General features: G+C 69.7%; 409 protein-coding genes, 3 rRNA genes and 12 pseudogenes (1 of these 424 only partly in view). 175 read left to right on the forward strand and 249 right to left on the reverse strand.

From position 1 onward, the window contains the following. The 7 genes and pseudogenes from OIE13_RS14275 to OIE13_RS14305 form a co-directional block, all read left to right on the forward strand. Window positions 1-438 carry the final stretch of a serine/threonine-protein kinase gene (locus tag OIE13_RS14275; RefSeq protein ID WP_326639475.1) on the forward strand. Its footprint begins 744 nt before the window's first position, so 438 of the gene's 1,182 nt are visible here — the last part of the coding sequence; its start codon lies beyond the left edge, outside the window; the stop codon is at window positions 436-438. Window positions 439-491: 53 nt separating this feature from the next. After that, the gene (gene gndA / locus OIE13_RS14280; RefSeq protein ID WP_326639473.1) at window positions 492-1,922 is read left to right on the forward strand and encodes an NADP-dependent phosphogluconate dehydrogenase; all 1,431 of its coding nucleotides are present in this window, start codon (window positions 492-494) and stop codon (window positions 1,920-1,922) included. A gap of 190 nt (window positions 1,923-2,112) precedes the next feature. Beyond that, window positions 2,113-2,316 (forward strand): annotated as a pseudogene (locus tag OIE13_RS14285) (ATP-binding domain-containing protein); the annotation flags it as partial. 263 nt (window positions 2,317-2,579) lie between these two features. Next, on the forward strand, window positions 2,580-3,356 hold the full coding sequence (locus tag OIE13_RS14290; protein WP_326639470.1) for a hypothetical protein: 777 nt from the start codon (window positions 2,580-2,582) through the stop codon (window positions 3,354-3,356). A 28-nt stretch (window positions 3,357-3,384) separates the two neighbouring features. Beyond that, the gene (locus OIE13_RS14295) at window positions 3,385-4,512 is read left to right on the forward strand and encodes a hypothetical protein (RefSeq protein ID WP_326639469.1); all 1,128 of its coding nucleotides are present in this window, start codon (window positions 3,385-3,387) and stop codon (window positions 4,510-4,512) included. 61 nt (window positions 4,513-4,573) lie between these two features. Further along, the gene (locus OIE13_RS14300) at window positions 4,574-6,043 is read left to right on the forward strand and encodes a hypothetical protein (protein ID WP_326639468.1); all 1,470 of its coding nucleotides are present in this window, start codon (window positions 4,574-4,576) and stop codon (window positions 6,041-6,043) included. 166 nt (window positions 6,044-6,209) lie between these two features. Then, window positions 6,210-7,505 carry an AAA family ATPase gene (locus tag OIE13_RS14305; protein ID WP_326639467.1) on the forward strand — a complete coding sequence of 432 codons (1,296 nt, stop codon included), beginning with the start codon at window positions 6,210-6,212 and terminating at the stop codon, window positions 7,503-7,505. A gap of 108 nt (window positions 7,506-7,613) precedes the next feature. On the opposite strand, the gene OIE13_RS14310 is transcribed toward OIE13_RS14305, so the two are convergent. Then, window positions 7,614-8,567 (reverse strand): GNAT family N-acetyltransferase, encoded by a 954-nt coding sequence (locus OIE13_RS14310; protein WP_326639466.1) that lies wholly within the window; start codon window positions 8,565-8,567, stop codon window positions 7,614-7,616. A gap of 110 nt (window positions 8,568-8,677) precedes the next feature. Then, window positions 8,678-10,252: an MDR family MFS transporter gene (locus tag OIE13_RS14315; protein ID WP_326639465.1), complete on the reverse strand. Its 1,575-nt coding sequence runs from the start codon at window positions 10,250-10,252 to the stop codon at window positions 8,678-8,680. A 113-nt stretch (window positions 10,253-10,365) separates the two neighbouring features. Between OIE13_RS14315 and OIE13_RS14320 the strand changes: the two genes are divergently transcribed. From OIE13_RS14320 to OIE13_RS14330, 3 genes are all read left to right on the forward strand, one after another. Beyond that, complete coding sequence (locus OIE13_RS14320; protein WP_326639464.1) at window positions 10,366-10,917, forward strand: TetR/AcrR family transcriptional regulator; 552 nt, start codon at window positions 10,366-10,368, stop codon at window positions 10,915-10,917. Further along, on the forward strand, window positions 10,914-11,231 hold the full coding sequence (locus tag OIE13_RS14325; RefSeq protein WP_326639463.1) for a DUF4031 domain-containing protein: 318 nt from the start codon (window positions 10,914-10,916) through the stop codon (window positions 11,229-11,231). Before OIE13_RS14320 ends, OIE13_RS14325 begins: the two co-directional genes overlap by 4 nt. A 231-nt stretch (window positions 11,232-11,462) precedes the next feature. Beyond that, a complete protein-coding gene (locus OIE13_RS14330) occupies window positions 11,463-11,990 on the forward strand; it encodes an ATP-binding protein (RefSeq protein WP_326639462.1) in 528 nt (175 codons plus the stop codon). Here OIE13_RS14330 and OIE13_RS14335 read toward each other — a convergent pair. The 3 genes from OIE13_RS14335 to OIE13_RS14345 are packed head-to-tail and all read right to left on the reverse strand — an operon-like array spanning window position 11,877 to window position 14,584. Continuing rightward, window positions 11,877-13,313, reverse strand: coding sequence for a WS/DGAT/MGAT family O-acyltransferase (locus OIE13_RS14335; RefSeq protein ID WP_326639461.1), 1,437 nt, complete (start codon window positions 13,311-13,313; stop codon window positions 11,877-11,879). The two genes, OIE13_RS14330 and OIE13_RS14335, sit on opposite strands and share 114 nt — an antisense overlap. A gap of 3 nt (window positions 13,314-13,316) precedes the next feature. Next, window positions 13,317-13,475, reverse strand: a complete 159-nt coding sequence (locus OIE13_RS14340; protein WP_326639460.1) for a hypothetical protein — start codon at window positions 13,473-13,475, stop codon at window positions 13,317-13,319. A gap of 29 nt (window positions 13,476-13,504) precedes the next feature. Beyond that, window positions 13,505-14,584 (reverse strand): PucR family transcriptional regulator, encoded by a 1,080-nt coding sequence (locus OIE13_RS14345; protein WP_326639459.1) that lies wholly within the window; start codon window positions 14,582-14,584, stop codon window positions 13,505-13,507. 139 nt (window positions 14,585-14,723) lie between these two features. Between OIE13_RS14345 and glyA the strand changes: the two genes are divergently transcribed. Beyond that, window positions 14,724-16,031 (forward strand): serine hydroxymethyltransferase, encoded by a 1,308-nt coding sequence (gene glyA, locus OIE13_RS14350; RefSeq protein ID WP_326639458.1) that lies wholly within the window; start codon window positions 14,724-14,726, stop codon window positions 16,029-16,031. Between the two features lie 120 nt (window positions 16,032-16,151). Beyond that, window positions 16,152-16,370 (forward strand): DUF2277 domain-containing protein, encoded by a 219-nt coding sequence (locus tag OIE13_RS14355; RefSeq protein WP_326639457.1) that lies wholly within the window; start codon window positions 16,152-16,154, stop codon window positions 16,368-16,370. Window positions 16,371-16,470: 100 nt separating this feature from the next. On the opposite strand, the gene OIE13_RS14360 is transcribed toward OIE13_RS14355, so the two are convergent. Beyond that, window positions 16,471-16,641, reverse strand: coding sequence for a hypothetical protein (locus OIE13_RS14360; protein WP_169750237.1), 171 nt, complete (start codon window positions 16,639-16,641; stop codon window positions 16,471-16,473). Between the two features lie 203 nt (window positions 16,642-16,844). Between OIE13_RS14360 and OIE13_RS14365 the strand changes: the two genes are divergently transcribed. Beyond that, window positions 16,845-16,967, forward strand: coding sequence for a hypothetical protein (locus tag OIE13_RS14365; RefSeq protein ID WP_326639454.1), 123 nt, complete (start codon window positions 16,845-16,847; stop codon window positions 16,965-16,967). An 83-nt stretch (window positions 16,968-17,050) separates the two neighbouring features. On the opposite strand, the gene OIE13_RS14370 is transcribed toward OIE13_RS14365, so the two are convergent. Continuing rightward, window positions 17,051-19,057 (reverse strand): Xaa-Pro dipeptidyl-peptidase, encoded by a 2,007-nt coding sequence (locus OIE13_RS14370; RefSeq protein ID WP_326639452.1) that lies wholly within the window; start codon window positions 19,055-19,057, stop codon window positions 17,051-17,053. 335 nt (window positions 19,058-19,392) lie between these two features. Here OIE13_RS14370 and OIE13_RS14375 point away from each other — a divergent pair, with 335 nt between their 5' ends. Then, window positions 19,393-19,677, forward strand: coding sequence for a DNA polymerase beta superfamily protein (locus OIE13_RS14375; protein ID WP_326639450.1), 285 nt, complete (start codon window positions 19,393-19,395; stop codon window positions 19,675-19,677). Window positions 19,678-19,686: 9 nt separating this feature from the next. Here the strand turns inward: OIE13_RS14375 and OIE13_RS14380 are convergent, their stop codons facing one another. Further along, window positions 19,687-20,856 carry an MBL fold metallo-hydrolase gene (locus OIE13_RS14380; RefSeq protein WP_326639449.1) on the reverse strand — a complete coding sequence of 390 codons (1,170 nt, stop codon included), beginning with the start codon at window positions 20,854-20,856 and terminating at the stop codon, window positions 19,687-19,689. Between the two features lie 234 nt (window positions 20,857-21,090). Here OIE13_RS14380 and OIE13_RS14385 point away from each other — a divergent pair, with 234 nt between their 5' ends. Continuing rightward, window positions 21,091-21,510, forward strand: coding sequence for an endonuclease V (locus tag OIE13_RS14385; RefSeq protein ID WP_326639448.1), 420 nt, complete (start codon window positions 21,091-21,093; stop codon window positions 21,508-21,510). After that, complete coding sequence (locus OIE13_RS14390; protein ID WP_326639446.1) at window positions 21,507-22,487, forward strand: ankyrin repeat domain-containing protein; 981 nt, start codon at window positions 21,507-21,509, stop codon at window positions 22,485-22,487. The genes OIE13_RS14385 and OIE13_RS14390 overlap by 4 nt, the downstream gene beginning before the upstream one ends. 46 nt (window positions 22,488-22,533) lie before the next feature. On the opposite strand, the gene OIE13_RS14395 is transcribed toward OIE13_RS14390, so the two are convergent. Continuing rightward, window positions 22,534-23,799 (reverse strand): RNA-guided endonuclease InsQ/TnpB family protein, encoded by a 1,266-nt coding sequence (locus tag OIE13_RS14395; protein WP_326830112.1) that lies wholly within the window; start codon window positions 23,797-23,799, stop codon window positions 22,534-22,536. A gap of 95 nt (window positions 23,800-23,894) precedes the next feature. Here OIE13_RS14395 and tnpA (OIE13_RS14400) point away from each other — a divergent pair. Together tnpA (OIE13_RS14400) and OIE13_RS14405 are read left to right on the forward strand one after the other, a co-directional pair. After that, window positions 23,895-24,253: pseudogene (tnpA, locus tag OIE13_RS14400) on the forward strand (IS200/IS605 family transposase). A 126-nt stretch (window positions 24,254-24,379) separates the two neighbouring features. After that, on the forward strand, window positions 24,380-24,928 hold the full coding sequence (locus OIE13_RS14405) for a hypothetical protein (protein WP_326639444.1): 549 nt from the start codon (window positions 24,380-24,382) through the stop codon (window positions 24,926-24,928). A 13-nt stretch (window positions 24,929-24,941) separates the two neighbouring features. On the opposite strand, the gene OIE13_RS14410 is transcribed toward OIE13_RS14405, so the two are convergent. Genes OIE13_RS14410 through OIE13_RS14420 form a run of 3 tightly spaced genes read right to left on the reverse strand, consistent with a single transcriptional unit; the run spans window position 24,942 to window position 28,616 of the window. Further along, window positions 24,942-26,159 (reverse strand): M20 metallopeptidase family protein, encoded by a 1,218-nt coding sequence (locus OIE13_RS14410; protein ID WP_326830113.1) that lies wholly within the window; start codon window positions 26,157-26,159, stop codon window positions 24,942-24,944. After that, window positions 26,156-27,337, reverse strand: a complete 1,182-nt coding sequence (locus OIE13_RS14415; protein ID WP_326639440.1) for an amidohydrolase family protein — start codon at window positions 27,335-27,337, stop codon at window positions 26,156-26,158. Before OIE13_RS14415 ends, OIE13_RS14410 begins: the two co-directional genes overlap by 4 nt. After that, the gene (locus tag OIE13_RS14420; RefSeq protein ID WP_326639438.1) at window positions 27,327-28,616 is read right to left on the reverse strand and encodes a glutamine synthetase family protein; all 1,290 of its coding nucleotides are present in this window, start codon (window positions 28,614-28,616) and stop codon (window positions 27,327-27,329) included. The genes OIE13_RS14415 and OIE13_RS14420 overlap by 11 nt, the downstream gene beginning before the upstream one ends. Before the next feature lie 174 nt (window positions 28,617-28,790). Here OIE13_RS14420 and OIE13_RS14425 point away from each other — a divergent pair, with 174 nt between their 5' ends. From OIE13_RS14425 to OIE13_RS14495, 17 genes and pseudogenes are all read left to right on the forward strand, one after another. After that, window positions 28,791-28,955, forward strand: a complete 165-nt coding sequence (locus OIE13_RS14425) for an SDR family oxidoreductase (RefSeq protein WP_326830114.1) — start codon at window positions 28,791-28,793, stop codon at window positions 28,953-28,955. A 209-nt stretch (window positions 28,956-29,164) separates the two neighbouring features. Then, window positions 29,165-30,478 (forward strand): ABC transporter substrate-binding protein, encoded by a 1,314-nt coding sequence (locus tag OIE13_RS14430; RefSeq protein ID WP_326830115.1) that lies wholly within the window; start codon window positions 29,165-29,167, stop codon window positions 30,476-30,478. Window positions 30,479-30,497: 19 nt separating this feature from the next. Next, the gene (locus tag OIE13_RS14435) at window positions 30,498-31,244 is read left to right on the forward strand and encodes an ABC transporter ATP-binding protein (protein ID WP_326639433.1); all 747 of its coding nucleotides are present in this window, start codon (window positions 30,498-30,500) and stop codon (window positions 31,242-31,244) included. After that, complete coding sequence (locus OIE13_RS14440; protein ID WP_326639431.1) at window positions 31,241-31,972, forward strand: ABC transporter ATP-binding protein; 732 nt, start codon at window positions 31,241-31,243, stop codon at window positions 31,970-31,972. Before OIE13_RS14435 ends, OIE13_RS14440 begins: the two co-directional genes overlap by 4 nt. Further along, on the forward strand, window positions 31,959-32,834 hold the full coding sequence (locus OIE13_RS14445; protein ID WP_326639429.1) for a branched-chain amino acid ABC transporter permease: 876 nt from the start codon (window positions 31,959-31,961) through the stop codon (window positions 32,832-32,834). The genes OIE13_RS14440 and OIE13_RS14445 overlap by 14 nt, the downstream gene beginning before the upstream one ends. A 5-nt stretch (window positions 32,835-32,839) precedes the next feature. Beyond that, window positions 32,840-33,838, forward strand: a complete 999-nt coding sequence (locus OIE13_RS14450) for a branched-chain amino acid ABC transporter permease (RefSeq protein ID WP_326639427.1) — start codon at window positions 32,840-32,842, stop codon at window positions 33,836-33,838. Further along, window positions 33,835-35,160: an ArgE/DapE family deacylase gene (locus OIE13_RS14455; RefSeq protein ID WP_326830116.1), complete on the forward strand. Its 1,326-nt coding sequence runs from the start codon at window positions 33,835-33,837 to the stop codon at window positions 35,158-35,160. The genes OIE13_RS14450 and OIE13_RS14455 overlap by 4 nt, the downstream gene beginning before the upstream one ends. A 275-nt stretch (window positions 35,161-35,435) precedes the next feature. Beyond that, a complete protein-coding gene (locus OIE13_RS14460; protein ID WP_326639424.1) occupies window positions 35,436-36,389 on the forward strand; it encodes a MurR/RpiR family transcriptional regulator in 954 nt (317 codons plus the stop codon). 126 nt (window positions 36,390-36,515) lie between these two features. After that, window positions 36,516-36,659, forward strand: a complete 144-nt coding sequence (locus OIE13_RS14465) for a hypothetical protein (RefSeq protein ID WP_326639422.1) — start codon at window positions 36,516-36,518, stop codon at window positions 36,657-36,659. A gap of 149 nt (window positions 36,660-36,808) precedes the next feature. Further along, the gene (locus OIE13_RS14470) at window positions 36,809-37,231 is read left to right on the forward strand and encodes an Hsp20/alpha crystallin family protein (RefSeq protein WP_326639419.1); all 423 of its coding nucleotides are present in this window, start codon (window positions 36,809-36,811) and stop codon (window positions 37,229-37,231) included. 223 nt (window positions 37,232-37,454) lie between these two features. Next, window positions 37,455-37,574, forward strand: a pseudogene (locus OIE13_RS36700) (fructose 1,6-bisphosphatase); the annotation flags it as partial. A gap of 15 nt (window positions 37,575-37,589) precedes the next feature. After that, window positions 37,590-37,679 (forward strand): annotated as a pseudogene (locus tag OIE13_RS36705) (fructose 1,6-bisphosphatase); the annotation flags it as partial. Window positions 37,680-37,856: 177 nt separating this feature from the next. Then, window positions 37,857-38,093 (forward strand): annotated as a pseudogene (locus tag OIE13_RS36710) (dsRBD fold-containing protein); the annotation flags it as partial. Between the two features lie 682 nt (window positions 38,094-38,775). After that, on the forward strand, window positions 38,776-40,167 hold the full coding sequence (gene iscB / locus OIE13_RS14480; protein ID WP_326830117.1) for an RNA-guided endonuclease IscB: 1,392 nt from the start codon (window positions 38,776-38,778) through the stop codon (window positions 40,165-40,167). Continuing rightward, a complete protein-coding gene (locus OIE13_RS14485) occupies window positions 40,167-40,706 on the forward strand; it encodes an OsmC family protein (RefSeq protein WP_326639415.1) in 540 nt (179 codons plus the stop codon). Before iscB ends, OIE13_RS14485 begins: the two co-directional genes overlap by 1 nt. A 269-nt stretch (window positions 40,707-40,975) precedes the next feature. Continuing rightward, the gene (locus tag OIE13_RS14490; protein WP_326830118.1) at window positions 40,976-41,818 is read left to right on the forward strand and encodes a fumarylacetoacetate hydrolase family protein; all 843 of its coding nucleotides are present in this window, start codon (window positions 40,976-40,978) and stop codon (window positions 41,816-41,818) included. After that, window positions 41,811-42,713 (forward strand): dioxygenase family protein, encoded by a 903-nt coding sequence (locus OIE13_RS14495; protein WP_326639412.1) that lies wholly within the window; start codon window positions 41,811-41,813, stop codon window positions 42,711-42,713. Before OIE13_RS14490 ends, OIE13_RS14495 begins: the two co-directional genes overlap by 8 nt. Window positions 42,714-42,912: 199 nt before the next feature. Here OIE13_RS14495 and OIE13_RS14500 read toward each other — a convergent pair whose 3' ends face one another. From OIE13_RS14500 to OIE13_RS14580, 17 genes are all read right to left on the reverse strand, one after another. Continuing rightward, window positions 42,913-43,623 carry a nitroreductase gene (locus OIE13_RS14500; RefSeq protein ID WP_326639410.1) on the reverse strand — a complete coding sequence of 237 codons (711 nt, stop codon included), beginning with the start codon at window positions 43,621-43,623 and terminating at the stop codon, window positions 42,913-42,915. A 34-nt stretch (window positions 43,624-43,657) separates the two neighbouring features. Continuing rightward, window positions 43,658-44,878, reverse strand: a complete 1,221-nt coding sequence (locus OIE13_RS14505) for an NAD(P)/FAD-dependent oxidoreductase (protein ID WP_326830119.1) — start codon at window positions 44,876-44,878, stop codon at window positions 43,658-43,660. Then, window positions 44,875-45,066: a ferredoxin gene (locus OIE13_RS14510; RefSeq protein WP_326639407.1), complete on the reverse strand. Its 192-nt coding sequence runs from the start codon at window positions 45,064-45,066 to the stop codon at window positions 44,875-44,877. Before OIE13_RS14510 ends, OIE13_RS14505 begins: the two co-directional genes overlap by 4 nt. A 26-nt stretch (window positions 45,067-45,092) precedes the next feature. Next, window positions 45,093-46,409 carry a phytoene desaturase family protein gene (locus OIE13_RS14515; RefSeq protein ID WP_326639406.1) on the reverse strand — a complete coding sequence of 439 codons (1,317 nt, stop codon included), beginning with the start codon at window positions 46,407-46,409 and terminating at the stop codon, window positions 45,093-45,095. A gap of 4 nt (window positions 46,410-46,413) precedes the next feature. After that, a complete protein-coding gene (locus OIE13_RS14520; protein ID WP_326639405.1) occupies window positions 46,414-47,277 on the reverse strand; it encodes an SDR family NAD(P)-dependent oxidoreductase in 864 nt (287 codons plus the stop codon). A gap of 42 nt (window positions 47,278-47,319) precedes the next feature. Then, on the reverse strand, window positions 47,320-48,471 hold the full coding sequence (locus OIE13_RS14525; RefSeq protein ID WP_326639403.1) for an acyl-CoA dehydrogenase family protein: 1,152 nt from the start codon (window positions 48,469-48,471) through the stop codon (window positions 47,320-47,322). Between the two features lie 3 nt (window positions 48,472-48,474). Beyond that, window positions 48,475-49,689 carry an enoyl-CoA hydratase-related protein gene (locus OIE13_RS14530; protein WP_326639401.1) on the reverse strand — a complete coding sequence of 405 codons (1,215 nt, stop codon included), beginning with the start codon at window positions 49,687-49,689 and terminating at the stop codon, window positions 48,475-48,477. A gap of 53 nt (window positions 49,690-49,742) precedes the next feature. Beyond that, on the reverse strand, window positions 49,743-50,936 hold the full coding sequence (locus OIE13_RS14535) for an acetyl-CoA acetyltransferase (protein WP_326639399.1): 1,194 nt from the start codon (window positions 50,934-50,936) through the stop codon (window positions 49,743-49,745). Beyond that, window positions 50,933-52,315 (reverse strand): OB-fold domain-containing protein, encoded by a 1,383-nt coding sequence (locus OIE13_RS14540; protein WP_326830120.1) that lies wholly within the window; start codon window positions 52,313-52,315, stop codon window positions 50,933-50,935. Before OIE13_RS14540 ends, OIE13_RS14535 begins: the two co-directional genes overlap by 4 nt. Then, window positions 52,312-53,523, reverse strand: a complete 1,212-nt coding sequence (locus tag OIE13_RS14545) for an acetyl-CoA C-acetyltransferase (protein WP_326830121.1) — start codon at window positions 53,521-53,523, stop codon at window positions 52,312-52,314. Before OIE13_RS14545 ends, OIE13_RS14540 begins: the two co-directional genes overlap by 4 nt. Further along, entirely contained in the window at window positions 53,520-54,773 is a 1,254-nt protein-coding gene (locus OIE13_RS14550; protein WP_326830122.1) for an acetyl-CoA hydrolase/transferase family protein, read from the reverse strand. The genes OIE13_RS14545 and OIE13_RS14550 overlap by 4 nt, the downstream gene beginning before the upstream one ends. Next, window positions 54,766-54,987, reverse strand: coding sequence for a hypothetical protein (locus OIE13_RS14555; protein WP_326639391.1), 222 nt, complete (start codon window positions 54,985-54,987; stop codon window positions 54,766-54,768). The genes OIE13_RS14550 and OIE13_RS14555 overlap by 8 nt, the downstream gene beginning before the upstream one ends. Before the next feature lie 12 nt (window positions 54,988-54,999). Next, complete coding sequence (locus OIE13_RS14560; RefSeq protein WP_326830123.1) at window positions 55,000-55,476, reverse strand: aromatic-ring-hydroxylating dioxygenase subunit beta; 477 nt, start codon at window positions 55,474-55,476, stop codon at window positions 55,000-55,002. After that, a complete protein-coding gene (locus OIE13_RS14565) occupies window positions 55,473-56,723 on the reverse strand; it encodes an aromatic ring-hydroxylating oxygenase subunit alpha (RefSeq protein ID WP_326830124.1) in 1,251 nt (416 codons plus the stop codon). The genes OIE13_RS14560 and OIE13_RS14565 overlap by 4 nt, the downstream gene beginning before the upstream one ends. Continuing rightward, the gene (locus tag OIE13_RS14570; RefSeq protein ID WP_326639385.1) at window positions 56,720-58,417 is read right to left on the reverse strand and encodes a class I adenylate-forming enzyme family protein; all 1,698 of its coding nucleotides are present in this window, start codon (window positions 58,415-58,417) and stop codon (window positions 56,720-56,722) included. The genes OIE13_RS14565 and OIE13_RS14570 overlap by 4 nt, the downstream gene beginning before the upstream one ends. A gap of 71 nt (window positions 58,418-58,488) precedes the next feature. Beyond that, window positions 58,489-60,135 carry a class I adenylate-forming enzyme family protein gene (locus tag OIE13_RS14575; RefSeq protein WP_326830125.1) on the reverse strand — a complete coding sequence of 549 codons (1,647 nt, stop codon included), beginning with the start codon at window positions 60,133-60,135 and terminating at the stop codon, window positions 58,489-58,491. A 189-nt stretch (window positions 60,136-60,324) separates the two neighbouring features. Further along, window positions 60,325-61,125 carry an enoyl-CoA hydratase/isomerase family protein gene (locus tag OIE13_RS14580; protein ID WP_326830126.1) on the reverse strand — a complete coding sequence of 267 codons (801 nt, stop codon included), beginning with the start codon at window positions 61,123-61,125 and terminating at the stop codon, window positions 60,325-60,327. A gap of 94 nt (window positions 61,126-61,219) precedes the next feature. Between OIE13_RS14580 and OIE13_RS14585 the strand changes: the two genes are divergently transcribed. Next, on the forward strand, window positions 61,220-62,251 hold the full coding sequence (locus OIE13_RS14585; RefSeq protein ID WP_326830127.1) for an MBL fold metallo-hydrolase: 1,032 nt from the start codon (window positions 61,220-61,222) through the stop codon (window positions 62,249-62,251). A 46-nt stretch (window positions 62,252-62,297) separates the two neighbouring features. On the opposite strand, the gene OIE13_RS14590 is transcribed toward OIE13_RS14585, so the two are convergent. The 4 genes from OIE13_RS14590 to OIE13_RS14605 form a co-directional block, all read right to left on the reverse strand. Further along, a complete protein-coding gene (locus OIE13_RS14590; protein WP_326639378.1) occupies window positions 62,298-63,107 on the reverse strand; it encodes an enoyl-CoA hydratase/isomerase family protein in 810 nt (269 codons plus the stop codon). A gap of 1 nt (window position 63,108) precedes the next feature. Continuing rightward, window positions 63,109-63,864 carry an enoyl-CoA hydratase/isomerase family protein gene (locus OIE13_RS14595; RefSeq protein ID WP_326830128.1) on the reverse strand — a complete coding sequence of 252 codons (756 nt, stop codon included), beginning with the start codon at window positions 63,862-63,864 and terminating at the stop codon, window positions 63,109-63,111. A 64-nt stretch (window positions 63,865-63,928) separates the two neighbouring features. Beyond that, a complete protein-coding gene (gene fabG, locus OIE13_RS14600; RefSeq protein ID WP_326830129.1) occupies window positions 63,929-64,690 on the reverse strand; it encodes a 3-oxoacyl-ACP reductase FabG in 762 nt (253 codons plus the stop codon). Then, window positions 64,687-65,139, reverse strand: a complete 453-nt coding sequence (locus tag OIE13_RS14605; protein ID WP_326830130.1) for a MaoC family dehydratase — start codon at window positions 65,137-65,139, stop codon at window positions 64,687-64,689. The genes fabG and OIE13_RS14605 overlap by 4 nt, the downstream gene beginning before the upstream one ends. Window positions 65,140-65,299: 160 nt before the next feature. Here OIE13_RS14605 and OIE13_RS14610 point away from each other — a divergent pair, with 160 nt between their 5' ends. From OIE13_RS14610 to OIE13_RS14635, 6 genes are all read left to right on the forward strand, one after another. Continuing rightward, window positions 65,300-66,097, forward strand: coding sequence for an SDR family NAD(P)-dependent oxidoreductase (locus OIE13_RS14610; protein ID WP_326830131.1), 798 nt, complete (start codon window positions 65,300-65,302; stop codon window positions 66,095-66,097). Between the two features lie 67 nt (window positions 66,098-66,164). Continuing rightward, window positions 66,165-67,319 carry an acetyl-CoA C-acetyltransferase gene (locus OIE13_RS14615; protein ID WP_326639367.1) on the forward strand — a complete coding sequence of 385 codons (1,155 nt, stop codon included), beginning with the start codon at window positions 66,165-66,167 and terminating at the stop codon, window positions 67,317-67,319. 2 nt (window positions 67,320-67,321) lie between these two features. After that, a complete protein-coding gene (locus OIE13_RS14620; RefSeq protein WP_326830132.1) occupies window positions 67,322-68,476 on the forward strand; it encodes an acyl-CoA dehydrogenase family protein in 1,155 nt (384 codons plus the stop codon). 167 nt (window positions 68,477-68,643) lie between these two features. Next, entirely contained in the window at window positions 68,644-69,801 is a 1,158-nt protein-coding gene (locus OIE13_RS14625; RefSeq protein ID WP_326639364.1) for an acyl-CoA dehydrogenase family protein, read from the forward strand. 80 nt (window positions 69,802-69,881) lie between these two features. Further along, complete coding sequence (locus tag OIE13_RS14630; protein ID WP_326639363.1) at window positions 69,882-70,580, forward strand: TetR/AcrR family transcriptional regulator; 699 nt, start codon at window positions 69,882-69,884, stop codon at window positions 70,578-70,580. An 81-nt stretch (window positions 70,581-70,661) separates the two neighbouring features. Next, window positions 70,662-71,828, forward strand: coding sequence for a CaiB/BaiF CoA transferase family protein (locus OIE13_RS14635; RefSeq protein WP_326639361.1), 1,167 nt, complete (start codon window positions 70,662-70,664; stop codon window positions 71,826-71,828). 118 nt (window positions 71,829-71,946) lie between these two features. Here OIE13_RS14635 and OIE13_RS14640 read toward each other — a convergent pair whose 3' ends face one another. Together OIE13_RS14640 and OIE13_RS14645 are read right to left on the reverse strand one after the other, a co-directional pair. Beyond that, a complete protein-coding gene (locus OIE13_RS14640; protein ID WP_326639360.1) occupies window positions 71,947-72,954 on the reverse strand; it encodes a MaoC family dehydratase in 1,008 nt (335 codons plus the stop codon). Next, window positions 72,951-73,109 carry a hypothetical protein gene (locus OIE13_RS14645; protein ID WP_326639358.1) on the reverse strand — a complete coding sequence of 53 codons (159 nt, stop codon included), beginning with the start codon at window positions 73,107-73,109 and terminating at the stop codon, window positions 72,951-72,953. The genes OIE13_RS14640 and OIE13_RS14645 overlap by 4 nt, the downstream gene beginning before the upstream one ends. 250 nt (window positions 73,110-73,359) lie before the next feature. On the opposite strand from OIE13_RS14645, the gene OIE13_RS14650 reads away from it, so the two are divergent. The 3 genes from OIE13_RS14650 to OIE13_RS14660 all read left to right on the forward strand — a co-directional run bounded on the left by OIE13_RS14650 (window position 73,360) and on the right by OIE13_RS14660 (window position 75,819). Next, window positions 73,360-73,902 carry a hypothetical protein gene (locus tag OIE13_RS14650; RefSeq protein WP_326830133.1) on the forward strand — a complete coding sequence of 181 codons (543 nt, stop codon included), beginning with the start codon at window positions 73,360-73,362 and terminating at the stop codon, window positions 73,900-73,902. Window positions 73,903-73,946: 44 nt separating this feature from the next. Next, window positions 73,947-74,111 (forward strand): M4 family metallopeptidase, encoded by a 165-nt coding sequence (locus tag OIE13_RS14655; protein WP_326830290.1) that lies wholly within the window; start codon window positions 73,947-73,949, stop codon window positions 74,109-74,111. A gap of 265 nt (window positions 74,112-74,376) precedes the next feature. Beyond that, window positions 74,377-75,819: an MFS transporter gene (locus OIE13_RS14660; RefSeq protein WP_326639354.1), complete on the forward strand. Its 1,443-nt coding sequence runs from the start codon at window positions 74,377-74,379 to the stop codon at window positions 75,817-75,819. A gap of 12 nt (window positions 75,820-75,831) precedes the next feature. Here the strand turns inward: OIE13_RS14660 and OIE13_RS14665 are convergent, their stop codons facing one another. Further along, window positions 75,832-76,116, reverse strand: a complete 285-nt coding sequence (locus tag OIE13_RS14665; protein ID WP_326639352.1) for a DUF1540 domain-containing protein — start codon at window positions 76,114-76,116, stop codon at window positions 75,832-75,834. A gap of 966 nt (window positions 76,117-77,082) precedes the next feature. On the opposite strand from OIE13_RS14665, the gene OIE13_RS14670 reads away from it, so the two are divergent. The 13 genes from OIE13_RS14670 to OIE13_RS14730 all read left to right on the forward strand — a co-directional run bounded on the left by OIE13_RS14670 (window position 77,083) and on the right by OIE13_RS14730 (window position 91,283). After that, window positions 77,083-77,859 (forward strand): ABC transporter permease, encoded by a 777-nt coding sequence (locus OIE13_RS14670; protein ID WP_326639350.1) that lies wholly within the window; start codon window positions 77,083-77,085, stop codon window positions 77,857-77,859. Between the two features lie 107 nt (window positions 77,860-77,966). Next, entirely contained in the window at window positions 77,967-78,764 is a 798-nt protein-coding gene (locus OIE13_RS14675; RefSeq protein ID WP_326639349.1) for an ABC transporter permease, read from the forward strand. Window positions 78,765-78,792: 28 nt separating this feature from the next. Beyond that, a complete protein-coding gene (locus OIE13_RS14680; protein ID WP_326639347.1) occupies window positions 78,793-79,575 on the forward strand; it encodes an ABC transporter ATP-binding protein in 783 nt (260 codons plus the stop codon). Window positions 79,576-79,671: 96 nt separating this feature from the next. Further along, entirely contained in the window at window positions 79,672-80,730 is a 1,059-nt protein-coding gene (locus OIE13_RS14685; RefSeq protein WP_326639345.1) for an ABC transporter substrate-binding protein, read from the forward strand. Between the two features lie 84 nt (window positions 80,731-80,814). Beyond that, complete coding sequence (locus OIE13_RS14690; RefSeq protein ID WP_326639343.1) at window positions 80,815-82,215, forward strand: dihydroorotase; 1,401 nt, start codon at window positions 80,815-80,817, stop codon at window positions 82,213-82,215. Continuing rightward, entirely contained in the window at window positions 82,205-82,840 is a 636-nt protein-coding gene (locus OIE13_RS14695; RefSeq protein WP_326639341.1) for a cysteine hydrolase family protein, read from the forward strand. Before OIE13_RS14690 ends, OIE13_RS14695 begins: the two co-directional genes overlap by 11 nt. 7 nt (window positions 82,841-82,847) lie before the next feature. Further along, window positions 82,848-83,381 carry a (2Fe-2S)-binding protein gene (locus tag OIE13_RS14700; protein WP_326830134.1) on the forward strand — a complete coding sequence of 178 codons (534 nt, stop codon included), beginning with the start codon at window positions 82,848-82,850 and terminating at the stop codon, window positions 83,379-83,381. Then, window positions 83,366-86,776, forward strand: a complete 3,411-nt coding sequence (locus tag OIE13_RS14705; protein ID WP_326830135.1) for a molybdopterin cofactor-binding domain-containing protein — start codon at window positions 83,366-83,368, stop codon at window positions 86,774-86,776. Before OIE13_RS14700 ends, OIE13_RS14705 begins: the two co-directional genes overlap by 16 nt. Window positions 86,777-86,796: 20 nt before the next feature. Continuing rightward, on the forward strand, window positions 86,797-87,327 hold the full coding sequence (locus OIE13_RS14710) for a thiamine pyrophosphate-binding protein (protein WP_326639336.1): 531 nt from the start codon (window positions 86,797-86,799) through the stop codon (window positions 87,325-87,327). Further along, complete coding sequence (locus OIE13_RS14715; RefSeq protein ID WP_326830136.1) at window positions 87,324-87,926, forward strand: thiamine pyrophosphate-dependent enzyme; 603 nt, start codon at window positions 87,324-87,326, stop codon at window positions 87,924-87,926. Before OIE13_RS14710 ends, OIE13_RS14715 begins: the two co-directional genes overlap by 4 nt. Further along, window positions 87,923-89,398: an amidohydrolase family protein gene (locus tag OIE13_RS14720; RefSeq protein ID WP_326639332.1), complete on the forward strand. Its 1,476-nt coding sequence runs from the start codon at window positions 87,923-87,925 to the stop codon at window positions 89,396-89,398. The genes OIE13_RS14715 and OIE13_RS14720 overlap by 4 nt, the downstream gene beginning before the upstream one ends. 236 nt (window positions 89,399-89,634) lie before the next feature. Beyond that, window positions 89,635-90,117 carry a cation:proton antiporter regulatory subunit gene (locus OIE13_RS14725; RefSeq protein WP_326639330.1) on the forward strand — a complete coding sequence of 161 codons (483 nt, stop codon included), beginning with the start codon at window positions 89,635-89,637 and terminating at the stop codon, window positions 90,115-90,117. Window positions 90,118-90,125: 8 nt separating this feature from the next. After that, window positions 90,126-91,283, forward strand: a complete 1,158-nt coding sequence (locus tag OIE13_RS14730; RefSeq protein WP_326639328.1) for a cation:proton antiporter — start codon at window positions 90,126-90,128, stop codon at window positions 91,281-91,283. Here the strand turns inward: OIE13_RS14730 and OIE13_RS14735 are convergent. Then, entirely contained in the window at window positions 91,258-91,410 is a 153-nt protein-coding gene (locus OIE13_RS14735) for a hypothetical protein (protein ID WP_326639326.1), read from the reverse strand. The two genes, OIE13_RS14730 and OIE13_RS14735, sit on opposite strands and share 26 nt — an antisense overlap. A gap of 417 nt (window positions 91,411-91,827) precedes the next feature. On the opposite strand from OIE13_RS14735, the gene OIE13_RS14740 reads away from it, so the two are divergent. Continuing rightward, a complete protein-coding gene (locus OIE13_RS14740; protein WP_326647076.1) occupies window positions 91,828-92,793 on the forward strand; it encodes a hypothetical protein in 966 nt (321 codons plus the stop codon). A gap of 43 nt (window positions 92,794-92,836) precedes the next feature. On the opposite strand, the gene OIE13_RS14745 is transcribed toward OIE13_RS14740, so the two are convergent. Next, a complete protein-coding gene (locus tag OIE13_RS14745; RefSeq protein WP_326639324.1) occupies window positions 92,837-94,192 on the reverse strand; it encodes a cation:dicarboxylate symporter family transporter in 1,356 nt (451 codons plus the stop codon). Between the two features lie 43 nt (window positions 94,193-94,235). Between OIE13_RS14745 and OIE13_RS14750 the strand changes: the two genes are divergently transcribed. Further along, window positions 94,236-94,622 carry an ATP-binding protein gene (locus OIE13_RS14750; protein ID WP_326647074.1) on the forward strand — a complete coding sequence of 129 codons (387 nt, stop codon included), beginning with the start codon at window positions 94,236-94,238 and terminating at the stop codon, window positions 94,620-94,622. Between the two features lie 92 nt (window positions 94,623-94,714). After that, a complete protein-coding gene (locus OIE13_RS14755; protein ID WP_326639322.1) occupies window positions 94,715-95,059 on the forward strand; it encodes an anti-sigma factor antagonist in 345 nt (114 codons plus the stop codon). Here the strand turns inward: OIE13_RS14755 and OIE13_RS14760 are convergent, their stop codons facing one another. Both OIE13_RS14760 and OIE13_RS14765 read right to left on the reverse strand, forming a co-directional pair. After that, window positions 95,060-95,287 carry an HGxxPAAW family protein gene (locus OIE13_RS14760; protein WP_326639320.1) on the reverse strand — a complete coding sequence of 76 codons (228 nt, stop codon included), beginning with the start codon at window positions 95,285-95,287 and terminating at the stop codon, window positions 95,060-95,062. A gap of 22 nt (window positions 95,288-95,309) precedes the next feature. Next, window positions 95,310-95,756, reverse strand: a complete 447-nt coding sequence (locus tag OIE13_RS14765; RefSeq protein WP_442811580.1) for a MarR family winged helix-turn-helix transcriptional regulator — start codon at window positions 95,754-95,756, stop codon at window positions 95,310-95,312. Between the two features lie 79 nt (window positions 95,757-95,835). Between OIE13_RS14765 and OIE13_RS14770 the strand changes: the two genes are divergently transcribed. The 12 genes from OIE13_RS14770 (at window position 95,836) to OIE13_RS14825 (ending at window position 105,360) form a co-directional block, all read left to right on the forward strand. Continuing rightward, complete coding sequence (locus tag OIE13_RS14770) at window positions 95,836-96,018, forward strand: hypothetical protein (RefSeq protein ID WP_326639318.1); 183 nt, start codon at window positions 95,836-95,838, stop codon at window positions 96,016-96,018. A 156-nt stretch (window positions 96,019-96,174) separates the two neighbouring features. Then, window positions 96,175-96,372, forward strand: coding sequence for a DUF5302 domain-containing protein (locus tag OIE13_RS14775; protein WP_326639316.1), 198 nt, complete (start codon window positions 96,175-96,177; stop codon window positions 96,370-96,372). A gap of 140 nt (window positions 96,373-96,512) precedes the next feature. Continuing rightward, window positions 96,513-96,956, forward strand: a complete 444-nt coding sequence (locus OIE13_RS14780; RefSeq protein ID WP_326639314.1) for a type II toxin-antitoxin system PemK/MazF family toxin — start codon at window positions 96,513-96,515, stop codon at window positions 96,954-96,956. Between the two features lie 426 nt (window positions 96,957-97,382). Then, window positions 97,383-98,144, forward strand: coding sequence for a DeoR/GlpR family DNA-binding transcription regulator (locus tag OIE13_RS14785; RefSeq protein WP_326639311.1), 762 nt, complete (start codon window positions 97,383-97,385; stop codon window positions 98,142-98,144). Then, the gene (pfkB, locus tag OIE13_RS14790) at window positions 98,141-99,082 is read left to right on the forward strand and encodes a 1-phosphofructokinase (protein WP_326639309.1); all 942 of its coding nucleotides are present in this window, start codon (window positions 98,141-98,143) and stop codon (window positions 99,080-99,082) included. Before OIE13_RS14785 ends, pfkB begins: the two co-directional genes overlap by 4 nt. Window positions 99,083-99,147: 65 nt before the next feature. Beyond that, on the forward strand, window positions 99,148-100,257 hold the full coding sequence (locus tag OIE13_RS14795) for a PTS mannitol transporter subunit IICB (RefSeq protein WP_326639308.1): 1,110 nt from the start codon (window positions 99,148-99,150) through the stop codon (window positions 100,255-100,257). 3 nt (window positions 100,258-100,260) lie between these two features. Beyond that, window positions 100,261-100,569, forward strand: coding sequence for a PTS lactose transporter subunit IIB (locus OIE13_RS14800; RefSeq protein ID WP_326639306.1), 309 nt, complete (start codon window positions 100,261-100,263; stop codon window positions 100,567-100,569). Beyond that, window positions 100,562-101,020, forward strand: coding sequence for a PTS sugar transporter subunit IIA (locus OIE13_RS14805; protein ID WP_326639305.1), 459 nt, complete (start codon window positions 100,562-100,564; stop codon window positions 101,018-101,020). The genes OIE13_RS14800 and OIE13_RS14805 overlap by 8 nt, the downstream gene beginning before the upstream one ends. Continuing rightward, window positions 101,017-102,048 carry a zinc-dependent dehydrogenase gene (locus OIE13_RS14810; RefSeq protein WP_326639302.1) on the forward strand — a complete coding sequence of 344 codons (1,032 nt, stop codon included), beginning with the start codon at window positions 101,017-101,019 and terminating at the stop codon, window positions 102,046-102,048. The genes OIE13_RS14805 and OIE13_RS14810 overlap by 4 nt, the downstream gene beginning before the upstream one ends. Before the next feature lie 175 nt (window positions 102,049-102,223). Further along, window positions 102,224-102,508, forward strand: coding sequence for an HPr family phosphocarrier protein (locus tag OIE13_RS14815; RefSeq protein WP_326639300.1), 285 nt, complete (start codon window positions 102,224-102,226; stop codon window positions 102,506-102,508). Further along, window positions 102,501-104,150: a phosphoenolpyruvate--protein phosphotransferase gene (gene ptsP, locus OIE13_RS14820; RefSeq protein ID WP_326639298.1), complete on the forward strand. Its 1,650-nt coding sequence runs from the start codon at window positions 102,501-102,503 to the stop codon at window positions 104,148-104,150. Before OIE13_RS14815 ends, ptsP begins: the two co-directional genes overlap by 8 nt. 445 nt (window positions 104,151-104,595) lie before the next feature. Further along, entirely contained in the window at window positions 104,596-105,360 is a 765-nt protein-coding gene (locus OIE13_RS14825; RefSeq protein ID WP_326830137.1) for a DUF3152 domain-containing protein, read from the forward strand. Window positions 105,361-105,591: 231 nt separating this feature from the next. Here OIE13_RS14825 and OIE13_RS14830 read toward each other — a convergent pair whose 3' ends face one another. From OIE13_RS14830 to OIE13_RS14840, 3 genes are all read right to left on the reverse strand, one after another. Continuing rightward, complete coding sequence (locus OIE13_RS14830) at window positions 105,592-105,864, reverse strand: WhiB family transcriptional regulator (RefSeq protein ID WP_442811578.1); 273 nt, start codon at window positions 105,862-105,864, stop codon at window positions 105,592-105,594. Between the two features lie 240 nt (window positions 105,865-106,104). After that, window positions 106,105-107,763: a catalase gene (locus OIE13_RS14835; protein ID WP_326830138.1), complete on the reverse strand. Its 1,659-nt coding sequence runs from the start codon at window positions 107,761-107,763 to the stop codon at window positions 106,105-106,107. A 283-nt stretch (window positions 107,764-108,046) separates the two neighbouring features. Next, window positions 108,047-108,811 carry a hypothetical protein gene (locus OIE13_RS14840; protein ID WP_326639291.1) on the reverse strand — a complete coding sequence of 255 codons (765 nt, stop codon included), beginning with the start codon at window positions 108,809-108,811 and terminating at the stop codon, window positions 108,047-108,049. A gap of 243 nt (window positions 108,812-109,054) precedes the next feature. Between OIE13_RS14840 and OIE13_RS14845 the strand changes: the two genes are divergently transcribed. The 5 genes from OIE13_RS14845 to OIE13_RS14865 all read left to right on the forward strand — a co-directional run bounded on the left by OIE13_RS14845 (window position 109,055) and on the right by OIE13_RS14865 (window position 113,428). Further along, the gene (locus tag OIE13_RS14845) at window positions 109,055-110,059 is read left to right on the forward strand and encodes an AAA family ATPase (RefSeq protein ID WP_326639289.1); all 1,005 of its coding nucleotides are present in this window, start codon (window positions 109,055-109,057) and stop codon (window positions 110,057-110,059) included. A gap of 251 nt (window positions 110,060-110,310) precedes the next feature. Continuing rightward, window positions 110,311-111,213: a DUF58 domain-containing protein gene (locus tag OIE13_RS14850; RefSeq protein ID WP_442811577.1), complete on the forward strand. Its 903-nt coding sequence runs from the start codon at window positions 110,311-110,313 to the stop codon at window positions 111,211-111,213. Continuing rightward, window positions 111,210-112,157 (forward strand): VWA domain-containing protein, encoded by a 948-nt coding sequence (locus OIE13_RS14855; protein WP_326639287.1) that lies wholly within the window; start codon window positions 111,210-111,212, stop codon window positions 112,155-112,157. The genes OIE13_RS14850 and OIE13_RS14855 overlap by 4 nt, the downstream gene beginning before the upstream one ends. 32 nt (window positions 112,158-112,189) lie before the next feature. Then, window positions 112,190-112,804: a class I SAM-dependent methyltransferase gene (locus OIE13_RS14860; RefSeq protein ID WP_326639285.1), complete on the forward strand. Its 615-nt coding sequence runs from the start codon at window positions 112,190-112,192 to the stop codon at window positions 112,802-112,804. Between the two features lie 66 nt (window positions 112,805-112,870). Beyond that, window positions 112,871-113,428, forward strand: a complete 558-nt coding sequence (locus tag OIE13_RS14865; RefSeq protein WP_326639283.1) for a TrmH family RNA methyltransferase — start codon at window positions 112,871-112,873, stop codon at window positions 113,426-113,428. A gap of 5 nt (window positions 113,429-113,433) precedes the next feature. Here the strand turns inward: OIE13_RS14865 and qcrB are convergent, their stop codons facing one another. Then, entirely contained in the window at window positions 113,434-115,128 is a 1,695-nt protein-coding gene (gene qcrB, locus OIE13_RS14870; RefSeq protein ID WP_326830139.1) for a cytochrome bc1 complex cytochrome b subunit, read from the reverse strand. Between the two features lie 241 nt (window positions 115,129-115,369). Here qcrB and OIE13_RS14875 point away from each other — a divergent pair, with 241 nt between their 5' ends. The 4 genes and pseudogenes from OIE13_RS14875 to OIE13_RS14890 all read left to right on the forward strand — a co-directional run bounded on the left by OIE13_RS14875 (window position 115,370) and on the right by OIE13_RS14890 (window position 119,285). Then, entirely contained in the window at window positions 115,370-116,167 is a 798-nt protein-coding gene (locus OIE13_RS14875; protein ID WP_326830140.1) for a glycerophosphodiester phosphodiesterase, read from the forward strand. A 217-nt stretch (window positions 116,168-116,384) separates the two neighbouring features. After that, window positions 116,385-117,761, forward strand: a pseudogene (locus OIE13_RS14880) (MFS transporter); the annotation flags it as partial. A 148-nt stretch (window positions 117,762-117,909) separates the two neighbouring features. Then, a complete protein-coding gene (locus OIE13_RS14885; RefSeq protein ID WP_030904469.1) occupies window positions 117,910-118,254 on the forward strand; it encodes an RNA polymerase-binding protein RbpA in 345 nt (114 codons plus the stop codon). Between the two features lie 206 nt (window positions 118,255-118,460). Then, window positions 118,461-119,285 carry an isocitrate lyase/PEP mutase family protein gene (locus tag OIE13_RS14890; RefSeq protein ID WP_326830141.1) on the forward strand — a complete coding sequence of 275 codons (825 nt, stop codon included), beginning with the start codon at window positions 118,461-118,463 and terminating at the stop codon, window positions 119,283-119,285. A 72-nt stretch (window positions 119,286-119,357) separates the two neighbouring features. Here OIE13_RS14890 and OIE13_RS14895 read toward each other — a convergent pair whose 3' ends face one another. The 6 genes from OIE13_RS14895 to OIE13_RS14920 all read right to left on the reverse strand — a co-directional run bounded on the left by OIE13_RS14895 (window position 119,358) and on the right by OIE13_RS14920 (window position 126,075). Beyond that, window positions 119,358-119,699: a zinc ribbon domain-containing protein gene (locus OIE13_RS14895; RefSeq protein ID WP_442811576.1), complete on the reverse strand. Its 342-nt coding sequence runs from the start codon at window positions 119,697-119,699 to the stop codon at window positions 119,358-119,360. Next, on the reverse strand, window positions 119,696-120,196 hold the full coding sequence (locus OIE13_RS14900) for a GNAT family N-acetyltransferase (RefSeq protein WP_326639274.1): 501 nt from the start codon (window positions 120,194-120,196) through the stop codon (window positions 119,696-119,698). The genes OIE13_RS14895 and OIE13_RS14900 overlap by 4 nt, the downstream gene beginning before the upstream one ends. Window positions 120,197-120,241: 45 nt before the next feature. Then, on the reverse strand, window positions 120,242-120,814 hold the full coding sequence (locus OIE13_RS14905; RefSeq protein WP_326830142.1) for an FxsA family protein: 573 nt from the start codon (window positions 120,812-120,814) through the stop codon (window positions 120,242-120,244). A 130-nt stretch (window positions 120,815-120,944) separates the two neighbouring features. Next, window positions 120,945-121,697 carry a polyprenol monophosphomannose synthase gene (locus tag OIE13_RS14910; protein WP_326830143.1) on the reverse strand — a complete coding sequence of 251 codons (753 nt, stop codon included), beginning with the start codon at window positions 121,695-121,697 and terminating at the stop codon, window positions 120,945-120,947. After that, entirely contained in the window at window positions 121,697-123,382 is a 1,686-nt protein-coding gene (lnt, locus tag OIE13_RS14915) for an apolipoprotein N-acyltransferase (RefSeq protein WP_326639269.1), read from the reverse strand. The genes OIE13_RS14910 and lnt overlap by 1 nt, the downstream gene beginning before the upstream one ends. Before the next feature lie 581 nt (window positions 123,383-123,963). Then, the gene (locus OIE13_RS14920) at window positions 123,964-126,075 is read right to left on the reverse strand and encodes a HelD family protein (protein WP_326830144.1); all 2,112 of its coding nucleotides are present in this window, start codon (window positions 126,073-126,075) and stop codon (window positions 123,964-123,966) included. Window positions 126,076-126,485: 410 nt separating this feature from the next. Here OIE13_RS14920 and OIE13_RS14925 point away from each other — a divergent pair, with 410 nt between their 5' ends. The 5 genes from OIE13_RS14925 to OIE13_RS14945 all read left to right on the forward strand — a co-directional run bounded on the left by OIE13_RS14925 (window position 126,486) and on the right by OIE13_RS14945 (window position 130,753). Continuing rightward, complete coding sequence (locus tag OIE13_RS14925) at window positions 126,486-127,682, forward strand: ROK family transcriptional regulator (protein ID WP_326830145.1); 1,197 nt, start codon at window positions 126,486-126,488, stop codon at window positions 127,680-127,682. A 70-nt stretch (window positions 127,683-127,752) separates the two neighbouring features. Beyond that, on the forward strand, window positions 127,753-128,064 hold the full coding sequence (locus OIE13_RS14930) for an extracellular solute-binding protein (RefSeq protein WP_326830291.1): 312 nt from the start codon (window positions 127,753-127,755) through the stop codon (window positions 128,062-128,064). A gap of 150 nt (window positions 128,065-128,214) precedes the next feature. After that, a complete protein-coding gene (locus tag OIE13_RS14935; protein ID WP_442816055.1) occupies window positions 128,215-128,529 on the forward strand; it encodes a carbohydrate ABC transporter permease in 315 nt (104 codons plus the stop codon). After that, on the forward strand, window positions 128,526-129,785 hold the full coding sequence (locus tag OIE13_RS14940) for a 6-phospho-beta-glucosidase (RefSeq protein WP_326639260.1): 1,260 nt from the start codon (window positions 128,526-128,528) through the stop codon (window positions 129,783-129,785). The genes OIE13_RS14935 and OIE13_RS14940 overlap by 4 nt, the downstream gene beginning before the upstream one ends. Next, on the forward strand, window positions 129,782-130,753 hold the full coding sequence (locus tag OIE13_RS14945; RefSeq protein ID WP_326639258.1) for an N-acetylglucosamine kinase: 972 nt from the start codon (window positions 129,782-129,784) through the stop codon (window positions 130,751-130,753). Before OIE13_RS14940 ends, OIE13_RS14945 begins: the two co-directional genes overlap by 4 nt. A gap of 14 nt (window positions 130,754-130,767) precedes the next feature. Here the strand turns inward: OIE13_RS14945 and OIE13_RS14950 are convergent, their stop codons facing one another. After that, window positions 130,768-131,028, reverse strand: a complete 261-nt coding sequence (locus OIE13_RS14950; protein WP_326639257.1) for a hypothetical protein — start codon at window positions 131,026-131,028, stop codon at window positions 130,768-130,770. A gap of 468 nt (window positions 131,029-131,496) precedes the next feature. On the opposite strand from OIE13_RS14950, the gene OIE13_RS36715 reads away from it, so the two are divergent. Beyond that, window positions 131,497-132,237: a dioxygenase family protein gene (locus OIE13_RS36715; RefSeq protein WP_442811574.1), complete on the forward strand. Its 741-nt coding sequence runs from the start codon at window positions 131,497-131,499 to the stop codon at window positions 132,235-132,237. Window positions 132,238-132,466: 229 nt separating this feature from the next. On the opposite strand, the gene OIE13_RS14965 is transcribed toward OIE13_RS36715, so the two are convergent. Continuing rightward, a complete protein-coding gene (locus OIE13_RS14965; RefSeq protein ID WP_326639255.1) occupies window positions 132,467-132,943 on the reverse strand; it encodes an Lrp/AsnC family transcriptional regulator in 477 nt (158 codons plus the stop codon). 123 nt (window positions 132,944-133,066) lie between these two features. Here OIE13_RS14965 and OIE13_RS14970 point away from each other — a divergent pair, with 123 nt between their 5' ends. Beyond that, complete coding sequence (locus tag OIE13_RS14970; RefSeq protein WP_326639253.1) at window positions 133,067-134,017, forward strand: pirin family protein; 951 nt, start codon at window positions 133,067-133,069, stop codon at window positions 134,015-134,017. 159 nt (window positions 134,018-134,176) lie between these two features. Further along, complete coding sequence (locus tag OIE13_RS14975; protein WP_326639251.1) at window positions 134,177-135,586, forward strand: dihydrolipoyl dehydrogenase family protein; 1,410 nt, start codon at window positions 134,177-134,179, stop codon at window positions 135,584-135,586. Window positions 135,587-135,730: 144 nt separating this feature from the next. Here the strand turns inward: OIE13_RS14975 and OIE13_RS14980 are convergent, their stop codons facing one another. Beyond that, window positions 135,731-136,873: an acyl-CoA dehydrogenase family protein gene (locus OIE13_RS14980; RefSeq protein WP_326639250.1), complete on the reverse strand. Its 1,143-nt coding sequence runs from the start codon at window positions 136,871-136,873 to the stop codon at window positions 135,731-135,733. A 252-nt stretch (window positions 136,874-137,125) separates the two neighbouring features. Continuing rightward, window positions 137,126-138,241, reverse strand: a complete 1,116-nt coding sequence (locus OIE13_RS14985) for a M24 family metallopeptidase (RefSeq protein ID WP_326639249.1) — start codon at window positions 138,239-138,241, stop codon at window positions 137,126-137,128. A 225-nt stretch (window positions 138,242-138,466) separates the two neighbouring features. Between OIE13_RS14985 and OIE13_RS14990 the strand changes: the two genes are divergently transcribed. The 3 genes from OIE13_RS14990 (at window position 138,467) to OIE13_RS15000 (ending at window position 142,104) form a co-directional block, all read left to right on the forward strand. Beyond that, on the forward strand, window positions 138,467-139,684 hold the full coding sequence (locus OIE13_RS14990) for a PP2C family protein-serine/threonine phosphatase (RefSeq protein ID WP_326639248.1): 1,218 nt from the start codon (window positions 138,467-138,469) through the stop codon (window positions 139,682-139,684). 17 nt (window positions 139,685-139,701) lie between these two features. Further along, complete coding sequence (locus tag OIE13_RS14995; RefSeq protein WP_326639245.1) at window positions 139,702-140,595, forward strand: 5'-3' exonuclease; 894 nt, start codon at window positions 139,702-139,704, stop codon at window positions 140,593-140,595. An 81-nt stretch (window positions 140,596-140,676) separates the two neighbouring features. Continuing rightward, a complete protein-coding gene (locus tag OIE13_RS15000; RefSeq protein ID WP_326639244.1) occupies window positions 140,677-142,104 on the forward strand; it encodes an RNB domain-containing ribonuclease in 1,428 nt (475 codons plus the stop codon). A 68-nt stretch (window positions 142,105-142,172) separates the two neighbouring features. On the opposite strand, the gene OIE13_RS15005 is transcribed toward OIE13_RS15000, so the two are convergent. The 7 genes from OIE13_RS15005 to OIE13_RS15035 form a co-directional block, all read right to left on the reverse strand. Continuing rightward, on the reverse strand, window positions 142,173-144,902 hold the full coding sequence (locus OIE13_RS15005; RefSeq protein WP_326639242.1) for a DEAD/DEAH box helicase: 2,730 nt from the start codon (window positions 144,900-144,902) through the stop codon (window positions 142,173-142,175). A gap of 118 nt (window positions 144,903-145,020) precedes the next feature. After that, window positions 145,021-145,896, reverse strand: a complete 876-nt coding sequence (locus tag OIE13_RS15010; protein WP_326830147.1) for a diacylglycerol kinase — start codon at window positions 145,894-145,896, stop codon at window positions 145,021-145,023. Window positions 145,897-145,913: 17 nt separating this feature from the next. Beyond that, window positions 145,914-146,768, reverse strand: a complete 855-nt coding sequence (gene tatC, locus OIE13_RS15015; RefSeq protein ID WP_326639236.1) for a twin-arginine translocase subunit TatC — start codon at window positions 146,766-146,768, stop codon at window positions 145,914-145,916. A 157-nt stretch (window positions 146,769-146,925) separates the two neighbouring features. Continuing rightward, window positions 146,926-147,261, reverse strand: coding sequence for a Sec-independent protein translocase subunit TatA (gene tatA / locus OIE13_RS15020; RefSeq protein ID WP_326639233.1), 336 nt, complete (start codon window positions 147,259-147,261; stop codon window positions 146,926-146,928). Window positions 147,262-147,326: 65 nt separating this feature from the next. Next, on the reverse strand, window positions 147,327-147,515 hold the full coding sequence (locus tag OIE13_RS15025) for a hypothetical protein (RefSeq protein ID WP_326639231.1): 189 nt from the start codon (window positions 147,513-147,515) through the stop codon (window positions 147,327-147,329). Between the two features lie 24 nt (window positions 147,516-147,539). Further along, complete coding sequence (locus tag OIE13_RS15030) at window positions 147,540-148,496, reverse strand: helix-turn-helix transcriptional regulator (protein WP_326639230.1); 957 nt, start codon at window positions 148,494-148,496, stop codon at window positions 147,540-147,542. After that, window positions 148,493-149,449: a helix-turn-helix transcriptional regulator gene (locus OIE13_RS15035; RefSeq protein ID WP_326830148.1), complete on the reverse strand. Its 957-nt coding sequence runs from the start codon at window positions 149,447-149,449 to the stop codon at window positions 148,493-148,495. Before OIE13_RS15035 ends, OIE13_RS15030 begins: the two co-directional genes overlap by 4 nt. A 39-nt stretch (window positions 149,450-149,488) precedes the next feature. Between OIE13_RS15035 and OIE13_RS15040 the strand changes: the two genes are divergently transcribed. Next, window positions 149,489-150,607: a DUF3866 family protein gene (locus OIE13_RS15040; RefSeq protein WP_326639226.1), complete on the forward strand. Its 1,119-nt coding sequence runs from the start codon at window positions 149,489-149,491 to the stop codon at window positions 150,605-150,607. A 229-nt stretch (window positions 150,608-150,836) separates the two neighbouring features. Here OIE13_RS15040 and OIE13_RS15045 read toward each other — a convergent pair whose 3' ends face one another. The 6 genes from OIE13_RS15045 to OIE13_RS15070 all read right to left on the reverse strand — a co-directional run bounded on the left by OIE13_RS15045 (window position 150,837) and on the right by OIE13_RS15070 (window position 156,692). Beyond that, window positions 150,837-151,787 carry an FKBP-type peptidyl-prolyl cis-trans isomerase gene (locus OIE13_RS15045; protein WP_326830149.1) on the reverse strand — a complete coding sequence of 317 codons (951 nt, stop codon included), beginning with the start codon at window positions 151,785-151,787 and terminating at the stop codon, window positions 150,837-150,839. A gap of 95 nt (window positions 151,788-151,882) precedes the next feature. Then, a complete protein-coding gene (gene pafA, locus OIE13_RS15050) occupies window positions 151,883-153,241 on the reverse strand; it encodes a Pup--protein ligase (protein WP_326639222.1) in 1,359 nt (452 codons plus the stop codon). A 162-nt stretch (window positions 153,242-153,403) separates the two neighbouring features. Beyond that, window positions 153,404-154,069 carry a hypothetical protein gene (locus OIE13_RS15055; RefSeq protein WP_326639220.1) on the reverse strand — a complete coding sequence of 222 codons (666 nt, stop codon included), beginning with the start codon at window positions 154,067-154,069 and terminating at the stop codon, window positions 153,404-153,406. A 147-nt stretch (window positions 154,070-154,216) separates the two neighbouring features. Beyond that, a complete protein-coding gene (gene prcA / locus OIE13_RS15060) occupies window positions 154,217-155,041 on the reverse strand; it encodes a proteasome subunit alpha (protein WP_326647066.1) in 825 nt (274 codons plus the stop codon). Window positions 155,042-155,066: 25 nt separating this feature from the next. Continuing rightward, complete coding sequence (prcB, locus tag OIE13_RS15065) at window positions 155,067-155,885, reverse strand: proteasome subunit beta (protein WP_326647064.1); 819 nt, start codon at window positions 155,883-155,885, stop codon at window positions 155,067-155,069. 597 nt (window positions 155,886-156,482) lie between these two features. Continuing rightward, complete coding sequence (locus OIE13_RS15070; protein ID WP_030904562.1) at window positions 156,483-156,692, reverse strand: ubiquitin-like protein Pup; 210 nt, start codon at window positions 156,690-156,692, stop codon at window positions 156,483-156,485. A gap of 330 nt (window positions 156,693-157,022) precedes the next feature. Here OIE13_RS15070 and OIE13_RS15075 point away from each other — a divergent pair, with 330 nt between their 5' ends. After that, window positions 157,023-157,817, forward strand: coding sequence for a serine/threonine-protein kinase (locus OIE13_RS15075; protein WP_326639216.1), 795 nt, complete (start codon window positions 157,023-157,025; stop codon window positions 157,815-157,817). A gap of 262 nt (window positions 157,818-158,079) precedes the next feature. Continuing rightward, a complete protein-coding gene (locus tag OIE13_RS15080) occupies window positions 158,080-158,919 on the forward strand; it encodes a serine/threonine-protein kinase (protein ID WP_326639214.1) in 840 nt (279 codons plus the stop codon). 165 nt (window positions 158,920-159,084) lie between these two features. Here the strand turns inward: OIE13_RS15080 and dop are convergent, their stop codons facing one another. The 4 genes from dop to OIE13_RS15100 form a co-directional block, all read right to left on the reverse strand. Continuing rightward, entirely contained in the window at window positions 159,085-160,599 is a 1,515-nt protein-coding gene (dop, locus tag OIE13_RS15085) for a depupylase/deamidase Dop (RefSeq protein ID WP_326639212.1), read from the reverse strand. An 87-nt stretch (window positions 160,600-160,686) separates the two neighbouring features. Continuing rightward, complete coding sequence (locus OIE13_RS15090) at window positions 160,687-161,844, reverse strand: acyltransferase family protein (protein ID WP_326639210.1); 1,158 nt, start codon at window positions 161,842-161,844, stop codon at window positions 160,687-160,689. Window positions 161,845-162,035: 191 nt separating this feature from the next. Then, window positions 162,036-163,799 carry a proteasome ATPase gene (gene arc, locus OIE13_RS15095; RefSeq protein WP_326639208.1) on the reverse strand — a complete coding sequence of 588 codons (1,764 nt, stop codon included), beginning with the start codon at window positions 163,797-163,799 and terminating at the stop codon, window positions 162,036-162,038. Window positions 163,800-164,005: 206 nt separating this feature from the next. Next, window positions 164,006-164,875 carry a tRNA (adenine-N1)-methyltransferase gene (locus OIE13_RS15100; protein ID WP_326639206.1) on the reverse strand — a complete coding sequence of 290 codons (870 nt, stop codon included), beginning with the start codon at window positions 164,873-164,875 and terminating at the stop codon, window positions 164,006-164,008. A 174-nt stretch (window positions 164,876-165,049) separates the two neighbouring features. Between OIE13_RS15100 and OIE13_RS15105 the strand changes: the two genes are divergently transcribed. After that, on the forward strand, window positions 165,050-166,177 hold the full coding sequence (locus OIE13_RS15105) for a GNAT family N-acetyltransferase (RefSeq protein WP_326830150.1): 1,128 nt from the start codon (window positions 165,050-165,052) through the stop codon (window positions 166,175-166,177). Here the strand turns inward: OIE13_RS15105 and OIE13_RS15110 are convergent. Continuing rightward, window positions 166,152-166,502 (reverse strand): hypothetical protein, encoded by a 351-nt coding sequence (locus tag OIE13_RS15110; protein ID WP_326639202.1) that lies wholly within the window; start codon window positions 166,500-166,502, stop codon window positions 166,152-166,154. The two genes, OIE13_RS15105 and OIE13_RS15110, sit on opposite strands and share 26 nt — an antisense overlap. Next, window positions 166,451-166,900, reverse strand: coding sequence for an aminotransferase class III-fold pyridoxal phosphate-dependent enzyme (locus OIE13_RS15115; protein ID WP_326639201.1), 450 nt, complete (start codon window positions 166,898-166,900; stop codon window positions 166,451-166,453). The genes OIE13_RS15110 and OIE13_RS15115 overlap by 52 nt, the downstream gene beginning before the upstream one ends. Between OIE13_RS15115 and OIE13_RS15120 the strand changes: the two genes are divergently transcribed. Then, window positions 166,856-166,990 carry a TetR family transcriptional regulator C-terminal domain-containing protein gene (locus OIE13_RS15120; RefSeq protein WP_326639199.1) on the forward strand — a complete coding sequence of 45 codons (135 nt, stop codon included), beginning with the start codon at window positions 166,856-166,858 and terminating at the stop codon, window positions 166,988-166,990. The two genes, OIE13_RS15115 and OIE13_RS15120, sit on opposite strands and share 45 nt — an antisense overlap. Before the next feature lie 97 nt (window positions 166,991-167,087). Here OIE13_RS15120 and OIE13_RS15125 read toward each other — a convergent pair whose 3' ends face one another. After that, window positions 167,088-167,924 (reverse strand): serine/threonine-protein kinase, encoded by an 837-nt coding sequence (locus tag OIE13_RS15125; RefSeq protein ID WP_326830151.1) that lies wholly within the window; start codon window positions 167,922-167,924, stop codon window positions 167,088-167,090. 71 nt (window positions 167,925-167,995) lie between these two features. On the opposite strand from OIE13_RS15125, the gene OIE13_RS15130 reads away from it, so the two are divergent. Next, a complete protein-coding gene (locus OIE13_RS15130) occupies window positions 167,996-169,987 on the forward strand; it encodes a cation:proton antiporter (protein WP_326830152.1) in 1,992 nt (663 codons plus the stop codon). A gap of 109 nt (window positions 169,988-170,096) precedes the next feature. Here the strand turns inward: OIE13_RS15130 and OIE13_RS15135 are convergent, their stop codons facing one another. The 4 genes from OIE13_RS15135 to OIE13_RS15150 form a co-directional block, all read right to left on the reverse strand. Then, window positions 170,097-171,539: an FHA domain-containing protein gene (locus OIE13_RS15135; RefSeq protein ID WP_326639192.1), complete on the reverse strand. Its 1,443-nt coding sequence runs from the start codon at window positions 171,537-171,539 to the stop codon at window positions 170,097-170,099. Next, window positions 171,536-171,973, reverse strand: a complete 438-nt coding sequence (locus OIE13_RS15140) for a hypothetical protein (protein ID WP_326639191.1) — start codon at window positions 171,971-171,973, stop codon at window positions 171,536-171,538. The genes OIE13_RS15135 and OIE13_RS15140 overlap by 4 nt, the downstream gene beginning before the upstream one ends. A 13-nt stretch (window positions 171,974-171,986) precedes the next feature. Continuing rightward, window positions 171,987-173,522, reverse strand: a complete 1,536-nt coding sequence (locus OIE13_RS15145; RefSeq protein ID WP_326639189.1) for a hypothetical protein — start codon at window positions 173,520-173,522, stop codon at window positions 171,987-171,989. A gap of 158 nt (window positions 173,523-173,680) precedes the next feature. Then, window positions 173,681-174,769, reverse strand: a complete 1,089-nt coding sequence (locus OIE13_RS15150; protein WP_326647062.1) for a site-2 protease family protein — start codon at window positions 174,767-174,769, stop codon at window positions 173,681-173,683. A 179-nt stretch (window positions 174,770-174,948) separates the two neighbouring features. On the opposite strand from OIE13_RS15150, the gene OIE13_RS15155 reads away from it, so the two are divergent. Genes OIE13_RS15155 through OIE13_RS15165 form a run of 3 tightly spaced genes read left to right on the forward strand, consistent with a single transcriptional unit; the run spans window position 174,949 to window position 177,804 of the window. After that, entirely contained in the window at window positions 174,949-175,857 is a 909-nt protein-coding gene (locus OIE13_RS15155; RefSeq protein WP_326639187.1) for a RecB family exonuclease, read from the forward strand. Between the two features lie 58 nt (window positions 175,858-175,915). Continuing rightward, entirely contained in the window at window positions 175,916-177,124 is a 1,209-nt protein-coding gene (locus tag OIE13_RS15160; RefSeq protein ID WP_326830153.1) for a sensor histidine kinase, read from the forward strand. After that, on the forward strand, window positions 177,124-177,804 hold the full coding sequence (locus OIE13_RS15165; protein WP_326647060.1) for a response regulator transcription factor: 681 nt from the start codon (window positions 177,124-177,126) through the stop codon (window positions 177,802-177,804). Before OIE13_RS15160 ends, OIE13_RS15165 begins: the two co-directional genes overlap by 1 nt. Window positions 177,805-177,920: 116 nt before the next feature. Here OIE13_RS15165 and OIE13_RS15170 read toward each other — a convergent pair whose 3' ends face one another. From OIE13_RS15170 to metH, 8 genes are all read right to left on the reverse strand, one after another. Then, the gene (locus tag OIE13_RS15170; RefSeq protein WP_326830154.1) at window positions 177,921-178,937 is read right to left on the reverse strand and encodes an ABC transporter ATP-binding protein; all 1,017 of its coding nucleotides are present in this window, start codon (window positions 178,935-178,937) and stop codon (window positions 177,921-177,923) included. A 35-nt stretch (window positions 178,938-178,972) separates the two neighbouring features. Further along, window positions 178,973-180,010 carry an ABC transporter ATP-binding protein gene (locus OIE13_RS15175; RefSeq protein WP_326639182.1) on the reverse strand — a complete coding sequence of 346 codons (1,038 nt, stop codon included), beginning with the start codon at window positions 180,008-180,010 and terminating at the stop codon, window positions 178,973-178,975. After that, window positions 180,007-181,020, reverse strand: a complete 1,014-nt coding sequence (locus tag OIE13_RS15180; RefSeq protein WP_326639180.1) for an ABC transporter permease — start codon at window positions 181,018-181,020, stop codon at window positions 180,007-180,009. The genes OIE13_RS15175 and OIE13_RS15180 overlap by 4 nt, the downstream gene beginning before the upstream one ends. A 77-nt stretch (window positions 181,021-181,097) precedes the next feature. Further along, a complete protein-coding gene (locus OIE13_RS15185) occupies window positions 181,098-182,861 on the reverse strand; it encodes an ABC transporter substrate-binding protein (RefSeq protein ID WP_326639178.1) in 1,764 nt (587 codons plus the stop codon). Window positions 182,862-182,906: 45 nt separating this feature from the next. Beyond that, window positions 182,907-183,908: an ABC transporter permease gene (locus OIE13_RS15190; RefSeq protein WP_326639177.1), complete on the reverse strand. Its 1,002-nt coding sequence runs from the start codon at window positions 183,906-183,908 to the stop codon at window positions 182,907-182,909. A 266-nt stretch (window positions 183,909-184,174) separates the two neighbouring features. Next, window positions 184,175-184,714 carry a cellulose synthase gene (locus OIE13_RS15195; RefSeq protein ID WP_326639175.1) on the reverse strand — a complete coding sequence of 180 codons (540 nt, stop codon included), beginning with the start codon at window positions 184,712-184,714 and terminating at the stop codon, window positions 184,175-184,177. Between the two features lie 208 nt (window positions 184,715-184,922). Beyond that, window positions 184,923-185,573, reverse strand: coding sequence for an HAD family hydrolase (locus OIE13_RS15200; RefSeq protein WP_326830155.1), 651 nt, complete (start codon window positions 185,571-185,573; stop codon window positions 184,923-184,925). Window positions 185,574-185,599: 26 nt separating this feature from the next. Beyond that, on the reverse strand, window positions 185,600-189,064 hold the full coding sequence (gene metH, locus OIE13_RS15205; protein WP_326639171.1) for a methionine synthase: 3,465 nt from the start codon (window positions 189,062-189,064) through the stop codon (window positions 185,600-185,602). Between the two features lie 394 nt (window positions 189,065-189,458). Here metH and OIE13_RS15210 point away from each other — a divergent pair, with 394 nt between their 5' ends. Continuing rightward, entirely contained in the window at window positions 189,459-190,313 is an 855-nt protein-coding gene (locus OIE13_RS15210) for a PAC2 family protein (protein WP_326639169.1), read from the forward strand. Between the two features lie 15 nt (window positions 190,314-190,328). On the opposite strand, the gene OIE13_RS15215 is transcribed toward OIE13_RS15210, so the two are convergent. The 7 genes from OIE13_RS15215 to OIE13_RS15245 form a co-directional block, all read right to left on the reverse strand. Continuing rightward, window positions 190,329-191,078, reverse strand: coding sequence for a sirohydrochlorin chelatase (locus tag OIE13_RS15215; protein ID WP_326830156.1), 750 nt, complete (start codon window positions 191,076-191,078; stop codon window positions 190,329-190,331). Beyond that, on the reverse strand, window positions 191,075-192,244 hold the full coding sequence (locus OIE13_RS15220) for a uroporphyrinogen-III synthase (protein ID WP_326639166.1): 1,170 nt from the start codon (window positions 192,242-192,244) through the stop codon (window positions 191,075-191,077). Before OIE13_RS15220 ends, OIE13_RS15215 begins: the two co-directional genes overlap by 4 nt. Window positions 192,245-192,299: 55 nt before the next feature. Continuing rightward, window positions 192,300-192,653 (reverse strand): nitrite reductase small subunit NirD, encoded by a 354-nt coding sequence (nirD, locus tag OIE13_RS15225; protein WP_326639165.1) that lies wholly within the window; start codon window positions 192,651-192,653, stop codon window positions 192,300-192,302. 60 nt (window positions 192,654-192,713) lie between these two features. Beyond that, entirely contained in the window at window positions 192,714-195,161 is a 2,448-nt protein-coding gene (gene nirB, locus OIE13_RS15230; protein WP_326639164.1) for a nitrite reductase large subunit NirB, read from the reverse strand. 137 nt (window positions 195,162-195,298) lie between these two features. Further along, complete coding sequence (locus OIE13_RS15235; RefSeq protein ID WP_326639162.1) at window positions 195,299-196,702, reverse strand: FAD-dependent oxidoreductase; 1,404 nt, start codon at window positions 196,700-196,702, stop codon at window positions 195,299-195,301. Beyond that, window positions 196,699-198,780: a molybdopterin oxidoreductase family protein gene (locus OIE13_RS15240; RefSeq protein WP_326639160.1), complete on the reverse strand. Its 2,082-nt coding sequence runs from the start codon at window positions 198,778-198,780 to the stop codon at window positions 196,699-196,701. The genes OIE13_RS15235 and OIE13_RS15240 overlap by 4 nt, the downstream gene beginning before the upstream one ends. 200 nt (window positions 198,781-198,980) lie before the next feature. Continuing rightward, entirely contained in the window at window positions 198,981-200,300 is a 1,320-nt protein-coding gene (locus OIE13_RS15245) for an MFS transporter (protein ID WP_326639158.1), read from the reverse strand. 238 nt (window positions 200,301-200,538) lie between these two features. On the opposite strand from OIE13_RS15245, the gene def reads away from it, so the two are divergent. Together def and OIE13_RS15255 are read left to right on the forward strand one after the other, a co-directional pair. After that, a complete protein-coding gene (gene def / locus OIE13_RS15250; RefSeq protein ID WP_326639156.1) occupies window positions 200,539-201,015 on the forward strand; it encodes a peptide deformylase in 477 nt (158 codons plus the stop codon). A 213-nt stretch (window positions 201,016-201,228) separates the two neighbouring features. After that, window positions 201,229-201,432, forward strand: coding sequence for a cold-shock protein (locus OIE13_RS15255; RefSeq protein ID WP_030904638.1), 204 nt, complete (start codon window positions 201,229-201,231; stop codon window positions 201,430-201,432). 246 nt (window positions 201,433-201,678) lie between these two features. Here the strand turns inward: OIE13_RS15255 and mshC are convergent, their stop codons facing one another. The 5 genes from mshC to OIE13_RS15280 form a co-directional block, all read right to left on the reverse strand. Then, the gene (mshC, locus tag OIE13_RS15260) at window positions 201,679-202,902 is read right to left on the reverse strand and encodes a cysteine--1-D-myo-inosityl 2-amino-2-deoxy-alpha-D-glucopyranoside ligase (protein WP_326639154.1); all 1,224 of its coding nucleotides are present in this window, start codon (window positions 202,900-202,902) and stop codon (window positions 201,679-201,681) included. A gap of 90 nt (window positions 202,903-202,992) precedes the next feature. Further along, entirely contained in the window at window positions 202,993-203,721 is a 729-nt protein-coding gene (locus OIE13_RS15265; protein WP_326639152.1) for an NRDE family protein, read from the reverse strand. A gap of 92 nt (window positions 203,722-203,813) precedes the next feature. Then, complete coding sequence (locus OIE13_RS15270) at window positions 203,814-204,575, reverse strand: SCO1664 family protein (RefSeq protein WP_326639150.1); 762 nt, start codon at window positions 204,573-204,575, stop codon at window positions 203,814-203,816. Beyond that, a complete protein-coding gene (locus tag OIE13_RS15275) occupies window positions 204,572-205,144 on the reverse strand; it encodes a DUF3090 domain-containing protein (RefSeq protein ID WP_326639148.1) in 573 nt (190 codons plus the stop codon). The genes OIE13_RS15270 and OIE13_RS15275 overlap by 4 nt, the downstream gene beginning before the upstream one ends. Before the next feature lie 9 nt (window positions 205,145-205,153). Further along, the gene (locus tag OIE13_RS15280; RefSeq protein WP_326639146.1) at window positions 205,154-205,855 is read right to left on the reverse strand and encodes a histidine phosphatase family protein; all 702 of its coding nucleotides are present in this window, start codon (window positions 205,853-205,855) and stop codon (window positions 205,154-205,156) included. A 65-nt stretch (window positions 205,856-205,920) separates the two neighbouring features. On the opposite strand from OIE13_RS15280, the gene OIE13_RS15285 reads away from it, so the two are divergent. Beyond that, complete coding sequence (locus OIE13_RS15285; RefSeq protein WP_326639144.1) at window positions 205,921-206,865, forward strand: aldo/keto reductase; 945 nt, start codon at window positions 205,921-205,923, stop codon at window positions 206,863-206,865. A gap of 174 nt (window positions 206,866-207,039) precedes the next feature. Continuing rightward, window positions 207,040-207,912, forward strand: a complete 873-nt coding sequence (locus OIE13_RS15290) for a hypothetical protein (RefSeq protein WP_326830157.1) — start codon at window positions 207,040-207,042, stop codon at window positions 207,910-207,912. Here OIE13_RS15290 and OIE13_RS36720 read toward each other — a convergent pair. The 3 genes and pseudogenes from OIE13_RS36720 to OIE13_RS15300 all read right to left on the reverse strand — a co-directional run. After that, window positions 207,909-208,012, reverse strand: a pseudogene (locus tag OIE13_RS36720) (IS481 family transposase); the annotation flags it as partial. The gene OIE13_RS15290 and the pseudogene OIE13_RS36720 overlap by 4 nt on opposite strands. Window positions 208,013-208,104: 92 nt before the next feature. Next, window positions 208,105-208,869, reverse strand: coding sequence for an enoyl-ACP reductase FabI (gene fabI, locus OIE13_RS15295; RefSeq protein ID WP_326639142.1), 765 nt, complete (start codon window positions 208,867-208,869; stop codon window positions 208,105-208,107). Between the two features lies 1 nt (window position 208,870). Continuing rightward, the gene (locus tag OIE13_RS15300; protein ID WP_326639141.1) at window positions 208,871-209,575 is read right to left on the reverse strand and encodes a beta-ketoacyl-ACP reductase; all 705 of its coding nucleotides are present in this window, start codon (window positions 209,573-209,575) and stop codon (window positions 208,871-208,873) included. Between the two features lie 76 nt (window positions 209,576-209,651). On the opposite strand from OIE13_RS15300, the gene OIE13_RS15305 reads away from it, so the two are divergent. Next, the gene (locus OIE13_RS15305; protein WP_326639140.1) at window positions 209,652-211,151 is read left to right on the forward strand and encodes a TldD/PmbA family protein; all 1,500 of its coding nucleotides are present in this window, start codon (window positions 209,652-209,654) and stop codon (window positions 211,149-211,151) included. A gap of 62 nt (window positions 211,152-211,213) precedes the next feature. Further along, window positions 211,214-212,581, forward strand: a complete 1,368-nt coding sequence (locus OIE13_RS15310) for a metallopeptidase TldD-related protein (RefSeq protein WP_326639139.1) — start codon at window positions 211,214-211,216, stop codon at window positions 212,579-212,581. Between the two features lie 99 nt (window positions 212,582-212,680). On the opposite strand, the gene OIE13_RS15315 is transcribed toward OIE13_RS15310, so the two are convergent. Further along, entirely contained in the window at window positions 212,681-212,893 is a 213-nt protein-coding gene (locus tag OIE13_RS15315; RefSeq protein ID WP_326639138.1) for a dodecin, read from the reverse strand. 75 nt (window positions 212,894-212,968) lie between these two features. Between OIE13_RS15315 and OIE13_RS15320 the strand changes: the two genes are divergently transcribed. After that, window positions 212,969-213,280, forward strand: coding sequence for a DUF3099 domain-containing protein (locus tag OIE13_RS15320; RefSeq protein ID WP_326639137.1), 312 nt, complete (start codon window positions 212,969-212,971; stop codon window positions 213,278-213,280). 195 nt (window positions 213,281-213,475) lie between these two features. On the opposite strand, the gene OIE13_RS15325 is transcribed toward OIE13_RS15320, so the two are convergent. From OIE13_RS15325 to moaA, 3 genes are read right to left on the reverse strand one after another with little or no spacing between them, the layout of a single operon-like run. Continuing rightward, window positions 213,476-213,724 carry a DUF6457 domain-containing protein gene (locus OIE13_RS15325; protein WP_326647059.1) on the reverse strand — a complete coding sequence of 83 codons (249 nt, stop codon included), beginning with the start codon at window positions 213,722-213,724 and terminating at the stop codon, window positions 213,476-213,478. Next, window positions 213,657-214,358 carry a molybdenum cofactor guanylyltransferase gene (mobA, locus tag OIE13_RS15330; RefSeq protein WP_326639136.1) on the reverse strand — a complete coding sequence of 234 codons (702 nt, stop codon included), beginning with the start codon at window positions 214,356-214,358 and terminating at the stop codon, window positions 213,657-213,659. The genes OIE13_RS15325 and mobA overlap by 68 nt, the downstream gene beginning before the upstream one ends. Then, on the reverse strand, window positions 214,355-215,344 hold the full coding sequence (gene moaA / locus OIE13_RS15335) for a GTP 3',8-cyclase MoaA (protein WP_326639135.1): 990 nt from the start codon (window positions 215,342-215,344) through the stop codon (window positions 214,355-214,357). The genes mobA and moaA overlap by 4 nt, the downstream gene beginning before the upstream one ends. Before the next feature lie 453 nt (window positions 215,345-215,797). Here moaA and OIE13_RS15340 point away from each other — a divergent pair, with 453 nt between their 5' ends. Next, window positions 215,798-216,955, forward strand: a complete 1,158-nt coding sequence (locus OIE13_RS15340; protein ID WP_326639134.1) for an RtcB family protein — start codon at window positions 215,798-215,800, stop codon at window positions 216,953-216,955. Between the two features lie 169 nt (window positions 216,956-217,124). On the opposite strand, the gene OIE13_RS15345 is transcribed toward OIE13_RS15340, so the two are convergent. Further along, window positions 217,125-217,700 carry a DUF5919 domain-containing protein gene (locus OIE13_RS15345; protein WP_326639133.1) on the reverse strand — a complete coding sequence of 192 codons (576 nt, stop codon included), beginning with the start codon at window positions 217,698-217,700 and terminating at the stop codon, window positions 217,125-217,127. A 527-nt stretch (window positions 217,701-218,227) separates the two neighbouring features. Between OIE13_RS15345 and OIE13_RS15350 the strand changes: the two genes are divergently transcribed. Then, the gene (locus OIE13_RS15350) at window positions 218,228-218,566 is read left to right on the forward strand and encodes a hypothetical protein (protein WP_326639132.1); all 339 of its coding nucleotides are present in this window, start codon (window positions 218,228-218,230) and stop codon (window positions 218,564-218,566) included. A 690-nt stretch (window positions 218,567-219,256) separates the two neighbouring features. Here the strand turns inward: OIE13_RS15350 and OIE13_RS15355 are convergent. From OIE13_RS15355 to OIE13_RS15405, 11 genes are all read right to left on the reverse strand, one after another. Continuing rightward, window positions 219,257-219,607, reverse strand: coding sequence for a hypothetical protein (locus tag OIE13_RS15355; protein ID WP_326639131.1), 351 nt, complete (start codon window positions 219,605-219,607; stop codon window positions 219,257-219,259). A 228-nt stretch (window positions 219,608-219,835) separates the two neighbouring features. Beyond that, a complete protein-coding gene (locus tag OIE13_RS15360) occupies window positions 219,836-220,567 on the reverse strand; it encodes an aspartate/glutamate racemase family protein (RefSeq protein ID WP_326639130.1) in 732 nt (243 codons plus the stop codon). A gap of 150 nt (window positions 220,568-220,717) precedes the next feature. Next, entirely contained in the window at window positions 220,718-222,046 is a 1,329-nt protein-coding gene (locus tag OIE13_RS15365; RefSeq protein ID WP_326830158.1) for an NAD(P)/FAD-dependent oxidoreductase, read from the reverse strand. A 35-nt stretch (window positions 222,047-222,081) separates the two neighbouring features. Further along, complete coding sequence (locus tag OIE13_RS15370; RefSeq protein WP_326639128.1) at window positions 222,082-222,957, reverse strand: family 3 encapsulin nanocompartment shell protein; 876 nt, start codon at window positions 222,955-222,957, stop codon at window positions 222,082-222,084. A 27-nt stretch (window positions 222,958-222,984) separates the two neighbouring features. Then, on the reverse strand, window positions 222,985-223,836 hold the full coding sequence (locus OIE13_RS15375) for a class I SAM-dependent methyltransferase (RefSeq protein WP_326639126.1): 852 nt from the start codon (window positions 223,834-223,836) through the stop codon (window positions 222,985-222,987). Window positions 223,837-223,873: 37 nt separating this feature from the next. Continuing rightward, complete coding sequence (locus OIE13_RS15380) at window positions 223,874-224,701, reverse strand: SDR family oxidoreductase (RefSeq protein WP_326639124.1); 828 nt, start codon at window positions 224,699-224,701, stop codon at window positions 223,874-223,876. 42 nt (window positions 224,702-224,743) lie between these two features. Then, window positions 224,744-225,754, reverse strand: coding sequence for a sulfotransferase (locus tag OIE13_RS15385; protein WP_326639121.1), 1,011 nt, complete (start codon window positions 225,752-225,754; stop codon window positions 224,744-224,746). Next, on the reverse strand, window positions 225,751-226,920 hold the full coding sequence (locus OIE13_RS15390; protein WP_326639119.1) for an MFS transporter: 1,170 nt from the start codon (window positions 226,918-226,920) through the stop codon (window positions 225,751-225,753). Before OIE13_RS15390 ends, OIE13_RS15385 begins: the two co-directional genes overlap by 4 nt. 2 nt (window positions 226,921-226,922) lie before the next feature. Continuing rightward, window positions 226,923-228,332 carry a DegT/DnrJ/EryC1/StrS family aminotransferase gene (locus tag OIE13_RS15395; RefSeq protein WP_326639117.1) on the reverse strand — a complete coding sequence of 470 codons (1,410 nt, stop codon included), beginning with the start codon at window positions 228,330-228,332 and terminating at the stop codon, window positions 226,923-226,925. 380 nt (window positions 228,333-228,712) lie between these two features. Next, window positions 228,713-228,877, reverse strand: a complete 165-nt coding sequence (locus tag OIE13_RS15400) for a hypothetical protein (protein WP_326830159.1) — start codon at window positions 228,875-228,877, stop codon at window positions 228,713-228,715. 3 nt (window positions 228,878-228,880) lie between these two features. Further along, a complete protein-coding gene (locus OIE13_RS15405) occupies window positions 228,881-229,261 on the reverse strand; it encodes a PadR family transcriptional regulator (protein WP_326639115.1) in 381 nt (126 codons plus the stop codon). On the opposite strand from OIE13_RS15405, the pseudogene OIE13_RS15410 reads away from it, so the two are divergent. Further along, window positions 229,235-229,348 (forward strand): annotated as a pseudogene (locus OIE13_RS15410) (FAD-dependent monooxygenase); the annotation flags it as partial. The gene OIE13_RS15405 and the pseudogene OIE13_RS15410 overlap by 27 nt on opposite strands. 102 nt (window positions 229,349-229,450) lie before the next feature. Here the strand turns inward: OIE13_RS15410 and OIE13_RS15415 are convergent. Next, on the reverse strand, window positions 229,451-230,320 hold the full coding sequence (locus tag OIE13_RS15415) for a UbiA family prenyltransferase (protein ID WP_326830160.1): 870 nt from the start codon (window positions 230,318-230,320) through the stop codon (window positions 229,451-229,453). Between the two features lie 196 nt (window positions 230,321-230,516). Here OIE13_RS15415 and OIE13_RS15420 point away from each other — a divergent pair, with 196 nt between their 5' ends. From OIE13_RS15420 to OIE13_RS15430, 3 genes are read left to right on the forward strand one after another with little or no spacing between them, the layout of a single operon-like run. Next, window positions 230,517-231,758: a type III polyketide synthase gene (locus tag OIE13_RS15420; RefSeq protein ID WP_326639111.1), complete on the forward strand. Its 1,242-nt coding sequence runs from the start codon at window positions 230,517-230,519 to the stop codon at window positions 231,756-231,758. A gap of 7 nt (window positions 231,759-231,765) precedes the next feature. Then, window positions 231,766-232,419, forward strand: a complete 654-nt coding sequence (locus OIE13_RS15425; RefSeq protein ID WP_326830161.1) for an isoprenylcysteine carboxyl methyltransferase family protein — start codon at window positions 231,766-231,768, stop codon at window positions 232,417-232,419. Further along, a complete protein-coding gene (locus OIE13_RS15430) occupies window positions 232,416-233,429 on the forward strand; it encodes an NAD(P)/FAD-dependent oxidoreductase (protein ID WP_326639107.1) in 1,014 nt (337 codons plus the stop codon). Before OIE13_RS15425 ends, OIE13_RS15430 begins: the two co-directional genes overlap by 4 nt. Before the next feature lie 128 nt (window positions 233,430-233,557). Here OIE13_RS15430 and OIE13_RS15435 read toward each other — a convergent pair whose 3' ends face one another. Beyond that, on the reverse strand, window positions 233,558-234,436 hold the full coding sequence (locus tag OIE13_RS15435) for a hypothetical protein (protein ID WP_326639105.1): 879 nt from the start codon (window positions 234,434-234,436) through the stop codon (window positions 233,558-233,560). 130 nt (window positions 234,437-234,566) lie between these two features. Then, the gene (locus OIE13_RS15440) at window positions 234,567-236,402 is read right to left on the reverse strand and encodes an AMP-dependent synthetase/ligase (RefSeq protein WP_326639103.1); all 1,836 of its coding nucleotides are present in this window, start codon (window positions 236,400-236,402) and stop codon (window positions 234,567-234,569) included. A 180-nt stretch (window positions 236,403-236,582) separates the two neighbouring features. Between OIE13_RS15440 and OIE13_RS15445 the strand changes: the two genes are divergently transcribed. After that, a complete protein-coding gene (locus tag OIE13_RS15445) occupies window positions 236,583-238,082 on the forward strand; it encodes a peptide MFS transporter (protein ID WP_326830162.1) in 1,500 nt (499 codons plus the stop codon). Window positions 238,083-238,120: 38 nt separating this feature from the next. Next, entirely contained in the window at window positions 238,121-238,732 is a 612-nt protein-coding gene (locus tag OIE13_RS15450; protein WP_326639099.1) for a trimeric intracellular cation channel family protein, read from the forward strand. A 15-nt stretch (window positions 238,733-238,747) separates the two neighbouring features. Here the strand turns inward: OIE13_RS15450 and yczR are convergent, their stop codons facing one another. After that, complete coding sequence (gene yczR, locus OIE13_RS15455; RefSeq protein WP_326639097.1) at window positions 238,748-240,184, reverse strand: MocR-like transcription factor YczR; 1,437 nt, start codon at window positions 240,182-240,184, stop codon at window positions 238,748-238,750. A gap of 75 nt (window positions 240,185-240,259) precedes the next feature. On the opposite strand from yczR, the gene yczE reads away from it, so the two are divergent. The 6 genes from yczE to OIE13_RS15485 all read left to right on the forward strand — a co-directional run bounded on the left by yczE (window position 240,260) and on the right by OIE13_RS15485 (window position 248,067). Further along, window positions 240,260-240,904 carry a membrane protein YczE gene (gene yczE, locus OIE13_RS15460; protein ID WP_326639095.1) on the forward strand — a complete coding sequence of 215 codons (645 nt, stop codon included), beginning with the start codon at window positions 240,260-240,262 and terminating at the stop codon, window positions 240,902-240,904. A 9-nt stretch (window positions 240,905-240,913) separates the two neighbouring features. After that, complete coding sequence (locus OIE13_RS15465) at window positions 240,914-242,674, forward strand: glycoside hydrolase family 15 protein (protein ID WP_326639093.1); 1,761 nt, start codon at window positions 240,914-240,916, stop codon at window positions 242,672-242,674. A gap of 169 nt (window positions 242,675-242,843) precedes the next feature. Beyond that, entirely contained in the window at window positions 242,844-243,098 is a 255-nt protein-coding gene (locus OIE13_RS15470) for a hypothetical protein (RefSeq protein ID WP_326639091.1), read from the forward strand. Window positions 243,099-243,186: 88 nt separating this feature from the next. Next, window positions 243,187-244,062, forward strand: coding sequence for a nucleotide exchange factor GrpE (locus OIE13_RS15475; RefSeq protein ID WP_326639090.1), 876 nt, complete (start codon window positions 243,187-243,189; stop codon window positions 244,060-244,062). Between the two features lie 142 nt (window positions 244,063-244,204). After that, window positions 244,205-246,037 (forward strand): dynamin family protein, encoded by a 1,833-nt coding sequence (locus OIE13_RS15480; protein WP_326639088.1) that lies wholly within the window; start codon window positions 244,205-244,207, stop codon window positions 246,035-246,037. Window positions 246,038-246,141: 104 nt separating this feature from the next. Continuing rightward, window positions 246,142-248,067, forward strand: a complete 1,926-nt coding sequence (locus OIE13_RS15485; protein ID WP_326639086.1) for a dynamin family protein — start codon at window positions 246,142-246,144, stop codon at window positions 248,065-248,067. A gap of 118 nt (window positions 248,068-248,185) precedes the next feature. On the opposite strand, the gene OIE13_RS15490 is transcribed toward OIE13_RS15485, so the two are convergent. The 3 genes from OIE13_RS15490 to OIE13_RS15500 form a co-directional block, all read right to left on the reverse strand. Beyond that, complete coding sequence (locus OIE13_RS15490) at window positions 248,186-250,879, reverse strand: Hsp70 family protein (protein ID WP_326639084.1); 2,694 nt, start codon at window positions 250,877-250,879, stop codon at window positions 248,186-248,188. Between the two features lie 62 nt (window positions 250,880-250,941). Then, complete coding sequence (locus OIE13_RS15495) at window positions 250,942-251,145, reverse strand: zinc ribbon domain-containing protein (protein WP_326830292.1); 204 nt, start codon at window positions 251,143-251,145, stop codon at window positions 250,942-250,944. After that, window positions 251,097-252,209, reverse strand: a complete 1,113-nt coding sequence (locus OIE13_RS15500) for an RNA-guided endonuclease InsQ/TnpB family protein (protein WP_326830163.1) — start codon at window positions 252,207-252,209, stop codon at window positions 251,097-251,099. Before OIE13_RS15500 ends, OIE13_RS15495 begins: the two co-directional genes overlap by 49 nt. 11 nt (window positions 252,210-252,220) lie before the next feature. Here OIE13_RS15500 and tnpA (OIE13_RS15505) point away from each other — a divergent pair. After that, window positions 252,221-252,662, forward strand: a pseudogene (gene tnpA / locus OIE13_RS15505) (IS200/IS605 family transposase). A 245-nt stretch (window positions 252,663-252,907) separates the two neighbouring features. Here tnpA (OIE13_RS15505) and OIE13_RS15510 read toward each other — a convergent pair. Both OIE13_RS15510 and OIE13_RS15515 read right to left on the reverse strand, forming a co-directional pair. Next, a complete protein-coding gene (locus tag OIE13_RS15510) occupies window positions 252,908-253,852 on the reverse strand; it encodes a hypothetical protein (protein ID WP_326639080.1) in 945 nt (314 codons plus the stop codon). A gap of 39 nt (window positions 253,853-253,891) precedes the next feature. Next, window positions 253,892-254,818 (reverse strand): S66 peptidase family protein, encoded by a 927-nt coding sequence (locus tag OIE13_RS15515; RefSeq protein WP_326830164.1) that lies wholly within the window; start codon window positions 254,816-254,818, stop codon window positions 253,892-253,894. A gap of 30 nt (window positions 254,819-254,848) precedes the next feature. Here OIE13_RS15515 and OIE13_RS15520 point away from each other — a divergent pair, with 30 nt between their 5' ends. Beyond that, the gene (locus OIE13_RS15520) at window positions 254,849-255,739 is read left to right on the forward strand and encodes a sulfotransferase family protein (protein ID WP_326830165.1); all 891 of its coding nucleotides are present in this window, start codon (window positions 254,849-254,851) and stop codon (window positions 255,737-255,739) included. A 15-nt stretch (window positions 255,740-255,754) separates the two neighbouring features. On the opposite strand, the gene OIE13_RS15525 is transcribed toward OIE13_RS15520, so the two are convergent. The 6 genes from OIE13_RS15525 to OIE13_RS15550 form a co-directional block, all read right to left on the reverse strand. Further along, entirely contained in the window at window positions 255,755-256,123 is a 369-nt protein-coding gene (locus tag OIE13_RS15525) for a transposase (protein ID WP_326639075.1), read from the reverse strand. A gap of 70 nt (window positions 256,124-256,193) precedes the next feature. Beyond that, complete coding sequence (locus OIE13_RS15530; RefSeq protein WP_326639073.1) at window positions 256,194-258,068, reverse strand: ABC transporter ATP-binding protein; 1,875 nt, start codon at window positions 258,066-258,068, stop codon at window positions 256,194-256,196. A 169-nt stretch (window positions 258,069-258,237) separates the two neighbouring features. Beyond that, window positions 258,238-259,041 (reverse strand): enoyl-CoA hydratase/isomerase family protein, encoded by an 804-nt coding sequence (locus OIE13_RS15535; protein WP_326639071.1) that lies wholly within the window; start codon window positions 259,039-259,041, stop codon window positions 258,238-258,240. Between the two features lie 135 nt (window positions 259,042-259,176). Then, window positions 259,177-259,392 (reverse strand): helix-turn-helix domain-containing protein, encoded by a 216-nt coding sequence (locus OIE13_RS15540; RefSeq protein WP_030904785.1) that lies wholly within the window; start codon window positions 259,390-259,392, stop codon window positions 259,177-259,179. A 114-nt stretch (window positions 259,393-259,506) separates the two neighbouring features. Beyond that, entirely contained in the window at window positions 259,507-261,105 is a 1,599-nt protein-coding gene (locus tag OIE13_RS15545; RefSeq protein WP_326639063.1) for an ABC-F family ATP-binding cassette domain-containing protein, read from the reverse strand. 176 nt (window positions 261,106-261,281) lie between these two features. Further along, window positions 261,282-261,938, reverse strand: coding sequence for an acVLRF1 family peptidyl-tRNA hydrolase (locus OIE13_RS15550; RefSeq protein ID WP_326830166.1), 657 nt, complete (start codon window positions 261,936-261,938; stop codon window positions 261,282-261,284). Between the two features lie 132 nt (window positions 261,939-262,070). Between OIE13_RS15550 and OIE13_RS15555 the strand changes: the two genes are divergently transcribed. After that, window positions 262,071-263,171, forward strand: coding sequence for an EAL domain-containing protein (locus tag OIE13_RS15555; RefSeq protein WP_326639059.1), 1,101 nt, complete (start codon window positions 262,071-262,073; stop codon window positions 263,169-263,171). Window positions 263,172-263,362: 191 nt separating this feature from the next. Then, window positions 263,363-264,205 (forward strand): siderophore-interacting protein, encoded by an 843-nt coding sequence (locus OIE13_RS15560; protein WP_326639057.1) that lies wholly within the window; start codon window positions 263,363-263,365, stop codon window positions 264,203-264,205. A gap of 360 nt (window positions 264,206-264,565) precedes the next feature. Here OIE13_RS15560 and hisG read toward each other — a convergent pair whose 3' ends face one another. The 12 genes from hisG to OIE13_RS15620 form a co-directional block, all read right to left on the reverse strand. Beyond that, on the reverse strand, window positions 264,566-265,411 hold the full coding sequence (hisG, locus tag OIE13_RS15565; protein ID WP_326639055.1) for an ATP phosphoribosyltransferase: 846 nt from the start codon (window positions 265,409-265,411) through the stop codon (window positions 264,566-264,568). A 60-nt stretch (window positions 265,412-265,471) separates the two neighbouring features. After that, window positions 265,472-265,735, reverse strand: coding sequence for a phosphoribosyl-ATP diphosphatase (locus OIE13_RS15570; protein WP_012892448.1), 264 nt, complete (start codon window positions 265,733-265,735; stop codon window positions 265,472-265,474). 250 nt (window positions 265,736-265,985) lie between these two features. Beyond that, window positions 265,986-267,704, reverse strand: coding sequence for a DEAD/DEAH box helicase (locus OIE13_RS15575; protein WP_326639046.1), 1,719 nt, complete (start codon window positions 267,702-267,704; stop codon window positions 265,986-265,988). Between the two features lie 367 nt (window positions 267,705-268,071). Next, complete coding sequence (locus OIE13_RS15580) at window positions 268,072-268,446, reverse strand: metal-sulfur cluster assembly factor (RefSeq protein ID WP_326639044.1); 375 nt, start codon at window positions 268,444-268,446, stop codon at window positions 268,072-268,074. Further along, window positions 268,443-268,880 (reverse strand): Fe-S cluster assembly sulfur transfer protein SufU, encoded by a 438-nt coding sequence (gene sufU / locus OIE13_RS15585; protein WP_326639042.1) that lies wholly within the window; start codon window positions 268,878-268,880, stop codon window positions 268,443-268,445. The genes OIE13_RS15580 and sufU overlap by 4 nt, the downstream gene beginning before the upstream one ends. Window positions 268,881-268,998: 118 nt before the next feature. Continuing rightward, window positions 268,999-270,261 (reverse strand): cysteine desulfurase, encoded by a 1,263-nt coding sequence (locus OIE13_RS15590; protein ID WP_326639040.1) that lies wholly within the window; start codon window positions 270,259-270,261, stop codon window positions 268,999-269,001. Then, complete coding sequence (gene sufC, locus OIE13_RS15595; protein ID WP_442811571.1) at window positions 270,261-271,034, reverse strand: Fe-S cluster assembly ATPase SufC; 774 nt, start codon at window positions 271,032-271,034, stop codon at window positions 270,261-270,263. The genes OIE13_RS15590 and sufC overlap by 1 nt, the downstream gene beginning before the upstream one ends. A 2-nt stretch (window positions 271,035-271,036) precedes the next feature. After that, window positions 271,037-271,354, reverse strand: coding sequence for a Rieske (2Fe-2S) protein (locus OIE13_RS15600; RefSeq protein WP_326639038.1), 318 nt, complete (start codon window positions 271,352-271,354; stop codon window positions 271,037-271,039). Beyond that, a complete protein-coding gene (sufD, locus tag OIE13_RS15605) occupies window positions 271,351-272,472 on the reverse strand; it encodes a Fe-S cluster assembly protein SufD (protein WP_326639036.1) in 1,122 nt (373 codons plus the stop codon). The genes OIE13_RS15600 and sufD overlap by 4 nt, the downstream gene beginning before the upstream one ends. After that, window positions 272,472-273,884 carry a Fe-S cluster assembly protein SufB gene (gene sufB / locus OIE13_RS15610; protein WP_326639035.1) on the reverse strand — a complete coding sequence of 471 codons (1,413 nt, stop codon included), beginning with the start codon at window positions 273,882-273,884 and terminating at the stop codon, window positions 272,472-272,474. Before sufB ends, sufD begins: the two co-directional genes overlap by 1 nt. Next, window positions 273,881-274,672, reverse strand: coding sequence for a helix-turn-helix transcriptional regulator (locus tag OIE13_RS15615; protein WP_326647056.1), 792 nt, complete (start codon window positions 274,670-274,672; stop codon window positions 273,881-273,883). The genes sufB and OIE13_RS15615 overlap by 4 nt, the downstream gene beginning before the upstream one ends. A 104-nt stretch (window positions 274,673-274,776) precedes the next feature. Beyond that, the gene (locus OIE13_RS15620; protein WP_326639033.1) at window positions 274,777-276,015 is read right to left on the reverse strand and encodes a multidrug effflux MFS transporter; all 1,239 of its coding nucleotides are present in this window, start codon (window positions 276,013-276,015) and stop codon (window positions 274,777-274,779) included. Window positions 276,016-276,262: 247 nt separating this feature from the next. On the opposite strand from OIE13_RS15620, the gene OIE13_RS15625 reads away from it, so the two are divergent. The 3 genes from OIE13_RS15625 (at window position 276,263) to OIE13_RS15635 (ending at window position 279,100) form a co-directional block, all read left to right on the forward strand. Next, window positions 276,263-277,171, forward strand: a complete 909-nt coding sequence (locus OIE13_RS15625) for an ABC transporter ATP-binding protein (protein WP_326639030.1) — start codon at window positions 276,263-276,265, stop codon at window positions 277,169-277,171. A gap of 122 nt (window positions 277,172-277,293) precedes the next feature. Next, entirely contained in the window at window positions 277,294-278,010 is a 717-nt protein-coding gene (locus tag OIE13_RS15630; protein WP_326647054.1) for an ABC transporter permease, read from the forward strand. Window positions 278,011-278,197: 187 nt separating this feature from the next. Beyond that, window positions 278,198-279,100, forward strand: a complete 903-nt coding sequence (locus OIE13_RS15635; protein WP_326639028.1) for an EamA family transporter — start codon at window positions 278,198-278,200, stop codon at window positions 279,098-279,100. 44 nt (window positions 279,101-279,144) lie between these two features. Here the strand turns inward: OIE13_RS15635 and OIE13_RS15640 are convergent, their stop codons facing one another. The 6 genes and pseudogenes from OIE13_RS15640 to OIE13_RS15665 form a co-directional block, all read right to left on the reverse strand. After that, window positions 279,145-279,852, reverse strand: coding sequence for an ABC transporter ATP-binding protein (locus tag OIE13_RS15640; RefSeq protein WP_442811570.1), 708 nt, complete (start codon window positions 279,850-279,852; stop codon window positions 279,145-279,147). After that, on the reverse strand, window positions 279,845-280,768 hold the full coding sequence (locus OIE13_RS15645) for an ABC transporter ATP-binding protein (RefSeq protein WP_326639024.1): 924 nt from the start codon (window positions 280,766-280,768) through the stop codon (window positions 279,845-279,847). The genes OIE13_RS15640 and OIE13_RS15645 overlap by 8 nt, the downstream gene beginning before the upstream one ends. Beyond that, window positions 280,765-281,727, reverse strand: a complete 963-nt coding sequence (locus OIE13_RS15650) for a branched-chain amino acid ABC transporter permease (RefSeq protein ID WP_326639022.1) — start codon at window positions 281,725-281,727, stop codon at window positions 280,765-280,767. Before OIE13_RS15650 ends, OIE13_RS15645 begins: the two co-directional genes overlap by 4 nt. After that, entirely contained in the window at window positions 281,724-282,617 is an 894-nt protein-coding gene (locus OIE13_RS15655; protein WP_326639021.1) for a branched-chain amino acid ABC transporter permease, read from the reverse strand. Before OIE13_RS15655 ends, OIE13_RS15650 begins: the two co-directional genes overlap by 4 nt. After that, complete coding sequence (locus tag OIE13_RS15660; protein ID WP_326639019.1) at window positions 282,614-283,789, reverse strand: branched-chain amino acid ABC transporter substrate-binding protein; 1,176 nt, start codon at window positions 283,787-283,789, stop codon at window positions 282,614-282,616. Before OIE13_RS15660 ends, OIE13_RS15655 begins: the two co-directional genes overlap by 4 nt. Before the next feature lie 330 nt (window positions 283,790-284,119). Then, a pseudogene (locus OIE13_RS15665) lies at window positions 284,120-284,428 on the reverse strand (proline racemase family protein); the annotation flags it as partial. A 73-nt stretch (window positions 284,429-284,501) separates the two neighbouring features. Here OIE13_RS15665 and OIE13_RS15670 point away from each other — a divergent pair. Beyond that, on the forward strand, window positions 284,502-285,494 hold the full coding sequence (locus OIE13_RS15670) for a COX15/CtaA family protein (protein WP_326639016.1): 993 nt from the start codon (window positions 284,502-284,504) through the stop codon (window positions 285,492-285,494). Between the two features lie 115 nt (window positions 285,495-285,609). On the opposite strand, the gene OIE13_RS15675 is transcribed toward OIE13_RS15670, so the two are convergent. Further along, the gene (locus tag OIE13_RS15675) at window positions 285,610-286,875 is read right to left on the reverse strand and encodes a PrsW family intramembrane metalloprotease (protein ID WP_326639014.1); all 1,266 of its coding nucleotides are present in this window, start codon (window positions 286,873-286,875) and stop codon (window positions 285,610-285,612) included. Window positions 286,876-287,187: 312 nt separating this feature from the next. After that, window positions 287,188-288,141 (reverse strand): heme o synthase, encoded by a 954-nt coding sequence (locus OIE13_RS15680; protein WP_326639012.1) that lies wholly within the window; start codon window positions 288,139-288,141, stop codon window positions 287,188-287,190. A gap of 383 nt (window positions 288,142-288,524) precedes the next feature. Here OIE13_RS15680 and tkt point away from each other — a divergent pair, with 383 nt between their 5' ends. From tkt to pgl, 6 genes are all read left to right on the forward strand, one after another. Further along, window positions 288,525-290,627, forward strand: coding sequence for a transketolase (gene tkt / locus OIE13_RS15685; RefSeq protein ID WP_326639010.1), 2,103 nt, complete (start codon window positions 288,525-288,527; stop codon window positions 290,625-290,627). Next, window positions 290,624-291,727: a transaldolase gene (tal, locus tag OIE13_RS15690; RefSeq protein WP_326639008.1), complete on the forward strand. Its 1,104-nt coding sequence runs from the start codon at window positions 290,624-290,626 to the stop codon at window positions 291,725-291,727. Before tkt ends, tal begins: the two co-directional genes overlap by 4 nt. A gap of 8 nt (window positions 291,728-291,735) precedes the next feature. Continuing rightward, window positions 291,736-293,367 carry a glucose-6-phosphate isomerase gene (locus OIE13_RS15695; RefSeq protein WP_326639006.1) on the forward strand — a complete coding sequence of 544 codons (1,632 nt, stop codon included), beginning with the start codon at window positions 291,736-291,738 and terminating at the stop codon, window positions 293,365-293,367. Window positions 293,368-293,476: 109 nt separating this feature from the next. Next, window positions 293,477-295,048 carry a glucose-6-phosphate dehydrogenase gene (gene zwf, locus OIE13_RS15700; RefSeq protein WP_326647053.1) on the forward strand — a complete coding sequence of 524 codons (1,572 nt, stop codon included), beginning with the start codon at window positions 293,477-293,479 and terminating at the stop codon, window positions 295,046-295,048. Beyond that, window positions 295,049-295,960, forward strand: coding sequence for a glucose-6-phosphate dehydrogenase assembly protein OpcA (locus OIE13_RS15705; protein ID WP_326830167.1), 912 nt, complete (start codon window positions 295,049-295,051; stop codon window positions 295,958-295,960). A 55-nt stretch (window positions 295,961-296,015) separates the two neighbouring features. Next, window positions 296,016-296,789, forward strand: a complete 774-nt coding sequence (gene pgl / locus OIE13_RS15710; protein WP_326639002.1) for a 6-phosphogluconolactonase — start codon at window positions 296,016-296,018, stop codon at window positions 296,787-296,789. Window positions 296,790-296,822: 33 nt separating this feature from the next. Here the strand turns inward: pgl and OIE13_RS15715 are convergent, their stop codons facing one another. Continuing rightward, the gene (locus tag OIE13_RS15715) at window positions 296,823-297,254 is read right to left on the reverse strand and encodes a hypothetical protein (protein WP_326830168.1); all 432 of its coding nucleotides are present in this window, start codon (window positions 297,252-297,254) and stop codon (window positions 296,823-296,825) included. Between OIE13_RS15715 and OIE13_RS15720 the strand changes: the two are divergent. Next, a pseudogene (locus OIE13_RS15720) lies at window positions 297,253-297,483 on the forward strand (Clp protease N-terminal domain-containing protein); the annotation flags it as partial. The gene OIE13_RS15715 and the pseudogene OIE13_RS15720 sit on opposite strands and share 2 nt — an antisense overlap. A gap of 80 nt (window positions 297,484-297,563) precedes the next feature. Here the strand turns inward: OIE13_RS15720 and OIE13_RS15725 are convergent. After that, window positions 297,564-298,595, reverse strand: coding sequence for a GNAT family N-acetyltransferase (locus tag OIE13_RS15725; protein ID WP_326638998.1), 1,032 nt, complete (start codon window positions 298,593-298,595; stop codon window positions 297,564-297,566). A gap of 178 nt (window positions 298,596-298,773) precedes the next feature. Between OIE13_RS15725 and OIE13_RS15730 the strand changes: the two genes are divergently transcribed. After that, window positions 298,774-300,174, forward strand: coding sequence for an NAD(P)/FAD-dependent oxidoreductase (locus OIE13_RS15730; RefSeq protein WP_326638996.1), 1,401 nt, complete (start codon window positions 298,774-298,776; stop codon window positions 300,172-300,174). A gap of 209 nt (window positions 300,175-300,383) precedes the next feature. After that, the gene (locus OIE13_RS15735; protein ID WP_326638995.1) at window positions 300,384-301,997 is read left to right on the forward strand and encodes an amidohydrolase; all 1,614 of its coding nucleotides are present in this window, start codon (window positions 300,384-300,386) and stop codon (window positions 301,995-301,997) included. Window positions 301,998-302,079: 82 nt separating this feature from the next. Here OIE13_RS15735 and OIE13_RS15740 read toward each other — a convergent pair whose 3' ends face one another. The 3 genes from OIE13_RS15740 to OIE13_RS15750 form a co-directional block, all read right to left on the reverse strand. Next, window positions 302,080-302,682 (reverse strand): DUF4276 family protein, encoded by a 603-nt coding sequence (locus tag OIE13_RS15740; RefSeq protein ID WP_326638994.1) that lies wholly within the window; start codon window positions 302,680-302,682, stop codon window positions 302,080-302,082. Next, window positions 302,679-303,899: an AAA family ATPase gene (locus tag OIE13_RS15745; protein WP_326638993.1), complete on the reverse strand. Its 1,221-nt coding sequence runs from the start codon at window positions 303,897-303,899 to the stop codon at window positions 302,679-302,681. The genes OIE13_RS15740 and OIE13_RS15745 overlap by 4 nt, the downstream gene beginning before the upstream one ends. Before the next feature lie 481 nt (window positions 303,900-304,380). Then, window positions 304,381-305,742, reverse strand: a complete 1,362-nt coding sequence (locus OIE13_RS15750; protein ID WP_326638991.1) for a helix-turn-helix domain-containing protein — start codon at window positions 305,740-305,742, stop codon at window positions 304,381-304,383. 249 nt (window positions 305,743-305,991) lie between these two features. On the opposite strand from OIE13_RS15750, the gene OIE13_RS15755 reads away from it, so the two are divergent. Together OIE13_RS15755 and OIE13_RS15760 are read left to right on the forward strand one after the other, a co-directional pair. After that, window positions 305,992-306,597, forward strand: a complete 606-nt coding sequence (locus OIE13_RS15755; RefSeq protein WP_326830169.1) for an ATP-binding protein — start codon at window positions 305,992-305,994, stop codon at window positions 306,595-306,597. Continuing rightward, window positions 306,560-306,727 carry a hypothetical protein gene (locus OIE13_RS15760; protein ID WP_326830170.1) on the forward strand — a complete coding sequence of 56 codons (168 nt, stop codon included), beginning with the start codon at window positions 306,560-306,562 and terminating at the stop codon, window positions 306,725-306,727. The genes OIE13_RS15755 and OIE13_RS15760 overlap by 38 nt, the downstream gene beginning before the upstream one ends. A gap of 148 nt (window positions 306,728-306,875) precedes the next feature. Here the strand turns inward: OIE13_RS15760 and OIE13_RS15765 are convergent, their stop codons facing one another. The 3 genes from OIE13_RS15765 to OIE13_RS15775 form a co-directional block, all read right to left on the reverse strand. Further along, window positions 306,876-307,319, reverse strand: coding sequence for a hypothetical protein (locus OIE13_RS15765; protein WP_326638987.1), 444 nt, complete (start codon window positions 307,317-307,319; stop codon window positions 306,876-306,878). Window positions 307,320-307,846: 527 nt separating this feature from the next. Continuing rightward, complete coding sequence (locus OIE13_RS15770) at window positions 307,847-309,145, reverse strand: amidohydrolase family protein (RefSeq protein ID WP_326638986.1); 1,299 nt, start codon at window positions 309,143-309,145, stop codon at window positions 307,847-307,849. 75 nt (window positions 309,146-309,220) lie between these two features. Next, a complete protein-coding gene (locus OIE13_RS15775) occupies window positions 309,221-310,408 on the reverse strand; it encodes a trans-sulfuration enzyme family protein (protein ID WP_326830171.1) in 1,188 nt (395 codons plus the stop codon). 157 nt (window positions 310,409-310,565) lie between these two features. Between OIE13_RS15775 and OIE13_RS15780 the strand changes: the two genes are divergently transcribed. Further along, on the forward strand, window positions 310,566-311,009 hold the full coding sequence (locus OIE13_RS15780; protein WP_326638982.1) for an Lrp/AsnC family transcriptional regulator: 444 nt from the start codon (window positions 310,566-310,568) through the stop codon (window positions 311,007-311,009). A 154-nt stretch (window positions 311,010-311,163) separates the two neighbouring features. Here the strand turns inward: OIE13_RS15780 and OIE13_RS15785 are convergent. Then, window positions 311,164-311,539, reverse strand: a pseudogene (locus OIE13_RS15785) (pyridoxal-phosphate dependent enzyme); the annotation flags it as partial. A gap of 144 nt (window positions 311,540-311,683) precedes the next feature. On the opposite strand from OIE13_RS15785, the gene OIE13_RS15790 reads away from it, so the two are divergent. Then, window positions 311,684-314,539, forward strand: coding sequence for an ATP-binding protein (locus OIE13_RS15790; RefSeq protein ID WP_326830172.1), 2,856 nt, complete (start codon window positions 311,684-311,686; stop codon window positions 314,537-314,539). Window positions 314,540-314,723: 184 nt separating this feature from the next. Here OIE13_RS15790 and OIE13_RS15795 read toward each other — a convergent pair whose 3' ends face one another. Next, window positions 314,724-316,265, reverse strand: a complete 1,542-nt coding sequence (locus OIE13_RS15795) for a class I adenylate-forming enzyme family protein (protein ID WP_326638979.1) — start codon at window positions 316,263-316,265, stop codon at window positions 314,724-314,726. 67 nt (window positions 316,266-316,332) lie between these two features. Here OIE13_RS15795 and OIE13_RS15800 point away from each other — a divergent pair, with 67 nt between their 5' ends. The 3 genes from OIE13_RS15800 to paaN all read left to right on the forward strand — a co-directional run bounded on the left by OIE13_RS15800 (window position 316,333) and on the right by paaN (window position 318,830). Next, window positions 316,333-316,473: a hypothetical protein gene (locus OIE13_RS15800; RefSeq protein ID WP_326830173.1), complete on the forward strand. Its 141-nt coding sequence runs from the start codon at window positions 316,333-316,335 to the stop codon at window positions 316,471-316,473. Next, complete coding sequence (locus OIE13_RS15805; RefSeq protein ID WP_326830174.1) at window positions 316,474-316,992, forward strand: PaaI family thioesterase; 519 nt, start codon at window positions 316,474-316,476, stop codon at window positions 316,990-316,992. Between the two features lie 149 nt (window positions 316,993-317,141). Then, the gene (gene paaN, locus OIE13_RS15810) at window positions 317,142-318,830 is read left to right on the forward strand and encodes a phenylacetic acid degradation protein PaaN (RefSeq protein ID WP_326638973.1); all 1,689 of its coding nucleotides are present in this window, start codon (window positions 317,142-317,144) and stop codon (window positions 318,828-318,830) included. 65 nt (window positions 318,831-318,895) lie between these two features. Here the strand turns inward: paaN and OIE13_RS15815 are convergent, their stop codons facing one another. Beyond that, window positions 318,896-319,918 (reverse strand): winged helix-turn-helix transcriptional regulator, encoded by a 1,023-nt coding sequence (locus OIE13_RS15815; RefSeq protein WP_326638971.1) that lies wholly within the window; start codon window positions 319,916-319,918, stop codon window positions 318,896-318,898. Between the two features lie 103 nt (window positions 319,919-320,021). On the opposite strand from OIE13_RS15815, the gene OIE13_RS15820 reads away from it, so the two are divergent. From OIE13_RS15820 to OIE13_RS15830, 3 genes are read left to right on the forward strand one after another with little or no spacing between them, the layout of a single operon-like run. After that, the gene (locus OIE13_RS15820) at window positions 320,022-321,503 is read left to right on the forward strand and encodes a carotenoid oxygenase family protein (protein ID WP_326830175.1); all 1,482 of its coding nucleotides are present in this window, start codon (window positions 320,022-320,024) and stop codon (window positions 321,501-321,503) included. After that, window positions 321,500-322,705, forward strand: coding sequence for an acetyl-CoA C-acyltransferase (locus OIE13_RS15825; RefSeq protein ID WP_326638968.1), 1,206 nt, complete (start codon window positions 321,500-321,502; stop codon window positions 322,703-322,705). Before OIE13_RS15820 ends, OIE13_RS15825 begins: the two co-directional genes overlap by 4 nt. Beyond that, complete coding sequence (locus tag OIE13_RS15830; protein WP_326830176.1) at window positions 322,702-323,745, forward strand: LLM class F420-dependent oxidoreductase; 1,044 nt, start codon at window positions 322,702-322,704, stop codon at window positions 323,743-323,745. The genes OIE13_RS15825 and OIE13_RS15830 overlap by 4 nt, the downstream gene beginning before the upstream one ends. A 50-nt stretch (window positions 323,746-323,795) precedes the next feature. Here OIE13_RS15830 and OIE13_RS15835 read toward each other — a convergent pair whose 3' ends face one another. Genes OIE13_RS15835 through OIE13_RS15845 form a run of 3 tightly spaced genes read right to left on the reverse strand, consistent with a single transcriptional unit; the run spans window position 323,796 to window position 326,972 of the window. Continuing rightward, entirely contained in the window at window positions 323,796-325,031 is a 1,236-nt protein-coding gene (locus OIE13_RS15835) for an acetyl-CoA acetyltransferase (RefSeq protein ID WP_326638964.1), read from the reverse strand. Beyond that, window positions 325,028-326,728 (reverse strand): class I adenylate-forming enzyme family protein, encoded by a 1,701-nt coding sequence (locus tag OIE13_RS15840; RefSeq protein ID WP_326830177.1) that lies wholly within the window; start codon window positions 326,726-326,728, stop codon window positions 325,028-325,030. The genes OIE13_RS15835 and OIE13_RS15840 overlap by 4 nt, the downstream gene beginning before the upstream one ends. A 58-nt stretch (window positions 326,729-326,786) precedes the next feature. Beyond that, the gene (locus tag OIE13_RS15845) at window positions 326,787-326,972 is read right to left on the reverse strand and encodes a hypothetical protein (protein ID WP_326830178.1); all 186 of its coding nucleotides are present in this window, start codon (window positions 326,970-326,972) and stop codon (window positions 326,787-326,789) included. Between the two features lie 1,045 nt (window positions 326,973-328,017). On the opposite strand from OIE13_RS15845, the gene OIE13_RS15850 reads away from it, so the two are divergent. After that, window positions 328,018-328,914 (forward strand): SAM-dependent methyltransferase, encoded by an 897-nt coding sequence (locus OIE13_RS15850; protein WP_326638958.1) that lies wholly within the window; start codon window positions 328,018-328,020, stop codon window positions 328,912-328,914. Between the two features lie 19 nt (window positions 328,915-328,933). Here OIE13_RS15850 and OIE13_RS15855 read toward each other — a convergent pair whose 3' ends face one another. Beyond that, window positions 328,934-329,122: a hypothetical protein gene (locus tag OIE13_RS15855; protein ID WP_326638956.1), complete on the reverse strand. Its 189-nt coding sequence runs from the start codon at window positions 329,120-329,122 to the stop codon at window positions 328,934-328,936. A 163-nt stretch (window positions 329,123-329,285) separates the two neighbouring features. On the opposite strand from OIE13_RS15855, the gene OIE13_RS15860 reads away from it, so the two are divergent. Both OIE13_RS15860 and OIE13_RS15865 read left to right on the forward strand, forming a co-directional pair. After that, window positions 329,286-329,795, forward strand: a complete 510-nt coding sequence (locus OIE13_RS15860) for a CRISPR-associated endoribonuclease Cas6 (RefSeq protein ID WP_326638955.1) — start codon at window positions 329,286-329,288, stop codon at window positions 329,793-329,795. A 438-nt stretch (window positions 329,796-330,233) separates the two neighbouring features. Continuing rightward, the gene (locus OIE13_RS15865) at window positions 330,234-330,758 is read left to right on the forward strand and encodes an SPW repeat protein (protein ID WP_326638953.1); all 525 of its coding nucleotides are present in this window, start codon (window positions 330,234-330,236) and stop codon (window positions 330,756-330,758) included. 256 nt (window positions 330,759-331,014) lie between these two features. Here OIE13_RS15865 and OIE13_RS15870 read toward each other — a convergent pair whose 3' ends face one another. Then, on the reverse strand, window positions 331,015-331,476 hold the full coding sequence (locus tag OIE13_RS15870; protein ID WP_326638952.1) for a helix-turn-helix domain-containing protein: 462 nt from the start codon (window positions 331,474-331,476) through the stop codon (window positions 331,015-331,017). Between the two features lie 286 nt (window positions 331,477-331,762). Next, window positions 331,763-332,005, reverse strand: a complete 243-nt coding sequence (locus OIE13_RS15875) for a DUF6343 family protein (protein ID WP_326638950.1) — start codon at window positions 332,003-332,005, stop codon at window positions 331,763-331,765. A 181-nt stretch (window positions 332,006-332,186) separates the two neighbouring features. On the opposite strand from OIE13_RS15875, the gene OIE13_RS15880 reads away from it, so the two are divergent. The 4 genes from OIE13_RS15880 (at window position 332,187) to OIE13_RS15895 (ending at window position 350,580) form a co-directional block, all read left to right on the forward strand. Beyond that, window positions 332,187-333,185 (forward strand): dihydroxyacetone kinase subunit DhaK, encoded by a 999-nt coding sequence (locus tag OIE13_RS15880; RefSeq protein ID WP_326638948.1) that lies wholly within the window; start codon window positions 332,187-332,189, stop codon window positions 333,183-333,185. A gap of 18 nt (window positions 333,186-333,203) precedes the next feature. Continuing rightward, on the forward strand, window positions 333,204-333,821 hold the full coding sequence (gene dhaL, locus OIE13_RS15885; protein WP_326638946.1) for a dihydroxyacetone kinase subunit DhaL: 618 nt from the start codon (window positions 333,204-333,206) through the stop codon (window positions 333,819-333,821). A gap of 403 nt (window positions 333,822-334,224) precedes the next feature. Continuing rightward, entirely contained in the window at window positions 334,225-341,274 is a 7,050-nt protein-coding gene (locus OIE13_RS15890; RefSeq protein ID WP_326638943.1) for a SpvB/TcaC N-terminal domain-containing protein, read from the forward strand. 18 nt (window positions 341,275-341,292) lie between these two features. Beyond that, entirely contained in the window at window positions 341,293-350,580 is a 9,288-nt protein-coding gene (locus tag OIE13_RS15895; protein WP_326638941.1) for a neuraminidase-like domain-containing protein, read from the forward strand. Window positions 350,581-350,747: 167 nt separating this feature from the next. On the opposite strand, the gene OIE13_RS15900 is transcribed toward OIE13_RS15895, so the two are convergent. From OIE13_RS15900 to gap, 5 genes are all read right to left on the reverse strand, one after another. Then, complete coding sequence (locus tag OIE13_RS15900) at window positions 350,748-351,095, reverse strand: RNA polymerase-binding protein RbpA (protein ID WP_012892502.1); 348 nt, start codon at window positions 351,093-351,095, stop codon at window positions 350,748-350,750. Between the two features lie 77 nt (window positions 351,096-351,172). Next, window positions 351,173-351,403, reverse strand: a complete 231-nt coding sequence (secG, locus tag OIE13_RS15905; protein ID WP_326638932.1) for a preprotein translocase subunit SecG — start codon at window positions 351,401-351,403, stop codon at window positions 351,173-351,175. Window positions 351,404-351,535: 132 nt separating this feature from the next. Beyond that, complete coding sequence (tpiA, locus tag OIE13_RS15910; protein ID WP_326830179.1) at window positions 351,536-352,321, reverse strand: triose-phosphate isomerase; 786 nt, start codon at window positions 352,319-352,321, stop codon at window positions 351,536-351,538. Window positions 352,322-352,328: 7 nt separating this feature from the next. Next, a complete protein-coding gene (locus tag OIE13_RS15915; protein ID WP_326638929.1) occupies window positions 352,329-353,516 on the reverse strand; it encodes a phosphoglycerate kinase in 1,188 nt (395 codons plus the stop codon). Further along, the gene (gene gap / locus OIE13_RS15920) at window positions 353,516-354,520 is read right to left on the reverse strand and encodes a type I glyceraldehyde-3-phosphate dehydrogenase (protein WP_326638927.1); all 1,005 of its coding nucleotides are present in this window, start codon (window positions 354,518-354,520) and stop codon (window positions 353,516-353,518) included. The genes OIE13_RS15915 and gap overlap by 1 nt, the downstream gene beginning before the upstream one ends. A gap of 421 nt (window positions 354,521-354,941) precedes the next feature. Between gap and OIE13_RS15925 the strand changes: the two genes are divergently transcribed. Then, on the forward strand, window positions 354,942-355,088 hold the full coding sequence (locus OIE13_RS15925; protein ID WP_326638925.1) for a hypothetical protein: 147 nt from the start codon (window positions 354,942-354,944) through the stop codon (window positions 355,086-355,088). A 236-nt stretch (window positions 355,089-355,324) separates the two neighbouring features. Here the strand turns inward: OIE13_RS15925 and whiA are convergent, their stop codons facing one another. The 6 genes from whiA to uvrA all read right to left on the reverse strand — a co-directional run bounded on the left by whiA (window position 355,325) and on the right by uvrA (window position 363,954). Continuing rightward, a complete protein-coding gene (gene whiA / locus OIE13_RS15930) occupies window positions 355,325-356,305 on the reverse strand; it encodes a DNA-binding protein WhiA (protein ID WP_030905033.1) in 981 nt (326 codons plus the stop codon). Window positions 356,306-356,398: 93 nt separating this feature from the next. Beyond that, entirely contained in the window at window positions 356,399-357,334 is a 936-nt protein-coding gene (locus OIE13_RS15935; protein ID WP_326638922.1) for a gluconeogenesis factor YvcK family protein, read from the reverse strand. After that, window positions 357,331-358,203, reverse strand: coding sequence for an RNase adapter RapZ (gene rapZ, locus OIE13_RS15940; RefSeq protein WP_326638920.1), 873 nt, complete (start codon window positions 358,201-358,203; stop codon window positions 357,331-357,333). The genes OIE13_RS15935 and rapZ overlap by 4 nt, the downstream gene beginning before the upstream one ends. Beyond that, window positions 358,200-360,158: an excinuclease ABC subunit UvrC gene (uvrC, locus tag OIE13_RS15945; RefSeq protein WP_326647052.1), complete on the reverse strand. Its 1,959-nt coding sequence runs from the start codon at window positions 360,156-360,158 to the stop codon at window positions 358,200-358,202. The genes rapZ and uvrC overlap by 4 nt, the downstream gene beginning before the upstream one ends. Before the next feature lie 299 nt (window positions 360,159-360,457). Further along, complete coding sequence (locus tag OIE13_RS15950) at window positions 360,458-360,910, reverse strand: Rieske (2Fe-2S) protein (protein ID WP_326638918.1); 453 nt, start codon at window positions 360,908-360,910, stop codon at window positions 360,458-360,460. Window positions 360,911-361,113: 203 nt separating this feature from the next. After that, on the reverse strand, window positions 361,114-363,954 hold the full coding sequence (gene uvrA, locus OIE13_RS15955; protein WP_326638916.1) for an excinuclease ABC subunit UvrA: 2,841 nt from the start codon (window positions 363,952-363,954) through the stop codon (window positions 361,114-361,116). Window positions 363,955-364,216: 262 nt separating this feature from the next. Here uvrA and OIE13_RS15960 point away from each other — a divergent pair, with 262 nt between their 5' ends. Then, window positions 364,217-364,858, forward strand: a complete 642-nt coding sequence (locus OIE13_RS15960; RefSeq protein ID WP_326638915.1) for an MBL fold metallo-hydrolase — start codon at window positions 364,217-364,219, stop codon at window positions 364,856-364,858. A 101-nt stretch (window positions 364,859-364,959) separates the two neighbouring features. Here the strand turns inward: OIE13_RS15960 and pssA are convergent, their stop codons facing one another. The 12 genes from pssA to OIE13_RS16020 form a co-directional block, all read right to left on the reverse strand. Beyond that, the gene (gene pssA, locus OIE13_RS15965; protein ID WP_326638912.1) at window positions 364,960-365,793 is read right to left on the reverse strand and encodes a CDP-diacylglycerol--serine O-phosphatidyltransferase; all 834 of its coding nucleotides are present in this window, start codon (window positions 365,791-365,793) and stop codon (window positions 364,960-364,962) included. Next, entirely contained in the window at window positions 365,780-366,427 is a 648-nt protein-coding gene (locus tag OIE13_RS15970; protein WP_326830180.1) for a phosphatidylserine decarboxylase, read from the reverse strand. Before OIE13_RS15970 ends, pssA begins: the two co-directional genes overlap by 14 nt. A 128-nt stretch (window positions 366,428-366,555) precedes the next feature. Further along, window positions 366,556-367,545 (reverse strand): TerC family protein, encoded by a 990-nt coding sequence (locus OIE13_RS15975; RefSeq protein ID WP_326638909.1) that lies wholly within the window; start codon window positions 367,543-367,545, stop codon window positions 366,556-366,558. 359 nt (window positions 367,546-367,904) lie between these two features. Beyond that, complete coding sequence (locus OIE13_RS15980) at window positions 367,905-369,020, reverse strand: glycosyltransferase family 4 protein (RefSeq protein ID WP_326638907.1); 1,116 nt, start codon at window positions 369,018-369,020, stop codon at window positions 367,905-367,907. Further along, complete coding sequence (gene murJ / locus OIE13_RS15985) at window positions 369,013-370,668, reverse strand: murein biosynthesis integral membrane protein MurJ (RefSeq protein ID WP_326638905.1); 1,656 nt, start codon at window positions 370,666-370,668, stop codon at window positions 369,013-369,015. Before murJ ends, OIE13_RS15980 begins: the two co-directional genes overlap by 8 nt. Then, window positions 370,665-371,531, reverse strand: coding sequence for a hypothetical protein (locus OIE13_RS15990; protein WP_326638903.1), 867 nt, complete (start codon window positions 371,529-371,531; stop codon window positions 370,665-370,667). Before OIE13_RS15990 ends, murJ begins: the two co-directional genes overlap by 4 nt. A gap of 4 nt (window positions 371,532-371,535) precedes the next feature. After that, window positions 371,536-372,510, reverse strand: coding sequence for a copper transporter (locus OIE13_RS15995; RefSeq protein WP_326638901.1), 975 nt, complete (start codon window positions 372,508-372,510; stop codon window positions 371,536-371,538). Then, window positions 372,507-373,718 carry a putative cytokinetic ring protein SteA gene (gene steA, locus OIE13_RS16000; protein WP_326638900.1) on the reverse strand — a complete coding sequence of 404 codons (1,212 nt, stop codon included), beginning with the start codon at window positions 373,716-373,718 and terminating at the stop codon, window positions 372,507-372,509. Before steA ends, OIE13_RS15995 begins: the two co-directional genes overlap by 4 nt. A 158-nt stretch (window positions 373,719-373,876) precedes the next feature. Next, window positions 373,877-375,589 carry a DNA repair protein RecN gene (gene recN, locus OIE13_RS16005; protein ID WP_326638899.1) on the reverse strand — a complete coding sequence of 571 codons (1,713 nt, stop codon included), beginning with the start codon at window positions 375,587-375,589 and terminating at the stop codon, window positions 373,877-373,879. Between the two features lie 90 nt (window positions 375,590-375,679). Beyond that, window positions 375,680-376,585: an NAD kinase gene (locus tag OIE13_RS16010; protein ID WP_326638897.1), complete on the reverse strand. Its 906-nt coding sequence runs from the start codon at window positions 376,583-376,585 to the stop codon at window positions 375,680-375,682. 129 nt (window positions 376,586-376,714) lie between these two features. Next, a complete protein-coding gene (locus tag OIE13_RS16015) occupies window positions 376,715-377,533 on the reverse strand; it encodes a TlyA family RNA methyltransferase (RefSeq protein WP_326830181.1) in 819 nt (272 codons plus the stop codon). After that, a complete protein-coding gene (locus OIE13_RS16020; protein ID WP_326638893.1) occupies window positions 377,530-377,703 on the reverse strand; it encodes a hypothetical protein in 174 nt (57 codons plus the stop codon). Before OIE13_RS16020 ends, OIE13_RS16015 begins: the two co-directional genes overlap by 4 nt. Before the next feature lie 471 nt (window positions 377,704-378,174). On the opposite strand from OIE13_RS16020, the gene OIE13_RS16025 reads away from it, so the two are divergent. Beyond that, on the forward strand, window positions 378,175-378,522 hold the full coding sequence (locus tag OIE13_RS16025; protein WP_326638891.1) for an SCP2 sterol-binding domain-containing protein: 348 nt from the start codon (window positions 378,175-378,177) through the stop codon (window positions 378,520-378,522). 129 nt (window positions 378,523-378,651) lie between these two features. On the opposite strand, the gene OIE13_RS16030 is transcribed toward OIE13_RS16025, so the two are convergent. Together OIE13_RS16030 and OIE13_RS16035 are read right to left on the reverse strand one after the other, a co-directional pair. Continuing rightward, the gene (locus OIE13_RS16030) at window positions 378,652-379,659 is read right to left on the reverse strand and encodes an HAD-IIA family hydrolase (protein ID WP_326638889.1); all 1,008 of its coding nucleotides are present in this window, start codon (window positions 379,657-379,659) and stop codon (window positions 378,652-378,654) included. 73 nt (window positions 379,660-379,732) lie between these two features. Continuing rightward, window positions 379,733-380,164, reverse strand: coding sequence for a tetratricopeptide repeat protein (locus OIE13_RS16035; RefSeq protein WP_326638887.1), 432 nt, complete (start codon window positions 380,162-380,164; stop codon window positions 379,733-379,735). A gap of 121 nt (window positions 380,165-380,285) precedes the next feature. Between OIE13_RS16035 and OIE13_RS16040 the strand changes: the two genes are divergently transcribed. Both OIE13_RS16040 and OIE13_RS16045 read left to right on the forward strand, forming a co-directional pair. Next, on the forward strand, window positions 380,286-381,647 hold the full coding sequence (locus OIE13_RS16040; protein WP_326638886.1) for a DUF1015 domain-containing protein: 1,362 nt from the start codon (window positions 380,286-380,288) through the stop codon (window positions 381,645-381,647). 279 nt (window positions 381,648-381,926) lie between these two features. After that, on the forward strand, window positions 381,927-382,853 hold the full coding sequence (locus tag OIE13_RS16045) for an MBL fold metallo-hydrolase (RefSeq protein ID WP_326638885.1): 927 nt from the start codon (window positions 381,927-381,929) through the stop codon (window positions 382,851-382,853). A gap of 90 nt (window positions 382,854-382,943) precedes the next feature. Here OIE13_RS16045 and OIE13_RS16050 read toward each other — a convergent pair whose 3' ends face one another. The 15 genes from OIE13_RS16050 to argC all read right to left on the reverse strand — a co-directional run bounded on the left by OIE13_RS16050 (window position 382,944) and on the right by argC (window position 403,139). After that, a complete protein-coding gene (locus OIE13_RS16050) occupies window positions 382,944-384,104 on the reverse strand; it encodes a hypothetical protein (RefSeq protein WP_326830182.1) in 1,161 nt (386 codons plus the stop codon). Continuing rightward, window positions 384,011-385,825: a hypothetical protein gene (locus tag OIE13_RS16055; RefSeq protein ID WP_326830183.1), complete on the reverse strand. Its 1,815-nt coding sequence runs from the start codon at window positions 385,823-385,825 to the stop codon at window positions 384,011-384,013. Before OIE13_RS16055 ends, OIE13_RS16050 begins: the two co-directional genes overlap by 94 nt. Before the next feature lie 675 nt (window positions 385,826-386,500). Continuing rightward, a 5S ribosomal RNA gene (rrf, locus tag OIE13_RS16060) occupies window positions 386,501-386,617 on the reverse strand. A gap of 131 nt (window positions 386,618-386,748) precedes the next feature. After that, a 23S ribosomal RNA gene (locus OIE13_RS16065) occupies window positions 386,749-389,874 on the reverse strand. Between the two features lie 408 nt (window positions 389,875-390,282). Then, a 16S ribosomal RNA gene (locus tag OIE13_RS16070) occupies window positions 390,283-391,805 on the reverse strand. Together the 16S, 23S and 5S rRNA genes form the textbook arrangement of a ribosomal RNA operon. A 677-nt stretch (window positions 391,806-392,482) precedes the next feature. Then, entirely contained in the window at window positions 392,483-393,751 is a 1,269-nt protein-coding gene (gene tyrS, locus OIE13_RS16075; RefSeq protein ID WP_326638879.1) for a tyrosine--tRNA ligase, read from the reverse strand. Window positions 393,752-393,979: 228 nt separating this feature from the next. Further along, window positions 393,980-394,630, reverse strand: coding sequence for a DNA-3-methyladenine glycosylase (locus OIE13_RS16080; protein WP_326638877.1), 651 nt, complete (start codon window positions 394,628-394,630; stop codon window positions 393,980-393,982). Next, on the reverse strand, window positions 394,630-396,048 hold the full coding sequence (argH, locus tag OIE13_RS16085) for an argininosuccinate lyase (protein WP_326638875.1): 1,419 nt from the start codon (window positions 396,046-396,048) through the stop codon (window positions 394,630-394,632). The genes OIE13_RS16080 and argH overlap by 1 nt, the downstream gene beginning before the upstream one ends. Before the next feature lie 32 nt (window positions 396,049-396,080). After that, a complete protein-coding gene (locus tag OIE13_RS16090) occupies window positions 396,081-397,289 on the reverse strand; it encodes an argininosuccinate synthase (RefSeq protein WP_326830184.1) in 1,209 nt (402 codons plus the stop codon). A gap of 69 nt (window positions 397,290-397,358) precedes the next feature. Beyond that, window positions 397,359-397,853, reverse strand: a complete 495-nt coding sequence (locus OIE13_RS16095) for an arginine repressor (RefSeq protein WP_326647051.1) — start codon at window positions 397,851-397,853, stop codon at window positions 397,359-397,361. A gap of 8 nt (window positions 397,854-397,861) precedes the next feature. Then, window positions 397,862-398,842, reverse strand: a complete 981-nt coding sequence (argF, locus tag OIE13_RS16100; protein ID WP_326638870.1) for an ornithine carbamoyltransferase — start codon at window positions 398,840-398,842, stop codon at window positions 397,862-397,864. After that, entirely contained in the window at window positions 398,832-399,983 is a 1,152-nt protein-coding gene (locus tag OIE13_RS16105; protein WP_326647050.1) for an acetylornithine transaminase, read from the reverse strand. The genes argF and OIE13_RS16105 overlap by 11 nt, the downstream gene beginning before the upstream one ends. A 56-nt stretch (window positions 399,984-400,039) precedes the next feature. Continuing rightward, window positions 400,040-400,969, reverse strand: a complete 930-nt coding sequence (gene argB, locus OIE13_RS16110) for an acetylglutamate kinase (RefSeq protein WP_326638868.1) — start codon at window positions 400,967-400,969, stop codon at window positions 400,040-400,042. Further along, on the reverse strand, window positions 400,966-402,120 hold the full coding sequence (gene argJ, locus OIE13_RS16115; RefSeq protein ID WP_326638866.1) for a bifunctional glutamate N-acetyltransferase/amino-acid acetyltransferase ArgJ: 1,155 nt from the start codon (window positions 402,118-402,120) through the stop codon (window positions 400,966-400,968). The genes argB and argJ overlap by 4 nt, the downstream gene beginning before the upstream one ends. Continuing rightward, window positions 402,117-403,139, reverse strand: coding sequence for an N-acetyl-gamma-glutamyl-phosphate reductase (gene argC, locus OIE13_RS16120; protein WP_326638863.1), 1,023 nt, complete (start codon window positions 403,137-403,139; stop codon window positions 402,117-402,119). The genes argJ and argC overlap by 4 nt, the downstream gene beginning before the upstream one ends. Window positions 403,140-403,412: 273 nt before the next feature. Here argC and OIE13_RS16125 point away from each other — a divergent pair, with 273 nt between their 5' ends. The 3 genes from OIE13_RS16125 to OIE13_RS16135 all read left to right on the forward strand — a co-directional run bounded on the left by OIE13_RS16125 (window position 403,413) and on the right by OIE13_RS16135 (window position 405,647). Beyond that, a complete protein-coding gene (locus OIE13_RS16125; protein ID WP_326638861.1) occupies window positions 403,413-403,598 on the forward strand; it encodes a hypothetical protein in 186 nt (61 codons plus the stop codon). 81 nt (window positions 403,599-403,679) lie between these two features. After that, window positions 403,680-404,990 carry an MFS transporter gene (locus tag OIE13_RS16130; protein WP_326638859.1) on the forward strand — a complete coding sequence of 437 codons (1,311 nt, stop codon included), beginning with the start codon at window positions 403,680-403,682 and terminating at the stop codon, window positions 404,988-404,990. 78 nt (window positions 404,991-405,068) lie between these two features. After that, window positions 405,069-405,647, forward strand: coding sequence for a Uma2 family endonuclease (locus tag OIE13_RS16135; RefSeq protein WP_326647049.1), 579 nt, complete (start codon window positions 405,069-405,071; stop codon window positions 405,645-405,647). 197 nt (window positions 405,648-405,844) lie between these two features. Here the strand turns inward: OIE13_RS16135 and pheT are convergent, their stop codons facing one another. The 16 genes from pheT to OIE13_RS16215 form a co-directional block, all read right to left on the reverse strand. Further along, a complete protein-coding gene (gene pheT, locus OIE13_RS16140) occupies window positions 405,845-408,373 on the reverse strand; it encodes a phenylalanine--tRNA ligase subunit beta (protein WP_326830185.1) in 2,529 nt (842 codons plus the stop codon). Next, window positions 408,373-409,422, reverse strand: a complete 1,050-nt coding sequence (gene pheS / locus OIE13_RS16145; RefSeq protein ID WP_326647048.1) for a phenylalanine--tRNA ligase subunit alpha — start codon at window positions 409,420-409,422, stop codon at window positions 408,373-408,375. The genes pheT and pheS overlap by 1 nt, the downstream gene beginning before the upstream one ends. A gap of 121 nt (window positions 409,423-409,543) precedes the next feature. Further along, complete coding sequence (locus OIE13_RS16150) at window positions 409,544-410,626, reverse strand: sensor histidine kinase (RefSeq protein ID WP_326638855.1); 1,083 nt, start codon at window positions 410,624-410,626, stop codon at window positions 409,544-409,546. A gap of 77 nt (window positions 410,627-410,703) precedes the next feature. Beyond that, the gene (locus tag OIE13_RS16155; protein ID WP_326638853.1) at window positions 410,704-411,519 is read right to left on the reverse strand and encodes a TrmH family RNA methyltransferase; all 816 of its coding nucleotides are present in this window, start codon (window positions 411,517-411,519) and stop codon (window positions 410,704-410,706) included. A 72-nt stretch (window positions 411,520-411,591) separates the two neighbouring features. Continuing rightward, window positions 411,592-411,975, reverse strand: a complete 384-nt coding sequence (rplT, locus tag OIE13_RS16160; protein ID WP_012892552.1) for a 50S ribosomal protein L20 — start codon at window positions 411,973-411,975, stop codon at window positions 411,592-411,594. A 24-nt stretch (window positions 411,976-411,999) separates the two neighbouring features. Beyond that, complete coding sequence (rpmI, locus tag OIE13_RS16165; RefSeq protein WP_030920046.1) at window positions 412,000-412,194, reverse strand: 50S ribosomal protein L35; 195 nt, start codon at window positions 412,192-412,194, stop codon at window positions 412,000-412,002. Window positions 412,195-412,324: 130 nt separating this feature from the next. Next, complete coding sequence (infC, locus tag OIE13_RS16170; RefSeq protein WP_442811567.1) at window positions 412,325-412,942, reverse strand: translation initiation factor IF-3; 618 nt, start codon at window positions 412,940-412,942, stop codon at window positions 412,325-412,327. 367 nt (window positions 412,943-413,309) lie between these two features. Next, entirely contained in the window at window positions 413,310-414,137 is an 828-nt protein-coding gene (locus OIE13_RS16175; RefSeq protein ID WP_326638843.1) for a shikimate dehydrogenase, read from the reverse strand. After that, complete coding sequence (mltG, locus tag OIE13_RS16180; protein WP_326638841.1) at window positions 414,131-415,306, reverse strand: endolytic transglycosylase MltG; 1,176 nt, start codon at window positions 415,304-415,306, stop codon at window positions 414,131-414,133. Before mltG ends, OIE13_RS16175 begins: the two co-directional genes overlap by 7 nt. Window positions 415,307-415,469: 163 nt before the next feature. Then, entirely contained in the window at window positions 415,470-415,745 is a 276-nt protein-coding gene (locus tag OIE13_RS16185) for an endolytic transglycosylase MltG (protein ID WP_326830186.1), read from the reverse strand. After that, a complete protein-coding gene (gene ruvX / locus OIE13_RS16190; RefSeq protein WP_326647047.1) occupies window positions 415,702-416,211 on the reverse strand; it encodes a Holliday junction resolvase RuvX in 510 nt (169 codons plus the stop codon). Before ruvX ends, OIE13_RS16185 begins: the two co-directional genes overlap by 44 nt. 52 nt (window positions 416,212-416,263) lie before the next feature. Next, window positions 416,264-418,936, reverse strand: coding sequence for an alanine--tRNA ligase (gene alaS / locus OIE13_RS16195; RefSeq protein WP_326638837.1), 2,673 nt, complete (start codon window positions 418,934-418,936; stop codon window positions 416,264-416,266). A gap of 1 nt (window position 418,937) precedes the next feature. Next, entirely contained in the window at window positions 418,938-419,192 is a 255-nt protein-coding gene (locus OIE13_RS16200; RefSeq protein ID WP_326638835.1) for a hypothetical protein, read from the reverse strand. Beyond that, window positions 419,189-419,635, reverse strand: coding sequence for a DUF948 domain-containing protein (locus OIE13_RS16205; RefSeq protein ID WP_326638833.1), 447 nt, complete (start codon window positions 419,633-419,635; stop codon window positions 419,189-419,191). Before OIE13_RS16205 ends, OIE13_RS16200 begins: the two co-directional genes overlap by 4 nt. A gap of 226 nt (window positions 419,636-419,861) precedes the next feature. Then, complete coding sequence (locus tag OIE13_RS16210; RefSeq protein ID WP_326638832.1) at window positions 419,862-421,172, reverse strand: replication-associated recombination protein A; 1,311 nt, start codon at window positions 421,170-421,172, stop codon at window positions 419,862-419,864. 31 nt (window positions 421,173-421,203) lie between these two features. Continuing rightward, the gene (locus OIE13_RS16215) at window positions 421,204-421,716 is read right to left on the reverse strand and encodes a hypothetical protein (protein WP_326638830.1); all 513 of its coding nucleotides are present in this window, start codon (window positions 421,714-421,716) and stop codon (window positions 421,204-421,206) included. A 151-nt stretch (window positions 421,717-421,867) separates the two neighbouring features. On the opposite strand from OIE13_RS16215, the gene OIE13_RS16220 reads away from it, so the two are divergent. After that, the gene (locus OIE13_RS16220; protein WP_326638828.1) at window positions 421,868-422,758 is read left to right on the forward strand and encodes a peptidylprolyl isomerase; all 891 of its coding nucleotides are present in this window, start codon (window positions 421,868-421,870) and stop codon (window positions 422,756-422,758) included. Window positions 422,759-422,886: 128 nt separating this feature from the next. Here OIE13_RS16220 and aspS read toward each other — a convergent pair whose 3' ends face one another. From aspS to OIE13_RS16235, 3 genes are read right to left on the reverse strand one after another with little or no spacing between them, the layout of a single operon-like run. Next, the gene (aspS, locus tag OIE13_RS16225) at window positions 422,887-424,623 is read right to left on the reverse strand and encodes an aspartate--tRNA ligase (RefSeq protein ID WP_326638827.1); all 1,737 of its coding nucleotides are present in this window, start codon (window positions 424,621-424,623) and stop codon (window positions 422,887-422,889) included. After that, on the reverse strand, window positions 424,620-425,885 hold the full coding sequence (hisS, locus tag OIE13_RS16230) for a histidine--tRNA ligase (RefSeq protein WP_326830187.1): 1,266 nt from the start codon (window positions 425,883-425,885) through the stop codon (window positions 424,620-424,622). Before hisS ends, aspS begins: the two co-directional genes overlap by 4 nt. Before the next feature lie 3 nt (window positions 425,886-425,888). Next, window positions 425,889-426,611 carry an MBL fold metallo-hydrolase gene (locus OIE13_RS16235; protein ID WP_326830188.1) on the reverse strand — a complete coding sequence of 241 codons (723 nt, stop codon included), beginning with the start codon at window positions 426,609-426,611 and terminating at the stop codon, window positions 425,889-425,891. Between the two features lie 147 nt (window positions 426,612-426,758). On the opposite strand from OIE13_RS16235, the gene OIE13_RS16240 reads away from it, so the two are divergent. Continuing rightward, a complete protein-coding gene (locus OIE13_RS16240; RefSeq protein ID WP_326638822.1) occupies window positions 426,759-427,622 on the forward strand; it encodes a peptidylprolyl isomerase in 864 nt (287 codons plus the stop codon). A 59-nt stretch (window positions 427,623-427,681) separates the two neighbouring features. Continuing rightward, window positions 427,682-428,911: a DUF349 domain-containing protein gene (locus OIE13_RS16245; RefSeq protein ID WP_326638820.1), complete on the forward strand. Its 1,230-nt coding sequence runs from the start codon at window positions 427,682-427,684 to the stop codon at window positions 428,909-428,911. Between the two features lie 167 nt (window positions 428,912-429,078). Here the strand turns inward: OIE13_RS16245 and OIE13_RS16250 are convergent, their stop codons facing one another. The 16 genes from OIE13_RS16250 to pgsA all read right to left on the reverse strand — a co-directional run bounded on the left by OIE13_RS16250 (window position 429,079) and on the right by pgsA (window position 445,233). Then, window positions 429,079-431,382 (reverse strand): RelA/SpoT family protein, encoded by a 2,304-nt coding sequence (locus OIE13_RS16250; RefSeq protein WP_442816066.1) that lies wholly within the window; start codon window positions 431,380-431,382, stop codon window positions 429,079-429,081. 128 nt (window positions 431,383-431,510) lie between these two features. Continuing rightward, window positions 431,511-432,029: an adenine phosphoribosyltransferase gene (locus OIE13_RS16255; protein ID WP_326638818.1), complete on the reverse strand. Its 519-nt coding sequence runs from the start codon at window positions 432,027-432,029 to the stop codon at window positions 431,511-431,513. A gap of 79 nt (window positions 432,030-432,108) precedes the next feature. After that, complete coding sequence (secF, locus tag OIE13_RS16260) at window positions 432,109-433,194, reverse strand: protein translocase subunit SecF (RefSeq protein ID WP_326638816.1); 1,086 nt, start codon at window positions 433,192-433,194, stop codon at window positions 432,109-432,111. Continuing rightward, window positions 433,194-435,029: a protein translocase subunit SecD gene (gene secD / locus OIE13_RS16265; RefSeq protein WP_326830189.1), complete on the reverse strand. Its 1,836-nt coding sequence runs from the start codon at window positions 435,027-435,029 to the stop codon at window positions 433,194-433,196. Before secD ends, secF begins: the two co-directional genes overlap by 1 nt. A gap of 79 nt (window positions 435,030-435,108) precedes the next feature. Beyond that, complete coding sequence (gene yajC / locus OIE13_RS16270) at window positions 435,109-435,471, reverse strand: preprotein translocase subunit YajC (RefSeq protein WP_326638812.1); 363 nt, start codon at window positions 435,469-435,471, stop codon at window positions 435,109-435,111. Between the two features lie 226 nt (window positions 435,472-435,697). After that, window positions 435,698-436,756 carry a Holliday junction branch migration DNA helicase RuvB gene (gene ruvB / locus OIE13_RS16275; RefSeq protein WP_326638810.1) on the reverse strand — a complete coding sequence of 353 codons (1,059 nt, stop codon included), beginning with the start codon at window positions 436,754-436,756 and terminating at the stop codon, window positions 435,698-435,700. Between the two features lie 76 nt (window positions 436,757-436,832). Then, a complete protein-coding gene (gene ruvA / locus OIE13_RS16280) occupies window positions 436,833-437,453 on the reverse strand; it encodes a Holliday junction branch migration protein RuvA (RefSeq protein ID WP_326638808.1) in 621 nt (206 codons plus the stop codon). Further along, window positions 437,450-438,037 carry a crossover junction endodeoxyribonuclease RuvC gene (gene ruvC / locus OIE13_RS16285; protein ID WP_326647045.1) on the reverse strand — a complete coding sequence of 196 codons (588 nt, stop codon included), beginning with the start codon at window positions 438,035-438,037 and terminating at the stop codon, window positions 437,450-437,452. Before ruvC ends, ruvA begins: the two co-directional genes overlap by 4 nt. Before the next feature lie 189 nt (window positions 438,038-438,226). Then, window positions 438,227-438,979, reverse strand: coding sequence for a YebC/PmpR family DNA-binding transcriptional regulator (locus tag OIE13_RS16290; RefSeq protein WP_326638806.1), 753 nt, complete (start codon window positions 438,977-438,979; stop codon window positions 438,227-438,229). Window positions 438,980-438,982: 3 nt separating this feature from the next. After that, complete coding sequence (gene pdxT / locus OIE13_RS16295) at window positions 438,983-439,573, reverse strand: pyridoxal 5'-phosphate synthase glutaminase subunit PdxT (RefSeq protein ID WP_326638804.1); 591 nt, start codon at window positions 439,571-439,573, stop codon at window positions 438,983-438,985. Between the two features lie 198 nt (window positions 439,574-439,771). After that, a complete protein-coding gene (gene pdxS, locus OIE13_RS16300; protein ID WP_326638803.1) occupies window positions 439,772-440,686 on the reverse strand; it encodes a pyridoxal 5'-phosphate synthase lyase subunit PdxS in 915 nt (304 codons plus the stop codon). 148 nt (window positions 440,687-440,834) lie between these two features. After that, complete coding sequence (locus tag OIE13_RS16305) at window positions 440,835-441,845, reverse strand: DUF3048 domain-containing protein (RefSeq protein ID WP_326638801.1); 1,011 nt, start codon at window positions 441,843-441,845, stop codon at window positions 440,835-440,837. A 96-nt stretch (window positions 441,846-441,941) separates the two neighbouring features. After that, window positions 441,942-442,481, reverse strand: a complete 540-nt coding sequence (locus OIE13_RS16310) for a hypothetical protein (RefSeq protein ID WP_326638799.1) — start codon at window positions 442,479-442,481, stop codon at window positions 441,942-441,944. Beyond that, the gene (locus OIE13_RS16315; protein ID WP_326638797.1) at window positions 442,478-443,692 is read right to left on the reverse strand and encodes a glycosyltransferase family 4 protein; all 1,215 of its coding nucleotides are present in this window, start codon (window positions 443,690-443,692) and stop codon (window positions 442,478-442,480) included. The genes OIE13_RS16310 and OIE13_RS16315 overlap by 4 nt, the downstream gene beginning before the upstream one ends. Continuing rightward, entirely contained in the window at window positions 443,689-444,603 is a 915-nt protein-coding gene (locus tag OIE13_RS16320; RefSeq protein WP_326638795.1) for a phosphatidylinositol mannoside acyltransferase, read from the reverse strand. The genes OIE13_RS16315 and OIE13_RS16320 overlap by 4 nt, the downstream gene beginning before the upstream one ends. A 12-nt stretch (window positions 444,604-444,615) precedes the next feature. After that, on the reverse strand, window positions 444,616-445,233 hold the full coding sequence (pgsA, locus tag OIE13_RS16325) for a phosphatidylinositol phosphate synthase (protein WP_326638792.1): 618 nt from the start codon (window positions 445,231-445,233) through the stop codon (window positions 444,616-444,618). A gap of 275 nt (window positions 445,234-445,508) precedes the next feature. On the opposite strand from pgsA, the gene OIE13_RS16330 reads away from it, so the two are divergent. The 3 genes from OIE13_RS16330 (at window position 445,509) to OIE13_RS16340 (ending at window position 451,714) form a co-directional block, all read left to right on the forward strand. Continuing rightward, window positions 445,509-447,641: an elongation factor G-like protein EF-G2 gene (locus OIE13_RS16330; protein WP_326638791.1), complete on the forward strand. Its 2,133-nt coding sequence runs from the start codon at window positions 445,509-445,511 to the stop codon at window positions 447,639-447,641. A 159-nt stretch (window positions 447,642-447,800) separates the two neighbouring features. Continuing rightward, entirely contained in the window at window positions 447,801-449,387 is a 1,587-nt protein-coding gene (locus OIE13_RS16335; protein ID WP_326638787.1) for a glycoside hydrolase family 10 protein, read from the forward strand. A 209-nt stretch (window positions 449,388-449,596) separates the two neighbouring features. Next, a complete protein-coding gene (locus tag OIE13_RS16340; RefSeq protein ID WP_326638785.1) occupies window positions 449,597-451,714 on the forward strand; it encodes a hypothetical protein in 2,118 nt (705 codons plus the stop codon). On the opposite strand, the gene OIE13_RS16345 is transcribed toward OIE13_RS16340, so the two are convergent. After that, the gene (locus OIE13_RS16345) at window positions 451,657-452,208 is read right to left on the reverse strand and encodes an HIT family protein (protein WP_326638783.1); all 552 of its coding nucleotides are present in this window, start codon (window positions 452,206-452,208) and stop codon (window positions 451,657-451,659) included. The genes OIE13_RS16340 and OIE13_RS16345 overlap by 58 nt on opposite strands. Here OIE13_RS16345 and OIE13_RS16350 point away from each other — a divergent pair. Further along, a complete protein-coding gene (locus OIE13_RS16350; RefSeq protein WP_326638781.1) occupies window positions 452,137-452,760 on the forward strand; it encodes an Asp23/Gls24 family envelope stress response protein in 624 nt (207 codons plus the stop codon). The genes OIE13_RS16345 and OIE13_RS16350 overlap by 72 nt on opposite strands. A gap of 156 nt (window positions 452,761-452,916) precedes the next feature. Here the strand turns inward: OIE13_RS16350 and thrS are convergent, their stop codons facing one another. Together thrS and OIE13_RS16360 are read right to left on the reverse strand one after the other, a co-directional pair. Then, entirely contained in the window at window positions 452,917-454,884 is a 1,968-nt protein-coding gene (gene thrS / locus OIE13_RS16355; protein ID WP_326830190.1) for a threonine--tRNA ligase, read from the reverse strand. Window positions 454,885-454,952: 68 nt separating this feature from the next. Then, a complete protein-coding gene (locus OIE13_RS16360; RefSeq protein ID WP_326638777.1) occupies window positions 454,953-455,558 on the reverse strand; it encodes a glycoside hydrolase family 25 protein in 606 nt (201 codons plus the stop codon). Between the two features lie 93 nt (window positions 455,559-455,651). On the opposite strand from OIE13_RS16360, the gene dapD reads away from it, so the two are divergent. Both dapD and OIE13_RS16370 read left to right on the forward strand, forming a co-directional pair. Further along, window positions 455,652-456,629: a 2,3,4,5-tetrahydropyridine-2,6-dicarboxylate N-succinyltransferase gene (gene dapD, locus OIE13_RS16365; protein ID WP_326638775.1), complete on the forward strand. Its 978-nt coding sequence runs from the start codon at window positions 455,652-455,654 to the stop codon at window positions 456,627-456,629. Window positions 456,630-456,802: 173 nt separating this feature from the next. Then, window positions 456,803-457,417, forward strand: coding sequence for a hypothetical protein (locus OIE13_RS16370; RefSeq protein WP_326830191.1), 615 nt, complete (start codon window positions 456,803-456,805; stop codon window positions 457,415-457,417). A 224-nt stretch (window positions 457,418-457,641) separates the two neighbouring features. Here the strand turns inward: OIE13_RS16370 and OIE13_RS16375 are convergent, their stop codons facing one another. Together OIE13_RS16375 and recQ are read right to left on the reverse strand one after the other, a co-directional pair. Next, on the reverse strand, window positions 457,642-458,304 hold the full coding sequence (locus tag OIE13_RS16375; protein ID WP_326638771.1) for a potassium channel family protein: 663 nt from the start codon (window positions 458,302-458,304) through the stop codon (window positions 457,642-457,644). A gap of 134 nt (window positions 458,305-458,438) precedes the next feature. Beyond that, window positions 458,439-460,952, reverse strand: coding sequence for a DNA helicase RecQ (gene recQ, locus OIE13_RS16380; RefSeq protein ID WP_326830192.1), 2,514 nt, complete (start codon window positions 460,950-460,952; stop codon window positions 458,439-458,441). Window positions 460,953-461,373: the final 421 nt, after the last annotated feature.

Genomic DNA, 461,373 nt, shown 5'->3' on the forward strand with positions numbered 1-461,373 from the left:
GCCATGGCCGCCGACCCCGCGCGGCGCACCCCCTCGGTGGCCGCGCTGCGGGACGCCCTCACGAGCCTGCGTCCGGGGGATGACGTCCCGGCCTCCCCGCCTCGTGCCCCGCGGCCCGTCTCTGCTGCCCCCGCCCCCTCGCCGCCGTACGCCACAGCGCCACCGCCGTACGGCACGCCGCCGGTCCAGGGCGGGCCCGGCAGGGAGCCGGTGCGGTCGCATCTGACCTCTCCTGGGGTGAGAGGACTTTCCGGTACCAGGCCGCCCGAGCATCCCGTCTCGTCGAACACGCGGGTCTTCGTCGCGGTGGCCGTGGCCTTCGTGATCCTGCTGCTGGCCGGGGTCGGGCTCATGTACGTCGAGAACCGCGACCAGAACCCGCCCGCCCAGCAGCGGTCGGGCACGCAGACGCTCCAGGGCGACAATGGCCTCCGGTGATCCGCCGGTAGGCCAGACTGGCACTCTGGGACAGGAAAAAGGGGTGTCACAGAATGACTCAGGCACAGATCGGTGTGACAGGGCTGGCCGTCATGGGGGCGAACCTCGCCCGTAACCTGGCCAGGCACGGGCATTCGGTAGCGGTACACAACAGGTCACCGCACAGGACCAAGGCGCTGGTCGAGGAGCACGGGGACGAGGGGACCTTCGTCCCCTGCGAGACTCCCGAGGAACTCGTCGCGGCACTGGAGCGTCCCCGGCGCATCCTGATCATGGTCAAGGCGGGGGCGGCGACCGACGCGGTGATCGAGGAGTTCGCCCCCCTGCTGGAGCCGGGCGACATGCTGGTGGACGGCGGGAACGCGCACTTCCTCGACACGCGCAGGCGCGAGGCCGCGCTGCGTGAGCGCGGCCTGCACTTCGTCGGCGCGGGGGTCTCCGGCGGGGAGGAGGGCGCGCTGCTCGGGCCGAGCATCATGCCGGGCGGCTCGAAGGAGTCGTACCAGGCGCTGGGCCCGCTGCTGGAGGACATCGCGGCGAAGGTCGACGGAGTGCCCTGCTGCGCGCACATCGGCCCCGACGGTGCCGGGCACTTCGTGAAGATGGTGCACAACGGTATCGAGTACGCCGACATGCAGCTCATCGCCGAGGCCTACGACCTGCTCAGGCAGGGGCTCGGCCTGACCCCGGCGGAGCTCGCCGACATCTTCGCGGGATGGAACGAGGGCGAGCTGTCGTCGTATCTGATCGAGATCACCGCCGAGGTGCTCCGCCAGGTCGACACGGCCACCGGCAGGCCGCTCGTCGATGTGATCGCCGACCGGGCGGAGCAGAAGGGCACCGGCCGGTGGACCGTGCAGATCGCCCTGGACCTGGGTGTTCCGGTGAGCGGCATCGCCGAGGCGGTGTTCGCCCGCTCCCTCTCCGGCCACGCCGATCTGCGCGCGGCCGCGCGCGGCCTGCCGGGCCCGTCGGGTGTTCCGGCCGGGGCCGTCGGTGAGGACTTCGCCGAGGACGTGCGGCGGGCGCTGTACGCCTCGAAGATCGTCGCCTACTCCCAGGGGTTCGACATGATCAGGGCGGGCAGCGCCGAGTACGGCTGGGACGTCGACCCCGGCGTGCTGGCCACGATCTGGCGGGGCGGTTGCATCATCCGCGCCGTCTTCCTGAACCGTATCCGCGAGGCGTACGCGGCGCCGGACAAGCCGGTCACCCTGCTCGCCGCCCCCTACTTCGCCGAGGCGCTGACCCTGGCGCAGGACTCGTGGCGGCGGGTGGTGGCGAAGGCGGCCGAGCTGGGCATCCCGGCACCGGGCTTCTCGACCGCGCTGGCCTACTACGACGGGCTGCGTGCCGAGCGCCTGCCCGCGGCCCTGATCCAGGGGCAGCGTGACTTCTTCGGCGCGCACACCTACCAGCGGGTGGACCGCGAGGGCTCCTTCCACACCCTGTGGTCGGGCGACCGCACGGAGATCGAGAGCTGACATCCCCGGCGGGCGGCGGAAGGTCCCGCCGCCCCTCCCGTGGCCGGGCCGTTCGACTACGGCCGGCCGCTGCGGTGCCGGGGGGCCGTGCCGGTCCGGCCTGATCGGCGTTCAGCCCAGTTCCGGGAGCAGGGCGAAGGCGTGGTCGGCGGCGACGGCCGAGGGGTGGGCTCGCTCGGCCGTCACCGCCGTCACCGCCGTCCCCGCGGCAATGGCCAAGGGTCTCGAATACGACCACGTGGTGGTGGCCGAGTCCGCCGAGATCGCCGAAGCCGAGACCCGAGGACTCAACCGGCTCTACGTCGTGCTGACCCGGGCCGTCTCACGACTGGACGTACTGCACACCCGCCCACTGCCCGCCTGGCTCGTACCGCCGGCCGACGTTCAGGGGTGATCGGGAGCGCCCGGCCACCGGGGCGCCGGAACCGTCGGACGTCAACGGTCGGCTCCTGGCATCCTGGGCCCTCCTGGCTCATCATGGTCCGGACATCTCGGCTGGCGGGGCACGCGGCACCTGTCAGGTTCCCCATATCCAGCAGCGAGTTATGCATCAAATGCCCTTTTTGCCCCGTTATAGCGATGCGATGGCCGCTTTTTAATACTGGAATTCACTGGAATTGAAAGGAGACCAGTGGAACTCCTGTTACGCTCCGGGCCGTGAGTGATTCACTGGACGCGTTGGAACGGCGAATAGCCGACCTCCGCGCCGAGGTGCGACGGGCGGTCAAAGCGAAGGAGAACTCGCTCGCCCGGTCGCTGCGCGGGGAGTTGCGCAGGGCCGAGCAGGCATGGGACGCGGCGATAACCTCCGAGGCGCCGACGCCCGTGCGCGAGTCCGAGACCTCGCTGCTGCCCATCAGGGAGCAGGTGCACCAGGCGCTGGCCATGCTGGGCGTGCCGACCTCTGCCAAGCTCATCGTGGCGGTGAACGACGCGTTCTTCTCCCGCGAGCTTCGTGGCTCCCAGCTGACCAGCCTGCGCCGAGACGAGGAGCGCTCGTTCCGCGGTGACCCCTACGCCAGGCCGTACTACCTGTGCGCCGCGTTGACCGACCGCCTCTCCCCCGCCCGGGGGCTACTCGCCGACAGCACCTGGCCGGCCGAGTCGCGGGTGCTGGGACCGCTGAGCCCGCGCGTCGACTTCCTCACCTCGACCCTGCGCATCGCCGAGCACCTGGCGCGGCTGGCCGAGCCGCCGGCAGGGGCGGTGCGGCTGCTGTCGCGGATGGCGCAGAACATCCCGGGCGCCGTCGAGGGTTTCGCCCCAGCCGACCCCGTGACCGCGATCCGCGCGGCGCGGGCCGAGTTGGAGGTGCACCGGGCCGCCGACAGCACGCAGCGTGCCGAGGTCGCGGCGCGGGCGACGAGGCAACTACCGGACGCCGAGCGTCTGTTCGGCGTCACCGCGATGAACACCTTGAGGGGGGCCTGTTGAAGACCAGGCTGGATGAGGGGACCCGCGCATGAACAGCCTTCGGGAGAGGGCCTTCCTGAACAGGCTTGACGAGTTGCGCGGGCCGATGCCCTCCCGCCCGCACGATGCGCGGGCCATCGCGGCGCTGGCCGCCAACCCCGGCTGTGCGCGCCGGGCGGTGATGGACGCCGCGGGCGTGGACAAGGACCGCACGGCCCGGCGCGTCGGTTTCCCCGCCCCGTTCGGCCAGTCCCAGTTCGCGATCACCCGCGGGAACGTCTTCGAGGCGCTGGTCAAGGAGAACGGCTGCGCCGAGCTGCTGCGGCTGCTGCGCGAGCTGCTCGGCCTGTCCGTCGCCCAGGTCGGCTACCGGGACGTGGAGAGCGTCGGCTCCCACCTGCGCCACTCGCACACCCGGGCGCTGATCGACCGCGCGGCGCGCGAGGACGACGGGACCGCGGTGTTCTACGACCATCCGCTGTTCAGCCTGGAGATCGCCGGGCACACCTCCTACCTCGAACCGGACGTGGTGGCCTTCCAGATCGGCGGGCGCTTCCACATCGTCGAGATCAAGTCGTTCGGCATGATCGACGGCCAGGCCGAGCCTGACAAGGTCGCGGCGGCGGCGCGGCAGGCGGCGGTCTACGTCCTGGCGTTGCGCACGCTCATGGCCGACCTCGGGCACGACCCGGAGCGCGTCTCCCACGACGTGGTGCTCGTCTGCCCGGAGAACTTCGCCAACCACCCGACAGCGGCACTGGTCGACGTGCGCAAGCAACTGTCGGTACTGGGGCGCCAGCTCACCAGGATGACCAGGGTCGAGTACCTGCTGGAGGGTCTGCCGGACGGCCTCACCTTCGACCTGGCCCCCGGCGAGGACGGCGTGCCGACCCGCTCGGTGGACGAGCTGGCCCAGGCTCTGCTCTCCGTACCCGCCCGCTACGCGCCCGACTGCCTGTCCACCTGCGACATGTGCATGTTCTGCCGTCACGAGGCCCGCGCCTGCGGATCCACCGACCTGCTCGGGCGTCAGATCCGTGACCAGCTGGGCGGTGTCTCCGGCATGCACGAGGCGCTCGGCCTGGCCGAGGGCACCCGCGAGGCGGCCGAGGGCCAGGAGGAGATCGCCCGCCTGCTCCGGCTGGCGGACCGGCTGCGCGAGGAGTCGCTGCGGTGAGGATCGTCGAGGCCACCGGGCCGCCCGCGCCGGGGGCCGCCGCAGCGAGGGTGGGCGGCAGGTGAGCGCGCTGACGGCGCTGGCGCGACTGCGGGCCGTCAGGGACGGCGTCGCGCAGCGGATCACCACGGTCAGGCACTGCCACATCTCCGCCCAGCCGCTGGTGTTCATCCCGCTCAAGCTCGCGGGCGAGGCCGCCGCGCCGCTGGCCGCCATGGTGGGCACCGCCCCAAACCACCCCCGGCTGCTGGTCGTCCCCCAGCCCCGCAACCGGGACCTGCGATTCACCTTCGCCGCCGGGCTGGCCGAGGTGCTGCTGCCCTACATCGAGGGGTTCGAGAAAAGCACCGAGACGGTCGAGCGCAAGGGCGGCGAGCCGTACGAGCGGTGCCTGGACGCGCCGCAGATCCTGGTGCCGAACCGGTCCGCCGCCTCGTTCACCGGGCTGCTCGGCCGCTCCACCCGGTTCCGCAGGGCCGAGGGTCCCTACCCGGTGCACCCTTCGGTGCCGCTGCTCGGCCGGTGGCTGACCTACTTCGCCGACCGGTCCCAGCAGCCGGGCTCCTCGGTGCTGCTCACAGTGACCGAGGCGTTGAGCCTGCACTGGGCGACCGGGCAGAGCAGCCTGGAGGACGCCAACCTGGCGGCGCTGCTGGGGTGGATCGACCCGCCGCCGGGGATGTCCGGGCGCCGGGCGGCCGAGGAGGCCGAGGACCCGCTGCTCTGGCCTCCCGCGGGCCCCACCACCGACCCGGGCTTCGACAACGAGGTGCTCGCTCCCGCGATCCGCGCCTACGAGGAGGCACCGACCGACCGCGCCGTCGACCGGGTCAGCCAGGCGCTGCGCACCCAGCTCGACCCCACCTGGCGGCTGATGTGGCGGGCCGTCGAACTGCTGCGGTCGTTGCCGGAGGGCTCGCGGGTGAAGGACCGCTGGGAGATCGACCGCGGGTCCTTCACCCGGTTCGTCGAGCGGATCGCCGAGGGGAGCCCGCCGCAGGCGCGCAGGGACGGCGCGGTGAGCGCCGCCGCGAGGCTGGCGGGACTGGAGCGGGCGCGGGCGAGCTACGACGTGCAGCGGGCCCACGACGACCCGTTGCTCATGGCCGAGTACCGGCTGACCGGTGAGGCCTTCGCCGGGACGGTGACCGCCGCGGACCCCGAGCACAGCGAGGGCGAGGGCCGCTCGCGCAAGCTCCGACCCCTGATCACGGTAAGGACCGGCGACCCGGTACGGCTCACGCCCGGCACCGTCGTCGGCAGCCCCGACCGGCGTGGCCACGCGGCCGAGATCGTCGAGATCGTCGACGGGGAGATCACCCTTAAGGTCACCAAGGGGATGGGGCGGGGCAGGACACCGGCTCCCGGTTCGGTGCCCGAGCCTGGCGAGCGGGTCTCGTACACCTCACTGACGGACGAGTTCCAGTCTTCGGCGGCGCTGCCCGACCCCGAGCAGACGCCGTGGACCCACGGCGGACCGCCGGAGGAGTACGAGCCCGGTGACGACGACGCACAGGAGGAATGGCTTTGAGCGTTCACCGGACCCCGCACGACCGGCCGCCGTCTCTCCCGGCCGTGCGTGCTCCCCGTTCGGCGGCGGCACCGGAGGACCAGGCTGCCGAAGCCGGGGCGGCGGGCCGTGGCGCTTGGATGACGGGCCGCGACACGGACGTGGCAGGCCGTGGCGGAGGCGTGGCATGACGCCGCAGCAGGAGGCGGCGGCCGTGGTGGACGCCGTTCTGGCCGATCTGCCCCGCCATCGCGGCGTGGTCGTGGACTCGCCGCCCGGCGCGGGCAAGTCCACCCTGGTGGTCAAGGCCGCGGGGCACATCGCCGAGACAGGCGAGCCGCTGATGATCGTCGCGCAGACCAACGAGCAGGTGGACGACCTGGTGGAACGGCTCGCGGCCGAGCACCCCGATCTGGGGGTCGGCCGGCTGTCGGCGAGCGGCTACATCACGCCCGGCCGCATCCTCGCCCTGCCCAACGTCTCGGTCGCGGGCAAGCTGCCCGACCTGGGGGACCCGGCCGTGGTGATCGCCACCGCCGACAAGTGGGCCTGGATCGGCGACCGCACCTGGCCCTGGGCCATCGTCGACGAGGCCTACCAGATGCGTTCGGACAAGCTGCTGCGCATCGCCTCGCTGTTCGAGCGGTCGTTGTTCGTGGGCGACCCCGGCCAGCTCGACCCGTTCTCGATCGTGGACGGAGACCGCTGGGCGGGCCTGTCGTGGGACCCGGTGCAGAGCGCGGTCTCGGTGCTGCTGCGGCACAACCCCGACCTGCCGGTGCACCGGCTGCCGGTCTCCTGGCGGCTGCCCGCCTCGGCCGCGCCCGTGGTCTCCGAGGCGTTCTATCCCTTCACCGGATTCCGCGCGGGGACGGGCCCCGCCGACCGGTCGCTGGAGTTCACGGTGAACGGCATGCGCACCCCTTTCGACCTGGCGCTGGAGGAGGCGGCCGCGTCAGGCTGGGCCCTGTACGAGCTGCCCAGCCGCCACACGGTGCGCACCGACGCGGAAGCCGTACTGGCGACCGCGGGCCTGGCGACGCGGTTGCTCCAGCGGAGTCCGGTCGCGCACTCCGAGCGCGGCGGCCACCCCGTCACGGCCGGCCGGATCGCCATCGGCGCCGCACACCGCGACCAGGTGGCCGCGATCAGGGCCGCCGGGGTACCGCCGGAGATCACGGTGGATACCGCCAACCGCCTGCAGGGCCGGGAGTACGACGTGACGATCGTGCTCCATCCCCTCTCCGGGCGCCGCGACGCCACCGCGTTCCACCTGGAGTCGGGGCGGCTGTGCGTGCTCGCCTCCCGGCACCGCCACGCCTGCGTCGTGGTGGCCAGGGCGGGCATTCCCGAACTGCTGGACGCCCACCCGTCGGCCGAACCGGTCCAGCTCGGCGTGCCGGTGAAGTTCCCCGACGGCTGGGAGGCCAACCAGGCGGTCCTGGCCCACCTCTCCAAGCACCGGGTGACTCCTGACGACTGACCTCCCACCGGTGATCGCCTTCCGGCGCTGCTCCGGCGCCGCTGAGAGCGCCTTCCCCGCTCGATGGCACCGTGCGGTGCGGGACCGTGCGGTGCCGTATCGCACGGCTCAGATCGTGCGCCGCCAGACGTCGATGGCCAGCACCTGGCGCATGCCCACCGAGAGGTAGAGGTCGAGGGCGGGCGTGCTGTTGTTGGCGTCGACGTGCAGGTAGGTGCCGACCCGCCCGCGCCGGGCGTCGTCGGCGAACGCCCGGCGCAGCATGAACCGGCCCAGGCCGCGGCCCCTGAAGGCGGGGAGCACCGCCAGCCGGCGCACATAGCCGCAGTTCTCGTCGCCGAGGAAGGCGTTGGTCCCCAGCAGCATCGCCACGGGCTCGCCGTCGAGGCGGGCTACCACCAGTTGCGACCAGTCGGTGTTGACCGAGGAGCTCAGCTCGTCGTACCACTCGTCATAGTCCTTCGGGGCGAACCCGAAGTGGTCGGCGAAGCCGGCCTGCTCCACGGCGTGGCCCTGGCGGCGCACCTCCTCGGCGAGCCCGTCGTGCAGGGTCATCCCGGCCGGCAGGTCAGGACTGCCGACCGGCCCGGTGTGGTCGGCGCGGAGCCGGATGAAGCTGGTGGCGGCGCTGAAACCACGGGCGGCGGCGACGGCGCGCTTGCCGCTGTCCTCGCGGTAGAGGCCGATGTCCACCACGGCCCGGTCGTGGCCCAGCTCGGCGGCGATCTGCCTGGCCCGCTCGGTCACGGTGTCCCAGAGCGGGCCGGTCAGCTCCGGCGCGCCGGGGTGCACGACGACGTCGACGTCGACGTTGTCGCTGGCGCCCTTGCGGCAGGCCCAGGCCCAGGCCACCAGGCGCCCGCTCTCGTCGTGGACGAGCCAGCCGTCGGACTCCACGTCGAAGGCGGAGTCGTTCAGCTGGTCGGCGACATCGTCGAGGGTCATGTCGGCCTTGCCGATCACCTGGGTGTCGCAGAGCGAGATCAGCTCGTGGATCTCGTGGGCGTCGGCGGCGGAAGGCCGCCGGGTGAGGTACCCGGCGGCGGGGATGGTCGTCTTCATGCCCCTCATCGTGACGGGGGCGGGTTGGGAATCGCTGGGTCGGAGCTTGGGACCGGTTGCCGGCATCCTCCCCACGTCTGAAGGCGGGGGTCCGCGCCCAGGATCTCTGATCAGTCGAGCACCGGGACCTGAGCCTCGGCCTCCTCGGTGCTCTCGGGGCCGCCGCGCAGCGGGATCTCCTTGATGAAGGCCGCCAGCAGCGGGACCAGGACGGCGAAAAGGATCGCCCACCAGAAGACACCGGAGATGGAGTCGGCCAGCGACTCCAGGAAGCCGATCCGCACTCCCTCGGGCAGCTCGTGCAGGGCTGCCGGGTTGAACTGGGCGCCGCCGGAGGCGAGCTGCTCGCCCGCGGCGCCCAGCTTGCTCTCCAGGTTGGTGCTGAGGTGGTTGTTGAAGATCGCGCCGAACAGCGAGACGCCGAACGAGCCGCCGATGGAGCGGAAGAAGGTCGAGGCGCTGCTGGCGACGCCGAGGTCCTTCTGCTCGACGCTGTTCTGGGCGATCAGCATGGTGGTCTGCATCAGGAAGCCCATGCCGATGCCGAGCACCGCGATGAACAGGCCGGTCTGCCAGGCGGGCGTGTGGACGTCCATCAGGGAGAGCAGCCACATGGCGATCGCCATGACCGCGCCGCCGAGGACCGGGTAGATCTTGTACTTGCCCGTCCGGGTGATGGCGCGGCCGACGAAGAGTGAGATCGCCATGGAGGTGCCCATCATCGGGAGCAGCAGCAGGCCGGAGTTGGTGGCCGTGGCCCCCTGGACCGTCTGCTGGAACAGCGGCAGGAAGTTGATGGCGCCGAACATGGCGAAGCCGAGCAGGAAGCCCACGCCCGAGATCAGGCTGAAGTTGCGGTCGCGGAAGACGTTGAGCGGCATGATGGGCTCGGCGGCGCGGCGCTCCACCGGGATGAACAGCGCCAGCGTGACGGCGGCGAGGACCGCCAGGCCGAGGATCTGCGGCGAGTTCCACTCGTAGTCGTTGCCGCCCCAGGTGGTGATGAGGACCAGTGCGGTGATGCCGACGGAGAGCAGGGCGGCGCCGAGCCAGTCGATGCGGTGCTCGTTGCGGTATCTGGGCAGCTTCAGCTTGATCGCCAGCAGGGCCAGGGCGACGAACCCGATGGGCAGGTTCACGTAGAAGGCCCAGCGCCAGTCGAGGTGGTCGGTGATGAATCCGCCGACGAGCGGGCCGGCGATCATGGCCAGTGACATCACGGCGGCCATGATGCCCTGGTACTGGCCGCGCTCGCGGGGCGGGACGAGGTCGCCGATGATGGCCATGGCGTTGACCATCAGGCCGCCCGCGCCGAGGCCCTGGAACGCGCGGAACGCGATGAGCTGCGTCATCCCGTCGGACGGGCCGCCGAGCATCTCCGAGCCCGCCATGCCGCAGAGCACGGAGCCGATCATGAAGATGACGATGGAGGCGAGGAAGATGTTCTTCCTGCCGTACAGGTCACCGATCTTGCCCCAGATGGGGGTCGAGACGGTGGCACCGAGCACGTAGGCGGTCACCACCCAGGACAGGTGCGTCAGCCCGCCGAGCTCGCCGACGATGCGGGGCATGGCGGTGCCGACGATCATGTTGTCGAGCATGGCCAGCACCATCGCGAGCATCAGACCCGGTAGCACTACCATGACCTCACGGCGCCGCGCCGGTACGGCCGCGGTCTCCTTCACTTCGCCCCCTATGAAAAGATCTTACTTACCTGCCGACCGGCTAGTGTCGGATATGCTGGAAATGTAGGCCGCTTACTTGTCGGCCGTCAAGCTGATTTCTCGGTAAGGGAACCATGAGGGAACACGCCGATACCCGGACGCGCATTCAGGACGTCGCCCTGACTCTTTTCGTCGAGCAGGGCTACGAGGCCACCTCGCTCCGCGAGATAGCCGAGGCCCTCGGCGTGACCAAGGCGGCCCTCTACTACCACTTCAAGACCAAGGACGACATCGTCGCCAGCCTGGCCGAAGGCCGGGTGCGCGCGGTCGAGGAGCTGATCGCCTGGGCCTCGTCCCAGCCGCGCACCGACGAGACGAGACGCGAGCTGATCCGCCGCTACTCCGACGACCTGCACCGGGACCGGCACCACGAGATCATGCGGTTCTTCGAGCGCAACCAGACCTCGCTCAAGAACCATCCGACGATGGAGAAGACCCGCCACCGGATGCTGGACCTGCTCAACTTCCTCGTCGAGCCGGACGACCCCACCGCCACCCGGCTGAAAAACTCGATGGCCCTGTTCGCGCTGCACGCCGCGTGGTTCCTCCTCAGGGACGAGACGATCTCCGACGAGGAGCGCCGGGCCGCCGCCCTGGAGGTCGCGCTCGACCTCGTCCGGCGGTGAGCGTGCTCATCGACCCGCCCAACTGGCCGGGTCCGCACGGTCTGTTCTGGTCGCACCTGGTCAGCGACAGCTCGACCAGGGAGCTGCACGCCTTCGCGGAGCTGCTGGGCGTGCCGCCCCGGGCGTTCGACCGCGACCACTACGACGTTCCCGAGACCTTCTACGAGCGGGCCGTCGCGCTGGGCGCCGAGGCCGTCTCCTCACGCGAGCTCATCACCCGGCTCATCGGCTCCGGCCTCCGCCGCCGCAAGGTTCGTCCTGGAATCAGTAGCTCTCGCATAGATTCCCGAGCCCCGGGCATGACGCCCCCCTGAAGACATCACCGCATGTCACAAAGGGGATGACATGCTGAACGGCAAGACGATCGCCTTCCTCGTGGCCCCGGAGGACCTCGCGCCCGGCTGTTCTCTGCCGCCATGCCAGGTTTTCCCGTCCACGGAACTTCGCCGTGCCTTTCCGGTATCCAAAGTCACGATCACCCGCCCCCGGTTAGGACAGGACGTGCGGGGCAAGCCTTTAGGGATCGGCTGTGAAAGGAGGGCACCGTGGAGGCCACGATCGCGTTGCGTCTGCCGCGTGACGCTGCCAGCGTTCCCGTGATCAGGCAACTTCTCGACGCCTCGCTCCGCGCCCTTGGCGTGGTGCCCCAGATTCGCGAGGACATCCAGCTCATGCTCTCGGAGGCGTGTTCCAACGTCATCCAGCACGCCACCCCCAGCGACGACTACACGGTCAGCACCGAGCTGTCCGGGGACCGTTGTGTGATCAAGGTGGTGGACACGGGCGACGGCTTCGACTTCTCAGGCCCCGTCTCTCCCGCCCTCACCTCCGAACACGGCCGGGGCCTGCTGATCATGCGCGCCCTGGCAGACGACATCCGTTTCGTCGGCAGGAAGGAGCGGGGCTCGATCGTCTGCCTGGAGAAGGCCCTGCGCTTCGTCAAGGGTGCCCCGGGCCTGTCACTGCTCCTCAACGAGGAGCTTCAGCTCCAGCAGGGCGTCCCGGAGATAGTCGGTGACGGCCCAGACGTCGGGAACCATCTCCCGGCAGGCGATCACGCCGACGTCAAGTGAGCCGTCGTAGGAGAAGACCGTGATGTTGAGGCCGCCACTGGCGTCGGTCACCACCGAGACCGGGTGGTACGACAGCAGCCGGGCACCGCTCACGTAGAGAGGGAGCTGCGGGCCGGGCACGTTGGAGATCATCACGTTGATCGGACCCGCACTGTCGGCGAAGAGGTTGAAGGCAGCACGGGAGGCCAGGCCGGTCAGCGCGGAGGGCATTATGTCGCTGAGCTCCTGGATCCAGCTGACCGGGGCGAGCGACGAGCGATCCTTGATCAGCCGCATCGCGTCCCGTACCGCCAGCAGCCGTTCCAGCGGATCGGCGACCTGCGTCGCCAACGTGGTGATCATGATGGTGACCTGGTTGCCCACCCGCCGGTCACCGGGGACGCGGAGCGAGAACGGCACCCCCGCGACGAGAGGCTGCTCGGGCAGCGCGTCGTGCTTGAGCAGCCACTGGCGCAGCGCCCCGGCGCACAGGGCCATCACCACGTCGTTCACCGTGACGCCGAGGGCGTTCTTGACCAGCTTGACGTCCTCCAGCGGCAGGGCGGCGTAGGCGAACCTGCGGTGCGCGCTGATCCGGCCGCTGAAGGGGGTACGCGGGACGGTCATCCTGGGCATGGCGGGCACCTCCGCGGTACCTGACAGGCGGTTGGCCAGCTGCCGGGTGACCCGCGAGACCAGCCCGGCCCCGGGCACCTGGGAGATCAGGGGGATCTCGTCCAGGTGCGGGACGGCGTTGATCAGGAACCGTACCGTGTTGGCCGGGTTGACCACCGCCTTGGCGATCCCCCTGGCGACCATCTCCCGCGTGTCGATCCGCTCCTCGGGCTCGGCCGCGGGCGCCATCTCGACCTCGGCGGGCTCGGGGGAGGTGTCCAGCAGGCTGGCCAGCACGTCGGCGCCGGTGACGCCGTCGACCGCGGCGTGGTGGACCTTCGTGTAGAGGGCCGTACGGTCTCCGGCCAGACCGTGGATCAGATACATCTCCCAGAGCGGCCGCCGCCGGTCGAGGCAGCGGGCGTGCAGCCTGGCCACCTGCTCACCCAGCTGCTCGTCGCTGCCCGGGGCCGGCAGCGCGATCTCGCGCACGTGGTAGTCGAGGTCGATCCTGGAGTCCTCGGTCCAGTACGGATGGTCCAGGCCGAAGGGGACCGAGACGAGCCTCATCCGGAAGGGTGCGGCCAGGTGGAGCCGCCGGGCCAGCAGCGAGACCAGGTCGCTCCGCGACAGCCTGCCCGACAGGATCGCGAGCCCCCCTATGTTCGCGACGTTCGTCGAGGTCTCGAAATTCAGGAACTGCGTGTCCACCGCACTGAGCTGCCGCATCGTCTACCTCCGGGAAGTCGTTCTTCCATCCTGCTCCCGTGAGGTCACCAGAGCCAGCGCCGCGAGGGCGACGAGGACGGCCACGGACACGATGACCAACGACAGCGGGATGAGCATGAGCACGATGACGAGGGTCATGATCTCGCTGATCAACTGGGACATCGCAGAGCTGTGCCCGGATTGTCCAGCCGTTACACCGTATTCCACCGACCGAGCTTCAGCGCGAGATGGAGTTCTAACCTGTGGGTTCCGTTCTTGAGGTTGCGGCCGGCCAGCTGCTCGATTCTGGTGAGACGGTAATAGAGGCTGGTTCGGTGCAGGTGGAGCAGCCGGGCGGTCTCCTGTGCGTCTCCCCCGCTGTCCAGGTAGGTCTCCAGGGTGACGACGAGCGCCGGATGCTCTCGCAGAGCGTCGAGCGGACCGCCGACCGAGCCGGGAGCGCCTGGTGGACCGGCGACCGGCTCGGCGAGCAGCCGGTAGACACCCAGATCCGGCCAGTGTGCGACCGGCCGCAGCGCCGGTTCCGCCGCCGCCGCCCTGGCCGCGGTGAGCGCCTCCTCGTGTGCCCGTACGGCTGACTCCAGCCCTGGGTGCAGCGCGCTGACCCCGGCGCCGGCGCGGGTCCGCGCGGCCAGCCGCTCCCCCAGCGCCGTCACGTCCTCGCCACGGTTGAGCAGTAGCACGGCGTGCCGGTCCAGGATCGTGAAGGCCGGCGACCGGCGCGTCTTGGCCAGCTCCGCGCCGACCGCCTCACGCAGGGAAGCCGGGTCGCCCCGCAACGCCAGGACACGCAACGGCCCCTCCCCGAGCACGCCGGCCGCACGCCGCACACCGATCTCACCGGTGAGCAGCTGGCTCAGGGTGTGGGAGCTGCCGCCGTCGTCGAGCAGGGCCGCGATCGCGGCGGCGTCGCGCACGGCCCTGTCCTGCTCCTGCGGGTTCAGCGGGCCCGGGCCCTCGATGATCCACAGGTAGCCGACACGGCGGTCCTGGTGGAGCAGTGGCACGCAGAGCCGGGCCGCCATGCCCAGCGCGGGATTCTCCGGAACCCTGACCGGCTCTCGGGTCGAGGCCGCCCCGTGCGCCTCCTGCCAGGCCCCCACCGCCACGGGAACCGACCGTGACAGAATGGCGTGGGCTCTGACCTGGTCGACCTCCCCGTGGTGAGCGCTGTGCGCGACGACCCGACCCTCCAGATCGTCGACGGACATGCCCCTGCCCACGGTCGCGGCCAGCGCCTCCAGCAGATCCTGAACATCATCCGCGATCACGCGCTAATCCTACAGATGTAGGAAGTATCTCCACTGGCGGAACGATGACTCCCTCCGGCACGGGCCGTAGCGTCACAGTATTCGTTTCGGAGGGGTCCACCTCGTGAGAGCCGCCTGACAACCCTGTGAAAGGAATCTTGTGCAGGAGCGCAGCCGCGTCGCCCCGTGGGCGCCGCCCCAGGCACAGCCGCGCCTGGCCGAACTCGAAGCCGAGGTGTCGGGGCTGGACCTGGAGGCGGTGACCAGACTGGTCGACGCGGTGCTGGCCGAGCACCGCGGCCGCCTCGACGAGGACGGCGTGGTCCTGTACGCGGGCACCAACACGATGAGCGAGCGTGCCAGGGCCGCCCACGAGATCTCCCTGGGCTGCCGTCCTTCGATGGGCTGGCCGGGGGACAAACACCAGACCGGCCTGGAGGAGCTGGACGTGCTGGAGGTGCTGGTCCCGCTCCAGATCGCGGCGCTGATGGGCGGTGAGTTCGCCGAGGTGCGGCTACAGAGCGCCACACTGGCCAACCTCGCCTGCTACAGCGCGTTCGCCGGCCCCGGCGACACGATCGCGGTGCTGCCGCGGACCGCCGGAGGCCACACCAGCCACCACGCCCACGGCGCCGCCGGGATCCGCGGCCTGCGGGTCGCCGACCTGCCCTACGACGCCGGACGGCTCGACGTCGACCACGCGGCCCTCCCGGCATTCCTGCGCGAGCATCGGCCCGCGCTGGTGGTCCTCGGAGCGAGCCTGATGCTGTTCCCCCACGACGTGGCGCGAGTGCGGGCGGCGTGCGACGAGGTCGATGCCCTGCTGCTCTACGACGCCTCGCACGTGGCGGGGCTGATCGCGGGCGGCCGGTTCCAGCGTCCGCTGGACGAGGGCGCGCATCTGATGACCATGTCCACCTACAAGTCCTTCGGCGGGCCACCGGGCGCGGCCGTCGTGACCCGCGACGAGGATCTCGCCCGGCAGGTGTCGGCGGCGGCCTATCCGGGCCTGACCGCCAACTACGACGCCTCCCGCCTGGCCCCGCTGGCCGTCGTCGCCGCGGAGCACGCCGCGGGAGGTAGCGCGTACGCCGACCGCTGCGTCGCCAACGCCGGGGCGCTGGCCGCCGCGCTGGACGGCGAGGGCTTCGCCGTGATCGCCGCCCATCGGGGCTGGACCGTCTCGCACCACGTGGCGGTGGACGCAGGCGCGTTCGGCGGCGGGGACGAGGCCGCCCGGCTGCTGGCCGAGGGGGGCGTCTATCTCAGCGGCGTCGGCCTGCCCGGCCGACCCGCCGAGGAGCCCAGGCGGGGCCTGCGGATCGGCACCCAGGAGGTGACCCGCCGCGGCTTCGGCCCGGACACCATGGGCGAGGTCGCGACCCTGATGCGCCGCCTGCTCATCGACGGCCATGCCCCCGCGAAGGTTCGCCAGGACGTGGTGGCCCTGCGCCGCGCCACCTCATGATCCCGGACCGGCCCGCTCGACCCCCGGGGGTACGCCCCCTGGCGGGCCGGTCCGCCAAATCTCCTTGAGCGAGCGGGGCGGACGGACCGGGAGAGCCATCGGACGGAGTACCGTCCTGTCATGTGCCGCAGCATCAAGACCCTCCGTGAGCCCTACGCCAGCGACGTGACCGACGACGACATACGAGCCGCCGCACTCCAGTACGTCCGCAAGGTGTCGGGCTTCCGCTCCCCCTCGACGCGCAACGCCGAAGCGTTCGAAAGGGCCGTGGACGCGGTGGCCGCCGCGACCCGGGCCCTGCTCGACGACCTTCCGCTGAAGCAGGTGTCCCAGGACTGACCGGAGACGCCCGCCCGCTCGCCGACGACACGGGACGCGCCATCGGCGAGACCTCGGCACCGGGGCGTCCGTACCGGTTGCCGATCTTCTCCGGCGCCGGTCAGTCGCGCACGTTCGAGGAGCGGAAGAGCCTGCTCGCGAACATGACCACCACGCCCACCAGGCCGATGATCAGAGCCCACTTGAGGAGCGTGAAGAGGAAGCCCAGAACCGAGCCCAGCAGAATGAAGGCGATCACCACGGCCGCCACGATCAGAAGAATTCGTCCCATGCCCTCAACGCTAGGCCTTGGCCGTGCCCGGTGGCAGGCCCGCGAGCCGATGTCAGGGACAAGCCAGGGTTCTCCGTTCCTCGTTTCTCAGGGTTCCTCGGTAAGGGCCTCGAATTCTGCCGGGGCCGGATGTCAGGATCCTCTCGATCCATCCACCGAAGAGAACCGGGCCTCCCGTCAACGACCCCCTCCTGAAGGGCCTCGTGGGCGACGACTCCGAGGGTGACCTGCCGGAGGCGCCGGCGCTGGCCGAGCGCATCACCGGCGTGCGGCCGGACGGTTCGAGCGGAGTCGCGACCGCCCACTGCGTGTTCGAGCACTACTGATCCGGCGCGACTCCGAGTGCCGCGGGACCCCCGGCCTTGGACGGGGGTCCCGCGGTTTCGGGCCGGACCGGTGCCGGGGAGTCTCAGCCGAGGGCGGAGCGGCCGCCGACGAGGGGGAGGGTGACCGAGCCGGCGCGGGGGTCGACCGAGACGGCGGTGCCCGGAGGCAGGCGCAGGGTGAAGTCACGGTCGGTGGAGATGAGCACGACACCGATCCGGTGACCGGCCTTGACGACGTAGTCGCCGGGCTGGAGGTCGAAGCGGAAGTCGTAGAGGCGATCCTCGCGCAGCAGTTCGGTCCTGGCGGCGGAGACGCGGTTACGGACGTCGAGCCAGCCCCTCGTGATGATCTTGTAGGGGGCGGTCACCGGGACGTGCTCGGCCAGCCGGGCGCAGCCGGTGTCGCCGGGCACGCCCTGGCCGTAGCAGACCTGGGTGGCACCGTAGGCGACGTCGCCGTAGGCGCGAGCGTCGGTGCCGTAGTCGACGAGCAGCGCCGTCAGATACGGCGAGCGCCCGCCCTTGAAGGCGGCCCGCACCGAGACCTCCGGGGTGCCGGACAGGCGCGCGTCACGGGCCAGCGGACTCGACAGGTAGGCCAGGCGGTTGGGGTCGCTGGTCTCGATGTTCTCGACGAGTTGTTCGGCGCCGCGGGCGCTCTGGTCGACGAAGGACTCGACGGCGCGCGTGGCGGCGGAGTCGGCTGCGGATCCGGCGGCGGCGGCGCGGCCTCGGGGGCGGTCGGCGTCCAGGGTGCCGTTGCGGCCGTCCTGCCCGGCGGCCAGCCGGAGCCGCACGTCGCGGGTGCCCGGAAGCGGCCAGGAGGCGTGCCGCGCCCACTGCCCCGGCCCCGACTCCACGTCCGCCTGCGGCTCGTCCATGATGCCGTTACGCAGGCCGTACAGGTGGAAGTCGAACCAGCGGTGGAGCTGACGCAGCCACTCGGCGTTGCGCCCGGCGAAGGAGAACGGGTTGAAGTGCGCGCCCTGGTGGAGCCAGATCTTACGGGGCACGTTCCGCTGCGCGAGGGCGTCCCACCACTGGACGGCCTGCTTGGTCTTGACGTTCCAGTCGTTGAGGCCGTGCACCAGGAAGACCGCCGCGCGGACCTTGCGCACGTCGTTGAGGTAGTTACGCCGGTCCCAGAAGTCGGAGTAGTCACCGGTGACCCGGTCCTGGTCCTTCTCTATCCGGTCCATGAGCACGCCGCAGACCTGCTGGGCGTTCTGACGGGTCAGGACGTAGCGGGCGAGCACGTCGGCGTCCTCCCCCTGATAGCCCCCGGGTGCCAGCACTCCGCCGTTGGCCCGGTAGTAGTCGTACCAGGAGGAGATGGCCGCGATCGGCACGATCGCCTTGAGGCCCTTGACCCCGGTCGCGGCGACGGCATTGGGCAGTGTGCCGTTGTAGGAGACGCCGATCATGCCGACGTTCCCGGTGGACCAGCCGGCCCTGACCTCGTTGCCCGCCGCGTCGAACCCGCGGGCGCGGCCGTTGAGCCAGTCGATCGCCGCCTTGGGACCCGCGGTCTCGTTGTCCAGGCCGGTCGTGGGACAGCCGGTCGCCCGCCCCGAGCCGAGGTTCTCCACCAGTGCGATCGCATAGCCGCGCGGCACGAAGTAGTTGTCGTAGTAACCGCGGAAGGGCGGAGCGACCGCGCGGCTCGCGTCGAAGCCCTCTCCGAACATCTCGTCGCTCAGGTCGTTGAACTTGTTGCGCCGGTACTCCATGCCCGCGGGGTCGGAGCCGTCGAGGTCCACGACGTGGTTGGGCACGTCGTTGCCGCCCGCGTAGTAAGGGCTGGCCTCCATGATGACCGGAACCCTCAGCCCCGAGTCGGTCTCCTTGGGGCGCATGATGTCGACGGCGACCCGGTCGGGGAGCCCGTCGGCGTCACTGTCGACCCCGGCGACCTCGACGAACACGGTCTCGGTCAGCGCGTCGGCGCGCGAGTAGACCGGCTGGGTCTCGCCGTTCTCCATCAGGGTGGCTGCGGATCGGGTGGCCGCCGCGGGTGACGCGGCGACCGGTAGGACACCGGCCGGCAGGATGACCGCCAGCGCGACGATGATCGTCTTCCATCTGTTCATTGGCGGAAAACTCCCAGAGGGTCGCATAAAATCTGACAACTCCGGTCAATCTCCTGCGAAGCAATCTTGACCTGCAAGATCGAAGATATATCGAATAGGCGACTATCTCGTCTTAAGCGCGAGTTCCGGTGTGTATTCGGGGATCGGTCGCCCCCCGGCTCCTCCCACCTGCTCCCCCGGCCGCTCGCGGGATGCCCGTACGCCCGTCGGACACGGCGGACGAGAAGGGCGGACTTCAACCGGAGCCATTCGGGAGGCGTGCGCTCCGCACCTGGTCGACGAGCGTCCGGGAAAACCAGTACCGGCGCCGGGGGCGGGCCTGGCAGGCTGCGCGGATGGAAGTACGGTACATCCCGGATCACTCGGTGCTGTCGGTGGTGGTCGGCTCGCGGGCGTACGGGCTGGAGAGCGAGGATTCCGACGTCGACCTGCGCGGCGTTCACCTGCTGCCGCTGGAGGAGGTGGTCGGCCTGCGGACCGGGGAACTGGAGGAGGCGCGGGACGTCTCCCGCCTTCCCGACACGCGCCGTCGGCGGACGCGGTACACAACCTCGTCGTCCGCGTCCGTCTCTCAACGAGAACCGCGAGGGCCTGACGGCCGCCGGAGCACCGGTATGTGAGCTCCGCGTTCAGAGTCTCGGAGAGGGAGCGAGCGGCACCTGTCGCGGCCGGCGGCCTGTCTCGCCGCCGTGCAGCAGCTCCCACCAGCTCTCCAGCAGGGGGACGTCGGCGGTGTCGACGCGCTCACCCGGGCGGGGGACGGCGAGGCGGACGTCGCGGGCCTTGGCCTCGCGCCAGAGGCGGTCGACCGGCTCGGCCCAGGGGTGCGTGGCCAGGGTGAAGGTCGCCCAGTGGACCGGGAGGAGCAGCCTGCCGCCCAGGTCGAGGTGGGCGTCGACCGCCTCCTCCGGGTTCATGTGGATGTCGGGCCAGGCGGCGTTGTAGGCGCCGATCGGCATGAGCGTGAGGTCGAACGGGCCGTGCGCGGCGCCGATCCCGGCGTAGCCGTCGAAGTATCCGGAGTCGCCGGCGTAGAAGACCTTCCGCTCCCGGCCGGCGATGACCCAGGAGCCCCACAGGGTGACGTCACGCCTGAGGGTGCGACCGGAGAAGTGACGGGCGGCGGTGGCGACGAACCGCAGGCCCGCGACGCTCGCCTCCTCGTCCCAGTCGAGCTCGACGATCCGCGAGGCGGGCACGCCCCACCGCTCCAGATGGGCACCGATCCCCAGCGGCACCAGGAAGGGCGCGGTCTGCAGCGCGAGCAACCCGCGTACCGTCGCGCGGTCGAGGTGGTCGTAGTGATCATGCGAGATCACGATCGCGTCGAGCGGCGGAAGGCCCGCCAGCGGCCCCGGCACCGGGTGCAGGCGCCGCGGACCGACCAGCCGGGTGGGGGAGGCACGCCTGCTCCACACCGGGTCGACGAGCACGCGACGGCCCTCGATCTCCAGCAGCGCGGTGGCGTGACCGTACCAGATGACGCTCAGCCCAGCCGGGGACGGCCCGCCGGCCGGTGAGGTCACCACCGGGACCGGCGTGGCCGGGCGGCGCTCCTCTCGGTTGCGGAGCATGTTCCAGGCGGTCTTCCGCGCGGTCTGCGCCGAGGGCGCGAAGACGCCGGGCGTGGAGTTGCGAAAGAGGCCGTCGTGGAACTGTGGCGAGCGGCGCATCCGCTCCAGCCGCTCCCCCTTGGCCCTGCCCCCGAGTTCCGCGGGGATGTCCTTCAACGCCCATCCGGCGGCGGCCAGTGCCAGCCCGCCCACGAGGAGACGCCCGATCGATCTGCTGCCCGCCATGCGGCCCACGCTCCTGAAGTCGCCAGTGCCTGCAGAACGATCTCGACTCCGCCGCTGTTCCCGTCACCTCCTGAGCGAGACCCACGCCCAGCATCACGAAACCCCCGGGACCAGAGGGCACCGCTGGGATCAAGACATCGCGCGGCGACGCAACCGGTCACTAAAGAAGATGAACAATCCAGAAATATGACGTCATACACTAAAAGTAGCGATCATGTAGTCATGAAGGCACAAATGCCGCGCACTATCATGGAGGCCGAAGCCATCCAGGACGAGCTCAGCGCACTGCTCGACCTGACCGGCCCCGGTCCCCGCAGTCCGGCCAAGGTCGCGGGAGTGGACGTCGTCGGCAAGACCGCCTTCGTCGGCACCTATCCCGAGCCCGCGCCCGAGCGAGGATCGTGGACCGACCTGACGCTGGACGGCGACGTCGTCGGTCGCGTGCTGCGCACCCGGCACGGGGTCAAGCCCGTCTTCGTCTCCACGGGACACCGCGTCGACCTCGCCACGGCCTGCCACAACGTACTCAACCTGACGCCCCGCTACCGCCTTCCCGAGACGACCCGAGCCGCCGACCGCCTCTCACGCGAGGCACTGATCGAAAACTGTCGTCCGGACCTGATTGGATCCGCTCAATACGATGAAATGGGATGAAAGTGAGCGACAACGAGTGGGCCGAGGACATCGACGCGTGGCGCGACACCAACCTGGCGCAAATCCGCCGGCGGCTGGCGAGCGGGTTTGATCCCGGGCAGTGGCTACCGTGGCTGCGCACGACGCCCCTGCACCGGGCCGCTCAGGAGGGTGCCGTCCAGGTGATCGAGCTGCTGCTGGCCTCGGGCGCGAAGGTCGACCCCGTCGACGCCGACGGTGCCACCCCGCTCTGGGAGGCCGTGCGCCACGGCTGGGACGACGCCGTGCGGGTCCTGCTCGCCGCGGGCGCCGACCCCTGGCGGCCGTGCATCGCGGGCCGATCCCCCGGCTCCCAGGCGCTCTTCACCGAACTGGCCGACCTGTTCGCCCATCTGCCCGGGGCCCCCACCGTCAGCCCCAGGCTCCGCGAGCTCCAGGACACCGTCGACGCGATGATGTTCTCGTACGAGGACTACAACGAGGGACTGTGCGTCGCCTTCGTCGGTGAGGTGACCGAGGACGAGGTCATCCGCCGCCTGGGTGCCGTGCCGGAGTCATGCCCGCCGCTTTCGGCCGGTGAGCTGTGGAGTGCCGAGCAGGCCTCCCTCGTGGAGGTCATGCGGGTGGCCAGCCCGCCGGGGGGTGGGGTGGTGCTCTTCCAGTCCAACGGCATCCTGCCGGTGCACGACGGGGTCGGCCGTGCCGTCACCTCGGGCGGCGGGGTGCTGGCCGGTGCCTTCCCGTTCGCCAGCACGTCCGTCGACATCTGGCGGGACGGGTTCCCCGCCGGACGGCCCTCGGTGCACGAGCAGCTCTCCGACAGCAGCATGGTCGAACTGTGGATGTGCCGTTTCGGTGACTGCGGCGCCCACCCCTCCACCGCGACCGAGCGCGCCCTGGGTCTGATGACGCTGCTGACCTCCACCTACATCACCGAGGAGTGGCTGTGGAGCGCTCCGATGAGACTGGTCCCTGTCACGCTACGGCGAAATGGTTGAACTCCTCCCCTGCCTGGGAGCCGGAGACTCTCCCGTCGCGTCGCGGTTAAGCGGCGCGCGGGGGTTGACGCTTCGCAGACCGGGTAACCCCGAGGTCTCCACGTCCTGACACCACAGTTCCTGCGGCGTTCTTGATATTGATCGCGGCGTTGGTGTCGGCATGCCCGACCCAGCCGCACGCGGGGTTGGCGCAGGCGTACCGTATCCCATCCCGGGCCGCCGGGTCACGATGGCCGCACCGGTGACAGGTCTGCGAGGTCCCCCGCGCGGGGACCTTCACCACCTGGCCGCCCCGCTCGGAGGTCTTGTACTCCAGCAGGGTGACCGTCCGGCCCCACGCCTGCCCCGCGATCGAGCGGTTCAGCCCGGCCTTCCGCGCGACGTTCACGCCGGGGTTCTCGACCGTGCCCCTGGCCGAACGCATCATGTTCGTAATCTTCAACTCCTCCACCACGACCACGCTGAAGGTGGCGGCGAGTTCGGTGGTGGTCTGGTGCTGCCAGTCGACGGCTCGGCGCTTGGCTCTCGCGCGCAGGCGGGCCATCTGGTCGTAGGTGCGGGCCAGCCGATGCGAGGCCGGCTCCGCGCGATGCCGGGTGCGCCGCTGACGGGCCGCTTTCTTCTCCAGCCGACGCAGGTGTTCCCTCTCGCCGTTGCGAAGCCAGGGTGCGTGCTCACGCATAGTGCCGTCTGAGAGGGCCAGCGCGACCGTGATCCCCCGGTCGATGCCGACCCGCGGGCCCTGGTGGGCGACAGCGGGTTTGGCCAGGGTCTCGGTGCGGAACACGACCTGCCAGCCGTGGGCGTCCTTGACCAGCCGCGCTCCCGTGATCCGCCCGGCAGCACCGCCCCTGGTGAGGCCGGGCAGGTCCTTGGTCCACCGAAACCGCACCCGCCCGACCTTGGGGAGATTGATCGCGCCCCAGCGCCGGTTGACCCGCTTGATCTGCAGATCGCGGGCCTGCGGGACGTCCACGGCCAACCGGGTCCGTAGGCGGCCCTTGAAGGTGGGCCGCTTGGCCGGATGGTCGGGGTTGAAGAAGTTCGCCCACGCCTGCCGATACGTTCTCAGCACCGCTTGCGCCGCCTGGGCGGGCAGTTGTCCCATCCAGTCGATCTCGCGGCGGGCTGTGCGGATCGCCGCGTCGCAGTCCTTCACCGTCGCGAACCGGCCTTGGCGGAAGGTGAAGTACTCATGCAGCAGGTTCCACAGCGCGCGGGCGGTGTGCGCCTGACCGTCCAGCACGGCCACCTGGTCCGCGCCGAGGTCGAGTCGCGCCACGTGCGCACGAGCCTGCCTCACCAACTCCACACCGTGATCGTGTCCTTCGGTTTGCGTCACCGTGATGGAATCCAAACCCCGAGGCACGCACCGGACGCCATGTTGTCTGCACCCCCCACGCACACTTGATGTTCGTGACGAGGCACCGGCGTGGGGTGTTCACCGACCCGATGCCGACCCGCTGCGAGGAACTCATGCGCGAGGTCCGCGCCGGCTTCGAGGCCGAACTTCGCGAGTTCAACGGCGCAGTTCGGCCACGCCCACCCGCTGGTCCACCACCCGCCGAAGGTCGCCCCCTCCAAGCTCGTCAACTCAACTGAAAGGCATCCCGGCGCGGATGCTCGGCAAGGAATACGGCGCTCAGGTCCGCCGGTACCTGTGGGGCGAGCATTTGTGGTCCGGCTCCTACTTCACCGCAAGCGTGGGCGGCGCACCGCTCACGGTCCTCAAGCAGTACATCGAACAGCGGAAACGACCCGTGTGAGCCGACCTGCTCACGGGCACGGAAGGCCAGGGCACGCTCGCGCCCTGGCGAGCACTCCCGCGTGGGTCTTCACCTCCGGCGTGAACACCGGAGCACCGACCCACAGTTCGGTAGAGTCGCACAACGATGAGAATGCACACGATCACCGCGCTCTGGGAAGACATACCCGACGATGCCGACGACCTCGTCCTGGTACGCGGCGGGTTCCGGGTCTATCTGTGCCTGTGCGGCAGGCCGCTGGCCGACAGGGCGGCGGCCGAGCTGCACGCGTCCGAGACCGACCAGTGCACCACCTGCCTGGGCAGCACCGTCGAGAACATCGTGCCCGACTTCTCCCAGCAGTGCATGGCCTGCGCCGGCACCGGCCGGCGCAGGGCACAGCTGACCTGGCAGCTCGCCCACGCCGAGGCCGAGACCGTGATCACTGTCGAGTTCGTCCGCGAGCTCATCGCCGACCTCACCGAGCCGTTCCGGCTCTCCGAGGTGGCCGACCTGGTCCGCGACACCCTCAACCTCCCGGTGGGCCGCCTGCCGGTCGGCCCGCGCGTCCGCGACATCCTGCGCACCCTGGAGGCGAGGGGCGAGCTCGTGCTGCTCTCCGCCCCCGACGAACTCCTGCGCGGTACCTCGGTCATGCTCTACCGCGACCCCTATTGGGAACACGCCACCGGCTGAGCGTCCTTCGCGGCTACCCCCGCTCCGCCGCCGCGAGGTAACCGGCCAGCATGGCCAGCGCGACGTCGCGCACCGCCTCGTCGCCGGGCAGGAAGCCGGCACTGTGCATGCGTGTGTCCGTTCCGTCACCGACCCCGACGAACATCATCAGGCCGGGCAGCACGGCGGAGAGATAGGAGAAGTCGTCGGCGCCGAAGGACAGCAGCGGCCGCGAGAGTGTGAGGCCCAGGTGGGTCAGGTGGGCACCGGCGCGGCCGGCGAGCCCGGAGTCGTTGTACAGGACCGGCTCCCCCCGGATGATGCTCACCTCGGCCTCGCAGCCGTGGGCCCGCGCGACCAGGTCCGCGACCTCCTCCAGCCGGGCGTGCACCTGGTCGCGGATGCGTTCGCTCAGCGCCCTGACCGTACCGCCGGCCGTGGCCTCGTCGGGGACCACGTTGGGGGCGCTGCCGGCCGCCAGTGTGGAGATGCCGAGGACCGCCGAGCTGGTCGGGTCGACGTCGCGGCTGACCACCCGCTGCAGGGCGACGACGACGTGCGCGAGCGCGAGGACCGGGTCGCTGGTCAGGTGGGGGTAGGCGGCGTGCCCGCCGCGGCCCCTGACCACGACCGTGAACTCGTCGGCGGCGGCGTTCACCGTGCCGGGGGTGGCGGCGACCTCGCCTCGCGGCAGGGTGGGCTGGACGTGCGCGCCGATGATCGCGGTGATCTGGTGCTCCGCCAGCGACGGTGACCCGGCGATGTCGCGGGCGCCGGAGGGATAGGTCTCCTCGCGCGGCTGGAGCATCGCGACCAGCGGGGTCGCACCGGGGGTGTCGCCGACCGCGTGGCAGAGCGCCACCAGGGCGGCGAGGTGCACGTCGTGCCCGCAGGCGTGCATGCGGCCCGGCCTCCTGGACGCCCAGTCGGCGCCGGTCCGCTCGGTCACCGCCAGCGCGTCGAGTTCGGCCCGTACGGCGACCGCGGGCCCGGGGCCGCCCACGCGCACCAGCGCGCCCGTACCGGCCACCGCGTCCACGGGGTGTCCGGGCAGCTCGGCCAGGATCAGGTCGCGGGTCGGCCCCTCCTCGCCCGACAGGTCCGGGAGGGCGTGCAGCCTGCGGCGTAGCGCCGTCGCGGCGGGCAGCCGCCGTTCCAGCGCGGGCAGGAGCCTGGCGGCGACGGAATCCACAGGTGTGGAATCCGCAGGGGTGGAGTCGGCGGGGGCGGGGGCGGAGAGAGGCTCGATCATTCGGCCGATTCCAGACCGTAGACGCGCAGGGCGTTGTCGACACCGATCATGGTGGCCACCCGGACGGCCTCCTCCTCGGCCCACTCGCCGGCGTCGACCCACCCACGTAGTGCCCGGCCGAGCCCGCGGCGGAACAGTTGCGCCCCCAGCATGTGCAGCTCCGCGGGGCCCCAGGCGTCCGAGGAGAACAGGATCTTGGCGAACGGCGCGAGTTCCAGCGACTCGGCGATCAGCGCGTCCGACCGGCTGCCGGTGTAGTTGACGCCGAGGCCGACGTCGAAGTAGACGTGCGGGAAGACCTGCGCGAGATAACCGGCGTTGCGGTGGTAGGGGTAGCAGTGCAGCAGCAGGATGTCCACGCCGTGCGGCTCGATGAGCTTCAGCCAGCGGGTGAGCAGCAGCGGGTCACACATGTGCAGCTCGACGTCGGGGTCGCCGTAGCCCGCGTGCAGTTGCAGCGGCAGCCCGCGCTCCACCCCGGCCCAGAGTCCGAGGCGCAGCAGCACCGGGTCGTCCACCCGCCACCGGCCGCTCGCCTCGCCTGCGGACAGCCAGCGGCCCGCTGCCAGGGCGACCTCCCGGTCGCCGGGTGGTGCCGGGTCGAAGGCGAAGCCGTGCCGGTAGGCGACGATGCTCTTGAGGCCGACGGCGTCGGCGGTGCGGCGCTCCAGTTCCTCGCGGAAGCGGCCCGGAAACTCCGCGGCCGAGACTCCCGAGGCCGCCACCTGCTCCAGCACCCGCTCGATGCGGACCACCTCGTGCGCGGGCCGCCCCGACGCCTCCGCCATCCCAACCGGGTCCAGGACGTCGTCGCCCCGATAACCGGTCTCCAGCAGGAAGCGGCCTATGCCGCTGGCCGCCAGCAGCAGCCGGTTCACCTCGGCCGCGCCGAGTTCGGTGCGGCGCGCCAGGTACTCCTCCGGCGAGGCGTGGGCCGGCAGGCCGAGGACCGGCGCGCACCAGCGGCGGATCGCGAAGCCGAGCTGGGAGTCGAACTGCGTCATGAACGCCGGGATCGGCCGGTCGGACTCGGTCACCAGCGTCTCGAACTCACCGCGGCCGAGGTCTCCCGAGGAGGCACCGTGCACGTGGTGGTCGACCAGCGGCAGGGTGGCGAGCACGCTCTCCAGACCGCCGATCGCGTCCTCTGGGCCGGCGGGGGAGTTCTCAGTAGACATCGGCGACCTTCCGGCAGAGCTCGTGGTCGGGCAGTCCTTTGACGCAGGCCAGCTCGGCCCGTCGCACGGTGAGGAACGTGTGGAGCAGTTCGTGGGGGAACCAGCCGCGGGCGACCTCGTCGGCCTCCAGCGCGGCGAGCGCCTCCGGCAGGGAGCCGGGGAGCGCGGGCTCTTCGGCCAGGTCGGCCTCGGTGGCGGTCTCCGGCCACACCCGGGCGGGTTCGGCCCCGGCCAGTCCCGCGAGGCCCGCGCGGATCAGGACGCCGAGTACCAGCCACGGGTTGGCCGTGGCGTCCGCCGCCCGGTACTCCAGGTGGAGCTGGGCCGCGGGGTCCGCGCCACCGATCTCGACGGTCGGCGCGATGCGCAGCAGCGCCTCGCGGTTGCGCTCGGCGAGGAAGACCCCGCCGGCGCTCCACCGGTGCGGGGTGAGCCGCAGGTAGGAGCCGACGCTGGGAGCGGTGACGGCCACCAGCGCACCGGCGTGCCGCAGGATTCCGGCCGCGAACCTGGCCGCGGTCGAGGAGAGCCTGCCGGGGGCTCCGGCATCGAACATCACCGGGTCGCCGCCGACCTCGCGGAGCGAGAAGTGCACGTGGACGCCGTTGCCGACGCCGTCGGGCTCGGCCAGCGGGACGAAGGTGACCGGGTGCCCCCGGCGGCGGGCGAGGTCGCGGACGAGTTCGCGCAGCAGGACCGCCCGGTCGGCGGCGACCATTCCGGAGGCGGGCCGCAGGGTGATCTCGAACTGGCCGTCCCCGTATTCGGGGAGCCAGCTCTCCGGCTCCAGCCCGGCCGCCTCCAGCAGTGCGACCAGGTCGGTGCCGAACGGCTCGGCGCCGCGCAGGCGCTGGAAGGAGAACGGCGGTGCCTCGGCCTGGCCCGCGAGCATGAACTCGTGCTCGAAGGAGGCGTTGATCTCCAGGCCCGCGATCTCCTTCAGGTCCGCCAACGCGCGGGTCAGGAAGCCGCGCGGGCAACCGGGCCAGGGGCTGCCGTCCAGGCCGGTCTGGTCGGCGAGGTAGAGCCGGGTGCCCGGCACCGGGCCGTCGTCGGGCAGGTCGACGGCCGTCGCGGGGTCGGGGAGCAGCCTCAGGTCACCCACCGAGCCGAAGACGTTGTCGTCGGCCAGGTGGCCGAAGCAGGTGAGCGCGAGGTTGGCGGGGACCCACCCCACCCCGGTGCGCAACGTCTGGTCCAGCCGGGTCACCGGGATCGCCCGGCCCCGCACCTGGGCCGCGAGGTCACAGGTCGCCACGAAGGCGCTCCCTGTCGTCATCGGCTCTCTCCTCCCAGTCCGGTCCGCACCCCGCGTCCCGGCAGCCCTAAGTGAAACATACGATTCACATGTATGGTCAAGACGGCGATATGAAACTTAGCATGCGTGTTACCTGGCAGCCCTGACAGAAATGGCCAGGTCGCATGTGTCGAGCCGGCAGGAGACCACTCCCGTGTGGCGACACCGGTCGCCGGGCAGCCGGTGCACCGCATGGGCACGCCGGCGGAGGTCGCGCGGGCGTGCGTGTTCCTCGCCGATCCGGACTCCTCCTTCATCACGGGGAGTGTTCTCGACGTGGACGGTGACTTCCTGGCCGGAACGGCCCTGCCACCGAGCTGATCCGTGTTTTACGAGATCACAGCGGCGCGGCGGATCGAGTTTAAGTAACAAACCTTTTGCGGGGCTAGTCTTTACCGCAAGATGCAACGTACGTTTCAATTGTCGACAGTGACAGAACGTTACATAACCGACATGTGATGCCCTCCGGCATATCCCGCATGCGTTCGTCCCCTCGTCCCCTCGTCCCACAGACGCAGAGAGGCTTCACCGTGGCCCGTTCCCCCTTCCTCAGTCCCCGGACGCCCGTCAGGGCGGTCACCGCCATCGCGGTCACCGGTGCCCTGGCGGCGCTCACCGCGTGCTCCTCCTCCGCCTCCCCCGCCACCTCCGCCGCGGAGACCGGCGGCGAGGCCGGTACGAAGGAGATCCAGATCGGCCTGCTCGCCCCGCTGACCGGGGGCCTGGCATCCGACGGCCTGGGCATGAAGCAGGGGGCCGAGCTGGCCATCAAGCAGCTCAACGAGGCCGGTGGCGTCAACGGATACACGTTCAAGCTCAAAGTCGTGGACGTGCAGAGCCAGTCCAACGACGCGGTGACCAAGGGGGTGCAGACCCTGACCGACGACGAGTCGGTGAAGGCGGTCGTCACCGGCTACGCGTCCACGTCCAACTTCGAGATCGACGAGTTCGCCGCGGCGGAGCAGCTCTACCTCATCGGCGGCAACACCGCGCAGACCCAGGCGATCATCGAGAAGGACCCGGCGAAGTACCCCACGGTCTGGTCGATCACCCCTGACTACGACGCCTACGGCACCGAGCCGGTCGACCTGGCCGACTCCTGGGCCGAGCAGGGGCTGTGGAAGCCGCGCAACAAGTCGGCGTTCATCGTCCGCTCCGACAACCCCTACAGCGAGAACATCGCCGACGGCCTGGTCAAGCACTTCAAGGCAAAGGGCTGGAGCATCGCCGGCCAGGAGAAGGTGCCGTTCGGCACGGTCAACGACTGGGGCACGGTCCTCGGGAAGATCCGCTCCGCCGACCCCGACTTCATCGTCAACACCGACTACCAGGTCTCCAACGAGGCCAGCTTCCTGCAGCAGTTCCTGCAGAAGCCCACCGAGTCCCTGGTCTTCATGCAGTACGGCCCCAACCAGCCCCAGTTCTTCGAGCTGACCAAGCAGCAGGCCGAGGGCGTACTGTTCAACAACCTCGCGGGCATGGTGCCCTCGCCCAGCTACGCGCCGGCCGCGCAGCTGCAGAAGGACTGGAAGGCCGCGTACGGGACCGACAACGTCGACCCGCAGGGCGTGATGACGTACGTGGAGACCATGATCTACGCCGATGCGCTGCGCGAGGTCGGCGACCCCGACGACGCGCTGGCGATCGGTGCCGCCATCGGCAAGAGCGACAGCGAGCGGGCGTCCGGGCGGATCGCGTTCGACCAGGCCACGCACCTGGCCAAGCAGGGCGACGACTACGTGCCGCTGCAGTCCTTCCAGTTCCAGGCCGAGAAGCGGGTGCTGATCGCCCCGGAGAAGTACAAGTCGGGCTCCTTCCGGCTCCCGCCGTGGATGAGGAAATGACGGCGGGACAGGTCGCGTCGTGAGTGAGAACGCGCCGGTCATCCTTGCCGCGCACGAGGTCGGCAAGTCGTTCGGCAGCCTCAAGGCCGTCGACGGCGTCTCCATGTCGGTGACGCGCGACGAGGTCTTCGGCCTGGCCGGTCCCAACGGCGCGGGCAAGAGCACGCTGTTCAACCTGCTCACCGGTATCCCGATCCGGCCCGACTCCGGAAAGGTGATCTTCAATGGCCAGGAGATCCAGAACCGCTCGCCGCGCTGGATCGCCAAGGCCGGCCTCAAGCGCACCTTCCAGACCGAGGCCGTCTTCGAGTCGCTGAGCGTCAGGGAGAACGTCCGCATCGGCTCGGCGTACGGCGGCGCGGGCAGGGCCGCGCGCTGGAACCCCGCCCGGTGCCGGGAGGCGCTGGACGCGGTGGAGCTCGGCGGCGACCTGAACCGCCCGGCCGACGGGCTGTCGCTGATCGACCGCAAGCGCCTGATGATCGCCTGCGCGCTGGTCAGCGGCCCCTCGGTGCTGCTGCTCGACGAGCCGGCGGCCGGCCTCGACCCGGCCGACCAGGACGCGCTGATCCGCCTGCTGGCCGGGGTGCACGGCACGGGCGTCACCATGGTGATCATCGAGCACGTGCTGTCGGTGCTGGAGGCGCTCGCCGACCGGATGGCGGTCCTCGACAGCGGCCGGATCATCGTGACCGGCCGACCGGCCGAGGTCCTGTCCGACCCGAGGGTCGTCGAAGCCTATCTGGGACCGGGGGCCGCGCGATGAGCGATCTGCTGACCGTGGAGAACCTCACCGCAGGCTACGGCCAGGCGAAGGTGCTGCGCGGCATCTCACTGCGTGTCGGGGAGAACGAGGCGGTCGGGCTGCTGGGGCCGAACGGCCACGGCAAGACCACACTGCTGCGCTGCGTCTCCAACCTGCACCGGACCACCTCCGGCACGGTCACCTTCGCCGGCCGGGACACCCGGGGCGAGTCCCCCGGCAGCCTGGTCAGGCGCGGGCTCATCCACGTGCCGCAGGGCTCGCGGCTGTTCCCGCAGCTGACCGTGGAGGAGGCACTGCGGCTCTCGGCGTCCTCCAGCGGGCACTCCTCGACCTGGCGGGACGGGATCGACCAGGTGTTCTCGGTCTTTCCCAAGCTCAAGGAGCGGCGCCGGCAGCTCACCGGCACGCTCAGCGGCGGGGAACGCCAGATGGCCAGCCTCGGCATGGGCCTGATGGCCCGGCCCACGCTGCTGATCCTCGACGAGCCCACGCTGGGCCTGTCGCCGAAGGTCAAGCACGAGCTGAGCGAGTGCATCGTGCGGGTCCGCGCCGAGGTGTCGTCGGTCATCCTGATCGACGGCGACATGGACCTGGTGCTCGACCTGACCGACCGTTACCACGTCGTCCTGCACGGCGACGTGGTGGACAGCGGCGTGTCGGACGGCAGCCGCAGCCGCGACGAGATGATGTCGCTCTTCCTGGGAGGGACCGCCGATGGACGGCATTAGTGTCATCGTGACGAGCACGCTCGTCCTCGGCGGCCTCTACATGCTCATGGCGGCGGGGCTGACGCTGATCTGGTCCACGCTGAAAGTCTTCAACTTCGGGCACGGCGCGGTGATGATGTTCGGCGCCTACCTGACCTGGACGCTGCTGGACACTAGCGGGCTGCCGGTGGCGGTGGCGCTGATCGGCGCCGTGGCGGCGATGGCGCTGATCGGGGTGGCCTACGAGTTCCTACTGGTCAGCCCGTTCATTCGGCGCCCCAATGGCGACATGCTGGTGATGGTCGCCACGCTGGCGGCCACGATGCTGCTGCAGAGCGGCGCCCAGCTGATCTGGGGGCCGGAGATCAAGCAGCTCCCGCCGTTCGGGGGCGCGCGCGTCGAGGCGGCCGGGGCGGTCGCCCAGGGCACCCAGCTCGTCACGATCCTGCTGGCCCCGCTACTGGTGGGCCTGCTGGCCCTGGTCCTCAAACGCACCGGCATCGGGCTGACCGTACGGGCGCTGGAGCAGAACCGCGAGCACGCCCAGCTGCTCGGCATCGCACCCCGCCGGGTCTACGTCTTCGTGGTCGTGGTCGCGGTCGGCCTGGCCACCGTGGCCGGGGCGCTGCTCGGCAGCATGCAGTTCATCTCCCCGGGCATGGGCGGCGACCCGCTGCTGCGGGCCTTCGTGGTGCTCGCCTTCGGCGGGGCCGGCAGCCTGGCCGGTACCATCGCCGGCGCGTACGCCATCGGTCTGCTCGAGGCCGTCACCACCTACTACTTCGGGCTCTCCTGGAGCCCGGTCCTGGTCTTCCTCGCAATGATCGTGATCATGCTGGTCAAACCCGAGGGACTGCTGCGGACCAAGGTGAGGAGCGCGTGAACGTCATGACCAATCTGCGCTCCTGGGCCGGCTGGCCCGCCTACGCGCTCGTCCTGGTGGCCCTGCCGCTGGTCTTCACCGACCCGCACGCCCGGCTGCTGCTGATCCTCTTCACCATGTACGGCGTGCTCGCCATGAGCTGGAACCTCACCCTCGGTTTCGCCGGCATCTTCAACTTCGCCCAGATCGGCTTCTTCGGCATCGGCGCCTACACCACGGGCATCCTGGCCACCCGCACCGGCATCGACCCGTGGCTGGCCCTGCCGATCTCGGGGCTGTCGGCCCTGCTCGCCTCGCTGGTGGCGTTCCTGCCGGTGCTGCGGCTGCGCGGCATCTACGTGGGCCTGGCCACCTACGTCTTCTCCCAGCTCTGCATCTACCTGGTGCTCGGGCAGGCGGGCCTGACCGGCGGTTCCAACGGCATCGTCGGCATCCCCCGCCTCAGCCTGGGCGGCACCAGCCTGCGGGCCGACGGCCGGATCGGTTACTACTTCCTCGGCGCCGCGCTGCTGTTCGCGGTCACCGTGCTGGTGCGGGTGCTGACCCGCTCGACTCTGGGCATGTCGCTGCTGGCACTGCGCGACAACGAGGCGCTGGCCACCAGCCGGGGCGTCTCCCGGGTACGTCAGCACCTGATCGTCTTCATGATCGGCGCGGCCGTGGCCGGGGTCGCCGGTAGCTTCAACGCCTTCCTCAACGGCGTGGTCAGCACCGACGTCTTCGGCTTCGGCTACCTGACCCTGCTGCTCAGCATGATCTTCCTGGGCGGCAGCGGCAGCGTCTACGGGCCGATCGTCGGCGCCGTGGTCGTCACCCTGGTCTCCGACGTGCTGCAGGACGCCGGGGCCTGGCGCGACATGGTGATCGCCATGCTGATCCTGGTGGTGCTCTGGATCGCCCCCAAGGGCCTGGCCGGCATCGCCAACTCTGTCCTCACCTCGCTCCGGCGCCCCCGCCTGCCTGCTCCGGAGCCCCTCCCCACCACCGCGAAGGAGACCGCATGACCACCGAACACGACGTGACCCGCCAGGTGCTGGAGCAGGTCGACCTGCTCGCCGAACGGATGGTCTCCAGCCTGGCCGACGCGATCGCCATCCCCAGCGTCAACCCGCGCTACCCCGGCCAGGAGTACGAAAAGATCGTCGGCGCGGAGGGCGACGTCAGCGCGCTGCTTGGCAACCTGTACGCCGAGGCCGGGGCCGAGGTCACCAAGGTCACCGTGGAGCGGGGCCGCGACAACGCCTGCGGCGTCGTGCCCGGCACCGGCGGCGGCCGGTCGCTGCTGCTCAACGGGCACGTCGACGTCGTACCGCCGGGCCGCCTCGACCGGTGGCGCGGCGACCCGTTCCGCGCCCAGGTCACCGATGACGCGGTGATCGGGCGCGGCGCGACGGACATGAAGGGCGGCCTGGTCGCCGCGGCCTACGCGGCCCTCGCACTACGCAGGGCCGGTGTGCGCCTGGCCGGCGACCTGGTCCTGCAGGGCGTCGTCGGCGAGGAGGTCGGCGACCACGAGGCCGGCACCACCGCGGTACTGGAGGCCGGGTTCGGCGCGGACGCGGCCATCGTCTGCGAGCCGTCCGGGCAGGCGGGCACCCTGCCGGCGTCGGTGCCGGTGACACCCGGCCTGCTCTGGTTCAGCATCTCCCTGGAGGGCAAGACCGCGCACTCGGGGCTGCGGGGCATGACCGTGCACCCGACCCTGGAGGGCGACGCGCTCGGCGTCAACACCGTCGACAAGTTCTGGGTGATCTACCAGGCGCTGCGTGCCCTGGAGGACGACTGGGCCCGGCACAACCGGCACCCGCTCTTCCCACCCGGCTACTTCAACCTGCTGCCCGGCGTGCTGCGCGCCAACCCTTCGGGGATCCTGGTGCCCTTCTTCCTCGCCGACGAGCTGGTCGTGGAGTACTGCGTCTACCACCACCCCGACCGGTCCAACGAGGAGGTCATGGCCGAGATCGAGTCCCGGGTCATGGACGCCTGCCGCACCGACCCGTGGCTGCGTGAGCACCCGCCGGTGTTCGAGTGGAAGCTGCTCTGGCCGCCGTACTCGCTGCCCGAGGGCGCCCCGCTGAGCGCGGCGCTGGTCGGCGCGCACACCACGGCGACCGGCGGGCAGCCGCCGCTGACGACCGGCTTCATGGGCGTGTGCGACCTGACCTGGATGGACCGCAAGGGCATCGGCGGCCTGGTGTACGGTCCGGGCGTCGGCTACACCGCACACGCGGAGAACGAGTACGTGGAGATCGCCCAGCTGGTGCAGTCGGCGAAGACCTACGCGCTGACCGCGATCGACTGGTGCGGGCTCTCGGACGAGCGGTGAGCACCGGACGGCCGCGAGGCTGGAGACCGCCGGTGGGCGGTGGGCGATGGGCCGCGAACGGCGGATGAGCGACGGACGGCCGGTGAGCGGATCACGGGCGATCGGTGCGCGGGCGGTGCGCGACGGACGGCCGCCGGGCGGATCGCGGACGATCGGTGCGCGACCTGAGGACGGTGCGTGGCCTGAGAGCGGCGTTCTCATTTCGTACGGTTCGTGGCATGATCCCTACCTGGCGACACGCCGCGCGAGCCCGCGGCCGTCCCGGAGGAGGCAACATGCTCGGCACCCCTGAGCCGCGCACCGTCGCGGCCCAGCTCCGCGACGTGCTGCCCAAGCTGCCCCGTGCGGAGCAGCGGGTCGCCCGCACCCTGCTCGCCGGCTACCCGACCGCCGGTCTGGAGCCGCTGGCGACCGTCGCGAGTCAGGCCCAGACCAGCCCGGCCACCGTGCTGCGGCTGGCCTACCGGCTGGGCTTCGAGGGCTACCCGGAGTTGCAGCAGGCGCTCAAGCGCGAGACCCAGCAGCGCTACTCCTCTCCCCTGGCCCAGTACGGCAGTGCCGAGGAGGACACCGGCAGGGTGCTGAGCCGATCCCGCCGGGTGCTGATGGACGCCACCGCCATGACCTTCGACCAGCTTCCCGAGGGGGAGCTGGTCAAGGCCGCGGAACTACTGGCCGACCCCGGCCGCCGCATCTCGGCGGCCGGTGGCCGGTTCAGCACCATCCTGGCCCACTACCTCATCGCCCACCTGCACCAGTTGCGCCCCCACGCGACGTACATCGCCGGGTCCACCGCCGACCACGCCGCCCACCTGCTCGACATGGGCCGCCGTGACGTGCTGGTGCTCTTCGACTACCGGCGCTACCAGCGCGAGACGATCGCCTTCGCCCGAGCCGCCGCGGCGCGCAACGTGAAGATCGTGCTGCTGACCGACCCGTGGCTGTCGCCCGCCGCCACCGTGGCGGACGTCGTGCTGCCCGCCCAGGTCCGCTCGCCCTCACCGTTCGACTCGCTGACCCCGGCGGTCGCACTGCTTGAGACGCTGGTCGCCGCCGTGGTCGAGCAGCTCGGCGAGGCGGGCAGGACCCGGGTGGCCGAGTACGACCAGATGGCCGACGACGTCCTGCGTGAGGACGACGGGCCGCTCAACCCGACCGGTCCCGGCGCCGACGCCGAGCGTGCCGAGCCGCCCCGCAAGACCCGGACGGCCGCGGAGACCCGCTCGTGACAGTTGCGGTCGACCACAGAGTCTGCCGAGGGATCTTCCGGTGAGGTAGGGCCGAAGTACGGCGGGCCCCATACGGTCGCTACCAGGGGACGACCCGGCTGACAACAGCGCGTTACGCTGTTGCGCATGACCATGCCGGAGCTTCTTTGGGTCGAGGTGGAGCCGCTCCCCCACCTCAACGGTGACATCGAGTCGATCCTTGAGTCGGTTATCGGCGGGCGCTTTGTCGATCATGATGTTGGGTCACCGCGTCACTCGAATCGCGCCTGAGCCACGGTTCGAACGATGTCGGCGGCTTTCCGGCGTCGGCACGGCGGCCAAAAGACCTACGCGTTAGGGACCTCTGGCTGCTGTCTCCGAGTCCTGCCCGGTGATGAGATGGAGATGTGGGAAGCCCCCCAGGAGACAAGGAGGACACCATGAGCATGCCGATGCGCCGCGAGCAGCGAGGCCTCGTCCCCGATCTGTTCGACTGGCTGGACGCTCCCCTCGCCGCCCTGCGGTCGCCGGTGGCGCAGCCCATCAAGTTCGAGGACTACGTCAAGGACGGCCGCTATGTGCTGCGGGCCGAGTTGCCGGGAGTCGACCCTGACAAGGACGTCGAGATCACCCTGTCCAACGGCGTCCTGACCGTCCACGCCGAGCGGCATGAGGAGCAGAGGGAGCAGCAGCGGACGGAGTTCCGCTACGGCTCCTTCACCCGGTCGATCACGCTGCCCAGTGGCATAGACGAGAGCGATGTCAGGGCCTCCTACGACAAGGGCGTCCTGGAGATCAATGTCAAACTCGCCGACACCACGCAGGAGGGAAAGCACATCCAGATCGAGTCCACGTCCAAGTAAGAGTCCTGACGGATCGAGCGGACCCACTTGGCATGACGCGGGTCCGCTCACGACTCGCGGTGATCTTCCGCGTGCGGGGATCCGAACTGGTCACCGGCACCCGCCCGTCGCCCGGCAGGAGTGGCAGGTACGGAAGTCCCACCTGGTCGGGGCCTTCTGCCCTATCCGTAAACGGGGTCCCTGACCAGCGTGGAAGGCAGGACAATCCACGGGGGCGATCGTCGTGATCACTTTAAGTGTCATCAAGGCCGACACCGGGGGGTTCGTCGGTCATTCCGCGGTGCACCCGAACATGATGGCCGAGGCCCGCTGTGAGATCGACCGGGCGACCGCCTCGGGTCTGCTCATCGACGGTCACGTCGCCGGCAAGGACGTCGGCAAGGATGACCCGGTGATGATCGTCCGCTGCCAGTTCGGGCTGCCCGCGGTCGGCGAGGCGCTGGACCCCGATGACCACCGAGATCGCGACACCCGTCGGATGATCCGCCCGACCGCCCGACCGCCCGACCACCCGGGCGGTCGGCACATGATCGGGCTCGATCGGGCTCGCCACCTGCACAGGAGCAGGACACCACGAACACCCATTCGATCGGAGGTTCCTTCCATGGAAGCCAAGCAATGGACCGTACAGATCCACATCACCGAAGAGGGCGACGACACCTCCGCCCGGGCAGTCCTGTCCACCAAGGACGACACCCAGCTGACCGGGGTCGGTCACGCGCGTCGCAGCCCGGTCGACCAGCCGGTACCAGAGATCGGCGACGAACTCGCGGCCGCCCGCGCGCTGGCCGACCTGGCGGACAAGTTACGTACCGTCACCACGGAGGACATCGCCCAGGCCACCGGGCCCACCTCATGGTGACGCCCCCTCGCCTCGGGCCACCGGAATCAGCATGACCGCGCCGTCCGCCTCGGCCACGCCCCCGCGGACGGCGCGCCCCTTTCCCCCGGCATTCCTCGACACCGGGGCGGTCGCGGCACACATCCAGACAGTTCGAACTCCGCCCCGTCACGGGAGACGTACCCGGCACCACTGATTCCGATGAGCCACAGCATTCGATCGGACAGCCCGGTCAGCAGAGGAGGAAGGGCCATCATGTCACCGGACGGGCGGCTGAAGGCAGGCGCCTTGCGAGAGCGCGGATACATGGCCTGGGCACAGGCGACGAACGACCGTGCGGCACCTCGTACCCGGCCTACGGAGCCCGAACACACCCGTGGAGTCACCCGTCAACGACCCTGGCCTAAAGGCCAGGGCTTGAGGTGCCACACCGCGCACTGATAGCCCCGCGTTGACCAGCCCAAGTCGATCGTCTTGAAGGAGGTGCATTCGATTGACTACGTTTCACGTAGGTCAGCAGACCCACCAGTCCGTGCTTCCTCAGCGGGCTGCTCTGGAATCCGCGTCAGCAGACACGCCCGAGGGTGGGCACGAAACGGGACGCGGACACCGCTTCAGCGCGGTAACCGGCGTGGAACCTGGGCGAGGGGAGACCACGGCAGACGGCACCCGTCTGCCGCGGCGTCACCCTGAAGACACTGCGGTGTCCGAGGGAGCGAACCGTGAGGTTCACCCGGTCGTGTTCGTCCTGGACGCCCGCGGCCACCCGCTCGACCCCTGCCACCCCGCCCGCGCCCGCCGTCTGCTGGCGGCCGGTAGGGCGGTGGTGGTCCGCCACACCCCGTTCGTCATCCGGCTGCGCGACCGCGTGGCCGCCGACTCCGCCGTCCACGGCGTGCAGGTCGGTATCGACCCCGGTTCCAAGCACACCGGCCTCGCCGTGTTCGCCGACCATGGCGGGAGCCGCACCGGCCTGTACAGCATTCAGCTTGACCATCGGGGCGGGCGGATCCGCGACAGGCTCACCGCCCGTGCCGCGTTGCGCCGGGGCCGCCGTTCCCGGAACCTGCGCTACCGCGCCCCCCGGTTTCTCAACCGCACGAAACCGCAGGGGTGGCTCGCGCCATCCCTGCGACACCGCGTCGACACCACCCTGTCGCAGGTGGCGCGGCTGACCCGGTGGGCGCCCGTCACGGCCGTCCACGTGGAGAAGGTCTCCTTCGACACCCACGCCCTCTCGGCGGGCAAGCCCCTCGAAGGGGTGGAATACCAGCAGGGCACCCTGGCCGGGTACGAGGTCCGCGAATACCTGCTGGCCAAGTGGAGGCGCGCCTGCGCCTACTGCGGCGCGAGCGGTGTACCGCTCAACCTCGACCACATCCACCCCCGCAGCCGGGGCGGCTCCGAGCGCGTCAGCAACCTCGCCCTGGCCTGCATCCGGTGTAACCAGGCCAAGAACGCCACTCCGATCGAGGATTTCCTCAAGGGAAAGCCCGCCCTCCTGACGAAGATCCTCAAGCAGGCGAAGGCTCCGCTGCGCGACGCCGCCGCCGTCAACACCACCCGCTGGGCGCTGTGGCAGGCACTGAAGGCCACCGGCCTACCTGTGGCAGCCGCCTCCGGCGGTCGTACGAAGTGGAACCGGTCCCGTACCGGCGCCGCCAAATCGCACACGTTGGACGCTTTGCACGTCGGCTCGCTCGACACCGTGACCGCCTGGCCGTCCACGGTCCTGGTGGTCAAGGCGACCGGGCGCGGCACCTACTGCCGTACCCGCACCGACCGCTACGGCTTCCCCCGGCTACGACTCCCCCGGATCAAGCACGTCAAGGGGTTCGCCACCGGCGACCTGGTCCGCGCGACCGTCCCGACCGGCAAGAAGGCCGGAGTCCACACCGGACGGGTCGCGGTCCGCACCACCGGAAGCTTCAACATCACCACCCGGCACGGCACCGTGCAGGGCATCGGCCACCGCCACGTCCGCCTGCTCCAACGAGCCGATGGCTACGGCTACACCACCCATCCGGAAGCGCGGCACCGTGCCGCGTTTCCTCCCCCGCCTGAAGGCGGGGGTATCCACGCTGGAGGTATCTGATGAAACAGAACCGGAACGGCACGGTGAAGACCGCCTGGCACGGCGGCGACCGCTTTGACGTTCAGATACGCCGCCATGCCGTCCGCATCGACCAGCCCACGGACTTCGGCGGAGGCGACACCGGTCCCGTCCCGGTCGAGCTGTTCGTCGGGAGTCTCGCGGCCTGCGTCGCCCATCGCGCCGAACGCTACCTTCACCGATGCGAGCTACCCGCCGGCGTCACCGTGACCGCCCACTACGACCTGGGGCTACGCCCGGCACGGGTCAGCCGGATCGATTTGGTCGTCGACGCTCCCGGCCTCCCCGAAGGACTTCGGGAATCGTTCATCACCGTCGTCGAGCACAGCACCGTGCACAACTCGCTGCGGCTGCCGCCGGAGATCACCCTGCAGATCCGCAGCGCGGAAGGCGACCCCGTCCTCAGGCGGATGGGGCGGGCCGCTCGCACATGGCGGCGGGACACAGCCAGGAGGCGGTCCACCTGGAGATCCCCGGCACCGGAGGGGCACGAGGCCACGAGCCTCATCCGGGGGCTGTGAACTGCCGGTCGTTCCGTCGGTGCGCTCAGTTCTTCACCTCCCCGTGTGCCAGGCGGCCCTCTTCCGACTGCGCGAGAAGGTGGTCCGGCTCCTCGTACGTGATCTCCTGCGCCGCCGCCATAGGGCGACCGGCGATGCGAGGGCCTCCACGCCGACGAACAGTCCGGCGAGGGTCGCCGCCGACACCTCGCTGAAGCGTTCGAGCATGAACACTGCTATGACATACGGACATCATGCTCGTGGCCCTCACCGGCCAGGAAGGAAGGCCCATGCGGCTCATCGGCTATCACCAGGGCGATGCCGTCCATGTCGGGCGTCGCCTCGACGACGGCCTCATCGAACCCCTGGGAGACGTCCTCTCCTTCTGGCGGGACCCCTATCCGGCCGTGTCGAAGGCCTCCGGCGGCGTTCCTCTCAAGCAGGACGATCTGCGACTCGCGCCCCCGGTGCCGCCGTCCGCCCGCGTCCTGTGCGTCGGCCTGAACTACCGCGCCCACGTGGACGAGGGACCGTTCACGGTCCCCGATCACCCCACGATCTTCGGTCGATGGACCCAGTCGCTGTCCGTGGACGGCACGCCCGTGAGCGTTCCGGTCGACGAGGACGGCCTCGACTGGGAGGTCGAACTGGCCGCCGTGATCGGACGCCCCCTCAGGATGGCCGACGAGGCCGAGGCGCTCGACGGTGTCTTCGCCTACGCGACCTTCAACGACATCACGGCCCGTCGCGCGCAGAAGCTCACCACCCAGTGGACCCTGGGCAAGAACGCCGACAACAGCGGCCCGCTCGGGGACCTGGTCACCGCCGACGAGGTCGGCGACCCCAACGCCGGTCTCCGGGTGACCACGAAGATCAACGGTAAGATCACCCAGGACGGCTCAACCGACCAGATGATCTTCTCCGTGGGCGCGATCCTCTCGTTCATCAGCCGCACGTTCACGCTCCGGCCCGGCGACGTCATCGCCACCGGAACGCCGTCCGGGGTCGGCTATGCGCGTACCCCCCCGTGGCTGCTGCACGACGGCGACGTCGTCGAGGTGGAGGTCGAGAAGCTGGGCAGCGTCCGTACTCCAGTGATCAACGCAGAGAACGCAGAGGACTCGCATGAGTGAGACCGTGACCACCGGGCACGGCCTGGCCGGCGGCCACCCCGTGACCGAGCAGGTCGTCGACCAGCTCCGGGGTGCGGACACCCGACTGATGACCATCATGGAGAGCCTTATCCGTCACCTGCACGGCTTCGTCGAGGACGTGCGGCCGACGGCGGCCGAGTGGGAGGCGGGACTCGCCTTCCTCGCGCGTACCGGCTCGTTCTGCACGCCCACCCGGCAGGAGTTCGTCCTGCTCTCGGACATGCTGGGACTGACCACGCTCGTCGACGACGTGAACAACCAGGGACCGGCCGACATGACGCCGAGTTCGGTGGAGGGGCCCTTCCACTCCGCGGCCCCGCCGCGCGAACTGGGCGACCTCATCGCCGCAGGCCCCGAGTGGGGCCGGGCGGAGAGCGCCGTGATCCACGGAACCGTGCAGGACTGCCACGGGAACCGTCTGCCGGGTGCGACCCTCGACGTGTGGCAGGCCGACGACAGGGGCCACTACGACACCCAGGACGACGAGCAGCCCGAAGGCAACCTGCGCGGCCTGTTCACCACCGACGAGAACGGCGAGTACTGGTTCCGCACCGTGAAGCCCGCCAGCTACCCCGTGCCGATGGACGGCCCGGGAGGCGACATGCTCCGCGCCATGGGACGTCATCCCATGCGCCCCGGCCACCTCCACATCCGCGTCGAGGCACCCGGCCATCACACGCTGACCACCCACGTGTTCGTCAACGACGATCCCTACCTGGACTCCGACGCCGCCTTCGCGGTCAAACCGGAGATCATCGTCGACTTCGAACCCCGCGAGGACCAGACCTCGATCGAGCGGTACGGGATGGGCGGGCCCTACCTGGACGTCACGTTCGACATCAGGCTCGCCACCGAGTCGGAGATGAAGAGGTGACCACACAGACGAGCGCACGGACGAGCGCACGGGTGACACCTCTCGACCGGGCACCGGCCTACGGCGCGGCACGCCATGCGGGAGTGACGCCGCTGGTGACGATCTCCCCGAAATAAGGCGATCGGCATGCTCCCCTCCGCCTGAGGGGAGCATGCGTCGGAGGGGAGCATTCGTCGGTGGCCGCCGGACCGTTCGGCGGTTACCGGTCGCGCCAGTCGACGACGTTCGCCGGCTCCTCGCGGCCCGCTCGGTAGGAGTTGGCCGGGTGTTCCGTGTCGGAGTGGCCGAAGGAGACGCCGCAGACGATCACCCGGTCGTCGGGGATCTCGAAGTGCGCGCGCACGGTGTCCGACTGCATGGCGATGGCGGCCTGCGGGATCGCCGAGATGCCCAGGCTCTCCGCGGCCTGCAGGAGGGTGGCGACATAACCACCGCAGTCGATGTAGCCGTAGGGGCCGAGCGACCGGTCCGAGGTGATCACCGCGACGTGGGGCGCGCCGAAGAAGCGGAAGTTCTCCAGGAGCTGGCGGTCGCGCCCCTCATGGTCCTCGCGGTCGATGCCCAGGCTGTTGTAGAGGCCGTGGCCCGCCTCCCGCCGCCGCGTCCGGTAGACGCCGCGGTACTCCTCGGGTCCGGGGATGTCCGAGCGCATCGGCCGGGTCGAGGCGGCGGCGTACAGCTCGGCGCGGAACCTCTCGGTCGCCTCACCACTGGTCAGGATCACCTGCCAGGCCTGGGAGTTGCACCAGGAGGCGGTGCGCTGGGCAAGGGCGAACATCCGCTCGATCAGCTCCGCCGGCACCTGCTCGGGGCGGAAGGCGCGGCAACTGTGCCGCGCCGTCAGGATCCGCTCCAGCGCGTCGTCGAGCCTGATGACCGGATCGTCCCGGCCGGCCTCTTCGACGGTCATGTCGGCAACGCTCCTTGACGCTCCTCGTGGTCCGTCACACGCTCTCCTTGGCCGCGGCCCGGCGACGGTCGGCGAACTCCAGGCCCTCGGCCCAGGAGGCACCCCGCATGATCAACCCACGATATTTCATGACCTGAGGCTGGCCGTTCAGCGTGAGCGCACCGACCAGGCGGTCGCCCGCGCGGTAGAGTGCGACGAAGCGCTCCCCCGCGAGATCACCGTCGACGACGCGGACCTCGTCGGTCACGGGGACCCCGACGAACTGGATGCGGGCACCGTACCAGTCCGACCAGAAGTAGGGGACCGTGGAGTAGGGCTTGGCGTCGGCCGGATCCAGCGCGTTGCGCGCCGCCACGGCGCCCTGCTCGGCCGCGCTGGTCCAGTGCTCCAACCTCATGTGACGGCCGAAGAGCGGGTTGTGCCAGCGGGCGACGTCTCCGGCCGCGTACACCCCCGGGGCCCCGGTGAACAGGGTCTCGTCGCAGACGACGCCGTCGTCGAGGGTCAGTCCCGAGCCGGCCAGCCAGCCGGTGGCGGGCACCGCCCCGATGCCGGCCACCACCAGGTCGGCGGCGAGCACGGTCCCGTCGGAGAGCCTGACCCGCTCGACCCTCCCGTCGCCCTCCACCGCACTCACGCCGACCCCGCACCGCAGTTCGGTGCCGCCCCGCGCGTGCAGGGCGGCGCACGCCCCGCCCATGGTCTCGCCGACGGCGCGTACCAGCGGGGTCGGCAGCGCCTCGACGATCGTCACGTCCAGGCCCCGTTTGCGTGCGGCGGAGGCGACCTCGGAGCCGATGAAACCGGCGCCGACCACGACCGTTCTGGCGCCCGCGTCGAGCGCCCGCCGTACGGCCAGCGCGTCGTCACGGGTGCGCAGGGTGTGGACGCCGCGCAGGCCGCCGGTGCGGGGAAGGGCGCGGGCGCCCGCCCCGGTCGCGATCACCAGGGCGTCGTAGCCGAACTCCCGTTCCCCGGCCCGTACGGTCCTGGCCCCGATGTCCAGCGCGGTCGCCGCGGCGCCGAGCGCGAGCTCGACACCCAGCTCCTCGCGGAGCACCTCCTCGCCGCGGAAGGGCGGCAGGTCCTCGCCGTCGAGGAAGGTCTTGGACAGCGGGGGCCGGTCGTAGGGGAGATGGGGTTCGGCGCCGATCAGGGTGATCCGGCCGTCGAAGCCGCTCCTGCGGGCGGCCTCGACCGCCCGCAGACCCGCCAGGGAGGCTCCGACGACGACAAGGTGCCGCCCGCTGCTCATGGCTCCAGCCGCAGTGCCTCGGTCGGGCAGCCCTCGATCGCCTGCCGGACCCCTTCGAGGTCGTCGGCGGAGATCGTCTCGGTCAGCATGATGAGGTCACCGGAATCGTCGACCTCGAAGACGCCGGGTGCCAGTGACTCGCAGATACCGAGGCCGGTGCACCTGGCGTAGTCGACGACGATCTTCATTGTTCCTCCTTGGGTGAGACGCGGGCTCAGCGGCCGGCGCCGACGGGGTGCCGCTCGGTGATCTGCTCGACGATGAGCTTGGCGGTCTCGGCACACGCGGTGGTGCCGCCGTTGGCGTACTCCTTGACCCCGTCCCCGACGTTCCACAGGTTCGGGATCGGCGTGGTGGGGGCCAGGTCGAAGCCGGCCACGGCGCGCTGCGGCGGCCAGCCGTCACGCGTCACCACGGTGGACAGCACGCGCGCCCGCTCGAAGCCGGGCACCTGCTCGCGCAGGTCCTCCATGATCAGCTCGGTCTCGGCCCGCTCGTCGAAGTCACCGACGGCCGGCTTGGGCACGCCGGAGGCGGAGTAAAGGTGCCAGCCCGGCGGCGCCATCTCCGGGCAGAGGTCGGTGAAGTTGGCGATGTAGCACAGCCGCCGGGTCTTGCCGAAGCTCAGCATGCCCTGAGCCTCGATGAGCCGCTCCTGGCTGGCGATGTTCACGGTGATCATCGCGCAGGGGCGGTCCTTGCGCCGCACCTCGTCGCGGTAGTCGGCGGGCAGATTGTCCGCGCCGACCATCTCGACGGTCGCCGCCGGTCCGGCGTTGCTGACCGCGATCCGGCAGCCCACCTCGACGCTCTCGCCGTCACGGGAGATCACCGCGCCGGTGACCAGACCGTCGGTGACGGTCAGCGAGCGCACCTCGCTGTCCAGCCAGACCTCGCCGCCGTTCCCGGTCACCACGTCGGCCAGCGCCCGCCAGGCGCCGATGGTGCCCTCGGGGTGGAAGCCGAACTTCTTGAAGGCGCTCTTGCGGGTGAAGTAGGTGAGGAAGACCCGGGCGGGCAGTTCCTCGGAGCCGACCGCGAAGATGGAGCCGCACATGTTGCGGAACATCCCGTGCACGTTCTCGTTCCCGGTGTACTTCGACACCCACTCGGCGGTGCTGAGCTCGGCCTCGGGCAGCCCGCTGTCCTCCCTGGCCGCACCCAGCCCCTTGACCAGCTTGGCGCCCTGCCTGGTGAGCTTGCCGAGCAGGAACCCCCAGCCGCCACCGGTCACGTCGATGTCCTTGCCGCCGATCCGGTAGAGCAGCGGAGGTGCGGGCATCCGGACGTCGTACGGCGCGCCGACGGTCGCGAAGGTCTCCTCGGTGACGCCGCCGAGTTCCAGCACGATGGCGCCGTTGTTGACCTTGAAGCCGTCGATCTCGTAGGTGGACGCCCGGCCACCGACCCGGTCCAGCCGCTCGACCACGAGGGTGCGGTAGCCGAGGTGGGAGAGCCTGGCGGCGGCGCACAGGCCACCCGCTCCTGCCCCGATCACCAGGGCGTCGAAGTCGTCCACGGTCGTCTCCATCCTCTCAGCCCACCCTGTTGACGGCAGGCACCGCGCCGTCCATGTCGACGATCTCCGCCCAGCGCTCGCCGACCTGCTCGATGGTCGGCACGTCGGCGAAGGTGACGCCCTTGGACTCGAAAAGCTGCACCCGGGTGCAGAGGCCGCCACCGACGACGACCACGGTGCCGCTGTCGGCGAACTCGTCGCTGAGCAGATGGCCGACGACCGGCGCGACGTGCGCGGCCGGAAGTTTGGCCAGCAGCTCGGCCGGCGCGATGTCCTCGGTCATCCGGGTCGCGGCCTGCGGCGCGATCGCGTTGGCCAGAATGTTGTACTTGCGGCCCTCGATGGCGAGGCTGTTGATCAGACCGACCATGCCGAGCTTGGCGGCACCGTAGTTCGCCTGACCGAAGTTGCCGTACAGGCCGGTGTTGGAGGTGGCGACCACGATCCTGCCGTGCCCCTGCTCCCGGAAGTACGGCCAGGCCGCACGGACGACGTGGTAGGTGCCGTGCAGATGGACCTGGAGCACCGCATCCCACTGCTGGGTGGTCATCTTGTGGAAGGCCACGTCGCGCAGGATGCCGGCATTGCTCACCACTCCGTCGATGCGGCCGAAGGCCTCCAGCGCCGTGCGGACGACGGCCGCGCCACCTTCCTCCGAGGCCACGCTGTCGTAGCCGGCCACGGCCTGCCCGCCGGCCTCGGTGATCTCGGCGACCACCGCGTCGGCCATGGTCGTACCCGAGCCGGAACCGTCACGCGCCCCGCCCAGGTCGTTGACGACGACCTTCGCGCCGGAGCGGGCGAGCAACAGCGCGTACTCGCGGCCGAGCCCTCCCCCTGCTCCGGTCACAGCGATCACGCGATCCTGTACACCTGCCATCGGTAAACCTCTCTGTTCTACGGCGAAAAGTCGAAAACGGAACTAATAGGAGAGCGGAAGCCGCAGACTGTGCTGGGCGATGTAGTTGAGCACCATCTCCCGGCTGACCGGGGCGGTGCGCAACAGCCGGGCCGCGAACCACAGGTCTGCCAAGCCGTACTCCCGCGACAACCCGTTGCCACCGTGCGTCTGGATGGACTGGTCAAGTGCCTTCAGCGACGCGTCGGCGGCGGTGAACTTGGCGATGTTGGCCGCCTCGGCGGCGTCCTGGCCGGAGTCGTAGAGTTCGGCTGCGCGGGCGGTGGCCAACCTGGCCAGCTCCACAGCGATGTAGGCCTCCGCGAGCGGGTGCGACACTCCCTGATGGGCGCCGATCGGGGTGGACCACACCTGCCGCTCGCGGGCGTAGCGGGCGGCCTTGTCCAGGGCGTAGCGGCCGATGCCGTTGCTGAGCGAGGCGGCCAGGATGCGCTCGGGGTTGAGGCCGGCGAAGACCTGGCGCAGGCCCCGCCCCGCCTCTCCGATCAGTGCCTCGGGACCGATCCGTACGTCGTCGAAGAAGACGGTGAACTGCTTCTCCGGGACGACGAGCTCGGTGACGATCTCCTGGAAGCCCAGGCCGGGGGCATCGGTGGGCACCACGAACAGCGAGAGCGGGGCGCGCCCGGACAGGCCCGGCTCGCCGTCGCGCGCCACCACCAGCAGCGCGTCGGACTCGTCAACGCCGGAGATGTAGTACTTGGTGCCGGTCAGCCGCCGGCCGTCGCCGTCGCGATGCGCGCCGGTGGTGACCTGGTGGCTGTTGGAGCCGGCGTCGGGCTCGGTGAGCGCGAACGCCATCTTCTTCGTCCCGGCCGCCATACCGGGCAGCCACTCGTCCTTCATCTCAGCCGATCCGTGCCGCCAGACGATCGAGCCGGTGATGGCGGGCGAGATGACCCCCATCAGCAGCGGCATGCCGTGTGCCGCCAGCTCCTCCAGCACCACGCCGTACTCGGCCAGGCCGCCTCCGCCACCGCCGTACTCCTCCGGCAGGTGCACGCCGAGGAAGCCTCCCTCGCCCAGTTCGGCCCAGAGCTCGTCGACCCGGCCACCGGCACGTGCCCGGTCGGCGAAGTAGGTGTGGCCGTACCGCTCCGCGATCTTGCCGACGCTCTGCCGGAGCAGCCGCTGGTCTTCACTGTCAATGATCATTCTTTACCGTCCGTGGAAGTCGGGCTCGCGCTTGCTTTTGAAGGCGGCCACGCCCTCGGCCGCGTCGGCTGTGGCAGCCGTCCGCTCCTGTGCCCCCTGCTCGGCGAGCAGTTGCTCGGTCAGAGTGTTGTCCCAGCCGGCGCGCAGGAGATGCCGCAGTTCCGCGAAGGCACGGGTCGGGCCCGCGGCGAGCCGCCTGGCGGCGGTGAGAGCCTCGCCCTCGAGCGCGTCGTCCGCGACGACACGTGAGACGAGCCCCCACTCCTCAGCCTCGCGGGCGGTCAGCACACGCGGCTGGAAGAACAGCTCCGCCGCCCGCCGCGATCCGATCATCCGGGGCAGGAACCAGGTGCTGCCTCCGTCACCGGACAGACCGAGGGCGCTGAAGCCGAGGGCGAACTTGGTGCCCTCGGCCGCGAGTACGAGGTCCGCGCAGTGCATCAGGCCGAGCCCGCCCCCGGCCGCGGCGCCGTGGACAGCACACACGATGGGCGCGTCCAGCCGGGCCAGCCGGTCGAGTGCCTCGTGGTAGGGCCCGATCATCTGGTGGACCAGCGCGGGTAGCTCCGCGTGTTCGGTCGAGGCGAACAGCTTGACGTCCCCGCCCACGGTGAAGGCCGGCCCCTCACCGGTCAGCAGCACCGCGCGCAGGTCGAAGGACTCGGCACAGCGCAGGGACACCTCATTCAGGTCGAGCGCCATGTCGAGGTCGAGGGCGTTGCGCGCGGCCGGCCGGTTGAGCCGGATCCTGGCCAGGCCGTCGTTCAGCTCGAAGTCGACGACCGACAGTTCCCTGCGGGGAGCCGCTTCCGCCTTGGGGCCCGCGTCCAGCGCCTGTGCCCAGCGGGCGCTGTCGGTGTACTGGATCAGCTCGGAGACCTGATCCCCGGTGAACCGGAGTAGGTGGGCGAACGCCGCGTCGACCCCGGCGTCGGTGGCACGGGCCTTCCCCACGTATCCGCCGGTCACGAGGAGGCCCCCGTCGGTGAGCGGGTGGAAACCCTGCGGCTCGGCGCGAACGCGGAAGTTCTCTCCGATACGGCCCCAGAACTCCCTCCATGTCTCCTCGACGCCGTGGTAAACACCGCCCAGTCCCAGGGGCAGGCCCTCGGTGGTCCTGGCCACGAAGCTCGGATGCAGCAACTCCGACAGCCGATCCCGGTCGCCGGCCTTCAGGGCGACGTAGAGATCGCGAGCCACCTGTACTTCGTTCACCATGGAATCCTCCACTGATTTAATTTAATCTAAACTAAAAAATGTCCTGATGCCAATCAGCCGAGCTCGGAACCGACCACCGAGACGAAGGACACACAGCCGCCCGGGCGACCGCCCAGGTTGTGGGTGAGAGCGAGCCTGGGGTCGCTCAACTGCCGCCGCCCGGCCTCACCGCGGAACTGCAGCCAGCACTCGTAGAGCATCCGCAGCCCGCTCGCGCCGACCGGGTGGCCGAAGGACTTCAGGCCGCCGTCCGGGTTGACCGGCAGCCGTCCGCCGAGTTCGAAGGCGCCGTCGAGGGCGTCGCGCCACGCCTCGCCACACTCGGCGAAGCCCAGGTCCTCCATCAGCACCAGCTCGGTGGGCGTGAAGCAGTCGTGCACCTCGGCCAGCGAGATCTCGGTGCGCGGGTCGGTGACCCCGGCCTGCCGGTAGGCGTCCTGGGCGCTCCGCACCACTTCGGGAAAGGTCGTGTAGTCGTAGCCGGGATCCATCGCCGCGCGTCCCGGCGCCGCCGTCAGCGCCAATGCCTTCACATACACCGGGTGGTCGGTGTAGAGGTGGGCGTCCTCGGCACGGACGATCAGTGCGCAGGCGGCGCCGTCGGAGACCCCCGAGCAGTCGAACACCCCGAGTCGCCCGGCCACCAGCGGCGCCGCGGCGATCTTCTCCTTGGACACCTGGGCACGGTACTGCGCCTTGGGGTTGAGCGCCCCGTTGGCGTGGTTCTTCCAGGCCACATGGGTCATGGCCGCCCGCATCCCCGCGGGGTCGACGCCGTACCTCGCGCAGTAGGCCGGGTCGAGCAGCGAGAAGGCGGCCGGTGCGGTGAGGGTGTTCTCCGCGGCCGTGCCGTCTCCCGGCGGGTCCATCCGGGTCAGCCCGGAGAAACCCGAGTCCTTGAGCTTCTCCACCCCGACCGCCATGACCCGGTCGTAGGCTCCGGACGCCACCGCGTAGCAGGCGTTGCGGAATGCCTCCGAACCGGTCGCGCAGTAGTTCTCCACCCGGGTGACCGGCCGGTAGTCCAGGGCGAGCGCGCGGCTGAGGGTGAGGCCGGACTGCCCCGAGCCGAGCGTGCCGAGCCAGAACGCCTCCACATCCGCCAGGTCCGTGCCCGGTACCGCGGTCATGCACTCCCGCACGGCGTCGATCAGCAGATCGTCGGTGGAGGAGGTCCAGTGCTCGCCGAACCTGGTGCACCCCATGGCCACGATCGCGACCCGGTCCTTGATTCCCCTTGCGCTCATCGCTCGTCCTCCACGGGCCGTGCCTTCCAGAAGTAGTTGTGCACTCCCTGGGTCGTGTGGAGCCTGCGGAACGTCGTCTCCACCCGCATCCCAATCTCCACCTCGTCCGGGGCGGCGTCGGCCAGCTCCATCGTGTACCGCCCGCCGCCGTCGAAGTCGACCACGACGTCGATCAGCGGCGGCGAGGGAGAGTACGCCAGCCGGTCGGCGGTGAAGGTGACGACCGTGCCCCGCACGCCCGACAGCGGGTGCGGCTCCATCTCGTCCACGGCTCCGCAGCCCTTGCAGACCCGCGCCGGGGGCAGGTGGACGAAACCGCAGCCGCGGCACCGCGACCCGGTGAACGCGAACTTCCAGGCCTGCGACCGGGCCGAGGGCGGCCCCGCGGCCACCTCGGGTTCCGGTCGCCGGGGCGCCTCCCGGTCCAGCAGGCCGCGCCAGGTGAGATAGGCGGTGTACGAGACATCTCGCCCGGCGGCGAGCTGCGCCGAGATCGGGTGGGCCTGGCGCCCGCCCTCGATGCGGTCGGTGGCCCGCAGCACCAGCGCGTCGCAGCCGTCCACGGCGGCGAGCAGCAGGACGGTCTCGCCCGGCGCCGCCCGGTCCAGGACCTCCGCCAGGCTCAGCCCGACGTCCGCCGCGCCCGCGTGACCCGGCGTCCTTCCCGCCGGAACCCGCGCGGGGAACAGCGCGGCCCCCCGCCTGGCCACCAGCGGGTTCGGCGAGGAGAGCACCACGTGGTCGGGGACGGCGACGTCCGCCTCCGCGAGGGCCCGCCGTCCTGCCTCCGTCACCAGCGGCAGGTAGCTCTCCAGCCCGAAACGCTCCTCCCAGCGGCGGGCGGCCGGCTCGTCCGGCGTGCGCCAGCGGTCAAGGAACTCCGCGGTCACCGACACCCGGGCCACGATCTCGGCGATCGCCTCATCGGGGTCGCCGAACAGGAACGCCGCGGCCCCGTCGGCCCCGTCGCGCTCGTCGGCCGAGCCCGGCAGGCCGGTCCGCACGTCGGCGAGTACGGCCAGGCCCCCGCTCGCGGCGGCGGCGAGCAGCGCGCCGGTGCCGGACCGCGCCGACCCGGCCAGGTCCACCGCGAAGCCGTCGGCGCCCAGGCCGAGGGCCGCGTGCACGGCCGCGGCGTTGGTCTTGTCGAGGTAGGCGGGCGAGGTGGTGGCGAAGAAGATCGCCCCGGGCCGTTCTCCCCCGCGCGGCAGCCGTCGCGCGGCCTCGATCCCCAGGGTGGTGCTGTCCTCGTCGAACGAGGCGGCCACCCGTGATCCGGTGCCGCCCCCGGTGCCCAGCGCGGCGCCCAGGTCCGCGTGCCGCAGCCGGTGCCTGGGCAGGTAGGTGGCGTACGCCACGATCCCCTTCGGCGTGTTCACGAGACTCCCTCGAAGAGGGCGGCCATGCCCTGGCCGCCGCCGACGCACATGGTCTCCAGGCCGTACCCGCCACCCCTCCGGCGCAGCTCGTGCAGCATCGTGGTGAGCATGCGCACCCCGGTCGCGGCGATCGGGTGCCCGAGCGAGATGCCGGAGCCGTTGACGTTCAGCCGGTCGCTCAGCTCGGCCGGGCCGGAGAACCCCCAGCCCTTGACGACGCCGAGCACCTGGCAGGCGAACGCCTCGTTCAGCTCCACCAGGTCGATGTCGTCGAACGTCACGCCGGTCGCGGCGAACAGCCTGGCCACGGCCGGCACCGGGCCGAGTCCCATGGTGGCCGGTTCGCAGCCGGCCGCCGCCCAGCCGACCAGGAATCCCAGCGGCTCCAGCCCGAGCTCGTCCAGCCTGTCCTCGGCCACCACCAGGCAGGCCGCGGCGGCGTCGTTCTGCTGGCTGGAGTTGCCCGCGGTCACGGTCCCGCCCGGCATCAGGGTCCGCAGCCCGGCCAGCGTCTCGGGGGTGCTGTCCGGGCGGATGCCCTCGTCGCGCTCGAACATGACCGGATCGCCGCGCCGCACCGGCACCTGGACCCCGACGATCTCGTCGTCGAAGACTCCGGCCTCCCAGGCCGCGGCGGCCCGGCGGTGGCTGCCCGCGGCGTAGTCGTCGGCCTCCTCGCGGGTGATCCCGTACCGGCGGGCGATGTTCTCGGCCGTCTCGATCATCCCGGAGATCCGGCCGAAGCGCCCTTCGGGCTGGGACCGCTCACGGCCCCGATCCAGCCGGTCGTGCAACCGCACACCGCCGGAGCGGCTGCCCCAGCGGACCTGGGTGGAGTAGTGCTCGACGTTGCTCATGCTCTCCACGCCACCGGCCACCACCACGTCGGCGGCTCCGGTCTGCACCATCATCGCGGCGGTGACCACGGCCTGCAGCCCGCCGCCGCAGCGCCGGTCGATCTGGAAGCCGGGGATGGCGACCGGCAGGCCCGCGTGCAGGGCGGCCCAGCGGCCCACGCACGGCGTCTCGGAGTTGGCGTAGGACTGGGCCATCGCCACGTCCTCGATCCGCTCGGGGTCGATGCCCGAGCGCTCGACGACGGCCCTGATGACCGTGGCGGCCAGATCCTCCACCGGCACCGGGCGCAGGGTCCCGCCGAAGGCACCGACCGGCGTGCGGACCGGGGCGACGATCGCGGCTCTTCTCATGGACAGCTCTCCTTCTCAAGCGCGGTGCGATGGTCGGGGTGGGCGATGGCGAGCATCCGGGCGCGCCGCTCCTCCAGGGACAGCCCGCGCAGGTCGGCCACTCCGTACTCGGTGACGATGATCCCGGCGTCGGCGCGGGACGTGCTGACCGGCCCCCTCAGGTTCGCCACGATCCGGCTGGCGCTCTTCGCGGTGGAGGTCAGCGCCACGATGGGCAGGCCGCCCCGGGAGCGGGCCGCCCCGCGCAGGAAGTCGATCGCACCTCCGACGGCGCCGACATACGAGCCGCGCGCGACCTCGGCGTTGATCTGACCGGACAGGTCGACCTCGATCGCCGAGTTGATCGCGACGAGGCGCTCCTGAGCCGCGAGCACCTCGGGGTCGTGGGTGTGGCGGGTGTCGCGCAGCTCGATCGCCGGATTGCCGTCGGCATAACGGAACAACCGCGACGTTCCCATCAGCGTTCCGGTGACCGTACGGCCCCGGCCGACGGTCTTGCGGGCGCCCGTGATCACTCCGGCCTCCATCAGGTCGGCGACGGCGTCCCCGATCTGGCCGGAGTGGACACCGAGGTCACGGCGGTCGGCCAGCCGGGCGACGATCGCCTCGGGCAGGGCGCCAAGCCCGAGCTGCAGGGTCGCACCGTCCTCGATCAGGCCGGCGACGTGCCCGGCGACACGCTCCTCCGCGTCACCGGGCACACTCTTGACGATCTCGGCCGGCGGCCGGGAGGTGAACACGATCACGTCCAGGTCGGCGGCGGTCAGCGTGCGCGTCCCGTGCGTCCAGGGCACCTGGTCGTTCACCTCCGCGATGACCACGCGGGCCCTGTCGATCGCGGCGGACAGGTAGTCGTCGGCCATGCCGAGGCTGTGGCGCCCGGCGCCGTCCGCGGGCGAGAGCTGGACCAGGGCGACGTCGACGGGAAGGGCCCCGCTCTCGATGAGATCCGGCAGTGTCGAGTAGTGACACGGCAGGATGTCCAGGACGCCGGCCCGGTGCAGCGCACGGTTACCGCCGCCACCGCAGTAGGAAAGGAACGACAGGTGGTCGGCGTGCTCCGGGCGGATCGTGTCCGAGGCGGGCAGTCCGAGGAAGCACCGGAGGCCGCCGATCTCGGCACGCTGCTCGATGAGCCGCTCGGTCAGGGTGAGCGGCTCGGCGCAGGCCTGTCCCCAGATGACCGCGTCACCGGGCCGGATGTGGGCCACCAGGTCCAGCCGCCCGGCCCCTTCGAGGATCTCAGCCATCGGCGGGCCTGTCGCTCCAGCGACCGGCCGAGGGGTCCAGCAACTCGCGCACCCGCTCGTCGGAGAGCCAGACGACGGACTCCAGTTCCAGCGCGTCCAGGTAGCGCACCCGGCCGCCGCGCAGGTCCTCGACGCGCAGCCGCGGCCCGTTGGCGTCGGTGTCGAGGCTCACGGCCACCTCGGCGAACTCGCTGGCGATGATCCACTGATCCACTGCCGGACTCCTTCAGATGAGGAAGGCCAGGGTGGAAAGCGCCTCCGCGCTGTTCACCAGGACCACCTTCTTGTAGGCCAGCCGGATGTCGTCCTCGACGCGGCGCAGCCGGTAGGTGACGCGGCCCGACCACAGGGTGGTCCCCCGCTCGCGGGACTCGACGAGCACGAAGTTCGCCTCGGCCACGGTGTCGGTCCCCTCGACCGCGACCACCTCGACGTTGGAGATCAGCCGCCGCATGTTCGACGGCGGCGACTGGGAGTAGCGCTTACCCGTCTTGAGCTGGCTGATTCGCGTCCTGATGCGGCTGCGGTTGTCGTAGATGACCGACATCTGCGACTCGGGGTCCACGTCGGGGCCTCCGGCGGGTACCCAGTAGAGCGCGTCGTCGGTCCACAGGGCCTCCCATCCGTCGTAGTCGTGCTCGTCGGCGAGCCGTGCCTCGCGATAAAGGAAGCGCTCGATCTCACCGGGTTCCAGACTGCTCACTGCGCGGCCCCCTCCTCCATCAGGCCCCGGTAGTGCGCCCAGAAGCCGCGCATCCCGGTCTCGTCGTTGGCGGCGCCGATCCGGAAACCGTTCTCGTCGATGCGCTCGCGGCCCACACCGCGGCGGATGTCGAGCCATTCGGGCCGCCGGGCGGCCATGCCGCGCTGGTTGCGCTCGTACATCTCCGAGTCGTCGGCCAGCAGCATGCCTGCGGGGCCGACCGAGCCGACGCACTGCGAGAGCAGCCTGCGGTTCATCTCCGGGGCGCCCTTGAGCTGCACCGCGGTGACGTTCTGCACGGTCTCGTCGACCGCCGTCGGCTGGATCGTGAAAACGCTGATCTCGGCGATGAACAGGTTGGGGAAGACCATGACGTGCGGCGCGCCCTCGATGAGGATCTCCTCGGCCTGCTCACCGTGGAGCGCGCGCATCTTCGCCACGTAGTCGGGAACCCTGGCCTCGGAGGTGCCGAACCAGCCCATGGGGCGGGCGGCCCTGCGGAACTCCGGGCGCAGGTCGTTCTCGCTGTGGCCGCCGCCGAGGTCACGGGTGACGGCTGTCGACTTGTCGCTGTAGAGGGCTCCGATGGGGCTGCCGGTGACGCTGAACACCGAGCCGTGCACGAACTGCGGGTGGTAGCCGTCGGTCTCGTTCTCGACCAGCAGCTTCCAGTTCGCCTTGGCACGGTGCCTGAGCCAGCCGGCGGTGAGCTCGACCTCTCCCTCCGGGGAGAGCCTGGCCAGCCGGTCCAGCTCGCCCGCCGCGGCGCCGAGGTGCTCCTTCAGGGTCGGCCCCTCGGCGGCGAAGCTGGCGAACACGAAGCCCTGGTAGGTGTCCACCCGGGGCACCCGGCCGAGACCGAGTTCGAGCTTGTTCTTACCGCCGTACCCCTGGTTGTAGGGGTAGCCGAGCAGCTCACCGGTGTTGCGGTAGGTCCAGCCGTGGTAGGGGCAGCGAAACGAGCTGGAGTTGCCCCGCCGGTCCTCGCAGACCAGGTTGCCCCGGTGCGCGCACCGGTTGAGCAGCAGGCCGACCTCGCCGTCCGTGCTCCTGGTCATGATGACGTCCTGGGCGGCGACGTTCTTGCGCACGTAGTCGCCGGGCCGCGCCACCTCGCTCACGTGCCCGACGCACACCCAGGTGCGGTACCAGATCCGTTCGAGCTCTTCCGCGAAGATGCTCGGGTCGGTGTACAGCGAACCGTGCACCCTCTCGGGCTGGATCAGCTCCGAGTACTGGACGGTCACGATTTCCCTCCTTCAATACGTGCCTTGGCCTGCTGAACAAGCCGAAATTTCTGGATTTTTCCGGTCGGCGTGGTCGGCAGCTCCGACGGCTCCGCGAAGAGCACGTGCTTGGGCACCTTGAAACGGGCCAGGTTCTCCTTGCAGAACGCGATGATCTCGTCCGCGTCGAGCTTCGCTCCCGGCTCTGGAACGATCCAGACGCAGCCGGTCTCGCCCCACCTGTCGTCGGGCACGCCGATCGCGTACGCCTGGCTGATCCCCGGCCGCGCGGTGAGCAGATCCTCGATCTCCTTGGGCATCACCAGCTCGCCACCGCTCTTGTAGAGCTCCTTGCTGCGGCCGGTGAGCACCAGGTAGCCGTCCTCTCGGACGATGCCGAGGTCACCCGAGTACACCCAGCCGTCCCGCAGGGCGAGCGCGCTCTCCTCGGGCTTGTTCCAGAAGCCCAGCATGTGCGTCGGCCCGGTGGAGACGAGTTCGCCCTCGGTGCCGGCCGGCAGGAACTCCCCCGTCACCGGGTCGACGGTCCGGTAGACGCAGACGTCGCCGGGGAGCCCGGCGACGCCGGCGAGCTTGGGCCGGCCGACGGTGGCGGAGGCGCGCTCCAGCGGGTCCTCGGGCAGGGACATCGTCATCGCCCCACCGCACTCGGTCATGCCGTAGCCGGTGACCAGCTCGGTGACGCCGAGCTCGGCGCGGACCCGCTCCCAGAGCCAGATCGGCGAGGGCGCGGCACCGGACAGCATGGCGAACAGCGAGGACAGGTCACGGGTGAGCCGGTCGGGGTGCTCGAGCAGCGCGACGGTCATGGTCGGCACGCACAGGATCTCGGTGGCCCGGTGGCGCTCGATCCCCTCGAAGTAGCCGGCCGGGCTGAACGCGGTCTGCGGGATGATCGCCCCGCCCACCATCATGGCCGCGAGCAGGCCCTCGACGTAGCCGAACATGTGGTAGCAGGGCAGCGAGAACAGGATGCGCCGGCCGTCCTCGAAGGCCCTGCTCAGCGCGGAGGCGTAGGCGGTGCGCTGCACCGCGTCGTGGGTGACCATCACCCCCTTGGGCGAGCCGGTGGTGCCCGAGGTGTAGAGGATGTCCCCGAGATCGTCGGGGGTCCGCGTTCCGGGTGCGGCCGCGCCGGGTGCGCCCGCGCCCAGCTCGCCGAGGCCGTCCACGGTCAGCACCCCCTCGCGGGTCCGCCCGTCGGTGGGGAGCAGCACGACCTGGCGCAGCTCCGGCAGCGTCTCGCCGCCTTCGCGCTCCCAGCCGGGGGCGACGGCGTCGAGCATGTCCAGATAGTCCAGCCCGGCGAAACCGGTCATGGTGATCAGCACGTTGCACTCGGACTGGGCCAGGACGTAGGCGAGCTCATCCTGCCGGTACAGGTAGTTGAAGGGGATGGCGACCGCGCCGGCCTTGGCGATCGCGAACTTCAGCGGGACGAACTCCAGGTAGTTGGCCATCAGCAGACCGACCCGGTCACCCGGCCGGACCCCGAGCGCCGCCAGCCCGTCCGCCAGCCGCGCCGACCACTCGGCGGCCTCGGCGTAGCCGAGGGTCCGCTCGTCGGTCAGCACGAGGGGACGGTCGCCGAACTCCTGCGCGCAGCGCTCCAGTCGACCGTCAAGGGTGAGCGGCGTCCACTCGGGGAAACGCTCACTCAGCCGCGCACGACGCTCTTCGACGCTCGGGATCACCTGGGAACCTCCTAGGATTATTTAATATTAATTAGATTAATTCGTCAAACGCGCCGGGCCCCGTGGGACCGTCACTCCACCGGCCTCAATTCGCCGTCGGCGATGGACGACCTGATCGTGGGCTTGTGCGCCTTGCCGGTGGCGGTGAGCGGCAGGGCCTCGACGAAGAACCAGTGCTGTGGGACCTTGTACGGCGAGAGCCGCTCCCGACAGTACGTGATCAGCTCCTCCCTGAGCCCGGGCCGCCCCGGCTCGCGCGGCACGACCACCGCGCCGACCGTCTCGCCCCACCGGTCGTCCGCGACCCCCACGACCGTGGCGTCCACCACGAGCTCATGCGCGACCAGGAACGACTCGATCTCGGCCGGCGCGATGTTCTCCCCGCCACGGATGATCAGGTCCTTGATCCGGCCGGTGACGGTGATGACACCCCGTTCGTCCATCGTGCCGAGGTCGCCGGTGTGCACCCAGCCGTCGGCGTCGACCGCGAGCGCGGTCGCCTTGGGGTCGTCGTAGTACTCGATCATCTGCTGGTAGCCACGGGCGCAGATCTCACCCTCGACGCCGAGCGGCCGCACCGCCCTGGTAACCGGGTCTGCGATCTTGCAGTCCACCTGTGGGATCGGGCGCCCCACCGTGTTCACCAGGTCCTCCGGCGTGTCCGTCTTGCGGGTCAGGGTGAGCACCGGAGCAAGCTCGGTCTGCCCGAACAGGTTGTGCACCGAGGCACCGAACTCCCGCGACACCGCATCGATCACCGCACCGGGGACGTTCGCCCCGCCGCCCACCACGGCGGTCAACCTCGGCATCGGCCCGGCTCCGGCCCGCGCCGCCTCGAGCACGGCGATCAGAATCGTCGGCACGTAGAACAGTGCCGTGGCCGCCTCCCGCTCGATCAGCCGCAGCACGACCGCCGGCTCGAACCGCTCGACCAGGAGCACGGTGCCCCCCAGCCACAGCGGGCCGAGCGTCGAGATCACACAGGCGGCGGTGTGGAACATGGGCAGGGGCGCGACGCACACCGCCCCGGAGGGCATTTCCGCGACCTCCACGGTCAGCTTCGCCACATTGACCAGGGCCCGGTGGGACAGCAGCACACCCTTGGGCCTGCCGGTCGTGCCCGAGGTGTACTGCAGCATGGCCGGCGCGTCCGGAGAGACCTCCGGCAGCGCGGCTGACCCCCCGGGGTCGGCGGTCCAGCGCTCGGGAGCGGAAAGGCTGATCGTGTGCCGCAGTGCCGGGCACCGCGGACCGACCTCGGCGGCGACCGCGGCCAGGTCGTAGTCGCGGCTGCGATCGGCGTGCAGCAGCACGGCGGCGCGCGAGTGGTTCAGGGCGTACAGGAGCTCATCCGGGCGCAGCACCGGATTCAGCGCCACCAGCGTCACCCCGGCCAGCGCCGCACCGTACTGAATGATCGGCCACTCCACGACGTTGTGCGCCCACAGCGCGACGTGCTCACCGGGCTCGACCAGCCGCAGCAGCCCTGCGGCCACTCGCCGAGCCTCGGCGTACAGCTCCTCGTAGCCGAGCCTGCGCTCCTCGCCCGTGCCGTGCGCGCCGGCCACGAGGGCAAGCGAACCGGCGTGGGTCCTGGCCCGCTCGGCGAGCAGCGAGCCGGCCGTGTGCTCGATCAGAGGCACGCTGGAGTCACGCGGCCAGAAGGATTCCCGCAGTGGCGGTGTGACCGACGGGCTGGTGATCTGGTCAGTGGTCACGGGTTCCTACCTCCGAAATGTGAAGCCGCTCTCACGGAACGAACGATCTCGCCGCAAGGGTGACCAACGCTACCTAATCTAAATTAAAAAAATAAGACCTTCTGTGAGTTATCTGCGAAGGCAGGTGAGCCGGGACACCCGCGGGGCGGGAGCCCCGGCCTCGGGTGCTCACCGCGGAGGCGGGATCGGCTACCTGCCGCGAAAGACCGGAGGCCGGCGTTCCCGGAACGCCGCCACCCCCTCGGCGAAGTCGTCGGTGTCGAACAGACGGATCTGGTTGTCGACCTCGCGCGCCAGCACCTCGTACGGATCGGACGGCCCCTCGACGAGCATCGCCTTGATCGTGGCGAGGGCCAGCGGCGGCGCCGCGGCGAGCCTCTCGGCATCGGCCAGCGCGGTCTCCAGTGCGGCGCCGGGCTCGGCCAGGACGTCGGCCAGGCCCATCTCCAGCGCCTCCGCCCCCTTGACCCCCCTGGGCAGCATCAGCAACCGCCGCGCCCTGGCCGGCCCCACACGCCGGCTCAGCGACCAGAAGATTCCCAGGTCACCGGCGAGACCGACCTTGGTGAAGGTCGGATTGAAGACGGCGTCAGAGGCGGCGACCACCTGGTCGCAGGCGAGGGCCAGCGACGCCCCCGCCCCGAAGGCGAAACCCTCGACCGCGGCCAGCACGGGCTTGGGGCCGGACCAGATCGCGCGCACGATGCGCTGCGCCGCCTCCGCCCTGGGCCTGGTCTCCTCGGCCGGCCGGCGGCGCATGGTGGAGATGTCACCTCCGGAGCAGAACGTGCCGCCCGCCCCGGTCAGCACGATCACCCGCACCGCGCCGTCGGTCATCGCCTCCTCGATCCGCTCGGCGAGCGTGATCCGCAACTCAAGGTCGATGGCATTGCGAAGGCGCGGCCGGTTCAGGGTCAGCACCCGTACGGCACCGTTCTCCCCCACCAGGACGCAGTCACCCTCGGTGATCTCACCGGCCTGCTGTGACATGTTCCCCACCCTAAGTTTTTGAATTTATTTTCAAATAATAGAGTAGGGGCGATTCGGACTTCGAGACAAGCCACCGATGCTGAGGAGACGACGCATGACGATCGCAGAGCAACCCGAGGACTGGACCGAGCCGGGCGCCCATCCGGTACGGCCGGGGGTCCATCGGGTGCCGCTGCCACTCCCCTCCAACGGCCTGCACGCGGTGAACGCCTACGTGATCGAGAGCCCGGAGGGCCCGGTGGTCGTCGACCCGGGATGGGCGATGCCGGACACCGAGAAGGCACTGGCCCAGGCACTGGGAACGCTGGGACACCGGCTGGCGGACGTCGCCCACATCCTGGTGACCCATGCTCACTGGGACCACTACTCCCAGGCCCTGAGGCTGCGCGAGACCTTCGGCACCCGGGTGCGGATCGGCCGCGGCGAGCAGCCCTCCATCGACGCGTTCGACGAGGAGCAAGGGTTCTATCCTCGCCAGATCGAGCTGCTGCGCCGCTGCGGGGCCCCGGAGATCGCCGGCCGCGTCGCCGCCACCGAGAGCTACGAGTACGAGCGCGACCTGCCGCAGAAGCAGCCCGACGGCTGGCTGGACGACGGCCGGCGGATCTCCCTGGGCCCGGTCGAACTCGACGTGTTCGCCACGCCGGGACACACCAGGGGGCACGTGGTGCTGCGCGACGCCACGGCCGGCCTGCTGTTCGCCGGTGACCACGTGCTCCCGCACATCACCCCGTCCCTCGGTCTGGAGACCGTCCCGGAGCCCAAGCCGCTGCGGAGCTATCTCGACTCCCTGCGGCTGGTCCGGGGGATGCCCGACACCCTGCTGCTGCCCGCGCACGGCCCGGTCACCCTCAGCGTCCACACCCGGGTCGAGGAGTTGCTGGCCCACCACGAGGAGCGGCTGGACGCCTGCGCGCACGAGATCAAGGCCGGGGCTCGGACGGCGTACGAGGTGGCCGTGGCCATGCCGTGGACCCGCCGCCGGCGCAGGCTGGACGACCTCGACCTGTTCAGCCAGATGCTCGCCGTGCTGGAGACCGGCGCCCATCTGGACGTGCTGGCCGACCAGGGCGTGCTCGTCGCCGCCGACCTGGACGACGGCGTCCGCGCCTATGCTCCGTCCTGAGCGCCGTCCGTCCGAAACCCGCGGGGGCGCGGGTTTCGGACGGGGGTCAGCGTCCGGTGAAGAGCGGGCTCCGGCGTTCGATGACGGCGGCCAGCCCTTCGCGCGCGTCGGCGGTACCGGACAGGTCGGCGACCGTACGGGCCTCCTCGGGCAGCCTGGCCTCCACGTTCGCCCCGAGACCGTCCCAGAGCAGCCGCTTGGTGGCGGCCAGCGCCCTGGGGGCACCGGCGGCGAGGGCGCGCGCCAGCGCGAGTCCCTCGTCGAGCAGGGTGTCGTCGGCGACCACCTTCGTGATCAGGCCGATCTCGAGGGCCTCGGCGGCGGTGAGGACCGGGTTGGTCAGGGTGATCTCCATCGCCTTGCGCAGCCCGACCAGCCGGGGAAGGGTGACCGAGACGCCGGCGTCGGGCGCCATGCCCACCCGGGTGGCCCCGGCCATGAACTTCGCGGACTCGGCGGCGACCACCAGGTCGGCCGCGCACACCAGGCCGAACCCGCCGCCGCCGGCCGCGAAGCCGTGCACGGCGGCCACCACCGGGGCCTGCAGCCGCATCAGCGCCGAGACCGAGATCTGCAGCCAGGAGGTGGCCTCGCGCAGGTAGTCGGGCAGCCCCTCCCCCTTGGTCGCGAAGGTCTTGACGTCACCGCCGGCGCAGAAGTTACGCCCCTCTCCGGTGAGCAGTACGGCGCGCACGTCCGGCTCACCGTGACAGCGCATGACCGCCGTGTAGAGCCCCCGCAGGAAGGGCACGTCCATCCCGTTGGCCGCCTCGGGGCGGTTGAGCCGCAGGCGCGCCACCCCGCCGGAGTCGAGGTCCAGCAGCACCGGGCCGGAATCGATCAGTTCACGTGTCATCTCAGGCTCCCTTGAAGGCGGCGATGCCCGCCGCGGCGGCCTCCCCGCCGAGGTGGTCGAGTACGGTCTCCAGTTCGAGCGCCAGCCCTTCCGATGGAGGCAGGTCCAGCCCGGCGTGGACCAGGTGCTTGATCCGGATCAGGGCATCACGACTGTGGCCTGCCACCCGGGTGACGAACGCGTTCACCGCATCGTCGAAACCGTCCGCGGGCAACGACCGGTAGGCCAGCCCCCAGGCGACCGCCTCGGCCGCGGTCAGCCGCTCGCCGCTGAGGATGTGCCCGAGGGCACGCTGCCGGCCGACCAGCCGGGGCAGCCGCTGGGTGCTGCCACCGCCGGGCACCTGCCCGAACCTGGCGTGGTTGTCGGCGATCTTCGCGTTCTCGTGCACCAGCACGACGTCGCACGCCTGCATGAGTTCGAAGCCACCGGCCATCGCGTACCCCTCGACGGCGGCGACCACCGGTACCGGCAGCTCCGCGATGGCGGCACAGGCCCGGCCGAAGTTCGAGAACAGCGGGCGCATCGCCTCCCTCCCGGCGACACGCAGCCGTTCGAGCTCGTTGAAGTCACCGCCGACCGAGAAGTTCCCGCCCGCCCCTCGCAGCAGGACGACGTTCACGTGGTCCGCGAGCCGGACCAGTGCCCGCTCCAGCTCGGCGCCGAGCTCGACAGTGATCGCGTTCATCGCCTCCGCCCGGTTCAGGGTGATGTGCCCCACCCCTCCGTCCACCCGGCTCAGCACGACCCCGCTCACGTAGCCTCCTCGCCGACGCTCGCCGGACGCGCGAGCACGCTGCCGCGTCCACCGGTCCGCTCGCTCACATCAGTCTCCCGCCGCCGACCTCGAGCACCGCGCCGGTCATGTAGCTCGCCAGGTCGGAGGCGAGGAACAGCACCGCCCCCGCAACCTCGCGCGGCTCACCGGCCCGCTTCATCGGGATGTCGGCCTCGCGTGCGGCGAAGACCTCGGGCGGCATGGCCTCGGTCATCGCGGTCCTGATGAGGCCCGGCTGCACGGCGTTGACCCGGACGCCTCGGTGTGCCAGTTCCTTGGCCGCGGCCTTGGTGAGACCGACGATGCCGGCCTTGGCCGCGCTGTAGTTGGTCTGGCCCGGGTTGCCGGACTTCCCCGACAGGGAGGAGATGTTGACGATCGAGCCGGATCCGGCCTCGCGCATCACCGCCGAGGCGGCCCGCACGCCCAGCCAGGTGCCGCGCAGATGGACGGTGATCACCGCGTCGAAGTCCTGCACCGTCATCTTCTTCAGTGAGGCGTCCCTGGTGATGCCGGCGTTGTTGACGAAGATGTCCAGCGATCCGAACCGCTCGACGGTTCCCGTGACGAGCGCATCGACCTGGGCCTCGTCGGTGACGTCGCAGCCGTAGGACCAGACGCTCCGCTCGTCCCCGAGCCCGGCCGCGGCCGCGGCCGCCTCATCGGCGTCCCGGTCGGCCAGGGCGACCCGGGCGCCGTTCTCACTCAGCAGCCGGGCGATCTCCAGCCCGATGCCCCGCGCCGCGCCCGTCACGATCGCGGTGCGGCCCGCCAGCAGCCCCGCCACCGGCCCCGCCCCCGTCACGCGAAGTACCTCACGACCGACTCGGCCACGCATACCGGCTTCCCGACACCCTCGGCCTCGATGGTGGTGGACAGCACGATCTGGGTCGCACCGTCCAGCGGGGTGACCTCCACCAGCCGCGAGGTCGCCCGGAGCTTGGAGCCCACCGGGACCGGCGCCGGGAAGCGCACCTTGTTCAGTCCGTAGTTGACCGCCATCCGGAGGCCGTCGACCCGGTAGATCTGCTGGAAGAACACCGGAAGCAGGGACAGCGTGAGGAATCCGTGCGCGATCGTCCTTCCGAAGGGTCCGTCCTTGGCCCTCTCCACGTCGACGTGAATCCACTGATGGTCATCGGTGGCGTCGGCGAACCCGTCGACACGCTCCTGCTCGACGGTGATCCAGTCACTGGTGCCCAGCACCTCACCACTCGCGCCGACGAGCTCGTCGAGACCGTTGAAGATCCTCATATTCCCTCCTCGGATGGGATGCCTCCGCACCAACCATCTGTTCTAATCTAGATTAGATAATAATTCGACTTCAAGGCCGGGGTCCTGTCACGACCCGGAGCGGCCTCGGCCCATCCGGTCGGAGAACATCCGGCCCCAGCGCAAAGGACCGCGGCAACATATGGATCTTGCTCTCACCGGCGCTCGGGTTCTGGTGACCGGCGGCGCCTCCAACATCGGGCGGGGCATCGTGCACGGGTTCGCCGCCGAGGGCGCGCGGATCGCCGTCTGCGACCTCGACGGGGACCAGGCCGACAGGGTCCGCGGCGAGGCACTGGAACGCGGAGCCGCCGCGGCCGAGGTGGTGCAGGCCGATCTGGCCGAGGCGGGAGCGGCCACCCGCGCCGTCGACCGGGTACTGGACGCCTGGGGCGGCATCGACGTCATGGTGAACAACGCGGGCATCAGCATCCCCGGCTTCGTCGCCGAGCACACCGACCGGGCACAGTGGCAACGCACCTTCGAGGTCAACCTCTTCGCGGCGATCGAATGCACCCAGGCCGTGCTCGTGCCGATGCGCGAGGCAGGCGCAGGGGCCCTGGTGTACATTGCCAGCGACGCCGCGTTCGGCGAGATCAGGCAGGCCGTCTACGGGGCCTCCAAGGCGGGGATCCTCGCCCTGGCCAGGACGACCGCCAAGGAGCACGGCCGGCACGGTATCCGCTCCAACGTGGTCTGCCCCGGCCTGGTCATCCCCGAGGGGCCCGAGGCCGTCGGCGCCACCAGCCTGTGGGCGGGTGGTCAGGATGCGATCTTCAACGACCGGCAGGTCGAATACATGCTCAAGGCCACCCCACTGCGCCGGCTGACCACGGCTCAGGACATCGCCGGCACCGTTCTCTGGCTCGCCTCACCGGCGGCCGCCCGCCAGGTCACCGGGCAAGTGATCTCGGTCAGCGGGGGCTACGCGATGCCCTGAGCCGCGTGCCCCTCCGCCCACTGTCTACCCGGACCCGCACCATCCGCTCGTTCCATGGAGGAAAGAAATGCCCGAGGCCTACATAGTCGACGCCGTCAGGACCGCCACCGGCCGGCGCCGCGGCGGATTCGCCGCCGTCCACCCCGCCGACCTGGGCGCCGCACCGATCCGCGCCCTGGTGGAGCGCAACGACATCGACCCGGAGACGATCGACGACGTCGTGTACGGCTGCCTGGACGCCATCGGCGGGCAGGCCGGCGACATCGCCCGCACCGCGGCGCTCGCCGCCGGGCTGCCCGAGTCGGTTCCCGGCGTGACCATCGACCGGCAGTGCGGATCGTCGCAGCAGGCCGTGCACTTCGCCGCCCAGGCGGTGATGAGCGGCACCTCGGACCTGATCATCGCCGGCGGCGTGCAGCAGATGAGCCAGTACCCCCTCCTGTCGTCGTTCACCGTCGGCGAGCCGTACGGCGCGGTCGACCCGTGGACCGGCTGCAAGGGCTGGGAGGAGCGTTACGGCAACCAGGAGATCTCCCAGTTCCGCAGCGCCGAGATGATCGCGGAGGAATGGGGCTTCTCCCGCCAGGACATGGAGGAGTTCGCCCTCGAGAGCCACCGGCGCGCCCTCACGGCCCGTCAGGAGGGCCGCTTCGACCGCGAGATCCTGGTGTACGAGGGCGTCGAGCACGACGAGGGCCCTCGCGCGGACACCTCGCTGGAGAAGATGGCCGGGCTCAAGCCCCTGACCGACGGCGGCCGCTTGACCGCGGCGGTCTCCAGCCAGATCTCCGACGCCTCCGCAGCACTGCTGATCGCCTCCGAGCGGGCCGTCCGCGCCTACGGTCTCGTGCCCCGAGCCCGGATCCACCACCTGGCAGTGCGCGGCGCCAGCCCGGTGAATCTGCTGGTCGCCCCACTTCCCGCCACCGAGCACGCGCTGAGCAAGGCCGGCCTCACCATCGGCGACATCGACCTGGCCGAGGTCAACGAGGCGTTCGCCAGCGTGGTGCTGGCCTGGCAGAAGCACATCGGCGCCGATCCCGCACGGGTGAACGTCAACGGCGGCGCCATCGCTCTGGGCCACCCGATCGGCGCATCCGGCGCCCGCATCATGACCACGCTGCTGCACGAGCTGGAGCGCACCGGCGGCCGGTACGGTCTGCAGACCATGTGCGAGGGCGGTGGCCAGGCCAACGTCACCGTCATCGAACGGCTGGGCTGAGGATGCGACGCGATCTCTACACCGACGACCACGAGCAGTACCGGCAGACCGTACGGGAGTTCCTGGCCCGCGAGGTGATCCCCCACTACCTCCGGTGGGAGGAGGAGCACAGCATCGATCGGAGGGTTCTCGCCGCCGCCCGTGCGCAGGGCATCGCAGGCCTGGAGGTCCCCGAGGAGTACGGCGGCGCCGGGGTGAGCGACTACCGCTACCGCATGGTGGTGTGCGAGGAGGTGGCCCGAGCCCAGGCGACGACCTTTACCGTCACCCTGGGGCTCCAGGACGACCTGGTCCTGCACTACCTGCTTGACCTCACCACCGAGGAGCAGAAGCGGCGCTGGCTGCCCGGGTTCGCCGGTGGCGACGTGATCGGCGCGCTGGCGATGACCGAGCCGGGCACCGGCAGCGACCTGCAGGGCATTCGGACCTCCGCCCGCCGCGACGGTGACTCCTGGGTGCTCACCGGGCAGAAGACGTTCATCAGCAGCGGCATCACCGCGGACCTGGTGATCGTCGCCGCCCGGACCGACCCGGAGGGGGGCTCGCGTGGGTTCAGCCTGTTCGTGGTCGAGGACGGGATGCCCGGCTTTACCCGAGGCCGCAGGCTCGAAAAGATCGGCTTGCATGGCCAGGACACCGCGGAGCTGTTCTTCGAGGACGTCCGGGTGCCGGATGCCAACCTGCTGGGCGTCGAGGGACAAGGGCTGCGGTACCTGATGAGCCATCTGGCCCGTGAACGGCTGGGGATCATCGCACAGTCCATCACGGGCGCCCGGGCCGTCTACGAGATGACCAGGGAATACTGCTTCCAGCGAGAGGCCTTCGGCAAGCGGATCGGCGACTTCCAGGCCACCCGCTTCGCGCTGGCGGAGATGGCCACCGAGCTGGACATCGCCGAGGCCTACACCGACAAGTGCGTGCTCGCCTACAACGCGGGAGAGCTGACGGCCGTGGACGCGGCCAAGGGAAAGTGGTGGATCAGCGAGCTGCAGAAGCGCGTCGTCGACCAGTGCCTGCAGTTGCACGGCGGTTACGGCTACATGCTGGAGTACCCGGTCGCCCGGGCCTTCGTCGACACCCGGGTCCAGACCATCTACGGTGGCACCACCGAGATCATGAAGGAGATCATCGGCCGGGACCTCGCGGCACGGCCATAGGGCGCGTTTTGTGGATCTTCGCCTACGCTGCGGATCCACCTCTCGGCCGGGGCCTCGCATCCCGGTTTCCCCGGAGGATGCCGCCCTAGTTTTTTAATCTATATTAAGATAAAGGAGAGTAGCCGGCCCGAACCCACGCGGGCCGGCCGTACACGAGAGGAACCGAAGTGACAGCGCTGTCCGAGGAGGAGCAGGCGGTCGTGGCGACCGTACGGGAGTTCGTCGACCGGGAGGTCCGGCCCGTCGTCCGCGAACTGGAGCACGCCAACGAGTATCCGGAGAGACTGATCGAGCAGATGAAGCAGCTCGGCATCTTCGGGCTCGCCGTCCCCGAACCCTACGGCGACGTGCTGGTCTCCACCGCCTGTTACGTCATGGTCACCGAGGAGCTCGCCCGCGGCTGGATGAGCCTGGCCGGGGCCATGGGCGGCCACACGGTGGTCGCGAAGCTCATCGCCACCTTCGGCACCGAGGAGCAGCGGCAACACTACCTGCCCCGGATGGCCACCGGCGAGGTCCGCGCCACGATGGCGCTCACCGAGCCGGTCGGCGGCTCCGACCTGCAGGCCATGACCACCGTCGCCCGGCGAGAGGGCGACGGGTACGTGGTCAACGGCGCCAAGACCTGGATCACCAACTCCCGCCGCTCCCAGCTCATCGCGCTGCTCTGCAAGACCGACCCGGCCGCGAAACCCGCGCACAGCGGCATGAGCATCCTGCTCGTCGAGCACGGGCCCGGCCTCACCGTCTCCCGTGACCTGCCCAAGCTCGGCTACAAGGGCGTGGAGAGCTGCGAGCTCTCCTTCGACGGCTACCGCGCCCCCGCCTCCGCGGTGCTCGGCGGCGTCGAGGGCCGCGGGTTCGCGCAGATGATGAAGGGGCTGGAGACCGGCCGCATCCAGGTCGCCTCCCGCGCCCTCGGTGTGGGCCGGGCCGCGTTCGAGGACGCCCTGCGCTACGCCCAGGAGCGCGAGAGCTTCGGCAAGCCGATCTGGAAGCACCAGTCCATCGGCAACTACCTCGCGGACATGGCCACCAAGCTCACCGCGGCGCGCCAGCTGGTCCTGCACGCCGCCGAGCGCGCCGACACCGGGCAGCGCTGTGACCTGGAAGCCGGCATGGCCAAGCTCTTCGCCTCGGAAACCGCGATGGAGATCGCGCTCAACGCCGTGCGCATCCACGGCGGATACGGCTACTCCACCGAGTTCGACGTCGAACGCTACTTCCGCGACGCCCCGCTCATGATCGTCGGCGAGGGCACCAACGAGATCCAGCGCAACGTCATCGCGGCACAGCTCGTCAGCAGGGGAGGTCTGGATCTTTGACCGAAGAGCACCTCTCGAGCCGCCGGGGCCGCCGACGAGTGGTCCCGGCGGGCGAAGGAACCCACCCGTATGATCGATCGGTGCCCAGTAAAGCCAGAAACAGGTCCGTCTCGAAAGACGGCGCCGGCCCGAAGTCCAGCCGTACCCGCGAGCGGATTCTCGACGCGGCGGCGCACGTCCTCAGCCGTAAGGGCTACTCAGGGACACGACTCGGTGACATCGCCGACCAGGCACAGCTCCAGGCACCGGCGATCTACTACTACTTCGGATCCCGCGAAGAACTGATCGAAGAGGTCATGTGGACCGGCGCCCAACGCGTCCGCCAACACGTCACCCAGGTCCTCGACGCACTCCCCGCCGACACCACCCCGATGGACCGCATCTGCGCCGCCGTCGAAGCCCACCTGCACGTCGAACTCGAACTCTCCGACTTCGCCACCGCCCTGATCCGCAACTCCGGCCAGATCCCCGAAGACCTCCGCACCCGCCAACTCGCCGAAGAGGCCGGATACGGCAAACTCTGGCGCGACCTCTTCCGCGCCCTCGACAACGCCGGCCAGCTCCGCCCCGACCTCGACCTGCGCGTCGCCCACCTCCTCGTCGTCGGCGCCCTCAACTGGGCCGCCGAATGGTGGAACCCCAAACGCGACACCTTCGAAGCCGTCGTCCGCACCGCCCAGTCCCTCATCCGCCACGGCCTCAGCACCACACCGCCGGACCAGCCAACCGAGGAAACCACCCCCCGCCCCCGGCGGAATCCGACTCAGCGCACCTCCTGACCCCCGGGCAGCCGGCAGCACGCCATCCGCTTATTATCTAATATTGATTAGATAATATCTGCATGATCACCTGGAGTCGTGATGAGTGGCGGGCCACTGTCCGGAGTCAAAGTACTGGAACTCGCCGGGATCGGGCCGGCCCCGTTCGCCGGGATGGCGCTGGCCGACCTGGGGGCCGAGGTCGTGCGCGTCGACCGGCCGGGAGGCAGCGGGTTCTTCCCCGGAGCCGAACAACTCGATCTGCTGAACCGGGGCAAGAAGTCCATCCTCCTCGATCTCAAACAGCCACAGGCGGTGGAGGCCGTACTGGCCATGGCCGCCGAGGCCGACGTGCTGATCGAGGGGTACCGGCCGGGGGTCGCCGAGCGACTGGGGCTGGGCCCCGACGTCTGCCACGCGCGCAATCCCCGGCTGGTGTACGGCCGGATGACCGGTTGGGGACAGGACGGCCCGTTGGCACAGACGGCGGGTCACGACATCGGCTACATCGCGCTGACCGGCGCCCTGCACGCCATCGGCGAGGCGGGCGGGCCGCCGCAGATCCCGCTCAACCTGCTCGGTGACTTCGGCGGGGGCGGCAACTACCTCGTGATCGGAGTGCTCGCCGCGTTGCGCGAGGCGGACCGCACCGGGCGCGGTCAGGTCGTCGACGCCGCGATCGTCGACGGCACCGCGCACCTGCTGGCCGGAACGCACATGATCATGGCCACCGGCGCCTGGACGGACGAGCGCGGCGCCAACCTCCTTGACGGCGGCGCGCCGTTCTACTCCGTGTACGAGACCTCCGACGGCCGGCACATGGCCGTCGGTGCCCTTGAGCCCAAGTTCTACGTCGAGTTGCTCGCCGGACTCGGCCTCGACGAGGACCCCCGCAAGCAGCACGATCGGAGCCGCTGGCCCGAGTTGCGTGCCCGGATCGCGGCCGCCTTCGCCGACCGGAGCCAGGCCGAGTGGTCGGCGATCTTCGCCGAGTCCGACGCCTGCGTGGCACCGGTGGTGAGCCTGCGCGAAGCCGCGAACCATCCGCACATCAGAGCGCGCGGCTCCATCGTGGAGCACGACGGGCTGCTGCAACCCGCGCCCGCGCCCCGCTTCTCCCTGACCCCCACCGCCCTCGGCACACCCCCTCCGGTGCCGGGCCGGCACACCGTGGAGGTGCTCGGCGCCTGGGGCGTCGACGCCGCGGCCCTGATCGAGTCCGGAGCGGCGGTGCAGGTCCCCACCGACGACGCGAAGGACAGGACCTAGGTTTCCCGGCCGGCCGCCTCCCGAGCGAGGCGGCCGGCCCCGGACGCGGCGGGACCGGCGACCCCTCGCGGGTTCACCGGTCCCGGGTGTCGCGGTCATGGCGCAGGGGAGCGCGCCCCTACGCCATGACCGCGACGTAACGCCAGTCAAGGACGTCCCGCGGCCCGTCACCGCCCACCACCTGGACGAGCGAGCGGAGACGGACCAGCCCGCCGCCTCCCGGCAGCGCCTGGCGGCGCTCGACCACCACCTCGCTGGAGAGCGTGTCGCCCTCGTGGACCGGGCCGACGTGGTCGCAGCCGTCCCAGGCCACGACCGTGACCAGGTTCGGCAGTGCCCGGCTGGCCTGGGACAGCGCGAGGCCGACGGTGTGCCCGCCGTACACCAGCCGCCGCTCGGCCGCGGCCCGCACGTCGTGATGCACCTGCGCCACGTTGAGGGTGAGCCTGGCCAGTTCCGGAGCACCGGACACCACGTCTCCCCCACCCACCCGAAGCCTCTCGCCCTCGGCGACGCCGGCGAAGTGCCGGCCCGCGACCCGTTCCCTGAAGCGGTCTAGCCGCCAGCCCGCCAGCATCCCGGTCACCGTCTCGGCGAGGTCCTCGTCGGTGACGGCCACGCCCACCGAGTCGAGATCGGCCTGGTGACCGGTCAGCGCCTCGGGGTCGCGCAGCGGCAGCATCGCGCAGCGCCAGAAGTCCAGCACCGGGCGTCCGGCCTGGTCCACGGTGGTGATCCGGAGCACCGCCAGCCCGGTCGGCCGGCGGCCCGGCTTCGCCCGGTTCTGGCGCAGCGCCACCACCTGTGTGGAGGTGCGCAGGGTGTCGCCGAGCAGGGGCATCCGGCGGAAGACCAGGCCCCGGTAGAACAGGTTCGCCTTGACGTGGTGGGTGACCAGGGTGGACTGGCCGATCGCCACGTCCCAGACCAGCGCCGGATGGGCCGGCGGCTCCCCTTTCGTGACGTCCCGGCAGAGATCGGCGTCGAGGGGGAGCCTGAGCCGGTCACCGACGATCGCCTGGTGTGCCGCGGCATGCCCGGCGGTGAGGGTGACTCCGGGCGCGCCGTCGAACACCTGCCCGACCGTCAGCTCGTCAAAGTACGGGCCTTCCACGGTCACCGTCATCGGTTCGCTCCCTCTGCTCGCGTCAGGACCCGCCTGGCCGCCACCGCTTCGTCGATCATCTTTCCGTCCGGTTCCACGGCGCCCGCCCCGGTCTCCCGCAACGCGCCGAGCACCGCGCGAGCCTGGGCGACCTCGTCCTCACCCGGGGTGAACACGGCGCGGCTCTGCCTCCACGTCCTTGCTTAATTTATATTAGGTTAAATGCGAGGCGCACGGAGAGAGGGTTGCCCGCGCCGGTGAGCCGTGTCTCCCGATACGCGCGGCCACCCATACCACGACGGTATGGAACTTTGTGAGGTATTCGTCTGCCTCGCTCGGTGTCAGCTTTGGGGTAGCCCTGACTCTCAGGGCTCCGTGTATCCCTCCCACCCCCAAGGGACACCGAGAGGAGTCACCCCCCCCCCAGTGAATCCGAAGGCCAAGCTGGGCGCCGTGGCCGTACTGGCCGTCACCGCCCTGATCACCCCCACCGCGGTGAGCGCCGCGTCCGCACCGGCGGACATCGCCGCCCGCACCGTCTCCGCCGACCCTCCGCCGTACGCACCGCCGAACGCGGAGGCGCGCCACCGCACCGTGACCACGGCCAACGCCACCGTCGCCATGAGGTCGGAAGCCCTCCTCAAGGGGCAGAACGAGAAGTTCACCCTGACCGCCAACGTCTCCGGCGCCCAGGGCCTGCAGCACCTGACCTACGCGCGCACCTACCGTGGGCTGCCGGTCTACGGCGGTGACGTGATCGTGTCCACCGACCGGGCCGGCGAGCTGGTCGGGTCCGTGAGCTCGGGCCAGCAGTCCAGGATCACGGTCGACGTCACGAGCAAGGTGGACGCCGCCGCGGCGACCGCCACCGCCCGCGCGCACGTGTCCGTCGTGGAGAGCGTGAGCACCCCTCGGTTGCTCGTGTCGGCAAGCCGGCCAGCACCGTCTGCTCCGGCCCGACGCCCCTGACCGGCATCGGCATCCAGAAGGCCGGCCAGATCTTCCAGGCCGGGCTGAACACCAAGACCGCACCGTGGACGCACGCCAAGGCGCGGCAGGCCACCGTGGCCGCCGCCAAGGCGCTCTTCCCGAGCGGCTGCGTCGAGGTCAACGCGGTCAAGGCCGCCTGGACCGCGGTGAACGTCCCGCTCGCGAGCGGTGAGGTGACGTGCCCGTAGCACCGGGCGACTCCCGGCTCCGACGATAAGCCAGGGTCCGGGCCCCGGCGAGTCGCCGGGGCCCGGACTGTGATTTGAATATCCGAAAGGGGTAGATATGCGCTGCTGAAAGATGGAGCAGCCAGGCGGAGAACGGGGGCGGCATGATGGTCCTCGGCCGGCCACCCGTACCGTCCGGAGAACCGGGGCACAGCGGGAGGGGAAGATCTGCTGACCGCGGTCCGGGTGCCACTCGGGCCGTGGCCTCCCTGCACCGCGCGACCGGATGAGCGGCGAGGCGACGGCCCTGAAGGACCAGGAGGGGGCCGACCCGCGCCGCTGGAAGGCACTGACCGTCTGCCTCGTCGCCGGCTTCATGACCCTGCTGGACGTCAGCATCGTCAACGTGGCGCTGCCCGCCATCCGCAGCGGGCTGGACGCCCCGCAGAGCGACCTGCAGTGGGTGGTGTCGGGATACGCGCTCACCTTCGGGCTGGCGTTGGTCCCCGCCGGGCGGTTCGGCGACATGCACGGCCGGCGCAACGCGTTCGTCCTCGGCGTCGTCCTGTTCACCCTGTCCAGCGCGGCGGCCGGGATGGCCGGGGACCCGACGTTGCTGGTCATCGCGAGACTCATCCAGGGGATGGCGGGCGGGGTGTTGAATCCGCAGGTCAGCGGATTGATCCAGCAGCTCTTCCGGGGAGCGGAGCGGGGCCGGGCGTTCGGGATGCTGGGCACCGTCATCGGCGTCTCGACCGCGATCGGCCCGCTGCTCGGCGGGGCGCTCATCCAGCTCGGCGGGGGTCCCGACGCGTGGCGCCTCGTCTTCTACGTCAACGTGCCGATCGGCGTCCTGGCCGTGGTCCTGGCGTACCGCTACATCCGGCCCCCCGCGCGTGGGAGACGGCCCCGGGAGAGCATGGACCCGGTGGGCGTGCTGCTGCTCGCCCTCGGCGTCGTGCTGGTGCTCCTGCCGTTCGTCGAGGGGCAGCAGCGGCAGGGCGCGGGAAAGTGGCCGACGCTGCTCGCCGGGCTCGTCGTGATCGCCGCCTTCGTGGCCTGGGAGCGCCGGTACGGGCGGCGCCGCCAGCCGGTCGTCGACCTGTCCCTGTTCCGCAGGCGTTCGTACGCGCTCGGTGCCCTGCTCGGGACGCTCTACTTCGCCGGCTTTACCGCGATCTTCTTCATTCTCACCCTGTACCTGCAGAACGGCCTGCACTACTCGGCCCTGGAGGCAGGGCTGGCGACCACACCCTTCGCGGCGGGATCGGCCGTGGCCGCCGCGCTGGGCGGCCGGATCGTCACCCGGCTGGGCCGGCCACTGGTGGTGTGGGGGCTGCTGCTGGTCGCGGCCGCGCTGGGCGTCACGGTGCTCGCCGTACGGCTGGTCCCCGGCGAGCACGTGGCCTGGGCCATCGCGCTGCCGCTGCTCCTCGCCGGCGTGGGCAGCGGCCTGGTGATCTCCCCCAACCAGACGCTGGCCCTGTCGGAGGTGCCGGTCGCCATGGCCGGCACCGCCGGCGGGGTGCTCCAGACGGGGCAGCGGATCGGCACGGCCATCGGCATCGCGGCGATCGGCTCGGCCTTCTTCGCCGAGGTCGCCTCCTCCCACGGCGACTACGCGATGGCGTTCCAGCACTCGCTGCTGGTCGCCATCGCCTTCGTACTGGTCTCGCTGGTCGTGGCCGTCGTCGACGTGGTCACCGCCCGGCGTGCCGGGCTCCGCTGAGAGCGAGGGCGGTCAGGCGGGCGCGTAGGTGAGGCAGTCGATGTCCTTCTGCGCGTAGCCGACGACGATGCCGGAGGCCTGGCATTCGTACTGGACGTTGTGCTGGCAGTCGGACATCTTGCAGGCGCCGACGCGGCCGGTGGCGGCGGGGTCGCCGCCCTTCACGTCGACCTTGAAGAAGGTCTCACACTCCGCGTGATGACTGTTGCCGACCGTGATGGCCAGCGCGTGGCAGACGTGTTCCGCGTTGTAGGCGCACGCGTCGACCTGGCACTCGTTGACTGCGGGCATCTTCATGGCCGACCTCTCCTAGGACTCGGGCCGGCCCCGGACGCGACCAGCCACCGTCGGGGCCTGTCGCCCAACGGTCTGTTCGGTGTCACCGCGCGGCGATGCCAACGCGTCCGGCCGGCACTTGGGCCGTCAGGTCCTCATCATGGTTTTCCTGCACTCACGAGTCGGACATGACACGGTCCCCGTTCCAGCACGCGGACTATCCGGTTTAGTACCGCGCCCGGATCACCGTCACGCCCATCCGGGCTCCAAGGCTTCTCCAAGAGCGGCTTCCGGCGGACCTTCGCGATCGGGAGAGCAGCGTGCCGAACGACACCCGCCCCGGCCCGGAAAACGGCCGTCAGGCCCCACCGATTCGATCAGCGACTTACGAGTCCCGAGGTCGCGCCAGGCACCCCCGACGGCTGGCGATCATGATGGGTCACCGGAGTCCTCCCATGTCAAACGCCATGCGGGTTCAGTTTCGAGACCGAGTCCACATAAGGCTCCCCCGGGCAACGCCTCTCCGCGAAGAACGGTCGGCCCCGAATTCACCGGCGCCGCCACATTGATGGCGCACATTCCTTACCAGGGCGAAAAACGCTCATGAATTTTCTGGTCATGCTATTTGACCGGCCATGTCCACCCGAAATGAGAATCGACGGCATTCCGCATCGCCCGCCGCCGGGACCCCCGATGCCGAATTCGTTTTCGTGCGACGATTGACCGCTTTCGGCGAACTCCCGTCATCCGATGGGTCAATGTCCCCCGTCTCCGGCGGCCGGCCGGCACGCCGGACCCGCGACGGCTCGGGGCGTCCCGGGCTCCACGCCACCGGGGCTCCTCCGCACGGGCGTCGGCCCCAAAAAGCGAGAAGAAGTTAATTTTTCGGTATGCGAGACGGCATCCCGCATACTTGACACGCCTTAAGGCGCTCGCCTAGATTTTCGAGCACGCCGCCAACCAAGATCAATTATGGAAGGAGGGCACTTGACCAGCAAAAACAGACTTCACAGCGTAGCTCTCGCGCTTCTTGGCAGCGCCAGCCTGCTTATCGGATGGCAACTGATCATCTCAGTTGGCCTCGTTTCCGAGGCGTCCATTCCGCAGCCACTGGCCGTCCTGCGAGCGCTGCCGACCTTGCTTACCGACGCCGACTTCCTGAGCGGCGCGGCCGACACCGTGACGAGCTGGATGACGACGGTCGTCCTCGGCTCCCTCGCTGCCGTCTCGATCGGGCTCGTGACGAGCAGCATTCCTTTTCTCCGACGCCCGACCAGCGTGGCGGTGAACACGTTCCGGTCGGTGCCCGCCACCGCGCTCATCCCGGTCGGGATCGTGCTCTTCGGGCTGGGCTCGCAAATGAAGATCGCGATCGCCTTCTACGCGATCTTCTGGCCCATTCTGATCAACACCGTCTACGGTGTCGCGGCGACCGAACCGATGCGCATCGACGCGGCCCGATCGATGCGCTGGCCCTGGTGGCGCCGCCAGGTGTTCGTCATCCTGCCCAGCGCCATTCCCTCGATCCTCACCGGCATCCGCATCGCCACCGGCGTCGGCCTGATCGTCATCATCAGCACCGAGCTGCTGGGAGCTCGAACGGGAGTGGGAACCGTGCTCGTCCAGTACACGCAGGCATTCCGGCCCGACGTCGTGTACGCCGGCGTACTACTCCTCGGCGTCTTCGGAGCGGTGTTGTTCGGCCTCATGGTCCGCGGTGAGCGTCGCCTGGTCAAATGGGCCCCCGCCGGCCAGACGACATGAACGCCATGAAGCCTCAGATCGTAGAACAGCCCCCCCGGGCCGTCGACACACCTCAACAAACCACTCAAACCGCCGATGTGCGTAAAAAAGGTATCACACTGCGGCAGGTGGTTCTCGCCGTACCGCGTGCGCTGTCGAGTGGCTGGCTCGTCGCCCTGGTGCTCCTGATCTGGGAGGTCTACGCCCGGCTCCGGCCGTCGGTGTTCTTCCCTCCGCTCAGCGAGGTCCTGGCCAACTTCGGAACCCTCTGGCTCTCCTCGGATCCCGGGAAGCTCTTCATGTCGGACCTGCTCCTCGAACAGGCCGGCATCAGTCTCGGCCGGTTCGCCGCGGGATGGTCGCTCTCGGTTCTCGTCGGCACGGCCGTGGGGGTGCTGCTCGGGCGCAGTCCCATCGCGTCGAGCATGTACAACCCGACGGTTCGCTTCTTCATCGCCGTCCCGAGCACGATGTTGCTGCCGATCGCGGTGCAGCTCTTCGGCGTCACCTCGCAGATGAACATCTCTCTCGTCTTCCTCGGCACCGTCTGGATCATCATGATCAATACCGCCGACGGGGTCGCGGGGGTCGACCCGATGTGGCTGCGCAGTGCGCGCAGCCTCCAACTCGGCCGCTGGACCCACTACCGGCGGGTGATAATCCCGGCCGCGATGCCACGGATCATGACGGGCCTGCGCGTCAGCCTCGGCACCGGCCTGATCCTGATGATCATCTCAGAGCTCTACGCCACGACGGTCGGGCTCGGCTACCAGATCGTGGTCGCCGGAAACAACTTCCTGTACGCCGACATGTGGTCCGCCTTCGTCCTCGTCGGCCTGATCGGGATCCTGCTCAATTCGATTTTCACGCTCATCGAACGGCGCGTACTGCGCTGGGAGCGCCGCTCCGGCATGGCGGATCTGTGATGCCGGCGCCGACCACGAGAGGAACCCGATGGACCTGCGGGTAGATTCCGTCAGCAAGACCTACGGGAACGGTTCCGGCGCTCGCGTCGCGTTGACGGGTGCGGCGATGACCGTCGGCTCGCAGGAACTCGTGTCGATCGTGGGACCGTCCGGATGCGGTAAGTCCACCCTCCTGATGATCATGGCTGGACTGCTGCGGCCGAGTTCGGGCACGGTGACGCTCGGCGAGAAGGTCGTGGACGGGCCGCCGATGGGGCTTTCCGTGGTGTTCCAGGACTACAGCCGGTCGCTGTTCCCGTGGATGACCGTACGGCGCAACCTGACGATGGCGGCGGCGGCCTACAAGCTGCCCAAAGCCGAGCTGGGGCACCGGGTCGAGCACGCCCTGGAGTCGGTGGGCCTGCCGGGATCGGGCAACCTGTATCCGTACCAGATGTCCGGCGGCATGCAGCAGCGGGTCGCCATCGCCCGCGCCCTGGTCGTCGAGCCCACCGTCATGCTGATGGACGAGCCGTTCGCGGCGGTGGACGCGCAGACCCGCGCCGACCTTGAGGACCTCGTGCTGCGGGTACGGGACGAGTACCGGGTCACGATCGCGTTCGTGACCCACGACATCGACGAGGCCGTCTACCTCGCGGACAGGGTCGTCGTGATGGCCGCCAACCCGGGGCGGATCCTCAACGACATCCCGGTCAGCCTTCCCAAACCACGCGACCAGGTCGAGACGAAGCTCGACCCGGATTTCGCGGCCCTGCGCAGCCAGGTGTTCCAGCTCGTGATGCGGCCCGGCGCCACGCAGAAGGTCGGCTGATCCTCTTCCCCACTCCTGGCCGGAGAAGGCACGGCTCAACCGCCGCCGGCCGCCTCCGGTCCGCTATCGCAACACCGGCGAGGGTGTGCTCTGTCCATGGCTATCGGTTCCAAGAAGGAAGACATCGTGGAGATAGATTCGATCACTCGGCGCGTCCGGCACCGGCGGACTCTCGGCGGCATGGCGTTGGCCGGTGCCCTGGTTCTGGTCACCGCGTGCGGGGCGACCTCGGAGGAGACCTCCGGCGCCTCGCCGGAGGCGACCGGACCGCAGACGCTCAAGCTCACCACGCTGGGACTGTGCAACGAGATCTCCGTGTACTGGGCCCAGGAGAAGGAACTGTTCACCAAGCACGGCGTGAAGATCGAGCTGGTGAAGTCGGCCGGTGGAGCCGCCGGTCTGACCGCGTTGCAGAGCGGTGACGTCGACCTCGCCTTCACCAACCCGTTCTCGACCATGCTCGCGATCTCACGGGGCATCGGCCTGCAGTGGATCGCGACCGCGTACGGCACCCCCACCTCCGAGGACGACGGGACCAACTCGATCGCCATCTCCAAGGACTCGGGGATCACGAGTGCGAAGGATCTCGAAGGCAAGACCATCGGGGTCAACGAGGTCGGTGGGATCAACCAGATCATCACCACCGCCTGGCTCAAGGCGAAGGGAGCCGACCCGTCGACCGTCAAGTTCGTGGCGCTGCCATTCGCCGAACTGGCGTCGGCGGTGGCCAGCGGCAAGATCGCGGCCTCCCAGGTCTCGGCGCAGAACCTCAAGCCGGAGCTGGGCCTGAAGTCACTCGGCGACCCGTTCGTCGCCGCCGGCAACGGCAAGTCGCTGGTCTTCGCCGGTTACGTGGCCACGACCGAGAAGTCGAAGACGCTGGAGCCGGCGATGAAGGGGTTCCAGGCGGCGCTCATCGAGGCCAACGAGCAGATCAAGCTGCCGGAGAACCAGGACGAGCGCTTCGCGCTGTCGTCCTCGCACTGCAAGCAGGAGGTGAGCATGCTCAAGACCATCAAGGAGAACCCGTACCTGGCCGAGGTGGACACGAGCGCGCTTGAGCAGATGGCTCAGCTCCTGAAGGACCAGGGCATGCTCCCCGACCCGCCCACGCCCGACACCTTCGTACCGTCCTACGTCGTCAAGAAGAGCTGACGAGAACGTGGTGATCCGGCGACGCCCGTGGATCGTTCCGGCGTCGCCGGTCGTGGCCGAGCAGCACCGGAGAAGTGAGGATCTATGAAAGTGGACACCCTGGTCAAGGGTGGACGGCTGGTCACGCCGCAGGGCGTCGTCGAGGCGGCCATCGCGGTACGAGACGGGCGGATCGTGGCGATCGGCGACGAGGACTCGCTGCCGGCGGCGGCGGAGGTGATCGACTGCGCCGGCAAGCACGTGCTGCCGGGCCTGGTGGACCCCCATGTGCATCTCGGCGGAGGGCGGCCCCTGGCGGAGATCTTCGCCTCCGAGACCGCCTCGGCGGCGATCGGCGGCGTGACGACGGTACTGCAGTACCGTCGCAGCGGCACGTCGTTCTTCGAGACGTTCCCCGCCGAACGTGAACTCGCCCGCTCCCGGATGATCGTGGACACCCAGTTCCACTTCATCATCGGGACGATGGACCAGGTCGAGCAGATCCCCGAGTACGCGGCCGAGTTCGGCGTCACCAGTTTCAAGTTCTACATGGGCGGCTACGAGCCGGGAAATCCCATCGGGCTGGTGACGGTGAACGACGCCCTGCTCTACGCGGCGATGGAACGCATCCGCGAGCTCGGGCCCTACGGCTGGTGCATGGTCCACTGCGAGGACGACTCACTGGTCAGCCACCTGACCCACCAGGTCAAGGCTCGCGGTGGCAACGACCTGGCCGCGTACACCGAGTCCAGGCCGGCCTTCGTCGAGGAGCAGGACCTGCTGCGCGCGATCTGGCTGGCCGACCTGCAGGAGTGCCCGCTCTACGTGCCGCACACCACTGTGGGCATGGCGGTCGACGCGGCGGCGGAGTCCCGCCGCAAGGGACGCACCGTCGTCCTGGAGACCTGCCCGCACTACCTGGCGCTGACCGCCGACGACGCGCGGCTGGCCTGCCAGGGCCCCGGCGTGGGCAAGGTGGCGCCCGCGCTGCGCGACCACGACCACCAGGCCGAGCTGTGGCGCGGCCTCCGGGAGGGCTGGATCTCGACCATCGGATCGGATCACGTGCCCATCGCCAAGAACGGGCGCGGTTTCTGGGAGGAGGCCCCGGGGTTCGCCGGCCTGGCCACGATGCTGCCGGTCGTCCTCACCGAAGGCGTCCTGCGCGGCCGGATCACCCTGGAGAAGGTCGCCGAGACCATGTCCTACAACCCGGCGCGGCTGTTCGGCCTCTACCCGCGCAAGGGCGCGCTGCAGGTCGGCTCGGACGCCGACCTCGTGCTGGTCGACCTGGAGCGGGAGGCCGTGGTCGGGCCCGAGGTCACGCAGAGCGAGTTCCCGAGCGCGTTCGAGGGGACTCCGCTGAAGGGCTGGCCCGTGCTCACCATGCGGCGCGGTGAGGTGATCTTCCGTGACGGCAAGGTGCTCGCCGAACCGGGCAGCGGTCAGATCGTCGAGAAGAACCCGGCGGACGCCGGCGGGGGAAGGAACTGGCATGCGGCTTGAGACCCAACTCGATCCGGCCGACGTCGGGCTTCTCGTCGTGGACATGCAGAACGGCTTCTGCCATCCCGACGGCGCCCGAGGCAAGGCGTTCGGCCCCGGCGCGGTCCGCCGGCCACGCGAGATCATCCCGAACGTCGTCAACATGGTCGGCCTCGCGCACCGGCTCGACATCCCGGTCTGGTTCACCCAGCAGGTGCACTACAACGAGGACGCCGGAAGAACGCGACGCAGGATCCCGTCCCATCTGGAGCGGCGCGGCGTGAAGCTCGAACTCTGCCGGCGCGGGACCTGGGACGCCGAACTGCTCGACGAGATGAAGGCGGTCCGCCGCCCGGAGGACGAGATCGTCGTCAAACACCGGTCGAGTGCCTTCTACTCGACCACGCTGGAGTGCGAGCTGCGCATGCGCGCGGTGCAGGTTCTGGTGGTGACCGGGACGACCACCAGTTTCTGCGTGGACTCCACCATCCGTGACGCCTACGCCAGGGACTTTGACGTCATCGTGCCCGCCGAATGCGTCGCGGACTCCGACGACGCGGCCCAGGCCGCCACCCTGGCCTGCATAGACCGGTTCCATGGCGTGGTGACCACCATGACCGACCTGACCAGGGCACTGGGCGCCTGACATGCGGATGCCACGACCTGACGGCGCACGACCCGACGGCGCACGACCGGACTCCGGCTGGGAAGCGCGGCGGATCCGGATCCGCGTCGACGGCGAGGTGGTCGAGGATTCGCTCACCGATCTGGGTGTGTCGCTGCTCACCGTGCTTCGCCGCAACGGCCGCACGGCGCCCAAGTCGGCCTGCGGCCGAGGTGAGTGCGGCGCCTGCACGGTGCTGCTGGGCGATCGCGTCGTCATGTCGTGCACCGTGCTCGCGGCCGCGGTCACCGCCGACGTGACCACGGCCGCCGGGCTCGCGGCGGACGACCTGCGCGAGTCGTTCGCCGACCATGTCGCGTTCCAGTGCGGATTCTGCACACCCGGCCAGATCGTCCGCGCCGAGGCCCTGTTGCGCGAGGGCTCCTGCCCGACCCGTGCGGAGGTCACCCGCGCGATGGCCGGAAACGTCTGCCGCTGCACCGGATACGTGCAGATCATCGACGCGATCATGGACACGATGGAGAAGCGGCGAGTCGAGGGATCAGATTGCGTACCTCAGTAGTCGGCACGCGGGTCCGCCCGCTCGACTGGACCGGCAAGACCACCGGAACCGCCCCCTACTCGGCCGACGCGTTGCCCGAGGGGACACTCGTGGGACGGATCCTGCGCTCCCCCCTCCCACACGCCCGGATCACCAGGCTCGACACCGGCCGGGCGCTACGGGTCCCGGGAGTGCACGCGGTCGTGACGCACCGGGACCTCGCTCCCGGAACCGTCTACGAGCACAGCGGCGAGCCGTACTCCGACCGCCCGCCCCTCGCCGTCGACCGGGTCACCTACGTCGGCCAGGAGATCGCCGCGGTGGCCGCCGACACCGTCGAGGCCGCGGAACTGGCACTGAGCCTCATCGACATCCGCTACCGGCGGCTGAAGCCGGTGCTCTCCGTCGCCGCCGCGCTCGCCCCCGGAGCGCCGAGGGTGCAACGCCGGGCGAGCGGGGACAACGTGTCACTGACCGTGTCCGGAGTCTGGGGTTCGGCCGAACTCGCGCGCCTCAACTCGGCCATCACGGTCGGCGGGTCGTTCGACTACCCGCGGGTCACCCACGCCTGCATGGAGCCGAACACCACGCTCGCCTGGTGGCACGGGGACCGCCTGGAACTGTGGACGTCGACCCAGGCCCCGCACTTCGTGGTACACGAGCTGGCCCGGGTCCTCGGCCTCCGGGTCGACCAGGTCGTCTGCCGTGACGTCGCGGTCGGCGGTGGCTTCGGGTCGAAGTCGAAGGTGTCGGAGCACGAGGCCGTCGCGGGCCTGCTGTCGATGCGCAGCGGACTACCGGTGCTCGTCGAGTTGAGCCGCGAGGAGGAGATCGCCGCGACGAAGCCCCGGCACGCCTTTCGCACCGCGATGCGCGCGCACGCGGACGACACCGGGCGGATCTGCTGGTTCGAGGCCGACGTCGACGCCGACAACGGCGCGTTCAACCACTACGGCCCGTCCGTGATCCGCGCGGGTATCAAGCAGATCGGCTCCCTCTACCGTCCGGACGCGGTCAGCTGGACGGGCCGTCTGGTCGACACCAACCTGCCTCCGGGCGGTCAGTTCCGCGGGTACGGCGCTCCGCAGACCGCGCTCGCGATCGAGTGCCTGGTCGACGAGCTGGCCGAGCGGACCGGGACCGATCCGATCGAGTTCCGGATCAGGAACGCCAACGAGCCCGGCTCGGTCGCGCTCGCGGGCGCGCGCATCGGTTCGGCCCGGCTGGTGGAGTGCCTGGAGTCGGTACGAGAGCTGATCGGGTGGGACGAGAAGAAGGCCGCCGCACGTCCCCTTCGCGGTCTCGGTGTGGCGGTCGGCATGCACGCGAGCGGTTCCTACGCCTACCCGGGCGGCAACGTCAGCGCGGCGGGGATCGACGTGACCTCGACCGGCGAGGTCGTGGTGCGCTTCGGCGGGTCCGACGCCGGGACGGGCCAGCGCACCGTGCTCGGGCAGATCGCCGCCGAGGTGCTGGGCGTCCCGATCGACCGTGTCGAAGTGATCATGGGTGACTGGGACGAGACGCCGCCGGACATGGGCGCCTGGTCGTCGCGGGGAACGCACATGGGCGGGCACGCCGTCAAGCGCGCCGCGGAGGCGATGGCCGACCGGTTGCGCGAGCTGGGCGCGGCGAAACTCGGGGGCCCCGAGGTCACGCTGCGCGCGGGGCGCGTCGAGTCCGCCGAGGACGCCATCGAGATCGGCGAGCTCGCCGCGACGGCACCGGAGGCCGTCGACGGGCGGCTGCGACTGGATCTGGAGTACCTCGAAGAGCGAATGGAGCCGTACTGGACGGGTATCCCCACCCCCAACATCTCACCGAGCTACACCTTCGCCGCGCACGCCGTCGAGGTCGAGGTCGATCCGGACACCGGCGAGATCCGCGTACTGGACTATGTGGCGGCCCATGACATCGGCCGGGCGATCCACCCGGGGCTGGTGGAGGGACAGATCATCGGGGGCGTCGTGCAGGGACTGGGCGCCGTCCTGGGGGAGAACCTCATCTACGAGGGCGGACGGGTCGTCAACCCGTCGTACCTGAACTATCCGCTGCCGCGCTCGACGACGGCACCGTCGGTGCGCGCGGTGCTCATCGAGGGCCCCGAGGAGGCCGGGCCGTTCGACGCGAAGAGCGTGGGTGAGATGTCCATCGTCCCGCCGGCGCCGGCGGTGCTCAACGCCGTGTACGACGCCATCGGCATCCGGTTCCACCAGGTGCCACTGACACCGGACGTCGTGCTGCGCGCACTGCGCGAGTCCCACGGCACCCGCGAGCGGCGTTATCACCTGCTCCGCCGCCCTTCACGCTGGCAGATCGAGCTGCTTCGCCGGCTCTACCCGGTCGGCGTCCACGCGCTGCTGCACCGCGCCGGAACCCGGTTCGCCCGTCGCCTGACCCCCCGGCCGGTCCGGGAGGTCCTCTCCCCGGCGAGCGTTCCCGAGGTGGTGACCGCGCTCGGGAGCGGGCCGCGCGGCGATGTGGCGGTCATCGGCGCCGGGTCCGACCTCCTGCCGCAACGGGATCAGAACCTGGCGAATCCACACACCCTGGTGTCGACGTCCTCGGTCGCATCGCTACGCCGGCTCGACTCCGACGCGGGGGTGGCCGAGATCGGCGCGGCGGTGACCCTCGCCGAACTCGGCCGGTGGGCTCGCGGGCGCGTACCGATGCTGGCCGACGCCGTCGGGATGATCGCCTCGGCGCAGATCCGTGACATGGCCACGGTGGGGGGCAACCTGGCGCAGGCCAAGCGGTGCTGGTTCTTCCGTAACGGGTTCGACTGCTACAAGCGCGGTGGCTCCACCTGCCCGTGCTACGCCGTCACCGGCGACCACCGGTTCCAGCACGCGGTCATCGGCGGGCATCGCTGCCAGGCGGTGACCCCCTCGGACCTGGCGACCGTCTTCGCCGCACTCGACGCACGGGTACGGATGACCGGGCCCGCCGGCAGCCGGGAGGTGCCGATCGGCGAGCTGTACCGCGGCCCCGGCGAGTTGCGCGTACGCCCCGGCGAGTTCATCGAGTCGGTGTCGTTCACCGAGCCGGGGTCGTTCACCGAGCCGGGGTCGTTCACCGAGCCGGGCAGGGAGCGGCGCGGCGTCTTCGAGAAGCTGCGGCAGTGGGACGGCGACTTCGCCGTCGTCTCCCTCGCGATGACCGCCGACGTCGACGAGGCGGGCGCCTGGCACCGGCCGAGAATCGTCTTCGGCGCGCTGGCCCCGGTCCCGTGGCGTCCGACCACGGTCGAACGGGCGATCGAGGGACGGCACCCGTCCGTCCGGGAACTCCTCTCCCTGACCGAGCACGAGTTCGAGCACCACGCCCATCCCCTGGCCCGCAACGAGTGGAAGCTCGACGCCGCGGCGGGCCTGCTCCGGCGCGCCGCCATGGCCCTGGGCGCGGCAGACCGATGAGACAGGGAGCGATGACGTCGATGAGTTCTTCGAGCGCGACCCCCGGCGACGCCCGGGCCGCGCGGATCGTCGACCGGCTGAGGGCCGGCGGTGCCGGCGTCGCCGCGTCGCTGCCGGACAGCTGGCTGAGCCCGCTGATCGACACGGTCGCGCGCACCCCGGAGATCACCCACGTGCGGGTGACCCGCGAGGACGAGGGGGTGGCGATCTGTGCCGGCGCGTCGCTCATGGGCCGCCGCGCCGTACTGCTCTGCCAGAACGCCGGAGTGCTGCTGGCGGCGAACGTGCTGGCCGGTTACGCCCACCACCACGAGATTCCGCTCGTCGTGGTCGCGGCCGACCGTGGCGGCCCACAGGACGGGTTCTTCTACCAGGCCTACAAGGGCCAGGTCACGCCGGGCGTGCTGACGGCTCTCGGCCTGCCCTGGCATCGCGTCGAGAGCGAACGTGACGACTGGCTTTTCGAGCGGGCCTTCGAGCAGGCGTCCCTGCACCGTCGCCCCGTCGTCCTGCTGTGCTCACGTGCCGGACTGACCGGGGAGGCATCGTGAAACGCGCCGAGGTGGCCCGCGCGGTCGCGGCGGCGGCCACGGAACACGTCGTGATCACGAGTCTGGGCAGCGCCGGGCGCGCGTGGCGCGAGCACGGTGGAACCAACCCCACGTTCTACGGCTCGGACCCCATGGGCGCCGCCCCGGCGTTCGCCCTGGGCGCGGCCCTGGCCCGGCCCGACCGGGAGTTCGTGCTCCTGGAGGGCGACGGCGACCTGACGATGGGCCTGGGATCGTTGCTCACCCTCGCCGGCGCCGCACCGGGCAACCTGCGCGTCGTGGTCTTCGAGAACGGCCGTTACGAGACCGGTGGAGGCCAGCCGCTCAGCGCGGCCGGCCTGGCCGACATCGCGGCGCTCGCGGCCGCCGCCGGCTGGGGCTGGACCCGCACCGTCGAGCGTGACGCGACGGCCGAGGACCTGGCGGCGGCGGTCACGGCGCTGCTGGCCGCCCGCGCCCCGGCGCTGCTCGTCGTCCGCGTCGACGTCGAACCGTCACCGTACGGCGGCCCGGGACCGCATTCCGGCGGCGAGGCCAGGGCCGTCTTCCAGCAGCGGTTCCAGGCATGGGACCACATGATCGAGAACGGAAACCGATGACAACCCTCATCCTCCGCCAGGCCAGACTGCTCGACCTCGACCATGACGGATCGATGGGGGACGTGGTCGTCGCCGACGGGCGCATCGTGGCCGTCGGCCCCGGAGCGGGCGCGGCACACGTGCCCGCGGAAACGGAGTCCGTGGAGATCGTCGACCTCGGCGGCGACATCCTCATCCCGGGACTCGTCAACTCCCACACCCACTCCAACCAGAGCATCGAGAAGGGACTGTGCGACGCGCTGCCCCTCGACGCGTGGATGGTGGTGGCGAGCTACGGCGGAGCGGGTGCCCGGCTGAGCCCTCGCGACCTGTACGTCTCGGCGATGGTCGGCGGCCTGGAGATGATCCGCACCGGCACCACCTCCGTCCTCGACTGCGCCCGCGCGGACCTGGAGTGGATCGACGAGGGCATGGACGCGATCATGCAGGCGTACCTGGACCTGGGTCTGCGCGCGTCGGTCGCGATCCAGTTCTCCGACCTGGACTTCTTCTCCTCCCTCCCCATCGATCTCGTTCCCGGCGGAGCGGCGCTGAGGCGGCCTCCGTCGGCGCGGCCGGACGAGGTGCTCGCCGCGGCCTCGCGCTTCCTGGACCGCTGGGAGGGGACGTCCCCCCGAGTGCGGCCGATCCTGGGCCCCTCCTCCCTGCCGCGCTGTTCCACCGAGTTGTTCGGAGCCACCGTCGACCTCGTCCGGGCGCGGGGCACTCGGATGCAGACCCACCTGCTGTCCGCCCGCTCGCAGATCGATGTGGCGCGTGAGCGGTTCGGGGGATCGACCGTCGAGTTCCTGCGGAAGATGGGTGCCCTGGAGGACTGGGCCTCCTTCGCGCACGCCATCTGGCTGGACGAGCGCGAGGTGGCGATGTTCGCCGAGACCGACGCGGTCGCCGTCCACAACCCCGCGAGCAATCTCAAGCTCGGTGCCGGTGTGGCACCGGTTCCCGCTCTGCTGCGGGCCGGCGCGCGAGTGGCCCTCGGATCGGACGGGGCCAGCAGCAACGACACCCAGAACATGTTCGAGACGTTGAAGCTCTCCACCATCGTCCACCGGGTGCAGGGCCCGCCGGCGACCTGGCCGACCGCGATCGACGGGCTGACCATGTGCTGGACAGGTGGTGCGCGCGCGCTCGGTGCCGATCTGGGCCGGATCGCGGTCGGCGCCCTCGCCGACCTCACGGTGCTCGACGCCGATCACGTGTGGCCGGCCCCGGCGGCGCAGCTCCGGCACCAGATCACCTACGGCGAGCTCGGATCGGCGGTGCGGAAGGTGTACGTGGACGGCGCGCCCGTACTCGTGGACGGAACCGTGACAACGGTCGACGAGGCGGCGATCCGAGCCGAGGCACGAGAACTCACCACGCGGATCTGGAGCTCGCTCCCGGCCAGGCTGGCGAGGTTCGAGGAGGTACGCCCGACGCTGGAACGGATCGAGGCGGCCAGCGGCGTCCGGGCGACCCCGTCATGCGGCTAGTGATGATCTCCGCGTGACGCCACGCGACGGCCGGCTGTCTGCCCTGGTCAGACCATCTGTCGTCAACGACGTCACGCGACGATGCCCGCCCGCACCAGGCGGCCGATCAGCGCGTCGCCCATCGCCACGGCGGCATTAATCGGCAATACCGGTTATTGCCGATATCCCCCCAGAAGGTCCAGGTTGGTAAGTTCTTTGGAAGGACAATTGGAACACGCACCCGAGGAGCTGACACGGTGGAGGTCGAGCAGACGGCACTGCCCGGGATAGGACTGCGGCACGAGTTCACGACGCGGTCGGGCAGGCGCATTGGAATCGTCTCTCACCGCACAGGCCGCCGTGACCTGGTGCTTTACGACCCAGACGATCCCGATCGCGCATGCGAGACCATAAAACTGAACGACGAGGAGGCCGACGCGCTCGCCGAACTGCTCGGCGCCCCCCGCATCGTGCAGCGCCTCAACGCCCTGCACAGCGAGGTCGAGGGGCTCGTCAGCCTGCAACTGCCGATCACGCCCGGCTCGCCGTACGCCGGCCGGCCGATGGGTGACGCGCGCGTCCGCACCCGTACCGGCGCCTCCATCGTGGCCGTGGTTCGCGAGGGCCAGGTGTTCGCCAGCCCCGCCCCCGATTTCGGTCTGCTCGGCAACGACGTGGTGGTCGTGGTGGGCAGCCCGGAGAGCACCTCCGCCGTCTCTGACATCCTGTCCGGCGGGTAGGAAACCTGGTGCATACGGCTATTCTTTTTCTTGAGCTCGGTGCTGTCCTTCTCGGGCTCGGCATCCTCGGCGCACTGGCCCTTAAAGTCGGCATCTCGCCCATCCCCCTGTACCTCATCGCCGGACTGGCCTTCGGCACCGGCGGCATCCTGCCCCTGGCCACCAGCGAGGAGTTCACCTCCGTCGGCGCCGAGCTCGGCGTCATCCTGCTGCTGCTCACCCTCGGCCTGGAGTACAACGCCGACGAGCTGGTGACGAGCCTGAAGGGCAACGCCCGCGCGGGCGTCGTCGACCTGGTGCTCAACGCCGCGCCGGGCGCGATCACCGCGCTGCTGCTGGGCTGGGGTCCGGTGGCCGCCATCGCCATGGCCGGCGTCACCTACGCCACCTCCTCCGGCATCACCGCCAAGGTCCTGTCCGACCTGGGGTGGATCGGTAACCGCGAGACACCGGTGGTGCTGTCGCTGCTGGTCTTCGAGGACCTGACGATGGCCGTCTACCTGCCGATCCTCACTGCGGTGCTGGCCGGGCTGAGCTTCGCCAGCGGCGCTGTCACCGTGGCGATCGCGCTGGCCACGGTGAGCGTCGTGCTGCTGGTCGCACTCCGCTACGGCAGGTTCATCGAGGCGTTCGTCTCCAGCCCCAACTCCGAGGTGCTGCTGCTGAAGGTCATCGGTCTCGCGCTGCTGGTCGCCGGAGTGGCCCAGCAGCTCCAGGTCTCGGCCGCGGTCGGCGCCTTCCTGGTCGGCATCGCCCTCTCCGGCAAGCTGGCCGAGGACGCGCAGGAACTGCTCACCCCGATCCGCGACCTGTTCGCCGCGGTGTTCTTCGTCTTCTTCGGCCTTCAGACCGATCCGACCAAGATCCTCCCGGTTGCCGGGCTGGCCGTACTCCTCGCCGTGATCAGCATGATCACGAAGCTGCTCACCGGTGCCTACGCCGCCCACCGGGCGGGCATCGCCAGGGCCGGACAGGCCCGGGCCGGAATCGCGCTCATCCCCCGGGGCGAGTTCAACATCGTGATCGCCGGGCTGGCGGTGGCCTCAGGGGTCCATCCCGACCTGGGCCCGCTGGCCGCCGCGTACGTCCTCATCCTCGCCGCGTTCGGCCCGCTGGCCGCCCGGGTGCTGCAGCCCTTCATCACCGCCATCGCCAAACGCGCCTGACCCTCCCGTCGACGGCGGCGTCGATGTCGTCGACCGGAAAGTCGAGGATGGTGTACGAGGCCGGGACGTGGCCGGGCTTGGGGCAGACCAGCACGTTCCCGCCTCCGGCGAGGTGCGGGGTCAGCATGCCGGTCTCCTCGGACACCTCCGGTCCGAAGGCGAGGGGTCAGCGGATCACGCGGCAGAGCAGCGCTTCGTACGGGCCGGGCAGGGCGCTCATCACCACGTCGGCGGTCAGATACTTGCACGCCAGGTACGGGTCTCCCAGTCCCCGGGTGGGCAACCGGTCCGGCGCGGCGGCACACCGGGCGGTGTACCGAGGACGCGAGGAGTGAGATTGAGGAGGATTGACCTGTTCATCGCAGTATTCAATAGGAAAGTTTCCTATACAATCCCTGGCGACCAGGTTCCGTACGGCGACCTGCCCGTGCGCGTCGGGGGCACTGTTCCTCGACGCCGGCCGCACTCCGCTCCGACCCGGATCCGCGAGCTGCGCGTGCCCGGTCCGTCACCGATCCGGGATCTGGTAGGTATTTGTCCCGTGATGCGTTTGCTGACGGTCCTCGCGACCGCCCTCCCCCTCCTGGCGGCCACCACCCCGGCCTCGGCCACCGCCCCCGGCAAGCCGCATGTCCCGGCCGGGGTGACCGCCGGTTACCTGGTCTTCGACCGGCAGACCGCGAAGGTGACCGAGCACCGCAACGCGCACCGGAGGTTCCGGTCGGCCTCGGTGGTGAAGATCCTCATCGCGATCGACTATCTGGAGTCGCACAGCGGCGTCTCCAAGAAGGACCTGGCGCTGCTCAAGGTCATGCTGCGGGTCAGCGACGACGCCGCCGCGACCTCCTTCTGGAGCAGGGGCGGTCAGGGACGGATCATCCAGCGGATGGCGCGCAAGCTGCAACTCACCGACACCGCTCCCCCACCGGCCGACAAACCCGGCTTCTGGGGCTACGCCTCGCTCAGCGCGATGGACGTCGTCAAGACCTACCGCTACCTGCTCGACCGGGCCGACCCCAAGGTCAGCGGCCTGATCCTGGGCCACCTGCGCAGGGCCGGGCAGTGCGGCTCCGATGGCTTCGACCAGTACTTCGGCATCCCCCGCGGAGTGCGCGGGCCGTGGGCGGTCAAGCAGGGCTGGTCGGGGTACGGCTCCACACCCCCGGTCCGCTGCCGCCCGGCGACCTCCCCCGCCGCCCGCACCGCCTCCGCCGCCTTCACCTCCGCGTCTCCCGTGTCCGCCTCTCCGGCTCCGGTGGCCCTGGGCGCCACCGCGAGCCGGAGAGGCTCCGCCACCGCCCCAGGCGGAGTCACGACGGCGGCACCCGCCGGGGCCGGCGTCGTACCTGACCTGGGCCGTCCCGTACTGCACACCACCGGTCTCGTCGGCCCCAAGGAACGCTGGATCATGGTCCTGCTGACCGCCCATCCGGCGGGGTCCACCTGGCGGCGTTCCACCGGCCAGACGACGAAGCTGGCCGGGGAGGTCCATCTCGGCGGAACCTCCTGAACGTCCGCCGCCGGCCCGTCCACCTGCCGGAGGGTTTCCGCCGCTAGGCCGGTGACATCACCGGGTCGTCAGAGCGTGTGGCGGGCGGCGGGGTGGCACCGCCGTCATCGTCGTCGTCCAGGAGGGTCGTCTCGTCGAACGGGGCACTCCCCGCCAGGACCTCGGCCGCGCGCTCCCTGTCGAACTCGCCGGTCCAGGTGCCGACCAGGACCGTGGCGACCGCGTTGCCCACGAAGTTGGTCAGCGCCCGCGCCTCGGACATGAAGCGGTCGATGCCGACGACGAGACCGACGCCGTCGACCAGGTCGGGGCGGTGCGACTGCAGGCCTCCGGCGAGGGTGGCCAGGCCGGCGCCGGTGACCCCGGCGGCGCCCTTCGACGCGATCATCATGAAGACCAGCAGGGAGATCTGCTCGCCGAAGGCGAGTGGCGCGCCGGTGGCGCTCGCGACGAACAGCGTGGCCATGGTGAGGTAGATGGCGGTGCCGTCCAGGTTGAAGGAGTAGCCGGTCGGCACGGTGATCCCGACGACGGGCCTGCTCACGCCGAGGTGCTCCATCTTGGCGATCAGGCGCGGCAGTGCCGACTCCGACGACGAGGTCGACAGGATCAGCAGGAACTCCCTGCCCAGGTAGCGCAGGAGCGAGAGCAGGCCGATCCGCGCCACCAGCCAGAGGATCGGACCGAGGACGGCGAAAACGAAGAGCAGGCAGGTCACGTAGAAGGCGAGCATGATGACGCCGAGGCTCTTGAGCGCGTCCACGCCGGTGGCGCCGACGACCGCGGCCATCGCACCGAAGGCGCCGACCGGGGCGGCCCACATGATCATGGCGAGGACCCGGAAGACGAGCCGCTGGATGTGCGCGATGCCGTTCAGCACGGGCCTGCCGCGCTCGCCCATCGCCTGCAGGGCGAACCCGGCGAACAGCGCGACGAGCAGGGTCTGCAGCACCTCGCCCTCGGTGAACGCCGACACCAGCGTGGTGGGGATGATCCCGAGCAGGAACGTCACCGTGTCGCTCTCGCCGCCCTTGGCCGCCTCGGCCTCGGCTGCCTTGCGGAGCTCGTCGGTGAGCGCGAGGCTCTGTCCGGGGTCGATCAGATTGCCCACGAGCAGGCCGATGCCCAGGGCGACCGTCGACATGGCGAGGAAGTAGCCGAGTGCGAGACCGCCGACCTCGCCGACCTTGGCGGCCTTGGTGACGGATCCGACGCCGAGCACGATGGTGCAGAAGATGATCGGGCTGATCATCATCTTGATCAGGGCGACGAAGGCGGTGCCGAGTGGTTTCAGCTCCTTGCCGAGATCGGGGGCGACGAGCCCGATCGTGACTCCTGCGACCACGGCGGCGATCACGGCCAGGTACAGGTAGTGCGTTTTGTCTCGAGCCGCGCTCATACGTGTCTCCACCGCGGTAGAAGAAAAATCCGGTCGAGTGACTATGCGCCGACGCTGTGATCTGAGTCACCGTTGCGTACATTTCGTTCGTGAACTTGCGGGAGCTTTCCAGACAGGTGCGCGGCTGGAGTCTGGCCCGGACACCCGCGATCTGGTGACGATCGTCGGCAACCTGATGGACAACGCGGCCGAAGCGGCCATGGCGGGAACCCGGCCCGCGCGGGTGGAGGTACGGCTGCGCACCGACGAGACGGCCTTCGTGATCAGCGTGGCCGACAGCGGCCTGGGGCTCGACCCCACCACGGCGATCGGCGTCTCCCGGGTGACCGCCCGCCGCTACCTGGAGCACCTGACGGAGAACGGAATCACCCGCCGGGTTCCCCAGTACGGCGGGGTCGGACGGCCCGAGCTGCTCTACCAGGTCGTTTGAGGTCGTTTGAGGCCCGGCGGGAGCACGGTGGCCCCGGAACTGGTAGGAAAAAGGACAGCCCGCCCTGCCACCCGCGGGCAAAGGAGCCAAGCATGACCTTCTTCACGACCTCATCGAGCCTGCTCGGGAAGGTGTTCGTCGTCCGGGTGCTCGGAGAGCTCGACTACCGGCACGCCTCCGCCTTCCGCCTGGAGATGGAGAAGGCGTGGGAGGTCGAAGCACCTTCCATGATCGTGGCCGATGTCACAGGGCTCACCTTCTGTGACTCCACCGGGGTCGCAGAGCTGATCCTGGCGCTCCAGCGAAGCCGCGTCCTGGGTGTCCGCCTGGCACTCGTCGGCGTGCACGGCACCCTGGAGCGCATTCTCGCCATCACCGGCCTGCGACCCTCCTTCGAGGTCTTCACCTCCGTCGAGGAGGCGTTGCAGAAGGCCTGATCAGCTGCTGCCGTTGTTCAGCGGCACCCGAGGGGCGTCGGTGATGACATCCGAGAAGATGTCGACCGCCAGGGCGACCACACCGCCGACCGCGATGATCCCGGCCCCGATCCAGAAGAACATCCAGTTGGGGCCGAGGCACAGGGCCACGCCTCCCACGGTGAACCCCAGCAGAATGATGATCACCGCAAGCCAAGACTTGGGGCTTCCTCCGTGGCTTCCAGCCATGAGCCTTTCCTCTCCACGTGAATCAGTGATGCGCGCCGTCCGCCGCGGCGATCACCCGGTTCAGCGACCGGTGGAGCTCCCGGAGCTCCTCCAGGTTCATTCCCAGACGCCTGACGATCGCCGGCGGAACCTTCTCCGCCTCGTCCCGTAGCCTTCGGCCCTCCGGCGTGAGCGAGACTGCCAGGACACGCTGGTCCTGGCCGTCACGCTGCCTCCGGATGTAGCCAACGGCCTCGAGACGCTTCAGCAGCGGGGACAGCGTACCGGGGTCGAGTCTCAGTAGCTTGCTCAGCTCCTTGACCGACAGCGGCGCCTGCTCCCAGAGGGCGAGCATGACCAGATACTGGGGGTGGGTCAGCCCCATCGGCTCCAGCAGTGGCCGGTAGACCCCGATGACGTTGCGCGAGGCGACCGCCAGGGCGAAGCACACCTGGCTCTCCAGACTTAGGGGATCGGGCATGTCACTCACACGTACCTCCACCCGACATAGTACGATAGTTACTACACAAACTATTATCGCCCCAAGCATTGGTGAGCAAAGGATCCCCATGTTTCACAGCAAGTCGATCGAGGAACGGATCGCCGAGCGCCAGGCGGAGCGCCCCGCACTCAAGGAGGGCCAGCACTTCGAGCACGGCCCGGCGAAGTTCGTCTTCATCTTCGTGATCGTCTTCGTGGTCGTCGGCCACCTCGCCGGACTACTGCTGCTGATGGCCATGGATCTGAACTAGGGTCCCCCCGCCCTGCTCGTCCCGGCCGCTGCCGGCGACCGGCTCCGCGGTCAGGCCCGTGACGCGTTCCAGCAAGCCGGACCCATGTTCGAAACATGAGAGGATGATGGTCCGGTTGGCCGGGGTGGGACCGTCCGCCCAGATCAGGAGGTCTGCATGTCTGACGTCACGCCGGAGGAGCCCGAGAGTTCCGACGACGAACTGAAGCGCAAGTTCCGCGAGGCCCTGGAGCGCAAGAAGCTCGCCCAGGCGGACGCGAGCGCCGGAGGCAAGGGGAAGAACGCCTCCAAGATCCACGGTGCTCACGGCCCGGCTGCGGCCAAGCGCTCCTTCCGCCGCAAGAGCGGCGGCTGAGCCGCACTCCGAACCGAGTCCGGATGCTCCGGACCGACCGCCGCCCGGCTGGCGTCCGGCCAGCGGGCGGCGCCCGCCTGCCCGCCCGCGGGGCCCGCCTCCCTTTGAAGAATGCCGCCTGCCTGCAATAGGCTGCACCTGTGCGTGATCTTGGCGAGGACCCCCGGCCGGCTCGAGGCGCGGTCAGCGAGGTCTACCGTGTCGACCGGGCGGCGACCCTGGACTACTCCCCCGACCTCGACGGGCTCGCCGACCCCGGCGAGATCGTCTGGGCCTGGGTCCCCTACGAGGAGGATCCGAACCGTGGCAAGGACCGGCCACTGCTGGTCGTCGGCCGCCACGGGCGCAAGCTGCTCGCGCTGATGCTCTCCAGCCGGGGCGGCAACGGCGACCCGAGCGACTGGCTGGAGCTCGGCCCCGGCCGCTGGGACCGGGAGAACCGCGTCTCCTACCTGCGCCTGGACCGGATCTTCGCCCTCGATGAGGACGACATCCGGCGCGAGGGCTCCATCCTCGACGCCGAGCGCTTCGCCCGCGTGGCCGTCGTACTCAAGCGCACCCACGGCTGGGCCGCCGACGGCTGAGGACCCTGAGGACCAAGCGCGCCGAGGACCGAACGCACTGAGGACCAAGCACACCGAAGGCCGAGCACACCGAAGGCCGCGGGCCCACCCACGATCCCTTCCCAGTGCCCCGGAAGCGTCCGACAGCATCCCGTTTCCCGCCGAGGGATCTCCGGCCGAGGGGATCTCCAACCGAGGGATCTCCGGCCGAGGGGATCTCCAACCGAGGGATCTCCGGCCGAGGGACACCGTTTCCAACGCGATCCAAATTTTCGGCGGCCTGCGGCCACACTCTCCTCACAATCCACATACAGTCCCAAACCCCAGGTACATACCTGGGGTTTTTCATGTTTTACCTGGCTTAGCTAGAAGTCACCCATTGACGTTCCAACAGATTCGGGTGTAAATAAAGCTGAAACAACATGGAAACGGCGGTGAATCAACAGCATGTACGCCGAGGAGCGGCAACAGGAGATCCTGCGCCGGGCGCGTACGGTCGGACGGGTAGACGTGGTAACGCTCGCGGAGGAGTTCGCCGTCACCACCGAGACCATCCGCCGCGACCTGACCGCGCTGGAGCGCTTGGGGATGCTGCGGCGCGTGCACGGCGGTGCGATCTCGGTCGAGCGGCTGGGGTTCGAACCTGAACTTGCCGCCCGCGACGAGGTAATGATCTCGGAAAAGGAGCGTATCGCCAAGGCGGCGCTCGCCGAGCTCCCCGAGGACGGCGCGATCATCATCGACGCCGGCTCGACGACCGGCAGGCTGGTGCAGGCGATGCCGACCGACCGGGAGCTGACCGTGATCGTGAACTCCCCGCCGCTGGCGACGGTACTGGCCACCCGCGTCAACCTGACGGTGATCATGCTGGGTGGCCGGGTGCGCGGGCGGACCCTGGCCACCGTCGACGACTGGGCGCTGCGGCCCCTCTCCGACCTGCACGTGGACGTGGCGTTCATGGCGGCCAACGGATGCTCGGTGGCCAAGGGGCTGACGACACCGGACCCCGCCGAGGCCGCCATCAAGCGGGCGATGGTCGACGCGGCGCAGCGATGCGTACTGCTGGCCGACCACACCAAGTTCGCCAATACCTACCTGGCCCGCTTCGCCTCGGTCCAGGAGATAGATGTGGTGATCAGTGACATGGGACTTGACACCGAGGTCGCGGCCGAGATGGCCGCGGCCGGGCCCGAGGTGATCCGGGCATGATCGTCACCCTGACCCTCAACCCCAGCCTGGATCGTACGATCGAGGTCGGGTCGCTTACCCGCGGGGCCGTCATCCGCGCCGCCGCCACACACCTCGACCCCGGCGGCAAGGGCGTCAACGTCTCCCGTGCGCTGCTGGCCAACCAGGTCCGCTCCTGCGCCGTCGTCCCCTTCGCGGGCGACGAGGGACGGCGGCTGGTGAGCCTGCTCTCGGCCGAGGGCATCGAGATGATCACCGTACCGGTCGCCGGGGCCACCCGGTCCAACGTCGCGCTGGCCGAGCCCGACGGCACGGTCACCAAGATCAACGAGCCGGGCAGCGCCTTGTCGGCGGCCGACCTCGACACCATCGCCGAGGCCGTGCTCAGTGCGGCAAGCTCCGCGGACTGGGTGGTCGCCTCCGGCAGCCTCCCGCCCGAGGTGCCGATCGATGTCTACGCCCGCCTGTGCGAACGGTTCAAGGGCGCAGGCATCAACGTCGCGGTCGACACCAGCGGCCCCGCGCTCGTCCACGCGCTCGCCGAGGCTCCCTCCCTGATCAAACCCAACCGGGAGGAGCTGAGCGAGGCGACGGGGATGGTTCTCTCATCGCTGGGCGACGCCATCAAGGCCGCAGAGAACCTGCGGGCCCGAGGCGCGGGAACCGTCCTGGCCAGCCTGGGATCCGACGGCGCGATCCTCCTCCAGGGAGACCAGGTCTGGTACGGCCAATGCCCGGTGGCCGAGCCGCGCAGCACCGTCGGCGCCGGCGACGCCATGCTCGCCGGGTTCCTCGCCGGCGGCGCACAGGGCGAGAGCGCACTGGTCGAGGCGCTGGCCTGGGCTACCGCCGCGGTCGGGCTGCCGGGCAGCCGAATGCCCTCCCCGCACGACATCCGGCGCGATGACGTTCGCGTCACCGGAGCCGATCCCACCCTGCCGCTGCAGCCCGGGGGCTGACAGCGACGCGGATCCACCCCCCTGGCCGGCTCCCCCGCCGGCCACCCCGGAAGGAGCAACACCATATGAGCACCGAGTACACCCCCACCGTCACCGGAACCGGGGTAAAAGCGAAAATCCAGCGTTTCGGCGGATATCTCGCCGGAATGATCATGCCGAACATCGGCGCGTTCATCGCCTGGGGTCTGATCACGGCCCTGTTCATCCCCACCGGCTGGTTGCCCAACGAGACCCTCGCCGCCCTGGTCGGGCCGATGATCACGTCGCTGCTGCCCATCCTGATCGGCTACACCGGCGGTCGGATGGTCCACGGCCAGCGCGGCGCCGTGGTCGGCGCCGTCGCCACCATGGGCGTTGTCGTCGGCGCCGAGAACCCGATGTTCCTCGGCGCGATGATCATGGGACCGCTCGCGGCGTTCCTGCTGAAACTCGTTGACAGCTTCACCGCCGACCGCACCAAGTCCGGCTTCGAGATGCTGGTGGACAACTTCACCGCCGGCATCGTCGGCGGCGCCACGGCCCTGGTGGGCGTCTGGGCCATCGGCCCCGTCGTCTCCACGATCACCACCGCCGCCGGTAACGCGGTCGGCTGGCTGGTGGACGCCAACCTGCTGCCGCTGGCCTCGGTCCTGATCGAGCCCGCCAAGGTGCTGTTCCTCAACAACGCCATCAACCACGGCGTGCTGACCCCGCTGGGTGCCAACGAGGTGACCCAGTTCGGCCAGTCGATCCTGTTCATGCTGGAGTCGAACCCCGGCCCCGGTCTCGGCCTGCTGCTGGCCTACATGTTCTTCGGCCCGCGCCTGCTCCGTCCCAGCACCCCCGCCGCGATCATCATCCACTTCCTCGGCGGCATCCACGAGATCTACTTCCCCTACGTGCTCATGAAGCCCCGTCTGATCCTCGCGGTCATCGCCGGTGGCGCCACCGGCATCCTGGTCTTCATCATGACCGGCGCCGGCCTGGTGTCCGCGGCCTCGCCCGGCAGCATCTTCGCCTACCTCGCGGTGACGCCCAAGGGCGGCTGGTTCGGTGTGCTCGCCGGCGTCTTCGCCGCGACCGCCGTCTCCTTCGCCGTGGCCTCGGTGCTCCTCGGCTTCGGCCGGCGCAACGGGGACGGGGCCGAGGAAGCCGCTGCGGGATCCGAAACCGCACCCGCCGCCAAGGAGGCTTAACGCATGGCCAGTATCGAGAGCAAGGACATCCACAAGATCATCGTGGCCTGCGACGCGGGTATGGGCAGCAGCGTCATGCTCGCCAGCCAGCTCCGCAAGCAGTTGAAGAGCCAGAACGTCCAGGTGGAGCACACCCCGGTCAACTCGATCCCCGCCGACGCCGACGTGGTGGTCTGCCACGTCGGCCTGGCGGACCGGGCCAGGGCCGGCGCACCCGGCAAGGTGCTGATCCCCTTCCAGGTCTTCATCGGAGACCCGGCGGTGACCAAGCTGGTCAACACCATCAAGAACGGCGGCACCGTCGATGCCTGAGACAGCGCCGCTGCCGCTGGACCCGCGCGCCATCCTGCTGGCGGCCTCGGCCACCGGCCGCGACGACGCGATCCGCCAGTGCGGGCAGGCCCTGCTCTCCGTCGGCGCGGTGGAGAGCCCCTACATCAACGCCATGCTCGAACGGGAGCGCTCGATCTCCACCTACGTCGGTGAGGGGGTCGCCATCCCGCACGGCACCCTGGCCGCCAAGGACGCCGTCCGGCACGACGCCATCAGCGTCGTTCGCTTCCCGGACGGCGTCGACTGGGACGGCGACCAGGTGACGGTGTGCATCGGTATCGCCGCCAAGGGCGACGGCCACGTACGGCTGCTCGCCGAACTCGCCCAGATCCTGATGGATCCCGAGCAGGCCCAGGCCCTTCGCGAGGCGACGGAGGTCGCCGATGTGGTCCGGCTGCTGCAACCCAACGAAGAGGACGAAGCACAGTGAAGGTCGCCCGTTTCTACGCTCCCGGCGACATCCGCGTCGAGGATGCGCCGGAGCCCGCCGCCGGACCAGGCGAGATCAAGATACGCGTGCGCAACTGCTCGACCTGCGGTACCGACGCGAAGATCTCCAAGTACGGCCACCACCACATCAAGCCCCCCAGGGTCATGGGCCACGAGATCGCCGGCGAGGTGGTCGACGCCGTCGACGCCGGCGAGTGGGCCCCAGGTGACCGAGTGCAGGTGATCGCCGCGATTCCCTGTGGGACGTGCGAGGAGTGCCTCCGGGGCCGGATGACCGTCTGCCCGAACCAGGAGTCGATGGGCTACCACTACGACGGCGGCTTCGCCGAGTACATGGTCATCCCGGCCAAGATCCTGGCGGTCAACGGCGTCAACCGCATTCCCGACGAGGTCGGCTTCGCCGAGGCTTCGGTGGCCGAGCCGCTGGCCTGCGTGCTCAACGGCCAGGAACTGGCCCGGGTGGGCGAGGGCGACGACGTGGTGATCATGGGGTCCGGCCCGATCGGCTGCCTGCACGTGCGGCTGGCGCGGTCGCGGGGCGCGGCGCGGGTCTTCCTCGTCGACATCAACGCCGAGCGGCTGGAGATGGCCGCCGGGCTGGTCCACCCGGACGCGTCGGTGCACGGCGAGGACGTCGTCGAGCAGGTGCTCAAGCTGACCGACGGCAGGGGCGCCGACGTCGTCATCACCGCCGCCGCCTCGGGAGCGGCCCAGGAGCAGGCGCTGCGGATGGCGGCCCGCCAGGGGCGGGTCAGCTTCTTCGGAGGCCTGCCCAAGGACAACCCGATCATCCGGTGCGACTCCAACCTGGTCCACTACCGGGAACTGACCATCGTCGGTGCCAACGGGTCCAGCCCCGCGCACAACGCCCAGGCCCTGCGGCTGATCGCCGATGGCTCGGTGCCGGTCTCCGACCTGATCACGCACCGGCTGCCGCTCGCGGAGGTCCTGGAGGGGATCGACATCGTCAGCAGGGGCGAGGCCATCAAGGTGACCATCGAACCCTGACCGACCCGGCCCCCGGAGCTACCGGCCTTCGGGCCGGACAGCAGCAAAAGGTCATGCCGGGGAGCCGCCGGAAGATCCGCCGATCCACACCAGAGTGCGCCGGCCTCCCGCCGGATCCGGTGGAGGCCGGCGCAAACTCACACCACTCGCAGAACGCGCAGAAGGAGAACCGGAGATGCCGGAGAGGACAGTGGTCGTCGCCTCAAGCACGGGCCTCCACGCCCGTCCCGCAAAGATCTTCGTGCAGGCCGCGGCCAGGCAGGGAGTGCCCGTCCGTATCCGCGTCGGGGAGGGCAAGCCCGTACCCGCCAACAGCATGCTCGCCGTGCTGGCACTGGGCGCGAAACATGGCACGGAGGTCACGCTGGAGGCGGAGGGGCCTGGGGCAGGCGAGGCGCTCGACTCCCTCGCCGAGCTGCTCGCCCGCGACCTCGACGCCGAAGAGGCACCTCATGGCTGAGGCGCTCAAGGGCCTGGGCGTGAGCTCCGGCCGGGCGGCCGGGCGGGTCTGCCGGATGGCGGGTCCGCCGGAGCTGCCGCCCCGCCACCCGGTCGCCGACACCGACGCCGAGCTCGGCCTGGCGCTGGACGCGCTGCGGGCCACCGCCGCCGAACTGGCGGAGCGGGCGGAGAAGGCGCCCGACGCCGAAGCTCAGGCGATCTTGGAGGCACAGTCCTTCATCGCCGACGACCCCGGTCTGCACGAGTCCGTGGAGACGAGTGTCAGGGCGGGTGCGGACGCCGCGCACGCCATCGACGAGGCGTGCGCCCACCACCGGCACGCGCTGCTGGCGGCGGGCGGCTACATCGCCGAGCGAGCCGCCGACCTCGACGACATCCGTAACCGGGCCGTCGCGGCGGTGCTCGGCCTGCCCGTTCCCGGGGTGCCCACTCCCGGTCATCCCTTCGTCCTGGTCGCCGAGGACCTCTCCCCCGCCGACACGGTGAACCTGGACCCCGACACCGTCCTCGCCCTCGTCACCGAGAAGGGCGGCCCGACCAGCCACACCGCCATTCTGGCCCGCGCCCGCGGCCTGCCCGCCGTGGTCGCCTGCCGGGGAATGAGCGAGGTCGACGAGGGGACGTGGGTGTCCGTCGACGGTCTGCGGGGCGAGGTGGAAGTCGGTATCGGTGAGGAGGCCGCCACCGAGATCCAGCGCCTGGCGGAGGCCGAGCGCCGCCGGAAGAGCACGAGCCGGGGTCCCGGCCGGACCTCCGACGGCCACCCGGTCAAGCTGCTGCTCAACGTCGGCTCCGCGGCCGACCTCACGCCGCAGGGGGTGGACGCCGAGGGAGTGGGACTGTTCCGCACGGAGTTCCTCTTCCTGGACCGGCGCGAGGAGCCCGGCTACGAGGAGCAGGTGGCCGCCTACGCCGCGGTCTTCCGTGCCGTCCCCGGCGGGCACGTCGTGGTCCGCACCCTCGACGCGGGCACCGACAAGCCGCTGCCGTTCCTCGGGCTGGCCGACGAGACCAACCCGGCGCTGGGCATCCGGGGGCTGCGGGTCTCCCGGGTCAGGCCCGAGGTGCTCGACACCCAGCTCGACGCCATCGCCGAGGCAGCGCGCCAGAGCGGAGCCGAGCCATGGGTGATGGCCCCGATGGTGACGACGGCGGGCGAGGCGGCCGACTTCGCCGGGCGGGCCCGCGCCCGGGGAATCACCCGGGTCGGGGCGATGGTGGAGGTCCCCGCCGCCGCGCTGCACGCCGGGCGCCTGCTGAAGGAGCTCGACTTCCTGAGCATCGGCACCAACGACCTGAGCCAGTACACCTTCGCCTCCGACCGGCAGCACGGGGATCTCGCCGACCTGCTCGATCCCTGGCAGGCGGCGCTGCTCCAGCTGATCGCCGACTGCGCGGCGGCCGGGCAGTCGGTGGGCAAGCCCGTCGGCGTGTGCGGCGAGGCGGCGGCGGACCCGCTCCTGGCGACGGTCCTGGTCGGGCTGGGCGTCACCAGTCTGTCGATGTCGGCGCCCAGCGTCCCCGCGGTACGGGAGAGCCTCGCCGCCCACTCCCTGGCGCAGTGCCGCGACAACGCTCAGATCGCCCTGGGCTCGGACGACCCCGAACAGGCCAGAAAGCTGATCGTCCCGGGCTGGTGAGTGGCCCCCTCCCAATCACCCTCACCATCCCCGGGCCGGGGATGGGGAGGGGCCCTCTTCCCATCCCCTCCCCATCCCCGGGTTGGGATGGTGAGGGCCCCTCCCCATCCCCGAGCCGGGCCGGAGACACCCTTCTCCGGCCCGGCTCCCACATCCGGCCCGTTTCCCCGGTGCGCATCGGTGAAATCACCGGTCTTCCTGACGGAAAGCGCCGAGACGCCGGCGCGGGTGGACGGAGAACCCCTTCACCCGCCCTTTCCAGGCTCGACATCCGCTGATCCGACGGCGGCCGCCATACGCGGCCGCCGTTGGCGTACCCAACCCGTAGCTCTCCGTGATGTCAGCACATGATGATTTTCCCCCGATTTGATCAGTTACCGCCGTAGGGCAATATGGTTTACGGACTATGTCCAGGAACGAAAGTCGACGTGACTCCAAAACCGTTATGTGGCTTCTCGCGTTCAGCGTCATGGTCACGTTCACGGCCGGAGCGGTCACCCTGCTGAGCGGTCACCTCGAACCGGTTCCCGACATTCCCCCACCCCCGGACGCCGCACTGCCCCAGATACCCGTGACACCGGTGACACCGACCCCGCCACCGCAGCCTCAGGGGACGGCAGATCCCTCCGGCCAGGCCAAGAAGCCACTCCTGCTGGCCAACGGCCGGCAGCAACCGCTGAGGCTGAAGGTGCCCCGGGCCGCCAAGGGCCGCTACGCCGTCGCCCCCGGCGAGGCCAGACCCCCCAGGGGCAAGGGCAGGGTGGTCCGGTACGCGGTGGAGGTCGAGCGGGGCCTGCCGTTCGAGGTGGAGGAGTTCGCCTCCGAGGTGCACCGGATCCTCAACGACCCGCGCGGCTGGGGGCACCGGTTCAAGCGGGTGGCGCGCGGCCCCGTGAAGCTCAGGGTCTCGCTGAGCAGCCCGGAGACGGCCGACCGGCGTTGTCTGCCGATGCGGACCAACGGCACGCTGTCCTGCTGGAACGGCGAGCGCGCGATCATCAACGCGGTCCGCTGGAACAGCGGGGCGCGCGGCTACGGCCGCGACGTGGCCTCCTACCGCGAGTACGTCATCAGCCACGAGGTCGGTCACGGCCTCGGCCACGGCCACGTGTCCTGCCCCGGGCCCGGCAGGCGGGCACCGGTGATGCTCCAGCAGACCAAGTCCCTGTACGGCTGCCGCCCCAACCCCTGGCCGTCACCTCGTCGCTGACCGGGCACCCCACCCGGCCCGCCTCCCTCCACAAGGACCCGCGGGAGAGGCTCGGCGCGCCGCCGGAGCGCGACCTCCACCTCAGGGACGTGCCGCCGGAGATCACCGACGAGGTCCGGCGGCGATTCCTCGGCACGCTGGAGCCGCTGCACGAGGCGGCAAACCGGGAGCGGTGCTCTTCCAGTACCCGGAGGCGGAACTCGGGCTCTGGGCGGCCGGCCGGGAGTGCCGCTACCTGACCTGGCGCCTCGCCCTGGTCATGGTTGCCCTGCGCTCGTCGGGTGTGGTGCCTCCCCACACACCGTCCATCTGCTGGGTGTTCAACGCGTACTCCAGGCAACGCCCGCGCACCGGGCAGCGTCGGCACACAGCCCTGGCGCGCTCGTACTGCTCACGGCCCGGTCCCTCGTAGGACACGGGGAAGAAGAGCTCGGGGTCCTCGTTGAGGCAGGAGGAGCGGCGGGACCAGTTGATGATCGGAATGACGTTGCTCTCAACAGGCATGGCAATCCAAATGGGAGTGAGAACGGCTCAGATATCGGCGGCTCAGTTTGAGGATCGCGTGCCCGCTGTAATGGTATTCATACCTTTTAAGCGGAAAAATCGGACAGCCTTGACCGATGGTTTCTTCCCTGCCGGAAGACTCCGGTCAGCAGATCGAGCCCGGCGACGCGCAACGAGCGGATCACCTCCGCGCGCTCCGGTCTCGACGACCGCCGCTCCCACCGGGCCGGTGACCGTTCCCTACCGCTCCACCCGGGCCCGCTCGTTGGGCACGCAGTGGGTCATCTTCAGGCCGCTCACGTCGCGCGGCCCGTTCTTGCCCAGCTTGGACAACCGCTCGCGATCCTCCTCCGTCAGGTCCTGGCCGATCAACGGTTTCAGGTGGGAGACGTCCCCGGGGCTGATGCCCAGCCCCTCTCCCACCCTGAGCCCGAGGTCGTCCTCGACCATCAGGAAATGCCAGACCATCCGCTCCTGAACGGGGCGCGTGGCCTGGGAGAGCATGTCGACGAAGTTCAGCACCAGATCGTCGCGCTCCCACTGCTCCATGAGCAGGTAGCGCTGACCGGCCTGGGTGTAGTCGTTGGTACGCGGGATGCGCTTGCGGGTCAGCCTCCCGGAGATGACCGGCCCCTGCTCGTCGTAGGTGGGGTACTGCCCCTCCCTGAGCCCCCCGGTGATGGACGGCTCGTAGTTGACGTGCGGGTTGGCGCCCTGCTCGTCGACTCGGTAGGCCATCTGGCCGTCGCGCTGGTTGGTGCGCACCTGGGCGTGCTTGGGCTGGTTGACCGGCAGCTGCAGGTAGTTGGGACCCACCCGGTGGCGCTGGGTGTCGCTGTAGGAGAACGTACGGCCCACCAGCATCTTGTCGTCGGAGAAGTCGAGGCCGTCGACCAGGACGCCGGTCCCGAAGGAGATCTGCTCGTTCTCGGCGAAGTTGTCTTCCACGTTGCGGTTCAGCACCATCCTGCCGACCGGCAGGGGCGGGAAGTCGTTCTCCGGCCACACCTTGGTGTCGTCCAGCGGGTCGAAGTCCAGCTCGGGGTGGTCGTCGTCGCTCATGATCTGCACCCGCAGCTCCCACTCGGGGAAGTCGCCCCGGTCGATCGCCTCGTGCAGGTCCTTGGTGGCGTGCCCGAGGTCCTGGCCCTGTACGGCCGTGGCGTCCTCGGCGGTCATACTGCGCACGCCCTGCTTGGGGATCCAGTGGTACTTCACCAGACGGCTGTCGCCCTGCTGGTTTTCCCACTTGTAGGTGTTGACCCCGAATCCCTGCATGTGCCGGTAGTCGGCCGGGATGCCGCGCGGGCTGAACAGGTTGACGATCATGTGCATGCTCTCCGGCGTCTGCGACATGAAGTCGAAGATCCGGCCGGGCTCCTGCCTGAACGTCACCGGGTCCGGCTTGAGCGAGTGGATCACGTCGGGGAACTTGAGGGCGTCCCTGATGAAGAAGACCGCCAGGTCGTTGCCGACGAGGTCCCAGTTGCCGTCCTCGGTGTAGAACTTCACCGCGAACCCGCGCGGGTCACGGGCGGTCTCCGAGGAGTCCCTGCCACCGATCACCGTGGAGAACCGGACGGCCACATCGGTCCGCTTTCCGGGCTCCTGGAAGAGCTTCGCCCGGGTGTAGCGGCCGATCGGCTCGTCTCCGAGCTTGCCGTAGGCCTCGAAGTAGCCGTAGGAGGTCACCCCTCGGGCGTGCACCACCCGCTCGGGGATGCGCTCGCGGTCGAAGTGACTGATCTTCTCCAGGAACTGGTAGTTCTCCAGCGTGGCCGGCCCCCTCGCGCCGACCGTGCGCTGGTTCTGGTTGTCGTAGACCTGGTGCCCCTGTCGATTGGTCAGGATTGGACGGTCATCGCCCGGCTGGGGCCCCACGCTCGACACATCCGTCATGATGACGATTCCTTCCCTGCCGCGGTCGTTTTCGGCGCACCACTCCATATCGGCGCACAGTCCCCTTATCCGGCACAGAGCGCTTTATAGCGATAAAGGGAATAATCTCCATGAACAGGGACAATGCTTTAAGGGGCAATGCTTTAGCCGCGTCGAGGCCCGGCCGGGGGCGAAAAGGATTCACCGTCGGCCCGCCTCGCGCCGGTCACCGGCGCCGGAGGCGGGATCGGGGCGGCGGCGGGATCGGGGCGGCGATCGCGCGCGTTCTGCGCACCCGCCGCCCTCAGATGGGCTCGCCCTCGTTCTCGTCGCCCTCCTCCTGGCCGGGGGGGCCGGTCCCGCTCTGGCTCGGTGACGGCGAAGGGGTGGGCCGGCCGGGATCCGGCGTCGCCGGGACCGGCGGCGGGGTCGGCACGAACACCGTGGGCGGCAGCGGCCTCGGCGGCGGTTTGAAATCGTCCTCCCTGCGCAGCAGGAGCCAGACCGTCACGGCCAGCAGCACGAGCAGCAGGGTCAGCACCACCCCCGCGACGATCACGGCCCGGCGGGTCTCGGTCGGCGGCGGCGCACCCTTGGGCGGCGCGGGCAGCGCGGGCGAGCGGTCGCCCACCCAGTGCGGCGCGAAGTCGGGGCCGTGCTGCTCGCCGATCAGCGTTCCGCTGACCAGCACCGGTTCCAGGAACCGCTCCGCCCCCGCCCTGTCGGGCTCGTACGGTGTGGCCACCCACGGGGCGCTCCCGCCGTCCATGGCCAGCACCTGTGGGACCATGCCGGCCACCGCGGTGCGCCCGCGTGCCGCCCTGACCATCCAGCCCCGGACGCCGGAGCGGCTGGCCGCCGCGTCGCGGACCCCGGTGACGAAGCGGTCGCGAGCCGCCGGATCGAGCGCGGCCCCCCTGGTCAGCACCGCGACCGAGACGGCCCTGCCGTCGGGCGCGAGCCCGAGATAGACCAGCCCGGCGGGCCCCACCCGCAGACGTGCCTGCACGACGAAGGGTCCCAGCTGGGGCGGGTCACCGTACTGGAGTGGAGTGGCCACGTCTGACATGAAAGCACACCCGGGTGATCACACCGCGCCGCACGGGTTGCGAGATCAAGCACACCGTGCGAGCCGACAGCGCGTTCTGGTGAGTCCCTCCCCTCCGGAGAGGAATGATTTCTCGCCTTCCTCTGCCGAGATGGGCGACGGCCGGACCCCGGCCCTTTCGAACACGGGAGTCATGGCAGGGAAGGCGATTCACCTGCCGGGTCAACCCGGCGGTCCCCTTGCCGAACGTGATGGAATATCGACATGACCGTCGCCGAAGAACTGCCGAGCGAGATCGACACCGGACTGCTGCGCGACGCCCTGACCGAGGTCCGGCGGGTCATCGTCGGGCAGGAGCACATGGTGGAGCGATTGCTCGTGGCACTCCTCGCCCGCGGCCACTGCCTGCTGGAGGGTGTGCCCGGAGTGGCCAAGACCCTGGCCGCCTCGACCCTGGCCACCGTGGTCGGCGGAGTCTTCGCCCGCATCCAGTTCACCCCCGACCTGGTCCCCAGCGACATCGTGGGCACCCGGGTGTACCACCCCTCCCGCGAGGCCTTCGACGTCGAGCTCGGCCCGGTGTTCGTCAACTTCCTGCTCGCCGACGAGATCAACCGGGCTCCGGCCAAGGTGCAGTCGGCGCTGCTGGAGGTCATGGCCGAGCGGCAGGTGACCCTGGCCGGGGAGACCCACCCGCTGCCCAGGCCGTTCATCGTGCTGGCCACCCAGAACCCGATCGAGTCCGAGGGTGTCTACCCCCTCCCCGAGGTCCAGCGCGACCGGTTCCTGTTCAAGGTTCGCGTCACCCATCCCAGTGCCCACGAGGAACTGGAGATCCTGCACCGGATGAGCGTCACGCCGCCGACCCCCAGGGCGGTGCTCGACCCCGCGCGGCTGGCCGCGCTGCAGTCGATGGCCGATCAGGTCTCGGTCCACCAGCTCGTCGCCGACTACGTGGTCAGGCTCGTGATGGCCACCCGCTCCCCCTCCGACTACGGCCTGGCCGACTTGGAGGAGAACATTGAGATCGGCGTCAGCCCCCGGGCCACTCTCGGCCTGGTCTCCGCGGGGCGCGGCCTGGCGCTGCTGCGGGGCCGCGACTACCTGCTCCCCGACGACATCCGCGACGTGGCGGTGGACGTGATGTCCCACCGGCTGATGCTCACCTTCGACGCCCTGGCCGACGGGATCGACCCCGAGGACGTGATCCGCCAGATCCTCGCCGCCGTTCCACCCCCCCTCGTCGTCTGGAACCAGGGCCCCCGGTGACCGGTCCCAAGGAGCCCCATCAGGACACGCCGATGACCCACTCCAAGGATCGCCGTGGGGACGTGCCCCCGCCCACCCCGAGGGACCCCCGTGAGGCCGCGCCGGCGACTGGACTGAGGAGAGAGGGGTCGCGAGGAACGAGCGACCCCTCTCGACGAGGGAAGGAGCCGGATCCCAGCGGCCGAACCGCGACGCGCAGCGTCGCCATAGGCACTGCCGAGCAGGCGCTACGGCGGCTGGAGCTCACCATCGTGCGGCGCCTGGACGGGTTGCTGCAGGGCGCGTACCAGGGGCTCCTTCCCGGTCCTGGAAGCGAGTTCGGCGACAGCCGGGTCTACGTGCCGGGCGAGGACGACATCCGGCGAATGGACTGGGCGGTGACCGCCCGCACGACCGTCCCGCACGTACGCGACCTGGTCGCCGACCGGGAGCTGGAGACCTGGGCGCTGGCGGACCTGTCGCCCAGCATGGACTTCGGCACCGTCGGCATGGAGAAGCGGGACCTGGTCGTGGCCGCCATCGGGGCGATCGGCTTCCTGTCCGGCCGGATCGGAAACCGCTTCGGCACATACGTCCTGCACGACGAGTACGTTCACCGGATGCCCGCCAGAAGCGGCCGCCCGGCACTGTACGGCCTGCTGCACTCGCTGATGGAGGCCCCCAGGGGCCGTGCCGTCGCCGACGCCCCCGACCTGGCCGAGGCGATCGAGGTGCTGGCCTCGGCACGGCGGCGGCGCGGCCTGCGAGTGATCGTCTCCGACTTCCTCGACCCCGAACCCACTCTCGACCCCACCCTGGAGCTGCCCTGGGAGCGGCCGATCCGCCGGCTGGCCGCTCACCACCAGGTACTGGCCGTCGAGGTGATCGACCCTCGCGAGCTGGAGCTACCGGCGGTCGGACTGGTCAACCTGACCGACCCGGAGTCGGGGCGGAGCCGCCAGATCCAGCTCACGCCCAAGGTCCGCCGGGCGTACGCGGAGGCCGCCGCCGTGCAGCGTGCGGCCAACCAGACGGCGTTGCGCCGCTGCGGGGTGGCCCACCTGGTGCTGCGCACCGACCGCGACTGGATCTTCGACATCGCCCAGTTCGTGCTGCGGCAGCGACGCATGGCGTACCTGACCCATCGGCACCCGAGGTCGGGAGCGACACGGTGACCTTCCTCTCTCCGGCCTGGCTGTGGCTGTTCGCCGCGCCGGCACTGCTCGTGGCGGGCTATGTGGCCGCCCAGTTCGCCCGGCGCCGCTACGCGCTGCGCTTCACCAACCTGCCGCTGCTGACGCTGGTGGCCCCCTCGGGGCCCGGCTGGCGGCGACACGTCGCCCCGCTGCTGTTCCTCGTCATGATGAGCCTGCTGATCGTGGGCGCGGCCCGTCCCGCCGATTCGGTACGGATTCCCCGCGACCGCGCGACGATCATCATCGCGCTGGACGTCTCGCTGTCGATGGAGTCCGACGACGTCCGGCCGAACCGGATCACCGCGGCCAAGGAGGCGGCCCAGAAGTTCGTCGCGGACCTGCCGGAACGCTTCAACGTCGGGCTGGTCGCCTTCGCCCGCTCCGCCTCCGTCGTGGTCTCCCCCACCACCGACCACCAGGCGGTGGTGACCTCCCTCGGCAACCTGAGCACCCGTGCGGGCACCGCGATCGGCGAGGCGGTGTTCAGCTCCCTGGACTCGTTGCGCTCCTTCGACCAGCAGGCGGTGACCGATCCCCCGCCGGCGGCGATCGTGCTGCTGTCCGACGGCGACAACACCTCGGGCCGCTCGGTGGCGGAGGCGATCGAGTCGGCGATGAGCTCGCGCGTGCCGGTCTCCACGATCGCCTACGGCACCCAGGAGGGCACCGTCTCGATCGACGGGCGCGACGTGAACGTGCCGGTGAACAAGACCACCCTGCAAACCCTGTCGGACGGCACGGGCGGCCGGGCCTACGAGGCGGAGTCCGGCAGCCAGTTGCGGGAGGTGTACGAGCAGATCGGAACCTCGCTGGGCTACCGGACGGTCAACCAGGAGGTCACCCAGTGGTTCGTGGTGACGGCGATCCTGACCGGGCTGGTGACCGCCGGGGTGGCCCTGCTGCTGGGGTCGCGGCTGCCCTGAACCGGTCCCGGCCGTTGGTAACGTTCTACGACGTGGCACATTACTTCGAGGAGCGTCCCGAGACCGCCGGCCGTCCCGGCTCGGTCACGCTCGTGCTCCCCGACCTTCATCTGAAGCTGGAGACCGACAGCGGGGTCTTCTCCGCCGAGCGCGTCGATGTGGGCACCCGGATCCTGCTGGAGAGCGTGCCCCCTCCACCGCCCGGTGGCGACCTGCTCGACCTGGGCTGCGGTTACGGGCCGATCGCGCTGACGATGGCCTCGCGCGCCCCGGAGGCGACGGTCTGGGCGGTGGACGTCAACCGCAGGTCCGTGGAGCTGTGCGCCAGGAACGCCAGGTCCGCCTCCCTCGGCAACGTGAGGTCGATGCATGTCGACGAGGTTCCTCCCCAGCTGCGGTTCTCCGCCATCTGGTCCAATCCGGCGATCCGCATCGGCAAGACCGCGATGCACGAGATGCTGACCCGCTGGCTGTCACGCCTCACCCCCGACGGCGTCGCCCACCTGGTGGTTCAGAAGCACCTGGGCTCGGACTCCCTGCAGCGCTGGCTGAACGAGCGGGGCTGGCCCACCGAGCGGGTGGCCTCCCGCTCGGCGTACCGGATCCTCCGAGTGGAGGCCGGGCCGCAGGCGGGCCCGCCGCGATGAGCACGGTCATCCCGGCGTGCGGGACACGAACCGCCCGAGAGACGAACGAGGAACGGTGAACGACCGATGACTGCGAACCCGCGCAGGCAGCTGCGCCCGACCGATGTCAAGCGCCTCAACCGCACCTGGCGGAGAAACACCGAAGGGCGGATCGCTCTGATCCTGGAGTCGGTGACCGGCCCGTTCAACATCGGTTCCATCTTCCGCACGGCCGCCGCCTTCGGGGTGGAGCGGATCTGGCTGGCGGGCAACGCCACCCCTCCGACCAACCCCAAGGCGCAGAAGACCGCGCTGGGCACCGACCGCCTGGTGGCCTGGGAGGAGCCGGTGCCCGCCCTGGAGGCCGTACGGGCGGCCAGGGACGACGGGTTCACGGTGGTCGCGGTGGAGTTGACCGGCGACGCGGTACCCCTGTCTGAGGCCAAGCTGGGCGGCGACGTGTGCCTGGTGGTGGGCAGCGAGGACCACGGCTGCTCCCCCGCACTGCTGGAGGCCGCCGACGGCGTCTGCTACATCCCGCAGGTGGGCCGGGTCGGCTCGTTCAACGTCTCGGTCGCGGCGGCGATCGCGGTGGCGGAGGCCCGCCGCCAGGAGTGGTCGGGCAAGGCGCTGCCGGAGGACTGAGCCGGTCACGGGGACGGGCGCCCGCCCTCATCCGCGCCCGAATCCGTGCCCGAGTCCGTGCCCGATCCGATGGCCGCGCGCCCGTCCTGCCCGTCCTGCCCGTCCTGCCTGTGCCCGTCGCGCCCCTGGTCACCGTGGAGCGGGACCTTCTCGCCTCCGTAGATCCTGCTCATCCTGGCGCGAAGCCTGGCGAGCCGGCGGTGCCTCCCGTTCGCGGGGATCCCCTCCTTGTCCTCGACGGCCGCGGGGATCGTCGGGATCGGCCTCTTGCCTCGGATGAGAGCCTCGATGCCCTCGTTGGGCGGGACGTGCACCTCGATGTAGTCGCCCAACGGCCGCCGCTTGATCACGCCGGTCTCCACGCCGTGGCCGATCTGCGCGGCGTCGCGGCGCTGCAGGCCCAGGCAGATCCGGTAGGTGATGTAGTAGGCCAGGGTCGGCCCAAGGAAGATCATGACGCGGCCGATGTAGGTCAGCGTGTTCAGCGAGAGGTGGAAGAACGCGGCGATCACGTCGTTCGAGGCCATCAACCACAGGATCCCGTAGAACGTGATCGCGGCTACGCCGATCGAGGTGCGGTGCGGGTTGTTGCGGGGACGGTCCACGACGTGGTGCTCGCGGCGGTCTCCGGTGACCCACTGCTCGATGAACGGATACAGCGCCAGGCCCGTCATGATGATGCCCATCGGCAGCAGCGCCGGGATCAGCACGCTCAGCGGCAGCGTGAAGCCCAGGACATTGATCTCCCAGGCGGGCATCAGACGGAGCGAGCCCTCGAGGAAGCCCAGGTAGAAGTCGGGCTGAGAGCCCGCCGAGATGTCGGCCGGGGTGTAGGGACCGAACAGCCAGATCGGGTTGATCTGGGCGAAGGCGCCCAGCAGCGCGGTGACGCCGAACGTGAACATGAAGTAGGCGCCCGACTTGATCATGAAGGCCGGGTAGAACGGCGCGCCCACCACGTTCTCGTTGGTGCGGCCCTTGCCCGGCATCTGCGTGTGCTTCAGCACCCACGTCAGGATCATGTGGGCGGTGATGAGCGCCAGCAGGACGCCCGGGATGAGCAGGATGTGCAACGAGTAGAAGCGAGAGATGACGTCCTCACCGGGATACTCGCCGCCGAGGAGAAAGAAGGTGAGCCAGGTGCCGACCACCGGAAACGAGATCGCCACACCCGCGGTGATCCGCAGGGCGGCGCCGGAGAGCAGGTCGTCGGCCAGAGAGTAGCCGGTCAGCCCCTCGGCCAGGGCCAGCGTCAGCAGCAGCACGCCGATCACCCAGTTCAGCTCCCGGGGCTTGCGGTAAGCGCCCATGAAGAAGATCCGGAGCATGTGCACCATCATCCCGGCGACGAACAGCAGGGCGGCCCAGTGGTGCATCTGGCGCATCAGCAGACCACCGCGCACGTCGAAGCTGATGCGCAACGTCGAGGCGTACGCCTCGGACATCATGACGCCCCGCAGCGGGCCGTAGGAGCCGTCGTAGGTGATCTCACCCATGGTGGGCCTGAAGAAGAACGTCAGGAACACCCCGGTCAGCAGCAGGACGATGAACGAGTAGAGCGGGATCTCACCGAGCAGGAACGTCCAGTGGTCAGGGAAGAGCTTCCGCATGTTGCGCTTGAGAAAGGAGGCCGCGCCAAGGCGGTCGTCGGCGAAACCGCCGACGCCCGCCACGGATTTCGGAATGTTCCCGGTGCCCATGCGCGGCCTCCGTTCTCGTGGACCTCGGTCTCGATGTCGTGCTCCCGGGGACCGAGAACCAGGTGAAACGGCGAGGTCTGCCGTGGATGACCAGGTATTTCTCATCATCCATGGCGGTGAACAAGCCGGTGAACAAGCCGAGGCAAAGACTCGCCGATCGGCTCCGTTCCGGGGTCTTGTGACCCAAATGTTCACCTGCTCGCGATGACGAGCCCGGCTCACAGGGGGCATACTCCTGCACGTGCAGCGTCGTTACGCCTTCCTCGACCATCCCGCCCCGCTGGCCTTCGCCCACCGCGGCGGGGCCGCCGAGGGCAGGGAGAACACCTTCGCCGCCTTCGAGCGAGCCGTCGAGCTCGGTTACACGTACCTGGAGACCGACGCGCACACCACCTCCGACGGAGTGCTCCTGGCCTTCCACGACCACACGCTGGACCGGGTGACCGACCGCCGGGGACGAATCGCCGAGCTGCCGTACCGGCTGGTGCGCGAGGCGCGAATCGGTGGCGTCGACGAGATCCCGCTGATGGAGGACCTGCTGGGCTCGTGGCCGGAGGCGCGCTTCAACATCGACGTCAAGGAGGCGGCGGCCATCGCACCGCTCGCCGAGACGGTGAGGCGGACCGCCGCCCATGACCGGATCTGCCTCACCTCCTTCTCCGAGGAGCGACTCGCCCGGGCCCGTGCCGCGATCGGCCGCGAGGTGTGCTCCTCGCTCGGACCGCGCGGTGTGGCGGCCCTGCGCGCCGCCGCCACCACCTCCGGGTACGGCCGGCTGCTCGCCCGTCTGGCCCGCGCCGGGGTGCCGTGCGCGCAGGTTCCGGTGGGCTTCCGTGGCCTGCGTATCACCACGCCCGCCCTGGTCCGCACGGCGCACGCGCTCGGCATGCAGGTCCACGTGTGGACCGTCAACGACACCGTGGTGATGGAGCGCCTGCTCGACGCGGGTGTGGACGGCCTGATGACCGACAACATCTCCGGGCTGCGCGACGTGCTGGAGGCCCGTGGCCAGTGGCACCCCGGCCGTCTCGCCGCATGAGCCGCATGAGCCGCATGAGCTGTATGAGCCGCATGAGCCGCATGAGCTGTATGAGCTGTATGAACGACATGAACCGCATGAACGACATGAACGGCGCGCGGGCGCCTGACCGCCGGAACACGCGCGGCCCCGCGAGAGCACCGGCCCGGCCGCCACGCGCGTTCCGTCTTGTGGCGACGTAAGCGCATGACGACGTAAGCGCCCCGTTCCCCCGCCCCCCAGCGAACCGAGGACCCCCATGACCTCCGAACAGGTCGTCGAGGAAACCCCCCAGGCCCGCCGTCGCGAACAGCGTGGCTGGTACTTCTACGACTGGGCGAACTCCGCCTTTCCCACCACGGTCCTGACGGTCTTCCTCGGCCCCTACCTGACGACGATCGCGGAGACCGCCGCCCAGGGGCGCCCCTACGTGGACGTGCTCGGGTTCGACGTGCGGCCCAGCGCCTACTACTCCTTCGTGGTGGGCAGCGCGGCCATCCTGCAGATCATCCTGATGCCCGTCGCGGGTGCCCTGGCCGACCACACCGGCCGCAAGAAGGAGCTCATGGGGCTGTTCGCCTACCTCGGCGCCGGCGCCACCCTCTGCTTCTGGTTCGTCGCCGACGGACGCTACCTGCTGGGCGGCGCGCTGTTCCTGGTGGCCAACCTCGCCTTCGCCGCCGCGTTCGTGATCTACAACTCATTCCTGCCGGAGATCGCCACGCCGGACGAGCGCGACAAGGTCTCCGCCCAGGGATGGGGGTTCGGCTATCTCGGCGGCGGCCTGCTGCTCGCCTTCCACCTGGCGCTCTTCCTCAACCACAAGTCCTTCGGCGTCACCGAGGGCGAGGCCGTGCGCATCGCCCTGGCCTCGGCGGGCCTGTGGTGGGGCGGGTTCACGATCATCCCGCTGCTGCGGCTGCGCAACCGGCGGGCGCTCGCCTCCGGCGCCGAGACAGCCGGCCAGGCCGTGACGGGCAGCTTCCGCCAACTGGGCCGCACCATCAGGGAGCTACGGCGCTACCCGCTGACCCTGGGCTTCCTGGTCGCCTACCTCATCTACAACGACGGCGTGCAGACCGTCATCTCCTTCTCGGCCACCTACGCCGACAAGGAACTCGGGCTGGACCAGGAGGTGCGGATCGCGGCGATCCTGATGGTGCAGTTCGTGGCCTTCTTCGGGGCACTACTGCTAGGCCGGCTCGCCGCCTCGTACGGGGCCAAGCGGGTCGTGATGGTCGCGCTGATCGCCTGGGTCGCCGTGGTGGCCGTGGCCTACTTCCTGCCCAAGGGGTCGGCGGGACCGTTCTTCGCGCTGGGGTTCGCCATCGCGATCGTGATGGGCGGGACGCAGGCACTGTCGCGGTCGCTGTTCTCACACGTGATCCCGCGAGGCAAGGAGGCAGAGTACTACAGCCTGTACGAGATCAGCGACAAGGGATCGACGTTCCTCGGCTCGTTCACCCTCGGCCTGGCGCTCCAACTGACCGACAGCTACCGGCTGGGCATCATCTCTTTGGTGATCTTCTTCGTGCTCGGTTTCGTGCTGCTCGCCCTCATCGACCTGCCCAAGGCCATCAGAGCGGCCGGAAACCAGGTGCCGGAACGCCTCTGAGAACGCCCCGGAAAAGGGTTCCTTCACAGACCGGGTCAAGAACGTGCGATTGGATCACCCTGTCTGTGGGAATCCACACACGGTATCAAGCGTTGTACGCCGTGGGAGATGAACCCCTCACGACGGGGCCCTCAGGAGGCATTCAGACATGGGCGAGCGTGCGCTACGCGGTACCCGGCTCGGGGCGACCAGCTACGAGAACGACCGTAACACCGATCTGGCCCCGCGCCAGGAGGTGTCCTACACCTGCCCGAAGGGCCATCGATTCGACGTTCCGCTTGCCGCTGAGGCCGAGATCCCGGCGACCTGGGAGTGCCGCATGTGCGGCGCGACCGCCCTCCGGGTGGACGGCGAGGTGCCGGAGGCCAAGAAGGCCAAGCCCCCACGGACGCACTGGGACATGCTGCTGGAGCGCCGCACGATCGAGGACCTGGAGGAGGTGCTCAACGAGCGCCTGGCGATTTTACGCGCCCAGCGCCGCAAGAGCGCCTGACCGATTCGAAGAGACGGAGACCTTCGGCCCCCTTCACAAGGGGGCCGAAGGTCTCCGTCTTCCCTGCTGTCCCGATGACGATCTGCCCGGTGGTGACCTGTCCCGGCGGCGACCGGGACGCGAAGTGGCTCAACTGGAAGTGGCTCAACTGATTGATGCGGAATTGGTCCTTGGGGTCGGTCCATTTTCTGCCTAAGGTCACTCCCATGACCAGTCAGACCAGCAAAGGAACCACCGGCACCACCTTGACGACGGCCGGTGAGAAAGCCGCGGCGCTGCGGGCGCTGCACGTGCCGGGCCGCCCGCTGGTGGTGCCCAACGTCTGGGACGCCGCGTCGGCGCGCGCCGTCGAGGCCGCGGGGTTCCCGGTGATCGCCACCGGCAGCGCCGCCGTCGCCCCGGTGCTCGGGTACGACGACGGTGAGGAGACACCGGTCGAGGAGATGCTGGCCGCGATCGCCAGGATCAGCCGCTCGGTCGGTCTGCCCGTCACCGCCGACATGGAACGCGGCTACGGACTGGAGCCCGCCGAACTGGTCGAACGGCTCGCCGCCGCCGGGGCTTCCGGCTGCAACCTGGAGGACTCCGACCCTCATACGGGCGCGATGATCGACGCCGGCGAGCAGGCCGCCTTCCTCGGTGCCGTCCGATCCGCCGCGGTCGACGCCGGCGTGGACCTGGTGATCAACGCCCGGGTCGACACCTACATGCACGGCACGGGAGACGCCGGGGAGCGACTGGCCGAATCGGTGCGGCGGGGCCGCAGCTACCTGGAGGCGGGTGCCGACTGCGTCTACCCGATCTTCGCGGCCGAGGCCGAGGCCATCCGCGCACTGGCCGAGCGGATCGGGGGGCCGATCAACATCCTGTTCCGTCCAGGTACGCCGTCGCTCGGCGAACTGGCCTCCCTCGGGGTGGCCCGGGTGAGCTTCGGACACGGTCTGCACGGGGCCGTGCAGGCGTACACGGCCCGGATGCTCACCGCTATCCGGGACGGCGAGAGCCCCTACTTCCCCGCCCTGTCAACTTGACCCGGCCCTAAAGGACCAGGCTTGGAGGTAGGGCACCACTGGCTGTGGTGTGGCCTCCTCCGTCCAGACCACCTATGGGGTGGCTGGGACGCGTGACTCACGCCCCGCAATCCACGCAGCCTCGCCGCGTGCGGCGATGTTGCGGGAGGCATTCCGGTCGGCGTGGGCAACGACCCCGCAGTTCCGGCAGACGAAGAGGGCCTGGTTGACCCGGTTGTTCTTCTCGATGTGGTGGCAGTCGGCGCATTCCTGACTGGTGCAGGCCGGATCAACGCGCACCAGCGGGACGCCCGCCCGCCGCGCTTTGTACTCAAGGAAGGCCCCGAGCTGGTGGAAAGCCCAGGAGTGCAGTGCTTGCGAGGAACCTCGGGCCTTCAGGACTCCGTTGGGAAATTCAGGAACAGGGCGGATCAAGCTGACAGAGGCTTCTCGAAGCAGTGGGAGCCCGCGAGCCGCTCGTACGGAGGAAAGATCGGGACAGGGGCGTAGCCCTCCCTCTCGTACAGCCTCACCGCGTCCGGCTGGCGGTCGCCGGTCTGCAGGACGATCCGGGGCGCGCCCAGCGCGCGGGCCGCGTCCTCGGCCGCGGCCAGCAGGGCGCGCGCCACGTGGGTGCCCCGGTGCGAGGGTGCCACGAACATCCGCTTGAGCTCCAGCTCTTCGCCGAGTCTGCGCAGCGCCACGTGCCCGACGGGAAGGCCCTCCGCCGAGTACGCGATCCCGGTGTAGGCGACAGTCTCGGGCTCGACGTCCATGCCCCGGGGCAGCAGGTCGGGAGTGGCGGCGAGCAGATCGGCGTAGCGAGCGTGCATCTCCTCGGTCATGGCCTGGCGCAGCGCCACGGCCGCGTCGTCGTCCCAGGGAACGGACCTGACCGTGGCCAGGCCGGTTCCCTCCGCGAACGCGGTCATAACAGTCCCTCTCCCTCGCTCCGTCTCCGCGCCGTCTGGCCGCGTTCAGCGATCGGTGAGGCCTCGGGGGCCGACGGCACCGTCAGGGGCTCCGGCACCACCGGGGGCGGCCGGCTCGTCACGGATGACCTCCCCGTGCAGCACCGGACCCGAGCCGGGCGACCTCCCGGCGTCGCGCAACACGTCGAAGGGCGAGCCGTCGCCGCCGAACGGCGAACCGAGCCCGGCGCCCGCCGCGTTCCTGGCCATGACGGTGCGGACCCGGCGGGCGAAGAACCAGGCTCCGAGCCTGCGGACCATCGGCCGGGTGAAGGGCAGCAGGCACAGGACACCCAGCACGTCGGAGAGGAATCCGGGGATGAGCAGCAACGTGCCACCCACAATGATCAGGCCGCCGCCGGCGAGCTCGCGGTCGGGCATCCGCCCGGTCTGCAGCGCGCTCTGGAGGTTACGCCAGGCCCGGCGGCCCTCGCGGCGCACGATCCAGGAACCGAGCAGGCCGCCGGCGAGCAGGAGGGCCAGCGTCGGCCAGCCACCGATGACCTGACCGACCTGAATGAGCACCAACATCTCAAGGACCGGCACTACAAGGAAGGTCAGGACCAGCAGAAAGCGCATCTTTGCCTCAACTCATGCGACAGCCGTATGACATGACAACGCCGCGGAGCGGCCGCGCGTTCCACGTTCGCTCAGCGTGGACGCGTCCTCGGCGGAGTCTCGGGAGCACGCTCTCGCCGTACCCCGGAGGTCAGCGACCACGGCGGCGGCGCAGCCGCGCGGGCAGGCCCATGACACCCCAGGCGGCGACCCGCCAGAAGGCTTCGACCACGACGCCGCGGCCCATCTTGCTGGCCCCGATGGTGCGATCCACGAAGGTGATCGGCACCTCGGTGACGCGCAGCCCGTTGCGGACCGTGCGCAGGGTCAGGTCCACCTGGAAGCAGTAGCCCTGCGACTCGACGTCGTCCAGGCCGATCTTCTCCAGGGTGGCGGCACGGTAGGCACGGAACCCCGCGGTGGCGTCGCGGACCGGAAGGCCGAGCATGAACCGGGTGTAGAGGTTGGCGCCGCGCGACAGGAGCTCCCGCGAGGCCGGCCAGTTGACGACCTTGCCACCGAGCACCCACCGGGAGCCGATCGCCAGGTCGGCCCCGTCGACCAGCATGTCCAGCAGCTTGGGCAGTTCCTCCGGCCGGTGGGAGCCGTCGGCGTCCATCTCCACGAGGATGCCGAAGCCCTCCCCCAGACCCCAGCGGAAACCCGCGATGTAGGCCGCACCCAGGCCCTGCTTGCCTCCTGGCCGGTGCAGCACGTGGACGTGGTCGTCGTCGGCCACCAGCTTGTCGGCGACCGCCCCCGTGCCGTCGGGGCTGTCGTCGTCGACGACCAGGAGGTGCGCCTCGGGCACGGTCTCGCGCAACCGCCGGGTGATCACCGGCAGGTTCTCCCGCTCGTTGTACGTCGGGACGATGACGAGCACCCGACCAAGCATCCGCTCCATCACGCGTCTCCCACCTGCTGATCGCCTTTCCGGATCACGGGGTGCCCCACGCCATGCGTCCGGCGCCGCCAGGCGGCGGCCAGCGCGCCCGCACCCACAAGTATCAAGGCCCATTCGGGCAGCGCGCCCACGCGTGTGGCGATGGTTTGCGCGGTCCTGACCGGGACGGTCAGGACGTTCATGGCGGGCACCAGTTCCCCGGTGCGCCAGGCGATCGAGCCGCTGGGGGTCACGTATGCCGATATACCAGTAATTGCGGAAGTGATCACCGCCCGATTGTGCTCCACGGCCCGCAGCTGGGACATGGCGAGCTGCTGCGGCGGCAGGTTGGTCAGCGCGTACGTGGCGTTGTTGGTCTGCACCACCAGCGGCGAGGCGCCCGTCCTGGCGGTGTCGCCCACGATGCCGTCGAAGGCCACCTCGTAGCAGTTGATCGCGCCGATGGTCACCGGTCCCAGCCGGAGGTCGCCGTCGCGGGTGCCCGGCACCGACTGCTTGCCGACCAGTGACGCGCGTTCGAACAGGGTCAGCACGAGGTCCTTGAGCGGGGTGTACTCCCCGAAGGGGACCAGTTGCTGCTTGTCGTAGTGGGCGCCTGGCCCGGTGACCGGGTCCCAGACCAGGCTGCGGGTCGCCCGCTTGTCCTTCCCGATCCCGACCACCGCGCCGACCAGGACGGGTACCCCGACGTCCTTGACCGCCGCGTCGATCTCGTTCCTGGCGAACTCACTGCGCAGCGGGTCGATGTCCGTGGAGTTCTCCGGCAGCACGACCAGGTCGGGCCGGGGAGTCCTGCCCTCCCTGACGTCCCGCGCCATCTGGTGGAGCATCCGGGTGTGGTTGCCGAGCACCACGGCCGGCTCGTCGCCCAGCGGGTGCATGCCCCGGCCGGGGACGTTGCCCTGGATGACGCCGACGATCACGTTCCTGCCCTCGTCGCCGTACCGGGGGACGGCCAGGGCCCCGGCCGGCACGGCCAGCGCTCCGGCGAGCGGCCACGCGACGGCCCGTCCCCAGCGCGGGACCCGGGACCCGGCCGGGGTCGAAGACGTGCGCGGGGCCCGGGACGCGAGCCGAGCCGGAAACGACCGCGACACAGCCGAGGCGAGCAGGCCGCCGCACAGGGCCACCGCGAAGCTCACCAGCGGTGCCCCGCCGAGTGCCGCGTACGGGGTGAAGAACGACTCACCCTGGCTGAAGGCCACCCGCGCCCAGGGGAACCCGCCGAAGGGGAACCGGCCCCTGGCCCACTCGGCCGCCACCCAGAGCGCGGCGCCCCACAGCGGCCACAGGCGCAGCCTGGCCACCAGGGCGGCCCCGGCACCCCAGGCGGCGTAGAAGGCGCTCTCCATGGCGACCAGCCCCAGCCAGGCATCGATGCCGATCGGGCTCACCCAGTGCAGGCCGGGCAGCAGCAGGGCGAGCCCGGCCAGGAGGCCCAGCCACGCGCCACGGCGCGGGCGGGTGCCGTGCACCGCCAGGATCGCCGAGGCCATGCCGAGCGGCGCGAGGAACCAGAGCCCGAGCGGTGGGAAGGCGAGGAACATCAGCAGGCCGCCGATCACCGCACCCGCGACGCGGGCGGGCAGTTCCAGGCGGGAGGGGGGAGGCGGGGCCGTCTCACTGGACGAGCCGTCCGTCACGGACACCTCCGGCACCGGGGCGGCCGTCTTCTCCTGCACCACGGGCGGGGCTCCTTGCCATGTCGTACGGGCCGGCGACGCCCGGTCCTCCTAGCCCGAACGCTACCGCCCAGTGGGCACGCCCCCAAAAAGTTCCCTGACATATTCTCCAGAAGCTCAGCAAAGAGCCCTGAAACCAGCAAAACCACCAGAGCGGCCCCGGTCACGGCAACGGGGCGGTCCGGGGTGTCCTTTCGACACCCCGGACCGCCCCGACGCTTGCGGCGCTCGCACGGGAGCGGGAAGAGAGCCCGGGCAACCCTTCGGACCGGTTCCGTCCCGTCGGCGGCGAGCGCGGATTGCCGTTGTCTACTGGGTGCCCGGACCCCTCCTGGGTCCAACCCCCCGCCCGGAAGGAGTGCCCCGCCTCGACGGACTGCCGGCCCTGCGTCTGGCTGAACGGACGGGGTCACCCCCGTCACGGGCGCAGGAAACGGCGATGTCGAAAGGCGGCCGACCGGCCAGTCCCGTGCTGGACTGGGCAGCAAACTACCGAGCCCAGCGCAGATGTCAACCGTGTCACTAACAGCGGAAACATCAAGTTTTCGCAGCTGGGACATGATCGACGAGAGCCGCCAATGGTCTCATGTGATCCGATGTCTCTCAAGTCGAGCGAGGGCATCGGGAAGCGGACCGTCGTGCACGACGCCAAGCCGCTGGGTCGCGCGGGTCAACGCCACGTAAAGGTCGCTGGCCCCGCGCGGGGACTCGCCCAGGATCGACTCCGGTTCGACCACGATGACCGCGTCGAACTCCAGCCCCTTGGCCTCGGCGACGGTCAGCACCGCCACCTGTGCGTCCAGGGCCGCGGCCCCCGGACCGGCGACCGCGCCGTCGACGGAACGGACCACCGCCTCTCCGAACTCCCGCGCGCGCGACTCGGGGACGATCACGACAAGTCGCCCACCCTCGACGCCCTCGGCCTTGACGACGTCTCCGAGGGAGGCCGTCGGGGAGACCGCCCACGGGTGCGCCCCGGTCTCCCTGACCGAGGCCGGGGCGCTCAGCGCCGGATCGACCAGGGTGAGCACGTCGGCGGCCACGGCCATCAGCTCCGCCGGGGTGCGGTAGTTGACGCTGAGGGTCTCCTCGCGCCAGCGCCCGGCCACGTAGGGGTCGAGGACCCGGCCCCAGGAGCGCGCCCCGGCCGAGGATCCGGTCTGGGCCAGGTCGCCGACGATCGTCATCGACCGCGTCGGGCAGCGTCGCATCAGCATTCGCCAGTCCATCGGCGACAGCTCCTGCGCCTCGTCGACGATGACATGGCCGAATGCCCAGCCGCGGTCGGCCGCGGCGCGCTCGGCGGTGGTCAGGAAGACGTCGTCGCCGAGGTGGCGAGCGGCGAACCTCTCGGCGTCCATGATGTCGGACAGCCCGGTCAGCTCCAGGACCTCCTTGGCGTAGGCGAGCTGGTGCTGCCGCTCGTCGAGCGCGGCGGCGCGCTGCGCGGCCTGCTCCTCCTCGGCCATCCAGGCTCCGGCCCGCAGCACCGCGGGGTCGATGTCGCCGAGCAGTTCGGCGGCCTCGTCCAGGAGCGGCACGTCGGACTCGGCCCACCAGTTCTCCCCCTTGCGGGGCGGCTCGCGCAGCATCAGCTCCCGCTCGGCCTCGCCGAACTCGGCGGCGGCGTGGTCGAGGCGCTCGCGGGAGGTGAACAGCCCGATCAGGAGCTGCTGTGGCGTGACGTAGGGCCACAGGCGGTTCAGGGCCGCCTTGACGGGGCGCTCGGTACGGAGGTCCTCGCGGATGTCGGCCAGCTCGTCGTCGTCGATCATCCCCTTGCCCAGCTGCCTGGCGGCCTGGCGGGCGAGCGCGTTGAGCAGGTGGCGGACGAAGATCGAGCGGGCCTCGTTGTGCGCCCGCTTGGAGCGGGCCGCCCTGCTCCGCGCGGCCTCCAGGACGTTGCCCTCCAGCCTGAGGGTGTAGCGGTCGAGGCGGATCTCGATCGGCTTACGCGGCACCCGCTGCCGCTCGCGCACGGCCCGTGCGATGACCTGGCCCATCCGGGAGTCACCCTTGAGCCCCGCCACCTCGGGACGCTCCCTGCGCCCGGGGACGACCCCCGGGTAAAGCTCGGAGACCGTCGACAACAGCACGTCGGTCTCCCCCAGGGAGGGCAGCACCTGCTCGATGTAGCGCAGGAACGTCAGGTTCGGCCCGAGTATGAGCACACCCCTGCGGGCCAGCTTCTCCCGGTGGGTGTAGAGCAGGTAGGCGGCGCGGTGCAGCGCGACCACGGTCTTTCCCGTGCCGGGACCGCCCTGCACGACCAGCACCCCGCCCAGGTCCGAGCGGATGATGCGGTCCTGCTCCGACTGGATGGTGGCCACGATGTCGCGCATCCGTCCGGTGCGCCGGGCGGCCAGGGAGGCCAGCAGGGCGGCCTCCCCGTTGAGGGTGGCCACGTCCTCGTCCGTGAGGTTGTCGAGGTCCAGGAGGTCGTCGTCGATCCCGATCACCCTGCGGCCCTTGGTCTGCAGGTGGCGGCGGCGGGTGACGCCCATCGAGACCGCGGGGGTGGCACCGTAGAAGGGCTGGGCGACCGGGGCACGCCAGTCGATCAGCAGCCGACGCTGGTCGTCGTCGGCCATGCCGATGCGGCCGATGTAGAGGGAGGTGTCGTCGGCGTTGTCGAGTCTGCCGAAGCACAGGCCGTTCTCGACAGCCCACAGACGGCCCAGACGCTCGGCGTACATCCCGGCGAAGGTGTCGCGCTCGGAGCGGTTCTGGTGCGTGCCGCCGCTCCCTCCCTGCGCGAGGACGCCGTCCAGCTGCCGCTGGGTGCGCTCGCGCAGCAGATCGAGCCGCGCGTAGAGACCTGAGACGTACTCCTGCTCCTTGGCCAGCTCGATTTGACGGGTTGCCGTCGCTCCATTATCGTTGCTAGTAATGGGATACTCCGGACCATTGCGCTAGTTGTTATGACAAACCATCACCCTAGCAGGTCCGTTGAGAAGTTTACCCGCCCTCTGCGCCATCACAGCTTGATTGAGGCACCCCCTGCCTGCTTGACGAGGATCCGCCGGGCTCCTTACATTCACTCGAAGTTAGGAAAGCTTCCTAACTTCGCTTCATCAGTGAACGCGAGGACGCACGCGGAGGGCCAGTGAAACAGCCGACGCCGGGCACCCCCAGCCTGCTACGCGCGATCAACGACCGCGCCGCCCTGCAGGCCCTGCTGGAGCGCGGTCCGCTGACCCGCCCGGAGATCGGCGCCCTCACCGGCCTGTCCAAGCCCACCGCCTCGCAGCTCCTCATCCGCCTGCAGGAGGCGGACCTGGTCGTGCTCGACGGCATCCGCGAGGGACTGCCCGGCCGCACCGCCGAGGTCTACCGGCTCAACCCGGCCGCCGCGTACGCCGCCGCGCTGGACGTCACACGCGCGGGCATCGACGTCAGGGTCGCCGACATCACCGGCACCGTGGTCGGCGAGCACCACCTGCCCACTCCAGGCCGCTCCGGCGGCGACGCGGTGGAGCGGGTCGCCGCCGCGCTGAAGGGTGCGGGCCCCCCGGCGACGCCGCGGTGCGCGGTCATCGGTGTGCAGGGCGCGATCGACCCGGGCACCGGCAGGCTGGCCTACGCCACCAGCAAGGACATGCCCGGCTGGCACATCCCCGATCTGGTCCGCACCCTCGGCGAAGGGCTGGGCATACCGGTCTCGATAGAGAACAACGTCAACCTCGTCGCCCAAGCCGAGCAGGCGCACGGCGTGGGCCGGGGCCACCGGGACTTCGTGCTGCTCTGGGTCGACGAGGGCCTGGGCGCGGCGCTGGTCCTCGGCGGCCGGCTGCACCGGGGCGCCACCGGCGGCGCCGGCGAGATCGGCTACATGCCCACCCCCGGCGCGCCGACCGCCGGGGACACCGGCCGCTACGCCAACCACGGCTACCAGGCGCTGACCGGTGGCCCCGCGGTGCTCAAGATCCTCCGGTCGTACGGCGTGCGTGGCAGCGCCCCCGCGCAGGCGGTGCTGAACGCCGTGCGGGCCGCCGCTTCCACCGGCAGGCGTGCCGACGACGCCCGTGCCGGGCTGCGCGACATCGCCTCCCGGCTGGCCGTCGGGCTGGCCTCGATCACCTCGGTCGTCGACCCCGAGATCATCGTGCTGACCGGCGGGACCCTGCTCGCGGGCGGCGACACCCTGCGCGAGCTCGTCGAGCACGAGCTCCACGCGCTGACCATCCCCCGGCCGCCGCTGCTGCTGTCGACCGTCGAGGGCAATCCCGTCCTCGCCGGCGCGCTCGACCTGGCCCTCGCCACCGTGCGCGACGAGGTCTTCGGCTCCACAGTCCCCTCCTGACCCTCTCGTATACCCCCACCCCCCAGACGGCACCTCGGCGGTCGGCTCCGACCCGGCGTGGAAGGAACTGCTGCGCTGGCAGAAGGAGCTCGTCGACTGGTACGGCTACGACAAGCTGGAGAAGTTCCGCAAGAGCCTGGGCCAGGAATGGTCGGCCGATCACCCGTTCCACAAGGGCAAGATCGCCATGGTCCTGGACGGCGAGTGGCGCAACGCCATGATCGCCAATGAGGCCAAGGGCCTCGACTACGGCACCGCGCCGCTCCCGGTCTCCGACGCCAAGCCCGACCTGTACGGCAGCGGCTTCACCGCGGGCACCGTGATCGGTGTGCCCAAGGGCGCCAAGAACCCGCAGGCCGCCTGGGAGCTGGTCAAGTACTGACCACCGACACCTCGGCGCTGGTCACGCTCTCCAACGCACTGCGCAACGTGCCGACCACCAAGGCCTCGCCGGAGTCACCGGACCTGGACAAGGACCCGAACTTCCAGACCTTCCTCTGGATGTCGCCCTGGCTGCTGTCGTCGATCCCGGGTGGACGGCTGCTCGGACTTCCGGACCCTGATCAAGGTGATCCTGCCGATGGCACGTCCGGCGATAGCGGCGGTGGGGCTGTTCCAGTTCTTCTACTGCTGGAACGATTACTACGGTCCGCTGCTCTACACCCAGACAAACGAGGAAAACTGGACGCTCTCTCTCGGGCTGGCGTCCTTCCGGGCACTGCACAGCGTGCAGTGGAACCTCACCATGGCGGCGACCCTGCTCGTCATGGCCCCGGTGATCGTCGTGTTCTTCTTCGCCCAGAAGGTCTTCATCGAGGGCGTCACGCTGACAGGAGTAAAAGGGTGAAACTCGCCGTTGTCGGGGGCGGCTCGACGTACACGCCGGAGCTGATCGACGGGTTCGCGCGGCTGCGCGACGAGCTGCCACTGACCGAGATCGCACTGGTCGACCCGGACGCCCGCCGGCTGGATCCGGTGTCCGGCATGGCGCGCCGGATGCTGGCACGGGCCGGGCATCCGGCCACGGTCGTCGCGACCACCTCGGTCGAGGAGGGCGTCGCCGGGGCGCACGCGGTCCTGCTGCAGCTGCGCGTCGGCGGCCAGGCGGCGCGCGACGTGGACGAGACGCTGCCGCTGGAGTGCGGCTGCGTCGGCCAGGAGACGACCGGGGCGGGCGGGCTGGCCAAGGCGCTGCGCACGGTGCCGGTGGTGCTGGACATCGCCGAGAAGATCAGAAAGCACGCGCCCGACGCCTGGATCGTCGACTTCACCAACCCGGTCGGCATCGTCACCAGGGCACTCCTGAAGGCCGGGCACCGGGCCATCGGCCTGTGCAACGTGGCCATCGGCTTCCAGCGCCGCTTCGCCGCGAACCTGGGCGTCGCCCCCGAGCGGATCTCCCTGGGCCACGTCGGCCTGAACCACCTCACCTGGGAGCGGGCCGTCCACCTGGACGGGGTGGACGTGCTGCCGAAACTGCTGGAGAGCCATGCCGAGGAGATCGCCGAGGACGTCGGCCTGAGTGCCGCGCTGATCCGCCACCTGGGCGTGGTGCCCTCCTACTACCTGCGCTACTTCTACGAGCACGACCTGGTGGTGGCCGAGCAGCGGACCAGGCCGTCGCGTGCGGCCGAGGTCGCGGCGATGGAGACGGCGCTGCTCGAGATGTACGCCGACCCGACCGTGGACACCAAGCCCGAGCTGCTGGAAAAGCGCGGCGGAGCCTTCTACTCGGAGGCCGCGGTGGCGTTGATCGCCTCGCTGGTCGGCGACCGCGGCGACACCCAGGTGGTCAACCTGCGCAACGACGGCACGCTGCCGTTCCTGCCCGACGAGGCGGTCATCGAGGTCCCGGCCACGATCACCGCGGCGGGCGCGACCGCGCTGCCGGTGGACCCGGTGGAGCCGCTCTTCGCCGGGCTCATCGCCCACGTCACGGCGTACGAGACGCTGGCGCTCGCGGCCGCGCTGCACGGCGGTGAGGGCCGCGTCGCCGACGCGCTGCTGGCCCACCCGCTGATCGGGCAGGCCACACTCTCGAAAGACCTGGCCCGGCGCCTGATCGAGGCCAACCGCGGGCACCTGTCCTGGGCGAACGCGTGAGGACGATCCTGGCCGTCGACGGCGGCAACAGCAAGACCGACGTCACGCTGGTCGGCGAGGACGGCTCGGTCATCGCCACCGGGCGCGGCGGTGCCTTCCAGCCGCAGACCGCGGGGGTGCGGGCCGCGATCGACGTGATCGGCGACGCCGTGCGCTCCGCGCTCGGCGAGGAGGCGGTCACACCCTACGCCGACCACGTGGCCGCCTATGTGGCGGGCGCGGACCTGCCGGTGGAGGAGGACGCGCTCCGCGCGGAGATCCTCCTGCGGGGGTACGGCACGGAGGTGACCGTCGGCAACGACACCTTCGCGCTGCTGCGCGCCGGGGCCTCGGGCCCCACGGGCGTGGCCGTGGTGTGCGGCGCGGGCATCAACGCGGTGGCGGTCTCCCCCTCGGGGGAGGTGGCGAGATACCCGGCCCTGGGGCGGCTCACCGGCGACTGGGGCGGTGGTCTCGGCCTCGGCGAGGAGGCGCTCTGGCACGCCGTACGGGCCGAGGACGGCCGGGGCCCCGCCAGCGCGCTGGCCTCCGCGATCCGCGAGCACTTCGGCACCCGCACCGTCGAGGAGGTGTCCCTGGCCATCCACTTCGGTGAGCTGCCCTACGGCAGGCTGAACGAGCTGGTACCGGTGCTGATGGCCGTCGCCGCCCAGGGTGACGGGGTGGCCCGCTCGCTGGTGGCGCGGATGGCCGAGGAGGTCGTCGTGCTCGCGGTGGTCGCGTTGCGCCGCCTGGACCTGCTCACCGTCCCGATGGAGGTGGTCCTGGGCGGTGGCGTGCTCACCGCCCGTGACCCGCTGATGAGCGAGCTGCTGGAGCGGGGCTTCGCCGAGCGGGCCCCGCAGGCCAAGCCGATCGTCGCCGACGTCGCCCCCATCATGGGTGCCGCCCTCCTGGGGCTGGACGCCCTCGGCGCCCCCGAGGAGGCCAGTGCCCGCCTGCGCGCCCACTTCCACACCGCGACATGATCCGCGAGGCGGTGTCACAGGTACTGGCCGGTTTCGACTCCGTTCGTCTTCGACACCCGGACCGACACCACGTTGGCCAGGTTGACGACCATGCCGATCATCTCGGTCTCAGGGCCGTATCTCACCTGGGTCAGCACCAGGCTGCGCCGCTCGTCCAGAGCACGGGAGATCGCCTCCAACGCCTCGGACTCCCCGTCGAAATCCCCGCTCGTCACGGAGACGTCCTCACCTCCCACCGGATGGAATCGGATGATCAGTGCGTCGTTGTCAGGCACAGCCGGCTCCTTTCGCCAGTGTCCACAAGAAGTACCTGCCCAGCGTCGAACGCTGTAGACAACCGTCGCCGCCCGGGCTCCATGCGGAGGACCTGACCGCCGCGGAGGCGCCCCGTCCCCGTGCGGTAAAACGGAGATATCCGCGAGGTGAATCACCTCGTCGGAATTTCGCCGGTCATGTCATTCCATTCTTGTCATAAATATTTGGTATGACGTGACTAAAGCCTTATTCGGGCGGCCCTCACCTGCATGATTATTACCACGGTAGCCATATGGCGAAGTTATAGAAACATGGAGGGTGCCGCGGCCTCACGTCCGATGTCAGCCTTGTGCACGTCCAGGCTGCCAGGTCCCGCCGATTCCCCGCGGCAGTGTCGCACGGCGCCGTTTTCGACCGGCCGCCCCGGCGCCGCACGCGTTCGACAGATCGCGTCCAGGCACGTCCCCCCGAAGGCCAAGGAGGCCATTGTGGACGCCGAGAACACCCACCACCAGAATACCGGCGACGAGAGCGGCGGTATCAGCCGCAAGACCCTGCTGAAGGCCGCTCTCATCGCCCCGATTCCGCTGCTGGTCGGCCGGGCTCCCGCGCTGGCCCGCGACGCGCAGCGGACGGACGGGCTGCTCGACCCCACCCCCTTCTGCGACGACGGCGACGACCCGACGACCGCCCAGACCGAGGGCCCCTATTTCAGGCCCAACTCGCCACGGCGCACCTCACTGGTCGGGCCCGGCACACCGGGCGTCCCGCTGACCGTCCGCGGCTACGTGTTCGGCCGCTCGTGCCGGCCGATCGCCAACGCGCTTCTGGACTTCTGGCAGGCGGACACCAACGGCGCCTACGACAACAGCGGATTCGGCTTCCGCGGGCACCGGTTCAGCGACGCCCAGGGCGCGTTCAAGCTGACCACGATCGTTCCGGGCCTGTATCCCGGACGCACCCGGCACATCCACGTCAAGGTCCAGGCCCCGAACCGGCCGGTACTCACCACCCAACGGGGGCGGGACGTGGAAGGCCGGAACGAACTACAAGGCCGGCGACCAGGTCACCTACGGTGGCGTGACCTACCGCTGCCTCCAGGGGCACACGGCCTACGCCGGATGGGAGCCGCCGAACGTACCGGCCCTGTGGCAGCGCGTCTGACGCACCGACCGGCCGACGTGACCGGCGACCGCCCACCTCCCCTCGTGGACGTCGTGTCGCCGTAGCCCGGGATGCCCGGTCCGACCTCTCCCCGGACCGGGCATCCCGCCGGAGGTCTCCCGGTCGATGTCCGACGCGCTTCTCCCGGCGTTCGATCGACTCCGCGACCCGCGCGTAGACGGGATGATCTTCCTGGGAGGCGCCCGTCCAGCCTGGATTGACTACCTCACATCCGGCAAGTCGGGATTGGTCGCCCACCGCAGGGGGCGGGGCGTTTCGCAGGCACCGGGAGGATCAGGCGCGCTCGTCGGGCTTGCCGGCCTCGGTGCCGGCCGGCTCCGGGGTGCGGTGCTCATACGGCGTGCTGAGTACGACGGTGGTGCGGGTGGAGACGTTGGCGGCGGTGCGGATCTGGTTCAGCAGTTCCTCAAGCGCGATCGGCGAGGCCACCCGGACCTTGAGGATGTAGCTCTCGTCCCCGGCCACGCTGTGGCAGGCCTCGACGGCACTCAGGTGGGCCAGCCTCTCCGGTGCGTCGTCGGCCGCGGCCGGGTCGATCGGCTTGATGGACACGAACGCGGTGAGCGGAAGCCCGATGGCGTCGTAGTCGACCAGCGCCGCGTAACCCCGCAGCACCCCGCGCTTCTCCAGCCTGCGCACCCGCTGGTGCACCGCCGACACCGACAACCCGGTCTCCCTGGCGAGATCGGTGAAGCTCATCCGACCATCCCTGGCCAGCAACGTGACGATACAGCGGTCGATCTCCTCCATCCGGTAACGGTAACGGCACCGGGGACCACACGCACCGCCCGGATGTCACGGCACGGTCCCAACCACGGGCAGCCCCGCGGTCCGGTGACCCGGGGAGGCCGGATCAGACCGTAAAGTCACGAGATGAGCAACCTGGAAACGAATCCGCAGGAGTCGGCGTGCGGCGGCCTCGCGGACGTGGCGACGGAGCCGGTGACCGAAGTGCTGGCCGGCCGGGACGTGGTGCTGGGCGGCCCGCGGGCGATGAAGGTCACCAGAACCCTGCCGAACCGGGACATCAGAATGGTCGGCGCCTGGTGCTTCGTCGACCACTACGGCCCGGAAAAGACGACGATGAACGTCCCCCCGCATCCGCACACCGGACTCCAGACCGTCAGCTGGCTCGTGGAGGGCGAGATCCTGCACCACGACAGCGTCGGCAGCGAGCAGCTGATCAGGCCGGGCCAGCTCAATCTGATGACCGCCGGGCGTGCCATCTCCCACTCCGAGGTGGCGGCCGCCGAGGCCGTCCTGCACGGGGTCCAGCTCTGGGTGGCGCTCCCCTCCGACGCCCGCGAGACGGCTCCGGCCTTCGAGCACCACCCGGTGCTGCCCGAGTTGACCCTGCCGGGCGCCAGGGTGACCGTCGTCATGGGCGAACTGGGCGGCGTCACGTCACCGGCGACGGCCCACACCCCGCTGGTCGGGGCCGAGGTGAGACTGGAGGCCGGCGCGACGACCTCCGTCCCGCTCCGTCCCGGCTTCGAGTACGCCGTGCTGGCCCTGTCCGGCACCGTGCGGGTCGACGAGACGGACCTGGCCCCCGGGCCGCTGCTCTATCTGGGCAGCGGGCGCTCACAGCTGGCCATACGGGCCCAGGAGGCCGGCCGGCTGCTGCTCATCGGCGGCGAGCCGTTCGAGGAGCGGATCGTCATGTGGTGGAACTTCGTCGGCCGCAGCCACGAGGAGATCGCCCGGCTCCGGCGGGAGTGGATGGAGGGTACGGAGTTCGGCACGGTGCCCGGCGGAGTCGCCCCGCTGCCCGCTCCCGAACTTCCGCTGACCACCCTGAAGGCGCGCGGACGCCGCCGCTGACAAGGGCTTCTCGCGCGAGACGCCCCGCCCATCACGAGGCCCCGCGCCTCGCCGGAGCCCCCACATGACTTCGGCCCCGGCCGAACGGTGCGAAGCTGGTACGACCCGCGCCGCGGGAGCGGTGCGGGTCCATGACCGGTTCTGCCTGGGAGGTAAGTCGTGTCGGACGAGTTCGACGTGGTGGTTGTGGGCGCGGGCCCCGCGGGCGAGAACGTCGCCGACCGTGCGGTCAGGGGAGGGCTGACCGCCGCGATCGTCGAGAGGAACCTGGCCGGCGGCGAGTGCGCGTACTGGGCGTGCATCCCCAGCAAGGCGCTGCTGCGCCCGGTGGAGCTGGCCGCCGAGGTCGCCCGGGTACCGGGCCTGACGCTGGGCCCGATCGACACCGCCGCCGTGCTCGCCCGGCGCGACGAGGCGGTGTCCCACCTGGACGACAGCGGCCAGGTCGAGTGGCTCAGGAGCGTGCCCGCGGAGTTCGTACGCGGCCACGGGCGGCTGGACGGCCCCAGACGGGTCGTGGTGACCTCGAAGGACGGCTCGGTCCGCACGCTGACCGCCAGGCACGCGGTCGTGCTGGCGACCGGTAGCGGTGCGGCCGTCCCGCCGATCCCCGGGCTGGCGGAGGCCTCGCCGTGGACCAGCCATGAGGTGACGGCGGCCAGGAGCGTCCCTGAGCGGCTGGCCGTGCTGGGCGGCGGCGTGGTGGCCTGCGAGATGGCCCAGGCCATGCACGGACTCGGCGCGGTGGAGACGACGTTGCTGGCGCGCGGCGGACTGCTCGGCAGGATGGAGCCGTTCGCCGGGGAGCTGGTGGCCGCCTCGTTCGCCAGGGCCGGCATCACGGTGCGCCAGGGCGTCCAGGTGACGAAGGTCGAGCGGCCCAGGCCGGGGGGCCCGGTCACACTCCACCTGTCCGAGGGCCCGCCCGTCGAGGCGGACGAGCTACTGGTGGCCACCGGCAGGTACCCCGCCACCGGCGACCTGGGCCTGGAGAGTGTCGGCCTGGAGACCGGGCGCTTGGTGGAGGTCGACGACAGCATGCGCGCGACCGGCGTCTCCGGCGGCTGGCTGTACGCGGTGGGCGACGTCAACGGCCGCGCCCTGCTCACCCATATGGGCAAGTACCAGGCGCGGCTGTGCGGCGACGTCATCGCGGCGCGGGCCAAGGACGAGCCCGACGACCTGCCAGGACTGCGCGACGTGGCGGACGGCTACGGCGCACCGCAGGTCATCTTCACCGACCCGCAGGTGTGCGCGGTCGGCCGGACCGAGGCCCAGGCCCGCGCCGAGGGGTTCGACGTCCGCGTGGTCGAGTACGACCTGGGCAGGGTGTCGGGAGCCTATCTACAGGGCGACGGCTACCACGGCATGGCCAAGGCGGTCGTGGACGAGCGGCGCCGCGTCCTGCTGGGGGTGACCTTCGTCGGCCCGGCCGTGGGCGATCTGCTGCACGCCGCGACGATCGCCGTCACCGCCGAGGTGACCCTCGACCGGCTCTGGCACGCCGTGCCGTCCTTCCCCACGGTCAGCGAGATCTGGCTGCGGCTGCTCGAGGCCTACGGCCTGTAGCCAGGTCCTGGGCGTCTTCCCCGCCGCGCCGTCCGGCGCGGCGGGGAAGACCCGGTTTTGGCCCCCGGCCACGTTCACCGGACAGCAGGGCGCCTCGGAGACGACCCCGGCCGGACCCGCCCGGGAAACCGGCGAGGACTCCCGCTAACGGGCGAGGGCCCGGCTGATCACCAGGCGCTGGACCTGGTTGGTGCCCTCGACGATCTGCAGGACCTTGGCCTCCCGCATGTGACGCTCGACCGGGAAGTCCTCCACGTAGCCGTAGCCGCCGAGGATCTGGACCGCGTCGGTGGTGACCTTCATGCACATGTCGGTGGCGAAGAGCTTCGCCATCGCCGCCCGCGTGCCGTAGGGCCGGCCCGCGTCGCGCAGCCGGGCGGCGTCCAGGTAGAGGGCGCGGGCGGCGGCGATCTGGGTGGCCATGTCGGCGAGCATGAAGCCGACGCCCTGGAAGTCGATGATCCGCGAGCCGAACTGGCGACGCTCTGCGGCGTACGCGGTGGCGGCGTCGAAGGCGGCCTGCGCCACGCCGACGGCACAGGCGGCGATACCGAGCCTGCCGCCGTCCAGGGCGGCCATGGCGATCCTGAAGCCCTCCCCCTCGGCGCCCAGCAGTGCCTCCGGCCCCAGTCGCACCCCGTCGAAGCGGACCTGGGCGGTCGGTGACGACCTCATCCCCATCTTCCGCTCGGGCGCGCCGAACGACAGCCCTTCCGTCTCCGCGGGCACGTGGAAGCAGGAGATGCCGCGCGCGCCGTCGGCCGAGGTGCGGGCCATCAGCATGTAGAAGTCGGCGACGCCGCCGTGGGTGGTCCAGGCCTTGACCCCGTCGACCGTGTAACCGTCCTCACCGGGGACCGCCCGGGTCACCAGCGCGGCGGCGTCGGACCCCGACTGCGGCTCCGACAGGCAGTAGGCGCCCAGCCACTCACCACCCAGCATCCGGGGAAGCAGCGCGGCGCGCTGCTCGGCGGTGCCGTAGGCGGCCACCGGGAAACACGACAGGGTGTGCACCGACAGGCCGAGCCCGACCGCCAGCCAGCCGGCCGCGAGCTCCTCGATCACCTGCAGGTAGACCTCGTACGGCTGCGCCGCCCCGCCGTGCTCCTCCGGGTAGGGCAGGCCGAGCAGTCCCGCGTGGCCCAGGGTGGTGAACACCTCCCGGGGAAAGCGCGCGGCGGACTCGTCGGTCGCGGCACGGGGGGCGACCTCCTTGCCGATCAGATCGCGGACCAGGTCCAGCAGGTCATGGGCATCGCCGGTCGGCAGAACGCGCTCAACGGTCATCTGACTCCTTCCAACGTGAAAGACCCCACCCTCGGGCTCATGGGAGGGGACCGCATCCGCGTGCTCCAGGTCCTGGCGCGGACGACGAAGGGGGCGGCCGGGATCGCCGGCCACCCCGATTCTGGCACCCGCCGGACGACCGCGGGTTCGCGCCGGGGGTGATCGCCACGGCACGGCCGTACAGGGGCCGGTCGTGGCAGGGGCCGTACAGGGGCCGTACAGGGGCCGTACAGGGGCCGGTCGTGGCGGGCGTCAGACGACCACGAGCTCGCGAGTGCGGTGGTTGACCCGCTCGCCGCCCTCCTCCGTGCAGATGAGGATGTCCTCGATGCGGGCGCCGTGGGCCCCCGGCAGGTAGATGCCCGGCTCGACGGAGAAGGCGAACCCGGGCGCCAGCGGCTCGGAGTTGCCCGCGACGATGTAGGGCTCCTCGTGGGTCTCCAGACCGATGCCGTGGCCGGTGCGGTGGATGAAGTAGTCGCCGTAACCCTCGGCCGTGATCACGTCTCGCGCGGCGGCGTCGATCTCCTCGCACGGCACCCCGGGGCGCACGGCGTCACAGGCGGCCTGCTGGGCGCGCCTGAGCACCTCGTAGTACTTCAGGAAGCCCGCCGGAGGCTCGCCGATGGCGTAGACGCGGGTGGAGTCCGAGCAGTAGCCGTCGGGCATCTGGCCCCCGATGTCGACCACGATCGGCTCGCGCTCGGAGACGATCCGGTCCGACAACTCGTGGTGCGGGCTGGCGCCGTTGGGGCCGGAGCCGACGATGACGAAGTCGACGGTGGAGTGGCCGGCCGCGATGATCGCCTCGGCGATGTCCCTGCCGACCTCCCGCTCGGTCCTGCCGGCCCGCAGGAAGCCGGGCACCTGGGCGTGGACGGCGTCGATCGCGGCGCCCGCCGCGCGCAGCGCCGCCACCTCGGCCGGGCTCTTGCGCATCCGCAGCCCGCGCAGGACCGTCCCGGCGAGCACCTGCTCGGCTCCGGGGATCGCCTCGCGCAGGCGCAGCGACTGCATCGCCCACATCCGGTCGGCGAGGCCCACCTTCCCGACCTCGCCCAGGCGCCTGCCGACGACCGCGTACGGGTCGTCGGTCTCGTCCCAGGGGACGAACTCGACGCCGAGCCGGGACGCCGGAGAGCGCTCGGCGGCGGGCAGCTCCAGACGGGGCACCATCAGGAACGCCTCCCCCACGACCGGGAGCACCAGGCAGGTGAGCCGCTCCAGCGGCAGCGCCTCGTAACCGGTCACGTAACGCAGGTCGGGACCTGGCGTGAGCAGCAGCGCGTCGAGCCCGGCGGTGGCGGCCACCTCGCGGGCGGCCGCCAGGCGGGTCACGGGATAGAGATCAGATGGCTCCGTCGTCACGCCGCCCAATCTAATCCCGGCCGGAGCAGCGACGCATCCGGGAGCGGCCCCGGGACCGAAAGTCAGGGAAAGGAAGGCACCGCGGCGACCCTGCCACTACAATCTGTTGAAGTACGATCACAATTTGTTGGCAAAATGTCCACACAGCCATACATTTCGAGAGCGAGCTACATGGTCGGCGTAGTGGGCGGCCACCAGCCCCCCCTCCACCCACGAAACGACCAGGTGACCGCTTCGGCCCCGTCGGCCACCGCTGAGATGGCGCAGCGATTGCGAGACGAGCCGGGCGAGCACATGGCCGTGGAGCGACAACTCCTCAACACCCGCCTGGCGCACGCGGAACGCCTGGGCGATATGGGCTGGACCGAGTGGAATCTTCAGACCGGAGAGTCCACCTGGTCCGATCAGGTGTACACCATATTCGGCCGTGATCCCGGCGACGGCCCGATTCACCTGCGCGATCTGGCCGGCCACGTCGAGGCGACCGACCGGCCCGACCTCGACCTGCGCCTGTGGTCCGTCATGCACCGGGCCGAGTCCGGGGAGGTCGAGTTCCGCATCCGCCGCCACGGCGAGCTCCGCCACCTGCGCGCCGTGCTCGACCCCGTCGTGACCGGCGGCCATGCCGCCGTGCACGGCGTCGTCCAGGACATCACCTGTCGACGTCGTGCCGAGCGCATCATGTCCGAGTCGCGGAGCAAGCTGCTGCGGGTCCGCGAGCAGGCCGCGGAGGAACACCACATGAGCCTCGCGCTGCGCGAGGCGATAATGCCCGGCCTGGGAGAGACCATCGACCTGCCTCACGCTCGCATCGCGGTCCGCTATGTGGCGGCGGGTGTCAAGCCCAGCCTCGGCGGCGACTGGTACGACGCCGTTCCCCTGCCCGACGACAGGGTGCTGCTGGCCATCGGCGACGTCTCCGGGCACGGGATGTCCGCGATCTCCCAGATGGCACAGCTGCGGCACGCCCTGATCGGCCTCGCGATGACCGGCCACTCCCCCGACCGGCTGCTGGCCTGGCTCAACGACTTCGTGCTGCACCGGATGCCGGAGACGACGGCGACCATGATCGTCGGCCACCTCGACCCGGCCACCAGGATGTTCACCTGGGGGCAGGCCGGGCACCCGGCGCCGATCCTGGTCCGCGACGGGACCGCCACCCAGCTCGACCCGCCTGCCGGGGTGCTGCTGGGCGCCACCCCCGACGAGCCGTACGAGCTGGCCGGGGTCGAGCTGCGGGAGGGCGACCTGCTGCTGCTGTTCACCGACGGGCTGGTGGAGCGGCGCACCCGCGACATCGACGAGGGCCTGGCGCTGACCATGGAGGCCGCGGCCCTGCTGAGGGGAGATCCGAACGACGGACTCGACCAGCTCATCGAGGTGATCGGCGGCCCCAATCCCGAGGACGACACCTGCGTTCTGGCCATCGGAGTGCTCGGCTGATTGGTTAAATGGTCGCCATGCCCGGCCTGATGCTTCTTGACACTCCGTCGCTGTACTACCGCGCCTTCTACGGGATTCCCGAGTCGATGACCTCGCCCGACGGTATGCCCGTCAACGCGGTGCGCGGCGTCATCGACATGATCGCCATGTTGGTCCGCAGGCACTCTCCCCGCGAGCTCGTGGCCTGTATGGACGCCGACTGGCGCCCTGCCTTCCGGGTGGCGGCCATCCCCACGTACAAGACCCACAGGGTCGCCGAGGGCGGCGCCGAGGAGACCCCGGACACGCTCGCCCCGCAGGTGCCGGTGATCGAGCGGGTGCTCGACGCGGTGGGCATCGCCCGCATCGGCGTGCCCGGCTACGAGGCCGACGACGTGATGGGCACGCTCACCGCACGGGCCGGCGGCCAGGTCGACGTCGTCACCGGCGATCGCGACCTGTTCCAGCTGGTCGACGACTCCCGGCCGGTCCGCGTTCTCTACACCGCCAGAGGGGTCAAGAACCTCCAGCTGGTCGACGAGACCGTCGTCGCCGAGAAGTACCGCATCCCCGGCCGCTGCTACGCCGACTTCGCCACCCTGCGCGGCGACCCGAGTGACGGCCTGCCGGGCGTGCCGGGGGTGGGCGACAAGACCGCGGCGGCTCTGATCACCCGATTCGGTTCCCTGGAGGCGCTGCTGCGGGCCTTCGACGGGGACGGCGACCTGACCTCGGGGCAGCGCGCCAGGCTGTCGGCCGCCCGCGACTACCTGCGGGTGGCCCCCGAGGTGGTCTGGGTCGCCCGCGACGTGCCCCTGCCCGAGACCGACCTCACGCTCCCCGCCAAGCCCCGCGACCCGGAGGCCCTGGCCGCGCTGAGCGAGCGCTACGGCCTGGGCGGGCCGCTGGAACGGCTGACCTCCGCGCTCTGACCCATCCCATGGAATGTCCGGTCTGCCCATTTCGCCCTAGTCGGTGGGGCGGCCCCGCCGCAAGCCGGTAGGTTGCTCCCTGTGCCTCACAAGAGCATCCGGGTGCCCGGAGAGTCCCATCCGCGGCTCGACGACGGTTTCGAACGGATCCGCCGTGAGATGAAGTTGCCCGAGGGGTTTCCCCGAGCGGTGGTCGACGAGGCCGAGTGGGTCGCCGAGGTGCCCACCCTGCCCCGGCTGGACCGGACCGACCTGCCACTGATCACCATCGACCCTCCGGGGGCGATGGACCTCGACCAGGCCGTGCACCTGGAGGAGCAGCCCGGCGGCTACCGCGTCTGGTACGCCATCGCCGACGTCGGGGCGTTCGTCAGGCCCGGCGGGGCGATCGACACCGAGGCCCGCACCCGGGGCGAGACGATCTACATGCCCGACGGGCGCGTGCCGCTGCACCCGCCCCTGCTGTCGGAGGCCGCCGCCAGCCTGCTGCCGGGCGTGACCCGGCCCGCCGCGCTGTGGTGCGTCGACCTCGACGCGGAGGGCCGGATCGTGGGCGCGGACGTGACCAGGGCGCTGGTACGCAGCCGCGAGAGGCTCGACTACGACTACGTGCAGGCCGCGATCGACACCGGCACCGCCGACGGCACGCTGCGGCTGCTGGCCGAGATCGGCCGGCTCAGGCTCGCCCTGGAGCGGGCCAGAGGCGGCGTCACGCTGCCCACCCCCGACCAGGAGGTCGTTCCGGACGGGGACGGCTACCGGCTGGAGTTGCGCGCCCCGCTGGAGGCCGAGGCGTGGAACGCGCAGATCTCGCTGCTGACGGGCATGGCCGCCGCCTCGATGATGCTGGACGCGGAGATCGGCCTGCTGCGGGTGCTGCCGCCCGCCCCCGCCGAGAGAGTCGCCCAGGTCCGCAGGGTGGCCGCGGCACTCGGCGTGCCCTGGCCGGAGGGTGCGGGGTACGGCGACGTCGTGCACGCCCTCGACCCGAAGATTCCCGAGCAGGCCGCGTTCCTGCAGGAGTCGACGGTGCTGCTGCGCGGCGCCGGCTACGTGGCCTTCAACGGCGAGCCCCCCTCGCAGGCGGCGCACGCCGCGGTGGGCGCACCGTACGCGCATGTGACCGCGCCGCTGCGCCGGCTCATCGACCGCTACGCCACGGAGATCTGCCTGGCCATCGCGGCGGGCGAGCCGGTGCCGCAGGACGTCCAGGAGGCCATGGGCGAGCTGCCGGAGATCATGCGCACCACCGGGCGGCGCGTGAACGGCGTCGAGCGGGCGTGCGTGGACCTGGTGGAGGCCTTCGTGCTCCGCGAGCGGGTGGGCCAGACGTTCGACGCGGTGGTGATCGACGTGACCGAGGGTCAGCCGTGGGGCCAGGTGCAGCTCACCGATCCGGCGGTGACGGCCCGCTGCGACGGCGAGGGGCTTGGGCTGGGCAAGGTCGTGCGCGTGCGGCTGACGCGCGCCGACCCGACCACCCGCGAGGTCCGCTTCGGCCTGGCCTGACACCACGCCACCCGCGAGGTCCGCCCCGCCGCGGCACGGCTCAGACCAGAGCCGTGCCGCCGACGGGCTCAGGTCAGGGACGAGTAGGCCACCACACCGCGGCGTAGGGCGTCCATCGCCTTGCCCGCGCTCTGCTTGACCTTGCTCCCCCCGGGGGCGGCATTGGAGATCTGGCCGAGAAGGTCGAGCAGCTGCTTGATCCAGCGTACGAAGTCTCCCGCGGCCAGTTCCGCGCCGCCGGCGCCGTCGCGGAGCACGGAGTCCAGGGTGTGGCCCTTGGCCCAGCGGAAGGCCGCCCAGGCGAAGCCGAAGTCGGGTTCCCTGATGAACGACAGGCCGTGGTCGCTCTCGATCGATTCCAGCTCGCCCCAGAGACGGACCATGTCGGCCAGCGTCTTCTGCGCGCCGCCCGCGGGGATCCTGGGCTGGCGGGCATCGTCGGCCTGCCTGGACTCGAAGACCAGTGAGGAGACGCACGCGGCCAGTTCGGCCGGGTCCAGGTCGTTCCAGAGCCCGGCGCGCAGGCACTCGGCGGTCAGCAGGTCCAGTTCGGTGTAGAGCTGGGCCAGGCGGCGGCCCTCGGCGGTGACGCTCTCACCGTCGAGGTAGCCGAGCTGGTCGAGCACCCCGCAGACCTTGTCGAAGGTGCGGGCGATGACGTGGGAGCGGCCCTCGACCCGGCGGCGCAGGCCCTCGGTCTCGCGGAGCAGCTTGTGGTAGCGCTCGGCCCAGCGGGCGTGGTCCTCGCGCTCGTCGCACCCGTGGCAGGGGTGCCGGCGGATCTCCCGGCGCAGGCGGATGATCTCCTCGTCCTCCGCGGCGTGGTCGCGTGCCCTGACGGGCTTGCCGAAGTCCCGGTCGCCGATCTTGGCGTGCACGGAGGAGACCAGGTTGGCCCGCTCCTTCGGCGAGCGGGCGTTGAAGTTCTTCGGGATGCGCAGGTGCTCGACCGGTTCGACCGGGACGGGAAAGTCGGCCGGCGACAGCTTCTTGACCTGCTTGCCGATGGTCAGCACCAGCGGGGACGGCCCCTCCCCCCGGGAGTTGAGGCCGGGGTCGAGAACGACGGCCAGGCCGGCGCGGCGCCCGCCCGGAACCCGGATGATGTCACCGGGCTTGAGCGCCTCCAGCGAGCGCAGCGCCTGCGTCCTGCGGGCCGCGCCGCGCTGGCGCGACAGCTCGGCCTCCCTGTCGGACAGGGCCCTGCGCATCGCGGCGTACTCCTCGAAGTCGCCCAGGTGGCAGGTCATCGCCTGGCGGTAGCCTTCCAGGGCCTCCTCGGCTCGGCGCACCTGCTTGGCGATGCCCACCACAGCCCGGTCGGCCTGGAACTGCGCGAACGAGGACTCCAGGAGCGTCCTGGCCCGCTCCCTGCCCACCTGGCCGACCAGGTTGACCGCCATGTTGTACGAGGGGCGGAAGCTGGAACGCAGCGGGTAGGTGCGGGTGCTGGCCAGGCCGGCGACCTGGAGGGGGTCGGTGCCCGGCTGCCACTGGACTACCGCGTGCCCCTCCACGTCGATGCCGCGGCGCCCGGCCCGCCCGGTGAGCTGGGTGTACTCGCCGGGTGTGAGGTCGGCGTGGGTCTCGCCGTTCCACTTGTCGAGCTTCTCGATCACCACGGAGCGGGCGGGCATGTTGATGCCCAGCGCGAGGGTCTCGGTGGCGAACACGGCCTTGACCAGACCGCGGGTGAACAGCTCCTCGACGACCTCCTTGAAGGCCGGGAGCATGCCCGCGTGGTGGGAGGCCAGACCCCGCTCCAGGGCGTCACGCCACTCGAGGTAGCCGAGCACGGCCAGGTCCTCGTCGGGCAGGTGCGCGGTGCGCTCGTCGACGATCTGGCGGATCTCGTGGCGCTCGGCGTCGGTGGTGAGCCGGATGCCGTCGTGCAGGCACTGCATGACGGCGGCGTCACAGCCGGCCCTGGAGAAGATGAACGTGATCGCGGGCAGCAGGGCGTCGGTGTCCAGGCGCTCGATGGCCGCGGCCCGGTCCGGCGGACCGCTCCTGCGGGGCCGCGAGTAGCCTCGGCGGCCCCTGCCGTACGCCTGGCGCTCCTCGTCCTTGGCGATGCGCAGCAGGTTGGGGTTGATCTGGGGGCGGCGGTCCCCGTCGCCGGTGACGAACAGGTCGTAGATGCGGTTGCCGACGAGCATGTGCTGCCAGAGCGGGACCGGACGGTGCTCGTCGACGATGACACTGGTGTCGCCGCGGACCTCCCCCATCCACTCGCCGAACTCCTCGGCGTTGCTCACCGTGGCCGACAGGGCGACCAGCCGCACCGACTCCGGCAGGTGGATGATCACCTCTTCCCAGACCGCGCCGCGGAACCGGTCGGCGAGGTAGTGGACCTCGTCCATGACGACGAAGCCGAGCCCCGCCAGGGTGCCGGATCCGGCGTAGAGCATGTTGCGCAGCACCTCGGTCGTCATGACGACGATGGGAGCCTCGCCGTTGACGCTGTTGTCGCCGGTCAGCAGCCCTACCTTGGTCGCACCGTACCGCCTGACCAGATCGTTGTACTTCTGGTTGGACAGCGCCTTGATCGGGGTGGTGTAGAAGCACTTGCGGCCCTCCGCCAGGGCCAGGTGCACGGCGAACTCGCCCACGACCGTCTTTCCCGAGCCGGTGGGGGCCGCCACGAGGACCCCGTCGCCCGCCTCCAGCGCCCGGCAGGCGTCGAGCTGGAAGTCATCCAGTTCGAAGTCGTACAGGCCGCGGAACGAGGTCAGCGCCGGCCCGCTCTCAGCCTGGCTCTGACGGAAAGCAGCGTATCGTTCCGCTGGGGTCGTCATGCCTCCCAGCCTACCGATATCGGGATTCCGGTCTGTCCCCCCTTTTACCCGGCGCTCTGGCCGATCGCGTGGGCGGTCCGAGGGCGGCGGTCCCTCCCCGCGGAGCGCCCGAGCGGGCCTAAACGAGGACCGTCAGCGCCCCGGGAACGATCTCGCAGGTCAGCGGGGTGGGACCGACCCGCTCGCCGTCGGCGTAGACGATCACTCCGGGAGCCTCCACCCGCACACGGCGGGCGCGGCGCATGGTGACGGCGGGGTGGCTCCCGTGGGTGCCCCGGTAGACGCGGGGAAAGGTGCGCAGGAACTCCCCCCTGGGGACGGCACCGAGGATCGTCACGTCCAGCAGGCCGTCGTCGGGCACGGCATCGGGGCACACCCGCATGCCCGCGCCGTACGAACGGGTGTTGCCGACCGCGACCAACATGGCCTCCCGCTCGACGATCTCGCCGTCCAGGTCGATCCGGAAGGGGATGGGGCGGAAGGAGCGCAGTTCCCCGGCGAGGGCGAGCAGGTATTTGGCCATGCCGGGCGGCCAGGTCATCCGGTTGGCCCGCTCGTTGACACGGGAGTCGAAGCCGCAGGCCACCACCCCGGCGAACCACTCGTCCTCGCCCACCTTGGCGGCGTCGACGGTGCGCACCCGCCCGCGCAGCACGATGTCGGCGGCGGCCAGGGGCGCCTTCAGCGGGATGCCGAGCGCGCTCGCGATGTCGTTGCCGGTGCCCACCGGGATGACGCCCAGCGGCACGCCACTGCCCGCGACCGCCTGGAGTGCCAGGTGGACCAGGCCGTCACCGCCGAAGGCCACCAGCGCCTCGGGCTCCTCGGCGACGGCCGTGCAGGCTCGGTCCAGGGCGTCGGCGGCGGAGTCTCCGAGGATCACCGAGACCTCGCGACCGCCCTGCCGCAGCCGGTCGAGCACCGGGGAGAGCAGTCCCCGCGAGCGGCCGCCACGAGCGGCGGGATTGACGAGGACTGCGATCTCTGCGGGCACAGACCGGAACTTATCCCCTATTTGCCGGGATCGGTGTCGGTCGTTTTCGAATCGATAGGAGCCGGATCATCGACGGGAGCCACATCGCCCAGGGCCGAGGCGTCGTCGTCGAGCGAGGATGCCTCGTCGTCGGAGAGGTGGGAGAAGTCATCACCCTTCGGCTGCCGCTTCTCCCGCAGGTACATGAATCCCTCGGCCAGGGCGAACAGCGCCACCATCGGCAGGGCGAGCGCGATCATCGTGAACGGGTCGCCGCCCGGGGTGGCGACCGCGCCGAAGACGAACATGATGAAGATGACCATGCGGCGGTGCTTGGCCACCAGCGCGCGCGGCAACACCCCGATGACGTTCAGGAACACCATGAGCAGCGGCAGCTCGAAGGAGATGCCGAACACGATGAGCATGATCAGCGCGTAGCTGAGGTACTCGTCGATCGTGATGCCGGTCAGCGTCCCCGGCGGGGCGAACCCAAGCAGGATCGACAGCCCCGTGTCCATCACGAAGTAGGCCAGAGCCGCGCCCGCGAGGAACAGCGGGACGGCCAGCACGACGAACAGGATCGAGTAGCGCTTCTCATTGCGATACAGGCCCGGGGTGACGAAACCCCAGATCTGCCAGAGCCAGATCGGCGAGGAGACGACGAGGCCGAACATCGCCGCGACCTTGAGGTTCACGAAGAAGGAGTCGAAGACGCCGAGGATCAGCATCGTGCACTGTCCAGGCCGCAACTCCTGCGCCTGGGGAAGCCCGCAGTAAGGGGCGGACACGAACTGCCAGATCGGGCCAAAGAATATGAAACCGACCACCATGCCCGCGACCAGGCCGAGCATGGCGATGACCAGCCGGTTGCGCAACTCGCGCAGGTGCTCCATGAGCGGCATCCGGCCGTCGCCCGAGTCAACGGAGTCAACGGAGTCAACGGGCGGTGTCGCCCCATTCCGGCCCGGTTTAGGCCACTTCAGCAGCGCCATTCACGAATCCTGGGGTGACGAGTCGGTTGATCAGGGTAGATCTTCAGGCTACCGCCGATCACTGCGTCTTGGGCGCTCCGGCCTGAGCTCGCAGCCTGGCGGCCTGCTCCTCAAGCTGGCGGGCCTGCTCCTCGGCGCTCAGCGCCGAGGCCGGCGCCGAAGTCGCCGGCGGGATCGGCTGCGGAGCCGGGGTGGCGGGCTGGGCATGGGCCTGGACGACCGTGGTGGTCGTGCCGGCTGCCTCGTCGTCATCGCGGAGCTTGGCGGTCTCCGACTTGAAGATGCGCAGCGACCGGCCGAGCCCGCGGGCGGCTTCCGGCAACTTCTTGGCACCGAAAAGCAGCACCAGGATCAAGCCGATGATGATCAGCTCAGTGGGTCCGAGGTTTGGCATTACACATCCTTACGCCGAACGACGTGCGGTCTCTGCTCCGATCGTACGCTGCCCCGAGGACAGACTCATCCCCGCGGAACGCGTATCGTCCCCGCTCTCTCACCGAACAGCACCCGGACGGGCTCCAGCCTCCCGTGCGCGCGGTCGATCTCGCGGCCGAGCTCGGTGGCCGCGCGCAGCACGCGAACGGCCAGGAAACCGAGGACCGCCAGCCCCGCGAGAGCCGGCGAGAGCGCGGCGATGATCCAGCTCATACCGGGAGATCCTAGCTCCGCGCGTCAGGAGATCGACTCGTAACGATTCAGCGCGGCCGTCGCGGCGGCGCGCACGCTCGCGTCCAGCGAGGCGGGCGAGATCACCCTGCCGGTGTCTCCCAGGCGCAGCGCCAGACGTACCACCCAGCCCTGGTCCCTGGCGCGCAACGTCACCCGCACGCGGCCCTCGCCGAGCTCGGTGACCTGCTCGCACGGGTAGTACTCGGAGACCCAGCGGCCCGCGGCGGTCAGCTCCAGCTCCACCAGCTCGTCGGTCGGCGAGGGCCGGAACACCCCGGGCGTCACCTCGTCCGGCACGGCGTCGGCGGGCGGGTCGGCGGGCACGTCGAGCACATCGACGGAGAGCATCCGGTCCAGCCGGAACAGCCGGACCGCCTCGGCCCGGTAGCACCAGCCCGACAGGTAGGGGCGGCCGTCCACGACGACCAGGCGCATCGGGTCGACCTCGCGCGGGGTGACCTCGTCGCGCCCCGGCACGTAGTAGCGCAGCGACAGCCGTCTACGGCGCCGCAGCGCCTCGTTGACGACGGGCAGCGCGTCGGGTGCGGCGTCGACCTCCACCGCGACCTGGCTGCTGACCGCCGCCGCGCCCTCGCCCGAGGCCTGCTCGAACTTGGCGATGACCCGGGTCAGCGCGTCGCGCTCCCCGAACTCCGGCATCTCCGCGAGCAGGCGCAGCGCGACCAGCAGGGCGCTGGCCTCGTCCACCCCCAGCCGCAGCGGGCGGGCGATGGTGTCGGCGTTGTCGATGACGATCTCCCCGCCGTCCCACGACACGTCGATCAGGTCGCCGGGGGTGTGACCGGGCAGCCCGCACATCCACACCAGCTGCAGGTCGTCGATGAGCTGCTTCTCGGTCAGGCCGAAGATCTTCGCGACCTCGGGCACCTGTGCCCCGGGGTGCGACATCAGATAGGGCACCAGCGCCAGCAACCTGGGCAGGCGATCGGCGGTACTCACGCGAGTGCTCCCTTCAGGCGGCAGATCACCGCGTCGCGGGCGTCCGGCGGGCCGACCACCTCGGCGTCGGCGGCGAAGCCCACGATCCACCCGGCCAGCCGGCCGGGGTCGGTGAACTCGACCTCCAGCTCGTCCCATCCGTCGCCGGCGGGCCGCACCGCCTTCGCCACCTGGCGCAGCCCCTGGCAGGTGTCCTGCCTGACCCGGACCAGGGCGGTACGCTCCCGGACCGCGGCGTCGCTGTAGACGACCATGGACTTGATGTCGACGCCCTCGGGCACCGTCACGGAGCCCGGGCGGCCGACGGTGGTGACCGCCCCGCCGATCCGGCTGAGCCGGAAGACTCTCGGCGCGTCCCGGTCGCGGTCGTGACCGACCATGTACCAGCGGCCGCGGCGGCTGACCACGCCCCACGGCTCCACGGTGCGGGTCAGTACGTTCTGGCTGGCCGCCGCCCGGTAGGCGAAGCGGACCGCCCGCCGGTCGCGCACGGCCTCCCAGAGCGCGGGGAAGGACGGATCCTGGGTGTCGACGCGCAACTCCAGTGCCCCGCCGAGCACCCCGTACGCCTCGTCGGTCTCCACGCCCCCGGCGCGCAGCTTCAGCAGCGCGCCGCTGGCCGCCTCGGCCAGGCTGGCCCGCTGCCACACCTGGGCCGCCAGACCCACCACCGCGGCCTCGTCCGGCTCCAGGGTGATCTCCGGCAGCTCGTAGGCCTGGCGGACGATCCGGTAGCCGGGATCCTCCTCCCAGGGGTCCTTGTGGACCTCGATCGGGATGCCGATCTCGCGCAGTTCGTTCTTGTCCCGCTCGAACATCCGCTGGAAGGCCTCGTCGTTGTCGGCGTCGTAGCCCGGCACCGCCTGGCGGATGTGCTCGGCACTGAGCGGCCGCCGCGTGGCCAGCAGGCAGATCACAAGATTGAGCAGCCGCTCGGTCTTCCGGCGCGACATCCGGCCTCCTCCCTGTTCAAGTGACGCTACCCTTCCCCCGTGATCAGATGGCGCAGGGGCGAGGTCGTACGGATCCGGCGCGAATGGCCGGGGGCGGTGGAACTCGACGTGACCACCGAGGACGGTGAGGCGCGCGCGCTCGCCTACCCGGCCCTGGTGGGGCGCCCGGAGCCCGGTGATGGGGTACTGCTTAACACGACCGCGCTCGCGATGGGTCTCGGTACGGGAGGTTACGCCATGGTGGTGGCTGTTCCCGACCGATTGCCACAAGATCCTCAAGGTCCCGGACACCTGGTGAAGGCACGCTACACCCCATTGCAGACCACCGTACTCGGCGCGGACGAGCAGGACTCGCCCTTCCACGACCTGCTGCGCGACGCCGACTCCGTGGACGGCATGCCGGTGATCGTCGCCGACCTGCACTCGGCCCTGCCGGCGATTCTCTGCGGCCTGTACGGCTCGAATCCCCCGCCTACCGGGGAGACCGGCGACGAGCGGGGATCCAACGGCGGGCGCCGGCCCGTCAGGGTCGCCTACGTGATGCTCGACGGGGGCGCGCTGCCCGCCTGGTTCTCCATGTCGTGCGCGCGACTGCGGGAGGCCGGCTGGCTGTGCGGGGTCGTCACGGTGGGCCAGGCCTTCGGCGGCGACGTGGAGGCGGTGACGCCGCACACGGGCCTGCTGGCGGCCCGGCACGTCCTGGGGGCCGACGTCGCGATCGTCACCCAGGGGCCGGGCAACCTGGGCAGCGGCACCCGCTGGGGCTTCTCCGGCGTCTCGGCCGGCGAGGCGGTCAACGCCGCCGCCGTCCTCGGGGGCCGCCCGGTCGCGGCGCTGCGGGTCAGCGAAGGCGACCTGCGCGAGCGCCACATCGGGGTCTCACACCACTCGCTGACCGCCTACGGCCGGGTGGCGCTGGCTCCCGCCCAGATCGCCGTGCCCGTGCTGCCCGGCGACTTCGGCAGGCGGGTGACCGAGCAGTCGCGCCCGCTCGCCGCGCGGCACGAACTGGTCGAGGTGCCGGTGGACGGGCTGTACGCGGCGTTGCGGGAGTCTCCGGTCAGGCTGTCGACGATGGGCCGCGGCCTGGACGAGGACCTGGCCTACTTCCTGGCCTCGGCCGCCGCCGGACGCCACACGGCCTCGCTGCTGTCTTGAACTCCTCCCCGGCCCGAAGGCCGGAGACTCTCCCGTCGCGTCGCGGTTAAGCGGCGCGCGGGGGTTGACGCTTCGCAGACCGGGTAACCCCGAGGTCTCCACGTCCTAATGGGAGCTACCGGTTCTGCTGTTCGGGCAGACTCGGTGCCTGGTAGCTTGGTGGGCCGCCTTCTTCTCCAGCCGGCGCAGGTGTTCTTTCTCGCCGTTGCGTCGCCCCGGCGGCGGAGCGTCAGTAGGCGGCCAGCACGTCGACCAGGAAGACCAGGGTGTCGGTTCCCTTGATCTTGTCGCCGGAACCCGCCTTGCCGTAACCGAGGTCCGGCGGGATGCTCAGCAGCACCCGGCTGCCCACGGGTACGCCGACCAGACCCTGGTCCCAGCCCTTGATGACCTTGCCGGTGCCGATCTGGAACATGATCGGCTGGCCGCCGCGGGACCAGCTGCTGTCGAACTCGACGTCCGAACCCCAGACCTTCCCGGCGTACTGGACCAGGATCGACTGACCGGTCTTGACCTCGGGCCCCGCGCCCTTGATCACGGTCTTGGCGACGAGTTCCTTGGGCGCCTTCTCCTTGGTCTTGGTGGTGAGCTTCGGTGCGGCCTCGCCGCCCGGGTTCTCCACCTTGACGCCGGCGAGGCCGGGGTCGGTCGCGGTGCCCTTGGCCGCGTTCCCCTCGGGGACGCCGATCACGTCGACCACGAAGACCTGCGACTGGCCCGCGGGGGCCTGCGCCTGCTGCTCCTTGGGCAGTGCGTCCTTGGCGACGACGGACATGAACCTGCCGCCGCCCTTGGTCTCGGCGAAGCCCTTTCTGAGGATCTCCGGGACCTGCTCGTTGAGCGTGATGACCTGCGGCCCGCCCTCGTCATAGGTCGAGCCCGCGAGCTTGTTCTCCTTGCCGTCCCAGGCGAAGACCGTGAAGTTGGCCACCACGTTGGTGCCGAGCTTGGCGGCCTCCCCCGTGCTGCCGGGGGTGAGCACCTTGTAGGAGGAGGTCTCGACGACCTTGGCCGGGAAGGCCACCTTCGGCTTGGCGCCGACCGCCCCTGTCACCTGTAGCTCGGTGACTCCGCTGCCGGCGGGACTGGAGGAGCCAGTGGCCACGTCCCCTCCGGAGCCGCATGCTGCGGCGAACATCAGAGGCACTGCGGCCAGTACGGCCATGCTGCGGCGGCGCATAGGTATCCCTCAAGCAGACGTCAGGTTCGCGCCACACTACCCGTACCGGCATACAGAGGAGGTAAGCATGGAAGGAGCTTGCCGAAGCGTGACCATCACATTCCGGCGATGAGCTTGTCCACCCTCTCGTCGACGCTGCGGAACGGATCCTTGCACAGCACCGTGCGCTGTGCCTGGTCGTTGAGCTTCAAGTGCACCCAGTCGACCGTGAAGTCACGGCGCTTCTCCTGCGCCTTGCGGATGAACTCCCCGCGCAGCCGGGCACGGGTGGTCTGCGGCGGCACCGACTTGGCCTCGAAGATCTTCAGGTCGGAGGCCACCCGCTCCACCGCACCGCGCTTCTGTAGCAGGTAGAACAGGCCACGGCGGCGGTGCACGTCGTGGTAGGCCAGGTCGAGCTGGGCGACCCGGGGGCTCGACAGCGGCAGGTCGTACTTCCTGCGGTAGCGCTCGATCAGCTGGTACTTGGTCACCCAGTCGATCTCGCGGGCGACCTTGTCTAGGTTGCCGGTCTCGACCGCGTTGAGCGTGCGCTCCCACAGTTCCAGCACCCGGTGGCTGATCTCGTCGCCGCCACGACGCTCGACGAACTCACGGGCCTTGGAGAGGTATTCCTCCTGGATCTCCAGCGAGGACGCCTCCCTGCCGTTGGCCAGCCGCACCCGCCGCCGCCCGGTCATGTCATGGGAGACCTCTCGGATGGCCCTGATCGGATTCTCCAGGGACAGGTCACGCATCACGGTGCCCGCCTCGATCATGCGCAGCACCAGGTCGGTGGCGCCGACCTTGAGCAGCATGGTCGTCTCGCTCATGTTGGAGTCGCCGACGATGACGTGCAGGCGGCGGAACCGCTCGGCGTCCGCGTGCGGCTCGTCACGGGTGTTGATGATCGGGCGTGACCTGGTGGTGGCGCTGGATACGCCCTCCCAGATGTGCTCGGCCCGCTGGGAGACGCAGTAGACCGCTCCACGCGGGGTCTGCAGCACCTTGCCGGCCCCGCAGATGATCTGCCGGGTGACCAGGAACGGGATCAGCACGTCGGCCAGTCGGCCGAACTCGCCGTGCCGGCCCACCAGGTAGTTCTCGTGGCAGCCGTATGAGTTGCCCGCGGAGTCGGTGTTGTTCTTGAACAGGTAGATGTCGCCGGCGATGCCCTCCTCGCGAAGACGCTTCTCGGCGTCGACGAGAAGGCCCTCCAGGATGCGCTCGCCCGCCTTGTCGTGGGTGACGAGCTCCACGACGTTGTCACACTCGGGGGTGGCGTACTCGGGGTGGCTGCCCACGTCGAGATACAGGCGCGCCCCATTGCGGAGGAAGACGTTGCTCGATCGGCCCCAGGAGACGACACGGCGGAATAGATAACGCGCTACCTCATCGGGTGACAGCCGCCGCTGCCCCCTGAATGTGCAGGTGACGCCGTACTCGTTCTCAAGCCCGAAGATGCGACGATCCATTGCCTCACACTATTCGCCGAACCCCTCTCGTGGGAGGGATCATGGGGTTTTCGGTCGTACGGCTTATGCCCCGGGCTGCGAGCGGCTAAGCGCGGACGCGGCTCGCACCCGGGGCATCGCCGGATGCGAGCGATGCGAGGGCGTCGGGCCCGATGGGCCGGATCAGCCGCCGCCCTGCCAGAAGATCTCGACAACCTTGGTGATTCTGCCGTTCTCCGTGGTGATCAGGGCCGGCCGGTAGAGACCCTCCACCCCGGCCAGGGATGCCGCCTCCTTGACGTTGTCGATCAGCGTCTGGCGGCCGCATTTCTCGGTGCCGAGGTTGGTGGCCTTGTCATAGGTCTGTGACGAGCCGTCGCAGCCGCTGTCCGCGAGGAACAGCACGTCCTCGGCGATGGGCGCCAGGTAGCGGGTCACGTCGCCCTCCTCGGGACCGTCGAAGTGGCCGTCCTCGCCACCGCTCTGGGCGAAACGGATCGGCCGGTACTCGGCCACGCCGTTGTCGTCCACGCCGGTGAGCCAGCCGCGCAGGACACCCTCGAAGGGGGGCGGGCTGCCCTTGCTCCAGTCGTGCTCGGGAGCGGCCTGAAACTCGGTGCCGAAGAGCTCGGGGGTGGCCGCGGGCCGGGAGGCGGGGGCGGACTCGGGGGCGGCGTCAGGCGCGCCGGTCGAGGGGGCGGCGGAGGCGGTCGTTCCCGGGGAGGAGGCCGGAGCCGGCGTCTCGCTACAGCCGGACGTCAGTGCCACGGCTGCGAGCAGTGCCAGCGTGGCGGGACCGGCCGAGCGGAGGGTGAGCCCGGTCCGGGCTAGAGGGGTGGCGTTTTTCACACAGACTGTGACCATCGGTGAGCCGGTTCGGTTGTCAGGAAAGGGTGTGATCCAGAACACACCGAGAGCGCCGCCCCGGGCAGGGCGGCGCTCTCCCGTCGTGCGGTCAGTCGCCGGACGCGGTGCCGGTGTCGTCGTCGGACCCGATCAGCCGCTCGCCCCGGTGTCGATGTCGCCGTCGGGCGCGGTCGGCGGGGCACCGGGCGTCTCGGGCGCGGAAAGGGGACTCTCCGTCTGGGCCGTCTGGGTGGCCTGCGCCGCCGATTCGGCCGCGGATTCGGCCGCGGAGGCCCCGTCGGCCAGCAGGCGCTCCAGTCTCGGGCCGCTGAGCCGCAGGAACTTGCGGTGCGGCCGGTTCCGGTCGAGGACCGCAACCTCCAGCTGGCCCGCGGGGAAGCGCTCGCCGCCCGGCTCGGTCAGCGCGAACAGTGCCGCCTCCAGCGCCTCGGTCAGTGACAGGCCGTCGCGGTAACGCTCCTTGAGCCGGCCGGCCACCGCCTCGGCCTGGCCGCCCATGGCCACCAGGCCCGCCTCGTCGAAGACCGAGCCGTCGAAGGTCAGCCGGTAGATGTGGTCCTCGTCGGAGGAATCGCCGACCTCGGCAACCACGATCTCCACCTCGAACGGCTTCAGTGACTCGGTGAAGATCTGTCCGAGGTTCTGCGCGTAGAGGTTGGCCAGGCCACGGGCGGTGACGTCGTCACGGGCGTAGGTGTAGCCGTTGATGTCGGCATAGCGGATGCCGCCGAGACGCAGCGCCTCGAACTCGTTGTAGCGGCCTACCGCGGCGAAACCGATCTTGTCGTAGATCTCACTGATCTTGTGCAGGGCACGGGACGGGTTGGGCGCGACGAACAGGATGCCGTCCTTGTACTGCAGGACGACGACGCTACGGCCCCGCGCGATCCCCTTGCGCGCGTAGTCCGCCTTGTCCCGCATCTGCTGCTCGGGCGAGACATATCCAAAAGGCATGGACACCTGGGGTGATCCTCTCGTGTTAGCGCAGCGGGGCGGTGGGGCCGTCGGGGAAGTTCGCTCTGGAGTCGATCACGACCCGGGCGAACTCGCCCACCTCCTCGTCGGGGAGTCGGCGGTATCCGTCGGCGGTGATCACCGCGACGACGGGCCAGATCTTGCGGATCACATCGGGGCCACCGGTCGCCGAGTCGTCGTCGGCCGCGTCGTAGAGGGCGTGGATGAGCGTCAGCACGGTGTCCTCGGGCGAGGCGCCCTCCCGGTAGAGCTTCTTCAGCGCACCCCGCGCGAAGATCGAGCCGGACCCGATCGCGTGGTGCTGCCGCTGTTCGTAGGGGCCACCGCCCACGTCGTAGCTGAAGATCCGGCCGCCGTCGATATCGGGGTCGTAGGCGGCGAAGAGCGGCACGACCACGAGCCCCTGCATCGCCATCGGCAGGTTGCCGCGGATCATCGTGGCGAGCCGGTTGGCCTTGCCCGCCACCGAGAGCGTGCGGCCCTCCCGCTTCTCGTAGTGCTCGAGTTCCACCCGGTAGAGGCGGGCCAACTCGATCCCGGTGCTCGCCGTCCCCGCGATGCCCATGCCCGAGTAGTCGTCCGTGCGGAACACCTTCTCCATGTCTCGCTGGGAGATGATGTTTCCCGAGGTCGCCCGGCGGTCTCCCGCGATCACCACGCCACCCGCGCACATCGCCGCGACGATCGTGGTGGCATGCGGAATCTGGTCACCAACCGGGGTCGCCAGAGTCTCGTTACGGACAGGCAACAAGTCCGGCGAATGGGACCTGACGAACTCGGTGAACGAGGAGCTCCCGGTGTCGGTAAAGATATGATTCACCATGCCGGCGGGCAGGTCCCTGTGCGATCCCACGCGACTCCCTCCAAAGGTGCAGTCCTTTAAGGCCCGACCTTACTCATCTTGCCGTCCTGCTTGCACTTCCCTGGATCAGCTCAGCGCGAACCACCTCCGCCGGGCTTTTGAATCTTTACGGGTGACTACATCCGTGTAGTGGCGGAGTCGTCGCGACATGCCGTCCCCTCGGCCCGCCTCCGGGCGCGCGGGCGGGCGGGCCGGAGACCCACCCGGTGCCCGAGCCCCTCCTCCCACCACTCCGCTCTCCCGCCCGGTGGATCGAGCGGAAGCCGTCCTGCTCGGCGAACGTCCGATCGACGTCCACCTCGGTGACGCCTCTCGGTAGTGCCGTGACCCGGTTTCGGCCGGTAGTCGCGCTCGCCTTCGTGGTTCTTGACTTCGCCGACCCTTTGCATCCGGGTTTCATCCAGGTGCGACAGGGTTTGCGATGAGAAGTCAGTCCATCTGGTCGCGCTCGGTCACGGCTGAATTCGGCCTACGGCCTGGTCGCCTCGTATCTCGAACGATATTCACGGCCGACGGAAACCTCCGGCCGCTCCTTGGCGGCTTTTCCCGCGCGGTCCCCTACTCCCCGCCTTTTTGCACGTAGCTTCGAACGAACTCCTCCGCGTTCTCCTCAAGAACCTCGTCGATCTCGTCGAGGATCGCGTCGACGTCGTCGGAGAGCTTCTCGTGACGCTCCTGGACGTCGGAGGTCTCCGCCGCGGCGGTCTCCTCGACTTCCTTGTCGGTCCGGCCGGTCTGCTTCTGGCCGCCGGTGTCCTTACTTGCCATGTGTGGCACCTCCGCTTGGGGGACGCATCTGACTCATATCTTCCCCGAACCGGACGACATTGCGCGCGGATCGTCCCGTGATCTTTGTGGGAGCTTCCCTGGGCCGTTCCGAGGTGCTCCCCGTCAAGGAACCTCCCCAGGGACTCCTCGGCAAACCCCCCTTCGCCCCGTTCTCCCGGGCGGGATGCCGCCGCACTCGGGCATGCCGCCGCCCTGGTCGGCCCTGTGTGACCACCATCACCCTCGAATCCGGCCTTATCCGGAAGCCCATGAGAAGGTAAGGAACGTTCCAGGTAGGCCTACCGGGCTGAAAACTGCGATCATTGAGGGGTGAGCACCATCATCGCGCGCAGGTACAAGCTCGTCTCCCGCGTCGGCCAGGGGGCGACCGGCGTCGTCTGGCGCGCATACGACCTGCTTCTGGAGCGAGAGGTGGCCCTCAAGGAGATACCCCTGCCACCTGGACCCGCCGCGGCCGAGCAGCGGCGGCGGGTGGTCCGGGAGGCGCGGATGGCGGCACGGCTGAGCCATCGCGGCATCGTGACGGTGCACAACCTGACCGAGGAGGCCGAGCGCCTCTGGATCGTCATGGAGTTCCTGGAGGCCCTCACGCTGCACGACACGCTCGTGCAGGCAGGCCCGCTCCCGGTCGACCTGGTGGCGGCGATGGGCTGCCGCCTGCTGGAGGCGCTGCGGCACGCGCACGACGGCGGAGTGATCCACCGCGACATCAAGCCGGCCAACATCATGCTGACCGGTGACCGGGTGGTGCTGGCCGACTTCGGGTTCGCGGCGCCGGAGGGTGCGGCGACGACCTCGACGCGGGGCACACCGGCTTTCATCGCGCCGGAGGCGCTGCAGGGCAGGGGCGGCACCCGCGAGGCGGACATGTGGTCGTTCGGCGCGACGCTTTACATGGCGGTGGAGGGTAGGACCCCGTTCCGCACGGTGAACTCGATGGCGGCGTTGGTGGCTGCGCTGCGAGAGCAGCCACGCGCGCCGAAGCGGGCGGGCGCTCTGGAGCCGGTGCTGCGGGGGTTGCTGCGCAAGGATCCACGGGCGCGACTGAGTGCCGAGCGGACGTCGAAGATGCTGGAGGACGTGCGCTGTTTCAGTGCGGCCTGACGCGTTTCCGGGCGTTTTTTCCAGCGTGTTCGCCGACTTCGGAGCAATTTTTCTGATCCCAGGGTAGGGATTTAAGGACGCGGAACAAAATTCCATCGTGTCTGTGCGACTGAATTGTTATCCACAATCACCATAAGTAACCACACGGTGCACCGTTCCAGGTGAAAATATGAATCAGCTGAGGGGCTCGGCTTCTATGTGCAACAGGTGATTCATGGGAACAGGTGCGGGAAGGGCACGTCCACTGGGTGATCGTTATCACTTGACCTCGCCGATCGGGCAGGACGGTATGGGCATCGTGTGGCGGGCCCATGACTCCCTGCTCAGGCGGAATGTGGCAATCAAGGAGATCCAGCCGCGGTTCGGCGAATACGGGGCGGACATGCGCGACGCGCGGCGGCGGGCCCTGCGCGAGGCTCGCTCGGCCGGGCGGCTGAACCACCCGGCGGTGATCTCCGTGCATGACCTGCTTGAGGAGGACGGGCGGCTCTGGATCGTCATGGAGCTGCTGGAGGCCCTCACGCTCAAGGAGACGGTACGGCACATGGGCCACCTGCCGCCCCACTGGGTGGCATGGATCGGCTTCCAGTTGCTGGGCGGGCTGCGCCACGCGCACGGGGCCGGCATCCTGCACCGGGACATCAACCCGCGCAGCATTCTGCTGACCGGCGACCGGGTGGTGCTGGCCGACTTCGGAATCGCGGCGCTGCACCGCGACGCGAGCACCTCCACGACCCTGCCGCTCACCCACACCCCCGCCTTCATCGCGCCGGAGCGGCTACAGGGCGGTTCACCGACCCCGGCCGGCGACCTGTGGTCGTTCGGGGCGAGTCTGTACTTCGCGCTGGAGGGCCGGCCGCCGCGCTCCGGTCACCGCGCGCCGACGTCCCGGAGCTCGGCCGCCGACCGGCCCACGGAGGGGATGGTACGGGCGGGAGCGCTGCGCCCTGTGCTGGAAGGGCTGCTCCAGCGCGACCCGGCGGCCCGTATCAGCACGGGTCAGGCCGGTCGCATGCTGTCGGCGGTCCTCCATGCGGAGGGTGTGGCCCTGGCCCCGCCGCGACTCCCCGCGGCCCGGCTGCCACCGGACGCCTACACGTAGCGCCTCGCGTGGCCTTTCACCAGGCGGGCGGGCCGTACGGCACCGTACCGGTCACCACCGGGCCGGACCGTCCGCCTGGAGTCGACGGGCCCGCTGCCGCCGTACGGGCGGTCCGGATCGAGGGGGAGGCCGCCACGGCGGACGCCTCCCCCTCGGGGAGCGTCGCTACTCGCCGGTCAGCGCCGTCACCAGCTCCGCGGCGGTACGGCAGCGGTCGAACAGCTCACCCACATGGGCCTTGGTACCGCGCAGCGGCTCAAGGGTGGGAACACGCTGCAACGACTCGCGGCCGGGGATGTCGAAGATGACCGAGTCCCAGGAGGCGGCGGCCACCGACTCGCTGTACTGGCTCAGGCATCGTCCGCGGAAGTAGGCGCGGGTGTCGTTGGGCGGCACCTCGACGGCCCTCTGCACCTCTTCCTCGGTGACCAGGCGCTGCATGCGGCCCCGGGCGACCAGCCGGTTGTAGAGCCCCCGGTCGGGGCGGATGTCGGAGTACTGAAGGTCGACGAGCTGCAGGCGCGGGTGCGACCAGGGAAGGCCGTCGCGGGTGCGATAGCCCTCCAGGAGCTCCAGCTTGGCCACCCAGTCAAGCTCCCCGGACAGCTGCATCGGGTCTTCCGCCAGGCGGGTGAGAACCGACTCCCAGCGCTCCAGAACGTCCTTGGTGGGCTCGTCCAGGCCGTTGACGCTGCGTTCCTCGGCATATTTGCGCGCGAGTTCCAGGTATTCCATCTGGAGCTGCACCGCCGTCAGCTTGCGGCCGTCGCGCATGGAGATCTCGTACTTGAGCGTCGGGTCATGCGACACCGCGCGTAGTGCCTGGACGGGGTTGTCCACGGCGAGGTCACGGGTGAAGTAGCCGTCCTCGATCATGGCCAGGACCAGCGCGGTGGACCCCAGCTTCAGATAGGTCGAGATCTCCGACATGTTGGCGTCGCCGATGATGACGTGCAGGCGGCGGTACTTCTCCGGGTCGGCGTGGGGCTCGTCCCGGGTGTTGATGATCGGCCGCTTGAGCGTCGTCTCCAGGCCCACCTCGACCTCGAAGAAGTCGGCCCGCTGGCTGATCTGGAAACCCTCACCTCGGGAGTCCTGGCCGATGCCGACCTTGCCCGCGCCGGTGACCACCTGCCGGGAGACGAAGAACGGCGTCAGATGCCTGACGATGTCGGCGAACGAGGTCGCCCGGCGCATGAGGTAGTTCTCGTGGCAGCCGTAGGAGGCGCCCTTGTTGTCGGTGTTGTTCTTGTAAAGCTGGATCGGGGCGTTGGCCGGCATCGCCGAGGCGCGAACCGCCGCGTCGTGCATCACCCGCTCGCCCGCCTTGTCCCAGATAACCGCCGCCCGAGGGTTGGTGCACTCGGGAGTGGAGTATTCGGGGTGGGCATGGTCCACGTACAACCGGGCCCCGTTGGTGAGGATCACGTTCGCCAGGCCGAGGTCCTCGTCGGTCAGCTGGCTCTGGTCGGCCACCTCCCGCGCGAGGTCGAACCCTCGCGCGTCGCGCAACGGGTTCTCCTCCTCGAAGTCCCACCGCGCGCGCCGCGCTCTGGCCGCCGAGGCCGCCAGATAGGCGTTCACGACCTGAGAGGAGGTCACCATCGCGTTGGCCCCCGGCTGTCCGGGCACGGAGATGCCGTATTCGGTCTCGATGCCCATCACCCGCCGTACCGTCATGCGCACCCTCTGTTCATCAGGGACTGTTTCTCTTCGAGGTATCTATTCCCGACCCTAGACCCTTCACTATGCCCGGTGGTCGGACAGTTATGGCACCGAAGCCTTTTCGCCCGTTGCGAGGGGGATCGAGGAGAGCGCGGGGGGCTGTGCCGGCGGCGCCGGTACGGCCTTCCCTTGCCTCCTCGACTTGACGAACTCCTGAAGAGGGCGCTCGGCCACCCGGTACACCAGGTAGGAGAACGCCATCGCGGCCAGCACCGTGACCAGGGCGGTCAGCGGCGGCGGCAGCGTGTCCCGCAGGGCCGGGACGATCAGGACGGCGGCCGTGGTGTGGAAGAGATAGAGCGGGTAGGTGAGCGCGCCCAGGACGACCAGGCCACGCCGGCGCAGCCACCGTAGCCATCCGAGCGCCACCATCGCCATGAGCAGGTAGAAGCCGACCACCGTGGCGACGACGGCCCACTCGGGCACGGGCATCGCGGCGTAGCCGACCTTCTCGATACGCCCGGCCACCCGGTCGAGCGCCGAGCTGACGGCCAGGCCGCCACTGATCCCGGCCAGACACCACAGCACGAGTCTGGGGCCGAACCTGGTCATCAGGAAGAACGCCATGCCACCGACGAAGTACGCCGCGTACTTGGGCATGACCACGAGTTCGACCCACGCCTCCTCGCTTCCGGCAAAGAAACCGGCCGCCAGCAACCAGACTCCCATGAAGGCCAGGCAGCGGTTGAGCGTCACCCCGGTGATCACCAGGATCGAGATCAGCACGTAGAAGCGGAGCTCCACCCAGAGCGACCAGTAGACGCCGTTGGCGTCGTAGACGCCGAAGGCCCGCTGGAGCATGGTGAGGTTGACGCCGTACTCACCGAGGCTGAGTTTGGGGTCCAGGGCCGTGGCCGCGGTCAGCCCGTAGACCGCGGCGGTGACGGCCACGCTGACCCAGTAGGCGGGAAAGAGCCGCACCAGCCTGGAGAGGGCGAACGCCCCCAGGCCCCGGCCCCAGATGCTCATCAGGATCACGAAGCCACTGATCATGAAGAACAGCTCGACACCGAGGATGCCGAGCCCGGAGATCGTGGAGATGGCCGGGAACAGCTCGGCCGGACGGTCGCCCCACACCGAGGCGAAGGCGATGAAGTAGTGGAAGGCGAGCACCGCCATGGCGGCGGCGAAGCGCAGGAGGTCGAGTTCGGCGAGGCGGCCGCTTCCCCGAAGCGCCTCGCGAGACCTCGTGCCGGTCACCTGACGGCCGGGCCGGAATGTTCACGCACGCCACTTGGACGGCGTTTCGATCATTCGGGTTCCCTGTGACGGCTGTTGATTTCCGGTCACTTTCGTGACGGGTGTGACCGGGGATACGAGTGGCGACGGGTTTGCGCGGACGGCGCGGCCCCCACGAGGAGGGCCGCGCCGCCGGTCGGCACGTGCCGCCGTTACAGGTACTGACCGGTGTTGGCCACCGTGTCGATGGAACGCCCGGCCTCGGTGCCCTGCTTGCCCGTCACGAGGGTGCGGATGTAGACGATCCGCTCGCCCTTCTTGCCGGAGATGCGGGCCCAGTCGTCGGGGTTGGTGGTGTTGGGCAGGTCCTCGTTCTCGGAGAACTCGTCCACGCAGGCCGCCAGCAGGTGCTGGATCCGCAGGCCCTTCTGCCCGGTCTCCAGGAACTGCTTGATCGCCATCTTCTTACCGCGGTCGACGATGTTCTGGATCATCGCACCGGAGTTGAAGTCCTTGAAGTACAGGACCTCCTTGTCCCCGTTGGCGTAGGTCACCTCAAGGAAGCGGTTCTCCTCGCTCTCGGTGTACATCCGCTCGACGACCCGCTGGATCATCCCGAATATGGTCTCCTGGCGGTTGCCGCCGTGCTCGGAGAGATCCTCGGAGTGGAGTGGGAGCTCCGCTATGAGGTACTTCGAGAAGATGTCCTTGGCCGCCTCCGCGTCCGGCCGCTCGATCTTGATCTTGACGTCCAGGCGGCCGGGCCGCAGGATCGCCGGGTCGATCATGTCCTCACGGTTGGAGGCGCCGATCACGATGACGTTCTCCAGGCCCTCGACACCGTCGATCTCCGACAGGAGCTGGGGAACGATGGTGTTCTCGACGTCGGAGGAGACGCCCGAACCTCGGGTCCGGAAGATCGAGTCCATCTCGTCGAAGAACACGATCACCGGGGTGCCCTCGGAGGCCTTCTCGCGAGCCCGCTGGAAGACCAGGCGGATGTGCCGCTCGGTCTCGCCGACGTACTTGTTGAGCAGCTCGGGACCCTTGATGTTGAGGAAGAAGCTCTTGCCGGACTGGCCGGTCTTCTCCGCGACCTGCTTGGCCAGGGAGTTGGCGACGGCCTTGGCGATGAGCGTCTTGCCGCAGCCGGGCGGCCCGTAGAGCAGGACGCCCTTGGGCGGGCGGAGCTTGTGCTCACGGAAGAGGTCGGCGTGCAGGTACGGGAGCTCGATGGCGTCCCGGATCTGCTCGATCTGCCGCATCAACCCGCCGATCTCCTCGTAGGAGATGTCGGGCACCTCCTCCAGGACGAGCTCCTCGACCTCGGACTTGGGAATGCGCTCGTAGACGTAGCCCGAACGGGGTTCGAGCAGTAGGGAGTCGCCTGCCCGGATCGGCTGGCCCACCAGCGACTCGGCGAGCTTCACCACCCGCTCCTCGTCGGCATGCGAGATCACCAACGCGCGCTGGCCGTCCTCAAGGAGCTCCTTGAGCATCACGATCTCGCCGAGCTCCTCGAAGCCGAGGGCCTCGACCACGTTGAGCGCCTCGTTGAGCATGACCTCCTGGCCACGCTTCAGCGAGTCGACATCCACCGCCGGACTGACGTTCACTCTGAGTTTGCGGCCACCGGTGAAAACCTCCACCGTGCCGTCTTCTCTGGTTTCGAGGAACACGCCGAACCCGGATGGCGGCTGCGCCAACCGGTCTACCTCCTCCTTCAAGGCGACGATCTGGTCTCTGGCCTCCTTGAGGGTGGCCACCAGACGCTCGTTCTGGCCGGTTACGGCCGCGAGGTTCGCCTGCACGTCATGGAGACGCTCTTCAAGGATCCTGGCCTGCCGGGGAGACTCCGTCAGCTTCCGACGCAACACGGTGATCTCCTCCTGCAGGAAGGAGACCTGTGTTGTGAGGTCAGCGACCTCCCGTTCGCGCTGCGCGGCTCGAGCCTCAGCGTCGTCGCGAGCTGCCACGGCGTCACCTCCTTCCCAGTCGAGACCGAACTACTCGAAACCCTACCCATCTAAGGGCTGTCCCTTACCTGGCTGAGCAGTGTTCGTATAACTACATTAAGTGCGTGATGATTAATCCCTTTTGATGCTTTTAGTACTAGAAGCATAAGAACACGAAGGTCAACCCCCGTGTCACTCCCTCACGGACCGTCGTGTCCGAATCGTCATCATGTGGCGGAAGACGTGGACTCCTCACCCTGTGCCCCCTTCGCCGGGCGCCTACGTCGAGGTGGTGGTGTCACCCCGTCGGCCATGCGGCGGGCCGTGACCAGAAAGCCGGTGTGACCGACCATCCTGTGGTCGGGCCGTACCGCGAGCCCCTCGACATGCCAGTCACGAACCAGGGTCTCCCACGCATGGGGCTCGGTGAAACTCCCGTGCTCCCTGAGAGTTTCGACCGTACGCGACAGCTGGGTCGTGGTCGCGACATAACAGCAGATCACACCGCCAGGGGTGAGAGCCTTGGACGCGGCGTCGACACATTCCCACGGGGCGAGCATGTCGAGGATGATCCGGTCGACGTCGCTCTCGTCGAGGTCCGCGACGAAGTCGCCGACCACCAGGCGCCACTGCGGCATCGGGCCGCCGTAGAACCTCTCCACGTTCTTGGTGGCGATCTCGGCGAAGTCCTGGCGCCGTTCGTAGGAGGTGACGGTGCCCTCGGAGCCCACCGCGCGCAGCAGAAAGCAGGTGAGCGCGCCGGAACCGACCCCCGCCTCCACCACCCGGGCACCCGGGAAGATGTCGGCCATGGCCACGATCTGCGCCGAGTCCTTGGGATAGATGACCGCCGCGCCGCGCGGCATGGAGAGCGTGTAGTCCTGGAGCAGGTGCCTGAACGCCAGATACTGGGTGCCGCCGGACGAACGCACCACCGAGCCCTCGGGCCGGCCGATCAGCTCACTGTGCGGGATCCCTCCCTTGTGCGTGTGGAACACGCCGTCTTCCTTCAGCGTCACCGTATGACGCTTGTTCTTGGGGTCGGTGAGCTGAACCTGATCCCCGGCCTGAAACGGCCCATGCCTGCGAAAACCCATGACCGCAAGGTTAACGGCGCGCGACCACGGCCGGTCCCGCCTCGGGCCGGGGCCGATGGTCGGCCGGAAGAGAACGGACGCGGTTCTCTAGATCAAACAGACCGGGACGATCCGCAAAATAGTTCGCCGTACTACGAAGGAACTGGTAGCTGTTGTCATGTGTTTCCCCAAGATGTGATTCCGGCAGGTCCCGTCGTCCTGAGGCCGCTCGCCCCCACGGACGCCGAGGCGATCGTCCGCGCCTGCGCCGACCCGGAGATCGTCCGGTTCCTCCCCCGCGTGCCCGTGCCCTACACCCGAGACGACGCGCTCCGGTACCTGGAGATGGCCGAGGAGGATTGGAGGAGCGGGGGAGCCGCGTTCGCGATCGCGGACGCTGTGACGGGCGAGTGGCTGGGCAACATCGGCCTCAAGCCCTCCCGTCTGCGGAGCACCAACGAGATCGGCTACCTGGTCGCGCCGTGGGCGCGGGGCCGGGGGGTGGCCACGGCCGCCGCCGCCGCGCTGGCCGGGTGGGGCTTCACCCACGGGGTCGAACGCGTCGAACTGCTCGCCGACGTGGAGAACCTGGCCAGCCAGTGTGTCGCCCTGGCCGCCGGTTTCCGGCACGAGGGCGTGCGGCGCGGAGCCGAACAGCATCGTGGCGGCACCCGCCGCGACCTGGTCTCCTTCGCACGCCTGCGCGGCGACTCCGGCGAGCGCGTGACACCGTTCCTGCCGGGCTTCCCCGGCGACTCGCTGACCGACGGGATCGTGCGGCTCAGGACGCTCACCCCCGCCGACGCCGCCGACTACCTGGCGCTGCAGAACCTGCCCGACGTCGTGAGATACAGCGTCCCGCCCGAGCCGCACAGCGCCGAGCAGGTCGAGGAGCGGTGCCGCACGGCGGGCGCGAACCGGCTGGCCGGCAGGGGGGTCGAGGCGGTGATCATGGACGCCGCGACGGGCGCGTTCGCCGGGGAGATCCAGCTCTCCAACCTGATCCCGCCGCTGGGGCAGGCCATGACGGGCTACAGCCTGCTACCGGCGTTCCGCGGCAGGGGCTTCACCACCAGGGCGGTGAACCTGCTGGTCGATTGGGCCTTCGAGCACACCCCCCTGAGCCGGATCATCGCGGGCACCTCCCCCGCCAACGTCGCCTCGCAGCACGTGCTGGAGCGCGCGGGCTTCACCCGCGAGGCGCTGCTGCGCGGACTGCTGCCCGGCCCCGACGGCACCCGCCTGGACGACCTGCAGTGGTACCGGCTGCGGGACGCCCCCCTCGCTAGCCGCGCGTTCAGTCGGCGCCGAAGTGGGCCCTGAGCCTGGCGTAGGCCGCGTCGGTGCCCTGCAGCACCCGGTCGATGTCGGCGTCGGTGTGGGCCGCGGACAGGAACCAGTTGTGCCACGGATGGAGGTAGACCCCCTCCCGCAGGCAGGCCGCCGCCCAGAACATGCTCTTGTCCAGCGTCGCGTCCCCCTCGAAGGAGAGCCACGGGATCTGCACCGGGCCGGTCTGGTTGACCGCGAAGCCATGGGAGGCGGCCTGGGCGGCGAGGCCATCGCGCAGGCGGGTGCCCGCGCGCTCCATCAGGGCTATGCCGTCGATGTCGCGCAGCGTCTCGATGGTGGCCTTGGCCGCGGCCATCGGAGCGGCGTTGAACCAGAAGGAACCTGTGGAGTAGAGCGTCTGGGCGGGCCCCGCAGGGCGTCCACACCGGTGACGGCGGCGATCGGGTGGCCGTTGGCCATGGCCTTGCTGAAGGCGTACAGGTCGGGGCGCACACCCAGGGGCTCCCAGGAGCCGCCCAGGTCGATCCGCCAGCCCCCGCGCACGTCGTCGATCACCAGCGCGGCGCCGATCCGGTCGGCCAGCGCCCGCACCCCCCTGGCGAACTCCGCGGCGACGAGTTCCTGGTCCTCGAACGAGTCATGCTTGAACGGCGTCACGATGATCGCGGCGACGTCGCACTCCGCCTGCGCCGCGGCGGCCTCGACGCCGTGACCGAGCGGCTGCTCGCCCTGGTCGACGGGCTGAGTGCGCACCGCCTGCTCTACCCCGACAGGCTCGGCACCGCACGCCTGGAGCGGGTGCTCAACGCGGAACTGGACCGCCTGCGCCCCACCGGCACATAAGTGCCCGGCCCACCCCGTGCCCGCTCGGGCGCCCCACTCGGCTCCCGTACACCCCGGGAGCCGACGCCACGGTCCCGCGCGGCACGCGGGCGGAGGTTCAGGCCAGCAGGGCGTAGAGCCGGTCGGCCACCCCTCGCGCGGTGGGCCGCTTGGCCACGTCGCCAAGGCATGCCTGGACGAGATCCGACAGCTCGGGCTCCAACCCGGGATCGATCGACGGCGACGTGCTGTACACCTTTCGAAGGGTCAGCAGCGGGTCGTGGGTGGGCAGCCTCCCGTAGAGCCCGACACCGCTCACCGCCCAGTGCAGCGTCGCGCCCAGCGACCACACGTCGCCCGCGGGCGTGGGTGTCTCCCCCTGCAGCAGCGTGGGGTCGGTGAACTCCACCGAACCGATGTCTCCCATCCCGGTCACCGTCGCGCCCGGCGTCAGCACCTGCGAAAGGCCCAGGTCGGAGAGCTTGCCCCCGTCGTCTGCGAGCAGCACGTTGCCGGGGCGGATGTCGCGATGGACGATGCCCTCCTCGTGCAGTGCCTGCGCCGCATGGGAGACGCAGGCGATCGAGCGCAGCACCTGCTCCCGCGACGGCCGCGCCGCAGGACGCGCCAGCGAGCCGTCCGGCAGATATTCCATCGAGTAGTAGAACACCCCGCCCTGCTGGCCGGCGTCGTAGAGCCGCACCAGGTACGGAGAGCGCACCGCGGCGAACGCCTTCAACTCTCTCGTGGCGCGGCGGAAGGCGTCGCTCCCCGTGCCCCCCACCACCTTCACCGCTACCAGATCCGCCTCGACGGGTAACCGCTCGGGCCTTTTCGCCAAATAGAACTCACCGTGATTACCCGCCCCCAGCGACCGGATGAACTCATAGTCGGCGATGCCCTCCACAACGATCTCCCTCCATGCCTGCGCAACGTTCGCGACGACATCCCACACACGGTAACGTCGCCTTCGCCATTCTCGGGGCTTTTCTTGGCATACGGAAAGCGTGCTCGCAATTGCTGCAGATGGATCTGCTCCTACTCGACCTCGTCATCGTCCTCGCGGCCGCGCGGCTTTTCGGAGCGCTGGCCAGATGGCTCGGCCAGCCACCGGTCATCGGCGAGATCGTGGCCGGCATCCTGCTGGGCCCCACCCTGCTGGGCCCCCTGATCGGTGACAAGCTGTTCGGCCCCGAGATGCGGCCCCCGCTGCAGGCCCTGGCCAACGTCGGCCTGGTGCTGTTCATGTTCGTCGTCGGCCTGGAACTGGACCAGAAGCTGGTCAGGGGCAAGGGCCGGATCGCGGTGACCGTGGCACTCGGCTCGACCGTGGTGCCGTTCGTGCTGGGCTGCGTGCTCGCGCTGGCCATCGCGGACGAGCACGTGGGAGGCGACAAGACCCTGCCGTTCGTGCTGTTCATGGGCGCGGCGATGGCCGCCACCGCGTTCCCGGTGCTGGCACGGATCCTCACCGACCGGGGAATGCAGCGGATCACGCTCGGCGGTCTTGCCCTGGCCTCGGCGGCCGTCATCGACGTGCTCGCCTGGACCGTCCTGGCGGTGGTGGTGGGCATCGCGGGGGCGGGAGAGTCCGAAGGGCAGTGGAAGGTCCTGCTCGCCCTGCCGTACGCACTGGTGATGTTCCTGGTCGTCAAGCCCCTGCTGGCCCGGATGGTGCCCGCGTACGAGAAAGCCGGGCGGCTGACGCCCGGTCTGCTCTCCCTGGTGCTCCTCGGTCTGATCGGATCGGCCTGGGCCACCGAGTGGATGCACGTCCACTTCATCTTCGGGGCGTTCGTGTTCGGCACGGTGATGCCCCGCGAGGGGGCGGAACGGCTCAACCACGAGATCCTGGAACGGCTGGAACAGCTCGCCGTACTGCTGCTGTTGCCGATGTTCTTCGTCGTGGCGGGGCTCAACGTCAACCTGCGCGAGCTCGACCTGTCCAGCCTCGGCACGCTCTCCGCGATCCTGGTCGTCGCGATCGGCGGCAAGCTGCTCGGCTCCTACGCCGCCGCACGGACGCAGCGGCTGCCCGCCCGGCAGTCCTGGGCACTGGCCTCCCTGCTCAACACGCGAGGGCTCACCGAGATCGTCATCCTCACCGTCGGCCTGCAGAAGGGCGTGCTCGACGACGAGCTCTACTCGCTGATGGTGGTCATGGCCCTCGTCACGACCGCGATGACCGGCCCGCTGGTACGCAGGATCTACCCCGACAGGCGGGTGGCCCGCGACATCGCCGAAGCCGAACGTGCCGCCCTTGGCGTGACCGCCGCCCACCGGGTGCTGTTGATCGTCCCCGATCCCCCCGCCGAGCAGGTCCCGCTGGTCGGCCTGACCATCACCCTGGCCCTGTCCAGGTCGCCGTCCGAGGTGGTCCTGGGCCACCTGCGGCCCTACCCTGCGGGCCGCCTGGAGGTCGGCAGCGGCCTTTCCTCGGAGCTGGCCGAGCTGGCCGAGACCCTCCACGACCTGGAGGCGCTGGCCGGTACCGCCCGCGAGCGCGGCTCGGCCACCAGGGTGGTGAGCCGGTTCAGCGCGGATGTGGCGGGCGAGCTGCCCGAGCTGGCCTCCGGTGCCCGAGCCGACCTGCTGGTGCTGCCCGCCGACGTCCCCGGCCATGCCGCCGTGCGCGACGGCTCGGCCTGCCGCGTGGTGACCGTGTCGCTGCCCCTGCCTGAGCAGGCCGAGCCCGGCTCCGAGCCGGGAGCGGTCGCGGTGCGTTACGGCTCCGGTGACGACGCGGCCGCCCACGTGGCGCTCACCCTCGCGATGCTGTGGGACCGGCCGCTGGTCGTCACCGGCGGGAACCGGGCCTCCGCTCTGGCCCAGCGGCTGTCCAGACTCGGGGTGGCGGCCGAATCGGGCGCGATCCCCGAGGGCGCGCTGATCGTGGCCGCCGACACCGCGACCGCCCCGGAGGGCGCGCACCTGCTGGTCCGCACCGAGCAGGACCCCGACCCGGTCGACTGGGCCGAGGCCGTCGCCGCCCTGCGTGCCCCGATCCGGCGGCTCTGATCGCACACCGATCCGGCGCGCGAGCGCCACGGCGCCACGGAGAAAATCTCCGCGACCCCGGAGAACACGCGGGCGCTACGGCCGTGGCCGTACCGCCCGGAAGACGGTCTCAGCGGTTGCGATGCGACTCGTAGCGCATGGTGCGCGAGACGCCGATCCGCACGGTGGTGCCGGGCTGGATCGCAACCGGCTCGTTCGGCGGGATGTCGTAGAAGTTGGGGTCGCCGGGCGGCTGGATCTGGGTTCCGTTGACAGACCCCAGGTCGACCAGGTTGACGTCCCAGCCGTCCAGCGCCACCCGCAGATGCCGACGGGAGACCGAGCCGTCGGGGCTGGTGACCTTGGCCGGGCGCACGGAGCCGTCGGCCACCTCGGGTGCCCGCTCGGGGTCGCGGCCCACCAGGTAGTCGGTGTCGAGCCGCAGTGTGAGGCCGTCGTCGAGGAGCAGGACCCCCAGCGGCGGGCGCGGCCCCTTGTAGGGAACCAGGGTGCGCTGGACCAGCGCGATACCGCAGACCGCGCAGTAGGGCACGCGGGGGTCGTTGAAGTGGTCGTTCTTGCAGTCGACCCCGTAGACCAGCGGCCGCGCCTCGGGCTCGGCCCCGGAGTTCGGCGCGGGCGCCAGGGACTCGGCCGCGGACTGTGAACCGCCGGGCGTCAGCAGCTCGTACTCGAACGGCTGGTCGCGGACGTCAACGGGATCCCCGCCCATCCCGCTGGCCCTGGCGGTGTCGATGTCCTCGTGATGGACCTCTTCGTGGTGGATGATCGCGGGGGCGGGTCCGCCGGAGGGCACCGGCCCCTGCGGGGAGACCACGGGCAGCGGCTCGGAGTGCCATGCCTGCGGCTGCGGCTCCATCATCGGCGGAGCGGTGACCGGCTGATACGGATCCGCCGGGCCCAGGGGGTAGGGCGCCGGCGGGGCGGCCTCCTGAGGGGCCGACCACTCGGGGGCGGCCGGCCGCTCGGACGGCGCGGGCATCGGGGTGGGCGCGGGGGCCACGGGCTCCATCCGGGGCGCCGCCTGCTGGACCTGTGACGCGGCGGGCTCCATCCGCGACATCGCCTGCGGGGCGGCCCCATCCTCGGTCAGGTCGCACCAGACGCCGCCTGCGACGATCACCCCGGCGTCCAGCCGGGACAGCGGGTGCGCGGCCCCGGCATCCGGCAGGCTCAACTCCACCCGGGTCACCGGGCCGGGAACCAGCCGGTCGGACCAGGTGAGCGCGTCACGCCCGGCGAGCTGGATCTCACCGGCCACCCCGGTAACCGCCGCGAACGCCGGGCCGCTGACCAGGACGGCCACTCCCCCACTGACCGGGCCGGCGACGGCACACGCCACCGGCTCGCCTATCACGACGGCGAGGATCCGGGCGACCCGGCGGGCCAGCGACCGGCCGTCGCCGCCCGAGGCCGCGGTCTCCCGCAGTGCCCCCAGCAGATCCTCAACGACGGCCTCGGCCGCGTCGCACACCAGCAGCAGGCCGCCCACGTAGGCCACCAGCCCGTTGCCCGGAAGCGGACGCACCACCCCGAAGCCCTGGTCGGTCACAGAACTCTCCCTCCCCGGAAACGCCACCGGATGAACGGCACCCGCATGGGACCGTTCGTCACCAGCCAGATGCATACCCAGACGACCGTGAAGTGCGTCCAGAAGGCAGCCGACGGAACCGGATCGATAACATCGACTGCACCGGACCGTAGCAAAAAGTACAGTACAAGGCCTTCGGGGACGAGCGTCAGCAGACCGAAGAGGGTCGGCCAGTCCTTCTCCCATCTGAACTGCATCAGGAAGTGATATATCAGCTCCCAGACGATCCCCAGCACGCCTACCGCCGCGAGCACCAGGAACCCGTTGACATAGCGCTCGGAGAGCGGCCCGGAGGAGCCGGGAAGCACCGGCACGATCAGCAGGGTGATGATCGCACCAACGGTGGCGAGCATGAGGAGGCGCGTCTGAATACGGCCCCACAGGGTCGGAACCACAGGGGATTACTCCTTATACCGACGAGTTGAAGGCCCATTTGAACCACTGCGAGGTCGAGCGCAGCGGCCCCATCTTCTTGACGAACCCCCGCCTCGCCAGATCGTCGGCTATCTCCTGAGCCGCGATCTGCAGGCCAAGGAAGGTGTCGACACCCGGGAAGTACCCCCCGAGCGTGGCCGATCCAGAGGCGTAGAGGGCACCGTCACCATTGGCCGTCCCCTTCACCTCGAAGTGGCGCTCCACCTCGAGCCTGCCCACCGGATTGCGGAACGCCCCGCCGTGTTGGAGCAGGTCCGCGAAGATCCGATGCTCGGCGATGTCGGCCTCCAGGCCGGTGCAGTCGATGATGTAGTCGGAGACCGGCTCGCGGACGATGCCGTCGCTGCTGCGCACGTAGCTGACCAGCCGCCCGTCCTGGCTGTGCTCCACGCGGTCGACGGTGCCCTGCACGGGGTGGTAGTAACCTCCGCTGCGGCCCGCGCGCATCTGCTCCTGCCAGCGCCGCCGGTAGGGGGTGTTGGTGCCGCCCATCTCCTTGTACTTCTTCGCCCGGTCGGCGCCTTCGAGCTTGCGCATCTGCGCCTTGAGCTGACCACCCCACACCGACTTGGGGTAGTTGAAGCCCTGGTAGGCCCAGCCGTCCCCGCCCTTACGGCGTGACCAGATGTGCGGGCCGTGGGAGCCGCTGATGAACGTGCGGAAGATGTGGATGATCTGGGTCTGCAGGCCGTGCCGCTCCCGATCGTCGAACAGCCGCTGAAGCACCCGGGAGGCGACGATGCCGCCGCCGCGAATGACCACGGTGCCCGGCCTGGTCTTCAGGAACTCGTAGACCTGCTCATGCGGCTCGTAGGCGTTGACGACGTGCTGGTAGTCACCGTGCTTGGTCCGGAACTCCTGCAGGTCGGGCAGGAACTTCAGGCCCGGGTAGCCGATCGCGACGTGCACGAAGCGCGAGCGGAAGATGATGCGCTTGGTCGCCGCCGCGCCGTCCGGTGGGGTGACCACGGTGAAGTAGCCGCCACCGGCCCGGCGGCGGACCATCCGCACCTGCCCCTTGACCAGCATGTCCCAGTAGTTGATGCGTTTGGCCTCGCGCTCGAGGTTCTCGAAGACCGTGCCGGCGCGCGGGGTCCAGTAGTCGTTCAGGAGGGGCTCGGTGAGGATCTGCCACAGGTACGACGGTTTCTTCTCCTTCCACGCCTCTTCCAGGGCGTAGGAGGGGAAGCCCCACAGGTTGTCCGGGCGGGAGGAGGAGTCGGAGCGGATCCGCTCCCCCCGGGGGATCTGCGAGCACCTGGTGAGGAACTCGTAGGTCTGCCACGGGTGATCGATATTGGAGACCACCCGCATCTGTGAGGTGGGGACGCCGTAGATCCTCAGATAGTCGAGCGTCACGAAGGATCCCATACCCCCACCGACGGTGAGGAACGGAATATCGTACATGGGGATGCCCGCGGCAGCGACCATCTGGTCGGTCCATTCGGGCGCGCCGAGGAGATCCGGCGTCAGATCGCCGGCCGGAGCCGGTGTTTGGGGGGGTGCCAATTGACGTCCCTTAAGCTACATGACCAGCCAGTTCGCTAGCCAAAACCCTAGTCCTGGTACGAGCCGAAAACGAGTGGGACAAACAGGCATGATTTTCCCTGGTCGTCCTATCCTCGGCGAGTATTCAGTGAGACGCCTGCAAACGACATGTGGTTCGCTTAAACCCCGCTGAATACTCGATTCACGTCCGACGTCGCGAGCACACCGAAGATCTCGCCACCGCGCTCCACCAGGAGATACTCCCCCGCGGGGGATTCGCGCATGGCGTCGATCAGCGGCTCCCCCTCCAGATCGGCGGCCAGCACCAGCGACGGTTCGAGACTGCGCGAGAGCGAACCCGTCGTCACCCAGGGGCGGCGGCTCTCCGGAGTGGCCTCCACTGCGACCTCGTTGACGATGCCCGTGGGGTGGCCCTCATGGTCGACCACCACCATCGCCCCCGCCTGCGCCTCTGCGGCCCGGCGCAGGGCCTCGGCCAGCGGCACGTCACCGGTCACCGCGATGGCCCGCCTGGCCAGGGCGCGGGCGTTGACCTTGGGGATGCGGGCACGCACCCGGGCGCCGCGCAACGCCTGGGTGGCGCCGAACCAGATGAAGGCGGCCAGCAGCACCGACCAGGCGAGCGTCAGGTCCGGTGCCTGCCCGGCCGCCAGCGCCAGCCCGATGGGGATCGCGACCAGGGCCACGGCCAGCACCCGCCCCGCCCAGGCCGCGGCGATCGTGCCCGTACCGGGCTTGCGGGTGACCTTCCAGACGCCGGCGCGGAGCATCCGCCCCCCGTCGAGCGGCAAGCCCGGCAGCAGGTTGAAGATGCCCACGATCAGGTTGGCGACCCAGAGCTGGAAGACCAGGATCCCGGGGATCGTGCCGGGGTCGATGACCCGGGAGGCGGCAAAACCGAGCCCGGCCAGGCCGAGCGAGAGCAGGGGCCCGGCGAAGGCCACCATGAACTCTCTGCCGGGGGTCTCCGGCTCGCGTTCGATCTCCGAGACGCCGCCGAGCAGGTAGAGCGTGATGCGCCGGACCGGCAGGCCGTACATCCTGGCGACCACGCAGTGCGCCAGCTCGTGCAGGAGCACCGAGACGTACAGCAGCACCGCGAAGACGAACGCGACGACGTACGTGATCGGGATGCTCAGGTCGGGCAGCCAGTAGGCCACCACACTCTGGAACGAGTAGGTGATGAACGCCGCCACGATGAGCCAGGTCGGCGAGACGTAGACCGGGATGCCGAACGGCCGGCCCATCCGCAGCCCTGTACTGTCCCGGCGTGGGCTGTCGCTGCTCACCGCTGGCTCACCACTCCTCGTTCAACCCGTGTTCAATCCACCCTCAAGCCTCGATGGTACGCGCCGCCGGACCACCGGCAGACGCCACGAGGACACCTGCGGCGCAAACTGTCGTCACCGTGACCTACAGTGCGGTCATGTCGCTGACCGAGCCCACGATCATCGGAGCCCTGTCGCCGTCGCGAGCGGGTGACTTCATGACGTGCCCGCTTCTCTACCGCTTCCGGGTGATCGACAGGCTCCCCGAGCCGCCGTCGCCGGCCGCGGTGCGCGGCACGATGGTCCACTCCGTGCTGGAACGGCTGTACGACCTGCCCGCCCCCGATCGCACGGTCGCCGCGGCCCAGGACCTGCTGGAGCCGCAGTGGCGCAGGCTACAGCAGGAGGATCCCTCGTACGCCGACATGTTCACCGGCGACGACGACCGCGCCGAGTGGCTGGGCCAGGCCCGCGTCATGCTGGAACGCTATTTCACCCTTGAGGACCCCACCTGCCTGGAGCCCGCCGAGCGGGAACTCTACGTGGAGGCGGTGCTCGGCAGCGGCCTGATGTTGCGGGGCTACATCGACAGGCTGGACGTGGCGCCCAGCGGCGAGGTCCGCGTCGTCGACTACAAGACCGGCAGCGCCCCGGGGCCCGCCTTCGAGGCCAAGGCGCTGTTCCAGATGAGGTTCTACGCGCTGGTGCTGTGGCGGCTGCGCGGCGTGGTGCCCCGCCTGCTCCAGCTGATGTACCTGGGGGGTGGTGGCGAGGTCCTGCGTTACACCCCCGACGAGGCCGACCTGCTGGCCACCGAGAGGAAGGTCCAGGCCCTGTGGCAGGCCATCGAGCGGGCACTGGAGACGGGCGAGTGGCGTGCCAGGCCCAGCAGGCTGTGCGGCTGGTGCAGCTACAAGGACCTGTGCCCGGAGTTCGGCGGCACTCCCCCACCGGTCCCCGAACGGCAGCCGGGCGACACCATCCGCAGCAGTCGTGTTGTTGGCGACGCTGCGCGCAGCGTCGCCAACAACACGCGTCGCAATCAACACAGTCCTCCCTGGGGATGAGGGTGGATATCCGCCTGTGGCAGGGTGGATTGATGGGGAGGGCGCCTAAGTTGGTTGTGTGCGCAACACCATCGGCGGCCTGCGGGCGTGGTTTCACCGGCATCCGCTGATCCCTGATCTGCTCCTCGGGGCGACGCTGGCGGCCGCCGCGGTTCCCTTCGCTCACGTCGCCCAGGTTTTCGGCGACCCGGCCCGTCTTGGCGAGCCGGACGCGATGAGCCTCGGCCTGATCGTGACCGGCTGCCTGTCGGTGGCGCTGCGCCGCCACTGGCCTTTCCTGCTGCTCTGCCTGGTCTGCCTGACCGAGATCACGCTGGCCGCGGCGGGGCGAAGTTCCTCCCTGCTCTGGCTCGCCGCCCTGGTACTGGTTTACACGATCGCCGTCCGGCGCGGCCTGGCACTCAGCCTGTGCGCGCCGGCGCTGGCCCTGACCGGTCACTTCCTGGCGACCGCGGTCGGCGGCGGGCTCGGCGGGTGGAGCACCCACCTGCCGATGGTCGTCTTCGCCGTCTCCCTGTGGATCGCCGGCCGGAACGTACGGCTGCGCCGGGCCTACCAGGCGGAGCTGCACGACCGGGCACGGCGCATGGAGCGCATCCGGGAGGCCGACACCCGGGCGGCCAGGGCCGAGGAACGCTCCCGCATCGCCCGTGAGCTGCACGACGTGGTGGCCCACCACGTGAGCGTGATGACCGTCCAGGCCGCCGCGGCACGCCGGGTGCTGGCCGGCAACCCCGAGGGAGCGCGGGAGGCCTTGTCGGCGATCGAGGAGCTGGGCCGGACCGCGATGTCGGAGATGCGCAGCCTCGTGGGCGTGCTCAGGACCGACGCGATGCCCGCCGAGCGCAATCCGCAGCCGGGGATGCGTGAGATTCCCGCCCTGGTGGACCAGATGCGAGAGGCGGGGCTGCGGACACAGCTGTGGATCGAGGACGAGCGCGGGACGGCGGGGGCGGCGGCGCTGCCTCCCGGGGTCGATCTGGCCGCGTACCGGCTGGTGCAGGAGGCCCTCACCAACAGCCTGCGGCACGCGGGGCCGCAGGCACGGGCCTGGGTGACGGTGCGGCACGAGTCTGGCGAGCTGGCCGTGAAGGTCACCGACGACGGCCTCGGCCAGGGAGCGTGCGAAGCGGGCGAGGGGGAGACCGGTCACGGACTGGTGGGCATCCGCGAACGCGTTGCCCTCTATGGTGGACTTCTGAGGATCGGCCCACGTCCCGAGGGCGGATTCGAGGTCGATGCCCGGTTCCCCCTCAAGGACACATGATGACGATCAGAGTGCTGCTGGTGGACGACCAGCCACTCCTGCGCACCGGTTTCCGCCTGATCCTCGAGGCCGAACCCGATCTCACCGTGGTCGGTGAGGCGGGGGACGGCAAGGCCGCACAGGACCAGTCGCGGGCTCTGCTGCCCGACGTGGTGCTGATGGACATCCGGATGCCGGGCGTGGACGGCATCGAGGCGACCCGTCGAATCGTACGGGAGGCCGCCGGGGGCGCGCATGTGCCCCGGGTGCTGGTGCTGACCACCTTCGACCTGGACGAGTACATCGTGGAGGCGCTGCGTGCCGGAGCCAGCGGCTTCCTGCTGAAGGACGTCCCGCCGGAGGAACTGGTGCAGGCCATCCGGGTGGTGGCGGCCGGCGACGCCATCGTCGCGCCGAGCATCACCAGGCGGCTGCTGGACAAGTTCGGCGCACATCTGCCGACCCACCGGGAGTCCACCCCCGCTCGCCTGGAGCGGCTGACCGAGCGTGAGCTGGAGGTGCTCAAGCTGATCGCCAAGGGCATGTCCAACGCGGAGATCGCCGCCGAGCTGGTGGTGAGCGAGACGACGGTCAAGACCCACGTCGGCAACGTGCTCACCAAGCTGAGCCTGCGCGACCGCGTCCAGGCCGTCGTCCTCGCGTACGAGACCGGCCTGATCACCCCCGGTGCGCTTCCCTGACCCCGGCGCCCCGGCGCGAACGGGCGCGCCCGCGCACCGGCCGACCGGATCATCGCATCGATGGGCGGGAAGCCGGAGAGGGCGCGGGCCGGGGTCGATCAGCCGGATACGGTCTGTCAGCCGGGGACGGCCTGCAGGGGCGGCTGCTCCTTGGGGGCGTTCTCCGGGAAGTGACAGGCCACCCGGTGGCCCGCTGCCAGCTCTGCCAGCGGCGGTTCCACGGCCTTGCAGATCTCCTGGGCCTTCCAGCACCGGGTGTGGAAACGGCAGGCGGGCGGGGGGTTGAGCGGGCTGGGCACGTCGCCCTGGAGGCGGATGCGCTCGCGCCCCTCGCGCCGCTTGACGTCCGGGACCGGGACCGCGGACATCAGCGCGGTGGTGTAGGGGTGCATGGGCGACTCGTACAGGTTCTTACGGTCCGCCAGCTCGACGATCTTGCCGAGGTACATGACCGCGACCCGGTCGCTGATGTGCCGGACCACCGACAGGTCGTGCGCGATGACCACATAGGTCAGGTCGAGCTCGTTCTGCAGATCCTCCAGCAGGTTGACGACCTGGGCCTGGATCGACACGTCCAGCGCGGACACCGGCTCGTCGGCGACGATGAGCTTGGGCTTGAGCGCGAGCGTGCGGGCGATGCCGATGCGCTGGCGCTGGCCCCCGGAGAACTCGTGCGGGTAACGGTTGTAGTGCTCGGGGTTGAGACCGACCAGGGCGAGGATGTCCTGGACTTCCTTCTTGATCCCCTGTTCGGTCTTGATCCCCTGGATACGGAACGGCGCACCGACGATGGCGCCGACCGTGTGGCGGGGGTTGAGCGAGGAGTAGGGGTCCTGGAAGATGATCTGCATGTCGCGCCGGAGTGGCCGAATCCTGGACTGTGACATGTGAGTGATGTCGTGGCCCTCGAAGACGACCTTCCCGCCGGTCGGCTCGATGAGCCTGGTGATCATGCGACCCGTCGTGGTCTTGCCACAGCCGGACTCGCCCACCAGACCGAGGGTCTCCCCCTTGAGGACGTCGAAGCTGATCCCGTCGACCGCTTTGACCGCACCGACCTGGCGTTTGAACAGGCCCTTGGTGACGGGGAAGTGCTTCTCCAGCCCTTGCACTGACAGAATTGGCTCGGTCACAAACTTTCCGTTCGTCGAACGCGCCTCTCGCTCGCTCACGAGGACTCCAGGTTCACTTTGATCTCGCTCTCCCAGATGTCCCGCCTGACCTCGCGGGACAGGTGGCACCGGACCAGATGGCCGCCGTCGCTCTCGAACAGCTCGGGCACCTCGGTGCTCGACTTCCCTCCGGTGCGGTCGGCATAGGCGCAGCGCGGGTGGAAGGCACATCCGGTGGGCACGTTGATCAGCGAGGGAGGAGTGCCCTTGATCGGCAGCAGCCGTTCGGTCCGCTCCCGGTCCAGGCGTGGCATCGATCCCAGCAGGCCCCACGTGTAGGGATGTTCGGGCCGCTCGAAGATGTCCTCCGCCGTGCCGTACTCGATGCCCTTTCCGCCGTACATCACCAGGATGTCGTCCGACAGCTCCGCGACGACACCCAGGTCGTGGGTGATGACGATCAACGCGGCGTTGAAGTCACGCTGCAGGTCGCGCATCAGGTCCAGGATCTGTGCCTGGACCGTCACGTCGAGAGCCGTGGTCGGCTCGTCCGCGATCAGCAGTTCCGGGTCACAGGAGAGCGCCATGGCGATCATCGCACGCTGGCGCATACCGCCGGAGAACTCATGCGGATAGCTGTCGACGCGCTTTTCCGGCTGCGGGATGCCCACCCGGCCCAGCATGTCGATGGCGTGCTTGCGCGCGACCTTCTTGCTGACCTGGTTGTGGATCCGGTACGCCTCCATGATCTGCGCGCCCACCGTGTAGAAGGGGTGCATCGCCGAGAGCGGATCCTGAAAGATCATCGCCATCTTCTTGCCGCGCAACGTCCGGACATGGTCGGCGGAGGCGGTGACGAGTTCCTCGCCGTCCAGCCAGATCTCACCGGAGATCTTCGCCCGGCCGCCCTTGTGCAGACCGAGGATGCCCAGCGAGGTGACGCTCTTGCCGGATCCGGACTCGCCCACGATGCCGAGCGTCTTACCGCGCTCCAGTTGGAAGGAGAGCCCGTCGACGGACTTGACCAGGCCGTCGTCCGTCGGAAAGTGGATCCGCAGGTCCCTCAGTTCGAGAAAGCTCGACGGAGCGCTCATCCCAGCCTCACCCTCGGGTCGACCACCGCGTACAGCAGGTCGACGATCAGACTGGCCAGCACGACGAAGAGCGCCGCGACCATGGTGACACCCATGATCTTCGGAAGGTCGTTCGTCACGATGGCCTGGACGGCGTAGTCGCCGATGCCCTTCAGCGAGAACGTGCTCTCGGTGAGCACCGCGCCACCGAGCAGCAGGCCGAGGTCCAGGCCGAAGATCGTCAGGATGGGGGTCAGCGCGGCGCGCAGGCCGTGCTTGACGACCACCCTGGACTCCTTCATGCCCTTGGCCCTGGCCGTGCGGATGTAGTCCTCGCTCATGGTCTCCAGCATTCCCGCCCTGGTCAGACGCGCGTAGGACGCGGCATAGAGGAATGCGAGTGTGATCCATGGCAGCAGGAGGTCGTAGGCCCATTCCACCGGATTCTCCAGGAACGGCGTGAAGCTACCGCCCGGCGCGGTGATACCTAACCCGTAGCTGAAGACGACGAGGGAGACGATGCCGGTGAAGAAGACCGGCAGGGAGACCCCGGCGAGCGCGATGCTCATCGCCGCCCGGTCGAAGATCGTGCCTTTTCGCAGCGCGGACAGCACGCCTGTCGCGACGCCGCAGAGCAACCAGATGACCGACGCGCCCAGGGCTAGCGAGAGGGTCACCGGGATGCGATCCACCAGGTCGGGCCAGACCGGTTGCCTCCTGATGAAGGAGTAGCCGAAACAGGGAGCGGGGCACTCCTCGATGGTGGCGCCGGTGTCGAACTCCGAGCCGACGAAGACACCTGAGATCCAGCGGCCGTACTGCACGGGGATCGGGTCGTTGAACCCGAGTTTTTCCGCCGTGACCGCGATCATCTCCGTGTTGGCGGATCTGCCCATGTAACGGCTGGCGAAGTCCTCAGCCGTGGCGCCCGCGATACGGGGAACCACGAAGAAGATCGAGAACGTGACCATGCTCACGATGACGAGCATGAGCACCGCGCCGATCAGGCGCCGGATGATGTAAGTGACCACAGTCCCCCCGGCTCCAGGGACCGGCCTTGTGGGCCGGTCCCTTCAAGCCTCGACTAACTGAACAGGATTTCCGACGGTTACTGGACGCCCAGGTTCAGGTAGTCGTACATGTCGAACGCACCGGTGACGAAGACGTTCGTCGCACCCAGGGGGCGGACCATGACGCCCTTGGACCAGACCGAGGGCAGCACGTAGGCCTGCTCCATGATCCTCTGGTCGATCTCACCCCAGAGCGCGTCACGCTTGGCGACATCGGTCTCTGTGAAGATCTGGTCGATCTTCGCGTCGACCTCCTTGTCCTTGATGCTGAGGTTGTAGTTACCACCCGACTCGCGGATGGTGCGGCTGTCGACGATCTGCGACATGAAGCCGAAGCCGTCGTTCCAGTCGGCGCCCCAGCCGTTGGTGGCCAGGCCGATGCCGTTCTTCTTCACGAAGTCCGGCTTGCCGGCGTAGAGCGCGAAGTAGTCACCGGTGGGGTAACCCTTGAGCTCCAGCTTGATGCCGACCTTGGCCAGCGCCTGCTGGAGCGACTCGGCGGTCGCCTTCTCCTTGGGGCGGTCGGCGCGGTAGGCCATGATGGTCTCGAAGCCGTCAGGCTTGCCACAGGCGGCGAGTGCGGCCTTGGCCTTCTCCGCGTCGCCGGTGCCGGACGGGTAGAGGTCCAGCTTCTTCCAGCCTCCGATCGACGGCGGCATCAGACCGGTCGCGATCTCACCACCGGCGAACTCGCCGCCGTAGGCGTTCTGCAGGCCCACCCGGTCGGCGCCGTAGATGATCGCCTTGCGGCACTCCACGTTGTCCAGCGGGGCCACGTCGGAGATGATCGAGGTGTACCAGGTGCGGGCGCCGGTGGGGTTGTCCGACCGGGCCTTCAGCGCCGGGTCGCCCAGCACGCGACCGAGCGCGGCGGGCTGGACGCCCGAGCCGGCGAGGTCGATGTGCAGGTCACCGGAGATGATCCGGTTGTCCAGGTCGTCGGCGTTCACCCCGAGGGAGATCTCGTAGCTGTCCGGCAGCGCCTTGCGGATCGGGTCGGTCGCCGGGTCCCAGTGCTCGTTGCGGACCAGGGTGTACTGCTTGCCCGCCTCGACCTTGTCGAACTTGTAGGGGCCGGAGGCCATCACGTGCTCGCGGTACTTGACGCCGGTGTCCTTGGCCTTGGGGACCGGGATCGTGCCGGGCAGCGCCGCGAAGTTGTCGAAGCCGCCGTAGGCCTTCTTCAGGTGGAAGACGATCGTCTGGTCGTCCGGCGTCTCGATCGCGGAGTCGGTGTTGACGTCCGGGGTCTTGTAGACGCTCTTGAAGTCCTTCGGCAGGTCCAGCCAGTCGTTGAAGTACGTCGGGCCGTTGACCAGGGTCTCCTTGTCCATGGACCGCAGGACCGCGTACTTGACGTCCTTGGACGTGATCGGCGTGCCGTCCTCGAACTTCAGACCGGCGCGAAGCTTGTAGGTCCAGGTCTTGCCACCGTCGCTCGACTCGCCCAGGTTCTCGGCCAGGTCGGGGGCGAGCTTGCGGCCCTCGGCACCGGGAGCCGGGGTGTAGGTCACCAGCGAACGACCGTAGATCCGGACGAGGTTCCAGGAGAGCGCGTAGTAGGTGTCACCGGGGTCCACCGAGTCCCAGTCCTCGGAGATGGCCATCTTCAGGACGCCACCCTTCTTGTCGGAAGGGTTGAACACCGCCTCGAGTCCGGCGTTGAACGCGTCCGCGGTCGCCGGCGCGGCCGACGAACCATCGGCCGGCTTCGTCTCGCTGCCGCCGCCGCCGCAGGCGGAGAGCCCCAGGGAGAGAGCGGCACCCGCAGCCGCGAAGGCCAGTGCGGATCTCTTGTTCATTTACTTGCACCCCTTGTTAATTCCAGGAGAACGGGAGGTTGAGGGTCAGCGGGACGATTTCGGGTCGAGGGCATCGCGCAGCCCGTCGCCGAAAAGATTGAAGGCCAGCACCGTGATGAAAATCGCCATACCGGGGAAGAACATGAAATGCGGCACATTGTAGAACTTCACCGCCTGCGAGATCATGCCTCCCCAGGTCGCCGTAGGCGCCTGGATACCGACTCCCAGGAACGAGAGCGCCGCCTCGAACATGACATTCGTCGGAATGAGCAACGTCGCGTAGATAAGAATCGGTGCGATCAGATTCGGCAGGATCTCACGGAACAGGATGTACGGCCCGCGGGCGCCCAGGCTACGGGCGGCGTCGACGAATTCACGTTCCCGCAGTGACAGTGTCTGGCCGCGAATGATCCTGCCGATGTACGGCCAGTTGAAGAAACCGATCACGAAGATCAGCAGACCGACGCGCAGCGTGTCGCCCGTCACCCCGAGGTCCTTCTCGAACTGGCCGAGGACACCGACCAGGGCCATCGCGAAGACGAGCAGGGGGAAGGCGAGGAAGACGTCCATCGTGCGGCTGATCAGGGTGTCGGCCCAGCCACCGAAGTAACCGGCCATCACTCCCATGACCGTGCCGATGACCACCGAGAGCAGGGTGGCGAGAACCGCGATCAGCAGCGAGATCCGCGCTCCGTAGACAACCCTGCTGAAAAGGTCACGACCGTTGACCGGCTCCACCCCGAACAGGAACTCCCCTCCGATGCCCGTGCCGCCCTTGGGCGTCATGGTGGAGGTGTCGATCATCTCCTGGTGGAACTCGTTCGGCGGATGACCGAACAGGTCCACGATCAGCGGGGCGAAGATCGCAGTGAGGATCAGCAGAACGACCACGCCGGCACCGACGAGCGCGACCTTGTCGCGTTTCAGATGCATCCACGCGATCTGCCCGAGCGAGCGGCCTTGGACGGCCTTCACGCCCGCTCCCGCGAGCACTGCCTCCGGCGAGCCCTCGGTGGTCTTACCGGGGGCATCGAGCGGTGCGGTCATACAGTTGGCCCCCTGGATCCCAGACGACGTTGTCCGTCAACGCGTTTCCCGGGTCGGGTAGCGCGCCGTAAGTCTACGGGCCAGTAGTTCGCGGCCCCGTGCGCAGAATCTATGGGCTGAACTGCGCTGACTAGTCCTCTGGGGCGCTATGTGGCTTAACTGTGATTCACGCGAAATTCATTCGTTTTGATCTTTGAGCTAATGTCCGGAAGCCGTTCCGCTTCTGTCTTGAATTCGTGACACGGGAATGAGCCGGTCACTCAGCGTCACCCGATCCCGCGACGCTTGAGGATGTCCTCGATATCGGAGAAGTCGTCGTCGGCGGCCGGCTTCGCGGCGGGCTTGGAGGTGTCGGGCCCGGAGGTGGGCGCGGGCGCGGCCTCGCGCTTGGGCAACGGCTGCGTGGCGGCCGTCGCGGCAGGCGCCGCGGTCCTGCCCCGCGTACCAGGGCCCGCCGCGGCTACGGCGGGCACAGAGGCCGCCGGGGACGCCACAGCCCTGAGGCGACGGCCGCGCAGGAACCCGGAGACCAGGAACAGCACCACGGCGAGCCCGGTCACCGCCACCCCGGACCACACCACGGGGTTGAACACCAGACCTGCGAAGAAACCGATGATCGCCGTGCCGATCTGCCACAGGGTGGGAAGCGCGCCGGTCAGGAAGGCGGCGACGGGTAGCAGCGACCAGGCCGCGGCACGCAACCCCGCCGCGACGCCACGGCGCCGCATCAGCAGGAAACTCAGCACCAGCCCCACACCGGTGACCCCGGCGCAGAGCGGCAACCACGCGATCTGATCGAACGACACAGCGGACCGCCCCCTCACGTTGACCTATCCGACATCCATCCTGGCACGTCGAATCGGACCGGGTCCTCCTTCTCAAGGAGGGATCATCCCCTAGGGGATACGGCCCGGATCGCAGGAAAGATCAGGGACGATCCCCGGCCACGCACTCTCACGGGAGGAGCGCACCGGCCCCTCATGCCGTCCGCCCCGCCAACGCGGCGAGCCCGCCTCAGAGAGCACCGGCGGACAGTGAGCGCAGGACCTCCACATCGATCTCACGCAGCGACCCGACGACAAGTCGGCCCGGCGCACCGGGAATCGGTAGCACGCTCGGCACCGCCACCACCCGGCAGCCCGCCGAGGTGGCCGAGGTCACCCCATTCGGGGAATCCTCCAGCGCGACGCAGCGGGCCGGATCCACACCCAGCAAACGGGCCGCCGTCAGGTAGGGCTCGGGATCGGGCTTGCTCCTCGCGACGTCGTCACCGGTGACCACGTGGTCGAAGTGGTGCCTGCCGATGCTCTGCAGGCACGCCTCGGCTATCGATCGTGCCGAGGAGGTGACCAGGGCGGTGGCCAGGCCCTCCCTGTGCACCCCCGCCAGCAGTTCGGCGGCGCCGGACATCATCTCCACACCACCGGCGAGCCTGGAGATCATGCCTTCCAGCATCCATGTCTCCACCTCCTCGGGAGCGGCGCTCCCGCCGGAGACCTGGAGCATGTAGGCCACGGCCGCCGACATCGAGCCGCCCACCATGTTCTCCTGATGGGCGGTCCCCCACTCACCGCCGAGCCGCTCCATCACCTCGGTCTCGACCTGAAACCAGATCTTCTCGCTGTCGACGAGAAGCCCGTCCATGTCGAAGAGAACCGCTTCCATACCCTTGTAGCCCTTCCGGCAGACGGTCACACGTTGAAGTAGCTGGCCTCAGGATGATGGACGATCAGCGCGGACGTCGACTGCTCGGGGTGGAGCTGGAACTCCTCGGACAGCTCGACGCCGATCCTGGCCGGGTCGAGCAACCCCATCAGCTGGACCTGGTCCTCCAGATTGGGGCAGGCCGGGTAGCCGAAGGAGTAGCGGCAGCCCGTGACGTTGACCTTGAGCATGTCCTCCAGGGACTCGTCACCGCCGATGCCCAGTTCGGTGCGCACCCGCGCGTGCCAGTACTCGGCCAGGGCCTCGGTCAGCTGCACCGACAGGCCGTGCAGCTCCAGGTAGTCGCGGTAGGCGTCCTTGGCAAACAGCTCGGCCGCCGCCTCGGAGACCCGGTTGCCCATCGTCGCGACCTGGAAGGCGACGACGTCGACCTCGCCGGAGTCCTTGGAACGGAAGAAATCGGACAGGCACAGGTGCCGGTCGCGCCGCTGGCGCGGGAAGGTGAACCGGGTGCGCTCGTTGCCCCCGTCATCCAGGATGATCAGCGAGTCGCCGTCGCTGACGCACGGGAAGTAGCCGTAGACGACCGCCGCCTCCAGCAGGCCCTCGGTCTGCATCCGCTCCAGCCACATCCGCAGGCGCGGTCGGCCCTCGGTCTCGACCAGTTCCTCGTAGGAGGGCCCGTCGCCGCCGCGGGCGGCCTTGAGGCCCCACTGCCCCATGAACGTCGCCCGCTCGTCGAGGAACGCGGCGTACTCGGCGAGCGGCACGCCCTTGATGACACGCTCGCCGAGGAAGGGCGCCGTCGGCACCGCGTTGTCGGCGGCCGCATCGGAGCGTGCGGGCAGCTCCTCCACCGGGGTCCTGACCAGCGTGGCTCCGCTCTTGACCCGGCGCTCGCGCAACGGCGGCAGGCTCGCCCCCTCCTCGCCGCGCTTGACAGCCATGAAGGCGTCCATCAGACGCAGTCCCTCGAAGGCGTCGCGGGCGTAGCGGACCTCGCCGTGGAAGAGTTCCGCGAGGTCCTGCTCGACATAGGCGCGGGTCAGCGCGGCCCCACCGAGCAGCACGGGGAACTTGTCGGAGATGCTCCGGGAGTTCATCTCCTCCAGGTTCTCCCTCATGATGACCGTGGACTTCACCAGCAGCCCGGACATGCCGATGACGTCGGCCTTCTTCTCCTCCGCGGCCTCCAGGATGACCGACACCGGCTGCTTGATGCCGAGGTTGACGACCTCGTAGCCGTTGTTGGAGAGGATGATGTCGACCAGGTTCTTGCCGATGTCGTGCACGTCGCCCTTGACCGTGGCGAGCACGATGCGCCCCTTGGTCTCACCCTCGACCCGGTCCATGTGCGGTTCCAGGTAGGCGACCGAGATCTTCATCACCTCGGCCGACTGGAGCACGAACGGCAGCTGCATCTGGCCGGAGCCGAACAGCTCGCCGACGGTTTTCATGCCGTCGAGCAGCACGTCGTTGACGATCTCCAGGGCGGGACGCTGGGCGAGGCCCTCGTCGAGGTCGGCTTCCAGACCCTTGCGCTCGCCGTCGACGATACGGCGCTTGAGCCGCTCCCACAGCGGCAGCGCGGCGAGCTCCTCGGCCTTGCTCGCCTTGAGAGCGGCGGCGTCGACACCGTCGAACAGCTCCATGAACCGCTGCAGCGGGTCGTAGCCCTCCCTGCGCCGGTCGTAGACCATGTCCAGGGCGACCTGGCGCTGATCCTCGGGGATGCGCGCCATCGGCAGGATCTTGGAGGCGTGCACGATCGCCGCGTCGAGGCCGGCGTTGACGCACTCGTTGAGGAAGACCGAGTTGAGCACGATGCGGGCGGCCGGGTTGAGGCCGAACGACACGTTCGACAGACCGAGGACCGTCTGCACACCGGGGTGGTGCCGCTTGAGCTCCTTGATCGCCTCGATCGACTCCAGCGCGTCGCGCCGGGTCTCCTCCTGGCCGGTGGCGATGGGGAAGGTGAGCACGTCGACGAGGATGTCCTCGACGTTCATGCCCCACTTCGTGGTCAGGTCCTCGACGAGGCGGAGGGCGATCCGGACCTTCCAGTCGGCGGTGCGGGCCTGGCCCTCCTCGTCGATGGTCAGGGCCACCACTGCCGCGCCGTACTCGCGGACCAGCGTCATGTTCTTGTGGAAGCGCGACTCGACGCCGTCGCCCTCCTCGTAGTTGACCGAGTTGACGACCGCCCGCCCGCCGAGCATCTGCAGCCCGGCCTCCAGGACGGCGGGCTCGGTGGAGTCGAGGACGATCGGCAGCGTGGAGGCGGTGGCGAAGCGGAACGCCAGCTCCTTCATGTCGGCCACGCCGTCACGTCCCACGTAGTCGACACAGAGATCCAACATGTGCGCGCCGTCGCGGGCCTGCGCCCGCGCGATCTCCACGCACTCCTCCCAGTCCTCGGCGAGCATCGCCTCTCGGAAGGCCTTGGAACCGACGGCGTTGGTGCGCTCGCCGATGGCCATGTACGAGATGTCCTGGCGGAAGGGGACGCTCTGGTAGAGAGAGGAGGCACCGGCCTCGGGGCGGGGCCGGCGCGAGGCCGTCTCCTGCCCGCGTACCCTCTCGACGACCTGGCGCAGGTGCTCGGGCGTGGTGCCGCAGCAGCCGCCGACGAGGGAGAGGCCGTAGTCGCGGGTGAAGTTCTCGTGCGCCGAGGCCAGTTCCCCGGGGGTCAGCGGGTAGTAGGCGCCGTCGGAGGTCAGCACGGGCAGCCCGGCGTTGGGCATGCACGAGAGGCGGACGCGGGCGTGGCGGGCCAGGTAGCGCAGGTGCTCGCTCATCTCGGCGGGACCGGTCGCGCAGTTCAGGCCGATCACGTCGACGCCGAGCGGCTCGATCGCGGTCAGTGCCGCGCCGATCTCCGAGCCCAGCAGCATCGCGCCGTTGCTCTCGATGGTCACCTGGGCGATGACCGGCACGTCCCGGCCGGCGTCGGCGATGGCCCGGCGTGCGCCGATCACCGCCGCCTTGACCTGGAGCAGGTCCTGGGAGGTCTCGATGATCAGGGCGTCGGCGCCACCGCCGACCAGCCCCGCGGCGTTGTCGTAGTAGGCGTCGCGCAGTTCGGCGTACGGCTTGTGCCCGAGAGTCGGGAGTTTGGTGCCGGGGCCGATGGAGCCGAGCACGAAGCGCGGCCGCTCGGGGGTGGACCAGGAGTCGGCCGCCTGCCGGGCGACACGGGCACCGGCCTCCGAGTACTCGAAAACCTTCTCGGAGATGTCGTATTCGCCGAGAGCCGAAAGGTTGGCCCCGAAGGTGTTGGTCTCGACGCAGTCGACCCCCACCTCGAAGTAGGCCTCGTGCACGGCGCGGACGATGTCGGGACGGGTGACGTTCAGCACCTCGTTGCAGCCCTCATGGCCTTGGAAGTCGTCCATGGTGACGTCGTGCGCCTGAAGCATCGTCCCCATGGCCCCGTCGGCGACCATCACGCGCTCGGCCAGGACTTCACGGAAAGACGGGGTGCTTGTCATGGGACAAGAGTACTGGGATCCGCTTGGCCGTTATTGTTGTTGACAGCAATTGGACTTTTCATCCAATTACTCCGATCACCCCTGTGCGGCACCGATGGCGACCTACCGCACCATCCTTGTCGGCACCGACGGCGCCTCCTCCTCCTCCTTCGGCGCGGTCTCCTCGGCCGCCTCTCTCGCCGCCACCGGCGCCGGCCTGATCCCGGCCTGCGCTCTACTCCCCCATGCGCGAGCGCGACCGCAACACCGCCGCCGGCGCCCTCGGCGACCTCTCCTGCAAGGCGACCGGGCTACGACGTCCTGATCGTCCACACCACATCTGGAAGGTGACGTGAAGGCCCCCTCACGGCATAGGCTTAGCCGGAGAGGGCGGTGCGGTGAGAAGGAGGGACGCGTGATCGAGATCGAAGGTCTGCCCGAGCTCGTCGACCCGGTGATGATCGCCGCGTTCGAGGGGTGGAACGACGCGGGTGAGGCCTCGAGCGGAGTGATCGCGCACCTCGAGGGCGAGTGGAAGGCGACCCCGCTGGTCTCCCTGGACCCGGAGGAGTACTACGACTTCCAGGTGACCCGCCCCATCGTCGAGATGGGCGAGGGGCTGACGCGCTCCATCAGCTGGCCGACCACCAAGCTGTCGGTGGCCAGGCCACCGGGTGTCGGCCGCGACGTGGTGCTGCTGCGCGGCATCGAGCCCAACATGCGCTGGCGCGCCTTCTGCGAGGAGATCGTTCTGGTCTGCCGGGAGCTGGGGGTCGAGCTGGCGGTCCTGCTCGGCGCGCTGCTCAACGACTCGCCGCACACCCGCCCGGTGCCGATCGTGGGATCGGCGACCGACGAGGGCCTGGCCAGGGCGATCAATCTGGAACTGAGCCGCTACGAGGGGCCGACGGGCATCGTCGGCGTGCTCCAGCAGTCCCTGGGCGCAGCCGGGCTGAACGCCGTGTCGCTGTGGGCCTCGGTGCCGCACTACGTGGCCCAGCCCCCCAACCCGAAGGCCACCATGGCACTGCTCAGCCGGATGGAGGACCTGCTCGACATCCCGATGCCGCTGGGCGAACTGGCCGAGGAGTCCCGGGCCTGGGAGCACGGTGTCGACGAACTGGCCTCGCAGGACAGCGAGGTCGCCGAATACGTCAAGGAGCTGGAGGAGCGCAAGGACGCCGCCGAGCTGCCCGAGGCCAGTGGCGATGCCATCGCCGCCGAGTTCGAGCGCTACCTGCGCCGGCGTGGCCACGACTCCGACGGCTGAGCCCACGACGGGGGGTTACCGCCGGCCGCTCCGCTCCGCCTGGACCGGACGCGCGAAGACCGGGCTTCCGGCGCCCGCACCGGAGGCCACGGACGCCGGGCATGCCTGGTCGAACCGGGCCCACACCAGCGCGGCCAGATCGGCGTCCACCCCCAGGGGAGCGGTGACCAGGTCGGCACCGGACGCCTCCAGGCGGTCCTGGAAGAAGCCCGGGGCCAGGAGATAGGAGGCGAGCGCGATCCGCGGCGCGGGTCCTGAGCGCAGCCGCTCCAGGGCCTCGGCGACCGTGGGGGCGCCCGTCCCGGCGAAGGCCGCGGTGACCGGGCGGGAGAGCCGGACCGAAAGCAGCCGGGCCGCCGCCCGCACGTCGGCCAGCGCCGCGGGGTCGGACGACCCCGCGGCTCCCAGGATCACCGAGTCGGCCGCCCGCAGTCCCACGGCGGCCAGTCGTCTGGCGAGGACGGCCACGAGCAGCGGGTGCGGCCCCAGCGGGGCCGTCACCGTGGCGTCCGGCCTGGTCGTGGCCACCACCTCGGGCAGGTCGATGTGGACGTGGTAGCCGCCCGCCAGCAGCAGCGGGACCACCACGACGGGGCCGGGCACCTCGACGAGCACGTCGGCCAGCGAGGGTGAGCTGATCTCCAGGAACGCCTGCTCGACGCGCGTTCCCCGGCGGCCACCGCGCACCAGGTCACGCAGTCCGGCCAGGGTCTCCTCACCCATCGCGCTGCGCGTCCCGTGCCCGGCGAGGACCAGCGTCGTCACAGGCCTTCGCCCCGGTCGCAGGCCAGGCGGTAACCGCGTTTGACGACCGTCTCGACGATTCCCGAGGGCCCGAGAGCCCGGCGCAGGCGGGTGATGGCCATCTCGACCGCGTGCTCGGCCGAGTCCCGCGACGGGCCTCCGGGTAGCACCGTCCGCAGGTCGGAGCGGGCCACCACGTGCCCCGGTTTGTCGGCCAGCCGCTTGAGCACCGCCATCGGCGCCGGCGGCAGCGGCTTCAGCTCGCCGTCCACCACGACGGCGTGGCCGCGGATCTCCAGCCGGTGGCCGCCCGCGACCAGACGGGTGACGCTGTGCTCGGGCAGGTGCCTGGCGAGGGTACGGGCCAGTGTGCCCAGGCGGGAGCGCTCGGGCTGTACGGTGGGCACCCCGCGTGCCTCCAGGGGCGCGGCGGTGACCGGGCCCACGCAGGCGGCGACGACCGGCCCGGCGAAGGCCGCGACCAGTGCGTCCTCCAGGCCGTCCGCGCGGGCCGAGTTGAGCATGGCCAGCACGGCGGGGGCGCTGGTGAAGGCCACCGCGTCCACCCCGCCGGAGATCGCCTGGCTGACCAGGCGGCGCAGTGGCGACACGTCCCGGTAGGGCAGCCACCGGTAGACCGGCACCTCGAGGACCTCGGCGCCGGCCTCGCGCAGCGCGGCCACGAAGTCGGTCAGCGGCTCCCCGTGCAGCTGCACGGCGATGCGGCGGCCGCGCAGATCCTGGGCGAGCAGGTGCTGCTTGACCTCCTCGCACGACTCCGTGGACGGGGTCCAGTGGTCGTTCAGCCCGGCGGCCCTGACCGCGCCGCGGGCCTTGGGCCCGCGGGTCAGCAGCCGTGCGGAGGCCAGGTGCTCGGCGAGGTCGCCCGCCAGCCCCCAGCCCTCGGCGGCGGCCATCCATCCCCGGAAGCCGACACCGGTGGTGACCACCACGTCGTCGATCGGGGCGGACAGGCCGGCGCGCGTCGCGGCCAGCAGGTCGGCGTCCTCGGCCAGGGGTACCAGACGGATCGCGGGGGCGCGCACCACCCTGGCGCCCCTGCGTTCCAGCAGCGCGCAGAACTCCTCGCGCCGCCGGGTGGCGGTGACCCCGATCGTGAACCCGGCCAGCGCGTCGGACGCGGTCTCGGGAGAGTCGACGGGACCGTCCAGCACGGCGATGCTCATCTGTCGTTCACCACTCCTCGCTTGATCTTCTGTCGGTATCCGGCCGGCTGCGGGCTCACCCCGCGCCCACCTCCACCGTTTCGCCGGTGAGACGGATCGGGTAGGTCGGCACGGCCGTCGCGGGGTCGTCCAGACACACCCCCGTCGCAAGGGAGAACGCCTGCTTGTGCATGGGAGAGGCCACCACGGGCTCGCCGGCCCTGGTGCCCACGATCCCGCGGGACAGGACGTGGGCACCGCTGAACGGGTCGCGGTTGCCGATCGCGAACAGGGCGCCGTCAAAGGTACGGAACAACGCGATCTGGTGACCACCGACGAGCGCGCACACACCGCGCTCGGGCAGCAGGTCGGTGTAGGAGCAGACCGGCGTCCAGCCGGTCCGCTTCAGATCTTCGCTCAGGACGGTCATCGTTGAGAGCCTCTCCTCGGGGGTTGGCGACGGCGGGGACACGGGACACGGGGCGGCGGGTCAGGAACGGACCACCTCCAGCGGGATGAGGACCGGTTTCACCTGGTCACGCTGGGGTTCGAAAGCGATCGAGGGGTCCGGCGTCCCGGGGGCGTTGATGAAGGAGACGAACCGCCGCAGCTTCTCCGGGTCCTCGATCGCGGCGCGCCACTCGTCGGCGTAGCCGGCCACGTGCCGCTCCATCTGCGCCTCCAGTTCGGCGCAGATCCCGAGGGAGTCGTCCAGGACGACCTCCCTGACGTAGGCCGTCCCCTGTGCCTCCAGCCAGGCGGAGGTGCGCTGCAGGCGGTCGGCGGTACGGACGTAGAACATCAGGAACCGGTCGATGACGCGGACCAGTTCCTCGGTGCCCAGGTCGGAGGCGAACAGGTCGGCGTGGCGCGGGGTGAAGCCGCCGTTGCCACCGACGTAGAGGTTCCAGCCCCGCTCGGTGGCGATGACGCCAAAGTCCTTACTCCTGGCCTCGGCGCACTCGCGGGCACAGCCGGAGACCGCCGACTTCAGCTTGTGCGGCGAGCGCAACCCCCGGTAGCGCAGCTCCAGCGCGATGGCCAGGCCGACGGCGTCCTGCACGCCGTATCGACACCAGGTCGAGCCCACGCAGGACTTCACGGTGCGCAGCGCCTTGCCGTACGCTTGCCCGGACTCGAAGCCCGCGTCCACCAGGCGTTTCCAGATCAGCGGGAGCTGCTCCACCCGGGCCCCGAACAGGTCGATCCGCTGCCCGCCAGTGATCTTGGTGTAGAGGCCGAAGTCGCGGGCCACCTCGCCGATCACGATGAGGCCGTCCGGGGTGATCTCCCCACCGGGGATGCGCGGCACCACCGAGTAGGTGCCGTTGCGCTGGATGTTGGCCAGGAAGTGATCGTTGGTGTCCTGCAGGGCGGCCTGCTCTCCGTCGAGGATGTGGCCGTTGCCGAGCGAGGCGAGGATCGAGGCGACGACGGGCTTGCACACATCGCAACCGCGCCCGGTGCCGTGATCGGCGATGAGCTGCGAGAACGTCGTGATGGCGCGCACGCGGACGATGTCGAACAGCTCCGCCCTGCTGTACGCGAAGTGCTCGCACAGAGCCTTGGAGACCTCGACGCCCGATTTGACGAGAATCTCCTTGAGCATCGGGACGCAGCTGCCGCAGGTGGTGCCCGCGCGGGTACAGCCCTTGATCCCGGCCACGTCGGTGAGACCGTGGTCGGCGATGGCTGCGCACACCTGCCCCTTGGTGACGTTGTTGCAGGAGCAGACCTGCGCGTCGTCGGGAAGCTCCATGCTCGCCGGACCACCGCTGAACAGCAGCTCGCTCGGTGATCCCGGCAGGTCGCGGCCGACGAAGGGCTTCAGGGTGTTGTACGGAGTGGCGTCACCGACGCAGATCCCGCCGAGCAGGGTGCGTGCGTCGTCGCTGACGAACAGCTTCTGGTAGACCCCTCCCACCGGATCCATGAAGGTAACGTTCAGCGCGCCGTCCATGGCGCCGAACTGGGCGACCTCCACACCGAGCAGTTTGAGCCTGGTGGAGAGATCCGCACGGGTGAAGACCGCCTCACCGCCGAGAATGCGGTCGGCGGCGACCTCGGCCATCGTGAAACACGGGCCGACCAGCCCGTAGACCACGCCCTCGTGCAAAGCGCACTCACCGATCGCGTAGATCGCCGGGTCGCCGGTGCGCATCCGGTCGTCCACGACGATCCCACCGCGCCCGCCCACCTCCAGGCCTGCCTGCCCGGCCAGCTCGTCACGGGGCCTGACCCCCGCGGAGAAGACCACGATCTGCGCCTCGACGGCCTCCCCGTCCGGCTTGACCAGGCCCGCGACCCGCCCGTCCGGGCCCGCGACGATCTCCTTGACCCCCGCCCGGGTGTGTACCCTCAGGCCGAGTGCCTCCACGTGACCTCGCAGGACGGCACCGCCGCCCTCGTCGACCTGCCGGGGCATGAGCCAGCCCCCCATCTCCACGACGTGCGTCGACAGGCCCAGGCCACGCAGGGCGTCGGCGGCCTCCAGCCCCAGCAGCCCGCCGCCGATCACGACACCGCTCGTGGCGGTCGAGGCGGCCTCCCTGATCGCGTCGAGATCGTCGATCGTGCGGTAGACGAAGCAGCCGTCCAGTTCCCTGCCCGGCACCGGCGGCACGAACGGGCTGGACCCGGTGGCCAGCACCAGCACGTCGTACGGCTCGCGATGGCCGTCCGCGGTGGTGACCTCCTTCGCCCCCCTGTCGATGCCGACGACCCTGGACGACAGGCGCAGCACGACTCCCTCCGGCACCGGGTAGGTGAGATCCTCGACACTTCTGCCCGCCAGGTAGGAGGTCAGCGCCACCCGGTCGTAGGCCGGCCTGGGCTCCTCCCCCAGCACCGTGATCCGGCCCTCGAAGCCCTTGGCCACCAGGGCCTCGACCAGCCGGTGCGACGTCGGTCCGTTCCCCACCACGACAAGCCTTGACATGATCGCGCTCACCCTTCTGTCCGCTCCGCTCGCCCGTCCCCGGTGGATCTCTCCGCTCACCGGGCCGGGCGGCTCCGTTTCCGTCCCGATCTGGCCGTCCGTCCGGCGCCGAGCCGGCCCCTCGCCTCTCGCGCCGGTCACGCCGAGACCCCTTCCTGCTCGCAGAGCCAGCCGACGATGCCCTCGACCGCGTCGCGGCAGCCGCCGCAGCCGGTGGTGGCGCGGGTGGCGGCGGCCACGGCCGCGACGTCCCTGGCGCCCGACTCCCAGCAGGCCCTGATCTGCCCCTTGGTCACGTCGTTGCACTGGCAGACCTTCGCCGCGTCCGGCATCCTGACCGGGCTCTCGGCCACCGTGTTGCCCGGCAGGCCGGGGAAGAGCAGTCCCGTCCGGTCCACCGGCAGTGGCCCGCCCCGGTCGAACAGCTGGGTGAGACTGCCTACCGCCGACGTCTCGCCGAGGAGGATCACGCCGACCAGGCGGCCGTCGCGGATGACGAGCTTGCGGTAGGTGCCCGCCGCCCGGTGGCTGAACCGCACGACCTCGGCGTCGTCCTCGGTCAGATGGGTCTCCCCCATCGCGGCCAGCTCCACGCTCTTGGCCTTCAGGCGGGTCACCAGCCGCGACCCCCGGTAACGGGCGGCCTTGTCGGCCCCCGTGACGATGTCGGCGACCACCGCGGCCTGCTCCCAGGCGGGTGCGACCAGCCCGTAGACGCTGCCCCGGTGCTCGGCGCACTCTCCGATCGCGAAGACCGACGGGTCGTCGGTGCGCATCTCGTCGTCGACGACGATCCCGCGCGCCACCTCCAGCCCTGCCTCGCGAGCCAGCCCGGTCACCGGGCGGACCCCGCAGGCGAGCACCACCAGATCGGCATCGACCACCTCGTCTCCCGCGAGCCGCACGCCGCCTTCCAGGATCTCCTCGATCACGACGCCGGTCCTGGTCCGCACACCCAGCCCGCCCAGGGTCTGGCCGAGCACCAGCCCGGCCTCGGCGTCCAGCTGACGCTCCATCAGGTGCCCGGCCAGGTGCAGCAGTGTCACCGGCAGGCCGCGCCCGGCCAGGCCACGCGCAGCCTCGATTCCGAGCAGACCACCGCCGATCACCACGGCGTGCCGCGCCGCACCCGCGGCCCGCAGAATCCTCCTGCAGTCGTCCATCGTGCGGAACGTGACGGCCCTGTCCGCACCCGCGATCGGCGGCACGACCGCCTCGCTACCCGTCGCCAGCACCAGGACGTCGTACGGTTCGCGCCTGCCGGTGGCGGTGAGCACGGCCCGGTTCTCCCGGTCCACGGCGGTCACCTCGACGCCGGGCAGCGCCGTCACCGAATGGTCGGCGTACCAGCCAGGGTCGAGCAATCGCACCTGGTCAGCCGGTATCGTCCCGGCCACGACGTTCGACAGCAGTACCCGGTTGTAGGGCTGCGACTCCTCGGCCCCGAACACGGTCAGCCCGACGTGCCGATCACGGGCCCGGATCTCGCTCACCAGGCGGGCGCCCGCCATCCCGTTGCCCACGACCACGATCCGGGTCATCCGGCACGCTCCGCTCTGACCGCGCAGACCTTGAACTCCGGCATCCTCGACACCGGGTCCAGCGCGGGGTTGGTGAGCAGGTTGACGCCCGGCCAGTGGAATGGCATGAACACGGTGTCCGGCCGAATCGCCGGATTGACCCTGGCCGGTGCCTCGGTCACGCCGCGCCGGCTGACCACCCGCAACATCTCCCCCGGGGCCACGTCCAGACGCTCGGCGAGGTCGGGGTGGAGTTCCACGAACGCCTCGGGTGCCGCCGCGTTCAGCGCGGCGATCCGCCGGGTCTGCGCGCCGCTCTGATAGTGCGCGAGCACCCGTCCCGTCGTGAGATAGAGCGGATACTCCGGGTCGATGTCCTCCTCGGGCGGGCGGTGCTCGACCGGTACGAAACGGGCGCGCCCGTCGGGCGTGGCGAAGCCGTCCAGGAAAGGCCGGGGAGTACCTGGGTGATCCTCGGCCGGGCAGGGCCAGAACACTCCGGTCTCGGCGGCGATCCGCTCGTAGGTGATGCCGGCGTAGTCGGCGATCCCACCTGCCGAGGCCCGGCGCAGCTCGTCGAAGACCTCGCGCGGATCGGTGGGGAAACCCTCGGCTCCGGTTGTCCCGCGCAGTCGCGCGGTGAGCCCCCGGAGAATCTCAAGGTCGCTCCGCACCCCTGATGGCGGAGCGGCCGCTTGGCGGCGGAGCAGCACCCGGCCTTCCAGATTCGTCATGGTCCCGCTCTCCTCGGCCCACTGGGTGGTGGGCAGCACGACGTCGGCGATCGCGGCCGTCTCCGACAGGACCAGGTCCGAGACCACGAGCAGGTCCAGTGAGCCGAGCCGTTCGGCGACGTGCCCGGCACGCGGCGCGGAGATCAGCGGGTTGGAGCCGAACAGCAGCAGCGCCCGGGGGCCGCCGCCGGCGCCGAGCGCGTCCAGCAGCTCGTAGGCGGAGCGGCCGGGCCCCGGTAGGTCATCGGGGTCGACACCCCACACGGCGGCGACATGGGCGCGGGCCGCCGGATCATCGATCCTGCGGTAGCCGGGGAGCTGGTCGGCCTTCTGGCCGTGCTCGCGGCCTCCCTGCCCGTTGCCCTGTCCGGTGACACAGCCGTAGCCCGACCCCTCGCGCCCCGGCAGCCCGAGGGCGAGCGCGAGGTTGATGAACGCGCTGACGGTGTCGGTGCCCTTGGCGTGCTGCTCGGCGCCGCGCCCGGTGAGGATCGCCGCCCGGCTCGCGCCGGCGAGGATCGCGACCGCGGCGCGCATCCGGGCGACCGGCACACCGGTGATCCGTTCCACTCGCTCGGGCCACCAGGCCGCGACCGAGGTGCGGACCGCGTCGAACCCGCTCGTCCTGGCGGCCACGTAGTCCTCGTCGACATCGCCCCCGGCGACCACCATGTGCAGCAGGCCCAGAGCCAGCGCCAGGTCGGTGCCGGGGGTCGGCTGCAGGTGCAGGTCGGCCTGCCGGGCGGTCGCGGTGGCCCGCGGGTCGATGACGATCAGCCGGCCGCCCGCCGCGCGCATCGCGGTGAGGTGACGGACGAACGGCGGCATGGTCTCGGCCACGTTTCCGCCCGCGATCAGGACCGCGTCGGCGCGGGCGAGGTCGGTGATCGGGAAGGGCAGGCCACGGTCCATACCGAAGGCCCGGTTGGTGGCCGCGGCGGCCGAGGACATGCAGAACCGGCCGTTGTAGTCGATCTGGCTGGTCCGCAACACCACCCGGGCGAACTTGCCGAGCTGGTACGCCTTCTCGTTGGTGAGGCCGCCGCCGCCGAACACCGCCACGCCGTCGGAGCCGTGTTCGGCCTGGATCGCGCGTATCCGGCCGGCGACAAAGCCGAGCGCCTCGTCCCAGCCGACCTCCTCGCCGTGCAGCAGAGGGGTGGTGAGCCGCTCGCCGGTGAGAAGCTCACCGGCGGTCCAGCCCTTCTGACACAGTCCTCCCCCATTGGCCGGGACGTCGTGACGTGGAGTGATCGTGATGGTCTCACCCACCGCGACGTTCATGCCGCACTGCAGAGCGCAGTAGGGGCAGTGCGTCGCTGTCCCAGCCTTCACAGGCTGCTGAGGGGAAAGTGAGACCGGCATGGGTCCGATGGTGCTTTCAGGCGGTTTCACCGCGAGGTCTCCCCTGTTACCGATGTGCTACAAGCCGCTAACCGTGTTCACATTTGCAATGAGGCGGATGTGAGTTATCCGTCGGCCAGGCAGGTGCCGGATGTGAGTTATCCGTCGGCCAGGCAGGTGCCGGATGTGAGCAAAGCGGTCGCCGAGCATGGCGGCGGCACTCACACCCGGGCCGCCGCCATGCTCGGCGCGGTGCCGGCGGTACGCAGGTAGCAGGCCCAGGTGACGGCCGCGCACACCAGGTAGAAGAAGGCGAAGGAGGCCAGCGCGGCTCCCGCTCCACCGGTCGCGGCGATGGAGCTGCCGAATCCGCGGTTGATGAAGAATCCACCGAAGGCGCCGATCGCGGAGATGATCCCGATCGCCGCGGAGGCATCCCGTTTCCCGACTGCCACGGCGTCGTCATGGGCTGCCGTGCCCGGGGTGATGCCCGCGACCGCCTTGGCCCGGAAGATCGCCGGAATCATCCGGTACGTGGAGCCGTTACCGACGCCGGTGGTGGCGACCAGGAGCATGTAGGCGCAGAAGAACAGTGCGAAGCCACGCTGGGACAGGCCCTGCCAGACCAGCACCGCCGAGCCCGCCATCGCGGCGAAGTTGACGAGCGTCACCCGCGCCCCACCGAGCCGGTCCGACAGCCAGCCGCCCACCGGGCGGACCAGGGAGCCGAGCAGCGGGCCGAGGAAGGCCAGCCAGACCAGGGAGGCCTGCTCGGGAAACTGGCTCTTGATGAGCAGCGGGAGCGCGGTGGAGTAGCCGATGAAGGAGCCGAACGTACCGATGTACAGGACCGACATGATCCAGGTCTGGGCCCGGCCGACGACCTTCAACTGGTCCACGGGACTGGCCTTGGCCGAGGTCAGGTTGTCCATGAAGAAGTAGGCACCCGCCGCGGCGGCCAGGATGAAAGGGATCCAGAACAGCCCCGCGGCGGCCAGCCCGAACGCACCGATCACCAGCGGCATGAAGAGCTGGACGGAACTGACCCCGATGTTGCCGCCGGCCGCGTTGAGCCCGAGTGCGGCCCCCTGCCTGTCCCGAGGGTAGAAGTGGGTGATGTTGGCCATGCTGGAGGCGAAGTTGCCGCCGCCCAGCCCCGCCGTGGCCGCGATGGCCAGGAACACCCAGTAGGGGGTGCCGGGATCGCCGACCGCGATGGCCAGCAGCACCGCGGGCACGAGCAGGAGCAGAGCACTGACCACCGTGAAGTTCCGGCCGCCGAACCTGGCCGGGGCGAAGGTGTACGGGATGCGCAGCGCCGAGCCGACCAGGTTGGGCAGGGCGACGATCCAGAAGAGCTGGTCGGTGGAGAACTCGTAGGAGCCGAGTTGCACGGCCACGATGCTCCAGACGGTCCACAGTGTGAACCCGAGGTGCTCGGCGAAGATGGAGAAGACCAGGTTTCTCCGGGCCACCTTCCGGCCGCGCTCCTGCCAGAAATCCGGGTCGTCGGGCCGCCAGTCGTTGATCCAGGGCTTCATCGTCTGTCCTCCTGCTGGTTTCGGGGGGCTTCGAGCCCCAAAACTAGGAGGGCGGCGTTACGCACATTCACTGTCTGTGATGGTGCGCCGGTTACGTGTGACTAACCCCGGAAATGCGCAATGCACACGCCGCACGCTCGCAACACTCCGGAAACATGGGGGGACGGAAGTAATGGTTGAGCCAGGGCGACAGCGGGAACCGTTTCCGGTGCCGATTCGTCCGCCTCGGGGAGTACGCGTGGCCGTCCAGCCGATCCGACTGTTCAACGACCCCGTGCTCCGCACGGTGGCCGAGCCCGTGACCACCTTCGACCGCGCGTTGCGTGTCCTGGTGAAGTCGCTCCAGACCACGATGCGCGCCGGCACGGGCCGCGCAGGGCTCGCCGCCCCGCAGATCGGCGTCCCGCTCAGGGTCGTCGTCTACGAGTTGGACGGCAAGTCCGGCCACCTGGTCAATCCGCGTCTGGAGCTGTCCGAGCGGAGGATCGTGGCCGACGAGGCATGCCTGTCCGCTCCCGGCCACTGGTGGCCGCTGGAACGCTCCTACATGGTCACGGCCCGTGGTCGCGACATGTTCGGCAAACCCGTCACCGTCCGTGCCCTGGGCATGCTGGCCCGCGTCCTCCAGCACGAGGCCGACCACCTTGACGGCACCCTCTTCGTCGACCGCCTCCCCGAGGAGGAGCGGGAGCGCTTCCTCGCCTCGATCTCCTGACTTGCACACCGCGCGATTGTCCGATAGAGTTGAGTGGTTGCAGTCGTAATTCTCAGCTTAGCCTTATCATCTCAAGTGCTTATGAGAAGTCCGCCGACAGCGGACGTTACAGTTTCTCCGGATGGTTTCCGCGGGTGCATGGTAGGGTCCGCAACGCAGCCCCGTGCCGCCGACCTGGTGGTTCGGTGAGGCTCCCAATGAGGAGAAGTAGTTTTGTCTGAGGGCACCGTTAAGTGGTTCAATGCCGAAAAGGGCTTCGGATTCATCGCACCGGATGACGGCACCGCCGATGTCTTCGTGCACTACTCGGCTATCAACTCCAGCGGCTACCGCAGCCTGGAGGAGAACCAGCGTGTCAGCTTCGTCACCACGCAGGGCCAGAAGGGCCCGCAGGCCGACAAGGTCGAGCTCATCTGACCTGGTTTGACCTCAAAGGCTTCGGGCTGAGCCCGCACCGCGCAAGCGGTGCGGGCTCAGTCATTTTCCGGTGCCGGTTCGCCGCCGGGGAGTGCTTTCCGGGCGGTCGCCCGGAAAGCACTCCCGTCCAGAGCAGCCCTCAACGCGGCTGAGAGCCCCCGAGCGGCGCCAGAAGGCACACACGGGCGCCCCCGTCCCCGAAAGGCCGAAAGGCCCAGAGAGCGCGACTGGTCCTCGAAAGGCCCTTCAGAGCGCGACTCCGAGCAGCGCGTCCGCGATCCGCCCGACAAGGACCGGCGCGCCGGGGTCGCTGCCGCCCTCCGACAGGGCACGCTCGGCCCAGTCGTCGATGACCGCGAGCGCGCCGGGAGCATCCAGATCGTCGGCCATCCGGGCGCGGACCCTGTCGAGCACGACACCGGCGTCGGGGCCGGTCTGCAGGCCCACCGCCGAGCGCCAGCGCGCCAGCCGCACCTCCGCCGAGGCAAGCTGGCCGGAGGTCCACTCCCAGTCGGAGCGGTAGTGGTGCGCCAGCAGGGCCAGCCGGATGGCCATCGGGTCGGTCTCCCCGCGCAGGCGGGAGACGAAAACCAGGTTGCCCTTCGACTTGGACATCTTCTCGCCCTCCAGGGCGACCATGCCCGCGTGCACGTAGGCCCTGGCGAAAGGCCACTCACCACACGCCACGTGGCCCTCGTGGGCGCCGCACTCGTGGTGCGGGAAGATCAGGTCGGAGCCTCCGCCGGCGACGTCGAAGCCACTGGACAGGTTCGCCAGAGCGATCGCGGTGCACTCGATGTGCCAGCCGGGCCTTCCCTGACCGAACGGCGAGGGCCAGGACGGCTCCCCCGGGCGCTCCGCACGCCAGAGCAGCCAGTCGAGCGGGTGCTTCTTGCCCGGACGCTCCGGATCCCCTCCGCGCTCGCCGAACAGGTCGAGCATTCGCTCCTCCGGGTAACCGGAGACGGCACCGAACTTGGGGGCCGCGGCCGCGTCGAAGTAGACGTCGCCTTCCAGGTCGTAGGTGGCGCCCTTGTCGCGCAACAACGCGATCAGGTCCGCGACCTGATCGATCACCTCGGTCACGGCGACGTAGTCGCGCGGCGGGAGGATGCGCAGCGCCTCCATGTCCGACCGGAACAGCTCGATCTCGCGCTCGGCCAGGTCACGCCAGTCGATGCCGGTCTGCTCCGCGCGCTCCAGCAGGGGGTCGTCGACATCCGTGGCGTTCTGGGTGAAGTGCACCTCGTGCCCGGCATCCCGCCAGGCCCGATTGACCAGGTCAAAGGCGAGGTAGGTGTTGGCGTGGCCCAGATGGGTGGCGTCGTAGGGCGTGATGCCGCAGACGTACATCCGTGCTGTGGGACCCGGCTTTGTGGGGACGACATCTCGCATGGCGGTGTCGAAAAGCCGCAGCGGGACACCGCCACCGGGAAGCCGAGGAACCTTCGGCGCAGACCACGATCTCATAAAGTGAGCCTATCGAGCAGACAGACCACCCCGATCGGCTCGGAGTGGTGGATACAGAGGCATTCGTCTCAACTCCGCGAGCGGCCCAGATCATTCCATGAGAACTTCGCGGAAGGCACCCGGATCACGGGGAGCGGCGGTGAAGTCGTAGCGGATACCGCCCGGCGCCAGGGCGAGCAGGGTGACGGAAAGGGAGCCGAAGATCCGCCCGTCGGGCAGCTCATGATAGATGATCATGGTCCGGGGGTCCTCCGGGGGAACCCCTGCCCCGGTGGCGAGTTCCCGCCACTCCTCCCAGGGGCCGTCAAGCTCCGAGGGGCGGCCGGCCTTGGCGAACAGGGGGCGGAAGAACGCGACGCGCTCGTTCTCCGCACCGCGTTCCCAGCCGCTGTTTACGATCATGTGGGTTCCCGGAGGAAGGACGTCTCGCTCCAGCGCGGCCCCGTCCCAGTGCCACAGGCAGGCCCCGGCGGGATCGGCCCGCAGCAGGTGGAAGGGGTCGTAGCGGCCGAGGTCGCTCTCCACCGGCCCGCCTCCGGCCGCCGCCAGGAGCGGGAGGTCGCCCCGTGAGCGGCGCGTCTCCTCCGGGGCGAGCACACCGCGCCCGTTGAGAAGGGCCCCAACCCTCCTGGCCCGGGGGTCGACGGCCAGCCAGGTTCCGCCCCCCTGAAGGTCTCGGCCGCCGATCAGGCCGGGCCGGTCCTCGTGCCAGTGTCCCGCCGGAGGAACCCAGGGCCGGCCGGTGAACTCATCGCGCACCCCGACCACGATCAGGGGGATCTCCGCGCTCGGATCGATGCTGACGACAACCGTGCACATGCCCGGAGGCTACGCCCCCGCCGCGAGCGGGCTCGGATCGGGGTCCTTCGCCGGCGAGAAGTCCGAGGTCGCGATCTCCACCGCGCGGGAACTCAGATCGGCGGCCACGGGAGGGCCGGCCACTCCTTGGAGGGGAGGGGGTGCAGGCCGGTGTCAAGGAGCCTGCGGACCCGTGACCAGGTGGCCTCAACCTCGGGGAGAGTGAGGAGTTCCCGGAGGCGGCGGCCGAGCCGCCCCTGCTCCAGGTCGCGTTCGAGGCGGGTCAGGACGTTCATGGCCTCGCGAGACAGGGGCTTGCCGCGCCACTGCCAGAGCACGGTGCGGAGCTTGTCCTCGGCGGAGAAGGAGACCCCGTGGTCAACCCCGTAGACATGGCCGTCGGCGAGCGGCAGCAGGTGGCCCCCTTTACGGTCGGCGTTGTTGACGACGGCGTCGAAGACGGCCATCCGCCGCAGCGAGGGCTGGCGGCTGCGGATCAGCACCATCAGGTCGACCTCGGGGTCGGTGTCGATCCAGAGCTGGCACATTCCCGGGCCGAACGGGCCGTCCCGGTAGACGGTGGGCGGCACGATCCGCCAGCCGATCGCCGCGGAGACCTCGTAGGCGGCGACCTCGCGAGCAGCCAGGGTTCCGTCGGGGAAGTCCCAGAGCGGGCGCTCACCCCGTACCGGCTTGTACACGCAGGCCGCCGCGAGCTCACCGAGCCGGACCGAACAGTAAAGCGTCATGTTGGTCGCCTCGACCAGGCGACCCGCCACATCCAACCGGCCGTCACGGAGCAGACGCATCGCGGTCTCGTCATCCAGCCCCGTGGCCGGCACCGCACTCAGCGTCGGCTCGCTCTCAGCGCTCATTCGCCTCCTCCACCAGATGAAGCGCTACTACCCCGGTAACCGTTGAGCCGCACACAAATATGCCCTTCGGCATCGAGAGGCTGGGCGCAGAGCGGGCAGGGCGGGCGCCCGGCGGCGACCAGTGCCATGGCCCGCTTGGTGAAGGCCCTGGCAGCGTCTGGGCTGATGTGCACACGCAGTGCCGTGGGCTCGGCGAGCGTGGACGGCTCGAACTCCTCCTCGACCCCGGCCTCCTGTGCCTCGATGACCACCTGGGCGGCCTCGGAGTCCCAGGCCAGGGCCATGGTGCCGACGCGGAAGTCCTCACTGATCGGCACGTCGAGAGGGGCGTTGTCGGCCGGCGCGGCCGGAGCGACGGCGGGCACCGGGGCGTCGGCCTCACCACGCCGCAGCACCTCGTCGAGCAGCTGGTCGAGGCGGTCTGCCAGTGCGGCGACCTGGAACTTCTCCAGCGCCACGGTGGTCAGCCTGCCCTGCCCCCGCGCCTGAAGGAAGAAGGTTCGTGATCCCGGTTGCCCCACGGCACCGGCCACGAATCTCTCGGGTGGATCGTAGTCGAAGACCGGCATAGCCCGACCTTACGTGGTCCCGGATCCGCCGCCGACTGCGGCATCACTCCCGGTGGGATTTTCTCCCCCGTCCTCGCCTTCCGAACCCTCCGCGAGGCGCAATCCGGCCACATCTCCGCCCGTGTCGTTGAGCCTGAGCACGAAAGGGCGCAAGGGGGTGTAGCGAATGACGGTGAGCGAGGCCGGATCAGCGACTATCCGTTGGAACTGGTCCAGATGCAGACCCATGGCGTCGGCCACGATGGCCTTGATCACGTCTCCGTGGCTGCAGACGAGGTAGACCGCCTTCGGGCCGAGACGCTCGTTCCATTCCCTGACCGCCGCCACCGCGCGGTACTGGACGGCCGGCAGGAACTCTCCCCCGGGGAACGTCACCGCGCTCGGATGGGCCTGCACCACCGGCCAGAGAGGGTCCTTGACGAGTTCGGCGATCGGGCGGCCCGTCCAGTCACCGTAGCGGCACTCGCCGAAGCGCTCATCGGTCAGCACCTCCGCCTCCCCTCGCCCCTCGGCGACCGCCTGCGCGGTCTCCTGACAGCGTTCCAGCGGGCTGGAGACGATCGCGTCGAGCTCCAGCGAGGTCAGCCGGGCGGCGAGGGCCTTCGCCTGGGCCTGTCCCGCGTCGCTGAGGTGAACATCCGGGGTCCAGCCCGCGAGGACCGGACCGGTGAGGTGGGTAAGGCCGTGTCTGGCCAGCAACAAGGTCGTCACGCGGGCAAGTCTTGCAGCCCTCACTCCACTACTTTTAAGGGGCCGGGCGGTAATCTGGCCGGATCATGGAGCAGCGCTATGTGGGCCGGAGCGGCTTGTCGGTGTCCCGCCTGGGACTGGGGACGATGACGTGGGGGCGTGACACCGGCGCCGAGGAGGCCGCGGCGCAGCTTCGCATGTTCGCCGAGGCCGGCGGCACGCTCATCGACACCGCCGACGTCTACACGGGCGGCGACGCCGAGCGGTTGCTCGGGCGGCTGCTGCGCGACTCGGTGCCGCGTTCGGAGCTGGTGCTGTCCACCAAGGCCGTGCTCACCCCGGCCGGGCGCAGACCCCGTGACGCCTCCAGGAAGCATCTGGTCGCCGCGATCGACGCCTCCCTGACCCGCCTGGGCGTCAACGAGGTCGACCTGTGGCAGCTGCACGCCTTCGATCCCGACGTCCCGCTGGAGGAGACCCTGGCCGCCGTGGACGCGATCGTGTCCTCCGGGCGGGCCGCGTACGCCGGGGTGTGCGACTACGCGGGCTGGCAGCTGGCGACCGCCGCCGCGGGGCAGCGTGCGGTTCCAGGGCGGGTGCCGATCGTCGCGGCCCAGGTCGAGTACTCGCTCCTGGCCAGAGAGGCCGAGCGCGAGCTGATCCCCGCCGCCGAGTATGTCGGCGCCGGGGTGCTCGCCTGGTCGCCGCTCGGGCGCGGGGTCCTCACCGGCAAGTACCGCACGGGCATCCCCGCCGACTCTCGGGCCGCGACCCCGCACTTCGCCGATTTCGTCATGCCCTACCTCGACGAGCGGTGCCGCCGGGTCGTGGAGTCGGTGACGACCGCCGCCGAAGGGCTCGGCGTCTCACCGCTGTCGGTGGCCCTGTCGTGGGTACGCGACCAGCCGGGGGTGGCCTCCGCCATCGTCGGCGCCCGCACCCACTCGCAGCTGTCCGGGGTGCTCCAGGCCGAGGATCTGACATTGCCGGTGGAGATCAGGGAAGCACTCGACGACGTGTCGGCCGACTGAGGCACCCCGGACGGAAACCGAACGAGAATTCGCCTCGCGTATCACTACTCGATACCGAATAGCAACTTTCCGTGAAAAAACCGGGCCTCCCCACAAGACTGTCGAACAGGTGGTGGGGCACCCGGATGTCGGCAGGACACCATGGCCGACATCCGATCCGGGGAAGGGAGACGAGTGCGAACCGCGATGTCGGCAGGCGCCCTGGCGCTGGTGCTGGGCAGCGGGATCCCGGCGGCCGGATCGGTGGACACCGCTCGGGCGAGTGCCGTCACGCAGGTGAACGACTGCGATCACGGAGGGCTCCTGGGCACCGTGACGGGCGGGATCTGCCGGACCGTGGACAACGTGGTGAGCAGCCTCACGGGCGACACCTCCCCGCTCTCATCCTCGCCCGCCGACGACGACACCGTCGCCACCACGGCTCAGACGCCCGCCGACACCAAGAGGGCGACACAGGCACCGGACACCTCGGCCACCGACGCTCCCCCCACGACGGGAGAGGAGACTCCCTCCGGCGACGTGCCGCGTCCCGGAGATCCCGCCGATGCCTGCCGGTCCGCGGCGGCCTCCCCCAAGTGCCCGGACCCGTCGGCGAGTTCCCTCCCGCAGGGGACGGCCCTGTCCACGCCGTCGCCGAGCCCCTCACGCGACCACGACCACGAGCCCGCGCGGAAGGAACCAGTGCCGACCGGCCGGACGCGAAAGCCCTCACAATCGCCGTATCCGGAGGCCGACACACCCGCGACCGACGCGGGCGCACCGGTGGCCTCCGAGCCGTCACCCGTGGTGCCGTCACCCGTGGTCGACGCCGAGGCGCCCCGGGTGGAACTGCTCTGGCCGGCTCCGCTGATACAGGAGCTCCAGCGGCAGATGTCGAACGAACGGCCGGTGACGCCCAGCCGGTCGTCCGACACGGTGGGTACCGTGCTCACCACCGCGCTGCTCATCCTGGCCATCCTCGCGGTCCGCCTGCTGTACAGCAGGCGGAAGGTCAAGGAGTCGATACCCTTCGAGCCGGTGCCGCCGAGCCATCACCGGGTGGCCTAGGTGTACTGCCCAGGCAGGTCGGTGACGCGGCCGGCGGGTGGAAGCCTCCAAGTGCGGTGTGTCCCCGGTGATGGTCGTACCTGTGCGGCCAGGTGGTGAAGGCGGCGCCCCCGCCGCGTCGTCGGTCACCGCGGAACGCCGCGGCTCCTCCCGCCCCGCGAGGCACCGCCCGGCCCGCGGGACAGGGCCTGGTTAGGCGCCGATGGCGTGAACGCCGCCGTCGACATGGACGATCTCACCGGTCGTGGCGGGGAACCAGTCCGACAGCAGGGCGACACACGCCTTGGCCGCCGGGATCGGGTCGTTGACGTCCCAGCCGATCGGGGCCTTGGCGGGCCAGCTGTCCTCGAACTCGCCGAAGCCGGGGATGCTCTTGGCGGCCATGGTCCGGAGCGGACCCGCCGCGACAAGGTTGACCCGGATGCCGTGCTTGCCCAGATCGCGGGCCAGGTAGCGGGAGCAGGACTCCAGGCCGGCCTTGGCCACCCCCATCCAGTCGTACACCGGCCAGGCCTTGGTGGCGTCGAAGTCGAGGCCGACGATCGCGCCGCCCTCCTTCATGAGCGGGAGCGCGGCCACCGCGAGCGACTTGAACGAGTAGGTGGAGACCTGGACGGCGGTCGCCACGTCCTCCCAGGAGGTGTTCAGGAAGTTGCCGCCCAGGGCGGTCTGGGGGGCGAAGCCGATGGCGTGCACCACCCCGTCCAGGCCGCCGAGGTGCTCGCCGACCCGGTCGGCCAGGGAGTCGAGGTGCTCGGTGCTGGTGACGTCGAGCTCCAGCACCGGCGGCGGCTCCGGCAGGCGCTTGGCGATGCGCTCGACCAGGCTGAGCCGGCCGAAACCGGTGAGCACGATCTGGGCGCCCTCCTGCTGGGCCAGCTTGGCCACCGAGAAGGCGATGGAGGAGTCGGTGAGCACCCCGGTGACGAGAAGCCGCTTGCCTTCGAGAATTCCCACGTCAGTGCCCCATTCCAAGGCCGCCGTCAACGGGGATGACAGCCCCGGTGATGTAGGCGGCGTCCTCGCCGGCCAGGAACCTGACCACGCGTGCGATCTCCTCAGGGCTGGCGTAGCGACCCAGGGGGATGTTCTTTCTGATCTGCTCTTGGTATGACTCGTCGAGTTCGGCCGTCATGTCGGTCTCCACGAAGCCGGGGGCGACCACGTTGACCGTGATGTTGCGCGAGCCCAGTTCCCTGGCCGCCGACCGGGCGAAACCGATCATCCCGGCCTTGGAGGCGGCGTAGTTGCTCTGCCCCGCCGAGCCGAGCATGGCCACCACCGAGGAGATCAGCACGATGCGCCCGCGCTTGAGCCGCAGCATGCCGCGGGTGGCGCGCTTGGCGACCCGGTAGGCGCCGGTCAGGTTGGCGTCGATGACATCGGTGAAGGTCTCCTCCTTCATCATCGGCAGCAGCGTGTCCTTGGCGATGCCCGCGTTGGCGATGAGCACCTCGACCGGGCCGTACTCGGCCTCGACCTTCGCGAACGCGGCGTCCACGTCGGCCGTGCTGGTCACATCGCAGCGCACGCCGAACAGCCCCTCGGGGGGCTGTCCGGAACGGTAGGTCACGGCGACGGCGTCGCCTGCCTGGGCGAGTTCGCGGGCGATCGCGAGGCCGATGCCGCGATTGCCGCCGGTTACGAGAACAGATCGAGCCATGGTCAGAAGGTATCGGCTACTTAGGAGTAACCCTCTTGTCCGGGAAGGACAAGATCGCAGGGTTAGGATCGTTGACATGCGCCAGATCGATTCCGACTTTCTCGCCCTGCCGCTGCGGCGGCTGGCGGACGCGGCCCTGCAGCGCGCCCGGGACCTGGGCGCCGAGCACGCCGACTTCCGGCTGGAACGCATCCGCGGAGAGACCATACGCCTGTCCGACGCCGCCCTTGAGGGCTCCATCGACGCCGACACCCTGGGTTATGCCGTGCGGGTCGTCAGGAACGGCACCTGGGGCTTCGCCGGGGGCATCGAGCTCACCCCCGAGGCGGCCGCCCGTGTCGCCGAGCAGGCGGTGGAGGTGGCGCTCGTCTCCGCGGCGATCAACCGCGAGCCCGTCGAACTGGCGCCCGAGCCGGTTCACTCCGACGTCACCTGGGTCTCCTCCTACGAACTCGACCCGTTCGAGGTGCCGATGCGTGACAAGGCGGCGCTGCTCGCCGACTGGTCACGCGGCCTGCTGGCAGATCCCAGGGTGGACCACGTCCAGGCGTCGCTGATGCAGGTCAAGGAGCAGAAGTTCTACGCCGACACGGCCGGGACCTCCACCACGCAGCAGCGGGTGCGCGTCCACCCCCAGTTGCAGGCGATGAGGGTGCTGGACGGCCGTTTCGACTCGATGCGGACGCTCGCCCCACCCGCGGGCCGGGGGCACGAGTACCTCACCGGCACCGGCTGGGACTTCCCCGGCGAGCTCGCGCGCGTTCCCGAACTCCTTGAGGAGAAGCTCAAGGCCCCCTCCGTCGAGGCCGGGCCGTACGACCTGGTGATCGATCCGTCGAACCTGTGGCTGACGATCCACGAGTCGGTCGGGCACGCCACCGAGCTCGACCGCGCCCTCGGCTACGAGGCGGCGTACGCCGGGACGAGCTTCGCCACCTTCGACCAGCTCGGCAAGCTGGTGTACGGCTCGCAGGTGATGAACGTGGTCGGCGACCGCACCGTCGAGCACGGCCTGGCCACGATCGGCTACGACGACGAGGGGGTTGCGACCAGGGAGTTCGACATCGTCTCCGGCGGCGTACTGGTCGGCTACCAGCTCGACCGGCGGATGGCACTGCTGAAGGGCCTGGGCGCCTCCAACGGCTGTGCCTTCGCCGACTCCCCCGGCAACACCCCGATCCAGCGCATGGCGAACGTGTCACTGCGACCGGCACCCGACGGCCCCACCACCGAGGAACTGATCTCCGGCGTCGACCGGGGCATCTACGTGGTGGGCGACAAGAGCTGGTCCATCGACATGCAGCGTTACAATTTCCAGTTCACCGGCCAGCGGTTTTATCTGATCAAGAACGGCAGGCTCGCCGGGCAGTTGCGCGACGTCGCCTACCAGGCCACGACCACCGACTTCTGGCGGTCGATGGCGGCGGTCGGCGGGCCGCAGACGTACGTGCTCGGCGGGGCGTTCAACTGCGGTAAGGGGCAACCTGGCCAGGTCGCCCCGGTCAGCCACGGCTGCCCGTCGGCGCTCTTCCGCGGCGTGCGCGTCCTCAACACCGCCCAGGAGAGTGGCAGTTGAGCGCGTACGGCGAGCGGACAGCAGAAGGCGGCGGCCGGGCGAGCCGGCAGGAGAGGAGTGGGATGAGCCCCCAGGAGATGATCGAGAAGGCTCTTGAGCTCTCCACGGCCGACGAGGTCGTTGTGATCGTGGACGAGGGGACGAGCGCCAACCTGCGCTTCGCGGGCAACACCCTCACCACCAACGGCGTGTCCCGCTCCTCGCAGCTCACCGTGATCTCGATCGTGGGCCGGGGTGTGGGCGTGGTGTCGCGGGCGGCGGTCCACCCCGACCAGCTCGACGACGTCGTGGCGGCCGCCGACCACGCCGCGGAGGACGCCCAGCCGTCCGAGGACGCCCGGCCGCTGCTGGAGGGCGCCCGCTCCAGCGACTGGGACGACCTCGCCGAGCCGACCTCGATAGGGGTGTTCGGCGCCTTCGCCCCCGCCCTGGGCGAGGCCTTCACCGCGGCCGAGGCGAGCGGGCGCAGGCTGTACGGGTTCGCCGAGCACACGGTCACGACGACCTTCGTGGGCACCTCCACGGGCACCAGGCTGCGGCACGCCCAGCCCACCGGCCGTCTGGAGCTCAACGCCAAGTCCTTGGACATGAAGCGCTCGGCGTGGATCGGCGTGTCCACCCGCGACTTCTCCGACATCGACGTGGCGGCTCTGGACGCCACGCTGGCCCGGCGACTCGAGTGGGCGAAGAACCGTGTCGACCTGCCCGCGGGCCGGTACGAGACGCTGCTGCCACCGACGGCCGTGTCCGACCTGATGATCTATCTGTACTGGACGGCCGGAGCCCGCGACGCCCTGGAGGGACGCACCGTCTTCTCCCGGCCCGGCGGCGGCACCCGCGTCGGCGAGACCCTCTCGGAGTCGCCGATCCGCCTGTACGGTGACCCCGCCGCGCCGGGCGTCGAGTGCCCGCCGTTCGTGGTGGCGCACGCCTCCAGCCGGGAGAACTCGGTGTTCGACAACGGGTTACCGCTGGCGGCCACCGACTGGATCTCCGACGGAAAGCTGGCCAACCTGCTGCAGACCCGGTACTCGGCCGAGCTGACCGGCCTGCCGGTGACCCCGGCCATCGACAACCTGATCATGCGGGGACCCGAGGGCGGCCGGTCACTGGAGGAGATGATCGCCTCCACCGAGCGTGGCCTGCTGCTCACCTGCCTGTGGTACATCCGCGAGGTCGACCCGCAGACGCTGCTGCTGACCGGCCTGACCCGCGACGGCGTCTACCTGGTGGAGAACGGCGAGGTCGTGGGCGAGGTGAACAACTTCCGCTTCAACGAGAGCCCGGTGGACCTGCTCCGCCGCCTCACCGAGGTCGGCGCCTCCGAGCAGACCCTGCCGCGCGAGTGGGGCGACTACTTCAACCGCGCGATCATGCCGGCGATCCGGGTGCCCGATTTCAACATGTCGACGGTCAGCCAGGCCAACTAGGCCCTGCCTGGCGGATCTTGCCGTGGCGAGGATCGATCGGACGGCGCCTCGCGGGGCGGAGGAGGGGGCCGCGCCACCGGGGCCACGCCGCAGACGGGCTCAGTCGCCCTCCAGACGGAATCCGACCTTCATCCCGATCTGGAAGTGACCGATCTCCCCCTCCTCGATGTGCCCTCTGATCTCGGTCACCTCGAACCAGTCGAGGTGACGCAGGGTCCGGGAGGCGCGGCGGACCCCGTTACGCACGGCGGCCTCGATGCTCTCACCCGAAGTGCCGACTATCTCGGTCACCCGATACGTTCGATCTGTCATCTCATGCTTCTTCCCGGAAAGCGATGATTACATGACCGTTCGCCACCAGCCGATATGAGGCCTAGATTGGTAATCGTGAGGGGATGGCACAAGCGCCCGGTAGTTCATCAGGTGACGGATGCCCAGCCCTCCCTGAGTGCCGACATCGGCAAGCGGGAGAAGAGCTACTTCATCAAGATGGGGATCCGGCTGATCTGCCTGATCCTCGCCTTCACCGTGCCCGCTCCGCTGCCCGTCCGACTACTGCTCTTCGCCGGTGCGATCTTTTTACCGTACATTGCCGTGATCGGGGCCAACGCGCCACCACGTGGGGCGACAGCAGCCCCTGACGTGGAAGATTCCAGACAGAGCGAGATTCCACGCCACCGACGCGAGATCGGGTCGTGACTAAGTCTTGACGCACTCTAAGGGTTGTAGGTGTACGCTTTAGCCAAGTGCCCTGGTCCCCCGTCGGGGCACTGGTGCCGGCGTTCCGGGCCCCCGTCGGAACGCCGATGAAGCGACGCCGGGTGGTTTGCCCCCGTAACCACCCGGCGTCGCCCTTTTCTCAAACTTTTACTTGTTTCCGCCTTTTCTCCGGCGTTATTTCTCGCCCTGTGTATCGGTTGTCTGCTCCCAGTTACGCGCCATCGCGGTCAGCCTTTCCACGATGTCCGGCGGCGCCGTGCCCGCCCCCAGGGCTATGCCGAGCAGATAGGCCGTCAGCGGCGCGGCCGGCCGGGCCACCCCGTGCGCGACCTCCTTTGTCAGGTCGAGCACCTCGTCACGGTCGACCGTCGCGGGATCGATGCCCAGTTCCCGGCAGACCAGCGCGGTCCACTCCGTCAGCACGTTCAACTCTCGCTCCTTCTCCGCGGTAGCGCCCGTCCCGGGCCTCCTCAGCCCGCGCCCTGGCCCGCTGCAGATCATCCATGGTGTCGCAATCGAACCACGGCTGCCCGGCGAGACGAAGCGTGACCGGGGCGAGCGGGGCCAGCAACCCGTGCAGCGACCGCCCCTCGTAGCGGGCGAGCGCCCGCACCAGACTCGCCGTATGCCAGGCTCCGGCGAGCCACTGCTCGCGACCGGCGTCGTCGACGAGCACCGCTCCCACCCGTGTCCCCTCGGCGTAGGGCGCCGTCCCCGGTCCCGCACCGGCCGCGTCCAGCAGCGCGGACACGTGCTCGGCGGTCAGGAACGGGAGGTCGGCGGCGAGCAGCACCACCCACGGCGCGGTCACCTCGGCCAGCCCCGCCCGCAACGCCGGAACGGGGCCGCCTCCGGGTGGATCCTCACGGCGGAAGATCGCGCGCGGCAGCCCGGGGCGGGGCGGCCCGACGACGACCAGCCTTCCCGCGCCGGGCACGGCGGCGGCCACCGACTCGACCAGCGGGCGGCCGGAAACGTGCAGGGCGGGCTTGTCCCGCCCGCCGAGCCGTCTCGCGAGACCGCCCGCCAGGACGCAGGCGTCGTGGCGGGCGGTCATCCGCCGATGGCGGACATAGGGCGGGAGGGCTGTAGGAAGGCGGGATCGTCGATGCCGTGACCGGCCTTCTTGATCCGGACCGCGGACCGCCAGCGCTCGACGATCTCGTCGTCGCTCGCCCCCGAGCGCATCGCGATCCTCAGGTCGGACTCGTCCGTGGCGAACAGGCAGTTGCGGATCTGGCCGTCGGCGGTGAGCCGCACCCGGTCGCACGCACCGCAGAACGGGCGGGTGACCGAGCCGATGACGCCGACCCTGGCCGGGCCGCCCTCGACGAGGAACAGCTCCGCCGGGGCGCTGCCACGTTCCACCGGGTCGTCGTCGGTCAGGTCGAAGGCGGCCTTGAGCCGGGCGAGGATCTCGTCAGCCGTGATCATGTTCTCCCGGCGCCAGCCGTGCTGGGCGTCCAGCGGCATCTGCTCGATGAACCGGAGCTCGTAACCTCGCTCCAGGCAGTAGCGCAGCAGCGGCACGGCTTCGTGGTCGTTGACCCCGCGCATCAGCACGGTGTTGACCTTGAGGGGGCGCAGTCCGGCGGTGTGAGCCGCCTCCAGGCCCTCAAGGACGTCGGCCAGCCGGTCGCGGTGCGCGAGCTTCTTGAAGGTCTCGCGGTCGAGGGTGTCAAGGGAGACGTTGACCCGGTGCAGGCCCGCGTCGGCCAACGCGGCGGCCGTCCGGCTCAGCCCGATCCCGTTGGTGGTCAGCGAGACCTGCGGGGTGGGGCTGAGCGCGGTGGTGCGGGCCACGATGTCGACCAGCTCTCGGCGGAGCAGTGGCTCGCCGCCGGTGTAGCGGACCTCGGTGATGCCCAGCCGCTCCACCCCGATGGCGACCAGCCGGACGATCTCGTCAGCGGTCAGCAGTTCGGGCTTGGGCAACCATTCCAGGCCCTCGGCCGGCATGCAGTAGGAACAGCGCAGGTTGCAACGGTCCGTGAGGGACACCCGCAGATCGGTCGCCACACGACCGAACGAATCCTGCAACACGGGGCGCCACCTCCCAGTCGGTCATCTATTGAGCAGGGGGCCAGCCTATGGCCGGCCCCCCACCCAGCCCTAAACGGGCCTTGACCACTCCAACATCATCACGGGATGGTTGATTCCTTGGGAGATCGTCAGATCTGTCAGGAATGATCTCAGCCCCTCACGGTCCCTGAGATCCCTGCGTCCTCACGTCCCTCGAAACGGCCCCGCACGCCCTGGTCGCAGACCGATCGCTCAGCCCTTGACGCAGACCAGCTGCCGCAGGTGCGCGACCACCTCGTGCCTCCATCGAAGTCAGGCGATTCAGATGGAATTGACGCCGACCGAGGGACACTAGCGCTACCCGAGCGGGAGCGGGGGAGGTACGGCGAGCAACCATGATCTACGGCGCCCGATAAAATGAGTGGGATCTCCTCTCAGAGGTGGGCAAACTGGATCTCGCAACAGAAGGAGACCATGATGCCGAACCAGCCCGCACCAAACCTGGTGTCGTGGGCCAGCGAGATCGACGAGGGTACGATCATGCAGGCCGCGCGAGCCGCCCGCCTGCCCATCGTCTCCGGACACGTCGCTCTCATGCCCGACGCGCACATCGGCATCGGCGCGACGGTCGGATCGGTGATCCCCACCGAAGGAGCGATCATCCCGGCCGCCGTCGGCGTCGACATCGGCTGCGGCATGGTCGCCACCGAGACAACCCTCACCGCCGCCGACCTCCCCGACACCCTCGACGCCCTGATGCCCCTGGTGGAGAAGCGAATTCCCGCCGGCGTCGGCAAGGGCCACGACGACCCGTCCATGGACCGCGCGCTGAGCGACCTCGGCCGCCCGCACACCGACCTGACCCCTCATCAGGAGAAGAAGGTGTCCCTGCAGTTCGGCACCCTCGGGTCCGGCAACCACTTCGTCGAGGTCTGCCTCGACGAGCGTGACCGGGTCTGGACGGTGTTGCACTCAGGCTCGCGCGGCATCGGCAACCTGCTCGCCACCAAGCACATCGTCGATGCCAAGAAGATGATGAAGAAGCAGGCCATCGGCCTGGAGGACCCGGACCTGGCCTACCTGGTGCAGGACACCCCGGAGTTCACCGCCTACATCGAGGACATGTTGTGGTCGCAGCACTACGCCATGGCCTCGCGCGCCCAGATGGACAAGGTGCTGAGCAACGCCCTGTTCCAGGTCGTCGGCAAGGGTCAGCGGCTCCGGACGATCAACTGCCATCACAACTTCACGCAGCAGGAGACGTACGACGGCAAGGACCTGTGGATCACCCGTAAGGGAGCCATCAAGGCCGACACCGGCGACGAGGGCGTGATCCCCGGCTCGATGGGGACGCGCTCATACATCGTGCGCGGGCTCGGCAACCCGATGTCGTACAACTCCTGCTCCCACGGAGCGGGCCGCAGGATGTCGCGCACCCGGGCGAAGCGGGAGCTGACGGCCGCGTCCCTGACCGAGGCGATGCGCGGCCGCACCTGGAACGCCAACCGCGCCGCCGCCCTGGTGGACGAGCACCCGCAGGCGTACAAGCCGATCGACCAGGTGATGGCGGACCAGAAGGACCTGGTCGCGATCCAGCACACTCTGCGCCAGGTGTTCAACTACAAGGGCTAAAATCGGACACGGGGCGTTCTGGCTAGTGGGCACTGTTGGGTCCAAATCAGTGACATCTCGCTTGTAAGGCGATCCGAGCAGGAGCACGGCCGGGGCCGATACCGGTCCTGACCTGGGCGTACGGTCCACGACCGTCCACCATTGTCCGTGGTCGTTGTCACCCAGTTAGTCACCCAGAACTCGCGTTCTCCGCAGGCTTCCGCGGCTCTCCCGCCCAGACGTCCCGCCCGTTGCTCCATAGCTCGGAGGCGTGGTAGCCGAACCGGTCGAACAGCCCGTCGTCCTGGTAGCGGCGCAGGTGCATCATGGGCGAGTCGTGGCCGACGAGCTTGGCCAGGTGCGGGGTCACGAGCATCTCCGAGTCGAAGCGGAAGACGCTCATCGCGATGTGCTCGTCTCCGAAGCGTGCCTCGATGCCGGGCACGTCCCGAACCTGCTCGATCTCCGAAAGGGTGATCCGGATGCGGGTGGAGACGGTCAGCGGAACGTTCTCCACCTCTTCGCGGCGGCGGGTGACCTCGCTGTCCGGGTCGCCGATCAGGAACCGGATCTTGCACCCCTGCTCGGCCTTGCGCTTGAGGACCTTGGCGAGGTTGGGGTGCTCCAGCCACAGGAAGTAGTTGGTGTACCCGGCGAAGACGATCTCGTTGCGAGCCGAGGTGATCAGGTTGCGCCAGATCGACTTGGGACACGCCGACCGGTACGGATAGACGGTCAGAACCTCTCGATCCGGGCCGGTCTTCACGGTGTTACGGATAGCCTCTGGCCACAACACGGACGTATCAACTCCTACTGCCTCAGCGGCGGCCAACTGGTGCCGGAGGTGCGGGACTCGCGCCTCATCCTGTAACCAACGTTCCACCGTCTTAACATCCACCTCGCAGCGGTCCGCCAGGTTCTGGTTGCTCAGTTTCGCATCGAGCATGGCGCGGCGTAAGGGGACGTTGGCCACGGTGCACCTCGGAGAGTGAGGACGTCAAGGACGTTTTAAACTCTAACTTCGAAACGTCCTGGACGTCTCTGGAACGCGGCGGGTTCGTCACTCAAATGGAATGACGCTTACTCCATGTCAACACCCGTGATTCCGGAAGACCTCCAGGCAGCATTTCCCGGATGGTGTATTTGGCGTAGTTCTGCGGGCCGTTTGTGGGCAACTCGGAATGGCCGGCACCTCACCGACGAAGAGATAAATCGGGGTCTCTACCGGACAATCGACGCCGACGACGTCACCGAACTCGCCCAGCAGCTCCGCGACCAGGAGGGGCTGGAGTCATGAGCGCCCTCGGCCGGAAAGGGCCGACTCAACGATGCCCGGCGGCCCTGGCTGCTGAGCGCCTGCGCATCGGCCTCGAACACTGCGGCGTCTCGGCCGATGTCCACGAGGGCCACGGCGTCGCCCTGGTCTCCGTCTGGACCGACCTCCTGGTCTGGACGGACGGGCTCGCCTACCGCTGGTGGACGGGGAAGACCTCGGTGAAGACGGGCCGCCGTCTGTACCGGGTCCACGGCGTGGACAGCCCGATCACCGTCGCCCACTCCGTCGCCCAACGGTACGAGGAACTCCTCAAAGCGGCCTACCGGTGTGGAGGCGTCGCGGAGCGCACGTCGTGACCCTGCTCGACGAGTGCCTGAGTCCGCATGTGGCAATGCCTCAGCGAGACCACATCCGACTGGACTGGCAGCAGCCCTACCCGACACTTGAGCGGGCGCGCTCGGTGACCTGGACCTGTCGGTGCCGTGCCACGGTCTACGAACTGTACGAGGGCGCCGGTCGGGCGTTCGTCCGGCGAACCATTCAACTCGACAGCGGCCACCAGGTCCAAGAGACCCTTCCCTGGCCAATCAATGAGGCTCGGGTGATCTGGACGGCGCTGCTGTCCGGAAGAGCCCGGTAAGACGGGCGCGGCGGCGTGGGATCTGGAGGGACCTGCGCCGCCACGCCTCCAGCAAACAGGAATACGACCGTCCGCTTTTCAGGCGGAACGATCACCCTGTTCCGCTCAACGAACACGAGGTCAGAGGGTGGTGGACGGCTGTCGCCGTGTGCTCGTGGTGACCGACGTTGTCGTCACCGTTGTCGTCAGCCCTCACGTTCCAGAACCGAGACCGGCCGAACACCCCTCCCAGGCATCAGCACAGGTTGCTCCCGCTGGGGCCAGAACTGACCTGCAAGAAGTAGTCATCGCTGTCCTTCTCTTCCGGCCTGTCGGAGTACCCCACCGACAGATAGACATTCCGGCTGTTGATGACCTTAGTGAGGCAGACCTGCGTTGCACTCTCCTCCTGCTTCGGCACCGGCGCCTACTTCCAGCCGTCCTTGATCGCAGCCTCGCGGTAGAAGGACGGCACATCGGCACGCGATGCTGAAAGCTGGTAGGACTGCTCGGCATACGCGAGCCGGTCATCGTCATTGCACCCCCCGAGACGTTTCCCGTCCGGCTTCGCCTCGACCGGACGGGCATCAAGGATGCTGAGCACTACAAGAGCCGAAGCAAGCCGCTTGTCATCGTCGGTACAACGGGGAAACGGCGAGCGGGGCATCAACAACAAGCCCAGGCGATCCACCACGAAACTGCCGGCCCCCAGGACGCCTACGACGGCGGCAGCAGCAAGGCCACCGACCACCAGCACCACGACAATCAGACGCTTCATGATCTAGAGCCTAGTGTCGGCCCCAATAGGCCCGATAGATTCGATCGCCTCCTACCAGACGTCTGACCCCCTCATCCCGCTCCCGGGAGCCGAGCGGCGGCCCACACCTCGGCCGGTGGGTCGGCCCGCCCGCTCTCATCGGATGGGGGTACGGATTCCCATGGCCCAGGCCGCCCGAGAACCCGGATTCAGAACCGCGCGGTCACCACCGTCGGCGGGGAACAGGCGCTAGACCGCCCCGGAGGTGCCGAAGGGGCGGCGGGTCAGGCTCCGGTGGACCATTTCGGTGAGGGTCACGATGTCGAAGACCGGTATGCCAAGGTGTGCCTGGATCTGGTGGGCGTAGGGCACCACGTCGGTGCATTCGATGACGAGCGCCCCCATGTCGGGGTTCTCCTTCGCCAGCTGTTCGACCCGGCCCAGCACCTCGCGGCCCAGGCGATCGGCGTCGAGGTCTGGGCGCCGGGCTTCGAGCATGACCTCACGGAACTCCGGCTGGTCCTCCAAGCCGGCGACGCAGACCGGGACCTGCTCGGCGCCGACGGCCGCCAGGTGGCGCCGGGTGAGGGAGGGCTTCCTGGCGACCAGCAGCCCGACCTTCTGGTCCGAGCGGATCATGCGGTGCACCATGGGCAGCTGGATCAGGCTTGAGGCGTGCAGCGGGACGTTGACCGCGTCGGCCAGCTGCCTTTGGAAGATGACGAGAAAGCCGCAGGCGCCGGTGATGGCGGCCGCGCCTCGCGCTTCGAGCTCCCGCGCGGCCTGGATGAACGGGTCGAGCAGGCGCGGGTCGGCCTGGGTCACCACGCGTTCGGCGGTCGCACCGTCCACGACCCGGTAGATGACGGGGAAGTCGAAGGTGGCCCGGTTGCGGATGTGCCCCGGGACCTTGGTGAAGTTGGTGTCGCAGCACAGGACGCCGATCGCGACGTCGCGCTCCGTTTCCGCTCCGGTGACCATGGCGCTTCTCTCCCGTCGGATGTTGCGGTCGTGTCGTCTGGTGCCGGGACCCGTGCCGGTCCCGGCGCGAGGTCCGGTGTCCCTTCGCCGGAGGCGGGGGCGGGGGGCGGGGGGCGGGACGCGCCCCGGTGCGAAGGCCGGGGGCACCTCTCATGGCCCGGGACGCGGGCGGAGGCGGCGAGGGGGCCCGCCACCGTAGCGGCCGGGGCGCAGCGGGGTGAGGTCCATCTCGGGTCGTTCTCCGGCGACGAGCTGGGCGATCAGCCTGCCGCTGACCGGTGCGAGGCCCATGCCGATGTGGCCGTGACCGCACGCGACGGAGAGGTTGCGGTAGGGGGCGGCACGCCCCAGGAAGGGGAGGCCGTCCGGGCTGCAGGGACGAAACCCGCTCCAGGTTTCGAGGGTCTCGGTGCTCTCCATCTTCGGGAGGTACACCTGGACGGTTCGCAGGATGCCGTCCACCCGGCGGCGGGAGATCGCGGTGTCCATGCCTGACAGCTCCAGGGTTCCGCCGAAGCGGAGACGGTCGCCGAGCGGTACGAGCGCGACCTTCCCCTCGCCCAGCAGCACCGGCAGCCGGGGCGCGTTGCCCGGTGCCTTGACCGTGACGGAGTAGCCCTTGGCGGGCTGGAGCTTGAGCCCGATGTCCAGCTCGCGGGCGCATTCCGCCGACCAGGTCCCGGCGGCGATGACCGTCTCGCGAGGGCTGAAGTCCCCGTGGACCGTCCTGACCCGCTTGACCTCGGCTCCCGCGACCTCGAAACCGACGACCTCGGCGTGCTCGTGGATCTCCACGCCCATGTCGCCGAGCGTCCGGGCGAGTTCGCTGACGAAGTCGGGGACACGCAGGTAGGCGCCCTCCTCGTTGTACAGGGCACCGTGGATGTCGAACTCGGCGTCCGGTTCGAGCGCGCGCAGTTCCCCCGGGCCGAGGACGCGCAGCGGCACGCCGCTCGCGACCGTTCCCGGCACCGTCCGGCAGGCCTTCTCGAATCCCTGCCGTGTCCGGTACACGAGCAGCATGCCCTGGGCTGTGAAGGTGGAGGCGAGGCCGTCCGACGTGCAGAGCTCGCGGAGGATCCCGAGGCTCCGCTTCTTCATGTCGACCAGTACCTGGAAACCGGCCTTCGCGTCGCGCTCGTTACAGGCACGGCGAAAGTGCCAGAGCCACGACAACAGCTCGGGGTCCGGGCGCGGTCTGATGTAGAAGGGACTTTCCGGGTTCAGCAGCCAGCGCAGTCCCTGGGCCATCACGCCGGGCTCGGCGAGGGGAAGCGCGCCCTGCGTGCCGACGAAGCCGGTGTTCCCATACGAACAGGACTGGAGGCCGCCGACCGGCCCGCGTTCCACGACGGTCACGCTGTTGCCCGCGCGGCGCAGGTAGTAGGCGCAGAACAGGCCGACGACGCCGCCGCCGATGACGAGGACGTCAGGGTCGTACCGGAGGGGGGCCGGGTTCGGGGAGGGCATCGTCGGCATCTGCTGTCCTTTACGGCGCGATCACGGGGGCGCGGCTACAGGGTCACGATGAAGAAGTTGGTCAGCAGGTTGATCACGACCCGCTCGTAGATCTCGGCCATGAGCGCGATGCCGGGCTCGGCGAAGGTCCCCGGCGGCGGCTCGGCGAAGCGGATCACCGAGCGTCCCGCGTCGAACAGCTGGGCGCCGTGCCCGAAGTCGCCGACGATGGCGGTTCCCGGATCGACCAGGCGCGTCCGCACGATGAAGACGCCGTTCTGCTCCAGGTCGTCCATCAGGCGGCCCTGCCCCATGAACCTGTAGTAGTCGGCGGGATTGATGATGAGGCCGTCGGCGGTGCCTCCCATCTGCTCCGCCTCGTTGCACGCCGCGAGGATCGTCGAGCCGAACGGCCCCTTCGAGGTCATCCGGATGACCCCCGGGATGTTCAGCAGCCCGCCCCTGCCTCGGATGATCGTGTGGTTCTCGGCCGTGCCGAGACGGACGATCAGCCGGTAGTTGACGAACGACTCGAAGGTCTCGGGGTCCTCCCACAGGTCCGGCGGGACCTGCACCCACGCGGTGGTGGGGTAGAGCTCGGGGATCGGCGACCGGTGGAAGCGGTTGGCCGCCTCGCGCCTCAGGTCGGCCTCGGTGACCTGGGGGTCGCCGGGAAGGGGCGGGCTCTCGTGCCAGTAGAACCGCCGGGGGTCCCTGGAGAGGTCGACGACCTTGAGCATGTTGCGCGCCGGGTAGCGCGGCTTGCGCCGCGAACTCGTCAGCGAGTCGGTGATCGTCACGTCGTACTCGACGGAGGCTTCGAGTCCCTTGGCGGCACAGGCCTCGACGAACAGCCGGCCCGGCGACATCTGCCTCTTCCGCTCGGCGACGACTTCCGCCATCGTCGACTTCATGCCTTCTGTGCGCTGCATGGCTTCCTCGCTACTGGTGGTCCGGCACTAGGGCGTGGCGTTGCCGGGCTTGCGGGTGACGAACATCCCCCAGCCGAACTCGCCGTCGTCGATGGCGATCTGGATCTCCGCGCAGGACTCGGAGAAGGCCAGCATCCAGTCGCGGGCCGAGGCGTCCGGCGTCGCCTCGGCCCGCTCGCGGGCGGTCCTGCCCAGCACGCGGTAGGTCTGCCGGATGTGGCTCTCCAGGTTGCGGGCGAGGAGGATCTCGAACCCGGCCTCTTCCAGGGCGGCCTGGTAGCCGACGAAGGAGTAGCCGCCGTTCCACCTCACCCGGTCGTAGACGTGCTTGCGGGCGCGCTCGCCGATCTCCTTCTTGGGCTGGAGGAAGTCGGAGAAGGCGAAGATGCCCCCGGGCCGCAGGACGCGATGGATTTCGAGGTGACTGCGCGGCTTGTCCGGCACGAGGCAGAGCGCGTCCTGGCTGACGACATGGCTGAAGGTGCCGGTCTCGTACGGCATCCGGGTGACCGAGCCCTGGCGGAACTCGATGTCGAGCCCGTTCTCGGCGGTCAGGGCCTCCCGTGCGAACCTGACGCGCTCGGCGCTCAGGTCGAGTCCCCCGCAGCGGCAGCCGAACCGCCTGGCGAGGTGGATCGGGAAGTTGCCGCAGCCGCAGCCGACGTCGAGCACGAACGACGAACCGTCGATTCCGGCGTCCGCCGCCAGGATGTCGGACGTCCGCTCGGCGGCGGCCCGGTAGTCGTCGTCGGCGGCGTCCGCGAAGTAGCCGGTGTGCAGGACTCCGTCACCGTCCCAGAAGCTCAGGTAGGTCTGGAGGGTCTGGTCGAAGAAGTCGCCGACGTCCCTCTCGGTGTAGGTGTGGCCGGTCGTTGACATCACGGGGTCCTTCCTTCGGCGGAGCTGGCCTGGGTCGTCATGTGTAGGTGTCCTTGCGCGCGGATGTGAGGTGCGCCGGTTCCGGCCCCACCACGCTGGCGCCGCCGTCGATCAGGTGGAGCGCGCCGGTGACGAACGAGGCCCGCTCTCCGGCGAGGAAGGCCGCGACGGCGGCGAACTCGGCCGGGTCCCCGACGCGACCCAGGGCGTTGTGCCGGCCCATGGCACGCAGCCGGGCTTCGGCGTCGCCGTCCTCGGCCAGCTTCGCCGCCGCCCGCTCCACCGGCGGGGTACGGGTCGTGCCGGGTGCCAGCACATTGACGGTGATGCCGTCGCGGCCGACTTCGGAGGCCAGGGACTGGGCGAAGCGCACGATGGCGGCGCGGGTCACCCCGGAGAGCGCCAGCTGGGCTATGGGGACGCTTGCCGTCTCCGAGGCCACGAAGAGCAACCGGCCCCACCGGGCGGCCTTCAGGTGCGGCAGCGCCGCGAGAGCCAGGGTCAGCGCCGGGGAGAGCACCTTGTCGATGGCCGCCTGGTACTCGGCCTGCTCGAACTGCGAGGCGGTGCCGATCGGCGGGCTGCCGCCGCTGACGAGCACGATGTGCAGGACGCCGAAGTCGGCGGCGACCTCGTCGACCCAGCGGCGCGCCGCCTCCCCGTCCGTGACGTCGACGCTCGTGGCGTGGACCCGGCCGCGCGCCACCTCCTTGAGGCCGCGTTCGGCCTCCGCGAGCCGGTCGCGGTCGCGTGCGCCGATCGCGACATGCGCGCCCTCCCTGGCCAGCTCCATGGCGGCGGCGAGGCCGAGGCCGCTGGATCCGCCGGCGACGAGCGCGACCTTGTTCTCAAGCCCCAGTTCCAAACGCCCTCCTCCTTGCCGTACGGGCTGTTCGACATCCGGCTCCTAGCGCTCCCCGGTCGCCCGCGGCGGCGCGGTGCCGGCCCGCCGTGAACCGGTGGGAGGCGTGCCGCCATAGCGGTAGCCATAACGCCGGAACAGCGGCCATGACAGCGTCGCCGCGGCCAGCCTGGCGGGCAGCGGCAGATCGGTTCGCCAGGAGTCGTCCCGGTCCCGGATGATGGTGGTGCCGGTGTGGAAGCGATCGGGATTGCCGGTGACCGTGTGGTTGGTACGAAGCTCGATCGTCTGGCCCCGCATCGGGTTGGCGGCCGAGTCCTCGCCGCAGAGCCGCAGCAGCGCGTCGATCGTTCTCGCCGGGTCGGCGATGAACTCCTCATAGCGCAGGAACATCGATCGGTCCCGATGACGGCGGACGATCGCCTGCGAGGCCACGTTGAAACCGTGCCAGTAGGCCGTGCTCTTCCTGGACGACATGACGTAGCAGTACTGCTTCTCCCGGCTCCACGACTGGGCGACCGCCCTGGGGTCGCGTACGAGATGGACGTAGTACGGCGTCACCCCGTCGAGGTGCGGCAGCAGGGCCGCCTCACCGGGGATCTTGGTGGTGTCCACCAGGACCCGGGCGCCGGTCAGCTCGGCGACGGCGTGGTAGGTCCGCGTCATCAGGGCGGCGTGCTCGCGGATCTCCTCGGAGTGCAGCCCCCGGTCGAGCACGCGCCAGGTGTGCCTCGTCCGTACGCAGGCCAGCTGGCGGCGGATGACGGCGTCCGCGTGGGCCTGCGCGGAGACCCCGGCCGGCCGGCCGAGCGGGAGGATCCTCGACCAGATGTGGCATTCGGTCAGCGGCCTGCCGCAGCCGCACGAGCTGTTCGCTCCCCTGCCCGCCGCGTTCTTCCACAGGAAGTGCAGTTCCCCGACGTGGAAGACCTCCTGGACCTCGTTGAGGATGTTGCCGATGATGGTGCTGCCGTTGCGGCACCATCCGGTGATACAGAGGATCTTGAGAGGTGTCTTCGAGAGGTTGGATCCGTTGATGACGTACTCCTGACTCAACTCACGGCCGCCGGGCTGCGGACACAGAGCGCCACGGCCACGGCCGACATCGCGCAGACGGCGCCGACGACGAACACCGCGGGGTAGCCGAAACCGGCGGCGACCACTCCGATCAGCGGCCCCCAGACGGCCAGGCCCAGATCCCAGAAGGAGGTGTAGGCACCGATCGCGGCCCCCTGCCTCGACGGGTCGGTGCGGTCCATCACCATCAGGGCGAGCGACGGGTGCAGCAGCGAGAACCCGGCCCCCATGACCAGGCTGCCGAACACGGCGACGGGCAGGTTCGGCGCCAGGGCGATGATCGCGAGGCCGGTGGCCTCGCCGATGCCGGACCAGACGGCGACCCTGCGCGGCCCGAGCCGGTCCGGTAGGTGGCCGATGAACAACCTGGTGCCGGCGTAGACGGCGCTGAAGCCGCTGAGCACCACGACGCCCGACTGGACGCCGCGGGCCTGGAGGTGCAGCACGACGAAGGCGGCGAGGCCCGCGTACCCCGCGGCGGCGAGCCCGAGGGCCAGCCCCGGCAGCAGCACCGGGCGTGGCAGCAGGGTGTGCCCGCCGCTCTGCCGCACCTCGCCCGGCCGCCCCGCGCGTGCGGGGGCGGGAACCGCGCCGATCAGCAGGAGGGCGACCAGCGCGGCGGCGGCACTGAAGCCCCACACCGCGCCGTAACCGAAGTTCAGCAGCAGCGCGCCGAGGAAGGTCCCCACCGAGATCCCGCCCCACATGCTGACGCCGTAGAGCCCGATCAGCTGTCCGCGGCGGTCGTGCGGCGCGAGCGAGACGACCCAGACGGCGCCCGCGGTGAAGAGCGACGCCTCGCCGACGCCGGCCAGCAGGCGGACGGCGACCAGGCCGCTCAGGCCGAGCGGCAGAAAGTAGAGCAGCCCGCCGACGGCGATGATCAGCGCGCCCGCCCACATGACGAGGCGATGGCCGTACCGGTCGGCCAGGTGGCCGGAGACGGGCCGCACCAGCAGGGCCGTGAGCGCCGTCGCCATGACCACCAGCCCGACGGCGAAATCGCCGGCGCCGAAGCTCTCCCTGACGAAGCCCGGCAGCACCGGGATCGCCGCGGTGAGGCCCAGGTAACCGCAGAAGAGTCCGCCGAAGACCCCGGCGAGGGCGAGACGCGGCATCGCGCTCTTCTCCGTGGGGGCTTCCATCGCTACTGCCCGACGGGCGCGGTGCCGGCCAGTCCGGTGACCGGATCCGCCGGCCGGGCGGAACCCTGGTCGACGGAGGCGTACCCGTCGACCAGGGGGGGTCGCGGGTGGCGATCCGGCGCGACGGCCGCCGCCACCTTGCGGACCGCCCTGATCAGGTGGTCGCAGTCCTGCGCCGAGAGGTTGGAGGACAGCGGGATGTCGACCGCCTGTTCCAGGTATCGCGTGGTGTTCGGCAGCAACGCCTTGATCTCCTCGACGCCCCTGGTGCCGAACACGAATCGCCAGTTCCAGAAGACCCGCACGTTGGTGTCCTCGTCGGAGCCGAGGTTGCGCGCGTCGATGCCCTCGCAGCAGAGCGCGCGGGCGAACCATTTCGCGTCCACGCCGGGAACGCGGAAGATGAACGCCTCGCCCAGATAGGCGCCGGGGTCCACGGGCTGGCGGATCGCGATCTGGGGGAGGTCGGAAAGGGCCGAGGCCACGTAGGCGTAGTTGCCGCGGAAGCGTTCCAGGCGCATCGGCAGCCGGGTCATCTCGGCGCGCAGCAGGGCCGCGCGGATCTCGTCCATGCGGAAGCTGAACAGCGGCAGGTCGAGATCGGTGGCGATCGGTGGCTCGCCGTCCGGGAAGTGCCGCCGGAAGCGTCCCTCGTACGCGCCGGAGAGCACGACGGCGCGGGCGAAGAGCACGCTGTCGTCGGTGGCCAGGAAGCCGCCCTCGCCGCAGTTGAGCGACTTGTCGGACTGGGTGCTGAAGGCGCCCGCGAGGCCGAAGGTACCGAGTTTTCTGCCTTTCAGTTCCGCGCCGAGGGCCGGGACCGCGTCCTCGAACACCGGCACGCCCATGTCGGCGGCGAAGCGCGTCACCGCCTCCATGTCGGCGGCGAAACCGCGCATGTGGACCACCAGGATTCCCTTGATCTCGGGTGTCCAGCGGCGACGGAGATCGTCGACGTCCATGTGGAGGTTCTCGTCCACCTCCACCAGGACGGGCGTGCATCCGGCGAGCACGATGGCGCTGGGGGTGGCCACGAAGGTGAAGCCGGGACAGGCGATCAGCGAGCCCGGCGGGATCCCCGCCGCCATGATGGCGAGCGCGAGCGCGGTGGTGCCGCTGGACACGGCCAGCGCGTGTTTGCTGCCGAAGTAGCGGCACAGTTCCTCCTCGAACTTGCCGCACTCGGTGTCCTGCTGGGATCGGTAGTCGTAGCGGAAGTAGAGATGGCTGCGGATGGCGCGTAACGCCGCTTCCTCGTCCTCGGAATGGACGAAGACGGCGCCCTTGTCGTAGGTCGGCCAGGGCGTGCGCCGGACGGGGTCGCCGCCGTTCACGGCGAGCCGCGGGTCCTCGCTCCGTCCGGTCTCCGGCAACGGCCGTACCGGCGCCGGACCCTCCTTATTTCTGTTCACCGTCGAGCTCCTTGTTACTGGCTGGCTGGTTTTCTCGTCGATGTTTTCCGGGCAGGCGTGATAACCACCGCCGGCGCGGTGGTGGTGGCGTCGAAGGTGGCGGCGGTGAACTTGTCCGTCGCTCCCCCGCTGCGGCCGCAGGGCTGGAGCGAACCGGAAACTGCGCTGGTGGTCGTCCGGGAAACTACGGGAGCCGATTCTTCCGAGGGTCCGTCCGGCGAGTCCGAGTGGCTTATTGATCACATTGTCGGCCAAGGAAAATCTTTTGAATGTTCCCTAAATGTCCGGAGGGTGTCAATGGGGGAAATGCCATGAGACCGATAATGACGAATTGACCTTGGGGCAGAAAAACCCACAAAACCTATAATAAAACTCGAAAATCAGGAATGAATGTCACCGCCGACCGGAGGTGTTTCCCATTTCCACTCCCGGCCGACGCTCGACACCCCGATTTCGGCCGACACCTTACCAATGTTTGGGAAAAAACTTTCCGGGCGGCGGAAATGATGCCGCAGCACTTTCCGTGCAACCGAATCAATATCCACCGCTCATCCGAAAGGCTTTCCGGGCGACGCGGTCACCCCTCCCTCATCGGGTGGTAGCACGGGCATGAAGGCGAGCGCGGCGGGAAACTCCGGGAACTCACGGGCCCGCGCGGAGAGCATCGTCCGCATCCACTGCCGCAGCGTGTCACGGCCCGCGTCGGTGGGCTGGTAGACGGTCCGCTCGGGCCGGTTCTCCTCGCGCGAGGTCTCGCGGACCGCGATGAGCCCGTCGCGGAGCAGCCGGTCGATGGTCTGGTAGACGCTGTTGCGCTGCGCGACGTTGACGACGTCGTCCTTGCGCCGCTCCTTTGGAACACCTACGACTTCCCGACCGTGCCGAAGTGGTTCAACGAGCGCATGGTGATCCTGGGCGACGCCGCGCACGCGACCTCACCCTCGTCGGGCCAGGGGGCGTCCATGGCGATCGAGGACGCGGTGGTGCTGGCCGAATGCCTGCGCGACATCCCCGGCACCCGCGACGCGTTCGCCGCCTTCGAGGCAGTGCGGCGAGAGCGGGTGGAACGGATCGTGGAGCAGGGCAGACGCAACGGGAGCGGCAGGCGACCGGCAGGGTCAGGACGCGGTGATGGCGGTGCCGCGGGCGAGGAGCAGGACGACGGCGACCGCGGCGACGGCGACCGCCACGGCGAAGGGAACGCGCGGCGAGTTTCGGCCCAGCGCCACCCCGCAGGCGGTGAAGGCCCCGGCCACCGCCAGTGCCGCCCACCCCTCCGCGCCCGGCGACCCCGTGGGGCCGAAGACGAGCAGGGCGGTCGCGGCCAGCAGCGGCAGCGGGATCAGGACGCGGACGCGGGCGACACCGAGCCGCTGCGGCCAGCCCCGGACCCCACCGGCGAGGTCCGCGGGGACGTCGGGAAGCACGTTGGCCAGGTGCGCCCCGCAGCCGAGCAGCGCCGCGGCCAGGACCGCCCACCAGGCGGGCCACGGATGTCCCGGCAGGCCCAGGGTCACGAACCCGGGAAGCGAGCCGAAGCCCACCACGTACGGCAGCCAGGAGAGCGCGGTCGCCTTGAGTCCGAGGTCGTAGGCCCAGGCCGCGGCGACGCCGACGAGGTGGACCGCACCTGCCGCCGGCCCCGAGGCCAGGGAGAGCGGCACGCAGAGCGCCAGCGCCGTGATCGCGGCGACCCACACCGTGCGGACGTTCACCGCGCCACCGGCGACGGGCTTGCCGGTGCGGCCCGCGGCGGCGTCCCGCGCCGCGTCCACCGCGTCGTTGCACCAGCCGATCGAGAGCTGCCCGGTCAGCACCGCAGCGGCCACCAGGACGCACCCGGCCGCGTCGCGCCCGCTCAGCGCGGCCAGCGCGGTCACCAGGACGGTGACCGCCGCGCTCGGCCCGGGGTGGCAGGCCAGCGGCAACCCCCGCGCGGCCCTGAGCACCGGCCCTGTCCCCGGGCACGTCGGCCGGCTCGTCGTCACTGATCGATCGTAGGCCGAGGCGCCTGGGAAAGCAGGTACCGAACATCTCAAAAAAGCGGACACCACTACAAGAAACAGACAGCGTTACGAGGTGAGTTGCCCCGAGAAGTGAATACCAAGGCTGTTGCAACGCATGCCACAGACCCAGCTGGGCAAAAGGCAGGTGTCCGCTGTTCGCGAGCCGGGGGTCTGTCCTATGACGCGAATCATCGCTGTCCGCGGCGCGCTCCCGCCGAACCGGCACTCCCAGGCAGAGATCACCGAGGCGTTCGCACGGGCGTGCCTGCCCGAGGGCGCCAACCGCCGGCTGCTCGACCGGCTGCACGCCTCCGCGCGGGTGGAGTCACGACACCTGACGCTACCGCTCGAGCAGTACGCCAAGCTGGACGGTTTCGGGGCGGCCAACGACACCTTCGTGGAGATGGCGGTGGAGCTGGGCACCGAGGCACTGGGCGGCGCGCTGGAGGAGGCCGGAGTCCTCCCCGAGGACGTGGACATGATCCTCTTCACCTCGGTGACCGGCGTCGCGACGCCCTCGGTGGACGCCAGGGTGGCCGGACGGCTCGGGCTGCGCCAGGACGTCAAGCGAATACCGATCTTCGGTCTGGGCTGCGTCGCGGGGGCGGCCGGGATCGCCCGCCTCCACGACTACCTGCACGGCTGGCCCGAGCAGCTGGCGGTGCTGCTCTCGGTCGAGCTGTGCTCCCTCACCCTGCAGCGCGGTGACACCTCCATCGCCAACATGGTGGCGAGCGCCCTGTTCGGGGACGGGGCGACGGCCGTGGTGGCCCGCGGTGACGAGTGGCGCCCCCGGCGTACCGGCTCGCCCGCGACCGCCCGGCCCGGTGGGGCGAGTGGCGCGTCCGCGACGACGCGGCCCGCAGGACCCGCGGGGTCCTCTCCGGCGGCAGGCGCTCCCGCGACCCCCTGGCCCGCGGGCCCCGCAGGCTCCTCTCCCTCGACCGGCGCGCCCGCGACGCACCACCGGCTCTGCGAACCGGCGGCTCCGGCGGTGGTGGCCTCGCGCAGCCGTCTGTATCCCGGCTCCGAGCACGTGATGGGCTGGCACGTCGGCGACACCGGCTTCCGTGTGGTGCTCGACGCGAGTGTCCCCGAGGTGGTGCGCACTCATCTGGCCGACGACGTGCACGACTTCCTCGCCGACCACGACCTGAGCAGCGAGGACGTGACGGCGTGGGTCTGCCACCCGGGCGGCCCGAAGGTCCTGGAGGCGGTGGCGGAGACGCTGCGGCTTCCCGAGGACGCGCTGGACCTCACCTGGCGCTCGCTCGCCGCGATCGGAAACCTTTCCTCCTCCTCGGTCCTGCACGTCCTGCGGGACACGCTCGCCCTGCGGCCACCACCGCCGGGCACGCCGGGACTTCTGCTGGCGATGGGGCCGGGCTTCTGTTCCGAACTCGTACTGCTGCGCTGGTAGGAGCCCGATGTCCTGGCATCTGTCGTCCTGGTACCTGCTGCTTCTGCTGCTCGTCGGCCTTGAGCGCGTCGCCGAACTGGTCGTCGCCCGCCGCAACGCGCGCTGGAGCACGGCGCGCGGCGGGGTGACGTACGGGCGGGGCCACTACCCGTGGATGGTCGCCCTGCACACCGGGTTGCTGGCCGGGTGCCTGCTGGAGGCGGGCCTGGCCGACCGGCCCTTCGAGCCCGCGCTCGGCTGGCCGATGCTCGCCCTGGTGGTCGCCGCGCAGGGGCTGCGCTGGTGGTGCGTGGTCTCGCTGGGCCCGCAGTGGAACACCCAGGTGATTGTGGTGCCGGGCCTGCCGCTGGTGGAGCGGGGGCCCTACCGGCTGCGCCTGCTCCGCCACCCCAACTACGTGGCGGTGGCCGTCGAGGGGGCGGCGTTGCCGCTGGTGTACGGCGCGTGGGTCACCGCGCTGGCGTTCACGGTGCTCAACGCCGCGCTGATGACGGTGCGGATCCACTGCGAGGAGGACGCACTGGCCTCGCTCGTCACGGCGCCTTCGGCCGGCGCGCCGGCGGCCACCGTGACCCCGACTCACCCGGCGTCGGACAACGCGTCGCCGACCGTCACGCCGGTGGCCGACGCACCGCCCTCCGCCGGGCGGGCGCCGGCGTGATCGACGTCCTGATCGCGGGCGGGGGACCGGCCGGGCTGGCCACGGCCATCCACGCCGCCCTGGCCGGGATGGAGGCCGTCGTCGTCGAGCCCAGGGCCGTACCGGTGGACAAGGCGTGCGGCGAGGGGCTGATGCCCACCGGGGTCGCGGCCCTGCGGTCGCTGGGGGTACGGGTCGAGGGCAGGCCGCTGCGCGGCATCCGCTATCTGGACGGCCGCCACGAGGCACAGGCGGCGTTCCGCGACGGATCCGGCCTGGGCATACGACGGACCGCGCTGCACACCGCGCTGTCCAGGCGGGCGCGGGAGCTGGGCGTGGAGATCGTCCCCGGCAAGGTGGACGGCGTGCGGCAGGACTGCCGTCTCATCGAGGCGGCGGGGATGCGAGCCCGCTGGCTGGTGGCCGCGGACGGCCTGCACTCCCCGCTGCGCACCCTGCTCGGGTTGGAACTGCCCTGCCGCGGGCCGCGTAGGTACGGGCTTCGACGGCACTACCCGGTCGCACCGTGGACGGACTTCGTCGAGGTCCACTGGGCGGCGGACGGAGAGGCGTACGTGACGCCGGTGGGCGAGAACCTGGTGGGCGTCGCCGTGCTGAGCTCGCGACGGCGCGGCTATCCCGAGCACCTGGCGGACTTCCCCGCACTCCTGGAGCGGCTGGAGGGACCGGCTGCGACCCCGGTGCGCGGGGCGGGGCCACTGCGCCAGCGGGTCCGCGCCCGGGTGGCGGGTCGAGTGCTGCTGGTCGGCGACGCGGCCGGCTACGTCGACGCGCTCACCGGGGAGGGGGTGTCGCTCGCGCTGACGTCCGCGCGGCTGCTGGTCGACTGCCTGAGGGCCGGCGCCCCCGAGGCGTACGAGGCCGCCTGGCTGCGGCTGTCGCGACGGCACCGGCTGCTCACCGGGGCGCTGGTGGGCAGCCGCCGTTACCGGGCAGCCGGGCGGCTGATCGTCCCGGCCGCCCGGCGGATGCCCGCCCTGTTCGGCGCGGCGGTCCATGCCCTGGCCTGACCCGGCGACCTGGCTCCCCGGTGCTGCCTTCCCGGACGGAGACCTTTCCCGGACGGAGGTCGCGAACGCGCGGTCGTCGGGGCGGCTTGCACCACCCTCGGCGCCCTGGGCCGGTGGGCGACCTCGCGTCAGCGTGGCGAGACCTTGTGGACGACCCCCAGCCTGGGGGCGTAGTGCGTCGTGCCCTGGAACCTGAGCCGCCACTCACCGCCCGTACGCCCCGCGACCGCCCTGGTGAAGCGTCCGTGGGCGTCGGTCGTGGCATCTGCCACCTTCGTCCAGCCGGCGTCCTTACCGGCCCTGTGCATGATCTCGACGGGCTGGCCGGGGAAGGGGGCGTAGTCGAGGTGTCCCTGCGGGTCGACCCGGTTCAGCGCGCCCGTCACGCGCACCCCCGAGCCTCCCCTGACCGCCTGGACTCCACCGAACCTGGTCAGGCGCTTCAGGAGGAAGCCCCTGTGCCCGGTGACCTCGGCACCGTCCGCGCCCCTGGCGGTCACGGAGACGGTCCAGGGTCCCGCCGGATACCAGCGGCTCAGGCTCTTCTCCGGCGCGAACCGCCAGGTCTCCCACCCCTCCCCCGGGCGGAACGGGGCCGTTCCCTCCGTCCTGCCCACCGCGCCCGAGGCGAGGCGGGCGGACACGGTCGGGCCGGGTACGGGGCCGGGCGCGAGGGCGGGGCCGGGACCCGGCCGGGTGGCCGGAGCGGGCCCCCTGTCCGGACGGCCGCCCGGGCGGGACGCGGTGACGGGGAAGGAGGTTCCCTTCGAAGCGGGGGTCGCACCCGGTTCGACCTTGATCGTCACCCCCTCGGGGCCGGTGACGCCTCGGGCCACCACCTCTATCACCATGCGTACGGCGTCGGCGGGTCCGACCACGGGATTCGCCGGACGCAGGGTCACCGAGCGGATCGTCAGGTCCTCGGCGGCGGCCGCCGGAGCTCCTGCCGGTACCGGCAGGACCACGGTCCCCGCCGCCAGGGATGCGAGAAGGACTCTCAACGTCATGATCAGGAGGCTAGGAGTCCACCGGTAACAGGCAGGTAGAGGACACACGCCCCGTTGGGCAAAGCGGCGCCCGGCCGCCGGGGGCCGGTGCCGGAGACCGAGGTCGGAATCCGGCGCCGGCGGGCCGCGGTCAGTCCTCGTACATGCCGTCGATGATCTCGGCGTACCTGGCGTGGATGATGCGGCGCTTGAGCTTCAGGCTCGGGGTGAGCTCCGCGGTCTCGGCGGTCCATTCCACCGGTAGCAGGCGCCAGCGCTTGACCTGCTGGACACGGGCCAGTTTCTCGTTGGCGACGGCGATGGCACCCTCGACGGCCTTGAGGACGTCGGGGTGCTCGGCGAGGTCCGCCAGGGTGGTGAAGGTGATGCCGTTGGCCTGCGCCCAGCCGGGTGCCACCTCGCCGTCGAGGGTGAGAATCGCCACCGGGTAGGGCCTGCGGTCGCCGTAGGCGAGGGCCTGACCGATGAGCGGGTGCTCCTTGAGGTGGTTCTCGATGTTGGCCGGGGAGATGTTCTCGCCTCCCGCGGTGATGATGAGCTCCTTCTTACGGTCGAGGATGCTGACGAAGCCGTCGGCGTCGATGGAGCCCACGTCACCGGTGTGCAGCCAGCCGTCGGCGTCGAGCAGTTCGGCGCTGGCCTCCGGCCGTCCCAGGTAGCCGCAGGTGTTGGCCGGGCTGCGGGTGATGATCTCGCCGTCCTCGGCGATGCGGACCTCGACGCCGGGACCCGCCTGGCCGACCGTGCCGAGCTTGAAGCTGTCGGGGGCGTTGGCGGTGAACGCGCCGGTCGTCTCGGTCATCCCGTACACGTCCAGGACCCGCAGGCCGAGACCGGCGAAGAAGCGCTGGACCTCCAGCGGCATGGGCGCGGCCGCGGTGGCGAGCCAGCCCGCGTTGTCGAAGCCGATCATCGACCGGATGATCGACAGCAGTGCCGCGTCGGCCTGCTCGTAGGCGGCCAGGACCTCGGGCGAGGGGGTACGCCCGTGCTGGTTGGCCTCGATGTAGGCGAGACCGGCGGCCATGGCCTTGCGCACGCCCTCCTGCTGTTCCTCGGGCTGGGTGGCCAGCAGTGCCTGCAGGCGGGCCATCATCTTCTCCCACACCCGCGGGACGCCGAAGAACAGCACCGGCTTGACCTGGCCGAGGGTGGCGCCGAGCTGTGCGAGGTCCGTGCAGAAGTGGGTGTGGGAGAGCTTGAAGAGCGGCAGGTAGAGGCTGAGCACCCGCTCGGCGATGTGCGCGTAGGTGAGGTAGGAGATCTGGGTGCCCTTGACGGGCAGGTTGGCCATCCTGTTGGTGGCCACGACCTCGAAGCACACGTTGGAGTGGGTCAGCGGCACGCCCTTGGGGTTGCCGGTGGTGCCTGAGGTGTACAGGACCGTGAGAACGTCGTCGGCGGTCACCGCCTGCCAGCGGGCGTCGACGGCGGCGGGATCGGCGGCGAGCCGATCACGGCCGAGGGCCAGGAGGTCGTCCCAGGAGACGAACCGGTCACCGGCCGGGGCGCCCTCCAACATGATGACCTTGCGCAGCTCGGGAAGGTCGTCGAGGATCGGCTCCCACCTGGCCAGCTCCGCCGGTCCACCGAGCACCGCGATCCTCGCCTTGACGTCGTCGGCGACGAAGGCCACCTGCTCGGGGGTGAAGGTCGAGTAGACCGAGCACGACACCGCGCCGGCGTGCACCGCGCCCAGGTCCGCCAGCACGTGCTCGCTGCGGTTCACCATCATGAGCGCGACCGCCTCGCCGGGCTCCAGTCCAAGGGCGGCGAAACCCGCGGCGATCTCCAGAACTCGTCGCCGGGCCTCGGAGTAGGTCAGGGTGGACCAGCCCCCCTCGACCGGGTCGGAGTACGCCGGGGCGTCGGGGTTGTCCTCGGCCGCCTCCTTCAGCTGACCACAGACCGTACGGCCCGCGATCTCCCTCTCGATGGCCGCCCGCTCCTCAAGAACACCGGTCATACAGAGCCTCCTGAAAGTGCTTACTTGCACGAGTGGCATGCATCGCACCACACGCCGTTCCCCCCGGACAAGCCCCTGAAAGGGAGAAGAAACGTCACAATGCACGGCCACCATTGGCCTCTCAACATGATGCTTACGTAGAGTTACAGGTTGATCACAGTTTGACGTCTTGGGGGTCGCATGCCATCGGGGAGACGAGCCCGCGAGAAGACCTTCTTCGGGCACCCACGCGGCCTGGCGACGCTGTTCGGCACCGAGATATGGGAGCGCTTCAGCTGGTACGGCCTGCGGGCCATCCTGGCCACCTTCATGGCGGCCTCCCCAGCCATCGGCGGCCTGGGCCTGAGCGAGCAGACCGCCCAGGCGGTCGTCGGCATCTACGGCGCGCTCATCTATCTCGTCGCCCTGCCCGGCGGCTGGATCGCCGACCGGGTGCTCGGCGCCCGCAGGTCCGTGCTGTGGGGTGCCACCGTCATCATGTGCGGCCACATCAGCATGGCCATCCCCGCCGAGACCGGCGTCTTCGTCGCGTTCGGGCTGCTGCTCATCATCGCCGGGACCGGGCTGATGAAACCGAACATCTCCACGATGGTCGGCAAGCTCTACCCGCGAGACGACGACGCGCGCAGGGACGCGGGGTTCTCGATCTTCTACATGAGCATCAACATCGGCGCCTTCATCGCCCCCCTCGTCGTCGGCTGGCTCGCCACGGGCAACCGCTGGCACCTGGGCTTCGGCGCGGCGGCGGTCGGCATGGCCCTGGGCCTGGGCCAGTACGTGCTGGGCAGGCGGCACCTGAAGGGCGTGGGCGAGAGGCCGGGACACCGGCTGACCCCGCGCGAGCGCAGGCACTTCGGCCTCGCGGTGGCCGTCGCCGCGCTCGTGACCGTTGGCGGCCTGGCCGTCTGGGTGGCGTCGGGCACCTTCAGCCTCGACACCTTCGCACTCCTGATGACGCTGTTCATCGTGGCCGTGCCGGTGTTCTACTTCGGCTACATCCTGCTGGGCAGCCACAACCTGACCGACGACGAGCACTCCCGGATGAAGGCCTACATCTGGCTGTTCATCGCCGCCGCCATCTTCTGGATGATCTACGACCTGGCGCCGACCGTGCTGTTGTTCTTCGCCCAGAACAAGACGGACCTGTCGCTGTTCGGCATCCGGATCACCCCGGCCACCACGCAGTCGTTCAACCCGCTGTTCATCATGATCTTCGTGCCGGTCTTCGCGATGCTCTGGGTCAGGCTGGGCAACCGGGTGACCGCTCCGCACAAGTTCTCGGTGGGACTGTTCATCAACGGCCTGAGCTTCATGATCATGGCTCTGGCCGCCAGGCTGGCCGAGAGCGGGAGGATCTCGGTCTGGTGGCTGGTGCTGGTCTACCTCGTCCAGGTCTTCGGCGAGCTGTCACTGAGCCCGGTCGGGCTCTCGGTCACCACCAAGCTCGCCCCCGAGGCGTTCAAGAGTCAGATGCTGGGACTGTGGTTCATCTCCATCTCGGTGGGCGACGCCGTGGGCGGGCAGACCGGGCGGCTGAAGAACCACATGTCGGAGCCCGCGTACTTCCTGACCCTCGCGCTGATCGCCGTCGTGGCGTCGCTGGTGCTGCTCGCGTTCGCCGGCAGGCTCCATGCGATGATGCGCGAGCACCGGGCGCCGAGCACCACCCCGCCACGCTAATGGAAATCCCATATATCCGGTCATGGGATGATTTATCCGTGAATAGTGTGCTCGATCTCGTCGGGATCTTCGTCTTCGCCCTCTCCGGCGCCCTGGTCGGCGTACGCAGACGGCTCGACGTGGTGGGCATGGCCGTGCTGGCCGAGATGACCGCACTGGGCGGCGGAGTCGCCCGCGACCTGATCCTGAACGTACGGCCCGCCGCCTTCTCCAGCATCGGCTACGTGGTCGTGCCGCTGCTGGCCACGATGATCGTGTTCTTCTGGCACCCGCAGGTGGAGCGGGTGATGCCCGCGGTGAACGTGCTGGACGCCGCGGGCCTCGGCCTGTTCTGCGCGGTCGGCACCGAGAAGGCGATGTACTTCGGCCTCACCCCCCTGCACGCGGCCCTGCTCGGGGTCATCACCGCGGTCGGCGGCGGAATCCTGCGCGACGTCCTCGCCGGGCAGATCCCCGCCCTGCTGTACGACCGCCAGCTGTACGCGGTGCCCGCCATGCTCGGCTCGGCGATGATGGCGCTGCTCTACACCCTGAACCTGCACGGCTGGCCGGCCACGCTGGCCGCCGCCTTCCTCGCCTTCGGGCTGCGCATCGTGGCCATGCGGCTGAAGCTGCGGGCCCCGCTGGCCAGGGGCGTCACCTCCGAGTGAGCCGCCCCGACCGGGTCAGAGGGCGGGGGTGAGGGGCTCGGCGGGCCGGGTGCCGTACGCCCCCCTGAGCCTGGCCTCGGCGATGCGCCGCACCGCCTCGACGAGGACTCTGGGCGGCTGGGTGAAGGGCAGGCGCAGCCGCCCCTCCAGCGTGCCGTCCACGCCGAACCACTGCCCGGGGGCCAGCCGGACCCCCTGGCAGACCGCCGCGTCGGCCAGCGAGGTGGCCGAAGGTTCCGGCAGCCGCACCCAGAGCGATCCGCCACCTCTGGGCGGGATGAAGCTCCAGTCGGGCATCCGAGCCGCCAGCTCGGCCGCCAGGACGTCCCTGGAGGCGCCGAGCAGGCGGGCGCGCTCGGCCCTGGCCCGCTCGATGTCCTCGAACAACCTGGCCACCACCAGCTGCTCGAAGAGCGGGCTGGCGATGTCGATGGAGGCGCGGAGCACGGCCAGGCGCCGGACCGTGGCGGCGGTGGTGCGGATCCAGCCGATGCGCAGCCCGCCCCACCACAGCTTGGACGCCGAGCCGATGGTGATCACCCTCCCGTCGGTGTCGAAGGCGGCCAGCGGCGTGGCGCGGGCCTCCTCGTCGAGCGCCAGCTCACACCAGCTCTCGTCGACCACCAGGACCGTGCCGTAGCGCCGCGCCGCGCCGGCCAGGGCCGCCCGCGCCGCGTCGTCCATCAGATGCCCCGTCGGGTTCTGGAAGTCGGGGATCACATATGCGAGGCGGGCGGCCGACTGGCGCATCGCGCAGGTCAGCAGGTCCAGGTGGCGCCAGCCGTCGTCCGGGATGCCGACTCCGACGATCCTGGCGCCGCGCATCCTGGCCAGGTCGATGGCGTGCGGGTAGGTGGGCGACTCCAGCAGCACCGGGTCCCCGCGCGAGAGCAGCATCGTGGTCACCAGGTGGATGGCCTGCTGGGCTCCGGTGGTCACCAGGATCTGCTCGGGCCGGGTGGCCACCCCTCGCGCGCTGTAGCGGGCGGCGATCGCCTGGCGCAGTGGGGCGATCCCGAGCGGGTCGTAGCCCATCCCGAGCGTGTAGCGGGGATACTGGCCGGTGGCGGCGGCGATCGCCTCGGGCAGCGTCGAGATCGCGCTCGGGGCCGCGGCGTGCAGCGGCAGCAGCCCGTCGTCCTCGGCGGCGATCCACGGGTTGTCCGCGCCCAGCGAGCCCGCGTCGGGCAGCGCCGTCCAGCTTCCCGCCCCCTGCCTGCTCTCCAGGTACCCCTGCTCGCGAAGGAGGTCGTAGGCCGCGGTCACGGTGGTGCGGCTGACACCCAGCGCCTCGGCGAGGTGGCGCTCGGCGGGCACCCGCACCCGCATCGGCAGCCGCCCGTCGAGGACCAGCGATCGCACGCTCCGGGCCAGAACCCGGTAGTACGGCCTGGCACCGGGGTCGATCGCCAGGAGACGGGCGAGCTGGGGGCCACTGAGATACCGGTCCATACCAACCACCATAAGGCCACTTTTGATGATTGGCTCTTTTATCCGGAATCGGTGGCCTGGATGATTGGGGCCATCATGAGCGAACTCCCCCTGCCCACCCTCGGTTCCCTGCCCAACCGGCTCACCCGTCTGTACGCGGGCCTGGTGCTCTACGGCGTCGGCATCGGCCTGCAGATCGAGTCCCAGCTGGGCAACAGCCCCTGGGACGTGTTCCACCAGGGGCTCTCCATCCATCTGGGCCTGTCGGTCGGCACCTGGATCATCATCGTGGGCGCCCTGGTCATGCTGCTGTGGATCCCGCTGCGGCAGAAGCCGGGGCTGGGCACCCTCAGCAACGTCGTCCTGCTCGGACTGTTCGCCGACGCGGCCATCTGGCTGGCCCCGACCCCGGACGCGCTCGCCGCGCGCTGGGCGTACCTGCTGCTCGGCGTCGTCGCCACCGCCGCGGCCACCGGCCTCTACATCGGCGCCGGCCTCGGCCCCGGACCGCGCGACGGCCTGATGACCGGCCTGAACCGCCTGGGCCTGTCCATCCGCTCGGCCCGCACCGTCATCGAGGTCACCGTGCTGGCCGCGGGCTGGCTGCTCGGCGGGACCGTGGGATTGGGCACGCTGGTGTTCGCCCTCGCCATCGGGCCGCTGACTCAGTTCTTCATGCCGCGGACCCGGCCTGGAGCGCGGTTGCGCTCCAGGCCCCCGGGGAGCGCGCCGAGGCGTTAGCTTCGAGGCATGTGGATCGAGGACTACGCTCTCATCGGCGACATGCAGTCAGCGGCCCTGATCGGCAGGGACGGCTCCGTCGACTGGCTCTGCCTGCCACGCTTCGACTCGCCCTCGTGCTTCGCCGCACTGCTCGGCGACGCCCGGAACGGCCGGTGGTGGATCGGCCCCGCGGACGCCGGGCGGCCCCATGCCACCCGGCGCCGCTACCGGGGCGAGACCCTCATCCTGGAGAGCGAGTGGGACACCCCCGGCGGCACGGTCCGGGTGACCGACTACATGCCCACCCGGCACACCAACCCCGACCTGGTGAGGATCGTGGAGGGCGTGTCGGGGACGGTGGAGATGGCCACCGAGATCCGCATCCGCTTCGACTACGGCCGGATCGTGCCCTGGGTGCGCCGCAGCGACGGCCTCCTGCAGGCCGTCGGCGGACCCGACTCCGTGTGGCTGCACTCCCCCGTCCCGCTCCGGGGCGGCGACTACGCCCACACGGCGAGGTTCGAGGTCTCCGAGGGCGACAGCATGGCGTTCGTCTTCACCTGGCACCCCTCGCACGAGCCCAGGCCCGAGGAGATCGACCCGTACGAGCAGCTGACCGCGACCGAGGAGCTGTGGGCCGAGTGGGTCGAGCGGTGCAGTTACCAGGGCCCGTGGCGCGAGGCCGTGGTCCGCTCGCTCATCACGCTCAAGGCGCTCACCTACGCCCCCACCGGCGGCATCGTCGCCGCCCCCACCACCTCGCTGCCCGAGGACCTCGGCGGCGTGCGCAACTGGGACTACCGCTACTGCTGGCTGCGCGACGCCACCATGACCCTGGACGCCCTCATCGGCTCCGGCTACCTGGACGAGGCCCGCGCGTGGCGGTCCTGGCTGCTGCGGGCCATCGCGGGCCGCGGTCAGGACCTGCAGATCATGTACGGCGTCGCCGGGGAGCGCCGGCTCACCGAGCTTGAGCTCGACTGGCTGCCCGGCTACGAGGACTCCCGGCCGGTCAGGATCGGCAACGGCGCGGTCGACCAGCTCCAGCTGGACGTCTACGGCGAGGTCCTGAACTCCCTGTACCTGTCTCGTGTCTCGGGTCTGGAGTCCGACCATCGGGCCTGGACCATCCAGTTCGAGCTGATCTCCTACGTCGAGGAGCACTGGGACGAGCCGGACGAGGGATTGTGGGAGGTCCGCGGCCCGCGCCGGCACTTCGTGCACTCCAAGGTCATGTGCTGGGTCGCCCTCGACCGGGCCGTCAAGCACATGGAGACCTTCGCCAAGCCCGGCCCGCTGGCGCGCTGGAGGGAACTGCGCGACCGCGTCCACGCCGAGGTCTGTGACAAGGGCTTCGATCCGGTGCGCGGCACCTTCACCCAGTCCTACGGCTCGCACGAGCTGGACGCGGCCCTGCTGCTGATCCCGATCGTCGGCTTCCTGCCGCCGGAGGACCCGCGCGTGATCGGGACGGTGGAGGCGATCCAGCGCGAGCTGATGGTCGACGGCTTCGTGCTGCGCTACCCGGTCTCGACCGACAACGAGGTGGACGGCCTGCCCGGCGGTGAGGGGGCGTTCCTGGCGTGCAGCTTCTGGCTGGCCGAGGTCCTGGCGATGATCGGCCGCAAGGACGAGGCGGTCGAGCTGTTCGAGCACCTGCTGTCGCTCCGCAACGACGTCGGCCTGCTCGCCGAGGAGTACGACCCCCGCTACGGCCGGATGGTCGGCAACTTCCCACAGGCCTTCAGCCACGTGCCGCTGATCCACACCGCCCGCGCACTCAGCTGAGACGGCACCCAGCTGGCCTTTTTGTACCTTTTTATGACCTTTAGTCCCGATGAGACGACCAAGCTCAGAGATTTCTTAAAAATCATCAAGAAATCTGGGATTCGGCTGCAACAATCCGGTGCGAACGTGACTCTCATCCCCTGTAACACCATCGGAAAGGAACCAGCCAATGAGCGATTTCGACGTGACCACCACCGACCTGGTCGACTACGACGGCGACGGAGGGACCGACGCCCAGCTGATCGACACCGACGGTGACGGCCTCGCCGACGAGGAGCGCTACGACGTCGACGGCGACGGCGTCACCGACGTCGTCTACCTCGACAACGACGGCGACGGCTACATCGACGAGACCCTGGTCGACCTGAACGGCGACGGGGTCGCCGACTACACCGAGGTCGCGGGTCCCTTCCCGACCGTCTGACGGAAAGAACCGGCGTGAGCCCGCGTGACCTCACCGAGAGGGGGACTCGGATCCGGGTCACAAGGGCCGCCGACGAGAAAGGCGACCGATGAGGGACCGACGCGTGTTCCTTCCCCTGCTGTTGCTGGCCTGGCCGGCACTGACCGGCTGCGGCGCGGTGGCGGGACTTCGCGGGGAGACCGCCACCGCGTCCTCGGCCCCCCTGCGAGGTGACGGTGTCGGCTCCCTGCGCCCCGGGGAGGCCGGATCCGTCACGGTGGGAACACCGATCGGACTCCTCCCGCTGCCCCTGGTGCTCGCGGTGGCGGCGGGCACCCTGGCCGCGGCGGCCGCGGGCCTGTACCTGTGGCACCGCAACCGCCGCCCCGCCCCCGCCCAGGCACCCGTGCCGGGCACCTGGCAGGCGGCCCCGTACGGGACACCTCGACCGGGGACGGCACCGCAGGGGACGGTGCCGTTCCCGGTGGGCGAGGCGGGCTCGACGCCGGTCCGGCCCGTCGCCGGCCGCACCGGCCCACCGGCCGAACCACCCACCGGACCACCCGCCGGACCACCCGCCGATCCGCTGTCCGAGGCACTGGCTCAGGTCTCCGGAAGCGGGATCAGTCCGGCGCTCACCCAGCAGGTGGAAAGGCTCTTCTCCGAGGGTCACCCCGGGCGGGAGGCCCTGGTGGGGGCCTGCGTCGGTTACCGGGACCAGCTCGCCGAGCGCCACCCCCGGCTGGCGGGAACGCTGCTGGAGGCACTGAACCGGGCCGGCGTCCAGGAGATCGTCGCGGACGGGCAGCGCTTCGACCCGCGCCTGCACGAGGCGTTCGGCACCGCGCCGGCCGGGAGCCCCGAGCTGCACGACATCGTCGCCGAGACGGTCAGGCGGGGGTACGCCGACGGTGGACACGTGATCCGCGTACCGCAGGTCGTCGTCTACCGCCACGTCTCACCGGGCCCCGGGGCGGAACGGTGAGCGGCTCGGCTCCCCGCGAGAACAGCGCGCCGGACCTCACGACAGGCGCACGGTTCGATCCCGCCCCTCAGCCGGCTCCGCGACCTCTCCCGGCCCGCGCGGCGGAACACGGGAACACATCGGACGGCCAGGGCGGTGACGCGTGAGCACCGGACCCGCGGACCTGCTGCGCCGCCTGTGCGACACCACCTCGGCCAGGCTTTCCGGCGCGGAGCTGCGCGAGCGGGTGGCGCAGGTACGCGCCGACCTCGACGCGCCGCTGCGGGTCGCGGTGGCGGGCGCGGTCAGCAGCGGCAAGTCGACACTGGTCAACGCGCTGCTCGGACTGCCCGTCGCCCCGGTGGACGCCGGCGAGTGCACCTTTGTCGTCACCCAGTACGAGTACGGCGAGGACGACGGCCGCATCACGATCGAGCTCCTCGACGGCGGCGTGGCCCACTCCCGGCTGCTGCCAGGCCACCGGCTCCCCTCCGAACTCGGCGTCGACGTGGCCCGGATCCGGCGTCTGCGGGTCGCCCTGGACCTGCCGTCGCTGCGCACGATCACCATCGTCGACACCCCCGGCATGAACACGGTGACGGCCGCCAACGAGCGGGCGGCCAGGAGCATGCTGTTCGGCTCCGGCGACGAGGACGACCGCGCACAAGCGATGATCTACGTGCTGCGCTACGTCCAGAAGTTCGACGACACCACCCTCGCGGAGTTTCGCGGGCTGACCGACGCCTGCGGGATGAGCTGCGTCAACACCCTCGCCGTACTCGGCCAGGTCGACCGGCGCGGCGACGAGGGCGACCCGTGGCCGACCGCCAGGCGGCTGGCCGCCAAGGGGTACGAGGACCTGCGCACCTCCGTCTTCGACGTGGTCCCGGTGATCGGCCTGCTGGCCGAGACCGCGCGGGCCCGCCCGCTGGACGGTGAGGAGGTGGCGGCCCTGGCGACGCTGGCCGGGCTCGACGAGGACGACCTGGAGGACTACCTCCTGGACCTGGACGACTTCCGCTCCGCGCCCGAGCTGCCCGTGCCGGCCGAGGTGCGCCACCGGCTGGTGGAGCGGCTGCACCGCTACGGCATCACCAGCGCGGTCGAGGCGGTGCGCGCGGCCGGCACCGCCTCCCCCGAGGCGCTCACCTCCCACCTGCTGGAACGCTCCGGCTACTCCTCCGCGGGGCGGGCCGCGACCGGCTCGGTGGCCGCGGGCATCGCCCACTTCGCCCGCCGCGCCGACCAGCTGAAGGCGCTCGACGCGCTGACCCGGCTCCGCGCACTCGCCAGGACGCCGGCGATGGGTGCCGACCGCGCCACCCTGGACGCGCTGGCGGCCCAGCTCGACGAGAACCGGCCGATCGCCACCTCCCTGGGCGGCCTGCGGATCTTCACCGCCGCCGAGGCGCTCGGCCGCGGAGCGCTGGTCCTGAACGAGGAGATGACCGCCGAGCTGCTGCGACTGGCCCGCCACGACGAGCCCGCCGAGCAGCTCGGCCTGCCCGCGGGGGCCTCCCCCGAACAGGTCGCCGCCGCCGCCACCGCGGCGTCGATGCGCTGGCGCACGCTCGCCATGATGAGCGAGGGCCGCGCCGGCGGGCACCGGGCCAGGGACGTGCTGACCGTCCTGGAGGACCTCGTCTCAGCGGCGCTGGAGGAGCAGGCGGCCCCCACCGACACCGGGGGCGGCGGCGGGAGGCTCCCGCCGATCCGGGTGGACCCCGCCGCGATCGAGGCGCTGCGGGCCTCCCCCATGGTCCCGCTCGACGACCGGCGGGCGCTGGAACTCCTGCTCTCCGGTGCCGAGCTGGCCACCCAGCTCGGGGCGCCGCCCGGTGCCCCGAGCGCCGAGATCGCCGGTTACGCCGCCGCCCTGAGCGCCCGGTTCCGCTCCCTCACCCACCGGCCGCTCTCCCTGCGGCAGCGGCGGGCGGCCGAGACCCTCTGCGAGGCGTACGAGACCATCTGGTCGCACCACGCCGGCGCTTCCTGAGAGGGGACGCCGCCGGAAGACGGCACCGGCGCTTCCTGAGAGGGAACGCCGCCGGAAGACGGCACCGGCCCATCCCCATCCATCCCCGACAGGAGAAAAGGATCATGACGACCTCCGACCCGACCGGCCCCGTGGCCAGGCTGCTGCGCTACGCCAACGAGGTCCACGCGCTGGCCGGGCAGTGCGGCAGGCAGGACCTCGCTGAGGTGCTGGCCGCGTGCGCGGGCCGCTGGAAGGACGAGTGCACCGACATCGTGGTCGCCGGGGCGCAGAAACGCGGCAAGAGCCGGCTACTCAACACGCTGGTGGGCCACCCCGACCTGCTCCCGGTCGACGCCGACGTCGCCACCAACTGCTTCCTGTCGCTACGGCGCGGCCCGCGTCTGGCCGCCGTCGTCCACCGCAGCACCGACTCGGGGCCGCTCCAGACGCCGATCACCATCGAGTCGATCCCCGACTACGCCTCGATGCGCGGTGACGCGGGCAAGCGTCGTGACGTCGTCAGCGTGGACATCACCCTCGACAACCCCCTGCTCGACGGATTGCGGCTGCTCGACACCCCCGGCGTGGACAGCCTGACGGTGGGGCACCGGCAGGTGACCGTGGCCATGCTCCAGCGGGCCGACGCGCTGCTGTTCGCGCTCAGCGCGCAGGACCAGCCGGTACTCAGGCACGAGCTGGAGTTCCTCGCGGAGGCCGCCGAGCGGGTCCAGGCGATCGTGTTCGTGCTGACCAAGGTGGAGGATTCGACCAACTGGCGAAACCTCCAGGAGGAGAACAAGACCCGCCTGAGGACGTTCGTCACCGAGGCGATCGCCGCCGACCCCGCCAGGGCGGCGACACTGGCCCCGCTCCTGGAGGCACCCTGGATCCCGGTGAGCGCCAAGCTCGCCGAGGCAGCCGAGGTCAAGCGGCGCGAGGGGCGCGAGGAGCGGGCGAACACGCTGCGGGCGCGCAGCGGCATGGACGCGCTGGAGCGGCACCTGCGCGCCTTCGCCGAGGGCAGGGACTCGGCGCGGGGCGCCACGGTGGTCGCCGCCGCCCTGTCGGTGCTGGGCTCGCTGACGACCGGCGCCAAGGACGACGTCGCCGCGGGCTCCGACGACGACGGCGACGTCACCGCCAGGCTCGCCGAGGTGGACGCCGACCTGGCCGGCCTGGCCGAGCTGTCCGCGCGGCGCAGGGCGGGCATGGTGGCCAACACCTTCATCGGCCGGGAGGTGGGGGGCATCGTGGGCGCACGGGTGGCCGAGATCCGCCAGCCGTACGAGAACACGATCGCCACGCTGAAGAAGCAGGCCCAGATCGACCAGTACATGGCGGAGCTGCCGGTCAGCGTCCAGCGTTCCCTGGAGGCCGCCTGGTCGCAGATCGTCTACGACGTGGAGAAGCTGGCCAGGACCACGCTGGACGCCTTCGCCCGCGATCTCGGCCTCGACCCGGTCGAGCTGACCACCGACAGACAGGCGATGCCCAGCCTGTCGCAGGTGCAGGTCAGGGGCGACACGGCCGCCGAAGCCCCGGAAAGCGTGGACCTCATCCGGGACGTGCTGCCCTCGGCCTCGATCGGGCTGTCCCTGGGCGGCTTCGCCACGGCCCTGCTCGGCCCGGTGGGCTTCATCCTGGTCGCCCCGGCCATCGGCGCGGCCATCTTCATGGGGCGGCGCTCGATGGAGAAGGTGCAGCGCAGCCAGGCGGCGATCAGAGGAGCACTGCGCGACCAGTTCGCCGTGATCACCAGGGAGATGACACTCGACCTGGAGCGGATGGTGGCCACCTGGCGGGTGAGCGTCGAGCAGGCCGCCGACGACACCCTGGCCCGGCGGCGCAGGGAACTGGAGACCAGGCGCGCCGAGCTGAAGTCCGCCTCCGCCCGCTCGGCCGCCGACCGCCTCAAGGCCCGCAAGTCGGGCCAGGAGCGCATCGCGGCGATCGGCGCCCTCACCCGGCGCGGCCACGAACTCCGCAGGGAACTGGCCGGAGCGGTGGCCGCCCTGGGCGCCGAGCAGCCGGTCCCCGCCGGAACCTGACCGGGCGGCCGCTCCGCCGGTCACCCGGGTCCGGCACTCTCATGGCCGTCGTTCCGGCCTTGAGAGTGCCGGAACGACGGCCGTTCCCGCCCCTGGCCGGGGTCAGGGGCGGGAACGGTCAGAGCGGCAGGTGCACCAGGGTGGCGGGCCGGTCACGGGTGGCGCCGGTCGCGTCGGCGGGGCGGTGCAGGCACAGCAGGCCCGTGGCGACCCGGGCGACCGGCTCGAACATCCCCGGGGTGCGGTGCACCTCCCGCGCCCCGCCGGGGGTGACGTGCAGCAGCCTGCTACGGCCCGCGTCCTGCATGGTCATCCACATCGAGTCGCCGTCGGCGACCAGCCTCGGCCGCTCCCAGCGGTGGCGGGAGGTGAGGTGACCGGCCAGAGTCGCCGACTGCTTGCCCATCAGGAACTCCAGCGTCTGGGAACGCTGGTCGAAGATCCCGACCGACCAGCCCCTGGCCGGGCTCACCTGGTCGGTGCCGACCGCGTAGATCTCGTTGCCCGCGGAGAACCAGCGCAGCGCGCCGCCCCGGGGACGCGGCATGACCAGCCTGGTCCTGCCGTCCGCGGTGTCGGCCTCCAGCCCCGCCGAGCCGGAGGTGAACCACCTGCCCCGGTGCAGGACCACCTGGTGCAGCCAGCCGCGCCCCGGCTCGCGCACCGTCGGGCGCACCACGCCGCCGGGATCGACCAGGCACAGAACCTGCCACGGCCGAAAATCCTGGTGCCGGTTCTGGAACATCGGCTTGTTGCTGCTGAACTGCCCGAGCACCACGGTGCAGCCCGGCGCGCCCACCGAGGACGACGGCTCGCTGCCGCTGGGCGCCTCCTGGTCGAGCAGCCGGCGCGACCTGTTGTCCTCGTTCAGGAACCACTGGGCGTAGGGGCCCAGCTCGCGCGGCTGGGGGGCCTGGAAGGCGAAGCCCCCGCCCAGATCGAGCTCGATCATGGCCAGCTGCCCGGTCTCCCCCCAGGGCAGCCCCATCGAGGTGTCGACACCGGCGGCCTGGCGGGAGTGGAAGAAGACCCACGCCGTACGGCCGTGGGCGATCGCGGTGGGGTTGCCCCACATCTGCAGCGGGTGAGTGGCGCGGATGGCGAGGTCGCGGGTGAGGGCGCGGACCAGCACCTGCGCGGGCCCGACCTGCTCCACCGCCACGACGCCCTCGCTGGAGGCGGCCCACTCCACGAGCCTGCCGAAGCCGAGCTCCCGGTCGTGCCGGCCCTCGATCCCGTCGAGCCTGCGCAGCAGGTGGCCGTGCTCGAAGGCCTGGTGGACGAAGACCCGGCCCGCCTCGGCACGCGCCTCCAGCACGCCGTCCATCACCTTCTCGATCCCCTGGACGCCGGGTCCGTCCCCGCCCGCCGTGCCCCCGCGGCCCGCGGGCCGGCCACTGAGCCCTCGGTGCCCGCCGGTGGCGCCGTCGCCGGGACCGGTGAGCACCCGATGGCCACCGGTGGCACCTCCCTCGGGACCGGTGAAGGCCCGGTGACCGCCGGTCGGAACCGCCACCGGCGCACCGGCCGCACCGGCCGCGTTGGCCGCATTGGGCATCTGGTGGCCCGCGGCCTGGCCGGGCACCGGGCCGGTGAAGGCCCGCTGCCCCGTACCTGGAGCGCCGGAGGTACCGGAGGCGGGTGGAACCTGCCCCGCGCCGGGAATGCCCGCCGCACCGCCGGCGGCCCGGTGGCCGCCGGCGGTGGCGGAGTCCGCGCCGGGCCCGCGGTGCTCGACCTTGAGCTTCCAGGCCAGCTGCGCGGCACCGTAGGCGACCACGATCTTCGGGTCGTCGTAGGTCCGCACCCGGTCGCCGAAACGCTCGCGCACGGCCTTCTGGACCAGCGGCATCCGGCTGGGGCCACCGGTCATGAACACCGCGGCCAGCTCGCCGGACTCGACCCCCGCGCCGCGGATCGTCTCGTCCAGGATGTCGACCGTCCTGACGATCTCCTCGCCGATGAGATCCTCCAGGTCGGCCCTGGTGATGTGCACGTCCTCGTTGATGCCGACCACGTAGTGGGAGGAGGTTTCGAACTTCGACAGCGTCTCCTTGGCCTCCCTGGCCATCTTGAGCAGGTCGGCGGCGTAGCTGACGTAACGGCGCTCGGGGTTGGTGGTCACCTGCTGCCACCAGTCGGCGTCGAGCCGCTCGATCTGGGCGCCGAGGAACGCGAAGACCTGCTCGTCGAACCCCTCGCCGCCGATCTCGTCGCTGCCGCCCGGTTCGCCGACGACCGCGAAGTCACCGCCGTCCACGGTGAGCACCGCGGCGTCGAACGTGCCGCCGCCAAGGTCGTAGACGGCCAGCCGCGACCCGCCGTCCGCCCGCCCGGCGGAGGCGAAGTAGCGGGCCGAGGCGACGGGCTCGTCGATGAGCGCGATCCGCACGCCGCTGACGATCTTCCTGGCCGCCGCCAGCAGCACCGCCTTACGGCCGGCGTCCCAGGCCACCGGGTGGGTCAGCGCGATGCAGTCGGGATCGGCGCCGTCGAACCGTCGCCGCCCCTCGCTGACGAACAGCTCCAGCAGTGCCGCCATGGCGTCGGCCACGTCCACCGGGACACCGCCGAGCAGCATCCGCCCCCGGCCGACGTAACGCTTGGGGTTGCGCTCGACCCGCTCGGGGCTGATCGCGATGCCCCGCTGGGCGATCCTGCCCGCCACGAGCGTCCCCCGCTCGTCCAGCATGACGGCGGAGGGGATGCGCCGCTCTCCCTCGACCTCCAGGACGTCGAAGCGCCCTTCGGCCGCTATCACCCCGGCGGAGAAACTCGTCCCCAGATCGACACCGAGGCACCACTGCGCCATGTCCCACTCCTCTTGAACTCCTCCCCGGCCTGAAGGCCGGAGATTCTCCCGTCGCGTCGCGGTTAAGCGGCGCGCGGGGGTTGACGCTTCGCAGACCGGGTAATCCCGAGGTCTCCACGTCCTGACACCGGCATTCCGACGGCGTTCTTGATATTGATCGCGGCGTTGGTGTCGGCATGCCCGACCCAACCGCACACGGGGTTGGCGCAGGCGTACCTTATCCCGTCCCGGGCCGCCGGGTCACGACGGCCGCACCGGTGACAGATCTGCGAGGTCCCCGCGCGGGGACTCTCACGACCTGGCCGCCCCGGTCGGAGGTCTTGTACTCCAACAGGGTGACCGTCCGCCCCCACGCCTCCCCGGCGATCGAGCGGTTCAGCCCGGCCTTCTGCGCGACGTTCACGCCGGGGTTTGCGACCGTGCCCGTGGCCGAACGGACCATGTTCGTGATCTTCAGGTCCTCCACCACGACCACGCCGAAGGTGGCGGCGAGTTCGGTGGTGGTCTGGTGCTGCCAGTCGACGGCTCGGCGCTTGGCTCTCGCGCGCAGCCGGGCGATCTGGTCGTAGGTGCGGGCCAGCCGATGCGAGGTCGGCTCCGCGCGCTGGCGGGTGCGCCGCTGACGGGCCGCCTTCTTCTCCAGCCGGCGCAGGTGTTCCCTCTCGCCGTTGCGAAGCCAGGGTGCGTGCTCACGCATGGTGCCGTCCGACAGGGCCAGGGCGACGGTGATCCCCCGGTCGATCCCCACCGTGGGGCCCGGGCGGGCGGCAGGGGCCGGCGCGGTGAGGGTTTGGGTACGGAACACGACCTGCCAGCCGTGGGCGTCCTTGACCAGCCGCGCTCCCGTGATCCGCCCGGCAGCACCGCCCCTGGTGAGGCCGGGCAGGTCCTTGGTCCATCGAAACCGCACCCGCCCGACCTTGGGGAGATTGATCGCGCCCCACCGCCGGTTGACCCGCTTGATCTGCAGATCGCGGGCTTGGGGGACGTCCACGGCCAACCGGGTCCGTAGGCGGCCCTTGAACGTGGGCCGCTTGGCGGGATGGTCGGGGTTGAAGAAGTTCGCCCACGCCTGCCGGTACGTTTTCAGCACCGCTTGCGCGGCCTGGGCGGGTAGTTGTCCCATCCAGTCGATCTCGCGGCGGGCTGTGCGGATCGCCGCGTCGCAGTCCTTCACCGTCGCGAACCGGCCTTGGCGGAAGGTGAAGTACTCATGCAGCAGGTTCCACAGCGCGCGGGCGGTGTGCGCCTGAGCGTCCAGCACGGCCACCTGGTCCGCGCCGAGGTCGAGTCGCGCCACGTGCGCACGAGTCTGCCTCACCGATTCCACACCGTGATCGTATCGTTTGGTTTACGTCACCGCGGTGGAATCCAAACCCCGAGGTACGCACCGGACGCCATGTTGTCCGCGGCCTTCACGCACACGTGGTGTTCGTGACGAAGTACCGGCATGGGGTGTTCACCGGCCCGATGCCGGTCGGCTGCGAGGAACTCATGCGCGAGGTCCGCGCCGACTTCGAGGTCGAACCTCGCGAGTTCAACAGCGACCACGACCACGTTCACCTGCTGGTCCACTACCCGCCAAAGGTCGCCCTGTCCAAGCTCGTCAACTCAACCGAAGGGCGTCTCGGCGCGGATGCTGCGCAAGGAATACGGCGCTCACGTCCGCCAATACCTGTGCGGCGGGCGTTTCTGGTCCGGCTCCTACTTCGCCGCAAGCGTGGGCGGCGCACCGCTCGCGGTCCTCAAGCAGTACATCGAACAGCGGAAACGACCCGTGTGAGCCGACCTGCTCACGGGCACGGAAGGCCAGGGCACGCTCGCGCCCTGGCGGGCACTCCCGCGTGGGTCTTCACCTCCGGCGTGAACACCGGGGCACTGGCCCACAGTTCGGTAGATCCAGACCCCATCATGCCCCATCCCGCGACCACTGCCAGGGCGCGGGCGGGAGCGCCGGGACCGATCCGAGAATCGGCCGACGGAGTCCTTCGGGGCGAGGGACCTCCTCCGCTTCGGGTGATCGGCGCGTCAGCCGACGCCGGACTCACCGTCGGAATGGGCCTCCGGGCGGACGGCCATGGCCGCCAGGACACGCGCGAAGTCCGGTGGGGGTGCGACCACCAGCCGGGTCTGCCCGCCCTGGCTGACCAGATCGGCCCTGATCAGGGAGAGGCGGCCACCGTGCCACCAGTAGACCTGCGGGCTGAGTGCCTCGGCGCGCATGTCGAACTCCCGCTGGGCGAACAGCCGGAGCCGCTCGATCGCGCGGACCACGCCGATGCCCTCGACCGGGTGGACGATCAGCGTCGCCGGGTCGGGCAGCGCGACGAGAACCCCGTCGGAGGGGACCGGCAGGTAGTCGCCCAGCCTGCGCAGGTGGGCGGCGGCGCCGGCGGTGGGCCCGGTCAGCCTGCGGACCGCCACCCCACCGAGATCGCCCTCCGTCACCGAGAGCCGCTCGTCCTGGCGGGCGTTCTCCAGGGCCACGTCGAGCGCCTGGGCCGCGGTGATCGGCCAGCAGCCGACCTCCTCGGGGCGGACCGGGCGACCGGCGGGGCCGTAGCCGATGGTGAGCACCTCGACCAGGTCGGCGGTGAGGTGACGGCCGACCACGCGGGTCGAGTCGAGGTCGTCGTCGAGTTGGATGCGGGTCCGCAGCATCGGGCGTATCTGGTCCAGGTCACAGGCGTCGAGCGGCTCGTCCAGCGTGGCCAGGACGTGGGACAGGTGCTCGGAGACGAGCATCGGCCAGTCCTCGCGGGAGCGCCTCAGGGCCTCGGCGCGCAGCCCCGCCAGCCGCACCACGACCCGGCGCGGGCCGGTGAGCGTCAGGACGCCGCCGCCGGGGTCGAACGCGCAGGCATAACCGAGACTGTCCGCGACCAGGGCGAGCAGGGAGTCGAGATCGACCTCTTCGATCGGGCGCGGCAGCGCCTCGGTTCGCCGGTGACGGTGCCGCCGGAACAATCTCACGCGTGCGTCCCCTCTGCCGGTTTCCTCCTAGGTTCGCACCTAGAGTGCCTCGTCGGCGCCCCCTGTTGAGTAGGCAAGAGAGCACGATTTTGCATCAATAGCACCAAGTGTCCCAAGCAATACTGAAAATTGTGGCTCTCCATGCCCTATCGGCAGCCCCGCGATGACGGGCACTCCGAGCGGCGTGAGCAGCTCCTCCAGCACGGGGTAGGGGTCGCCGCAGTCGATCCAGGAGCCCAGGACGAACCCGGCGGCTCCGTCGAGCGCCCCCGCCTGCAGCAGCTGGGTGAGCATCCTGTCGATCCGGTACGGCGCCTCGCCGATGTCCTCGAGCAGGACGATCCGCCCCCGTGCCGACAGCGCGTACGGCGTGCCGCAGAGCGCGGCCAGCAGACTGAGGTTACCGCCGGTGACCGGTGCCGTGACCTCACCTGGAACGATCACCCGGTCACCGGTGATCGGCGGCGGCGCTCCGGCCAGGGCGGCCGTGAGGCTCTCGAAGGTGCGCGGCTCGGGTCCGGCGGGGTCGCTGATCGTGGCAGAGGCCGGCATCGGACCGAACCAGGAGGCGACGCCCAGTTCCACGGCGAACGCGCTGTGCAGCGCGGTGACGTCGCTGGAGCCGACCAGAGCCTTGGGGTCGGCGGCCCGCATCGCGTCCCAGTCCAGCAGGCCGAGGAGCCGGGTGGCCCCGTAACCGCCGCGAGCGCAGAACACCGCGCTCACCGCGGGGTCGCACCAGGCGTCCTGCAGATCGCGGGCGCGGTCGGCGTCGGAGCCCGCCAGGTAGCGGTCCCTGTCGAGGACATGAGCACCGATGACGACCTTCAGACCGAGCCCTTCCAGAACACGGACGCCGCGCGCCAGCCTCTCGAAATCGGGGGGTCCCGACGGTGCGACCACCGCCACCGTGTCACCCGAGCGCGGCGGGGGCGGGACCGGTATGCCGGCAGCCGGTTCTTTCACTCCCCAAACGGTGCCACACTGGGCTTTCATATGCGACCTCCGCCTCACATCCTGGTGGTCAACGGCATCAAGGTCCGCCGCCCGGTGTTCGTGCTCGCCGCCCCGCATTCCGGCGCGGACCTGCTGGCCCGTGCCCTGAAACGCTCCCCGGGCTTCCACGTCACCATGGGACGGGCGGCGGTGGCGCACGTCGTCTACGCCTTCGCCCGGCGGCCCTCGATCGCGGGGCGGGGCATGGGCGCGACCCGTGTGCTCCGCGACGCCATGGCCGAGTCCTGGCAGATCGTCCCCGGCGCCTGCGAGGAGTGCCCGGCCCCGTGCCGGGAAGCGGGCGGCGTGACCGGGGCGGGTCCCTGCGTGGCCTCGGGTTCGGTGGCCCGCTTCGGCGACGCCAGCCCCGACCTGCTCTACAGCGCCTCGGTGCTGTTACAGGCCTTTCCCGACGCCCGTTTCGTCCAGTTGATCAGGGACGGCCGTGACGTGGCCGCCGACATGCTGGCCGACCCCGCCGCCCTGACGTGGTTCAAACCGGCCATGCTGAGCGACGAGACGGAGTTCCCCAACCCCTTCCTCGGCGTCAGCTCCGGCGAGCACCGCGAACGCTGGAAGGCGATGCCCACGGCGGGGAAGTGCGCGCTGCGCTGGCGCAGCGCGGTCCGGCTCGCGGCCTCGCTCCACCAGGAGCTACCCCGCGCGCAGCTGCTGACCCTGCGCTACGAGGACCTGGTCGCCTCCCCGGCCAAGGCCACAGGCGAGCTCTCCGACTTCCTGGAGACGCGGGTCCCCAAGATCGCCCTGTTGGGCGGGAACATGCCGAGGGTCGGCGTCTGGCACACCCGCCTGCGCGGCCAGGACGCCGAACTGGTGGCCAAGGTCGCCCGCGAGGAGCTCACCCGCCTGGGCTACGTCCCCTCACCCTGACGGCCGGCCCGCCGGTCACCAGTTCGCGACCTCGAACATCGCACCTGGACGGATGTCCCCGGACGGGGCGGGCCTCAGGGCCGGGGCACTCTCGGCACCGCCGCCCGCCGCCCTGTCACCGCCGCTCGGCAGCGTGTCCAGGATCATCTCCCAAGTGCCGTCCAGGCACCAGCGGCGGTGCCGGTTGTAGACGGTCTTCCACTTGCCGTAGACCTCGGGCAGCTTCCGCCAGGGGCAGCCGGTCCTGGTACGGAAGAACACCCCGTCGATGATCGTGCGGTGATCGGCCCACCGGTTCCCCTGCCTGGCGTGAGCGGGCAGTAACGGCGCCAGCCGTGCCCACTCGTCGTCGGTCAGGTCATCACGTCTAAGCCGGTCTTCCACGCCACCATGATCTACACCATCCGCGCTGGAAGAGCCACTCGAAGGCGTGCCGCCGGCGCCGTGGACACGGTCAGGACGCCTGACTGAACTGAGTCCGGTAGAGCTCGGCGTAGACCGCCCCCCTGCTCAGCAGCTCCTCGTGCCGGCCCCGCTCGACGATGCGGCCGTCCTGCACCACCAGGATCTGGTCGGCCTCGCGGATCGTGGACAGCCGGTGGGCGATGACCAGCGAGGTGCGTCCGGCCAGCGCGACCTTCAGCGCCTGCTGGACGGCGGCCTCGGACTCGGAGTCCAGATGCGCGGTGGCCTCGTCGAGGATGACCACGCGAGGCGCCTTGAGCAGCAGTCTCGCCAGGGCCAGCCGCTGCTTCTCCCCGCCGGACAGCCGGTGGCCCCGGTCGCCCACCACGGTCTCCAGCCCCTCGGGCATGTCCATGACCAACTCGGCGATCTGGGCGGCCCGCAGCGCCTCCCAGATCTCCTCCTCACTCGCCTCGGGCCTGGCGTAGCGGAGGTTGGCCCCGATGGTGTCGTGGAACAGGTGAGCGTCCTGCATGACGACCCCCACGGTGTCGCGCAGGGAGGCCAGGGTGGCGTCGCGCACATCCAGGCCGTTGATCCGGACCGCACCCCCGCTGACGTCGTAGAGGCGTGAGAGCAGGCCGGTGATCGTCGTCTTTCCCGCTCCGGAGGGGCCGACCAGGGCGACCATCTGGCCGGGGCGGGCGGTGTAGGTGACGCCGCGCAGCACCTCGTGGCCGGGCCCGGTGTCGGGGCGGGCCACCGCCTCCAGTGAGGCCAGCGACACCTCCGAGGCCAAGGGATACCTGAACCGGACGTCGTCGAACTCGACGGAGACCGGCCCCTCGGGAAGAGGCCTGGCATCGGACCGCTCGGCGACCATGGGCCGCAGGTCGAGCACCTCGAAGACCCTGTCGAAGCTGACCAGCGCGGTCATCACGTCCACGTGCACGTTCGACAGGCTCGTCAGCGGGCCGTACAGGCGCATCAGGAGGGCGGCGAGGGCCACCAGGGTTCCGAGCTCGAAGACGCCGGAGACGGCCAGCACGCCGCCCAGGCCGTACACCAGGGCGGTGGCCAGCGCCGCCACCAGGCCGAGCGCGACCCGGAAGACCGTCCCGTACATGCCCACGGTGACGCCGACGTCGCGAACCCGCCCCGCCTTGCCGCCGAAGGCGTCGGCCTCGTCGTCCGGGCGGCCGTACAGCTTGGCGACCATCGCACCGGCTACGTTGAACCGCTCGGTCATCATGGAGCTCATCTCGGCGTCGAGCTCCATCTGCTCGCGGGTGAGCCCGGACATCTTCCTGCCGACCCACTTGGCGGGGAAGACGAAGATCGGCAGCAGTACGAGGGCGACGAGGGTGATCTGCCACGAGAGCACCAGCATGGCGCCCAGGACCAGCACCAGCATGACCACGTTGGCCACGACCGATGACAGCGTGCTGGTCAGGGCGCGCTGGGCTCCGATGACGTCGGTGTTGAGCCGGGAGACCAGGGCGCCGGTCTGGGTGCGGGTGAAGAAGGCCACGGGCATGCGCTGGACGTGGTCGAAGACCTCGGTGCGCAGGTTGTAGATGAGGCCCTCACCGATCCGCGCGGAGAACCAGCGCTGGGCCAGGGTGAGCACCGCGTCCGCGACCGCCAGGCCCGCGATGACCAGCGCGAGGGCGATCACCACCCCCTGGCGCCTCGCGACGATGCCGTCATCGATGATCGCCTTCATCAGCAGCGGGTTGGCGATCACGATGACCGAGCCGACCACCACCAGCGCGAGGAAGGCCGCGATATGCCGCGAGAACGGCCTGGCGTAGCGGGCGATGCGCCTGACCGTGCCCGGCGCCAGACGCTCCTTGGTCACCGAGCTGTCACGCCGGAGCGAGTGCATCATCTGGGGGCCGAAGCCCCCACCCATCATTGCCATCTGGCCTCCTCTCCCGGTGCGAGCACCGGGAGAGGCACACTCATTCCCTCATCAGCTTGAGGCGAACACCCGCGGCTCGCCCGAATGGGCCGCTTGACCTCTCCCCACGGCTGAGCCCCGGAGGTCGCGACCGTCTCGGGTCGGGTCTCTCGCGTGAAAGCCAGACGGGCTACCCGAAAAGCGCCTTGATACGTGCCTCCTGCTCGCGTGCCTCGGCCGCGGCCTGTTCCTCCAGTGTGCGCCCCGAAGCACCCTGGAGCAGCCGCTTGGTCGCCGTCGCGGCGTCGCGGTTGGTCGCCAGCAGCGCGGCGGTCAGGTCGCGCACGGCCTCCGTCAGCTCTCCCGGTGCGACGACCAGCTCGGCCAGGCCGATCCTGGCCGCCTCCTGCGCCCCCACGACGCGGGCGGTCAGGCAGATCTCGATGGCCCGGGACAGGCCCACCAGATCGACCAGCGGCTTGGTGCCGGTCAGGTCGGGGACCAGCCCGAGAGCCGGCTCCTTCATGCACAGCTTGGCGTCGTCCGCCAGGACCCGCAGGTCACAGGCGAGCGCCAGCTGAAACCCCGCGCCTACCGCGTGGCCCTGCACAGCTGCCACGGAGACGATGTCGGGACGCCTCAGCCAGAGAAAACCCCGCTGGGCCGACGCCACCCGGTCGACGAAAGCCGTCTCCTCGAGTGTCGCCAGGGACGTGAACGTCCCCTGCCCTGGTACCCCCTCCGGTGTGAACATCCTCAGATCGATCCCCGCCGAGAAGGACGGCCCCTCACCTCTGATCACGACGACCCTCACCTGCTGCGGCAGGTTGTTACCGATATGAGCCAGAGCCGACCAGGTGGCGAACGTCTGAGCGTTTCGCTTCTCCGGACGGTCCAGCGTGATCGTCGCGATCTCGCCGTCCACCTCGTAGCGCAGACCGACCTCCTTGAGAGAGATCTCCTCCGCACTCCCCCCGAACACCGCTTCCACCATCGCCCGTTCTCCCACCTTCCGTTTCCGCCTCGCCCGACCCTATCGACTCTCCAGAATGAGGTTCTATAGGCTCGGGCGGGAACGGCTGCGGCGTGTGGGGGACGAGCGGCTGCGGTCGCGCGTTCCGAGGTGGAGTCAGCGCTTGGACTTGCCTCGGGTGGCGCCACCACGCCCGCGCAGAGTCACACCGGACTCGCTCAGGATGCGGTGGATGAACCCGTACGACCTGCCGGTCGAAGCGGCCAGAGCACGGATGCTTTCACCCGCGCTGTAGCGCTTCTTGAGATCGGAGGCCAGTTTTTCACGGTCGGCCCCGGTAACCCGGGTGCCCTTCTTGAGAGTCTCGGCCACGAGTACCTCCTGTAGTGCCAGACTTCCGCAGCGTTACACACGCCATGATCAGTCATTTCAGCGAGATCGGCTACCTACTCCACGGGAAAAGATCCGTACCCGCTCAAATTAAGATCACGCAAGTGCCACAAGATCGGAAAATTCGTCGCTCCATGCGTCTTCAACTCCGTCAGGCAGCAAGATCACCCTATCGGGTCGTAGAGCCTCCACAGCACCCTCATCATGCGTGACAAGCACAATCGCCCCAGAATAGGACGTTAGCGCCGAAAGAACCTGCTCTCGACTGGCCGGATCGAGGTTGTTCGTGGGCTCGTCGAGGAGGAGGACGTTGGCCGCCGACAGCACCAGCGTGGCCAGTGCCAGCCGCGTCTTCTCCCCTCCCGACAGCACCCCCGCAGGCTTGTCCACGTCGTCGCCGGTGAACAGGAACGAGCCCAGAACCTTGCGCAACTCCACGTCGGGAAGCTCTCCCCCGGCCGAGCGCATGTTCTCCAGCACGCTGCGGCCGGGGTCGATCGTCTCATGCTCCTGCGCGTAGTAGCCCAGCTTGAGCCCGTGACCGGCCTTGACCGCCCCGGTGTCGGGCTCCTCGACGCCACCCAGGATGCGCAGGAGAGTGGTCTTTCCCGCGCCGTTCAGACCCAGGATCACGACCCTGCTGCCCCTGTCGACCGCGGCGTCGACGTCCGTGAAGACCTCCAGGGAGCCATACGACTTCGACAGCCCCTCCGCCATGATCGGGGTGCGCCCGCACGGAGCGGGCTGGGGGAAGCGCAGCTTGGCGACCTTGTCGCTGCGCCGCTCCACCTCCAGGCCGGAAAGCAGGCGCTCGGCGCGGCGCTGCATGTCCTGCGCGGCCTTGGCCTTGGTGGCCTTGGCACGCATCTTGTCGGCCTGCGACATCAGGGCGGAGGCCTGCTTCTCGGCGTTGGCGCGCTCGCGCCTCCTGCGCTTCTCGTCGGTCTCCCGCTGGGCCAGATAGGACTTCCAGCCGACGTTGTAGGTGTCGATCACCGAACGGTTGGCGTCGAGGTGCAGGACGCGGTTTACCGTCGCTTCAAGAAGACCCACGTCGTGGCTGATAATGATCAAGCCGCCCTGGTGAGATCGTAAAAAATCACGAAGCCACCCGATTGAGTCCGCATCTAGGTGGTTTGTCGGCTCGTCAAGAAGGAGAGTCTCTGCCCCGCTGAAGAGGATCCGAGCCAACTCCACCCGCCTGCGCTGCCCTCCGGAGAGGGTCTCCAACGGCTGGCCGAGCACCCGGTCCGGCAGCCCCAGGCTGGAGGCGATCGAGGCGGCCTCCGACTCCGCGGCGTACCCGCCCAGCACGTGCAGACGGTCCTCCAGGCGCCCGTAGGCGCGCACGGCGCGGTCTCTGGTGCGATCGTCGGCCGAGGACATGCCCAGCTCGGCCTCGCGCAGCTCGCGCAGCACCTCATCCAGCCCGCGGGCCGACAGGATGCGGTCGCGGGCCAGCACGTGCAGATCACCGGTGCGCGGGTCCTGCGGCAGATAGCCGACCTCGCCACTGATGGAGACCGTGCCCGAGGCCGCCGCCCCCTCCCCCGCGAGCACCCGGGTCAGCGTGGTCTTTCCGGCCCCGTTACGGCCGACGAGCCCGATCTTGTCACCGGGGTTCACCCGGAACGACGCGCCCTCGATGAGCAGGCGGGCCCCGGCCCGCAGTTCGATGTCAGAAGCTACGATCATGGTTGGAGAACACTCCCAGCAGGAAATACACAGGCTCACTTCACTGTGGCCGAACCCGCCGCGCCCTGTGTCTCCCGGCTCTCGGCTCGGCCGTCTCGCCTTCATCGGGACGACGGTCAATCGGGAGTGCGCATACCGATCAGTGTACGGCGCGGCAACACCTGGGCTCTCCTCGATTACGTGGGATCGCTCACCCTGATGCGGACCGCGCGAAACCCGGCGGGGGTGTCCTTGAGGACCACCAGCCTCGGATCGGGGACCGTCAGGAAGGGCTCGGCCTCCAGCGCGAAGACCGGGGCGAGCCTGCGGTCGGAGCGCAACGCGTCGACCGCGCGCCGGTCTCCGCCAAGCACGACAGCCTCCAGCTCGCCCACCCACGGCCCCAGGACGCGCAGCGCCACCTCGGCCGCCGCCTCGTGCGCCTGGTCCACCTGCTTCTCCCTGCGCCGGGCGAAACGCCGCTGTGACCAGCCACCCGCCGCGCTGCGCCCGTGAACCGGCCGCGAACCGACCTTGGAGGAGAGCAGCTCCTCACCCTGGAAGATCCCCGCCGCGTGGCCGCCCAGCCGGACGAGCAGCACCCCGACCCTGCGCTCGGTGCGCACGTGGGTGACCAGACGCGCCAGCGGACCGCCCCCGGACGGGGTCAGCGGCGGGAACGGCACCTGGCACTCGGCGACCGCGCCGTCCGCGCCTTCGAGGCGTACGACCGAGACCGAGGCCGTCACCCCCGACGGGCCGTGCCTGTCGACGAAACCGTCGATCCAGCGGTTCAGGCGGTCGGGCGCCACCGAGACCCAGCGGCCTCCCCCCTTGGCCGGTCGCGACGTCATGAAACGCGACACTACCGGCTGACCTCGCGGAACACACGATCTCGCCGACCAAATCCAACGAACAGCGAAATATCAGTGAACATCGCTGCACGTTGCTTCTGTGATGCCACAGCAACCCCCATCCTTCTGAATGTGACGACCAGAGCGCACGTCAACCCGCAGGCCTCCGCAGCGGCCCCCGCGAGCCTCACGCCTGTCGTCGACCTCGACACCGGAGGCGTCATCGCACTCCAGGCGGGAGGCGAGGGCCGCGGGAACATCTCCACCACGATCCAGACGGTGCACGACGCCGCCGCCGGCGAGACCCTGCTCCCGCTGGTGCTGACCCTGCCGACGGTCGCGGTGATCGGCGGCACGGCCGCACTGGCACCGCTCCACGAGGCCCTCCGCGCGTCCGGGCGGCGACCCCGCGAGGTGATCCTCACCGTACGGGGCGACTTCGCCCAGTTCGAGCGCCGCTCCCTGATCGTCGGCCTGGACGGCCTGCGCGCCATCGGCTACCTCATCGCGGTGGGCGACCTGGGCACCGGGCACATCCCGCTGGACCTTCTCGCCGACGCCGCACCGTACCTGGCGGTGATCTCCCCGGACCTGATCGCCCAGGTGCCCCGCGACCCGCGCCGCACCGCGATCGGCGAGGGTCTGGCCCGGCTCGCCAGGGAGGCGGGCGCGCACGTGCTGGCCTCCGGCGTGAGCGACGAGGCCCAGCTCTCCGCACTCCGCGGCTGGGGGGTACGGCTCGCACAGGGCCCGCTGCTGACCCCCGGACCGTCCGGCCGGGTGCACGTGCCGCTCCCGGTCGTCGAGCAGGAGCCGTCTCGGTTCACGCTCGGTCCACGCGTCCAGGAGTTCCTGCTACCCGCGGTGACCCTGCCCTACGAGGCCACCGCCGAGGCCGTGATCAACGCCTTCGGCGGCGAGCCGTCCATCACCAGCGTGGTCCTCGTCGACGAGTACCAGCGTCCCAGGGGCAGCCTCGACCGTAGCCGCTTCCTGCTGTCGATCTCCGGCCGGTTCGGCCACGCCCTGCACGGCAGGAAACCCGCCGGACGGCTGGCCGACCCCGCCCGCGCGGTTCCCAAGACGACCTCCGCCATCGCGGCCATGCAGGTCGCGGGGCGCGACGCCGAGCGCGTCTACGACGACCTGGTGGTCACCGACGAGGTCGGCCGCTGCATGGGCATCGTGCGGGTCTCCGACCTGATCCGCCAGGTCGCGTCCATGCGCCACTGAGGCACGGCCCGGCTCGCCGGCATCCGGGATCGTGGGGTTTCCGCACCGGCCCCGACGCCTTTACAAAGTAGATTCACAGCAGCGATCACCGCCCCGGAGCGGACAGGCCGGGCGGCGGACACCATCACCGCACTTCGGTGACGTATGGTACGAGTTAGGTTCACCTAACTTTGACTCCCCCGGAGTGGCGTATGGCAGACGAGAAACCCGCGCGCAAGGTGACGAGCGTCCGGGTCCAGCGGGTCGAACGGCTCACCCCGCACATGATCCGGGTGGTGCTCGGCGGCCAGGGGCTTGCCGGTTTCCACGCGGACGAGTACACGGACCACTACGTGAAGCTGCTGTTCGCCCCGGCGGGGGTGAGCTACCCGCAGCCGTTCGATCTGGAGGCGATCCGCCGTGACCTGCCCCGCGAGCAGTGGCCCACCACCCGCACCTACACCGTCCGCCACTGGGACGCCGACGCGGGCGAGCTGACGATCGACTTCGTCCACCACGGCGACAGCGGCCTCGCGGGGCCGTGGGCCGACCGGGTCCAACCGGGTGAGGAGATCTGTTTCTTCGGCCCGGGTGGGGCCTACACCCCCGATCCGGAAGCCGGCTGGCACCTGTTCGCGGGAGACGAGAGCGCGCTGCCGGCCATCGCCGCCTCCCTGGGGCACCTTCCCGCCGGGGCTCGGGCCTGGGCCTTCATCGAGATCGAGGACCCCGGGGAGGAGCAGCGACTCGACTCCCCTGGCGACGTGAAGATCGTCTGGCTACACCGCATGGGTGCCCCGTTCGGTGAGCGGCTGGTCAGGGCGGTCCGTGAACTGGACTTCCCCGACGGCACCGTGCACGCCTTCGTCCACGGCGAGGCGGGCTTCGTCCGCGAGCTCAGGCGCCACCTGCGCACCGAGCGCGGCATCCCGCTGTCCCAGCTGTCCATCTCGGGCTACTGGCGCCTGGGCCGCGACGACGAGGCATGGCGCTCCTCCAAGCGCGAGTGGAACGAGCAGATCGAGGCCGAGGAGGCCGCGGCACTCTCCTCGTGAACCCGCCTCAGAGCCGGCCCTGGGTGCGGGCGCGCTCGACCGCCTCGATGCGGTTGCGGGCGTGCGTCTTACGGAATCGTCAGCCGCGTCCCCGCCGCCTCCAGGGCGGCACGGGCGCCGTCCAGCTCGCCGGCGACGATCTCCAGCACCGGGAAGCACCGGGAAGCACCGGGAAGCACCGGTAGACCAGGCCGATGGAGATCCCCGACAGCCGCCGGAGGCGGGACGGACGCTCGTCCGTCCCGCCGTTGGAAGTGACATTTGTCAGATCCGGGACACCGCCGCAGACCCGGACCGACAGGCACCGCAGGGACAGCGGTCAGGCGCGCCGTGAGGCGGGCGTCCCCGCGGCGCGCCGGGTCAGATCCGGCAGGCGAAGATGGCGGTCACCAGGATGGCCTTGGCGCCGATCTCCCAGAGCTGGTCCATGACCTGCTGGTGCCCCTTGCGCGGGACCATGGCCCGGACCGCGACCCAGCCCTCCCGGTGCAGCGGGGAGACCGTGGGACCCTCCATCCCGGGGGTGAGGGCGATGGCCTCCTCGATCCGCTCGGCGCGGATGTCGTAGTCCATCATCACGTAGTCACGCGCCATCAGCACGCCCTGCAGGCGGCGGACGAGCTGCTGCAGGCCCGGGGTCTGCACGGCGCCGATCCGCTTGATCAGCACACCCTCGGAGTGGGCGATCGGCTCGCCGAACACCTCCAGGCCGATGTTGCGCAGCGTGGTGCCGGTCTCCACGACGTCGGCCACGGCATCGGCCACGCCCAGCCGGATGGCGGTCTCGACGGCGCCGTCCAGCTTGATCACCCGGGCGTCGACGCCCTGCTCGGCCAGGTAGGACTCCAGCAGGCCCTTGTAGGAGGTGGCGATGCGCCTGCCCTTGAGGTCGGCGGCGGAGTCGAAGTCACCCGGGTTCGCGGCGAAGCGGAAGGTGGAGCGGCCGAAACCGAGCGGGATGATCTCCTCGACCTGTGCCCCGGAGTCGTGGAGCATGTCGCGGCCGGTGATCCCGGCCTCCAGGGTGCCCTCGCCGACATAGACGGCGATGTCCTTGGGCCGCAGGAAGAACAGCTCGCAGGAGTTCTCCGGGTCGACGACCACGAGCTCCTTGCTGTCCTTGCGGGCGCGGTATCCGGCTTCCTTGAGTATCGTCTGGGCGGCCTCGGTGAGGGCGCCCTTGTTCGGTACGGCGATGCGAAGCATGGCTGGGTTCCTTATGTGTGGACGGGATCTGCCTACGGACCGGAAGCCGGGCGCACCGGCTCACAGATGCTTGTAGACCTCGTCCAGCCCGATCCCCTTGGCGATCATGAGGACCTGCACGTGGTAGAGGAGCTGGGAGATCTCCTCGGCCGCCCGTTCGTTCGACTCGTGCTCGGCCGCCATCCAGCTCTCGGCGGCCTCCTCCACGACCTTCTTGCCGATGGCATGGACCCCGGCGTCCAGCGCGGCCACGGTGCCCGAGCCCTCGGGCCGGGTGCGCGCCTTGTCGGACAGCTCGGCGTACAGCTCTTCGAAGGTCTTCATGATCTCTCTCGGCGTCGTCGGATGTGCGCGTCAAGCCTAACGGGCTCGCCGACCCAAACGTGTGCGGGTCCACCCGCGCGTGCCGCGAGCCGCCGGCTGCTCTCCGGAGATCACCACTCCGGTCGACCGTCCCGCGACCGAGTCGGTGACGACTCCGGCCGGAGAACCCCGAAGGGGCCGGTACGGCGTGCGCCGTACCGGCCCCTTCGGGGTTCTCACCGGGTTATCTCTTGGAGGCCCTACGAGGTGATCAGCGGCCGTAGCGGCTGCCGCCGCGCGGGGCGGAGCCGCGGCCGTCGGCGCGGAACTCGCCGCCGCGGAAGCCGCCGCCCTGACGGTCACCGCGGAAGGGCTCGCGCTCGCCCGCGGGACGCTCGGAGCGGAAACCGCCGCCGGCCGGGGCCGGACGGTCTGCGCGGAACGGCTCGCGCCGCTCGCCACCGCGGTAACCGCCCGCCGGACGCTCGGAACGGAAGCCGCCACCGGCCGGGCGCTCGCCGCGGTCGGAGCGGTAGCCGCCGCCCGCGGGACGGTCGGAGCGGAAACCGCCGCCGGCCGGGCGCTCGGAACGGTACTGGCCGCCGCGGGAGTCGTCGCCGAAGGCACGCTCACGGGGCTGCTGGCCCTCGCCGTGGGCGGGACGCTCGGAGCGGAAGCGGCGCGGGCCACGCCCGCCGCCGTTGCCGCCGAAACCGCCGCGCCCCTGGCGCTGCTTGGCGGCCGGAGCCGAGGGCTCCCAGACCGGGATCGGCTCGCCGCTGGGGGTACGCGCACCGGCGACCTCCTCCAGGCGCGGGTGGCCCGGGGTGACCTTGACGCGGAACGGCTTGATGCCCGCGCGGCGGGTCATCGCGTCGGTGGAGCGGCGCTCGTTGGGGAGCACCAGCGTCATGACGGTGCCCTTCTCCCCGGCGCGGGCGGTGCGGCCGCCGCGGTGCAGGTAGCTCTTGTGGTCCTGGGGCGGGTCGACGTGCAGCACAAGGCTGATGTTGTCGACGTGGATGCCACGGGCCGCGACGTCCGTGCAGACCAGGACGTTGATCGTGCCTTCCTTGAACTCGGCCAGGATGCGGGTGCGCTGGTTCTGGCGCTTGCCGCCGTGCAGGCCGCCGGCCTTGATGCCGACCTGGGCGAGCTGCTTGCACAGCCGGTCCACGCCGTGCTGGGTGCGCACGAAGATGATGGTCCGGCCCTCGCGGTTGGCGATCTCGGCGGTCACCGGGAACTTGTCGTCGCGGTGCACCTCCAGCACGTGGTGCTCCATGGTGTCGACCGAGGAGGCGGCCGGGGCCATGGAGTGGGTCACCGGGTTGGTGAGGAAGCGGCGGACGAGCTTGTCCACGTCACCGTCAAGGGTCGCGGAGAACAGCAGGCGCTGGCTGTCGGCCGGGGTCTGCTGCAGGATCGCGCTGACGACCGGGAAGAAGCCGAGGTCGCACATGTGGTCGGCCTCGTCGAGGATCGTCACCTGGACCTCGTCCAGCATGCACTCACCCTGCTGCATGAGGTCGGTCAGGCGGCCGGGGGTGGCCACCACGACCTCGACGCCGCGGCGCAGCGCCTCGATCTGACGACCCATGGACATGCCGCCGACAACGGTCTTCATCCGCAGCGACAGGCCACGGCCGAGGGGCTCCAGCGCGTCGGTCACCTGCATGGCGAGCTCGCGGGTCGGCACCAGCACGACGGCCAGCGGGTGGCCGGGGCGGGCCTTGGCTCCGGCGATGCGAGTCATCATGGGCAGGCCGAAGGCGAGCGTCTTACCCGAGCCGGTCTGGCCGCGGCCGAGGACGTCGTGGCCGGCGAGGATGTCGGGGATCGTGGCCCGCTGGATGGGGAAGGGACTGTCGATGCCCGCACGGGAGAGACCGGTCACCAGCGGCTTCGGCAGACCGAGGAGGGTGAACTCGGACGTGCCTGCGGAGACCTGGGAGATTTCGGTGATTTCGGGCAGAACAGCGTCAAGCATGGTCACGAAGACTCGTGCCTTTCGATAGAAGAACGGGGCACGTCACTTCTGCGAAAGGACGAGCCTGGAACGCGCGGCCTGAGGCCGCGCTTGATCAACACCCACATGGGGGTGGTAGTGCGGTGCAAGTCGAGGCGCACCGCACGGGGCGGGTCTAGCATTACCCGCACGCAGTCAAACCACGATCAAGCATACCCGGCGTTCGCAGTGCCGAGTTCGGTCGGGGCGTCCGGCATCAGCCGGCCGCTTGTCCGTCGGTTGGAGTTAACACTCCCAGCCGGGCTTTTCTTCCCGGCCTCGGAGATCCTCTCACACAATCGGGTACGGCCCGAACCCGGGGGGTGCGAGCCGTACCGAAAACCGCGTCTCAGACGTTGAAACCGAGCATCCTGAGCTGCTCGCGACCCTCGTCAGTGATCTTGTCCGGGCCCCACGGCGGGAGCCAGACCCAGTTGATCTTCACATTGGAGACCATACCGTTCAGGGCCGAGTGCGCCTGGTCCTCGATGACGTCGGTCAGCGGGCAGGCCGCGCTGGTCAGCGTCATGTCGATGGTGGCGACCGGCAACGCGTCCCCCTCGCCCCCTTCGGCGGGGTCCAGGTGGAGCCCGTAGATCAGGCCCAGGTCGACCACGTTGATGCCGAGTTCGGGGTCCACGACGTCCTTGAGGGCCTCCATGACCTCGTCATGGGTGGTGTCCCCGTCGTACGCCGTGGTCGGCGTCTCAACAGCCTTGCTCATTTCATGCTCCTCACGACCGCGTCCTTGTAGGCCATCCAGGCCAGTAGCGCGCACTTCACCCGAGCGGGAAACTTCGCGACCCCCGCGAAGGCCACGGCGTCGCCCAGCACGTCCTCGTCCGCCTCGACCTTCCCCCGGCCCTGCATGAGCCGGGTGAACTCCTCCACGACGCCGAGCGAGTCGTCGACGGTCGAGCCGGTGGCCAGCTCGTGCAGCACCGAGGCCGCGGCCTGGCTGATGGAACAGCCCTGCCCGTCGTAGGAGACGTCCTCGACCTTGCCGCCGTCGCCCAGCTTCACCCGCATGGTGATCTCGTCGCCGCACGTCGGGTTCACATGGTGGACCTCGGCGTCGTACGGGTCGCGAAGACCCCTCCCCTGCGGGTGTTTGTAGTGCTCCAGGATCAGCTCCTGGTACATGGACTCGGCGATCATAGGGTCGTGCTCACCTTCTCGTTCGCTGCGCCGTACGCTCGCGCGTCGCCGGACGCCGTGCCGTGGGCGTGTGGCGCCCGCCGTTCGCTCGCCCGCCGGCTCGACTGCTCGGGCATGACTAGGCGAACACCTTCCGCACGTGGTGGAGGCCGCGGACCAGAGCGTCGATCTCGGCCGGTGTGTTGTACAGGTAGAAGGACGCCCGCGTGGTCGCGGGAATCCCGAATCTCAGGTGGAGCGGACGAGCGCAGTGATGCCCCACGCGTACCGCCACGCCGAAGTTGTCATCCAGGATCTGCCCGACATCGTGCGGGTGAATCCCCTCCAGCGTGAACGAGACGGTGCCGCCGCGGTCGGCGAGGTCCAGCGGGCCGATCACCTTCAGACCCGGGATCTCCCCCAGCGACCCGAGCGCGTAGGCGGTGAGCTCGTGCTCGTGCCGGACGACGGCGTCCATCCCGATCTCGGACAGGTAGTCGACCGCGGCGCCGAGACCGATGGCCTCGACGATCGGCGGCGTGCCCGCCTCGAACTTGTGCGGCGCGGGCGCGTAGGTCGAGTGATCCATCCAGACCGCCTCGATCATCTCGCCGCCGCCCAGGAACGGGGGCATGGCCGAAAGCAGCTCACCGCGGGCCCACAGCACGCCGATCCCCGAGGGGCCGACGACCTTGTGGCCGGTGAAGGCCAGGAAGTCGACACCCAGCGCGGCCACGTCCACCTTCTGGTGGGGCACCGACTGCGAGGCGTCGAGCATCATCAGCGCGCCGACCTCGCGGACCCTGGCGAGCACCGGGGCGACCGGGTTGACCGTGCCCAGCACGTTCGACTGGTGCACGATCGAGACGATCTTCGTGCGCTCGGTGACGAGTTCGTCGAGGTTCGACAGGTCCAGCCGGCCGGAGTCGGTGACGGAGAACCAGCGCAGCGTCGCGCCCGTGCGCTGCGCGAGCATCTGCCACGGCACGATGTTGGAGTGGTGCTCCATCTCGGAGATGACGATCTCGTCGCCGGGGCCGAGCCGGAAGCGCGGGTCCTCGCCGATGGGGTTGCCGAAGGCGTACGCCACCAGGTTGAGCGCCTCGGAGGCGTTCTTGGTGAAGACCACCTCGTCACGGTCGGGCGCGCCGATGAAGGCGGCGACCTTGTCGCGGGCGTTCTCGTACGCCTCGGTGGACTCGGCGCCCAGCGCGTGCATGGCGCGGCCGACGTTGCTGTAGTGCATCGCCATGTGCTCGCGCATCGCCTCGACCACCTGGGTGGGCTTCTGCGCGGAGTTCCCCGAGTCGAGATAGATCAGCGGCCTGCCGCCGGGAAGCTCTCGGGAGAGGACCGGGAAGTCCTTCCTGATCCTCTCCACGTCAAAGCCGGTGTCCACCATCAGGCCGACGCCTTCGTGTACGCCTCGTAGCCTTCGTCCTCAAGCCTGTCGGCGAGCTCGGGGCCACCCTGCTCCACGATCCGCCCCGCGGAGAAGACATGGACGAAGTCCGGCTTCACATAACGCAGGATGCGGGTGTAGTGGGTGATGAGCAGCACGCCGGTCTCGCCGCCCGAGCGGAAGCGGTTGATCCCCTCGGAGACCACGCGCAGCGCGTCGACGTCGAGGCCGGAGTCGGTCTCGTCGAGAACCGCGATCTTCGGCTTGAGCAGCTCCAGCTGGAGGATCTCGTGGCGCTTCTTCTCACCGCCGGAGAAGCCCTCGTTGACATTGCGCTGGGCGAAGGCCGCGTCGATGGACAGGGCGTCCATGCCGGACTTGAGGTCCTTGGCGAACTGGCGGAGCTTGGGGGCCTCGCCACGGACGGAGGTGACCGCGGTGCGCAGGAAGTTGGAGACGCTGACACCGGGGACCTCGACCGGGTACTGCATGGCGAGGAACAGTCCGGCGCGGGCGCGCTCGTCGACGGTCAGCTCCAGCAGGTCGACCCCGTCGAGCAGGACCTGGCCGCCGGTGATCGTGTACTTGGGGTGACCGGCGATCGCGTACGCGAGCGTGGACTTGCCCGAGCCGTTGGGGCCCATGATGGCGTGGGTCTCGCCGGCCCGCACGGTCAGGTTGACGCCGCGCAGGATCTCCTTGTCGGCGACGTTGACGTGCAGGTCGCGGATCTCCAGGGTGGAACCCGAGGGAACTCGGCTCGTGTCAGACACTTTTATGACTCCTTCGAGAGCGAGACGAGGACGTCATCGCCGTCGATCTTGACTCGGTAGACGGGGACGGGCTTGATGGCGGGCGGACCGGTGGGCTTGCCCGAACGCAGGTCGAAGCACGAACCGTGCAGCCAGCACTCCAGGGTGCCGTCGTAGACCTCCCCCTCGCTGAGTTTCACCTCCGCGTGGGAGCACACGTCGTGTAGCGCGTAGACCTCATCGCCCCGGCGGACCAGGGCGACGGGAGTCTCGCCCACCTCGATGCCGATCACGCCCTCGTCGGGGATGTCGGCGAGCTTGCAGACCTTCTCGAACGTCACTTCTCAAGCTCCGCCTCGACCCGGGCGAGCACTCGCTCGCGAAGCTCGGAGACCTCGATCTTCTCCACCAGTTGCGCGAAGAAGCCCCTGATGACGAGGCGACGCGCGTCCTCGTAGGGGATCCCGCGGGCCTGCAGGTAGAAGAGGTGCTCGTCGTCGAGGCGGCCGGAGGTGCTGGCGTGGCCGGCACCGGCGACCTCTCCGGTGAGGATCTCCAGGTTGGGCACCGAGTCGGCGCGGGCGCCGTCGGTGAGCAGCAGGTTGCGGTTGAGCTCGTAGGTGTCGGTGCCCTCGGCCTCGACCCGGATGATGACGTCGCCGATCCAGACCGCGTGGGCGTCCTGGCCCTGCAGCGCGCCGCGGTAGTCGACGTTGCTCCGGCAGCCGGGCCGGGAGTGGTCGACGAGCAGGCGGTGCTCCAGGTGCTGGCCGGCGTCGACGAAGTAGAGGCCGTTCAGCTCGGCGTCGCCGCCGGGACCGTCGTAGGAGACCGACGGGGAGAGCCGGACCAGGTCGCCTCCGAGGGTGACCACGAAGCTGCGGAAGGTCGCGTCCTTGGAGAGCAGGGCGTGGTGGTGGGAGACGTGCACGGCGCCGTCCGCCCAGTCCTGCAGGCTGATGACCTTGAGCGTGGCGCCCTCGCCCACGACGAACTCGACGTTGTCGGCGTAGAGCGCGCTGCCCTGGTGGTCGAGGACGACCACGGCCTCGGCCATCGGCTCCAGCTTCACGACCGTGTGGCCGTAGGCTGCGCCCCGGCCGGACCCGGTGAGGGTGACCACCGTCGGGGTGGAGACGACGACCTCGCGCGCCACCGTGATCACGGTGGCCTTCTCGAAGGAGGCGTAGGCCTGGGCGCTGACCCGGTCGGCGGGCACGTAGGCCCGGCCGAGCCGCGCGTCGTCGCGGCCGACGGTCTCCACGGTGACCTCGGGGGCGGCGTCGACGTGCACGACCACGTTCGCGGAGGCCGCGACGCCCTCGTGCAGCCCCTTGAGCCGGGAGAGCGGGGTGAAGCGCCACTCCTCCTCCCGGCCGGTCGGTACCGCGAAGTCCGCCACGTCGTACGAGGCCTTCTCGTGGAGCGTCGACAAGGGTTTTGCGGTGTCGAGACCCATCAGCCGACGGCTCCTTCCATCTGCAGTTCGATCAGGCGGTTCAGCTCCAGGGCGTACTCCATCGGGAGCTCGCGGGCGATCGGCTCGACGAAGCCCCGGACGATCATCGCCATGGCCTCGTCCTCGCCCATGCCGCGGCTCATCAGATAGAAGAGCTGGTCGTCGGAGACCTTGGAGACGGTGGCCTCGTGCCCCATGGAGACGTCGTCCTCACGCACGTCCACGTAGGGGTAGGTGTCGGAGCGGCTGATCTGGTCGACGAGCAGCGCGTCGCACTTGACGGTGCTGGCACTGCCGTACGCGCCCTCCTCGATCTGGACCAGACCGCGGTAGGAGGTGCGGCCGCCGCCCCTGGCGACGGACTTGGAGATCACCGAGGAGCTGGTGTTCGGCGCGAGGTGCACCATCTTGGAGCCGGCGTCCTGGTGCTGGCCCTCACCGGCGAAGGCCACGCTGAGGGTCTCGCCCTTGGCGTGCTCGCCCATCAGGTAGATGGCCGGGTACTTCATGGTGACCTTGGAACCGATGTTGCCGTCGACCCACTCCATGGTCGCGCCCTCGTACGCCACGGCGCGCTTGGTGACCAGGTTGTAGACGTTGTTCGACCAGTTCTGGATGGTCGTGTAGCGGCAGCGCGCGCCCTTCTTCACGATGATCTCCACGACCGCGCTGTGCAGCGAGTCCGAGGAGTAGATCGGCGCGGTGCAGCCCTCGACGTAGTGGACGTAGGAGTTCTCGTCCACGATGATCAGGGTCCGCTCGAACTGGCCCATGTTCTCGGTGTTGATCCGGAAGTAGGCCTGGAGCGGAATCTCCACGTTGACGTTCGGCGGCACGTAGATGAAGCTGCCGCCGCTCCAGGTCGCCGTGTTCAGCGCGGCGAACTTGTTGTCGCCGACGGGGATCACGGTCCCGAAGTACTCCTTGAAGATCTCCTCGTGCTCCTTGAGGGCGGTGTCGGTGTCGACGAAGATGACACCCTTCTCCTCAAGGTCCTCACGGATCTTGTGGTAGACCACCTCGGACTCGTACTGGGCGGCGACGCCGGCGACCAGGCGCTGCTTCTCCGCCTCGGGGATGCCGAGCCTGTCGTAGGTGCTCTTGATGTCGTCGGGCAGGTCCTCCCAGGAGGCGGCCTGCTTCTCGGTCGAGCGCACGAAGTACTTGATGTTGTCGAAGTCGATCCCGCTGAGGTCGGAGCCCCAGTTCGGCATGGGCTTCTTGCCGAACAGGCGCAGCCCCTTCAGGCGAAGGTCCAGCATCCACTCCGGCTCGTTCTTCAGCGCGGAGATATTGCGGACGACCTCTTCGGACAGGCCGCGTCGGGCCGTCGCTCCCGCGGCGTCCGAGTCGGCCCAGCCGAACTTGTAATTCCCGAGGCCTTCCAGCTCCGGGCGGTCGGTGACAGTCACCTTCCGGTCTCCTTGCTCGATATGTCGATCGTTTCGTGGGTTGCTGGTGATTGCACCGGCGCGGATGCCGGGGAGTTCGTCGCGCGCTCCCTCGCGCCCGGCCCGGAATCCCGGTGGGGACTCACATGTGTGGTGCACACGCCATCGCCGTGGGCGATGGTCGCGAGCCGCTGCACGGGGGTGTCGAGGATGCGCGCGAACGCCTCCGTCTCGGCCTCGCACAGCTGCGGGAACTCCGCGGCCACGTGCGCCACCGGGCAGTGGTGCTGGCACAGCTGCTCGCCGCCGAGGCTGGCCTTGCTCGCCGAGGCGGCGTAGCCGTCGGCCGACAGCGCCTCGGCCAGGACGCGCACCCGCTGGTCGGCGGGGACCTCGCGCATCTCCGGCCGCAGGCGGGCGACCAGGCCGGCCACCTGTGATCGGGCGAACTCCGCGACGGCCTCCTCACCCACGCGCTCGGCCAGGAAACGCAGCGCGCTCCCGGCGAGACCGTCGTAGGCGTGCTCGAAGGCGCTCCGGCCGGCGTCCGTTATGGCGAACAGCTTGGCCGGTCGGCCACGCCCGCGCTGGCCCCGCGGCCTGGCGGTGCGCGTCTCGGCCATTCCCTCGGCCAGCAGCGCGTCCAGGTGCCTGCGGACCGCGGCGGGAGTGAGACCCAGCCGCTCGCCGAGAGCGGCGGCGGTGACGGGCCCGTGCTCCAGGATGAGCCGGGCGACACGCGCTCGCGTGCTGCGCTCGGCGGACACGACGGAGGGCCGCGCGTCGGCGGCTCCCTCGGTGCCCTGCATCCCGGTCACGTATTTCACAACATCAGTGTGCCGTAATTGCTTCCCGAGTTACAAACGAATGCTCAGTCGCCCCAAATGCGATTTGTCACGCAGGCAAGCCTTACCTAACCTGCGGAAACATTCCGCGCGCCCCTTCGCAGCCCGGTGAAGGCGACAAGCGAGGCAAGGGTGAAGGCGGCCAGGACGACGGCCATCGGCAGGGCCGAGCCCTCGCCCCCCAGACCCACCAGCGGTGCGGCGAGCGCGCCGAGCGCGAACTGCAGCACGCCTGTCAGCGCGGCGGCACTCCCGGCGATCTGCGGGGGCTGGCCGGCCAGGGCGAGCGCGGCACTGCCGGGCATGACGAAGCCCGCACCGCACATGATCACGAACAGGGCGGCGACCAGCACCGGCAGGGGCAACTGGAGCAGCGCCGTGACGAGCAGCGTCACGCCCCCGGCCAGACTGGTGAACAGCCCGATGAGGACCAGCCGGGCGGGGTCCACCCGGCGCCCGGCGAGGCGCCCGCCGATCTGCGCGGTGATGGTCAGGCCCAGGGCGTTCAGGCCGAACACCAGGGAGAAGGTCTGCGCCGAGGTGCCGTAGACCTCCTGGAGCACGAAGGGCGACCCGGAGATGTAGGCGAACATGCCCGCGAAGCCCAGGCCTCCCGCCAGGGCGGAGGCCATGAAGGACCGGTCGCCGAGCAGGTGCCAGAAGGTGACGAGGGTGTGCCGCAGCCCCCCGCCCTCGCGCTGGTCCACGGGGAGCGTCTCGCGCACCCCGGACAGCGCGGCGGCCAGCAGCAGCAGGCCGGAGACGCTCAGCGCGACGAAGACGCCCCGCCAGGAGGTGTGGTTGAGCAGTTGCGCGCCCGCGATCGGGGCCAGGATCGGCGCGAGGCCGGTCACGAGCATGAGGGTGGCGAAGATGCGGGCGATGGCCGCCCCCTCGTACAGGTCCCGGACGACCGCGCGGACGATCACCAGCGCGGCGCCGCCCGCGATGCCCTGGAGCAGGCGTAACCCGACCAGCCCGTACACCGAGGGCGAGAAGGCGCACAGCAGTGAGGCGACGGCGTAGGCGGAGATGCCGAACAGCAGCGGCCCCCGTCGGCCGCGCATGTCGCTGAGCGGGCCGGCGATGACCTGCCCGACGGAGACCCCGATGAGGCAGGCGGTGAGGGTGAGCTGCACCTGCGCCTGCCCGCTGCCCAGGTCGGCGGCGATGGCGGGGAAGGCCGGCAGATACATGTCGATCGACAGGGGGCCGATCGCGGAAAGCGCGCCCAGTATGATCAGCAGCAGCCCCCTGCGCCGCGTGCTCGGCGCCACCTCCGACGACTCGCCGACGACCGCGGTCATACCCGTTACTCCCCTTTTGATCTCAGGCCACGATGGGCCCACAGGGGCCGAAGCGTCCCAACCATCGACAGGTCATCCGAATTCCTTGATTACGGAAATTTCCGGGAAAGAATCCCAAAGCGCTGATCAGCGAAAGACCGTTGGGAGCGTCCGGCGGGCCGGGGCCGGAACTCCGGGCCGGTGCTGAGCGACCCGGACGCGTGATCCGAGAACGTGACCGGTGACCGCAGTCCCTAAACTCGTGGCCATGGAATCCCCAGCCGTCGAGATCGTCGATCTGGTCAAGAGATACGGCGGAACGACCGCGATCGACGGCCTGACCTTCAACGCCGCCCGAGGCGCGGTCACCGCCGTGCTGGGCCCCAACGGGGCCGGCAAGACCTCCACCCTGGAGATCTGCGAGGGATTCCGCCGGGCCGACGGCGGCAGTGTGAAGGTGCTCGGGCTCGATCCGTCCAGGCCGGAACTGCGGGCCAGGGTCGGCGTGATGCTCCAGGCGGGCGGCGTTCCCCCGGCGACCCGCTGCGGGCGGTGGCTGCGGCTGATGGCCCGCTTCCACGCCCACCCGCTCGACCCCGCGGCGCTGCTGGAACGGCTGGGGCTGACCGAGCACGCCCGCACCCCGTACCGGAGGCTCTCCGGCGGCCAGCAGCAGCGCGTGTCGCTGGCCGGAGCGGTCATCGGCCGGCCCGAACTGGTCTTTCTCGACGAGCCGACCGCGGGCCTGGACCCGCAGGCCAGGCACGCCTGCTGGGAGCTGGTGCGTGACCTGCGCGCGAGCGGGGTCTCGGTGGTGCTCACCACCCACCACATGGACGAGGCGGAGAAACTCTCCGACCAGATCGTGATCATCGACCGTGGCAGGGTGGTCGCCGAGGGCACGCCCTCCTCCCTCACCGGCGCCGAGCGGCAGCTGCGCTTCCGCGCCCGCCCCGGGCTCTGCCTGGACGAGTTGCTCGCCGCGCTGCCCGACGGCAGCTCGGCCAAGGAGTCGCCGGCGGGGCACTACATCATCGAGGGTCAGGTAGCGCCCGGCCTGCTGGCCACCGTGACGACCTGGTGCGCCGCCGAGGGTGTGAGCACCGACGATCTCAGCATCGAGCGGCGTACCCTGGAAGACGTCTTCCTGGAGCTGACCGGGCGCGAGCTCCGTTGACGCCCCCGGCCCCCACCCCTTCACCACGCACGGATCCGGGCGCGGCCCGAGCCAGAGCACAGGAGAGCCGTTTGACCACCCTGGACCTCACCCCGGCCCCCGGAGCCGCGCCGCTGCACCGGATGGTGGCGGCCCAAGCGGGCGCGGAGATCCAGGCGATGCTCCGCAACGGCGAGCAGCTGCTGCTCACGATGATCATCCCGGTGCTGCTGCTCGTCGGCCTCTCGGTCGCCCCGATCATCGACGTGGGCGGCGGTTCCCGGATCGGCTTCGTCGCCCCCGGGGTGCTCGCGCTGGCCGTGATGTCCACCGCCTTCACCGGGCAGGCCATCGCGACGGGCTTCGAGCGCCGCTACGGCGTGCTGAAGCGGCTGGGCGCGACCCCGCTGTCGCGGACCGGTCTGATGCTGGCCAAGACGCTCGCGGTGATCGCCGTGGAGGTCATCCAGGTCACGGTCATCTGCGGGGTGGCGCTCGCCCTGGGCTGGCGCCCGGCGGGCTCGCCGCTCGCGGTGCTGCTGCTGGTCGTGCTGGGCACCGCCGCGTTCAGCGGGCTCGGCCTGCTGATGGCCGGCACGCTGCGTGCCGAGGCGACGCTCGCCGCGGCGAACCTCGTCTACCTGGTCCTGCTCGCCTGCGGCGGGATCGCCTTCCCGCTGGCGAGGTTCCCCGAGTCGGTACGGCCGGTGCTGGAGTCGCTGCCGATCTCCGCGCTGAGCGGGGGGCTCCGCGCGGTCCTGAGCGAGGGGGCGGGGCCGCCGCTCACCGCCCTGGCGGTCCTCGCGGCGTGGGCGGCGGTGTCGCTCTTCCTGACCTCGCGGACCTTCCGCTGGGAATGAACTGACTTTTCCGGTTCGTAACGGCCCATCTCATAACGGCCCATCTCATAACGGCCCGTCTCATAACGGCCTGTCACATAGTGCCTCCTCTTTCGCGAGCCCGTCTCATACCGCGGACATCACTGAAAGCGGGAGCCCCGATCAGTAAGGTGCCATTAACTATTTCGTGCCTGGCACAAGGAGTGTCGTGACCGCCGAAGCCCTGCACGGGCCCGCTGAGCCCCGCAGACCGGGAGCGCTGCTGAGGGCCGCCTCCGATGCCATCCCGCCATCCGGGCTGGTGCTGCTGGCCATCCTGTCGGTACAGGTGGGCGCGGGTTTCGCCAAGGACCTGTTCTCCCAGTTGCCGCCGAGTGCCGTGGTGTTCCTGCGGATCGCGACGGGTGCGCTGATCATGGGAGTGATCGCCAGGCCCCGGCTGAAAGGGCTGACCCGGAAGGACCTCGCGGTGGGCGCGGCCTTCGGCCTGACGCTGGGCGTGATGAATCTGTCGTTCTACGAGGCGCTGGCCCGGCTGCCCATGGGCATCGCGGTGGCGATCGAGTTCCTCGGGCCGCTCGGTGTCGCGGTGGCGGCATCACGCCGCCGCCTCGACCTGCTCTGGGTCGTGCTCGCAGCCTCCGGTGTGCTGCTGCTGGCCCCGTGGGGCACGTCGGCGTCCAGGATCAGCTGGGCCGGAATCGCCTTCGCCCTGGTCGCGGGGGTCTGCTGGGCCGGCTACATCCTGCTGGCGGCCTCGGTCGGCCGGCGCTTCCCCGGGGCGACCGGCCTCTCCCTGGCGATGATCCTCTCCTTCGTGCTGATCGCCCCCTTCGGGATCGCTTCGGGCGGCGCCGACCTGCTCCGGCCCGAACTGCTGCTGATCGGCGTCGGGGTGGGCCTGCTGTCGTCGGTCATCCCCTACTCGATAGAGCTGGAGGCCCTGCGCAGGATGCCCAAGCGGGTCTTCGGCATCCTGATGAGCATGGAGCCCGCGGCGGCCGCGCTGGTCGGCCTGCTGGTGCTGGGCGAGGTGCTCCAGGTGCGCGAGTGGGCCGCCATCGGCTGCGTGGTCATCGCCAGCGTCGGCGCCACCCGCGGCTCGCGCTGACCTCCGCCGGCCGCGCCACTACGTCGATCGGCCCTCCCGCCTCCTCAGACCCCGCCGAGGTAGGCCTCGACCACCCGGGGGTCCCGGCGGAGCTCGGCGGCGGGCCCGTCGAGGGCGCACTCGCCGTTCTCGATCACGTATCCGCGGTGGGCGATTCCGAGGGCGGCGACGGCGTTCTGCTCGACGAGCAGCACCGAGGTGCCCTCGGCGTTGATACCCGCGATGAGCTTCATGACCGAGGCGACCACCAGCGGCGCCAGGCCCATGGACGGCTCGTCCAGCAGCAGCAGCCGGGGCCCGGTGACCAGCGCCCTGCCGATGGCGAGCATCTGCTGCTCGCCGCCCGACAGCGTGCCCCCCTGCTGGGCGCGCCGCTCGGCCAGGTGGGGCAGCAGCTCGTACACGTGCTCGATCCGCCTGCGGATCTCCGCCTGGTCACGGACCAGGTAACCGCCCAGTTGGAGGTTCTCGTGGACGCTGAGCGTGCTGAAGATCCTGCGGCCCTCGGGGACGTGCACCAGGCCGCGGGCGGTGATCCTGTGCGGCTTCCGGCCGGTGATCTCCCTGCCGTCGAAGACCACCCTGCCGCCGCTGGGCCGCAGCAGCCCCGAGACCGCGGCCAGCGTGGTGGTCTTGCCCGCGCCGTTGTTGCCCAGCAGGGCGACGATCTCGCCCTCGGCGACGCCCAGGGACAGGCCGCGCAGGGCGTGCACGCCGCCGTAGTGGACGTCCAGCCCGTCGATGTCAAGCATTCGCGTCACTCCCGGCCGGGTCCTCTGTCCCCGCACTGTCTTTCCCGAGGGCGTCCTTCCCCGCGGTCTTCCCTGCGTCCTTCCCCGCGGTCTTCCCCACAGTCTTTCCCACAGTCTTCCCTGCGGTCTTCCCTGCGGTCTTCCCCGGCGAGGCGGCGGGGTCGCCGCCGAGGTACGCCTCGATGACCGCCGGGTCGCGCCGGACGTCCTCGGGGCGGCCGTCGGCGATCTCCCTGCCGAAGTTGAGCACGACCACGCGCTCGGAGACCTCCATGACCAGGCCCATGTCGTGCTCGATGAGCACGATGGCCACGCCGAGCGCCTGGACGCGCCGGATCAGGTCGAGCATCTCGGCCTTCTCCCCGTGGTTGAGCCCGGCCGCGGGCTCGTCCAGCAGCAGCAGGTCGGGCCGGCGGGCCAGGGCGCGGGCGATCTCGGTGCGACGCTGCTCGCCGTAGGGCAGGGCTCTGGCCTGCCCGTACCGGTCGCCGCGCAGGCCGACGAAGTCCAGCCAGTGGTGTGCCTGCTCGGTGCACTCGCGCTCGGAGCGCCGGTAGCGCGGGGTGTGCAGCAGGGCGTCCAGGACGCTCTGGCGCAACCACAGGTGCGATCCGGCGCGCACGTTGTCCAGGACCGACAGCTCGCCGAACAGGCGCAGGTTCTGGAAGGTCCGCGCGACGCCCAGGCCCGCGATGGCCGAGGGCCGCAGCCCGGGCAGGTCCCTTCCGCGCAGGGTGATCCGGCCCGAGGTGGGCCGGTAGAAGCCGGTGACGCAGTTGAAGGCCGATGTCTTGCCCGCCCCGTTGGGCCCGATCACGGAGACGATCTCCGCCTCGCCCACCGAGAACGACAGGCCGTCGATGGCCACCAGCCCGCCGAAGGACAGGCGCAGGTCGGCCACGGTCAGCAGGCTCAAGGGACCTCCTTGGAACGGGCCGGCCAGAGCCCCTGCGGGCGCAGGAGCATGAAGGCGATGAGCAGGACACCGAAAAGGAAGAACCGGTAGTCGGCGAGGTCGCGCAGGATCTCCGGCAGGATGCTGATCACGACGGCTCCGACGACGACGCCGGGCACCGAGCCCATGCCGCCGAGGACCACGGCCATCAGTACCAGCGCCGACGACAGGAAGGTGAAGCTGCCCGGCGAGACGGCCGACAGGTGCGCGGCGAACAGCACCCCGGCCAGGCCGCCCCAGACCGCCCCCGCGACGTAGGCGGCGAGCTTGACCCGGTAGGTGTGCACGCCCATCGCCTCGGCCGCGTCCTCGTCCTCGCGGACGAAGCGCCAGGCCCGGCCCAGGCGGGAGCGGCCCAGCCTGGCCGCGCCGAGGACGGCCAGCGAGACGACGGCCACCGTAAGGTAGTAGAAGGCCACCGGGCCCTCGACCAGGTGCGGGATGCCGTAGATGCCCGAGGGTCCGCCGGTGACGTCCAGGTTGTTGGCGGTGATCCGGATGATCTCACCGAAGCCGAGCGTCACGATGGCGAGGTAGTCACTGCGCAGCCGCAGCGTCGGCGCGCCGATGACGATCCCGGCTACGACGGTGACCACGATCACGGCGGGCACCGTGGCGAGCAGCGGCAACTCCAGGTGGGTGGCCAGCACCCCGCTGGTGTAGGCGCCGACCGCGAAGAAGGCGACGTAGCCCAGGTCGAGCAGGCCGCAGTAGCCGACCACGATGTTCAGACCGGCGGCGAGCATCACCGCGATGGCCGCGCTGGTCATGACCGACAGCGCGTACGGCGTGGCGTCGACGAAGGGTGCGAGCAGCGCGACCAGCAGTCCGGCCAGCCCGGCCCAGCGGTTCTGCAGCAGCCTCGACATTCTGCTGGGCGGCCGGTCCGTGCCGAGACGGCGGACCTTGGTCTCGGTCACACGCGCTCCGTCACGCGCTCGCCGAGCAGGCCGGTGGGCCGCACCGTCAGGAACAGGATCAGCACCCCGAAGGCGAACACGTCGCGCCACTCGCCACCCAGCCAGAACGTGCCGAACGACTCCAGCAGCCCGAGGAGCAGGCCACCGAGCATGGTGCCGGGGATGTTGCCGATGCCGCCGATGACCGCCGCCGTGAAGGCCTTGAGGCCGATCAGGAAGCCCATCATGAAGTCGATCTTCCCGTAGTAGGCCCCCGCCATCACGCCCGCGGCCCCCGCCAGAGCCGAGCCGACGAAGAAGGCGCGGGAGATCACCGCGTTGACGTCGATGCCCATCAGCGCGCTGGTGCGCGGGTCCAGCGCGATGGCCCGCATCGCCCTGCCCTCACGGGTCCGGGTGACCAGCAGGTTGAGCCCGGCCATGAGGAGCACCGCCACGCCGATCAGGACGAGCTGCTGCAGGGTGATCCTGGCACCGAGGACCTCCAGCGAGGTACCGCCCAGCCGCACCGGGTAGACCCGGGGGTCGGCCCCGGCCATCGCGCGCATCCCGTACTCCAGTGCGAAGGAGGCGCCGACGGCGGTGATCAGCAGGGACAGCCGCGGGGCGCGGCGTAGCGGCCGGTAGGCGATCCGCTCCAGCGCCACCCCGGCCAGGCCGGTGACGACCATGGTCGCCAGGAGCACCGCGAGCAGCAGCGGCAGGGCCATGGCGGAGGACACGCCGCCGACCGCGCCGAGGATGGCGAAGCCGGCGAACGCGCCGAGCATGTACAGGTCGCCGTGGGCGAAGTTGAGCAGCTTGATGATCCCGTAGACCATGCTGTAACCCAGGGCCACCAGGGCGTAGAACGAGCCGACGAAAAGCCCGTTCCAGATGAGTTGCGTCACTTCAGGGAGTCCTGCAGGGCGAACCTGTCGCCCTTGACGACGAGGATCTGGAAGCCGCCGTTGGCCAGGGTGTGTTCGGGGGTGAACTTCAGCGGCCCGGAGAACATCGGGAAGCCGTCGATCGCCTCAAGCGCCGCGATGACCTTGGTTCCGTCGGTGGCGCCCGCCTTGGTGACCGCCTCCGCGGCCAGTCGCACCGCGTCGTAGGCCTGGTTGGAGTACGGGCCCGGCTCGGCGCCGTACTTCTTCTTGTAGGCGTCGATCCAGCCCTCGGCGCCCTCCAGGGTGTCGGGGGTCTGGGTCATCGTGGCGTAGAGGCCCTCGGCGGCCTCGGCTCCGGCGATCTCGACCAGCTTGGGAGAGACCGAGCCGTCGCCGACCATGATGGAACCCTTGTACCCGGCCTGCCGGAGCTGGCGCGCGATCAGGCCGCCCTCCTGGAAGTAACCGGTCCAGTAGACGAAGTCGGGCTTCTTGGCCAGCACGTTGGTGATGTTGGCGCTGTAGTCGCTCTCCTTCGGGGTGACCGCCTCGGTGATCGCCGCCTCGGCCCCGCCCGGGGCCTCCAGCAGGGCCTGGGTGCGCAGCGCGATGTCCTTGGAGTAGCTGGTGTTGTCGTGCATCAGCGCGACGCTCCTGGACCCCTGCTTGGTGATCCACTTCTCCGCGGCCGCGGCCTGCTGGGAGCCGGTGCCGTTGATCAGGAAGACGTGCTTGAGCTTCTGGTCGACCAGTTCCTGGGAGTTGGCAGCCGGAATGATCATGGGAATGCCGGCCTTTCCGAAGATCGGCAGGGTGGGGAGCGTCGCACCGGAGCAGTAGCCGCCCACCGAGACGTCGATTCCCTCGGTGACCAGCTTGTTGGCGCCGGCGGCGGCCGACTGGGCGTCACAGGCGTCGTCGGCGGTCTTCAGCTCCAGCTTGCGGCCGAGCACGCCGCCCTTGGCGTTGATCTCGTCGATCGCGAGCTGCGCCGCGTTGCTCATATAGGGACCGGTGGCGGCCTCGCTGCCCGACTGCGGGATCAGCATGCCGAGGACGATCGGCTCGTCCTTTCCGGCGGCGGTCTGCCCGGCGCCGTCACCACCACCGAGCAGTCCCTGGCCACACCCGGTGACCAGGAGGCCGAGAACGGCCAGCGACGTGAAGGATTTCAGGGGGATGGCACGCATGTGCTGCTCCTCACATCTGGCGACGTGTGACATTGCACGTGTAGTTCGGAGGACACGTCAAGACCCAAAAAGATCGTTGGCGTTAGGACATCGCTTCTTCCGCAAGCCGCGGCCCATCGGTAAACGAATCGCCATCGGAGTCGGAGAGGGCGGCATCCTCGCTGTTCGGGCCCGGCGCGGCCGGCCTCAGGCCGGATACAACCGACCTCAGGCCTGGTGCAGCCGACCTTCAGGCCCGGCGCGGCCGACCTCAGGCCGGCCGGTCGGAGACCGGCAGGTCAGGGCCGCCGGTCAGGGCCGCCGGTCAGGTCAGGTCGGCGTGTCAGCGGTTCAGAGGAGGAAACCCGCGGGAAACGGGTCGCGGGGGTCGAGAAAATACTGGGCGGTGCCGGTGATCCACGCCCGCCCGGTGACGGCGGGGACCACCGCGGGCAGACCCGCCACCTCCGTCTCCCCGACGAGCCGCCCGACGAACCGGGTGCCGATGAACGACTCGTTCACGAAATCGGTGTCCAGGCCGAGCTCGTCCCTGGCGTGCGGCTGGGCCATCCTGGCGCTGGTGCCGGTGCCGCAGGGCGAGCGGTCGAACCAGCCCGGGTGGATCGCCATCGCGTGCCGCGAGTGCCGGGCGTCGGAGCCCGAGCCTCCGTACCGGCGTCGGCACCAGGGGTCCGCGACGGGACCGCAGCCCTCGCCACCTAGCATGTGAGCCGTGAAGCACCTCCTTGACCAGACCCGCCGGCAGGCCGCGAGACTGACGTGGATCGTGGGGCCGCCGACCTCCCTCACGCTGCGCCGCTGGGCGCTGGCGTCGGTGGCGGTCAACATCGGCATCACGGTGACGGGCGCCGCGGTGCGGGTCACCGGCTCCGGCCTGGGCTGCCCCACCTGGCCCAGGTGCACGCCGGACAGCTTCATCCCGGTGGTCCACGACGACATCTCGCCGATCAACATGGCGATCGAGTTCGGCAACCGGCTGCTGACCTTCCTGGTCCTCGCCGTCGGCCTGGCCTGCCTGTTCGCCGCCCTGCGGCTGCTGCCCCGCCGCCCCGATCTGGTCAGGCTGGCCTGGCTGCAGCCGATCGGCGTGGCCGTGCAGGGTCTCTGGGGCGGCCTGGTCGTGCGCACCGCGCTCAACCCGGTCACCGTGAGCGTGCACTTCCTGGTCTCCATCGGCATGATCGCCGCGGCGTACGCGCTGTACGCCCGCTCCGGCGAGGGCGCGGGCCCACCGCTGCGCCTGGTCCACCGCCACGTCCGCACGCTCGGTTTCGTGCTCACCGCCGCCGTGTTCGTCCTGCTCGTCATGGGCGTGGTGGTGACCGGCACCGGGCCGCACTCCGGGGACGCGATGGCCTCCAGGTTCGACTTCGACATCGAGACCGTGGCGAGGATCCACGCCGACGTCGCCTACGTGGTGGTCGGCCTCACCTTCGCACTGGCGTTCGCGCTGCATATCACCGACGCGCCCGGGCACGCCCGGCGCGCCGCCTGGACGCTGCTCGGCGTGGAGGTGGCGCAGGGGGGAATCGGATACGTCCAGTACTTCCTGGGCGTGCCCGCGACCCTGGTCAACCTCCACGTGCTCGGCTCGGCCCTGGTCTGGGTCTACACGCTGCGGCTGGTGTTCGCGACACGCTCGCGCGGCCCGGCGGGCACTACGGCCGTCGGGAACGCGAACGAGCTCGACCGGGTCCCGGCCTGACCCCGGCGGGAACGCCGCGTTCACTGACCCCCGAAGGGAACGCACCGCGTTCACTGCCCCGGAGGGAACGCCGCGTTCACTGCCCCGGAGGGAACACGCCGCGTTCGGGTCGCGCTCAGTCAGGGCGGATGCCGTGCCCGGGGAACGGCCGCGAGGAGGCGCCCCCCTGCGGGTACGGCGAGCCGCCCGGTGGCCGGGCACCGGATCCGTACCCCGGCGGGAGGTCGCCTCCGCCGGGAGACGGCAGCGGCGGCGGTGGCTGCGGGGGGAACTGGGCGCGGGAGGCGGCCATGCACTCCAGCAACGCCCGCTGCTCCTCGTTGAACGTGCGCTCGTCGATCACGTGGCCCCTGGCCCGCTCGTGGAGCAGGCCCAGCTCGGTGGCCGCGAGCTGGTAGTCACTCATCGCCCGCAGTCCCATCCTGCCTCCGTTGGTCCTGGCCCACTGCCGGGCATGGCGGCGCCCCGGCAGGGAGGAGAGCATCGCGATGTCGTACGAGGACACCAGCCCCGTCGCCCAGTAGGCGGGCAGGTAGGTCTGGATGAGCCCGATGATCCGCTTGCGGTCGCGGAAGATGATCCAGATCAGCACGAACAGCACGATCATCAGCAGCAGGTAGGCGATGGCCAGGCCGGCGATGCCGACATAGGAGGCGAAGCCGTTCCAGATGCCGTGCAGCAGCATCGCGCCGATCCATCCGGCGGCGATGACGAAGATCCGGCCAGGCCCCCGGCGCTGCGCCGCGTAGGCCACCGCGACGCCGATCATGGAGGTGAAAAGCGGGTGGGCGAACGGTGAGAGGATCCCGCGCAGCACGACGGTCACCGCCAGGCCCTGCGCGCCCATGTCGTCGAGCGCGGCCACGTAGTAGCTGACGTTCTCGCTCATGGCGAAGCCGAGGCCGACCATGCAGGCGTAGATGATGCCGTCGGTGGGCCCGTCGAGTTCCGCGCGCCTGAATTTGAGCAGGCCCAGCAGGACCAGGCCCTTCATCGTCTCCTCGACCACGGGGGCACCGAACGTGGCGGCGATGTTGCGCGCGTAGTCGTAGCCGAGCCCGGCGGCGTTCTCGATGTAGACGAGGTTGAAGGAGTTGATCACCCCGGCGACCAGGACCGCCACGCCGGCTCCCCAGGCGAACGCGAAGATCAGGTTGCCGCGCGGCTCCGGCTCGATCCGATCGAGGGCCAGCACCGCGGCCAGCAGCACGGGGACAGGCGCCAGCGCGAGGATCAGGGCGATGAAGAAGTAGACCGGGTCGCCGTTCAGCACGTCGAAGGAGAGCGACACCAGGCCGCACAGCCCCGTCAGGACGAGCCCGGTGATCAGCGCGAGCGACGGACGGTCCTTGAGCACCCACCGGGGGTCACGGCTGGCCATGAGGCAACCGTAACCGCTGACTTCCACCCCACGAATCAAACCGGGATATTCCAGCGCGAGGGTCTGCGATCCGCGCCTGGCGGCCAGACCTGCACGCCCCGGATCCGGAGACCATACCGAGTGCTGGAACGGTCACGGAACCGGAGCCGTGATCCGGCTCCTGAGGTTTTCCGACGACCATGAGCTACCCTCCCCACGACCAGGCCCGGCCCGGGCCGGCAAAGAAAACGTGTTCCCCACCCGGGAGACGTCTCCCCCTCACAGGAGACGCGGAAACGGGCATGTGGCAGGAGAGCGTATTCGCGGGAGGACTCAGACGAACATCGAGTCGATCGCGACGGCCAGGAACAGCAGTGCCAGGTAGGCGTTGGACCAGTGGAAGAAGCGCATCGGGCGCAGGTCGACACCGGTCTTGCCCGCGTTGACCCGGCCGAGGAGGCGGTGAACCTCCCACAGGCAGGCGGCGCCGAGGACGACGGCGACGGCGGGGTAGAGAAGGGTGGTTCCGGCCACCGGCCACAGCAGCAGCGAGCAGAGCACCGTGGCCCAGGTGTAGACGATGCTCTCCAGCACCACCCGGCGCTCGGTGGCCACCACCGGGAGCATGGGGACCTTCGCCGCGGCGTAGTCCTCCTTGTAGCGCATGGCCAGGGTCCAGGTGTGCGGAGGCGTCCAGAAGAACACCACGCCGAAGAGCACCACGGGAGCCCAGGCGAGGCTGCCGGTGACACCCGCCCAGCCGATCAGCACCGGCATGCAGCCCGCGAGGCCCCCCCACACCACGTTCTGCGAGGTCCGCCGCTTGAGGATCATCGAGTAGACGAGCACGTAGAACAGGTTCGCGGCCAGCGACAGTCCGGCGGCGAGCCAGTTCACGGTCAGCCCGAGGCCAAGGGTCGACAGCACCCCGAGGATGATCCCGAAGATCAGCGCGTTGGTCGGCGGCACCAGGTCGCGGGCGAGCGGGCGGCGCCGGGTGCGGCGCATGGCCGCGTCGATGTCACGGTCGATGTAGCAGTTCAGGGCGTTCGCGCTGCCGGCCGACAGGGTGCCGAACACCAGGGTGTTGACGGCGATCCACAGCGGCGGCAGGCCCTTGGCCGCCAGGAACATCACCGGGAGCGTCGTGATCAGCAGCAGTTCGATGATCCGCGGCTTCGTGAGGGCGACGTACGCCTTCACGACGTCACCGAAGGAGCGAGGCACGGCGCCTGCGGCCGTGCCCGCCTCGGGCGGGACCGTCGATTGGTTGTCGGTGAGCACCATCTAAGGCGCTTCCAGCACGTGCGGGGTCAACGCGTAACCTCTGATTAGAGCGGATCCATGGATGCGGGCACCAGCCAGTCTTGAGGACTCACTGTAGTTGCAGGGGGGGCCGGTCCCGGCACGGGGTGCGGAAGCCTCACGAGGCGACACCCGCCGTGCCGCGGAAACGCGCCGACCGCCGAGCGGAACGCGGACGGTTAAGGCACGCTTGCACCCTGGCAGGCACTTTCGCGCAAACCTTCCCCGCCCCGAAGCCCGGAGCGCTGGCCTGTACTCAGCTAACGCGGCCGAAACCGTTAGGGTCCAATGTGGGCGGGAAATACCAGACCGGCGCCACCATCACACTATTAGATCCGGAGACCGAGCAGTTGAGCAGCGAACTCGTGCCAGCCCTTGAATGGAGCGACCTGGACCGCCGCGCGGTCGATGTCGTACGAGCCCTGGCCATGGATGCGGTCGAGAAGGCGGGCTCGGGTCACCCGGGCACCGCGATGAGCCTGGCGCCCGCCGCGTACCTGCTGTTCCAGCAGGTGATGCGGCACGATCCGTCAGACCCCTCCTGGGTGGGCCGTGACCGGTTCGTCCTTTCGGCCGGCCACACCAGTCTGACCCTCTACATTCAGCTCTACCTGTCGGGCTACGGCCTGAGCCTGGACGATCTCAAGGCTCTGCGCCAGTGGGAGAGCCTGACCCCCGGCCACCCCGAGCACGGCCACACCGTGGGCGTCGAGACCACCACGGGGCCACTGGGCCAGGGCCTGGGCAACGCGGTCGGCATGGCCATGGCCGCCCGCCGCGAGCGCGGCCTGTTCGACCCGGACGCGGCGCAGGGCGCGAGCCCGTTCGACCACAACATCTGGTGCATCGCCTCCGAGGGGGACATCGAGGAGGGCGTCAGCCACGAGGTCAGCGCCCTCGCGGGCCACCAGAGGCTGGGCAACCTGACCGTCATCTTCGACAGCAACCACATCTCGATCGAGGACGACACCCAGATCGCGCTGAGCGAGGACGTCGTCAAGCGCTACGAGGCGTACGGCTGGCACACCCAGACCGTCGACTGGACGCGAGGCGGCGACTACGTCGAGGACGTCGAGGCGCTGCACCAGGCGCTGGAGGCCGCCCGCGCCGAGACCGGCAGGCCGTCGTTCATCCGGCTGCGCACGATCATCGGGTGGCCCGCCCCCAACAAGAAGAACACCGGCAAGATCCACGGTTCGGCGCTGGGCGCCGACGAGGTCGCCGCCACCAAGAAGGTCCTGGGTCTTGACCCGGCCAAGAACTTCGACGTCCCCGCCGAGGTCCTGGAGCACTCCCGCAAGGTCGTCGAGCGCGGCCACGCCGTGCGGGCCGAGTGGGACAAGCTCTACCAGAGCTGGCGCGAGGCCAACCCCGAGCGGGCCGCCGAGTTCGACCGCATCTCCGCGCGGCGGCTTCCCGCGGGCTGGACCGAGGCGCTGCCGGTCTTCGAGGCCGGTGCCTCCATCGCCACCCGCAAGGCCTCCGGTGAGGTGCTCAACAGCCTCGCGCCGGTGCTGCCCGAGCTGTGGGGCGGCTCGGCCGACCTGGCCGAGTCCAACAACACCACGATGAAGGGCGAGCCGTCCTTCATCCCCGAGGAGTTCCAGACCAAGGACTTCCCCGGCAACCCCTACGGCCGCACGCTGCACTTCGGCATCCGCGAGCACGGCATGGGGGCGATCCTCAACGGCATCGCGCTGCACAACGGCACCCGCCCCTACGGCGGCACGTTCCTGGTCTTCAGCGACTACATGCGCCCGGCCGTGCGGCTGGCGGCGCTGATGAAGCTGCCGGTCACCTACGTGTGGACGCACGACTCCATCGGCCTGGGCGAGGACGGCCCGACGCACCAGCCCGTCGAGCACCTGTGGGCGCTGCGCGCCATCCCCGGTCTCGACGTGGTCCGCCCCGCCGACGCCAACGAGACCGCCGCCGCATGGCAGGTCGTGCTGGAGCACAACGACCGCCCGGCCGCGCTGGCGCTGACCCGCCAGAACCTGCCGGTCTACGAGGGCACCCGCGACGCGACGAAGGTCGCCCGTGGCGGCTACATCCTGCGGGAGGCCTCCAACGGGCAGCCCGCGGTGGTCCTGATCGGCACCGGCTCGGAGGTCGAGCCGGCCGTCGAGGCCCGCGAGATCCTGGAGGCGGAGGGCATCGCCACCCGGGTCGTCTCGATGCCGTGCGTGGAGTGGTTCCACGCCCAGGACGCGGCCTACCGGCAGACGGTGCTGCCCCCCTCGGTCCGCGCGCGCGTGGCGGTGGAGGCGGGAATCGCGATGGGCTGGCGGGAGTTCGTTGGAGATGAGGGCGCGGTGGTCAGCCTGGAGCACTTCGGTGCCTCGGCTCCCTACAAGACCCTCTACGAGCAGTTCGGCCTGACCGCTGAGCGCGTGGTCGCCGCAGCCAAGGCGAGCCTCGCCAAGGCCGGAGCCGACAAGGGCGAGACGACAGGAAACCGATCATGAGTGAGATCCTGAGGAAACTCTCCGAGCAGGGCGTCTCCATCTGGCTGGACGACATCAGCCGCGAGCGCCTGCGTACCGGCAATCTCCAGTCGCTGATCCGCGACCGGCAGGTGGTCGGGGTCACCTCCAACCCGACGATCTTCGCCTCCGCGCTGAGCAAAGGCGACGCCTACGACACCCAGCTGCACGATCTGAAGATCCGCGGTGTCGACGTCGAGGAGGCGGTGCGCGCCATCACCACCTACGACATCCGCTGGGCCGCCGACGTGCTGCGGCCGGTCTACGACGCCAGCGGCACCGTGGACGGCCGGGTGTCGATCGAGGTCGATCCGCGCCTGGCCAGGGAGACGGAGAAGACCGTCGCCGAGGCGCGCGCGCTGTGGTGGATGGTCGACCGGCCCAACCTGTTCATCAAGATCCCGGCCACCGCCGAGGGCCTGCCCGCGATCACCCAGGCGATCTCCGAGGGCATCAGCGTCAACGTCACGCTGATCTTCTCCCTGGAGCGCTACCGCGCCGTGATGAACGCCTGGCTGAGCGGCCTTGAGCAGGCCAAGGCCAAGGGCCTTGACCTGTCGGCCATCGAGTCGGTGGCCTCGTTCTTCGTCAGCCGGGTGGACGGCGAGATCGACAAGCGCCTGGACAAGATCGGCACCCCCGAGGCCCTGGCGCTGAAGGGCAAGGCCGCGCTCGCCAACGCCCGGCTGGCCTTCGCCGCCTTCGAGGAGGTCGTCGAGTCCCCGCGCTGGCAGGCGCTGGCCCTGGCCGGAGCCCGGCCGCAGCGCCCCCTGTGGGCCTCCACCGGTACGAAGAACCCCGACTACCCCGACACCCTCTACGTCGATGAGCTGGTCACCTCCGGCACCGTCAACACGATGCCGGAGAAGACCCTCGAGGCGACGGCCGACCATGGCAGGATCACCGGTGACACGGTCCGCCCCTCCTACGAGGACGCCTGGAACACCATGGCCGCGCTCAAGGAGATCGGCATCGACTACGACGACGTCGTGAGGTTCCTGGAGGAGGACGGCGTGGACAAGTTCGAGGCCTCCTGGACCGAGCTTCTGGCGACCGTCGCCACCGAGCTGAAGAAGGCATGAGGGAACACATGTCAATGTCCGTAACATTCGGCGGGGACGACCTCACCGAGCAGGCCTCCGAAACGATCGGCCGGCTCGCCTCCGAGGGGGTCCCCCAGTCCCTGGCCGCCGGCGACCCCACGCTGTGGGGCCCGGAGGCCGAGCCCGAGGCGGCCGTCCGCCTCGGCTGGCTCAACCTCCCGCTGACGAGCAGGCAGCTGCTCGGTGAGATCGGCGAGCTGGTGGAGTGGGCCCGCGCCGAGGGCCTGGACCACGTGGTCCTGGCGGGCATGGGCGGCTCCTCCCTCGCTCCCGAGGTCATCACCGGCTCCGCCGACGTACCGCTGACCGTGCTCGACACCACCGATCCCGGCCAGGTGCGCCGCGCGCTGGAGGACCGGCTGGAGAGCACGCTCCTGGTCGTCGCCAGCAAGAGCGGCGGCACCGTCGAGACCGACAGCCACCGGCGGATCTACGAGAAGGCCTTCCGCGACGCCGGAGTCGACCCGGCGACAAGGATCGTCGTCATCACCGACCCGGGCTCGCCGCTGGAGCTCAGCGCCCGCGAGGCGGGTTACCGGGTGGTCCTGGCCGACCCGACCGTGGGCGGCCGCTACAGCGCCCTGACGGCGTTCGGGCTGGTGCCCAGCGCGCTGGCCGGCGCCGACGTCGAGCGGCTGCTCGACGACGCCGCCGAGGTGCTGCCGCTGCTGTCGCGCTCGGAGGGCAACCCCGGTCTCGACCTGGGCGCCGCCCTGGGGGCGGCGGCGGTCGCCGGGCGCGACAAGCTCGTGATCGAGGACGGCCTGTCGGAGATCAACGGTCTGCCCGACTGGATCGAGCAGCTGGTCGCCGAGTCCACCGGTAAGTCCGGCAAGGGCATCCTGCCCGTCGTGGGCGCCGACCCCGGCGACGCCGACGACGAGCTGCTCGTCGGGATCGACACCGACGGCGTGGTGACCGTCGCCGGCCCGCTGGGCGCGCAGTTCCTCGTCTGGGAGTACGCCACGGCCGTCGCCGGGCGCGTCCTGGGCATCGACCCGTTCAACCAGCCGAACGTGGCCGAGTCCAAGGAGAACACCGCCAAGCTGCTCGACCGGAGCGAGCTGCCGGTCGGCACGCCGATCCTCGTCGACGGCCCGGTGGAGGTCTACGGCGAACTGCCGCCGGGCGCGGAGGCTCCCAAGGACCTGTCCGACGTGCTCACCGGGCTGCTGGAGGCGGTCCCCTCCGACGGCTACCTCGCGGTGATGGCCTACCTCGACCGGGAGGCGGCCTTCGACGCCCCGTACCCCGAGGGCGCCTCGTTCGAGGAGATGACGGACGTGTGGAGCGAGGCCGATCCGGCCACGCTCCGCGGGAGGCTCGCAGTCCGCACCGAGCGACCGGTCACCTTCGGGTGGGCCCCCCGTTTCCTGCACTCCACCGGCCAGTACCACAAGGGAGGCCCGCAGAACGGGGTGTTCCTGCAGATCACCGGGGTCGTCGAGAACGACCTGGAGGTTCCCGGCAAGCCCTACACCCTGGGCCGCCTCCAGCTCGCCCAGGCGCTGGGCGACCTGGGCGCCCTGACCAGCCGGGGGCGCCCCGCCGTGCGGCTGCACCTGACCGACCGCGTCGCCGGTGTCGCTCACCTGCTCGCCGCCTCACGGGAGGTCTGATGTGCCGCCGGAGGTTCGAATGAGCAGGGAGAACTCCCCGCCACAGGCCGACCAGGCCCAGGCGGGAGAGCTCACCACGACGGGCATCGCGCACGAGGGGGCGGTGGACATGGCCACCACGGCCACCGCCGCCTCGACCGCCGGCATCACCGAGGCCCTGATCGAGTCCAACCCGCTGCGCGACCCGCGCGACAAGCGCCTGCCGCGCGTGGCGGGGCCGTGCGTGCTGGTGCTGTTCGGCGTGACCGGCGACCTGGCACGTAAGAAGCTGCTGCCGGCGATCTACGACCTGGCGAACCGGGGGCTGCTGCCCCCGGGCTTCTCCCTGGTGGGTTTCGCCCGCCGTGACTGGGAGGACCAGGACTTCGCGCAGCTGGCCCACGACGCCGTCAAGGAACACGCGCGCACGCCGTTCCGCGAGGAGGTCTGGAAGCAGCTGTCGGAGGGCATCTTCTTCTGCCGCGGCGAGTTCACCGACGACGGCGCCTTCGACGCGCTGGCGATGATGCTCAAGGAGATCGACGAGACCCGGGGCACCGGCGGCAACTACGGCTTCTACCTGTCGGTGCCGCCGAAGTTCTTCCCCGTCGTGGTCCAGCAGCTGAAGCGGACCAACCTGGCGGACGGCCCCAAGGGTTCCTGGCGCCGGGTGGTGATCGAGAAGCCCTTCGGGCACGATCTGCGGAGCGCCCAGGAGCTCAACGCGATCACCAGCGCGGTCTTCCCGGAGAGCTCGGTGTTCCGCATAGACCACTACCTGGGCAAGGAGACCGTCCAGAACATCCTGGCGCTGCGGTTCGCCAACAACCTGTTCGAGCCGATCTGGAACCGGGGTTACGTCGACCACGTGCAGATCACGATGGCCGAGGACATCGGCATCGGCGGCCGGGCCGGCTACTACGACGGCATCGGCGCGGCGCGCGACGTGATCCAGAACCACCTGCTGCAGTTGCTGGCCCTGGTCGGCATGGAGGATCCGACGTCGTTCGGAGCCGACTCGCTGCGCAGGGAGAAGGAGAAGGTCCTCAAGGCGGTGCGGCTGCCTTCCGACCTGTCGCCGGCCACCGCGCGCGGCCGCTACGGGGCCGGCTGGCAGGGCGGCGAGCCGGTCATCGGCTACACGCAGGAGGAGGGCATCCCGCCCGACTCGATCACCGAGACCTACGCCGCCATCAAGCTGGAGATCGCCAACCGGCGCTGGGCGGGGGTGCCGTTCTACCTGCGCACCGGCAAAAGGCTCAGCCGCCGGGTCACCGAGGTGGCCGTGGTGTTCCAGCGCGCGCCGCACCTGCCGTTCAGCAAGGACGACACCGAGATCCTGGGGCAGAACGCCCTGGTCATCCGGGTGCAGCCGGACGAGGGCATCACGGTTCGGTTCGGCTCCAAGGTGCCGGGCACCGCGATGGAGGTCAGGGACGTCTCGATGGACTTCGCCTACGGCGAGTCGTTCATGGAGTCCTCTCCCGAGGCCTACGAGCGGCTGCTGCTTGACGTGCTGATCGGCGACCCGCCGCTCTTCCCGCACCAACGCGAGGTCGAGTTGTCCTGGAGGATCCTCGATCCGATCGAGGACTTCTGGAGCCGCCAGGGCCCGCCGGAGGAGTATCCCGCGGGCACCTGGGGGCCGGCCTCGGCCGACGAGATGATGGCCCGCGACGGGCGCGCCTGGAGGCGGCTGTAGATGACCAGCTTCATGCTCAGCGGCACGACCGCCTCGAAGATCTCCTCCCAGCTCACCCACCTGCGCCACCAGATGGGCACCCCGGCGGTCGGCATGGTGCTGACCCTGGTGGTGGTCTGTGGCGAGAGCGACCAGTACGACGCGCTCCGGGCGGCGACCGAGGCGGCCAGGGAGCATCCCTCCCGGATACTGGTCGTCATTCCTCGCGACCCGCACGAGCCCAACCGGCTCGACGCCGAGATCCGGTTCGGCGAGTCGACCCCGGGCGAGGTGATACTGCTCCGCCTGTACGGGGAGCTGACCAGGCACGCCGACTCGGTGGTCAGCCCGCTGCTGCTCACCGACACCCCGGTGGTCGCCTGGTGGCCCAGCGAGTGCCCCGAGGTCCCGGCCGCGGATCCGATCGGCATGCTGGCCCAGCGCCGCATCGTCGACGCGCGGTCCGCGCCCGACTCGGTCAAGGCGATCATCAGCCGGGCCCGCGGTTACGTGCCCGGCGACACCGACCTGGCCTGGACCCGGCTGACGACGTGGCGGAGCCTGCTGGCCGCCGCGTTCGACCAGCCGGTGGGCAAGGTCAAGCGGGGCACGGTGGAGGCCGCGGCCGGCCATGCCAGCGCCCTGCTGCTGGCGGCCTGGCTCGGGGATCGCCTCGGCGCGTCCATGAAGGTCTCCGACTCTCCCGGGCCGGGCCTGACCGCCGTCAAGCTGGTCTCGGGTGAGGGCGACATAGCCATCACCCGGGGCGACGGCCGTCAGGCCATGCTTGCGCGCCCCGGCCAGCCGGACCGCCGGGTCGCACTGACCCGGCGCCCGACGGCGGACCTGCTCGCCGAGGAACTGCGGCGGCTGGACCCCGACGAGATCTACGCGTCCGCGATCCAGCGGCTCGCCCGGACCCGCAAGTCTTGAGCCGTGAGCGCCCCGCGGCCTGCCGCGGGGCGCCTCCTTTCGAAAGAGAAGTTCCGTGAGCGTTCCCACTGTGATCATCCATCGCGACGCCGACGTGCTCGCCAAGGCCGTCGCCGCCCGGGTGATCATCCGCGCCATCGACGCCCAGTCCGCCAAGGGCTCGGCCCATCTGGTCCTGACCGGCGGCACCGTCGGCCTCGCCACCCTCGCCGAGATCGCCGCCTCCCCGGCCAGGGACGCCGTCGACTGGCGCAAGGTGGACATCTGGTGGGGCGACGAGCGTTTCCTGCCGACCGGCGACCCCGAGCGCAACGAGACCGGTGCCCGCAAGGCCTTGCTGGACCACGTGGACGTCGACCCCGAGCGGGTGCACGTGATGCGCGGCCCCGACTCGGGCATGACCGCCGAGGAGTCGGCCGACGCCTACGCCGAGGAGCTTCGCAGGGCCTCGCGCCCCGAGGACCACGGCCCGGCGCCGTCGTTCGACCTCATGATGCTCGGCATGGGCCCGGACGGCCATGTGGCCTCGCTCTTTCCCGGCATGCCCGCCCTGTACGACACCCGCCCGGTGGTGGCGGTGCACGGCTCGCCCAAGCCGCCGCCCACCCGCGTCTCGCTGACGATGCCGGTCATCCAGGGCGCCCGCGACGTGTGGGTGATCGCCGCCGGTGAGGAGAAGGCCGGAGCGGTGCGGCTGGCGCTGTCGGACTCGGGAACGATGCAGGTCCCCGCGGCCGGCGCCCGAGGTAGCCGGCGAACCCTCTTCCTGCTGGACCGGGCCGCCGCCTCCAAGATCCCCTCTTCGCTGGGCCGGATCTCCTCCCCCTGATCACTCGCGTGGCGGAATACCACCCCGGGCAGGTCAGGGGGCCGTTGCGGTGGGCTGGTCGGCGATGGTGGCGATCTCGTCGAGGAGTTTCTTCTTGCCCGCCTGGTCGAGGGAGGAGGCCTGCACGGCGTTGCGGGCCAGGGTGGTCAGCATCTGCCGGTCCAGGCCCAGGTGCTGGGCGGCGACGCGGTACTCGCCGCTCAGGGTGGTGTCGAACATGGGCGGGTCGTCGCTGTTGAGGGTGACGAACAGGCCCTCCTCGATCATGCGGGGCAGCGGGTGCTCCTCGATGCGGGCGACCTGGCCGGTGCAGACGTTGGAGGTGGGGCAGACCTCCAGCGGGATCTGTGTCTCGCGCAGGTGGGCGACCAGGCGGGGTCGTCCATGCAGGCGATGCCGTGGCCGATCCGCTCGGCGCCCAGGTGGTCGAGGACCTCCCAGCACGTCCGCCCCCGGCAGCCACATCCCCTTCACCCCGCGCGCCAAGAAGATGCTCGAACTGTCGCTGCGGGAGGCACTCGGCCTGCACCACGGCTACATCGGCACCGAGCACATCCTGCTCGGTCTGATCCGCGAGGGCGAGGGACTGGCCGCCCGGGTGCTGACCGGGCGGGGGGCGCCTGGAGACCGTAACGGCGCCGGGATCTCGGCAAGACGGCCCGCGCCCGCCCTCGTGAGAGGGCACAGGGGTGAGCCCTCCCCGCTTCGGGATCCCTGAGCGATCTCGAAACGGGGAGGCCGGGTGACGGGTTCAACTCGGGGATGGTGACGGGTTCAACTCGGGGATGCCGTCGCCACCACTCCCACGGCCACCCTGGCTTCCAGCACGCCGGGGTCCTCGGTGCGGCTCAGGGTCGCGCCCAGCGAGACCAGGAGCCTGCGCATGCGCACGTTGTCGGCGAACAGGGTGGCTCTGACCTCGGCGAAGCCCAGGTCCCGGGCCTGGCCGACGAGCATCTGGGCCAGTGACATGCCCAGCCCCCTGCCCTGCCAGCGATCCTCGACCAGGAAGGCCATCTCGGCGATGCCGGGGTCGGGGGTGAACAACAGGTTGGCGAGGCCGACGACCTGGCCGTCGTGCCCGGCGACGATGGAGTACCCCTTCGTGCGGTCACAGAGCCGGTCGAAGACCTTCGGCGGCAGCACGGGCATCGCGGTGAAGTAGCGGAACCTGCGGGCCTCGGGCGAGCAGCGGTCGTGCAGGTCGCGTACGGCCACGCGGTAGAGCCGGGTGAGCGGGCGGATCTGGACCTCGACGCCGTTGGAGAGCGTGATGTCGCGGTCGGTTCCCGACTGCTCGGCGGGGGGCTGCGCCAGCCGCACGAAGGAGGCCGCGCGGGCGGCCTCGGTCAGGGTGAAGGGCAGTTCGGCCCGGCGCACCCTGATCGCGCGGCGCGGGGCCACGGGCACGGTGAGCAACGTGGGGTCCGGAAGGTCGCTCATCTCGGCACCGTAGACCCAGCGGGAGTCGTCGGCGCGCAACAGCTCCCCGAGCAGCTCGGGCAGGCGCCAGGGGGTCGTGCGCAGCCGGGAGGCGAGCAGGAGCACTCGGGTGGGCTCGTCCGTCAGCTCGTGCGCGGTGGCGGGGACGACCAGGACCTCGCGTCCACCGGCCGCCTCCAGCGCCTCGCGCACCGCCTCGGCGCCGGCGGGGATGTCCGTGACGAACTCGTCGACCGTGCCGTCCGCGTCGGTCTGGACGCTCAGGCCCAGGATGTTGCCGCCCTTGGCGGCGAGCGCGGCGGTCAGCGAGGCGAGACGCCCCGGCCGCTCGTCAACGGTTGTACGGATCCTCAGAAACCCCATCAGAAAGCCCCTTCTGTTGGGGGATAGCCTTACCTGACCCTGTTACGGGACTGCTACACATGAGTGAGCCCACCGTTACATCTGGGCGTATCGCTCATTACGTGGCAAGACAGCTTTTCTGCAACGGTTTCCGTTGACAGGCGTACCTCAATAGACGGATATAGCAGGATATGAGGCCATGAGCACGCGCATTCCCCTGGCTGGGGATTTCGTCAACGGAGACGTCTCCTTCTGGTATCGCTCCCTCGGCATCCCCACGGCCGGCACTCCCCTCGGCGGCGATCTCGACGCCGACGTGGCCATCGTCGGCGCCGGTTACACCGGTCTGTGGACCGCCTACTACCTGAAGAAGGCCAGCCCCACCCTGCGGATCGTGGTGCTGGAGAAGGAGTTCGCCGGCTACGGCGCCTCGGGGCGCAACGGCGGCTGGCTGGTCGGCGAGCTGGCGGGCACCCCCGAGCGCTACGCCAGGACGCACGGCGCGGACGCGGCCAAGCGGCTGCAGCGGGTGATGTTCGAGGCGATCGACGAGGTCATCACGGTCGCCAAGGACGAGAACATCGACGCCGACATCGTCAAGGGCGGCGTCACCACGGTCGCCACCAACGCCGCCCAGGACCTGCGGCTGCACCGGTTGCTCGCCCACGAGCGCCACTGGGGCTGGACCGAGGATGACGTGCGGCTGCTCGACCCGGCGGAGCGGGAGGAGCGCCTGCGGGTGGACGGCGCGGTCAGCGCGATCTGGAGCCCGCACTGCGCCAGGATCCAGCCCGCCAAGCTGGCCCGCGGCCTGGCCCAGACCGTGCGGGACCTCGGCGTGGAGATCTTCGAACGCACCCCGGTAACCGAGATCGCCCCGCGCGAGGCCCGCACGCCGTACGGCACGGTCCGCGCCGACTACGTCATCCGCGCCACCGAGGGGTTCACCGCCGAGCTGAAGCAGTACCACCGCGCCTGGCTGCCGATGAACAGCTCGATGATCGTCACCGAGCCGCTGGGCGGGCTGTGGAACGAGATCGGCTGGGAGGGCCACGAGTTGCTCGGCGACATGGCGCACTACTACATGTACGCCCAGCGCACCGCCGACGGCCGGATCGCGTTCGGCGGGCGCGGCAAGCCCTACCTGTACGGCTCCCGGGTGGACGACCGGGGCCACACCCACGAGTGGACCATCGAGGCGCTCTGGGAGTTGCTGACCGGGATGTTCCCCGCGGTCAAGGCCTCGAAGGTGGCGCACGCCTGGTCCGGTGTGCTCGGCGTGCCGCGCGACTGGTGCGCCACCGTGCACGTCGACCACGCCACCGGCATCGGCTGGGCGGGCGGCTACACCGGCCACGGGGTTACCACGACCAACCTCGCCGGCCGTACCCTGCGCGACCTGATCCTGCGCGAGGAGAGCGAGCTCGCCTCCCTGCCCTGGGTGGACCGCAAGGTGCGAGGCTGGGAGGTGGAACCGCTGCGGTGGATCGGCGTGCACACCATGTACGACCTCTACCGGCGGGCCGACGCCAGGGAGAAGGCCGGGCTCGGCCGCACCTCGGTGCTGGCCCGCGTCGCCGACTCCATCACCGGACGCTGAGCGCCGGGAAGACGCCCCGGACGGCGGTAGGTGTCGATGGACGGGCGGTGAACGCCGGCGAGTGTCGGCGGACGTCTCCCGGGCCTCGGCCGACGCCCGGAGAAACTCACGCTGGACCTCGGCCGGTCGAGCGTGCAATGTAGGTGATCAAGCGGCATCCCGGGGGCTCCAGCTGCCTCCGGGCCACCGACGACAGGAATGGTGCAACAGTGAGCGACCTGCTCTTCCGGGGCGGCCGGGTCTTCCTCGCCGCCGACGCCTTCGCCGAGGCGGTGCTGGTCCGTGACGGCCGGATCGCCGCCGTCGGCGCGGAGTCCGACGTCGCAGGCCTGGCCGCCCCCGGCCACGAGATCGTCGACCTGGACGGGCGCCTGCTGACCCCCGGGTTCACCGACGCGCACATCCACCCGGTGCAGGCGGGCCTGGAGCGGGCCAGGTGCGACCTGTCCGAGGTCTACGGCCTGCCGGAGTACGTGGAGAAGATCGCCGCCTACGCGGACTCCCACCCCGGCCACGAGTGGATCGACGGCGGAGGCTGGGACATGTCCGCCTTCCCCGGCGGCCTCCCGCACCGTTCCCAGCTCGACTTCGTCGACCGCCCGGTCTACCTGATCCAGCGCGACCACCACGCCGCCTGGGTGAACAGCCGGGCGCTGGAGCTGGCCGGGATCACCCGCGACACCTCCGACCCCGCCGACGGCAGGATCGAGCGCGACGCCGACGGCACGCCGAGCGGCGTGCTGCACGAGGGCGCGATGGACCTGGTCGGCCTGCTCACCCCCCGCCCCAGCGCCCGGGACATGCACGAGGCGCTGCTGGCTGCCCAGGAACACCTGTTCTCCCTCGGCGTCACCGGCTGGCAGGACGCCATCGTCGGCTCCTACGCGGGCTACGACGACCAGCTGTCCACGTACGTCTCGGCGGCGGCCTCAGGCGCGCTGCGGGCCCGCGTCGTGGGCGCGCTCTGGTGGGACCGGGCGCGCGGCGCCGAGCAGATCCCCGAGCTGCTGGAGCGGCGCGAGTCGGCCACGGGACTGGAGCGGTTCCACGCCACCTCGGTGAAGATCATGCAGGACGGCATCGCCGAGAACTTCACCGCCGCGGTGATCGAGCCCTACTGCCGCTGCGGCGGCACCGGCCTGTCGTACGTCGACCCCACGCTGCTGAGGGAGTACGTCGCCGAGCTGGACCGGCACGGCTTCCAGGTGCACTTCCACGCCATCGGTGAGCGGGCGGTCCGCGAGGCGCTGGACAGCTTCGAGGGGACCGACCCGGCCAACCGGCACCACATCGCGCACCTGCAGATCGTCGAGCCGTCCGACGTGCCGCGCTTCGCGAAGCTCGGCGTGACCGCCAACCTGCAGCCGCTCTGGGCCACCCATCACGCCCAGATGGACGAGCTGACCCTGCCGTTCCTGGGCGAGAAGCGCTCCGGCTGGCAGTACCCGTTCGCCGACCTGCTGCGGGCCGGCACCCACTTCTGCGCGGGCAGCGACTGGCCGGTCTCCGGCGCCGACCCGATCCAGGGCCTGCACGTGGCGGTCAACCGCACCGAGCCGCCCGGCTCGGTGCACGCGGGCTACCCGACGGCGCAGACCCCGTTCCTGCCCGGCCAGAGCCTGGATCTGGCCACCGCGCTGACCGCCTACACCGCCGGCTCGGCCTGGATCAACCACGACGACGACGCCGGCACCATCGTCCCCGGCAACCGCGCCGACCTGGTCGTCCTGGACCGCGACCCGTTCACCGAGCCGCGATCCGAGATCTGGCGGACGAGGGTCGCGATGACCTTCGTCGGCGGCGAGCAGGTCTACCGGCGCTGACCTGGGACGACACGGGCCAGTCCGGTACGGCGGAGGCGATCCGGTTGGTCAACCGCCATCCTGTTCCCTTCGCCGTGGCATGTCACCTGGAAGCGCCCCGTATCAGGCGTTCGACATCACGCCAGAACTTGTCGAAGGAGGGTGCGTTCTTGCGTGCCTGAGCCATGTCGAACTGCGTGGTCAGGGCCGCCTGATCAACCGTGGGGCGGTAGGAGGTGCCGTCGATCTTCCGTGTCGAGAGCCATCCCTTCGCATCGCGGGGTCCTTCGGGATCGGTGGGCGCTTCGAGAGGGTCCGCCAGCCCTCTGTGGCCCGCGAGCGAGGAGGCTGCGGCGAGGAACCACGCCTCGAACTCCCGATTGGCAAGAACCATCGAGATCTCTCTGTCCCCACGGGCCTGCCGCGCCCGCTCCAGGAGTGCCGGCCCGGTCGTGGCAGGACAGTCGTCATCCGCGTCGATCAGCAGCAGAATCCCACCGAGACCGTCGACCCGGTAGGAAGCCTGAAGAACTGCCTTCTCGACACCCCCGGGGGCGACCAGTTTGGATCGTGGGACGCGGAGTGGGGCAGGAATCCGTATGTTCCAGACCGAGAGATCATGCGCGATCCTGCGGAGCAAAATCGGGAGTGCGGCGACCTCGCCCTCCCCTTCCACGACAGTGGCAATGGAGATCGCTCCGGTCATTCCGTCTCCTTGGGCCGGAGCTGGCTGCTCCGCATCAGCTCACCGAGCGTGGCGTGCCCGTCATCGATGATGCGGCGGCTCACTTCGTCGATCTCACTGATCGTGGTAAGCCCATCCGCCATCGTCACGACACGCACGGACGCCGGATCGAAGTCATCGCGGTCAAGCAGGTCCGCGCTCTGCGTGGTGACCACCAGCTGAACACGTTCGCTCGCCTCGCTGAGTGCGTCGAAGAGCGCACCCGCGGCTGCGGGGTGCAGCGACGTCTCCGGTTCTTCGATGCCGATCAGACTTACGTCACCGCCCAGTACGGCAGGCTGGAACAGCGCCGTCAGCAGCCCCGCCGCACGCAGGGTTCCCTCGGACATCGCCTCCGGCCCGAAGGCCAACTCTTGATCTCCATGACGCGTACGTAATTCGACGGTCGAGTAGGTGTCCAGAACCCGCTCGTCGACGCCGACGGCTCCGGGAACGATGGCGCACATGTAGTCGTCGATCCGTTTCTTGAACACCGGATACCGGTGTGCGAGGGTCCCGAGCACCGATCCCAGTCGCCCTCCGGCATCGTCCAGCGCAGTCCCGGCGAACCGGGGCTGGACCCGTCGCATGAGTCCCACATCCAGGTGGTAGAAGAGCATGCTCCGCAGCCTGCGGTAGACCTCGCTGAAAATGCCCTGGGTGGCGGCCAGCGGCAGGTAGAGCCGGTCCGGCTCGATACCGCCATCACCTGTCTGGTTGAAAAGGCCATGGGTCATGAAAAAACTGGCTTCTTCAAAACTCGACCGCGGCTGGGTACCGCGGACCGTGCACTGTTCCCCGACCACCAGAAGTGAACGGCGACCGGTGGGGTCCCGGTTTATGGTGAAGCCGTACGTGACCGACAGTGGCTCTTCATCCGCCTGGATCACGAACTCCAGAAAGATGCCGAATGCCTCCGTATCCCTCTGAACCCGTCGGCTCACCTCATCCAGGCCACCGCGTTTCATCACCGCGTCGGTAGGTGTCGTCTCCAACGCGTCCACCACGAACCTGAGCGCGTCGAGGAAGTTGCTTTTCCCTGCGGCGTTGGGGCCGAGCAGAACCAGAAGAGGCGTGAAGCTGACGTCACATGACGCGATACTTCGGTAGTTTTTCACCCTCACGCGCCGCAGAAACGGTATGGCCTGCCCCATCGCACTCCCCGCCATGTCGATCTGTTCGGTGACGGCAGTCCTCATCAGCGTCTGCCTGCGTTCCGCCGGGAAAACGGCCTCACCACGATAGCGGTTCAGCCTGGCCGGAGAGCTGCCTCCAGACGAGCCCCGTTTCCCCCGGCTTCGGTCGACTTCGGTCCGGCAGTCGGCCAGGAGACGAGTTCGCTGTCCAGGCAGGCGCGAAACTCCCGGACATGAATGCTGATGGTCAGAGAGCTTCCAGATGCGTCCGATCGCGCCACCGGGTTGCTCGGTGGCACTCATGTCTCACCGCGTGCTCATGCCAGGACCGGCTACCTGACACAGCTATCGCAAGTCGACAGGCTGACGCTGATCAAGGCGGGTGTGCACAACGTATGCCCCCCGGCGTCAGGTTCGCCATTTTGGCGGAGGTGAGTTCGGCCAGTGACGCGAGACTTCACCCAAGGGTCGCGACCATAACCACCGACATTTCCTAAAAAGATGCCCCGATTGCCTCGGAGCCCCTCTGCTGTCCAGCGGTCGATCAGGAGACGAGTTCACTGTCCAGGTAGGCACGGAACTCCCTGACCTGGATGGTGTCGTATGGCTCAAGGCGGCCGGAGAACTTCCGGATGCGTTCGACGGAGCGGGCCGACGTCAGTGATTTGGCCATCGGGATCGCGGCCCTCGCCGAGTCGACCGCCTGTTCCACCTCACCCATGGCGAGGTATGCCTCAGCCGCGCTCATCCGGTTGAGCTGGGCCGACCGAGGGCGGTTTTCCGTGAACTCACGTACCGCGAACTCCGCGCAGTCGGCCGCCCGCCGGTAGTCGCCGAGCAGCTTCCAGCACCTGCTCATCCTCGCGGTCAGCTCGGACTCGTCGTTCCAGGCGACCCAGGCCGGGTCACGGTCGGTGGCTCCCTGGGCGTACGCCCGCTCGGCCTCGGTGAGCAGCCGCTCGACCTGCTTGGCGCTGTGCGCGTCACCGGTCTCGGCCGGTCTCGTCTGCATGGCCATCGCCCGCGCCTCACCGATCAGCAGCATCGCCATGACTCGGGGAGGTGCCTGTGCCCGACGGGCCGTGTCCACGGCGGCGCGGGCGAGCCAGACCGCCTGGGCACCCTGCTCCAGGTGAACCGCCTGATGGGTCATGGTCGCCAGCACCCAGGCACCCGTCAACGAGTCGTCACCGATCTTCGCCAGCTTGAGCGCCTGGCCGAGGTAGTGCTGGGCCTGGCCGTGATGGTTCAGATCGAAGGCGGTCCAGCCTGCCATCTGGGTCATCGCCGCAGCCGCCGTCATCAGCTCGGCACCGACCTTGTCGTCATAGCGGCCCCGCAGTAACGGCGCGACAGCGGTGTTCAGATAGTCCACCACCGCCGGACGCACCAATCCGGCGCCGAACTGGCGGTCCATCTGCCCGAACGCCTGCCGTGCCTCGGCGATCCGCCGAACGTCGGAGAGCCCGACAACCGGCCCCGACCCCTGATACGCCGCCGATGCCTCCGGAGTGCCATAACTCCACGCCGACAGCCAGCTGCCAAAGGCCGCAGGTACGAACGGCAGCGCGGCCAGCACATGACGCCGCTCCGGATCCACGTCGCACCTCCACAGTCGGTCTGCCGTCTTGACCGTAGTTCCGAGTGAGAAGTCGCTGAAGTCCGGAATCAGCCAGGCTTCCGTATCGACCGGGACGGTGCCCTCGATCCACCGCTCGACCTCGACCGGGTCCACCCCGAACACCTCGGCCATTCGCGCCCGGTAGACAGGCCGGATCTCCTGGCGTCCCCGCTCCCACCGGCTCCATGTCGTCGCCGACACCCACAGCGCCGCCGCGATCTCGTCCTGGCTCATGCCCATCCGCCGGCGAGCCCGCACCAGTTCGGGACGTCCCTCACCACCCACGACGACCTCCATCACCCAGAGCGACGAATCATCAACCCATTGTCGACGAATGCGGCTCGCGCGGCTCGCCCGCCGACGGAAACGACCAGGAAACGACCAGCCGACAGGACGATCCGAACGGCGCGCGGCGGCGGCGACCCTCCCGCGCACCCCGCACGGCGCGTCGCAACGCCCGCGCCCGAACCTGGCCACCGCCCATCCCGTGGCGTTTCCTGCTGGAACAGTCACCGAAAGTTATGGAGTGCGCACATGCGGCCAACCTTCCACGGCGCGGCGGACCCGTCCGGCGTCCCGGGCGTCCCCCGCGAGGGGATCACCGTCACCAGTGTGGGAGCCCCGGAGGAGGCCCTCGGCGAGGTCGGCATGCTGGTGGCCGTCCTGTACCCGGGCTCGGCCTCCCGCCGGGCCCGCGCCATCGTGCGCGAGGTGCTGCTGGCCGAGGGCCTGCCCGGCGACGACGTCACCGACACCGAGGCGATCGCGGCCGAGCTGGCCGCCAACTGCGAGCGGCACGCCTGTCCACCGTACGAGATCCGCGTCTTCAGCCTGGCGGGCGTCCCCGCGTGGTGCGAGCTCGTCGACGGCGACCCCGACCTGGGGTGGATCCCCGCGATCCTCGACCACTCCCGTCCGCAGACCGCACCGGACCCGCTCGCGGAGAGCGGCCGTGGCCTGCTGCTGGTCCGGGAGCTCTCCCGGGGGTACTGCCGCGCCTACCCCACGACGACCTTCACCGGCGACGCCCCGGCCAAGGCGGTCGCCTTCGCCCTCCCCACCCGCTGGGGCACCCGCCTGACCTGCCCGCCGCTGTTGCACCTTGGCCGCCGCTCGGCCCGTCTCCACCGGGAACCGTGACATCCCCGAACGCCCCGCCACGATCCGCCGCGCCCTGTCGCTCCTGAAGCCGTACGCCTTCGGCCGCGTCTACGGCGGCTGGTGGAGGCGGGTCGCGCACACCGACGGCGCCGAGGCCGTCCGCCGCTGAACGCCCGCCCCGGAGACGGGTTCAGGTCCGTCCTTCCTCCACTCGGGCCACCTTCCGCTGGAAGCGTGAGGCCGACCAGAGGAGGGACGGACCTACGGGCGGCACTCCCGATCCGATGATCGGGAGTGCCGCCCGCCAGGCGGGACGATCAGCCGCGCAGGCCCTTCAGGCAGCCGTAGACGGCCACGGCCAGTACCGCCTCAGGATCCGTCAGGTCTCCGCCGAACTTGTTCCAGACCTCGGTCACGGCGCCGGTGGCGCACTTGCCCGCCTTCCACCACGCCCACTCACCGGCGGCCTTGGCCGCGTCGACGATCTGGCGCCAGAACCTCTTGACGAACGCCAGGACCGCGCTCCAGGAGCGGGGGGCGTCCTGGAACTCCTCATCGGGGAAGCGATACTCGTCCTCCGGGTCGCTGCTCACCAGCGACACCGCCATGGAGTAGACGGTCTCCTCCGAGACGCCCGCGGCCTGTGCCACGGCGGTGAGCTCCCGGGAGAACGAGGCCGCGTCGGCGGTGGCGGGAGCGGCGGTGAGCATCACCGCCGCCGCGATCACCGCCGCCACGATCCCGGTTACACGTTTGAACATGAAGTGCCCTTCCTGTCGGGTGAAGATCAGCCGGGCGCGTCGCCCCGCCGTCACCACACACCGTGCCGCCGGCCACTCACTCACCGGTCACCCGACAGTCACTCAGTGTCATGCTTGGCACTCCCCGGGACCCGTCGCACCACGCATTCGAGGGGTGCCACTCTGGCGACCTCGCGTAATCAACTGTCGCCTATTCGGCTGTGGTTGAGCTCGTGGTCGTCACGGAGAGTGGTCGTCGCCCGGGTCGGTGCGGCTCGGCCCGGGGGCGGCCGCTGCGCGGTGGTGAGCCGGGTGGTGAGGAAGTCTTCCAGCGCGTCGGGTCGGGTGAGCGCGGCCGCGGCGAGCGCCGGGTCGGTGAGGGCGGCGGTGTAGTAGGCGGTCCAGGCCAGCGAGCCCAGCCGGCTCTGTTCGTCGGAGGGCAGGATCGCGCCGAGGACGGCTTCGGAGACACTTCGTGTGGACAGCCCGCTCGTGCTCCTCGGCCGCCAATAATTGCCGCGCCGGGCGAGCTCTTCCCCCAGGTGCGGTTACTCCGATTCTGTGCGGGGACGCCAGGTTCCGTCGAGCGAGATGCCGGCGGCGGTCGCGATCCGGTTGCGCGATTCCAGCAACCTGGTCTGCAATGCCGGCAGGTCCACGCCCACCAGCTGCCCGTCGCGCTTGACCACGCGGCCGGCCACCAGAACCGTGTCGACCAGGCCGGGATGGCCGGCGGCGACGATGGTGCCGGCGGGGTCGGTGACCGGGAACACGGTGGGGTCGTCGGCGCGCAGCAGGATGATGTCGGCGTCCTTGCCGGGGGTGAGGCTGCCCGTTCGGGCGGCGAGTCCGCACGCCCGGGCGCCGTTGACGGTGGCGAACTTCAGCAGGTCCCGGGAGTTCAGGCCGCCGTCGAGGCCGCGCTGCACGGCGTAGGCGGTGCGCATGGTGGCGAACATGTCGCCGCCGGCCGAAGGGCAGTCGTCGATGGACAACGTCGGGTGCAGGCCGGCCGCCAGCATGCGTCCGGTCATCGGCCAGCCGAAGCCCATCTTCAGCTCGACGTCCGGGCTGATCGACACCGAACTGCCGGCGTCGGCGAGCATCCGCAGTTCGTCGTCGCTGATCCCGTTGGCGTGCACGAAGGTCGTGGTGTCGAAAAGCAGACCGTGCTCGTGGAGCTCGGCGATCGGGCGGCCGCCCGTCAGGCCGTCGACGTGCACACTGGTCCGCAGTCCGAGATCGGCTGCCAGCTTCAGGTCTGCGGCGACCACGTCCATGGTGACATCACCCGGACCGCGCAGCCCCAAGGCCATGGTGACCAGGCCGTCCTCCGGAACGTCGGACCGGACGCGGCGGACCTCGGCGTCGATCTGGTCATCGGTGCGGTACCCCGCGCCGTAGCAGAAGATCGACCGTCCTGGCACGGCTCGCAGGCCGGCGAGGGCGGCGTCCGCGTGTTCGGGGCTCTGCGCGGCGTGGAACCAGTCCAGCATCGTTGTCACGCCGGAGTACAGCGCCTCCAGCCGGCCCATCAGGTTGCCCAGATAGACGTCCTCAGGCCGGTAATGGGGCTTCAACGTGCCGTGCACCGCCACCACGTAGTCGGCGAACGTCCAGTCCGCGCCGACACCGCGGAACGCGGTCTGCCAGGTGTGCCGGTGGGTGTCGACGAAGCCGGGCAGCACGATCCGGTCGGTCGCGTCGATCACCGCCGCGTCCGGCGCGTCGATCCGCTCGGCCACCTTGACGATCACGCCGTCTTCGATCAGCACGTCGCCGCGGTCGAAGTCGCCGACGGCCGCGTTCATGCTGACCACGGTGCCGCCGGTAATCAGGGTCCTCATTGGATACGTGCCTCCACGAACGTCTTCGGATTGTCCAACATCAGGTTGTGGCGGGAGCCCGGTGCCGCCGAGTGGTCAGCAGCTCGCCGTCGTGGCGACCACCGCGTCGGCCGCGGCGAGCACGTCGGCAACCAGGTCGGCTGTGTCCTCCGTGCCCGCGGCCAACCGGACCAGGCCGAGCGGAACCCCTGACGCGGCAATCTGTTCCTCGTTGAGCATGCCCTGCCACATGGCCGCCGGATGCACGGCCAGCGACTCCACACCGCCGAGACTGGCCGCTCGACGGGCGTAGTGCAGCCGGCCGAGGAACGCGTCGGCCGCCTCGAAACCGCCGGCCAGTTCGATTGCGAGCACTCCTCCGAAACCGCTCATCTGGCTTGCCGCCAACGAGTGCTGCGGGTGCGTGGCCAGGCCGGGATAGTGCACCCGAGCCACGGCCGGGTGGTCCTGCAGCGCCTCCGCGAGCGCCTGGCCGTTGGCGTTGTGCCGTGGCATGCGCAGCGGCAAGGTGCGCATGCCACGCAACAGCAACCACGCGTCGAAGGGGCCGAGCGTGGCGCCGGTGAGCAGGGCGACATCCCAGATCCGGTCCAGGATCTCCGCCGAGCCAGCCAGCACCCCGGCGGACACGTCGGAATGGCCGTTGAGGTACTTGGTCGCGCTGTGCCAGACCAGATCGATGCCGAACTCCACCGGCCGCTGGTTCATCGGAGTGGCGAAGGTGTTGTCCGCCATGGTCAGCACGTCGTGCGCGCGGGCCAGATCCGTGACGGCGCGCAGGTCGGTGATCTGCAACAGCGGATTGCTCGGCGTTTCCACCAGGATCAGGCGGGTCTGCGGGGTCAGCGCCTTGTCGAACGCCGCCGGGTCGGTCTGGTCCACTTGCGTGACCGACACGCCCAGCCGCGGCAGCAGGTTCAGCAACACCGACGCCGTGCCGCCGTAGGTGGACTTCTGCCCGATCACGTGGTCGCCGGCGGACACCAGGGCCAGCACCGCGGTGGTGAGCGCGGCCATCCCGGACGCGGTGACCATTGCCGCCTCGGTGTGCTCCAGTTCCGCGACCACCGCCGCGACCTGCGCGTGGTTCGGGTTGCCGTAGCGGGTGTAGAAATCCTGGCCCCGCCGTTCGACGGCGGCCTGCGTGAACTGCTCCGCGTCCTCGGCCCAGAACGTCGCCGTCTGGTAGATGGGCCGGGCCACTGCGCGACTGGGATGGACGTCGCGGTCGGCGTGAACGGCAACTGTGCTGCTGCCCGACATGGTTGTTCCCCTTCCGATGACCACCCGAGGTGATGTCACAAGCGTGACCGACCGGCATGCCACCTCGGGGTCGGTCCCGGCAACTTTGGCAGCAAGTAGCGCCTCGAATCGGCCATCCGATGTGGTAAGCGCGGCAGTTGGGCAATAATCTGCTCACGTGGATGACGTGGACCGGTCGATACTGGCCGTGCTCGAGAAGTACGGTCGGATCAGCAACGCGGAACTCGCCGCCCGGGTCGGCCTGTCGCCGTCTCCCTGCCTCCGGCGTGTGCGGCGGCTGGAGGAGACCGGGGTGATCCGCGGTTACCGGGCGCTGATCGATCCCGCTGCGGTCGGCCGCAGCCTGCGGGTGTTCGCCGGTGTCCGGCTGATGCGGCACAGCCGCACGGATGTGGTCGCGTTCGAGCGCGCGATCGTCCGGCTGTCCGAAGTGGTGCATTGCCACCACGTCACCGGCAACTACGACTACCTGCTCCAGGTCGAGGTCGCCGACCTGGCCGCCTACGAGGACTTCCACGCCAACCGCTTGGCCAACCTGCCCAGCGTGGCCGCGGTGGCCAGCTACGTCACCATGAAGACGCTCTCCGCCGACAGCATGTGACCGAGGATGTCCAGGCGGGCGCCGACAGGTTCAGGTGGTGGCGATGGTGAACAGGCCCTCCCGGCCAGACAACGCCGAGAACCTCGGCCAGGCCGCCACCTCGCCGGCGGCGCTCCGGCTCGTCCACCGCCTACATGACCTGGCCGGCCGATGAACGGGGAAGACGGATGCGGACCCGCCGCGGTGCCGAACAGGTAGTGCGTGGACTCGACGTTGGCGACCCGGTCCCGGAACGCCTCGTTGATGGCGTCCTTCAGGGTGCGGGATCCGGACGTCACCGGGACGACCTTCGTGCCGGGCATCCGCATCCGGGCGACGTTCAGCGCCTGGCGCTCCATGTCGACCTCGCCCATGTAGACGACGCATTCGAGGCCGGACAGGGCGCAGGCGGTGGCCGTCGCCACGCCATGCGACCCGGCGCCCGTTTCGGCGATCACCCGCGGCTTGCCCATCCGCCGGGCGAGCAGGGCCTGCCCGAGGACGTTCGTGATCTTGTGTGAGCCGGTGTGGTTCAGATCCTCGTGTTTGACGAACATCCGGACGCCGCCGGCCGGTGAGCACTTGCCGTAGCGGGGCGTTGGTAAGCCCTACCCGAAATTCCGGTGGCACCCCTTCGAGGCGCACTTGGCGCACACACCCGATCGCGGAGAGAAATATTGTGATTACATTGGGTAGTGAAAACGGCAGGCTCGGGTTTCGAGTTCAGGGTTCTGGGGCCGTTCGAGGTGCTGCGGGACGGCGTTCCCGTGCCGATCCGGGCAGCCAAGCTGCGGACGTTGCTCGTGTCACTGCTGCTCGACGCCAACAAGACGGTCCCCGTCGAGACGCTGATGGACCACCTGTGGGGAGAGGCCCCGCCTGGCGGTGCCCGGAACACCCTGCAGAACTACGTGCTGCGCTGCCGGCACCTGCTGGGGTGCGCCGCTCCCCTGCTGACCTGCCCGCGCGGCTACCTGCTCAGGGTGGACGACGACCGGCTCGACCTGCACCGCTTCGACACCCTGACCGGCCGCGCCAGGGCAGCGGCCGCGGCGGGCTCCATGGAACAGGCGGCGGCGCTGCTGGCAGAGGCACTGCGATCGTGGCGCGGGGAACCGCTACAGGACATCCCGTCGGAGACGCTGCGACGGGATGTCGCGCCCGTGCTGGCCGAGCGCAGGCTGGACGCGCTCCAGTCCCGCATCGAGGCCGACCTGGCGCTGGACCGCCACGAGGAGGTGCTCCCCGAGCTGCGGAGGCTGACCGCCGCACATCCGCTCCGGGAGCGCTTCTGGGCACAGCGGATGCTGGCGCTGTACCGGTCGGGCCGCCAGGCCGAGGCCCTGCGCTGCCACCACTCCGTCAGGGAGATCCTCGTCGAGGAACTCGGCGTCGACCCCGGCGCGGAACTGCGGGAGCTGCACCGGCGGATCCTCAACAACGATCCCGCACTCACCGCCAAGGGACCGTCCGGCAATCTCCCCAGCGAGATGACGACGTTCGTGGGCAGGGAACGGCAGCTCACCGACGCCGGACGGCTACTGGGGACCAGCCGCCTGGTCACGCTGACCGGGGTGGGCGGAGTGGGCAAGACCCGGCTGGCGCTGCGGCTGGCCACGCAGGTGTCACCCACCTTCCCTGACGGGGTGTGGATCGCCGACCTCACCCCGCTGGCCGAGCCCGAACTGCTCGACCGGACGGTGGCGCAGGCTCTCGGAATCCGCGACCAGTCCGCACGCCCCTGCGTGGACATCCTGATCGAGCATCTGCGTGACAGCAGGACGTTGCTGGTACTGGACAACTGCGAGCACATGGTGAAGGCTGCGGCGACGTTGGTGACCACGCTCCTGCGCGCGGTGCCCGGTCTGCGCGTGCTGGCCACCAGCCGGCAGCGGCTCGGTGTCCAGGGCGAGCACGTCCTGCCGGTGCCACCCCTCGCCGTACCGCCCATAACCCCTCCGGGGGAGAAGGCCGAGCCGCCGCTGACCCGCTACGAGGCGGTGGCGCTGCTGGCCGACCGCGCCGCGGCCTCGGCCCCGGACTTCCGGATCACACGACACAACCGCGGCGTCATCGCGCAGCTGTGCGGGCGGCTGGACGGTGTCCCGCTGGCGATCGAGCTGGCGGCGGTCCGGCTGGGGACGCTCTCGGCAGAGGAGATCCTCGACCGGCTCGACGACCGGTTCCGGCTGCTGGCCGACAACGACGCCGGGAACGCGCCCCGCCATCACCGGACTCTGGGAGGCGTCGTCGGCTGGAGCCACGACCTGTGCACCGAGCACGAGCGGCTGCTCTGGGCACGACTGTCGGTCTTCTCCGGCGGGTTCGACCTGGAGGCTGCCGAGGCGGTGTGCTCCGGTGCGGGCATCGACCGCCACGACATCATCGACGTTCTGGCGGCCCTGGCGCACAAGTCGATCCTGGTCGTGAGCACCCGGGGCAGCAGGACGCGTTACAGCCTGCTGGAGACCATCCGCCAGTACGGCAGGCAGCGTCTGGTCGACCTCGGTCAGGAAACCGCGGTGCGGCGACGCCACCGTGACCACTACCGGAGCACCGTCGCACGGGCCGCGGCCGACTGGTGCGGTCCCCGCGAGGTCGAGTGGCTGTCGCGGCTGCGGCAGGAACTGTCGAACCTCCGCACGGCACTGGACTTCTGCGTCACCGAGCCCGGCGAGGCCCGGAGCGGGCTGGAGATCACCACCAACCTCACCCGGACCCGATTCTGGTTCTTCAGCAGCACCATCGGCGAGGGCCGCCACTGGCTGGAGCGCGGGCTCGCGCTCTCTCCGGGCCCGCCGGACCCGCTCCAGATCGGCGCGGTGGCCCTGGCCGCCTGGATCGCCCTCTGCCAGGGCGACAAGCGGGGCGCCGAGGAGTTCCTGACCCGCTGCCGCCGTCTGACCTCGCGGTTCCCCGATGGTGACGCCCCCACCGCCCTCACCTACGTCGAGGGCGCCCACGCGCTGCTCACCCACGGCGATCCGCGGTCCATCCCGCTGCTGGCGGAGGCGAAGGACCGGTTCCTGGCGGACGGCGCGACCGGTGACGCCCACATGGCGACGATGCTCTGGGCCATGGCCTGTGCCTTCCTCGGGGACCGGGATACCGCCGTCGCCGCCGGTGACGCCTACCTGGCCGACGCCGAGGCACACGGCGGGGCCTGGGCCTACTCCTGGGGGCTGTGGGGCCTCGGTCTCGCGGAGTTGCGGCACGGCGACCCGGTACGGGCCGCCGCGCTTTTCCGCGACTCCCTGCGTCGCCAGTACGACATCGACGACCGCTGGGGGCCCGTGTGGGGCCTTGAGACGCTCGCCTGGACCGTCGCCGCCGCCGGTCGGCACGACCACGCCGCCGAACTGTTCGGCGCCGCGCACCGGTTGCGGCACACGACCGGGGTGGCGCTCATCGGGCTGCGGCCGTTTCACGACGCCCACGCCGAGGCCGACCGCCTGGTACGGCATGCACTCGGTACGCGCGCCTATACCGCGGCCTTCGAACGGGGGGCCAGGCGCGAGAATGTCATCGGCCTCACCTGCGTGCCCCCATGACGAGGTCCCGCCCACCTGCTCGGGCCCCCGCCCGACCCGACCGCCGCTGCCGGATTTCAGTCTCTTCTCCATCGTCTCGATCCTTGAGGCCGGAACGTCCGCCTAGAAACGGCACCGGCCCGCTCCACCGGGCCCGGCACGGGCGACGACGGCGGCGGTCCTCCGGCCGGGAAGGCCACCGCGGTCACCAGGATTCGCCCGCTTCGAGGCGCCGGATCACCTCCCGGCGGCTGATCTTCCCGGTCGCGTTCAGCGGCAGGGACGTGACCCGGTGCGCGCTCTTGGGCCGCTTGTGCGGGGGCAGTACGGCCCGGCAGTGCCACAGCACCTCCTCCGGCTCGACCCGGCGGTCGCCGGAGCAGGTGTAGACCGCGGTGATCCGCTGGCCCCACTGCGGGTCGGCGAGCCCGACCACCGCGGTGTCGGCGACCCCGTCGACGCGGGTGACCGCGTCCTCGACCTCCCGCGGGTAGACGTTGTAGCCACCGGTGATGATCATGTCGTTGGCGCGGTCGGTCAGCCACAGCCGGCCGCCGTCGCCGAGGTGTCCGATGTCCCCGGTGCGCAGCCGGCCGCCGGTGAACGCCTTGCCCAGGTCGTCGCGGTTCTCGGCGTTGAGGTATCCCGGGGTCACCGGGTCGCCGCGCACCACCACCTCGCCCGGCTCGCCGTCGGGCAGCGGGGAGCCGTGCTCGTCCACCACGCGGAGGTCGACGGCCAGGCAGATCCGGCCCGCGCTGGTCAGCAGCTCCGGTTCTCCGGCGAGGCCGCGGGCGTGGTCGGCCTGGTCGAGCACGGTGAGCGGCGGCATCGCCTCCACCAGCCCGTAGTACTGCACCAGGTGGGGGGTCAGCCGCTCGCTCGCCCGGCGGATGTGGTCGGCGGGCATCGGCGCGCCGGCGTAGGCGAGCATTCGCAGCGAGTCAAGTGGCACCCCGTTCGCCGCCTCCGTCAACCGGCCGACCATCGTGGGGACGAGGGCGGTGTGGGTGACGCGGTGCTCGTCGACGGCGGCCAGGATCGCGGGTGCGTCGGCGTGGTCGAGTAGCACCTGGCGGGCGCCCGCCATCAGGAACGGCAGCACGAAGAGCCCGCTGGTGTGGATCGCCGGGCCCGCGTGCAGGTACACCGAGTCGGGGTCCGGCGGCCCGCCGAGCACCTCGTGCGTCATGGCCAGCGCGGAGGCGATCCGGTTGCGGTGGGTGCGCCTGGCGCCCTTGGGGCGTCCAGTCGTCCCGGAGGAGTAGGCCAGTCCCACCAGGTCGTCGAGGGCGGCGCCGGTGTGCGGCGGCCCGCCGGGCGAATCGGCGATGAGGGCGTCCAGCGGGCGGCCGGGGCCGTCCCCGGTGACCACGGTGCGCGCCGCGCCGAGCCCGTGGCGCAGCGCCTCGGTCGCCTCGGCGTACCGGGCGTCGTAGAGCATCGCGCTCGCTCCGCAGTCGTCGGCGATGCGTTCCCACTCGGCGGCGTCCAGCCGCGGGTTGAGCGGGACGCGCACCAGGCCGGCCATCGCCAGGGCGAGGTCGCACTCGATCAGGGCGCAGCCGTTGGGCTGGAGTTCCAGGACCCGGTCACCTGGTGAGAGTCCGAGCCGGAGCAGCCCGCGGGCGAGCCTGCTCGCCCGGTCGGCGAGCTGGGTGAAGCCGCGCGTCCCATCCGGGCCCAGCAGCGCGGGCCGGTCACCGAATCGGGCGGCCGCCCGGTGCGGGAGCAAGCCGATGGCCACGATCACCTCCGGGGTTTCGCCGACGAGATATTGGTACTATAAACGAAGTCAGATAGGGAGGAGCCGCGTGAACGAGGTTCTGTTGCTGGACGCTCTGCGCACCCCGTTCGGGAGGAGCCGGGGCGGGCTCTCCGGCGTGCGGGTGAACGAGCCGGCCGCGGCCTGCGTCGGCGTCGGGCTGGGCATCGCCGTGGTCCTGGAGGTTTGAGTGGACTCCCCCGGCGACCCCGGCGACCCCGGCAACCCCGGCGGCACCGGCGACCTCGGCGGCACCACCGCCCCCGCCGCTCCCCCGGACCGGGCGCCGCGGGCGACCCCGGACCGGCCGACCCCGGAGAACCTCACCCGGATGACGGAGGGCCGCCTGCCGGGACTGCTGGGCTTCCGGGTGGTGGCGGCGGACGAGCGGTCGGTGACGGCCGAGCTGGACGTGCGGCCGGACCTGCTGGCTCCCAACGGCTACCTGCACGCCGCGACGGTGGTGGCACTGGCCGACACCGCCTGCGGGATCGGCTGCCGGCTGAGTCTGCCGGACGGCGCGAGCGGGTTCACCACGGTGCAGCTGACCAGCTCCTACACCGGCACCGCCCGAGAGGGGACCGTGCGCACCGTCGCCGCCCTCGCGCACGGCGGGCGCCGTACCCAGGTGTGGGACGCCGTGGTGAGCGGCGACTCGGGCCGGACGATCGCGCTGGTGCGGTGTACCCAGATGATCATATGGCCGTAGACCCCGCCCGGCCGTGCGCGCGGCCACCGCGCACCTCACCGGAGGAAAACCGCGGATCACGAGATGCCACCGCGCATCTCGCTCGAAGAAATCGCGGGTCAAGAGATGGAGCCGGGGTGACCCCCGCACGAGCCGGATGGAATGGCGACATGGCAACGGATCTGTTCGACAAGCACCGCGCGACCCTCGACCGCGCGATCGAGGCGTGCCGCTCCCGCGAGAGCTGGACGGCGTTCGGCGAGTCGCCGGCCGACCACCCCGGCGGGGAGCGGGCCCGGGCGGAGGGGAGGGACGCGTTCGAGGCGCTGCTGGGCCGTCCCTTCGACCTCGGCGGGCCCGGCGCCCCTGTGGCGCAGCCCGACGAGGTCTCCCCCTACACCGGTGAGCCGCTGGGCGTGTGCTACCCGCGGGCGGACGTCGAGGAGTTGTTCGCCGCCGCCACCCGGGCGTGGCCGAACTGGCGGGAGGCCGACCCGCGGACCAGGGCCGGGGTGTGCCTGGAGATCTGCGAGCGGATCTACCTCCGTTCCTTCGAGTTCTCGCACGCGACGATGCACACCGCCGGGCAGAGCTTCGGGATGAGTTACACCGGCAGCGGAACCAACGCGCTCGACCGCGGCGTCGAGGCGATCGCGCAGGCGTACGCGGCGATGTCCCGGGTGCCCGGCACGGCGCGGTGGTCGCGCGCGTTCGGCACCACCACCGTGGAGATGGTGAAGCGGTACCGGCTGATGCCCAAGGGGGTCGCCGTGGTGATCGCCTGTGCGAGCTTCCCCGCCTGGAACGTCTACCCTGCGCTGTTCGCGAGCCTGGTCACCGGCAACCCGGTGATCGTCAAGCCGCATCCCAGCTCGGTGCTGCAGATGGCGTTGGCGGTGCGCGTCTGCCGTGAGGTCCTCGCCGAGGCGGGTTTCTCCCCCGAGTTGGTGGGGCTGGCCGTGGACACGGCGGCCGAGCCGGTCACCAAGCTCCTGGTGCGGCATCCGGCGACCCGGATCGTGGACTTCACCGGCTCGGCCGCCTTCGGCTCCTGGGTGGAGGCCAACGCCTTTCCAGCCGTCGCCTACACCGAGACCTCGGGGGCGAACTCGGTGCTGGTGCACTCGGTCGGGGAGCTGCAGCCGGTGCTGCGCGCGCTGGCCGGCTCGCTGTGCCTGTTCTCCGCGCAGATGTGCACCAGCCCGCAGAACATCTACCTGCCGCGCGGCGGCGTGCCCACCACCGGAGGCACGGTGAGCGCCGCGGACTTCGCGGCCGGGCTCGCCGAGGCCGTACAGGCCATCAGCACGGTGCCCCGGCGGGCCGCCGCTGTGCTCGCCACCGTCCAGTCGCCGAACACCCTGCGGCTGCTGGAGAAGGTGCACGACCGGGCGTCCGCGCGTGGCCGGATCGTCCTCGAACCGCGCCCCTACCAGCATCCCGACCACCCGAAGGCGCGTACCAGCGGGCCGCTGCTGGCGCAGGTGGACATCGCCGACCACGAGCTGTACGGGGAGGAGCGGTTCGGGCCGGTCGCGTTCGTGATCAGCTGTGACGACGCCGACCAGGCGCTGGAGCGGGCCACCCGGGACGCGCGGGAACGGGGGGCGATCACCGCGTTCGCCTACGCCACGGACGAGGCGTACCTGGACCGGGTGGAGGCCGGCTACGCGACCGCCGGCGCCGCGGTGACCTGCAACCTCACCGGACCGATGCCGCTGAACTTCTCCGCCGCCTACAGCGACTACCACGTCACCGGGCTCAATCCGGCGGGCAACGCCTCGCTCACCGATGACTCCTTCGTCACCGGACGGTTCCGCGTCACCCAGTCGCGACGGCCGGCCGTCACCGGTCACTGACGGGCACCGGTCACCGGCAGGCACCGGTCACCGGCGGGCGGGGACGGGAACCCCGGCGCCGCCGGTCATCGACGGGTCAGGGGCGGCCGTCGCCACTCGCCAGGAGGCGGGAGTCGGTGATCGTCGCCACTCGCCGGGGCGTGGGAGGCGGCGGTCGTCGTGGCCTGCCCGTCGCCGAGCGCGAAGCGCACCTCGGTACGGTCCAGCGGCGTACCGCACGACAGGCAGCGCAGGTACGGCCGGAAGGGCCGGCCGCAGGCGCGGTGGGTGATCAGCAGGTCGGTGCCCGGCGGGCCGGCGTACCACCGCTGGGCCCAGTCGACGATGAAGGCGAACACCCCGAAGAAGGCCAGGCCCTTGTCGGTCAGCAGGTAACGGGGACGCCCGCCGTCGCTCTCCCCTGCGCTGAGCACCCCGAGCTCGGTGAACCGCCGCAGCCGGTCGGACAGCACGGACGGAGCCATGCCGAGCTCGGACTGGAAGTCGGCGAACCGGCGCACCCCGAGGAAGGTGGCCGCGAGCATCACGGTGCTCCATCGGTCGCCGAGCAGCTCGAACGTCTCCGGGAAGTACGACAGCGGGTCGCGCTCGACGTCGTCGCGGACCGTCCTGCGATGGTGGCGCGGCACCGCCACCTGAGCGAAGGTGGCCGAGCCCCGCAGGGTCTCGGTGTCGCGGGCGGTGACCGGGGCCCGGCCACAGGCCGCGCAACCGAGCTCGACGTCGGTGCGCCTGCCGCAGCCCTCGTGGATCAGCTCCGGCAGCCCGCGGCGCCGAGGCACCCAGCTGCGCTCCCAGGACCAGATCTCCACCAGCAGTGGCCACAACTCCAGCGCGCGCTCGGTCAGCAGGTACTCGGTGCGGGTGCGGCCCTGCTCGCGGTAGGGGGCCGGGCGCAGCAGCTCTCCGGCGACGAGCTCCTTGAGCCGGTTGGCCAGCACCGACTCCGACATGCCCAGCTCGTCACGCCAGTCCGCGAACCGGCGGGTGCGCATCAGGAAGGCCCGCTGCAGGATCAGCAGCGTCCACTGGTCGCTGATCGCCAGCAACGCCTGCCCGATCGCACTGGGTCGTCGGTCTTCCGCCACCCGTTCCGCCTTTCCCTGCTTTCCGTCGTCAGACGGTCATGCTACTTTGGCCTCTGACTTCTCTTATAGAAGTGTGTGGTCGTCGCACGAAAGGGGCGTCGAGATGACACAGCAACCGCAGCCGATCGCCGTGGCCCGGGCGGTCGCCGAGAACGGCGACGAGCCGAACCCGTACCTGATGGGAGTGTTCGCCGCCGTCCAGGACGAACTGACCGTCGAGGACCTGGAGGTGGTCGGCGAGATCCCCGCGGACCTCAACGGGGTCTTCCTGCGCAACGGGCCCAACCGCCGCTTCGAGGCGCCCGGCCGCTACCACATGTTCGACGGCGACGGCATGATCCACGCGATGCACTTCGAGAACGGCCGGGCGCGCTACCGCAACCGCTACGTGCGCACCACCGCCTACCACGAGGAGTCCGCGGCCGGCGAGGCGCTGTGGACCGGCGTGATGGAGAATCCGAAGGGCAACCCGTTCGGCAACGGGCACGGCCTGGGCATCAAGGACTCCGCCAACACCGACGTGATCTACCACCGGGGAAAGGTGCTGGCCACCTGGTACCTGTGCGGAACCCCCTACGCGATCGACCCGCTGTCGCTGGAGACCCTGGGCGCGGAGAACTTCCTCGGCACCCTGAACGGCGACATGATGGCCCACCCCAAGGTCGACGAGGCCACCGGTGAGCTGCTGTGGTTCGACTACGGCCCGGACGGCCCGCCGTACATGCGCTACGGCGTCGTCGGCCCGGAGGGCACGGTCACCCACGTGACCGACATCGACCTGCCGGGGCCCCGCCTGCCGCACGACATGGCCATCACCCCGAACCACACGATCCTGATGGACCTGCCACTGATCCAGGACCAGCAGGCCCGCGCCGCCGGGAAGTACCGCATCTCCTTCGAGCGCTCGCTGCCCGCCAGGTTCGGCGTGCTCCCCCGGTACGGCGCCGGCGACACGATCCGGTGGTTCGACGCCCAGCCCTGCTACATCTACCACGTCATCAACTCCTGGGAGGACGGCGACGAGATCGTCCTCGACGTCTGCCGGGTGAAGAACCCGCAACACCAGGCGACCTACACCTCGAAGATCGCCCAGATGCTGGCCTACCTGCGGCTCAACGCGCACATCTACCGCTACCGGTTCAACCTGCGCACCGGCCGGACGTCCGAGGGCCCGCTGGACGACGACAACATCGAATTCCCCAGCGTCGACTCGCGCGTCATGGGCCGGCCGCACCGCTACTCCTACAACATGCACCTCGCCACCAAGGAGACCCTGCTGTTCGACGGGCTCGTCCGGTTCGACTCGGCGACCGGGGAGAAGCAGGAGCACAGGTTCGGCCCCGGGCGGTGGGGCTCGGAGGCGCCGTTCGCCCCCCGCGACGGCTCCACCGGCGAGACCGACGGCTACCTGGTCAGCTTCGTCAACGACGAGCGGGCGGAGCGCGCCGAGGTCGCGATCTTCGACGCCGCCGACGTCACGGCCGGGCCGGTCGGCAGAGTACTGCTGCCCCGGCGCGTTCCCACCGGGTTCCACGCCACCTGGGTCCGCGCCGACCAGCTGCGCACCGCGGGAGGCGCCCGATGACCGACGTCTACGTGCTCGCCACCCTGCGCACCCCGCGAGGGAAGGGACGTCCGGGCGGCGGCCTTTCCGGGACAACCCCGCTGGAGCTGCTGACCCGGCTGCTGGCGGGCGTCGGCGACCGGGCCGCGGCGCTGCCCGGCCTGGTCGAGGACCTGATCGTCGGATCGGCCACCCAGACCGGGGAGCAGGGCGGCGACCTGGCCCGCACCGCGGCCGTGCTGGCCGGCTGGGGCGAGTCCGCCTCCGGGATGACCCTCAACCGGTTCTGCGCCTCCGGCGTCGACGCGATCAACACCGCTGCCGCGCACATCGCCTTCGGCTCGGCGGGCCTGATCGCCGCCGGCGGCGTGGAGTCGGTGTCCCGGGTGCCGATGTTCGCCGACCAGGCGCCGATCTGGTGTGACCGGGAGGTCGTGGAGCGGGTCGGCTCGGTGCAGATGGGCATCGCCGCCGACCTCATCGCCACCCTCGAAGGACTGGAGCGCGAGCAACTCGACGGCTACGCGCTGCGCAGCCAGCGCCGCGCCGCCGCCGCCTGGGAGCAGGGCAGGTTCGCCGGCTCGCTGCTGCCCGTACGGCACGGCGACCAGGTCGTGCTCGACCATGACGAGACCGTCCGGCCGGGCACCACCGCCGAGAGCCTCGCCGCGCTGGAGCCTGCCTTCGCCGCGCTCGGCGCCAAGGGACAGGACGACCTCGTCCGGCGCAGGCGCCCCGAGGTCGGCGAGATCCGGCACCTGCACACCGCCGGGTCCTCGCCCGCGATCGCGGACGGCGCCGGGATCGCCGTGCTCGGTGACGCCGCCGCGTCGGCGGCGGCCGGGCTCCGCCCGCGAGCCAGGGTGGTCGCCGCCGCCACGGCCGCGGTGGACCCGGTCATCATGCTCACCGCCGGGCAGGCCGCTGCGGAGAAGGCCCTGAAGCGTGCGGGGCTGGCGCCCGGCGACGTCGACGTGTTCGAGATCGCCGAGGCGTTCGCCGCGACCTGCCTGAAGTTCCAGCGGGACCTCGGCGTCACCGACGAGCAGCTCAACCTCAACGGGGGGACGATCGCGATGGGGCACGCCTTCGGCGCCACCGGCCCGATCCTGCTGGCGTCCTGCGTGGACGAGCTGGAGCGGACCGGTGGGCGCTACGGCGTGATCGCGGTCAGCGGCGCCGCCGGAACCGGAAGCGCCACCGTGCTGGAGCGCATGCCATGACCCGATCGACCGACGTGACCGGTCCGGCCGGAGCCGCCGGCCTCCCGCAGGTCCCCCGGCTGGCGGTGTCGCTGGGGTTCTGGCAGGACCGGCCGCCCGGCGAGGCCCTGCTGACCGCCCGCGCCGCCGACCGGCTCGGCTACGACGAGCTGTGGGTGGGCGAGATGGCCACCTACGACGCCTTCGCACTCGCCACGGCGATCGGCCTGCGGACCGAGCGGATCGGGCTGACCGTGGGCCCGCTGGCGGTGGCCGTACGCGACCCGATGACGATCGCCCGCGGCGTGGCGTCGGTCGCCGACCTGACCGGGCGCCGGGTCGGCGTCGCGGTCGGCACCTCCAGCCCCCTGGTCGTGGCCGAATGGCACGGCCGCGACCGGAGCCGCCCGGCGACCAGGCTGCGGGAGTCGGCCACGGTGCTGCGGGAGCTGCTCAACGGGCGCAAGCCCTCCTTCGACGGGGAGACCGTCCGCACCCGCGGCTACCACCTGCGGCTGGACGCTCCCCACTCGGAGCTGACCGTGGCGGCGTTCGGCCCTGCGGCCGTCGGCGTCGCCGCCACCCTCGCCGACCGGATGGTGCTGAACCTGATCACCCCGGCCTCGGCGGCGGCCCTGGTCCGGCGGCTGCGTGACGCCGCCGCCGTGGCCGGGCGCGAGGTCCCCCGGGTGGCCGCCTGGGTCTGCGCCGCGGTGAACCCCACCGAGGCCGCCGTCGAGCAGCTGCGCCGCGCCGTGGTCGGTTACCTGGCCGCCCCCGGCTACGGCGAGATGTTCACCGAGGCCGGGTTCGGCGACGTCGTCGAGTTCGCCCGCACCAGGCCGCACCCGAGGGAGCTGCTGGCCGCCGTCCCCGTCGAGCTGATCCAGTCGGTCGGCCTGGTGGGCGACGAGGCGACGGTCCGTGACCGGCTCGCCGATTACGGCCGCGCCGGCGTGGACGAGGTGGCCCTGGTGCCGACCGGCGTCGAGGCCGACCCAGGCGGGGAGAAGACCCTCGCGGCCCTCGCGGCCCTTCGGCCGCCGGTGGCCGAAGGCTGACATGAGGACCGGCGGATCCGCTCGGCCGACGGGTCAGCTCGGCCGACGGGTCAGCGGGAGACGACGAAGATCGCGACGGTGGTGCAGCTTCCGCCGATGTTGAGGGTGAGAGCGGTGCGCGCCCCCTCCACCTGGCACTCCCCCGCCTCCCCGGTGACCTGGTGGGCGGCGTCCAGGAGCATGCGGGCGCCCGTCGCGCCGACGGGGTGGCCGAGGCCGATGAGCCCACCGGAGGGGTTGACCGGCAGCGGCCCGTCGCGCTCGATCATGCCCTCCTCGATCGCCCGGTGAGCCTGGCCCGGCGGGGTCAGCCCGAGGTGGTCCAGCGCCGCGTACTCGGTGATCGTGAAGCAGTCGTGCGTCTCGATCACGTCGAGGTCCTCCGGGCCGGCGACGCCCGCGCGCCGGTAGGCGTCGAGGGCCGCCTGCCGCAGGTGCGAGAAGAGGTAGGGCCGCCCTTCGGCGAGTGCGAGCTTGTCGGCCAGCAGCATGGGCGCGCTGCGGTGCCCCCAACCGGTGATCTTCGGCAGGTCGTCCGCGGACCGGCCGTGGCGGCGCGCGTACTCCTTGGCGTACCGGGGCGAGGCGAGCAGCACGCTCGCCGCACCGTCGGTGATGCGGCCGCAGTCGTACTTGCGCAGCCGGCCCTCCACCGGGGGGTTGAGCACGTCGTCCGGGCCGAAGCACCCGTCGGGGAAGGACCAGCCGCGGGTCTGGGCCAGCGGGTTGCGCAGGCCGTTGCCGTGGTTGATCTCAGCGATGCGGGCGAGGTTCGCGCCGAGGCGCTCGTCGTCGAGGCCGTCCCGCTCGGCGACCACGTCGGCGAGCTCGGCGAACAGGCTGGGCCAGGGGAAGGCCGCGCCGACCGCCTCACGCCCGACCCAGGCGGCCGAGCCCAGGTTCTGGGCCGCCTCCTGGGGGCCGACACCGCGCATCAGCTCCACGCCGGTCACCAGGGCCAGGTCGTAGCGCCCCGCCTCGATGTCGGCCATCGCGGCCAGGGCCGCCACGCTGCCCGAGGCGCACGCGGCCTCGTGCCGGGAGGTGGGCAGCATCGCCCAGGCCGGGTCGATGGCGGCGACCATGCCGCCGAGCTGCGCCTGACCGCAGAACAGCTCGGCCGCGAGGTTGCCGACGTGCGCCACCTCGACCTCCGCCGGGTCGATCCCGGTGTCCGCCAGTGCGCCGAGCGCGCTCTCCCGCAGCAGGTCGTAGATGCCGAGCCCCTCCTTCGTCCAGTTACGGGCGAAGTCGGTCTGGTGTCCGCCGAGCACGTGGACGGTCATCGGGCCACCTCCCACGTCGAGCGCAGTTCGCGCTTGAGCAACTTGCCGACCGGGTTGCGGGGCAGCGATTCGACCACCTCCAGCCGCTCGGGCAGCTTGTAGGAGGCGATGCGGCGCTCCTTGAGGTGGTCCACCAGCTCCTCCAGGGTGACCTGCTCGCCCGCGCGGGGGACGACGAACACGCAGGCCTTCTCGCCGAGCACCGCGTCGGGGTAGCCCACACAGGCGACGTCGGCCACCTTGAGGTGCCCGGCCAGCAGCGACTCGATCTCGGCCGGCGCGATGTTCATGCCGCCCCGGATGATCACGTCCTTGGCGCGGTCCACGTAGCGCAGGTACTGCCCGGCGTCCCCGGCCAGTTCGAACACGTCACCGGTGTGCAGCCAGCCGTCCTCGTCGACCGACTCGCGGGTGGCCGTGCCGGGCAGGTAGGCGGAGAACACCGTAGGACCGCGCATCAGCAGCTCCCCGGGGCGGCCGGGCTCGGTGATCTCCTCCCCGGTGGCGACGTCGACCAGCCGGGTCCGGGTCCCGGCGAGCACCGGGCTGGGGTAGTCCACACCGGGCAGCCCGGGGCGCGGGAAGAAGCGGGCGCGCTCGACCGGGTCGGGGATCGACACCGGGTCCGACAGCAGCGCGACGCCCTCGTTGGAGCCGAAGAAGTTGATGACGGAGATGCCGTACTGTTCCTGCCAGCCCTGCACCATCGACGGCGGGAGCGGCGCGGAGCCGGAGCCGACGCGGGTCAGCGACGAGATGTCGGTGGCCGCCAGCACCTCCTTGCGCTGCAGCAGCATGGTCAGCAGCGCCGGCGGCACCAGGGTGTAGGTGACCTTCTCCGTGGCGATCTGGCCGAGGAAGACCGGCAGGTCGAACGGCTGGTGCTGCACCAGGGTGCAACCGGAGATCAGCCAGGGCAGGAAGACGCCGGCGATGCCCGCCATGTTCACCATCGGGAACGGGTTGAGCACGATGTCGTCGCCGGTGAGCGTCGGCGCGGCGGTGCAGACCCGGGCGGTGGCCAGCCAGTCGTGGTGGCAGCGGGGCACGCCCTTCGGGGTGGCCTCGGTACCGGAGGTCCAGCAGATCGTCAGGCATTCGCCCGGGTCGACGGTCAGCTCCGCGAGGTACGCCGCCAGCGCGTCCATGTCGCCCCGCGCCTCCTCCAGCGAGACCAGGCCGTCGGCGACGCCGTCGCCCCAGGCCGCCACCGTGTGCAGCCCGTCGATGTCGGCCGCCATGTCGCGGGCGATCTCGGCGTTGGGTCTGTCGCCGATGCGGGTGGCGGTGACGAAGGCGCGGGCGCCGGCCAGCCGCAGCAGCTGGGACAGCTCGTACTCGCGGTACTGGACGGGGAAGGGCGTGACGACGACGCCGATTCGGAAGGCCGCGAAGAAGGTGACGCACAGCTCGACCGTGTTGGGCATCTGGACGGCCAGCACATCGCCGTGGCGAAGGCCCCGCTCCAGCAGCACCGCCGCCACCCGGTCGACCTCGGCGTCGAGCTCGCGCCAGGTGAGCCTGCGTGGTCTCCCACCGGTCAGCTCGGCTTTGTTGGGCGCGTCGACGACGGCGAGCGCGTCCGGACGCGCCGTCACCTGACCACGCAGCAGCGCGTCGACGGTGTCGTCGGTCCAGAGCCCGGACTGCGTGTAGTGGTCGACACGGCTCAGCGGATGGAGCCTTCGAGGGGTCATCGGGTCTCCCCTTGGCATGAAACTGATGATGTGACGACAGACACTATGAAAACAGAAGTCAGGGGTCAATAGCATCGGCTTCTTTCACGAGCGCCCGAACTGCCCACTCCAGGCCCGCCGACGAAACGAGCCGGATGATCCGCCGGATGAACCTTTCCGTCGTCGTGGAGTCGAGCCCGAGATCACGGGCGGTGTGGGCGATCAGCGCGGGGAAGAACTCTCCCCGCTCCAGGTGGACGGTCACGTTGGCCGTGTAGAAACCGGGCCTCAGTATGCGAAGGCGGTCCAGTGCGGCACGAAGCGAGCGCACTGCGGTGAGCGGGTCGAGTCCGTGGCGGCCGGCGGGAATCTCATAGGGGTCACAAGCGCCGTTTCGCAGCCGGGTGAGGGCGTCGACCCCGCGTCCAGCAGCGCGACGGCGGCCTCCCACCGGGCCTGGCTCAGCTCGGCGAACCCACCGATCTCGCCCCTCCCGCTCCCGCTCCCGCTCAGAGCGAACATGAGCGCGGGGAACCGGTACAGGCCCACCGACCTACCCGGATGACATTGCCGGCAGCCACAGGCGCGGCTGCCGGCGGAAAGCCCCGTGCATTCCGAGAGTTCTCGGCCATCCGAGAGCGGTGCCGGCGGCGTGGGCTTCATCGGTTCGCCTCACGCGGGGAAATGCAGGGCAACACCTGATAACGATCAGTAATCAGCTCGCCTGTGTGCGGGGCAGCTCAAATGTCTATGGAAATCCTTAGCATCAGTGTGCACCGAAGTTCACCACGCCAGTCTTGTGCACAGACCACTTGACGCAGCATAGGCGGCATAGATAAAAACGTCACAGTTTGTGCCCCAACCAGGCCGACCAGCAACCACTCGACCCACCGGTCGGGACTCCCGCCTTACCCTACCACCTGTACCTACCGACGATCAAAGGTGGACGTTACACGAAGGCCATCTATCACCGCAGGTCAGCGGCATGATCGCATGTAATTTTGAGCTTTCATGTTCAGCATTCCCGACGATGGATTATCTGGCGTAAATCATCGATTGCCACGCCCGTGAATTTTCAGAGTCAGATTCTTTAATGGAAATGAAAATCTCGAGTTACGATCACGCTTCTGACTGAAACGCATGCAAGAAGATCTACCAGGCGGAGCGGCGAGGGGTAATGTACACCGCGTCCAACTGATTGCCGGCGTTCGCGATCACTCATCCCGTCAAGGCATCAATCAACGATATTAGCCAATATCAAGTCTGTCGCCCCGTCGTACCTGAAGTACGAACATACCCAGGAGGTCTCCGTGACCACCCCGCAGCGCCCCTCAGTCTGGCATGACGTGCTCGCCGTTGGCCGGAGCATTAGGCTCACCATGTCGTCACCCGAGAACCGCGCCAAACACGCCTATGAGATCTTTCCACCGAGCACCTGGACCGCGCTGAACGAGCACAGTTCGTACCTCAATTTCGGCTACTGGCACGATGAGGCCGACACGCTCGACGACGCTTGCCAGGCGCTGGCGGAGAAGTTGGCGGACGCCGCAGGATTTCAGGAGGGCGACCGCATTCTTGATGCCGGGTTCGGATATGGCGACCAGGACTTTATGTGGTTGAAACGGCACAATCCGGCAAAGATCGTTGGATTGAACGTAACGCCAACGCATGTGCGGATTGCTCAGGCCAAGGCCCACGAACGTGGTCTGGACGATCGGCTGATCTTCCAGGAGGGGTCGGCAACCGCGATGACGTTCGAACCCGGCAGCTTCGACCGGGTGGTCGCTCTGGAGTCGGCCTTGCATTTCCGGACCAGGGACGAATTCTTCCGCCAGGCTCACCACGTCCTTCGACCCGGCGGGGTGCTCGCGACGGCCGATATCGTGCCGTTGAACACCGACAAGGCCGACCGCCGAGAGCTTTTCTCCACTTCAGTCCCCAGCGAAAACTCGTATGACAGCAACGAGTACGTTGCCCGCCTCCAGGCCGCCGGGTTCGTCAACGCCCAGTTGACCTCCATCCGCACCCACGTGTACGAACCGTGGTGCAGATGGGCGGCACGGAAGCTGGATGACCCGGCGTTTAAGCAGAGCACCACCTGGGGCTACCGCCGCTGGTTGCATCGTGAGCTGGCCGACGACACGCGCATGCGACAAAAGTTTGCCGACTTGGACTACGTCATCGCCGTCGCCGAGAAGCCGATGTGAGAGGGTGTATGAGATTTGATCAGCTGGCCGCCGGCTGTTGGATGATCGTCCATCGATGACCGGCGGGCTCGCACGCCACTGTGGTGCTGGAAAGCCGGCCGACAATGCCGCGTTGGGTCTGGTGTTGTTTGACGGTACGCGGGCCGATCCGTCCTCGGTCGATCCGGTTACGCGGGTGGGCGGCGAGGTCGCCGAGCAGGTCGTTCACGGCTTGATCGGTGTCGCCGGGGCGGCGCAGCGGGTCACCGTCACCATCCGCGCCTGCGGATGCGTTCCCTTCACAGTGAGGGGGCCGGGCCGTACGGGATGGTGCCGTTGGGGCATGGGGTGCCGGTTTTCCCGCAGGCGAAGCGGCGCCGGGGGCGTACGCCGTGGGTGGCCGAGGATGGGTAGAGCTGGGCAGCCCGCTCTTCGACGTGGTGACCGTGCTGGCCCAGGGGGTCAAGCAGCGTGAGCTGCTGGACTGGGGCGGCGCGGCGTTCCGGGTTCTGAGCGTCGCGGTCGTGGAGCCTCCGGGGTGCGAATCGGGGCGGGGCCGGTTCAGGACGAGTACCCCGGTGGTGATGAAGGGCACCGGCCGCGAGGAGTCGGGGCAGCGGACCACCCGGCAGGCGTGGCTGTTGCCGGCGGACCCGGAGTTCCCGGTGTTCTTCCAGCGCAACCTTCGGCGCAAGGCCGAGATCCTGGAGCTGGATCCCGAGGTGTCGCTGACGGAGATCTCCTGGGTGGGGTCGAAGCGTTCCTTCGCGGTTGGTCAGGGGCTGAAAGTGGGAGCGCCGATCGAGGTCGAGCTGACCGGGCCGCCGGAGACACTCCAGGCAATCTGGAGCTGGGGCCTGGGACAGGCCAACTCAGCGGGCTTCGGCTGGGTGACCGCGTGAACAAAGACAACGCAACGCCGCTGACCTGGGACTTTACCGTGGGGAGGTCCTCATCGCCCCTGAGAGGGGTCGCAAAACCTTCCGCTTGGGCTCCGACTCGCGCCAGGGTGAACGTCCTCATCGCCCTTGAGAGGGGTCACAGCATGCGGCTGAGCGCGCCTGGGCGGGCTGCGGGAGTTGCTCAGCCTGGCGATGACCGGGCTGTAGAGCATGGTGAACGGCGGCCCCGGCCTGCTTGGCGGACATTCCGGGACGCCGTGTCTCGGTGTCGGCGGAGCGTGCTGGACGGGGCGGTCACTGGATTGCCCCTGTCCAAAGGATTTCGTTAGTTAGATTTGTCATCCTTTGGGCTGTTCGGAGCTTATGTCGGGTATACCGGTAGAAATTCGCTTTCGCATGAAATCGAATTTCGCGTGGAATCGGAAGGGGGCATGGGTCATGATGAGACCCGCAAGCCTGGAGCAACACCCCGATCTCATGGAGATGCGGGCGCGGTACGAACGGGCGGGCTCCAGTTCGGTGGCGCAGGTCATCGACGGACTGGGCCTCCTGGCGGGGCTGTATCTGGCGATCTCCCCATGGGTGGTCGGCTTCAACGGCCTGTCCAGGCTCACCGTGAGCAACCTCGTCACCGGCATCGCGGTCGCCGCACTGGCCCTGGGATTCGCGTCCGCCTACGGCCGGACGTACGGGATCAGCTGGATCGTGCCGATCATCGGAATCTGGACCATCATCGCTCCCTGGGTCACCGGCTCGGCGACGACGGCCAACATCTGGAACAACGTCGTCACCGGCGTCGTCATCTTCCTGCTCGGGGTGGGAGCGGTGGCGGTGGGCTCCAAGAGAATGCCCGGTATGGGACACAAGGGAGACATGTCCCACCGCGGAGACATGCCACACAGGACAGACATACCCAACAGGCCGGACATGCCCAACCGGCCGGACTTCCCCAACAGGCCATAGGTCGACGTGGCATCGGTGCGGCGGCGAAGGACCGCCCCGCCGGTGCTGTACGGGACACCCGCCTTCAAGCCGCCCCCGTTCTAACCGCCTCCACGAGGGGCGGCGGGGGTGCACAGTCAAAGCAGCGGCATGGCGCGTGGTGGCGCCTCCACCCGGCGCGCCGTGTCCACGGCAGCGCGAGCAAGCCATACCGCCTGGGCCGGTTGTCCTAGGTGAATCGCCTGATCCGTCATGCTCGTCATCACCCGGGCAGCCGTCAGCGAGTCATTCGGGCCTCGACGATTCGCCGAACGTCGGAGAGTCCGACAATCGGCCCCGACCCCTGGTAGGCCGCTGATACCTCCGGAGTGCCATAGCTCCACGCCGACAGCCAGCTGCCGAAGGCCGCAGGTACGAACGGCAGCGCGGCCAGCACATGACGCCGCTCCGGATCCACGTCGCACCTCCACAGTCGGTCTGCCGTCTTGACCGTAGTTCCGAGTGAGAAGTCGCTGAAGTCCGGAATCAGCCAGGCTTCCGTATCGACCGGGACGGTGCCCTCGATCCACCGCTCGACCTCGGCCGGGTCCACCCCGAACACCTCGGCCATCCGCGCCCGATACACCGGACGGATCTCCTGACATCCCCGTTCCCACCGGCTCCACGTCGTCGACGACACCCACAGTGCCGCCGAGATCTCGCGCTGACTCATCCCCATCCGCCGACGCGCCCGCGCCAACTCCGGACGCCCCTCGACCAGTCCCGGCCGCAGACCGCCCTGGACCTGTTCGCCGAGAACGGCCGTGGGCTACTCCTGGTCCGCGAACTCTCCCAGGGGCACTGCCGCGCCTACGCCACGACGACCTTTGCCATCGAAGCACCGGCCAAGGCCATCGCCTTCGCCCTGCCGACCCGTTCGGGCATCCGACTGACCTGCCCGCCCCTGTTGCGCCTGGGCCGCCGTTCAGTCCGTCTCCGGCTGACGGACCCCATTGACGCGGCCGAGCGCGGCCAGGACGGATGACCTACTCGAAGAGGGTGTGCCGCTCACCGCGCCGACGTCTCCGTACGATCCGGATCCCGACCACCACGATGTCCACGACGGCGATGGCCGCCAGCACGGCCAGGGCCACGGCGAGCGCGGTGATGCCGGCCTGTGCCGCGAAGACCGCCAGAACCGTACAGACCACCAGGCCGAAGATCGCCAGAGCGAGCCGCAGATTCAGCGCGCTCTTCGGATGGTCATGTGTTCCCGACTGCTCCTTCATGAGACCACCTCCGGGGCAATACCGATCTCCCCACCTGCCCATACCTATGCAAGGGGGGCATCTCCCAGCCCTTACCCAGGACATCCCGGATCATCCATGGGGTCATGCCGACGATAAGCCTTCGCGTCAAGGGGGTGAAGCCGGGTAGGAACACAGCGTTCGCGACGTAAGGAGGGGCCAGGTGGCCGCACATCAGCTGGTCAACGACCCGCAGGAGCTCGTCACCGAGGCGCTCGAAGGACTGGAGCTCAGTCAGAGAGGGCGGCTGCGCTGGAACCGCGACCCCAGCTTCGTCATCAGGACCGACGATCGGCGGCCGTACAAGGTGGGTGTGCTGTCCGGCGGCGGCTCCGGGCACGAACCCCTGCACACCGGTTTCGTCGGGTACGGCATGCTGGACGCCGCGGTGCCGGGAGCGATCTTCGCCAGCCCCACCGCGATCCAGATCAAGGCCGCCACCGAGGCGGTCGACAACGGCCGGGGCGTCGTGCACGTGGTCAAGAACTACACCGGCGACGTGCTGAACTTCACCATCGCCGCCGAGATCTCCACCGGCATCAGGCTGGAGACCGTGCTCGTCGACGACGACCTGGCCACCGACACCTCCGTCGAGGGCGGCCCGGGGCGGCGGGGCACCGCGGCCGTCGTCGCCGTCGAGAAGATCTGCGGCGCCGCCGCCGAGCGGGGCGCCGACCTGTCCACGGTGGCCGCGCTCGGCCGCCGCGTCGCGGCCAACGCCCGGACCATGTCCCTGGCCCTGCGGGCCTGCACCCACCCCGGCCAGTCCGCACCCTCGTTCGATCTCGCCCCCGGCCAGGTCGAGTTCGGCGTCGGCATCCACGGCGAGCGGGGAATCCGGCAGATCCCCGTCGCCCCCGCCGACGAGTTGGTGGCCTCGCTGACGAATCCGGTCGCCGACGATCTCGGCCTGAGCAGGGGCGACGCGGTCTTCGTGATCGTCAACGGCCTCGGCGCCACCCACCAGCTGGAGCTGCTCACGGCCTACCGGCAGGTGACCCGGCTCCTCGACGCGCGGGGCGTGACGGTCGCCCGGCAGCTGGTGGGCTCCTACGTCACCGCCCTCGACATGGCGGGCTGCTCGGTCACCCTGATCCGCGCCGACGAGGAGCTCGTCGGCCTGTGGGACGACCCGGCGCGTACCGCGGCCCTCACCTGGTAGCACTCGAAGGAGACAGCCATGCGCGACCTCGAACCGCAGGCCGTACTGTCGTGGATCGAGCGATTCATCATCCGGATCGACGACCGGGTTCAGGAGTTGACCGAGCTGGACCGCCGCAGCGGTGACGGCGACTTCGGCACCAACATGGTCACCGCGCTCACCAGGGCCAAGGCGAAGCTCTCCCCCGCCCCCGCCGACGCCGGGGCGCCGTTCTCCAGCCTCTCGACGGCCTTCCTCGAACACTCCGGCGGTACCAGCGGGCCACTGTTCGGCATGTGGTTCCGCGAGTTCGCACTGGCCGGGCAGGGCAGTCCGGTCCTCACCACGGCCCTGCTCGCCGACGCCGCCAGGAACGGGGTGGCCACGGTCCGCAGGCTGGGCTCCGCCTCGGTGGGCGACAGGACGATGGTCGACGCCATGGCCCCGGCGATGGATGCCCTGGCCGAGGCCGCGGGGAAGGACGTCCCCGCCGTGGAGGCGCTGCGGCTGGCGGCGGAGGCGGCCCGTGCCGGAGCCGACTCCACCTCCTCGATCATCGCCCGCCGGGGCCGGGCCAGCTACGTCGGCGAGGCCGCCCTGGGAGCTCCCGATCCCGGAGCCGTCGCGGTCGCCCTGTTCTTCGAGGCCGCGGGCTGACCTGCCCGCCTCCACTCCGCAGGGGAAGCGCGGCACCGATTTCCCCGGCTTTCGTGGAGTCACTTTGGTCGACTCGCGTGCCTGAATCCTCAAGCGAGGTCAGCGTGCCCGGGAGCCGCCCCCGGAGTTCCGTCGCAAGGTCATGGCTTGCGTCTCGCCAGGTCATCTTGATTCAACGAACTACCGGCGGCTGTACACCCGGCCGGAAACGCGTGGCCGACAGGAACGGCTCTCGACGCCCACCTGGTCAGGACCTGTATCCAGCTGGATAGTACTCACCGTGCTGAATCATGCAGATAATCTGTCGACCACTGATATCGCCCCTCATCCTGGACGTCCTGTCCGACTCTTGATTCAGCTGCCGCGATAAATTATTCCTGATTGAGCCTCAAGAGGTGGACTCGTGGGCGATCGGTCAAGCGCCGTAGGGCAAATTATTTCCCCGCCGAAGGGTGGCGGGGCCCTGCGTGGGATCGGCGAGAAGTTCACTCCCGACCTGTATACCGGAACCGGGAATTTCACAGTTCCCATCACCGTTCCGCCAGGACGCAATGGACTGTGGCCAGACCTGAGACTGGCGTACGGTTCGGGCACCGGGAACGGCCCGTTCGGGCTCGGCTGGTCGCTTTCCGTTCCGGGAGTGACGCGCAAGACTTCCCGTGGTGTTCCCACCTATGACGACTCCAGGGACACATTCCTGCTTTCCGGTGCCGAGGATCTGGTTCCAGTCGGGTCGACCGGCTCCGCCATTCGATACAGGCCCAGAACCGAAGGGTTGTTCGCACGGATCGAACACATTCACGATAAGACGGACGACTATTGGGATGTCCATACCGGCGACGGCCTGATCAGCAGATATGGAAGTCGCCGTCCTGAGGATGCCGAGGCCGACTGGCGCGACCTCGCGACCATTGCCGATCCTGATCGGCAACACAGAACCTTTGCCTGGCGGCTGACCCGTACGACGGATCCGTTCGGTAACCGGATCGAGTACGTGTACGAGACCGATCCCGTTCAACGAGAGGGTTCCCGCCGCTGGGACCAGCTTTATCTGAAGGAAATCCGCTACGCGGACCACGGTGACAAGGATGATCCGCTCTTCCTTGTCGGCATCAGGTTCGTTTACGAACCGCGACCTGACATGTTCTCGGACTATCGCGCCGGTTTCGAGATCCGGACCGCACGGCGTTGCACGCGCATCGAGGTGCACACCCACCCCGCTACAGGGCAGGACATCCTGGGGCGATCGTACGAGCTCGGCTACCTCGACGACACGACGCCGAACGGGGTGTCCCTGCTGTCGCGGATCACCGTTCGCGGCCACAACGGCGACGAGACCGAGACGCTTGCCCCGATGACCTTCGGCTACACCCGATTCCAGCCTGACCGGCGGGCTCTGCTCACGGTCTCCGGATCGGATCTGCCGCTTGGTTCGCTGGCCCGGCCCGAGTTCGAGCTTGTGGATCTGACGGGCAACGGGCTTCCCGACATCCTGGAATTGGACGGGGTCGCCCGCTGGTGGCGCAATCTCGGGAACGGGCGGTTCGCGCCGTCTCGGAAGACGGCCGACATTCCTGCCGGGCTCAGCCTGGCGGACCGGGGTGTGCAGCTCCTTGACGCGGACGGTGACGGGCGCGCGGACCTGCTGGTGACAGCCGGTGCTCAGAGCGGGTACCACCCCATGTCCCTCGGCGGGCTGTGGGATCGGCGATCATTTCAGGCCTACCAGGCTGCGCCAAGCTTCGACCTGGAAGATCCCGAGGTACGGCTGGTGGACCTGGACGGCGACGGGGTCACCGATGCCGTCCGCTCCGGCGCGAGAATGGAATGCTTCTTCAACGATCCACGCCGAGGCTGGTGGCAGACCACCCAGGTCGAGCGAGGCGGGGCAGCGGAGTTCCCCGATGTCAGTTTCTCGGATCAGCGCGTGAAGCTGGCCGACATGACGGGCGACGGGCTTCAGGACATCGTGCTGATCGGCAGCGGCTCCGTGTCGTACTGGCCCGCACGGGGCCGTGGCTCCTGGGGACGGCGCATCACGATGCGGGGCGAACTCGATCTACCCGACCGGGTCGATGTTCGCCGGATACTTCTCGGCGACGTCGACGGGGACGGCCTGGATGACCTCGTGCTGGTCGGTGACACGTCGGTCACCGTCTGGATCAACCAGTCAGGTAATCGATGGGGCGATCCCATAGAGATCCCCGGCACTCCACCTGTCACCGACATGACCGCCGTGCGGCTGACCGACCTGCTCGGTACAGGCGTGCGGGGCGTTCTGTGGACCATGGACGCGGGGGCGAGCCGTACCCGGGCGTGGTTCCTGGATCTCATCGGGGGCGTCAAGCCGTACCTGCTTGAGGAGATCGACGACCGCACCGGCGCCGTCACACGTATCGGTTATGCCCCCTCCACCCGCTTCTATCTCGAAGACGAGCGTCGTCCGGCGACGCGCTGGCGCACACCGCTGCCTTTCCCCGTCCAGGTGGTGGCCCAGGTGGAGTCGGTTGACGCGATCTCCGGTGGCAGACTGACGACCGAGTACGGCTACCACCACGGATACTGGGATGGGGTCGAGCGTGAGTTCCGTGGATTCGGCCGCGTCGACCAGCGCGACACTCAGACTTTCTCCGCGCCGAAATACGGCTTGTCTCCCCCGACGGAGACTCGCGTCTGGTTCCACCAGGGGGCGGTCGGCGACGGGCACGGCGGTTGGACGGAAGCCGACCATCGTGCCGAGTTCTGGCCGGAGGACCCCCAGGCGCCGGCACGCCCCGCCGGGGTCACTCGTTTCCTGGCAGGTCTCACGCCGGATGCCCGGCGGGACGCGTTGCGGGCGCTGCGCGGACGGGTCGTGCGCACCGAGCTGTACGCCCTCGACGGAACAGCCCGTGCGATCCGGCCGTACACCGTAACCGAGCAGGTTCATGAGGTCGGCCCGCTACCGGGTGGCGTGCCCCTGCCCACCGCACCCGAGCGATGGCGGTCACGGGTGTTCTTCCCCTGGACCTCGGCGGAACGGGCCACCCAGTGGGAGCGCGGCGATGATCCTCTGCACCGGTTTCGTTTCAACGGTGACCACGACGCGTACGGGCAGCCTCGCGCGCTGACGTCGGTCGCGGTGCCGAGGGGAAGGGACTTTCGCGTCGCCGCGGCTGCGAGCGCGCCCTACCTGGCCACCCACACCATCACCACCTACGCGGTGCGGGATGACGACGAACGCTACATCACCAACCGGGTGGCCAAGACGACGACATACGAGGTCGCCAACGACGGCGGCCCCGCCCTGTCCGAACTGCTCGCCGCGGCCGGGGAGGGATCCGCGCTGGGCGAGGTGCTCGCCCAGACACTGAACCATTACGACGGGCCGGCATTCCACGGCCGGGACCTCGGCGAGCTGGGTGATCATGGCGCCTTGGTCCGTACAGAAAGGCTGGTTCTCACCCCGAAACGCTGGAAGGCCGCATACGGAACGGACTCTCCGCCCTATCTGACCGACGGCACGGCGGTGGCATGGACCGCCGAGTATCCGCAGGCGTTCCGCGACTCGCTGCCCGCCCAGGCGGGTCTCAGGTTCGAGCCCGGCGGAACCGCCGAACGGGGCTGGTTCAGCGCTGTCGAGCGCCGCCGTCTCGACGTCCACGACGATCCCGCCGGACGCGGGCTCGTCACGGCCACTCGCGATCCGCTGGGTGGCGAGATCCGTTGCGGCCATGAGTTCTCCCTGCTCATCACCGAGGTGATCGAGGAGACCGGTGGGACGAACCTCGTCACGACCGCCGAATACGATCATCGGACACTGCAGCCCGAAGAGATCACCGGCCCCAACGGCGAGCGCACCCGGTACGCCTACACCCCGCTTGGACTCCTGGAGAGCGTGGCCGCCCTCGGGCGACCGGATGAGAACGCGGGCGACACCCCGGAACAACCCGGCACCCGGTTCGTTTACGATCATCTCGCGTTCGCCGAGCGTGGCCTTCCGATATCAGCACGCACGGTGAAACGGGTCCATCACATCGCCGATCCATCCGTATCGCCCACCGAACGAGACCAGACGATCGAAACGATCGAGTTCTCCGACGGGTTCGACCGCATCGTGCAGTCGCGCGTTCAGGCGGAGGATGACACCTTCGGCGACTCCCCGTTCGGCGACTCGGGACTCCCCGCCGATCAGGGGTCCAACGCCGATGCCGTGGCCCGGACGGTGTCGGACCGCGTCGTCGTCAGCGGCTGGCGTGTCTATGACAACAAGGGCCGGGAGATCGAACGCTACGAACCGTTCTTCTCCGCCGGTCAGGACTTCGCTCCGCCTGGCGACGCGGAGAACGGCCAGAAGATCGCGATTCACTACGACCCGCTGGGCAGACCGGTGCGGACACGCCACCCGGACGGATCGGAGACGCTGATCGTTCACGGCGTGCCGCACGACCTCGCCACGCCGGAACGTTCCGCCCCGACGCCGTGGGAAACCTGGACCTACGATCCGAACGACAACGCCGGGCGCACCCATCCCGTCGCCGCGAACGCCTACGCCGACCACCACGACACGCCGGCCAGTCAGGTGATCGACGCGCTCGGCCGCACCGTCGAGGTGGTGGAGCGCAACGGAACCGACCCGGCCGACTGGCTGGTCACCCGTTCCGTCTATGACCTGAGGGGCGACCTGGTGGCTCTCGTCGATCCACTCGGCCGCACGGCGCTGACCCAGATCCACGACCTGGCCGGACACCGATTACGCATGGACGGTCTCGACTCCGGGCAGCGTCACCGGGTTCTCGACGCGGCCGGGAACGTCATCGAGGAGTCGGTCGCCGACGGGAACAAAGGCCCCCTGACCCTGTACGCCTACGACGTACGACAGCGACGAGTGCGGATGTGGGCACGTGACGCCACCCCCGAGCCCGTCACCTTACGCGAGCTGGTGATGTATGGGGACGCCGTCGACACCGGTCTTGATGACGCCGCCTCCTCGCACCTGCTGGGCCGGGTGCACCGGCACTACGACGAGGCGGGCCTGGTAACCGTCGCCGCCTATGACTTCAAGGGAAATCGCGTCACCGAAACCCGCCGCCCGGTGGCCGACAGCACCATCCTGACGGTCTTCGACCCGCCACCGGCCGACTGGCGGGTCAGCACCTGGCGGATGGACTGGGAGCCACCGCCGGGCAACACCCTCGCCCAGCACGCGGCGGCACTTCTCGATCCCGAGGATGCCGCGCTGCGCACCACGACGACCTTCGACGCGCTGAACCGTCCCCGCGTGATCCGGCACGAGCGAGGAGCCGCCGGCCCGGCCGCCGAGCTGACCCACGCCTACAACCGGGCCGGAGCGTTGGAAGGGCTGGAGCTCAACGGGGCCACGCTCGTCAGGCGCATCGCCCACAACGCCAGGGGGCAGCGGGTCCTGATCGCCTACGGCAACGACCTGATGACCCGCTGCGCCTACGACCCCGTCACCTTCCGGCTCTCCCGGCTGCGCAGTGAGCCGTTCACGGTTCTCACCGACGGTGACCATCACCCGGCCGGAGCCCCCTTACAGGACCTGAGCTACTCCTACGACCTGGCGGGTAATCTGCTGCGACTCCGCGACCGTACGCCGGGCAGCGGCGTCCCCGGCCGGCCTGCTCTCGGCGGCATCAACGCACAGAACTGGCTGAACCGGGACTTCACCTACGAACCCATCTACCGGCTCAGCACGGCCAGCGGCCGGGAGGCGGCCCTGCCCGGCGCTCCTGAACCGTGGCTCGACACGCCCAGAGGCATCGATCCGACCGCCACCCGTCCTTACCTGGAGAGCTACCGGTACGACGCCGCGGGCAACCTACGTGAGCTCCGTCATCGAGCAGGTCTGCCCCAGCAGGGAGTGACCACCTTCGTCCGGCGATTCCAGCTCACCGGCACCGATCCCGACCAGCCGGACGACAACCGCCTCCGCACCGTCAGCTCAGGCCAGACGACCACCGACTACGCCTACGACGCGGCCGGGAACCTCGTCGGCGAGACGCTCTCCCGGTGTCTGGAATGGGACCATGCCGACCGCTTGCGCTCCTTCCGCAACCAGGACGGCACCGGCGAGCCCACACCGTACGCCCACTACCTGTACGACAGCGCCGGGCGCCGGGTGAAGAAGATCGTCCGTGAGCAGGGCGGCACCGTGCGGACCACCACGTACGCGGGCACCGCCTTCGAACACCACGGCACACTCCGGGCCGGTCAGCTGACCGACGAGCACACGCTCGTTCATGTCATGGACGGCCGCCACCGGATCGCGATCGTCCGCCTCGGCCCCGCCCCCGCGGGCGACCACACCCCGGCGACCACGTATCACCTGGGTGACCATCTCGGCAGCGGCAACGTGGTCGTGGATGACACCGGTCAGTGGATCAACCGGGAGGAGTACACCCCCTGGGGCGAGACCAGCTTCGGCGGCTTCTTCCGCAAGCGCTACCGCTTCACCGGCAAGGAGCGCGACCTGGAAAACGGCCTCAATTATCACGGCGCCCGCTACTACGCCCCGTGGCTCGGGAGGTGGGTCTCTCCAGATCCTTCAGGTCCAGCAGACCACTTGAATCTCTACCAGTTCGTCAATGCGAACACGCTCAGGAATATCGACGAAGATGGGCGGGGGGAAACAGACGTAGATCGCTCCAGGTCTCGCGTGATCCGCTGGGCCGAGGGTCGAGTTGACAACGGCCAGCAAAAATCTGAGAAGCAAAATCTCGAACAACACCTGAACGCCTTACCCAAGCCTGCCGGAAGCGCTCCACCCTCACCTGCAGCGCGGCGATCCGGTGGATCCACCTCTCCTGGAATCCCCATATACGGGCCCGAACTTCCAGGCGACTTCATAAACTCCGGCGGCTTGCCGATCGGCGCTTCACCGGGTCCGGCCTTACCGTCGATGGGAAGCAGGAGAGGAATCAGGATCGGCGCCGCTCTCGATATCATCGGGGAATTGAACAGATGGGCCGAGATCAGAGAGGGTTTCAAGAGATTCGATACGGACTGGCAGAAATTCTGGCGCAATGAATGGTACAGCAAGTCCATCAGAATAATCCGCGGCCCGACATCGGGTGCCACGGCGGGAATCGAAGGCAATCAGTCCGGTCTGGAGGCCGCACGCCCAGGAAGGCCTTCTCCCTACCAGGGGAAGTTCCTCTATATTGACGAGCTAATCTCCCGAAGCAGTACTCCTGACTCCCTGAAGGGCATCAAGTCCTTTTTGGACAAGGCCCACCATGGCTGGCAGACCAACCATCCGGATAACATCGCAAAAGGCGGCGCCTCACTGCTGACAAATGATCGGTGGGAGCCACTATCCGATGAGGAATATCAAGACATATCCGCACATATTGACGTCAAAATTCATCTGCTTGAGAACAATCAAATGGGCGGCGTGTCACCAGCGGGTGATTATCCGTTGCCGCAGGTCAACGCATTCGGCCGTGGATGAGAACCGACACGGAGCATCATGAATCTGCAAGGGCGAGAGCTGGAATTCGGGCTGCACGGCGATGATGTGGCTCTGCTCCATCAGGAGCTGAAACTTCTCGGGTTCGACATCGGCTCCGGAGAAATCGCGGAGAAGCAGTTCGGGAAGTCAACGCGGAGCGCGGTGTCGCAGCTCCAGCGCGATGCCGGGCTCACCGTGACGGGACGGGTCGACGTGGAGACCGCCCGGCGGATCAACGCGGCGGTCGACGAACGGGGAAGTCTGATCGTCCGGGGGCAGGTGCTGCGGGAGTCCGGAGAGCCGGTCGACGCGGTCCGGGTGCGGGCCGCCGACCGGGATCTACGCCGAGAGGAACCGCTCGGGGAGACGGTGTCCGCGGACGGCGGGCACTACCGGATCGCCTACCAGGCCGATCGGTTCATCCAGGGCGAGGAGGGTAGCGCCGACCTGGTCGTCCGCGTTCTGGATGAGCGGGGAAACGAGATCGGCCACTCCGAGACCCTCTTCGACGCGCCCGCCGATGCCGTCCTCAACGTGATCATCAGTGTGCGGGACGCCGCCCCTCGGTCCGAGTACGAGGAACTGCGTGAGCTGCTCGATCCGGTGCTGGACGGTGTGGACCCCGCCGAGCTCACCACCGAGGACGTGGAGTTCCTGGTGGGCGAGACCGGCGTCCCCAGAGATCAGGTGCAGTTGCTCGTCCACGCGGCCGGGATGGCCGGGGAGGCCGGCATTCCGGTCGAGGCGTGCTACGGCTTCGGCCGGGTGGGCCTGCCCACCGAGCTGGGGTCCTTGCTGAAACACGATCTCGGCGAGCTGCGAGCGGCGCTGGAGAACGCGATCACCGGCGGTATCGTTCCGCAGGAACTGCGACACCGCCTCGATGAGATCATCGACATCCTGCGGCGGTCGCAGGCGACACCGAAGGTGACCGAGCAGGAGCGGCTGGCCGCCTACCAGGCGGTGGGACGGCTGGTCGGCGAACGGTCGGATGCCGGTCTGGCCGGCTTCGCCGTACAGGCCCATGACCTGGACGCGTCACCACCTCGTGATCTCGGGCGGGACACGAGCGGGAACCGCGGCGTGTTCGCCTTCACCTACAACGCGCCCCCCGGGCTGGGTGACGCGCCTGGCGCCACCCGTCGGCTGGCGTTGTATGTCACCGACCTTGACGGAGTCGAGCGGTACGCGGCGGAGATCTCCTTCCCGGTGGTGCAGGAGGTCGCGCTCGACGTGAGGGTGGCCGTACCGGAAGAGGTCCGGCCGGATGTCCCCCTCGCGGATCTGGCGGGCACGCTCCACATCGATCTGCCTGACGGCCTGCTGGATGATCTCGCGAACAGGGACGTGCACGGTCTGGCGGATATCCGCCGAGCAGGCGGACTGGGGCTACTCGCCGGCCTTCCGGTGCCTGAGGGGGATTCGTCGGTGTCACTCCTCGACGCGCACGCCTCGCTACATGCGATCTCGCCGGACATGAAGGTGAACGCCGTTCTGATCGAAAAGGGCTACACCGGGCCTGCGAGTATCGCCGCGGCGTCGAGGACCGGCTTCGTCCAGGCCTCCGCCGAGATCATGGGCTCCTTCAAAGCGGTGCAGCTGCATGCCGCGGCCAAGGCCTGGACGGGCTTCTCCGGCAACGTGGTCCTTGATCTCCTCGGCACGGTGGCGGGCGGGCAGTCGAGCCGGCTGACGGCCGTCGCTCAGACGGCCGCGTCCCATGCGGCGGAGAAGGCCGCCTGTGGCTGCCGGGACTGCGAGACCGCTGTCGGCCCACTGGCCTACCTGGCCGACCTCCTCGACTATGTCCTGGCGCACGTCGAACTCGACGGCAAGCCCATCACTCGCGACTACTTGGCGGACACGTTCCTGCAGCCCTTCGCACGGCTGCCCGCTGACTGCGCTGCCGCCGATGAGGAGGTACGGCAGGCCCGGATCTGCGTCGAGGTGATGCGGGCCTACCTGGCCGCCCACCCGCCGGCCCCTGGAAGCCGCGCGGTGCTGGACGGCGCGGAACGCGCTTGGAGGCTGGCCGCCTACCAGGAGCTGCTGAGCAGATGGGGGTCGAGCTTCGAAGAGATCCGCCTGGCCCGCACCGCTGAATCCGCGCGTCGCGCGGCGCTGGCCGATCGGCTGGGCATCACCTTGACGGGTCCGCGGCCGGATGCCCTCGACCGGCTGCTCCGCGACCCCGCCGCCGCTCCAGGCACCGCCAACGCGCTTACCGAAGAGGTCCTTGAACGGCTGTTCGGTCTGGCCGATACCACCCGCGATCCTCTCGTCGCCCGCCCCGATCCCGAACTGCTCGTCTGGCAGTTGGCCCACCTGCGTGTGCTGTGGCAGGCGGAAGAGTGGCCTGCCGATCTTCCTGAGGACACGCCGGTCGTGGATCCCGACGTCGTCGGCCCTGACGACTTCCGCTCCCCGCAGGCCAAGGCGGGAGTCGCGGCACAGGACGGTGCGTTCGACCTATGGCTGCGGCGCCACACATGGGTGACGGATCAACTGGCCGCCTTTCTGGCGATGACCACGGACAGACGTGGACAGCAGGTCCCCGACCTGGCCGCCATGCTGGCGGCGATGTACCAGCAGGTCGGCTATCCGGCCGCGGGCGGGGACATCGGTGTCGTCCCATGGGCGGCGACCACTCTGCCGGGTGACTTCCCCGCTCTGCTGCGCGCCCTGGCCCGGCCCGCCGACGCGGCGGCGGCCCGTCGGCGCATCGCCACTGATCTACGTCTGCCCCCCGAGGCGTTCACCAGGCTCGCACAGATCTACGCACAGGACGCGCTCAACGGCACCGACCAGCGGGAAACGCCGGTGACGGAGGAGCTGTGCGGCGACGTGCGGTCCATCCTGGTACAGGCGCGGAAGACGGCATTGGCGACGGCCTGGTGCGACGAGGAACAGGCGGTCGCGATCCGGCTCGGTGGCATGGACTTCTGGCCGGCCGCGCGCCCGCCGGAGGAGGGGCAGTGGCCGCCCATCCCTCCCGCGGGGCTTCCGATGGTCGACCCCACCGTGGTGGCGATCGACGATCTGCCCGACGTCACGGCAGGCCGGAAGGCGCGAGCGCTGTGGCGGCAGCGCGGCACCCGCCTTGAGGAGATCGCCGAAGAACTGCTGGGCGCCCGGGAGACGGGTGGGATCGACGCCATGCTGAGCCACGCGCTCGGTGATCCCGACCCGGGCGATCCCCTCCCGCACGACCTCGACGCCCTGCAGAACCGGCTCGGCAGTCCCGACCCCGCCGTGGTCGCCGCCGCCGAGCGGAACGTCGTCCAAGATCTGCACCTGACCGTGCAGAACTTCGGCCGGCTGATGCTGATCAGAGCCAAGGCCCTGTCGGCGACGCCCGCGCAGCGACCGACGGCGGCCGAGTGGAATGAGGCGGTCGCGTTGCTCACCCGCGCCCAGAAGGACAGGCGTGAGTTACCCGGCTGGACGGCGGCCGAGACGGCGGCCGGTCTACAGCCCTGGCAGACGCGCAAGGCCAAGCTGCCGCCGTGGCGAGCCACCGCTCAGTCCCGCGCCGACTGGGAACGCGCCCTGCGCACCCGGACCCGGCCCCCCTCCGTCGACCCTGACCTGATCGGACCTGCCGATCTGCGTGACCCACGTGCCGGGCAGCTGCCGTACGACATCTGGCGGGCACGCCGTACGTGGGTGGACAGCGAGTTGAGCGGCCTGAGAACAGTGCGGGAAGGAGCCGCCGACCCCATGACGGGGCTCTCCGACGCGGTACTCCGTGCGGTCGGCGTTCCCTTGGACGAGCTGGTCGCGCTGGCCGCCGAACGGCAAAGCGGTGGTGCGGTGGGGACGCGGCTCGCCCAGCTGGACCTGACCCCCGGCAGCCTGGCCCATCTCCTGCGGGTCCGCGATCTGGTGCTCGCCGGGTTGCCCGTCCTGGATGCCGAATGGGCCGGGGTGGACGCGATCCTCGCCCAGGTGGGGAAGCTTCGCCGCCGCGCCGAATGGCGTGCGCGGGAACAGGCAGCCGGCCTGTTCGTCGGCCCCGATCATTTCGTGATCCGCTCCGGCACACCCGAGCTGCCCGCGTGGCTGTCGTCCCAGGCGAACCGCCGCGCCTGGGAAGCCGTCCTCGGCGCCCGCGTCGACCAGGAGCTGTCCGCCCGCAGGGGGTTCTCGCGTGTCGTCGACGCCGTGGAGGAGGCCACCCTGCCGCGGTTGCGTGATGCGCTCGTCCTCGCCTCCGACCTGCCCGGTAACGATCTGTCGAGCAAGGCCAAGGCCGTCACCGACCGGCTGCTGATCGACGCCGCCGTCGCGGGCTGTCAGAAGACCACACGCGTCGCCCAGGCGATCGAGACCCTGCAGGGGATGCTGTTCGGGCTGCGAACAGGTCAGCTCCGTGACACCTACCCCGGCCTGCTGCCGGTCGCCGACGATTTCGACCAGGAATGGAGGTGGATCGGTTCTTACGCCGCCTGGCGGGCGGCCATGTTCGTGCACATGTACCCGGAGAACGTCCTCATTCCCACCCTGCGACGCCGTCAGACCCCCGCCTTCCGGGAGATCGTCACCCAGCTTCGGGCGGGCCGCCGTCTGACACCGCCGATGGCACGCGAGGCCGCGTCGGCGTACGCGGGCTATTTCCAGGACGTGTGCACGCTGCGGCTCGGCCCGATCTGCCATGCCGTGACGGCGTTACGGGCGGTCGGCCGGGAACCGGTGGACGGTGACGACCGGCGCATGACGCACCTGTTCGCCCGGGGCGGCAAGACCGGCGCGGTGTACTGGTCGGTCTACGACCCGGCCGCGCCCGACGGTGACGCGCAGACGTTCTGGCGAAAGGTCGAGGGCCTCGACCATGTGATCGACCTGGTCGGCGCGGCCCCGGCGCGAGTCGGGCCGGACCAGCGCTTCGTCTGCCTGTTCGCGCGGGTCCAGGACAACGCGAGGCAGGCGCTGAAGCTGGTCAAGCTCGACCTGTCCTCGGGGACGTGGTCGGACGCGGTGCCCTTGGACCTGTGCGACCGGGACGACGGACAGGAAGCGGTCTACTTCACCGCCGTGGTCGCGCAGAGCACCGACGACTCCCTGCCACCCCGGCTGGTCATGCGGGTGCCCGACGGGTCGGTGTGGAGTCACCGCCTCGACCTGGACCTCGGTGGCTGGGCCGAGGACGACTGGAGACTGCTGGTCACGCCAAGCCGCGGGCGTGAGTTCCGCGCGATCAGCGCGATGATCGAAACCAGCCCGGACCAGTTCTACTTGATCGTCGAGTCCGGCAGGCTGCAGCAGTACGGCAACACCGTCTGGTACCGGCTGTATGGGCGCGGCGACGACGGCCGGTGGCGGTCCGGCGGATCCGGGCGCTTCGCCGGGGCGGTCCCCTGGCCGAACGGAGATCTCTTCCTGTTCCTTCAGCAGGGATCCGCGACAGCCGGCGTCCGGATCAGCGCCGGGTCGACACCTGATCTGGGCATCGGCATTTGGCGGCTCAGCGACCTGCAACTATGGCTGACACAGGTACCCGGGGTATCACTGAACAACATCGTGATCACCGACGGATCCCTGTTCCAGGGCCTGACCCTGTGGCAGTTCCTCAACCTCCCCCAGTCCTCAAGCATGTTCCAGGGCCTGCTCGGCACGCTGTTCGGCAGCTACTACCGGGAACGCGCCAGGGTCTACGTACAGGCGGTGGAGGCACGGCTCGACAAACCCGCCTGGCGCGCCTGGAAGCACGCTGACGATCTCGTCCGGGAGTTCGCCAAGCAGTCACTCAGCCAGGTCATCCTGCGGATTTTCGGTTATCCCAGGGGGGAGGACGCCGCGAGCGTTCGGGCCCCGGTTCCGTTCCCCAACCGCGGCTACCGCGAAAAAGGTGCCGAATTCGGGTACGCGACCGGGGCACCGCGCATCGCTCCCGCGGCGGGCGGCAACCCGGGCCGCCTGCACGCTCGGCAGAAGAAGCTAGGACAGGCCGGGATCACCCTCGTCCGCCTCGAACGCGGCGGCGATACGCTGGCCGAGCAGGCGCCCGTCACCGTCAACCCGGCCGTAGCGGGGCCTTTCCATCTCACGGAACGGCTTTCCAGCGAAGAGCTGCGATTGCGTGCCGCCACGATGTCGTCGGTGTTCGACGCCACTACCGGACATTCCGCTTCGATCCTGACATACCTACAGGAGGCCTGGTATCACATCCCGATCCTGCTTGCCCAGGAACTGCAGCGACACGGTCAGCACGTCTCGGCGCTCGACTGGTTCCGCACGGTGTACGACTTCACAGCGCCCTCCGGACAGCGGAAGATCTATCCCGGTCTCGTTCGGGAGGAGTCGCTGTCGGCCGTCTACGGCCGAGCCGACGACTGGCTGCTGGACCCGCTCGACCCCCACGCGATCGCCGGGGTCCGAGCCGGCACGGCCACCCGCTTCACGTTGCTGTCGATCATCCGTTGCCTGCTGGAGTTCGCGGACGCGGAATTCACCCGAGACACCTCCGAGTCGATTCCCCGAGCCCGCACCCTGTACATGACAGTGCTGGAATTGCTTGACGCCCCGGAGCTCCGGCAGGCGCCAGGAGCATGCGACGAGCTTGTCGGCACTCTCGACATCGAGGTCGGGGAAGCCGAGTGGGAGACCGTGTGGATCACAATTCGCCGGGAACTGTCCTCCATCGGTGACATGAAGATCCTGCGCAGAGCGGTCTCGGATGTTCGCACCGCCATGTCGGGGGCGGGGACGCTCGCGGAACGCGTCTCCGCCGCCATGGACGCCGTGAACACCGCGAAGGCCGCGATGCCCTCCGCCCTCGATCTGGGACAGGTGCTGGACGGCAAGGCCGTCGATCACGCGCGGCTCCAGCTCGCCCTGCTGGCCGTGCCGGAGCTTGAGCCGGCCGCACGCCGCACGGCGGAAGCCGCAGCGAGTGCCTACCGGCAGGCCGTCGAGCAGGCCACCGGCAAGGATGCGGCGGCGCTCGAACAGGAGGAACTGCCCTGGCTGGCGGCTCCGCTGACGACGGTGCCGGTGGACGACGCCGTGGCGACGTCATCGACGTATGAGCGGCTCATCGGCACAGTCCTACGCGGCAGCCCGTTGGCCAAGGTCAAGAGAGATATCTCCAGCCGATATCTGATATCTGTGCTCGTGCCCGCGCCTTCGTTCCGGTTCTGCGTACCACCCAATCCGGTCCTACGGGCATTGCGTCTGCACGCCGAGCTGAATCTCTACAAGCTGCGTAACTGCCGGAACATCTCCGGCGCGCTGCGCAGGCTTGAGCCCTACGCCGCTCCCACGGATGCCGTCGGCGGGTTGCCCGCCATCGGTGCGGGAGGTCAGCTCGTTCTTCCATCGGTTCGCCCGCGGACTCCGACACCGTACCGCTACGCGACCCTTGTCGAGCGGGCCAAACAGCTCGTCGCACAGGCCCAGCAGGTCGAGTCGGCGCTGCTGGCGGCTGTCGAAAAGCGTGACGCCGAGGCGTACAACCTGCTCAAGGCCCGGCAGGACATCGCCATGGCCAGGGCCGGGGTCACCTTGCAGGACCTGCGGGTCGGGGAGGCACAGGACGGGGTCCGGCTGGCCGAGTTGCAGCAACAGCGTGCGCAGCTCCAGGCCGATCACTTCGACAGCCTGCTGGAGGAGGGGGTCACCGGCCTGGAGCAGGCAAGTCTCGGTCTGCTGTACACCACGGCCGCGCTACAACTCGCCTCGTCGATCACGAGTTTCGTCGCGGCGGCGCTACCGGCATCCATATCCGCCGGCTTCCCGTCCGGGGTGTCGATCGCTTACAGCCCGCAGGGGAGCGCCGGGGCCGTCGCCGGCGGCCTGTCCTCACTCGCCGCGAGCAGCAGCACCACCGCCTCCATCCTGTCCACGCTGGCCAGCTATGAACGGCGAGCCCAGGATTGGGCGTTCCAGCGCACGCTTGCCATGCAGGACGTGCGCATCGGCGAACAGCAGATCCGTCTGGCCGAGGACCACGTGCGTGTGCTCGGCCAGGAACGCGTAATCGCGGAGCTGCACACCGAGCACGCCGAGGCCACCGCCGAGTTCCTCGCCACCAAGTTCACCAACGTCGAGTTCTACGACTGGCTCGGCCGAACGCTGGAAGGCGTTTACCGCTACTTCCTCCAACAGGCCACCGCCACGGCTCAACTCGCGGCCGAACAACTGGCCTTCGAACGCCAGGAGACCCCGCCACCGGTGATCCAGGCCGACTATTGGGAGCCCTCGCACGACACCGGCACCGCAGTGAGCCCGGGAGACGGTCCAGATCGGCGGGGTATCACCGGTTCACTCCGGCTGGCAGCCGACATCACCCGCCTGGACCAGTACGCCCTCGAAACCGCCGTCCGCAAACTCCAACTCACCAAGACGATCTCACTCAGCCGCCTGGCTCCCGCAGAGTTCCAGCGCTTCCTCAACACGGGAGTACTGCTCTTCGCGACTCCCCTCACCCTGTTCGACCAGGATTTCCCCGGACACTACCTGTGTCTCGTCCACCGCGTGCGACTCTCTGTGATCGCGCTCGTCCCCGCGGTCGACGGGATACACGCCACCCTCACCTCGAGTCGTTCCTCCCGTGTCGTCCTCGGGCCCCCGGCCTTCCAGACCGTCACCCTCCAGCAGGGCCCTGATTCCATCGCGCTGACCTCCCCCCGCGACGCCACCGGGCTCTTCGAACTGGAAGCACAGAGCGCCCTACGCAATCCCTTCGAGGGCATCGGTGTCGAGACCACCTGGGAACTGCGTATGCCGCGAGCGGCCAACCGGTTCGACTACCGCTCCATCGCGGATGTCCTGCTCACCATCGAATACACCGCCCTGGACAGCAGTGACCATCGGCAGCGCGTGCTGTCGACGATCAACCGCACGTTCAGCGCCGACCGCCCGTTCAGCTTCCGCCACGAACTCAGCGATCAGTGGTACGACCTCAACAACCCCGAGCTGAGCAGCACACCGATGGTCGTGCGTTTCGCCACCGCGCGCGATGACTTCCCACCTAACATCGACGAGCTCAGGATCCAGCAGATCGCGCTGTACTTCGCCCGTGCCGACGGCGTGACCGACGAGATACCGGTGACCCATCTGCGCTTCACCGACAGCGACGCGGCAGGACCTGTGGGCGGTGGCGCCGTGTCGGTCGAGGGGATCGTCAGCACTCGCCGCGGCAATGCCGGAAGCTGGTCCGGCATGGTCGGCCGAACCCCCACCGGCATATGGGAGCTTGCGCTTCCGAACGAGGAACCGGTGACCGCCCTCTTCCAGCAGGAACAGGTCAAAGATATCTTGCTCGTCATCACTTACAGCGGGCGGACCCCCGAGTGGCCCGCCTGACAGACACCCGCGCCGGCGCCACAGCGGGTCTGTCCGGATCGACGATCTCGGACGGTCACCTGCGCCTGTGTTCCGAGACCGACCGTTCGGTGAGCCGCCGGGCATGCGGAAGGCCCCCGCGGATGAGTTCCACGGGGGCCTTCCGGGGTCGTGCTGTGACCGAGCGGCTAGTAGATCGGGCGCGAGGAGGAGCGCAGCCGCTCCAGGGCCTCAGCCAGGATCTGCGCACCGTCCTTGTCGCTGCGACGCTCCTTCACATACGCGAGGTGCGTCTTGTAAGGCTCGTTACGCGGCGGCGCGGGCGGGTTGGCCTCGTCCTGACCTGCGGGGAGACCACACCGGGGGCAGTCCCAGAACTCGGGAACGGCCGCGTCGCTGGCGAAACTGGGGCGCGTCTCATGCATGTTCGCGCACCAGAAAGGGACCCGCACGCGGGGGGCCGCCTCGCCACGCTCCGCCTCCCCCATCGGGCCGGCACCGACACGGCTGCCACGGATCGCGTTGCCACTACCCACGGATGAACTCCTCGCTCGATGGCCCCGCCGCTTGGGGATGCGGGGACTGAACCACTGTCACGCCTGTCGAAGCCAGGTCAGGGCCTCAGGAGCAGGCCCAGCGCGATGATGCAGATGAACCAGACCACACCGGTGATGACGGTGAGCCTGTCAAGGTTGCGCTCCACCACGGAGGAGCCTCCGAACGACGACGAGAAACCGCCACCGAACAGATCCGAGAGACCGCCGCCCTTGCCCTTGTGGAGCAGGACGAGCAGCATCATCAGCAAGCTCGACAGGATGAGGGCGATGGAGATTCCGATTGTCACCGTTGACCTGTTCCCTATGTGCGCGTGTCCCGCGTCCGGGCACGACCCTTGTGTACGCCAGAGGCGTGACGATTCAAACCTGCTCTAAGAGGGTATGACGTGTTGTCAAATCACGCCCCCCGAATGGACCAGTCAACTCGACAATTCGCCAAGACGGCAAATCTTGACAAATTCCCCGGCGTCGAGGCTCGCGCCACCGACCAGGGCACCGTCGACATCGGGCTGTGCCATGATGCCCGCGATGTTGTCAGACTTGACCGACCCACCGTAAAGGATACGGACCCCAGCGGCCACTTCGGCGTCGTACAGCTCGGCGAGTCGCTCCCGGAGCGCCCCGCAGACCTCCTGCGCGTCGTCAGGGGTGGCCACCTCGCCGGTGCCGATCGCCCATACCGGCTCGTAGGCGAGCACGATGGAGGCGACCTGCTCGGTGGTGACCTTGCGAAGCGCCCCTTCGAGCTGCGCGACGCTGAAGGCCACCTGGCCGCCCGCCTGGCGCACCGGCAGCCCCTCCCCCACGCACAGGATGGGGGTGAGCGAGTGCCGGTAGGCCGCCTGCACCTTGGCGTTGACGACGTCGTCGTCCTCGCGGTGGTACTGGCGGCGCTCGGAGTGCCCGATCGTGGCGAAGGTGCAACCGAGCTTGGCGAGCATGGCCCCGGAGATCTCGCCGGTGTAGGCGCCGCCGTCGTGCTGCGACAGGTCCTGGGAACCGTAGAGGATCCGCAGCTTGTCACCGTCCACCAGGGTCTGCACACTGCGCAGGTCGGTGAAGGGCGGCAGCACGGCCACGTCGACCCTGTCGAAGTCCTTGTCACCCAGCGCGAAGGCGAGCTTCTGGGTGTGGGCGATGGCCTCAAGGTGGTTGAGGTTCATCTTCCAGTTGCCGGCCATGAGCGGCTTGCGAACTGTGCTCATCTTACTTCTACCTCTCCAGCGCCACGAGTCCGGGGAGGGTCTTGCCCTCCAGGTATTCCAGGCTGGCCCCGCCACCGGTGGAGATGTGCGAGAACCCGTCCTCGGGCAGGCCGAGCCTGCGCACGGCGGCGGCCGAGTCTCCCCCGCCGACGACCGTGAAGGCCTTCGAACCGATCAACGCCTCGGCGACCGCACGGGTTCCGCCGGAGAACGCCTCGAACTCGAAGACGCCCATCGGGCCGTTCCAGAACACGGTCTCGGCGTCGGCCAGCTTGCCCGCGAACAGCTCGCGGGTGCGCGGGCCGATGTCGAGGCCCTGGCGGTCGGCCGGGATCGCGGTGGCGTCGACCACCTCGTACTCGGCGTCCTCGGCGAACTCGGTGGCCGCCAGCACGTCGACCGGCAGGATGAGCTGCACGCCGCGCTTGGCCGCCTCGTTCAGGAAGCCCCGCACCTGGTCGAGCTGGTCCTCCTGAAGCAGCGACCCGCCCACCTCGTACCCCTGGGCCTTCAGGAAGGTGTAGGCCATGCCGCCGCCGATGAGAAGCCTGTCGACCTTGGTGAGCAGGTTGCCGATGACCCCGAGCTTGTCGGAGACCTTCGCGCCGCCCAGCACCACGACGTACGGCCGCTCGGTGGTCTCGGTCAGTTTCCTGAGCACCTCGACCTCGGCCAGGACCAGCCGGCCCGCGGCGTGCGGCAGCAGAGCGGGCACGTCGTAGACGCTGGCGTGCCTGCGGTGCACCGCGCCGAAGCCGTCGCCCACGTAGAGGTCGGCGAGGGCGGCCAGCCTGGCCGCGAACTCGGCCCGCTCGGCGTCGTCCTTGGACTCCTCGCCGGGCTCGAAGCGCAGGTTCTCCAGCAGGGCCACCTGGCCGTCCTGAAGCGCCTCCACGACGTCCTGGGCCGACTTCCCGACCACGTCGGTCGCGAAGGCGACATCCGCGCCCAGGAGCTCACCCAGCCGCCTTGCGACGGGGGCCAGGGAGTATTCCGGGTTCGGCTTGCCCTTGGGGCGCCCCAGGTGCGCGACGACGATCACGCGGGCGCCCCTGCGGGCGAGTTCCTCGATCGTCGGCACCGAGGCGCGGATGCGGCCGTCGTCGGTGATGACGTCCCCCGCCAGGGGGACGTTGAGGTCGGCGCGTACCAGGACGCGCCGACCGTCCACGTCGAACTCGGAGATGTCCTTCATCAGAGGTCGGCGCCGACCAGCTCGATGAGGTCCACGAGACGGTTGGAGTAGCCCCACTCGTTGTCGTACCAGCCGACGACCTTGACCTGGTTGCCGATCACCTTGGTGAGGGCGGAGTCGAAGATGCAGGACGAGGGGTCGGTGACGATGTCGGAGGAGACGATCGGGTCCTCGGTGTAGGTGAGGTAGCCCTTGAGCTCGCCCTCGGCCGCGGCCTTGATCGCGGCGTTGACCTCCTCGACCGTGGTGTCGCGGCCGACCTCGACGGTGAGGTCGGTGGCCGAGCCGGTGGGGATCGGCACGCGCAGTGCGAAGCCGTCGAGCTTGCCCTTGAGCTCGGGCAGCACCAGGCCGATGGCCTTGGCCGCACCGGTCGAGGTCGGCACGATGTTGATCGCGGCGGCGCGGGCGCGGCGCAGGTCGCTGTGCGGGGCGTCCTGCAGGTTCTGGTCCTGCGTGTAGGCGTGGATGGTGGTCATCAGACCCTTCTCGATACCGAAGGTGTCGTTGAGGACCTTGGCCATCGGCGCCAGGCAGTTGGTGGTGCAGGAGGCGTTGGAGATGACCGTGTGCTTGGCCGGGTCGTACTTGTCGTGGTTGACGCCCATCACGACGGTGACGTCCTCGTTCTTGGCCGGAGCCGAGATGATGACCTTCTTGGCGCCGTTCTCGGCGTGCACGCGGGCCTTGTTGGCGTCGGTGAAGAAGCCGGTCGACTCCACCACGACGTCCACGCCCAGGTCGCCCCAGGGCAGCTTGGCGGGGTCGCGCTCGGCGAAGGCCTTGATGGTCTTGCCGTCCACGATGATCTCGTCGGCGGTGCTCTTCACCTCGTACGGCAGGCGGCCCAGAATGCTGTCGTACTTCAGCAGGTGGGCGAGCGTGGCGTTGTCGGTCAGGTCGTTGACCGCCACGATCTCGATGTCCTTGCCGCTGGCAGCGACCGCGCGCCAGAAGTTGCGGCCGATGCGGCCGAATCCGTTGACGCCTACGCGGATGGTCACGGTGCCGATCTCCTCGTACGTCGATGCGCCGGTCCATCGGGACCGGCGACTTGGGGCGGGCTGAAACCTCAACCACGAACCTTATCGGACCTAAATTGGTGTAGACCACCGGAGGGGGGAGGTCCGTTATTCCTTACCCCATGAACAGGTATCGCACCATTCAAGTAAAGTGCCCGACTCGTCACCGTAAACCCCCTTCGGTCCCTTGAGGAGCTGCCACGGCAGATAACGATCCGCATCTGGCAAATGGGCTTCTACCAGGTATTTTTACCGGGCTCGGTGCCGCCCTGGTCGGTGCCGCGGCCTACGGCGCGCTCATCGGCTTCAGCGGGTACGAGCCTCGGGCGACGACTACGGCTCGGCCCTGCCCCGGATTCTCAGCGCCTTCCCCGAGGATCTCAGGCGCGCCCCCAAGTCACTGTTGTTCTGGGCGATCGCCGCCTACGCGGGCTTCGGCTTCGTGAGCAGAAGAGTCAAGGCCGCCCGCGAAGCCCACGCCGCCTCGTCCGTCCCGCAGTCGGACGAGGCCGACCGCGTGGACTACTTCGTCCCCAGGAAGCAGCCCTGAGCCGGACTGTCAGTGGACTACTTCACCCCCAGGAAGCAGCCCTGAGCCGGACTGTCAGTGGACTACTTCACCCCCAGGAAGCAGCCCTGAGCCGGACTGTCACCGGCCCCTTCTAGAGCACCGGTCAAGTAAGGACCAAGCGGTGTCCGGCCTTCGGGTAAACCGCGGGTCGCAACAGGTCGGCCTGGCCGCATCTGGTGTTGATCAACGCTCTGTGCGGTTACTTGACCGGCTCTCTAGGGGGCCAGCATGTCGACGGTGAGGTTGGCCTCGGTGTTGGGGATGCCGATGTCCTGAGCGCGCTTGTCGGCCATGGCCAGCAGACGGCGGATGCGACCGGCGATGGCGTCCTTGGTCAGGGGCGGGTCGGCGAGCTGGCCGAGCTCCTCCAGGGACGCCTGCTTGTGCTCCACCCGCAGGCGGCCGGCGATCACCAGGTGCTCGGGGGCCTCCTCCCCGAGGATCTCCAGCGCCCGCTGGACCCTGGCTCCGGCGGCGACCGCGGCGCGGGCCGAGCGGCGCAGGTTGGCGTCGTCGAAGTTGGCCAGCCTGTTGGCCGTCGCCCGGACCTCGCGGCGCATCCGCCGCTCCTCCCAGGCCAGCACGCTGTCGTGGGCGCCCAGCCTGGTCAGCAGCGCGCCGATGGCGTCGCCGTCACGGACCACCACCCGGTCGACGCCGCGCACCTCACGGGCCTTGGCGTGGATCTTCAGCCGCCGCGCCGACCCGACCAGCGCGAGCGCCGCCTCGGGCCCCGGGCAGGTGACCTCCAGCGACATCGAGCGCCCAGGCTCGGTGAGCGAGCCGTGCGCCAGGAACGCCCCCCGCCAGGCCGCCTCGGCATCGCAGGCCGCCCCGGCGACGACCTGGCGGGGCAGGCCACGGACAGGGCGCCCGTGGTTGTCGATCAAGCCGGTCTGGCGGGCCAGCGCCTCCCCGTCGCGGTAGACCCGCACGAGGTAGCGCGACCCCTTGCGCAACCCTGCCGGGGCCAGCACGAGCACCTCCGCCTTGTGCCCGAAAACTTCACCGATGTCTTTGATAAGCCGCCGGGCGGTGACATTGGTGTCAAGCTCGGCCTCGATCACGATCCGGCCGCTCACCAGGTGCAACCCGCTCGCGAACCGCAGCAGCGTCGACACCTCGGCCTTACGGCAGCAAGGCTTCAGGACCGTCAGCCTGCTCAGCTCGTCCTTGACCACACCTGTCATCGCCATGCGCGTTCGTCCTCCCCCATACAGACCCCATGCGGCCCGAGATAAATCGGGCTCACAGAAGTTTCTCGCACTCCTGAGCACCGCTGACCAGGATCAACGCTTCTCACGGAAAATCTCGTCCAGGACGGAGGCAAGACGTTGTGCATCGTGTCGCGGCGAGCCGTCCTCATCCGCCACGGAGGCCAGGACCAGCCGCCCGCCGAGGCCGGCCACGGCTTTCTCCAGCTCCTCGGAGTCGTCGGCCACCCCGATGTCCGCGACGACCACGTCGACCTCCAGGGAGGGTGCGTGCTGGCGCAGCACCTCCAGGTGCTTCTGGGGGGAGAAGCCGTCGGTCTCCCCCGGCTGGGGGGCGAGGTTCAGCGCGACCAGGCGCCGCGCGCGGGTGGTGTGCAACGCCTCGGCCAGCTCGGGCACCTTCAGGTGGGGCAGCACGCTGGTGAACCACGAGCCGGGGCCGAACACCACCCAGTCGGCGTCGAGGACCGCCTCGACGGCCTCGGGGCACGCGGGCGGCTCCTCGGGGACCAGCGAGATGGCCCGGACCCTGCCGGGGGTGAGCGCGCAGGCCACCTGGCCGCGCACCGTGCTCACCAGGCCGTCCAGTTCCACCTCGGCGGCGATGTCGAGTGGCACCGAGGACATCGGCAGCACCCGCCCGTGCGCGCCGAGCAGCCGGCCGAGCCAGTCGAGTCCGGCGACCGTGTCTCCCAGGCGCTCCCACAGCGCCACGATCAGCAGGTTGCCGATCGCGTGGCCGTTCAGGTCACCGTCGCTGCGGAAGCGGTGCTGGACGACCTCACTCCAGGTGTGGCCCCACTCGTCGTCACCGCACAGGGCGGCCAGCGCCATCCTCAGGTCTCCCGGGGGCAACACGCCGAACTCACGGCGCAGGAGGCCACTGGAGCCTCCGTCGTCGGCCACGGTGACCACCGCCGTCAGCCGGGAGGTGACCCTCCGCAGCGCCGACAGCGAGGCGTACAGCCCGTGTCCTCCACCCAGCGCGACGACCTTGAGACCTTCATTCACTCCCGGCCCACATCCCGATGGCTTACCTGCACCTCCATGCCACCCCGATCCCGCAGCCGGCCGCCGATCTGCTCGGCCATGGCGACACTGCGGTGCTTGCCCCCGGTGCAGCCGACGGCGAGCGTGGCGTAGCTCTTGCCCTCGCGGGTGTAGCCGGAGGCGATGATGGCGAACACCTCGTCGTAGGCGTCGAGAAGTTCCTTCGCACCCGCTTGGTTGAGAACGTACTCCCGTACGGGGGTGTTCAGACCGTTCATGGGGCGAAGTTCGGGAACCCAGTGGGGATTGGGCAGGAACCGGCAGTCGACGACCATGTCCGCGTCGACGGGCAGGCCGTACTTGTAGCCGAAGGAGACGACGTTGACCCGCAGGCCCGGCCGGTCCTCGCCGCCGAAGAAGGCGACGATCTTCCCCCGGAGCTCGTGGACGTTGAGGTTGGAGGTGTCGATCACCAGGTCGGCGTTGGCCCGGACCTCGCGCAGGATGCCGCGCTCGCGGGCGATCCCGTCGACCAGCCGGCCGTCACTCTGCAGCGGGTGCGGGCGGCGGACGTTCTCGAACCTGCGGACCAGCTCCTCGTCACTGGCCTCCAGGAACACCACGCGCACGCCGACGCCACGCCCCTCCAGCTCCTCGATGGCACTGTTGAGGTCGCTGGTGAAGGCCAGGCTGCGCACGTCGACCACCGCGGCCACCTTGTCGGCGGCCAGTTTGACCCGTCCCGCCTCCTCGGCCATGGCGAACAGCAGCCCCGGTGGCAGGTTGTCGATGACAAACCACCCCAGGTCCTCCAGAGCCTTGGCGGCGGTGCTCCGCCCCGCCCCCGACATTCCGGTGACGAGGACGAACGCAGACTCTCTTTCGCTCATGGGTTCTGCCCCTTCAAGACCGACACGATCGTCTCGGCCGTCGAGGGGCCGATCCCGGGAACCTCGCAGATCTGCACCGCGGTCGCCTCCCGCAGCCGTTTCACCGATCCGAAATGCTTGATCAACGCCTGCCTGCGGGCCGGGCCGAGTCCGGGAACCTCGTCCAGAGCGCTTTCCTTGATGCTCTTCGACCGCTTGGATCGATGGTAGGTGATGGCGAAGCGGTGAGCCTCGTCGCGCACCCGCTGGAGAAGGTAAAGGGCCTCGCTGGAGCGGGCGAGGATCACCGGCAGGTCCTCGCCGGGCAGCCAGACCTCCTCCAGCCGCTTGGCCAGGCCGCACACCGCCACGTCGTCGACGCCCAGCTCGTCGAGGGCCCTGCGGGCCGCCGCGGCCTGCGCGGGGCCGCCGTCGACGACGACCAGGTTGGGCGGATAGGCGAACTTGCGCGGCTTGCCGGTCTCCGGGTCGATGCCCGGCGCCCGCTGCCCCTCCTCCGGCCCCTCCCCTGGTCCCTCGTCCGGTCCTGCCAGGGCGTCGGCGTCGAGATCCCCGGTGACCGAGCGCTCCTCCAGGTAGCGCTTGAAGCGGCGTGAGATCACCTCGTAGATGGAGGCGACGTCGCCCTCGGCGGAGCGCACGGAGAACCTGCGGTACTCGCTCTTGCGGGCCAGGCCGTCCTCGAACACCACCATGGAGGCCACCACGTTGGTGCCCTGCATGTGGGAGACGTCGTAGCACTCGATGCGGAGCGGCACCTGATCCAGGTCGAGGGCGTCGGCGACCTCCTGCAGCGCCCTGCTCCGCGCGGTCAGGTCGCCGGCCCGCCTGAGCTTGTGCTGCTTCAGGGACTCCGCGGCGTTGCGCTCGACGGTCTCCATCAGCGACCTCTTGTCGCCACGCTGCGGAACCCTGATCTCCACCCTGGCCCCGCGGTGCTCGCCGAGCAGCTCGGAAACCGCCTCCGCGTCGGGCGGCAGGACGGGAACCAGCACCTCCCTGGGCAACGCCTCGGCGGCCGCGTCACCGTACATCTGCAGGAGGAACTGCTCGACCAGCTCGCCCGGCGTGGCCTCCTCGACCTTGTCCACCACCCAGCCGCGCTGGCCCTTGATGCGCCCGTCGCGGACGTAGAAGACCTGGACGGCGGCCTCCAGCGGATCCTCCGCCAGGGCGATCACGTCGCAGTCGGTGTTGTCGCCCAGGACCACCGCCTGCTTCTCCATCGCCCGCTGCAGGGCCTGGATGTCGTCGCGCAGCCTGGCCGCCCGCTCGTACTCCTGCTCGACGGCGGCCTCGCGCATCTCCCGCTCCAGCCGCCTGACGAACCGGCCGGTGTTGCCGGCCATGAACTCGCAGAAGTCCTCGGCCAGCTTCCGGTGCTCCTCGGCGGTGACCCGGCCGACGCAGGGGGCGGAGCACTTGTCGATGTAACCCAGCAGGCAGGGGCGCCCGACCTGCGCGGCCCGCCGGAACACCCCCGTCGAGCAACTCCTGATCGGGAACACCCGTAGCAGCAGGTCGACCGTCTCCCTGATCGCCCAGGCGTGGGAGTAGGGGCCGAAGTAGCGGATGCCCTTGCGCCTGGCCCCGCGCAGCACCTGGACCCGGGGGAACTCCTCCCCCATGGTCACCGCGAGGTAGGGGTAGGACTTGTCGTCGCGGTATTTGACGTTGAACCGCGGGTCGTACTCCTTGATCCAGGAGTATTCGAGCTGGAGCGCCTCGACCTCGGTGCCGACGACGGTCCAGTCGACGTCCACGGCGGTCGTGAGCATGGTCTGGGTGCGCGGATGCAGGCTCGCGAAGTCGGCGAAGTAGGAGTTGAGCCGCTGGCGCAGGCTTTTCGCCTTGCCGACGTAGACGACCCGGCCGCCGGCGTCCTTGAACCGGTAGACGCCGGGGGACTCGGGGATCGACCCCGGCTTCGGCCGGAAACTCGCCGGACCACCCACAGATCTCGCCACACGGAAAGCCTATCTGCCCGGACCGACAGGTTTCCTTACAGCTTTTTCCGGCACCGCTCTCCCGGCACGACGCGCATCGCGACTCGCACCGCACGCCACCTGACCGCTCTCCCGGCACCGCTCTCCCGGCACGACGCGCATCGCGACTCGCACCGCACGCCACCTGGCTCACCCCCGTGGGCGGACCACCCTGCCCGGACACGGCACGCCCTGCCGCGCCTGAGAACCGGTGACGCGCGGCCCCGCCGCCGAGACGATCCGTCCCGGCGGCGGAGCCATGACCGAACTCAGGCGAGGCTGATGGAGTCGCCGTCCACCTTGATCGCCTTCTCCTCCAGCGGCTTCGTGGCCGGGCCGTCCACCACGGAACCATCAGTGATCTTGAACTTGCTGTTGTGGCACGGACAGTCGATGGTGCCGTCCACGACCTTGTCGACGTCACATCCCTGGTGCGTGCAGACGGAGGTGAACGCCTTGAACCGGCCCGCGGCCGGCTGGGTGATCACGACCTTCTGGTCCTTGAAGACCTTGCCGCCCCCCTCGGGGATGTCCGCGGTCTTGGCCAGGGCGTTCGCCCCGGAGTCGCCCGCGACGGCCGCCGGCGCCTGTGAGGGCGCGGTCGAGGAGGTGTCAGCGCCGACCGCCGCGGGTTCTTCCGAACTCCCGCACGCGGTCAGCACCGCGGCCACCCCTGCCCCTCCGGCACCCAAGATCACCGTACGACGTGTCGTCTCAGTCATGTATCTCCTCCAGGATCATCATGTTCAGGTATGACTGCACCCCGATGACGGTTCAGCATGCCGTACAAGGCATCAAGAGACTGTGAAGAATTACACCCCACCGCTCCTCGGCGATCACCTGATTACGGCAGCCAGGAAACCCACATCACACCCTGAATCCGACAATCCATCCCTTTATTAAACACAGCGCCATAAAACTATCCTCAGGTGCCGAGGATCTTGCGCAGGAAGCGGCCGGTGTGGCTCTCGTCGATCAGGGCGACATCCTCGGGCGTGCCGACGGCGAGCACGCTGCCGCCCCTGGAGCCGCCCTCCGGACCCATGTCGATCAGCCAGTCGGCGGTCTTGATCACATCGAGGTTGTGCTCGATGACGATGACCGTGTTGCCGCCGTCGACAAGCTTGCCCAGGACGCCCAGCAGCCTGCGGATGTCCTCGAAGTGCAGGCCGGTGGTGGGCTCGTCGAGCACGTAGATCGTCCGGCCGGTGGAGCGGCGCTGCAGTTCGGAGGCGAGCTTGACGCGCTGGGCCTCACCGCCGGACAGGGTCGTGGCGGGCTGGCCGAGCCTGACGTACCCCAGGCCGACGTCGTGGAGCGTCTGCAGGTAACGCTTGATGGACGGGATGGAGTCGAAGAAGCCCAGGGCCTCCTCGATCGGCATGTCGAGCACCTCGGAGATCGTCTTGCCCTTGTAGTGGACCTCCAGGGTCTCCCGGTTGTAGCGCGCCCCGTGGCAGACCTCGCAGGGCACGTAGACGTCCGGCAGGAAGTTCATCTCGATCTTGAGGGTGCCGTCTCCCGAGCACGCCTCGCACCGGCCGCCCTTGACGTTGAAGCTGAAGCGCCCCTTCTGGTAGCCGCGGACCTTGGCCTCGGTGGTCTGCGCGAACAGGTCGCGGACCTTGTCGAAGACCCCGGTGTAGGTCGCCGGGTTGGAACGGGGCGTGCGGCCGATCGGCGACTGGTCCACGTGCACGACCTTGTCGACCAGGTCCATCCCGTTGACCCGCGCGTGGCGGCCGGGGACGGTGCGCGCGCCGTTCAGCTCCTTGGCCAGCGCGTTGTAGAGGATGTCGTTGACCAGGGTGGACTTGCCGGAACCCGAGACCCCGGTGACCGCGGTCAGCAACCCGAGGGGGAACTCCACGTCGACGCCCTTGAGGTTGTGCTCGCGGGCGCCCTTCACGGTGAGCTGCCGCTTCCTGTCGCGCTTGCGGCGTACGGCGGGAATGGCGATGGTCTTGCGGCCGGACAGGTAAGCGCCGGTCATCGACTCCTCCGAGGCCAGCAGCTCGGCCACGGTGCCGGAGACGACGACCTGGCCGCCGTGCTCGCCCGCCCCCGGGCCGATGTCGACCACCCAGTCGGCGGCGGCGATGGTGTCCTCGTCGTGCTCGACCACGATGAGCGTGTTGCCCATGTCGCGCAGCCTGATCAGGGTCTCCAGCAGCCGCTGGTTGTCGCGCTGGTGCAGGCCGATGGAGGGCTCGTCCAGCACGTACAGCACACCGACCAGGCCGGAGCCGATCTGGGTGGCGAGCCGGATGCGCTGGGCCTCACCACCGGCGAGGGTGCCTGAGGCCCGGTTCATGGTCAGGTAGTCGAGGCCCACGTCGAGCAGGAAACCCATCCGGGCGTTGATCTCCTTGACCACCCGCTCGGCGATGTGCATGTCGCGGTCCGACAACCTCAGCCCCGCCAGGAACGTCGCGCAGTCGCCGATCGACATCGCCGAGACCTCGGCGATCGAGCGGCCGTCGACCGTGACGGCCAGCGAGACCGGCTTGAGCCTGGCCCCCTCGCAGGCCGGGCACGGGATCTCCCGCATGTAGCCTTCGTACTTCTCGCGCATGCCGTCGCTGTCGGACTCGCCGTGGCGGCGCTGCACCCAGGGGATGGCCCCCTCGAAGGTGGTGTAGTAGGAGCGCTCGCGGCCGTAGCGGTTGCTGTAGCGGACGTGGACCTGCTCGTCGTGGCCGTAGAGCAGGGCCTTCTGCGCCTTCTTCGGGAGCCGCTCCCACGGGGTGTCGAGGCTGAATCCCATGTTCAGGCCGAGCGCCTCGACGAGGCGGACGAAGTAGTCACTGGTGTGGCCACCGGCCCACGGGGAGATCGCGCCCTCGCCCAGCGGCTTCTCCGGGTCGGGCACGATCAGGTCGGGGTCGACCTCCATGCGGACGCCCAGGCCTGTGCACTCGGGGCAGGCGCCGAAAGGCGAGTTGAACGAGAACGAGCGGGGCTCCAGCTCCTCGAACGACAGGTCGTCGTAGGGGCAGTAGAGGTGCTCCGAGTAGAAGCGCTCGCGGTTCGGGTCGTTTTCCGGCAGGTCGACGAACTCCAGGGTGATCGTCCCGCCCGACAGCTGCAGGGCGGTCTCCACGGAGCCGGTCAGGCGGCTGCTCGCGCCCTCCTTCACCGCCAGACGGTCGACGATCACCTCGATGTCGTGCTTCTCCTGCTTCTTCAGCGTCGGCGGCTCATCCAGCCGGACCACCGTGCCGTCGACGCGGGCACGGGCGAAGCCCTTGGCCTGCAACTGACTGAAAAGCTCGGCGTACTCGCCCTTGCGTCCGCGGACCACCGGGGCGAGCACCTGGAAGCGGGTGCCCTCTTCGAGCTCCATCACCCGGTCGACGATCTGCTCGGGACTCTGCCTGGCGATCGCCCGCCCGCAGCGGGGGCAGTGCGGCTTGCCGATGCGCGCCCAGAGCAGGCGCAGGTAGTCGTAGACCTCGGTGATCGTGCCGACCGTGGAGCGAGGGTTGCGGCTCGTCGACTTCTGGTCGATCGACACCGCCGGCGAGAGACCCTCGATGAAGTCGACGTCGGGCTTGTCCATCTGCCCGAGGAACTGCCGCGCGTACGCCGACAGCGACTCCACATAGCGGCGCTGGCCTTCGGCGAAGATCGTGTCGAAGGCCAGACTGGACTTACCCGAGCCGGACAGCCCGGTGAAGACGATCAGAGAGTCTCGCGGAAGGTCCAGCGAGACGTCCTTGAGGTTGTGTTCACGTGCACCACGCACGATGAGGCGGTCAGCCACAGTAGTCCCGACGTCGTTGTAGAGGGTTGGAAGCGGTCGCGGGAAGACTAGCGAGAGGGACCGACAATTTTCCGGGCCGGCATCCGGGGCTGAGGGGTTCCCCGCCTCTCCAGACTACGGTCCTCCCTTGGACATGGCAGGTCGTCCTCGGTTTCAACGGCGTGGACACCCCCCTTATGCCCCGCACCACCCGCCGGGCGGCAATGATGAGGGTGGGGACGGGCACCACCCACTCCCCCGCGACACCATCCGAGGAGAATCCGTGACGTACACCGGTGATGTGCGGGTCGGCGGCCCCGCAGACCTGCGTGAGCTGCCCGCCCTGACGATCGCCAAGCTGGCCGTCGGCCCGTTCGACAACAACGCCTACCTGATCCGGTGCACCCGGACCGGCGACGGCGCGCTCATCGACGCGGCCGCCGAGCCCGACCGGCTGCTGGAGCTCATCGGTGACCGGCCGATCAGCAAGATCATCACTACCCACCAGCACGGCGACCACTGGCAGGCCCTGGAGGAGGTCGCCAGGGCGACCGGTGCCTCGGTGATCGCCCACCCGCTCGACGCGCCGGGGCTTCCGGTTCCGGTGGACCTGGAGGTGGGGCACGGCGAGGAGATCACCGTCGGCGAGGTCGGCCTGGAGGTGATCCACCTGCGCGGGCACACCCCGGGTTCGATCGCCCTCTACCACCCCGGCCACCTGTTCACCGGCGACTCGCTCTTCCCCGGCGGTGTCGGCAACACCAACAAGGACCCCGAGCGGTTCGCCCGGCTCTTCGCCGACGTGTCAGAGCGGCTCTTCGACCGGCTGCCGGACGACACCTGGGTCTATCCGGGCCACGGCAAGGACACCACGCTCGGCGCCGAGCGCCCCTGCCTGCCCGAGTGGCGCGAGCGGGGCTGGTGACCGCTCACGGCGGCGGGGGCCTCAGCCGCCCGCGCCGCCGCCGAGCCTGAGGAATCGATCCACCGCCCGCCGGGACCGGCCACGACGGGCGGTTCCGGCGGTCAGCCGACTCCGGCGGACGCCTTGCGCTGCTCCTTGCGCTTCTCCCGCTTGAACATCAGGACACGCAGCGGGATGGCCGCCACGATCGTCATCTGCATGACGGCCCCGACCTTGATCAGCGTGTCGCCACCGGCCAGGCCCGCGACCCAGATGGTCAGGCAGGCGACGTTGATCATCATCCAGGCGAGTACCCCGGCGGCCACGTTGCCCTTGGGCTTGGGGTACTCGATCCGGCTCACCATGAGATATGCCACACCGAAGATGGGCAGGATCGTCCAGGTCGACGGTGGAAACAGCAGTACGACCGAGACCACGGTCATGGCGCCCATCGGGATGGGCAGGCCCATGAAGTCGCCGCTCTTGGTCTTCACGCAGGCGAAACGCGCGAGCCGGATGACCCCGGCCAGCAGCACCGACGCCGCCGCGGCCATCACCAGCACGAACGGGATCTGCTGGTTGAACCCCGCCCAGATGACCACCATGAAGGCGGGGGCGAAGCCGAAGCTGATCACATCGGCGAGATTGTCCAGCTCGGCGCCCATCGCCGAGGCACGGAACTTCCTGGCCACCAGGCCGTCGAACAGGTCACAGGTGGCACCGATCAGCAGGAGCACCACGGCGGTGCCGAAGAACCGGGGGTCGGCCGCGAAGGGCTTGCCCTCCTGCAGCGCGTTGATGGCCGACCAGGAGAGCACGCAGACCGCCAGGAAGCCACAGAGGGCGTTGCCGAGCGAGAGGGAGTCGGCGGCCGACAGGCGGAACGCCTTGCCCACGGGTCCTTGTGGCTCGTCGTCCGTCTCGTCCATCGGCCAGCTCGCGTCAGCCGTGGTCAAGACCGGTCACCCCCGCAACGGTCTTCTGGCCCACGAAGACAGCCGGGGCGATCCCCTCGGGGAGGTAGACGTCGACCCGCGAGCCAAGCCTGATCAGGCCGATCCGCTCGGCCCTGGCGACCTTCGCCCCCTCGGCCAGGTAGGGCACGATACGGCGAGCGACCGCGCCGGCGATCTGGACGAGCTCGATGTCGCCGAGCGCGGTGTCCAGGTGCCAGACGACCCGCTCGTTGGTGTCGCTGTCCTTGTTGAACGCGGGCAGGTACCCCCCGGAAACGTGCTCCACCGAGGTGACCGTGCCGGCCAGTGGCGCCCGGTTGACATGCACGTCGAGTGGGCTCATGAAGATCGCCACCCTGGTCCGGCCGTCCGGCCACGGATCGATGCTCTGCACCACGCCGTCCGCGGGCGACAGGATCCGCCCGGTGCCCGGAGTGCGATCCGGATCGCGGAAGAACCAGAGCATCCCACCGGTGAGCGCGGTCAGCGGAACCGCCGCCAGTGCCCAGCGCCGGTCACGGCGGCTGAGCAAGGAGGTCACGGTGGCGGCGGCCACGGCCGGGAGCAACCACGGGGAGACGCCACGTGCCAGGCCCAGCGGACCTGGCCGGTGGCTTGCTGAATCGTGGGACACAGGAAACCTTTTGTGATGTCTTGCGGCATTAGACCGGTATGTCTACCTGCTCTGAGGCAGGATGCTACCCATCTCTTAGCCCTTATAAGGCGCAATGAGACAAGCAAAGCGCCTCACACGCCAATTCGCTAGCCCTGCTCGACACTCGCCGGAGCGGTGTTTTCCTTGCCCGCACGAGCATCACGCCGGACCTTCGCCAGGCTGATCGCGGTGGTGACGACCATCGTGACGATGATGACCGACAGTGACACCGAGATCGGCACCTCGGGAGCCCAGGAGACGCCGCTGGAGTGCAGCGCCTCGAGGATCAGCTTAACCCCGATGAAACCGAGGATGAACGCAAGACCGAAGCTGAGGTAGACCAGCCGCTGAAGCAGGCCTCCCAGCAGGAAGTAGAGCTGGCGCAGACCCATCAGGGCGAACGCGTTCGCGGTGAAGACGATGAAGGCGTCGGTGGTCAGGCCGAAAATCGCCGGAATCGAGTCGAGCGCGAACAGCAGGTCGGTGGTACCGATGGCGATCATGACGATCAGCAGCGGGGTGACCATACGCCTGCCGTCGACCTTGACGACGATCTTGGAACCCACGTAGTCGTCGGTGTGCGGCAGCACCCGCCGGGCCCAGCGCAGGACCGCGTTCTCCTGAAGGTGCTCCTCCTGGCCGAACTGGCGGACGAGCTGAACCGCCGTATAGATCAGGAACAGGCCGAAGACGTAGAACAGCCAGCTGAAGTTGGCCAGGGCGGCGGCGCCGACGGCGATGAAGATGCTGCGCATGGCCAGCGCCATCAGAATGCCGATCAGCAGAACCTTGTGCTGATAGATCTTCGGCACCGCGAAGCGGGTCATGATGATGTAGAAAACGAAGAGGTTGTCGATGCTCAGGCTGTACTCGGTGATGTATCCGGCGAAGAACTGCCCCGCGGGGGTGGGACCCGCGAAGACCCACAGAACGATACCGAAGATCACCGCAAGCGTGACGTAGAAGCCGACCCAGGACCCGGCCTGCTTGAGGGAGAACTCTCGCGGCTCCCCCCGGTCGACTATCCAAAGGTCGAAGGCGAGAACGACGAGCAGACCGCCAATAACGGCTAGCCATACCCAGACAGGAACAATCACGACTGATAACCCTCCGGCGGTGCGCACGACAGACTGCCGGAGGTCTCTCCCGCCCGCGTGAAGACGTCGACTGAGATATGTCGACTGTGCGGACCGACAGCCCCGGGGGCCTCGTGGAGCGAGACAACACCGTGATGACGAGACTGCCGCGAAGGGATACTCCCCCCCTAAACACGCCAGTATAGGTCTCTGGCATGGTGGCACCTAATCCAACATCACGACCTCTCCGCCTGTTCCACAGGGCTTCCGGCCTCACCTGCCGGCGGGCACCCGCACCCCCTCGGAAACGCGACGCGGACCACGAGCACACCCCTTCATCCCCTCGGTGAAAGCCCGGCGTAGACCACGAGCACACCCCTTCATCCCCTCGGTGAAAGCCCGGCGTAGACCACGAGCACCGCCTCCAGCGCCTCCGGTTCGCCCGGCATCCCACGGCCTCGCCTGGCGGCGGCACCGGCCAGTTCCGCCGCGAGACCGTCGTCGGCGAGCACCCTCGCGACCGCGTCGCGCATCGCGGCGACGTCCCCGTACGGCACCAGCAGCCCCGCCTCGCCCACCATCGCCGGGATGCCCCCCACCGCGGTGGCGATGACCGCCGTACCCGCCCGCAGGGCCTCCTGCACGGTGAGCGGTTGCCCCTCCCAACGGCTCGGCACCACCAGCGCCCTGGCCACCCCGAGCAGGTCCCCCACATCGGTACGGGCACCGAGCAGCCGCACCGGCAGGTTCTCCCTGTCGATCCGCTCCTGCAACTCCGCCCGCAGCGGCCCCTCCCCCGCCACCAGGAACACCGGTCCCGGCGCGGGCTCCGTGTCCCGGCGAACCTCCGGCAGGGCCTTCGCGACATCGAGCAGGGTCTCCAGCCCCTTCTGCTGGGCGAGCCTGGCGACCGTCAGGAAGATCACCCGCTCTCCCGTGCCGAGCTCCCGCCGCATGTCCCCGGCCCCGCGCCCGGAAGGGGGCAACGCGGGCGCCGGGACGACGGCGGCCTCGACGTGCCGGGCCCCCAGGTGTGCCATCCGTTCCCCCAGGTCGGGGGAGACGACCAGGATCCGGTCGGCGCGGCGGGCCACGATCCGTTCCAGGAGGCCGTAGATCGCGCCGACCACGCCGCCCGCGGTCGCGGCGTTGTGCAGGGTCACCACCAGGCCGGTCCCGGTTCCGGCCAGCGCGATCGCCGCCAGCGCCCCGGCCCTCAGCCCGTGGGCGTGCACGACATGCGCCCCGCGCAGCGTCCTGAGCGCCATGACCGCCCGTAGATCGTCGAGTGGGCGGGGCCGGTCGGAGATCGGCACCGGCGCGAAGCGCGCGCCGAGGGCGGCGAAACCGAAGGCACGCTCCGTGCTCGGAGGGCCCGCCACGACCACCCGGTGGCCACCCCGCACCAGCCCTCCGGCCAGCATGGCGACGTGCCGACCGACCCCGCCCGCACTCGTCCCCAGTACGAACGCCACGCGCGTCCCCTGATCAGCCATCGAAACGGCTCCCCTCCTTCACGGGGCCCGGGCGCAGCCTTGCCAGCAGCGCCCGGGCGTCTCGCCTGTCGACCGTCACCGCCACGGCCGCGAACGCGGCCACCCCGGCCGTCGCGGCGGCCAGCCCGACCGCCACGTAGGCCCACCTGGACACCGCTCCGAAAGCGTTGACCAGGGCCAGGCCCGCCCCCCAGGCCGCGACGCCGCCGACCAGGGCCGCCAGGAAGGTGCGCGGCGTACCCTCCAGCGCCGCCCTCCCCCTGGCGCGCAGCACCGCGAGAACCAGCAGCGACCCGCCGACGGTCATGCCGATCGTGCTGCCCAGTGCCAGCTGCCCGACCACGTCCGCCGGATCCTCGGCGGCATGGGCGAGCACGACCTGGGCCACCAGCGCGACGGCCCATCCGGCCACCGAGGCGGCGGCCGCCGACCGGCCCAGGCCGCAGGAGTACAGGATGCGGGCGAGGTGCAGCATGAGCGCGTACCCGACCACACCGGGCGCGAACAGCGCGACCGCCCTGGCCATCTCGGCCTCGGCGAGCGCTCCACCGGGGGTTCCCTCCAGGAAGACCCGCGACACCGGCACGGCGACCGCCGCCATCACCCCTGCCGCGAGCCCCGTCACCAGCAGCACGGCCCGTGTCGTGGAGGAGGCCAGCGTGTTGAAACCGGACAGATCGCCCTCCTGCGCCCGGACGGAGAGCACCGGGAAAGAGCTGGTGGCGATCGGCATCACCAGCACCGCGTACGGCAGCTGGTACAACGCCCAGGCGTAGGTGTAGACGCCCAGCGCCCCCTCGCCGCCCAGGTTGTTGGCCAGGAAGATGACGACGATCAGCGTGACCTGCTGCGCGATCAGCACGGCGATGCCCGCGGTGGCGAGCCGCCGCGCCCGGGCCGCGACCCCCGGAGGGAACGACAGGGTGGGCCGCAACCTGAGCCTGAGCCTGGCCACCGGGCCGACGACGGTGAGCACCATCGCGGCGGCGGCGACGGTCGCGCCGAGAGAGAGCGAGAGCTGCCCGGCGGTGGTCAGGTCCGTCAGCCGGTCGGCGGCCTTCCCGTTGACCGCGCCGAACAGCAGGTTGGAGGCGACGATGAGCAGACTGGAGACCAGCGGAGCCAGAGCCGGACCCATGAACCGCCGGTGTGCCTGAAGCACGCCGTACAGAACCACCGCCAGCCCGAAGAAGATCATGCGAGGGGCGAAGAGGACGAGCATGCCGGTGCCGACCTCGACGACCTCGGCCAGGTCACACGGAGCGGGATCGCCGACCAGCAGCGAGACGATCGGCCCGGCGAACGCCACGATGAGCAGCGCCAGCGGCACCATGACGAGCATCACCCAGGTGAGCAGCGCCGAGGTGATCCGGCCGGCCTCCGCCCTGGCCTCGGGGTCGTCGCCGGCTCTGGAGGCCGCCGAGGCCAGCACCGGCACCACCATCCCGGCCAGCGCGCCGCCCGCCACCAGCTCGAAGACGATGTTGGGCACGTAGTTGGCGGTGTTGTAGGCGGTGCTCAGGCAGAGGTTGCCGACGGTCTGCGACTGGACGAGATAGCGGCCGAACCCGACGAGCCTGGCCAGAACGGTGACGATCCCGATGAGAAGTGCCGCTCCCGCGATCCCCTGGGCGATCCTGCTGCTCATCGGGTGGCGGGTGCCTGCTCCACAGGGCGACGGCCCAGCATGTCGACACGGTGCAGGACGGGGTTACCCGCGATCACCTTGGTGAAACTGACCTTCTCCGAGGCGGCGGTCAGCGCGACCACCGTGCCGAGCACGGCCAGGCGTCCCGGGCGGCCCAGGGTGACGGCGGCGGCCAGGCCGACAAGCGCGCCCAGCGCGTTGGCCCCCGCGTCGCCGAGCATGGCCCGCTCGCCGAGGTCCTCGGGCAGCAGCGCGGCGGCGGCGCCCATGGGAAGCGCGGCCAGGGTGGCCGGGACCGGGTCCTCCCTGAGCAGAGCCGCGGCGAGCAGGGGTGCGCCGGCGAGCAGGCCCACTTTGACGGCACGCCCGGGACGCAGGTCGAAGAGGTTGGCCAGGTTGGCGCTTCCGGCGATCAGCGCGCCGTTGACGGCGACGTCGAGGGGCGCGCGGGAGGTGACGGCCGCGGCGGCCAGGCCGGTCACGCCGATACCGAGGATCTTCACGGCCCCGCTGGTGATCTCCCCCTTGGCCAGGGCGCTCAGATGCCCCCTGAACCCCTTGGAGGAGGTCGCGCCGTACAGATCGTCGTAGCCGCCGAGGCCGCCGGCCCCCGCGGCGGCCAGCAGCGCCGCCGCCCGGACCCTGCCGGGCAGGCCGGGCATCACGGCCGCCGCGGCACCGGCACCGGCGACGAACGCCGGGCCCTCCAGCAGGGTGATCGGTTCGCCCCGGTGGTTCGTGCGCGCCCAGGTCTCCACGTCGCCGACCGGAGGCCTGCGGGTGAAGGCGGCGTACGCGGCACGCGCGGCGACCGCGCCGAGGAGCGCACCGGTGAGGGCACCGAGAAAAGCGCGACGAGCCATCGGGTCATCCTCCGGAGGTGGCCGTGACGGCCGTGGGGGTGGGCGTCGCGCTGGGTTTGATACCAGAGACGCCGGAGCCTATGCCGTACTGGCCGGCGAGCCCGGCCAGTTGCTCTCGGAGAGCGTAGACCACCACGACCCACCCCGCGGGCATATCCGCGGTGTCGACACTGGAGACCTTCTCCGTGAAGGAGGTGTCCTCACGGAGCGCGGTGATGACCCCGCCGGCCGCGGCGGAGGTCTGTGTACCGGCCAGCACCGTGCCCTGGCCCACCTCGTCGAGGCCCAGCGCCAGTGCCACGAGCGCGCCCGCCCGCCCGGCGGCGGTCTCTCCGGCGTACGCCTCCGCGGGGGCGATCATCAGGGCCAGTTCCGCGCGCTTGGCGGGCTCGTCGGTGACGGTGAGCAGGCCGGCTCGCTGGAAGGCGTCGAGGATGCCCGCGCCGGCCGGATGCTCCTTGCCCACCTGGACGGGGTCGCTGGTCACGATCGCGTCGGCGAGCACCTGGGCCGCCTTGTCGTATGCCGTGTCCTCGACGGGGAAGACGGTCTCGGCGGCCTTGGCCCCGACGGCCAGCTTGTCGACGAAACCCGTCTGGGCGGGGTCGACGTACCTCTCGGTGAGGGTGATCCGGCCGGTCACGATCGCCCCGGCCTCCTCGATCACCTGCTGCGCCGACTCACGCACGCTCACCGTGGCGCCCGGCGCCTCGACGACCACGACACGCTTGCCCGCGAGCTCGTCCTGGACCAGCCGGGGGGTGTCGGCGACCACGAAGGCGTCGTTGCCCGCCTCGCGCCGCTGCAGGGCCTCCACCTGGTCGCGGAGCTCGTTGTTGCCCTCGCGGAGCTGGTTGGCCAGGCCCTCGCTCGCCTTGATGACGGGGTCTTCGAGGAGGGTGGTGCCCAGGACGATGCCCACCGACAGCGCGAGGAAGATCGCGACGATGGAGACGAGGTGATAGCGGAAATCGATCACGAGAAGAGTCCGACCAGCCAGAAGATGAAGCCGCTCCAGACGTCGCGGACGCTGTCCAGCCAGATCTTGCCCACCGGAGAGACGACGATCGCCACCCCCATGGTGATCAGCGTGGTGGCGACGAGCAGGAGCAGGGACGGGGTGGAGATCCGGCTGCGGTAGAGCCGGCTGACGCCCTTTGCGTCGATGAGCTTGCTGCCCACCCGCAGGCGGGTGAGGAAGGTGCTGGCCATGCCGGAGCGGCCCTTGTCGAGGAACTCCACCAGCGTCGCGTGGGTGCCGACGGCGACGATGAGATCGGCGCCCTTGTCGTCGGCGAGCAGCATGGCGATGTCCTCGCTGGTGCCGATCGCCGGGAAGAGCACCGCGCTGCGACCGAGCTGCTGGACCCGTTCCAGACCCGGCGCCCTGCCGTCGCGGTAGGCGTGCACGACCAGCTCGGCACCGGTGGTGAGCGCCTTGGTGGAGACCGAGTCGAAGTCGCCGACGATGATGTCCGGCAGGTAACCGGCCTCCAGCAGCGCGTCGGCGCCGCCGTCCACCCCGATCATGATCGGGCGGTATTCGCGGATGTAGGGACGGAGGGCGGCGATGTCCTCCTTGTAGTGGTAGCCGCGCACCACGATCAGGACGTGCCTGCCCTCCATGACGGTCCGGATGTCCGGAACGCCGATCCCGTCGATGAGGAGGTCGCGCTCGCGGCGGACGTACTCCATGGTGTTGGCCGCGAACGCCTCGATCTGCACGGTCAGCCCGGCCCGCGCCTCGCTCATCGCGGCCTCGACCGACTCGGTGGTCTGCACGTCGCCCTTGCCGACCGTCTCCTCGTCGAGGTAGACGACGCCCTCGTGCAGCCGGACCAGGTCTCCGTCCTTGATCCGCTCGAACAGCTCGGGGGTGACGTTGTCCACGAACGGCACCCCGGCGTCAACGATGATCTGCGGGCCCAGGTTGGGGTAACGGCCGCTGATGCCCGCGGCGACGTTGACAACGCCTGCCGCACCGCACGCGACAAGGGCCTCCGCGCTAACCCGGTCAACGTCAACGTGATCGATAATCGCGATTTCCCCGGCCCTGAGGCGCTTGGTCAGCCTCTTGGTCCGCCGATCGATTCTCGCCACTGCCGTCACCCCGGGAAGGTCCGTGACCTTCCTGCGGCGGAGGTACCCGTTGAGCCTGTCTTGAAGCCCGTCAATCGGCACCTTCATCACGACCATCCTGCCAGAGGGAACGACCAGGAGAGCCAAACAGTCGGCAGCGTGTCAGATACGTCACCCGTGACCCCCGTCACCGGCTCCCCCGGAACATACGGATTACTCCTGCGAACCTCTACTTACTCCCTCAGCCCTCCGTCCGGTTCGTCCGGTCACGCCTTGTCTGCGGCGGCGATCGACAACAGCTCCTCGGCGTGCGCACGCCCCAGTTCGGAGTCCTCCAGCCCGGCGAGCATACGGGAGAGCTCCCGCGCCCTGCCGTCCTTGTCGAGGGCGATCACGCCGCTCCGCACCACGCTCCCGTCATCGGCCTTCTCCACGACGAGATGCTGGTCGGCGAAAGCCGCGACCTGCGGGAGGTGGGTGACGACGATCACCTGGGAGGTCCGGGCCAGCCGGGCCAGCCTGCGGCCGATCTCCACCGCGGCCTTGCCGCCCACGCCCGCGTCGACCTCGTCGAAGACGAACGTCGGAACCGGGTCGGCACCGGCGAACACCACCTCGATGGCGAGCATCACCCGGCTCAGCTCACCGCCGGAAGCGCCCTTGTTCAGCGGCAGGGGAGGCGAGGCGGGGTGCGGCGACAGCCGCAACTCGACCTCGTCGACACCGTGCGGGCCGAACTCCGAGGCGGCGGCGATGCCGACCACCACTCTGGCGTGCGGCATGGCCAGCGCGGTGAGCTCCTCGGTCACGGCCTGCCCGAAGCGCTCCGCGGCCACCGACCTGACCCGGGTCAGGTCGGCGGCCAGCTCACTGAGGCGCCCGGTGAGCTCCTCGTGCTCGCGGGTGAGCTCGCCGATGCGGTCGTCGTCACCGTCGAGCTCCGCGATGCGAGCGGCGGCCCGAGCCGCCCAGGCGAGCACCTCGGCGGTGTCATGGCCGTACCTGCGGATGACGTGGATGAGCACGGCCCGCCGCTCCTGCACCGCCGCGAGCCGGCCAGGATCCGCGTCGATCGACTCGGCGTACGCGGCCAGCTCGGTGGCGACGTCGGAGATCAGGTAACCCGCCTCCGCGAGCCTTTCGGCGATCCCGGCGAGCGCCGGATCGAAGTCGCGCACCGCCTCGACCTCCGCGCGGGCCTCGCCGACCAGCGCGATGGCGTCCGGCATGGCCTGCTCACCGGACATCGGGTCACCGAGCAGCGCCCGGTGCGCGGTCTCGGCGGCGCTCCGGAGGGAGTCGGCGTGGGAGAGCCGTTCCTCCTCCTCGCGCAGCTCGGTCTCCTCACCGGCCTTGGGATCGGCCCTCTCGATCTCACCGAGCCCGAACCTGAGCTGGTCGGCCTCCTGGACGCGCTCCCTGGCCCTGGTGGTCAGCTCGGCCAGCTGTTCCGCGATCTTCCTGTGCCGTTTGTACGCCTGCTCGTAGGCGCGCAACGGCTTGACCAGCTCCTCGCCCGCGTAACGGTCGAGGGCGGCACGCTGGCGGCCGGGCTGCAGCAACCGCTGCTGGTCCATCTGGCCGTGCACGGCCACCAGGTCCTCGGCCAGATAGGTGAGCGTGCCGACGGGGACGGTGCGCCCGCCCAGCCAGGCACGGCTGCGTCCCTCGACGGAGACGGTCCGCGAGATGATCAGCTCGCCGTCCTCGACCTCGCCGCCCACGTCCTGCACCTGCTGTGCGACCCGTCCCACCGGGTCGACGATCAATGTGCCCTCGATGGTGGCCCGCTCAGAGCCGGGACGGACCCGGGCGGGGTCGGCCCGCCCTCCGAACAGCAGCCCCAGACCGGTCACCACCATGGTCTTGCCCGCGCCCGTCTCGCCCGTGACCACGGTGAATCCCGGCGATAGCACCAGGACGGCCTCGTCGATCACGCCGAGCCCCTGGATGCGGACCTCCTCGACCCTAGGTCGCACTGGTCCCTCCCGTCACATCGAATTCACCGAACATCAGTGCGGTGCGCGGGCACGATCCTACGCGCTTGAGACGTCACCCGCCCGGCCGTACTAGGGCCTCACACGGCCGCGCCATCCCTGTACAGGGAGATCGAACTTGGCCACCAATCTGTCGGTGAACGGTGCCCCCGTGTCCTCAAGACCGTGCAGCCGCGCCAGTCGTACCGGTAGCTCGGCCCGCCGCAGCTCCACCCTCGCCCCGGCGGGCAGGTCGAACCTGCGGCGCCCGTCGCACCACAGTACGGCCCCCGCCGTCCCCGTCTGGACCTCCAGCGCGAGCCTGGAGCGGGGCGAGACCACCAGAGGCCGGGAGAACAGCGCGTGGGCGCTGATCGGCACCAGCAGCAGCGCCTCCACCTCGGGCCAGACGACCGGCCCTCCCGCGGAGAAGGCGTACGCGGTGGAACCGGTCGGCGTGGCGCAGATCACCCCGTCACACCCCCAGCGCGACAGCGGGCGCCCGTCGATCTCGGCGACCACCTCGAGCATCCTCTCGCTCTTCTCGACGGTGGCCTCGTTCAGTGCCCAGCTGTCGGCCAGCAACTTGCCGTTGAGGCGGGCGGTCACCTCGATGGTCATCCGCTCCTCGACGTCGTAGCGGCCTTCCACCACGCTGTCGACCGCGACCGCCAGGTTCTCCACCTCGGCCTCCGCCAGGAAACCCACGTGTCCGAGGTTCACGCCCAGCAGCGGCACGCCGGCCGGGCGGGCGAACTCGGCCGCCCGCAGGAGGCTCCCGTCACCGCCGAGCACGATCATCATCTCGGCGTCGTCGACCGCCGTCGAACCGGCGGGCACCACGTCGGTCCCGGCACAGGCGATCTCGTCGGCCTCCGCGCTGAGGACGCGCACGGTCAAGCCGGCGTCCAGGAACCGCTGGATCACCATCCGGGCGCTGTCGACGGCCGCCGGCCGCCCGGTGTGCGCTGTGACCAGCACGACGCGCTTGGCAGTCATCTCATCTCCTCGAGCGTGGAGACCCCGAGCTCTGGCTCCGGGGAGGAAGTCAACTCAGCTCTTCCAGTGTGGGTGCCCCGAGTTTCGGCTCCGGGCAGGATGTCAGGTCTCACTCTCCCGGATCATCGGCTACCGAGGGCCCTCCGCCACCGCTCGCTCGATCTCGGCACCGAGATCGGCGACCGGCGGAGCCCCCTCACCCTTGCCCAGCCAGATGACGTACTCGACGTTGCCCGACGGGCCGGGCAGCGGGCTCGCGGTGACCCCTCGCACGGTCAGACCGAGCGCTCGCGCGGCTTCGGCCACGTCCTGAACGGCCTCCGCGCGGAGCGCGGGATCGCGGACGACGCCACCCGCGCCGACCCGCTCCCTGCCGACCTCGAACTGGGGCTTGACCAGCATCGCGAAGTCGGCCCGCTCGGCGGCGCACCGTACCAGGGCGGGCAGCACGAGGCGCAGCGAGATGAAGGAGAGGTCTCCGACGACCAGGGTGGGCGCGTCGCCGACCATGTCCGGCGTCAGCTCCCTGACGTTGACCCGCTCCATGACCGTGACCCTGTCGTCGGTCCGCAGTGACCACGCGAGCTGGCCGTAGCCGACATCGACGGCCAGCACATGGGCCGCACCGCCACGCAGCAGCACGTCGGTGAAACCTCCGGTGGAGGCGCCCGCGTCCAGGCAGCGGCGCCCGGCGACCGTGAGGCCGAGGGGGCCGAAGGCCTCCAGCGCGCCGAGAAGCTTGTGCGCCCCCCGCGAGACGTAGTCGGGGCCCTCGGCCTCCTCCACGACCACGATCGCCGAGGCGGTGTCGACCTGGGTCGCGGGCTTGGCCGCCACCTGGCCGCCGACGCTGACCCTGCCGGCCTCGATGAGCTGGGCCGCCTGTTCCCTGGACCGCGCCAGCCTCCTGCGAACGAGCTCGCTGTCGAGGCGTGCCCGCCGGCTCACGGGCGCCGGCCCGGGGCGTCGTCCACCGAGGCGAGCGCCTGCTCCAGCCCGGTGAACACCTCCTCGAAGACGTCCGCGTGCGCGGAGACGGGCAGGGCACCGAGCCGGGCGAGCCCGCCCAGCGCGGCATCCGCCCGCTCGTCGCCCGTCTCCTCCAGCAGGTCCGTCATGCGCCCCCTCCGGAACCTCTCCTGGCCGCCTCGGCCGCCGTGGCCGTCTCGGCACCCCTTGCCGCCGCACGGCCGCGACACTCACCGACCCCGTGCCCGTGAACTCCCCGACCGTATCGGAACCCACGTCCCCCGTCGCCCCGGCGGGCCTTCCCGCCTCCGTCGCCCTTCCCGCGCCGCGCTCCGAGCTCGGCCGCCCCTTGGCACCCTCTCCGGCCCGGCGCGGGTCAGGGGAGAGCGGATTCTTCAAAGGTGGGTAAAGCGCGAACTATCGCAGGGGGCTCGCACGTTGTCATCTCGTTACGCTCGGAGGCCGCCCACAGGCACCCCGTGGTGTTTCGAACGCCATGGCGTACGCCTCTTTCTCCGGCGCACCCCCGCGCCGGATTGCATGCCGTACCCATGTGGAACGCTACCGTCCGTACCTGAAAGGGATTCAGGCCGGTCCGGAAGAGAAGGGAGCGCCACGCGATGGCGACCGTCGACGAGTGCCGGGCGGCACTGCGCAAACTCGGCGAGCAGTTCGACGAGGTTGACCAGGTAAGCCGTGCCAAGCACGTGGTCGAGCGCAGTATCAGCTGCCACATCAAGGATCTCGGCGTGACCTTTTACGGCCGCATCCACCATGGCGGCCTCGGCCCCTTCGAGGATCTGCCCTCCGACGACGACAGGGATGCCGAGGTGAAACTGACCATCGGCAGCGATGACCTCGTCGCCCTGGTCAACGGGGAACTCGACATGGGACGGGCCGTGTTCGGCGGCCGGGTCAGGGTCGACGCCAGCTTCGGCGACCTTCTCCGCCTGCGCAAGCTGCTCTGAAGATCCCCCCGAAGACGGGATCGACATGAGGGAGAGGCCGCCTGGACGAAAACGACCCTGTCATCTGAAGATCCCGCCCGAAGGCGGGATCGACGTGAGGGAGAGGCCGCCTGGACGAAGACGGCCCTGTCAGCCGGCGGGCGAGAGCGCGGAGTCGAGTGCCGTCTTCACCGCGTCCTCATCCGCCCGGCCCTCCCCCGCGGCCTCCCAGGTCGCGGCCGAGGCGACGCGGAGCCCGTCGAGTGGCTCACCTCCACCCTCAAGTGTGAGAGCGCCCTCCTCCCAGCGGGCCGTCCACCCCCCGCAGGCCCACCCGTCCCCGGCCCGCCGCACCTCGGGATAGGGCCGGTGCAGTGCGGACAGATCGCCGGCGACATAGGTTGGCCGGTGCCGGGGAGCGGCGGTCAGCACGTCGAGTGCGCTCGCCACCCCTGTCAGGACCAGCAGGCTGTCGACTCCCGCGTTGGTCGCCCCTTCGATGTCGGTGTCGAGCCGGTCGCCGACCACCAGGGGCCGCCGCGATCCGGTGCGGAGCATCGACTCCCGATGCAGGGGCGGCTCGGGCTTTCCCGCGACGATCGGCTCCACCCCGGTCGCCGTGGCGATGACCCTGACCATCGCGCCGTTGCCGGGAAGCTCGCCCCTGCCGGTCGGCATGGTCGAGTCGGCGTTCGCGGCCACGAAGAGTGCCCCCTCTCTCACGGCGAGTGCCCCCTCGGCCAGCAGGCCGTAGGAGAGGTCGGGGGCTATGCCCTGGACGACCGCGACCGGTGCGTCCAGAGCGGTACTGACCGGACGCAGACCATGGGCGCGCAACGCGGTGCGCAGCCCCATCCCGCCGACCACCAGCACCGCGGCACCCGGTTCGACCCGCTCGGCCACGAGCCGTGCGGCGGCCTGGGCGGAGGTGACGACGTCGTCGGGGGTCGCCGGAGCGCCCAGCGCGCTCAGATGCTGGGCGATGGCGCCGGGGGTACGTGAGGCGTTGTTGGTGACATAGGCGAGGCGCACGCCACGCTCCGCCGCCCGGCGTAGTGCCTCGGGCGCCCCGGGTACGGCATTGCGCCCGAGATACACCACCCCATCGAGATCAAGGAGGAGGGTGTCATACAGGTCGATCAGCGCGTTTGTGTCCACTCCCCCATTTCATCACCCACATTTCATTACTCGCACAGATCACATATAGATCAGGCCGGCAGATCCGCACGGATCACGTTCGGCGTGCGCGTAACGTGGCGCGCACGCTTTTCAGAGCGGAGACGTAGTGCCGCTGGTCGGGCCGCATCGCGACGGCGATGGCCAGTGGCTCCTGGGCTCCCTCCATGTCCCCTGTCCGCCACAGGGCGAGCCCGAGCCCGAAATACGCGTAGTCCTCGGCCGGATTCGCGTCGATGATCCAGCGAAAGCTGTCGACCGCGTCAGAGTACTGCCGGGAGTTGAACTGCGCCCGGGCGAGAGCCTCACGGATGCTCCGCGACTCCGGCTCAGCGTCGGCCGCCCGCTCCAGCAGCGCGGAGGCCGCCGCCGGGCTCCCCTCGGCCAGCAATCTCATCCCTCGTTGAAACCATTCGTAGACGTCCCCGACCGGAGCGCCCGTCTCGGGGTTGGGGGAATCAGACGGACCGCCACGTCCTTGGACCATCGTGTGAGGCCTCCTTCATCGACAGACGACAGATCTGGCCGACTCCCTGACGGGACCGGGCACCACCGCAGCCTCAAGGCGACACCCGGCCGTTTCAGGCCTTTATGGCAGCATGCCCTCTATGGCGAATCCTGAACTGCCGGTGCCCGACGGGCTGGTGCTACGCCCGTTCCGCGGCGTACGGTTCACGGTCGACGATCTGGCAGGGGTCACCTCACCGCCTTACGATCTCATCGACGAGGCGGGCCTACGGGAGTTACTCGACACCCACCCCAACAACGTAGTGCGTTTGATCCTTCCTGGCATCGTCCGTCCCAGGTGCGCCGAGGCGCGGGAGACGCTTCAGGAGTGGCTCTCCTCCGGAGTGCTGGCCGCCGACGAGACACCCGCGATCTACGTCTACGAGCAGTCGGGGCCCGGGATCCTGCAGCGCGGGCTCATCGGCGACGTGGGCCTGGCCGGTCCGGAACTGCACATCGTCCTGCCTCACGAGAACGTGATGCCCGGACCGGTCGCCAACCGGCTGGCGCTGATGCGCACCACGGAAGCCAACCTGGAGCCGATCTTCCTGCTCTACGACGGCGCGGGCGGCGCCGCCACCCGCCTCGTCGACCGGATCGCCGCATCCCGGCCACCGCTGGCGGAGGCGGTGACCAACGACGGGGTCAGGCACCGGCTGTGGGCCGTCACCGACACCGGTGAACTCGCCTCCATCAACGCCGATCTCCGCCCCCGCCAGGCCCTCATCGCCGACGGGCACCACCGCTACGCCACCTACCTCGCGCTCCAGCGGGAACACCGCGCCGCGAGACCCACAGAGCCGGGGCCCTGGGATTTCGGTCTCGCGCTCCTGGTGGACTCCAGCGCCTACCCCCCGCATCTGAAGGCCATCCATCGGGTCATTCCCGAACTGCCGCTCAGGGAGGCGCTGGCCAAGGCCAGCGGCTCGTGGCGGGTACGGGAGCACGCGGACCTGACCGAGGGGCTGGCCGCACTGGAGGAGAGCACCGGACCCGCCTACCTGCTGTCCGGCGGGGATCTCACCTACCTGCTCACCGATCCCGACCCCGACCGGCTCGCGCACGCCATGCCGACCGACCGCTCGACCGGATGGCGTGCGCTGAACACTTCCATCCTCGCGGAGTTCCTCCTGCCGAAGGTATGGGGGATGCAGGACGACGAGCGTTCGGTGCGCGTCGTCCACCATGATCCGAAGGCCGCCGTACAGCTCGCACGGGCCTCCGGCGGGACGGCGGTGCTGCTGCGCCCGCTGGCGGTCGACGATGTGCTCTCGATCGCGGCCCGGGGAGAACGGGTGCCCCGCAAGTCCACCTCCTTCGGCCCCAAGCCCCGAACCGGTCTGGTCCTGCGTCTGCTCACCACCCCGGCACAGGCTCCGCCCACGAGTGGTCCGGCTCCCCAGGAGGCCGGGGCTTGGAGAGACTCTGACATCTCGGACTCCCAACGGTTTGGGAAACAATGACGGGTATAACCTGCCCACCCCGGAGAGAACGCCTCCTTCACCTTGGAGAGGACATCCCCTTCACCCTGGAGAGGACTCCGCAGCCCGCACGAACGGCACCGGCTCGCTCCAGGCGGGCTTCGGCTCCGCCCTCTGCCTCCGACGCCATTCTTCGCGTACGGAAGTGAACACACCGGCGGGGGCGGCTCGAGCGATCGAGAACGACTCTCTACGATGTCAGCTGCACCGGAATGGCCGAATACCGTTCTGGGGACGCCGGTTCCAGCTATGAGGTGACCTGTGGACAACATCACCGCCCTCGGCGGAGACGTTTATGAGATCGACACGAGGATGGCCGGATACTCCAGCATCACGGCTGGATATCTGATTCTCGGAGATCGCCCCTGCCTGGTGGAGACGGGCACCTCCACCTCGGCTCCCGTGGTACGCGACGCCCTGACCTCGCTGGGCGTCGGCCCGGCAGATCTCGCCACGGTCGTTGTCACGCACATCCATCTGGACCACGCGGGTGGGGTTGGGGACATCGCCGGTTTCTACCCGGACGCGGAGATCGTGGTTCACGAGAAAGGCGCCCGGCACCTCGCCGACCCGTCCAGGCTGATGGCCAGCGCGCGAATGGTCTGGGGCGACAAGCTGGACATCCTGTTCGGCGAGCTCTCCCCCACCGAAGCCTCACGAATTCGCGCGCTCGGCGACACGGGCAGCATCGACCTCGGCAACGGGCGCACGCTGAGCAGCCACTACTCCCCCGGACACGCCAGACATCACGTGGGGCTCATCGACTCCGGCACCGGCGACCTCTACGTCGGCGACGCGGCCGGAGTCTATCTTCCGGAGACGGGTGACCTACGCCCCGCCACACCTCCGCCGGACTTCGACCTGCAGACCGCGCTGGACTCGATCGCCCTGTTCGAGGCGCTGGGCCCGCAACGACTGCTCTTCAGCCACTACGGGCCGGTCACGGACGTGGAAGAGATCCTGGGACGCTCCGCCGAGGAGTTGCGCGTCTGGGTTGACCTGACCCGTCAGGCTCGCGCGCAGGCCATGGACCTGGACCACGCGGTGGCCATGGTCAGGGAGCGGACCCGCGACCGCTACGCGGCACTGAAGGCGGACGAGGCGACCGCCGAGCAGTTCGAGCTGCTGAGCGGCGCCCCGTCCAACGTGGCCGGAATCCTGCACTGGCTGGACCGGCTACAGCCGTAAGGACGCGTCCCCTTAGATCCGGGACGGCCTTGGAAGCGCGATTTCGGGTGAACGGCTCGTTCACCCGAAATGTGCTAGAAGTCCCCGGGACTACTTCTCCTCGGGCTTGCTCCGGTGGTTCTGGCCCTGCTCGCCGTCCTCGTCCCGGTCATTCTCGTCCCGGTCATTCTCGTCCCGGTCGCCGTCGACATCGGAGTCGACATCGGGCGCGTCGCTGAGAATGTCGCCGAAGTCAGGTTCGATGAAGGCCGGCCCGACAGCTAGATCGACCTTTCCCACCTTCTCCTGGATCTTCCGCTCGGTACCGGCCGCTCCGTTCTCGGAAGAGCTGCCCTTGTCGGAAGAGCCGTTGTCCAGGGCGTCACCGGCCACGGACCTGCCCGTGCCGAACGCGTCCTCGTAGAGATCGTCTTCGTCCTCGATCTCCGCGTCCAGAGTCGCTGCGTCGTCGATGTCGACGTCGGCCTCATCGTCCTCGTCAACGACGTCGTCGTCGAACTCGGCATCGGCATCGTCCAGGAAGCGGGGGTCGTCGTCGATGCCCTCCCCGACCTCGTCGTCGTCCTCTTCGAGATCCTCGATGACGGCCCCGGTCAGCTCCGCATAGCGCTCGGCCGCGTCGGTCTCGCCATCCTCGTCGAAAGCCATCGCCCGGCCGAACCACTCGATGGCGGGCCCCTCGTGGCCCGCTTCGAACAGCGCGTCGGCGTAGGCAAAGGCGAGACGGGCCGACCAGGGCTGGGGACGCGTGTCGCGCAACTCGGGAAGGCGCTGGAGGGTGATGACCGCCGCATCGTTCTGACCGAGATCACGCCGGGCGCCGGACTCCACGATGGCCAGCTCGATCTTGCCGACTCGGTCGAGCCGCTCGGCCTCCTTGGAGCGGACCAGGTCAAGGGCGCGCTCGGGACGGCCGAGACCACGCTCGCAGTCCGCCATGATCGGCAGGAACGAGTCAGAACCCGTCATCCGACGGGCCGCGCGCAGGTCACTGAGTGCTTCAGAGAAGTGGCCGGCACGGTAGGCCGCGATACCGACCGCCTCACGGATCACCCCGATCCTGGCCGCGAAGCGACGGGCGACCTTGGCGTGCTCGTACGCCCGCTCCGCGTTGTCCTCGCCCAGAGCCCTCTCAGCCGCCACGAGGTGGCGAGAGATCAACTCTGCGAGGTCAAGCGGAAGGGAACGCAGTTCCTCGCGAATCTCCTTGTCGAGCTCCTCCGCGGTGATGTCCGGGGCAAGCTCGGGCAATTCCTCACGCTGACGGATGGGGGCCTCATCGCGGCCGCCTGGCCGGTCATCCCGGCCATAACGGGTGCGTGACCCCTCGCCGTCGCGATCTCCCCGGTAACCGCCAGCGGGACGATCATCGCGATTGAACGGCCTGCGCTCACCACGGTCGTCACGGTTGAACGACGGACGATCCCCACGGTCATCGCGGTTGAAGGGCTTGCGCTCGCCACTGTCGGGACGCGAACCGTAACGGCTACGGGCCTGGTCGCGGTCACCGTACGAGCGACGCTCACCACCACGATCATCACGGTTGAACGACGGACGATCCCCACCGCGGCTGTCGCGGTTGAAGGACGGACGATCCCCAGCGGGACGATCGTCGCGGTTGAAGGGCTTGCGCTCACCACGGTCGTCACGGTTGAACGACGGCCTGTCGCCGCGATCTCCCCGATAACCGCCACCGGGACGATCGTCACGATTGAAGGGCTTGCGCTCACCACTGCCGGGACGCGAACCATACTGACCACGCGACTGATCACGATCACCGTACGAGCGACGCTCACCACCACGATCATCACGGTTGAACGACGGACGATCCCCACCGCGGCTGTCGCGGTTGAAGGACGGACGATCCCCAGCGGGACGATCGTCGCGGTTGAAGGGCTTGCGCTCACCACGGTCGTCACGGTTGAACGACGGCCTGTCGCCGCGATCTCCCCGATAACCGCCACCGGGACGATCGTCACGATTGAAGGGCTTGCGCTCACCACTGCCGGGACGCGAACCATACTGACCACGCGACTGATCACGATCACCGTACGAGCGACGCTCACCACCACGATCATCACGGTTGAACGACGGACGATCCCCACCGCGGCTGTCGCGGTTGAAGGACGGACGATCCCCAGCGGGACGATCGTCGCGGTTGAAGGGCTTGCGCTCACCACGGTCGTCACGGTTGAACGACGGCCTGTCGCCGCGATCTCCCCGATAACCGCCACCGGGACGATCGTCACGATTGAAGGGCTTGCGCTCACCACTGCCGGGACGCGAACCATACTGACCACGCGACTGATCACGATCACCGTACGAGCGACGCTCACCACCACGATCATCACGGTTGAACGACGGACGATCCCCACCAGGACGATCATCACGGTTGAAGGGCTTGCGCTCACCACTGCCGGGACGCGAACCATACTGACCACGCGACTGATCACGATCACCGTACGAGCGACGCTCACCACCACGATCATCACGGTTGAACGACGGACGATCCCCACCGCGGCTGTCGCGGTTGAAGGACGGACGATCCCCAGCGGGACGATCGTCGCGGTTGAAGGGCTTGCGCTCACCACGGTCGTCACGGTTGAACGACGGCCTGTCGCCGCGGTCACGTGCCCCGGAGGAACCACTTCGGGACTGGTCACGATCGCCGTAGGAACGCTGGTTCTCACCACGCGGCCCCGAAGATCTCTGCCCGCCGCCCGGTCGGTCGTCGCGATTGAAGGGAGGACGACCGGAACCACGGTCGTCACGATTGTAGGGCGGCCTGTCCCCGCGGTCACGAGATCCGTACGAACCGCCCGTGCGCCCTTCTCGGCGCTCACCATATCGGGGACCGTCTCCCGGACGTCCCCTGTAGCCACCTGCGCGATCGCCGCGGTGACCTCCCTGACCGCCAGATCCGCGGTTTTCGCCCTCTTCGCGTCGACCCGCGCCTTCAGGCCCGTTGTCACTGTTCACTTCTGGTCCATTCGTTGGCTCACTCTGCGAGCGCGTCCCGTCTCCTCGATCGGATGGGACGATTCGCTATGCGGGCGGTCTCCGGCCGCGGGGTGCGCCCCGTTCGCTATCGCTGCCCCGCCCTATCGTGGTCTGGCGCGACGAAGGCCACCCGCTGGTGGGGTGCCCGGCCTCTCCAGCCTAGCAAGCCCCTGAAAGTCCCTACGCCCTGCCTCGGTATCCATAAATGATCACGAACATCTTGGCGCGACCCATCGTTGGATTTCAGAACGCTGCGGAGCGTCCGGCTCCCGCCGGCCATCGCAGGTTCAGTGAAGCCGAAGGCTGCTCAGCGGACGTTTTACATATGGAGAAAAGCCCCCAGCAGCCCCTGGAGGCCCTAACTAAAATATGAAAGCCACCCGTACAGGCAAGTTTTTCTCTCAGCCCCCTACTCCTGGGGTGCTTTCCGGAATCCCTCAGAAGAGCCTTTCGGACAGCCCGCAGGGACCCTTCCCAGGTTCCAGGCAGAAAACACCAAAACCCCCCCAGATGGCGAGGCCCAAGATCAGCCCCGTTTCGGGACTCCCCTGGAAAACATGAGAATCCCACCAACCGGCCACCCGGATTCCCGGCAGAAAACACGAAGGCCCCCACCACGAATGGTGAGGGCCCTCACATGAAAGATTGTCCGGCGGCGACCTACTCTCCCACACCGTCCCCGGTGCAGTACCATCGGCGCTGAAGAGCTTAACTTCCGGGTTCGGAATGTAACCGGGTGTTTCCCCTTCGCCATAACCGCCGTAACACTATGAAACACACAAACCACTGTTTGCTGTCTCAGAATTGCCTAGTGGACGCGAGCAAGACCTTGATCTGGCGCTGCTCCGGACCCGGCGAAGGGACAGAGCGCTGCACAGATCAAGCATGTTGCTTTGTGGTCAAGTCCTCGGCCTATTAGTACTGGTCAGCTCCACACATTACTGCGCTTCCACTTCCAGCCTATCAACCCGGTCGTCTACCGGGAGCCTTACCCCCTCACAGGGTGGGAGACCTCATCTCAAGGCGAGCTTCCCGCTTAGATGCTTTCAGCGGTTATCCCTTCCGAACGTAGCCAACCAGCCGTGCTCCTGGCGGAACAACTGGCACACCAGAGGTTCGTCCGTCCCGGTCCTCTCGTACTAGGGACAGCTCCTTTCAAGTCTCCTGCGCGCGCAGCGGATAGGGACCGAACTGTCTCGCGACGTTCTAAACCCAGCTCGCGTGCCGCTTTAATGGGCGAACAGCCCAACCCTTGGGACCTACTCCAGCCCCAGGATGCGACGAGCCGACATCGAGGTGCCAAACCATCCCGTCGATATGGACTCTTGGGGAAGATCAGCCTGTTATCCCCGGGGTACCTTTTAGCCGTTGAGCGACGGCGCTTCCACATGCCACCGCCGGATCACTAGTCCCAGCTTTCGCTCCTGCTCGACCCGTCGGTCTCACAGTCAAGCTCCCTTGTGCACTTACACTCGACACCTGATTGCCAACCAGGCTGAGGGAACCTTTGGGCGCCTCCGTTACTCTTTAGGAGGCAACCGCCCCAGTTAAACTACCCACCAGACACTGTCCCTGATCCGGATCACGGACCGAAGTTAGACGTTCAAAACGACCAGAGTGGTATTTCACCAATGACTCCACCACCACTAGCGTGATAGCTTCACCGTCTCCCACCTATCCTACACAAGACGTTCCAAACGCCAATGTCAAGCTATAGTGAAGGTCCCGGGGTCTTTCCGTCCTGCTGCGCGTAACGAGCATCTTTACTCGTAGTGCAATTTCGCCGGGTCTGCGGTTGAGACAGCGGGGAAGTCGTTACGCCATTCGTGCAGGTCGGAACTTACCCGACAAGGAATTTCGCTACCTTAGGATGGTTATAGTTACCACCGCCGTTTACTGGCGCTTAAGTTCTCAGCTTCGCCACACACGTGCGACTAACCGGTCCCCTTAACGTTCCAGCACCGGGCAGGCGTCAGTCCGTATACATCGTCTTACGACTTCGCACGGACCTGTGTTTTTAGTAAACAGTCGCTTCCCCCTGGCCTCTGCGACCCCCACCAGCTCAGAGTGCAAAACTCATCACCAGCGAAGGCCCCCCTTCTCCCGAAGTTACGGGGGCAATTTGCCGAGTTCCTTAACCACAGTTCACCCGATCGCCTTAGTATTCTCTACCTGACCACCTGAGTCGGTTTAGGGTACGGGCCGCCACGACACTCACTAGAGGCTTTTCTCGGCAGCATAGGATCACCCACTTCGCCACAATCGGCTCGGCATCACATCTCAGACTTAATGTGCTGCGGATTTGCCTACAACACGTCCTACATGCTTACCCCAGGACTACCATCGCCTGGGCTGGGCTACCTTCCTGCGTCACCCCATCGCTTACCTACTACCAATTCAGGCCAGGCGTTCACCCTCACCCCAAACCCGAAGGCTCGGAGGGGTTAAGGACCCTTAGTATCACTGGATTCAGTATTGGCGCATCGTAGCGGGTACGGGAATATCAACCCGTTGTCCATCGACTACGCCTGTCGGCCTCGCCTTAGGTCCCGACTTACCCTGGGCGGATTAGCCTGCCCCAGGAACCCTTGGTCATCCGGCGCAGAAGTTTCTCACTTCTGATTCGCTACTCATGCCTGCATTCTCACTCGCACAGCCTCCACAGCTGGATCACTCCGCTGCTTCACCGGCCGCACGACGCTCCCCTACCCATCCACACACCTAAACCACAAAGGCTCAGTATACGTGTGAATGCCACGACTTCGGCGGTGTACTTGAGCCCCGCTACATTGTCGGCGCAGAATCACTTGACCAGTGAGCTATTACGCACTCTTTCAAGGATGGCTGCTTCTAAGCCAACCTCCTGGTTGTCACTGCGACTCCACATCCTTTCCCACTTAGCACACGCTTAGGGGCCTTAGTCGGTGGTCTGGGCTGTTTCCCTCTCGACTACGGAGCTTATCCCCCGCAGTCTCACTGCTGCGCTCTCACTTACCGGCATTCGGAGTTTGGCTGACGTCAGTAACCTTGTCGGGCCCATTAGCCATCCAGTGCTCTACCTCCGGCAAGAAACACGCAACGCTGCACCTAAATGCATTTCGGGGAGAACCAGCTATCACGGAGTTTGATTGGCCTTTCACCCCTAAACACAGGTCATCCCCCAGGTTTTCAACCCTGGTGGGTTCGGTCCTCCACGCGGTCTTACCCGCGCTTCAACCTGCCCATGCCTAGATCACTCCGCTTCGGGTCTACAGCATGCGACTCAAACGCCCTATTCAGACTCGCTTTCGCTACGGCTCCCCCACACGGGTTAACCTCGCCACACACCATAACTCGCAGGCTCATTCTTCAAAAGGCACGCAGTCACATCACAAACACTCCGAAGAATGTTTACGCTCCTACGGCTTGTAGGCACACGGTTTCAGGTACTATTTCACGACCCCTCACCGGGGCGCTTTTCACCTTTCCCTCACGGTACTTGTTCACTATCGGTCATCAGGGAGTATTTAGGCTTACCAGGTGGTCCTGGCAGATTCACACAGGATTTCTCGGGCCCCGTGCTACTTGGGATCCCCTCCAACAGTCCAACCGATTTCGCCTACCCGACTCTCACGGTCTACGGCGCCACTTCCCAGAAGCTTCGGCTATCGAAAGGATTTCTTACTGTCCGGAGGAACGGCAGCCCCTCCCAGAGGGTCCCACAACCCCGCAAACGCAACGCCTGCCGGCTATCACACGCCTACGGTTTAGCCTGATCCGCTTTCGCTCACCACTACTCACGGAATCACTATTTGTTTTCTCTTCCTACGGGTACTGAGATGTTTCACTTCCCCGCGTTACCACCAACCGCCCTATACATTCAGGCGGAGGCAACACCACATGACTGGTGCTAGGTTTCCCCATTCGGACATCCCCGGATCAAAGTCTGGTTGGCGACTCCCCGGGGCTTAACGCAGCCTCCCACGTCCTTCATCGGCTCCTGATGCCAAGGCATCCACCGTGTGCCCTAAAAAACTTGGCCACAAAGATGCTCGCGTCCACTATGCAAATCTCAAACAACAAACAGCGACCAGACCAGACCCGCCACCAACACCCACCCGGGTCGCACCCACGGTGCGCCACGAACGAGCCGGTATGACAGATGATCGGTCCCGCATGAGGCCCAAACAGACAGCAAGCCCGCCGCAAGCGGGCCCACCTCAAAGTCCGTTTCCTCAGGACCCAACAGTGTGTTCACCCCAGCGAAACCCCGCAACCGCCGTTCCCACTCCCCAGCTCCGAAGAACCAAGGCGGTACTAACCGATCAGCGATCCCGCCGAACCGAATAGCCAGTGCTCCACTAATGAGCGCGCCGTGTGCAGAACATACGCCTGCAGACACGACCTGAACCACGACCACCCGAAGACGACCGCAGCCGATGCTCCTTAGAAAGGAGGTGATCCAGCCGCACCTTCCGGTACGGCTACCTTGTTACGACTTCGTCCCAATCGCCAGCCCCACCTTCGACCGCTCCCCCCAGACAAGCTGGTTGGGCCACGGGCTTCGGGTGTTGCCGACTTTCGTGACGTGACGGGCGGTGTGTACAAGGCCCGGGAACGTATTCACCGCAGCGTTGCTGATCTGCGATTACTAGCGACTCCGACTTCATGGGGTCGAGTTGCAGACCCCAATCCGAACTGAGACCGGCTTTTAGGGATTCGCTCCACCTCACGGTATCGCAACCCTCTGTACCGGCCATTGTAGCATGTTTGCAGCCCAAGACATAAGGGGCATGATGACTTGACGTCATCCCCACCTTCCTCCGAGTTGACCCCGGCAGTCTCCAATGAGTCCCCACCACCCCCGAAGGAGCGTGCTGGCAACATTGAACAAGGGTTGCGCTCGTTGCGGGACTTAACCCAACATCTCACGACACGAGCTGACGACAGCCATGCACCACCTGTCACCCAGTCCGAAGAGGCACCCATCTCTGAGTGTTTCCGGGCGATGTCAAGCCTTGGTAAGGTTCTTCGCGTTGCGTCGAATTAAGCAACATGCTCCGCCGCTTGTGCGGCCCCCGTCAATTCCTTTGAGTTTTAGCCTTGCGGCCGTACTCCCCAGGCGGGGCGCTTAATGCGTTAGCTACGGCGCGGAAACCGTGGAAGGTCCCCACACCTAGCGCCCAACGTTTACAGCGTGGACTACCAGGGTATCTAATCCTGTTCGCTCCCCACGCTTTCGCTCCTCAGCGTCAGGTAAGGCCCAGAGAACCGCCTTCGCCACCGGTGTTCCTCCTGATATCTGCGCATTTCACCGCTACACCAGGAATTCCGTTCTCCCCTACCTACCTCTAGCCAGCCCGTATCGAATGCAGACCTGGAGTTAAGCCCCAAGCTTTCACACCCGACGTGACAAGCCACCTACGAGCTCTTTACGCCCAATAATTCCGGACAACGCTTGCGCCCTACGTATTACCGCGGCTGCTGGCACGTAGTTAGCCGGCGCTTCTTCTGCAGGTACACGTCAACTTCGTCCCTGCTGAAAGAGGTTTACAACCCGAAGGCCGTCATCCCCCACGCGGCGTCGCTGCGTCAGGCTTTCGCCCATTGCGCAATATTCCCCACTGCTGCCTCCCGTAGGAGTCTGGGCCGTGTCTCAGTCCCAGTGTGGCCGGTCGCCCTCTCAGGCCGGCTACCCGTCGTCGCCTTGGTAGGCCGTTACCCCACCAACAAGCTGATAGGCCGCGAGTCCATCCCCAACCGAAAAACTTTCCACACCCACCCGATGCCGGGAGGTGTCGTATCCGGTATTAGACCCAGTTTCCCGGGCTTATCCCAGAGTCAGGGGCAGGTTACTCACGTGTTACTCACCCGTTCGCCGCTCGAGTACCCCGAAGGGCCTTTCCGCTCGACTTGCATGTGTTAAGCACGCCGCCAGCGTTCGTCCTGAGCCAGGATCAAACTCTCCAAACAATGTCTGAACAGTTGCTCCCGGCTGAAAGCACCCATCTCACATGATGGATGTTCAACCAAAGGAATCCGTCCTCCCACCCCAAAGGGCAGGTCGGACAGGGTTGTGCTTCATGCACTGGCTTTTAACACACTGTTGAGTTCTCAAGAAACGGACGCGTACACCGTCGTCCCGACCGGACTCGATCGGAGAACCAGGGGCGCTCTGTTTCGTAATTTAAATCCTACAGCTTGTCAAGATCGTGTCAAATCGCTAGCTCTCAGCCATTTTTCACAAACCCTGCAAGTTCACTAGGATTTTCGTTGCCCTACCTTCGAGGCAACCCGCTGAACCTACCGTGTCATCCGGGCCACAGCGAATCAACCGGTTTTCCGGTGGTCTGCGTGGGGCTCGAACTCTCAAGTTCGTTCAGTGGAGTGTCCCTGGGGCCCGTCCGCCGACTCGGGCGTCCGGCTCGCTCCCGGGGCATTAAAAAGACTATGCCCCTTCCGAAACATCGTCAAATCAGCCGCGCTTGGTAAAACCGCAGGTCAGAGGGGTCCCTTAAGGAACCTGGGCATGTTTGCTACCGGAAAGTTACGCAGTGGGACAGCGGACGCCCCGGCCGAAGCCGGGGCGCCCATCCCTGGTAATCATCGCCTTGACCTGGCAGAAGAGCAGGGCAACAGTGCAGGAGGGGTCAGGCCTCGACGATCTCGACGCCGCCGACCGAACGCTTGCCCCTGCGGAGCACCAGGAAGCGCCCATGGAGCAGATCATCGGCCGACGGCACGTACGCCTCGTCGGTGACCTTGCTGTTGTTGAGATAGGCGCCGCCCTCCTTGACAGTGCGGCGTGCCTCGGACTTCGACTTGACCAGACCGCTCTCGGCGAGCAGGTCGACAAAGGACGCCCCCAGTGCGGGGACCTCGGCACGCGGCACCTCGGCGAGAGCCTCACCAAGCGTGCGCGCGGGCAGCTCCTCCAGGGAGCCCTGGCCGAACAGGGCCGCCGAGGCGGCGATCACCGCGGCGCACTCGTCGGCACCGTGCAGCAGCGTGGTGAACTCCTCGGCGAGTGCTCGCTGGGCCTCGCGCGCGGCGGGCCTCGCGGCGGCGGTCTTCTCCAGTTCCTCGATCTCCTCACGGGACCTGAAGCTGTAGATCTTGAGGAACTTCACCACGTCCCGGTCATCCGAGTTCAGCCAGAACTGGTAGAAGGCGTACGGGGAGGTCATCTCCGGGTTGAGCCAGACCGCGCCGCCGGCGGTCTTGCCGAACTTGGTCCCGTCCGCCTTGGTGATCAACGGCACGGTGAGGGCGTGCACATGGCCACCCGTCACCCGGCGGATGAGGTCGGTTCCCGCGGTGATGTTGCCCCACTGGTCGCTGCCGCCGATCTGGAGCGTGCAGCCGTAGCGCCGATTCAGCTCCAGGTAGTCGTTGGCCTGCAGGATCTGGTAGCTGAACTCGGTGTAGCTGAGCCCCTCCCCTCCCAGTCGTGCGGAGACCGACTCGCGGGCGAGCATGCGGTTGACCGGGAAGTGCTTGCCGACGTCACGCAGGAAGTCGATCGCGGACATGCCCTCGGTCCAGTCGAGGTTGCTGACGAGGATCCCGCCCGTCTCATCCGAGAAGTCGAGGAACTTCTCCAGCTGGACGCGGATCCGCGCGACCCATTCGGCCACCACGTCGGAGGAGTTGAGCGAGCGCTCGGTGCTCCGGCCACTGGGGTCGCCGATCAGGCCGGTCGCGCCGCCCACCAGGCCGACGACCCGGTGGCCCGCCCGCTGCAGGCGGGTGAGGGTCAGCAACGGGACCAGGTTGCCGACGTGCAGCGAGGGCGCGGTCGGGTCGAAGCCGCAATAGACCGTGATCGGACCCTCGGCCATCGCCCCGCGCAGGGTGTCGATGTCGGTGGACTGCGCGATCAGGCCGCGCCAGGCGAGGTCATCCAGAATGTCGGTCACGATCCTTGCTTTCCAATGCTCGAAGGGACATTTAGCGCTCTCGTACACCCTGCCCGATCGCAGCACCGTCGCGCCACTCGAAACCCTCCTCGCGCGAGTCGACCGCGCTTGTACCGCCGATGGGCCCCGATGTGCCCAGATGGGCCGCCGATGGGCCGCTCAGCGCAGCGAAACCCTCCTCACGCACGAGTCGACCAGCCGGTAGGCGAGGAGGGATCCGCGGGTGGCCTACCGGCGGCGCGGGACGTGCGGGCGATGGGGCGAGACGGTGGGATCGCCGTCGATCCAGAAACGCCACGGCGTCTCCTTCCCCGACGAGACCCCGGTACGCGGCCCCGACCGGACGGACGGGGCCTTGGCGGGCTCGCCCTCGGTCACGGAGAGCGATCCCGGGGCGCAGACATCGAGCCCGTTGTGCTTGAGGGTGAAGCCGAGCGCCACCGCCAGACGTGCCGGCCCTCGGGCCAGATCGACCTCCCGGACGGCACGGGCGCTTCCGGCGCTCCGCCGGGTCAGAGCGGTCCCGACACCGGAGATCACCTCTCCGGCCCTGAGCAGTATCCCGGAACCCGTCCCCTCTGGAAGGCACGTGAGGTTGGCACAGAAATGCATGCCGTAGGTGAAATAGACGTACAGGTGGCCAGGCGGGCCGAACATCACCGCGTTGCGCGGTGTCCGGCCTCGGTAGGTGTGCGACGCGGGATCCTCCCCCGGCAGGCCGTACGCCTCGACCTCGGTGAGACGCAGCGCGACCGGCCCGTGCACGAGCACCCGTCCCAGCAGGTCCGGAGCGATCTCGTGAGCGGGCCGGTCGAAGAAGTCGCGCGCCAGCGGCGCGGGCGCGGCGAGCGAGTGCCCGCCGTGCTCGTCAGCGGGCATCAGTTCCCAATTGCCCAGGCCGCCTGGGCGTCGACGATCTCGCGGAGCGCGACGAGCTGGTCGCGGACCCGGTCCGGCGCCGTACCGCCGTGCGCCTTGCGGGCGGCCAGCGCGCCCGGCACCGAGAGGACCTCGCGGGAGTCGGGCGTGAAGTGCGGCGAGACCTTGGCCAGTTCGTCGTCGGTGAGCTCGCCGAAGTCCTTGTCGTTGACCTGGCACCAGACGACCAGGTGTCCGACCGCCTCGTGGGCCTCACGGAAGGCGACCCCCCTGCGGACCAGCAGCTCGGCCAGGTCGGTGGCCAGCGCGAACCCGTCGGGGGCCGAGGCCTCCAGTTTGGCGGTGTTGACGCGCATGGTCGCGACGAGCCCGGCCATGGCGGGGAGGACGAGCAGCAGGTTGTCGACGGAGTCGAACACCGGCTCCTTGTCCTCCTGCAGGTCCCGGTTGTAGGTCAGCGGCAGGCCCTTGAGCGTCGTCAGCAGCGACATGAGGTTGCCGATGAGACGGCCGCTCTTGCCCCTGGCGAGCTCGGCCACGTCGGGGTTCTTCTTCTGCGGCATGATCGATGAGCCGGTGGAGTAGGCGTCGTCCATCTCGATCCAGCGGAACTCCTGCGAGGCCCACAGGACGATCTCCTCGCCCAGCCGGGACAGGTGCACGCCGATCATCGCCGCGTCGAACAGGAACTCGGCGGCGAAGTCACGGTCGGCGACCGCGTCCATCGAGTTGGGCGCCGCGGAGTCGAAGCCGAGCTCCCTGGCCACGGCCTGCGGGTCGAGCGGCAGGGAGGATCCGGCCAGTGCCCCGGCACCGAGCGGGGAGACGGCCGCGCGCCTGTCCCAGTCGCGCAGCCGCTCGATGTCGCGGGCGAAGGCGTGTACGTGCGCCAGGAGCTGGTGGCCGAAGGAGACCGGCTGGGCGTGCTGCAGGTGGGTCATGCCGGGGGCCGCCGTCTCGGCGTGCTCCTCGGCCTGGCTCATCAGCGCGGTCTCCAGCTCCACCAGCCGGGACACGATGTGCCTGACATGATCGCGGAGGTAGAGCCGCAGATCGGTGGCGACCTGGTCGTTGCGGCTTCGGCCGGCTCGAAGCTTGCCGCCGAGCGTGCCGAGGCGTTCCAGCAGGCCGCGCTCCAGCGCGGTGTGGACGTCCTCGTCGGCGACGGTCGGCCGGAATTCACCCTCCTTGCAGGCTCGCTCCAGGTCGTCCAGAGCACCGATCATGCGAGCCAGCTCGTCGTCGGTCAGCAGGTTCGCGCGGTGCAGCACCCGGGCGTGCGCGCGCGAGGCCAGCAGATCGTACGGAACCAGCCGCCAGTCGAAGTGCACGCTCACAGAGAGCCTGGTCAGCGCGTCGGCCGGACCTCCTTCGAACCGGCCGCCCCACAGCCGCATCGGCTTACCACCATCAGTCACCGTTGTTCTCCCTCCCCATTCAATCCGCGACCTTAGCCCAATCGGCCCAGTCGGGCGTCCCGGGCGGAGGCAATCTTGGAGGGAAGGCCCCACAGCTCGACGAAGCCCTTGGCGAGGGACTGGTCGAAGGTGTCGCCGGTGTCGTAGGTGGCGAGGTTGAAGTCGTACAGCGACGCCTCGGAGCGCCGGCCCGTGACCGTGGCCCGGCCGCCGTGCAGGGTCATCCGGATCTCGCCGGTGACGTGCTCCTGCGCCTCGGTGATGAAGACGTCCAGGGCCTTCTTGAGGGGGGAGAACCAGAGGCCGTCGTAGACGAGCTCGCCCCAGCGCTGGTCCACCGACCGCTTGAACCTGGCCAGGTCGCGCTCGACCGTGACGTTCTCCAGTTCCATGTGCGCGGTGATCAGAGCGATGGCGCCCGGCGCCTCGTAGACCTCGCGGGACTTGATACCGACGAGCCGGTCCTCGACCATGTCGAGGCGGCCGATGCCCTGGGCGCCCGCGCGCTGGTTCAGCTCGGCGACGATCTGGAACGGGGTCAGGTGCCGCCCGTCCAGCGCCACCGGGACGCCCTTGACGAAGCTGATGACGACCTCGTCGGCCTCGCGCGGCTGGGCGGGGTCGGCGGTGTAGGAGTAGACGTCCTCGATGGGGCCGTTCCAGATGTCCTCGAGGAAGCCCGTCTCGACGGCCCGGCCCCAGATGTTCTGGTCGATCGAGTAGGGGTTCTTCTTGGTGGTCTCGATCGGCAGGTTCTTCTCCTCGGCGTAGGCGATCGCCTTGTCCCGGGTCCACGCGTAGTCGCGGGCCGGAGCGATGACCTTGAGCTCGGGGTAGAGCGCGGCCAGACCGGCCTCGAACCGGACCTGGTCGTTGCCCTTGCCGGTGCAGCCGTGCGAGACGTGGGTGCCGCCGAACTCCTTGGCCGCGGCGGCCAGGTGCTTGACGATCAGCGGCCGCGACAGGGCGGAGACCAGCGGGTAGCGGTCCATGTAGAGGGCGTTGGCCTGCAGGGCGGGCACGCAGAAGTCGGTGGCGAACTCCTCGCGGGCGTCCACGACGACGGACTCCACGGCGCCGCAGTCGATGGCGCGCTTGCGGATGATCTCCATGTCCTCGCCGCCCTGGCCGACGTCGACGGCGACCGCGATCACCTCGGCGCCGGTCTTCTCGGCGAGGAAGGGGATGGCCACGGAGGTGTCGAGGCCGCCGGAGAAGGCGAGTACGACCCGGTCAGTCATAATTGATCTCTCCAAGGTATTCGTTCGTCACAAGTCTCAGATGGTGCCGGCGTCGCCCGCCTGAGCGGGCTAAATACGTCGGTCGGCGTGCCTTAGCAGCCCCTCGGCGACCGCTGCCCCGCCCGCCGGGTCACGGCTGATGACGAGGATCGTGTCGTCTCCGGCGACCGTGCCGAGGATGGACTCCCAGTCGGCGTGGTCGATGGCGGAGGCGAGGAACTGCGCGGCGCCCGGTGGCGTGCGGAGGATGACCAGGTTGGCGGAGGCCTCGGCCGAGACGAGGAACTCCTCGGCGAGCCGGCCGAGCCGGGCGGCCGGGGACTCGCCGGTGCCTAGCCTGGCCAGTCTTATCCTGCCGCCGCCCTCACCGGGCAGGGCGTAGACCAGGGAGCCGTCCTCGGCGCGCAGCTTGAGCGCACCGAGCTCGTCCAGGTCCCGGGAGAGGGTGGCCTGGGTGACCTCGACCCCGCTCTCCAGCAGGAGCTTGGCCAGCTCCGGCTGGGATCTGACGGGCTGCCGCTGCAACAGGTCCGCGATCCTGGCCTGGCGGGCGACCTTGGTCATCGGGATCGTCACGTGGCCGCCCCGCCTCCGGGCGCGTCCGGACCGGTGGCCGAGACCAGCCAGTGCAGCAGTGCCTTCTGGGCGTGCAGCCGGTTCTCGGCCTGGTCCCACACCAGGCTCCGCGGGCCGTCGAGGACCTCGGCGGAGATCTCCAGCTCTCGGTAGGCGGGCAGGCAGTGCAGGACGATGGCGCCGGGCGCCGCCCGGTCCACCAGCGCGGCGTTGACCTGGTAGGGCATGAGGTCGGCGATCCGCTGCTCCTTGCCGTCCTGGCCCATGGAGACCCAGGTGTCGGTGGCGAGCACGTCCGCGCCCACGGCGGCCTCGGCCGGGTCCGCGAGTACGGCGACCGATCCCCCGGTCCCCTCGGCGACCTTGGCGGCCTGCCGGAGGATCTTCGGGTCCGGCAGGTATCCGGCGGGAGCGGCGACCCGCACGTGCATGCCGGCGACGGCACCGCCGAGCAGGTAGGAGTGGGCCATGTTGTTGGCGCCGTCACCGAAGTAGGCCAGGGTGAGGCCGGCGGTCCTGCCGAAGTGCTCCCTGATGGTCTGCAGGTCGGCGAGGATCTGGCAGGGGTGGAACTCGTCGGTGAGGGCGTTGACCACCGGCACCGAGGAGATCGAGGCCATGGCCTCGATCCTCTCCTGGCCCGAGGTGCGCCACACGATGGCGCCCACTTGGCGCTCCAGGACCCGGGCGGTGTCCTCGATCGATTCACCCCGGCCCATCTGGGAGGATCCGGCGTCGATGATCAGAGGAAGGCCGCCGAGCTCGCCGATGCCGGCGGCGAAGGAGACCCTGGTGCGGGTGGACGGCTTGTCGAAGAGGACTGCGACGGTCCGCGGACCCTCGAAGGGGCGGTAACCGTAACGGTCCTTCTTCATGGCCTCGGCCAGGTCGAGTACCCGGGCCTGCTCGGCGGACGAGAGGTCGTCGTCCTTCAGGAAGTGCCTGACGGGCGCCTGTGCGGAGAGGTTACTGGACATCGGCGGCCTCGTCGAGAATGGCTGGGAGCGCGGCCACGAAGGCGGCTACCTGGGCGGAAGTGATCACCAGCGGGGGCGCGAGCCGCACCGCGTGGGGCTGGAGGGCGTTGACCAGGAAGCCGGCTCGCCGCGCGGCGGTCTGGAAGTGGGCGGAGCGGTCGCCGGTCAGCAGGACGGCCAGCCACAGGCCCCTGCCGCGGACACCGGCGAGCAGCGGGTGGTCGATCGCGGCGATGCCGTCGGCGAGTTCGGCGCCGACGGTGCGCACGTGCTCCAGCAGGCCGTCGGTGTCGATCGTGTCGAGCACAGCGAGCGCCGCGGCGGTCGAGACGGGGTTGCCGCCGAAGGTGGACCCGTGGTCACCCGGGGTGAAGACCGTGGCCGCCGCGCCGAAGCCGATGCAGGCGCCGATCGGCATGCCTCCGCCGAGGCCCTTGGCCAGGGTGAGCACGTCGGGCAGGATGCCTTCGTGCTGGTGGGCGAACCAGTGCCCGGTACGGCCGATCGCCGACTGGATCTCGTCGGCGACCAGCAGCGCGCCGGCGGCGTCGCAGATCTCCCTGGCCGCCGTGAAGTAGCCCTCGGGCGGGGGCACGACCCCCGCCTCCCCCTGGGTGGGTTCGAGGAAGACCGCGGCGCACTCGCCGGTCACCGCGCTCTTGAGCGCGTCGGCGTCACCGTACGGAACGAAACGGACATCAACCGGGAAGGGCCCGAACTGGTCGCGGATGGAGGGCTTTCCGGTCAGGGCGAGCGCACCGAGGGTCCGGCCGTGGAAGGCGTTCTCGGCGGCCACGAAGTAGGTCCGGCCGTTCGACTTGCCGTACTTGATGGCGAGCTTCAGCGCGGCCTCGTTGGCCTCGGTGCCGGAGTTGGTGAAGAACACCCTGGCGGGGGCGCCGAGCAGGCCGAGCAGGCGCTCGGCGAGCAGTACCTCGGGCTCGTGCAGGAAGAGGTTGCTGGTGTGGGCGAGGACGGCGACCTGCCTGGAGACGGCCTCCACCAGCGCCGGGTGGGCGTGCCCGAGCGAGCTGACCGCGATGCCGCCGATCAGGTCGAGATACTCGCGGCCGTCGACGTCCCAGACCCTCGTGCCCTCGCCTCGGGCCAGTGCCACCGGGGGTACCCCGTAGTTGGCCATGAAGGCGGCCTCGAAGCGCGTGGCGAGCGCCTCTGTGGCGGGACTTTCCTGCGGGCTCACGTGTCGCTCCCCTTCGGCTGGGCGGTGACCGCCGCCACGGGGGCGTCCGGCAGCACCATGGTTCCTATGCCCTTGTCTGTGAAGATCTCCAGCAGCACCGAGTGGGGCACCCTGCCGTCGAGCACGTGGGCCTGCGGCACGCCCCCCTGCACGGCGGTCAGACACGCCCCCATCTTGGGGATCATGCCGCTGGACAGGGTCGGCAGGAGCCTCTCCAGCTCGGTGGCGGACAGCTCGTCGATGACCTCGTTCTCAACGGCGTCGGGACGCCAGTCGCGGTACAGGCCCTCGACGTCGGTCAGGACGATCAGCTTGGACGCCTGGAGCGCCACGGCGAGCGCGGCGGCGGCGGTGTCGGCGTTGACGTTGTAGACGGTGCCGTCGTCACTGCGCGCGACCGAGGAGATCACCGGGATCCGCCCGTCCTCCAGCAGCGCCCGCACGGCTCCGGCCTCGACGTTGACGATGTCGCCGACCTGGCCGATGTCGACGTTGGCGCCGTCGACGACGGCGTGCTTGCGTACGGCGGTGAACAGGTGGGCGTCCTCGCCGGACATGCCGATGGCGAACGGCCCGTGCCTGTTGATCAGGCCGACCACGTCGCGGTTGACCTGGCCGACGAGGACCATCCTGACGACCCGCATGGCCTCGGGGGTGGTGACCCTGAGCCCTGCGGTGAAGGTGGACTCGATGCCGAGCAGGTCGAGGTGCGCGTTGATCTGCGGGCCTCCCCCGTGCACGATCACCGGCCTGAGCCCGGCGTAGCGCAGGAAGACGACGTCGGCGGCGAACTTCTCGCGCAGGTGCTCCTCGGTCATCGCGTTGCCGCCGTACTTGATGACGACGGTCGCACCGTGGAAGCTGGCGAGCCAGGGCAGCGCCTCGATCAGCGTGGTGGCCTTCGCCAGTGCCTCGGCCTGCCTCATGAGGAGTACGCCGAGTTCTCGTGGACGTACTCGGCGGTGAGGTCGGTGGTGTGGATGGTCGCCGAGTGCGGGCCGGCCGACAGGTCGATGGTGATCGTCACCTCGCGCGGGGTGAGGTCGACCTTGGAGCGGTCGTCGCCCGCGGCACCGCCCCGGCAGATCCAGATGCCGTTGATGGCCACGTTGAGCCGGTCGGCCTCGAAGACGGCGTCGGTGGTGCCGACGGCCGACAGCACCCGGCCCCAGTTGGGGTCCTCTCCGTGGATGGCGCACTTGAGGAGATTCGATCGGGAGACGGTACGGCCGACGGTGACCGCGTCCTCCTCGGAGACGGCGCCGACGACCTCGATGGCGATCGCCTTGGAGGCGCCCTCGGCGTCCAGCAGCAGCTGGCGGGCGAGGTCCGCGCAGACCGCAAGGAGGACCTGCTCGAACTCGGCGAGGTCGGGAGCGATACCGGAGGCGCCGCTGGCCAGTAGCAGCACCGTGTCGTTGGTGGACATGCAACCGTCGGCGTCGAGCCGGTCGAAGGTGACCCGGGTCACCTTGCGGAGCACCTCGTCGAGCCGCTCGGCGGGCAGGTCGGCATCGGTGGTGATCACCGAGAGCATGGTGGCGAGGCCGGGGGCGAGCATGCCGGCGCCCTTGGCCATGCCGCCGACCATGTAGCCGCCGGCTCCCTTCCTGAAGGAGATCTTCGAGACGGTGTCGGTGGTGCGGATGGCGTCGGCGGCGGCCAGCCCGCCGTCCCTGGCGAGCTGGGAGACCGCGAGGTCGACCCCCGCCAGCAGCGGTTCCATCGGCAGACGCTCGCCGATCAGGCCGGTGGAGCAGACCGCGATCTCGCCGGCCGAGTCTCCCAGTGCCCCGGCGACCTTCTCCGCGGTGGCATGGGTGTCCTGGAACCCCAGTGGCCCGGTGCAGGCGTTGGCGCCACCGGAGTTGAGGACCACCGCGTGGACCCGGCCCCCGGACAGCACCTGTGCGGACCACAGGACGGGTGCGGCCTTCACCCTGTTGGCCGTGAAGACTCCCGCCGCGGCGCGGGAGGGACCGTCGTTGACGATCAGTGCCAGGTCGCGGGCGGCACCGGACTTGATTCCGGCGGCGACACCCGCCGCCCGGAAGCCGAGGGGGGCGGTCACGCTCATGGGGCGACTCCATTGAGAGGAAGGCCTAGCTCTTCCGGCAGGCCGAGGGCGAGGTTGGCGCTCTGGATGGCCCCGCCCGCCGTTCCCTTTGTCAGGTTGTCGATGGCGACGACGGCGACGACGCGGCCCGCACGCTCGTCCAGGACGACCTGGAGGGCGGCGGTGTTGGCTCCGAGGGTCATCGAGGTCGCGGGCCACTGGCCCTCGGGGAGCAGCCGTAGGAACGGCTCGTCCTTGGCGGCGACCTCGTACGCCTCGCGCAGGATGGCCGGGGTGAGGCCCGCTCCGGCGGGCGCGCTGCAGGTGGCGAGGATGCCGCGGCTCATCGGCGCCAGCACGGGGGTGAAGGAGACGGTGACCGGCTCACCCGCCAGCGGGGAGAGGTTCTGCTCCATCTCCGGGGTGTGCCGGTGGACGCCGCCGACGCCGTACGCGGCGGCCGATCCCATCACCTCGCTGCCCAGGAGGTTCGGTTTGGGCGCCCTGCCCGCTCCGCTGGTGCCGCTGGCGGCGACCACCACCACGTCGGGCTCGACGAGGCCGGCGGCGAAGGCGGGGAACATCGCCAGGGTGACCGCCGTCGGGTAGCAGCCGGGTACGGCGATCCTGGTGGCCGCGCGCAGTTCCTCGCGCCGGCCCGGCAGCTCGGGCAGCCCGTAGGGCCAGGTGCCGGCGTGGGTTCCGCCGTAGAAGTGCTCCCAGGCGGCGGGGTCGGTGAGCCGGAAGTCGGCGCCGCAGTCGACGACGAGGGTGCCGTCACCGAGTTGCTCGGCGACGGCGGCCGACTGGCCGTGCGGCAGGGCGAGGAAGACGACGTCGTGGCCGCCGAGGGTCTCGGGGGTGGTCTCCAGCAGGATCCGGCCGGCCAGCGGGGTCAGGTGTGGCTGGTGGGCACCGAGGGCCGTACCTGCGCTTGAGGCCGCGGTCAGCGCGCCGATCTCGATGCCGGGGTGGGACAGCAGCAGGCGCAGGAGCTCACCTCCGGCATAGCCGCTGGCACCCGCGATCGCCGCTCTCATCGGCCCCTCCGTGATCTCTGCATGTTCATACACACTCACTCATGCTCTTGCTAGAGAGATTATGCATCTCCAGGGATTGTCATGCAAGCCGGTTATGTGAGGGTTACCGGACTCTGAAATGCCTCAGAGCAGCAGGAAAGTCGCAAAAATCATGCTTTTCGGCTCGCGATAGCGGGCACGAGGCAATCGTCGGCATTTCGGCACTGTTACACATACCTACTGGTCAGTATCGTGGCGTTCTCCGGTCCTTCCCCCCTTCGGGAGTGCGAACGTATGACTGTCACCCATGACCAGGTCCAGGCCCGGCTCACCGGCCCCGGACAGCTTTTCGAGATGGACGATGTCTCCGGCCACGGCGGGACCGTCAAAACCTGGAAGCACGCCCCCGCGACACTTCCTCGCAACCCCGGTGGCAAGATCCTCAAAACCCACCTGCGCAGGGAGGTCCTGGGCTCCTGACGCCCGCCGCGCCCGCCCCGGCGGTGACCTGCCGGAAAATGAGTTGCCTTCCGTGCAGGTCACCACCGAAACTACCTGTTCGTGCCAGAGAACGCCGATCGGTCCGCCAGAACCCTGCTCCGCCACCTGGCGATGGATCTCAGCCCACTCCGCGACTCCCGCGACTTCCGACTGCTCTTCGGCTCCGGCGTCGTCACAATGTTCGGCACCTTCCTGACACTGGTCGCGGTCCCGCTGCAAATGAAGGAGCTCACCGGCTCCTACCTGGCGGTCGGCCTGGTCAGCGTGGCCGAGTTCGTCCCGATGGTGGTGTGCGGGCTCTGGGGCGGTGCGATCGCCGACGCACTCGACCGGCGCAAGATCATCCTTTACACCGAGGTGGGACTCTGCCTCACGGCCCTGATCCTGACCGTCAACGCACTGCTGCCGAAGCCACAGGTCTGGGTGCTGTACGTGGTCGGCGCGCTCTCGGCCGGGCTGGGCAGCCTGCAGCGGCCCAGCCTGGAGGCGCTGATGCCACGCGTGGTCAGGCACGACCAGCTGGCCGCGGCCGCCGCGCTCAGCGGCTTCAGGTGGAACCTGGGCGCCATCGTCGCCCCGAGCCTCAGCGGCCTGATCGCGGCCTGGTTCGGCGTCGCCGTCACGTACGGCGTCAACGTGGCGACCTTCCTGGTCTCCCTGGTCCTGCTGCGGATGGTGCGGACCCGGCCGCAGCCGGAGAACGCTCCCGCGGCCTCGATCAGGTCACTGGTCGACGGGGTCCGCTACGCCGTGGGCCGCCCCGACCTGATGGGCACCTACCTGGTCGACGTCGCCGCGATGGTCTTCGCCTTCTCCACCGCGCTGTACCCGTTCCTCGCCGACGAATTCGGCGTACCCGAGGCCCTGGGGCTCTTCTTCTCCGCCTCGGCCGTCGGCTCGCTGATCGCCTCGGTCACCTCCGGCTGGACCAGGCACGTGCACCGCCACGGCCTCGGCGTGATCGTCGCGGCGGCCGTGTGGGGCGTGGCGGTGGCACTGGCGGCGCTCATGCCCAGCGTCTGGGGCATCTTCGCCTTCCTGGCCGTGGCCGGGGCCGCCGACATGATCAGCGGCATCTTCCGCGAGACCATCTGGAACCAGACCATCCCCGACGAGCTCCGCGGCCGCCTGGCGGGCATCGAACTGCTCTCCTACACCAGCGGCCCGATGCTCGGCAACGCCAGAGCCGGCCTGATGGCCCAGCTCGGCGGGACCCGCTTCTCCCTGGGCGCGGGCGGTCTGCTCTGCGTCGGCGCGGTGGCCGCGATGACCGCGCTGCTACCGAGGTTCCGCGACTACGACGCCCGCACCGACGAGCACGCGCTCAGAGAACGCGCCCACCGCGAGAAAGTCACTCCCGTCCAGGAATAAGGCACCCGCAACCACCCTCACAGAATGGAATCCTGTTGCTACTGTGAGGTCATGACGGTCGACGTACGGAGCCCCGAGATGACGGAGTCCTCGCTGCCCGACTGGGTGTTCCCCCCGCCGGAGGGGTTCACCGCCGAGGATCTCGATCGCATTCCGCAATTACCTACACACACAGAGTTAATAGATGGAAGCCTGGTCTTCGTGAGTCCTCAGGCTTCTTTTCACATGCGAGCGGTGGATCTACTGGTCGGCGCCCTCCGTCACGCCGCGCCCGCCGATCTCCGTGCGCGCCGGGAGATGAGCGTCGTGCTGGGCAGGCAGCAACGGCCCGAACCAGACGTGAGCGTCATCCACGCCTCCGCCGAGCACAGCCCGGAACAGACCTTCTACCGGGCGGAGGACGTCGTGCTGGCCGTGGAGGTCATCTCGCCGGACTCCGAGCGGCGCGACCGCGACCGCAAACCGACGCTGTACGCCGAGGCGGGCATCGCACACTTCTGGCTGGTCGAGAACCAGTCGGGAAGGCCCGCGATCTACGTCTACGAGCTCGACCCGCTCGCCCGGTCCTACGTTCTCACCGGCATCCACCACGACCGGCTCAAGATCTCGGCCCCCTTCGACATCGACATCGATCTGACGGAGATCGACCGGCTCTAAGCCCTTTCTCGCGGATCCTGCCATGGCGGGGATCGGTCAGGTGGTGCCCCGCAGGACGAAGGTCCGTCCGGAGCCGAGGTCACGGACCACGAAAGCAGTCAACGACCCCCTCCTGAAGGAGGGGGCTTGAGGCGCGGTAACGCGCTGTGAAAAAAAGGGGGGCTCGGGGCATGCCCCGAGCCCCCTTCGTGGAGCGGTCAGACGCCGCGCAACTGCGCCCCGGTGCGCTCGGCGGCCAGGGCCACGGCCGCGTCACGGGCCGCGGTGGTCTCCTCCACCGTTAGCGTCCTGTCGGCAGCCCGGAAACGCAGGGAGTAGGCGAGGGACTTCCTGCCCTCACCGACCTGGGCGCCGGTGTAGACGTCGAACAGCCGGATCGACTCCAGCAGCGCGCCCGCGCCCTCACGCAGCGCCGCCTCCACCGGGGCCACCGGGGTCACCGCGTCGACGATGAGCGCGACGTCCTGGCTCGCGACGGGGTAGCCGGAGATCACCGGTGCCTGCGGCCGGCCGACCGGCAGCCCCTCCAGCCTGGTCAGCTCCAGCTCCATCGCGCAGGTGCGCGGGGGCAGGCCGTACGCCTCGACCACACGGGGGTGCAGCTCGCCGGCGTGACCGACGAGCACGTCACCGGCGTACAGCGCGGCGCAGCGGCCCGGGTGCCAGGGCTCGTGCCGGTCCGCGCGGACATCGAGGGTGACGCCGGCCTCGGCGGCCACCACCCGGGCCGCCTCGACGGCATCCGCCCAGTCGGCTCCCCTGCCCCTGCCCCACCAGCCGGACGGCTCGAACTCCCCGGCCAGCACGACCCCGACCCGCAGCGGCTGGGCCGGCAGCGCGGCCTCGATCGAGGCGAGCTCCTCCGGGCTCGGCCTGCGGCCGACGCCCAGCACGGGGGCGACGGCGGGCGCGTCCGGCGAAGGCCGGTAGACCAGGCCCGTCTCGAACAGCGCCACGTCGCCGAAACCCCGGCCCACGTTGCGGACCAGCGTCCTGAGCAGGCCGGGCAGCAGGGTGGTCCGCATCAGCGGCTCGTCCTCGCTGAGCGGATTGGCCAGCCGTACGGCCAGGCGGCGCGCGTCGTCGGCGTGCAGCTGCAGGTTGTCGAAGTCGCGCTCCCCGTTGAACGGGTAGGAGAGGATCTCGACGTAGCCGGCGGCGGCCAGTGAGCGGCCGACCCGGCGGCGCAGGCGCTGGCTCTCGGTGAGACCGGCACCCGCGGGGGCGGCGGGGAGGATCGAGGGCAGGTTCTCGTAGCCCTCCAGCCGGATGACCTCCTCGGCGAGGTCGTTCGGATCGGTCAGGTCAGGCCGCCACGAGGGTGGAGTGACCATCAGCATGTCGTCACCGGTGACCGCGAGCTTCGCGGTGATCTCGTCGGCGGCGGTGCCGCCGGTCTCGGTGACGAAGCTCTCGACCGCGCAGCCGACCTGCTCCAGGCGGCGGATCACCGTCTCCCGGTCGTAGGCGGTGCCCGCGACGCGGCCGGGGTAACCGCTCGGGATGGCGACCCGGACCGGCTCGCCCCCCACCTCGGCGTGGGTGACGCCCGGCTGGATCGTGCCGCCGCCGAGCTCGGCCAGCAGCTGGGCCGCACGCCAGGAGGCCTGCAGCGGAAGCTCCCGGTCGACGCCCCGCTCGAAGCGCTTGGACGCCTCGCTGACCAGGTTGTGCCGGCGCGACATGCGCGCGATGCCGCTGGCGGAGAAGTGGGCGGCCTCGATCACGATGTCGGTGGAGGCATCGGAGATCTCGGTGTGCAGGCCGCCCATGGTGCCGGCCATCGAGATCACGCCCGACCCGTCGGTGATCAGGATGTCGTCCGGGTGGAGCTTGCGGACCACGTGGTCGAGGGTCTCCAGCGTCTCTCCGGGCTCGGCCCTGCGCACCACGATCTCGCCGGTCAGCCTGGCGGCGTCGAAGGCGTGCAGCGGCTGGCCGAGCTCCAGCATGACGTAGTTGGTGACGTCGACGGCCAGCGAGACCGGGCGCATACCGGCCCGGGTGAGCCGAGCGCGCAGCCACAGCGGGCTGCTCGCCGACGGGTCGAACCCGCGGATCTCGCGGAGCACGAAGCGGTCACAGGCCGACGCGTCGGCGATCGAGGCCGGGTAGGAGGGACCGGACGCGGTGGGCGGGGAGACGTCCGCCGGGTCGATGAACGCCGAGTCGAAGGCGGTGGCGGCCTCGCGGGCCACGCCCCGGATGGAGAGCGCGTAGCCGATGTCCGGGGTGATCTCAAGCTCGATCACGTCGTCGCGCAGGCCGAGCAGCTCGACCACGTCGGCGCCGATCGGGGTGTCACCGGGCAGCACGAGGATGCCGGGTGAGGAGTCGGCCACGCCGAGCTCCGCCTCCGAGCAGATCATGCCGTCCGACAGGCGTCCGTAGGTCTTGCGGGAGGCGATCTCGAACCCGCCGGGCAGCACGGCGCCGGGCAGCGCGACCGGGACGCGGTCGCCGGCCTCGAAGTTGGTCGCGCCGCAGACGATCTCGCGAGGCGCGGCCTCCCCCACCTCGACCTGGCAGTGGCGGATGGGCTTCTTGAAACCCTCCAGGGTCTCGATGGAGAGCACCTCGCCCACGACGACGTTCTTGATGTCGTGGCCGTAGGAGATGACGGACTCGAGCTTGAGCCCGGCCGCGGTGAGCTTCTCGGCGATCTCGTGCGCCGTGACGGCGGGGAGATCGACGTACTCCCGCAGCCATGAAAGCGGGACCTTCATCAGACCTCCATTCCGAAGGGGAGCGTGAAGCGGACGTCTCCCTCGACCATGTCGCGCATGTCCTCGGCGTTGTGGCGGAACATCAGGGTGCGTTCGACGCCCATGCCGAAGGCGAAGCCGCTGTATCGGGCCGGATCGACGCCGCAGGCGATGAGCACCCGCGGGTTGACCATGCCGCAGCCGCCCCACTCGATCCAGCCCTCCGACTTACAGGTGCGGCAGGGCGGGTTTCCCGGCACCGCGGAGGCACCGCGGCAGACGAAGCACTTCAGGTCCATCTCGGCGGAGGGCTCGGTGAACGGGAAGTAGTTGGGCCGGAACCGGGTGGTGATGCCCTCACCGAACATGACCTCGGCGAACCGGTCGAGGGTGCCCTTGAGGTGGGCCATGGTCAGGCCCTCGTCGATCGCCAGCCCCTCGACCTGGTGGAAGACGGGGGTGTGGGTGGCGTCGAGCTCGTCGGTGCGGAACACCTTGCCCGGCGAGATCACGTAGACCGGGAGCTCCCTGCTGAGCAGCGCCCGGATCTGGACGGGAGAGGTCTGGGTGCGCAGCACCTTGCCCGAGTCGACGGACTCGACGAAGAAGGTGTCGTGCTCCGAGCGCGCCGGGTGGTCGGTGGAGATGTTCAACGCGTCGAAGTTGAACCACTCCCCCTCCAGCTCGGGACCCTCCGCCACCTCGTAGCCCATCGCGACGAAGGCGTCGGCTATGCGCTCCTGAAGGGTGGTCAGCGGATGCCTGGCGCCCCGGGAGGCGCGGCCCGAGGGCAGCGTGACGTCGACGGTCTCCTCGACGAGGACCCGCTCGTCGCGCTCGGCCTCCAGCTGTGCCTGCCGTTCGGCGAGGGCGTCGGCGACGGCTTTGCGGGCACCGCCGATGCGCTTGCCCGCCTCGGCGCGGGCCGCCGGGGGCAGGGCGCCGATCTCGCGGTTGGCCAAGGCGATCGGTGAGCGGTCACCGGTGTGCGCGAGGCGCACCTGCTTGAGTTCTTCGAGGTCGCGCGCCGCCTTGACGGCGTCGAGCGCGTCGGCCTGCATGCGCGCCATCTCGTCGGCGTGCAGCGGGGTCACCTCGACCGGGTCGTAGTTTGACAAGAGAGAGCTCCGAATCCAGGGCTTGAGCGGCCATGAGTCTAGTCGGGTAAGCCCACCGGGCTGGCATTCGCGCTCAGGCGAAGTCAGGAGCGCCGGTGGGCACCATAAATCGAAACTCGGCGCCGCCCTCGGGTCCACGCTGCACGGTGATGGTTCCGCCGTGAGCCTCGATCAGCCCCTTGACGATGAACAGGCCGAGTCCGGTGCCGCCGCGGCGGCGGGCGTTGCCCCGCCAGAACTGCCGGAAGACGCGCGTGACCAGCTCGGGCGGGATGCCCTCCCCCTGGTCACGGACGGACACAGTCACTCCCCACTCACTCGGTTCGACGATTACTGTCACCGTACCGCGCCCGTGGCGCACCGCGTTTTCCATCAGGTTGGCGAGCACCTGATCGATCTTGTCCTGGTCGAGCCAGGTCTCGGGCAGCTCACCGCGCACCTGGAGCAGGAAGCGGTCGTCCGGCTCACCCGCCGCCACCCGCCCCGCGATGATCCTGGAGACCCTGGCCGGGATGTCGACCACCTGGCGATGGATCTCCAGTCGCCCCGACTCGATGCGCGAGACGTCGAGCAACTCGGTGATCAGCCTGGTCACCCGGTCGGCGTCGGCGTTGACCGTCTCCAGCATGACGAGCTTCTGGTCGTCGGTGAAACGGGGCCACTTGGCCAGCAGGGTCGCGGTGAAACCCTTGACGCTGGTCAGCGGGGAACGGAGCTCGTGGGCGACCGTGGAGACCAGGTCGGCGCGGCTGCGCTCCAGCCGGGCACGGGCCCCGGTGTCACGCAGCGTGATGATCACCCGGACGACCTCACCGCCCCGCCGTGGCTCTCGCACCAGCCGGGCGGCCAGCAGCATCTCCTGGCCACCGAGGGTGCGCAGCGGCAGCTCGGGCTGGCGGGCGCGGGTGGGCAACCCGCCGCAGGCGTCCAGCCACTTCCACCAGTCGCGCCCGTCATGGTCGTGGAAGGAGAACACGTCGCGCAGGTGCCGCCCCGCGGCCTGCTCGCGGGTGACCCCGGTCAGCCGGGCCGCGGCCCGATTGACGGTCAGCACGTGGCCGTCTCCGTCGGTCACCACGAGGCCGTCGGGAAGCTCGTCGACGTCGATCACAGAAGCGGGATCGGTGCTCCGCTCGCCGGTGTGTTCGCCGTGCACGACCCCGCCTCCTCGACGCTACATCGCCGACAATAGCGGGTTTCCCGCGTCGTACGGCAGCCTCGGGGCGGGGGGCGTCACCTGGCGCCGGGACCGATGCGCTGAGACCGGGCAGATGCGTACAGACAGACCGCGGCGGCGGTCGCGAGGTTCAGACTCTCGGCCCGCCCGTAGATCGGAACCCGGACGACGTCGTCGGCCAGAGTCAGGATCTCCTCCGGAAGCCCCCATGCCTCGTTGCCGAAGATCCAGGCCGTCGGGCCGGACAGATCCACGTCGTCCAGGGTCTGCTTGCCCGCGCCATCGGCGGCGAGCACCCGCAGACCGGAACCCTTCAGATGTTCCACGACCCGAGTCACATGGACACCCGTGGTGACCGGGAGATGGAACAGGCTGCCCGCGCTGGCCCGCACGCACTTGCCGTTGTAGGGATCGACCGAGGCATCGGTGAAGACCACCGAGTCTGCACCGGCGGCGTCGGCGGTACGCAGCACCGTGCCCGCGTTGCCCGGGTCACGGACGTGGGCGAGCACGGCCACCAGCCTGGTGCCGGAGGTGACGGAGGCGTCCAGGGGCACGTGCACGAAGCGGCACACGGCCAGCAGCCCCTGGGGGGTGACGGTCTGGGCCAGCTCGGCCATGACCTCGCCGCTGGCCCGGAAGAGGGGCACCCCCACGGCGACGGCGGCGGCGACGATGTCGGCGTGGCGCGACTCGGCCTCGGCCGTGGCGAACAGCTCCACCACGACGCCGTCCAGCGCCAGCGCCTCACGGACCGCCTGTGGCCCCTCCGCCAGGAAGGAACGGTCGCGGTCTCTGAAGGCCCGCTTGGTCAGCCGCCGCGCGGCCTTGACCCGCGGTGACTTGATGTTGGTCAGCTCAGACCCGGCCATGCCCGTCCCCCAAGAATGCGAATGCGGCCCGCAGCGTCATCGCTGCGGGCCGCATGTTCGTCAGTGTCTCGCTCAGCCGGCGACCGGCGCGTTCACGTCGGCCGGGAGCGCCTTCTTGGCGGCCTCGACCAGCGTCGCGAACGTGGCGGCGTCGTTGACCGCGAGGTCAGCGAGGATCTTGCGGTCGACCTCGATGGAGGCGAGCCGCAGGCCCTGAATGAGCCTGTTGTAGGTGATGCCGTTCTGGCGGGCAGCGGCGTTGATGCGCTGGATCCAGAGACGGCGGAAGGTGCCCTTGCGGTCCTTGCGGTCGCGGTAGGCGTACGTCATCGAGTGGAGCATCTGCTCCTTGGCCTTGCGGTACAGCCTGGAACGCTGACCCCGATAGCCCTTCGCCCGTTCGAGAACGACCTTGCGCTTCTTCTTGGCGTTGATCGCCCGCTTCACGCGTGCCATGTGTATCTATCTCCCCGGGGGCGGTTACTTAGCGAGCAGCTTCTTGATCTTCTTGGAGTCGGCGTCGGAGAGCACGACCTCGGGCTTGAGACGACGCGTCAAGGTGGACGGCTTGTGCTCGTTGTAGTGCGCACGGTTGGCGCGGCGGCGCACAAGCTTGCCGGAACCCGTGAGCCTGAACCGCTTCTTCGCACCGCTGTGCGTCTTCATCTTCGGCATCTCAGCCGTCTCTCCCTCGATCGTGCCGATGTCCCGGGCCGGTAACCCAAGTCAAGGGCATGCCTGACTACGAGACCGGACCCGGCCTCGACGTGATATCGCGACTACCTGACGATCCAGGCTATGCGAGTTACTCCTGCGGGGCTGCCACTGCTCCGTTGACGGACACCTCGTCATTGACGCGCGTCTCGTCGGCTGCCGGTGACCTGTCACCCGAGGGGTTCTCGTCATGCCGCGCCTTGGCCGCCGCCTTCTCGGCCTTGGCCTCGGCCTTCTTCTTGTGCGGGCCGATCACCATGATCATGTTTCGACCGTCCTGCTTGGGCTGGGACTCGACGAAGCCGAGCTCCGTCACGTCCTCGGCCAGCCGCTGCAGGAGCCGGAAACCCAGCTCGGGCCGGGACTGCTCCCGACCACGGAACATGATGGTGACCTTGACCTTGTCGCCGGCCTTGAGGAACCGCACCACGTGACCCTTCTTGGTCTCGTAGTCGTGCGGGTCGATCTTCGGCCGGAGTTTGATCTCCTTGATGATGGTGTACGCCTGGTTACGGCGCGCCTCGCGTGCCTTCATCGCGGACTCGTACTTGAACTTGCCGTAGTCCATGAGCTTGCACACTGGCGGGCGAGCCGTTGCCGCGACCTCGACCAGGTCGAGGTCGGCTTCTTGAGCCAGCTTCAAGGCATCGCCGATGGAGACGATGCCCACCTGTTCGCCGTTCGGGCCAACGAGGCGGACCTCGGGCACGCGAATGCGGTCATTGATGCGGGGCTCGGCGCTGATGGGGCCTCCTAGGTTGCGATCCGCGGCCCTCCCTACGAAAGGCCGCAACATGCTCGATCGTGCCGGGAGGTCGCAGAACGCACATTCTGTGAAGGCGCGCCTAACGCAAAATGCCCCGCACGTCACGCATGCGGGGCCACATGAACTCGAAGGCTTATGCCGTTAAGCTCGCCGGAAACCTACCCGGTGTGATCCTGACCTGTCAGCCTTGCGGCCGACGAGGTGGGAGGATGACCTCCGCTTGCGCGTCCAGCAGGAACGCCGGACCGATCGATTAGTCACTCTACCACAGCAGCACGCTCACCCAGAATCATCCCGGCCCCGGAGACGATCACTCCGTCGAGGCGGCACGCCTGACGATCTCGGCCTTCCCCGCCTCACGCATCGCCTCCACCGGCACGTCCGCACGGCCGGTCATCATCTCGACCTGCCGGACCGCCTGGTGCAGGAGCATCGGGAGGCCACCGACGACGATCCCGCCCCGCGCGGCCACGGCCGCCGCCGGCCGGGTGGGCCAGGGCGCGTAGACCACGTCGAAGAGCGCCGGCACGTCCGCCAGCGACTCGGTGAAGCCGTCGGCCGCACCGGAGGGCAGGGTCGAGACGACCAGGTCGACCTCCAGCGCGATGTCGAGCTTGTCGAAGGTCTGCACCGCCAGGCTCATGTCCAGCCGCTCGGCGGCCTCGACGGTCTCCGCCGCCCTGGACGGGTCACGGACCACGAGGGTGGCCTCGCCCAGGCCCAGCTCGCGCAGGGCGGCCAGCGCGGAGGACGCCGTCGCGCCCCCGCCGAGGACGGTCGCGGAGGCGGGCGTGGTCACGCCCGCCTCCGCGAGCGCCTGGACGATGCCGTACACGTCGGTGTTGTCGCCGTGCCGGGCGCCGTCGCGCAGGATCACCGTGTTGGCCCCGCCCACCTGGAGTGCGAGGTCCGAGACGGTGTCGAGCAGCGGCAGCACGGCCCGCTTGAGCGGCATGGTGAGCGAGAGCCCCACCCAGTCGGCGTCCAGCCCGTCGACGAGGCCGGGGAGCCCTGCCTCGTCGCACTCGATCGCCTCGTACCGCCAGTCGTGCAGGCCCATACCCTCGTAGGCGGCACGGTGCAGGTACGGGGAGAGCGAATGGACGATCGGTGACCCCAGGACCGCCGCCCTCAGCATCCGTTCCCCTTGTTTCTCTCGTACTCGGCCTTGAGCTCGAAGAAGTCCGTCTCCGTCGAGGCGAACTTGGTGATCTGCTTCGCCGGGCAGGTGGTCACGAACCAGACCCAGTCGCCCTTGGTGGGGTTGAGCGCCGCCTGGATGGCGTCGTCTCCCGGGTTGGCGATCGGCCCGGGAGGCAGGCCCTCGAACCTGTAGGTGTTGTAGGGCGAGGTGCTCTCAAGATCCTTGTTGGAGGACTCGATGCCGTACTTGTTCAGCCCGTACATCACCGTGCTGTCCATCTCCAGCTTGCGGCGGGGATTGCCGTCGAGCCGGTTGTAGATGACCCGGGCCACCTTGCCCATGTCATCTTTTGTACCGGACTCGGCCTGGACGATGCTGGCAATCGTCATGATCTCGTGCGGAGTGTGCCCGAGTTCCTTGGCCTTACCCTGCAGGTCGTCCTTCTCCGCCGTCTGGGTGAAGCGGTCGACCATCGCGACCAGGATCTCGGAGGGCGTCATCTTGGGCCTGATCTCGTAGGTGGCCGGGAAGGCGTAACCCTCCAGCTTGCCCCTGGCATAGGACGGCAGGCCGAGCTTCCGGCCGTTCCTGGCCGCCTGCTGGAACTCCCTGAGCGGCTTGCCGGTCTTCTCGGCGAGTTGCTTGAGGGTGTCGCTCAGGCGCAGCCCCTCCTTGAGGGTGACCCTCTCCAGCAGCCGCTTTCCCGGATCGAGAAGCTTGACGGCCTCCGCGGCCGCCATCTGCTTGCGCATGGTGTATTCGCCGGGCTGCAGGGAGGAGCTCTTGCCCGCCTGGGCGACGGCGTTGACGAAGGCATTGACGCTCTTCACCACGCCCTGCTCCTGCAGGGTCTGGGCCACGTCGGAGGCGTTCTGGCCGTCCTTGATCTCCACGACGACCTCGCCGGACCCCAGGCCGGTGTAGTCGTCCGGGGTCATCACGTCGCGGACCCAGGTGTAGCCGTAGAAGCCGGCGGCGCCGACACCGCCGATCAGGACGATGATCGCGAGCATGGGGGCGAGGAAACCGCCCCGGTTGCGGCGGCGCTTCCTGCGCCGGCCACGCCGGCCGCCGGAGTCGCGCCCCGAGGACGCGCGAGATCCTCGGCCCGGCCGACCTTCGTCGTCGGAGCCGACCAGAAAGTCCATATCGAGATCGTTCATAGAGGCCCCGGCCAATCTCCCGCTAGGGACGGCCTGGCGTCAAGCGGGTGTGCCAAACCGAAGGAAAGCACCCGGCCAGACGTCCCGGTGCTCCGGGAGTCGTCGTCTGGTCCGCGGGTATGGGTCGCCGCATGCGGCGGAACGGGGGGTGTTCCGCCGGACATCAACGCTTCCCGAGGTATCTGTTCAGCTCTTCCCGGTATTTCACAAACCCACTCTCTTTGTCAGTGAATTTCGTGATTCTATGCTCCGGATCGATGGTTACAAACCAGAACCAACCACCTTGATCTGGCCGAAGCGCCGCGATCAACGCCTGCTCCCCGGGGTTCGCGATGGGTCCGAGAGGCAGGCCAGGTCTGCGAACGGCGAGCGCCGACACCCCGGCCGCAGGCGGCTCACCGAACGGTCCCGCCGCCCGGCCGCTCGGTGGGCCTCTCACCGGGCCTTTCGCCTGGTGGCTCAACGGGGCTGCCGGGAGGTCTGCCGGTGGCGCGTTCGGCGTCCAGCGCCGCCTGGAGCAGCACGATGGCGGCAGCCTGGTCCACCACTCCGCGCTGGTTCTTCGCTTTCACCCCGCTGGCCCGCAGTCCCTGCTGGGCGGTGACGGTGGTCAACCGCTCGTCGAACAGCCGCACCGGAACGGGCGCCAGCCGCAGTGAGATCCGGTTCGCGAAGTCCCGGGCGACGACCGCCGCCTGCCCCTCACGCCCGGAGAGCGAGGTCGGCAGGCCGACCACCACCTCGACGACCTCGTACTCGGCCGCGATCTCCGCGAGCCGGTCGAGGTCGCCCTTGCCGCGCCGGACGGTCTCCACCGGCGTGGCCAGCACCCCCGAAGGGTCGCTTCTGGCCACGCCGATACGGACCGAGCCGACATCGACGCCCAGCCGAATGCCGTTTCTCATCATCCCTGTCTCCACCCTCATACCGGACCCGGCGCGAGAGTGTCGTCCCTCATCAGGTGAGCGTCTGCGTGATCGCCTGCTCGACGGCCGCGAGCGCCTCGTCGATCGCCTCGGGACGCACACCGCCTCCCTGAGCGACATCGTCCTTGCCGCCACCACCACCTCCGAGTGCCTTCGCGGCGACGCCGACCAGGCGGCCCGCCTTCAGGCCACGGTCGCGTCCCACCTCGTTGACAGCGGCCACGACGACCGGCCGGTCATTGGGGACACCGGCGACGACGACGACCGCGGCGCGCTCGCTCGGGAACCGGCCGCGCACCTCGAGTGCGAGTTTACGCAGATCATCAGGGGAGGTGCCATCAGGCGCACGGTGCGTCACAACGGAGACTCCATGCAGATCACGGGCATTCCCCGCCATCTCGCCCGCACCGGCGAGCGCCTGGGCCGAGCGCAGCCCGGCCAGCTCCTTCTCCGCGGAGCGCAGCCGGGTGACGATGCCCTCGATGCGCTCGGGCAACTCCTCCCTGCGGGCCTTGAGCTGCTCCGACAGCTGGGCGACGAGCACGCTCTCCCTGGCCAGGAAGCGGAACGCGTCGAGGCCGACCAGGGCCTCCACGCGGCGCACGCCCGCACCGATCGAGGCCTCGCCCAGCACCTTGACAAGACCCAGCTGCCCGGAACTGGCGACGTGGGTGCCACCGCAGAGCTCGCGGGAGTACTCACCGACCTCGACGATGCGGACGGTGTCGCCGTACTTCTCGCCGAACAGGGCCAGAGCGCCCATCGCGCGGGCTTCGGCCTGGGAGGTGTGGAAGGCGTTGACCCGCAGGTCGTTGATCAGGACGGCGTTGACCTCGTCCTCGACATCGCGCAACACGGTGGGCGACACGGCGCCCGCGGCGGTGAAGTCGAAGCGGAAGCGGCCCGGCGAGTTCTCGGAACCGGCCTGCGCCGCGGTCTCGCCCAGCGCGTTGCGGAAGCCCCGGTGCACCAGGTGGGTGGCGGTGTGGCTGCGGGAGATGGCCCGGCGCCGCTCGACGTCGATCTCGGCCTGGGCCGTCTCGCCCACCCGGATCTCCCCGGTGCGGACCTTGCCCCGGTGCATGACGACGCCGGCGACCGGGGACTGCACGTCCACGATCTCCACCTCGGCCCCGCCGGTGCGGATGAGGCCCTGGTCGGAGAGCTGGCCGCCGCCCTCGGCGTAGAACGGGGTTCGACCCAGCACGACCTCGACCGTCGCGCCGGCACCCGCCGCGGCGACGGAGGCACCGTCGACGAGGAGACCGACGACCTCGGCCTCGGCCGTCACGTGGTCGTAGCCGAGGAACTCGACCTTGCCGGTCTTCTCCAGGATCCGCCCGAAGATCGAGATGTCGGCGTTGCCGGTCTTCTTGGAGGCGGCGTCGGCCTTGGCCCTGTCGCGCTGCTCCTTCATCAGACGGCGGAAGCCCTCCTCGTCGACCTGCAGCCCCTGCTCGGAGGCCATCTCCAGGGTCAGGTCGATCGGGAAGCCGTAGGTGTCGTGGAGCTGGAAGGCCTGGTCGGCCGCGAGCGTGCCCCGCCCCTTGCGCTTGGTCTCCTCGGCCGCCACATCGAAGATCGCGGTGCCGGTGCGGAGGGTGCCGAGGAAGGACCCCTCCTCCGCGTCGATGACCCCGTGGATCTGCGGGGCGTCGGCCTTGAGCTCCGCGTACTGCTCGCCCATGACATCGACGGTCACCGCGGTGAGCTCGTGCATGTAGCGCTCCTCGCCCGCGCCGAGCAGGCGAAGGTTACGGATGGCGCGGCGCAGGATGCGGCGGAGCACGTAGCCCCGGCCCTCGTTGGAGGGCAGCACTCCGTCGGCCACGAGCATCACGCCGGTCCTGACGTGGTCGGCGACGACCCGCAGCGAGACGTCGGCGCGCTCGTCACGGCCGTAACGCGTCTTGGTGAGCTCCGCGGCCCGGTCAAGGATCTTGTACGTGGTGTCGATCTCGTAGATGTTGTCGACGCCCTGCAGGATCGCCGCCATGCGCTCCAGGCCCATACCCGTGTCGACGCTCTTGGCCGGCAGCTCACCGACGATGTCGAAGTCGATCTTGCTGCGGACCGCGCCGAGCTGGTACTGCATGAAGACGTTGTTCCACACCTCCAGGTAGCGGTTCTCGTCGACGACCGGGCCGCCCTCGCGCCCGTACTCGGCACCGCGGTCATAGTAGATCTCGCTGCACGGCCCACCGGGGCCCGGCACGCCCATGTGCCAGTAGTTGTCCGCCAGGTCGCGGCGCTGGATGCGCTCCAGCGGCACTCCGGCCTTCCTGTGCCAGATGTCGGCGGCCTCGTCGTCGTCGAGGTAGACGGTGACCCAGAGGCGGTCCTCGGGGAAGCCGAACCCGCCCTCGGACTCGGGCCTGGTCAGCAACTCCCAGGCGAACGGGATCGCCTGCTCCTTGAAGTAGTCGCCGAAGGAGAAGTTGCCGAGCATCTGGAAGAAGCTGGCGTGCCTGGTCGTCTTGCCGACCTCGTCGATGTCGAGGGTCCTGACGACCTTCTGCGCGCTGGTGGCCCGCTTGTAGGGCGGCTTCTGCTGGCCCAGGAAGTAGGGCTTGAAGGGCACCATGCCCGCGTTCACCAGAAGTAGCGTCGGGTCCTCGGCGATGAGGCTGGCCGAGGGCACGACGGTGTGCCCACGCTCCTCGAAGAAGCGCAGGAAGCGGCGGGCGATCTCTGCCGACTCCATGTCAGCGGCCATCCTTTACGTTGGAGTGATAGGGGTTTTCCACAGTGTCGAGCCCGAACCTGGATCGCAACTCGGTTTCCCGCTCGGCCGCACCCCGCAGGGCGTCCTCGGCGAGATCTCGCGCCTGCTCCAGGACCCCGCCCGCGTTGCGTACGGCCCGGCGGGCCAGGTGGTTCGGGTGCAGTGCCTGAAGCTTACGCATGACCCACAGCGTGCCGAACGCGCCCAGGCCCATGTAGAACAGCCTGCGGATCACCGTCGCCGCCCGTCCAGCGCCTGCGCGGCCGGCCTGGCGCGCCGCCGGGCGCCCACCGCCCGGCGGACGCCGTGGGTGAGGGCCGCGACCTTGATCAGCGGTCCGGTGACCAGGTTCTGGGTGACGTCGCTGACCTTGGCCACATGCCCGCTGACCTGCTTGACGTCCCTGGTGATCGCCTCGATGGCGACCAGCTGGCGGTTGGTCTCGCCGACGGCGGCCGACACGTCCTCCAGCAGCGGCACGACGCGGTCACCCAGCTGGGAGACCATCTTGGTGGTCTCGGTGAGCAGGCGGGCCAGCCTGACCATGACGACGGCCATGAAACAGACCAGGATCGCCCAGGCCATCGCGACGATCAGCCCCGCGACCTCTCCTGCGGTAAGCATGTGCGGACCCGTCCCCTCATAGGTGACCCCGGCCGTGGTCGGGTGGATTGGCAAGACCCTATCGTGCCCGATATCACTCATCCTCACTTACCGCGCGCCGTCGGCGCATGCCTTCGGGCCGGACCGGGTCTTCCCGGGGGTGCCCGCGTCCCGGGAGCCGGGATTCACGGTGCCTGCGTGCCCGGCCCGCCCTCCGCGCCGTATGGGTGAAGCCGCGCGGCGGGAGCGGGACGACGTGCGAGCTCGTACGCGACGACCGTCCGCGAGGGGCTACGGCGGGTCACTCTCCGCGCAGGAAGGTGCGGATCCTGGACCAGCGTTCGGCGAAGCCCGCCTCGGCGCCGTGCCGGGTGGGCCGGTAGTAGCGCCGGTCCCTGAGCTCCTCGGGCGCGTACTCCTGGCGGACCAGGCCGTGCTCGAAGTCGTGGGGGTATTTGTAACCCTTGCCGTGGCCGAGCTTCTTGGCCCCCGCGTAGTGGGCGTCGCGCAGGTGGTCGGGGACGTGGCCGATGTTGCCGCGCCGCACGTCCTCGGAGGCCGCGCCGATGGCGTTGATCACGGCGTTGGACTTGGGGGCCAGCGCGCAGTGGATGACCGCCTGGGCCAGGTTGAGCCGCCCCTCGGGCAGGCCGATGAACTCCACCGCCTGGGCCGCGGCCACCGCGACCTGCAGGCAGGTGGGATCGGCCATGCCGACGTCCTCGGAGGCGAAGATGACGACCCTGCGGGCGATGAACCTGGGGTCCTCGCCCGCCTCGACCATCCGGGCGAGGTAGTGCAGCGCCGCGTCGGCGTCGGAACCCCGCATGCTCTTGATGAAACCGCTGATCACGTCGTAGTGCTGGTCACCCTGGCGGTCGTAGCGTACGGCCGCCTTGTCCACCGCCCGCTCCACCACCTCGACGGTGACCTCGCCGTCGGTGATCAGCGCGGCGGCCTCCAGGTAGGTGAGCGACCTGCGGGCGTCGCCGCCGGCCAGCCGCACCAGGTGCTCGGCGGCCTCGGGCGCCAGCCGCGTCTTCCCGTCCAGGCCACGCGGGTCGGTGACGGCGCGCTCCAGCACCACCCGGATGTCGTCCTCCGACAGCGACTCCAGGGTCAGCAGCAGTGAGCGCGACAGCAGGGGCGAGATGACGGAGAAGAAGGGGTTCTCCGTGGTGGCGCCGATGAAGGTGACCCAGCGGTTCTCCACGGCGGGCAGCAGGGCGTCCTGCTGCGCCTTGTTGAAACGGTGCACCTCGTCGACGAACAGGACGGTCTGGCGGCCGGACATGCCCAGCTCGCGCCGGGCCTGCTCGATGGCCGCGCGGACCTCCTTGACCCCCGCCGACACCGCGGAGACCTCCACGAAGCGGCGTTTGGTGACGCCCGCCACCACGTAGGCGAGAGTGGTCTTGCCGGTGCCCGGCGGGCCCCAGAGGAAGAGCGACATCGGCGCCTCGGCCTCGACGAGGCGGCGCAGCGGCGTGCCGGGGCCCAGCAGGTGCCGCTGGCCGATCACCTCGTCCAGGCTCCTGGGGCGCATCCGCACCGCCAGGGGCTCCTGGCCGCGATGGGCCTCCTCCGCCGCCGAATCGAACAGGCTGTCCACTCCTGAGACAGTACCGCCGCCCGGCCACGCCTCAGTTCGCCCAGACGGCGACGGCCCCGCTGTGCCCGGCCCGCACCACGTAGTAGAGCGCGACGGCGGCCAGGACCACGGTCAGCGCCGAGACCGCCAGCCCTGCCGGGCGGCCGAACCGGTCACCGCGCGAGACGTAGACGAGAGCCAGCGACATCACCCCGAGGGCGAGGGCGACGAGCAGCAGGGGGGTGCTGAAGCCCGCGTGCTCGGCTATGCGCTCACCGAGCTGCCCGCCCGCGGAGGCGAAACGGCTCTCCTTCAGCGAATTCCCGCTTCCCCGTGCCACGAAGACGCTCACCGGCACGATCGGGGCGAGCCCGACCACCGCCCAGGTGAGCACGGGCCGCGTACGGGGCAGCAGCGCGTAGGCGGCGGCGAGCACCGCCAGGAGCGGGGTCAGGACCACGGCGGCGTGGACGACCAGGGGGTGGACGGGCAGGCCAAGGATCTCGTCGAACATGGGGGCTCCGGTGGTGCGTGGCTCGTCATCGGCAAGTACGGATCCCACCATGAACGAGTTATGGAGAGTGTGAAGAGATCTCCGCCTTCACTCCCCTCTGTCCCATCTGACGAATTTCGCCACTTACATGCAGCACACGTTAAGGCCGGTACGCTTTCCGCCAGTCCGTAGTCATGTAACAACAATCCTGGAGGACATAGCGGTGAGCGCCGAGGACCGCCAGAGCCAGCTGGCTCGGGAGCACAAGGAACGGCAGGCGAAGCGTGCTGAGCAGCAGAAGAGCACGTCGAAGCGGAACGCCGTCATCGGAGCGGTCATCGCGGTGGTCGTCGTCGCGGGAGGCCTGTTCGCCGGGGTGCAGCTCCTCGGGAGTGACGGCGAGGAGGCCAATGCCGCCGCAACGCCCAAGCCGAGCAGCACACCGTCGGCAAGCGCCGCCGTGACGCCCGAACCGAGCCCCACGGCCGCCCCGGCCAGCACGAGATGTTCCTACCGCAAGGACACCAGCGGCAGCCCGATGAAGAACGTGGGCATGCCGCCGCGCAAGCCCAACCTGAGGCTGAAGACCATGACGATCACCACCAACCACGGTGACGTCGTGATCGACCTGGCGACCGCGCAGGCCCCCTGCACGGTCAACTCCTTCGCCTTCCTGGCCGGGAAGCGCTTCTTCGACAACACCAAGTGCCACCGCCTGGCCACCCCGGAGAACTCGGGTCTGGGCCTGCTGCAGTGCGGTGACCCGCAGGCCAAGGCCGACGGCAAGAACCCCACCGACGGCCAGGGCAGCTCGGGCTACGTCTACGACAGCGAGAACCTCGGCGGGATCCCGTACACCAAGGGCACGGTCGCGGTGGCCCAGGCGATCGACGCCGTCAACCAGAACGGCAGCCAGTTCTGGATCTCGCTGGCGGACGAGACCGACCAGGTGGAGAAGGCGTACACCCCCTTCGGTGTGGTCTCCCGGGGCATGGAGATCCTCGAAAAGATCTACAAGGGCGGCTGGATCACCAACCCCGACGACATCACCGGTGACGGTGGCTCCAACGCCCCCAAGATCCCGGTGATCATCAAGAGCGTGCGGCTCTCCTAGCCGGACCCGCGGCGGCCCGCCGCCCACGAGGCGCGCGGGGAGCGTCACCGGGGTTCGGCCCCGGGCATGCCGAGGGCCCCCGGAACGTCATCCGGGGGCCCTCGGTCACACCTGGTGCGGACCTCGGATCAGGCGTCGGCCTTGGGCCTGCCGTCGACGCCGGCCTCCTTGCGCTGCTCCACCGTGATCGGGGTGGGCGCGCCGGTCAGCGGGTCGAAGCCCGAGGCCGTCTTCGGGAAGGCGATGACGTCGCGGATGGAGTCACCTCTCGCGAGGAGCATGCAGATCCGGTCCCAGCCGTAGGCGATGCCGCCGTGCGGCGGCGGGCCGTACTTGAACGCCTCCAGCAGGAAGCCGAACTTGTTCTCCGCCTCCCCCTTGGAGATGCCGAGCACGTCGAAGACGCGCTGCTGCATCTCGGCACGGTGGATCCGGATCGAACCGCCGCCGATCTCCATGCCGTTGCAGACCATGTCGTAGGCGTAGGCCAGAGCCTCGCCGGGGTGGTCCTGGAAGTTGTCCGCCCACTCGGGCTTGGGACCGGTGAAGGGGTGGTGAACCGCGGTCCAGCCGCCCTCGCCGTCCTCCTCGAACATGGGGGCGTCGACGATCCACAGGAAGTTCCACGCCGACTCGTCGATCAGGTCGCAGCGGCGGCCGATCTCCAGGCGGGCCGCGCCGAGCAGGTCGCGGGAGTGGGAGGCCGCACCCGCCGCGAAGAAGATCGCGTCGCCGGGCTCGGCGCCCACCTTGGCGGCCAGGCCGGCCGCCTCGCTCTCCGACAGGTTCTTGGCGACAGGCCCGCCGAGCGTGCCGTCCTCGCCGACGAGCACGTAGGCCAGGCCCTTGGCACCGCGCGACCTGGCCCACTCCTGCCAGCCGTCCAGCTCCTTGCGGGTCTGCGAGGCGCCGCCCGGCATGACCACCGCGCCCACGTACGGCGCCTGGAACACGCGGAAGGTGGTGTCGGCGAAGAACTCCGTCATCTCGACGAGCTCCTGGCCGAAGCGCAGGTCGGGCTTGTCGGAGCCGTAGCGGGCCATGGCGTCGCGGTAGGTCATCCGGGGCAGCGGCACCGGCAGGTCGTAGCCGACCGTCTCCTTCCAGATGCGCCCGATCAGCGTCTCGCCCAGGGCGATGACGTCGTCCTGGTCCACGAAGGACATCTCAACGTCGATCTGGGTGAACTCCGGCTGCCGGTCGGCGCGCAGGTCCTCGTCCCGATAGCACTTGGCGAGCTGGTAGTAGCGCTCAAGCCCGGCGACCTGGAGAAGCTGCTTGAACAGCTGGGGCGACTGGGGCAGGGCGTACCAGCTGCCCGGCTGGAGCCGGACGGGGACGAGGAAGTCGCGGGCGCCCTCGGGGGTCGAGCGGGTCAGCGTCGGGGTCTCGACGTAGGTGAACCCGTGCTCGTTCATCACCTCGTGGGCGAGGTAGGTGGCCCTGGAACGGGTGCGCATGGCGTGCGCGACATGGTGGCGGCGGATGTCGAGGTAGCGGTACTTGAGCCTGGCCTCCTCTGAGATACCGGCCGCGCCTTCAATGGGGAACGGCAACGGCGCGGACTCGCTGAGCACCTCGACCTCGGAGGCGACGACCTCGATCGCCCCGGTCGGCAGGTCGGGGTTCTCGTTGCCCTCGGGGCGGACCCGCACCTGCCCGACGACCTTGACGCAGTATTCGGCGCGCAGGCCGTGGGCGTCGTCCTCCTCGCGAAAGACCACCTGGGCGGAGCCGGAGGCGTCACGCAGGTCGATGAAGACCACGCCGCCGTGGTCGCGGCGTCGCGCCACCCATCCGGCGAGCGTCACCTGCTCCCCTGCGTGCTCCTCGCGCAGTGATCCCGCTTCGTGCGTGCGGATCATTTGTCCAGTCTCTCCTTCAACGTCGTGACGATCTCAGCGAGTGGTACGGCGGTCTGCTCTCCGCTGACCAGGTCCTTGACCTGCGCGGTCCCCGCGGCGATGTCTCGATCGCCGAGGATCACCGCGTGGCTCGCCCCCGAGCGGTCGGCGCCCTTCATCGCACCCTTGACCCCCTTGCCGCCGAACGACATGTCGGCGGCAAGGCCCGCCCGGCGCAACTCGGTGACGAGGAGGAACATCCGGTGACGCGCCTCGGTGCCCAGCGGCACACCGTACACCTGCACGCGCGTCTGTTCGCCGTCGCCCGCGAACAGGCCCTCGGCCTCCATGGCCAGGACCGTACGGTCGACGCCGAGCGCCCAGCCGACGCTGGGCAGGGCGGGGCCGCCGAGCATCTCGCTCAGCCCGTCGTAGCGGCCCCCGCCGCCGACCGCGGACTGGGAGCCGAGCCCGTCGTGGACGAACTCGAACGTGGTCCGCGTGTAGTAGTCGAGGCCGCGGACCAGCCGGGGGTCGTCGGTGTAGGCCACGCCGGATGCGGTCAGCAGTGAGCGGACCTCCTCGTGGTACGCCTTGCACGCCCCGCACAGGTGGTCGACGACCAGCGGCGCGCCTGCCAGCCGCTCCTGCACCTCGGGGCGCTTGTCGTCGAGCACGCGCAGCGGGTTGATCTCGATCCGCTGCCGGGTGGGCTCGTCGAGGTCGAGGCCGCGCAGGAAGTCCTGGAGCGCGGCCCGATAGACGGGGCGGCACTCCTTGTCGCCCAGCGTGTTGATCAGCAGCCGGACCCCGGTGAGCCCCAGCGCGGCGTAGCCGTCGACGGCCAGCAGGATCAGTTCGGCGTCGAGCGCCGGGTCCTCGGAGCCCAGCGCCTCGGCGCCGACCTGCCAGAAGTGGCGGTAGCGGCCCTTCTGTGCCCGCTCGTAGCGGAACTGGCTGCCCGAGTACCAGAGCTTCACCGGAAGCTGCCCGTTGTGCAGGCCGTGCTGGAGGACCGCGCGCACCACCGAGGCGGTGCCCTCGGGGCGCAGCGTGATGGAGCGCCCGCCCTTGTCCTCGAAGGTGTACATCTCCTTGGAGACGATGTCCGTCGACTCACCGACGCCGCGCACGAACAGCGCGGTGTCCTCGAAGACCGGCGTCTCGATGTAGCCGTAGCCCGCCCGGCGGGCGGGGGCGGTCAGCGCCTCGCGCACGGCGAGCGCCCGCTCCGAGCGCGGTGGGAGCCAGTCGAAGGTGCCCTTGGGCGCCTGCAAAGTCATTGTCTAGAGTCCCCTGCCGGGGCCGCGGTCGTGCCCGAGGCCCGCGGGGCCTGCGGCCTGCTCCGCCTCCGCGAGATACGGGTTGGTGGCACGCTCTTGGCCGATCGTGGTCTGTGGTCCGTGGCCGGGCAGCACCACCGTGTCCTCCGGCAGCGGCAGGCACTTGGCCGCCAGGCTGCGCAGGATGGTCGGATAGTCGCCGCCCGGAAGATCTGTGCGGCCGATGGAGCCGGCGAACAGCAGATCGCCCGAGAACAGCACGTCGGGGATCTCCTCGGTGCTGGGCAACCTGAAGGTCACCGACCCCCTGGTATGGCCGGGAGCGTGGTCGACGGTGAGCTCAAGGCCCGCCAGCCGCAGCACCTCGCCGTCCACGAGCTCGCGCACGTCGTCCGGCTCGGTGAAGGTCAGTCCCCCGAACAGCTGCTGTTTCGCGGACAGCGGCATCCCCCTGCCGGGATCGGAGAGCAGTCCGCGATCTTCGGGATGGATCCACGCGGGGACGTCACGCGCGCCGCAGACCGGGGCGACCGACCACATGTGGTCGAGGTGCCCGTGGGTGACCAGCACCGCGACCGGTTTGAGCCTGTGCTCGCGCAGCAGGTCATCGAGGGCGCCGACGGCGTTCTGGCCGGGATCGACGACCACGCACTCCTCGCCCGCGGCGGGAGCGACGACGTAACAGTTGGTCTGGAAGGACCCTGCGGGAAAGCCGGCGATGAGCATCTGCCTCAGCTGATCTCGTCAAGAATGCGGATGGGAATGTAACCGAAGGGTACCGGTGCGGGTCGGCGGGCTGCGAACCATTACCCATTGGCCGATACGATTCGCCCACCTCATTAAGTACGACTCGGCACTCGGGAGGGCGAAGCGGTGAGCGGCAGGGAGCGCCAGAAGCAGTTGGCGCGCGAGCACTACGAGCGGCAGACGAAGCGACGCATCGAACACGAGGCCAAGGTCGCCAGGGCCAAGCGCATCGCGCTCATCGGCACCAGCGTGGTCGGCGTGCTGGCCGTGGCGGGTGTGATCGTCGCGACCAACGTGTTCGGGGGCTCCGACACGACGGCGACCGCCGATCCGGCCCCTTCGGAGAGCACGTCGGAGAAGGCGGCGGAGGCCGGAACGCAGCCGACGGCCTTCGACCCGGCCGGCGGCACCTGCGGCTACGTCGCCTCCGAGGGTGGTGCGACCAAGGACGTGGGCCTGCCCCCGGCGAAGGTCGACAAGACTCCCACGACGATGACCCTGAAGACCAACCAGGGCGACATCGTCATCAAGGTGGCGGCCGACAAGACGCCGTGCACGGTCAACTCCTTCGCCTTCCTGGCGCAGAAGAAGTACTTCGACGGTTCCAAGTGTCACCGGCTGGGCTCCGACCAGTTCCCGATGCTGCAGTGCGGCGACCCGCTGGCCAAGGCCGACGGCAAGAGCCAGACCGACGGCCAGGGCGGCCCCGGCTACCGCTTCGTGAACGAGAACCTGGAGGGCGCCAAATACACGCGCGGCGTCGTGGCCATGGCCAACAGCGGTCCCGACACCAACGGCAGCCAGTTCTTCCTGGTATACGGCGACGCCCCGCTGACCCCGGACTACACACCGTTCGGTACGGTCACCAAGGGCCTTGAGATCCTCGACAAGGTGAACAAGGCGGGCGTCATCGCTCCAGGACCCGACGGCACCGGGGCACCGAAGGAAACCCTCGAAATCAAAGACGTGACAATGTCCAGCAAGAGCTGACGTAATACATACAAGGGGCGGTAAGTCCCGAAAGGCTGATGAAAGTGCGGGAGGACACGGTGAGCACCGACCCGTGGGGCCGGGTAGACGACGACGGCACCGTCTACGTACGTACGGCTGAGGGAGAACGGGCCGTCGGGTCCTGGCAGGCCGGCGAACCGGAGGAGGCTCTTGCCTACTTCCATCGCAAGTTCGACGAGCTGGCAGGGCAGGTCGCCCTGCTCGAACAGCGGGTCCGCGGTACCGACCTGCCGCCGGCCCAGGCGGAGGCGACCATCGTCAAGCTCCGTGAGGCGATCACAGACGCGCACGCCGTCGGCGACCTCGACGCGCTGCTGAACCGTCTGGGCACCCTCACCAAGCTGGTCGCCCAGCGCCGGGAGGAGGTCAAGGCCGCTCGCGACGTGGCCAGGGCCGAGGCCAAGGGCATCAAGGAGCGGATCGTCGCCGAGGCCGAGCGCATCGCCGACGACACCACCCACTGGAAGACCGGTGGTGAGCGGCTGCGCCAGCTGATCGAGGAGTGGAAGGCCGCCGAGCGCATCGACCGGGTGACCGAGGCGGCGCTGTGGAAGCGTCTGTCGGCGGCCCGCACGGCCTTCGCCAAGCGGCGCAAGGCCTACTTCGCGGGGCTGGACGAACAGCGCGAGGGCGTGCGCTCCGCCAAGGAGCGCATCGTGGCCGAGGCGGAGGCGCTGGCCTCGTCCACCGACTGGGGTGCCACCGCGTCGGCCTACCGCGAGCTGATGCAGGATTGGAAGACGGCGGGCCGCGCCTCCCGGGAGGTCGAGGACGAGCTCTGGGGCCGTTTCAAGGGCGCTCAGGACCAGTTCTTCCAGGCGCGTTCGGCCGTCTTCGCCGAGCGCGACGCCTCCCTGGCGGCCAACGCCGAGGCCAAGGAGCAGCTTCTGACCGAGGCCGAGAAGATCCTCCCGGTCACCGACGCCCGTGCGGCCAGGAGCGCCCTGCGCGGCATCCTGGAGCGCTGGGAGGCCGCGGGCCCGGTCCCGCGCGAGCAGCGCGACCGGCTGGAGGGTGGCCTGCGCAAGATCGACGACGCGGTCCGCAAGGCCGAGGAGACGGAGTGGAAGCGCTCCAACCCAGAGGCACGCGCCCGCGCCCAGAACACGGTCGACCAGCTGCGCAAGTCGATCGCACAGCTGGAGGGCCGCCTGGTCAAGGCCAGGGACGCGGGCCGGGACAAGGACGTCAAGGACGCCGAGGAGGCGCTGGCCGCCCGCCGTTCCTGGCTGGAGGAGGCCGAGCGCACGCTCGCCGAGTTCTCCTGACCCCTCTCACGAGCGGCTGACGCGATCTGAAGGACCGACAGGGCCGCGGTGGGCTCCGACCATGGAGCGCCTTCCGCGGCCCTGACGTCTGCGATGAGGCGTCGACGCCCTCCCGCAGCCCCGGAGGAGCCGGGGCTGTCACGTGACGGAGGGCGCGAGCCCGAAGCTCAGGAACCGGCGCCGCTGACCCGGTAGACGTCGTAGACGCCCTGGATGTTGCGGACGGCCTTCAGGACGTGGCCCAGATGCTTGGGGTCGCCCATCTCGAAGGTGAACTTGCTGATCGCCACCCTGTCCCTGGACGTCGTAACCGACGCCGACAGGATGTTGACATGCTGATCGGAGAGCGTGCGGGTCACGTCGGAGAGCAGGCGTGGCCGGTCGAGCGCCTCGACCTGCAGCGCGACCAGGAACACCGAGTCGTCCGCGGCGGACCAGGCGACCTCGACCAGGCGGTCGGGCTCGGACTTGAGCTGATCCATGTTGGGACAGTTGGTGCGGTGCACCGACACGCCATGCCCGCGGGTGACGAAACCGACGATCTCATCGCCGGGCACGGGAGTGCAGCATCGCGACAGGCGCACCCAGACGTCGGAGTCGCCCGCGACGACCACTCCGGCGCCGCCACTGCCCCGGGGGCGGCCACGCAGCTTGGTCGGCACGGAGGTCTCGGCGATGTCCTCTTCCGCGCCGTCCACTCCCCCGATGGACGTCACGAGCTTCTGCACGACCGCCTGCGCGGCGATGTGGCCCTCTCCCACGGCCGCGTAGAGCGCGGACACGTCCGGGTAGCGCAGCTCCCTGGCGAGGACCAGAAGGGACTCTCCCGACATCAGGCGCTGCAGCGGCAGGCCCTGCTTGCGCATGGCGCGGCCGATCGCCTCCTTGCCCGCCTCGATCGCGGTCTCGCGGCGCTCCTTGGAGAACCACTGCCGGATCTTGTTACGGGCCCGGCCCGACTTGACGAACTTCAGCCAGTCACGCGAGGGGCCCGCGTCGGGCGACTTGGAAGTGAAGATCTCCACCGTGTCGCCGTTGCCCAGCCGTGACTCCAGGGGCACCAGGCGGCCGTTGACCCTGGCTCCGATGCAACGGTGACCCACCTCGGTGTGCACGGCGTAGGCGAAGTCGACGGGCGTCGCGTTCTCGGGCAGGGCGATGACCTGGCCTCGGGGCGTGAAGACGTAGACCTCCGAGACCGACAGGTCGAACCTGAGCGACTCCAGGAACTCCCCCGGGTCGGCGGTCTCCTTCTGCCAGTCGAGGAGCTGGCGCAGCCACGCCATGTCGCTGGCGGGCTTCAGCTTCGCCCCCCCAGGACCGGAGGTGGTCATGTCCTCCTTGTACTTCCAGTGCGCCGCCACACCGTACTCGGCTCTGTGGTGCATCCCGTGGGTGCGGATCTGCAGCTCCACCGGCTTGCCCTCCGGGCCGATGACCGTGGTGTGCAGCGACTGGTACATGTTGAACTTGGGCATCGCGATGTAGTCCTTGAACCGGCCGGGCACCGGGTTCCATCGCGCGTGGATCGTTCCGAGCGCCGCATAGCAGTCCCGGACCGTGTCGACCAGCACCCGGATGCCGACCAGGTCGTAGATGTCGTCGAAGGCGACATCCCTGGCGATCATCTTCTGGTACACGGAGTAGTAGTGCTTGGGGCGGCCCTTGACGGCCGCGCGGATCTTGGCGTCACGCAGGTCGCCGGAGACCTTCTCGATGACCTCCTGCAGGAACAGATCCCTGCGCGGCGCCCGCTCCGAGACCATCCGGGCGATCTCGTCGTAGCGCTTGGGGTAGAGCATGGCGAACGCGAGGTCCTCCAGCTCCCACTTGATGGTGTTCATGCCCAGCCGGTGGGCGAGCGGCGCGAAGATCTCCAGCGTCTCGCGGGACTTCTGGTGCCGCTTGTGCTCGGGCAGGTAGCGCATGGTGCGCATGTTGTGCAGCCGGTCGGCGAGCTTGATCACCAGCACCCGGATGTCCCGGGACATCGCCACGACCATCTTGCGCACGGTCTCGGCCTCGGCCGCCTCACCGAACTTGACCTTGTCGAGTTTGGTGACGCCGTCGACCAGCAGGGCGATGTTGTCGCCGAAGTCCGAGCGCAGCTCGTCCAGGCCATAGGCGGTGTCCTCGACGGTGTCGTGCAGCAGCGCGGCGCACAGCGTCTCGTCGTCGGTGCCGAGCTCGGCCAGGATCGTCGCCACCGCCAGCGGGTGGGTGATGTAAGGGTCACCGCTTTTGCGCTTCTGGTCGCGGTGATGGTAGGCCGCCACGTCGTATGAGCGTTCGATGAGCCGCAGGTCCGCCTTCGGATGGGTCGCGCGGACCGTCCGGAACAGCGGCTCCAGAACCGGATTCATGCCGCCACCCCACTGCCCCCCAAAACGTGCCAGCCTTCGCCTTACCGCCGGCTTCTCCTCGGTCGCTCCGGACATGGCGGAGCCGGCGTCGCCTGCTGGGACGGCCATCTCGGGGCCGCCGCCGTTGGCGGTCGTGTCGGGGACGACCACATCACGGGGCACTCAGACTCCTCACATTCGAGTCCAGATCCCTCAGTGTATCCAGACGGGGTTGTGTGCTTTTGTCCGCGGGTCGATCAAACGACGACGAGGGAGTGCAACTCGACGTCCGTCAGGCGCTCGCGGCCCTTGAGGAAGGCCAGCTCCATGAGCACGGCGAGGCCGACGACATCGGCGCCCGCCTCGCGGACCAGCTCCACCGCCGCGCTCGCCGTCCCTCCCGTGGCGAGCACGTCGTCGACGATGAGGACGCGCTCTCCGGGGATGAAGGCGTCCCGGTGAACCTCGATGATGGCGGAGCCGTATTCCAGATCGTAGGACGCCTCAAGCGTCTCAGAGGGCAGTTTGCCTTTCTTCCGTACCGGGACGAAGCCCACGCCCGCCCGGCAGGCGACCGGGGCGGCCAGGATGAACCCCCGCGCCTCGATTCCGACGATCTTGTCCACCTGATACAGCCCGGCGAGCGCCTCGGTCACCGCGGCGAACGCCACCGGGTCGGCGAGCAGCGGGGTGATGTCCTTGAACATCACCCCTGGCTTCGGGTAGTCGGGCACGTCTCGGATGTGATCGAGGATCAGCCTGCTCAGCTCGGTCATGGTCGGCACTCCTTGGGGAGAGGTAAGGAAAACGCCTCCGCTCCCTGGGCGGGGAGCGGAGGCGCGAACTGCTCGGAGCTTACTTCTTCTTGCGTTTGTCGCCGCCGGCCGCGGCCCCGTTGGCCACGGTGGCGGCCCCGTTGGAGGACCCGTTGGAGGACCCGTTGGAGGCTCCGGCGGTGACCGCCTGACGTGCCCTCCGGCCCCCGGAGCCACCCCCGTGGGCGGCGAGTCTGCGGGCGATCGCCTGGTAGTGCGGCTCGCGCTCCTTCAGCGTGACCAGCAGTGGCGTCGCGACGCACAGCGAGGAGTAGGTTCCGACGATCATGCCGACGAACAGGGCCAGCGACAGGTCCTTCAGGGTACCGGCGCCGAACAGAGTGGTACCGATGAAGAGGATCGCCGCGACCGGCAGGATCGCCACCAGGGTGGTGTTCAGCGACCGGATCAGCGTGTGGTTCAGCGCGTTGTTGGCGGCCTCGGTGTAGGTCATCTTGGAGGTCGTGCCGAGCTTGGCGGTGACCTCCTTGATCATGTCGAAGACGACGACGGCGTCGTACAGCGAGTATCCGAGGATCGTCAGGAAGCCCAGCAGGGTGGCCGGGGTGACCTCGAAGCCGGACCAGGCGTAGACACCGGCGGTGATCACCAGGTCGTGCAGCAGCGCCACGATGGCGGCCAGCGCCATCTTCCACTCGAAGGCCATCGTGAGGTACAGGATGATCGCCAACATGAAGACGATCAGTCCGATGATGGCCTTGTTGGCCACCTGACCACCCCACGAGGCACCGATCACCTGCAGGTTGACCTCGTTCTGCGGCAGCTTGAACTCGGTTGCCACCGCCTTCTGGACCGTGGTGACCTGCTCGGCCGGGAGGCTCTCGGTGGTGACCCGCCAGCCGCTCTGGGTCGTCTGCGCGATGACCTGGTGCACACCGGCGTCGGTGAAGGTGCCTCGCACCTGCTCGATGTTGACCGAGGCGGGGGCCTTGAAGGAGAAGACGGACCCGCCCTTGAACTCCACACCCAGGTTGAGGCCGTTGAAGACCAGACCGGCGATGGAGATCACCAACAGGATTGCGGAGAGGCCGTACCAGAGCTTCTGACGGCCGACGAAGTCGACGTTGACCTCGCCCCGGTACAACCGGCGCGCGATGCCGGACATCAGGCCTCCTGCGGAGCGGACTTGGGAGCGGCGACGGTCTCGCTCATGCGCTCGGCGTCGAGACCGGAGAGCTTGTGACCCTTGGCGAAGAACTTCAACCTCGCCAGTACCGCGACGAACGGCTTGGTGAACATGAACACCACCGCGATGTCGATGAGCGTGGTCAGGCCCATCGCGAAGGCGAACCCGGCCACACCTCCGACCGCCAGGAAGTACAGCACCAAGGCGGCGATGAACATGACGGCGTCCGCGATGAGGATCGTCCGCCGGGCACGGACCCAGGCGACCTCGATCGCCGTGCGCAGCGAGCGGCGGCCTTCCTTCATCTCGTCACGGATGCGTTCGAAGTAGACGATGAACGAGTCGGCGGTGATGCCGATCGAGACGATCAGACCGATGATGTGCGGCAGCGAGAGGCGGAAGCCCGCGAACGTGCCGAGCAGCACCACCGACTGGTAGGTCACGATCGTCGCCACCAGGAGGCTCAGCACCGAGACGACGCCCAGGCCCCGGTAGTAGAGCATCGAGTAGATCACGACCAGCAGGAGGCCGATCGCGCCCGCGATGAGGCCGCCGCGCAGCTGGTCGGCGCCCAGTGTGGAGGAGACCTCGTCGATGGAGCTCTTCTCGAACTTCAGCGGGAGCGCGCCGTATTTGAGCTGGTTGGCCAGCTCGTCGGCACTCACCTGGGTGAAGTTGCCGGAGATCTGCGCACGGCCGCCGGTGATGGGCTCCTGGATGACGGGCGCGGAGATGACCATGCCGTCGAGGACCATGGCGACCTGGTTGCGGGGTGCCTGCGAGTTGAAGGCGGTGGTGGTGACCTTCGACCACTGGTCGGGACCCTGGCCCTTGAAGGAGAGCTGGACGAGCCACTCGCCGGTGGTCTGGTCGACGCCTGAGGAGGCGCTGTCGATCGAGGTGCCGGTCACGGCCGCCTTGTCGAGGATGAACTTGGTGCTGCCGTCGGTGCTGCAGCCGACGTACTGCTTGTCCGGCGCGTCCTGTGCCCCTCGGTTCGTCTGCTTGGCGCAGTCGAGCGTCTGGAACTCCTTGAGTGCCGCCGGGTCGATCCCGGTGGGGTCGACGCCCGCCATGTCGTCGGCCGCCGTCGGCGGGGCCGTCGGGACGGCGGCGGCGTCCGGCGCGGCGGTGCCCTTACCCGGCTTGGAAGACTGGTCGCCGGGTTGAGCAGGCTCCGTATTGGAAGACTGGTCGCCGGGTTGAGCAGGCTCCGTATTGGAAGACTGGTCGCCGGGTTGAGCAGGCTCCGTATTGGACTCGGAGCCGGCTCCCGGGCTTGGCTTGAGCAACCCCGACGACAGGGCTCGCCCGGCGGGCGAGGTGTTCGTGTCGGGGGCGGCGGTCGCGGCCGGCTTCGGCGTCGCGGACTCGGTGGGCCTGGGTGCCCTGGTCCCCTTGCCCCCGGAGGTGGCGGGTGAGGGGGACGGCGTCGGCGGCTGGGTGGCCAGCTCCCCGGGGGGCGGAGGCGACCCGGCCCCGATCGCCAGCACCTGCCGGAACCGTAGTTCCGCAGTGGTGCCGACCAGCTTGACGACTTCCTCCTGGCCAACTCCGGGGACGGAGATGACGATGTTGTCACCGGACTTGGCGACCTCGGCGTCGGAGATACCGCTGCCGTTCACCCGCTCGCGGATGATGTTCACCGCCAGGTCGAGGCTCTCCTGGGAGGGAGCGCTTCCGTTCGGGGTGATGGGCTGCAGCGTCACTGTCGTGCCGCCGGCGAGGTCGAGGCCATATTCCGGGGTGTACGCCTTGTTGAGGAGCATCACCCCTCCCATGGCGAGAATGATCGCCAGAAGCACCAGGAGCATGCGCCCCGGTTTGCTCTGGCCGCTGGTCGGTCGGGCCACTGGTCGACTTTCGGTTATAGGGGATTGGTGGTGAACCTACTCACAGTTTCTTGCTCGCCGAGTCGCGGTCTTCACTCTGCTCCTCGGCGGTCTCCGCGACGTCGTGGTCGACGGCCTTGACATCCTCCTCCGGGTCGTCGACGGGAACCAGAACGCGACCGATCGCCGCCTTCACCCAGCGGGTCTCCACGCCGGGGGCGATCTCCAGGATCACGTCGTCGGCGTCGATCGCCACCACGGTCCCGAAAAGACCCGTCGTGGTCATGACACCGGTTCCCGGCGTGAGACTGCTCTGCATCTTGACCTGCTCCTGCTGCCGCTTGCGCTGCGGCCGGATAAGCAGGAAATAGAACACCACGACCATGAGAGCGATCATGATCAGGCTTGAATAGTTGCCGCCCACAGGGCCGCTCCCTCTCTTGAGAATGACCGGCGCGAAACCGGACGTCATATACGACCACGCCGCTCAGCACGCCAGCCTACACAGCCGGCCAAGGCTCGGAGTTTAGGCGAGTTGTTAGAAGCGCGGCAACGAGGTCACGATTCGGCGCGCAGGGAAGTTCCCATTTCGATACACTTGTCATCTATCTGTGATCAAGCTTGTACGTCTCCCCTACCGATGCACAACGCTAGATTTGCTGAGCATCATCCCCAAGATCGACGAGGAACGAGGCGCCGAAGGCGTCCGGCGGGGGCACAAGCCCAAGATGGGTCCAGGCCGCGGCGGTCGCGACCCGGCCGCGGGGGGTGCGGGCCAGCAGTCCCTGCCGCACCAGGAAGGGCTCGGCGACCACCTCGACCGTCTCCGGCTCCTCCCCCACCGCGACCGCCAGCGTCGACAGCCCCACCGGGCCGCCGCCGAACTTGCGCAGCAGCGCTCCGAGCACCGCCCGGTCGAGCCTGTCGAGCCCCTCGGCGTCGACCTCGTAGAGGTTGAGCGCGGCGGCGGCGACGTCCCTGGTGACGACGCCCTCCGCGCGCACCTCGGCGAAGTCGCGGACGCGGCGCAGCAGGCGGTTGGCGATGCGGGGCGTGCCCCGCGAGCGGCCGGCGATCTCGGTGGCGGCGTCGCCCGGCAGCGTCACGCCCAGCAGACGCGCGGAGCGGTGCAGCACCTCCTCCAGCTCGGCGACCCCGTAGAAGTCCATGTGCGCGACGAAGCCGAAGCGGTCGCGCAGCGGCGCGGGGAGCATGCCCGCCCTGGTGGTGGCCCCGACCAGGGTGAACGGGGCGATCTCCAGCGGGATCGCGGTCGCCCCCGGCCCCTTGCCCACCACGATGTCGACGCGGAAGTCCTCCATCGCGAGGTAGAGCATCTCCTCGGCGGGCCTGGCCATGCGGTGGATCTCGTCGATGAACAGGACCTCGCCCTCGGAGAGGGTCGACAGGATCGCCGCGAGGTCACCGGCCCGCTCAAGCGCGGGCCCCGAGGTGATCCGGAGCGGCACGGACAGCTCGGTCGCGATGATCATGGAGAGGGTCGTCTTGCCCAGCCCGGGACCGCCGCTCATCAGCACGTGGTCCGGCGGCCGGTTACGCCGCAGCGCGCTCTGCAGCACCAGGGACAACTGCTCGCGCACCCGCGCCTGGCCGATGAACTCCTCCAGCCGCTTGGGCCGCAGCGCCGCCTCGATGTTCCTCTCGTCGCCCTCGGCGTCCGGCGACACCAGATCCCGTTCGGAACTCACGCCGCCCCATCTCTGCTCACCGCACGGCGGAGGCGCCCGCGCTCTCCCGGCTGCCGTGCTCTCCCGGCCGAGCCTCTCATCGCGTGCTCAGCGCGCTGAGTGCCGCCTTGAGCAGCGCCGACACCTGCGGGGTGCGGCCCTCGGCCAGTTCCGCGTCGGCCCGGGGCGCGACGGCGGCGACCGCCTCGTCCGCGTCCCGCACCGAGTACCCCAGACCGACCAGGCCGGAGTGGACCTGGTCTCGCCAGGCGGGCGCGGCGACGCGTCCGTTGAGCACGGCGCCGACCGCCTCCTCCGGCGTGCCGAGCCTGTCCTTGAGATCGACGATGATCCGCTGGGCGCCCTTCGGGCCCACCCCGGGGACCCTTGTCAGCGCCTTGACGTCGGCGGTGGCCACGGCCATCCTGAGCGCGTTGGGGGTGTGCACGGCCAGCATCGCCAGGGCGACCTTGGGGCCGACCCCGTTGGCCGTCTGCAGCATCTCGAAGATCCCGCGTTCGTCGTCGGTGGCGAAGCCGAACAGCGTCAGCGACTCCTCACGGACCACCAGCGAGGTGGCCAGCCTGGCCTCCTCGCCCGTTCTGAGCGTCGCCAGCGTGCCCGGCGTGCAGTGCACGAGCACTCCCACCCCGCCCACCTCGACGACCGCCCCGTCGGGGGCGACCGCGGTCACCTGTCCTCGCACCGAGGCGATCACTTCGTGGTTCCTCTCGGATATCCGGCCCTGCCCCGGCCGCGAAAGTAGGCCGCGGCGGTCGTGCCGGGGCCGCTCATGGCCTTCGCGGCGGCCTCGGCCAGCCTGCTCTGGGCTCCGCCCCGCCACACGTGGCAGATCGCGAGGGCGAGCGCGTCGGCGGCGTCGGCGGGCTTGGGCATGGCGTCCAGCCGCAGCAGCCGGGTCACCATCATGCCGACCTGCCGCTTGTCCGCCGTGCCGCTGCCGGTGATCGCCGCCTTGACCTCGGACGGCGTGTGCAGGGCGACCGGCAGCCCCCTGCGGGAAGCGCACAGGATCGCCACGGCGGAGGCCTGCGCGGTGCCCATCACGGTTCTGAGGTTGTGCTGGGCGAAGACCCGCTCCACGGCCACCGCGTCGGGTGCGAGCTCGTCGAGCCACTGCTCGATGCCGGTCTCGATCGCCACCAGCCGGGCGCCGATCTCGTCGTCGGCGGGGGTGCGGACCACTCCGACCTTGACCAGGCTCAGTGGTGCGCCGGGTCTCCCCTCGACGGCACCGAGCCCGCATCGGGTAAGCCCGGGATCGACCCCTATGACCCGCAGTTCGGGCAACCGCACCGACACGCCTCCGCTCGCCGAACACCTGTTCGGTGCCAGACTCTACCGCCTGAGAGCACATCGCGCACGGCCCTCGCGGGGCCCGCGGAAAGTGTCAGAAGCGGTCGGGTACCCGGGGCACGGTGAAGGCGGCCACCGCTCGGAGCTCCTCGACGGGGACGCCGAGGTACGAGATCACGCGTCGAGCTTCTCCATGACCTCGTCGGAGACGTCGAAGTTGGCCCAGACGTTCTGCACGTCGTCGCTGTCCTCGAGGGCGTCGATCAGCCGGAAGACCTTACGGGCGCCGTCCTCGTCGAGCGGGACGTTCATCGTCGGCATGAAGCCGGACTCGGCCGAGTCGTAGTCGATCCCGGCCTCCTGCAGGGCCTTGCGGACCGGGACGAGGTCGGTGGCCTCGGAGACGACCTCGAACTGGTCGCCCAGGTCGTTGACCTCCTCGGCCCCCGCGTCGAGGACCGCGGTCAGCACGTCGTCCTCACCCAGCTCCCCCTTGGGGACGAGCACGACGCCCTTGCGGTTGAACATGTAGGACACCGAGCCCGGGTCGGCCAGCGAGCCGCCGTTGCGGGTCAGCGCGACCCGGACCTCGGAGGCCGCGCGGTTGCGGTTGTCGGTGAGGCACTCGATCAGCACCGCGACGCCGCCGGGGGCGTAGCCCTCGTACATGATGGTCTGCCAGTCGGCGCCGCCGGCCTCCAGGCCGCCTCCGCGCTTGCGGGCACGCTCGATGTTGTCGATCGGAACCGAGCTCTTGCGCGCCTTGGTGATGGCGTCGTACAGCGTCGGGTTGCCGTCCGGATCGGGGCCGCCCGTCCGCGCCGCGACCTCGATGTTCTTGATGAGCTTGGCGAACAGCTTGCCGCGCTTGGAATCAAGCGCCGCCTTCTTGTGCTTCGTCGTCGCCCATTTGGAGTGGCCGGACATCCCCTAGAGCTCCCTCACCATCTCAGCGAAATATGAATGCACACCAACATCCCCGGTAATTTCCGGATGAAAGGATGTGGCGAGCAGCGGTCCTTGACGGACCGCGACGATCCTATCTCCAGGTTCGGCCAACGCCAGCACTTCGACCCCCGAACCCACGGATTCCACCCAGGGGGCGCGGATGAAGACCGCCCGCATGCCGCCGCGGCCGGCGAAGTCGATATCGGCCTCGAAGGAGTCGACCTGGCGGCCGAAGGCGTTGCGCCGGACGACCATGTCTATGCCGCCGATCGTCTGCTGGCCCTCGACGCCGCCCTCGATCCGGTCCGCCAGCATGATCATCCCGGCGCAGGAGCCGTAGGCGGGCATACCGGCCTTGATCCGCATCCGGAGCGGTTCGAGCAGTTCGAAGGTCTCGGCGAGCTTCCACATCGTGGTGGACTCGCCGCCCGGGATGACGAGGCCGTCGACCGCCTCCAGTTCGCGGGGGCGCCGTACGGCGACCGCTCTGGCGCCCACCGCCTCCAGGGAGCGCACGTGCTCGCGCACATCGCCTTGGAGCGCGAACACGCCGATCGTCGGGACGATGGTCACCGATGGTCCTTCCCCTGGAAAAGAAATGTCCCTTTCAGCGTATGGCCACCTCTCGGATCACCCCAAACTGGTTCATAACCAGCCCAGGGTTTTCCTGGACGGCCCTTCTACCGCCGGAGAGGCGGCCTCCTTGAAGGATGCCGCCTCTCCACCGATTTCCCCGGGTTCCCCTGGGTTCCCCTGAGTTCCCGAGTTCCGCTACCAGCCGCGCTCGGCCAGCCGGTGCGGGGCCGGGATGTCGTCGACGTTGATGCCGACCATGGCCTCGCCCAGACCGCGGGAGACCTTCGCGATGACATCGGGGTCGTCGTGGAAGGTGGTGGCCTTGACGATCGCGGCGGCGCGCTCGGCCGGGTTTCCGGACTTGAAGATGCCCGAGCCGACGAACACGCCCTCGGCGCCGAGCTGCATCATCATCGCGGCGTCGGCCGGGGTGGCGATGCCACCGGCGGTGAACAGCACGACCGGCAGCTTGCCGGTCTTGGCGACCTCGGCGACCAGCTCGTACGGCGCCTGGAGCTCCTTGGCCGCGACGTAGAGCTCGTCGGCGGGCAGCGAGGTCAGGCGCTTGAGCTCGCCCCTGATCTTGCGCATGTGGGTGGTGGCGTTGGAGACGTCGCCGGTGCCCGCCTCGCCCTTGGAACGGATCATCGCCGCCCCCTCGGTGATGCGGCGCAGCGCCTCTCCCAGGTTGGTCGCGCCACAGACGAAGGGCACCGTGAACTGCCACTTGTCGATGTGGTTGGCGTAGTCGGCCGGGGTGAGCACCTCGGACTCGTCGATGTAGTCGACGCCGAGCGACTGGAGCACGCGGGCCTCGACGAAGTGGCCGATGCGGGCCTTGGCCATGACCGGAATCGAGACGGCGGCGATGATGCCGTCGATCATGTCGGGGTCGCTCATCCGGGAAACGCCGCCCTGGGCGCGGATGTCGGCGGGCACACGTTCGAGGGCCATGACGGCGACGGCACCGGCGTCTTCGGCGATCTTGGCCTGCTCGGCGTTGACGACGTCCATGATGACGCCGCCCTTGAGCATCTCTGCCATGCCGCGCTTGACCCGGGCGGTTCCGGTGACGGTGGTATCGCTGACTTCGGGCGTGCTGCTGGACACGGTCTCTACCTCACGACGGCTGCGGATCACGGGCCGCCCGTGACGGACGGCCACTACGTCTCCATCGTAGGCGCTGGGCAGGATGCCCCCTACACGCCGTCTTGTCGCTCTTAGCTGATCTTCTTGGACATGATGTAGGACTTGCGCGTCAGGGAATGACGGGTTTGGCGGAGGCCAGCGCGATCCAGACCTGACCGGGGGCGAAGTTCATCGGCTCACCCGCCTCCGTGGTGAAGACGGTGCCGTCCTTCTCCGTGGCCCGCGACCAGCGGGCCTTGAAGGCCTGCCCGTCGCGGAGCACGACCGCCCTGCCCTTGCCCGTGCTGTGCACCAGCGGCGTGTAGCTCTGGTTCTTGTCGTGAAACTCCGAGCGCTCCGTCTTGGTGTACTGCACGACGATCGTGGGAGCGCCGAGCTGACCGCCCTCGGCCGCCATGTCCCTCTTGCCGTCCTGCCAGATCAGCCATTTGCCCGCCGCCTGTGACCAGGTGAAGGTGAAGCGTGCCGCCGGGTACTTCACGCTGTACGCCTTCCGCGGCACGCCGCCCTCGGGAGCGTCGCCGAAGGTGAATCCGATCTCCTTGGCCCTGCTCGCCTTGGGCGCCTCGGTCAGCAGCCGCCGGGTGTTGGCGAACAGGTTGTAGGGGGCGAAGCGTCCGGGCTGACGGAAGTAGGCGCCCGGTACCCGGCTGTCGGAGACGTCGAACAGCGGCGCCGCGGCGATGAGGGGGAGCATCTTCGTCTGCGCGCCCGAGTAGGCGAAGGCGGGCTTGCCGAACTGCGGGACGATGTGCAGGTCGGAGACGCGGGCGCTGCGGACCGGGCCGATCTTGGCCGGGATCTTGGAGGAGAAGATCGCCATCAGGCGGGTCAGACCCGCCTCGACCTGCTCGATGTAGACGATGTCCGCGCTTTTGAGGCCGAGCTGCGGCTTGCCCGCCGAGGTGTTCTCGATCTTCGCCGCGATCACCGGCCTGCGGGCCGCGCCCGGCAGGCCGGTGAAGGGATGCGTCGGCTCTGGTGTGGGGGTCGGGGCCGCACTCGGCTCGCCGGCCGCGGGGTTGCCCGCCGGCGTGGGCTTGTCGGAGGAACAGGCCGCGGTCGGCACGAGGACCGCGACTCCCGCCAGCCCGACGGCGATCATCCGAGACACCCGCACGACTCATCTCCTCAAGTCAGCCACTCAGCCTCTTGGCCACGAACCGCCATGAGCCTACCGGTGTCTGACTTGTCAGATACTCCAGTCATGTGTGGCTTATTCGGCGGCCAGGGCCTTCGGCGGCGCATCGTCGATCTCGAAGAAGCCCGGATACTCGGTGTGCCCGGCCAGCCGCAGCGTGCGGGCCAGCCGGCGGCGCTGTGCCGCGCGGGTCACGCCCACCGCGTTGTTGTAGAAACGCCGGGAGTAGAGGACCTTGGCCACCGCGGCCCCCAGCTCCTCCAGCAGGTCGGCACCCGCCGGAGTGTCGGCCAGCCGGTCGCGGAAGCGCTCCTGGTCGACGACGGCTCGCAGGGTGCGAGACAGGTCGCTCTCGGCGTGCTCGCGCTCCTCGGGGCCGGCCGTGCGGGCCTCGTGGGCGGCCGCGGCCAGCACCAGGCTCGTCGCCGGGTCCAGCAGCCGGGAGGCGGCCAACTCCAGGCTGACGGCGGTCCGCCGCACCAGGGCGGCGTCCAGGGACTCGCGGGCCAGCTCCAGCCGGATGTGCAGCCGGTCGAGCCTGCCCGCCCGCCAGGAGATGTAGACGGCGCAGAGCACCACGATCGCGCCCACCACCAGGATCAGCGTGGTCGTCACAGCGTCTCGTCCCCCTCGGTGGCGGTCGTGCTCGCCACCGTACCCCCAGCGCCCCCAGCGCCCCCAGCGCCGTCAGTACCGTCAGTGCCGTCAGCGTCCTCCTCGACCCCGGCCGTGCTCGCCACCGTCTCGTAGACCCGCAGGACGTCGCGGGCGACCGTCGACCAGTCGTACTTCCGCACGGCGTCGCGGGCCTCCTCCGACAGCTTGGCCCGGCGCGCGGGATCGTCGAGCAGCTCGGCGGCCCGGCGGGCGAGCGAGGTGGCGTTGCCCGTCTCGAACAGTGCTCCCGCCTGGCCGTCGTCGAGCACCTTGCGGAAGGCCGGGATGTCGCTCGCCAGGATCGCCGCACCGGCCGACATCGCCTCGGTCAGCACGATGCCGAAGCTCTCACCCCCCAGGTTGGGCGCGCAGAAGACGTCGACCGTGTGGTAAGCACGCACCTTGTCCTCCTCGCTGACCATGCCGAGCAGGCCGATCCGGTCGTGGAAGGCGGCCGGGACGCGCTCCAGCACCTCGGCGGCGTCACCGGGCCCGGCCAGGAGCAGTCTCAGCGCCGGCCGCTCGGCGGCCAGCAGGACGAACGCCTCCAGCAACACCGGCAGGCCCTTGCGCGGCTCGTCCATCCTGCCGAGAAAGCCGATCACCTCGCCCTCGTCCCAGCCGGGCAACGGCTCGCCCTCGGCGTAGCGGCCGACCGTCACCCCGTTGGGGATGAGCACGGCGTCCCCGCCCATGAACTCGACCAGGGTCTTCCTGGCCGCGTCGGACACGGCGATCCGGCCGGTGATCTTCTCCAGCGCGCTCATGAGCACAGAGGCCGTGACCGAGAAGGAACGGGAGTTACCGTACGAGGCGTGGAAGGTGGCCACGATCGGCCCCCTGGCCACCCAGCAGGCGAGCAGTCCCAGCGAGGGGATGGCCGGCTCGTGCACGTGCAGCACGTCGAAACCGCCCTCGCGCACCCAGCGGCGCACCCGGTTCGCCGACAGGAACCCGAACGACAACCTGGCCACCGACCCGTTGAAGGGCACCGGAATCGCGCGGCCCGCCGAGGTCACGTACGGGGGCAGCGGGGCGTTGTCCGCGGCAGGGGCGATCACCGAGACGTGGTGGCCCTCCTCCATGAGCGCCTCCGCGAGGTCACGGATGTGCACCTGAACGCCGCCCGGCACGTCCCATGTGTAGGGACAGACGATGCCGATCCTCATTGCCGGGGCTCCAGGTCCTCCAGCCAGAGGCGCTGGAGCATGTGCCAGTCCTCGGGGTGCTCGGTGATGCCCTTCTCGAAGACGTTCGCGAGGCTCTGCATGACGACGGCCACCTTCTCCTTCCTGGTGCCCTCGGCCGGGATCACGATCTCCTCGTGGAACTGCAGGCCCCAGCCGGTCCCCTCGAAGTAGGGGATCGCCGGGATGAGGGCGGCCCCGGTGTGCACGGCCAGCAGGCCGGGGCCGGCGGGCATCCGCGTGGACGAGCCGAAGAACTGCACCTCGACACCGTTCGCGGTCAGGTCGCGCTCGGCGGGCAGGGCGACCGGGAGTCCGGCGCGCAGGCGCTGCGCCAGGGTGCCGAAGGTGTGGCCGTCACCGCCGGTGAGCGGCAGCACCTCCATGCCCAGCCCCTCACGGAAGGCGGTGTAGCGGTTGAACAGCGACTCGGGTTTGAGTCTTTCCGCGACCGTGGTGAAGGGGTGTCCCGTCCCGGCGAACCAGGCACCCGCCTGGTCCCAGTTGCCCATGTGCGGCAGGGCGAGGACCACGCCGCGCCCCGCGGCGAGGTTGTCGTAGACGGGCTCCGCCCCGACCACGTGCATGCGGGAGACGATCTCGGCGATGGGGATCGAGGGCAGCCGGAACACCTCGTGGAAGTAGCGGAAGTAGGAGCGCATGCCGTCGCGGCTGAGCTCCCGGATCACCGGGTCGCCCGGCGAGGTGCCCTTGACCCTGGCGAGGTTGGCCTCCAGCCTGAGCACCGACCTCCCTCGGCGCTTCCACAGCCGGTCGGCGGCGGCGCGGAAGGCCCAGGCGGTGAGCCGCTCGGGCAGCCGGGGCACGATCGTCCATCCTGCGCCGAACGCGGCCGCGACGAGACGGTCCTGGGAGGAGGGCTTGTCTGTCATCGATCTTTCCGATCAGCGGAGGGTCCGGGGCGAGGCGGAGACGGCCTGCCGGCGCACGTGCAGCAGGCGCTGGCCGACCGTGACCGCGCTGGCCACCGCGAGCAGCCAGAGCCCCACGGCCAGGATGTACGGCACGCCGAGGCCGCTGAGGCCGGCCGAGACCAGGCCCACCACCAGGCGCTCCGGTCGCTCGGCGAGACCGACGTCGCATGTCATGCCCAGCGCCTCCGCCCTGGCCTTGACGTAGGACACCACCGCTCCGGCGACGAGGCAGAACAGCGCGACCCCCGCCAGTGTCCACTGGTCGCTCACGATGAACCAGAACACCAGCCCGGAGAAGATCCCCGCGTCGCCGACCCTGTCGAGCGTGGAGTCGAGGAAGGCGCCCCAGGTGCTTCCCGGGCCCGTCATCCTGGCCATGACCCCGTCGAGGAGGTCGGCCAGCACGAAGAAAGTGATCACCACCGTGCCCGCGAACAGTTGGCCCCGGGGGTAGAAGAACAGCGCGGCGGCGACGGTGCCGAGCGTGCCCACCGCGGTGACCGCGTTGGGGCTGATCCCGTGGCGGGTGAGTGCCCTGCCCAGCGGGGTCAAGACTCGTGTGACGGCGGGGCGCAGAAGTTTCAGCATCGCGCTCCGATCGTAGGCCACCCGGTCTGCGGGCGCGCATCGACGAGCCGTGCGGCAAGGCGTTCTCGGCGCGGCGAGGGGGCACCGGAGGCGGCTCGGGCGTCTAGCGATCAGACTTCCGTCTCGCAAGAGGATCGCTCCACCCCTCTTGTGATATTCGCCACATGGGTATTTGGTGAACACACCGCGTCCATGCGGTGTGTGGACGCGGCAGCGGATCCCGGGGGTGTGGCCCCGCCAGGCCGCGCCCCTTCGGCAACGACGCGGGAGGCGATGTGGCGGAGAGAGCAACCGGCGGAACAGCGGGAGCCGCGGGGAGGGCACCCACGGCCGATCAGCCGGACAAGATAAGAAACGTCGTGCTGGTCGGCCATTCCGGCGCCGGGAAGACAACGCTCGTGGAGGCGCTGCTGGCCGCGACCAGGACCGTCCAGCGGCCCGGCAGGGTCGAGGACGGCACCACGGTCAGCGACTTCGACGAGGTCGAGATGCGCCAGCAGCGCTCGGTGAACCTCACCGTGGCCCCTGTGATCCACAATGACATCAAGATCAACCTGCTGGACACGCCCGGCTACGCCGACTTCGTCGGCGACCTGCGCGCCGGGTTGCGCGCAGCCGACGCGGCGCTGTTCGTCGTCTCGGCCGCCGAGGGCGTGGACGGCCTGACCAGGATGCTCTGGGAGGAGTGCGCGGTCGTCGGGATGCCCCGCGCGGTCGTGATCACCAAGATCGACCACCAGCGGGCGGACTTCGAGGAAGTCCTCGCCGCCTGCCAGGAGGCCTTCGGCGACGGCGTCTCACCGCTGTACCTGCCGGTGGTGACCAACGGCAGGGTGAACGGCCTGATCGGGCTGATGAGCCAGAAGTTCTACAACTACGCGACCGGCACCAGGACGGAGAACTCCCCCGGCCCGGCCTACGCCGACCAGATCGAGACCCACCGCGGCGCCCTGATCGAGGGCGTCATCCAGGAGAGCGAGGACGAGTCCCTGATGGACCGTTACCTCTCCGGCGAGGAGATCGACACCAAGGCCCTCATCGGGGACCTGGAGAAGGCCGTCGCGCGCGGCGGCTTCTACCCGGTGCTGGCCGCGGGGACCGGCGTGGGCGCGCTGGAGGTCCTGGAACTCATCACCCAGGGTTTCCCCTCGCCACCCGAGCACCCGATGCCGGAGATCACCTCGATCGACGGCCGGCCCGTCGCCGGCATCACCTGTGACCCCGACGGGCCGCTGGTCGCGGAGATCGTCAAGACGACCAGTGATCCGTATGTGGGCAGGATCAGCCTGGTGCGGGTCTTCTCCGGCACGCTGCGCCCCGACATGACGGTGCACGTCTCGGGGCACGGTCTCGCCGACCGCGGGCACGAGGACCACGACGTGGACGAGCGCATCGGAGCGCTCTCCTCACCGCTGGGCAAGCTCCAGCGGACGACCGCCAAGTGCGTGGCCGGGGACATCGCGGCGGTGGCCAAGCTGTCGCGCGCGGAGACCGGCGACACCCTGTCGGACCGGGAGAACCCGCTGCTGATGACGGCCTGGACGATGCCGGAGCCGCTGCTGCCCGTGGCGATCCAGCCCAGGTCCAAGGCCGATGACGACAAGCTGGGCCAGGCGCTGCAGCGGCTGGTCGCCGAGGACCCCACGCTCCGGTTGGAGAACAACCCCGAGACCTGCCAGCTCGTGCTGTGGTGCATGGGCGAGGCCCACACCGACGTGCTGCTGGATCGGCTGAGCAGGCGGCACGGCGTGGAGGTGGAGAAGATCGAGTTGCGGGTGCCGCTCAGGGAGACCTTCGGCGGCAGCTGCCAGGCCCTGGGCCGCAACGTCAAGCAGACCGGCGGCCACGGCCAGTTCGCCGTCTGCCACCTGGAGGTCGAGCCCCTGCCGTCCGGCGGCGGCTTCGAGTTCGTGGACAAGATCGTCGGTGGCGTGGTGCCGCGCCAGTTCATCCCCTCGGTGGAGAAGGGCGTACGCACCCAGATGCAGCGCGGGGTCCTCGCCGGCTACCCCATGGTGGACATGCGGGTGACGCTGTACGACGGCAAGGCCCACTCGGTCGACTCCTCCGACATGGCCTTCCAGATCGCCGGGGCGCTCGCGCTGAAGGAGGCCGCGGCCAAGGTGCCCATCCTGCTGCTCGAACCTGTCGACGAGGTGTCCGTGCTGGTCTCCGACGACCATGTGGGCGCGGTGATGTCCGACCTGTCCTCGCGCAGGGGCCGCGTGCTCGGCACGGAGCCGGTGGGGGTGGGACGTACCCTGGTCAGGGCCGAGGTGCCCGAACTGGAGATCACCCGATACTCGATCGATCTGAGATCCATGTCACACGGCACGGGGACGTTCCAGCGGGTCTTCCTCCGCTACGAGCCGCTCCCGTCACACCTGGTGGAGAAAGTCACCGGCTGACAGGGCGATGAGGCGTGTGCCCGTGGCACGTCGCCATCGGGTGCGACGCACCCCATCGGGCACACGCCTCCCAGTACACACTTGTGTAACAAAGTCATCACGAAGTGATTTCTTTTTTTCGGTCGGAGCACACCGGTCCAGGTGCCAGACTTGGGAACCATGCGAAACGGACGCCCTCTTCTGGCCGCTGCCGCCCTCGCCGTTCTGACCACGGGTGCCGCGTACACCTTCGGCCCCGACACCGCGCCCGCCCGGCCCAAGGCCGCCAAGAGCTCGGCGGTCTCGGCCGAAACGGCGGGCGCGACGACCTCCACCTCGGCGCGCTGCCCGGTGGATGTGAGATATCCCAAGCGACAGCTGCGCGGGGTGTGGATCGCCACGGTCAAGAACATCGACTGGCCCTCGCGGCCCGGCCTGTCCGCCGCCCGGCAGCAGGCGGAGTACGTCAAGATCCTCGACAATGCGGTCAAGCGGCGGTTCAACGCGGTGTTCGTCCAGATCCGCCCGGCCTCCGACGCGCTGTACAGGTCGGACCTTGAGCCGTGGTCGCAGTATCTGACCGGAACCGCGGGCAAGGACCCCGGCTGGGACCCGCTGTCCTTCCTCGTCGCCGAGGCCCACCGCCGCGGCCTGGAGTTCCACGCGTGGTTCAACCCCTACCGCGCCTCCGCCGACGGCGATCTGTCCAGGCTGCCCGCGAACCACCCCGCCCGGGTCCACCCCGACTGGATCGTCAGGCATGGTGATCTGGCCTACTACAACCCCGGCCTGCCCGCGGTCCGCGACCACGTCACCAAGGTCGTCAAGGACGTGGTGACCCGCTACGACGTCGACGGGGTCCACTTCGACGACTACTTCTACCCCTACCCCTCCGGGAACGCGAAGTTCGCCGACGACGCCGCCTTCGCCAAGTACGGCAAGGGCGCCAAGCTCGCCGACTGGCGCCGCGCCAACGTCAACAAGCTGATCGCACAGGTCGACAAGGCGGTGCACGAGGTCAGGAACAGCGTGAAGTTCGGCGTCAGCCCGTTTGGGATCTGGCGCAACAAGTCCGAGGATTCCACCGGCTCGGCCACCGGCGGCATGTCGGCGTACGACTCCATCTACGCAGACGCCCGCCACTGGATCCGCAAGGGCACCGTCGACTACGTCATGCCGCAGCTGTACTGGCCACGCGGTTTCAAGGTCGCCGACTACGACGTGCTGATGCCCTGGTGGGCGAACGAGGTCAAGGGCACCGACGTGCACCTCTACATCGGCCAGGCCCTGTACCGGGTCGGCGCCACCGACACCCCCGCATGGACCAATCCCGGCGAGCTGCCCTCCCATCTCACCCGGAACCGCAAGCACAAGCAGGTCCTGGGCGACGTCTACTTCAGCGCCAAGCAGCTGTCCACCAACCCCCTGGGTGTGCTGGACCGCATCGTCAAGAGCAACTACTCGCGCCCGGCGCTGCTGCCGCTGATGAAGGACCGCGGCGGGCAGGCCCCGGCCAAGCCCGCCGACGTGCGGCTCCAGGGCACCTCGCTCAGCTGGAAGAGTTCCCCGGAGGCCCGCTCGTACGCGGTCTACCGGATCGCCTCCGGCAAGCCCGGTGAGTGCGCCACCGCCGACGCCAGAAACCTGGTCGCGGTCGTGCCCGCGGTGGACGGCGACCGCCAGACCTTCACCGCGACGGGCGGCGGCACCTACCTGGTCACCGCCCTGGACCGCCTGCAGAACGAGAGCGCGCCCGCCGGGAGCTGACCTCGAGCCACGCCTACGCCCTCTCGGACACGCGGCCGCGAGGGCGTCGGCGGGCCGCGGGACGGGCGAGGCGAGGCGAGGCGGTGAGCCCCCCGCGCGACCCGCGAGGCTCGCCGTACCCTCCGTCGGCCCCCGGATCCGCTGGACCCGTGACACGATCTTCCCCTACGGTGCGAGGCACCTGGCAGAAGCTAAAGGGGAGGTCGTCGGTGAAGCGGACGCTTTTCGCGTTTGCGCTGGTCCTGGGCTTGCTGTGGCCGAGTGTCGCGCAGTCCGCCACACAGGTGGACGGACGGGTGGTGCTGATCGGCATTCCCGGCCTGCAGTGGAGCGATCTCAGTCCCGGCGGCACCCCGAATCTGTGGCGGCTGGCCGGGCAGAGCGCGATCGGCTCACTGTCGGTCCGCGCGGTGGGCCGGGTGACCTGTCCCTATGACGGGTGGCTGACGGTCTCGGCCGGGGTGAGGTCCGCGGTCGGCTACGGTTGCGGGCTCCCCCCGCTGCCCGAGGCCGACAGAAGGGGCGCGGTCATCTCCGGCTACGGATACCTGCGCGACGTCGCCGGGCAGCGCAACGCCGGTGCCCTCGGCGAGGCCGTGCACGCCGCCGGGGAGTGCACGCTGGCGATCGGCCCCGGGGCCGCGCTGGCACTGGCCGACAGATCGGGCAGGGTCGACCTGTACGCTCCCTCCGCCGCGCAGATCCGCTCGGGCGTGCTCACCAGGTGCCGCGTAATCGCCGTCGACGTCGACGACCTGGTCAGGCCCTACATCACCGGTGGACGGCTGCCCGGGGCCGAGGAGCGGCTCACCCCGCAGCAGCGGGCGGCGGCGCTGCGCCTGGCCGACGCCAAGGCCGGAGCGGTGCTGAGCGTGCTGCCCAAGGACGCGAGCGTGCTGCTGGCGGGGCTGTCCGACCACGGCGGCAATCCACACCTGCGGGTCGCCATGATGCGCGGTGAAAACGCCTCCGGCCGCTTCCTGGGAGCGGCCTCCACCCACCGCGACGACATCACGATCCTGCCGGACGTCACCGCGACGATGCTCTCCCTGACCGGCGTCGAGGTGCCGCCGAGCGTGGTCGGGGTCCCCTGGAAGGCGAGCGAGAGGCGCACCGGCACCACCGAGGCCGCGCGGGCCGAGCTGATGAAGGCCGACGTGGCCGGGCAGACGATCAGGAACGTGGGCGGGATCTTCTTCACCTCGGTCGCCGTGCTGCAGGTCGCCTTCTACCTGACGGCATTCCTGCTGCTGCGCCGCAGGCGGGCACTACGGCACGTGCGCGTGGCCGCGGTGGCACTGGCCTCGCTGCCCACCTCGACGTACCTGGTGAACCTCACCCCCTGGCAGGGCGCGCAGACGCCGGTGCTCGCGCTGGTCGGCGGGATCGCCGGATGCGCGCTGCTGCTGGCGGCGACGGCACTGGCGGGGCCATGGCGCCGGGCGCCGCTCGGACCGCTGACGGTGGTGGCGGGGGTGACCGCGGCGGTACTCGCGGGCGACCTGCTGACCGGGACGAACCTGCAGCTCAACAGCGTGATGGGCTACAGCGCCGTGGTCGGGGCCCGCTACTACGGCCTGGGTAACATCCCCTTCGCGCTCTTCGCCACCTCGGTGCTGCTGCTGGCCGCCGCGATCGCGCACCGGCTGATGCGAGGAGGCCACACGGGTGCGGCGGTCACCGCCGTGGCGGTGCTGGGCGGCTTCGCGATGATCCTGGGCGGCTGGCCGGGCGTGGGCAGCGACTTCGGCGGCGTGATCGCGTTCGTGCCGGGCATCGCGGTGACCGCGTTGCTGATCGCGGGCAGGCGGGTCTCGATCGTCAAACTGGGCGCGTTCTGCGTGGCGGGCGGTGTCACCGTGATGGGCATCGCCTACCTCGACTACCTGCGCCCGCCGGGTTTCCAGACGCATCTGGGGCGCTTCGTCGGCCAGGTGTTCACCGGCGAGGCCACCGAGGTGATCGGCCGCAAGCTCGGCGCGATGCTGGGCACCCTGCTCAGCCCCAACCTGATGCCGGTCGTGATCGCTGCGACGGCGTTCCTCGTCTACGCGCTGCTACGGCCGGAGCAGGCGACCGCCGGAGTGCTGCCCGCCGCGTTCGCCCACTCCCCCGCGCTGCGGGCCGGGCTGATCGGCACCCTGGTCAGCGGGGTGGTCGGCATGCTGGTCAACGACTCGGGCGCCGCGGTGCTCTCCATGGCGCTGGCGCTCGCCGTGCCGCTGACGCTGTCGGCGGGCATCAGGACCCTGGGCGGCGGAGCCTCACGCTACGACGAGGCGGGCCAGGAGCCGGCGAGCAGTTCCCTGGTGTCACGCAGCAACTGAGGAAGCACCCTGGTCTGGCCGACGACGGGCATGAAGTTGGTGTCGCCGCCCCAGCGGGGCACCACGTGCTGGTGAAGGTGGGCGGCGATTCCGGCGCCCGCCACACCGCCCAGGTTCATGCCCACGTTGAAACCCTGCGCGCCGCCGGCCTTGCGCAGGGCGACCAGTGCCCGTTTGGTGAAGTCGGCGAGCTCGGTGGTCTCGGCCTCGTCCAGGTCCGCGTAGTCCGGCACGTGACGGTAGGGGCAGACCATTAGGTGGCCGGAGGTGTACGGGTAAAGGTTGAGCAGCGCGAAGACCGCGTCACCTCGGGCGACGATCAGGCCGTCCTCGTCGCTCATCCGGGGGATCTCGCAGAACGGGCAGCCGTCCTCGGGCCCCGAACCCGTCGGTTTGCTGGCCCCCTTGATGTAGGCCATCCGGTGAGGAGTCCAGAGTCTCTGGAACGCGTCCGGTGTTCCCGCTCCGTACTGCGCCTCCGGCTCGTTGCTCATGGTCGCCAGCATATTGCCAAGCCGATCCCTTCGGTCTGGCACCTCCCCCGCCGGGGCACCGGAACCGGCCGGGATCCGGCGGCTGGACGGGATTCCGACCCCTGTCTCACCGTATTAACGGACGAATGCCGCAAATTTCCGGCAGAATCCCCCCAGCATGACCACCGACAGCCGAGGAGTACCCATGATCGACGTCTCCGTCGAGGAGCCGACCGAGCCACCCTTGAGGTCACGGGCGTCGCCGAACTGGGAGGCGACGCGCCCCGCGCGGTGGAGCCGGTGCGTGAACGGGCCGGCACCGGTGCCAGGCGCGGCCCCCGGGGCGTCAGCGCCCACGTGCAGGACCGTACGGCCGCGGTGGACGTGTCGATCGTGGCGGAGTACGGGCACGTGGTGATGGACGTGGCCAACGAGGTGAAGACCAACGTGGCCCGGACCATCAGCCGGATGCTCGGCATGCGGGTCGTCGAGGTCAACGTCGACGTGGAGGACGTCCGCATGCCGGGCGAGACCCGGCCTGAGGCACCCGCCGAGCCCGCGAGACACGAGTAGGAACACGAAGACCTCCGGACGCGGCGAGGCGACTCAGGCCACCCGCCGCGCTCCCCCACAGGGCCGGACCCCGTAAAGGAGCGGGGCCGGCTCCCCGCGAGGAGCCGGCCCCGGACACTCTGGATGGGATTCAGACCTGGACGCCCTGGAGGGGATTCAGACCTGGAGGCGGCGCTCGATCGCGTCGACGATCTCGGCGATCGCCTCGTCGACCGGGACCCCGTTCTTCTGCTCACCGTTGCGGAAGCGGAAGGAGACGGCACCGTTGGCGATGTCGTCGTCGCCCGCCAGCAGCATGAAGGGCACCTTGGACTTCTGCGCGTTGCGGATCTTCTTCTGCATCCGGTCGTCGGAGGCGTCGACCTCGATCCTGATACCCCGCTCGCGTGCCTTCTTGGCGACGTCCTGAAGATAGGGCACGTGTGCCTCGGAGATCGGGATGCCGACCACCTGAACCGGGGCGAGCCAGGGGGGGAACGCGCCCGCGTAGTGCTCGACCAGGACGCCGAAGAAGCGCTCGATCGAGCCGAACAGCGCCCGGTGGATCTTGACGGGACGCTGGCGGGTGCCGTCGGCGGCCTGGTACTCGAGCTCGAAGAGCTCGGGCAGGTTGAAGTCCAGCTGGATGGTCGACATCTGCCAGGTGCGGCCGATGGCGTCGCGGGTCTGCACGGAGATCTTCGGACCGTAGAAGGCGGCGCCGCCGGGGTCGAGGACGAGCTCCAGCTTCTCGGACTCGGCGACCTCGCGCAGCGTCTCGGTCGCCTCCTCCCACACCTCGTCGGAGCCGACGAACTTCTCCGGGTCCTTGGTCGACAGCTCCAGGTAGAAGTCGTCGAGCCCGTAGTCGCGGAGCAGGTCGAGCACGAAGCGCAGCAGCGACTTGAGCTCGTCGCGCATCTGCTCGTGAGTGCAGTAGATGTGCGCGTCGTCCTGCGTCATGCCGCGCACCCGGGTCAGACCGTGGATGACGCCGGACTTCTCGTAGCGGTAGACCGTGCCGAACTCGAACAGCCGCAGCGGCAGCTCCCGGTAGGAACGCCCGCGGGACCTGAAGATCAGGTTGTGCATCGGGCAGTTCATCGGCTTGAGGTAGTACTCCGCCCCCTCCAGCTCCATGGCCGGGAACATCCCGTCCTTGTACCAGTCGAGGTGGCCGGAGATCTCGTAGAGCTTGCTCTTGGTGATGTGCGGGGTGTTGACGAAGGAGTAGCCCGCCTCCTCGTGCCGCTTGCGCGAGTAGTCCTCCATGACGCGGCGGATCACGCCGCCCTTGGGATGGAAGACCGGCAGGCCGGAGCCCAGCTCGTCGGGGAAGGAGAACAGGTCGAGCTCGGCGCCCAGCTTGCGGTGGTCGCGCTTCTCGGCCTCCGCCAGGCGGTCGAGGTATTCGTCCTGCTTCTCGCGCGACTCCCAGGCGGTGCCGTAGATCCGCTGGAGCTGCGGGTTCTTCTCGCTGCCCCGCCAGTAGGCGCCGCCGGTGCGCATCAGCTTGAACGCCGGGATGGACCGGGTGGTCGGCACGTGGGGACCGCGGCACAGGTCCTTCCAGCACAGCTCGCCGGTCTTGGGGTCGAGGTTGTCGTAGATGGTCAGCTCCGCACCGCCCACCTCGACGCTCTCCTCGTCGGCGGCCCCGCCCTTGAGACCGATCAGCTCCAGCTTGTACGGCTCGGCGGCGAGTTCCTCGGCCGCCTGGTCGTCGGAGACTGGCCTGCGGGAGAAGAGCTGCCCCTGCTTGACGATCTCGCGCATCCGCTTCTCGATGCGCTTGAGGTCGTCGGGGGTGAACGGGTTCTTGACGTCGAAGTCATAGTAGAAACCGTTCTCGACCGGCGGGCCGATGCCCAGCCTGGCCTCGGGGAAGATCTCCTGGACGGCCTGGGCCATGACGTGCGCGGTGGAGTGGCGGACGATGGCACGCCCGTCGGGGCCGGCCGCCGGGACCGGCTCGATCACGTCGCCCTCGGCCACCGGGGCCGCGAGGTCCTTCAGTTCGCCGCCCGCGCGGGCGGCGACCACGGAGCGGCCGTCCGCCTCCAGCACCTCCCCGTACGTCGTGCCTTTCGCCACCACACGCGCGGCTCCGGCGAGGGTGATACGAATTTCTGGCACGGCCGACACGGTTGCTCCCTGGGAGACGTCGATGGATGGTCCGAAATCGATGCTACCGGTGTCGGCGACGCGATTTCTCAGGCGTCGCGGCTCCGGCGGTAGCCCAGCGAGGTCAGCTCGGCCCTGGTGCCGCGGAAGACGTTGCGATCCAGCGGCTTCTGCGAGTGCTGGTGGATGGTCCACCTCTGCCACGGCCTGGGCACCTGCGGCCTGCCCCGGGGCTGGTCGGGCGCGGCGATCCACAGCGGGTAGGCATCCAGCCCGGCGCAGTTGCCGTTCTGCGCGAACGCCTGGAACGTGTAGATCACCGGCTTCACCCCGGCCAGCGCGATGACCGCCTGGCACCAGCTGCGGGCGAACCGCGCCACCCTGGCGGCGGGCAGGTGGTCGTTGGTCTCCAGGTCGAGGGCGAGCAGATCGCCCCTGCGCAGCCCTCCGGCCCGCTGCACGATCTTCAAGAAGTGCACCGCCTGCACCTCGGGGTCGCCTGCGGGGCGGGCGAAATGGTAGGCGCCGCAGACGATCCAGCTCTCGCGCATGCCGTTCCAGTTGGTGCCGAACCACTTGTCGGTGAAGGTGCTCCCCTCACTCGCCTTGGCGAAGGCGAAGGAGACCCCGCTCTTCGCCTGCGCGCCCCAGTTGACGGCGCCCTGCCAGTTCGACACATCGATCCCCTGCAGCATGGCGGCCACGCTAACCGGACGACACCGCGGGCACACGCCCGACGCTCCCTCGGCATGCTGCCGTTGCGACCGCTTTGGCTAGGCTTGGTTGGCGTGAACGCAGCAGCTCAGATCTCCGGCGCGTACGCGACCGGTATCGCGACCATAACTTCCGGCGGAACCGTGCTCGACACGTGGTTTCCGTCCCCGCAGCTGGGCGAGCCCTCCTCGCCGGGCACCAGCCGGCTGAGCACGCAGGAGGCCGCCCAGGAGCTTGGCTCCGGGGTCGCCGCGCTGCTCGGCCCCGACGAGGACCGCGGCGTGGAGGTGGTCGCGGTGCGGACTCAGATCACCAAGCTGTCGGAGGCCCCGGCCGACGCCCACGACGCCTACCTGCGCCTGCACCTGCTGTCGGCGCGCCTCGTCCAGCCGCACGGCCTGAACCTGGACGGGCTGTTCGGCCTGCTCTCCAACGTGGTGTGGACCAACCACGGCCCGTGCGCCGTCGAGGGCTTCGAGCAGGTACGGCTCCGCCTGCGCGCCCGGGGCCAGGTGACCGTCTACGGCGTGGACAAGTTCCCCAGGATGGTCGACTACGTGGTGCCCACCGGCGTCCGGATCGCCGAGGCCGACCGGGTCCGTCTGGGCGCGCACCTGGCAAGCGGCACGACCGTGATGCACGAGGGTTTCGTCAACTTCAACGCCGGGACGCTCGGCGGCTCCATGGTCGAGGGCCGCATCTCGGCGGGTGTCGTGGTGGGCGACGGCTCGGACGTCGGCGGCGGCGCCTCGATCATGGGCACCCTGTCCGGCGGCGGCAAGCAGGTCATCTCCATCGGGCGGCGCTGCCTGCTGGGCGCCAACAGCGGCATCGGCATCTCCCTCGGTGACGACTGCGTCGTGGAGGCGGGCCTCTACGTCACCGCCGGGACCAAGGTGGTCCTGCCCGAGGGCCGGGTGGTCAAGGCTGCCGAGCTCTCCGGCGCCTCCGGCCTGCTGTTCCGCCGCAACTCCACCTCGGGCGCGGTGGAGGCCGTGCCCCGCCGGGGGACGGGCGTGGAGCTCAACAGCATCCTGCACGCCAACGACTGATCACCGGCACGCCTCCGCGCCCGCGGAGGCGTGCCGAAGGCCTTGGCCCCGCGGATGTTCGTCTCCGGGTCTCCCAGCTGGCAGGGTGGCCCCACGGACCTCACACCGGAGCGGTCGCCTCCGGTCTCCTGCCCGGATCTCGGGACCGAGGTCTCCGCGCTGGAAGGATTCAAATGACCGGTCAGGAGATGGCGGGCGACGGGAGCGGCGCGACGGCGGCGGCCCGGTGGGTGACGGGGCTGTTCGCACCGCAGGTGCTGGTCATCGGGCTGCCCCCGGTCGTCGGGCTGATGGCCGACGGATGGCGGGGAGGGGCATGGGGCCTGGTGGCCTCGGCCCTGTGCGGCGGCATTCCCGCCCTGGTGATCCTGACCGGAGTCCGCTCAGGACGGCTGGACTCCTACCATCTGGTCGACCGGGCGAGCCGGACGAGGCCGCTGCTGGTGGCGGTCGCGGCGGTGGTCGTCGCGCTGGTGCTGCTGATCTCCCTGGGTGCGCCCCGCCTGCTGGTGGCCACGGTGACCGCGATGCTGGCCGCGCTCACGGTGACGGTCCCGATCACCCTCAGGTGGAAGATCTCCTTCCACGCGGCCGTGTCCGCGGGCACCGTGGTGGTGCTGGCCCATGTGCTACCCGCGGCGCCCACCCTGGTCACGGGCGCGCTGGTGGTGGCGACGGTGTGCTGGGCGCGGGTCCGGCTCACCCACCACACGCCCGCCCAGGTCGCCGCCGGAGCCGTGACCGGCGCCGGAACGGCCTGGGCGGCACTGAGCGCCTTCGGCGTCTGAGCGGGGCGGGCGCGGTCAGCGCGTCGAGGCCGAAGATGTTGGACATCCAAACGGAGGAGAAACCGTCATCGGCCGCGCGGGCGATGCGCTCCCGCAGCTTGCCGAGCACGTCCGGTTCCTTCGGTTCGTTGAGCAACAGTCCGAATCGCATCGCTACCGAACTCCATCTCTCGTAAGCTCCGCCCAGTGCAGATCGACGACGGTGATCGCACACAGGCATCCGGTCACGGGAGTTCGGTGAACCGCTCCACCTGCTCGATCTTGCCCGCGATGACGATCACGTCCCCGTAGCTCAGCACGGTCCCGGAGTCGGCATAGGTGAACTCGTCGTACTGGCCCTTGACGCAGACCACCGTCACGCCGTACTTGCGCCGCAGGTTGGACTCGCCCAGGGGCACGCCGACGTACTCGCGGGGCGGCCGGGTCTTGACCACCGCGTAGTCACCGTCCACCTCCATGTAGTCGAGCATCCGCCCGTTGAGCAGGTGGGCCAGCCGCTCCCCCATGTCGTGCTCGGGGAGGATCACGTGGTGGGCGCCGACCCGCTCCAGAATGCGGCCGTGCTCGCGGCTGATCGCCTTGGCCCAGATGTCCTCGATCTCCAGCTCGACGAGCAGGGACGTGGTGAGGATGCTGGACTCCAGGTCGGTGCCGATGGCGACCACCGCCCGGTAGAAGTCGGGCACCCCGATCTGCCGCAGCGCCTCGATGTCCGTGGAGTCGGCGACGACGACATGGGGGAGCTTTCCCGCCAGGCTCTGCACCACCTTGGGGCGGCTGTCGATGGCCAGCACCTCGGTTCCCCTCCGGGAGAGTTCGAGCGCGAGGGAGCCGCCGAAGCGGCCGAGCCCGACGACCACCACGGGATCGTTTCTTCTGTCAGCCAACGATCGTCCTCTTTCGGAAGTCCGCAGCCGCGGGGGTCCGTCAACGCGAAGAGCCCGGAGGTGGACGACAGCCTCCAGGCTCCTACCTGCGTGTCACCGGCGGGCGCTCAGACCCGGATTCGCCCGATTCTACCTCAGGGGAACACCAAGAGGTCTTCCTCGTTCCCCGCGGGATCGGGACCGGATCCGGAGAGATCGGGACCGGATCCGGAGGCGGCGAGGGTGTCGAGAACCTGCAGGCCGTACTTGGCCAGCTTGTTCTCCCCGACCCCGCTCACCGTGCCCAGCTCGGCCAGGGACGAGGGGGACCGGGTCGCGATCTCGCGCAGGGTCGCGTCATGGAAGATCACGTACGCGGGCACGCCCTGTTCCTTCGCGACCGCTCCGCGCCAGGCGCGGAGCAGCTCGAACACCGGCACCGCCTCCTCGGGCAGCTCGGCGGGCTCGGCCCGGCGCGAAGTGGAGCTCTTCGCCGCCCTGGCGGCCCGAGCCGCCATCGTAGGCTCGCGCCGCAGCGGGACCTGACGCCTGCGCCCCAGGACCTCCGCGCTCGCCTCGGTCAGCACCAGCGTGCCGTAGTCGCCCTCGACGGCCAGCAGCCCTTGGGCCAGCAACTGGCGTACCACACCGCGCCACTCGGCCTCGCCCAGCTCCGTGCCGATGCCGAACACCGTCAGGCCGTCGTGGTCGTGCTGGATGACCTTGGCCGTCTTCTTCCCGAGGAGGATGTCGATGATCTGGCCCGCGCCGAACTTCTGACGGCGCTCGCGCATGAGCCGGAACACCGTCGACAGGACCTTCTGCGCGGCGACCGTGCCGTCCCAGGACTCCGGTGGCGACAGGCAGGTGTCGCAGTTGCCGCAGGCGGCGGCCTGCTGGCCGAAGTAGGCGAGCAGCAGCGCGCGGCGGCACTCGACCGCCTCGCACAGGGCGAGCATGGCGTCCAGATGGGTGGCCAGGCGGCGGCGGTGGGCGTCGTCGCCCTCCGAGGTGTCGATCATCTTGCGCTGCTGCACGACATCCTGGAGGCCGTAGGCGAGCCACGCGGTGGAGGGCAGGCCGTCGCGCCCCGCCCGGCCGGTCTCCTGGTAGTAACCCTCGATGGACTTGGGCAGGTCAAGATGGGCGACGAACCGCACGTCGGGCTTGTCGATGCCCATGCCGAACGCGATGGTGGCGACCATGACGAGGCCGTCCTCACGCAGGAAGCGCGCCTGGTTGGCGGCGCGGGTGCGGGCGTCGAGGCCCGCGTGGTAGGGCAGCGCGCGGATGCCGTTCTCCACCAGGAACTCGGCGATCTTCTCGACCGAGTTGCGCGACAGGCAGTAGACGATGCCCGCCTCCCCTGCGTGCTCGGCGCGAAGCAGTTCGAGCAGCTGCCGCTTGGGCTCGTTCTTGGGAGCGATGCGGTACTGGATGTTGGGGCGGTCGAAGCTCGCCACGAAGTGGCGGGCCCGCTCCAGGCTGAGCCTGGAGGCGATCTCGGCGTGGGTGGCCTCGGTGGCCGTGGCGGTCAGCGCGATGCGCGGCACGTCCGGCCAGCGCTCGTGCAGCGCGGACAGGGCGAGGTAGTCGGGCCGGAAGTCGTGCCCCCACTGGGCCACGCAGTGCGCCTCGTCGATGGCGAACAACGAGATCGTCCCGCTGTCGAGCAGGCGCAGCGTCGCGTCGACCCGCAGACGCTCCGGCGCCAGGTAGAGCAGGTCCAGCTCGCCGGAGAGGAAGGCCGACTCGACCTGGCGACGCTCCTCGAAGTCCTGCGTGGAGTTGAGGAACCCGGCCCGCACACCGAGCGCCGTCAGGGCGTCGACCTGGTCCTGCATGAGCGCGATGAGCGGCGAGATCACCACTCCCGTGCCCTTACGCACGAGCGCGGGGATCTGGTAGCACAGCGACTTGCCGCCACCCGTCGGCATGAGCACCAGGGCGTCGCCGCCGGCCACGACGTGGTCGATGATCTCCTGCTGGCCCGCCCGGAACGAGTCGTAGCCGAAGACGCGCTGCAGGACCCGCGACGCGTCGCTCACCTCGGGGTCGTTCTCGGGGAAAGGCATCGGATCATTGTATGAGGCACCCCCGACAGCCGGGGATGAACCGGCCACAAGACCGGCCGAGTCGGGGATGGAGAAGCGGGTGACCAGGGTGTCGGTGCTGGCCTTGGTGGTGAACTCGACGTAGCTGCCCGCCGTGTTCAGCGTCACCGCCCTGCGGCCCGACGCCTCACCCGCCAGGTCGCCGATGTTGCGGTTCGGGCCGATCACGGCCGCCCCGCCGCCGACGACGGCGTCCTCGGCCTCGTACATGTCGTACGGCATGTTGGCGCCGCGACCGACGAAGAACGGCTGGGTGGCCCAGGCCGCCGCCGGGGGCAGCTTCAGGATGATCTGGTCCACGTTGGTGACGGCTCCGAGGTCCACCTGGAGCCACTGTGGGAAGGCGTTGTTGCCGCTCTCCCAGTAGGTGTTGGCATTGCCGTCGGTGGCGTTGGCCTCGCCGTAGGGGGCGGCGGTGCTGCTTGACGAGGTCGCCTTACCCACCGCGAGGTTGGGGCCGGCCGCCGTGGCGGGTGAGGCCGCCCCGGCCAGGATGAGCAGGTTGGTCGCGGCCATCGCCGCCAACAGCCTTAACGCCAGGTACTGCTTTCTCATCGCGTTCCTCTACCTCTCGGCTGGAACGACAGGGTCAGGGGGAGGCCGCGGCCTCCGTCGCGCGACGTGCTCGGCACCTGCGGGGGGCGCCTCGCTCGCAAGATGCGGACTCCGGATGCCCGGACTCCGGCGGGCGGGCCGACCGGTGTGGTCCGCGGGGTCGGTTCGCGGGACCGGTTCGCGAGCCCTGGCCTGTTCGTCGCTGGGGGGTGCTGGTCGCCGGGTACACCACCGGCACAAGTTGCAAAGAACGGAGAGAATTTAACAGAGGCTTGCAATATTTTTGCATTGTGCTGGCCAAATGTTACATACGCGCTACGGCGCCGTCAACGGGTCGAAACGGACTGCCACTTCGCCCCCGACCCCCCGGGCGCGAATCGGCCCTCATGCCGACGAAACACCCGACATGTCACTCTTTTTC

This window comes from Streptosporangium sp. NBC_01810, assembly GCF_035917355.1.
GTDB lineage: Bacteria > Actinomycetota > Actinomycetes > Streptosporangiales > Streptosporangiaceae > Streptosporangium.

Bases quoted from the DNA above. Each gene is read 5' to 3' on its own strand.
- ptsP (WP_326639298.1), top strand. From the start codon at position 102,501: ATGGCTGAGGCGCTCAAGGGCCTGGGCGTGAGCTCCGGCCGGGCGGCC.
- OIE13_RS15070 (WP_030904562.1), bottom strand. From the start codon at position 156,692: ATGGCAAGTAAGGACACCGGCGGCCAGAAGCAGACCGGCCGGACCGAC.
- OIE13_RS14580 (WP_326830126.1), bottom strand. From the start codon at position 61,125: ATGTCACAGCAGGCCGGTGAGATCACCGAGGGTGACTGCGTCCTGGTG.
- OIE13_RS14470 (WP_326639419.1), top strand. From the start codon at position 36,809: ATGAGCATGCCGATGCGCCGCGAGCAGCGAGGCCTCGTCCCCGATCTG.
- OIE13_RS15520 (WP_326830165.1), top strand. From the start codon at position 254,849: ATGCGACCTCCGCCTCACATCCTGGTGGTCAACGGCATCAAGGTCCGC.
- OIE13_RS15740 (WP_326638994.1), bottom strand. From the start codon at position 302,682: ATGACCGGAGCGATCTCCATTGCCACTGTCGTGGAAGGGGAGGGCGAG.
- alaS (WP_326638837.1), bottom strand. From the start codon at position 418,936: ATGGAGTCGGCAGAGATCGCCCGCCGCTTCCTGCGCTTCTTCGAGGAG.
- OIE13_RS15440 (WP_326639103.1), bottom strand. From the start codon at position 236,402: ATGACCGGTGTTCTTGAGGAGCGGGCGGCCATCGAGAGGGAGATCGCG.
- OIE13_RS14700 (WP_326830134.1), top strand. From the start codon at position 82,848: ATGCCACGACCTGACGGCGCACGACCCGACGGCGCACGACCGGACTCC.
- dop (WP_326639212.1), bottom strand. From the start codon at position 160,599: ATGACGGTACGGCGGGTGATGGGCATCGAGACCGAATACGGCATCTCC.
- OIE13_RS14795 (WP_326639308.1), top strand. From the start codon at position 99,148: ATGAGCACCGAGTACACCCCCACCGTCACCGGAACCGGGGTAAAAGCG.
- OIE13_RS15305 (WP_326639140.1), top strand. From the start codon at position 209,652: ATGCGCCAGATCGATTCCGACTTTCTCGCCCTGCCGCTGCGGCGGCTG.
- zwf (WP_326647053.1), top strand. From the start codon at position 293,477: ATGGCCACCACGGCCACCGCCGCCTCGACCGCCGGCATCACCGAGGCC.
- OIE13_RS15625 (WP_326639030.1), top strand. From the start codon at position 276,263: ATGGAATCCCCAGCCGTCGAGATCGTCGATCTGGTCAAGAGATACGGC.
- OIE13_RS14680 (WP_326639347.1), top strand. From the start codon at position 78,793: ATGGACCTGCGGGTAGATTCCGTCAGCAAGACCTACGGGAACGGTTCC.
- OIE13_RS14755 (WP_326639322.1), top strand. From the start codon at position 94,715: ATGACCTTCTTCACGACCTCATCGAGCCTGCTCGGGAAGGTGTTCGTC.
- OIE13_RS16360 (WP_326638777.1), bottom strand. From the start codon at position 455,558: ATGCTGCAGGGGATCGATGTGTCGAACTGGCAGGGCGCCGTCAACTGG.
- OIE13_RS14410 (WP_326830113.1), bottom strand. From the start codon at position 26,159: ATGATCGAGCCTCTCTCCGCCCCCGCCCCCGCCGACTCCACCCCTGCG.
- metH (WP_326639171.1), bottom strand. From the start codon at position 189,064: ATGACAAGCACCCCGTCTTTCCGTGAAGTCCTGGCCGAGCGCGTGATG.
- OIE13_RS14340 (WP_326639460.1), bottom strand. From the start codon at position 13,475: ATGTCCCAGTTGATCAGCGAGATCATGACCCTCGTCATCGTGCTCATG.
- OIE13_RS14385 (WP_326639448.1), top strand. From the start codon at position 21,091: ATGCCGCGCACTATCATGGAGGCCGAAGCCATCCAGGACGAGCTCAGC.
- whiA (WP_030905033.1), bottom strand. From the start codon at position 356,305: ATGGCGATGACAGGTGTGGTCAAGGACGAGCTGAGCAGGCTGACGGTC.
- OIE13_RS15390 (WP_326639119.1), bottom strand. From the start codon at position 226,920: ATGGAAGCCCCCACGGAGAAGAGCGCGATGCCGCGTCTCGCCCTCGCC.
- OIE13_RS15185 (WP_326639178.1), bottom strand. From the start codon at position 182,861: ATGAACAAGAGATCCGCACTGGCCTTCGCGGCTGCGGGTGCCGCTCTC.
- OIE13_RS14830 (WP_442811578.1), bottom strand. From the start codon at position 105,864: ATGCCTGTTGAGAGCAACGTCATTCCGATCATCAACTGGTCCCGCCGC.
- OIE13_RS15575 (WP_326639046.1), bottom strand. From the start codon at position 267,704: ATGCTTGACGCTGTTCTGCCCGAAATCACCGAAATCTCCCAGGTCTCC.
- OIE13_RS14525 (WP_326639403.1), bottom strand. From the start codon at position 48,471: ATGATCATTGACAGTGAAGACCAGCGGCTGCTCCGGCAGAGCGTCGGC.
- OIE13_RS15265 (WP_326639152.1), bottom strand. From the start codon at position 203,721: ATGTGCACGGTTGTCGTCAGCATCGATCCGAGCGCGGAGATCCCCCTG.
- OIE13_RS15680 (WP_326639012.1), bottom strand. From the start codon at position 288,141: ATGGTGCTCACCGACAACCAATCGACGGTCCCGCCCGAGGCGGGCACG.
- OIE13_RS15285 (WP_326639144.1), top strand. From the start codon at position 205,921: ATGGAGCAGCGCTATGTGGGCCGGAGCGGCTTGTCGGTGTCCCGCCTG.
- OIE13_RS14815 (WP_326639300.1), top strand. From the start codon at position 102,224: ATGCCGGAGAGGACAGTGGTCGTCGCCTCAAGCACGGGCCTCCACGCC.
- tal (WP_326639008.1), top strand. From the start codon at position 290,624: ATGAGTGAGATCCTGAGGAAACTCTCCGAGCAGGGCGTCTCCATCTGG.
- OIE13_RS16090 (WP_326830184.1), bottom strand. From the start codon at position 397,289: ATGACTGACCGGGTCGTACTCGCCTTCTCCGGCGGCCTCGACACCTCC.
- OIE13_RS14450 (WP_326639427.1), top strand. From the start codon at position 32,840: ATGACCAATCTGCGCTCCTGGGCCGGCTGGCCCGCCTACGCGCTCGTC.
- OIE13_RS14545 (WP_326830121.1), bottom strand. From the start codon at position 53,523: ATGAGAAGAGCCGCGATCGTCGCCCCGGTCCGCACGCCGGTCGGTGCC.
- OIE13_RS16020 (WP_326638893.1), bottom strand. From the start codon at position 377,703: ATGACGGACCTGCTGGAGGAGACGGGCGACGAGCGGGCGGATGCCGCG.
- OIE13_RS14970 (WP_326639253.1), top strand. From the start codon at position 133,067: ATGAGCAACCTGGAAACGAATCCGCAGGAGTCGGCGTGCGGCGGCCTC.
- OIE13_RS15175 (WP_326639182.1), bottom strand. From the start codon at position 180,010: ATGAGCGCTCCGTCGAGCTTTCTCGAACTGAGGGACCTGCGGATCCAC.
- OIE13_RS14770 (WP_326639318.1), top strand. From the start codon at position 95,836: ATGTTTCACAGCAAGTCGATCGAGGAACGGATCGCCGAGCGCCAGGCG.
- OIE13_RS15990 (WP_326638903.1), bottom strand. From the start codon at position 371,531: ATGGCTCGTCGCGCTTTTCTCGGTGCCCTCACCGGTGCGCTCCTCGGC.
- OIE13_RS15490 (WP_326639084.1), bottom strand. From the start codon at position 250,879: ATGGCGCAGTGGTGCCTCGGTGTCGATCTGGGGACGAGTTTCTCCGCC.
- OIE13_RS15590 (WP_326639040.1), bottom strand. From the start codon at position 270,261: ATGGTGGACACCGGCTTTGACGTGGAGAGGATCAGGAAGGACTTCCCG.
- OIE13_RS15695 (WP_326639006.1), top strand. From the start codon at position 291,736: ATGTCAATGTCCGTAACATTCGGCGGGGACGACCTCACCGAGCAGGCC.
- OIE13_RS14465 (WP_326639422.1), top strand. From the start codon at position 36,516: ATGACCATGCCGGAGCTTCTTTGGGTCGAGGTGGAGCCGCTCCCCCAC.
- OIE13_RS15155 (WP_326639187.1), top strand. From the start codon at position 174,949: ATGTCGCTGACCGAGCCCACGATCATCGGAGCCCTGTCGCCGTCGCGA.
- OIE13_RS14685 (WP_326639345.1), top strand. From the start codon at position 79,672: ATGGCTATCGGTTCCAAGAAGGAAGACATCGTGGAGATAGATTCGATC.
- OIE13_RS15465 (WP_326639093.1), top strand. From the start codon at position 240,914: ATGTGGATCGAGGACTACGCTCTCATCGGCGACATGCAGTCAGCGGCC.
- OIE13_RS15550 (WP_326830166.1), bottom strand. From the start codon at position 261,938: ATGACGTCGCGACCGGCCAAGGGGGGAGGCCGCTGGGTCTCGGTGGCG.
- murJ (WP_326638905.1), bottom strand. From the start codon at position 370,668: ATGAGCAGCAGGATCGCCCAGGGGATCGCGGGAGCGGCACTTCTCATC.
- rapZ (WP_326638920.1), bottom strand. From the start codon at position 358,203: ATGAGCGAAAGAGAGTCTGCGTTCGTCCTCGTCACCGGAATGTCGGGG.
- OIE13_RS15475 (WP_326639090.1), top strand. From the start codon at position 243,187: ATGAGGGACCGACGCGTGTTCCTTCCCCTGCTGTTGCTGGCCTGGCCG.
- OIE13_RS15630 (WP_326647054.1), top strand. From the start codon at position 277,294: ATGGTGGCGGCCCAAGCGGGCGCGGAGATCCAGGCGATGCTCCGCAAC.
- OIE13_RS16155 (WP_326638853.1), bottom strand. From the start codon at position 411,519: ATGGCCGGGTCTGAGCTGACCAACATCAAGTCACCGCGGGTCAAGGCC.
- OIE13_RS15350 (WP_326639132.1), top strand. From the start codon at position 218,228: ATGAGCGCCCTCGGCCGGAAAGGGCCGACTCAACGATGCCCGGCGGCC.
- OIE13_RS15835 (WP_326638964.1), bottom strand. From the start codon at position 325,031: ATGACCGTCCACGTGCTCGGCGGACACCAGACCGACTTCGCCCGTAAC.
- OIE13_RS14845 (WP_326639289.1), top strand. From the start codon at position 109,055: ATGACCGTCGCCGAAGAACTGCCGAGCGAGATCGACACCGGACTGCTG.
- OIE13_RS15200 (WP_326830155.1), bottom strand. From the start codon at position 185,573: ATGGAAGCGGTTCTCTTCGACATGGACGGGCTTCTCGTCGACAGCGAG.
- OIE13_RS16215 (WP_326638830.1), bottom strand. From the start codon at position 421,716: ATGGTGGGATCCGTACTTGCCGATGACGAGCCACGCACCACCGGAGCC.
- OIE13_RS15570 (WP_012892448.1), bottom strand. From the start codon at position 265,735: ATGAAGACCTTCGAAGAGCTGTACGCCGAGCTGTCCGACAAGGCGCGC.
- tpiA (WP_326830179.1), bottom strand. From the start codon at position 352,321: ATGAGCACAGTTCGCAAGCCGCTCATGGCCGGCAACTGGAAGATGAAC.
- OIE13_RS14505 (WP_326830119.1), bottom strand. From the start codon at position 44,878: ATGAGCAGCGGGCGGCACCTTGTCGTCGTCGGAGCCTCCCTGGCGGGT.
- OIE13_RS14455 (WP_326830116.1), top strand. From the start codon at position 33,835: ATGACCACCGAACACGACGTGACCCGCCAGGTGCTGGAGCAGGTCGAC.
- OIE13_RS16010 (WP_326638897.1), bottom strand. From the start codon at position 376,585: ATGACTGCCAAGCGCGTCGTGCTGGTCACAGCGCACACCGGGCGGCCG.
- rpmI (WP_030920046.1), bottom strand. From the start codon at position 412,194: ATGCCGAAGATGAAGACGCACAGCGGTGCGAAGAAGCGGTTCAGGCTC.
- OIE13_RS14620 (WP_326830132.1), top strand. From the start codon at position 67,322: ATGCGACGCGATCTCTACACCGACGACCACGAGCAGTACCGGCAGACC.
- OIE13_RS14980 (WP_326639250.1), bottom strand. From the start codon at position 136,873: ATGACCGTTGAGCGCGTTCTGCCGACCGGCGATGCCCATGACCTGCTG.
- OIE13_RS15310 (WP_326639139.1), top strand. From the start codon at position 211,214: ATGAGCCCCCAGGAGATGATCGAGAAGGCTCTTGAGCTCTCCACGGCC.
- mshC (WP_326639154.1), bottom strand. From the start codon at position 202,902: ATGAGATCGTGGTCTGCGCCGAAGGTTCCTCGGCTTCCCGGTGGCGGT.
- OIE13_RS14740 (WP_326647076.1), top strand. From the start codon at position 91,828: ATGCGTTTGCTGACGGTCCTCGCGACCGCCCTCCCCCTCCTGGCGGCC.
- OIE13_RS14500 (WP_326639410.1), bottom strand. From the start codon at position 43,623: ATGACCGTCGAAGAGGCCGGCCGGGACGATCCGGTCATCAGGCTCGAC.
- OIE13_RS14520 (WP_326639405.1), bottom strand. From the start codon at position 47,277: ATGGCAGGTGTACAGGATCGCGTGATCGCTGTGACCGGAGCAGGGGGA.
- OIE13_RS14660 (WP_326639354.1), top strand. From the start codon at position 74,377: ATGAGCGGCGAGGCGACGGCCCTGAAGGACCAGGAGGGGGCCGACCCG.
- hisS (WP_326830187.1), bottom strand. From the start codon at position 425,885: ATGACTTTGCAGGCGCCCAAGGGCACCTTCGACTGGCTCCCACCGCGC.
- OIE13_RS14515 (WP_326639406.1), bottom strand. From the start codon at position 46,409: ATGGAGACGACCGTGGACGACTTCGACGCCCTGGTGATCGGGGCAGGA.
- OIE13_RS14490 (WP_326830118.1), top strand. From the start codon at position 40,976: ATGCGGCTCATCGGCTATCACCAGGGCGATGCCGTCCATGTCGGGCGT.
- steA (WP_326638900.1), bottom strand. From the start codon at position 373,718: ATGAAGGTGCCGATTGACGGGCTTCAAGACAGGCTCAACGGGTACCTC.
- OIE13_RS15535 (WP_326639071.1), bottom strand. From the start codon at position 259,041: ATGGTGGAAGCGGTGTTCGGGGGGAGTGCGGAGGAGATCTCTCTCAAG.
- OIE13_RS14750 (WP_326647074.1), top strand. From the start codon at position 94,236: ATGCGCCGACGCTGTGATCTGAGTCACCGTTGCGTACATTTCGTTCGT.
- mobA (WP_326639136.1), bottom strand. From the start codon at position 214,358: ATGACCGCCCGCCACGACGCCTGCGTCCTGGCGGGCGGTCTCGCGAGA.
- OIE13_RS15130 (WP_326830152.1), top strand. From the start codon at position 167,996: ATGGATCTGCTCCTACTCGACCTCGTCATCGTCCTCGCGGCCGCGCGG.
- OIE13_RS14640 (WP_326639360.1), bottom strand. From the start codon at position 72,954: ATGACGGTGACCGTGGAAGGCCCGTACTTTGACGAGCTGACGGTCGGG.
- OIE13_RS14305 (WP_326639467.1), top strand. From the start codon at position 6,210: ATGACGCCGCAGCAGGAGGCGGCGGCCGTGGTGGACGCCGTTCTGGCC.
- OIE13_RS15765 (WP_326638987.1), bottom strand. From the start codon at position 307,319: ATGTTCAAACGTGTAACCGGGATCGTGGCGGCGGTGATCGCGGCGGCG.
- OIE13_RS16135 (WP_326647049.1), top strand. From the start codon at position 405,069: ATGACGGAGTCCTCGCTGCCCGACTGGGTGTTCCCCCCGCCGGAGGGG.
- OIE13_RS14690 (WP_326639343.1), top strand. From the start codon at position 80,815: ATGAAAGTGGACACCCTGGTCAAGGGTGGACGGCTGGTCACGCCGCAG.
- OIE13_RS14865 (WP_326639283.1), top strand. From the start codon at position 112,871: ATGACTGCGAACCCGCGCAGGCAGCTGCGCCCGACCGATGTCAAGCGC.
- pafA (WP_326639222.1), bottom strand. From the start codon at position 153,241: ATGGATCGTCGCATCTTCGGGCTTGAGAACGAGTACGGCGTCACCTGC.
- OIE13_RS16095 (WP_326647051.1), bottom strand. From the start codon at position 397,853: ATGACCAAGGTCGCCCGCCAGGCCAGGATCGCGGACCTGTTGCAGCGG.
- OIE13_RS16335 (WP_326638787.1), top strand. From the start codon at position 447,801: ATGCGAAACGGACGCCCTCTTCTGGCCGCTGCCGCCCTCGCCGTTCTG.
- OIE13_RS14355 (WP_326639457.1), top strand. From the start codon at position 16,152: ATGTGCCGCAGCATCAAGACCCTCCGTGAGCCCTACGCCAGCGACGTG.
- OIE13_RS14415 (WP_326639440.1), bottom strand. From the start codon at position 27,337: ATGTCTACTGAGAACTCCCCCGCCGGCCCAGAGGACGCGATCGGCGGT.
- OIE13_RS15355 (WP_326639131.1), bottom strand. From the start codon at position 219,607: ATGAAGCGTCTGATTGTCGTGGTGCTGGTGGTCGGTGGCCTTGCTGCT.
- OIE13_RS14405 (WP_326639444.1), top strand. From the start codon at position 24,380: ATGAGAATGCACACGATCACCGCGCTCTGGGAAGACATACCCGACGAT.
- OIE13_RS15150 (WP_326647062.1), bottom strand. From the start codon at position 174,769: ATGGGCCGGCCGTTCGGCATCCCGGTCTACGTCTCGCCGACCTGGCTC.
- pgsA (WP_326638792.1), bottom strand. From the start codon at position 445,233: ATGCTGAAACTTCTGCGCCCCGCCGTCACACGAGTCTTGACCCCGCTG.
- OIE13_RS15730 (WP_326638996.1), top strand. From the start codon at position 298,774: ATGAGCACGCGCATTCCCCTGGCTGGGGATTTCGTCAACGGAGACGTC.
- OIE13_RS14530 (WP_326639401.1), bottom strand. From the start codon at position 49,689: ATGGTGAACGAAGTACAGGTGGCTCGCGATCTCTACGTCGCCCTGAAG.
- OIE13_RS15425 (WP_326830161.1), top strand. From the start codon at position 231,766: ATGTCCTGGCATCTGTCGTCCTGGTACCTGCTGCTTCTGCTGCTCGTC.
- OIE13_RS14800 (WP_326639306.1), top strand. From the start codon at position 100,261: ATGGCCAGTATCGAGAGCAAGGACATCCACAAGATCATCGTGGCCTGC.
- OIE13_RS15950 (WP_326638918.1), bottom strand. From the start codon at position 360,910: ATGACTGAGACGACACGTCGTACGGTGATCTTGGGTGCCGGAGGGGCA.
- secD (WP_326830189.1), bottom strand. From the start codon at position 435,029: ATGCTCCTGGTGCTTCTGGCGATCATTCTCGCCATGGGAGGGGTGATG.
- OIE13_RS15545 (WP_326639063.1), bottom strand. From the start codon at position 261,105: ATGATCGTAGCTTCTGACATCGAACTGCGGGCCGGGGCCCGCCTGCTC.
- OIE13_RS14335 (WP_326639461.1), bottom strand. From the start codon at position 13,313: ATGCGGCAGCTCAGTGCGGTGGACACGCAGTTCCTGAATTTCGAGACC.
- OIE13_RS15915 (WP_326638929.1), bottom strand. From the start codon at position 353,516: ATGAAGGACATCTCCGAGTTCGACGTGGACGGTCGGCGCGTCCTGGTA.
- prcB (WP_326647064.1), bottom strand. From the start codon at position 155,885: ATGGTGAATCATATCTTTACCGACACCGGGAGCTCCTCGTTCACCGAG.
- OIE13_RS14485 (WP_326639415.1), top strand. From the start codon at position 40,167: ATGAAACAGAACCGGAACGGCACGGTGAAGACCGCCTGGCACGGCGGC.
- OIE13_RS14360 (WP_169750237.1), bottom strand. From the start codon at position 16,641: ATGGGACGAATTCTTCTGATCGTGGCGGCCGTGGTGATCGCCTTCATT.
- OIE13_RS14735 (WP_326639326.1), bottom strand. From the start codon at position 91,410: ATGCTGACCCCGCACCTCGCCGGAGGCGGGAACGTGCTGGTCTGCCCC.
- OIE13_RS14745 (WP_326639324.1), bottom strand. From the start codon at position 94,192: ATGAGCGCGGCTCGAGACAAAACGCACTACCTGTACCTGGCCGTGATC.
- OIE13_RS15420 (WP_326639111.1), top strand. From the start codon at position 230,517: ATGACGCGAATCATCGCTGTCCGCGGCGCGCTCCCGCCGAACCGGCAC.
- pheT (WP_326830185.1), bottom strand. From the start codon at position 408,373: ATGAAGGTCCCGCTTTCATGGCTGCGGGAGTACGTCGATCTCCCCGCC.
- OIE13_RS15235 (WP_326639162.1), bottom strand. From the start codon at position 196,702: ATGACCCGGATCGTGGTCGTGGGCAACGGGATGGCGGGCGCCCGCCTG.
- argB (WP_326638868.1), bottom strand. From the start codon at position 400,969: ATGAGGCAGGCCGAGGCACTGGCGAAGGCCACCACGCTGATCGAGGCG.
- OIE13_RS15165 (WP_326647060.1), top strand. From the start codon at position 177,124: ATGACGATCAGAGTGCTGCTGGTGGACGACCAGCCACTCCTGCGCACC.
- recQ (WP_326830192.1), bottom strand. From the start codon at position 460,952: ATGAGAAAGCAGTACCTGGCGTTAAGGCTGTTGGCGGCGATGGCCGCG.
- OIE13_RS14965 (WP_326639255.1), bottom strand. From the start codon at position 132,943: ATGGAGGAGATCGACCGCTGTATCGTCACGTTGCTGGCCAGGGATGGT.
- paaN (WP_326638973.1), top strand. From the start codon at position 317,142: ATGGCAACGGATCTGTTCGACAAGCACCGCGCGACCCTCGACCGCGCG.
- OIE13_RS15615 (WP_326647056.1), bottom strand. From the start codon at position 274,672: ATGCAGGGCACCGAGGGAGCCGCCGACGCGCGGCCCTCCGTCGTGTCC.
- OIE13_RS15100 (WP_326639206.1), bottom strand. From the start codon at position 164,875: ATGGGTTTTCGCAGGCATGGGCCGTTTCAGGCCGGGGATCAGGTTCAG.
- OIE13_RS14890 (WP_326830141.1), top strand. From the start codon at position 118,461: ATGACCAGTCAGACCAGCAAAGGAACCACCGGCACCACCTTGACGACG.
- OIE13_RS14635 (WP_326639361.1), top strand. From the start codon at position 70,662: ATGAGTGGCGGGCCACTGTCCGGAGTCAAAGTACTGGAACTCGCCGGG.
- OIE13_RS16125 (WP_326638861.1), top strand. From the start codon at position 403,413: ATGACTGTCACCCATGACCAGGTCCAGGCCCGGCTCACCGGCCCCGGA.
- OIE13_RS14445 (WP_326639429.1), top strand. From the start codon at position 31,959: ATGGACGGCATTAGTGTCATCGTGACGAGCACGCTCGTCCTCGGCGGC.
- OIE13_RS15865 (WP_326638953.1), top strand. From the start codon at position 330,234: ATGATGAGACCCGCAAGCCTGGAGCAACACCCCGATCTCATGGAGATG.
- OIE13_RS15725 (WP_326638998.1), bottom strand. From the start codon at position 298,595: ATGGGGTTTCTGAGGATCCGTACAACCGTTGACGAGCGGCCGGGGCGT.
- OIE13_RS16315 (WP_326638797.1), bottom strand. From the start codon at position 443,692: ATGAGGATCGGCATCGTCTGTCCCTACACATGGGACGTGCCGGGCGGC.
- OIE13_RS15980 (WP_326638907.1), bottom strand. From the start codon at position 369,020: ATGGCTGATCAGGGGACGCGCGTGGCGTTCGTACTGGGGACGAGTGCG.
- OIE13_RS15820 (WP_326830175.1), top strand. From the start codon at position 320,022: ATGACACAGCAACCGCAGCCGATCGCCGTGGCCCGGGCGGTCGCCGAG.
- tatA (WP_326639233.1), bottom strand. From the start codon at position 147,261: ATGCCAAACCTCGGACCCACTGAGCTGATCATCATCGGCTTGATCCTG.
- qcrB (WP_326830139.1), bottom strand. From the start codon at position 115,128: ATGGGCACCGGGAACATTCCGAAATCCGTGGCGGGCGTCGGCGGTTTC.
- gndA (WP_326639473.1), top strand. From the start codon at position 492: ATGACTCAGGCACAGATCGGTGTGACAGGGCTGGCCGTCATGGGGGCG.
- sufU (WP_326639042.1), bottom strand. From the start codon at position 268,880: ATGATCGCCGAGTCCATGTACCAGGAGCTGATCCTGGAGCACTACAAA.
- OIE13_RS14440 (WP_326639431.1), top strand. From the start codon at position 31,241: ATGAGCGATCTGCTGACCGTGGAGAACCTCACCGCAGGCTACGGCCAG.
- OIE13_RS15270 (WP_326639150.1), bottom strand. From the start codon at position 204,575: ATGAGCGCTGAGAGCGAGCCGACGCTGAGTGCGGTGCCGGCCACGGGG.
- OIE13_RS14760 (WP_326639320.1), bottom strand. From the start codon at position 95,287: ATGGCTGGAAGCCACGGAGGAAGCCCCAAGTCTTGGCTTGCGGTGATC.
- OIE13_RS15560 (WP_326639057.1), top strand. From the start codon at position 263,363: ATGGCAGACGAGAAACCCGCGCGCAAGGTGACGAGCGTCCGGGTCCAG.
- OIE13_RS14610 (WP_326830131.1), top strand. From the start codon at position 65,300: ATGGATCTTGCTCTCACCGGCGCTCGGGTTCTGGTGACCGGCGGCGCC.
- OIE13_RS15840 (WP_326830177.1), bottom strand. From the start codon at position 326,728: ATGACCCCTCGAAGGCTCCATCCGCTGAGCCGTGTCGACCACTACACG.
- OIE13_RS14375 (WP_326639450.1), top strand. From the start codon at position 19,393: ATGGAAGTACGGTACATCCCGGATCACTCGGTGCTGTCGGTGGTGGTC.
- OIE13_RS14665 (WP_326639352.1), bottom strand. From the start codon at position 76,116: ATGAAGATGCCCGCAGTCAACGAGTGCCAGGTCGACGCGTGCGCCTAC.
- OIE13_RS15830 (WP_326830176.1), top strand. From the start codon at position 322,702: ATGACCCGATCGACCGACGTGACCGGTCCGGCCGGAGCCGCCGGCCTC.
- OIE13_RS15530 (WP_326639073.1), bottom strand. From the start codon at position 258,068: ATGGCAATGATGGGTGGGGGCTTCGGCCCCCAGATGATGCACTCGCTC.
- OIE13_RS14825 (WP_326830137.1), top strand. From the start codon at position 104,596: ATGTGGCTTCTCGCGTTCAGCGTCATGGTCACGTTCACGGCCGGAGCG.
- OIE13_RS14495 (WP_326639412.1), top strand. From the start codon at position 41,811: ATGAGTGAGACCGTGACCACCGGGCACGGCCTGGCCGGCGGCCACCCC.
- OIE13_RS15485 (WP_326639086.1), top strand. From the start codon at position 246,142: ATGACGACCTCCGACCCGACCGGCCCCGTGGCCAGGCTGCTGCGCTAC.
- OIE13_RS14390 (WP_326639446.1), top strand. From the start codon at position 21,507: ATGAAAGTGAGCGACAACGAGTGGGCCGAGGACATCGACGCGTGGCGC.
- hisG (WP_326639055.1), bottom strand. From the start codon at position 265,411: ATGCTTCGCATCGCCGTACCGAACAAGGGCGCCCTCACCGAGGCCGCC.
- OIE13_RS14460 (WP_326639424.1), top strand. From the start codon at position 35,436: ATGCTCGGCACCCCTGAGCCGCGCACCGTCGCGGCCCAGCTCCGCGAC.
- OIE13_RS14585 (WP_326830127.1), top strand. From the start codon at position 61,220: ATGACGATCGCAGAGCAACCCGAGGACTGGACCGAGCCGGGCGCCCAT.
- OIE13_RS15300 (WP_326639141.1), bottom strand. From the start codon at position 209,575: ATGGCTCGATCTGTTCTCGTAACCGGCGGCAATCGCGGCATCGGCCTC.
- OIE13_RS14535 (WP_326639399.1), bottom strand. From the start codon at position 50,936: ATGAGCGCAAGGGGAATCAAGGACCGGGTCGCGATCGTGGCCATGGGG.
- OIE13_RS15315 (WP_326639138.1), bottom strand. From the start codon at position 212,893: ATGACAGATCGAACGTATCGGGTGACCGAGATAGTCGGCACTTCGGGT.
- OIE13_RS15240 (WP_326639160.1), bottom strand. From the start codon at position 198,780: ATGCCGGTCTCACTTTCCCCTCAGCAGCCTGTGAAGGCTGGGACAGCG.
- OIE13_RS14590 (WP_326639378.1), bottom strand. From the start codon at position 63,107: ATGACACGTGAACTGATCGATTCCGGCCCGGTGCTGCTGGACCTCGAC.
- OIE13_RS16290 (WP_326638806.1), bottom strand. From the start codon at position 438,979: ATGTCCGGCCACTCCAAATGGGCGACGACGAAGCACAAGAAGGCGGCG.
- OIE13_RS14910 (WP_326830143.1), bottom strand. From the start codon at position 121,697: ATGGAGCGGATGCTTGGTCGGGTGCTCGTCATCGTCCCGACGTACAAC.
- OIE13_RS15705 (WP_326830167.1), top strand. From the start codon at position 295,049: ATGACCAGCTTCATGCTCAGCGGCACGACCGCCTCGAAGATCTCCTCC.
- OIE13_RS16040 (WP_326638886.1), top strand. From the start codon at position 380,286: ATGGCGAATCCTGAACTGCCGGTGCCCGACGGGCTGGTGCTACGCCCG.
- rplT (WP_012892552.1), bottom strand. From the start codon at position 411,975: ATGGCACGCGTGAAGCGGGCGATCAACGCCAAGAAGAAGCGCAAGGTC.
- OIE13_RS15445 (WP_326830162.1), top strand. From the start codon at position 236,583: ATGCCATCGGGGAGACGAGCCCGCGAGAAGACCTTCTTCGGGCACCCA.
- OIE13_RS15005 (WP_326639242.1), bottom strand. From the start codon at position 144,902: ATGACGACCCCAGCGGAACGATACGCTGCTTTCCGTCAGAGCCAGGCT.
- OIE13_RS14320 (WP_326639464.1), top strand. From the start codon at position 10,366: ATGAGGGAACACGCCGATACCCGGACGCGCATTCAGGACGTCGCCCTG.
- OIE13_RS15895 (WP_326638941.1), top strand. From the start codon at position 341,293: ATGAATCTGCAAGGGCGAGAGCTGGAATTCGGGCTGCACGGCGATGAT.
- OIE13_RS15035 (WP_326830148.1), bottom strand. From the start codon at position 149,449: ATGTCGCGCCGGAAGACCGAGCGGCTGCTCAATCTTGTGATCTGCCTG.
- OIE13_RS14605 (WP_326830130.1), bottom strand. From the start codon at position 65,139: ATGAGGATCTTCAACGGTCTCGACGAGCTCGTCGGCGCGAGTGGTGAG.
- OIE13_RS15190 (WP_326639177.1), bottom strand. From the start codon at position 183,908: ATGACCGCACCGCTCGATGCCCCCGGTAAGACCACCGAGGGCTCGCCG.
- OIE13_RS14905 (WP_326830142.1), bottom strand. From the start codon at position 120,814: ATGCGCTTTCTGCTGGTCCTGACCTTCCTTGTAGTGCCGGTCCTTGAG.
- OIE13_RS15580 (WP_326639044.1), bottom strand. From the start codon at position 268,446: ATGAGCAAGGCTGTTGAGACGCCGACCACGGCGTACGACGGGGACACC.
- ruvX (WP_326647047.1), bottom strand. From the start codon at position 416,211: ATGAGAAACGGCATTCGGCTGGGCGTCGATGTCGGCTCGGTCCGTATC.
- OIE13_RS14695 (WP_326639341.1), top strand. From the start codon at position 82,205: ATGCGGCTTGAGACCCAACTCGATCCGGCCGACGTCGGGCTTCTCGTC.
- OIE13_RS16235 (WP_326830188.1), bottom strand. From the start codon at position 426,611: ATGCTCATCGCCGGCTTTCCCGCAGGGTCCTTCCAGACCAACTGTTAC.
- OIE13_RS16255 (WP_326638818.1), bottom strand. From the start codon at position 432,029: ATGACCGAGCTGAGCAGGCTGATCCTCGATCACATCCGAGACGTGCCC.
- OIE13_RS15370 (WP_326639128.1), bottom strand. From the start codon at position 222,957: ATGCAGCGCACAGAAGGCATGAAGTCGACGATGGCGGAAGTCGTCGCC.
- OIE13_RS14920 (WP_326830144.1), bottom strand. From the start codon at position 126,075: ATGTACGCCGAGCGTCTGGGCCGTCTGTGGGCTGTCGAGAACGGCCTG.
- OIE13_RS16025 (WP_326638891.1), top strand. From the start codon at position 378,175: ATGGCGACCGTCGACGAGTGCCGGGCGGCACTGCGCAAACTCGGCGAG.
- OIE13_RS15275 (WP_326639148.1), bottom strand. From the start codon at position 205,144: ATGCCGGTCTTCGACTACGATCCACCCGAGAGATTCGTGGCCGGTGCC.
- OIE13_RS15755 (WP_326830169.1), top strand. From the start codon at position 305,992: ATGCGGCCAACCTTCCACGGCGCGGCGGACCCGTCCGGCGTCCCGGGC.
- dhaL (WP_326638946.1), top strand. From the start codon at position 333,204: ATGCGCGACCTCGAACCGCAGGCCGTACTGTCGTGGATCGAGCGATTC.
- OIE13_RS14420 (WP_326639438.1), bottom strand. From the start codon at position 28,616: ATGACGACAGGGAGCGCCTTCGTGGCGACCTGTGACCTCGCGGCCCAG.
- OIE13_RS14615 (WP_326639367.1), top strand. From the start codon at position 66,165: ATGCCCGAGGCCTACATAGTCGACGCCGTCAGGACCGCCACCGGCCGG.
- OIE13_RS14885 (WP_030904469.1), top strand. From the start codon at position 117,910: ATGGGCGAGCGTGCGCTACGCGGTACCCGGCTCGGGGCGACCAGCTAC.
- OIE13_RS15660 (WP_326639019.1), bottom strand. From the start codon at position 283,789: ATGCGTGCCATCCCCCTGAAATCCTTCACGTCGCTGGCCGTTCTCGGC.
- OIE13_RS15360 (WP_326639130.1), bottom strand. From the start codon at position 220,567: ATGGTCACCGGAGCGGAAACGGAGCGCGACGTCGCGATCGGCGTCCTG.
- mltG (WP_326638841.1), bottom strand. From the start codon at position 415,306: ATGAACGATCTCGATATGGACTTTCTGGTCGGCTCCGACGACGAAGGT.
- tatC (WP_326639236.1), bottom strand. From the start codon at position 146,768: ATGGAGCACCTGCGCGAGTTGCGCAACCGGCTGGTCATCGCCATGCTC.
- OIE13_RS14840 (WP_326639291.1), bottom strand. From the start codon at position 108,811: ATGTCAGACGTGGCCACTCCACTCCAGTACGGTGACCCGCCCCAGCTG.
- OIE13_RS15745 (WP_326638993.1), bottom strand. From the start codon at position 303,899: ATGAGGACTGCCGTCACCGAACAGATCGACATGGCGGGGAGTGCGATG.
- OIE13_RS14380 (WP_326639449.1), bottom strand. From the start codon at position 20,856: ATGGCGGGCAGCAGATCGATCGGGCGTCTCCTCGTGGGCGGGCTGGCA.
- OIE13_RS15825 (WP_326638968.1), top strand. From the start codon at position 321,500: ATGACCGACGTCTACGTGCTCGCCACCCTGCGCACCCCGCGAGGGAAG.
- OIE13_RS14720 (WP_326639332.1), top strand. From the start codon at position 87,923: ATGACAACCCTCATCCTCCGCCAGGCCAGACTGCTCGACCTCGACCAT.
- OIE13_RS15365 (WP_326830158.1), bottom strand. From the start codon at position 222,046: ATGCCGACGATGCCCTCCCCGAACCCGGCCCCCCTCCGGTACGACCCT.
- OIE13_RS14710 (WP_326639336.1), top strand. From the start codon at position 86,797: ATGAGTTCTTCGAGCGCGACCCCCGGCGACGCCCGGGCCGCGCGGATC.
- OIE13_RS15025 (WP_326639231.1), bottom strand. From the start codon at position 147,515: ATGAGCTGGATCATCGCCGCGCTCTCGCCGGCTCTCGCGGGGCTGGCG.
- secF (WP_326638816.1), bottom strand. From the start codon at position 433,194: ATGTCCGGCATCGCGCGCCGGTTGTACCGGGGCGAGGTCAACGTCGAC.
- OIE13_RS15770 (WP_326638986.1), bottom strand. From the start codon at position 309,145: ATGAGGACCCTGATTACCGGCGGCACCGTGGTCAGCATGAACGCGGCC.
- OIE13_RS15875 (WP_326638950.1), bottom strand. From the start codon at position 332,005: ATGAAGGAGCAGTCGGGAACACATGACCATCCGAAGAGCGCGCTGAAT.
- aspS (WP_326638827.1), bottom strand. From the start codon at position 424,623: ATGATCCGCACGCACGAAGCGGGATCACTGCGCGAGGAGCACGCAGGG.
- nirB (WP_326639164.1), bottom strand. From the start codon at position 195,161: ATGTCAAGGCTTGTCGTGGTGGGGAACGGACCGACGTCGCACCGGCTG.
- sufD (WP_326639036.1), bottom strand. From the start codon at position 272,472: ATGGGTCTCGACACCGCAAAACCCTTGTCGACGCTCCACGAGAAGGCC.
- OIE13_RS15470 (WP_326639091.1), top strand. From the start codon at position 242,844: ATGAGCGATTTCGACGTGACCACCACCGACCTGGTCGACTACGACGGC.
- OIE13_RS14550 (WP_326830122.1), bottom strand. From the start codon at position 54,773: ATGGCTGAGATCCTCGAAGGGGCCGGGCGGCTGGACCTGGTGGCCCAC.
- prcA (WP_326647066.1), bottom strand. From the start codon at position 155,041: ATGCCTTTTGGATATGTCTCGCCCGAGCAGCAGATGCGGGACAAGGCG.
- OIE13_RS16370 (WP_326830191.1), top strand. From the start codon at position 456,803: ATGACCGGTCAGGAGATGGCGGGCGACGGGAGCGGCGCGACGGCGGCG.
- OIE13_RS14510 (WP_326639407.1), bottom strand. From the start codon at position 45,066: ATGAAGATCGTCGTCGACTACGCCAGGTGCACCGGCCTCGGTATCTGC.
- OIE13_RS14310 (WP_326639466.1), bottom strand. From the start codon at position 8,567: ATGAAGACGACCATCCCCGCCGCCGGGTACCTCACCCGGCGGCCTTCC.
- yczE (WP_326639095.1), top strand. From the start codon at position 240,260: ATGAGCGAACTCCCCCTGCCCACCCTCGGTTCCCTGCCCAACCGGCTC.
- OIE13_RS14295 (WP_326639469.1), top strand. From the start codon at position 3,385: ATGAACAGCCTTCGGGAGAGGGCCTTCCTGAACAGGCTTGACGAGTTG.
- OIE13_RS15220 (WP_326639166.1), bottom strand. From the start codon at position 192,244: ATGAGCATCGCCGTGCTGGACGGTCCCGTCGACTCTCCCGAGACCGCG.
- OIE13_RS14370 (WP_326639452.1), bottom strand. From the start codon at position 19,057: ATGAACAGATGGAAGACGATCATCGTCGCGCTGGCGGTCATCCTGCCG.
- OIE13_RS16105 (WP_326647050.1), bottom strand. From the start codon at position 399,983: ATGGCCAACTACGGGGTACCCCCGGTGGCACTGGCCCGAGGCGAGGGC.
- yczR (WP_326639097.1), bottom strand. From the start codon at position 240,184: ATGGACCGGTATCTCAGTGGCCCCCAGCTCGCCCGTCTCCTGGCGATC.
- OIE13_RS15640 (WP_442811570.1), bottom strand. From the start codon at position 279,852: ATGCTTGACATCGACGGGCTGGACGTCCACTACGGCGGCGTGCACGCC.
- OIE13_RS14785 (WP_326639311.1), top strand. From the start codon at position 97,383: ATGTACGCCGAGGAGCGGCAACAGGAGATCCTGCGCCGGGCGCGTACG.
- OIE13_RS15045 (WP_326830149.1), bottom strand. From the start codon at position 151,787: ATGCGCCGCCGCAGCATGGCCGTACTGGCCGCAGTGCCTCTGATGTTC.
- OIE13_RS15620 (WP_326639033.1), bottom strand. From the start codon at position 276,015: ATGACCGCGGTCGTCGGCGAGTCGTCGGAGGTGGCGCCGAGCACGCGG.
- pheS (WP_326647048.1), bottom strand. From the start codon at position 409,422: ATGGCGCGCATGCAGGCCGACGCGCTCGACGCCGTCAAGGCGGCGCGC.
- pfkB (WP_326639309.1), top strand. From the start codon at position 98,141: ATGATCGTCACCCTGACCCTCAACCCCAGCCTGGATCGTACGATCGAG.
- argC (WP_326638863.1), bottom strand. From the start codon at position 403,139: ATGAGAGCGGCGATCGCGGGTGCCAGCGGCTATGCCGGAGGTGAGCTC.
- OIE13_RS15715 (WP_326830168.1), bottom strand. From the start codon at position 297,254: ATGTGGCTGCCGGGGGCGGACGTGCTGGGAGGTCCTCGACCACCTGGG.
- OIE13_RS16320 (WP_326638795.1), bottom strand. From the start codon at position 444,603: ATGACAGACAAGCCCTCCTCCCAGGACCGTCTCGTCGCGGCCGCGTTC.
- argF (WP_326638870.1), bottom strand. From the start codon at position 398,842: ATGTCCAGTAACCTCTCCGCACAGGCGCCCGTCAGGCACTTCCTGAAG.
- argJ (WP_326638866.1), bottom strand. From the start codon at position 402,120: ATGAGCGTGACCGCCCCCCTCGGCTTCCGGGCGGCGGGTGTCGCCGCC.
- OIE13_RS14805 (WP_326639305.1), top strand. From the start codon at position 100,562: ATGCCTGAGACAGCGCCGCTGCCGCTGGACCCGCGCGCCATCCTGCTG.
- OIE13_RS15340 (WP_326639134.1), top strand. From the start codon at position 215,798: ATGATGCCGAACCAGCCCGCACCAAACCTGGTGTCGTGGGCCAGCGAG.
- nirD (WP_326639165.1), bottom strand. From the start codon at position 192,653: ATGACCGTCCTGAGCGAAGATCTGAAGCGGACCGGCTGGACGCCGGTC.
- OIE13_RS15245 (WP_326639158.1), bottom strand. From the start codon at position 200,300: ATGAAGCCCTGGATCAACGACTGGCGGCCCGACGACCCGGATTTCTGG.
- OIE13_RS14775 (WP_326639316.1), top strand. From the start codon at position 96,175: ATGTCTGACGTCACGCCGGAGGAGCCCGAGAGTTCCGACGACGAACTG.
- OIE13_RS16035 (WP_326638887.1), bottom strand. From the start codon at position 380,164: ATGGTCCAAGGACGTGGCGGTCCGTCTGATTCCCCCAACCCCGAGACG.
- OIE13_RS15775 (WP_326830171.1), bottom strand. From the start codon at position 310,408: ATGTCGGGCAGCAGCACAGTTGCCGTTCACGCCGACCGCGACGTCCAT.
- OIE13_RS16080 (WP_326638877.1), bottom strand. From the start codon at position 394,630: ATGCCCGCTGACGAGCACGGCGGGCACTCGCTCGCCGCGCCCGCGCCG.
- OIE13_RS14835 (WP_326830138.1), bottom strand. From the start codon at position 107,763: ATGACGGATGTGTCGAGCGTGGGGCCCCAGCCGGGCGATGACCGTCCA.
- OIE13_RS16345 (WP_326638783.1), bottom strand. From the start codon at position 452,208: ATGAGCAACGAGCCGGAGGCGCAGTACGGAGCGGGAACACCGGACGCG.
- OIE13_RS15675 (WP_326639014.1), bottom strand. From the start codon at position 286,875: ATGGCCAGCCGTGACCCCCGGTGGGTGCTCAAGGACCGTCCGTCGCTC.
- OIE13_RS15110 (WP_326639202.1), bottom strand. From the start codon at position 166,502: ATGGCCGCGGCCAAGGCCACCATCGAGACGCTGCGCGACATCGACGGC.
- OIE13_RS16175 (WP_326638843.1), bottom strand. From the start codon at position 414,137: ATGCTGAGGGCGGCGGTCCTGGGGTCACCGATCGTCCATTCGCTCTCC.
- OIE13_RS15375 (WP_326639126.1), bottom strand. From the start codon at position 223,836: ATGTCAACGACCGGCCACACCTACACCGAGAGGGACGTCGGCGACTTC.
- OIE13_RS14900 (WP_326639274.1), bottom strand. From the start codon at position 120,196: ATGACCGCGTTCGCGGAGGGAACCGGCCTGGCCACGGTCAGGTCCGTT.
- OIE13_RS14995 (WP_326639245.1), top strand. From the start codon at position 139,702: ATGCCCGGCCTGATGCTTCTTGACACTCCGTCGCTGTACTACCGCGCC.
- OIE13_RS15435 (WP_326639105.1), bottom strand. From the start codon at position 234,436: ATGACGTTGAGAGTCCTTCTCGCATCCCTGGCGGCGGGGACCGTGGTC.
- OIE13_RS16250 (WP_442816066.1), bottom strand. From the start codon at position 431,382: ATGGCCGTCCCAGCAGGCGACGCCGGCTCCGCCATGTCCGGAGCGACC.